The organism is Sandaracinobacteroides sayramensis (genome assembly GCF_022014495.1).
GTDB classification, from domain to species: Bacteria; Pseudomonadota; Alphaproteobacteria; order Sphingomonadales; family Sphingomonadaceae; genus Sandaracinobacteroides; species Sandaracinobacteroides sayramense.
Genome location: NZ_JAKLSQ010000010.1, coordinates 56,321 through 422,334 on the forward strand (window position 1 = coordinate 56,321; position 366,014 = coordinate 422,334).

General features: G+C 65.7%; 349 protein-coding genes, 7 tRNA genes, 1 other RNA gene, 2 pseudogenes and 1 riboswitch (1 of these 360 cut by a window edge). Of the genes and pseudogenes, 195 read left to right on the top strand and 164 right to left on the bottom strand.

What is annotated here, in order from left to right; genetic code table 11:
• The 20 genes from L6Q21_RS08495 to phoU (L6Q21_RS08590) form a co-directional block, all read left to right on the top strand.
• On the top strand, nt 1–1,104 hold the 3' portion of the coding sequence (locus L6Q21_RS08495) for an amidohydrolase family protein (protein ID WP_237830315.1). Its footprint begins 201 nt before the window's first position; the window shows 1,104 of its 1,305 coding nt (coding positions 202–1,305); its start codon lies off the left edge, out of view; its stop codon occupies nt 1,102–1,104.
• A 71-nt stretch (nt 1,105–1,175) separates the two neighbouring features.
• The gene (locus tag L6Q21_RS08500) at nt 1,176–1,868 is read left to right on the top strand and encodes an NnrU family protein (RefSeq protein WP_237830316.1); all 693 of its coding nucleotides are present in this window, start codon (nt 1,176–1,178) and stop codon (nt 1,866–1,868) included.
• 21 nt (nt 1,869–1,889) lie between these two features.
• The gene (locus L6Q21_RS08505; RefSeq protein WP_237830317.1) at nt 1,890–2,690 is read left to right on the top strand and encodes an SDR family NAD(P)-dependent oxidoreductase; all 801 of its coding nucleotides are present in this window, start codon (nt 1,890–1,892) and stop codon (nt 2,688–2,690) included.
• Between the two features lie 83 nt (nt 2,691–2,773).
• Nucleotides 2,774–4,090 (top strand): sensor histidine kinase, encoded by a 1,317-nt coding sequence (locus L6Q21_RS08510; protein ID WP_237830318.1) that lies wholly within the window; start codon nt 2,774–2,776, stop codon nt 4,088–4,090.
• Nucleotides 4,091–4,176: 86 nt separating this feature from the next.
• Nucleotides 4,177–5,220: a substrate-binding domain-containing protein gene (locus L6Q21_RS08515; RefSeq protein WP_237830319.1), complete on the top strand. Its 1,044-nt coding sequence runs from the start codon at nt 4,177–4,179 to the stop codon at nt 5,218–5,220.
• Nucleotides 5,217–6,611, top strand: a complete 1,395-nt coding sequence (gene pstC / locus L6Q21_RS08520; protein ID WP_237830320.1) for a phosphate ABC transporter permease subunit PstC — start codon at nt 5,217–5,219, stop codon at nt 6,609–6,611. The genes L6Q21_RS08515 and pstC (L6Q21_RS08520) overlap by 4 nt, the downstream gene beginning before the upstream one ends.
• A complete protein-coding gene (gene pstA / locus L6Q21_RS08525) occupies nt 6,604–7,893 on the top strand; it encodes a phosphate ABC transporter permease PstA (RefSeq protein WP_237830321.1) in 1,290 nt (429 codons plus the stop codon). Before pstC (L6Q21_RS08520) ends, pstA (L6Q21_RS08525) begins: the two co-directional genes overlap by 8 nt.
• 17 nt (nt 7,894–7,910) lie before the next feature.
• On the top strand, nt 7,911–8,711 hold the full coding sequence (gene pstB / locus L6Q21_RS08530) for a phosphate ABC transporter ATP-binding protein PstB (protein WP_272492460.1): 801 nt from the start codon (nt 7,911–7,913) through the stop codon (nt 8,709–8,711).
• Between the two features lie 11 nt (nt 8,712–8,722).
• The gene (phoU, locus tag L6Q21_RS08535) at nt 8,723–9,448 is read left to right on the top strand and encodes a phosphate signaling complex protein PhoU (protein WP_237830322.1); all 726 of its coding nucleotides are present in this window, start codon (nt 8,723–8,725) and stop codon (nt 9,446–9,448) included.
• Between the two features lies 1 nt (nt 9,449).
• The gene (gene phoB, locus L6Q21_RS08540) at nt 9,450–10,157 is read left to right on the top strand and encodes a phosphate regulon transcriptional regulator PhoB (RefSeq protein ID WP_237830323.1); all 708 of its coding nucleotides are present in this window, start codon (nt 9,450–9,452) and stop codon (nt 10,155–10,157) included.
• 134 nt (nt 10,158–10,291) lie between these two features.
• The gene (locus tag L6Q21_RS08545; RefSeq protein ID WP_237830324.1) at nt 10,292–11,185 is read left to right on the top strand and encodes an SDR family NAD(P)-dependent oxidoreductase; all 894 of its coding nucleotides are present in this window, start codon (nt 10,292–10,294) and stop codon (nt 11,183–11,185) included.
• A gap of 418 nt (nt 11,186–11,603) precedes the next feature.
• Nucleotides 11,604–11,891 carry a co-chaperone GroES gene (gene groES, locus L6Q21_RS08550; RefSeq protein ID WP_418895817.1) on the top strand — a complete coding sequence of 96 codons (288 nt, stop codon included), beginning with the start codon at nt 11,604–11,606 and terminating at the stop codon, nt 11,889–11,891.
• A gap of 67 nt (nt 11,892–11,958) precedes the next feature.
• Entirely contained in the window at nt 11,959–13,602 is a 1,644-nt protein-coding gene (gene groL / locus L6Q21_RS08555; protein WP_237830326.1) for a chaperonin GroEL, read from the top strand.
• Nucleotides 13,603–13,764: 162 nt separating this feature from the next.
• The gene (locus L6Q21_RS08560; protein ID WP_237830327.1) at nt 13,765–15,780 is read left to right on the top strand and encodes a M13 family metallopeptidase; all 2,016 of its coding nucleotides are present in this window, start codon (nt 13,765–13,767) and stop codon (nt 15,778–15,780) included.
• Between the two features lie 92 nt (nt 15,781–15,872).
• Complete coding sequence (locus L6Q21_RS08565; protein WP_237830328.1) at nt 15,873–16,256, top strand: VOC family protein; 384 nt, start codon at nt 15,873–15,875, stop codon at nt 16,254–16,256.
• 149 nt (nt 16,257–16,405) lie between these two features.
• On the top strand, nt 16,406–17,434 hold the full coding sequence (pstS, locus tag L6Q21_RS08570) for a phosphate ABC transporter substrate-binding protein PstS (RefSeq protein ID WP_237830329.1): 1,029 nt from the start codon (nt 16,406–16,408) through the stop codon (nt 17,432–17,434).
• Between the two features lie 58 nt (nt 17,435–17,492).
• Nucleotides 17,493–18,473 carry a phosphate ABC transporter permease subunit PstC gene (gene pstC, locus L6Q21_RS08575; protein WP_237830330.1) on the top strand — a complete coding sequence of 327 codons (981 nt, stop codon included), beginning with the start codon at nt 17,493–17,495 and terminating at the stop codon, nt 18,471–18,473.
• A 1-nt stretch (nt 18,474) separates the two neighbouring features.
• Entirely contained in the window at nt 18,475–19,311 is an 837-nt protein-coding gene (gene pstA / locus L6Q21_RS08580) for a phosphate ABC transporter permease PstA (protein ID WP_237830331.1), read from the top strand.
• Nucleotides 19,312–19,322: 11 nt separating this feature from the next.
• Nucleotides 19,323–20,144 (top strand): phosphate ABC transporter ATP-binding protein PstB, encoded by an 822-nt coding sequence (gene pstB / locus L6Q21_RS08585; protein WP_237830332.1) that lies wholly within the window; start codon nt 19,323–19,325, stop codon nt 20,142–20,144.
• A gap of 28 nt (nt 20,145–20,172) precedes the next feature.
• Nucleotides 20,173–20,871: a phosphate signaling complex protein PhoU gene (phoU, locus tag L6Q21_RS08590; protein WP_237830333.1), complete on the top strand. Its 699-nt coding sequence runs from the start codon at nt 20,173–20,175 to the stop codon at nt 20,869–20,871.
• Between the two features lie 767 nt (nt 20,872–21,638).
• Here phoU (L6Q21_RS08590) and L6Q21_RS08595 read toward each other — a convergent pair.
• Together L6Q21_RS08595 and L6Q21_RS08600 are read right to left on the bottom strand one after the other, a co-directional pair.
• Nucleotides 21,639–21,938 (bottom strand): hypothetical protein, encoded by a 300-nt coding sequence (locus tag L6Q21_RS08595; protein WP_237830334.1) that lies wholly within the window; start codon nt 21,936–21,938, stop codon nt 21,639–21,641.
• A 2-nt stretch (nt 21,939–21,940) separates the two neighbouring features.
• Complete coding sequence (locus tag L6Q21_RS08600) at nt 21,941–22,477, bottom strand: antirestriction protein ArdA (protein ID WP_237830335.1); 537 nt, start codon at nt 22,475–22,477, stop codon at nt 21,941–21,943.
• Between the two features lie 439 nt (nt 22,478–22,916).
• On the opposite strand from L6Q21_RS08600, the gene L6Q21_RS08605 reads away from it, so the two are divergent.
• The gene (locus L6Q21_RS08605) at nt 22,917–23,951 is read left to right on the top strand and encodes a hypothetical protein (RefSeq protein WP_237830336.1); all 1,035 of its coding nucleotides are present in this window, start codon (nt 22,917–22,919) and stop codon (nt 23,949–23,951) included.
• A complete protein-coding gene (locus L6Q21_RS08610) occupies nt 23,951–24,520 on the top strand; it encodes a hypothetical protein (protein WP_237830337.1) in 570 nt (189 codons plus the stop codon). The genes L6Q21_RS08605 and L6Q21_RS08610 overlap by 1 nt, the downstream gene beginning before the upstream one ends.
• A gap of 84 nt (nt 24,521–24,604) precedes the next feature.
• Here the strand turns inward: L6Q21_RS08610 and L6Q21_RS08615 are convergent, their stop codons facing one another.
• The 10 genes and pseudogenes from L6Q21_RS08615 to L6Q21_RS08655 form a co-directional block, all read right to left on the bottom strand.
• The gene (locus L6Q21_RS08615) at nt 24,605–24,964 is read right to left on the bottom strand and encodes a hypothetical protein (RefSeq protein WP_237830338.1); all 360 of its coding nucleotides are present in this window, start codon (nt 24,962–24,964) and stop codon (nt 24,605–24,607) included.
• A gap of 35 nt (nt 24,965–24,999) precedes the next feature.
• On the bottom strand, nt 25,000–26,466 hold the full coding sequence (locus L6Q21_RS08620; protein ID WP_237830339.1) for a relaxase/mobilization nuclease domain-containing protein: 1,467 nt from the start codon (nt 26,464–26,466) through the stop codon (nt 25,000–25,002).
• Nucleotides 26,432–26,824, bottom strand: coding sequence for a plasmid mobilization protein (locus L6Q21_RS18235; RefSeq protein WP_418895816.1), 393 nt, complete (start codon nt 26,822–26,824; stop codon nt 26,432–26,434). Before L6Q21_RS18235 ends, L6Q21_RS08620 begins: the two co-directional genes overlap by 35 nt.
• 547 nt (nt 26,825–27,371) lie before the next feature.
• Complete coding sequence (locus L6Q21_RS08630; protein ID WP_237830341.1) at nt 27,372–27,536, bottom strand: hypothetical protein; 165 nt, start codon at nt 27,534–27,536, stop codon at nt 27,372–27,374.
• A gap of 60 nt (nt 27,537–27,596) precedes the next feature.
• Entirely contained in the window at nt 27,597–27,824 is a 228-nt protein-coding gene (locus L6Q21_RS08635) for a hypothetical protein (RefSeq protein ID WP_237830342.1), read from the bottom strand.
• A 33-nt stretch (nt 27,825–27,857) separates the two neighbouring features.
• Nucleotides 27,858–28,379 carry a hypothetical protein gene (locus tag L6Q21_RS08640; protein ID WP_237830343.1) on the bottom strand — a complete coding sequence of 174 codons (522 nt, stop codon included), beginning with the start codon at nt 28,377–28,379 and terminating at the stop codon, nt 27,858–27,860.
• 21 nt (nt 28,380–28,400) lie between these two features.
• Nucleotides 28,401–30,953, bottom strand: a complete 2,553-nt coding sequence (locus L6Q21_RS08645) for a type IV secretion system DNA-binding domain-containing protein (protein WP_237830344.1) — start codon at nt 30,951–30,953, stop codon at nt 28,401–28,403.
• Nucleotides 30,950–31,606, bottom strand: coding sequence for a hypothetical protein (locus L6Q21_RS08650; protein WP_237830345.1), 657 nt, complete (start codon nt 31,604–31,606; stop codon nt 30,950–30,952). The genes L6Q21_RS08645 and L6Q21_RS08650 overlap by 4 nt, the downstream gene beginning before the upstream one ends.
• Nucleotides 31,607–31,759: 153 nt before the next feature.
• On the bottom strand, nt 31,760–32,065 hold the full coding sequence (locus tag L6Q21_RS18240; RefSeq protein WP_418895818.1) for a PEPxxWA-CTERM sorting domain-containing protein: 306 nt from the start codon (nt 32,063–32,065) through the stop codon (nt 31,760–31,762).
• A pseudogene (locus L6Q21_RS08655) lies at nt 32,048–33,124 on the bottom strand (choice-of-anchor tandem repeat GloVer-containing protein); the annotation flags it as partial. The pseudogene L6Q21_RS08655 and the gene L6Q21_RS18240, both read right to left, overlap by 18 nt.
• Nucleotides 33,125–33,310: 186 nt before the next feature.
• Here L6Q21_RS08655 and L6Q21_RS08660 point away from each other — a divergent pair.
• The 3 genes from L6Q21_RS08660 (at nt 33,311) to L6Q21_RS08670 (ending at nt 36,880) form a co-directional block, all read left to right on the top strand.
• On the top strand, nt 33,311–36,043 hold the full coding sequence (locus L6Q21_RS08660; RefSeq protein WP_237830347.1) for a protein kinase domain-containing protein: 2,733 nt from the start codon (nt 33,311–33,313) through the stop codon (nt 36,041–36,043).
• A gap of 176 nt (nt 36,044–36,219) precedes the next feature.
• Nucleotides 36,220–36,444 (top strand): hypothetical protein, encoded by a 225-nt coding sequence (locus L6Q21_RS08665; protein ID WP_237830348.1) that lies wholly within the window; start codon nt 36,220–36,222, stop codon nt 36,442–36,444.
• A gap of 73 nt (nt 36,445–36,517) precedes the next feature.
• The gene (locus L6Q21_RS08670) at nt 36,518–36,880 is read left to right on the top strand and encodes a hypothetical protein (protein WP_237830349.1); all 363 of its coding nucleotides are present in this window, start codon (nt 36,518–36,520) and stop codon (nt 36,878–36,880) included.
• A gap of 462 nt (nt 36,881–37,342) precedes the next feature.
• Here the strand turns inward: L6Q21_RS08670 and L6Q21_RS08675 are convergent, their stop codons facing one another.
• Together L6Q21_RS08675 and L6Q21_RS08680 are read right to left on the bottom strand one after the other, a co-directional pair.
• Nucleotides 37,343–38,812: a tyrosine-type recombinase/integrase gene (locus L6Q21_RS08675; protein ID WP_237830350.1), complete on the bottom strand. Its 1,470-nt coding sequence runs from the start codon at nt 38,810–38,812 to the stop codon at nt 37,343–37,345.
• Nucleotides 38,813–38,976: 164 nt separating this feature from the next.
• Nucleotides 38,977–40,434 carry an OprO/OprP family phosphate-selective porin gene (locus L6Q21_RS08680; protein WP_237830351.1) on the bottom strand — a complete coding sequence of 486 codons (1,458 nt, stop codon included), beginning with the start codon at nt 40,432–40,434 and terminating at the stop codon, nt 38,977–38,979.
• 448 nt (nt 40,435–40,882) lie between these two features.
• On the opposite strand from L6Q21_RS08680, the gene L6Q21_RS08685 reads away from it, so the two are divergent.
• Both L6Q21_RS08685 and L6Q21_RS08690 read left to right on the top strand, forming a co-directional pair.
• Nucleotides 40,883–42,898 carry a S9 family peptidase gene (locus tag L6Q21_RS08685; RefSeq protein ID WP_237830352.1) on the top strand — a complete coding sequence of 672 codons (2,016 nt, stop codon included), beginning with the start codon at nt 40,883–40,885 and terminating at the stop codon, nt 42,896–42,898.
• Between the two features lie 61 nt (nt 42,899–42,959).
• The gene (locus L6Q21_RS08690) at nt 42,960–43,544 is read left to right on the top strand and encodes an HD domain-containing protein (RefSeq protein ID WP_237830353.1); all 585 of its coding nucleotides are present in this window, start codon (nt 42,960–42,962) and stop codon (nt 43,542–43,544) included.
• Here L6Q21_RS08690 and L6Q21_RS08695 read toward each other — a convergent pair.
• From L6Q21_RS08695 to L6Q21_RS08720, 6 genes are all read right to left on the bottom strand, one after another.
• Nucleotides 43,523–43,597: transfer RNA gene (locus tag L6Q21_RS08695), tRNA-Val, on the bottom strand. The genes L6Q21_RS08690 and L6Q21_RS08695 overlap by 22 nt on opposite strands.
• Nucleotides 43,598–43,890: 293 nt before the next feature.
• Nucleotides 43,891–46,308, bottom strand: a complete 2,418-nt coding sequence (gene lon / locus L6Q21_RS08700; protein WP_237830354.1) for an endopeptidase La — start codon at nt 46,306–46,308, stop codon at nt 43,891–43,893.
• A gap of 94 nt (nt 46,309–46,402) precedes the next feature.
• Complete coding sequence (locus L6Q21_RS08705) at nt 46,403–46,801, bottom strand: MAPEG family protein (RefSeq protein WP_237830355.1); 399 nt, start codon at nt 46,799–46,801, stop codon at nt 46,403–46,405.
• 16 nt (nt 46,802–46,817) lie between these two features.
• Nucleotides 46,818–48,020 carry a serine palmitoyltransferase gene (spt, locus tag L6Q21_RS08710; RefSeq protein ID WP_237830356.1) on the bottom strand — a complete coding sequence of 401 codons (1,203 nt, stop codon included), beginning with the start codon at nt 48,018–48,020 and terminating at the stop codon, nt 46,818–46,820.
• 5 nt (nt 48,021–48,025) lie between these two features.
• Nucleotides 48,026–48,265: an acyl carrier protein gene (locus L6Q21_RS08715; protein WP_237830357.1), complete on the bottom strand. Its 240-nt coding sequence runs from the start codon at nt 48,263–48,265 to the stop codon at nt 48,026–48,028.
• 91 nt (nt 48,266–48,356) lie between these two features.
• A complete protein-coding gene (locus tag L6Q21_RS08720) occupies nt 48,357–49,280 on the bottom strand; it encodes an NAD-dependent epimerase/dehydratase family protein (protein WP_237830358.1) in 924 nt (307 codons plus the stop codon).
• Nucleotides 49,281–49,314: 34 nt separating this feature from the next.
• Between L6Q21_RS08720 and L6Q21_RS08725 the strand changes: the two genes are divergently transcribed.
• The 3 genes from L6Q21_RS08725 to L6Q21_RS08735 all read left to right on the top strand — a co-directional run bounded on the left by L6Q21_RS08725 (nt 49,315) and on the right by L6Q21_RS08735 (nt 51,862).
• Entirely contained in the window at nt 49,315–50,025 is a 711-nt protein-coding gene (locus L6Q21_RS08725; protein WP_237830359.1) for a 16S rRNA (uracil(1498)-N(3))-methyltransferase, read from the top strand.
• 53 nt (nt 50,026–50,078) lie between these two features.
• Nucleotides 50,079–51,452: a glutamate--cysteine ligase gene (locus L6Q21_RS08730; RefSeq protein WP_255696815.1), complete on the top strand. Its 1,374-nt coding sequence runs from the start codon at nt 50,079–50,081 to the stop codon at nt 51,450–51,452.
• Nucleotides 51,453–51,577: 125 nt separating this feature from the next.
• The gene (locus L6Q21_RS08735; protein WP_237830360.1) at nt 51,578–51,862 is read left to right on the top strand and encodes a putative quinol monooxygenase; all 285 of its coding nucleotides are present in this window, start codon (nt 51,578–51,580) and stop codon (nt 51,860–51,862) included.
• On the opposite strand, the gene rlmB is transcribed toward L6Q21_RS08735, so the two are convergent.
• Entirely contained in the window at nt 51,863–52,639 is a 777-nt protein-coding gene (rlmB, locus tag L6Q21_RS08740) for a 23S rRNA (guanosine(2251)-2'-O)-methyltransferase RlmB (RefSeq protein WP_237830361.1), read from the bottom strand. It abuts the gene before it with no gap.
• Between the two features lie 131 nt (nt 52,640–52,770).
• On the opposite strand from rlmB, the gene L6Q21_RS08745 reads away from it, so the two are divergent.
• From L6Q21_RS08745 to L6Q21_RS08755, 3 genes are all read left to right on the top strand, one after another.
• Nucleotides 52,771–53,553 carry an acyl-CoA thioesterase gene (locus tag L6Q21_RS08745; protein ID WP_237830362.1) on the top strand — a complete coding sequence of 261 codons (783 nt, stop codon included), beginning with the start codon at nt 52,771–52,773 and terminating at the stop codon, nt 53,551–53,553.
• A gap of 76 nt (nt 53,554–53,629) precedes the next feature.
• Nucleotides 53,630–53,715: transfer RNA gene (locus tag L6Q21_RS08750), tRNA-Tyr, on the top strand.
• Between the two features lie 24 nt (nt 53,716–53,739).
• A tRNA-Gly gene (locus tag L6Q21_RS08755) sits at nt 53,740–53,813 on the top strand.
• A gap of 29 nt (nt 53,814–53,842) precedes the next feature.
• Here the strand turns inward: L6Q21_RS08755 and L6Q21_RS08760 are convergent.
• The 4 genes from L6Q21_RS08760 to L6Q21_RS08775 all read right to left on the bottom strand — a co-directional run bounded on the left by L6Q21_RS08760 (nt 53,843) and on the right by L6Q21_RS08775 (nt 58,157).
• Nucleotides 53,843–53,986 (bottom strand): hypothetical protein, encoded by a 144-nt coding sequence (locus L6Q21_RS08760; RefSeq protein WP_237830363.1) that lies wholly within the window; start codon nt 53,984–53,986, stop codon nt 53,843–53,845.
• The gene (gene folB, locus L6Q21_RS08765; RefSeq protein WP_237830364.1) at nt 53,983–54,351 is read right to left on the bottom strand and encodes a dihydroneopterin aldolase; all 369 of its coding nucleotides are present in this window, start codon (nt 54,349–54,351) and stop codon (nt 53,983–53,985) included. Before folB ends, L6Q21_RS08760 begins: the two co-directional genes overlap by 4 nt.
• Nucleotides 54,352–54,436: 85 nt before the next feature.
• On the bottom strand, nt 54,437–56,755 hold the full coding sequence (gene metE / locus L6Q21_RS08770; RefSeq protein WP_237830365.1) for a 5-methyltetrahydropteroyltriglutamate--homocysteine S-methyltransferase: 2,319 nt from the start codon (nt 56,753–56,755) through the stop codon (nt 54,437–54,439).
• Between the two features lie 285 nt (nt 56,756–57,040).
• Nucleotides 57,041–57,271: riboswitch (cobalamin riboswitch) on the bottom strand.
• Between the two features lie 226 nt (nt 57,272–57,497).
• Entirely contained in the window at nt 57,498–58,157 is a 660-nt protein-coding gene (locus tag L6Q21_RS08775; protein WP_237830366.1) for an epoxyqueuosine reductase QueH, read from the bottom strand.
• Nucleotides 58,158–58,366: 209 nt separating this feature from the next.
• Between L6Q21_RS08775 and acnD the strand changes: the two genes are divergently transcribed.
• The 5 genes from acnD (at nt 58,367) to prpB (ending at nt 64,916) form a co-directional block, all read left to right on the top strand.
• A complete protein-coding gene (acnD, locus tag L6Q21_RS08780; RefSeq protein ID WP_237830367.1) occupies nt 58,367–60,991 on the top strand; it encodes a Fe/S-dependent 2-methylisocitrate dehydratase AcnD in 2,625 nt (874 codons plus the stop codon).
• On the top strand, nt 60,991–62,187 hold the full coding sequence (prpF, locus tag L6Q21_RS08785; RefSeq protein ID WP_237830368.1) for a 2-methylaconitate cis-trans isomerase PrpF: 1,197 nt from the start codon (nt 60,991–60,993) through the stop codon (nt 62,185–62,187). Before acnD ends, prpF begins: the two co-directional genes overlap by 1 nt.
• Before the next feature lie 242 nt (nt 62,188–62,429).
• Nucleotides 62,430–62,735 carry a hypothetical protein gene (locus L6Q21_RS08790; protein WP_237830369.1) on the top strand — a complete coding sequence of 102 codons (306 nt, stop codon included), beginning with the start codon at nt 62,430–62,432 and terminating at the stop codon, nt 62,733–62,735.
• 89 nt (nt 62,736–62,824) lie between these two features.
• The gene (gene prpC, locus L6Q21_RS08795) at nt 62,825–63,982 is read left to right on the top strand and encodes a bifunctional 2-methylcitrate synthase/citrate synthase (RefSeq protein ID WP_237830370.1); all 1,158 of its coding nucleotides are present in this window, start codon (nt 62,825–62,827) and stop codon (nt 63,980–63,982) included.
• Nucleotides 63,983–63,992: 10 nt separating this feature from the next.
• A complete protein-coding gene (gene prpB / locus L6Q21_RS08800) occupies nt 63,993–64,916 on the top strand; it encodes a methylisocitrate lyase (protein WP_237830371.1) in 924 nt (307 codons plus the stop codon).
• A 191-nt stretch (nt 64,917–65,107) separates the two neighbouring features.
• Here the strand turns inward: prpB and L6Q21_RS08805 are convergent, their stop codons facing one another.
• Nucleotides 65,108–68,551 (bottom strand): pyruvate carboxylase, encoded by a 3,444-nt coding sequence (locus tag L6Q21_RS08805; RefSeq protein WP_237830372.1) that lies wholly within the window; start codon nt 68,549–68,551, stop codon nt 65,108–65,110.
• Nucleotides 68,552–68,685: 134 nt separating this feature from the next.
• On the opposite strand from L6Q21_RS08805, the gene L6Q21_RS08810 reads away from it, so the two are divergent.
• Both L6Q21_RS08810 and L6Q21_RS08815 read left to right on the top strand, forming a co-directional pair.
• Nucleotides 68,686–70,086 (top strand): short-chain fatty acyl-CoA regulator family protein, encoded by a 1,401-nt coding sequence (locus tag L6Q21_RS08810; RefSeq protein ID WP_237830373.1) that lies wholly within the window; start codon nt 68,686–68,688, stop codon nt 70,084–70,086.
• Between the two features lie 303 nt (nt 70,087–70,389).
• Nucleotides 70,390–71,889 (top strand): arylsulfatase, encoded by a 1,500-nt coding sequence (locus tag L6Q21_RS08815; protein WP_237830374.1) that lies wholly within the window; start codon nt 70,390–70,392, stop codon nt 71,887–71,889.
• Nucleotides 71,890–71,929: 40 nt separating this feature from the next.
• Here L6Q21_RS08815 and L6Q21_RS08820 read toward each other — a convergent pair whose 3' ends face one another.
• Nucleotides 71,930–72,394: a YidH family protein gene (locus tag L6Q21_RS08820; RefSeq protein ID WP_237830375.1), complete on the bottom strand. Its 465-nt coding sequence runs from the start codon at nt 72,392–72,394 to the stop codon at nt 71,930–71,932.
• Nucleotides 72,395–72,528: 134 nt separating this feature from the next.
• Here L6Q21_RS08820 and L6Q21_RS08825 point away from each other — a divergent pair, with 134 nt between their 5' ends.
• The 3 genes from L6Q21_RS08825 to L6Q21_RS08835 are packed head-to-tail and all read left to right on the top strand — an operon-like array spanning nt 72,529 to nt 75,148.
• Nucleotides 72,529–72,900, top strand: a complete 372-nt coding sequence (locus tag L6Q21_RS08825; RefSeq protein WP_237830376.1) for a DUF1622 domain-containing protein — start codon at nt 72,529–72,531, stop codon at nt 72,898–72,900.
• A 38-nt stretch (nt 72,901–72,938) separates the two neighbouring features.
• Nucleotides 72,939–74,183, top strand: a complete 1,245-nt coding sequence (locus L6Q21_RS08830; protein WP_237830377.1) for an OprO/OprP family phosphate-selective porin — start codon at nt 72,939–72,941, stop codon at nt 74,181–74,183.
• Nucleotides 74,184–74,212: 29 nt separating this feature from the next.
• Nucleotides 74,213–75,148: a formylglycine-generating enzyme family protein gene (locus tag L6Q21_RS08835; RefSeq protein WP_237830660.1), complete on the top strand. Its 936-nt coding sequence runs from the start codon at nt 74,213–74,215 to the stop codon at nt 75,146–75,148.
• Here the strand turns inward: L6Q21_RS08835 and L6Q21_RS08840 are convergent.
• The 4 genes from L6Q21_RS08840 to L6Q21_RS08855 all read right to left on the bottom strand — a co-directional run bounded on the left by L6Q21_RS08840 (nt 75,142) and on the right by L6Q21_RS08855 (nt 78,110).
• Nucleotides 75,142–75,873 carry a Crp/Fnr family transcriptional regulator gene (locus tag L6Q21_RS08840; protein ID WP_237830378.1) on the bottom strand — a complete coding sequence of 244 codons (732 nt, stop codon included), beginning with the start codon at nt 75,871–75,873 and terminating at the stop codon, nt 75,142–75,144. The two genes, L6Q21_RS08835 and L6Q21_RS08840, sit on opposite strands and share 7 nt — an antisense overlap.
• Nucleotides 75,874–75,950: 77 nt before the next feature.
• On the bottom strand, nt 75,951–76,796 hold the full coding sequence (locus tag L6Q21_RS08845) for a hypothetical protein (RefSeq protein WP_237830379.1): 846 nt from the start codon (nt 76,794–76,796) through the stop codon (nt 75,951–75,953).
• Nucleotides 76,797–76,824: 28 nt separating this feature from the next.
• Entirely contained in the window at nt 76,825–77,334 is a 510-nt protein-coding gene (locus tag L6Q21_RS08850; protein WP_237830380.1) for a DUF6515 family protein, read from the bottom strand.
• An 11-nt stretch (nt 77,335–77,345) separates the two neighbouring features.
• On the bottom strand, nt 77,346–78,110 hold the full coding sequence (locus L6Q21_RS08855) for a DUF2092 domain-containing protein (RefSeq protein ID WP_237830381.1): 765 nt from the start codon (nt 78,108–78,110) through the stop codon (nt 77,346–77,348).
• 228 nt (nt 78,111–78,338) lie between these two features.
• Here L6Q21_RS08855 and L6Q21_RS08860 point away from each other — a divergent pair, with 228 nt between their 5' ends.
• Entirely contained in the window at nt 78,339–79,514 is a 1,176-nt protein-coding gene (locus L6Q21_RS08860; protein WP_237830382.1) for a hypothetical protein, read from the top strand.
• A 12-nt stretch (nt 79,515–79,526) separates the two neighbouring features.
• On the opposite strand, the gene L6Q21_RS08865 is transcribed toward L6Q21_RS08860, so the two are convergent.
• The 3 genes from L6Q21_RS08865 to L6Q21_RS08875 are packed head-to-tail and all read right to left on the bottom strand — an operon-like array spanning nt 79,527 to nt 83,543.
• Nucleotides 79,527–80,717: a thiolase C-terminal domain-containing protein gene (locus tag L6Q21_RS08865; RefSeq protein WP_237830383.1), complete on the bottom strand. Its 1,191-nt coding sequence runs from the start codon at nt 80,715–80,717 to the stop codon at nt 79,527–79,529.
• Nucleotides 80,714–81,148 carry a Zn-ribbon domain-containing OB-fold protein gene (locus L6Q21_RS08870; RefSeq protein WP_237830384.1) on the bottom strand — a complete coding sequence of 145 codons (435 nt, stop codon included), beginning with the start codon at nt 81,146–81,148 and terminating at the stop codon, nt 80,714–80,716. The genes L6Q21_RS08865 and L6Q21_RS08870 overlap by 4 nt, the downstream gene beginning before the upstream one ends.
• Before the next feature lie 4 nt (nt 81,149–81,152).
• Nucleotides 81,153–83,543 carry a CaiB/BaiF CoA-transferase family protein gene (locus L6Q21_RS08875; RefSeq protein ID WP_237830385.1) on the bottom strand — a complete coding sequence of 797 codons (2,391 nt, stop codon included), beginning with the start codon at nt 83,541–83,543 and terminating at the stop codon, nt 81,153–81,155.
• 111 nt (nt 83,544–83,654) lie between these two features.
• Between L6Q21_RS08875 and L6Q21_RS08880 the strand changes: the two genes are divergently transcribed.
• Together L6Q21_RS08880 and L6Q21_RS08885 are read left to right on the top strand one after the other, a co-directional pair.
• Entirely contained in the window at nt 83,655–84,392 is a 738-nt protein-coding gene (locus L6Q21_RS08880) for a TetR/AcrR family transcriptional regulator (protein ID WP_237830386.1), read from the top strand.
• A gap of 97 nt (nt 84,393–84,489) precedes the next feature.
• A complete protein-coding gene (locus L6Q21_RS08885; RefSeq protein ID WP_237830387.1) occupies nt 84,490–85,341 on the top strand; it encodes an HpcH/HpaI aldolase/citrate lyase family protein in 852 nt (283 codons plus the stop codon).
• Here L6Q21_RS08885 and cofC read toward each other — a convergent pair.
• From cofC to cofE, 3 genes are read right to left on the bottom strand one after another with little or no spacing between them, the layout of a single operon-like run.
• Nucleotides 85,331–85,912: a 2-phospho-L-lactate guanylyltransferase gene (cofC, locus tag L6Q21_RS08890; protein WP_237830388.1), complete on the bottom strand. Its 582-nt coding sequence runs from the start codon at nt 85,910–85,912 to the stop codon at nt 85,331–85,333. The two genes, L6Q21_RS08885 and cofC, sit on opposite strands and share 11 nt — an antisense overlap.
• The gene (gene cofD, locus L6Q21_RS08895; protein ID WP_237830389.1) at nt 85,909–86,838 is read right to left on the bottom strand and encodes a 2-phospho-L-lactate transferase; all 930 of its coding nucleotides are present in this window, start codon (nt 86,836–86,838) and stop codon (nt 85,909–85,911) included. Before cofD ends, cofC begins: the two co-directional genes overlap by 4 nt.
• Nucleotides 86,835–87,587, bottom strand: coding sequence for a coenzyme F420-0:L-glutamate ligase (gene cofE, locus L6Q21_RS08900; protein ID WP_237830390.1), 753 nt, complete (start codon nt 87,585–87,587; stop codon nt 86,835–86,837). The genes cofD and cofE overlap by 4 nt, the downstream gene beginning before the upstream one ends.
• 198 nt (nt 87,588–87,785) lie before the next feature.
• On the opposite strand from cofE, the gene L6Q21_RS08905 reads away from it, so the two are divergent.
• Complete coding sequence (locus tag L6Q21_RS08905) at nt 87,786–89,879, top strand: 3-hydroxyacyl-CoA dehydrogenase NAD-binding domain-containing protein (protein ID WP_237830391.1); 2,094 nt, start codon at nt 87,786–87,788, stop codon at nt 89,877–89,879.
• A gap of 44 nt (nt 89,880–89,923) precedes the next feature.
• Nucleotides 89,924–91,084, top strand: coding sequence for an acyl-CoA dehydrogenase family protein (locus L6Q21_RS08910; RefSeq protein WP_237830392.1), 1,161 nt, complete (start codon nt 89,924–89,926; stop codon nt 91,082–91,084).
• Nucleotides 91,085–91,309: 225 nt separating this feature from the next.
• Here L6Q21_RS08910 and L6Q21_RS08915 read toward each other — a convergent pair whose 3' ends face one another.
• The 11 genes from L6Q21_RS08915 to L6Q21_RS08965 all read right to left on the bottom strand — a co-directional run bounded on the left by L6Q21_RS08915 (nt 91,310) and on the right by L6Q21_RS08965 (nt 103,594).
• On the bottom strand, nt 91,310–93,004 hold the full coding sequence (locus tag L6Q21_RS08915; RefSeq protein WP_237830393.1) for an acyl-CoA dehydrogenase family protein: 1,695 nt from the start codon (nt 93,002–93,004) through the stop codon (nt 91,310–91,312).
• 1 nt (nt 93,005) lies between these two features.
• Nucleotides 93,006–93,893, bottom strand: coding sequence for an enoyl-CoA hydratase (locus L6Q21_RS08920; protein ID WP_237830394.1), 888 nt, complete (start codon nt 93,891–93,893; stop codon nt 93,006–93,008).
• Between the two features lie 67 nt (nt 93,894–93,960).
• Nucleotides 93,961–95,211 carry a CaiB/BaiF CoA transferase family protein gene (locus tag L6Q21_RS08925; RefSeq protein WP_237830395.1) on the bottom strand — a complete coding sequence of 417 codons (1,251 nt, stop codon included), beginning with the start codon at nt 95,209–95,211 and terminating at the stop codon, nt 93,961–93,963.
• Nucleotides 95,208–95,600: a c-type cytochrome gene (locus L6Q21_RS08930; RefSeq protein WP_237830396.1), complete on the bottom strand. Its 393-nt coding sequence runs from the start codon at nt 95,598–95,600 to the stop codon at nt 95,208–95,210. The genes L6Q21_RS08925 and L6Q21_RS08930 overlap by 4 nt, the downstream gene beginning before the upstream one ends.
• Nucleotides 95,601–95,657: 57 nt before the next feature.
• Nucleotides 95,658–96,866 (bottom strand): acetyl-CoA C-acetyltransferase, encoded by a 1,209-nt coding sequence (locus L6Q21_RS08935; protein ID WP_237830397.1) that lies wholly within the window; start codon nt 96,864–96,866, stop codon nt 95,658–95,660.
• Between the two features lie 17 nt (nt 96,867–96,883).
• Nucleotides 96,884–98,032, bottom strand: coding sequence for an acyl-CoA dehydrogenase family protein (locus L6Q21_RS08940; RefSeq protein WP_237830398.1), 1,149 nt, complete (start codon nt 98,030–98,032; stop codon nt 96,884–96,886).
• Nucleotides 98,033–98,173: 141 nt separating this feature from the next.
• A complete protein-coding gene (locus tag L6Q21_RS08945) occupies nt 98,174–98,998 on the bottom strand; it encodes an HTD2 family dehydratase (protein WP_237830399.1) in 825 nt (274 codons plus the stop codon).
• Complete coding sequence (locus tag L6Q21_RS08950) at nt 98,995–100,206, bottom strand: CoA transferase (RefSeq protein WP_237830400.1); 1,212 nt, start codon at nt 100,204–100,206, stop codon at nt 98,995–98,997. The genes L6Q21_RS08945 and L6Q21_RS08950 overlap by 4 nt, the downstream gene beginning before the upstream one ends.
• Nucleotides 100,206–101,216, bottom strand: a complete 1,011-nt coding sequence (locus tag L6Q21_RS08955; protein WP_237830401.1) for an NADP-dependent oxidoreductase — start codon at nt 101,214–101,216, stop codon at nt 100,206–100,208. The genes L6Q21_RS08950 and L6Q21_RS08955 overlap by 1 nt, the downstream gene beginning before the upstream one ends.
• A 26-nt stretch (nt 101,217–101,242) precedes the next feature.
• A complete protein-coding gene (locus tag L6Q21_RS08960) occupies nt 101,243–102,355 on the bottom strand; it encodes an acyl-CoA dehydrogenase family protein (RefSeq protein ID WP_237830402.1) in 1,113 nt (370 codons plus the stop codon).
• Between the two features lie 6 nt (nt 102,356–102,361).
• Nucleotides 102,362–103,594 carry an acyl-CoA dehydrogenase family protein gene (locus L6Q21_RS08965; protein ID WP_237830403.1) on the bottom strand — a complete coding sequence of 411 codons (1,233 nt, stop codon included), beginning with the start codon at nt 103,592–103,594 and terminating at the stop codon, nt 102,362–102,364.
• Between the two features lie 421 nt (nt 103,595–104,015).
• Here L6Q21_RS08965 and L6Q21_RS08970 point away from each other — a divergent pair, with 421 nt between their 5' ends.
• Both L6Q21_RS08970 and L6Q21_RS08975 read left to right on the top strand, forming a co-directional pair.
• A complete protein-coding gene (locus L6Q21_RS08970; RefSeq protein ID WP_237830404.1) occupies nt 104,016–106,859 on the top strand; it encodes a TonB-dependent receptor plug domain-containing protein in 2,844 nt (947 codons plus the stop codon).
• Entirely contained in the window at nt 106,859–108,373 is a 1,515-nt protein-coding gene (locus tag L6Q21_RS08975) for a carboxylesterase/lipase family protein (protein WP_237830405.1), read from the top strand. Before L6Q21_RS08970 ends, L6Q21_RS08975 begins: the two co-directional genes overlap by 1 nt.
• 50 nt (nt 108,374–108,423) lie before the next feature.
• Here L6Q21_RS08975 and L6Q21_RS08980 read toward each other — a convergent pair whose 3' ends face one another.
• The 7 genes from L6Q21_RS08980 to L6Q21_RS09010 form a co-directional block, all read right to left on the bottom strand.
• The gene (locus tag L6Q21_RS08980; protein WP_237830406.1) at nt 108,424–109,779 is read right to left on the bottom strand and encodes an MFS transporter; all 1,356 of its coding nucleotides are present in this window, start codon (nt 109,777–109,779) and stop codon (nt 108,424–108,426) included.
• The gene (locus tag L6Q21_RS08985) at nt 109,776–111,239 is read right to left on the bottom strand and encodes an aldehyde dehydrogenase family protein (protein ID WP_237830407.1); all 1,464 of its coding nucleotides are present in this window, start codon (nt 111,237–111,239) and stop codon (nt 109,776–109,778) included. The genes L6Q21_RS08980 and L6Q21_RS08985 overlap by 4 nt, the downstream gene beginning before the upstream one ends.
• A gap of 12 nt (nt 111,240–111,251) precedes the next feature.
• Nucleotides 111,252–112,610 (bottom strand): MFS transporter, encoded by a 1,359-nt coding sequence (locus tag L6Q21_RS08990; protein WP_237830408.1) that lies wholly within the window; start codon nt 112,608–112,610, stop codon nt 111,252–111,254.
• Entirely contained in the window at nt 112,610–112,930 is a 321-nt protein-coding gene (locus L6Q21_RS08995; RefSeq protein ID WP_237830409.1) for a 2Fe-2S iron-sulfur cluster-binding protein, read from the bottom strand. Before L6Q21_RS08995 ends, L6Q21_RS08990 begins: the two co-directional genes overlap by 1 nt.
• Nucleotides 112,931–112,932: 2 nt before the next feature.
• The gene (locus L6Q21_RS09000) at nt 112,933–113,130 is read right to left on the bottom strand and encodes a ferredoxin (RefSeq protein WP_237830410.1); all 198 of its coding nucleotides are present in this window, start codon (nt 113,128–113,130) and stop codon (nt 112,933–112,935) included.
• Nucleotides 113,131–113,140: 10 nt separating this feature from the next.
• A complete protein-coding gene (locus tag L6Q21_RS09005; RefSeq protein WP_237830661.1) occupies nt 113,141–114,361 on the bottom strand; it encodes a cytochrome P450 in 1,221 nt (406 codons plus the stop codon).
• 158 nt (nt 114,362–114,519) lie between these two features.
• Nucleotides 114,520–116,463 carry an oxidoreductase gene (locus L6Q21_RS09010; RefSeq protein WP_237830411.1) on the bottom strand — a complete coding sequence of 648 codons (1,944 nt, stop codon included), beginning with the start codon at nt 116,461–116,463 and terminating at the stop codon, nt 114,520–114,522.
• 111 nt (nt 116,464–116,574) lie between these two features.
• Between L6Q21_RS09010 and L6Q21_RS09015 the strand changes: the two genes are divergently transcribed.
• Complete coding sequence (locus tag L6Q21_RS09015) at nt 116,575–117,165, top strand: TetR/AcrR family transcriptional regulator (protein ID WP_237830412.1); 591 nt, start codon at nt 116,575–116,577, stop codon at nt 117,163–117,165.
• On the opposite strand, the gene L6Q21_RS09020 is transcribed toward L6Q21_RS09015, so the two are convergent.
• The 4 genes from L6Q21_RS09020 to L6Q21_RS09035 all read right to left on the bottom strand — a co-directional run bounded on the left by L6Q21_RS09020 (nt 117,135) and on the right by L6Q21_RS09035 (nt 121,567).
• On the bottom strand, nt 117,135–117,773 hold the full coding sequence (locus tag L6Q21_RS09020; protein ID WP_237830413.1) for a flavin reductase family protein: 639 nt from the start codon (nt 117,771–117,773) through the stop codon (nt 117,135–117,137). The two genes, L6Q21_RS09015 and L6Q21_RS09020, sit on opposite strands and share 31 nt — an antisense overlap.
• 5 nt (nt 117,774–117,778) lie before the next feature.
• Nucleotides 117,779–118,576: an enoyl-CoA hydratase/isomerase family protein gene (locus L6Q21_RS09025; RefSeq protein WP_237830414.1), complete on the bottom strand. Its 798-nt coding sequence runs from the start codon at nt 118,574–118,576 to the stop codon at nt 117,779–117,781.
• A 103-nt stretch (nt 118,577–118,679) separates the two neighbouring features.
• Nucleotides 118,680–119,420 (bottom strand): TetR/AcrR family transcriptional regulator, encoded by a 741-nt coding sequence (locus L6Q21_RS09030; protein ID WP_255696818.1) that lies wholly within the window; start codon nt 119,418–119,420, stop codon nt 118,680–118,682.
• Nucleotides 119,421–119,476: 56 nt separating this feature from the next.
• Nucleotides 119,477–121,567 carry a PQQ-dependent dehydrogenase, methanol/ethanol family gene (locus L6Q21_RS09035; RefSeq protein ID WP_237830416.1) on the bottom strand — a complete coding sequence of 697 codons (2,091 nt, stop codon included), beginning with the start codon at nt 121,565–121,567 and terminating at the stop codon, nt 119,477–119,479.
• A 202-nt stretch (nt 121,568–121,769) separates the two neighbouring features.
• Between L6Q21_RS09035 and L6Q21_RS09040 the strand changes: the two genes are divergently transcribed.
• Genes L6Q21_RS09040 through L6Q21_RS09050 form a run of 3 tightly spaced genes read left to right on the top strand, consistent with a single transcriptional unit; the run spans nt 121,770 to nt 125,827 of the window.
• Nucleotides 121,770–124,172, top strand: a complete 2,403-nt coding sequence (locus tag L6Q21_RS09040) for a CaiB/BaiF CoA-transferase family protein (RefSeq protein ID WP_237830417.1) — start codon at nt 121,770–121,772, stop codon at nt 124,170–124,172.
• 9 nt (nt 124,173–124,181) lie between these two features.
• Nucleotides 124,182–125,186, top strand: a complete 1,005-nt coding sequence (locus L6Q21_RS09045) for an LLM class flavin-dependent oxidoreductase (RefSeq protein WP_237830418.1) — start codon at nt 124,182–124,184, stop codon at nt 125,184–125,186.
• Nucleotides 125,187–125,197: 11 nt separating this feature from the next.
• Nucleotides 125,198–125,827, top strand: a complete 630-nt coding sequence (locus L6Q21_RS09050) for a nuclear transport factor 2 family protein (RefSeq protein WP_237830419.1) — start codon at nt 125,198–125,200, stop codon at nt 125,825–125,827.
• Between the two features lie 24 nt (nt 125,828–125,851).
• On the opposite strand, the gene L6Q21_RS09055 is transcribed toward L6Q21_RS09050, so the two are convergent.
• From L6Q21_RS09055 to L6Q21_RS09105, 10 genes and pseudogenes are all read right to left on the bottom strand, one after another.
• Complete coding sequence (locus tag L6Q21_RS09055) at nt 125,852–126,895, bottom strand: SMP-30/gluconolactonase/LRE family protein (protein WP_237830420.1); 1,044 nt, start codon at nt 126,893–126,895, stop codon at nt 125,852–125,854.
• A 10-nt stretch (nt 126,896–126,905) separates the two neighbouring features.
• Nucleotides 126,906–127,322, bottom strand: coding sequence for a Zn-ribbon domain-containing OB-fold protein (locus L6Q21_RS09060; protein ID WP_237830421.1), 417 nt, complete (start codon nt 127,320–127,322; stop codon nt 126,906–126,908).
• A gap of 3 nt (nt 127,323–127,325) precedes the next feature.
• Nucleotides 127,326–128,462, bottom strand: coding sequence for a thiolase family protein (locus tag L6Q21_RS09065; RefSeq protein ID WP_237830422.1), 1,137 nt, complete (start codon nt 128,460–128,462; stop codon nt 127,326–127,328).
• Between the two features lie 41 nt (nt 128,463–128,503).
• Nucleotides 128,504–130,525, bottom strand: a pseudogene (locus tag L6Q21_RS09075) (PQQ-dependent dehydrogenase, methanol/ethanol family); the annotation flags it as partial.
• Nucleotides 130,526–130,550: 25 nt separating this feature from the next.
• The gene (locus tag L6Q21_RS09080) at nt 130,551–132,953 is read right to left on the bottom strand and encodes a TonB-dependent receptor (protein ID WP_237830423.1); all 2,403 of its coding nucleotides are present in this window, start codon (nt 132,951–132,953) and stop codon (nt 130,551–130,553) included.
• A 120-nt stretch (nt 132,954–133,073) separates the two neighbouring features.
• Nucleotides 133,074–134,603, bottom strand: a complete 1,530-nt coding sequence (locus L6Q21_RS09085; protein ID WP_237830424.1) for an AMP-binding protein — start codon at nt 134,601–134,603, stop codon at nt 133,074–133,076.
• A gap of 10 nt (nt 134,604–134,613) precedes the next feature.
• Nucleotides 134,614–135,996, bottom strand: a complete 1,383-nt coding sequence (locus L6Q21_RS09090) for an MFS transporter (RefSeq protein ID WP_237830425.1) — start codon at nt 135,994–135,996, stop codon at nt 134,614–134,616.
• Nucleotides 135,971–137,200 carry an acyl-CoA dehydrogenase family protein gene (locus L6Q21_RS09095; RefSeq protein WP_237830426.1) on the bottom strand — a complete coding sequence of 410 codons (1,230 nt, stop codon included), beginning with the start codon at nt 137,198–137,200 and terminating at the stop codon, nt 135,971–135,973. The genes L6Q21_RS09090 and L6Q21_RS09095 overlap by 26 nt, the downstream gene beginning before the upstream one ends.
• A 13-nt stretch (nt 137,201–137,213) precedes the next feature.
• Nucleotides 137,214–137,951, bottom strand: coding sequence for an SDR family NAD(P)-dependent oxidoreductase (locus L6Q21_RS09100; protein WP_237830427.1), 738 nt, complete (start codon nt 137,949–137,951; stop codon nt 137,214–137,216).
• 12 nt (nt 137,952–137,963) lie between these two features.
• Nucleotides 137,964–138,977, bottom strand: coding sequence for a phosphotransferase family protein (locus L6Q21_RS09105; protein ID WP_237830428.1), 1,014 nt, complete (start codon nt 138,975–138,977; stop codon nt 137,964–137,966).
• 246 nt (nt 138,978–139,223) lie between these two features.
• Here L6Q21_RS09105 and cofH point away from each other — a divergent pair, with 246 nt between their 5' ends.
• The 11 genes from cofH (at nt 139,224) to rplA (ending at nt 149,895) form a co-directional block, all read left to right on the top strand.
• On the top strand, nt 139,224–141,617 hold the full coding sequence (gene cofH / locus L6Q21_RS09110; protein WP_237830429.1) for a 5-amino-6-(D-ribitylamino)uracil--L-tyrosine 4-hydroxyphenyl transferase CofH: 2,394 nt from the start codon (nt 139,224–139,226) through the stop codon (nt 141,615–141,617).
• Nucleotides 141,607–142,296: an NADPH-dependent F420 reductase gene (npdG, locus tag L6Q21_RS09115; protein ID WP_237830430.1), complete on the top strand. Its 690-nt coding sequence runs from the start codon at nt 141,607–141,609 to the stop codon at nt 142,294–142,296. The genes cofH and npdG overlap by 11 nt, the downstream gene beginning before the upstream one ends.
• Before the next feature lie 216 nt (nt 142,297–142,512).
• Nucleotides 142,513–144,003: an aldehyde dehydrogenase family protein gene (locus tag L6Q21_RS09120; protein ID WP_237830431.1), complete on the top strand. Its 1,491-nt coding sequence runs from the start codon at nt 142,513–142,515 to the stop codon at nt 144,001–144,003.
• Nucleotides 144,004–144,013: 10 nt separating this feature from the next.
• Complete coding sequence (locus L6Q21_RS09125; protein ID WP_237830432.1) at nt 144,014–145,906, top strand: outer membrane protein assembly factor BamB family protein; 1,893 nt, start codon at nt 144,014–144,016, stop codon at nt 145,904–145,906.
• Entirely contained in the window at nt 145,903–146,877 is a 975-nt protein-coding gene (locus L6Q21_RS09130) for a TIGR03619 family F420-dependent LLM class oxidoreductase (RefSeq protein WP_237830433.1), read from the top strand. Before L6Q21_RS09125 ends, L6Q21_RS09130 begins: the two co-directional genes overlap by 4 nt.
• 11 nt (nt 146,878–146,888) lie before the next feature.
• The gene (locus L6Q21_RS09135; RefSeq protein WP_237830434.1) at nt 146,889–147,530 is read left to right on the top strand and encodes a nuclear transport factor 2 family protein; all 642 of its coding nucleotides are present in this window, start codon (nt 146,889–146,891) and stop codon (nt 147,528–147,530) included.
• Nucleotides 147,531–147,616: 86 nt separating this feature from the next.
• Nucleotides 147,617–147,692, top strand: a tRNA-Trp gene (locus L6Q21_RS09140).
• 184 nt (nt 147,693–147,876) lie between these two features.
• Nucleotides 147,877–148,074, top strand: a complete 198-nt coding sequence (gene secE / locus L6Q21_RS09145; protein ID WP_237830435.1) for a preprotein translocase subunit SecE — start codon at nt 147,877–147,879, stop codon at nt 148,072–148,074.
• 2 nt (nt 148,075–148,076) lie between these two features.
• Entirely contained in the window at nt 148,077–148,616 is a 540-nt protein-coding gene (nusG, locus tag L6Q21_RS09150; protein ID WP_237830436.1) for a transcription termination/antitermination protein NusG, read from the top strand.
• Nucleotides 148,617–148,757: 141 nt separating this feature from the next.
• Entirely contained in the window at nt 148,758–149,192 is a 435-nt protein-coding gene (gene rplK / locus L6Q21_RS09155; RefSeq protein WP_237830437.1) for a 50S ribosomal protein L11, read from the top strand.
• A gap of 4 nt (nt 149,193–149,196) precedes the next feature.
• Nucleotides 149,197–149,895, top strand: coding sequence for a 50S ribosomal protein L1 (gene rplA, locus L6Q21_RS09160; protein WP_237830438.1), 699 nt, complete (start codon nt 149,197–149,199; stop codon nt 149,893–149,895).
• A 128-nt stretch (nt 149,896–150,023) separates the two neighbouring features.
• Here the strand turns inward: rplA and L6Q21_RS09165 are convergent, their stop codons facing one another.
• Nucleotides 150,024–151,097, bottom strand: coding sequence for a PEPxxWA-CTERM sorting domain-containing protein (locus L6Q21_RS09165; RefSeq protein WP_237830439.1), 1,074 nt, complete (start codon nt 151,095–151,097; stop codon nt 150,024–150,026).
• A gap of 160 nt (nt 151,098–151,257) precedes the next feature.
• Between L6Q21_RS09165 and L6Q21_RS09170 the strand changes: the two genes are divergently transcribed.
• From L6Q21_RS09170 to L6Q21_RS09235, 14 genes are all read left to right on the top strand, one after another.
• Nucleotides 151,258–152,805, top strand: coding sequence for a hypothetical protein (locus tag L6Q21_RS09170; protein WP_237830440.1), 1,548 nt, complete (start codon nt 151,258–151,260; stop codon nt 152,803–152,805).
• 336 nt (nt 152,806–153,141) lie between these two features.
• The gene (rplJ, locus tag L6Q21_RS09175; RefSeq protein ID WP_237830441.1) at nt 153,142–153,657 is read left to right on the top strand and encodes a 50S ribosomal protein L10; all 516 of its coding nucleotides are present in this window, start codon (nt 153,142–153,144) and stop codon (nt 153,655–153,657) included.
• 19 nt (nt 153,658–153,676) lie between these two features.
• Nucleotides 153,677–154,057 (top strand): 50S ribosomal protein L7/L12, encoded by a 381-nt coding sequence (rplL, locus tag L6Q21_RS09180; RefSeq protein ID WP_237830442.1) that lies wholly within the window; start codon nt 153,677–153,679, stop codon nt 154,055–154,057.
• Between the two features lie 686 nt (nt 154,058–154,743).
• Nucleotides 154,744–156,198, top strand: a complete 1,455-nt coding sequence (locus tag L6Q21_RS09185; protein ID WP_237830443.1) for a vWA domain-containing protein — start codon at nt 154,744–154,746, stop codon at nt 156,196–156,198.
• A 279-nt stretch (nt 156,199–156,477) separates the two neighbouring features.
• Complete coding sequence (rpoB, locus tag L6Q21_RS09190) at nt 156,478–160,632, top strand: DNA-directed RNA polymerase subunit beta (protein ID WP_237830444.1); 4,155 nt, start codon at nt 156,478–156,480, stop codon at nt 160,630–160,632.
• Nucleotides 160,633–160,675: 43 nt separating this feature from the next.
• The gene (gene rpoC / locus L6Q21_RS09195; protein WP_237830445.1) at nt 160,676–164,866 is read left to right on the top strand and encodes a DNA-directed RNA polymerase subunit beta'; all 4,191 of its coding nucleotides are present in this window, start codon (nt 160,676–160,678) and stop codon (nt 164,864–164,866) included.
• 251 nt (nt 164,867–165,117) lie between these two features.
• Nucleotides 165,118–165,921, top strand: a complete 804-nt coding sequence (locus L6Q21_RS09200; RefSeq protein WP_237830446.1) for a PEPxxWA-CTERM sorting domain-containing protein — start codon at nt 165,118–165,120, stop codon at nt 165,919–165,921.
• A 90-nt stretch (nt 165,922–166,011) separates the two neighbouring features.
• On the top strand, nt 166,012–167,211 hold the full coding sequence (locus L6Q21_RS09205; protein WP_237830447.1) for a glycosyltransferase family 4 protein: 1,200 nt from the start codon (nt 166,012–166,014) through the stop codon (nt 167,209–167,211).
• Nucleotides 167,212–167,228: 17 nt separating this feature from the next.
• Nucleotides 167,229–167,583, top strand: a transfer-messenger RNA (tmRNA) gene (ssrA, locus tag L6Q21_RS09210).
• A gap of 203 nt (nt 167,584–167,786) precedes the next feature.
• Entirely contained in the window at nt 167,787–168,266 is a 480-nt protein-coding gene (locus tag L6Q21_RS09215; RefSeq protein WP_237830448.1) for an SspB family protein, read from the top strand.
• A gap of 1 nt (nt 168,267) precedes the next feature.
• Nucleotides 168,268–169,644: a class II fumarate hydratase gene (fumC, locus tag L6Q21_RS09220; RefSeq protein WP_237830449.1), complete on the top strand. Its 1,377-nt coding sequence runs from the start codon at nt 168,268–168,270 to the stop codon at nt 169,642–169,644.
• Nucleotides 169,645–169,673: 29 nt separating this feature from the next.
• Nucleotides 169,674–170,282, top strand: a complete 609-nt coding sequence (gene gmk / locus L6Q21_RS09225) for a guanylate kinase (protein ID WP_237830450.1) — start codon at nt 169,674–169,676, stop codon at nt 170,280–170,282.
• A gap of 33 nt (nt 170,283–170,315) precedes the next feature.
• Nucleotides 170,316–170,795: a hypothetical protein gene (locus tag L6Q21_RS09230; protein WP_237830451.1), complete on the top strand. Its 480-nt coding sequence runs from the start codon at nt 170,316–170,318 to the stop codon at nt 170,793–170,795.
• Between the two features lie 180 nt (nt 170,796–170,975).
• Nucleotides 170,976–171,716, top strand: coding sequence for a methyltransferase (locus L6Q21_RS09235; RefSeq protein ID WP_237830452.1), 741 nt, complete (start codon nt 170,976–170,978; stop codon nt 171,714–171,716).
• 12 nt (nt 171,717–171,728) lie between these two features.
• Here L6Q21_RS09235 and L6Q21_RS09240 read toward each other — a convergent pair whose 3' ends face one another.
• From L6Q21_RS09240 to L6Q21_RS09280, 9 genes are all read right to left on the bottom strand, one after another.
• Nucleotides 171,729–172,001 carry an ATP synthase F1 subunit epsilon gene (locus L6Q21_RS09240; protein ID WP_237830453.1) on the bottom strand — a complete coding sequence of 91 codons (273 nt, stop codon included), beginning with the start codon at nt 171,999–172,001 and terminating at the stop codon, nt 171,729–171,731.
• The gene (atpD, locus tag L6Q21_RS09245) at nt 172,001–173,467 is read right to left on the bottom strand and encodes a F0F1 ATP synthase subunit beta (RefSeq protein ID WP_237830454.1); all 1,467 of its coding nucleotides are present in this window, start codon (nt 173,465–173,467) and stop codon (nt 172,001–172,003) included. The genes L6Q21_RS09240 and atpD overlap by 1 nt, the downstream gene beginning before the upstream one ends.
• An 18-nt stretch (nt 173,468–173,485) precedes the next feature.
• Nucleotides 173,486–174,364, bottom strand: coding sequence for a F0F1 ATP synthase subunit gamma (locus L6Q21_RS09250; protein ID WP_237830455.1), 879 nt, complete (start codon nt 174,362–174,364; stop codon nt 173,486–173,488).
• A gap of 1 nt (nt 174,365) precedes the next feature.
• On the bottom strand, nt 174,366–174,659 hold the full coding sequence (locus tag L6Q21_RS09255; RefSeq protein ID WP_237830456.1) for a putative quinol monooxygenase: 294 nt from the start codon (nt 174,657–174,659) through the stop codon (nt 174,366–174,368).
• Between the two features lie 11 nt (nt 174,660–174,670).
• The gene (atpA, locus tag L6Q21_RS09260) at nt 174,671–176,200 is read right to left on the bottom strand and encodes a F0F1 ATP synthase subunit alpha (protein ID WP_237830457.1); all 1,530 of its coding nucleotides are present in this window, start codon (nt 176,198–176,200) and stop codon (nt 174,671–174,673) included.
• Nucleotides 176,201–176,203: 3 nt separating this feature from the next.
• A complete protein-coding gene (locus L6Q21_RS09265) occupies nt 176,204–176,758 on the bottom strand; it encodes a F0F1 ATP synthase subunit delta (RefSeq protein WP_237830458.1) in 555 nt (184 codons plus the stop codon).
• Nucleotides 176,759–177,164: 406 nt separating this feature from the next.
• A complete protein-coding gene (locus L6Q21_RS09270; protein ID WP_237830459.1) occupies nt 177,165–177,740 on the bottom strand; it encodes a Smr/MutS family protein in 576 nt (191 codons plus the stop codon).
• Nucleotides 177,737–178,888: a murein transglycosylase A gene (gene mltA / locus L6Q21_RS09275; protein WP_237830460.1), complete on the bottom strand. Its 1,152-nt coding sequence runs from the start codon at nt 178,886–178,888 to the stop codon at nt 177,737–177,739. The genes L6Q21_RS09270 and mltA overlap by 4 nt, the downstream gene beginning before the upstream one ends.
• Nucleotides 178,885–179,568, bottom strand: a complete 684-nt coding sequence (locus tag L6Q21_RS09280) for a Tim44/TimA family putative adaptor protein (protein WP_237830461.1) — start codon at nt 179,566–179,568, stop codon at nt 178,885–178,887. Before L6Q21_RS09280 ends, mltA begins: the two co-directional genes overlap by 4 nt.
• Nucleotides 179,569–179,843: 275 nt before the next feature.
• Here L6Q21_RS09280 and secB point away from each other — a divergent pair, with 275 nt between their 5' ends.
• Genes secB through L6Q21_RS09300 form a run of 4 tightly spaced genes read left to right on the top strand, consistent with a single transcriptional unit; the run spans nt 179,844 to nt 183,853 of the window.
• Complete coding sequence (gene secB, locus L6Q21_RS09285) at nt 179,844–180,350, top strand: protein-export chaperone SecB (protein ID WP_237830462.1); 507 nt, start codon at nt 179,844–179,846, stop codon at nt 180,348–180,350.
• Between the two features lie 24 nt (nt 180,351–180,374).
• Nucleotides 180,375–181,943, top strand: a complete 1,569-nt coding sequence (gene murJ / locus L6Q21_RS09290) for a murein biosynthesis integral membrane protein MurJ (RefSeq protein ID WP_237830463.1) — start codon at nt 180,375–180,377, stop codon at nt 181,941–181,943.
• Between the two features lie 3 nt (nt 181,944–181,946).
• Nucleotides 181,947–182,948 (top strand): tryptophan--tRNA ligase, encoded by a 1,002-nt coding sequence (trpS, locus tag L6Q21_RS09295; protein ID WP_237830464.1) that lies wholly within the window; start codon nt 181,947–181,949, stop codon nt 182,946–182,948.
• Nucleotides 182,948–183,853, top strand: a complete 906-nt coding sequence (locus L6Q21_RS09300; RefSeq protein WP_237830465.1) for a P1 family peptidase — start codon at nt 182,948–182,950, stop codon at nt 183,851–183,853. Before trpS ends, L6Q21_RS09300 begins: the two co-directional genes overlap by 1 nt.
• On the opposite strand, the gene L6Q21_RS09305 is transcribed toward L6Q21_RS09300, so the two are convergent.
• Nucleotides 183,850–184,761, bottom strand: coding sequence for a LysR family transcriptional regulator (locus L6Q21_RS09305; protein ID WP_237830466.1), 912 nt, complete (start codon nt 184,759–184,761; stop codon nt 183,850–183,852). The genes L6Q21_RS09300 and L6Q21_RS09305 overlap by 4 nt on opposite strands.
• 104 nt (nt 184,762–184,865) lie before the next feature.
• On the opposite strand from L6Q21_RS09305, the gene L6Q21_RS09310 reads away from it, so the two are divergent.
• The 10 genes from L6Q21_RS09310 to L6Q21_RS09355 all read left to right on the top strand — a co-directional run bounded on the left by L6Q21_RS09310 (nt 184,866) and on the right by L6Q21_RS09355 (nt 194,864).
• Nucleotides 184,866–186,365, top strand: a complete 1,500-nt coding sequence (locus L6Q21_RS09310) for a CoA-acylating methylmalonate-semialdehyde dehydrogenase (protein ID WP_237830467.1) — start codon at nt 184,866–184,868, stop codon at nt 186,363–186,365.
• A 3-nt stretch (nt 186,366–186,368) separates the two neighbouring features.
• Nucleotides 186,369–186,824 carry a DUF7832 domain-containing protein gene (locus tag L6Q21_RS09315; RefSeq protein ID WP_237830468.1) on the top strand — a complete coding sequence of 152 codons (456 nt, stop codon included), beginning with the start codon at nt 186,369–186,371 and terminating at the stop codon, nt 186,822–186,824.
• 1 nt (nt 186,825) lies between these two features.
• A complete protein-coding gene (locus tag L6Q21_RS09320; RefSeq protein ID WP_237830469.1) occupies nt 186,826–187,599 on the top strand; it encodes an enoyl-CoA hydratase in 774 nt (257 codons plus the stop codon).
• A complete protein-coding gene (gene mmsB / locus L6Q21_RS09325) occupies nt 187,596–188,477 on the top strand; it encodes a 3-hydroxyisobutyrate dehydrogenase (protein ID WP_237830470.1) in 882 nt (293 codons plus the stop codon). The genes L6Q21_RS09320 and mmsB overlap by 4 nt, the downstream gene beginning before the upstream one ends.
• 90 nt (nt 188,478–188,567) lie before the next feature.
• Nucleotides 188,568–189,629, top strand: a complete 1,062-nt coding sequence (locus L6Q21_RS09330; protein WP_237830471.1) for a DegT/DnrJ/EryC1/StrS family aminotransferase — start codon at nt 188,568–188,570, stop codon at nt 189,627–189,629.
• Nucleotides 189,630–189,637: 8 nt separating this feature from the next.
• Entirely contained in the window at nt 189,638–190,753 is a 1,116-nt protein-coding gene (locus L6Q21_RS09335) for a DegT/DnrJ/EryC1/StrS family aminotransferase (RefSeq protein ID WP_237830472.1), read from the top strand.
• Nucleotides 190,750–192,258, top strand: coding sequence for an oligosaccharide flippase family protein (locus tag L6Q21_RS09340; protein ID WP_237830473.1), 1,509 nt, complete (start codon nt 190,750–190,752; stop codon nt 192,256–192,258). Before L6Q21_RS09335 ends, L6Q21_RS09340 begins: the two co-directional genes overlap by 4 nt.
• A gap of 5 nt (nt 192,259–192,263) precedes the next feature.
• Nucleotides 192,264–193,442 carry a glycosyltransferase gene (locus tag L6Q21_RS09345; RefSeq protein ID WP_336246238.1) on the top strand — a complete coding sequence of 393 codons (1,179 nt, stop codon included), beginning with the start codon at nt 192,264–192,266 and terminating at the stop codon, nt 193,440–193,442.
• Nucleotides 193,432–193,878: a GNAT family N-acetyltransferase gene (locus tag L6Q21_RS09350; RefSeq protein ID WP_237830475.1), complete on the top strand. Its 447-nt coding sequence runs from the start codon at nt 193,432–193,434 to the stop codon at nt 193,876–193,878. The genes L6Q21_RS09345 and L6Q21_RS09350 overlap by 11 nt, the downstream gene beginning before the upstream one ends.
• Nucleotides 193,875–194,864 carry an acyltransferase family protein gene (locus L6Q21_RS09355; RefSeq protein WP_237830476.1) on the top strand — a complete coding sequence of 330 codons (990 nt, stop codon included), beginning with the start codon at nt 193,875–193,877 and terminating at the stop codon, nt 194,862–194,864. Before L6Q21_RS09350 ends, L6Q21_RS09355 begins: the two co-directional genes overlap by 4 nt.
• Here L6Q21_RS09355 and L6Q21_RS09360 read toward each other — a convergent pair.
• Genes L6Q21_RS09360 through L6Q21_RS09390 form a run of 7 tightly spaced genes read right to left on the bottom strand, consistent with a single transcriptional unit; the run spans nt 194,839 to nt 202,565 of the window.
• The gene (locus L6Q21_RS09360; protein ID WP_255696821.1) at nt 194,839–196,089 is read right to left on the bottom strand and encodes a glycosyltransferase family 4 protein; all 1,251 of its coding nucleotides are present in this window, start codon (nt 196,087–196,089) and stop codon (nt 194,839–194,841) included. The two genes, L6Q21_RS09355 and L6Q21_RS09360, sit on opposite strands and share 26 nt — an antisense overlap.
• Nucleotides 196,074–197,186 carry a non-hydrolyzing UDP-N-acetylglucosamine 2-epimerase gene (gene wecB, locus L6Q21_RS09365; protein ID WP_237830478.1) on the bottom strand — a complete coding sequence of 371 codons (1,113 nt, stop codon included), beginning with the start codon at nt 197,184–197,186 and terminating at the stop codon, nt 196,074–196,076. The genes L6Q21_RS09360 and wecB overlap by 16 nt, the downstream gene beginning before the upstream one ends.
• Before the next feature lie 15 nt (nt 197,187–197,201).
• Nucleotides 197,202–198,308 carry a polysaccharide biosynthesis C-terminal domain-containing protein gene (locus tag L6Q21_RS09370; protein ID WP_237830479.1) on the bottom strand — a complete coding sequence of 369 codons (1,107 nt, stop codon included), beginning with the start codon at nt 198,306–198,308 and terminating at the stop codon, nt 197,202–197,204.
• A 3-nt stretch (nt 198,309–198,311) separates the two neighbouring features.
• Nucleotides 198,312–199,355 carry a polysaccharide biosynthesis protein gene (locus L6Q21_RS09375; protein ID WP_237830480.1) on the bottom strand — a complete coding sequence of 348 codons (1,044 nt, stop codon included), beginning with the start codon at nt 199,353–199,355 and terminating at the stop codon, nt 198,312–198,314.
• Entirely contained in the window at nt 199,349–200,470 is a 1,122-nt protein-coding gene (locus L6Q21_RS09380) for a glycosyltransferase (protein WP_237830481.1), read from the bottom strand. The genes L6Q21_RS09375 and L6Q21_RS09380 overlap by 7 nt, the downstream gene beginning before the upstream one ends.
• Nucleotides 200,467–201,678 (bottom strand): O-antigen ligase family protein, encoded by a 1,212-nt coding sequence (locus tag L6Q21_RS09385; RefSeq protein ID WP_237830482.1) that lies wholly within the window; start codon nt 201,676–201,678, stop codon nt 200,467–200,469. Before L6Q21_RS09385 ends, L6Q21_RS09380 begins: the two co-directional genes overlap by 4 nt.
• Nucleotides 201,675–202,565 (bottom strand): Wzz/FepE/Etk N-terminal domain-containing protein, encoded by an 891-nt coding sequence (locus L6Q21_RS09390; RefSeq protein WP_237830483.1) that lies wholly within the window; start codon nt 202,563–202,565, stop codon nt 201,675–201,677. Before L6Q21_RS09390 ends, L6Q21_RS09385 begins: the two co-directional genes overlap by 4 nt.
• Nucleotides 202,566–202,915: 350 nt before the next feature.
• Here L6Q21_RS09390 and proC point away from each other — a divergent pair, with 350 nt between their 5' ends.
• Nucleotides 202,916–203,806, top strand: a complete 891-nt coding sequence (gene proC / locus L6Q21_RS09395) for a pyrroline-5-carboxylate reductase (protein WP_237830484.1) — start codon at nt 202,916–202,918, stop codon at nt 203,804–203,806.
• Nucleotides 203,807–203,887: 81 nt separating this feature from the next.
• Nucleotides 203,888–204,463, top strand: coding sequence for a hypothetical protein (locus L6Q21_RS09400; protein WP_237830485.1), 576 nt, complete (start codon nt 203,888–203,890; stop codon nt 204,461–204,463).
• On the opposite strand, the gene L6Q21_RS09405 is transcribed toward L6Q21_RS09400, so the two are convergent.
• Entirely contained in the window at nt 204,378–204,923 is a 546-nt protein-coding gene (locus tag L6Q21_RS09405) for a MarR family winged helix-turn-helix transcriptional regulator (protein WP_237830486.1), read from the bottom strand. The two genes, L6Q21_RS09400 and L6Q21_RS09405, sit on opposite strands and share 86 nt — an antisense overlap.
• A gap of 461 nt (nt 204,924–205,384) precedes the next feature.
• On the opposite strand from L6Q21_RS09405, the gene L6Q21_RS09410 reads away from it, so the two are divergent.
• The 5 genes from L6Q21_RS09410 (at nt 205,385) to L6Q21_RS09430 (ending at nt 211,211) form a co-directional block, all read left to right on the top strand.
• Nucleotides 205,385–205,615, top strand: coding sequence for a hypothetical protein (locus L6Q21_RS09410; RefSeq protein ID WP_237830487.1), 231 nt, complete (start codon nt 205,385–205,387; stop codon nt 205,613–205,615).
• A 139-nt stretch (nt 205,616–205,754) separates the two neighbouring features.
• Nucleotides 205,755–208,490 carry an SLBB domain-containing protein gene (locus L6Q21_RS09415; RefSeq protein ID WP_237830488.1) on the top strand — a complete coding sequence of 912 codons (2,736 nt, stop codon included), beginning with the start codon at nt 205,755–205,757 and terminating at the stop codon, nt 208,488–208,490.
• On the top strand, nt 208,490–209,515 hold the full coding sequence (locus tag L6Q21_RS09420) for a glycosyltransferase family 4 protein (RefSeq protein ID WP_237830489.1): 1,026 nt from the start codon (nt 208,490–208,492) through the stop codon (nt 209,513–209,515). Before L6Q21_RS09415 ends, L6Q21_RS09420 begins: the two co-directional genes overlap by 1 nt.
• 104 nt (nt 209,516–209,619) lie before the next feature.
• A tRNA-Gln gene (locus L6Q21_RS09425) sits at nt 209,620–209,694 on the top strand.
• Nucleotides 209,695–209,909: 215 nt separating this feature from the next.
• A complete protein-coding gene (locus L6Q21_RS09430) occupies nt 209,910–211,211 on the top strand; it encodes a tyrosine-type recombinase/integrase (protein WP_237830490.1) in 1,302 nt (433 codons plus the stop codon).
• 19 nt (nt 211,212–211,230) lie between these two features.
• Here L6Q21_RS09430 and L6Q21_RS09435 read toward each other — a convergent pair whose 3' ends face one another.
• Together L6Q21_RS09435 and L6Q21_RS09440 are read right to left on the bottom strand one after the other, a co-directional pair.
• Nucleotides 211,231–212,034: an alpha/beta fold hydrolase gene (locus L6Q21_RS09435; RefSeq protein ID WP_237830491.1), complete on the bottom strand. Its 804-nt coding sequence runs from the start codon at nt 212,032–212,034 to the stop codon at nt 211,231–211,233.
• 17 nt (nt 212,035–212,051) lie between these two features.
• Nucleotides 212,052–213,935 (bottom strand): autotransporter domain-containing protein, encoded by a 1,884-nt coding sequence (locus L6Q21_RS09440; protein WP_237830492.1) that lies wholly within the window; start codon nt 213,933–213,935, stop codon nt 212,052–212,054.
• 142 nt (nt 213,936–214,077) lie between these two features.
• Here L6Q21_RS09440 and L6Q21_RS09445 point away from each other — a divergent pair, with 142 nt between their 5' ends.
• Nucleotides 214,078–215,235 carry a helix-turn-helix domain-containing protein gene (locus L6Q21_RS09445; RefSeq protein ID WP_237830493.1) on the top strand — a complete coding sequence of 386 codons (1,158 nt, stop codon included), beginning with the start codon at nt 214,078–214,080 and terminating at the stop codon, nt 215,233–215,235.
• Nucleotides 215,236–215,326: 91 nt separating this feature from the next.
• Nucleotides 215,327–216,118, top strand: coding sequence for an NAD(P)H-dependent oxidoreductase (locus tag L6Q21_RS09450; RefSeq protein WP_237830494.1), 792 nt, complete (start codon nt 215,327–215,329; stop codon nt 216,116–216,118).
• Between the two features lie 149 nt (nt 216,119–216,267).
• Here the strand turns inward: L6Q21_RS09450 and L6Q21_RS09455 are convergent, their stop codons facing one another.
• From L6Q21_RS09455 to L6Q21_RS09465, 3 genes are all read right to left on the bottom strand, one after another.
• A complete protein-coding gene (locus tag L6Q21_RS09455) occupies nt 216,268–216,465 on the bottom strand; it encodes a hypothetical protein (protein WP_237830495.1) in 198 nt (65 codons plus the stop codon).
• A 126-nt stretch (nt 216,466–216,591) separates the two neighbouring features.
• The gene (locus L6Q21_RS09460) at nt 216,592–217,047 is read right to left on the bottom strand and encodes a hypothetical protein (RefSeq protein WP_237830496.1); all 456 of its coding nucleotides are present in this window, start codon (nt 217,045–217,047) and stop codon (nt 216,592–216,594) included.
• A 79-nt stretch (nt 217,048–217,126) separates the two neighbouring features.
• Entirely contained in the window at nt 217,127–218,671 is a 1,545-nt protein-coding gene (locus L6Q21_RS09465) for a hypothetical protein (RefSeq protein WP_237830497.1), read from the bottom strand.
• A gap of 220 nt (nt 218,672–218,891) precedes the next feature.
• On the opposite strand from L6Q21_RS09465, the gene L6Q21_RS09470 reads away from it, so the two are divergent.
• On the top strand, nt 218,892–219,569 hold the full coding sequence (locus L6Q21_RS09470; protein ID WP_237830498.1) for a M12 family metallopeptidase: 678 nt from the start codon (nt 218,892–218,894) through the stop codon (nt 219,567–219,569).
• A gap of 1 nt (nt 219,570) precedes the next feature.
• Complete coding sequence (locus L6Q21_RS09475) at nt 219,571–220,740, top strand: S1 family peptidase (protein WP_237830499.1); 1,170 nt, start codon at nt 219,571–219,573, stop codon at nt 220,738–220,740.
• Between the two features lie 28 nt (nt 220,741–220,768).
• Here the strand turns inward: L6Q21_RS09475 and L6Q21_RS09480 are convergent, their stop codons facing one another.
• The 22 genes from L6Q21_RS09480 to L6Q21_RS09585 form a co-directional block, all read right to left on the bottom strand.
• On the bottom strand, nt 220,769–221,071 hold the full coding sequence (locus L6Q21_RS09480; RefSeq protein ID WP_237830500.1) for a hypothetical protein: 303 nt from the start codon (nt 221,069–221,071) through the stop codon (nt 220,769–220,771).
• A gap of 8 nt (nt 221,072–221,079) precedes the next feature.
• Nucleotides 221,080–221,886, bottom strand: coding sequence for a helix-turn-helix domain-containing protein (locus tag L6Q21_RS09485; protein ID WP_237830501.1), 807 nt, complete (start codon nt 221,884–221,886; stop codon nt 221,080–221,082).
• Nucleotides 221,887–221,888: 2 nt separating this feature from the next.
• A complete protein-coding gene (locus L6Q21_RS09490) occupies nt 221,889–222,296 on the bottom strand; it encodes a hypothetical protein (RefSeq protein ID WP_237830502.1) in 408 nt (135 codons plus the stop codon).
• A gap of 126 nt (nt 222,297–222,422) precedes the next feature.
• The gene (locus L6Q21_RS09495) at nt 222,423–222,599 is read right to left on the bottom strand and encodes a YegP family protein (protein WP_237830503.1); all 177 of its coding nucleotides are present in this window, start codon (nt 222,597–222,599) and stop codon (nt 222,423–222,425) included.
• A 47-nt stretch (nt 222,600–222,646) separates the two neighbouring features.
• On the bottom strand, nt 222,647–222,961 hold the full coding sequence (locus tag L6Q21_RS09500; protein WP_237830504.1) for an HU family DNA-binding protein: 315 nt from the start codon (nt 222,959–222,961) through the stop codon (nt 222,647–222,649).
• A 29-nt stretch (nt 222,962–222,990) separates the two neighbouring features.
• Nucleotides 222,991–223,266, bottom strand: a complete 276-nt coding sequence (locus tag L6Q21_RS09505) for an HU family DNA-binding protein (RefSeq protein WP_237830505.1) — start codon at nt 223,264–223,266, stop codon at nt 222,991–222,993.
• Between the two features lie 67 nt (nt 223,267–223,333).
• Nucleotides 223,334–223,540: a hypothetical protein gene (locus L6Q21_RS09510; protein ID WP_237830506.1), complete on the bottom strand. Its 207-nt coding sequence runs from the start codon at nt 223,538–223,540 to the stop codon at nt 223,334–223,336.
• Entirely contained in the window at nt 223,537–223,773 is a 237-nt protein-coding gene (locus L6Q21_RS09515) for a hypothetical protein (RefSeq protein WP_237830507.1), read from the bottom strand. The genes L6Q21_RS09510 and L6Q21_RS09515 overlap by 4 nt, the downstream gene beginning before the upstream one ends.
• Nucleotides 223,767–223,907 carry a hypothetical protein gene (locus tag L6Q21_RS09520; RefSeq protein ID WP_237830508.1) on the bottom strand — a complete coding sequence of 47 codons (141 nt, stop codon included), beginning with the start codon at nt 223,905–223,907 and terminating at the stop codon, nt 223,767–223,769. The genes L6Q21_RS09515 and L6Q21_RS09520 overlap by 7 nt, the downstream gene beginning before the upstream one ends.
• Complete coding sequence (locus tag L6Q21_RS09525) at nt 223,904–224,404, bottom strand: hypothetical protein (RefSeq protein ID WP_237830509.1); 501 nt, start codon at nt 224,402–224,404, stop codon at nt 223,904–223,906. Before L6Q21_RS09525 ends, L6Q21_RS09520 begins: the two co-directional genes overlap by 4 nt.
• Complete coding sequence (locus L6Q21_RS09530; protein ID WP_237830510.1) at nt 224,401–224,628, bottom strand: hypothetical protein; 228 nt, start codon at nt 224,626–224,628, stop codon at nt 224,401–224,403. The genes L6Q21_RS09525 and L6Q21_RS09530 overlap by 4 nt, the downstream gene beginning before the upstream one ends.
• Entirely contained in the window at nt 224,621–224,824 is a 204-nt protein-coding gene (locus tag L6Q21_RS09535; protein WP_237830511.1) for a hypothetical protein, read from the bottom strand. Before L6Q21_RS09535 ends, L6Q21_RS09530 begins: the two co-directional genes overlap by 8 nt.
• 24 nt (nt 224,825–224,848) lie before the next feature.
• Nucleotides 224,849–225,487 (bottom strand): OmpH family outer membrane protein, encoded by a 639-nt coding sequence (locus L6Q21_RS09540; RefSeq protein ID WP_237830512.1) that lies wholly within the window; start codon nt 225,485–225,487, stop codon nt 224,849–224,851.
• The gene (locus L6Q21_RS09545; protein ID WP_237830513.1) at nt 225,484–226,347 is read right to left on the bottom strand and encodes a SapC family protein; all 864 of its coding nucleotides are present in this window, start codon (nt 226,345–226,347) and stop codon (nt 225,484–225,486) included. Before L6Q21_RS09545 ends, L6Q21_RS09540 begins: the two co-directional genes overlap by 4 nt.
• Before the next feature lie 100 nt (nt 226,348–226,447).
• Nucleotides 226,448–239,419 carry a filamentous hemagglutinin family protein gene (locus L6Q21_RS09550; RefSeq protein ID WP_237830514.1) on the bottom strand — a complete coding sequence of 4,324 codons (12,972 nt, stop codon included), beginning with the start codon at nt 239,417–239,419 and terminating at the stop codon, nt 226,448–226,450.
• A gap of 99 nt (nt 239,420–239,518) precedes the next feature.
• Nucleotides 239,519–240,004 carry a hypothetical protein gene (locus tag L6Q21_RS09555; protein WP_237830515.1) on the bottom strand — a complete coding sequence of 162 codons (486 nt, stop codon included), beginning with the start codon at nt 240,002–240,004 and terminating at the stop codon, nt 239,519–239,521.
• Between the two features lie 260 nt (nt 240,005–240,264).
• A complete protein-coding gene (locus tag L6Q21_RS09560; protein ID WP_237830516.1) occupies nt 240,265–242,055 on the bottom strand; it encodes a putative porin in 1,791 nt (596 codons plus the stop codon).
• Nucleotides 242,056–242,104: 49 nt separating this feature from the next.
• Complete coding sequence (locus tag L6Q21_RS09565; protein WP_237830517.1) at nt 242,105–242,806, bottom strand: TonB-dependent receptor; 702 nt, start codon at nt 242,804–242,806, stop codon at nt 242,105–242,107.
• Between the two features lie 403 nt (nt 242,807–243,209).
• Entirely contained in the window at nt 243,210–243,626 is a 417-nt protein-coding gene (locus tag L6Q21_RS09570) for an ExbD/TolR family protein (RefSeq protein ID WP_237830518.1), read from the bottom strand.
• 14 nt (nt 243,627–243,640) lie between these two features.
• Nucleotides 243,641–245,398, bottom strand: coding sequence for a DUF2341 domain-containing protein (locus tag L6Q21_RS09575; RefSeq protein ID WP_237830519.1), 1,758 nt, complete (start codon nt 245,396–245,398; stop codon nt 243,641–243,643).
• 2 nt (nt 245,399–245,400) lie between these two features.
• The gene (locus L6Q21_RS09580) at nt 245,401–246,972 is read right to left on the bottom strand and encodes a ShlB/FhaC/HecB family hemolysin secretion/activation protein (protein ID WP_237830520.1); all 1,572 of its coding nucleotides are present in this window, start codon (nt 246,970–246,972) and stop codon (nt 245,401–245,403) included.
• A 426-nt stretch (nt 246,973–247,398) separates the two neighbouring features.
• Nucleotides 247,399–248,337, bottom strand: coding sequence for a helix-turn-helix domain-containing protein (locus L6Q21_RS09585; RefSeq protein ID WP_237830521.1), 939 nt, complete (start codon nt 248,335–248,337; stop codon nt 247,399–247,401).
• 251 nt (nt 248,338–248,588) lie between these two features.
• Between L6Q21_RS09585 and L6Q21_RS09590 the strand changes: the two genes are divergently transcribed.
• The 5 genes from L6Q21_RS09590 (at nt 248,589) to L6Q21_RS09610 (ending at nt 252,805) form a co-directional block, all read left to right on the top strand.
• The gene (locus L6Q21_RS09590; RefSeq protein WP_237830663.1) at nt 248,589–249,245 is read left to right on the top strand and encodes an energy transducer TonB family protein; all 657 of its coding nucleotides are present in this window, start codon (nt 248,589–248,591) and stop codon (nt 249,243–249,245) included.
• Between the two features lie 105 nt (nt 249,246–249,350).
• The gene (locus L6Q21_RS09595; protein WP_237830522.1) at nt 249,351–250,058 is read left to right on the top strand and encodes a TonB family protein; all 708 of its coding nucleotides are present in this window, start codon (nt 249,351–249,353) and stop codon (nt 250,056–250,058) included.
• A gap of 88 nt (nt 250,059–250,146) precedes the next feature.
• Nucleotides 250,147–250,740: an RNA polymerase sigma factor gene (locus L6Q21_RS09600; protein ID WP_237830523.1), complete on the top strand. Its 594-nt coding sequence runs from the start codon at nt 250,147–250,149 to the stop codon at nt 250,738–250,740.
• Between the two features lie 28 nt (nt 250,741–250,768).
• Nucleotides 250,769–251,752, top strand: coding sequence for a FecR family protein (locus L6Q21_RS09605; protein WP_237830524.1), 984 nt, complete (start codon nt 250,769–250,771; stop codon nt 251,750–251,752).
• A 231-nt stretch (nt 251,753–251,983) separates the two neighbouring features.
• Nucleotides 251,984–252,805 carry a LysR family transcriptional regulator gene (locus L6Q21_RS09610; RefSeq protein ID WP_237830525.1) on the top strand — a complete coding sequence of 274 codons (822 nt, stop codon included), beginning with the start codon at nt 251,984–251,986 and terminating at the stop codon, nt 252,803–252,805.
• Between the two features lie 79 nt (nt 252,806–252,884).
• On the opposite strand, the gene L6Q21_RS09615 is transcribed toward L6Q21_RS09610, so the two are convergent.
• Nucleotides 252,885–253,133 (bottom strand): hypothetical protein, encoded by a 249-nt coding sequence (locus L6Q21_RS09615; RefSeq protein WP_237830526.1) that lies wholly within the window; start codon nt 253,131–253,133, stop codon nt 252,885–252,887.
• A 127-nt stretch (nt 253,134–253,260) separates the two neighbouring features.
• On the opposite strand from L6Q21_RS09615, the gene L6Q21_RS09620 reads away from it, so the two are divergent.
• The gene (locus L6Q21_RS09620; RefSeq protein WP_237830527.1) at nt 253,261–253,518 is read left to right on the top strand and encodes a type II toxin-antitoxin system ParD family antitoxin; all 258 of its coding nucleotides are present in this window, start codon (nt 253,261–253,263) and stop codon (nt 253,516–253,518) included.
• Nucleotides 253,515–253,811 carry a type II toxin-antitoxin system RelE/ParE family toxin gene (locus L6Q21_RS09625; protein ID WP_237830528.1) on the top strand — a complete coding sequence of 99 codons (297 nt, stop codon included), beginning with the start codon at nt 253,515–253,517 and terminating at the stop codon, nt 253,809–253,811. Before L6Q21_RS09620 ends, L6Q21_RS09625 begins: the two co-directional genes overlap by 4 nt.
• 22 nt (nt 253,812–253,833) lie before the next feature.
• Here the strand turns inward: L6Q21_RS09625 and L6Q21_RS09630 are convergent, their stop codons facing one another.
• On the bottom strand, nt 253,834–254,553 hold the full coding sequence (locus L6Q21_RS09630; RefSeq protein ID WP_237830529.1) for an immunity protein Imm33 domain-containing protein: 720 nt from the start codon (nt 254,551–254,553) through the stop codon (nt 253,834–253,836).
• A 102-nt stretch (nt 254,554–254,655) separates the two neighbouring features.
• Between L6Q21_RS09630 and L6Q21_RS09635 the strand changes: the two genes are divergently transcribed.
• The 5 genes from L6Q21_RS09635 (at nt 254,656) to L6Q21_RS09655 (ending at nt 262,849) form a co-directional block, all read left to right on the top strand.
• A complete protein-coding gene (locus L6Q21_RS09635; protein WP_237830530.1) occupies nt 254,656–255,567 on the top strand; it encodes a DUF7146 domain-containing protein in 912 nt (303 codons plus the stop codon).
• 36 nt (nt 255,568–255,603) lie between these two features.
• The gene (locus tag L6Q21_RS09640; RefSeq protein ID WP_237830531.1) at nt 255,604–257,676 is read left to right on the top strand and encodes a ParB/RepB/Spo0J family partition protein; all 2,073 of its coding nucleotides are present in this window, start codon (nt 255,604–255,606) and stop codon (nt 257,674–257,676) included.
• Between the two features lie 108 nt (nt 257,677–257,784).
• Nucleotides 257,785–262,113, top strand: coding sequence for a strawberry notch-like NTP hydrolase domain-containing protein (locus tag L6Q21_RS09645; RefSeq protein WP_237830532.1), 4,329 nt, complete (start codon nt 257,785–257,787; stop codon nt 262,111–262,113).
• A 68-nt stretch (nt 262,114–262,181) separates the two neighbouring features.
• Complete coding sequence (locus L6Q21_RS09650; RefSeq protein ID WP_237830533.1) at nt 262,182–262,436, top strand: type II toxin-antitoxin system VapB family antitoxin; 255 nt, start codon at nt 262,182–262,184, stop codon at nt 262,434–262,436.
• The gene (locus tag L6Q21_RS09655; RefSeq protein WP_237830534.1) at nt 262,436–262,849 is read left to right on the top strand and encodes a type II toxin-antitoxin system VapC family toxin; all 414 of its coding nucleotides are present in this window, start codon (nt 262,436–262,438) and stop codon (nt 262,847–262,849) included. Before L6Q21_RS09650 ends, L6Q21_RS09655 begins: the two co-directional genes overlap by 1 nt.
• An 11-nt stretch (nt 262,850–262,860) precedes the next feature.
• Here L6Q21_RS09655 and L6Q21_RS09660 read toward each other — a convergent pair whose 3' ends face one another.
• Together L6Q21_RS09660 and L6Q21_RS09665 are read right to left on the bottom strand one after the other, a co-directional pair.
• Nucleotides 262,861–263,268, bottom strand: a complete 408-nt coding sequence (locus L6Q21_RS09660) for a thermonuclease family protein (RefSeq protein WP_237830535.1) — start codon at nt 263,266–263,268, stop codon at nt 262,861–262,863.
• Nucleotides 263,268–263,777: a Ros/MucR family transcriptional regulator gene (locus L6Q21_RS09665; RefSeq protein ID WP_237830536.1), complete on the bottom strand. Its 510-nt coding sequence runs from the start codon at nt 263,775–263,777 to the stop codon at nt 263,268–263,270. The genes L6Q21_RS09660 and L6Q21_RS09665 overlap by 1 nt, the downstream gene beginning before the upstream one ends.
• 324 nt (nt 263,778–264,101) lie before the next feature.
• Between L6Q21_RS09665 and L6Q21_RS09670 the strand changes: the two genes are divergently transcribed.
• The 10 genes from L6Q21_RS09670 to L6Q21_RS09715 all read left to right on the top strand — a co-directional run bounded on the left by L6Q21_RS09670 (nt 264,102) and on the right by L6Q21_RS09715 (nt 270,092).
• The gene (locus tag L6Q21_RS09670) at nt 264,102–264,455 is read left to right on the top strand and encodes a hypothetical protein (protein ID WP_237830537.1); all 354 of its coding nucleotides are present in this window, start codon (nt 264,102–264,104) and stop codon (nt 264,453–264,455) included.
• Entirely contained in the window at nt 264,455–264,919 is a 465-nt protein-coding gene (locus tag L6Q21_RS09675) for a hypothetical protein (protein WP_237830538.1), read from the top strand. Before L6Q21_RS09670 ends, L6Q21_RS09675 begins: the two co-directional genes overlap by 1 nt.
• Nucleotides 264,920–264,938: 19 nt before the next feature.
• On the top strand, nt 264,939–265,811 hold the full coding sequence (locus L6Q21_RS09680) for a Mom family adenine methylcarbamoylation protein (protein WP_237830539.1): 873 nt from the start codon (nt 264,939–264,941) through the stop codon (nt 265,809–265,811).
• A gap of 140 nt (nt 265,812–265,951) precedes the next feature.
• Nucleotides 265,952–266,140 (top strand): hypothetical protein, encoded by a 189-nt coding sequence (locus L6Q21_RS09685; RefSeq protein ID WP_237830540.1) that lies wholly within the window; start codon nt 265,952–265,954, stop codon nt 266,138–266,140.
• A gap of 191 nt (nt 266,141–266,331) precedes the next feature.
• Entirely contained in the window at nt 266,332–267,513 is a 1,182-nt protein-coding gene (locus L6Q21_RS09690) for a DUF932 domain-containing protein (protein WP_237830541.1), read from the top strand.
• An 84-nt stretch (nt 267,514–267,597) separates the two neighbouring features.
• Nucleotides 267,598–267,792, top strand: a complete 195-nt coding sequence (locus tag L6Q21_RS09695; RefSeq protein WP_237830542.1) for a hypothetical protein — start codon at nt 267,598–267,600, stop codon at nt 267,790–267,792.
• Between the two features lie 82 nt (nt 267,793–267,874).
• Nucleotides 267,875–268,330: a hypothetical protein gene (locus L6Q21_RS09700; RefSeq protein WP_237830543.1), complete on the top strand. Its 456-nt coding sequence runs from the start codon at nt 267,875–267,877 to the stop codon at nt 268,328–268,330.
• Nucleotides 268,327–268,956, top strand: a complete 630-nt coding sequence (locus L6Q21_RS09705; RefSeq protein WP_237830544.1) for a hypothetical protein — start codon at nt 268,327–268,329, stop codon at nt 268,954–268,956. The genes L6Q21_RS09700 and L6Q21_RS09705 overlap by 4 nt, the downstream gene beginning before the upstream one ends.
• Nucleotides 268,957–269,002: 46 nt before the next feature.
• Complete coding sequence (locus L6Q21_RS09710; protein WP_237830545.1) at nt 269,003–269,404, top strand: hypothetical protein; 402 nt, start codon at nt 269,003–269,005, stop codon at nt 269,402–269,404.
• A 97-nt stretch (nt 269,405–269,501) separates the two neighbouring features.
• A complete protein-coding gene (locus tag L6Q21_RS09715; RefSeq protein ID WP_237830546.1) occupies nt 269,502–270,092 on the top strand; it encodes a DUF1419 domain-containing protein in 591 nt (196 codons plus the stop codon).
• A 28-nt stretch (nt 270,093–270,120) separates the two neighbouring features.
• Here the strand turns inward: L6Q21_RS09715 and L6Q21_RS09720 are convergent, their stop codons facing one another.
• Nucleotides 270,121–270,723, bottom strand: a complete 603-nt coding sequence (locus tag L6Q21_RS09720) for a hypothetical protein (protein ID WP_237830547.1) — start codon at nt 270,721–270,723, stop codon at nt 270,121–270,123.
• A gap of 340 nt (nt 270,724–271,063) precedes the next feature.
• Here L6Q21_RS09720 and L6Q21_RS09725 point away from each other — a divergent pair, with 340 nt between their 5' ends.
• From L6Q21_RS09725 to L6Q21_RS09810, 18 genes are all read left to right on the top strand, one after another.
• Nucleotides 271,064–272,764 carry an ATP-binding protein gene (locus L6Q21_RS09725; RefSeq protein WP_237830548.1) on the top strand — a complete coding sequence of 567 codons (1,701 nt, stop codon included), beginning with the start codon at nt 271,064–271,066 and terminating at the stop codon, nt 272,762–272,764.
• Between the two features lie 109 nt (nt 272,765–272,873).
• Nucleotides 272,874–273,224: a hypothetical protein gene (locus tag L6Q21_RS09730; protein ID WP_237830549.1), complete on the top strand. Its 351-nt coding sequence runs from the start codon at nt 272,874–272,876 to the stop codon at nt 273,222–273,224.
• Between the two features lie 75 nt (nt 273,225–273,299).
• Nucleotides 273,300–273,662 (top strand): hypothetical protein, encoded by a 363-nt coding sequence (locus L6Q21_RS09735; RefSeq protein WP_237830550.1) that lies wholly within the window; start codon nt 273,300–273,302, stop codon nt 273,660–273,662.
• A gap of 39 nt (nt 273,663–273,701) precedes the next feature.
• Entirely contained in the window at nt 273,702–274,109 is a 408-nt protein-coding gene (locus L6Q21_RS09740; protein WP_237830551.1) for a hypothetical protein, read from the top strand.
• A gap of 100 nt (nt 274,110–274,209) precedes the next feature.
• Nucleotides 274,210–274,686, top strand: a complete 477-nt coding sequence (locus tag L6Q21_RS09745) for a hypothetical protein (protein WP_237830552.1) — start codon at nt 274,210–274,212, stop codon at nt 274,684–274,686.
• A 38-nt stretch (nt 274,687–274,724) separates the two neighbouring features.
• Nucleotides 274,725–275,852 carry a phosphoadenosine phosphosulfate reductase domain-containing protein gene (locus L6Q21_RS09750; RefSeq protein ID WP_237830553.1) on the top strand — a complete coding sequence of 376 codons (1,128 nt, stop codon included), beginning with the start codon at nt 274,725–274,727 and terminating at the stop codon, nt 275,850–275,852.
• Nucleotides 275,853–275,884: 32 nt separating this feature from the next.
• A complete protein-coding gene (locus L6Q21_RS09755) occupies nt 275,885–276,229 on the top strand; it encodes a DUF7736 domain-containing protein (protein WP_237830554.1) in 345 nt (114 codons plus the stop codon).
• 60 nt (nt 276,230–276,289) lie between these two features.
• Complete coding sequence (locus L6Q21_RS09760; protein ID WP_237830555.1) at nt 276,290–276,751, top strand: hypothetical protein; 462 nt, start codon at nt 276,290–276,292, stop codon at nt 276,749–276,751.
• 52 nt (nt 276,752–276,803) lie between these two features.
• Nucleotides 276,804–277,049, top strand: a complete 246-nt coding sequence (locus L6Q21_RS09765; protein ID WP_237830556.1) for a DUF6117 family protein — start codon at nt 276,804–276,806, stop codon at nt 277,047–277,049.
• A gap of 39 nt (nt 277,050–277,088) precedes the next feature.
• The gene (locus L6Q21_RS09770) at nt 277,089–277,277 is read left to right on the top strand and encodes a hypothetical protein (RefSeq protein ID WP_237830557.1); all 189 of its coding nucleotides are present in this window, start codon (nt 277,089–277,091) and stop codon (nt 277,275–277,277) included.
• An 84-nt stretch (nt 277,278–277,361) separates the two neighbouring features.
• Nucleotides 277,362–277,601 carry a hypothetical protein gene (locus L6Q21_RS09775; protein WP_237830558.1) on the top strand — a complete coding sequence of 80 codons (240 nt, stop codon included), beginning with the start codon at nt 277,362–277,364 and terminating at the stop codon, nt 277,599–277,601.
• 274 nt (nt 277,602–277,875) lie between these two features.
• The gene (locus L6Q21_RS09780) at nt 277,876–278,829 is read left to right on the top strand and encodes a hypothetical protein (protein ID WP_237830664.1); all 954 of its coding nucleotides are present in this window, start codon (nt 277,876–277,878) and stop codon (nt 278,827–278,829) included.
• Between the two features lie 186 nt (nt 278,830–279,015).
• Nucleotides 279,016–279,891, top strand: a complete 876-nt coding sequence (locus L6Q21_RS09785; RefSeq protein WP_237830559.1) for an N-6 DNA methylase — start codon at nt 279,016–279,018, stop codon at nt 279,889–279,891.
• Between the two features lie 68 nt (nt 279,892–279,959).
• Nucleotides 279,960–280,604, top strand: coding sequence for an antitoxin of toxin-antitoxin stability system (locus L6Q21_RS09790; RefSeq protein WP_237830560.1), 645 nt, complete (start codon nt 279,960–279,962; stop codon nt 280,602–280,604).
• A 38-nt stretch (nt 280,605–280,642) separates the two neighbouring features.
• Complete coding sequence (locus L6Q21_RS09795; RefSeq protein ID WP_237830561.1) at nt 280,643–281,047, top strand: hypothetical protein; 405 nt, start codon at nt 280,643–280,645, stop codon at nt 281,045–281,047.
• 77 nt (nt 281,048–281,124) lie between these two features.
• Entirely contained in the window at nt 281,125–281,643 is a 519-nt protein-coding gene (locus L6Q21_RS09800; RefSeq protein WP_237830562.1) for a hypothetical protein, read from the top strand.
• A gap of 115 nt (nt 281,644–281,758) precedes the next feature.
• Nucleotides 281,759–282,358 (top strand): hypothetical protein, encoded by a 600-nt coding sequence (locus tag L6Q21_RS09805; protein WP_237830563.1) that lies wholly within the window; start codon nt 281,759–281,761, stop codon nt 282,356–282,358.
• Nucleotides 282,359–282,547: 189 nt separating this feature from the next.
• On the top strand, nt 282,548–283,051 hold the full coding sequence (locus tag L6Q21_RS09810) for a hypothetical protein (protein ID WP_237830564.1): 504 nt from the start codon (nt 282,548–282,550) through the stop codon (nt 283,049–283,051).
• Nucleotides 283,052–283,105: 54 nt separating this feature from the next.
• Here the strand turns inward: L6Q21_RS09810 and L6Q21_RS09815 are convergent, their stop codons facing one another.
• Both L6Q21_RS09815 and L6Q21_RS09820 read right to left on the bottom strand, forming a co-directional pair.
• The gene (locus L6Q21_RS09815) at nt 283,106–283,258 is read right to left on the bottom strand and encodes a hypothetical protein (protein ID WP_237830565.1); all 153 of its coding nucleotides are present in this window, start codon (nt 283,256–283,258) and stop codon (nt 283,106–283,108) included.
• Nucleotides 283,259–283,564: 306 nt separating this feature from the next.
• A complete protein-coding gene (locus tag L6Q21_RS09820; RefSeq protein WP_237830566.1) occupies nt 283,565–283,960 on the bottom strand; it encodes a hypothetical protein in 396 nt (131 codons plus the stop codon).
• 159 nt (nt 283,961–284,119) lie between these two features.
• On the opposite strand from L6Q21_RS09820, the gene L6Q21_RS09825 reads away from it, so the two are divergent.
• The 3 genes from L6Q21_RS09825 (at nt 284,120) to L6Q21_RS09835 (ending at nt 286,673) form a co-directional block, all read left to right on the top strand.
• On the top strand, nt 284,120–284,326 hold the full coding sequence (locus L6Q21_RS09825) for a DUF5818 domain-containing protein (protein ID WP_237830567.1): 207 nt from the start codon (nt 284,120–284,122) through the stop codon (nt 284,324–284,326).
• Nucleotides 284,327–284,972: 646 nt separating this feature from the next.
• Nucleotides 284,973–285,533, top strand: coding sequence for a DUF736 family protein (locus tag L6Q21_RS09830; RefSeq protein ID WP_237830568.1), 561 nt, complete (start codon nt 284,973–284,975; stop codon nt 285,531–285,533).
• A gap of 81 nt (nt 285,534–285,614) precedes the next feature.
• Nucleotides 285,615–286,673: an SLOG family protein gene (locus L6Q21_RS09835; RefSeq protein WP_237830569.1), complete on the top strand. Its 1,059-nt coding sequence runs from the start codon at nt 285,615–285,617 to the stop codon at nt 286,671–286,673.
• Between the two features lie 193 nt (nt 286,674–286,866).
• Here L6Q21_RS09835 and L6Q21_RS09840 read toward each other — a convergent pair whose 3' ends face one another.
• Complete coding sequence (locus L6Q21_RS09840) at nt 286,867–287,103, bottom strand: hypothetical protein (RefSeq protein WP_237830570.1); 237 nt, start codon at nt 287,101–287,103, stop codon at nt 286,867–286,869.
• 440 nt (nt 287,104–287,543) lie between these two features.
• On the opposite strand from L6Q21_RS09840, the gene L6Q21_RS09845 reads away from it, so the two are divergent.
• The 16 genes from L6Q21_RS09845 (at nt 287,544) to L6Q21_RS09920 (ending at nt 304,618) form a co-directional block, all read left to right on the top strand.
• The gene (locus L6Q21_RS09845; RefSeq protein WP_237830571.1) at nt 287,544–287,843 is read left to right on the top strand and encodes a CopG family transcriptional regulator; all 300 of its coding nucleotides are present in this window, start codon (nt 287,544–287,546) and stop codon (nt 287,841–287,843) included.
• Nucleotides 287,840–289,930, top strand: a complete 2,091-nt coding sequence (locus L6Q21_RS09850; protein ID WP_237830572.1) for a type IV secretion system DNA-binding domain-containing protein — start codon at nt 287,840–287,842, stop codon at nt 289,928–289,930. The genes L6Q21_RS09845 and L6Q21_RS09850 overlap by 4 nt, the downstream gene beginning before the upstream one ends.
• Nucleotides 289,927–292,908, top strand: coding sequence for a MobF family relaxase (gene mobF, locus L6Q21_RS09855; protein WP_237830573.1), 2,982 nt, complete (start codon nt 289,927–289,929; stop codon nt 292,906–292,908). The genes L6Q21_RS09850 and mobF overlap by 4 nt, the downstream gene beginning before the upstream one ends.
• Nucleotides 292,909–292,916: 8 nt before the next feature.
• Nucleotides 292,917–293,516 carry a restriction endonuclease gene (locus L6Q21_RS09860; protein ID WP_237830574.1) on the top strand — a complete coding sequence of 200 codons (600 nt, stop codon included), beginning with the start codon at nt 292,917–292,919 and terminating at the stop codon, nt 293,514–293,516.
• Complete coding sequence (locus L6Q21_RS09865) at nt 293,513–294,178, top strand: lytic transglycosylase domain-containing protein (RefSeq protein ID WP_237830575.1); 666 nt, start codon at nt 293,513–293,515, stop codon at nt 294,176–294,178. Before L6Q21_RS09860 ends, L6Q21_RS09865 begins: the two co-directional genes overlap by 4 nt.
• 219 nt (nt 294,179–294,397) lie before the next feature.
• Nucleotides 294,398–295,354 carry a hypothetical protein gene (locus L6Q21_RS09870; RefSeq protein ID WP_237830576.1) on the top strand — a complete coding sequence of 319 codons (957 nt, stop codon included), beginning with the start codon at nt 294,398–294,400 and terminating at the stop codon, nt 295,352–295,354.
• Between the two features lie 86 nt (nt 295,355–295,440).
• The gene (locus L6Q21_RS09875; RefSeq protein ID WP_237830577.1) at nt 295,441–296,058 is read left to right on the top strand and encodes an antitoxin Xre/MbcA/ParS-like domain-containing protein; all 618 of its coding nucleotides are present in this window, start codon (nt 295,441–295,443) and stop codon (nt 296,056–296,058) included.
• Entirely contained in the window at nt 296,055–296,648 is a 594-nt protein-coding gene (locus tag L6Q21_RS09880) for an RES family NAD+ phosphorylase (RefSeq protein WP_237830578.1), read from the top strand. The genes L6Q21_RS09875 and L6Q21_RS09880 overlap by 4 nt, the downstream gene beginning before the upstream one ends.
• A gap of 127 nt (nt 296,649–296,775) precedes the next feature.
• Nucleotides 296,776–297,291, top strand: coding sequence for an RNA polymerase sigma factor (locus L6Q21_RS09885; RefSeq protein ID WP_237830579.1), 516 nt, complete (start codon nt 296,776–296,778; stop codon nt 297,289–297,291).
• 100 nt (nt 297,292–297,391) lie between these two features.
• Nucleotides 297,392–298,399 carry a FecR family protein gene (locus tag L6Q21_RS09890; RefSeq protein ID WP_237830580.1) on the top strand — a complete coding sequence of 336 codons (1,008 nt, stop codon included), beginning with the start codon at nt 297,392–297,394 and terminating at the stop codon, nt 298,397–298,399.
• A gap of 141 nt (nt 298,400–298,540) precedes the next feature.
• The gene (locus L6Q21_RS09895; RefSeq protein ID WP_237830581.1) at nt 298,541–301,048 is read left to right on the top strand and encodes a TonB-dependent siderophore receptor; all 2,508 of its coding nucleotides are present in this window, start codon (nt 298,541–298,543) and stop codon (nt 301,046–301,048) included.
• A 74-nt stretch (nt 301,049–301,122) separates the two neighbouring features.
• Nucleotides 301,123–302,655: a PepSY-associated TM helix domain-containing protein gene (locus tag L6Q21_RS09900; RefSeq protein WP_237830582.1), complete on the top strand. Its 1,533-nt coding sequence runs from the start codon at nt 301,123–301,125 to the stop codon at nt 302,653–302,655.
• Nucleotides 302,652–302,942, top strand: coding sequence for a DUF3325 domain-containing protein (locus L6Q21_RS09905; protein WP_237830583.1), 291 nt, complete (start codon nt 302,652–302,654; stop codon nt 302,940–302,942). The genes L6Q21_RS09900 and L6Q21_RS09905 overlap by 4 nt, the downstream gene beginning before the upstream one ends.
• Nucleotides 302,939–303,247 carry a DUF4407 domain-containing protein gene (locus L6Q21_RS09910; RefSeq protein ID WP_237830584.1) on the top strand — a complete coding sequence of 103 codons (309 nt, stop codon included), beginning with the start codon at nt 302,939–302,941 and terminating at the stop codon, nt 303,245–303,247. The genes L6Q21_RS09905 and L6Q21_RS09910 overlap by 4 nt, the downstream gene beginning before the upstream one ends.
• The gene (locus L6Q21_RS09915) at nt 303,244–304,026 is read left to right on the top strand and encodes an energy transducer TonB family protein (RefSeq protein ID WP_237830585.1); all 783 of its coding nucleotides are present in this window, start codon (nt 303,244–303,246) and stop codon (nt 304,024–304,026) included. The genes L6Q21_RS09910 and L6Q21_RS09915 overlap by 4 nt, the downstream gene beginning before the upstream one ends.
• 136 nt (nt 304,027–304,162) lie before the next feature.
• Nucleotides 304,163–304,618, top strand: a complete 456-nt coding sequence (locus L6Q21_RS09920; protein WP_237830586.1) for a hypothetical protein — start codon at nt 304,163–304,165, stop codon at nt 304,616–304,618.
• Here L6Q21_RS09920 and L6Q21_RS09925 read toward each other — a convergent pair.
• From L6Q21_RS09925 to L6Q21_RS10035, 23 genes are all read right to left on the bottom strand, one after another.
• Nucleotides 304,605–308,381 (bottom strand): conjugal transfer protein TraG N-terminal domain-containing protein, encoded by a 3,777-nt coding sequence (locus tag L6Q21_RS09925; protein WP_237830587.1) that lies wholly within the window; start codon nt 308,379–308,381, stop codon nt 304,605–304,607. The genes L6Q21_RS09920 and L6Q21_RS09925 overlap by 14 nt on opposite strands.
• Before the next feature lie 15 nt (nt 308,382–308,396).
• Complete coding sequence (locus L6Q21_RS09930; RefSeq protein WP_237830588.1) at nt 308,397–309,818, bottom strand: conjugal transfer protein TraH; 1,422 nt, start codon at nt 309,816–309,818, stop codon at nt 308,397–308,399.
• A gap of 46 nt (nt 309,819–309,864) precedes the next feature.
• Nucleotides 309,865–310,449: a hypothetical protein gene (locus L6Q21_RS09935; protein ID WP_237830589.1), complete on the bottom strand. Its 585-nt coding sequence runs from the start codon at nt 310,447–310,449 to the stop codon at nt 309,865–309,867.
• Nucleotides 310,446–311,324 carry a conjugal transfer protein TraF gene (locus L6Q21_RS09940; protein WP_237830590.1) on the bottom strand — a complete coding sequence of 293 codons (879 nt, stop codon included), beginning with the start codon at nt 311,322–311,324 and terminating at the stop codon, nt 310,446–310,448. The genes L6Q21_RS09935 and L6Q21_RS09940 overlap by 4 nt, the downstream gene beginning before the upstream one ends.
• Complete coding sequence (locus L6Q21_RS09945) at nt 311,321–311,920, bottom strand: S26 family signal peptidase (RefSeq protein WP_237830591.1); 600 nt, start codon at nt 311,918–311,920, stop codon at nt 311,321–311,323. Before L6Q21_RS09945 ends, L6Q21_RS09940 begins: the two co-directional genes overlap by 4 nt.
• Complete coding sequence (locus L6Q21_RS09950) at nt 311,892–312,755, bottom strand: type-F conjugative transfer system pilin assembly protein TrbC (RefSeq protein WP_237830592.1); 864 nt, start codon at nt 312,753–312,755, stop codon at nt 311,892–311,894. The genes L6Q21_RS09945 and L6Q21_RS09950 overlap by 29 nt, the downstream gene beginning before the upstream one ends.
• The gene (traN, locus tag L6Q21_RS09955; protein WP_237830593.1) at nt 312,727–313,830 is read right to left on the bottom strand and encodes a conjugal transfer protein TraN; all 1,104 of its coding nucleotides are present in this window, start codon (nt 313,828–313,830) and stop codon (nt 312,727–312,729) included. The genes L6Q21_RS09950 and traN overlap by 29 nt, the downstream gene beginning before the upstream one ends.
• Complete coding sequence (locus L6Q21_RS09960; RefSeq protein WP_237830594.1) at nt 313,827–315,776, bottom strand: hypothetical protein; 1,950 nt, start codon at nt 315,774–315,776, stop codon at nt 313,827–313,829. Before L6Q21_RS09960 ends, traN begins: the two co-directional genes overlap by 4 nt.
• Nucleotides 315,770–316,102 (bottom strand): hypothetical protein, encoded by a 333-nt coding sequence (locus L6Q21_RS09965; protein ID WP_237830595.1) that lies wholly within the window; start codon nt 316,100–316,102, stop codon nt 315,770–315,772. Before L6Q21_RS09965 ends, L6Q21_RS09960 begins: the two co-directional genes overlap by 7 nt.
• Complete coding sequence (locus tag L6Q21_RS09970) at nt 316,099–317,115, bottom strand: TraU family protein (protein ID WP_237830596.1); 1,017 nt, start codon at nt 317,113–317,115, stop codon at nt 316,099–316,101. Before L6Q21_RS09970 ends, L6Q21_RS09965 begins: the two co-directional genes overlap by 4 nt.
• On the bottom strand, nt 317,112–317,774 hold the full coding sequence (locus L6Q21_RS09975) for a conjugal transfer protein TraW (protein ID WP_237830597.1): 663 nt from the start codon (nt 317,772–317,774) through the stop codon (nt 317,112–317,114). Before L6Q21_RS09975 ends, L6Q21_RS09970 begins: the two co-directional genes overlap by 4 nt.
• Nucleotides 317,764–318,003, bottom strand: coding sequence for a hypothetical protein (locus L6Q21_RS09980; protein WP_237830598.1), 240 nt, complete (start codon nt 318,001–318,003; stop codon nt 317,764–317,766). The genes L6Q21_RS09975 and L6Q21_RS09980 overlap by 11 nt, the downstream gene beginning before the upstream one ends.
• Nucleotides 318,000–318,473, bottom strand: coding sequence for a hypothetical protein (locus L6Q21_RS09985; protein ID WP_237830599.1), 474 nt, complete (start codon nt 318,471–318,473; stop codon nt 318,000–318,002). Before L6Q21_RS09985 ends, L6Q21_RS09980 begins: the two co-directional genes overlap by 4 nt.
• Complete coding sequence (locus tag L6Q21_RS09990; protein WP_336246237.1) at nt 318,470–318,793, bottom strand: hypothetical protein; 324 nt, start codon at nt 318,791–318,793, stop codon at nt 318,470–318,472. Before L6Q21_RS09990 ends, L6Q21_RS09985 begins: the two co-directional genes overlap by 4 nt.
• Entirely contained in the window at nt 318,790–321,273 is a 2,484-nt protein-coding gene (locus L6Q21_RS09995) for a TraC family protein (protein WP_237830666.1), read from the bottom strand. The genes L6Q21_RS09990 and L6Q21_RS09995 overlap by 4 nt, the downstream gene beginning before the upstream one ends.
• 26 nt (nt 321,274–321,299) lie before the next feature.
• Nucleotides 321,300–321,872: a TraV family lipoprotein gene (locus L6Q21_RS10000; RefSeq protein WP_237830600.1), complete on the bottom strand. Its 573-nt coding sequence runs from the start codon at nt 321,870–321,872 to the stop codon at nt 321,300–321,302.
• A 35-nt stretch (nt 321,873–321,907) separates the two neighbouring features.
• Nucleotides 321,908–323,191 (bottom strand): TraB/VirB10 family protein, encoded by a 1,284-nt coding sequence (locus L6Q21_RS10005; protein ID WP_237830601.1) that lies wholly within the window; start codon nt 323,189–323,191, stop codon nt 321,908–321,910.
• Complete coding sequence (locus L6Q21_RS10010; protein ID WP_237830602.1) at nt 323,188–323,958, bottom strand: type-F conjugative transfer system secretin TraK; 771 nt, start codon at nt 323,956–323,958, stop codon at nt 323,188–323,190. Before L6Q21_RS10010 ends, L6Q21_RS10005 begins: the two co-directional genes overlap by 4 nt.
• On the bottom strand, nt 323,942–324,574 hold the full coding sequence (locus tag L6Q21_RS10015) for a type IV conjugative transfer system protein TraE (RefSeq protein WP_237830603.1): 633 nt from the start codon (nt 324,572–324,574) through the stop codon (nt 323,942–323,944). The genes L6Q21_RS10010 and L6Q21_RS10015 overlap by 17 nt, the downstream gene beginning before the upstream one ends.
• Nucleotides 324,575–324,582: 8 nt before the next feature.
• Complete coding sequence (locus L6Q21_RS10020) at nt 324,583–324,849, bottom strand: type IV conjugative transfer system protein TraL (RefSeq protein WP_237830604.1); 267 nt, start codon at nt 324,847–324,849, stop codon at nt 324,583–324,585.
• A gap of 122 nt (nt 324,850–324,971) precedes the next feature.
• Nucleotides 324,972–325,286, bottom strand: coding sequence for a hypothetical protein (locus L6Q21_RS10025; RefSeq protein ID WP_237830605.1), 315 nt, complete (start codon nt 325,284–325,286; stop codon nt 324,972–324,974).
• Between the two features lie 196 nt (nt 325,287–325,482).
• Nucleotides 325,483–326,253: a DsbC family protein gene (locus tag L6Q21_RS10030; RefSeq protein WP_237830606.1), complete on the bottom strand. Its 771-nt coding sequence runs from the start codon at nt 326,251–326,253 to the stop codon at nt 325,483–325,485.
• Entirely contained in the window at nt 326,240–326,524 is a 285-nt protein-coding gene (locus L6Q21_RS10035; protein WP_237830607.1) for a hypothetical protein, read from the bottom strand. Before L6Q21_RS10035 ends, L6Q21_RS10030 begins: the two co-directional genes overlap by 14 nt.
• Nucleotides 326,525–326,901: 377 nt before the next feature.
• Between L6Q21_RS10035 and L6Q21_RS10040 the strand changes: the two genes are divergently transcribed.
• The 5 genes from L6Q21_RS10040 (at nt 326,902) to L6Q21_RS10060 (ending at nt 331,592) form a co-directional block, all read left to right on the top strand.
• The gene (locus L6Q21_RS10040) at nt 326,902–327,369 is read left to right on the top strand and encodes a helix-turn-helix domain-containing protein (RefSeq protein WP_237830608.1); all 468 of its coding nucleotides are present in this window, start codon (nt 326,902–326,904) and stop codon (nt 327,367–327,369) included.
• Between the two features lie 667 nt (nt 327,370–328,036).
• Nucleotides 328,037–328,111, top strand: a tRNA-Gln gene (locus L6Q21_RS10045).
• 84 nt (nt 328,112–328,195) lie between these two features.
• A complete protein-coding gene (locus L6Q21_RS10050; RefSeq protein WP_237830609.1) occupies nt 328,196–329,155 on the top strand; it encodes a pyridoxal-phosphate dependent enzyme in 960 nt (319 codons plus the stop codon).
• Nucleotides 329,143–330,291: an alanine racemase gene (locus tag L6Q21_RS10055; protein WP_237830610.1), complete on the top strand. Its 1,149-nt coding sequence runs from the start codon at nt 329,143–329,145 to the stop codon at nt 330,289–330,291. The genes L6Q21_RS10050 and L6Q21_RS10055 overlap by 13 nt, the downstream gene beginning before the upstream one ends.
• Complete coding sequence (locus L6Q21_RS10060; RefSeq protein ID WP_237830611.1) at nt 330,288–331,592, top strand: MFS transporter; 1,305 nt, start codon at nt 330,288–330,290, stop codon at nt 331,590–331,592. The genes L6Q21_RS10055 and L6Q21_RS10060 overlap by 4 nt, the downstream gene beginning before the upstream one ends.
• A gap of 11 nt (nt 331,593–331,603) precedes the next feature.
• Here the strand turns inward: L6Q21_RS10060 and L6Q21_RS10065 are convergent, their stop codons facing one another.
• Complete coding sequence (locus L6Q21_RS10065) at nt 331,604–332,221, bottom strand: DUF4126 domain-containing protein (RefSeq protein WP_237830612.1); 618 nt, start codon at nt 332,219–332,221, stop codon at nt 331,604–331,606.
• Between the two features lie 125 nt (nt 332,222–332,346).
• Here L6Q21_RS10065 and L6Q21_RS10070 point away from each other — a divergent pair, with 125 nt between their 5' ends.
• Nucleotides 332,347–334,161 (top strand): ABC transporter transmembrane domain-containing protein, encoded by a 1,815-nt coding sequence (locus tag L6Q21_RS10070; RefSeq protein WP_418895819.1) that lies wholly within the window; start codon nt 332,347–332,349, stop codon nt 334,159–334,161.
• A 446-nt stretch (nt 334,162–334,607) separates the two neighbouring features.
• Here the strand turns inward: L6Q21_RS10070 and L6Q21_RS10075 are convergent, their stop codons facing one another.
• From L6Q21_RS10075 to L6Q21_RS10090, 4 genes are all read right to left on the bottom strand, one after another.
• Nucleotides 334,608–335,033, bottom strand: coding sequence for an ExbD/TolR family protein (locus tag L6Q21_RS10075; protein ID WP_237830668.1), 426 nt, complete (start codon nt 335,031–335,033; stop codon nt 334,608–334,610).
• 24 nt (nt 335,034–335,057) lie between these two features.
• Nucleotides 335,058–335,522 carry an ExbD/TolR family protein gene (locus tag L6Q21_RS10080; RefSeq protein ID WP_237830613.1) on the bottom strand — a complete coding sequence of 155 codons (465 nt, stop codon included), beginning with the start codon at nt 335,520–335,522 and terminating at the stop codon, nt 335,058–335,060.
• A gap of 38 nt (nt 335,523–335,560) precedes the next feature.
• Complete coding sequence (locus L6Q21_RS10085; RefSeq protein WP_237830614.1) at nt 335,561–336,283, bottom strand: MotA/TolQ/ExbB proton channel family protein; 723 nt, start codon at nt 336,281–336,283, stop codon at nt 335,561–335,563.
• Between the two features lie 66 nt (nt 336,284–336,349).
• Nucleotides 336,350–337,027 carry an energy transducer TonB gene (locus tag L6Q21_RS10090; RefSeq protein WP_237830615.1) on the bottom strand — a complete coding sequence of 226 codons (678 nt, stop codon included), beginning with the start codon at nt 337,025–337,027 and terminating at the stop codon, nt 336,350–336,352.
• Nucleotides 337,028–337,447: 420 nt separating this feature from the next.
• Between L6Q21_RS10090 and L6Q21_RS10095 the strand changes: the two genes are divergently transcribed.
• A complete protein-coding gene (locus L6Q21_RS10095) occupies nt 337,448–338,245 on the top strand; it encodes a hypothetical protein (protein ID WP_237830616.1) in 798 nt (265 codons plus the stop codon).
• 3 nt (nt 338,246–338,248) lie between these two features.
• Here the strand turns inward: L6Q21_RS10095 and L6Q21_RS10100 are convergent, their stop codons facing one another.
• A complete protein-coding gene (locus L6Q21_RS10100) occupies nt 338,249–338,647 on the bottom strand; it encodes a dihydroneopterin aldolase (protein ID WP_237830617.1) in 399 nt (132 codons plus the stop codon).
• Entirely contained in the window at nt 338,644–339,432 is a 789-nt protein-coding gene (locus L6Q21_RS10105) for an SDR family oxidoreductase (RefSeq protein ID WP_237830618.1), read from the bottom strand. Before L6Q21_RS10105 ends, L6Q21_RS10100 begins: the two co-directional genes overlap by 4 nt.
• A 101-nt stretch (nt 339,433–339,533) precedes the next feature.
• Here L6Q21_RS10105 and L6Q21_RS10110 point away from each other — a divergent pair, with 101 nt between their 5' ends.
• The 9 genes from L6Q21_RS10110 (at nt 339,534) to L6Q21_RS10150 (ending at nt 345,974) form a co-directional block, all read left to right on the top strand.
• The gene (locus tag L6Q21_RS10110) at nt 339,534–340,790 is read left to right on the top strand and encodes a mechanosensitive ion channel family protein (protein ID WP_237830619.1); all 1,257 of its coding nucleotides are present in this window, start codon (nt 339,534–339,536) and stop codon (nt 340,788–340,790) included.
• 83 nt (nt 340,791–340,873) lie between these two features.
• Nucleotides 340,874–341,332: a MaoC family dehydratase gene (locus L6Q21_RS10115; protein ID WP_237830620.1), complete on the top strand. Its 459-nt coding sequence runs from the start codon at nt 340,874–340,876 to the stop codon at nt 341,330–341,332.
• 102 nt (nt 341,333–341,434) lie between these two features.
• Entirely contained in the window at nt 341,435–342,613 is a 1,179-nt protein-coding gene (locus L6Q21_RS10120; RefSeq protein ID WP_237830621.1) for an acetyl-CoA C-acyltransferase, read from the top strand.
• Between the two features lie 150 nt (nt 342,614–342,763).
• A complete protein-coding gene (locus L6Q21_RS10125) occupies nt 342,764–343,228 on the top strand; it encodes a hypothetical protein (protein ID WP_237830622.1) in 465 nt (154 codons plus the stop codon).
• Complete coding sequence (locus L6Q21_RS10130; RefSeq protein ID WP_237830623.1) at nt 343,215–343,682, top strand: phage holin family protein; 468 nt, start codon at nt 343,215–343,217, stop codon at nt 343,680–343,682. Before L6Q21_RS10125 ends, L6Q21_RS10130 begins: the two co-directional genes overlap by 14 nt.
• Complete coding sequence (locus L6Q21_RS10135) at nt 343,679–344,419, top strand: DUF3618 domain-containing protein (RefSeq protein ID WP_237830624.1); 741 nt, start codon at nt 343,679–343,681, stop codon at nt 344,417–344,419. Before L6Q21_RS10130 ends, L6Q21_RS10135 begins: the two co-directional genes overlap by 4 nt.
• Before the next feature lie 112 nt (nt 344,420–344,531).
• Nucleotides 344,532–345,167 (top strand): MlaC/ttg2D family ABC transporter substrate-binding protein, encoded by a 636-nt coding sequence (locus L6Q21_RS10140; protein WP_237830625.1) that lies wholly within the window; start codon nt 344,532–344,534, stop codon nt 345,165–345,167.
• Nucleotides 345,168–345,177: 10 nt separating this feature from the next.
• Complete coding sequence (locus tag L6Q21_RS10145) at nt 345,178–345,765, top strand: gamma carbonic anhydrase family protein (protein ID WP_237830626.1); 588 nt, start codon at nt 345,178–345,180, stop codon at nt 345,763–345,765.
• Nucleotides 345,762–345,974 (top strand): DUF4170 domain-containing protein, encoded by a 213-nt coding sequence (locus tag L6Q21_RS10150; protein ID WP_237830627.1) that lies wholly within the window; start codon nt 345,762–345,764, stop codon nt 345,972–345,974. The genes L6Q21_RS10145 and L6Q21_RS10150 overlap by 4 nt, the downstream gene beginning before the upstream one ends.
• 8 nt (nt 345,975–345,982) lie before the next feature.
• Here the strand turns inward: L6Q21_RS10150 and L6Q21_RS10155 are convergent, their stop codons facing one another.
• From L6Q21_RS10155 to L6Q21_RS10165, 3 genes are all read right to left on the bottom strand, one after another.
• Nucleotides 345,983–346,144 (bottom strand): hypothetical protein, encoded by a 162-nt coding sequence (locus tag L6Q21_RS10155; protein WP_237830628.1) that lies wholly within the window; start codon nt 346,142–346,144, stop codon nt 345,983–345,985.
• Between the two features lie 111 nt (nt 346,145–346,255).
• On the bottom strand, nt 346,256–347,053 hold the full coding sequence (locus L6Q21_RS10160; RefSeq protein WP_237830629.1) for an enoyl-CoA hydratase-related protein: 798 nt from the start codon (nt 347,051–347,053) through the stop codon (nt 346,256–346,258).
• A gap of 157 nt (nt 347,054–347,210) precedes the next feature.
• Entirely contained in the window at nt 347,211–348,239 is a 1,029-nt protein-coding gene (locus L6Q21_RS10165) for an NAD(P)H-quinone oxidoreductase (RefSeq protein ID WP_237830630.1), read from the bottom strand.
• 95 nt (nt 348,240–348,334) lie between these two features.
• On the opposite strand from L6Q21_RS10165, the gene L6Q21_RS10170 reads away from it, so the two are divergent.
• The 10 genes from L6Q21_RS10170 (at nt 348,335) to L6Q21_RS10215 (ending at nt 355,992) form a co-directional block, all read left to right on the top strand.
• Entirely contained in the window at nt 348,335–348,532 is a 198-nt protein-coding gene (locus tag L6Q21_RS10170) for a DUF1192 domain-containing protein (protein ID WP_237830631.1), read from the top strand.
• Nucleotides 348,529–349,170, top strand: a complete 642-nt coding sequence (locus L6Q21_RS10175; protein ID WP_237830632.1) for a heme exporter protein CcmB — start codon at nt 348,529–348,531, stop codon at nt 349,168–349,170. The genes L6Q21_RS10170 and L6Q21_RS10175 overlap by 4 nt, the downstream gene beginning before the upstream one ends.
• Before the next feature lie 61 nt (nt 349,171–349,231).
• A complete protein-coding gene (locus L6Q21_RS10180; RefSeq protein WP_237830633.1) occupies nt 349,232–349,969 on the top strand; it encodes a heme ABC transporter permease in 738 nt (245 codons plus the stop codon).
• Between the two features lie 7 nt (nt 349,970–349,976).
• The gene (gene ccmD / locus L6Q21_RS10185) at nt 349,977–350,105 is read left to right on the top strand and encodes a heme exporter protein CcmD (RefSeq protein WP_237830634.1); all 129 of its coding nucleotides are present in this window, start codon (nt 349,977–349,979) and stop codon (nt 350,103–350,105) included.
• Nucleotides 350,105–350,572 (top strand): cytochrome c maturation protein CcmE, encoded by a 468-nt coding sequence (gene ccmE, locus L6Q21_RS10190; protein ID WP_237830635.1) that lies wholly within the window; start codon nt 350,105–350,107, stop codon nt 350,570–350,572. The genes ccmD and ccmE overlap by 1 nt, the downstream gene beginning before the upstream one ends.
• The gene (locus L6Q21_RS10195) at nt 350,569–352,506 is read left to right on the top strand and encodes a heme lyase CcmF/NrfE family subunit (RefSeq protein WP_237830636.1); all 1,938 of its coding nucleotides are present in this window, start codon (nt 350,569–350,571) and stop codon (nt 352,504–352,506) included. Before ccmE ends, L6Q21_RS10195 begins: the two co-directional genes overlap by 4 nt.
• The gene (locus L6Q21_RS10200) at nt 352,503–353,030 is read left to right on the top strand and encodes a redoxin domain-containing protein (RefSeq protein ID WP_237830637.1); all 528 of its coding nucleotides are present in this window, start codon (nt 352,503–352,505) and stop codon (nt 353,028–353,030) included. Before L6Q21_RS10195 ends, L6Q21_RS10200 begins: the two co-directional genes overlap by 4 nt.
• Nucleotides 353,027–353,413, top strand: a complete 387-nt coding sequence (locus L6Q21_RS10205; protein WP_237830638.1) for a cytochrome c-type biogenesis protein — start codon at nt 353,027–353,029, stop codon at nt 353,411–353,413. The genes L6Q21_RS10200 and L6Q21_RS10205 overlap by 4 nt, the downstream gene beginning before the upstream one ends.
• Nucleotides 353,410–353,991: a tetratricopeptide repeat protein gene (locus tag L6Q21_RS10210; protein WP_237830639.1), complete on the top strand. Its 582-nt coding sequence runs from the start codon at nt 353,410–353,412 to the stop codon at nt 353,989–353,991. The genes L6Q21_RS10205 and L6Q21_RS10210 overlap by 4 nt, the downstream gene beginning before the upstream one ends.
• 99 nt (nt 353,992–354,090) lie before the next feature.
• On the top strand, nt 354,091–355,992 hold the full coding sequence (locus tag L6Q21_RS10215) for a potassium transporter Kup (protein ID WP_237830640.1): 1,902 nt from the start codon (nt 354,091–354,093) through the stop codon (nt 355,990–355,992).
• A gap of 258 nt (nt 355,993–356,250) precedes the next feature.
• Here the strand turns inward: L6Q21_RS10215 and L6Q21_RS10220 are convergent, their stop codons facing one another.
• Nucleotides 356,251–356,571 (bottom strand): hypothetical protein, encoded by a 321-nt coding sequence (locus L6Q21_RS10220; protein ID WP_237830641.1) that lies wholly within the window; start codon nt 356,569–356,571, stop codon nt 356,251–356,253.
• Between the two features lie 238 nt (nt 356,572–356,809).
• On the opposite strand from L6Q21_RS10220, the gene hemC reads away from it, so the two are divergent.
• The 6 genes from hemC to L6Q21_RS10250 all read left to right on the top strand — a co-directional run bounded on the left by hemC (nt 356,810) and on the right by L6Q21_RS10250 (nt 361,600).
• Nucleotides 356,810–357,739 (top strand): hydroxymethylbilane synthase, encoded by a 930-nt coding sequence (gene hemC, locus L6Q21_RS10225; RefSeq protein WP_237830642.1) that lies wholly within the window; start codon nt 356,810–356,812, stop codon nt 357,737–357,739.
• Complete coding sequence (locus L6Q21_RS10230) at nt 357,736–358,440, top strand: uroporphyrinogen-III synthase (RefSeq protein ID WP_237830643.1); 705 nt, start codon at nt 357,736–357,738, stop codon at nt 358,438–358,440. Before hemC ends, L6Q21_RS10230 begins: the two co-directional genes overlap by 4 nt.
• A gap of 52 nt (nt 358,441–358,492) precedes the next feature.
• Nucleotides 358,493–359,458: a hypothetical protein gene (locus tag L6Q21_RS10235; RefSeq protein WP_237830644.1), complete on the top strand. Its 966-nt coding sequence runs from the start codon at nt 358,493–358,495 to the stop codon at nt 359,456–359,458.
• 90 nt (nt 359,459–359,548) lie between these two features.
• Entirely contained in the window at nt 359,549–360,850 is a 1,302-nt protein-coding gene (locus L6Q21_RS10240; protein WP_237830645.1) for a UDP-glucose dehydrogenase family protein, read from the top strand.
• A gap of 102 nt (nt 360,851–360,952) precedes the next feature.
• A tRNA-Ser gene (locus L6Q21_RS10245) sits at nt 360,953–361,044 on the top strand.
• Between the two features lie 196 nt (nt 361,045–361,240).
• The gene (locus L6Q21_RS10250) at nt 361,241–361,600 is read left to right on the top strand and encodes a hypothetical protein (protein ID WP_237830646.1); all 360 of its coding nucleotides are present in this window, start codon (nt 361,241–361,243) and stop codon (nt 361,598–361,600) included.
• Nucleotides 361,601–361,810: 210 nt separating this feature from the next.
• Here the strand turns inward: L6Q21_RS10250 and L6Q21_RS10255 are convergent, their stop codons facing one another.
• From L6Q21_RS10255 to L6Q21_RS10285, 7 genes are all read right to left on the bottom strand, one after another.
• Nucleotides 361,811–362,038, bottom strand: coding sequence for a hypothetical protein (locus L6Q21_RS10255; protein ID WP_237830647.1), 228 nt, complete (start codon nt 362,036–362,038; stop codon nt 361,811–361,813).
• 3 nt (nt 362,039–362,041) lie between these two features.
• Nucleotides 362,042–362,350 (bottom strand): hypothetical protein, encoded by a 309-nt coding sequence (locus L6Q21_RS10260; RefSeq protein WP_237830648.1) that lies wholly within the window; start codon nt 362,348–362,350, stop codon nt 362,042–362,044.
• On the bottom strand, nt 362,347–362,700 hold the full coding sequence (locus L6Q21_RS10265) for a hypothetical protein (RefSeq protein WP_237830649.1): 354 nt from the start codon (nt 362,698–362,700) through the stop codon (nt 362,347–362,349). The genes L6Q21_RS10260 and L6Q21_RS10265 overlap by 4 nt, the downstream gene beginning before the upstream one ends.
• Before the next feature lie 71 nt (nt 362,701–362,771).
• Entirely contained in the window at nt 362,772–363,266 is a 495-nt protein-coding gene (locus L6Q21_RS10270; protein WP_237830650.1) for a hypothetical protein, read from the bottom strand.
• Nucleotides 363,267–363,299: 33 nt separating this feature from the next.
• Nucleotides 363,300–364,010, bottom strand: a complete 711-nt coding sequence (locus L6Q21_RS10275; protein WP_237830651.1) for a hypothetical protein — start codon at nt 364,008–364,010, stop codon at nt 363,300–363,302.
• Nucleotides 364,011–364,174: 164 nt separating this feature from the next.
• Complete coding sequence (locus L6Q21_RS10280; protein ID WP_237830652.1) at nt 364,175–364,597, bottom strand: hypothetical protein; 423 nt, start codon at nt 364,595–364,597, stop codon at nt 364,175–364,177.
• Between the two features lie 210 nt (nt 364,598–364,807).
• Nucleotides 364,808–366,014, bottom strand: a 1,207-nt coding sequence (locus tag L6Q21_RS10285) for an AAA family ATPase (RefSeq protein ID WP_237830653.1), incomplete at its 5' end; no start/stop codon positions are given.

Consider the following 366,014-nt stretch of genomic DNA (forward strand, 5'->3'; position numbering starts at 1 on the left):
GACGCCAATGGCAAATGGGTGACACCGGGCATCATCGCCGGGCTGAGCCAGTTCGGCGCGGTGGAGGTGAGCGGCGTCAGCAGCTCCAACGACCTGTCCGCCCGCCAGTCGCCGGCGACCGCCGCGCTGATGCTGGAGGGGGCCTTCAACCCCAATGAGACCTCCATCCCGGTGGGGCGGATCGAAGGGGTGACGGCGGCGATCGTCGGCCCGTCTCCGGGGCGCTCGCTGTTCGCGGGGCAGGGCTATGTGCTGTCTCTGGCGGACGGGACGACCGAGCCCCTGAGGCCGCGCGCGTTCCAGTATCTGGTCTATGGCGAGCGGGGGGCGAGCCTTGCGGGCGGCTCGCGGCCGGCCGCCTGGATCGAGATCACCAACGCGCTGGAGGAAGCGCAGCGCCTGCTGAAGGGCGGGGCGCCCAGCCGTGACCAGAGCCGCGACCTGCGGCTGGCGCCGGAGGATGCGCAGGCGCTGACGCTGGTGCTGCGCGGGGCGCAGCCTCTGCTGGTGCGCGCCGAGCGCGCGTCGGACATAAGGCAGGTTCTGAAGCTGCCGCGCATGTATCCGGGCATCCGGCTGGTGCTGGTGTCGGCGAACGAAGGCTGGCTGGTGGCGGACGAGATCGCCCGCGCCGGCGTGCCGGTGATCACGCTGGGCATGAACAACCGGCCGGACAGCTTCGAGGCGATCGGCTCCACCATGTCGAACGTCGGCCGGCTGGCGGCGGCGGGGGTGAAGGTGGCGCTGGGCGTTCCCGACCTCGACGTTTCGTTCCAGCCGCGCAACCTGCCGCATTACGCCGGCAACATGGTGGCGCAGGCGCGGCTTCCCGGCGGCGTCGGGCTGAGCTGGGATCAGGCCTTCGCCGCGATCTCGCGCACGCCGGCCGAGATCTTCGGGCTTTCCGATATGGGGGTGCTGAAGCCGGGGGCGGCGGCCGATGTCGTCGTCTGGTCCGGCGATCCGCTGGAGCTTACGACCCATGCGGAGCAGGTGATCATCCGCGGCGTGCCGCAGAGCCTGGAGAGCCGGCAGACGCAACTGGCGCGGCGCTACCAGCCGGGGCGGGAGCGGACGCAACTGCCGGAGGCGTACAGCCGCTAGCGAGGGTAAGGGCGCGCGTCATGTCGGTGATCCTGGCGGCTGTTTCCGCCTTCTTGCTGAGGAATCTGGGCATGACCGTGTCTTTTCTGCTGCTGCTGGCGGCCTTCGTGCTGACCCATATCGGCCTTGCCACTCCGTTCGCGCGGGACCGGCTGGTGGCGCGGCTGGGGGAGAAGGGGTTCCTGGGGGTTTATTCCCTGGTCTCCCTGCTGCTGCTGGGCGGCGCCATCTTCGCCTATCGGCAGCTCGACCCCTATCCTGTCTGGGCGGCGCCGGGCTGGGCCTGGCTGTTTTCCTCGGCGCTGATGCTGGGGGCCTCGATCCTGTTCGTCGGCTCGCTGACGCCGGCCAACAAGGGGCTGGCCGGGGTGCCGGTGGACGAGCGGCCGGCGAGCGGCGTGCTGCGGATCACCCGGCATCCGATGATGTGGGCGTTCGCCATCTGGGCCATCGTCCACGCCTGGATGTCGGGCAGCCTGCCGACCGTGGTGCTGGCGTTCGGGATCGGCGCGCTGGCGCTGATCGGCGCGGCGCATCAGGATGTGAAAAAGCGCAGGCTGCTGGGGGGCAACTGGGTGCGCTATGAACGGCAGACGAGCTATTGGCCCTTAGGCGCGCAATTCTCCGGCCGGCAGCCGTGGAGCGCCTTGTGGCCGGGGGCGGTGCCGGTGCTGGGCGGCGCGTTGCTCTGGGGGTTGGCCACCTTCGTGCACCCGATGCTGATGCGGGCGCCGGCGGTGCCGCCCTGGGGCGCGCTGGCCTGAGCCGTTCGGGGAGGAAGGCTTATGGGTTTCGAGGCAAAGAGGGTGTGGATCACCGGGGCTTCGTCCGGGATCGGGGCGGCGCTGGCGCGGGCTTTCGGTGGCGCGGGGGCGAGGGTAATCCTTTCCGGGCGGGACCGGGAGGCTTTGGCGCGGGTGGCGGCCGGCGTGCCGGACGCGCGAATCCTGCCCTTCGAAGTGACCGACCATGCGGCGCTTCCGGGGATCGTCGCCGAGGCGGGCCCCGTGGACATGCTGATCCTGAACGCCGGCATCTCGCAGCGGGGGCTGGCCGAGGACACGGTGATGGATGTCTACCGCACCATCATGGAGGTGGATTATTTCGCGCCCGTCGCGCTGGCGAAGCTGGTGCTGCCGCAGATGCTGGAGCGGGGCTCCGGGCATCTGGCGGTGACGGCGAGCGTGGCGGGGAAGTTCGGCTCTCCGCAACGCACCGGCTATTGCGGCGCCAAGCATGCGGTGATGGGCTTCTTCGACGCCCTGCGCACGGAAGTGGAATTTCGCGGCGTGAAGGTGACGACGATCGTGCCGGGCTTCGTGCGGACCGAGATCGCCGCCCGGGCGCTGACCGCCGACGGCAGCGCGAAGGGCGAGGGGCAGGACGATGTGAACGGCGGGATCAGCGCCGGGGAGGCGGCCGAGATCATCCTGGCCGGCTTCGAGAAGGGCTTGCGCGAGATCGATGTGGGGGCCGCCGGCGGGCCGGAAATGGCGTTGCTGCAACTGAAGCGGCAGGACCCGGAGCGGCTGTTCGATCTGATGGGGCAGATGGGCGAGGGCGTCGTCCGTCAGTTCAAGGGGTAGCGCCGGCCGCTTTGATTGCGGTCAGGTGGCGAAAATGTTGCAAAAGGGATGCGCGCGGCGTCTTCCTGTGGCAGGGGGGCGGCGTGACCGATGCGCGCGCGACCCTTCTGGCCGTGGTGGCGGGGCTTGGCCTGGCGGCAGGCATCGCCCTTGTCGGCGCGGATATTGCCGGCCCGGATATTTCCGCCTGGCTGTGGGCGCCGTTTCTTCTGACTGTCATTTTCCTCGTCTATCTGCTTGGGAACAGGCAACCGGATGGCGATGGGGGTGACGTGCCGCTGAGGCTCAGGCCACTGCAGATTCCGCCCGAGGGCGCAGACCTGATCCGCCTTTCCGCCCTGGAATATCCCGCGCTGGTGGTTTCCGCCGACTGGCAGGTGCTGGCCGCCAACGAAGGCGCGATGGAACTGTTCGGCCAGCGCGTGGTCGGCACCGACCTGCGCCAGACGATCCGCCACCCGGTGGTGATCGACGCCGTGCGGCTGGGGATCGCCGGGCAGGAGCCGGCGGCGCGCGAAGTGACGACGCTGGGCGCGCGCGACGGGGCCTTCCGGGTGCGGGTGGTCTCGCTGGACCGGCAGCGGCTGCTGCTGAGCTTCGCCGACATCACCCAGGCGCGGCTGACCGAGCGGATGCGGGTGGATTTCGTCGCCAACGCCAGCCACGAACTGCGCACGCCGCTGGCCAATATCTCCGGCTTCATCGAGACGCTGCTGGGGCCGGCAGCCGAGGACGAGCCGGCGCGGCGGCGGTTCCTGGATATCATGGGTCGCGAGGCGGCGCGCATGTCGCGGCTGATCGACGATCTGTTGAGCCTGAGCCGCATCGAGCTCGACAAATATGTGCGGCCGCAGACGCGGCTGGAACTGCCGCCGCTGCTGACGGACGTGGGCAAGACGCTGGCGATGCGGCTGGAGGCCGACGGGCGCAAGCTGGTGCTGGAAGTGGAGCCGAACCTGCCGCAGGTGGTGGCCGACCGCGACCAGATCTTGCAGGTGCTGCACAATCTCATCTCCAACGCCTTGAAATATGGGCATTCCGGGACGCCGGTGATGGTTTCCGCCGTGCTGGAGAAGCCGGCGCGCGGCGAGGAGATGGTGCGAGTTTCGGTCCGCGACGAAGGCGATGGAATTGCGCCCGAGCATCTGCCGCGGTTGACCGAGCGCTTCTACCGCATCGACACCGGCCGCTCGCGCTCCATGGGCGGCACCGGGCTGGGGCTGGCGATCGTCAAGCATATCGTCGAGCGGCACCGCGGGCGGCTGGAGATTTCCAGCCGGCAGGGCGAGGGGACGGTGGTGTCGTTCACGCTTCCGGTGATGGCGCCGGCGCTGAAGCCGGCGGAGGAAGCGGAGGCGCCGGAGGGTGTGTCACAAAATAGAAATGCTTCTGTAACATAAGCCTTGCCGTCGAGACATAAAATGCATCGACGGGCGGCCGGGTTCCGGTGTGCCTTTGTTCAATCCGTTGAAACGGCAGGTATTCGTTGAACCGGCAAGCCAGGCTCCGCTGCACAGCTCTGCTCGCTGCGACGCTGTTCGCGCTGGTTTCCTGCGCCGATTCGCGGACCCAGATCCGCATCGTCGGATCCTCCACCGTCTTTCCCTTCACGACGGCGGTCGCCGAGAATTTCAGCCGCAACAATCCCGAATATCTGGCCCCCATCGTGGAGGCGACCGGCACCGGCGGCGGGATCAAGCTGTTCTGCGCCGGCCTCGGCTCGCGCTTTCCCGATGTGGTGAACGCGTCGCGGCGGATGAAGGCGAGCGAGCTTCGGGACTGCGCTAGGAATGGCGCGGTGCATGTGGTGGAAATTCAGGTGGGGATCGACGGCGTGGTGCTGGCGCAGGGGAAGGGCGGCGCGGCCTTCGACCTGAGCCTGCGCGATGTCTATGCCGCGCTGGCCGCCGAGCCATTTGGGCGGCCGCAGACGGCGAAGACCTGGAAGGATGTGAACCCGGCGCTGCCGGCCGTCCGCATCGAGGTGATCGGGCCGCCGCCGACGTCGGGCACGCGCGACGCCTTCAACGAGCTCTACATGGAGCCGGGGTGCGACACCGATCCGGCGATGCGGGAGCTGAAGAAGGCGGATTCCGCCCGCCACAAGACGGTCTGCAACAAGATCCGCGAGGACGGCGCCTATGTGGAAGCCGGCGAGAACGACAATCTGATCGTGCAGAAGCTGGCGGCCAATCCGCAGTCGGTGGGGGTGCTGGGCTTTTCGTTCCTGGAGCGGAACCTCGACACCATCCGCGACGTGCCGATCGACGGGGTGATGGCGAGCTATGAGACGATCTCCGACTTCACCTATCCGGCGGCGCGGCCGCTGTTCATCTATGTGAAGGCGCAGCATGTGAAGGCCATCCGGGGCCTGCGCGAATTCCTGGACGAATATACGAGCGAGCGGGCCTGGGGGCCGGGCGGCTATCTGCAGCGGCGCGGGCTGGTGCCCTCGCCGGACTCCGTGCGCGAGGCGAACCGGGCGCGGGCGGAGACGCTGGCGCCGCTGGCGGCGGAGGAACTGGCATGAGCCTTTGGGCCGTGCTGCTGGCGGTGCTGGCGCTGGGCGCGCTCGGCTTCTGGCTGGGGCGGCGCCGGGCGCTGGGCTTCGTGGCGCAGGCGGGCAGCGAGGTGGGCGCGGTGCATTCCCGGCCGCACCAGCATGGGGTTTTCGTGGCGATCCTGTCGCTGCTGCCGGCGCTGGCGGTGATCGCCGCCTGGGCGGCGCTGGCGGGCGGGCTGGTCTCCCGCGAGGTGCTGGCGAGCCTGCCGGAGGGCGCGGTCGGGCCGAGTGATCTCGAACGCTCGGCCTTTCTGGCGGAGGTGCGCGGGCTGGTGCGCGGCGATTACGCCGCCGCCTTCAATGCGCATGCCGAGGCGGCGGCGGCCGTCTGGAAGGCATCCGCCACGCGCTACGCCATGCTGTTCGGCAGCGCGGCGCTGGCCCTGGGGGCGCTGGGGGCCTTGTGGGGCTGGAGCCGGCTGACGGCGGATTTCCGCGCCCGGACGCGGGTGGAGCGCTTCGTGATGCTGGCGCTGGTGCTGGCGTCGCTGGTGGCGATCCTGACCACTTTCGGCATCGTCGCCAGCCTATTGTTCGAGAGCTTCCGCTTCTTCCAGCTGGTGAGCCCGGTGGAATTCCTGTTCGGCACCCAATGGTCGCCGCAGACGGCGATGCGGGCCGATCAGGTGGGCTCTTCCGGCGCCTTCGGGGCGGTGCCGCTGTTCTGGGGCACGGTGTTCATCGGCGCCATCATCGCCATGCTCGTCGCCATTCCGCTGGGGCTGATGACGGCGATCTACCTGACGCAATATGCCGCGCCCGGCGTGCGCAAGGTGGCGAAGCCGGTGCTGGAAGTGCTGGCCGGGGTTCCGACCGTGGTCTACGGCTTCTTCGCGGCGCTGACGGTGGCGCCCGCCGTGCGCGACTTCGCGCTTTCGATCGGCATTTCCAACGCCAGTTCGGAGTCGGCGCTGGCCGCCGGGCTGGTGATGGGGGTGATGATCATTCCCTTCGTCTCCTCGATGGCGGACGATGCGCTGACGGCGGTGCCGCGCTCCATGCGGGACGGCAGCCTGGCGATGGGGGCCACCCCTTCGGAAACCATCCGCAAGGTGCTGATCCCGGCGGCGCTGCCCGGGATCGTCGGCGGCGTGCTGCTGGCGGTTTCGCGGGCCATCGGCGAGACGATGATCGTGGTGATGGCCGCCGGGCTGGCGGCGCGGCTGACCGCCAACCCCTTCGACAGCGTGACGACGGTGACGGCGCAGATCGTGGCGCTGCTGACCGGCGACCAGGAGTTCGACAGCGCCAAGACGCTTTCGGCCTTCGCGCTGGGGCTGGTGCTGTTCCTGGTGACGCTGGCGCTGAACGTCTACGCGCTGGCCGTGGTGAAGAAATATCGGGAGGCCTATGACTGAGGCAGTCCAGACCGCCGCGCCGACGCTGTGGAGCTCGCCGGCGATGCAGGCGCGCATCCGCAGGCGCTATCGTTCGGAAAGGCTTTTCAAGGGCCTTGGCCTTGCGTCTCTGGCGCTCGCCTGCGGCTTCCTGCTGTTCCTGCTGGCGAGCGTGATCCTGAGCGGCTGGCCGAGCTTCCGGCAGACGCAGATTCTGGTGCCGGTGAGCATCGACGCCGGGCGGCTGGGGGTGACGGCGGCCGAGGCGAAGGCCGATCCCGAGCGGCTGCGGCGCGCCAATTTCCAGGGCGTGGTGCAGGACGCCGTCGACAAGTCGGTGGGCGACGCGGTGCCGCTGGTGTCCGAAGGCGCCTGGCTGGCGCTGCGCGAGGCGGTGGAAGCCGACCCGGCGCTGATCGGCACACACAAGGACATGTGGCTGATCGCCTCGTCCAATCTCGACCAGTTGGCGAAGGGGCGGATCGATCTGGCGGCGCCGGAGGGCGACCGGCCGGTCAACGACCAGGAGATCGCCGCCTGGAAGCAGCTGGAGGCCGATGGCAAGCTGCGCACGGCCTTCAACCGCACCTTCCTGACGGCGGCGGATTCGGTGGACCCGGAACTGGCCGGTGTATGGGGGGCGCTGAAGGGCAGTTTCCTGACACTGGTGGTGACGCTGCTGATCAGCTTCCCGGTGGGCGTGCTGGCCGCCATCTATCTGGAGGAATTCGCGCCGAAGACCCGCTGGACGGACGTGATTGAGGTTTCGATCAACAATCTGGCGGCGGTGCCTTCCATCATCTTCGGCCTGCTGGGGCTGGCGGTGTTCCTGAACACGATGAACATGCCGCGCTCGGCCCCGGTGGTGGGCGGGCTGACGCTGGCGCTGATGACGCTGCCGGTGATCGTGATCGCCAGCCGCGCGGCGCTGAAGGCGGTGCCGCCTTCCATCCGCGACGCGGCGCTGGGGATCGGCGCCTCGCCGGTGCAGGTGGTGTTCCACCATGTGCTGCCGCTGGCGCTGCCGGGCATGCTGACCGGCACCATCCTCGGCATGGCGCGGGCGCTGGGGGAGACGGCGCCGCTGCTGATGATCGGCATGCGCGCCTTCCTGACCTCCGTTCCGCAGGGGCTGGCGCAGCCGGCGACCGTGCTTCCGGTGCAGATATTCATCTGGTCGGACAATGTGAGCCGGGGCTTCGTCGAGAAGACCAGCGGCGCCATTCTGGTGCTGATGGCCTTCCTGCTGGCGATCAACAGCCTGGCAATCTATCTGAGAAACCGTTTCGAGGTGCGCTGGTGATTGGTGGCAAGGTGAGCATGGCTGCGCACGAAGGGGCGGCGGCCGACGGGGCGGCGGAGACGACGCTGAAGATGACGGCGCGCGACGTCCGCGTCTTCTATGGCGCCTTCGAGGCGCTGAAGGGCGTGTCGATCGACGTGACGAAGGAGGATGTGACCGCCTTCATCGGCCCTTCGGGCTGCGGCAAGTCCACCTTCCTGCGCTGCCTCAACCGGATGAACGACACGGTGGCGGGCGCCCGCGTCGAGGGGCGGATCGAGCTGGACGGTCAGGATATCCACGACCCGGCGATGGACGTGGTGCAGCTGCGCGCGCGGGTGGGCATGGTGTTCCAGAAGCCCAACCCCTTCCCCAAGAGCATCTATGAGAATGTGGCCTATGGGCCGCGCATCCATGGGCTGGCGGCGAAGAAGGCCGACATGGACGTGATCGTGGAGAAGTCGCTGCGCCGCGCCGGGCTTTGGGACGAGGTGAAGGACCGGCTTTCGGATTCCGGCACCGCGCTTTCGGGCGGGCAGCAGCAGCGGCTGTGCATCGCCCGCGCCATCGCCGTGAACCCGGAAGTGATCCTGATGGACGAGCCGGCCTCGGCGCTCGACCCGATCGCAACCGCCAAGATCGAGGAGCTGATCGACGATCTGCGCGGGCGCTACGCCATCGTGATCGTCACGCACAACATGCAGCAGGCGGCGCGGGTGAGCCAGAAGACGGCCTTCTTCCACCTGGGCAGCCTGGTGGAATATGGCGACACGCGGCAGATCTTCACCAATCCGCGCGAGACCCGCACCAAGGATTATATCACGGGCCGTTACGGCTAGGAGTGGATGAGATGGCGAAGCCCCCGACCGCGCACACGGTGCGCTCCTTCGATGCGGAGATCAACCAGCTTCGTTCGCTCATCGGCCAGATGGGCGGGCTGGCGGAAGCGCAGATCGCCGATTCCGTCGACGCGCTGATGCGCCGCGACGCCGATGCGGCGACGGCGGTGGTGCTGCGCGACAAGGAGCTGGACGCGATGGAGGCCGAGGCCGAGCGGCTGGCGCTGACCATCATCGCCGTGCGCGCGCCCATGGCCGACGACCTGCGCGAGATCGTGGCGGCGCTGAAGATCTCCGCGGTGATCGAGCGCATCGGCGACTATGGCAAGAATATCGCCAAGCGGGTGCCGGTGCTGACGCAGGCGGCGCCCGTGGGGCCGTCGGTGATCCTGCCGGAAATGGCGCGCGCCACCACCGGAATGATCCGCGACGCGCTCGACTGCTATGTGGACCGCGACGCCGAGCTGGCGAGCCAGGTGATGGCCCGCGACCGCATGGTGGACGATTTCTACAACTCGCTGTTCCGCTCCCTGCTGACCTATATGATGGAGAACCCCCATCATATCACCTCGTCGGCGCACCTGCTGTTCATCGCCAAGAACCTGGAGCGGGTGGGCGATCATGCGACCAACATTGCCGAGATGGTCTATTTCTCGGTGACTGGCGAGCATCCGGGCGACCGGACGAAAACCGACCGCACCGCCTCGATGGCGGTGAGCGACCGCGAAGGAGAGTAAGATGCGCCCCCGGATCCTGCTGGTGGAAGACGATGCGAACCTGGTGGAACTGGTTCGCTACAACCTCGACAAGGAAGGCTTCGACGTCGTTTCCACGCCCGACGGCGAGGAGGCGCTGGTTCTGGCCGAGGAAGAGCGCCCCGATGTGGTGGTGCTGGACTGGATGATCGCCAACCTGTCGGGCATCGAGGTGTGCCGGCGGCTGCGGCGCGCGCCCGAGACGGCGTCGCTGCCGATCATCATGCTGACGGCGCGGGCCGAGGAAGGCGACCGGGTGCGCGGGCTGGAAACCGGCGCCGACGATTATGTGACCAAGCCATTCTCTCCGCGCGAGCTGGTGGCGCGGGTGCGGGCGGTGCTGCGGCGGCTGCGGCCGGCGCTTTCCGGCGGCAATCTGGAATATGGCGGCATCAGCATGGACACCAGTTCGCACAAGGTGACGCGCGACGGGCAGCCGGTGCAGTTGGGGCCGACGGAGTTCCGCCTGCTGCGCCACTTCCTGGAGCATCCGGGCCGGGTGTTCAGCCGCGAGCAGCTTCTGGACGCCGTCTGGGGGCGGGACGTCTATGTGGAGCAGCGGACGGTGGACGTGCATATCCGCCGGCTGCGCAAGGCGATCAACCTCAACGATCTGCCCGATCTCATCCGCACCGTTCGCTCGGCGGGCTATGCGCTGGATTCCGAAGCCTCCCTCAAAATGGCTAGCTGAGCGGGGCTTCCCATAGACGGGGACGGCTCCAGTTCCTTGTTTTCCCGCATGGGTTCCTGTTCGAATGATTCCATTCGAACAGGACATGCTCTAGGAAGCCGCCGTTTCCTTTTCCGGCTTGGGAGTTTCGCGAGATGAGCATCCGTTTCGACAACCGCGTGGCGATCGTGACCGGCGCGGGCGGCGGGCTTGGCCGCCGCTATGCGCTGGACCTGGCGGCGCGCGGCGCCAAAGTGGTGGTGAACGACCTGGGCGGCGCGCGCGACGGCTCGGGCAGCAGCGCCACGGCGGCGGAAGCGGTGGTGGAGGAGATCCGCGCCGCCGGCGGCGAGGCGATCGCCAGCGCCACCAGCGTGACGGACGCCGACGCCATCTTCGCCATGGTGGAGGAGGTGAAGGCGAAATGGGGCCGGATCGACATCCTGATCAACAACGCCGGAATCCTGCGCGACAAGACCTTCACCAAGATGACGCTGGAGGACTTCCGGCTGGTGCTGGACGTGCATCTGATGGGCGGCGCGATCTGCACCAAGGCGGTGTGGGACCTGATGCGCGAGCAGGCCTATGGCCGCATCCTGATGACCACCAGCTCTTCCGGGCTCTACGGCAATTTCGGCCAGGCCAATTATGGCGCGGCGAAGCTCGGGCTGGTGGGGCTGATGAAGACGCTGGCGCTGGAAGGCGCGAAATATGATGTGCGGGTGAACAGCGTGGCACCGCTCGCCGCGACCCGCATGACCGAGGACCTGATGCCGCCGGAGCTGCTGGCGCGGATGGGGCCGGAGACGGTGAGCCCGGCTTCCCTCTATCTGGTGAGCGAGGAGGCGCCGACGGGCGTGGTGCTGAACGCCGGGGCCGGCGGCTTCGAAGCCGCCCATGTGACGATTACAAAGGGCATCCATGTGGGCGCCGAGGCCATGACGCCCGAAACCGTGGCGGAGCGGATCGCCGAGATCCGCGACCGGGCGGGGGAAACGGTGCCCGAGACGGGCGCGGGGCAGGCGCAGGCGGCGCTTGGCGGCGGCTGACGAGCGGCTTTTAAAGGACGATTGTGCGGTTTGCCAACCAGCGGTGATTGTGCGCTCGCCGAGCTGACACTGGACATTTCCAACAGCCGTCACCCCGGGTCAAGCCCGGGGTGACGAGGGAGTGTTACGGCCGTCGCTTCTCACCGGAACCGACGTTCGCCGCCTGGGTTTGTAAACTGCACCATCATCTTTCAAAGGCGGGATTGTGCGCGAGATTCGGCCGCTTCCGGGCTGCCGGTCGGCTTCCGGGCCTCTCCCTTGCTGGGAGGGGCTTTTTTGTTCGCGGTTCGCCTTGACCCTTGTCTGGCGGGTGCCTATCTCGGCCGCGTTGGCACTCACTATTGGGGAGTGCTAGCGGCCGGTTGCCTTTCGGGGGCCGGCTCAGTTTCAACGAAGCGAATAGAGGGACCAATCCATGGTGGACTTCACCCCGCTGCACGACCGCGTGCTGGTTCGCCGCATCGAGGCCGACGAAAAGACGGCCGGCGGCATCATCATCCCCGACACCGCCAAGGAAAAGCCGCAGGAAGGCGAAGTGATCGCCGTCGGCAAGGGCGCCAAGGATGACGACGGCGACCGCATCGAACTGGACGTGAAGGTCGGCGACAAGATCCTGTTCGGCAAATGGTCGGGCACCGAAGTCAAGCTGAACGGCGAAGACCTGATCATCATGAAGGAAAGCGACATCCTCGGCGTCATCGCCTGAGGCCCGCGTTTCGGTTGAGCTGGACCCCGGATCAACTCCGGGGTGACGAATCTGGAAGGAATTGAATATGGCAGCCAAGGACGTGAAGTTCGGGCGTGACGCCCGTGAACGCATCCTGCAAGGCGTGGACATCCTCGCCGACGCGGTGAAGGTGACGCTGGGGCCGAAGGGCCGCAACGTGGTCATCGAAAAGAGCTTCGGCGCGCCGCGCATCACCAAGGACGGTGTGACGGTCGCCAAGGAAATCGAGCTCAAGGACAAGTATCAGAACATCGGCGCGCAGATGGTGCGCGAAGTCGCTTCGAAGACGAACGATCTCGCCGGTGACGGCACCACCACCGCCACCGTGCTGACGCAGGCGATCGTGCGCGAGGGCCTGAAGTCGGTCGCCGCCGGCATGAACCCGATGGACCTGAAGCGCGGCATCGACAAGGCCGTCATCAAGATCGTCGAGGATCTGAAGGCCCGCTCGAAGCCGGTCGCCAACTCGGCGGAAATCGCCCAGGTCGGCATCATTTCGGCCAATGGTGACAAGGAAGTCGGCGAGAAGATCGCCGAAGCCATGGAAAAGGTCGGCAAGGAAGGCGTGATCACCGTGGAAGAGGCCAAGGGCCTCGACTTCGAGCTCGACGTCGTCGAGGGCATGCAGTTCGACCGCGGCTACCTCTCGCCCTATTTCATCACCAACGCGGAAAAGATGCAGGTGGAGCTTGAGAACCCCTACATCCTGATCCACGAGAAGAAGCTCTCCAACCTGCAAGCCATGCTGCCGGTGCTGGAAGCGGTGGTGCAGTCGGGCCGCCCGCTGCTGATCATCGCCGAAGACGTCGAAGGCGAGGCTCTGGCGACGCTCGTCGTCAACAAGCTGCGCGGCGGCCTCAAGGTCGCGGCGGTGAAGGCGCCGGGCTTCGGCGACCGCCGCAAGGCGATGCTGGAAGACATCGCCACGCTGACCGCCGGCGAGCTGATCTCCGAAGACCTGGGCATCAAGCTGGAAAGCGTGACGCTGCAGATGCTTGGCCAAGCCAAGAAGGTGACGATCGACAAGGACAACACCACCATCGTCGACGGCGCCGGTGCGGCCGACGCCATCAAGGGCCGGGTGGAGCAGATCCGCGCGCAGATCGAAACCACGACCTCCGATTATGACCGCGAGAAGCTGCAGGAGCGTCTGGCGAAGCTGGCCGGCGGTGTCGCCGTGATCAAGGTCGGCGGCGCGACGGAAGTGGAAGTGAAGGAGCGCAAGGATCGCGTGGACGATGCCCTGCACGCCACCCGCGCGGCGGTCGAGGAAGGCATCCTTCCCGGCGGCGGCACGGCGCTGCTCTATGCGACGCGCGCCCTCGACGGCCTGAAGGGCGACAACGAAGACCAGACCCGTGGTGTGGACATCGTCCGCCGCGCGCTGCAGTCGCCGGTTCGCCAGATCGCCGCCAACGCCGGCCATGACGGCGCGGTGGTTGCCGGCAAGCTGCTGGAGCAGGCCGAAACCACCTTCGGCTTCAACGCCGCGACCGATGTGTATGAGAACCTCGTCGCCGCCGGCGTCGTCGACCCGACCAAGGTCGTCCGCACGGCGCTGCAGGACGCGGCTTCGGTCGCCGGCCTGCTGATCACGACGGAGGCCACCATCGCCGAACTGCCGGAAGACAAGCCGGCCGCCGGCGGCATGCCGGGTGGCATGGGCGGCATGGGCGGAATGGACTTCTAAGCCAGTCGCCTGATCGGACGAAGGAGGGGCGGAGCCGCGAGGCTTCGCCCCTTTTTCATGCCCGGGATGGCGCGGGTTTCGACCAACCGCCGGCAGAAGTCGACGAAATGGGCTGGACAGGGCGGGTCGGTCGGTTCCACGTCATTTCATTGTCATGACAAGATGATGGAAGTGTTTGTGAACAAGATATTGCTTGCGGCGCTGGCCGCTGTTTCCTTTTCCGCCGTTTCCGCTGTTTCCCACGCCCAGACCTATGGCAGCTTCGGCCTCGACACTGCCGGCATGGACCGGAGCGTGAAGCCGGGCGACGATTTCTACCGCTTCGCCAACGGCACCTGGGAGAAGACCACCGAGATCCCGGCGGATCGTTCGAACTATGGCATGTTCACCGTGCTGGACGATCTTTCCAAGGAGCGGACGAAGAGCATCCTCGACGAGCTGAAGGGCAATCCGCAGAGCCTCGCGGGGCGGAGCTATGCCTCCTATCTGGACCAGCCGGCGGTGGAAGCGAAGGGGCTGGCGCCGATCCAGCCCTGGCTTGCCGAGGTGCGCAAGGTGGAGAAGGCCGGTTACCCGGCGCTGGTGGCGAAGGCGCAGCAGGCGGGCATCCGCACGCCTTTCCCCAATTATGTAAATCAGGACGACAAGGACCCTGAGACATACATCGTGAACATGATGCAGGGCGGGTTGGGCATGCCCGACCGCGACTATTATCTGCTCGACAGCGAGAAGATGCAGAAGACGCGCGCCGCCTATCTGAAGCATCTGGCGACGATGCTGGAGTTCGCGGGCGAGAAGAATGCTCCGGCGCGGGCGAAGGCGATCGTCGATTTCGAAACGGCGATCGCCAAGGACCATTGGAACCGGGTGGACAGCCGCGACGCCGACAAGACCTACAACAAGCGCACGCTGGCCGAGTTGCAGAAGGAAGCGGCCGGCTTCGACTTTCAACCTCTGCTGACCGCCGGTGGCAAAACCACGCAAACGCTGTTGGTGGCGCAGCCGAGCGCGGTGGCGGCGACGGCCAGGGCGATCGGCGCCGCGCCGATCGGCGTGCTGCGCGACCAGATGATCGTGCGCAGCCTGGAAGCCTATGCCGATTACCTGCCGGATGCGGTCGCCAATGCGAACTTCGCCTTTTACGGCACGGAGTTGCAGGGCACGCCGGAGCGACAGGAGCGCTGGAAGCGCGCCGTCGATTTCACCGTGGGCGCCGTGCCGGACGATGTGAGCCAGGTGTATGTGGCGCGTTACTTCCCGCCGGAAACCAAGGCGGCGATGGACGAACTGGTGAAGAATGTGCTGGCTGCCATGGGCAGGCGCATCGACGGCCTGCCGTGGATGGCGGCGGAAACCAAGGCGAAGGCGCAGACGAAGCTGCAGAGCTTCACCACCAAGATCGGCTACCCGGACCGCTGGAAGGATTATGCTGGGCTGGAGATCAGGGCGGACGACCTGTTCGGCAACGCCTGGCGCTCGAACCAATTCGACTTCGCTTATGATCGCGGCAAGCTCGGCACCCCGGTGCGGCGGTGGGAGTGGTTCATGACTCCGATGACGATCAACGCCTATGCCAATTTCGGCATGAACGAGATCGTCTTCCCGGCCGCGATCCTGCAGCCGCCCTTCTTCGACCCCAAGGCGGACCCGGCGATCAACTATGGCGCCATCGGCGCGGTGATCGGCCATGAGATCAGCCACCATTTCGACGACCAGGGCTCGAAATATGATGCGACGGGCAAGCTGACCACCTGGTGGACGGAGCAGGATCTCGCCAACTTCAAGGCGTTGGGCGAGAAGCTTGTGAAGCAGTATGACGCCTATGAGCCGATGCCGGGCGAGCATGTGAAGGGGGCGCTGACGCTGGGGGAGAATATCGGCGATCTGGCCGGGCTTGCCGTGGCGCTGGATGCCTATCACGCCAGCCTCGGCGGCAAGCCGGCGCCGGTGCTCGACGGGCTGACGGGCGACCAGCGCTTCTTCCTGGGCTGGGCGCAGGCCTGGCGGCGCAATGTGCGCGAGGCGGCGGCGCGGCAGCGGCTGCTGACCGACCCGCACGCGCCCGACCAGTATCGCGCCGACATCGTCCGCAACTTCGACCAATGGTATGAAGCCTTCAAGCCGGCCGCCGATGGCAAGCTGGTTCTGAAGCCGGACGAGCGTGTGAAGATCTGGTAAGCCGCTGCCGGCGAAGGGGTGTGGCGCCTCTTCGCCGGCCGGCCGCGGCGTGATAGGGTTGTGGCCTGCGGAAACATCCAGGGAGAGTCGCATTGGCCGACAGCATCATTTCCCATGTGTCGGTGCCGGTTCGGGATCTTGCGGCATCGCGGCGCTTCTACGATGCGGTGCTCGGCGCGCTGGGGTATCGGGTGGTGATGGATGCCGGCGCGCATGGAGTCGCCTATGGCTCGGCCTTTCCGGAATTCTGGATAGGCCATGCCCTGGAAGGCGCCCCCGATCCGGGCAATGGGGTTCATGTGGCGTTTCTGGCGCCCGACCGGGCGGCGGTAGACCAGTTCCATGCAGTGGCGCTGGAACTGGGGGCGACGGATGCCGGAGCACCGGGCCTGCGGCCGCATTATGATGCCGATTATTATGGCGCCTTCGTGCGCGATCCAGACGGCAACAAGATCGAGGCCATGCTGATCGGCTGAGGCAGCGGCCGATTCTCCGGAAGACCGGGGTGAAAACGCGCCCATCGCCGCCGGCGCGAGCAAGGTTCACGAGTGTGTCACAAAAGCGCAACTTCAGTTTGGGAGAGGCGCTTGGAAGACCATGGCGCCCCCCATTCGAGGATGACACAATGCCCGTGACGATTGCACACAAGTTCCGGTTTACCCTGGCGGCGGCTTCCCTTTGCCTGGCTCTGCCGGCGGCGGCGGCTGAAATCACGGGCGCGGGCGCGTCCTTCCCGGCCCCGGTCTATGCGAAATGGGGTTCCGCCTGGAAGGCGGCCACCAGCAACACGCTGAACTATCAGTCGATCGGCTCGGGCGGCGGCCAGTCGCAGATCAAGGCGCGCACGGTCGATTTCGGCGCTTCGGATGACCCGATGTCGGAAGCCGATCTGGTGAAGAGCGGCCTTGTGCAGTTCCCGACGGTGATCGGCGCGGTGGTGCCGATCGTGAATGTGCCGGGTGTGGCGAGCGGCCAGCTTCGCCTGACGGCGCCGGTGCTCTCGGAAATCTACCAGGGCCGAATCACCCGCTGGAACGACCCGGCGATCGTGAAGCTGAACCCGACGCTGAAGCTGCGGCCGATGCCGATCACGCCGGTCTATCGCTCCGACTCGTCGGGGACGACGGCGGTGTTCACCAACTATCTTTCCAAGGCGGCCCCGAACTGGAAGCTGGGCGCCGGCAAGGCGATCAGCTGGCCGACGGGCACGGGCGGGAAGGGCAATGAAGGCATTGCCGCCAATGTGAAGAACACCGCCGGCGCGCTGGGCTATGTCGAATCCAACTATGCCACCGCCAACAAGCTGACGATGGCGCAGCTGCAGAACGCGGCCGGCAACTTCGTCGCCCCGACCATGGCCTCGTTCAACGCCGCCGCCGCCCAGGCCGACTGGGCGAATTCCAAGAACGGCGTCGTCGACATGCTGGCCCTGCCCGGTGCCGGCACCTGGCCGATCGTCAGCGCCACCTATGTGCTGGTGGAGCGCAAGCCGAGGAATCCGGCCCGCACCGCCAGCGTCATCAACTTCTACGACTGGTCGTGGAAGAATGGCGGCAAGGTCGCGACGGAACTCGGCTACATCCCGCTGCCGGCTGCTGCGATCGCCAAGTCGCGGGCGGAGTGGGCCGACATCACCGGTGTGACGCTGCGTTAATCGATGCGAGCCAGGCGGCCCTTTTCAGGAAGGGCCGCCTGCCAGTCAGGGGAATGTTATGGCCGACGCTGCCGCCAGCCAGCAGCAGGCGCTGAATCCGTCGCGCAGGGCTGCTTTGCCCGGAGGGATGTTGGCGGCGGACCAGTTGTTCACCCGCTCCGTGCAGATGACGGGGCTGATCGTCCTGCTGCTGCTGGGGGCGATCATCGTCATGCTGGCCATGGGAGCGTGGCCGGCGCTGCAGGCGGAAGGCCTGCCCTTCTTCTGGTTGCCGCAATGGGATTCGGTGAACGAGCGTTTCGGCGCCGGGATCATGATCTACGGCACCATCGTCACTTCGATCATCGCTCTGGTGGTGGCGGTGCCGCTGTCGATCGGGGTGGCCTATTTCCTGACGGAAATCGTTCCGAACGCCTTCCGCAAGCCGCTGGGCATGACGGTGCAGTTGCTGGCGGCGGTCCCGTCGATCATCTACGGGATGTGGGGCTTCTTCATACTCGCGCCCTGGCTCGCCGAGCATTTCATCCTGGATGTCGCGGATCTTTTCGTGAACGTGCCGCTGCTGAACAAAGTGTTCGACTATGGTTCGGGCACCAGCATCTTCACCGCCGGCCTGGTGCTGGCGGTGATGATCCTGCCGCTGATCACGGCGATGTTCGTGGAAATCCTGAACGCCACTCCGGTGGTGCTGAAGGAAGCCGTCTACGGCCTAGGCGCCACCCGTTACGAAGTGATCCGCGACGTGGCGGTTCCCTATGGGCGGCGGGCGATGATCGGGGCGGTGATGCTGGGCCTGGGGCGTGCGCTGGGCGAGACGATGGCCGTGACCTTCGTGATCGGCAATGCGACGCGGCTTTCGCCCAACATCTTCTCGCAAGGGGCGACGATCGCCTCGACCATCGCCAACGAATTCAACGAAGCGGGCATGGGCACGCTGAAGCTGTCGGCGCTGCTGGGCCTCGGCCTGACGCTGTTCATCATTTCCTTCATCGTGCTGCTGCTGTCGCGGTGGTTCGTGAAACCGCGGATGGGAGGCTGAGATGAGCGTGTCTCTGAAGCGCCGCAAGACGATCAACAGCATCGTCGGCATCGTCTGCACCGGCGCCGCCCTGCTGGCGCTGTTCCTGCTGGCCTCCATCCTCTACACGCTGGTGGCGCGCGGCCTGCCGGCGCTGAACCTGAACACGCTGACGACGACCATGGCGCCGACCGGCGAGAATGGCGGCCTGGCGAACGCGATCGTCGGCAGCCTGATCCAGGTGGGGATCGGCATGCTGATCGCCATTCCGATCGGCATCATGGCCGGCACCTATCTGGCGGAATATGGCAAGGGCTCGAAGCTCGCCGAGGCCACGCGCTTCGTCAGCGACGTGCTGCTGTCGGCGCCGTCGATCCTGGTCGGCCTGTTCGTCTATACGATGATGGTCGCCACCACGAAGACCTATTCGGGGATGGCGGGGGCCGTGGCGCTGGCGGTGATCGCGATTCCGATCATCATCCGCACGACGGAAGACATGCTGAACCTGGTGCCGACGCCGATGCGCGAGGCTTCCGCCGCGCTGGGGGCGCCTTCCTACAAGACGGTGACGAAGATCACCTGGCGGGCGGCAGCGGCCGGCATCCTGACCGGCATGCTGCTGGCGCTGGCGCGGATCGCGGGGGAGACGGCGCCGCTGCTGTTCACCTCGCTCGGCAACCTCAACTGGTCCACCTCGCTGTGGAAACCGATGGCGAGCCTGCCGATCGCCATCTATCAATATGCTGCAAGCCCTTATGAGGATCTGGTGCAGCTCGCCTGGGCCGGTGCTCTCCTCATCACCGTCGGCGTGCTTGCGATCAACATCATTGCCCAAGCCGTCATTGGCCGGGGCAAATAGGAGTGTCCAACATGGCTGACGCCCCCCATGTCTCGTCGCTTGCAGATGTCGTTGGCCGGCATGGCACGCTGGACGGCGCCAAGCCGGCGATCGTCACCCGCAACCTGGAATTCTTCTATGGCGACAACCGCGCGCTGAAGAACATCAACCTGGAGTTCCCGGAAAAGCGGGTGACCGCGCTGATCGGGCCTTCGGGCTGCGGCAAGTCCACGCTGCTGCGCATCTTCAACCGGATGTACAGCCTCTATCCCGGCCAGCGCGCGACCGGCGAAGTGCTGATGGACGGCGAGAATCTGATCAGCGACAAGGTGGACCCGACCGACCTTCGCGCCCGGGTCGGCATGGTGTTCCAGAAGCCGACGCCCTTCCCGATGTCGATCTACGAGAATATCGCCTATGGGGTGAAGCTGCACCAGAGGATTTCCAAGGCGGAAATGGACGAGCGGGTGGAGTGGAGCCTGCAGAAAGCCGCGCTCTGGGGCGAAGTGAAGGACCGGCTGGACAGTTCGGCGCTTGGCCTGTCGGGCGGGCAGCAGCAGCGGCTGTGCATCGCCCGGACGATCGCGGTGAAGCCCGAGGTTCTGCTATTCGACGAACCGACCTCGGCGCTGGACCCGATCTCCACCGCCAAGATCGAGGAACTGGTGGCCGAGCTTCGCGAGGAGTTCACCATCCTCATCGTCACCCACTCGATGCAGCAGGCGGCGCGCTGTTCCGACCAGACGGTGTTCATGTATCTGGGCGATGTGATCGAATCTGGGCCCACCGCCCAGATCTTCACCAACCCCAAGGTCAAGCAGACGCAGGAATATGTGACCGGCCGCTTCGGCTGATTTCTGCAAAAAGCGACAGGAGCCGATCATGACTTCGTCTGAAAAGCCGCATACCGTTTCCTCGTTCGACGAGGATCTGCTGCACATGCGCACGCTGGTGATCCAGATGGGGGCGCTGGCGCATGCGCAGGTGAGCATGGCCATCGACGTGCTGGAAGCGCTGGACGCCAGCGCGGCGCGGGCGATCGTTGCCAACGACGGCCAGATCGACCGGCTGCAGGTGGAAGCGGAACTGCTGGCGGTGCAGATCTTCTCCCGCCACGCGCCGCTGGCCGAGGATCTGCGCGACGTGCTGGCCTCGCTCAGGGTGGTGAGCGCGCTGGAGCGGGTGGGCGATTATGCCAAGAACATCGCCCGTCGCACGGTGCGCATGGCCGAACTGTCGCAGAATGGGGCGGTGGATGCGGTGGGCGAGCTGGGGCAGGGCGCACGGGCGCTGCTGCGCGATGTGATGGCGGCTTTCCTCGATCGCGATGTGGCCAAGGCCGCTTCTGTGGTTGCCGCCGACGAGGCGGTGGATCGCAACTACAACAAGGCGTTCGGCACGCTTCTGAACGCCGCCGAGCAGCCGGGCGCGCCTGTCGAGTCGCTGACGCACCTACAGTTCATCGCCAAGCACTTCGAGCGGATCGCCGATCAGGCGACCAACATCGCCGAGCAGATTCAATATGCGGAAGGCGGAGCCATTCCGGCGGAGCGACACACCCCTGCGGATGACGTCGACTAGGCTGAGACCTATAGACGTAATGGGTGTATTTTCGTCATCCCGGGCTTGATCCGGGATCCGGTTTCTTGTCCACGGCGGTCGGAAAGCTGGACCCCGGGTCAAGCCCGGGGTGACGAGGGGTAACGGGGTTACGAAGGGGGATAGGAGACCCCAACTTGGGGGCATGTCGCGTTCGGATGTGCGCATTCGAGCAGGGAGCCTGTGTGGGATAGCGCAGAATCGGAGCGGCCATTTCGATGCAATCAAAAGGAGAGTCGCTCTGGGCGTAGCGGATTCGGGCGGGCTTGCCGGGGTATTGGCGGCCGCCTGTTGCCTGATGGTCGTGGGATAAGAGGCTGGGTGGTTCTGCCCCCCGTGGTTCTGCATTGCAGGCGCGGGTGGCCTCAGGTTCCGGGCATTCGCCGGAGTTTGTTCCTGCGGCTCGCCCCCCCACCCCCCAACCCCTCCCCTGTTGTTAGATAGAGGTATTATAAGACATTGATATATAAGGTATAAAAATACCATTTCTCGCCTGTGCAGATGTTGTGCAGGACTTTTGGCCTTTTTGTGCAGGTTGTGGCATCCCTGCCACAATGGATTCCAGCATAGGGAAGCCGCTCTCGCAGGCCAATCATTCCACGCCTGCGGTGCCGTGTAAACAGCGGGATGGAATGGTGTGGGGTTCCGGGGCTGGGGCGGAATATCGCGGGCGCTGCGCGCCCCGCGCCTTGGGGTGGGTGGTGCGGGTCAAACGAAGTGGCCGCCCCTTCGGGCGGCCTCCATCGTTCCTAGAATAGTTCTCCCTGTCGGCTGGTTTCGACATATCGCCGCCAGTCGGGCTTTGCGGCTTCCTCGTCCAGCCATGCCGTGACCTGCGCGACAACATCGCCGCCGTTGGCCTCGACGGTGCCGCAAGGGTGGAAGTGCGCGCGATAGCCCGTTTCCGTGATGGGAAGCGGGGCGCGGGGCGGCTCGATGCTGCGGATTTCAAGATGGGCGATAACGCCGCCAAATTGGCGGGGGCAATAGATCGCCTCAATCTCGATACCCTGCCATGTGAAGCGGTGGACTTGGGGTTGCTGCTCCATTGTCAGCACCCCACAAAGATATGCACCACGTCCCATGCGGTGCTGACGGTGAAAAGGTCGCCGTTCAGTTCGGCATCCCGCGCCATAGCCTGATAATCGACATAGTAGCGGAGCGCATGGGGAATGGCGGTCGTTTCCTCCGTCACCTCCTGCATATAGTCGGCAAGGCTGGCATATGCCCCAAGGTGGCGATCTTCCAACGCCTCCCGCGCCTCATCCAGATCGCCGTTATAGTGATCGAGCAAGGCCGCGCCGATCTCGCCATGCTCGGCAAGGAACATCGCAACTTCGCTCACGCGGTCAAAGCTGGCGTATTCCTCGATGCGGATAGCGCCAAAGCCTTCATAGCCATGGATGGCCCATTCTTCGGCATCCGGCACGGGCGATACGGCCAGCATATCGCGCACGGCATCGTAAATCGCCCAAGGCTCCTGCGCGGCGTCAATCCATGCGCCATGCAGATAGCCTTCATTGTAGGCGGCAAGACAGGCCACATAAATGCGGGGTTGTTCGGTGTCGGTGGTGATGGTTGCTCCCATTTCTGTTCTCCATTGGGTTCGGGTTTCAGGTCGCGCTCTGAAACCCTGCCTCGTGGCGAACAGCGGAGAGTGAGGGAGCAAGGTCCGGTGCCGGGGGGTGGTGCGGGCGCAGCGAAGCGAGCCACGGCCCCCAAAGCGGCACCTTGCAGGGAGAGAGGGGCCGCGCTCCTTTCTCCCTCGAAAATGGAAAAGCCGCGCCGTTGGCGGCGCTCAATTCAGGGCGGGCAAGCCCGTCCTATCCCGCGTCATGGGATGGCAACCCGAATGGGCGGAAACAGCGTGGCCGGTTCCGTCGCGCCAGCGATACAGCCCGGTCCGAAGGGGACGCCCGTGCCTATGTGAACCTCACGCACGCTCTATCGTCATTCTGTTTGCTTGGCATTTCGACGACACAAGGCAATAGAGCCCAAGGTTCAATGCAGGGGAGGACGGGGGAGCAATGAGCACAACATACCACATGGTGCATTATCGCCGCTTCGAGGCGGATGCGGCGGCCTTGAAAGGCAGGTCTCTGGAGAGCCTTTGCCGAGAGGCGCTGAACACCAGCAACGGCTCCTCCGCTCTGTGGGCAAGGCCGGAGGATCGTGTGTTTGACGTGGAAGACGGCGACGGACGCAAGATATTTCTGAACAAGGTGGCGGACTTGTCCAGTGCGGTATTTGGGGAAATGTGCCTCGCACAGGCCAAGGACTTGCAGGCGCTTTTGAACATGAACCCCTCGGAAGTGAAACTGTCGGACCTGACCACGGCCACCGTCTATGACCTTGATGAACGGGAGGCTCCGCAAGGGTCTCAGTTCGTCCGGGGGCTCGCCTACTGGCTAGCCATCGGGAATCATGTGTTGTTCGTGAAAACACACTCGATGACGCCGGAGCTCGTGCGGCTGTATCTCGATTGGCTGCTCAAATCGCGCAGTGCGGTGGTGAACCCCACCCTGTCTTTTGCCCTCAATGCGGAGTTCGACAAGACGGCAGCGGCAGGCGACATTGGCGAAATCCGCAACCTCCGAGTTTCCGGGAAATCTGCGCCGCAGGTCATCAATTTCGAGGGCGAGACTGAGAAGCGCGAGGTCAAGACGTCCCGACGCGTTGCGGACAAATTTGCCCACATGCAGCAGGCCGTCCCCATTGTGAAGGCGCTGTTTGGCGACAAGAAGGCTGAATCGCTCATTGAAAGCCTCGGCCCCGAGGAATATCTTGCGGTCGAGGCGTCTGTGAAGGTCCGTGGGCGCCGGACCGAGGAATCGCGCAAGAAGTTCCAAGCCATTGCGAACGACCTTGCGGACGAATCGGACGCTAAGGTGCAAATCGAGGGCAAGGACGGTCAGATTAGGGATGGCGATGCCATCCTTCGTACTCGTATGCCGTTCTATCTGCCCCATGAAGGCAGCAACCTATTGGAGTTCGATAACGTCGCAGACCAACTCCAAGAGGTGTATGCTCGCTTCGTAAAGGACGGAAAGATCACGGCCTGATGGCCCGAGCAACGACCATTATTGTTACCCTCCTGACTGCCACGCTGTTTGCTTGGGCGGTCCCGCTGGCACGTCTCTACGGGGCTTTCCAACCTCTCATCGTCACGCTCTCCATCATGGTCGCTGCCGTGTTTGTCCGCCTGAATCGCGGTATGCCCGCGCTCGAATGGAAGAGCCTCGACCCAGACAAGCGCAAAGAACTCACGGCTTCCATTGTTAGCGTCACGACCGAATATGGCTGGATCATCGGTATCAATGCGGTTGCGCTGGCCGGACTGGTCACGCTGTCGGTGATCGGCGCGACTGATGCCGCCTTGTGGTCGGAGGGTGTCCGCCGGATCGTCGCTGGCACGGTGGGCGGCCTTGTCACCCTCTGCGCCGCGCGCATGGCGTATGTTGTTTGGCGAGATATCGACATTGTTCGATTACAGAAGCACCTGATCGACGGTGCCGCCTCGCGGGAAACAGACGAGCGGGAACGTGCTCTTGCCGATGACAAGCTGGCCAGTATGCGGGCCACAAATGTCCGGCCAGTCGATATTAAGCCTCCGAAGGCTTGGGGCGAATAGGTGGATTGCGCCCTCTCGCTGGCGCACCTCATTCTTTTACCATGACCGTATGGCCATCTGGCGGTGAACTGCAATTGCTGCTGGTTAACGCATCCAAGGTGGCTTGAGGAAATGACGGGCGCGGAATCTCGAACGCAGGCGGCGGCGCACCGTCTTGGGCGAGGGCGTCGGACGTGGAGCCATCGGCGGGGCAAGGAAGGTCGAACCAAAATCTGTCAGATCGGCGGCACCATCGGACGCATTGCCGGACGATGAAAGGAAGCTCGATATAATCTCGTTGCCGCTGGCGCTGGCGGCACCGCCGCCCTTGTCCTTCTGCTTCGGTCGGGCAACGGCCATGAAGCGCGACGCCAGACGGGGAACAAGGGCAAGCGCGACGTTGGACACGAAGCGGGACACGGCCTGTCCGGCTTTGGGCGCAAGGCTGGCAATCTGTTGAAGCAACAGGCCCGGTTCTGATTGCAGGAAGCGCGAGCCTGTCAGCGTGCGCGAGGATCGCGCTCCGGCCCTTCGCGCTCGCGTGTCAGGGCATCCCTGCGCCGTTCCTCATACTCGCGGGCAAGCTGCCGCGCCCGCTCGTCGTCCTCGATGCGGCGTTTCAGGTCGCGGGCTTGATCGTTCAGCAAGTCCGCCCGCTCATGAGCCTGCCGGTCAACAAGCGCATCGATCTCGGCCCGGTCGGCGGCATTGAGGCCGGACACCAGGATGCGGATTTCGCCATTGCGCCGGTCCTCGGCGTCGCGCGCAGCGTTGGCCTCCGTTGCGAGGCGGTGTGCGCGAACTTTCTCGTCCATGGCTTCGCGGATCGTGCGCCACATACGCCGCAAGCCATCAGGCTCCTGCGGGCGTTCGCGCGTGACGCGCTGCGCCCACTCCCTGGCAAAGCGTTCAATAGCCATCTCTGCCTTCGCCTGTTGCTCCTGCTGCAAGTCTTCGACCTCGCGGGCGTGGTGCAGTTCCTGCTCCTTCAACTCGGCACTGTGGCGCTCCATGATGCTGCGGCGCAGCGACTCTATATGCGCGTCCTCCTGCGATGGTGCGGGGGTGCGGTCGGCGGCTGGCGGTTCCTGACAGGGTTGTTCGGTGGCGGCGGGCGCCGATTGGGGGGACGGTTCGGGTGTCGGCTCCGCGCGAACGACCTCGCGGGTAGCGGTGCGGGCTTCCTTCACGCTCGGCAAGGCTTCAGGATCAACGTCCACCATGAAGGCGCGAAGCTCGGCGGCCTTCACGCCGGGAAGCTGTCGGCCAAGGCTATGAACCTTGGCGTCCTCGTCCAGAATCACGAAATCGCGGCGGTCGCCCCGCGCCAGCACATATCCCGCGTCCTCAAGCGCGGCTTTGAAAGCGAGGCCGCTGTCGCTGGCCTCGAACAGCGCCGTCACCTGCGCCTTGCGCGCGCGATGGTCGATCCCGCCGCGTTCGCGCTGTTGCCATTCGTCGTGGGTGGCCTCGGCGGAGGGCATTTCGGGCTGGGCCTCCCGGTCCCGCTTGGCGTGCTTGCCGGGAACATGCTCATGCCCGAACTCCTGCTCCATGCGCAGACTGGCCCGTTCATGGGCCTGGTAGTTCATGCTGTCGCTGCGCAGGGTCATGGTATCCATGTCGGCGCGCGCCCAGACGACATGGATATGCTCTCGCCCGTTCTTTTCGTGCATGACGACGGCGCGGGGCTGGCCCTGCAAGCCAAGCTCCTCTTCCAGAATCTCGACCGCCCGCATCCACTGTTGCGGGGTCATGTCATATCTGGCGTCGGGGTCGATGTTGGCGTGGTAGAGGCCCAGCCTGCCATTGGTGGCGAGCGTGTAGGTCTGCCAGTCGCGGAAAGCCTCGGCGGGCGTGCCGGCGGAATCCAGTTGCAGGATTTCGACGCGCTCGTTGGTGTCAGCGCGGCCAAGGTGGCGGGCAAGCTGGCTAGGGCCAGCCCGGCTCTTGCCCTTGATAATCACCGGCTGGCTCCATGCCCAAGGCGTCGTAAATCGCGCCAGTCACCGCATGGTATTGGTGCAGCGCGTCACGCAACTGCCCGGCGTCGGTGTCGAGGCCGAGATTGGCGTTGCGGGCGATCTGGTTCAGATTGTTGCCGACACGGTTCAGAGCGGCAAGGGCCTGAACAAGCGCGCGATGCTCTATGGGGCGGCGATGGCGGGCGCGGGGGCCAGCATGGTCCAAGCCTGCCGCGCGGGCAAAAGCACCGACGGCAAGACCGGCGCGCAAAGCCCGATCCTGATAGCGCGCATACTCGTCGTCCGACACGCGGAACGTGATAATGCGCGTCCGCTGCCGCTTGTCACTTCCTTTCGCCACCCGCCCTCCGAAATGAAGGGTTCCAAGGCACCGCCTTGGTCGGTGCAGGCCGAAATGCCTGCCGGGGGTTCAGGGGTCGCTACGCCCTGATCTGGTTTCCAAAGGGCATGAAAACCCTATGGTCGATGCCGCAGTCGAAACAGCGGTCATGGGTTCCAAGGGAGAATGAAATCTCCTTTGGCGGGTTTCGGGGCAGCGTCCCGATCCAGGGTGCATGGGGAGGGAAATCCCCTGCTCTGGAGGTTCCACAGGAGGGCACGAAGGCTCTCCTTGGTTTGGGGATGCAACGGGGGCGAAGCGCCCCTTGCCAAGCGCGCGGTATTACCGCGCATGGCTTGCACATCCTATTATTATTGTATCATGGAAGTGGGGCGGCTGTCGAATGCGACTGTCGCCCCTCCGCTCAAAAACGCGGGCGGCTATCATCTGCGTGACATTGTATCACGAATCGACAGGGCGGCGTGAAAACCGTGTGGCAACTCCTAAAAACTCATCGGGGGATTGACAGAGAAGGGTGCAAGGCTGCGTCAATCAATGTGTCGCAATTTCAGAGATGGCGGACGATGATCGGCAGATTGTGTTTACCGAGGAAATTTCGGAGCGATGCCTCAGCAATAGGCGGCGGCGCGATCAATGCCCCATTGGCGGCTTGCCTTATCAAGCGAACCAGTGGCTCTTCTTCCCATCCTCTTGCCTGAAAATTCTCGACCATTTTGTCGAGTCTTGCTTCCTGAGCAGGGGTCACGCAATAACCTTTCTTACGGTGACGCGGCTATATTCTCGCGACTGGAATATCTGCAACAGGCATGTCCATGATATCTAAGACCGCTTCGACCTCTTCAGAGCCAAAGGCTGCCGCAAGCAGTTCCCCAGAAGCCTCTTCTGCTTCTTCAAAAGCCTGATTGATCTTAGCTATTGTATCGTTATCGCTGCCGAACTGTATATAAAGAGCGAGCTTTGCTGCTTCCTCACGAATATCCAAATACTGGCCAACCTTCATATTTGGTTCCTTTTCGCCTGTATAAAGGCAAGTTTATCCGACATCCCTGTCCGTCATCTTTTTATAGCTAATGGCAGCCTTCTTGCCAAATGCCTCCTCTATGGCCTTATCCCTCTCGGTGTAAGCCTCCGCAAAAGCTTCCTTAAGTTTTTTTTGATTCTCTTCCGAATCTCCGATTCTCTTCAATATCGCCTCTTGAAGAAAAATCTCTTCTATGTCGAAAATCTGCTTCAACTTTGGCATTACAATGTCCTCTTCAAATATGCGTTTCAGATATTTGAAGATTAGCACAAATGCCGCTATTAGTGTTCCCCAATTTATTATTATTGCAATTACCGCTGTTATGGCAAATTCAAATTTACTAATTTCATTGAAATCATTTGGCGGCGACCAGTTTCCTGAAAACGTCTGCAAGAGCAGAACCATATGCTTATTGTCGGCAAAAGCTGTAGCAAAAACAATCATTGCGATTGTAAACAATAGGCCGAGAAGGGCAACGATTCGGGTGGGTGATGTTGGGTGCGACTCCTTCCTTATGTCTGTTTGGCTTGCCATAGTATACGTCCCATTTTGCACTTAATACTTGTGTTCTAATGCCACCACGTCCTGTCGCGCGAGTCCTGCCCGTTGGATGTGAGCATATGCATGGAAGCGGCCCATCGCAATGAAGTCGGCAGGCGTCAGCGCCGGAGCCATGCTGTTGCCCTCGGTGCGATAGCGTTGCTCCATATCTTCCTGCCGCCACAAGGCTTGCTGCTGCGCGGAAAGCTGGGCTGCGGCGTCACCGCCCTGCGGCACAAAGCGCAAGTCGGCCTCATAGGTCGGCCGCGCCGTGGCGGCGCCGATGCTGGCGCGGCGGAGGAAGCCGATGGCGGCGGCAAAATACCCGCCATTCTCATCCGGCGCGGCCCTGTCGTCCACGGGCAGGAACGGCGTCCAGCCGGTGACCAGCTCGCGCTGCTCCAGGCTCTCCCATTGCCCGTCACCGAACACGCGGTTGCGTTCGAACTCGCCCGCGAGCCAGCAGGCATAGGTGACGGTGGCGCGGTCCTCGCTGCGCAGAAACACCTTGCTTCGGGCCTGCTGCATGAAGTTGTCGGCGGCATGTTCGCCCATGGCCTGCGTGAGCGCGGCGACGGTCTGGGTGGCAAACACGCCCGCAAGGCCGGTGGACCGCGCAACGTTCCAGAACGTCGCGTCGGACAGGCCCGATGCCGCGTCCACCGTCGCCAGCTCCTGCACCTCGTCCATCATCACAAGACAGGGGTTGTCCTGCGGATTGCCGCCGGTGCGTTTCAGGGTGGCCTCGCGCAAGCGGGCCTCCCGATACAGGACGGTCTTGAGCAGGATGGCGACCAGCCGCGCGGGCAGGCCGTCGTCCAGCGTGTTCAGGGTCACAAGGGCAATCTTGCCATTGAGCGGCGCGTCAAGGCTGGCTGTGCCTGCGTCCAGCCCGCTGATAAACCGCTCCCGCAATATGCTCGCCCCGGCGAAACCGTCCAATAGCTGCGAGATATTGGCGGTAATACCTGTCTTGGTGGCCTCGGCCATGCCGGTCCATGCTTCGGTGAGGTAGTTGAGGCTGGCGGCGATGTCAGCGCCTGCGAACAGCGCCAGCCGGTCGGAGGCTTCCAACGCGCGGTCGCCCTGCATCTGTGCGAGGCAAGCGCTCGTTTCCTCTCGGATCGCCTCGATGGCGGCGGTGAGGCGCTTGCTATCCAGCGCCGCCTGATAGGCCCACCACGGGCTATAGGGGTTAAGGGTTTTGGCCTCGGTCTTGCCTTCCGGCGTCGCGGCGTAGGCGCGGCCCACGGTCAGCAGGTGGTGCATGACGTTGGCGGCCATATCGGGCCAGAACGTATCGCCCTTGGCCCCGCCCACCTGCGCCAGCACCGAGCGCAGGACGGCGGCGATCTGCGCGGGGGCGAGCCTTGCCGTGATGTTGACGCCAAGCTCGCCCGCTCCGGTGCCGATGCGCAGCACATCTTTCGACCGGCCTGCCTCGCCCGCGATTTGGGCGGCGTCGTGCCACAGGACGCCCTTTGCGTCGGTGACGTAGGCACCGAACTGCGGTTGTTGCAGAACCTGCCGCAAGAGCGGTTTGAGGATGGCGGAGGTCTTGCCGTCGCCGGTGCCGCCGAACACCAGCACATGCTGGAACAGCGATTCCCGGTCCAGCGCGATGGCCTGCCCCTTCGTGGGGGCGGCGAGGTCGCCGCGCACCCGCAGCGTGCCGGTGCCTTCGCCCACGCGAAACAGCGGCGAGCCTGCCAGATACCCGGTCGCCTGCCTAATCTGCCGGACATAGCCTGTGCGGGCGATCTCCCGCGCCTCGGCGCGGTGCCGCCAGCGCACATGCGCGTCCTTGGATATAATCTCATACGGCGCGGAAGCCGTTTTGCGCCAACGCTCGATCATCATCACGGCGACGACCATGCCAATGGCGGCGGCGATCAACAGCCATGCGGCGAGCGTCAGCAGGATCGCCAGCGCGCCGGTGGCGAGGCTGGCCGCCCCATCGGCGGCGACGGTCTGCCAGACGGACCAGCCCGAGACATAGACCGCCGCCTCGCCGGGAAACTGTTCCAACATAATGGGCTCGGCGGCCTCACCCTCGTGTGACACCCCGCGCCAGAGGACGAACAGGACGGGCTGCGCGATCAGCGCCAGCATGGCGGCGGTCAGGCCGCGCTCCCCCGCCGCCTTCACAAACCCTGCGCTGAAATGCCGGTCGGCCATCCACGGAATGCCCTGTCCGCCGATCAGCTTCCCGTCCTCCCACAGCGGGCGGCAAATATCGTCCGGCACTTCACCATAGAGGAAGGGGTAGCGATCCTCCGGCCATAGCTCCCGCGCCACGGCTTCGCGGTCGCCGGAGGGCAGACCAACTTTACCCTTGCCGATGCGCTCCACGATCCGGGTGAAAGCGTCCACGATGCGGCCCGGCAAGGCCGTGCGAGCGAACAGCCATGAAACAGGCCTGCGCAGCAGCCAGTCGAGACCGCCGAGCGCGAAGAGCGCGAGGGCTGGCGGAATGGCGAAAATACGCAGGATGAACCGGCGCACCGCCGGAATGAGCAGCACGGCGACAAACCCGAGCGCGCCAACGGCCGGGAGCAGCCAGATCATCGCCGCGCCTCGAATGCGGAAGGCGGCAACAGCCCGCGCATGGTCGCGGGGATGCTGGCGGGATAGACGGATTCGTCGCGACAGGGTTGCGCTTCCGGCGCGGCAAGGCAATGCAGCGTCCAGCCCTTGGCCTCTGCCTGCGTCGTTTCGGACTTGCGCAGTATCCAGTATCCGCGCCGCAGATCGGGCGCGCCCCGATAGGCAGTATTGGCTGTGCCACCGATCAGGATCGTGCTGCCGTCCCTGACGGCGTGGACCGCATCCGGCTTCCATGCGCCGCGCCAGAAGGTATCGGCGTCCTGCACGACGACGCTATCCGGCAGGCCGTTCTCGCGGTTCAACGTGTCGAGGATGTCCGCGACGTGGGCATCAAGTGCATCGGGTGTGGGCGCTTGCGTGGCGTTCTCCCGTGAAAGTGGCGGGATATCTGCCGGGTTCTCGAAGAAAGCCGTGACGGCGCTTCGCATATCCTCGGTGTAGGCCGCCTTGGCGTCGGTGACCTTAGCGGACGGCTGCGGCCACCGCGCCAAGCCGGAAAGGCCGATACCAAGAATGGTCGCCGCGATGGAAATGCCCAGCAACCACGGCAAAGCCTGGCGCCACTTTGCGGCGCGGACATGGCCTTCCGTTACCAGCAATTCCCATTGAGACATCGACTGTCCCCTTGATGACGGCGCGCCAGGCGTCCGGTATTGCGGGCGAAAGGGGCGCCGGTTATCGGCCGGCGCCCCCCCCATTTTCGTGTCCGCCAATCCCGACCCTGTACGCAGCGGAACACGAAAGACCACCAGGCTTGCCCAGAAGGCTCAGCAGGCCGAGCGAAGCGTTTCGCGGCGGCGGCGGGCGACGCTGCCCACCAGCCCGAAGCCGGCGATCATCATCGCCCAGGTGGCGGGTTCCGGCACCGCGCCGGGATTGCCCGGCTCTCCGGGTTCACCCGGAGTCGAGGGCAGCACGAAGCCTACATCGCTCAGCTTGAAAATGGCGCCAGCGCTGCTCCAATCGTCACCAAGTTGCCCCGTCGTGGTGCCGTAAAGATTGCCCTCGGCATCGGCGATCAGGCCGGCGAAAGGCGTGCCGCCGCTGTGCAGCACGGCATATGTGCCATCCACACCCAGCCTGAATACCGTGCCATTGCTAAAGCTATCATATGGAGAGGCGTCGTGTGTCGTGCCGTAGAGGTTGCCCTCGGCGTCAAGGAGCAGATTTCCACGGGGATTAGCGCCGCTACCCGATCCGGCGAAGTTATGCAGCACGCTGTACACGCCGTTGGTATCGAACTTGAAAATGGTGCCATTGTGATGCGTGCCGCCTTGATCGGTGGTGCCATAAAGATTGCCGGCGGCGTCGGCGATCAGGCCAGCATAGGAGCCGTTACCAAGGCCATGGCTATAAAGCGTGGTAAAATTGCCGTCCGCATCAAGCTTGAACAATGTGCCCTGATGATTGCCTTGGGTTGCCCCCAAAGTCGTGCCGTAGAAATTGCCTTTGCCATCTGCAAGCAGGTTTCCATAGGCGAAAGCTCCGCCTGCCCCGCCTGTGAAGCTGTGCAGCACCGTGAAGTCGTCGCCATCCGCACCGAGCCTGAAAATGGTGCCATAGTCCCTATCGCCGCCAGCATAGGTGGTGCCATAGAGATTGCCGGTGGCATCCGCCGTCAAGCTTGCGAAGGGATAGCGCCCCTCGGAAAAGGAAAAGCCGGCCTCGTTCTGCTCGAAGCTGTGCAGCACGCTGTGAGCCCCAGAGGTATCGAGCTTGAACACCGTGCCGCCGTTCTGCGTGCCGCCCTGATAGGTCGTGCCGTAGAGATTACCAATGGAATCGGCAATCAGACCGCCACGGGGATTGCTTCCGCCATATGATCTGGGGTCCGTATAGAATGTGGTAAATGTGTGTAGCACCGTAAAGTCAGTGCCATCCGTGCCGAGCCGGAACAATGTGCCGGCCCCCGTGTTTCCGCCGCCATCAGTTGTCGTGCCATAGAGATTGCCCGCGCTGTCGGCGAGCAGGCCGCCGAAGGGGGACTGGCCATCCCTTCCGCCGCTGAAGGCGTGCAGGATGTCGAAGCTGACGGCTGCCGCCGGGGTGGCGGCAATGGCAGTGGCGGACAGCAGCGCCGCCGCGATCAACCGGGTTGCGTTCGCCCTATTGTTCCAAAGTGAGATTCGCATAAGTGCCTCCTGTTGAACTGCTCCCCCCTGTTCCAGGGAGCGGGGTGCAATCTGTCGGGGCGGGCGACGATTGTCCTGAAGGCGATCCAAAGGATTTCCAAAGACGGCGGATGCGCCTTTTACATTGGTTGTCGGGCGGTTGCAGGCGTGGCAATCATCCGGCGTTGCGTATGTCAGGGGGCAGCTATGGTGGACAGCGGCGGCAGTTCGGGGCGGCGCAGGCGGCGGTGGACATTCGGGCCGGCCAGCTTCGATGAAGGAAGCTGGAGCCTGCGCGTGGGCGGCGCCATCGTGCCGCTGGAAGCCAAGCCCAGCGAAATCCTGCTGGAACTGCTGCTGCGCCCCGGCGAGGCGGTTTCCAAGGAGGAACTGCTGGACGCGGTCTGGCCCGGAGTCACCGTGGTCGATGCCTCCTTGTCGGTGGCGGTGTCGAAGTTACGCAAGGTGCTGGGCGATCAGGACGGGCAGATCATCCGCACCGTGCCGCGCATCGGCTATATGCTGGCGGTGCCGGTCTCCGTGGAAAGCCTCGGCGCACCGCTGGCGCCGCGATTCGCTTTCGCACCCGGAGACAGCGTGCCCGACCGCCCGCAGTGGGAGCTTGTCGAAGCGCTGGGCGGCACCGGGGCCAACGATGTCTGGCGGGCGCGGCAGCGCAAGACCGGCCAGACCCGCGTGTTCAAGTTCGCCGACGCGCCAGACCGGCTGCGCTCCCTGAAACGCGAGGCGGCGCTGTTCCGGCTGCTCTCTGCCACCATCGGGCCGGATGGGCCTTATGTGCCGCTGCTGGAATGGAATTTCGAGAGCGCGCCCTATTTCCTGGAAAGCGCGGACGGCGGCGTCAATCTCGTGCAATGGGCGGAGGCCGAAGGCGGGCTGGCCGCGATTGCGCCGGAGCGGCGGCTAGCCGTGGGCCGCGCCGTCGCCCAGGCGCTGGCGCAGGTGCACGACGCCGGCGTGCTGCACAAGGATCTGAAGCCCGCCAACATCCTGATCGACGGCAGCCCCGCCGCCGGCGATTTCCGCATCCGGCTTGCGGACTTCGGCGAGGGTCAGGTCGTGGACGCGGCGCTGTTCGACGCCCATGCCATCACCGGGCTTCCGATGGAGTCGCCGGATGCCAAGCCGGGCAGTCCGGTCGGCACCGCTTTCTATCGCGCGCCCGAACTGGCGGGCGGCGCGCTGCCGACGGCGAGGTCGGACATCTTCGCGCTCGGCCTCATCCTCTATCAACTGGTGGTGGGGGATTTCCACCGCAGCCTCGCGCCGGGTTGGGAACAGGATGTCGCCGACCCGCTGCTGCGGCAGGATATCGCCGAAGCCGCCGCCGGCGACCCGGCGCAGCGGCTGGCGTCGGCCTCCGAACTGGCGGAGCGGCTGGACAGGCTGGAAAGCCGGCGCGAGAAGGCTGCGGCGGAGCGCGAGGCCCAGGCACGGCTGGCCGAATGGAAAGCCGCCGAGGACAAGAGGCGCACCCGGCGGCCCTGGATCGTCGCGGCCGCAGCGGCGGCCGGCGTCGGTCTGGTCGCCACCTCCGCCGCCGCCATCGTCGCCCTGCGCCAGCGCGACGAAGCGATCCGGCAGGAGCGGATCGCCACCGCCAGCTATGGGTTTCTGGCGGACGATGTGCTGGCCCGCACCGATCCGGCGGAGGCGTCGGCCGCCGAGGAAACGCTGGCGGATGCGCTGCGCCATGCCGGGGAAGCGATCGATCGCCGCTTTTCCGGCGATCCGCTGGTTGCTGCGCGACTGCATGCGTCTCTGGCGCGCGCGCTGGGCGAGCGCAACGATTATCCCGGCGCGCGGGCTTCCTATGCCCGCGCCTTCCACTGGTTCGGCAAGGCAGGGGCGGCGCAATCGGACGAAGCGGGGGCGGCGCGCATGAAGCTTGCCGGCATGGAGGCGCTGACCACCCAGCCCGAAGCGCTGGCGCAGGCGAAAAAGCTCGTCGCCGACGAACCCGACCGGCCCGGAACGGAAGCGCAGATGCGCAAACTCTATGCCAGGGCGCTGCTGCTGTTGATCGACAATGATCTGGAAGCCGCCCGCACGACCTATCTGCAATCGGGCGCAATCGCCGACCAGCTTCCCGGCGTGCTGGGCGAGCGGGAGCGCATCCTGCTGCGGCAGCCGCCGGCCTTCATCCTGATCCAGCAGGGAAAAAGCGCGGAGGCCGAAGCCGAGCTGCGGCCGCTGGCGCAGCGCATGGAAGAATTGCAGGGCGCGGATCATCCCGACACCTTGCTGCTGCGCATGAATATGGCGCAGGCGGCCATGGTTCGCAAAGCAAATGATGTCGCCCTGAAGGAATATGAGGCCATTCTGCCGCTCGCCGAAAAGCGCCTCGGCCTGGATCACCGGCTGACGCTGCAAATCCGCGCCGCGCGCGCCATGGCGCTGGGGCAGGCCGGACGCTATCGGGAAGCCGCCATCGACAACGCCATCGTCTGGAAAGCGGCCGAAGCCAAGGCGGGGCCGCAAAGCTTCCAAGCCTATGCCGGCCGAGCCGATCTCGCCAACATGCTCTGCCGCGCCGGCGATACGGACGCGGGCATTGCCCATGCCCGCGCGGCCGAGCAGACGGCGCGCGCGGCTGCGGGCAACGGGCATGCCGTGACACAGGCCATCCGCTTCATTGTCGCCGAATGCCTGATCGTGGCGGGCCGACAGGCGGAGGCCGCGCCGTTGCTGGCGGGCCTCGACCGCGTGGCCGTATCCGAAATGGTCAGCGATCCCGATTGGGGCGCGGGCCTCGACCTCGCCCTTGCCGAAGTGGCTGCGGCGAAAGGCGACAAGGCCGAAGCCCGCCGCCTGCTGGACGCGGCCGCGCCGGCGCTGGAAAAGCCGACCGCCGATCCTTTCGTCGCCGGCCGCATGAAGAAGCTGGCGGATAAACTCGTGTTTCCCGGTCCGGCCTGACCGGCCCATCCGTCCTTCCTGTTTCGCACCCTCACATCGGTTCGCCTGGTCTGGCCGCAAGCCCTGTCGGGCTTCTCCACGCTGTTTCGAGCGAGTGCGGCTCCAGGCGATACGCGCTGCTCCTGTCTGCGCAGGAAGGCCGCGATGGTCGCGGTCAGAAGACAGGAGAAACGAGCATGTCCTTCATCCTCACATCCGCCGACCTCAACGGTCTGACCGAACAGCAACTGCGCGCCAAACGCGCCGCGATCCTCAGCGACCTCGCCATGCGCGGCCTGCGGCTGGAAGACTGCCCGCATGTGCAGATCAGCCTGCGCTGCATCGACGAGGCGATATTGCGCCTAAAGCAGCGCGCCTTCCAATCGCGCGCACCACGTCCGCCGAAGGGGCCGGGGTTCTGACTCCGCGCCCCTTCGCACTACGCAATCAAATTACCCGCATTTCATGGTCCAATAGAGAAAGAGGGCCATGCCTATGGAGCGGTGGATTCCAGAAACTGACTTTATCGAGGGCGACGTGATCCAGTGGACTGAAGCGGTGTTCGCGTCACGCCGCGCCAAACCGCGCGGCCGGGGCAAGGGCAAGTCCGTGAAGATCGGCGAGCGCAAGGTCGCCGCCGAAGTGCTGTCGCGCGATGCGGACGGCTGGGTGCGCCTCCTCGTGTGGCGGTGCATCGTCACCAAGGACGAGCAGGTCGGACGGACCATTGAGGCGCTGAAACCGGAAACGACGGTCAAACGAGCCGCAAAGACGATCCTGCGCGGCAAGGTAGAACGCCTTCCGTGGGTGGACGAATCAGCACGGCATGATGTGGTGGCGAGCTTGCGCACAACATGAGGGTCTTCGCCGATGTTGCGGGCGACTTCCTCGCTTGTATAAACATGCACCGTATCGTCGGGCTTCTGCACCAGATCGGAGTTGAGATATGCCTCGATGCACGCAGCAACGCGATTGATCTCCAGTGTTTTGGCCCGCTTCTGCCCCGATAGCTCTGGCGGGGGATGGAAACTGGATACGAGACCACAGGCATTCACCGTTCTTGGTTCGAGCATAGTCGGTTCGGAACAAGATGAACGAAAACGACAGGCAGAATCGCCTTCGGCCCTATCCTCTGATCGCCACGGCTGAGGACAGGAAGGAAGGCGGCATGGGGGCCGTGTCGAGGCTCGACACGGCTTTTCTCCCCAAGCCGCCAGACGGTTCACAACCGGGGAGCGCCAGCGGCACGTTATGAATCCGGCAAGAACGCAAGGCTTGAAGCATCGGCAACCGGACTCCGGTTGCTGGTTCGATGCCCGCCTAGCGTTGGGGACGGCTGGGCGGTTTGGGCTGCTTCGCCCTGACCGCCTGCGAGTCCTTGGCGTTGGTTTCGGTCACAACCGTATCGGGGCTGGCGACTGCGGGGTTCCAGCCCTCCATGCCCATCAGCACGCGGTCGGCGTGCTTGATGGTGTTCACATGGCCATAGTGCTTCTCGATCATCTGAACGGACGTGCCCATCTGCTGCGCGAGGAAATACACGTCCACGCCCATTTGCAGGCGGAAGGTCGCGTAGGTGTGGCGGAAGCAATAGGTGGTGCGCATGGTGCCATCGGCACCCTTGCGCAAGCCCGCTCCGTCCAGCAGGTCTTCAATCAGGGATTGATAGAGCGAGCCGGACGATTTGCCGGTGATGGTGGTGAATACCGGGTCTTCCGGATCTGTCGCTTTTGAGATTGCGCGGATGCGATTGAGGTATTCGCCCACGCTGGCAGGTGCGACCAGCTTGCGGGTCTTGCCCTTGCCTTGCACATACAGCACGAACATATCGCGCCCCTCGCGGTCCTTCGCGGGTGATATGTCGCGCCAGCGCAGGTTGCGCAGTTCAGGCGGTCGCATCCCGGTGTTGCAGGCAACGAGGATGAAGTTGTAGGTCATGGTGCGATACCACTGGCTCGGTGCCGTGGTCGCGGCCTTCACCCATGACCGGCCAGCCGTATGCAGCTTGCGGTATTCCTCGACCGTGAACTCCTCGCGGCGCTGACTGGACAGCTTCGGGATTTCATCGAAGCGCAGGCTGGCGGGAACGTATCGCTGCTTGATGGCGAAGTTCATGATCGCGCCAAAGACTTTCATTTCGGTGCGGATGGTGTCGTCACTGATGAAGGGGATGCGCTTGGCCATCTTGGCCTTCACCGCTTCCTCGATCTGCTCCGGCGTCGGCGGCAGCCTGGGCTTCAACCCCTTGGCAGCGCGTATCTTGCGCATACGGTCGAAGTCGTCCGCGACCAGCTTGCGGGCGATCTCCTCCGACACGAAGCGCGAGCCGTTGCGCTCGATACGGCCTTCCCCATGCTCGCGCCGCCATTGGGGGTATTCGCCCCAACGCTCGTCACCGATAAGATGGACCTGAACGGAGCCGATATAGTCGTCCAACGGGTTTTCGATGGCGATCTTGATGGTTTCGATGCGCTTGTCGGTGATCTGCTCGCGCTTGGCGCGGGCGATCTGCTTTTGCAGGAACTCCTTGGCCACGTCGCGGAAGGGGCGGTTGAACAGCGCCACGCCATGCTTGATGGCGTAGCGCACCTCGCTATCCTGCTCCCACGCCATAGCGCGGGCGTCGTTGATGTTCTCGGTCTTTAGGGAAACCGTCTTGTATCGGTCCTCCTTTGGCACCTTCACGCGGCAATAATAGTTGCGGTGCTTCACGTCTGAACGCCGGAACAGGATGAGGCCGGGTTTTAGCTCTTCCTTGTCGGTGATGAATTTGCTTCCGTCGGACGCCATGATTCCCTCATACTGTGCAGAATCCGTGCAGGTCGGCGGCGTAAGTCGTTGATCTGCCGTGCCTGTGCGGGTGTTGTGTGGGAAATTATGGCAGAAAATGTCCAATAAAGCTAATTATTTACGAGATAAACACCACCCCTGAAGGGGAGGGGCTTTCTTGCCCGTCAGAAGTCGAAGGCGAAGCGGGTGCCGATCACATTGACCTTATAGCCATAGTCGGTGGCGTCGCCGCTGGTCTCGCCGTTCACTTTCAGCGCATAGGGCCCGCCCTTCACGTCCATCCGCGTATATTGCGTGGTGATGCGGACATAGTCGATCGGCTGCCAGATGAGGTTCAGGGACAGGGCGTTGCTGCGCCCGCCGTGCGAGCTGCTGGTGTTGATTCCGCCGGACTGGATGGCCGGGTCGTTCAGGTTCAGCGAATCCCAGCGGACATTGGCGCTGATGGCGCCCGGCCCCCCTTTGTTGAGCGGGTTCAGCACCTTCGTCCTGTCCCACTGGGCGGTGGATTTCTTGTAGCCGCGGCTTTCCCCGGTGAAGAAATAGCCGGCTTCCAGATAATAGCTGAAGAAGCTGGGGTTGCCGTTGGCGATGATCGCGCCGACCGGAATATTGTCGGCAGGGCCGATGTCCGCCGGGCCGATGGCGTTGACCCACAGCCAGCTTGCCTCCCCGCCGATGTGCAGCGGGCCGTGGATGGCGAAGGCCTCCAGACCCAGTTGCGTGTCCTTGTCGGCGGCGATGGTGCCGGTGTCGACGAAGCGCACGTCCGTCAGGCGCGGGTTGGGGCGGGAGCGGTAGCGGGCGCCGAGGCTCGACGAATTATAGCCGCGATGCTGGAAACTGGCGCCGAGATGCAGTTGCGTGTCGTCCAGCTTCGGCATGAAGACGCCGCGCCCGGCGAGCAGCCAGCCGTCGTTGTCGTAGCTGATGCCGATCCCCTCGTTGAAGAGGCCGCCGGCGAGATAGAGTTTGTCGTTCGCATAGGCGACGGAGCCGCCCAGGCGGCGGGTCTGGTTGTAGCCGTCGGTGAATTGCGCCCGTTCCAGGAAGGTGATGAAGCGCGACGAGGTGGGCTGCTCCATGCTCTGGAAGCTGTCGTAATGGCCGACGCGCAGGGTGACGTCCTTGACGGGGCTCCATTCCAGGAACAGGTCGGCCCATTCGACCAGGTTGGAGTGGAAGTCCGCCTCGGCCTTGTAGGCGAAATCGCCGGGCATGGTGCCCTCCACGCCCAGCCGCGCGCGGCGGATGCGGCTGTTGAAGCCGAGCGCCTTGGTGCCGATCTGGTTGTTCGGATTCTCGGTGTAACCGACATCGTACATGAAGCGGCCGCGGATCTTGAACTTCCAGTCCCCGTCCTTGAATTCGGGCGCGGCCTTGAAAGCCGGCTTCAGCTCGGCCTGTTTGCCGATATCCTGATTGGCCTTGCCGAGCACTTCCGACTGCGCGTCCACCTGCGCGCGCAGGGATTCGATTTCCGCCGACTGTTCGTCCACCCGCGCGCGCAGGGCGCGCAGTTCCTGAAGCAGTTCCGCGTTGGTCTGGGCGAAGGCATCGGAGCCGGCGCAGGCCATGGTGCCGCACAGGAGCAGGGCGCGCAGGCCCAGCGCATTTCGCATTTCATTTCCCCTCGACCGACTGTTTGCTGCCAGGATATGTGAATATTGGATGACATTTTCGGCGACATTTGCGGCCGGATATGACCGCCGGGCTGCGACGGCAATCCCGCGCAGGCATGGAACGCAACTTGTCGGGGGCAAGATCGCCTTGCCCTTGATATGCCGGAACTGGTTCTGCGGCCCGTTGGCGCTGGTCAGTCCTCGCGATCGGCTGCCCGGCTGCTTGTCCGCGCTACCAAAGAGGTGATTGCAAAATCGTTTCCAAAGCGTTTCAATACAATGAATTTTCTGGGCATTGCCTGTGGCGCGGAACGGAAATGAAGTTGATGCAGGCGGTGCGGGGCTGCGCTAGAAGTCGGCCCATATCTTCGGCTGGCGCGACCGCGGCAGGCAGGGAAGAGTGGCAGGCCCATTTCGGGTTGGCTGCCAGCGAGTGGAGAATTATCGCATGCGAAACATCCTCATGGCCTCTGTGGCGGCGCTTCTGTGCGCCACCGCCCAGCCGGCCTTCACCCAAGGGAAACCGATGACCGAGACGCAATTGATCGAGCGCAGCAAATTGTTCGGAAACCCGGTGAAGGCGCAGGGGCGCTTTTCCCCGGACGGGAAATGGGTGAGCTGGCTGGCCCCCAGCAATGGCGTGCTGAACATCTGGGTGGCGCCGGCCGCCGACCTCAATAAGGCGCGGCCGCTGACCGCCGAGACGAAGCGGCCGATCCGCCAGCATTTCTGGGCGCCGGACAGCTCGATGATCCTCTTCATCAACGACGCGGGCGGCAATGAGGACTTTCTGCTGTATGGCGTGCGCGCCGAAGGCGGCGAGCCGAAGCTGCTGACCGATTTCGAGAAGACGACGGTGCAGGTGGTCGGCCTGTCGGAGCGGCATCCGGAGCGGATCCTGATCGGGCTGAACAACCGCGACCAGAAGTGGCACGATGTCTGGTCTCTGGACCTGGGCAGCGGCAAGCTGACGGAAGTGCAGCGCAACGACGGCTACAGCGGTTTCCTGGCGGACGAGGATCTGGTGCTGCGCCTGGCCATCCGCCCGAACGCCGCCGGCGGTCAGGACTATTTCCGTCTCGACAATGGCAAGGTGGCGGACAAGCCCTTCCTGAGCCACGGGCTGGACGACAGCCAGACGACGACGGTGCTGGGCTTCTCGGCCGACGGCAGGACGCTGTATCTGATGGACAGCCGCGACCGCGACACCGGCGCGCTGTTCGCGATGGACTGGGCGAGCGGCAAGACGACGCTGGTGGCCGAGGACGCGCGCGCCGACATGGGCGGCACGCTGATCAACCCGAAGTCGAAGGCGGTGGAAGCGGTCAGCTTCGATTATCTGAAGCCCGAATGGAAGGTGCTGGACCAGGCGGTGGCCGCCGACATCGCCTTCCTGAACGAGAAGCTGGGCAACTGGCTGCTGTCGTCGCGGACGCAGGCCGACGACCGCTGGATCGTGACGACCGACAATTCGAAGGAAGCGGCTGCCTCCTTCGTCTATGACCGCAAGGCGAAGGCGCTGACGAAGCTGTTCGACACGCGGCCCGATCTGGTGGGGGCGCCGCTGGCGGAAATGCGCCCGGTGGAGATCAAGGCCCGCGACGGCAAGACGCTGGTTTCCTATCTGACGCTGCCGGCCGGCGCCGGAGAGAAGCCGGCGAAGCCGCTGCCGATGGTGCTGCTGGTGCATGGCGGGCCCTGGGCGCGCGACAGCTATGGCTATGACGCCTTGAGCCAGTTCCTGGCGAACCGCGGCTATGCCGTGCTGCAGGTGAACTTCCGGGGCTCGACCGGCTTCGGCAAGGGCTTCACCAACGCCGGCAACGGCGAGTGGGGCGCCAAGATGCACGACGACCTGATCGACGCCGTGAACTGGGCGGTGGGTGAGGGCCATGCCGATCCGGCCCGGGTGGCGATCATGGGCGGCAGCTATGGCGGCTATGCGACGCTGGCCGGGCTGACCTTCACGCCGACGACCTTCGCCTGCGGCGTGGATATCGTGGGGCCTTCGAACCTGCAGACGCTGCTGTCGACCGTGCCGCCCTATTGGGAGAGCTTCTACAAGCAGCTGGTGGCGCGCATGGGCGACCCCAAGACGCCCGAGGGGCAGAAGTGGCTGAAGGAACGGTCGCCGCTGACGCATGCCGAGCGCATCCAGCGGCCGCTGCTGATCGGGCAGGGCGCCAACGATCCGCGCGTGAAGCAGGCGGAAAGCGACCAGATCGTGGCCGCCATGCAGGCGAAGAACATCCCCGTGACCTATGTGCTGTTCCCGGACGAAGGCCATGGTTTCGCCCGGCCGGAAAACAGCATCGCCTTCATGGCGGTGGCGGAGAATTTCCTGGCGAAGTGCCTGGGCGGGCAGGCCGAGGCGATCGGCGGCACGGTGAAGGCGTCGAGCGCCGAAGTGCCGCATGGGGCGGAGTATGCGCCGGGGCTGAAGGCGGCTTTGGCGGCGAAGTGAGTGTGGGCGGGGCCGCCGGTGCGGCCCCGCCTTCGCCGCAAGTGGATGGCAGAGACTGGAATTGACCGGAGATAAAGACGATATCGTGCCGCGGGCGGAGCTTTTCGCGACGCAGGCGCATGCTTGCCAGCAGCGCAAATATACCGGCGAGCCCTATATTGTGCATCCGATCGAGGTCGGGCGTCTGGTGCGCGAGGCGGGCGGGACGGATGCGATGGTGGCAGCCGCGTTGCTGCACGATGTGGTGGAAGATTGCGGGGTTCGGCTCGAGGAGCTTTCCGAACTGTTCGGGGGCGAAGTGGCGGCGCTTGTCGGCTGGTTGACCGATGTGTCGAAGCCCGAGGATGGCAATCGCGCCGTGCGCAAGGCGATGGACCGGGCGCATATCGCCCTTGCCCCGGCGGACGCGCAGACGGTGAAGCTGGCGGACCTGATTTCCAACTCCAGCACGATCATGGAATATGGAGGCGGGTTTGCCCGGGTCTATATTCGGGAAAAGGCGCTGCTGCTGGAGGTGCTGACGCGCGGAGATCGCGGGCTGTGGCAGCGGGCGAAGGCGATTGTGGACAAGGCCTTGGGTTCCGGCGAACCGGATGTGGAAAAAACGCTGGTTTCGGAAACCGATGGTGGGCGCGACAGGGATTGAACCTGTGACCCCTGCCGTGTGAAAGCAGTGCTCTACCGCTGAGCTACGCGCCCCGTTTCATCGGGTGAGTGGGGGCGGTTAAGCGATGCGCCCCAGTGTGTCAACTGCTGTCGGGATGGGGGTGGTTGGTCGGTTTCGGTGCGACCGGCTGTTGCGCCATTCCGGGCTTGGCTTGGGATATGGCCCAAACGCTCGCGGCAGAAAGCTGGACCCCGGGTCAAGCCCGGGGTGACGCGGATTGCGGTAGTGGCCGGCTGTGCATTTGAACTGGCTGATGATCGGTGGCGGTCGCGTTTATGGCACGCCCCCACCCCAACCCCTCCCCTGCAGGGGAGGGGCTTTTTTGTCAGTGGGTCATGGCGGCCGGCGGCGGGGTGGGGGTCGGGGCCGGGGCTGCCGCCTTTTCGTCCGCTTCGTCCCATTCGATCGGCTCGATCGGGCGGGTGAAGGCCAGCTTCAGCACTTCGTCCACATGGCTGACCGGGATGATCTTCAGCCCTTCCCGCACATTGGCGGGGACGTCTTCCAGATCCTTCTCATTCTCCGCCGGGATCAACACGGTGGTGATGCCGCCGCGAAGCGCCGCCAGCAGCTTTTCCTTCAGCCCGCCGATCGGCAGCACGCGGCCGCGCAGCGTCACCTCGCCCGTCATCGCCACTTCGCGCCGGACCGGGATTCCGGTCAGCGTCGAGACGATGGAGGTGACCATGGCGATTCCGGCCGAAGGCCCGTCCTTGGGCGTTGCGCCTTCGGGGACGTGGACGTGGATGTCCTTGCGGGTGAAGGTGTCCGGGCGAATGCCATAGGCGGCGGAGCGCGCCTTCACGAAGCTGAAGGCGGCCGAGATCGACTCCTTCATCACATCGCCGAGCTTGCCCGTGGTGCTGATGACGCCCTTGCCGGGGACGGTGACCGATTCGATGGTGAGGAGGTCGCCGCCGACCGAAGTCCAGGCGAGGCCCGTCACCATGCCGATCTGGTCTTCGGTTTCCGACGTGCCGAAGCGGAACTTCTGCACGCCCGCGAAGTCCTTCAGATTCTCCGGCGTGACGGTGACCGTCTCCGCCTTCTTTTCCAGAATCTGCCGCAGCGCCTTGCGGGCGAGCTTCGCCAGCTCGCGCTCCAGCGTGCGCACTCCGGCCTCGCGGGTGTAGTAGCGGATGAGGTCGCGCAGCGCCTCGTCGGTCACTTCGAATTCCGCCGTCTTCAGGCCATGCGCTTCCAGTTGCTTCGAGAGCAGGTGGCGCTTGGCGATCTCCACCTTCTCGTCCTCGGTGTAGCCCGAGAGCTGGATGATCTCCATCCGGTCGAGGAGGGCGGATGGCATGTTGTAGCTATTCGCCGTCGTCACGAACATCACGTTCGAGAGGTCGAAATCGACTTCCAGATAATGGTCGTTGAACTTGTTGTTCTGTTCCGGGTCCAGCACTTCCAGCAGCGCCGACGCCGGGTCGCCGCGGAAGTCCTGGCCGAGCTTGTCGATCTCGTCGAGCAGGATCAGCGGGTTGGAGCTGCCGGCCTTGCGCAGGTTCTGCACGATTTTGCCGGGCATGGAGCCGATATAGGTGCGGCGGTGGCCCCTGATCTCGGCCTCGTCGCGGACTCCGCCCAGCGACTGGCGGATGAATTCGCGCCCTGTCGCCTTGGCGATGGAGCGGCCGAGCGAGGTCTTGCCGACGCCCGGAGGGCCGACGAGGCAGAGGATCGGCCCCTTCAGCTTGTTGGTGCGGGCCTGGACCGCCAGATATTCGACGATCCGCTCCTTCACCTTTTCCAGGCCGAAATGGTCGGCGTCGAGCACGGCCTGCGCTTCGACGATGTCGCGCTTCACCTTCGACTGCTTGCCCCAGGGGAGCGACAGAAGCACGTCCAGCCAGTTGCGGACCACCGTGGCCTCGGCCGACATCGGGCTCATGGCGCGCAGCTTCTTCACTTCGCCGAGCGCCTTGTCGCGGGCTTCCTTCGAGAGCTTCGCCTTGCGGATCTTCGCTTCATATTCGGCGGCTTCGTCCGATTCCTCGTCGCCGTCGCCCAGTTCGCGCTGGATCGCCTTCAACTGCTCGTTCAGATAATATTCGCGCTGGGTCTTCTCCATCTGCCGCTTGACCCGGCTCTTGATCTTCTTCTCCACCTGCAGAAGGCCCATTTCGCCTTCCATGAAGCCGAAGACCATTTCCAGCCGCTTGGCGACATGGATTTCGCTCAGCAGGGCCTGCTTGTCGGCGATTTTCAGATTGAGGTTGCCGGCGACCGAATCGGCGAAACGCCCGGCTTCCTCGATCTGGCCGATCTGGAGCGCCACTTCGGGCGAGGTGCGCTTGGCGGACTTCACATAGGATTCGAACTGCTTCTGCGCCGAGCGGAGAAGGGCGGCCGCTTCCGGGCCTTCCGGCTCTTCATCGTGCAGCAGTTCTATGTCGGCCACCATATAGCCGTCGTTGTCGACGAGGCGGGCGAGGCGAGCGCGCTGCTGGCCTTCGACCAGCACCTTCACCGTGCCGTCGGGCAGCTTAAGCAGTTGCAGGACGGTGGCGAGCGTGCCCACGTCGTAAAGCGCGTCGAGCGCGGGGTCCTCGTCCGCCGGGTCCTTCTGGGACAGGAGGAAGATGGACTTGTCGTTCTGCATGACCGCTTCCAGCGCCTTCACCGACTTTTCGCGGCCAACGAAAAGCGGCACGATCATCTGTGGGAAGACCACGATGTCGCGCAGGGGAAGGACCGGGCGGGTCAGTTGTTCGGCGATCGGCTGTTCGGTGTCAGACATGCGCGCAATATGGGTGCGGCTGTTGGATTACGCAATCTGCACCGGGCGCAGCTAACTTTCTTGGGTGGGGATAAGCCGACCCATTAACCCCCATTCAGGTGAAAAGCTGGTAGAGGATTTTCCCCAGCGCGCCGAACAGCAGCACCGCGGTTGCGAATATGGCGATGAGGAAGCCGGTCTCGCGCTTTTCGGGCGCGCGCGCATAACCCTGGACATAAAGGATGCGTCCGGCTGCCCAGACGAGGGCGAGGATGCCTGCCCACAGATCGGAAACGACGAGGGCGAACAGCCACAGCGAGGGCAGGAACTGCGGCAGCGCCTCCAGCGTGTTCTGGTGGGCGCGCCAGATGCGGTTGAAGGCGGCTGGGCCGTGTGTGTCCGGATAATCCACCCCATGCTGCTTGCGGGCCTTGCCGGCGACGAAGCCGGTCCAGAGGTAGAGAAGGATCGCAAGGCCTGTGGCGAGGGCGGCATAGGGGTAGGGGAAATCCATCGGTCCGGTCTTTCCGTCAGGCGGCGGCGGGCAGGCTGTCGCGCGCGGCGGCGAAGCGGGCGACGATTTCCCGCACATCCTCCGCCGTGTGGGCGGCCGAGAGTGAGCAGCGCAGCAGGAAGATGCCGGCCGGAGTCGCCGGCGGGCGGCTCATGTTGCAGTAGATTCCATGCTCCAGAAGCTGGTGCCACATGGCGACGGTGCCGGCCTGGTCCGGCAGCAGCACGGCGATGATCGCCGATTCCGGCGTTTCCGTCGCCATCCGGAAGCCGGCGGCCTTCAGGCCGGCGTGGAGCTGGCGGGAAACGGCCCAGAGATTCCGGCGCTTTTCCGTCGCCGTCATCAGCTTGCGGATCGAGGCTTCCGCCGTGGCGGCGACGGAGGGCGGAAGCGAGGCGGTGAAGCGATAGGGGTTGCAGACCAGCCGCAGGATCTCGAACTTCGGATGGTTGGAAACCGCGAAGCCGCCGACGGTGCCGACCGATTTCGAGAAGGTGCCGACGACGAAGTCGATCTCGTCTTCCAGGCCCAGTTCCTCGTAGACGCCGCGCCCGTGCGCTCCGAAGAAGCCCATGGCATGCGCTTCGTCCACCAGCGTCATGGCGCCATGCTGTTTCGCCACCGCCACCAGTTCGCGCAGGGGGGCGACGTCGCCCAGCATCGAATAGACGCCTTCGAGGATCACCAGCTTGCCGGCGTCCGCCGGCAGGCGGCCGAGGCGCTTGTCGAGATCCTCCACATTGTTGTGGCGAAAGCGGACGGTCTCGGCGTTGCCCAGCTTGCAGCCGTCGTAGATGGAGGCGTGGCTGTCGGCGTCGAGGACGATATAGTCGCCCTTGCCGGCGAGCGTCGACACCATGCCGAGATTGGCCTGATAGCCGGTGGAGAAGACGATGGCGCTTTTCGTGCCGTAGAAGTCCTTCAGCGCCTGCTCGACGGCGATGTGCGGGGCGAAGGTGCCGTTCAGCACCCGGCTGCCGGTGGAGCCGGCGCCGAAGCCGGCGAGCGCCCGCTGGCCGGCGGCGATCACCTCGGCGTCGAACGTCATCCCCATATAATTATAGGTGCCGACCAGGATCGTCTCGCGGCCGTTGATGATGGCGCGGGTGGGGGAGAGAAGCTGCTCCATCACCACGCCGAACGGGTCGTTCACGCCGGTGTCGAGGAGCCCCTTGTGCTCGGCGATATAGGGGTCGAACTTCGAGAGAAGGTCGGTCATCCGGCTCAGCCCTTCAGCTTCTCGACGGCATCGGTGAGCTGGCCGACGGTTTCGAGGTCGGGGAGGATGTTGAGCGGCATGTTGATGTCCCACTCGTCCTCGATGTTGGCGACGAGGTCCATCACCGTCAGGCTGTCGAGTTCCAGATCGTTGGCGAAGCTGGTTTCCTCGGCGAGCGCGACGCCCTTCTTGTTGAAGGGCTCGATCAGTTCGAGAAGGCGGGCGTAGGTCGCGTCGCGATCCATGAAAATCTCCGGTATCTTGGGGCCGCTTTTTCGGCCTGTTGCTTTTCCCTTTACCGCAGAATGTGGCGGAAAAGCGGGCGACAGAGCCGGCCTAGCCGAGAAGGCCGGCCGCGCGATAGGCGGCGGCGGTGGCGGCCATGCCTTGGGGGAGGGATGTCTCGGGCTGCCAGATGCCGAGCGCCAGGAGGGAAGCGCTGTCGGCCGACCAGTCCGGGTGGCACATATAGGCGGCGCGGTCTTGCGTCAGGCGGGGCTGCGCGCGCTTCAGCCGGGCGTAGGCGCTGTCTGTGGCGGCGGCCATGTGGAGGAGGGCGGGGCCGACTTCCAGCGCCCGCACCGGGCGGCCGATGGCGGTGCCGATGGCGGCCGCCACCTGCTGCGGGGTGTAGCCGCCGGCGCCATCGTCGACCTCATATATTCGGCCGGCCGAGCGGGCCGGGCCGGTGATCTCCTCGCTGAGACCGATGAGGCATTGCGCGAGGTCCGGGCCGTAAATCATGGAAGTTCTGGAGTTTCTGGGGTAGGGGATGAAGCCGCTCTTCGCGGTTTTCATCAGCTCCAGATATTCGCGATCCCCCGGGCCATAGACGCCCGGCGGGCGGACGACGGCCACCGGCCCGGCGCTGCCGCGCGCCACCTGCTCCCCCATCAGCTTCGACCAGCCGTAGGTGCTGAGCCGGGGCTCGCGCGCGGAGAGCGAGGACACATGCACCAGCGGCCGGCTGCCGGCGGCGCGGCGGAGGAAGGCGGTGCCGAGGATATTGCCTTCCTCGAACCCGGCGCGGTTCGGGGCGTTGGTGACTCCGGCGATATGCAGGATCGCATCCGCGCCTTCGACGAGGCGGGTTAGGGCGGGCGCGTCCGTCAGGCTGCCGGCGATCCAGGTGAGGCCGGGCTTTTCGGCCTGCGGGCGGCGGGCGAGCGCCCGCACGCGGTGGCCGCGCGACAGGGCGCTGGCGATGGCGTGGCCGCCGACGAAGCCGGTGCCGCCGGTGATTGCAAGGGTGAGCGCCATTTCCTGCCTTTAGCGGCCGTGCTAGCCCGGCGCCATGCGGCAGATTCCCAGATTGTTCGTCGACGAGAGGCTGGAAGCGGGGGCGGAATTTCCGTTGGCCGACCGGCATATCCATTATCTGGCGACGGTGCTCCGCCTGCAGCCGGGCGCCGAGCTTCGCCTGCTGGACGATGCGACCGGCGAATGGGCGGCGGTGGTGGTGGAGGCCGGGCGCAAGCGCGTGGTCGCGCGGGTGGGGGCTATGATCCGCGGCCGGGAGACGGTGCCCGACCTGTGGCTGCTGACCGCGCCGATCCGCGCCGAGCGATTCGAGTGGATCGTGGAGAAGGCGACCGAACTGGGGGTGGCGCGGATCGTGCCGGTGCTGACCGAGCGGGTGAACCATGGGCGGCTGAAGCCGGAGCGGCTGCGCGCGCATATGGTGGAGGCCGCCGAGCAGTGCGGGCGGACGGCGCTGCCCGACCTCGCCGAAGCGGTGAAGCTGTCCTCGCTGCTGGCCGGCTGGCCGCCCGAGCGCGCCCTGTTCTTCGCCGACGAGGAAGGCGGCGAGCCGATGGGGGCTCTGAAACCCGCCACACCGGCCGCGATCCTGATCGGGCCGGAAGGCGGATTCTCGCCCGCCGAGCGCGAGGCGCTGCTGAAGCTGGCGCCGGTGCGGCGGCTGGCGCTGGGGCCGCGCATCCTGCGGGCGGACACCGCCGTGGTGGCCGCCATCGCCCAATTCCAGCTTTTCGGTGGAGATTGAGCGCCACTCGAAAGTCGCTGGCGCGGCGCGGGGCCTGCCGCTAAGGCGCGGCCATGAGCAACAAGCAGCAAGTGTCCGGCGACGCCGCCCCTGTCGCGCACAAGGCGGACATGATCGCCCTGTTCGAGCGCGGCGAGAAGCCGGCGGGCGACTGGCGGATCGGCACCGAGCATGAGAAGTTCGTGTTCCGCAAGGCCGATCATCGCCAGCCTTCCTGGGAGGAGAAGGGCGGTATCCGCGACCTTCTGGAGGCCTTCGGCCGCTATGGCTGGGAGCCGCTGCTGGAGAGTGGCAGGATCATCGCCGCGACCGGCGCCGACGGCAGCCTGAGCCTGGAGCCGGCCGGGCAGTTCGAGCTTTCGGGCGCGCCGCTGGAGACTCTGCACCAGACCTGCGACGAGACCGGCCGCCACCGCCAGCAATGCCTGGCGATCGGCGAGGAGCTGGGGCTGGGCTTTCTGGGGCTGGGCTTCAACCCGACCGCCACCCGCGCGGAACTGCCGTGGATGCCCAAGGGCCGCTACGCCATCATGCGGGGGCATATGCCGAAGGTGGGCGGGCTTGGGCTGGACATGATGCAGCGGACCTGCACCGTGCAGGTGAATCTGGACTATTCCAGCGAAGCCGACATGGTGAAGAAGTTCCGCGTTTCCCTGGCGTTGCAGCCGGTCGCGACCGCGCTGTTCGCCAATTCGCCCTTCACGCAAGGGAAGCCGAACGGCTATCTCAGCTATCGCAGCCATATCTGGACAGACACCGATCCGGCGCGGACGGGAATGCTGCCCTTCGTGTTCGACGAAGGCTTCGGCTATGAGCGCTACTGCGACTATATGCTGGATGTGCCGATGTATTTTGCCTACCGCGATGGGCGATATGTCGATGCGGCGGGGCTTTCCTTCCGGGACTTCATCGACGGTCGTCTGCCGGTGCTGCCCGGCGTACAGGCGACTTACGGCGACTGGAAGGACCATCTTTCCACCGCCTTCCCCGAAGTGCGGCTGAAAAGCTTCCTGGAGATGCGTGGAGCGGATTCCGGGCCGCAGAGCCGCATCTGCGCGTTGCCGGCGCTTTGGGTGGGGCTGCTCTACGACCAGACCGCGCTGGACGCGGCTTACGCGCTTGTGAAGGGCTGGAGCATCGAGGCGCAGCAGAAGCTGCGCGACGACGTGCCGAGGCTGGCCCTGAAGGCGCAAGCGCCGGGCGGCGGATCGGTGCAGGCGCTGGCGAAGGAGGTGCTGGCGATCGCCGCCGGCGGCCTGGACCGGCGGGCGCGCCTGAACGCAGCCGGCGACAGCGAGGCCGGATTCCTGGAGCCCTTATGGGAAATCGCCGAAAGCGGGCGGACGCTGGCCGAGCATTGGCTGGAGCGATTCCACGGGCCGTGGGGCGGGAAGATCGACCCGATCTGGGATGAGGCGCTTTTCTAGCCTGGGGGCTGCTGTTCCCCTTCGTCACCCCGGGTTTGAGTCGAGGTGACGGAAAATAGATGCAATATGTCCATGGGTTCTGAACCTGGGATCCGCTGGACGCGCGCGCTGGAGAGGGGCGTATCATGCTGAAGGTCATCGCTCAGGATTTCATCAGGCCCGAAGCCGTGGAAATCGTTCTGCCGCTTTATCGCGAGCTCGTCGAAAAGACGCGGGGGGAGGAACTGTGCATCGCCTATGATCTGTTCGTGGACCAAAAGGATCCGGGGCATTTCATCTTCATCGAGGAATGGCCGGACAGGGCCGCCCTCGACGCCCATTGTCGGAGCGAGCATTTCCGGCGGCTGGTGCCGCTGATTAACGCGCACCAGCGGCAGGAAGGGACGTTCATCCTGATGGACGCCTTCTGATCATCCCGCCAGTCGGGCCATCTGCTGGCGGCTGGCGACGGCGTAGAGAGCGATCGCCGCCGCGTTCGACACATTCAGGCTCTCGACGGCGCGGCTGATCGGCAGCTTCGCCAGCACGTCCACATGTTCGCGCGTGTTGTGGCGCATGCCTTCGCCTTCCGCGCCCAGCACGATCGCCTGCGGCGCCGGGGTGAGGGCTTCGGCCAATGTCGCCTGCGCTTCGCCGGCGAGGCCCACACGCCAGTAGCCGGCTTCGGCGATCTCCTCCAGCGCGCGGGCGAGGTTCACCACGCGCACCCAAGGCAGCGCTTCGAGCGCGCCCGAGGCGGCACGCGCCAGCGCCCCGGATTCGGGGGGGCTGTGCCGGTCCTGCGTGACGATGGCGCGGGCGCCGAAGGCCGCCGCCGAGCGGATGATGGCCCCGACATTGTGCGGGTCCGTCACCTGGTCCAGCAGGACGAGCGGCGCGGCCGGATCGGTTTCCAGCAGGATTTCATCCAGATAGGGCTGCTCCAGCGGCTCGACTTCCAGGACGAGGCCCTGGTGCGGGGCGTCGACCGGGACCAGCCGGCCAAGATCCTGCGCATCGCCGAACTGCACCGGCAACCCTTCGGGAATGACGATCTTCGCCAGCTCCTCATGCGTGCCGAACAGCTTGCGCAGGCTGCGCTCGGGGTTGTCCAGCGCGGCGTAGACCGCGTGGCGGCCGTAGAGCCTCGGGCGATTCGGGTCCTGGCGATTGGCGGTTCCGTGGCGCTTGTTCGGTCGTCGTCCCATTATCGTCCGGCTATCTTCTTTTGCGGTTCGGCCTCCCACTAGCATGGGTAGCGGTGTTGCACAGCCCGGACGAAGGTGGACCGGGAACTTGGCGCGGAATCCGTTCCGCGATCCTTTCGAAAGGCGTGACGATGAGCGGTTTCGATTCGATTCTGGCGGGAATGCAGCCGGACGGCGAGGGCTGGAGCGCGCATGGGCCGGAAAACTGGCTGCAGGGGCGCACCTTATATGGCGGGCTTTCGGCGGCGCTGGCGCTGAACGCCTGCGCCCTGGCGGTTCCCGGCCTGCCGCCGCTCAGGGCGGGGCAGGTGGCCTATATAAGCCCTGCGTCGCAGGATGTGCGGCTGGTTCCGACATTGCTGCGGCAGGGCAAATCCGTGACCTACATGGCTTGCGACCTGATTTCGGAGGGGCGGATCGCGGTTCGAGCCCTGTTCGCTTTCGGCGGCGCGCGCGAATCGGCTTATGCCGCCGAGGCTCCGCCGCCGCCGCAATGCCTCGCGCCCGATGCGAGCAGGTCCATGCGCGGTTCTGGGCGGCCGGCCTACACCTGGAATATCGACCAGAGGCTCGCGGGCGAGCTGGCGCCGCTGGCGGGGGCGGACAGGGGCGACCTGCTGGTGTGGGTCAGGCATTCCGACCCGGTTGCGCCGGGGATGGCGGCGCTGCTGGTGCTGGGAGACGCGCTGCCGCCGGCGAGCTTCACGCGATTCACGCAGCCCGCGGTGATCAGCACCATGACCTGGAGCTTCGAATTGTTCGACCCCGGCCATGCCGACGGCACCGGCTGGTATCTGCTGCGCTCGACGGACGATGGCCTGGGCGAAGGCTATGCGGGGCAGGCGATGGCGATGTGGGACGAGACGGGGCGGCCGGTGATGCTGGGGCGGCAGGCGGTTGCGGTGTTCGGCTGAAGCCTTGGCGATGCTCTATGGTGTTGACAATTGCGGGCCTATTCGCCATTTGCCCGCCTCCCGCACCGAAGGGTTCGGAGGGGTGGCCGAGCGGTCAATGGCAGCAGACTGTAAATCTGCCGGGTTTTCCCTACGTTGGTTCAAATCCAACCCCCTCCACCACCTTTCGGCCGGGCGAATGCGCGGGCGGGTATAGCACAATGGTAGTGCAGCAGCCTTCCAAGCTGAATACGCGGGTTCGATTCCCGCTACCCGCTCCAGCATTTAACCGCATTTAACCGGCTTGGTTTTACACTTTCAGCCGGTCTTCGATCTCCATCACAACGGCGTGCGGAAGTCTGTAGGCTACCGTCTTGTCGTCTGTTCGATTTCCTGGTTTGCGGCAGTTCATGCCGCACGCGAAGACGTTCGCCGTGGCGATGGAATTGCTCATGACGGGGCTTCCGGGCCGCGATGGCGGGTCATCCGGATGCCGACGTCGGCGAATTTGCCGCCGATCGGGGCTTCGGGCTTGTGGACCGTGACCCGAACGATCCGCATCGCCGCGAAGCGGGCCAGCAGGGTGCGGCACAGGCTGTCGGCCAGCGTCTCGATCAGCCGACAAGGCTCGCCGGCAATCACCGCCACGACGCTGTCGTGCAGTTGCTTGTAACATAAGGTGGAGTCCAGCCGGTCCGTAGTGGACGCTTGCGCGGTGTCCAGCCACCAGTCCACGTCGACGACGAAGCGCTGCCCGTTTCGGCGTTCGAACTCATGGACTCCGTGGCGGCCGCGGGCTTCGATCCCGCGCAGGAACATCCGGTCCAGGCACGGCTGATCAGCGGGCGGCCTATCAATGGGCGACTGGGGGGAGCGCGACGCGCCGTCTCGCTCCCCCACGGCTTCAGGCCAGTGCCGCACGCGCCGCCTTCGCGGCCTCCACCATGTTGACGAGCGCGGGCCTCACATCCTCCCACTTGCGGGTCTTCAGGCCGCAATCAGGGTTCACCCAGAGCTGCCCGGCCGAAAGCCGCTCACCGGCCTTCAGCAGCAGTTCCCGCATCTCCGCGACCGTCGGGATGCGGGGGGAATGGATGTCGTAGACGCCCGGCCCGATCTCGTTGGGATATTTGTAGGTCACGAAGGCGTCGAGCAGCTCCATTTTCGAGCGCGAGGTCTCGATGGAGATGACATCGGCGTCCATCGCGCCGATCGCGGCGATGATGTCGTTGAACTCGGAATAGCACATGTGGGTGTGGATCTGCGTTTCCGGGCGCACGCCGGAGGCGGCGATGCGGAAGCTCTCCACCGCCCAGTCCAGATAGGCCTGCCAGTCCGCGCGGTTCAGCGGCAGGCCTTCGCGCAGGGCCGCCTCGTCGATCTGGATGACGGCGGCGCCCGCCTGCTCCAGGTCCACCACCTCGTCGCGGATGGCGAGCGCGATCTGCCGGCAGGTGTCGGCGCGCGGCTGGTCGTCGCGCACGAAGGACCATTGCAGGATCGTCACCGGCCCCGTCAGCATGCCCTTCATCGGGCGTTGCGTCAGCGACTGGGCGTAGCGCCACCATTCCACCGTCATCGGCTTCGGGCGGGACACGTCTCCGTAGATGATCGGCGGGCGGACGCAGCGCGAGCCATAGCTCTGCACCCAGGCGGAGCGGGTGAAGGCGAATCCGGACAACTGCTCGCCAAAATATTGCACCATGTCGTTGCGCTCGAACTCGCCGTGCACCAGCACGTCGATGTCGATCTCCTCCTGCCAGCGGACCGTGCGGGCCGTCTCCTCGCGCAGGAAGGCCGCATAGGCGGCGTCGTCCAGCGCGCCCTTGTCGTGGGCCGCGCGCGCCTTGCGCACCTCCGCCGTCTGCGGGAAGGAGCCGATCGTCGTCGTCGGCAGCGGCGGCAGCCGCAGCCGTGCCTGTTGCAGGGCGATACGCTCGGCAAAGGGCGTGACGCGGCGGCTCCAGTTGGCGTTCACCGCCGACAGGCGCGACCGGACCTTGGGATCATGGGTGAGCGGCGAAGTGCGCCGGGCCTCGATGGAGGCGGCGTTCGCGGCGAGTTCGGCCGCGACGCTGCCGCGCCCCTGATTCAGCGCCTTGCCGAGCAGCGCCAGTTCCTCCAGCTTCTGCTGGGCGAAGGCCAGCCAGTCCCTGACCTGCGGATCGAGCCGGGTTTCGGCGGCGAGGTCCACCGGCACGTGCAGCAGCGAGCAGGAGGGCGCGACCTCGATGTCGGCCCGCGCCTTCAGCACAGGCTCCAGCCTGTCCAGGGTGGCGGCGAGGTCGGCCTTCCAGATGTTGCGGCCGTCGATAACACCGAGCGACAGCCGCAGATCCTTCCGGGCGCCGTTCAGCACGGGCTCCAGCTGTTCCGGCGCGCGGACCAGGTCGAGGTGCAGCCCGGCGACCGGCAGGGCGAGCGCGGTTTCCAGATTGTCGCCCAGCGAGCCGAAATAGCTGGTCAGCATCAGCTTCGGGCCGTCGGCGGCCGCCAGCGCGGCATAGGCGGTGCGATAGGCGGTCCTGATCGCCTCGCGGCTGTCCAGCACCAGCGCCGGCTCGTCGATCTGCACCCAGTCCGCGCCGGCGGCCCTGAGCTTGGCGAGCAGCTCGGCATAGACGGGCAGGAGGCGGGGCAGCAGGGTCAGCGGCTCGAAGCCCGGCACATGGCTCTTGGCGAGCAGCAGCCAGGTGACCGGGCCGAGGATCACCGGGCGGGTGTGATGCCCGAGGGCGGCGGCTTCCCGGAAATGGTCCAGCGGCTTCGTGCTGCTGAGCGCGAAGGCCTGATCCGGCGACACTTCCGGCACCATATAATGGTAGTTGGTGTCGAACCATTTGGTCATTTCCTGCGCGGGCACGTCGCCGCCGCCATGGCCATGGGCGCAGCCTTCTTCCTGGACTTCGGTGCGGGTGCCGCGCGCCATCGCGAAATAGACCTCCAGCGAATCCGGCGCGCCAAGAGCGCGGTAGAGGTCCGGGATGGCGCCGAGCATCACGCTGGTGTCCAGCACCTGGTCGTAGAAGGAGAAGTCGTTGGAGGGGATGACGTCGATTCCGGCCGCCTTCTGCCGGTCCCAGGCGGCGGCGCGCAGGCCCTTTGCGGTTTCCAGAAGCTGGGCGCGGTCGATCTTGCCGGCCCAATAGGCCTCGACGGCGGTCTTCAGTTCGCGGCGCGGGCCGATGCGGGGGAAACCGAGGTTGGCAATGGTTGCAGGCACGGCAAATCTCCTTCGGCCGGGCGATGCCGCCGGCCGTCTTGGGGTGTCTCAGGCGATGGAAATGCGGTTAGCGCGCGGCCCCGGCCACGAGGCGGGGCGTGGCGGCAAGGCGCCGGGTCGATCGAGCCGGTGGGCCGATGGCATGTGGCAGGGGGGTTGCGAACATCGACCAATCACCTTGTTGTGGCGAAGGTCTACGGGCAGGCGCACGAGCACAGTCAGATCCGGAGGGGCAGCATCCGGGCCCTGCTTTCGCGCGTCCGCCGGAGGAACCCCCGTCCGAGGAACGTTATCGCGTCGAAGGCAGGTCTCCTGGCTCGCGGGTCGACACGTCGGCTCCGGCCTTCCCGGCGCCTTGCGGGCGCCAGTGGCACGAGATGGAACCGCCGCTCACCGCTTACAGTTGCGGGGGCAGCGCCGGATTCCGCCCGAAGGCGCCACCGGCTTCCCGTCTTAGCCCCGTCGCGCAGAACCCTTTAGGGCCCTGGAACGGGGAACCTCGACACTCTGCTGTAGAAGGCCGGACGGCGATTCTGTCAAGTGCCATATAAAGAAATCTTTATAGATTTATATGTGTGCCCGGGTTGGCGGACAGGGAAATGGCCGCTCGCGCACCTCGTTGCTGCGGGCTTGAGCTGGGTGGTCGGCTTTTCCGGAAGCGCTGCGGTGGAGGCGGAAAGCTGGACCCCGGGTCAAGCCCGGGGTGACGGGGGGGCAGGCGCGCTCTTGGGGAGAGGGAGGCTCAGGCGTCCGGCTCGTCGCCATAGTATAGCTGGCCGATGACGATTTCCGGGCGTCCCTGGCTCGTCCGATGGGCGTTGGTGTCGCGCAGCGAATAGACGCAGCCGCAATATTCCTGCTGATAGAAATGCTCGCGCTTCGATATCTCGATCATCCGCGCCGCGCCGCCGCCCTTGCGCCAGTTGAACGTCCAGTAGACGAGGTCGGGATAATGGCTCGCCGCGCGCTCGCCGCAATCGTTGATCTGCGCCATGTTCTTCCAGCGCGAGATGCCGAGCGAGGAGGTGATGACGGGGAAGCCGTTCTCATGCGCATAGAGCGCCGTGCGCTCGAACCGCATGTCGAAGCACATGGTGCAGCGCGCGCCGCGCTCCGGCTCCCACTCCATGCCTTTCGCGCGCCGGAACCAGTTCTGCGTGTCATAGTCCGCGTCGACGAAGGGGATGCCGTGCGCCTGCGCGAAGCGGATATTCTCGTCCTTGCGGAGGAGATATTCCTCTTTGGGGTGGATGTTCGGGTTGTAGAAGAAGATCGTATAGTCGATGCCGCTGGCCGTCATCGCCTCCATGACCTCGCCCGAGCAGGGCGCGCAGCAGCTGTGCAGGAGCACCCTGGAATGCCCGTCTGGCGGGGAAAGCTTGGCGCGGTCGGCGATGTCCATGGCATGGGCGTATAGGCCAGCAGGCGGCCGGCCTCAACCGGCGGCCGCATTCCGGCCCGAGGCGGGCGCTGCGAACTTCGCAACTTCGCAAAATTTGCCGATTTGCAGACTTCGCTTCGCAAATCTTCGCCGTTTCAGAGGTTTTTGCTCTTACGCGCGTGAGTCTAAGGGGTTCATTGCTCCCCGATTGCCGATAGAGATGCCCGCTGATGAACGATGCCTTTCGCCAACCGCTTCCCGGAACCGACCTCGACTATTTCGATGCACGCGCGGCGGTCAACGCCATCCGTCCGGGCGCCTATGAGCGGCTGCCCTATGTGTCGCGGGTGCTGGCCGAGCAGCTCGTCCGGCGCTGCGACGTGGCGCTGCTTCCGGATGCGCTGCGGCAGATCGTCGAGCGCAAGCGCGACCTGGATTTCCCCTGGTATCCCGCGCGCGTCGTCTGCCACGACATATTGGGGCAGACGGCGCTCGTCGACCTCGCCGGCCTGCGCGACGCGATCGCCGACCAGGGCGGAGACCCGGCGAAGGTCAACCCCGTGGTTCCGACCCAGCTCATCGTCGACCATAGCCTCGCCGTCGAATATGGCGGCTTCGATCCGGAGGCCTTCGAGAAGAACCGGGCGGTGGAGGACCGCCGCAACGAGGACCGCTTCCATTTCATCGAATGGACGAAGCGCGCCTTCGAGAATGTGGACGTGATCCCCGCCGGCAACGGCATCATGCACCAGATCAACCTGGAGAAGATGTCCCCGGTGATCCAGGTGCGCGACGGCGTCGCCTTCCCGGACACCTGCGTCGGGACGGACAGCCACACGCCGCATGTCGACGCGCTGGGGGTGATCGCCATCGGCGTCGGCGGGCTGGAGGCCGAGACGGTGATGCTCGGCCGCGCCTCGATGATGCGCCTGCCCGATATCGTGGGGGTGAGGCTGACCGGGCAGCGCCAGCCCGGAATCACCGCGACCGACATCGTGCTGGCGCTGACCGAGTTCCTCCGCAAGGAGCGGGTGGTGGGCGCCTGGGTCGAGTTCTTCGGCGAGGGCGCGGACAGCCTCTCCATCGGCGACCGGGCGACCATCTCCAACATGTGCCCCGAATATGGCGCGACCGCCGCGATGTTCTACATCGACGGGCAGACGATCGACTATCTGAAGCTGACGGGCCGCGAGCCCGAGCAGGTCGCCCTCGTCGAGCATTATGCGAAAGTGACGGGCCTCTGGGCGGATGCGCTGAAGACCGCCGAATATGAGCGCGTGCTGGAATTCGATCTCAGCGCCGTGGTGCGCAACATGGCCGGCCCTTCCAACCCGCACCGCCGGCTGCCGACCTCGGCGCTGGAGGAGCGCGGCATCGCCGTCGATCTCGACAAGGCGGTCGCCGAGGAGGAGCAGGGGCTGCTGCCGGACGGCGCGGTGATCATCGCCGCCATCACCAGCTGCACCAACACCTCCAACCCGCGCAACGTGGTGGCGGCCGGCCTGCTGGCGCAGAAGGCGAATGCCTTCGGCTTCACCCGCAAGCCCTGGGTGAAGACCAGCTTCGCGCCCGGCTCGAAGGTCGCGCGCCTCTATCTCCTGGAATCCGGCCTGCTGCCGGAGCTGGAGAAGCTCGGCTTCGGGATCGTCGCCTATGCCTGCACCACCTGCAACGGCATGTCGGGCGCGCTGGACCCGGAGATCCAGCGGGAGATCATCGACCGCGACCTCTATGCGACCGCCGTTCTTTCCGGGAACCGCAATTTCGACGGCCGGATCCACCCCTATGCGAAGCAGGCCTTCCTCGCGTCGCCGCCGCTCGTCGTCGCCTATGCGCTGGCCGGCACGGTGCGCTTCGATATCGAGAAGGATGTGCTCGGAGTCGTCGACGGCCGGGATATCCGGCTGAAGGACCTCTGGCCGAGCGACGAGGAGATCGACGCCATCGTCTCCGCAAGCGTGAAGCCGGAGCAGTTCCGCGAAGTCTATGATCCGATGTTCGCGCGCAGCCGCGAGTCGGGCCGGAAGACCGATCCGCTCTACGACTGGCGGCCGCAATCCACCTACATCCGCCGCCCGCCCTATTGGGACACGGAAGGGGTGGGCGCGCTGGCCGCCAATCCCCGCACGCTGAAGGGGATGCGCCCGCTCGCCATCCTGCCGGACAATATCACCACCGATCACCTCTCGCCCTCGAACGCCATCCTCGCCAGTTCGGCGGCGGGCGAGTATCTGACGAAGATGGGCGTGCCCGAGGAGGATTATAACAGCTATGCCACCCATCGCGGCGACCATCTGACGGCCATGCGCGCCACCTTCGCCAACCCGCAGCTGGTGAACGAGATGGCCGTGGTGGACGGCGAAGTGAAGAAGGGCTCGCTCGCCCGGGTCGAGCCGGAGGGCGAGGTGATGCGCATGTGGGAGGCGATCGAAACCTATCTCGGCCGCCGCCAGCCGCTCATCATCGTCGCCGGCGCCGACTATGGCCAGGGCTCCTCGCGGGACTGGGCGGCGAAGGGCGTCCGCCTTGCCGGCGTGGAGGCGATCGTCGCCGAAGGGTTCGAGCGGATCCACCGCACCAACCTCATCGGCATGGGCGTGCTGCCGCTGGAATTCCGCCGCGGCACCACCCGCCTGACCCTGAAGCTGGACGGGACGGAAACCTATGATGTGGAAGGGGAACGCAAGCCGCGCGCCGAGCTGAAGCTCATCGTCCGTCGCCGCGACGGCGAAACCACGGAAGTGCCGGTGATCTGCCGGCTCGACACCGCCGAGGAAGTGTCGATCTACGAGGCCGGCGGCGTGCTGCAGCGCTTCGCGCAGGACTTCCTCGCCTCCGAAGCCGAGGCCGCCTGATGCCGGCGGCTCCACAGGTCCGCATCCCCGCCACCTTCCTGCGCGGCGGCACCAGCAAGGGCGTGTTCTTCCGGCTGGAAGACCTGCCGGAGCGCTGCCGCCTGCCCGGCAAGGCGCGCGACCGGCTGTTCCAGCGCGTGATCGGCAGCCCCGATCCCTATGCCGCGCATATCGACGGCATGGGCGGCGCGACCTCCAGCACCAGCAAATGCGTCATCGTCTCGCCGGCCACGCAGGCGGGGCATGATGTCGATTATCTCTATGGCCAGATCGCCATCGACAAGGACTTCGTCGACTGGTCGAGCAATTGCGGCAATCTCTCGACCGCCGCCGGCGCGTTCGCCGTCCATGCCGGCTATGTCGATCCGGCGCGGGCGGAGAATGGCGTCTGCACCGTGCGCATCTGGCAGGCGAATATCGGCAAGACGATCATCGCCCACGTGCCCGTGATGGACGGCGGGGTGCAGGAAACCGGCGATTTCGAGCTGGACGGCGTGACCTTTCCGGCCGCCGAGATCGTGCTGGAATTCCTCGATCCCGCCGAAAGCGGCGACGACGGCGGGTCGATGTTCCCGACCGGCCATGTCGTCGACGAACTGGAGGTGCCGGACGATCTCGTGCCGGGCGGCAAGCTAAAGGCGACGCTCATCAACGCCGGCGTTCCCGCCATCTTCCTGAACGCGGCCGACATTGGCTGCACCGGCACGGAATTGCGCGAGGCGATCAACGGCGACGCGAAGGCGCTCGGGCGTTTCGAGGCGCTGCGCACGATCGGCGCGCTGAAGATGGGGATCATCAAGGCGCCCGAGGAGGCGGCGAAGTCCTTGCGCGCGCCGGCGATCGCCTTCGTCGCGCCGCCCGCCAGCTACAAGGCTTCCAGCGGCCGGACGATCGCGGCCGAGGAGATCGACCTGCTGGCGAGAGCGCTCTCGATGGGCAAGCTGCACCATGCGATGATGGGCACCGCCTCGGTCGCGATCGCCACGGCGGCGGCGGTGCCCGGAACGCTGGTGAACCTCGCCGCCGGCGGGGGCGAGCGCCAGGCGGTCCGCTTCGGCCATCCTTCGGGAACCTTGCGCGTCGGCGCCGAGGCCCGGCAGGTCGACGGTCGATGGGTCGTGACGAAGGCGGTCATGAGCCGCAGCGCGCGCATCCTCATGGAGGGATGGATTCGCGTTCCGGGCGACTCCTTCTGAGGGCATTTCTGGCCCGCCACCGCAGCCTCCCGAACCGCTGAGGGACTTGTTTTGCACCGGGCCACAGTCGTCCGGCGCCCCCTGCCGGATACCTTCGCGGCCTGATCGGCGGGCGACTGGGATCGCCGCGCCCGCACCTGTTTCCGCCATCTTCGCAAGTTTCGCCGATTTGCAGATTTGGCTTCGCAAATCTTCGCCTTTTCAGCCGTTTTCGCAGTCCCGGGCGTGCGGATAATGCGCAAATGCTTTCGAACCGACCCGAAAAAGGCCTCGACCTTCTGGATGCGATGGTGAACGCCGCGGCCGACCGGGCGTCCTCGCATCTGGCGGGCACCATCCGCTTCGCCAGGTGCGACGGTTTGCAAGTCAACGAAGGCTTTTCCGCCCCGGATGTCGAAATCGAGACCTGGTCCGTCTCCGCCGACCATCAGGCGATCGTCGTTTCCGTTTTCGCCACCGGCGCGCGGGAGGATGGCGGCCGGACGACGGCGGCCTGCGGCCGTTTCACCTTCACCACGCTCACCGGCAAGCGGGGCTATCGCGCATGACCTGGCTGCGCGGCCTGCGCCTTTCCGATCCTTTCACCGGCCAGAGCCCGGCGGCTTCGGCCGGCACTTTCTGACATAAGGGGGAATTCATGTCCGAAACAGCTTTCAAGCCCAAGAAGTCGGTGGCGCTGTCCGGAGTTGCCGCCGGCAACACCGCCCTTTGCACCGTCGGCAAGACGGGCAACGATCTGCACTATCGCGGCTATGACATCCTCGAATTCGCCGAGACGGCGGAATTCGAGGAAATCGCCCATCTGCTGGTGCATGGAGACCTGCCGACGCACACGCAACTGGCCGCCTACAAGGCGAAGCTGAAAACGCTGCGCGGCCTGCCGCAGGCCGTGAAGAACGCTCTGGAGTCCATTCCGGCAGCGGCGCACCCGATGGACGTGATGCGCTCGGGCGTTTCCGCGCTGGGCTGCGTCCTTCCGGAAACGCATGACCACAACCTGCCCGACGCGCGCGACATCGCCGACCGGCTGATGGCCTCGCTCGGCTCGATGCTGCTCTACTGGTATCATTTCGCGCATAACGGCCGCCGCATCGAGGTGGAGACCGACGACGACAGCATCGGCGGCCACTTCCTGCACCTGCTGCACGGCAAGGCGCCGGCGGGGAGCTGGGAGCGGGCGATGCACACCTCGCTGATCCTCTATGCCGAGCATGAGTTCAACGCCTCCACCTTCACCGCCCGGGTGATCGCCGGCACCGGCTCCGACATGTACAGCTGCGTCGCCGGCGCCATCGGCGCCCTGCGCGGGCCGAAGCATGGCGGCGCGAACGAGGTCGCCTATGAAATCCAGAAGCGCTACGCCGCGCCGGACGAGGCCGAGGCCGACATCCGCCGCCGCGTGGAGGCGAAGGAAGTGGTGATCGGCTTCGGCCACCCCGTCTACACCATCGCCGATCCGCGCAACGTGGTGATCAAGCGGGTGGCGAAGTCGCTGGCCGAGGAAGCCGGCGCCCGCCGCCAGTTCGCGGTCGCCGAGCGGATCGAAAGCGTGATGTGGGACGCGAAGAAGATGTTCCCCAACCTCGACTGGTTCTCGGCCGTTTCCTATAATCTGATGGGCGTGCCGACCGCGATGTTCACGCCGCTGTTCGTGATCGCCCGCACCTCCGGCTGGGCGGCGCATGTGATCGAGCAGCGGCAGGACAACAAGATCATCCGCCCCTCCGCCAACTACACCGGGCCGGAGAATCTGAAATTCGTGCCGCTGGCCGAGCGGCGGGAAGCACATGCCTGAGGAGACCCGCATGCCCTATCTGATCGCCGCCGACCTTCCGACGGAAAGCGCCGGGAAGCGCTTCCGCGCCGCTCTGGCGCGGCCGGGCATCTACCAGCTTCCCGGTGCCCACAACGGCCAGGCGGCGATCCAGGCGCGGCAGGCCGGCTTCGACGGCCTTTATCTTTCGGGCGCGGCGATGACCGCCTCCATGGGCCTCCCGGATCTCGGCATCATCACCGTCGACGAGGTGGCCTTCTTCATCCGGCAGATCGCCCGCGCCTCCGGCCTGCCGCTGCTGGTGGACGGCGACACCGGCTATGGCGAGGCGCTGAACGTGATGCACATGGTCCGCACCTTCGAGGAAGCGGGCGCCGGCGCCGTGCATCTGGAAGACCAGATCCTGCCGAAGAAATGCGGGCATCTGAACGGCAAGAACCTCGTCTCTGCGCACGACATGGCGGCGAAGGTGGCGGCCGCGAAGAAGGCCAGCCGCGACATCGTCATCGTCGCCCGCACCGATGCGGCCGGCGTGGAGGGCTATGACGCGGCGGTCGCCCGGGCGAAGCTCTATGTGGAAGCCGGCGCCGACGCGATCTTCCCCGAGGCGCTGGTCACGCGCGAGATGTTCGAGAAGTTCGCCGCCGACATGCCCGGCGTGCCGCTGCTCGCCAACATGACGGAGTTCGGCAAGACGCCTTTCTACACCGCGGCCGAATTCGAGGAGATGGGCTACAAGATGGTGATCTGGCCGGTCTCCTCGCTCCGCGTTGCCAACAAGGCGCAGGCCGAGCTTTACGCCGCCATCCGGCGCGACGGCGGAACGCATGGGCAGGTCGACCGCATGCAGACGCGCCAGGAGCTTTACGACACGATCGGCCTGCACGATTATGAAGCGCTCGACGCTTCGATCGTGAAGACCATCGTGCCCGAGGCCATTTCGCAGCAGTCCTGACGGCCCGCCCGCTCTCTCCGTCACCCCGGGCTTGACCCGGGGGGCCTGCTTTCTTCCTCAAGCCTATGGTGCGCGGAAAAGCTGGACCCCGGGTCAAGCCCGGGGTGACGCCATTGGCTCGGGGTGACGCCATTGGGTTGGGTTGGTGATATTGGGTCGGGGTGGTGGCGGTTGGAGATTTGGAGCGCGCCCTACTCCAGAACCAGCAGCAGATCCTTTGCCTCGATGCTGTCGCGCGCGGCGACGGCGATGTCGGCCACCACTCCGGCCCGGGGCGCGCTGAGCGTGGTTTCCATCTTCATCGCTTCCAGCGTCAGCAGCGGATCGCCGGCCGACACCTTCTGGCCCTTGCGCACCGCGATGGTGGAGACCGCGCCCGCCATAGGCGCGGCGATGTGCCGGTCGTTGCCGTCTTCGGCCTTGCGGCGCGTCGTCGCGACCGCGCGGCTGCGATCGGCGACCCGGATCACGCGCGGCTGGCCGTTCAACTCGAAGAACAGCTTCACCTGGCCGTCCGCCTCGGGCTCGCCGATGGCCTGAAGCCGGATGATGAGCGACTTGCCGGGCTCGATCTCGACGACGATCTCCTCGCCGGGCTTCATGCCGCCGAAGAAGACCGGAGTCGGCAGCGCCGACACCGGGCCGGCGGCGGCCGAAGCGCGGGCGAAGTCGGCGAAGACCTTGGGGTACATCAGCCATGACGCCAGATCCCGGTCGCCGACCGGGCGGCCGACCAGCGTTTGCGCGTCGCGGCGCAGGAGCTCGAGATCGGCGGCCGGCAGATGCGCGGCCGGACGGTCGGCGATCGGCCGCTCGCCCTTCAGCGCCTTCTTCTGCAGAGCGTCGGGCCAGCCGCCGACCGGCTGGCCGAGGTCGCCGCGCAGCATTTCCACGACCGAGGCCGGAAAGGCGATGTCGCGGCCCGGATCCAGCACATCGGCGGGCGTCAGGCCTTGCGCCACCATCATCAGCGCCATGTCGCCGACGACCTTGGAGGAGGGCGTCACCTTCACGATGTCGCCGAACAGGTCGTTCGCCTCGCGATAGGCGCGCGCCACCTCGTGCCAGCGGCCGGCGAGGCCGAGCGCGCGGGCCTGTTCCTTCAGGTTGGTGAACTGGCCGCCCGGCATTTCGTGCAGATAGACTTCGGACGCGCCCGAGCGCAGGTCGCTTTCGAACGGCGCGTAGAGCCCCCGGACTCCTTCCCAGTAGAAGCTGACCCGCCGGATCGCTTCTGCGTCGAGGCCGGTGTCGCGCGGCGTGTGGCGAAGCGCTTCCACCACCGAGCCGAGGCAGGGCTGCGAGGTCGTGCCGGACATGGCGTCCGTCGCCACGTCGATGGCGTCGACGCCGGCTTCGGCGGCGGCGATGAGGGTGGCGCCCGCGATCCCCGAGGTGTCGTGGGTGTGGAGGTGGATCGGCAGATCGGTGACGTCGCGGAGCGCAGCGATCAGCGCCCGCGCGCCGGCCGGGCGCAGCAGGCCGGCCATGTCCTTGATCGCCAGCACATGGCAGCCCGCCTTGTCGAGCTGGCGCGCCAGATCGGCATAATAGGCCAGCGAATATTTGGCGCGCGCCGGGTCGAACAGATCTCCGGTGTAGCAGATCGCCCCTTCCGCGATCTTGCCGGCCTCGCACACCGCGTCGATGGCGACGCGCATATTCTCCACCCAGTTCAGGCAATCGAAGACGCGGAACAGGTCGATCCCCGCTTCCGCCGCCTGGCGGATGAAGAAGCGGACGACATTGTCGGGATAGTTGGTGTAGCCGACGCCGTTGGCGCCGCGCAGCAGCATCTGCAGCAGCAGGTTCGGGGCGCCGGCGCGGATGGCCGCCAGCCGCTCCCACGGGTCTTCGGTGAGGAAACGCATGGCGACGTCGAAGGTCGCGCCGCCCCAGCATTCGAGGCTGAGCAGTTCGGGAAGGCCGGAGGCATAGGCGCGCGCCGCCGGCACCAGATCGAAGCTGCGCATCCGCGTCGCCAGCAGCGACTGGTGCGCGTCGCGCATCGTCGTGTCGGTGACGAGTAGCTTCTGCTCGGCGCGCATCCATCTGGCGAAGCCCTCGGCGCCCAGCGCATCGAACCGCTGCTTCGACCCGGCCGGCGTCTCGACGCCGAAGACCGGCGCCTCGCCGGCCCGCGCGTTCGTCGGCACCGGCGTGCGGTCCTTCATCTCAGCGTGGCCGTTGATGGTGACGTCGGCGATGCTGGCGAGCAGTTTCGTCGCGCGGTCGCGCCGCTTCGGCAGGTTGAAGAGGGCAGGGGTGTCGTCGATGAAGCGCGTGGTGTAGTTCATCGACTGGAAGTCGGGATGGCCGAGCACCGCTTCCAGGAAGGGCAGGTTGGTGGCCACGCCGCGGATGCGATATTCGCGCAGGGCCCGGTCCATGCGGGCGATCGCTTCGCGCGGCGTGGGCGCCCAGGCCGTGACCTTCTCCAGCATGGCATCGTAGAAAGGCGTGACGACCGCGCCGGAATAGGCCGTGCCACCGTCGATGCGCAGGCCGAAACCGGATGCGCCGCGATAGGCGGTGATTCGGCCGTAATCCGGCGCGAAGCCGCGGTCCGGATCCTCGGTGGTGACTCGGCACTGAAGGGCGTGGCCGTCGAGGCGGATCGCGGACTGGGCTGGGATGCCCGTTTCCCCGACCTCGCCGATGCGCCCGCCTTCGGCGATTCGGATCTGCGCCTTCACGATGTCGAGCCCGGTGACCACCTCGGTCACCGTATGCTCCACCTGGATTCGCGGGTTCACCTCGATGAAATAATATCGGCCCGTGTCGGCATCCATCAGGAACTCGACCGTGCCGGCGCCGACATAATCGGTGGCGCGGCCGATCCTGAGCGCGGCCTCGGCCAGTTCCAGGCGCCGCGCATCGTCGAGATAGGGCGCGGGCGCCCGCTCCACCACTTTCTGATGCCGGCGCTGGATGCTGCAGTCGCGCTCGAACAGGTGGACGAGATTGCCATGGCCGTCGCCCAGAAGCTGCACTTCCACATGCCGCGCCTTGCGCACGAGCTTTTCGAGATAGACCTCGTCCTTGCCGAATGCGGCGGCGGCTTCGCGCCGGGCGGCGGCGACCGCATCGATCAGCCTCTCCTCGCTTTCGATCGGGCGCATGCCCCGGCCGCCGCCGCCCCAGCTCGCCTTCAGCATCAGCGGGTAGCCGATTTCCGAGGCGAGGCGGCGGATTTCGCCCGCGTCGTAGGGAAGAGGGTCTGTGGCCGGCATGACCGGAACGCCGGCCGAAATGGCCAGATTGCGCGCCGCCACCTTGTTGCCGAGCTGGCGCATCGTGGTGGGCGAGGGGCCGATGAAGACGAGGCCGGCGGCCGCGCAGGCCTCGGCGAACTCCGGGCTTTCCGACAGAAAGCCATAGCCCGGATGAATCGCGTCGACTCCGGCGCGCAAGGCGGTGGCGATGATGTCGTCCACGTCGAGATAGGCCTGCAGCGGCCCTTTCCCCACGCCCACCCGATAGGCCTCGTCCGACTTGAAGCGGTGCAGGGAAAGGCGATCCTCCTCCGCGTAGATGGCGACGGTCGCGATATCCATTTCCGCCGCCGCGCGAAACACGCGGATCGCGATCTCCGAACGATTGGCGACCATCAGCCGCCGGATGCGCTTCTTCATTGTTGCCTTGCCCTAGGAATCCCCACTGCTTCGCAACATCCGCAATATCTGCTATGCTAGGAATAACTGAATGTGCGAAGATTTGCGGATAAAAAGCTGCAAATCTGCGAAATTTGTGAAGATCAGGCGGACATATGCGAAAAGCCTTTATGGGGGTGCGGCTGCGGCGGCTGAGGGAAGAGCGGAACCTGAAGCAGATAGAGCTGGCCAGCGCGCTGGGCATCTCTTCGAGCTATCTCAACCAGCTCGAGCAGAACCAGCGGCCGCTGACGGTTCCGGTCCTGCTGAAGATCAATTCGGTCTTCGGAGTGGATGTGCAGCTCTTCTCGGAAGACGAGGAAGCGCGGCTCATCACCGAGTTGCGCGATGCGCTTTCGGACAGCGCGGAAGCCGTTTCGGTGGCCGAGATCCGCGAGCTGGCGGCGAACATGCCGGCGGTGGGCAGAACCCTGGTGTCGCTGCACCGCCGCTATCGCGAGGTCGTCGAGCGGAGCGAGGCGATGGCCGCGCAGCTCGGAGACGAGTGGATAAGCGGCGGCCCCGCCCGCATGCCTTTCGAGCAGGTCCGGGATTATTTCTACGCCCGGCACAACCATGTCGAGCCGCTCGACGAAGCGGCGGAGCGGCTCTATCGGCAGGCGGGCCTCAGCCCGCGTTCGGCGCATCAGGGGCTGGTCGCGCTGTTGAAGGACCGGCACGGCGTGCAGATCGTCTGGGGCGAGAGCGACACCGCCCAGCGCCGATACGAGCCGGCGACCCGTACATTGACCGTCTCGGCGCATCTGGAACAAGGCCAGCAGGCGTTTCAGATGGCCACCCAGCTTGCCTTTCTGGAACTGGGCGATGTGATCGACCGGCTTGCCGACAACCGCATCCTGGCCGGAAGCGAGGCGCGGCGGCTGGCCCGCGTGGGCCTTGCGAATTATTTCGCGGGCGCGCTCCTCCTTCCCTATGGCGATTTCCTCGCCGCCGCGGAAGCGGAAGCCTATGACATCGAGAAGCTCAGCCGGCGGTTCGGAGTCGGCTTCGAGACCATCTGCCACCGGCTTTCAACGCTTCAGCGGGCCGAGGCGCGCGGCATTCCCTTCTTCTTCATCCGGGTCGACAGGGCCGGCAATATCTCCAAACGGCAGTCGGCGACCGATTTCCACTTCTCGCGCGTCGGCGGAACCTGCCCGCTGTGGAATGTCTATGAGGCGTTCGCGCAACCCGGCCGCACGCTCACCCAGATCGCCCAGATGCCCGACGGCCGGACCTATCTGTGGATCGCCCGGACGGTCGGCACCCAGAATGCCGGCCATGGCGTGCTGGGGAAGACGTTCGCGGTCGGGCTGGGATGCGATATCCGCCACGCATCGCGGCTCGTCTATTCCAGGGGAATGGACCTCGGCGATCCGGCCGCCGCCACGCCGATCGGGGCGGGCTGCAAGGTCTGTGAGCGCCCGACTTGTCCGCAAAGGGCTTTCCCGGCGATAGGCCGGGCGGTGGCGGTCGATGAGAATCGCAGCGAACTCGCGCCATATCCGTTTGCCTAGGTTGAGACTCCGTGGACGTAATGGATATGTTCTCCGTCATCCCGGGCTTGACCCGGGATTCCGCTTCTTTCCCACGCTGGCGGGAAAGCTGGACCCCGGGTCAAGCCCGGGGTGACGAAGGGGAAGCGGGGTGACGGAGGGGAATAGGAGTCCCCAACCCGGGCGAAGCGGGGAGGCCCGGATCGGAATCGGGCGGATGGCCGGCTTTCTGATCGCGCGCCCTTCCGACTGCCCAAAATTGGACGACGGCGCGATTTGAGGGCTGATAGCCCTTGGCCTCCTTAACCGGGGAGACCAGCGACCATGGCGAAGAAACCGAACATCCTGATCCTTTGGGGAGACGACATCGGGCAATCCAACCTGTCGATCTTCACCAAGGGGATGATGGGCTACAAGACACCCAACATCGACCGCGTTGCCGAAGAAGGCCTGCTTTTCACCGACTATTATGCCGAGCAGAGCTGCACCGCCGGCCGGGCCAGCTTCATCACCGGCCAGTGCGGCCTTCGCACCGGCCTGACCAAGGTGGGGCTGCCAGGCGCCGAAGCCGGCATGAAGCCGAGCATCCCGACCATCGCCACCGTGCTCAAGCATCTGGGCTATTCCACGGGGCAGTTCGGCAAGAACCATCTGGGGGACAGCGACGACACCCTGCCGACCATGCACGGCTTCGACGAGTTCTTCGGCAACCTCTACCATCTGAACGCCGAGGAAGAGCCGGAAAACGAGGATTATCCGGATCCGAAGGAATTCCCGGAATTCCGCAAGAAATATGGGCCGCGCGGCGTGCTGCACTGCCATGCCGACGGCAAGGGCGGGCAGACCATCAAGGACACCGGGCCGCTGACCCGCAAGCGGATGGAGACGATCGACGACGAAGTGACGGAAAAGGCCATTGCCTTCATCCGCAAGACCGTCGCCGCCGGCGAGCCTTTCTTCGTGTGGTTCAACACCACCCACATGCACTTCCGCACCCATGTGAAGCCGGAAAGCAAGCGCCAGGCCGGCCGCTGGCAGTCCGACTATCACGACACGATGATCGACCATGACAAGGCGATCGGCGTGATGCTGGACCTGATCGACGAACTGGGCATCGCCGACGATACCTTCGTGATGTACTCGACCGACAACGGCCCGCACTGCAACAGCTGGCCGGATGCCGGCACCACGCCGTTCCGTTCCGAGAAGAACACCAACTGGGAAGGCGCCTATCGGGTGCCGGCGATGGTGCGCTGGCCCGGCCATATCGAGCCCGGCAGCGTGTCGAACGGCATCGCCGCCCACCTCGACTGGCTGCCGACCTTCGCCGAAATGGCCGGCGAGCCGGATATCAAGGAAAAGCTGAAGAAGGGCCTGAAGCTCGGCGGCCGCGAGTATAAGTCGCACCTCGACGGGCATTCGCTGGTGAGCCACATCACCAAGGGCGAACCCAGCCCGCGCAAGGGCTTCCTCTACTTCACCGACGAAGCCGAGCTTTGCGCGCTTCGTTACGACAACTGGAAGCTGGTGTTCATGGAGCAGCGGGTGCAGGGCCAGCTCGGCATCTGGTTCGAGCCGTTCGTGACCTTGCGGACGCCGAAGCTCTACAACCTGCGCACCGATCCCTATGAATATGCCGACATCACGTCGAACACCTATTGGGACTGGTATATCGACCACATCTACATGCTGACCCCGTCGCAATCGATGGTGGGCGAGTTCCTGCAGACCTTCAAGGAATTCCCGCCGGCGCAGCATGCCGCCAGCTTCAACCTCGACCAGGTGCTGTCGAAGCTGACCTATGGCGCCTCCGGCGCCGGCTGAGGCGGCGAAATCGCGAATGAAGAGGCCGGGGGGGGGANGTTCAGCCGATGAAGCTGACGAGGATGCTGAAGAGGGCGGCAAGGCCCACCAGCAGCAGCAGGAAGGCGATCAGCAGCACCCAGGAACGCGGGTAGAGATCGTCCGGGCGCAGAATGCCTTCGGCAAGGAAGCCGTCGCGCTGGCGCCGGAGATTGGCGTTGAAGCGGTAATCGGCGGCGATTCCAAGCGCGAGGACCAGCACGCCGAGCGTCACCAGCGAAAGGCCGAAAAGGGCGGGGGCGGTTTCCGGCACATTCGGGCCGAGCAGATGGTCGCGGCCCAGCGAGCGGAAGAAGGAGAAGATGGTGAAGCCGAAGCCGATCAGCGAAAGCGAGGTCCGCATCGAGGACATCAGCGTGCGGTCGGACGAGAGGCGCGTGCGCTGGAAGCTGGCGGTCGTCCGCATCGAGGACATGCGCGTGTTCTGGTCCAGATCCTCATAGGCCATGTCGGTTTCCTCCCCCATGCAGTTGCTGCTCAGGTGCCGCCTGCGGCACAGGCCTCGACCCTATTGCAGGGCCTGGGGAGGGATTGCCCAGTTTCAAGCAATGCGGCTTTCTGCCTTCGCTATGTTCAGGCGGGCAGGGGGCGGAGGCGTAAATGGTAGAAGAGACATTCCAGGAAGTCGCGGGCTTCGTAGCCCTGGGCATCGAGGCGATCGTGGTGCTGTTGCTGGCCTATGCGGCGCTCGAGGCCGTGGTTGGGACGGTGAAGGCGATCGCGACCCGGGGGATGGGGCAGGGCGTCCGCCGCGAAGTGTGGTTCCGCTTCGCGCTGTGGATCGTGCTGGCGCTGGAATTCGCCCTTGCAGCCGACATCATCCGCACCGCGATCGCGCCGAGCTGGGATTCCATCGGCATGCTGGCGGCCATCGCCGCCGTCCGCACATTCCTGAACTATTTCCTGGTGAAGGATATCGAATCCTATAGCGAGAAGCGCGGCGAGGGCCGTTCGGGGCTCGAGGGGCGTTGAGCATGGTCGCTTCGGGCCGCCGGCTTTCGACATGCCTGGTGTCGCTGACTTGCCTCAGCCTGTCGGTGGCGGCCTTCGGGCAGGCGACCAAGTCCACGCAGACTCCCATGGGAACGGCCACGGGCGAGGCCGTCGCCACGCCGGCGTCCGCTGGCTATGCCGTTCCCGATCCGGTCCCCGACCTGAAGCCGGACGAGCCGGGCTTCTTCGAGGTGAAGCCCGGCCTGGTGGTGCTGCTGGACCATACGGGCTTCAGCCAGGACGAGGCGAGCCTGCAGCAGATGGGCGAGCAGAGGAACAAATGGGAGCTGCGGGCCGGCCGCCTGATGCTGAACGGCTCGATCGGCGGCGGCTATCGGGTCGGGTTCCAGTTGAGCGGCGAATATAAGGGGTTCGATGGCGACCCCGACACGACGTGGCAATTGACCGACATGAGTCTGAGCTTCCCGATCGGCAGCCGCACCAAATTGCAGGTGGGCAAGACGAAAGAGACCTTCGCCTATGAGATGGTGGGCGATGCCGCGAACCTGCCGGGCGCGGAGCGCGTGCTTTCGCCCTTCTTCATATCCCGCAACACCGGGCTGAAGCTGACGCATGTCTGGGGACCGGCGAAGCGGGGGACGTTCAGCGCCGGCGTCTATAACGACGACTGGGACATAGGGGCGAAGGAACGGCGGGGCGTGGACGCGAGCGGCCGGATCACCGCCCTCCTCTGGGCGCCGGAGGATGCGGGGCGCTATCTGCATCTGGGCCTTTCGGCCCGCCATGTCGCGGCCAAGGGCGAGATGCGGTATCGGGGGCGGCCCGGCAGCAATGTCTCCGACTATTTCGTCGACACCGGCAAGTTCACGGCCGACGGGGCGCTGCACCTGGGGGTGGAGGGGCTGCTTTCCCTCAACGGTTTCGGGCTGCTGGGCGAATATGTCGTGGCCGACGTCGATGCGCCCGCCAGCGGCAACCCGCGCTTCACCGGCTGGTATCTGGCCGGCAACTGGATCCTGACCGGGGACCATCGGCCCTATGACCGCAATGTCGGCTATGCCCGCCGCGTCGTTCCCAAGGGACGCTGGGGGGCGCCGGAACTGGTGGTCCGCTATTCGGATGTGGATCTGCGCGACGGCCCGATCGACGGCGGCCGCTTCCGCCGCACCGATCTGGGGGTCAACTGGTGGGCGACGCACCGCTGGAAGCTGGGGCTGGCCTGGGGGCATGTCTGGCTCGACCGCATGGGCGTGCGCGGCCAGACCGACACGATCCTCTCGCGCGTGCAATGGGTCTACTGATGACGGCCCTCCAGTCCGTGACCGATGGCATGGTCTGGATTCCCGGAGGGACGTTCCGCATGGGCTCTGACGTGCATTATCGCGAGGAAGCGCCCGCGCATGATGTGGTGGTATCCGGTTTCTGGATCGACCTCGCGCCCACCACCAACCGCCAGTTCGCCCGTTTCGTGGCGGAGACCGGATATGTGACGGTGTCCGAACAGGTGCCCGATCCCCGCGATTATCCCGGCGCGCTTCCCGAGATGCTGGTGGCGGCGAGCCTGGTGTTCACGCCGACCGAAGGGCCGGTCCGCCTGGACGACTGGAGCCAGTGGTGGGCGTGGACGCCGGGCGCCGACTGGCGCCATCCGACCGGCCCGGGAAGCGGCATCGAGGAACTGCTGGATCATCCGGTCGTGCATGTCGCCTGGGCGGATGTGGAGGCTTATGCCGGCTGGGCCGGCAAGGAGCTGCCGACCGAGGCGGAATGGGAATATGCCGCCTGGGGTGGCAACAGCGGCCTGGAATTCGCCTGGGGCCGGGAGCTGGAGCCGGAGGGCCGGCATATGGCCAATGTCTGGCAAGGCGAGTTTCCGCATGGAAACACCGCCGAGGACGGTTTCGTGCGCACATCTCCGGTCGGGCATTATCCGGCCAACGGCTTCGGCCTGCACGACATGATCGGCAATGTCTGGGAGTGGACCGCCGACTGGTATGCCGACCGGCATCTGCTGTTTCCCAAGAGGGCCTGCTGTGCGCCCGTCGATCCGCGCGGCGCCATGCTGGAGGCCAGCTATGACCCGGCGGCGCCGTCGGTGCCGATTCCGCGCAAGGTGTTGAAGGGGGGCTCGCATCTGTGCGCGCCCAGCTATTGCCGCCGTTATCGCCCGGCCGCCCGCCACGCGCAGAGCATCGATTCCGGCATGAGTCATGTCGGCTTCCGCTGCGTCGTGCATGCGCCCGGCCCGGAAGAGCGGGCTCAATAGTCGGCGTGCACGATCGCGCGAAGCGCGGCGGGATTCTTCAGGATGATGCTGCGGTAGCCGATTTCCAGCAGCCCCTGCTCCACCAGCCGGTTCAGGATGGAATTGAAGGTGTTGCGGGACATCACCGACATGGCGGCGAGATCTGTCTGGCTGATGCGGATTTCGGCCTCCAGATCCTCCGGCGGATCGCGGTAACGGCAATCCGCCAGCCGCAGCAGCACGGCGATGGCGCGCACCTCGCTGGATTGGCGGGTGAGGTCGGCGAAGCCCGAGGCCGCCACATTCACCAGTTCGTCGGCCATCACCAGGATATGCCGCCACCATTGCGGATTTTCCCTCAGGATGCGTTCCATGGAAGCGCGGGTCGCCATGCCCCACAGCACGTCGGTCCGCGCCTGAAGCGACAGATACCGGGGCTGGCCCAGCAGCGTCTTGTAGCCGGACCAGAAGCCGGTATAGGCGAGATGCATCGAGCGCGTTTCCGGATGCCCTTCGGCAAAGCCTATCTCGACGCAGCCGCTGGCGATGCCCACGAGGCCGGGGTTCCTGTCGTCGGCATGGGCGAACTCCAGCCCGGCCGGCGCCCTGCGGAAGACCATGATGGAAAAGACAGCGTCCTGGAATTCCTCCGGCATGCGGGAAAGCCAGCCGGTTTCCGACAGAAGTTCGCGCCCTTCCGCGGAAAGCTTCGACAGCCCCTGCAGTAGCTGGCTTCGCCCCACCATGACTTCAGATAGGCTGAATCCGGTGGAAGTGACAATGGGCTTCTGCGGGGCTTCGGCGGCCCCGACCGAAAAGTTAATCAGGCCTGCAGTCTGCGGTTGAGGATTCCGCCGGCGACCACGTTCACCAGCAGGTAGAGAAGCACCGTGCCCAGAACCGCGGGCCTGTCGGTGGGGACGGCAGCCGCGGCGGCCAGCGGCAGCGCCACGCCGGGGTGGCGAAGCGCCGTTGCGGTCGCCAGCGCCGCGCGATTGCCCTTGCCCGGCCCGCCCAGCAGATAGCCGGACGCCAGTCCGACGATCACCATGGCGAAAATGGCGAGGAGAGTGCCGTCTCCGACGGCGGTGCGCATCGCCTTCCAGGAGCCGAGCAGCAGCGCCAGCGCCGACACTAGCAGCAGGCCCTTGCCCAGCGCGGCGGCCGGCGGGCGCAGCTTGTCGGCGACGGCCGGGAAGCGCTCGGCGATGAACAGGCCGACGGCCAGCGGCGCGGCGATGGTGAGGATGAGAGTCCGCAGGACGGGCAGCATCTCGAAGGGGAAGGGCATGCCCAGCAGATATTCGTCGAGCGTCAGCAGGATGGGCGCGGCGATCAGCGAGACTGCCGTCGCCAGCACGAACAGGCCCATCACATAGCTGTCGCCGCCGCCCTGCTGCTGCGCCTTGCCCGGATAGACGGGCGGCATGGGGGAGACCGCCAGCGCCAGCAGGGTGAAGACCACGGCCGGTTTCAGCGGAAACAGCGCAACCATCAGAAGCACGAACAGCGGCAGGATGAGGAACATCGACAGCATCGCCTTGCCGGCCAGCGCCGGCTGGCGAAGGAAGGCCGTCGCTTCCTTCAGCGATGTGCCCATGCCGAACGACAGCACCACCAGCATGATGCTGGAGAGCAGCGCCAGCTTGATGAGCGTCAGCATGTCCATCTCGGCTCCTCCCCCTTGCGGCCAGACCTTATTGCGGTGGGGCGACCACCTGATAGCCGTTGGGAACGGGCTGGTAAAAGGTGCCGTTGCAGTTCAGATACTGCTGCCCGCCGATATTGGCCGGCTGGCAGCCGGAGGGCTGGTCCTTCACCACTTCGCCGATCACCGCCGTCACCACCGAAACGCCCGCCGTCACCGCGGCCGTCTTGCCGATGAATTCCAGCACTTCATTGTCATCGTCGTCCCAGTCGCGCGGGCCGTTGTAATGGCCGTTGTCATAATGGCCGTGGCCGGGGTTCCCCACCACGACCACGTCGCGCTGCTGCCGGCCGCCCGCCGCCTTGCCGGCCTTGTAGGCCTGCTGGTTGCTGACCTGGTGCTGCGGCCGCGTGTTGACGCTGCTGCGGCTTTGCGCCTTCACCTTGCCCGCTTGCGCCGGGCCGGCCTGGGAGGGGCGGGCCTCCACGGAGGTGCCCAGAGACATCGTCAGAGACATCGTCAGCGCCAGCGCGCCGGCCATCGTTGCGAGAAGCTTCATGCTGCGTCCTTTCACTTTTCGGCTGCGGCATCGGCGCCGAAGGTGACGCGCTGATCCCTGGACGAAGGGTGGAAGCTGAAGCTGCCGGACGGAAGCTCCGGGTTCAGGTTCCAGGTGAAGCGGGTCACGAACTGCGGCTGCTCGGGCACGTCGAGATTGGTGATCACCATCTTGGCGGGGAGCGGCTGCTCGCCCTTCACGATCCAGATCTGAAAATCGATTCCGGGTTGGCGGAAGGCATATTGCGTGACCGGCGTGTTGCCGAGCGTGGTGTCGCCGACCTTGAAGCCGGAAGACGGCTGCTCGACCGTGGCGGTGGGCGAGCCCCAGCGGAAAAGATCCTGCAGCGGGAAATCCAGCCCCCAATTGTCACGGGCGCGGGTCAGCACGTCGGCGACCGATCCGCTGACGGAAAATGTGGTGTATTTCGAGCTGTTGGGGGCCACCAGCCAGAGCTGCTTGCCGTTGTAGAAGATCTTCCACTGGTTGCGGTCGGTGGCGATCTCGGCCTGCAGCTGGTCGGGGTGCTTCACCCGATAGGTGGTGACGGTGCCGAACTGCAGTTTCTGGCCATTCTCGTAGACCCGCTCGAACGTCGCGTCCGACTTCACCTCGAAGCTCTTGAGGGTGCGCATATAGGCGCCCATGCGGTTCAGCGCTTCGGCCGCCTCGGGATCGAGCGCGGCGCCGGCCTGCGGCGCGGGCGTCTGGGCGGCGGCGGGCGCGGTGACGGCAGGCGTGGCGGCGAGAATGGCGGCAAGGATCATCGTTCGCATCTGGAATACCCCCTCGGTTTCCCCGGCATCCGACACCTGCGTCGATTGCCCATATGGTTTGGTCGCACATTCGCCGGCGGCGAATTGTCCAATTTCATGCGATCGTGGCGGGAAATCCGGCTTTCCCGGGTGCCGTGCGCCCGATGCAGCAGGGCGTTTGCCCAGTTCTGGACAGTCGCCCTGGCCGCAGCCTCTAATGTTCCTGGGAATTCGCCGGGAGGGCCTTGCATGGACGCGGAAAGCCGATCGAAGGATGGCCTGCTGGCCAGGGCCGCCGGCTTCGGTCTCGGCCGGGTGCAGGCGGGTGTTCTGGCGGCGCTCGCGGTGGCGGTCGCCGTCGGCCCCATCCTGCTGCTGGCGGACAGGGGGGCCGGCGTCGAGGTCAGGCTGGAACGGGACTACAGCCTGTTCGCCCGGCTTCTGGTCGCCTTGCCGCTGCTGATCCTGGCGGCGCCGCAGATCCAGGGCGTCATCGACAAGGCGCTGGCGCACAGCCTCAGCCTGCCCATCTTGTCGGACGAGCAGCATATGGCCTGCGCCCGCTGGATCGCCACCTTGCACCTGCTTCGAAAGAGCCGGGCCATCGAGCTGCTGATCCTGCTGGCCGCGGCGCTGACCAGCATCCTCAATCCGGTCCTGCCCGCCAGGCTCATCGGGCTGGAGGGGTGGGGGTTCGCCAGCGACGGGGCGCTGAAGCCGGCCGGCCTCTGGTACACGATCGTGGCGATGACGCTGCTGCGCTTCGCGATCCTGATGTGGTGCTGGCGGATCGCCTTGTGGACTATGTTCCTCGCCAGCTTCGCCGTGCTGAGGCTGAAGCCGAACCCGGCGCATGCGGACGGCGCGGCGGGGCTGGCCTATCTGGGGTTCGTGCAGCAGCGGCTGGCCGTGGTGCTGTTCGTCGGCAGCGCGCTGCTGGCCGGAATCGTCGCCAACCGGATCGCGCATCTGGGGGAATCGCTGCCCGAGCAGTTCCCGACGCTGGTGGCCTTCGCCCTGCTGGGGCCCGCGGTGCTGCTGACCCCCTTGCTGCTGATCACGCCGACCCTGCTCCGGGCGAAGCGCGACGGCATCTTCGATTACGGACGGATCGCGCAGGACATGGCCGATGCCTTCGAGCGCAACTGGGTCCGGCGCGCGCGCCCGGAAGATGCGGAGCTGCTGGAAAGCCCCAGCCCTTCGGCGATGGCCGATTTCGCCGCCGTCCATGGCACGGTGCAATCGATGGGCATATTGCCGATCGGCAAATGGGCGATCGCCTCCATGATCCTGGCGGCGGTGGCGCCGCTCAGCCTGCTCGTGCTGCTGCAGATGCCGCTGGAAAGCATCCTGAGATCGGCGCTTTCCGAAGTGCCGCCGTTCGACCTTGTGGTGGCGGCGCAGGATGAGGTGAAGGCGCGCTGATCCGCACCGGCCTCAATCGGCTCGCGCGAATAGGAAAGCGGTGGCCTTGCTGAGGCCGTTGGAGATGGTGGCGAGCGAATGCTGCGCGCCTTCCACCTGCCGCTCCCCGGCCCGGCCGCTTACTTGCAGCACCGCCTCGGCTATCTGGGTCATGCCGTGCAGCCGGCCTTCGCCCAGCGCGCCGCCGCCGGTGTTGACGGGCAGGCTTCCGCTCAACGCGCCATGGCCGTCGCGGAGGAAGGCAAGCCCCTCTCCGTCCTTGCAGAAGCCCATGGATTCCAGCCAGGTGACGACCAGCATGCTGAAGCCGTCGTAAAGCTGGGCGCTGCCGACCTCGGCGGGGGAGAGGCCGGTGGTTTCCCACAACCGCTTCGCCACCTGCCGTCCGCCTTCCAGCATATGTTCCAGCGTCATCGGAATGGCGCTGCCGCCATTGTGCGTGGAGGCGGCGAAGCCGGTGAGGAGCGCGGGTTTCCGGCGCAGGTCGCGGGCGCGTTCAGTGGTGGTGAGGAGCAGGGCGCAACTGCCGTCCACCGGCAGGTCGCAGTCCAGCATGGACACCGGGTCGGCGATCATGCGTGTGCTGAGATAGTCTTCGGCGCTGAGCGGCTTGTCGCGGCACCAGGCGTTCGGGTTGCGCCGGGCGTTGTCGCGGTTGTCGACGATGTAGCGGGCGAAATCGGCGCGGCTATATCCATGAAGCTCGAAATAGCGCCGCATCACCGTGGCAACCCAGGCGGGCGGCATGCTGAAGCCATAGGGGGCGAGGAACTGGTCGGGGCCGGTCGCAAAGGCGCTGTCGAAGTTCACATAGCGCCCGTCGGGCACGTGCAGGGCGCGGTAGACGAGGACATGCCGGCACAGGCCCGCTGCGATCGCCAGCGCGCCGTCGATCAGGCTTTGCGTCACCATGGCGTTGGTGCTGCCCGTCCAGGCGATCTGCGGCGCCACGCCCAGAAGCTCGGCAAGATAGTGCGGCGTCACCACGTCGACGCCTTCGTCGACGCCCTTCCGGCCACCATATCGCGGCATGCTGGGGGAGGTGGCGATGCCGTCCACCTCGCGCTGGTCGAGACCGGCATCGGTGAGCGCGGCCTTGCAAGCCTCCAGCGTCAGCGAGGCGAGCGTTCGGCCGCTGCGCCGGCCGATGGCGCTGTAGCCTACGCCGGCCACCGCGATTCGGTTCCGATGTTCCCAGATCATTGGCCGGTCGCCGGCTTGAACTGGACGAGGACGTGGCCCTCTCCGATGGGTTCGAAGACCGGAGTTAGCGGCATTCCCAGCCGCAGCGCGCTTTCCCCGGTGCCGAGGATGTTGGCGGCGATGAGGAGGCCTTGCTGCGCCTCGGCTTCCGCCAGCCCCAGAATGAGCGGGAGCATGGTTTTGAAGCCCGGAGCGGGCGCATCGTGCAGAACGGTCCAGGAATAGAGGCGGAGGCCGCCGGGCAGCGGCTGGAAGCCCAGTTCCTCGCTGCCGCAGGCCATGCAGGCGATGGCCGGCGGATGCTGCCAGCGCTCGCAGTATCGGCACTTCTGGATGCGCAGTTCACCGGCTTTCGCGCCCTCCCAGAAGCCGGCGCTGATCGCGTCCGGCCATGGCAGGGGGCGCAGCGGAATCTCGTCGGCCACGGCCATCCCTTCAGGCCGAAACCGCAGAGGCAATGCGCCCTTCGACGTCCGCCGCCTGTATGGCGATGCGGCGCTCCAGCAGTTGCTCGATCTCGTCCGGCGTGTAGCCGATCTCGGCCAGGATGGCCCGGCTGTGATGGCCGAGGCGCGGCGCCGATCCGGCGGCGTGGCCGGGCGTTTTCGAAAGGCGGTTGAACAATCCGAATTCCCGGACATGGCCATACATGGAATTGCGTGTCTCGATCGCGCGGTTGCTTTCCACCATCCAGTCCTCGAACAGCGCGTCGTCGACCCATTGCTCTTCCCGCGCGATCTCGCAGGCAGCCCCTGCGGCGTCCAGCAGGCGGAAGGCATCCTGCGATGAAAGGGCGGCGAAAAATGGCGTGAGGATTTCGCGCAGTTCGCGGTCATGGGCGCTGCGCTCCTTCGGCCCGCTGAAGCGGCTGTCGCCGGCAAGCTCTTCGCGGCCGATTGCCCGCATGAGGGCGGCGAAGCGGTCGTCCTGCCGGCAACAGATGCACAGCCAGCCGTCGGCCGTGCGGTAGATGCGGTCGAGGGCGTTGAAGCCCTGTTGTTCGCGGTCGAGCCGCAGACCGTAGACGGGCTTCATCCCGGCATCGAGGAAATGCTCGGAGGTCGTCCACAGGCTGGAGTGGAGCTGCGGGCATTCGATATATTCGCCATATCCGCGCTCGGCCCGGTTCTCCAGCGCCATCAGCAGCGCGGCGGCGCCGAGGAAACCGTTGTTGTAATCCTCGTTGCCGAAAACCGAGCGGTTCGGGCTGTTGCCCTCGCCCCCGCCCTCATAGAGCAGCCCGGTCCAGCCGCTGACCAGCGGGGCGAAGCTTTTGAGGAGCGATTTCGGGCCTTTGGAGCCATAGCCTGGAAGATAGGCGTAGATGAGATCGGGGTTGACGGCGGCGAGCGCCTCATAGCCGATGCCGAGCTTGTCGGCCTTTCCGGGGCGCAGATTGTGGGTGACGATGTCGGCGGTGGCGACGAGCCGGTGGGCGACGGCAAGCCCCTCGGGCGTCTTCAGGTCGAGCACGATGTTGCGCTTGCCGCGCTGGCAGGCGTCGAACACGTCGGGCAACGGGCGCATCTGGTCCCCCGATGGGGTTTCGACCTTGATGACATCGGCGCCGAGGTCGTTCAGCAGGCGCCCGCCGAAGCCGACGGCGAAGAAGGAGGAGAAGTCGACCACGCGCACGCCTTCGAGCGCCCGCCGGATCGGGCGGGTCGCGGGAAATGCCGGCTTCGCCGGGCGGGCGGCGAGCGCTGGCAGCCGCTGGTTGTGCTGGCCGACGAGCGGCGCGGGGGCAGGTGTGGAGACCTGCGTTCGGGAAAAGCGCACGGCGGGTGCGGCCTGATGGATGGTGCCGAAATCCGGGTCGGCGAGCGCAATCCGCATCTTCACGAACTCGACCTGATCATCCAGCAGGATTTCCGCCGGTTCCAGCACGGGGAGGGCAGCGACGTCCGCCGCGTGGAAGAGCCGGATCCATTCGTCGCGCGGCTTCGTGCGGAACACATCGAAGATCTCGACGCGGCTGCATTGATATTCGTCGTCGTCGAGCGGCACCGCCATTTCCGGCCCCTGCACCGCGCGGACCCGCACGCCGAAGCCGAGGATGTCCATCGCCGGCTTGAAGCCGCCCGAGCCGGTGTGGATTTGCAGGAACTTGCCGTCGCCGCATTCGAACATGGTGGTGACCAGCCGCACACGGCCGAAACGGTCCGGCGAGCCGGAATCGCCCTTTTTGATGTAGGAGATGCCGTCTTCCTGCCACCAGTGGTTCATCGGGCTTTGCGCCAGCATCGCGTCCAGAAGCGAGGCTTCGACAAGCTGCCCCTCGCCGATCGAGCGGCGGGCGCGTAGGGCGGACAGAATGCCGATCACCGCCAGGAAGGCCTGCCCGTAATGCAGGGCGGGGTGGCCCAGATACATGGGGCCGTCGCGGTGGGAACTGCCCTTGTCGATCATCGTTCCCAGCAGGGCGGCGGCGAGGGATTCGCCATAGGGGCGCGCGGCAAAAGGCGTTTCCCGGTTGTAGGCCAGCAGGTTGCAGACGATCAGTTGCGGGAAGCGCTTTTCGAGGCTGGCCGCATCCAGGCCGAGCGCGCACGCCTCCTCTTCCCCGAAGGCGTGCAGGAATACATCCGCGCCGCGCAGGAGGTCGAACAGGCTTGCCAGTTGTTCCTCGTCGGCGAAATCCAGTTCCACGCTGATCTTGCCGCGATCCCAGCCCTTTCTGGACAGGTCGTGGGCGAAAAAGCTTCCGCCGAGCGGTTCGACCTTGATGACTTCGGCGCCATGGTCGGCGAGCAGCATGCCGGCGATGGCGCCGGGCATGACGAACGCCGCTTCGACGACGACAAGATGCTCCAGCGGACCGGACATCGCACTCTCCCCATGATTCGGCTTGTTGCGGGGAATATGCCTGCCGGTTTCCGTGGTGGCAATTAAAATTAGTCATATGTAAATTTTTTACGAGGCTGGCATCTGGTCTCTGTGACGGACTTCGTTCATCAGGTGCGCGAGGGGACCGAATGGATGCGTGTCAGGAGCAAATCGAAGGACGGCTATGCGAGCGCGGCGATGGCGGAGCGCCGGCGGCGTATCTTCGAAACGACGCGCGAGCTGATGTCAGAACAGGGGGTCGACGGCTTCAGCGTCAACGAGGTGTGCCGCCGCGCCGGGGTCGCGCGGCAGACGATCTACCAGCGCTATGGCACGCGCGACGATCTGATGGCGGCGGCCATGCTGGACCTTTTCGAGCGTTCGGAAAGCCTGATCCCCTATCACCATCCGCCGGGATCGCTGGAGCGGCTGATCGAGCGGATGGTGGGGATCGGCACGCGCAACCTGGGCATGCGGGGCTATATCGCAGCCCTTACCGCTTTCTATTTCAACCCCGCTTCCAGCCGGGAATTGCGCGCGGCGATGCATGCCATCACCAGCCTGTCGCAAAGGCCCTATGTGGAAAAGCTTGCCGATTCAGGGCTTTTGCAGCCCTGGATGACAGTGGAGCAATTGCTGACCGATCTGGACGCGCAGCGGATGATCGTGGTCAGCCAATGGGTAAACGGGCAATTGCCCGACGAGCGGATGATCGATGCGATGGTGAAGACGCTCCTCACCTATCTGCTTGGCTGTGTGCGGCCTACGGCCCAGCAGGATATCAGCCACACCCTGCTTTGCGTGCACGAGCAGGGGGCCGCCGCCTTCTTGCGATCGTCGAGTGTTTGAGGTGCGATCGAAGGATTTCGAGGCCGGCGCTCTTGCCTTTGCCGCAGGCCTCGATAGCAGGGGCGAATATTTCACTTCCGGGCAAGAAGGACATGTTATGACGGATTTCCGCCCGCGCCGCTCGGTGCTTTATCTTCCCGCCGCCAATGCGCGCGCGATCGAAAAGGCGAGGGGGCTTGCCGCCGATGCGGTGATCCTGGACCTGGAGGATGCCGTGGCGCCTGAGGCCAAGGACAGCGCCCGCGAGGCCGCCGTGGCGGCGATCGCCGCCGGCGGCTGGGGCCGGCGGGAAATGCTGGTGCGGGTGAACAGCCTTGCGACCGCCTGGTCGGAGGCGGATTTCGCAGCGGTCGCGGCTTCGGGCGCCGATGGCGTGGTGGTGCCCAAGGTGGATGGGCCGGAAGATGCGGCGAAGGCGGTGGCGCTGGCCGGCGGCAAGCCGGTGTGGGCGATGATCGAGACGCCGCGCGCGGTGCTGCTGGCGGAAGCGGTGGCGACGACGCCGGGCGTGGCGGCGCTGGTGGCGGGTTTCGCCGATCTGGCGAAGGATCTGCGGGCGAAGCCCGGCCCGGACCGGCTGCCGCTGATCTTCTCCGCCAGCCGCATCCTGCTGGCGGCGCGGATGGCGGGGATTCCGGCCTTCGACGGCGTCTACACCGACATTCGCGATCCCGCCGGGCTGGAGGCCGAGGCGCGGCAGGGGCTGGAACTGGGCTTCGACGGCAAGACCTGCATCCACCCCGACCAGATCGAGGCGGTGAACCGCATCTTCTCGCCAAGCGAGGCGGAAGTGGAGGACGCGCGTGGGCTGATCGCCGCGCATGAGGCCGCCGCCGCCGAGGGCAAGGGGGTCGCCACCTTCAAGGGCAAGCTGGTGGAGGTGCTGCACGTCGCCGAGGCGCGGCGGACGCTGAGCGTTTCCGAGGCGATCGCCGAACTCAGGGGCTGACGGGCTTTCGGAACAGCGGGCTGCCAAGCGACGCGGCGCGCCGGATGTCGTCCGGCGTGTCGATGTCGAGCGCGAAGCCGGAGCGTTTGATGACCAGCGGCTCGCCGGGGTTGCTGGCGCGGTGGCGGGCGAAGCTGTCGGCGCCGAACTGGAAGTCGAACGGCGTATGCGCCGGGATGGCGACGGCGTTGGTGCCGAGGCCGTGCCGGTCCGGCGCGATTGCCCAGTTGCCGGCGTCGGCGGTGATGGCGGCCACATCGGCTTCGCTCAGAAGCGGCAGGTCGGCGTGGACGACGAGGACCGGGGCTTGCGCGAGCGAACGGTGGGCGGCCGCCAGTTCCGGGTTGAGACCGCGCCCGTGGTCGGCGATCCATTCGCCTTGCCAGAAGGCCGGGGGTTGCTGACACAGCAACAGGATGCGGCCGATAGCGGGGCTTTGCTCCAGCACGCGCAGCACATGCGCCAGAAGCTGCTCGCTGAGGCTGGTGCGTTCGTCCGCCGCCAAATCCTCGGCCAGCCGGCTCTTGCGGTCTCCGGCCGGTTTCAGCGGGACGAGCGCCGTCCAGTTCAAGGCGCGACCGAAGCGGCGAGCGCGAGGGCGGCGCGGGCGACCCGCACCCGGTCGTCCAGCGTCTGCATCAGCGTGTCCGTCCGCGCGTACGGCATGTGGATGTCGGCCGGCGGGTCGCGGTCGTCCAGAAGCAGGGCGTCCGCTATTCCCTGATAATGGCGGGCGATGGCCGCGGCGTTCACCTCCAGCCCCAATTCCCGCATCAGCTTGGCGGTCGGGCCTTTCACCGCCTGGCCGCCGGGAATGGGGGAAACGGCGACTATGGGGGCCGACGCCTGCCGGAGCGCCTCGCGGATGGCAGGGATAGCCAGTAACGGATCGACGCTGAGGAAAGGGTTGGATGGCGCGATCAGGATGGCGTCGGTTTCCGGGGAGAGCAGGGCTTCCACCACGCAGGGGGCTGGTCTGGCGGTGGCGGCGCCGGCGAATTCCACGCTGCGCACGACGGGCTGGCAGCGGCGTTCGACGAAGTAGCGCTGGAAATCCAGCCGGCCTTCGTCGGTGACGAGTTGCGTTGCGACTATGTCGTCGCTCATCGGCAGGATGCGGGCGCCGATGCCCCATTTGCGGGCGAAATCGGCGGTGATGGCGGACAGCGACTCTCCGGCGGCGAGCCTTGCCGTTCGGAGGACGTGCAGCGCGAGGTCGCCGTCTCCCAGCGCGAACCAGTCTTCGCCGCCCAGCGAGCGCAGCGCCTCCATGAAGGCCCAGCTTTCGCCCTCCCGCCCCCAGCCCTGCGCGGCGTTGGCCTTGCCGGACAGCGTGTAGAGCAGCGTGTCTATATCGGGCGAGATGGCGAGGCCGAAGTGGCGGAAGTCGTCGGCGCTGTTGACGATGGCGGTGACGTCGGCCGCGGGAAGGGCGTGGATCAGGCCGAGGACGAGCTTGGCGCCGCCGACGCCGCCGGTGAGGACGACGCTCTTCATCGGAACAGATCCTCGGAGAGCGGGCGGATGAGGTCGGCGGCGGGGCGCGCGGGCACCGACCAGTGGAAGCCGCGCACCAGCACCGCCGGGATACCTTCCGCGCCTTCGCCCATGGCGAGGCCGGCGGCGCTGGCGATCATGTCGCCCAGCGCCATCTGCGTTACTTCCAGCGGCCGGCCGTCGCGGTCCGGCTCTCCGCGCCGGTCGAGGAGGCTGGGGAAGCCGCTGGCGCCGACCGCGACATTGGTGGTGCCGTAGCGCCAGGGCCGGCCGAAACTGTCGGAGACGACGACGGCGGGCGGTTCGGGCCAGCGGGCGCCAAGCGCTTCGCGCAGGGCTTCGGCCGAGCGGTCCGGGTCGAGCGGCAGCAACAGGGCCAGGTCGCCTTCCTGGCCGAGGTTGGAGCGGTCGATCCCGGCGTTCGCCATCACATGCCCCGTGCGGTGGCGGGTGATGAGCACATGCGGCGCGGCGCGGACGATGCCGACGCTTTCGTCCAGCACCAGTTGCACCAGCCGTGCGTCCTTTCGCACCTTTTCCGCCAGCTCGACGGCTTCGGCGGTTGGCTGCACGGTGGCGAGGTCGGCGAAGCGGCCTTCCGCCTTGGAGACGATCTTGGAGGTGACGACCAGCACATCGTCGGGCCGGGCGTCCGGCACGGTGGCGGCAAGGGCGTCGGAAAGCGTCGCGCCCAGCGCGCAGCCGGGCAGGATTTCGCCGATGCCGCCGAGCGGGTGGATTCGGATCATGCCGCCCCTATGGCAGCTTGCAGGCCGCCCCTCAACCGCGCGACGCTGGCCTAAAAGTGCAGTTGAGTGCAAAAACTGTTGTCGCTTTTCCGGGCGGGTGATAAGCGGACGGCGAAGACTTGGGAGAGCTCGTGCCGCAGGACCATGGGGCGGACGGGCGGCAATCGCAATCAGCCGAATGGCGCCGAGGAGGATAGCTTGAACGCAACCGGAAACCCCGCAGTAACCTCGGTCGTGACCTGGGCGAACGAGGGCGGCATTGCCGTCGTCACCGTCAACTCGCCGCCGGTGAACGCGCTTTCGGCGGCCGTGCGCGGCGGGCTGAAGCAGGCGTTCGAAGCGGCGGCGGCCGATCCGGCGGTGGAGGCCGTGGTGCTGATCTGCGAAGGGCAGACCTTCATGGCCGGCGCCGACATCAGCGAATTCGGAAAGCCGCCGGTTTCGCCCAGCTTCCGCGAAGTGCAGGACGTGATGGAAGCGACCGGCAAGCCGGTGGTGATGGCGATCCATGGAACGGCGCTGGGCGGCGGGCTGGAGATCGCGCTGGTCGGCAACTATCGCATCGCCGTGCCGTCCGCGAAGCTGGGGCTGCCGGAAGTGAAGCTGGGGCTGCTGCCCGGTGCCGGCGGCACGCAGCGGCTGCCGCGCGTGGTGGGGGTGGAAAAAGCGCTGGCGCTGATCACCAGCGGCGACCAGGTGCCGGCGAAGGAAGCGCTGAAGATCGGGCTGCTGGACGCGCTGGCCGAGGAGGGCCATCTGAAGCGCGACGCGCTGGCCTTCGCGCGCGCGGTGCTGGCCGAAAAGCGGCCGCTGAAGCGGGTGGGCGATCTGGGCGACAAGCTGGCCGAAGTGCGCGGCAAGCCCGAGGTTTTCGCGGAGTTCCGCAAGGCGAACGCCCGCAAGTTCCGGGGCTTTGAGGCGCCGGAAGCGATCATCCGCTGCATCGAGGCGGCGGTTGACCTGCCGCTGGAAGAAGGGCTGGTTTTCGAGCGGGCGCGGTTCGAGGAACTGAAGGTCGGCTCGCAATCGGCGGCGCAGCGGCATTATTTCTTTGCCGAGCGGCAGGCCGCGAAGGTGCCGGACGTGCCCGCCGACACGCCGCTGCGCGACATTCAGACGGTGGGCGTGCTGGGCGCGGGCACCATGGGCACCGGCATCGCCATGTCGTTCCTGAACGGCGGGTTCCGCGTGCGGCTGCTGGAAACCAGCGAGGCGGCGCTGGAGCACGGCACCGGAATCATTCGCAAGACCTATGAAGGCAATGTGGCGCGCGGGCGCATGTCTGATAAGGATTTCGACGGGCGGCTGGCGCAACTGACGCCCACGCTCGATTACGCCGATCTCGCCGACTGCGACCTGATCGTGGAAGCGGTGTTCGAGCAGATGGACATCAAGAAGCAGGTGTTCGCGAAGCTGGACGCGGTGGCGAAGCCCGGCGCCATCCTCGCCACCAACACCTCCTATCTGGACGTGAACGAGATCGCCGCCGCCACGAAGCGGCCGCAGGATGTGATCGGCCTGCACTTCTTCTCGCCCGCGCATATCATGCGGCTGCTGGAAGTGGTGCGGGGCAGCGAGACGGCGAAGGATGTGATCGCCACGTCGATGAAGCTGGCGCGCCGGATCGGCAAGGTGCCGGTGCTGGTGGGTGTGTGCCACGGCTTCGTCGGCAACCGAATCCACCTGCAACGGCAGACGCAGGCCGAGCGGATCGTGCTGGAAGGCGCCACGCCCTGGCAGGTGGACGCCGTGCTGGAAGGCTTCGGCCTGCCCATGGGGCCGTTCCGCATGCGCGACATGGCGGGGAACGACGTGGGCTGGAACCGCGAGACTTCGTCGTCGGCGACGGTGCGGGAAATCCTGAACGAGATGGGCCGGCACGGGCAGAAGAGCGGCGCCGGCTATTATGATTACGATGCCGGCCGCAAGCCGACCCCTTCGGAGATTTCGCTGAAGGTGATCCGCGATTTCGCCGCCGCCAGGGGCATCGCCCAGCGCGAGATTCCCGACGAGGAGATTTTCGAGCGCTGCCTCTATGTGATGGTGAACGAGGGCGCGAAGATCCTGGAAGAGGGCATCGCCAGCCGGGCTTCTGACATCGATGTGGTGTGGGTGACCGGCTATGGCTGGCCTGTCTATCGCGGCGGGCCGATGTTCTGGGGCGAACTTGTGGGGCTCGACCGGATTTCCGCCCGCCTTTCCGAACTGGCCGCTCTCCATGGCGACAGCTTCCAGCCCGCCGCCCTGCTTCAGCGCCTTGCCGCCGAAGGCAAGGGTTTCGCCCAGGCCTAGGGGGTTTCGCCGCCGCCCGACCAAATCCTTTTCCCGGAGCCGACATGAGCGACGAAGACCAGAATTATCCCGAAATCCGCGAATCCATCCGCCGGCTGTGCGCGGATTTCCCGGGCACCTACTGGCAGGCGCTGGACCGCGACCGCGCCTATCCCACGGAATTCGTGCAGACGCTGACGCGCGAGGGTTTCCTGTCCGTGCTGATCCCCGAGGAGTTCGGCGGATCGGGGCTGGGCATTAGCGCGGCGGCGGCGATCCTGGAGGAAATCCACCGCTCCGGCTGTAATGGCGGCGCCTGCCACGCGCAGATGTACACCATGGGCACGGTGCTGAAACATGGTTCTGCCGAACAGAAGGCGCGTTACCTGCCGGGCATCGCCACCGGCGAAATCCGCCTGCAGGCCTTTGGCGTGACCGAGCCGACCAGCGGTACGGACACCACCCGCATCAGCACCTTCGCCCGGCGTGAAGGCGACAAATATATCGTCAACGGCCAGAAGATCTGGATCAGCCGTGCCGAACATTCGGACCTGATGGTGCTGCTGGTGCGGACGACGCCGCGCGACCAGGTGAGCAAGGCGACGCAGGGTATGAGCGTGCTGCTGGTGGACATGCGCGAGGCGGTGGGCAATGGCCTGACGATCCGGCCGATCCGCACCATGCTGAACCATGCCACGACCGAACTGTTCTTCGACGATCTAGAAGTGCCCGCCGAGAATCTGATCGGCGAGGAAGGCAATGGCTTCAAATATATCATCGACGGGATGAACGCCGAGCGGGTGCTGATCGCCTCGGAATCGATCGGCGACGGTCGCTTCTTCATCGACCGCGCCACGGCTTACGCGCGCGACCGTTCGGTGTTCGGCCGCGCCATCGGGCAGAATCAGGGCGTGCAGTTCCCGATCGCCCGGGCTTATGTGCAGGTGTCCGCTGCTGCTGAAATGGTGAACAAGGCGGCGCATATGCTCGAAGCCGGTAAGCCGGCTGGCACTGAAGCCAATATGGCGAAGATGCTGGCGTCGGAAGCGGCCTGGTATGCCGCCGACATGTGTTTGCAGACGCATGGGGGCTTCGGTTTCGCAGAGGAATATGATGTGGAGCGCAAGTTCCGGGAATCGCGCCTGTATCAGGTGGCGCCGATCTCCACGAACCTGATCCTGAGCCATGTGGCGACGCATGTACTGGGGCTGCCGAAAAGCTTCTGACGGGCTGGCGGGGGCTTTCGCCGAAGGCGCATATCGCTTTCACCGCTCGCCCCGGGCTTGACCCGGGGTTGGGCCTCTTCCGCTACCGTATCGCCAACGGAAAAGCGTTGTCCCGGGTCAAGCCCGGGATAACGCTTTGGTTGTGCGTAACTGGAAAACAAAGGGGTGCAGGGGATGTGATCCCCTGCCGGGGTGCAGGGGCGGAGCCCCTGCGTTGGCGAAGCCTCAGTTCCCCTCGTCCAATAGCCGCCGGGCGATCACCTGCGCCTGAATCTCGCCCGCGCCTTCGAAGATGTTCAGGATACGGGCGTCTGCCAGCAGGCGGCTGACCGGATATTCGGTGGCGAAGCCGTTGCCGCCGTGGATCTGCAGGGCGTTGTCGGCGGCGGCCCAGGCGACGCGGGCGGCGACCAGCTTCGCCATTCCGGCTTCCAGATCGCAGCGCTTGTCCTCGTCCTTGCGGCGGGCGGCGAAATAGGTGAGCTGGCGGGCGCCCATGATCTCGGCCGCCATCATCGCCAGCTTGTTGGCGACGCGGGGGAATTCGAAGATCGGGCGGGCGAACTGCCGGCGGTCGAGCGCGTAGGAGAGGCCGACGTCGAGCGCCGCCTGCGCCACGCCGACGGCGCGGGCGGCGGTCTGTATTCGGGCGCTTTCGAAGGTGGCCATCAACTGCTTGAAGCCCTGGCCTTCGACGCCGCCCAGCAGGTTGGCGGCGGGAACGGCGAAGGAGTCGAAGCCGATCTCATATTCCTTCATGCCGCGATAGCCGATCACCTCGATCTCGCCGCCGGTCATGCCTTCGGCGGGGAAGGGCGTGTCCACCGTGCCGCGCGGCTTGGGGGCGATCAGCATGGAGAGGCCGCGATGGTCCGTGGTGTCGGGGTTGGTGCGGACGAGGAGCGTCATCACGTCGGCGCGCGCGGCGTGGGTGATCCAGGTCTTGTTGCCGGAGACAAGATATCGCGCGCCGTCGCGCGTGGCGCGGGTGCGCAGCGCGCCGAGGTCGGAGCCGGTGTCGGGCTCGGTGAAGACGGCGGTGGGGAGAATGGCGCCGCTGGCGATCTCCGGGATCCATTGCCGCTTCTGCTCGGGCGTGCCGCCGCCCAGGATCAGTTCGGCGGCGATTTCCGAGCGGGTGGCGAGCGAGCCGACGCCGATCCAGCCGCGCGAAAGCTCTTCCGAAACGACGCACATCGCCGTCTTGCCCATGCCGAGGCCGCCGAAGGCTTCGGGGATGGTCATGCCGAACACGCCCATTTCGGAAAGCTCGTCGACGAGGTCGATGGGGATCAGCTCGTCCGCCAGATGCCATTGGTGGGCGTGGGGGCGGACCTTTTCGTTCGAAAAGGCGAAGAATTGTTCGCGCACGAGGGTGAGCGTCTCGTCGAGGCCGCTGTCTTCCAGCGTGGCGCGGCCCTGCGCGTCCGCCAGATGCCGGGCGATGGCGGTTTTCACCGCCTGCATGCCGCCGAGCCGGATCAGTTCGCCGAGCGCCGAGGATTGCAGATGCGCGAGCGCGACGGGGTCGTCGGAAAGCTGGTGCGGGCGGATGGTCTCGCCCTGGTTCATCGGGATTCCGCCCCGAAGCTGGGCAGCATATTCCGCGAACAGCAGTTGCGCCAGCAGCGCCTCGATTTCGGTGAGGCGGCCGGCGGTTTCCAGTTCGCGCACCCAGTCCGCCACTTCGCGGAGCAGCTCGGCGTAGCTCGCCACCCAGCCGAAGCCATGCACCAGATGCTGCTCGGCGTCGGCGCGGTTGCGGTCGATCCGGCCGTCGGCGGTGGAGAGGCGGGCGCGGAGTTCGGAACGGACCGCCGCCGACCAGGCCTGCGCCGCGCTGGCGGCTTCGGCCAGGCGGGCGGGAAGGCCGGGGAGAATCAGCTGATCGTCCTGCACTTGCGCCGCTGCCGTTGCCATCTCAGCCTTCCCCCGCTTGCTTCTTGTTCGCGGCGGCCATGGCTTTCGCGTCCAGGCCGCCGACCAGATGCCCGGTGGTCAACTGGTTATGGGCATGGGCCAGATGGTGCATGTGGAACACGCCGTCCATCGCCGTGCGCTTGCCGCGCAGGTCTTCGACGAGATTGACCGCCTGCTTGGTCAGCGCCAGGCCGAAACGCTCGTGCGCGGCGATCTGGCCGGCGATGCGGGCGACTTCGGCGCGAAGCTCGGCGCGCGGGACGACGCGGTTCACCATGCCATATTGATAGGCCCGCTCGGCCGGCATGCGCTCGCCGAGGTAGAGCAGTTCGCGGGCGACGCGCGGCGGCAGCTCGAAGGCGTGGGCGAAATATTCGACGCCCGGCGAGGCCATGCGGACGACCGGATCCTGGAAGAAGGCGTCGTCGGACGCGATGATGAGGTCGCAGACCCAGGCCAGCATCAGCCCGCCGGCGATGCAGCCGCCCTGCACCATGGCGATGGTGGGCTTGGGGATCGCCTGCCAGCGGCGGCAGAGGCCGAGATAGCCGTCCTGCTCCAGCACATATTGCCGCTCGGCGCCGCCCTTGTTGCTGTGATCCCACCAGAGATCCTTGCGCTCGCGTTCGAACTGGCTGTCCTTCTCGGGGGTGCCGATGTCGTGGCCGGCGGAGAAATGCTTGCCCTCGCCGCCCAGCACGATCACCTTCACCTCGTCGTCGTCGACCGCGCGGCGGAAGGCGTCGTCCAGCTGGTTCAGAAGGCGATAGTTCTGCGCGTTGGAATATTGCGGGCGATTGAGCATCACCCAGGCAATTTTGTCCTCCACGCGGTAGGTTACATATTCCGGCGTTTCGGGCGCATCGGTTTGGGTGGCTTCGGTGGCCATGGCTTCAAGTCTCCCTCGAACGAATCGCGGGCGGTAGCCGGTTGTCCGTCCTTGGCCGCCCTATTTTCTAATCTGCACTATTGTGCAAATTTGCTTTCGGGTCAACCAGGGCTCCGCTTTCGACCAGCGTGGAAAGCTCGGCTTCGTCGAGGTTCAGCCATTCCCGAAGCAGTTCCGGGCCTTGCTCGCCGACGCGCGGCGGCTCGTAACGGTAGCTGACGGGTGTCCTCGACAATTTGCCGGGGAAGGCGACGCTCGGGATTTCGGTGCCGTCGGCGCGCCGGAACTGGTGGACGGTGTTACGAGCCTCCACGAAGGGGTCGGCGAAGACCTCGTCGATATTGTTCACAGGGCCGCCGGGCACGCCGCAGACGGCCATCCGCTCCAGAAGCGGGCCGCCTTCGCGGTTCTGCACCAGTTCCTGGACCCTGGCTTCGATTTCCTCGCGGTTGATGAGCCGCGCGCGGCTGGTGGCGAAGCGGGGGTCGGTGCCGAGTTCCGGCACGCCCAGTTCGGTGCACAGCGCCCGGAACTGGCCATCGTTGCCGACGGCGATGACGATGGTGCCGTCCGCCACTTCGAACGTCTTGTAGGGAACCACCGTCGGGTGGCGGTTGCCGAGCCGTCCCGGCACGATGCCGCCGACCAGCCAGCTCATCCCCTGGTTGGCGAGCATGGCGATCTGCGTGTCCAGCAGCGACAGGTCGATCTGCTGGCCTTCGCCGGTGCGCTCGGCGTGGCGCAGCGCCATCAGGATGGAAACGGTGGCGTACATGCCGGTGGACAGGTCGGCCATGGCCACTCCGGCGCGCAGGGGCTGGCCGCCTTCCTCGCCGGTGATGCTCATGAAGCCGCCCATGGCCTGCGCCACGAAATCATAGCCGCCGCGCGCGGCATAGGGGCCGGTCTGGCCGAAGCCGGTGACCGAGCAATAGACGAGGCGCGGGTTGATCGCCTTCAGCGTTTCATAGTCGAGGCCATATTTCTTCAGGCCGCCGACCTTGAAATTCTCCACCAATATGTCGGCCTCGGCCGCGAGGCGGCGGATGACCGCCGCGCCTTCGGGGTTCGAGAGATCGATCGCCGCCGAGCGCTTGTTGCGGTTGCAGGCGAGATAATAGGCGCTCGTCCCGATCTCGTCCCCGCCGTCCACCTGCAGATAGGGCGGCCCCCAGGCGCGGGTGTCGTCGCCCTTGCCGGGCACTTCCACCTTCAGCACATCGGCGCCGAAGTCGGCGAGGATCTGGGTGCACCATGGCCCGGCCAGCACGCGGGAAAGGTCGAGAACGCGAATACCGTCGAGCGCACCCATGCTCATTTCGTCGGAGCTTTCATATAGGCGATGAGATTGGCGCGATCCTCGGGCTTGGGAACGCCGACGAACGCCATGCGGTTGCCGGGAATCTGCTTCATCGGCTTTTCGAGGAAGGCGTCGAGCGTCGCCGGATCCCAGGTGAGGCCGGCCTTCTTCATCGCCGGGGAATAGTTGAAGCCGGGAACGGTCGCCGATTTGCGGCCGACGATTCCGTTCAGCGACGGGCCGATCTTGTTCACGCCGGGCTTCATGTCGTGACAGGCCACGCAGCGGTTATAGACCGCCTTGCCCTTCAACGGGTCGCCGGCCGTCTGCGCCGATGCGGCACCCGCCAGCGCCAGGGACGCCACGCCCAGCAGCTTCAGGCCAGCGGGCACGAAGCGGATATTCATTGCTTTCCTCTCCTCTTCCATGCCCCGCTTATTGGTCCGTGCCGATGAACACAGGCTTCACGCCCGCTCGAACACGGCGGCCAGCCCCTGGCCGCCGCCAATGCACATGGTTTCAAGGCCATAGCGGCCGCCGCGCCGATGCAGCTCGCGCGTGAGATTGGCGAGAATCCGCCCGCCGGTGGCGCCGATCGGGTGGCCCAGCGAAATGCCCGAGCCGTTCACGTTCAGAATGTCGTGGCGGCCGTCGTCGTCCGACCAGCCCCAGCCCTTCAGCACCGCCAGCACCTGCGGCGCGAAGGCCTCGTTCAGCTCGACGAGGTCGATGTCGTTCCAGCCGAGGCCGTAGCGGGCGAAGAGCTTCTCCACCGCCGGCACCGGGCCGATTCCCATGCGCGACGGCTCGCAGCCGGCGGCGGCCCAGCTGTGCAGCCAGGCGGTGGGCTGAAGGCCCAGTTCTTCGAGCTTGTCCTCGGCGACGACGAAGCAGGCGGCCGCCGCGTCATTCTGCTGGCTGGCGTTGCCGGCGGTGACCACGCCGCCCTTTTCGAGCGGCTTCAGCGCCGCCAGCGATTCCGCCGTGGCGTCGGCGCGGATGCCTTCGTCCCTGGCGAACAGCAGCGGGTCGCCCCGGCGCTGCGGCACGGCGACGGGCACCAGCTCGTCGTCGAACTTGCCGGCGGCCCAGGCGGCGGCGGCGCGCTGGTGGCTGCGGGCGGCGTAGGCGTCGCTCGCCTCGCGGCTGATGTTCCAGTCGGTCGCCAGATTGTTCGCGGTTTCGATCATGCCGGTGATGACGCCGAAGCGCGAAACCGGCTGCGACATGACGCGGCCGCGCGTCAGCCGGTCGTGCAGCGTCGTCGAGCCGGAGCGGGCGCCGGCCCTGTGGTCGATCGAATAATATTCGACGTTCGACATGCTTTCGACGCCGCCGGCGACCACCAGATCGGCGGCGCCCGTCTGCACCTGCATCGCCGCGTCGATGATCGCCTGCAGGCCGGAGCCGCAGCGGCGGTCGAGCTGCATGCCGGGAATGCCGATCGGGAATCCGGCCGCCAGCGCCGACCAGCGGCCGATGCAGGGCGCCTCGCCATTGCCATAGCCCTGGGCGAAGACGACATCGTCGATCCGCTCCGGATCGACTCCGGTGCGCTCGACCAGGGCCTTCAGCACCACGGCGCCGAGATCGCCGGCCTGCAGCGGGGCGAGCGAGCCCTGGAACTTGCCGACGGCGGTGCGGATGGGCGAAACGATAGCGGCGCGGCGCATCTGGTCTGTCTCCCGGTTCAGGCTTGGGCGCGGCGGATCATCTGCTTGGCGATGATCGTCTGCTGGATCTGGGTGGTGCCTTCGTAGATGCGCAGCAGCCGCACATCGCGGTAGAAGCGCTCCACCTTATATTCGGCCATGTAGCCGGCGCCGCCGTAGATCTGCACGGCGCGGTCGGCGATGCGGCCGACGGCTTCCGAAGCGTGCAGCTTCAGCGCCGAGCATTCGAGGCTGACGGACTCGCCGGCATCGTAGCGGGCGGCGACCGACTTCAGCAGCGCCTCGATGGTGAGGAGGTCCACCTGGCTGTCGGCCAGCATCGCCTGCACCAGCTGGAAACTGGCGATCGTCTGGCCGAACTGCTTGCGGTCTACAGCATAGGCGAGGCTCATCTCGACGAGGCGGCGGGCCATGCCGAGCGAGACGGCGGCGATGTGGATGCGGCCGCGGTCCAGCACCTTCATCGCCGTCTTGAAACCGCGTCCGGGGACGCCGCCGATGATGTTGGCGGCGGGCACCACCACATCGTCCAGGATGACGTCGCAGGTGATGGAGCCTTTCTGCCCCATCTTCTTGTCGTTCTTGCCGAAGCTGATGCCCGGTGTATCGGCGGGGACGATGAAGGCGGAGATGCCGTTGGCGCCCGCCACATCGGCTTCGCTGCGGGCCATCAGCGTGAAGAAGGTGGCGCGCGGGGCGTTGGTGATGTAGCGCTTGGTGCCGGTGATGCGGTAATTGTCGCCGTCCTTCACGGCGCGGGTGCGCAGCGAGGCGGCGTCCGAGCCGGATTCGGGCTCGGTCAGGCCGAAGCTGGCGATGGCTTCGCCCGCCGCGATCTTCGGCAGCCATTCGTTCTTCTGCGCCTCGGTGCCGTCGATGACGATGCCCTGGCTGCCGATGCCGACGGTGGTGCCGATCAGCGAACGATAGACGACGGAAGCGCGGGTCAGCTCGCTGATGATCGCGGCTTCTTCCGCCATGGTGCAGCCGATGCCGCCATAGCTTTCCGGGACCGACAGGCCGAACAGGCCCATTTCCCGGATTTCATTGACGATCTCGGCCGGGATGGCGTCGTCTTCCTCGACCCTGTCCTCGGCTGGAATCAGCCTTTCGTCGACGAAGCGGCGAACGCTTTCCACGAACAGTCCAAAGGTCTCGGCGTCCATCCCATTCTCCCCAGGCCGGTTGTCAGGCCCGGCCTTCTAGCGAAGGCCCTGCTGTGCCGACAGTCCTCTCAATCGACAGCAGGGCTGTAACCCGCGCCTTCCCATGGCGTCAATAAAAATGCACCTATGGGTAATATTCGCTTATGGATAATATTCGAAGGTGGCGGCCATGGCGGTGGCGCCATCCGCGCGGATGGCCTCCACGCCTTCCGCCGATTTGCGCAGGCGCACGGGCTGGCCGGCGAAGATCGGTGCCTGCGCGCGGAAGGTGAAGCGGCTGAGCCGGCCGGCCTCGCGGGCGAGGCCGAACAGCCGGGCCGCCGTGAACGGCCCGTGCACCACCAGGCCGGGATATTGTTCCTCGCCGGTGGCGTAGGGCAGGTCGTAATGGATGCGGTGGCTGTTGAAGGTGACGGCCGAGAAGCGGAAGAGGTGGACCGCGTTCGGTTGCCAGAGGATGTCGGCATCGCGGCCGATGCCTTCGGCCGCGATGACGGGCGGGGTGGTGGCGCCGGCCTCGCGGTAGACGATGGTCTGGCGCTCGACGATGCGGTTCATGCCCTGCTGGGCGATCGCATGCTCCACCTCGACGAGGATCAGTTCGCCGCTGCGGCCGGATTTGTGCGTGACATCGAGGATGCGCGACTGGCGAGTCGCCTCCTCGCCGGGAATGAGGTCGGCTTCGAAGCGCAGCTCTCCGGCGGCGAACATGCGGCGCGGCAGGCTGACGGGCGGCAGGAAGCCGCCGCGCTTCGGGTGGCCGTCCGGGCCGATGCCGTCATCTTCGGCCACCGGCAGGAAACAGCCCCAATGGCCGAGCGAAGGGAAGTGCGACTGCACGTCGAGCGGCTCGCCGATGGCGGCGGCGAAGCGGCGGAGCGCTTCCGGGTCCAGACGTTCGCTGCGGCTTTCGCTGCGGCCGGTCCAGCTTTGCCAATGGGCGATGTCGTCCGCGGCCAATGTCATTTCACGATTCCTTCGTCGTGCAGCCGGCCGATGGCGCCGCTGTCGAGACCCAGAAGCTCGGCCAGAACCTCGTCCGTGTGCTGGCCGAGGCGCGGGGCGGGCTTCAGGTCGGTGCGGTTTTCGCCGAACAGGGTGCCGGCCGGGCCGGAAGCCGGGTAGGTGAGGCCGCTGGGGTGTGTCAGTGTCTGGAACTGCGGGTTGTCGCGGAACAGGCGCGGGTCGTTTTCCACCGCTTCCTTCAGGCTCCGGTAGCGGCCCCAGGTCACGCCGCCGGCGTCGAACAGCGGGCCGAGATCGGCGGCTGTGCGGGTGGCGAAGGCCGCTTCGAACAGCGGGAACAGGCGGGCGCGGTGCGAGAAGCGGGCGCCTTCGTCGCGGGCGAAATCGACGCCCAGTTCGGCTTCGAGGCCCTTCACGCCTTCGCCGATTCCCAGCACCTCTATCACCCCGCTCCACTGGCGCGGGGTGATGGCGACGACGATCAGGCGGTTGCCGTCCGCCAGCAGAAAGTCGCGGCCGAAGGCGCCGTAGAGATCGTTGCCGATGCGCGGGCGGTCGCCCAGGAACATGGCCTCCGCCACCTGCCCCAGATGCCCGAGCGAGGTGGAGGCGAGGTCGGAGAGCGGCACGCGCACTTCCGCGCCTTCGCCGCTGCGCTGCCGGCGCAGGATCGCCGAAACCAGAGCGAAGGCGGCATAGGCGCCGCCCAGCAGATCCCAGGCGGGGAGCACATGGTTCACCGGGCGCGGATCGTCGGCCGGGCCGGTCATCATCGGCACGCCGACGGCGGCGTTCACCGTATAGTCGACGGCGGGTGAGCCGTCGGCCCAGCCCATGATGCGGCAGGAAATGAGGTCGGCCCGGCGCCCGGCCAGCGACTTGTGCGCGAGCCAGCCCTTCACCGGCTGGTTGGTGAGGAAGAGGCCGGCCTGCTCGCCCGGCGCGGTGATGATCGCGACGGCCAGTTCCCGGCCTTCCGGTTTGGAAAGGTCTATCGCAACCGACTTCTTGCCCTTGTTCAACCCTTCCCAATAGAGGCTGTCGTTGCTGTCCGGCGCCAGCGGCCAGCGGCGGTAATCCGGGCCGCCGGCGATGGCATCGAAACGGATCACCTCCGCCCCCATTTGCGCCAGATGCAGGCCGGCCGACGGCCCCGCCACGAAGGCGGCGCCTTCCACCACGCGAAAACCGCTCAACAATCCGTACATCAGAGCCTCACCAGCGAACGGCCGAGATTCTCGCCCTTGAACAGGCCGTGGAAGGCGTCGAGCGCGTGGCCGATTCCTTCCTGCACGCTGTTCACTTCCTTCAGCAGCCCGGCCTTGTGCCAGGCGGTCATGTCGGCGACCAGATGCGGTTCGAGATCGAGATGGTCCGACATGATGAAGCCCTTCAGCGTCAGCTTCTTCACCATGATCTGGGTGAGGTTGCGCGGCACTGTCGGCTTGTCGGTGACATTATATTGCGAGATCATGCCGCAGATGGCGAAACGCGCGTGCGGGTTGGCGACGGCGAGCGCCGCTTGCAGATGGTCGCCGCCGACATTGTCGAAATAAAGGTCGATACCGTCCGCGCCGAGCGCCTTCACCTCGCGGGCCAGCGCCTTCGTCAGGCTGGGTTCCTCGCGATAGTCGATGACGCCGTCGAGGCCGAGGGTGTCGCGCAGGAACGCCGCCTTGCGGGCGCCACCGGCCGAGCCGATGACCTTATGGCCCTTCAGCCTGGCGATCTGTGCCACCAGCGAACCGACGCCGCCGGCCGCCGCCGAAACGAACACCACGTCACCCGGCTTCAGGCCGCCGATGCGCAGCAGGCCGGCATAGGCTGTGAGGCCGGTGGAGCCGGCATAGCCGAGCCAGGCTTCGGACGGCAGGTCGCCCCTGGGGCGCTTGCGCAGCGCCGAGGCGGGGGCGGTGAAGGCTTCGCGCCAGCCGAGGCGGGAGAAGACCAGATCGCCGGGGGCGAAATCCGGGTCATTCGAGGATTCCACTTCGCCGATCGCCGGCCCTTCCATGGCGGCGTCGAGGCGGAAGGGGGGGACATAGCTTTTGGCGTCGCTCATGCGGCCGCGCATCGCCGGGTCCACCGCCATCCATTTGTTGCGGACGCGGACTTCGCCCGGGCCGGGTTCCGGCACGTCTACCAGCATTTCGGCAAAGTCTTCCGCAACCGGCTCGCCCACCGGGCGCCGCTTCAGATGGATTTCCCGCGACTGCATGTCTCTCCCCTCGATTGTCCGGCGGTTCAGAAGCCGCGCAGGCGGCCCCAACGCTCCCGGTGATAGGCGGCGTTGCCGAGCAACTGGTCGGCGACGCGCGCGCGTTTCAGATAGAGGCCGGCGTCATGCTCGTGCGTCATGCCGATGCCGCCGTGCATTTGCACCATCTCGTTGGAAATGGCGTTCAGGATTTCCCCCGCCAGCGCCTTGGCGGCCGACGCCTTCGCCGGAAGGTCCGCGTCCTGCGCGTCGATTGCTGCAAGCGCCGATTCGACGGCGGAGCGCAGCAACTCAAGTTCCTGGAACATGCAGGCCGCGCGGTGCTGCAGCGCCTGGAAGGAGCCGATCAGCCGATCGAACTGCACGCGGACCTTCAGATATTCCAGCGTGGTTTCAAAAGCCTGTGTCGCGGAGCCCAGCATTTCGGCGGCAAGGCCGACGCGGGCGCAATCCAGCACATGCTCGAGGATTTGCGCAGCATTTTCCGGGCCTGCCAGCAGACCCTGCGCTTCGATCGCCACACCGTCCAGTTCGAGGATCGCCGGCGCGCGCGCGTCGATCTGCGCCAGCGCGCGGCGCGAAAGTCCGGGGCTGTCCGCCGGAAGCAGGAACAGCGTGGTTCCCTTTTCGGTTTCCGCCGAAAGGATGAAGAGGTGCGCCAGCATGCCGTCCGGCACCGGGCCGACGCGGCCGGACAGCCGCCAGCCGTCACTTTCGATGCTTGCCGTGATCGAGGGGGTGTTCGGAACCGGGAAGCCGCCATGGGGGGTCGCCAGCGCGGCGATCACCGAGCCGTCGGCGATTCCGGGAAGCCAGCGCGCCTGCTGCGCCTCGGTGCCGGCCTTCAGCGCGGTGGCCGCCACCAGCGCCGAACTCCAGAGCGCGGACGGCAGCAGCGTGCGGCCAAGCTGCTCCAGCAGCAGGCCGAGGCTGAGGGCGCCGAAATCGGAGCCGCCATGGCTTTCGGGGATGAGGATGCCAGTCCAGCCCATGGATGCCATTTCGGCGTAGATGTCGGGGTTCTGGCCGACGCTTTCGCCATCATAGAGTTGGCGCAGGACGGTGACGGACGCGCGGTCGCGCGCCCATTCCACGCCCATGTTGCGCAGCATGATCTGTTCTTCGCTCAGCACGGCCATCTGCGGTTATCCCTGATCCGGAAGGCCAAGCACGCGCTTGGACGTGATGTTGTTCTGCACTTCGTAGCTGCCGCCGTAGATGGAGAAGGCCTTGCTGTGCAGCCAGGCGCGGGTCGCTTCCAGTTCGGCGAACGCATAGCCTTCGCCTTCCCAGCCGAGGCCGCGCCAGCCCAGAAGCTCGATCAGCAGTTCCGAGCGTTCCTGCGCCACGCCGGAGCCGAGATTCTTGATCGCCGAAATGGGAATCGGGCCGGCCTGCTGCGCGGCGGCGTCCGCCGCATGGCGCTTCAGCGTGAGATTATAGGCTTCGCTGCGCAGCGCGTTGCGGATCAGCCGGCCGCGAAGGTCGGGATCGGCGATTCGGCCTTCGGCATCGGCCCCCACATATTCGCGCGCCAGCGGCGCCAGGCTCGGCGCTTCGCCGCGCCCTTCCGTCAGGCCGCCGCGCTCGAAGGTGAGGAGGCGCTTGGCGATGCTCCAGCCCTGGTTGACCTCGCCCACCAGATTGGCCTTGGGCACCTTCACGTCGCTCAGGAACACTTCCGAGAAATGGGTGGAGCCGCTGATGAGGACGATCGGCCGGGCTTCGACGCCGGGCGACTTCATGTCGATCAGCAGGAAGCTGATTCCGCCCTGCTTGCGGCTGTTGTCCGTGCGGACGAGGCAGAAGCACCAGTCGGCCTGGTCGCCGCCCGACGTCCAGATCTTCTGGCCGTTCACCAGGAAATGGTCGCCCAGATCCTCGGCGCGGGTTTTCAGCGAGGCGAGGTCGGAGCCGGCGCCCGGCTCGGAGAAGCCCTGGCACCAGCGGCGTTCGTGCGAGGCGATGAAGGGCAGATGCTGCAGCTTCTGCTCCTCCGTGCCATATTCCATCAGCGTCGGCCCCAGCATCATCGTGCCGTTGGAGCGCATCGGGTTGAACGCGCCCGCCGCCGCCAGTTCCAGGCGAATGATATCTGCCTGCTCGGCCGTCAGGCCGGCGCCGCCATATCGCCTCGGCCAATGCGGCATTCCCAAGCCGGCGGCCGCAACGCGCTCGCGCCAGAGCTCAAAATCCGCGTCTGCCGCGGCCGCATCGGCGTCATTCTGGAAAATGAGTGGATTGCACCCCTTGAGCTGCGGCGGAAAGTTCGCCGCGATCCACTCGGCCGCCTGCGCGCGAAAGGCAGTGGGGTCGTCCGACCATATTTGCTCGCGCTGCTCAACAGTTTTTGCGTGCGCCAAAAACCAGCCCCTCATCCCTTTGCATTTTTCAAGCCGATTCCGCCGATTCCAGCGAATAGCTTCCAAACTACCCATATGAGAAACGCCGGGATTGGGCCAGCAATATTTGCACATGGGGATAGTTTTGGCAGGTTAAGTGATTGGCGCGGACGCAGGGAGGCGGGGTTTCCGGATGGGAGGAAGGCGCAACGGACGTTGGCCTCTCAACTGTGGCTTTCTTGCACCAGCATGTAACATTGCAGCGATCGGTCGATTGACAGCCAAGCTTGGCCTCATATAAATTTGCCCACAAGAGCAATATTAACGCTTGAAAAGCGCCTAACATTCCGGGGAGAGAAATATGAGAGCCTGTCGGCTTTTCGTCGCGCTGCTTGGTGCCTCTGTGCTGTATCCTGCCGTTGCGCTGGCACAGGATGCCGCTTCGCAAGGCGATCAGGTGCCTGCTGAAACGGACGAGACGGCACTGGGTGGCGGCGACATCGTCGTGACCGGCTCGCGCATCGTGCGCGACGGCTATACCGCGCCGACGCCGGTGACGGTCGCGCGGATGGACGATCTGATGCGCTCGACGCCCAGCAGCGCGCCCGATGCGTTGAACCGCCTGCCGCAATTCTCGCAATCGTCGAGCCCGTCGCGTTCCACGCAGAATTTCGCCAACACCGCCTCCATCGGCAACATCCTGAACCTGCGCGGCCTGGGCGGGAACCGGACGCTGATCCTGCTGGACGGCGTGCGCACGCCGCCGACCACCTTCACCGGCGCCGTCGACGTGAACATCATGCCCAACCTGCTGCTGGAGCGGGTGGACATCGTGACCGGCGGCGCCTCCGCCGCTTATGGTTCCGATGCCGTGGCCGGCGTGGTGAACTTCGTGCTCAACCGCAAGTTCGAGGGCATCACCGGCCTTGCGCAGACCGGCATCTCCCAGCGCGGGGACAATGCCAACTACCGGATCGGCGCGGCCGGCGGATTCCGCTTCGGCCCGGAAAAGGCCGGCCATATCCTGCTGAGCGCCGAGCATTCGAACAACGACGGCATGCTGCGCAACGAGCGCGAAATCGGGCGGGGCGGACATATCTTCGCCGGCTCGACGCGGAACTGCGTGCCGCCGACCGGCCAGCCGGCGAGCGTCTGCAACCCGGGGGGAAGCGCCAATCCCTACAAGGTCTATCCTGACGGCCGCCTGACCGTTGCCGCCGACGACGGGCTGATCCTCGGCTATTCGGGCGGGGGCGACTTCGCCTATCTCAACCATCGCTTCACGCGCGAGGGCGGGCTGGTTCCGTTCAACCCGGGCACCCCCACCGGATCGCCCATCTTCAGTTCCGGCGGCGACGGCTATGCCATTCCGAACGACGTGACCACCATCGCGCCGCTGAAGACCACGCAGTTGTTCGGCCGGGTCAGCTATGATTTCTCCCCGTCGATTACCGCCTATGCGCAGGGGAACTGGAGCCGGAGCGAGCTGAACTACACGTCGCTCGCGAACAGCTGGACCGGCACGACCAACGCCCCGCTCTACAAGGACAACCCCTTCCTGCCTTCGGCGGTGAACGATGCCATGGCCGATGGCAGCTTCATCACCGTCGGCATGTACAATGGCGGCGGCGCCAAGCCCCATACCGAGGAGCGCACGGATTTCTGGATGGCGACCGGGGGGCTCGAAGGCTCGTTCGGAAGCGACTGGAAATGGAATGTCGCCTATACCCATGGCGATTCCAGGCACCGGATGGACCAGTCCGGCGTTTACGACTGGCAGAAGGCCTATGCCGCGATCGACGCGGTGCGCGACGGGTCCGGCCAGATCGTCTGCCGCCCGACGCTTGACCCGGATCCCGCCATCCGCGCGAGGTTCGCCGACTGCCGGCCGCTGAACATCATAGGCCAGAACGGCATATTGGAGACGCCGGACGGCTATGCCTATGCCACCGGCACTTCCAGCTATCGCGCGAACATCCGGCAGGATTCGGCGATCGCTTCGCTTCAGGGTTCGCTGTTCGAATTGCCGGCCGGGCCGGTGGACATCGCGGTCGGCGGCGAATGGCGGCGGCAGAAACTCAGCCTGACCAGCAACGCCAACCCGGCGCTTCTGGACACGGAAGCCGAGCGCAACGCCTGGTTCGCCGGGCTTCGCGGGGTTTCGTCGAGCGCGCTGTTCTTCTGGCTGACGAACGTCGGCGAGGCGGAAGGCAGCGTGAATGTGAAGGAAGCCTTCGCCGAAGTGAATGTGCCGGTGCTGAAGGATGTTCCCTTCTTCCAGTCGCTGGAACTGAACGCCGCCGGCCGGATCACCGACTACAGCACCAGCGGCACGGTGAAGACCTGGAAGCTGGGCGGCACCTGGCGGCCGGTTTCCGACCTGCTGCTGCGCGGCACGGTTTCCCGCGACATTCGCGCGCCGACCCTTTTCGACCTGTTCGCCGGCGACCAGAGCTCGATCGGGCTGGTCTACGATCCCGTCACCGACACGCAGGGCAATGTGAACCAGGTGCAGGGCGGCAACCCGCTGCTGAAACCGGAAGTCGCCAAGACCTGGACGGTGGGCGGCGCCTTCACGCCCTCGTTCGCGCCGGGGCTCAGCCTTTCGGTCGACTATTACCGGATCAAGATCGACGGGGCCATCGGCACGCTCGGCGCCGGGCAGATCGTGAACAACTGCCAGGCGAGCGGCGGCACAGCGCCGGAGTGCGCGCTGATCACCCGGCCGAGCCCCACGAGCTTCCCCAGCCTGATCCGCCTGGCCCCCGCCAATATCGCGGCGCTGGAAACCAGCGGCATCGACATCGACGCCTCCTATCGCACGGAGCTGGGCGGCGGCACGCTTTCGACGCGGCTCTATCTCGCCTGGCTGGAGCGCTATCGCACGCAGCAGTTCAGTGGCGCTCCGGTCTATGAATTCTCCGGCTACAGCTCCAGCGGCAACCAGCCGATCGGCCGGCCGAAATGGCGCGGGACGCTGAACGTCGGTTGGGAAAAGAGCGGCTTCGGCCTGTTCTGGACGCAGCAATATATCGGTGGCTCGGACATCGGCAGCCCCGAAGCCTTCAACGACTTCAACGGAGCCCGCATCAAGTCCGTCTGGTATACGGACCTGACGCTGAGCAAGAAGATCCGGCACGGGGAGGCCGAGCTGGAAACATTCCTGACCATCAACAACCTGTTCGACAAGGATCCGCCGCTGGTGCCGGGCACCATTCCGGGGCTGAACCTGCCGACGATCATCTCGCTTTACGACACGGTGGGCCGTTCGTTCACCGCCGGCGTGAGGTTCCGGTTCTGATGGCGCGGCGGCACGCAGCGGCGGTGGCGCTGGCGGGCTTGCTGCTCGCAGGCGCAGGGCCGGTGGTCGAGACCGATCTTGGCCCCGTTCGGGGCGAAGCGGCGAAAGGGGCGGCGCTGTTTCGCGGCATCCCCTTCGCCGCGCCGCCGGTCGGCGACCTCCGCTGGCGGCCGGCACAGCCGGCCAAGGCTTGGAAGCCGGTGCGCGACGCGACGCGGTTCGGGCCGGATTGCCCGCAGCCGACGAGGCCCGGCGACAAGGCCGCGCCGCAGGATGAGAATTGCCTGACGGTCAACGTCTTCACCCCCGACCCCAAGGCGAAGAAGCTGCCGGTTCTGGTCTCGATCCATGGCGGCGCCTTCTTCGTCGGCTCCGGGCGGGACATGATGGAGACGGCGGATGGCGCCCCGCCGCCGCTGGTGCGCGAAGGCGTGGTGCTGGTTTCGCCCAATTATCGCATCGGGCGGCTGGGCTTCTTCGCGCATCCGGCGCTTTCGGCTGAGGCGAATGGCGCGACGCCGGCGAACTTCTGGCTTTCCGACCAGATCGCCGCGCTGCAATGGGTGCAGCGCAACATCGCCCGCTTCGGCGGCGACCCGGACAATGTGACGATCGTCGGCTGCTCGGCCGGCGGTTCCAGCGTCAACAGCCTTGTCGTCGGCCCGGCTTCGCGCGGGCTGTTCGACAAAGCCAGCGTGCGGTCCGGCGGCGGGTTGTTCAACGCCACCCGGCCGCTTGCCGTCGCCGAGACGCAGGGGCTGGAATTCGCCGCCCGCACCGGGGTGGAAGGCAGGGACGCGGCAGCGCTGGGCCGCTTGCGCGGCCTTTCCGTCGCCCAGGTGCTGGCAGGCGATTCCGGGCCGCCGAATTTCGGGGCGGTGGTCGATGGCGTGCTTCTGCCGGATGAGATTCCCGCGCTTTATGCCAGGGGGGCCGCGGCCGGCACGCCGATGCTGATCGGTTCGACCAGCGACGAGGCGAGCATCTTCGGGCTGATGGGCTTCGACAAGAAGACGCTGAAGGATCGCTTCGGGGTCGACGTCGACGCGCTCCGTCCGGCCTATGAAGTGAATGGCCCGCTGGACGATGCGGAACTGCTGCGGCAGGTGCAGACGGATTTCATCTTCACCTCCGCGACCGTGGCTGTGGCCAATATGGCCGCGCGCTCGGGCGGCCCGGCCTGGTCCTATAATTTCGACTGGACGCCCGAGGGCAGCACCGCGAAGGGCGCGCCGCATTGCGCCGACATGGCCTATCTCTTCGGAGTGGCGAAGGAGGACAAGCAGGGCGAGGCGGAGATGAACCGGCTGATGATGGGGCAGTTCATGAACTTCGTGCGCAGCGGCACGCCCAATGGCCCGGGGCTGGTGGACTGGCCGCGCCATGCGGGTGCCGCGCCGCCGACGCTGGTGGTGGGCAAGGGGACGAAGGCGGTTCCGGGGTTCCGGGCCACGCAGTTGCAGCCCTATTTCCAGATGGTGCCCGCCGAGTGGAAAACCGGATCGGCGGAGTAAGCCGTTTCGGCCATGAATGAAGGGCCTGGCTTTGCCAGGCCCTTTTTCGTTCACCAGGCCTTGGCCTCGGCAACCATGCGGCGCATCGGGCTGAGGGTGAGCGACAGGATGGCGGCGCTCAGCGGCAGGCCTATCATCAGGCAGGCGAGGATCGCGGAGCCGACCTTCTGCGGATCGCCGAACCAATGGTCCGTCAGCAGCGCCACGCCGAGCGGGCCCAGAATCTGCGCGCCCATGCCGATCACCAGCAGCATCACCGCCGACGCCTTGCCGCGCAGGTCTCCGGGCACCACCGACTGCACGGCGGCGACCGCGAGGCCGACATAGGTGGAGATCACGAACAGCAGCAGGCCGATCAGCACGACGCCGAGGCGCGGGTCGGAGACGTTGAAGATGGCAAAGGCGATGGGCAGGCCGACGATCGCGGAAATGGCGGTGTAGCGCATGTGGATGTCGTGCACGCCGCGCGCGAAGAGCTTGTCGGCGATGAGGCCGTGCAGCGGGATGCCGGCGCAGGTGCCGACCAGCAGCGCCGTGCCGAGCCACAGGCCGATCTGGCTTTCGCTCCAGCCGTGCGCGCGCGACAGCCAGGCCGGCGCCCAGGTGATGATGGAAAGCGCCGTCACGCCATAGACCAGAACGCCCAGATGGTGGCCGATGTAGAAGCGCAGGTTGCGGCGGACGAACTGGAAATAGTCGCCGAAGCCGGCTTCGCCGGCCTTGCGCTGGGGCGGGATGCGGCGCGCGGGTTCCGGGATCAGGAAGATGAGGAAGGCGGCCAGCATGCCGGGGGCGCCGACCACCAGGAAGATCAGGTGCCAGCCGCGCATCTCGCCCACCAGCGGCAGCGTGTAGTCGGCGTGGGGGTCGAACAGCGCCGTCAGCGCGCCGCCAATCAGCAGCGCCAGGCCCTGGCCGACCTTGATGCCCATGGCGGAAACGGAAATCGGCGTCGCCAGCTTCTCGCGCGGGAAGAGGTCGGCGATCATCGAGTGCGAGCCGGGCACCAGCACCGCCTCGCCAGCGCCGACCAGCGCGCGGGCGCCGAAGAGGCTGGCATAGCCGCGGGAAAAGCCGGTCATCAGCGTGGCGAAGCTCCACACCATGACGCCCCAGAAGATCACCAGCCGGCGTTCGAAGCGGTCGATCATCCAGCCGGCCGGAAGCCCGGCGACGGCGTAGAAGAAGGCGAAGGCAAGGCCATAGAGCAGGCCCAGCTGCACGTCCGAGACGCCGAGGTCCGCCTTCACCGGGCCGACCAGCAAGGTCAGCAGGTTGCGGTCGAGAACGGAAAGGACGGTGAAGAAGAACAGCACCACCACCGCCGTCCAGCCGACGCGCGCGGGCGGATAGGGGGTTTCCGCGGGCGGCGACGGGCTGGCTTCGGCCGTGGCGGGGGCCGTCATGCCGTGCGGACCCAGACGCCCTTGGTTTCCAGATAGGCCTCGATATGCTCCAGGCCGCCTTCCTTGCCATAGCCGCTCATGCGGTAGCCGCCGAACGGCATGGCCGGATCCATCGCCATATAATGGTTGATCCAGACCGAGCCGGCGCGCAGCCGGCGGATCGCCTGATGCGCCTTGGTGACGTTGGAGGTCCAGACGCCGGCCGCGAGGCCGAAGCGGCTGTCGTTGGCGCGGTCGATCACTTCGTCCAGCGTGTCGAAGGGGAGGGCGGAGACGACCGGGCCGAAGATCTCTTCGCGGGCGATGCGCATGTCGTCGCGCACGCCGGCGAAAAGCGTCGGCGTGACGAAGTTCCCCGAGGCATAGGCGGCGTCGGACAGGCGCTCGCCGCCGGAGACGATGCGGGCGCCTTCCTGCCGGCCGATGTCGAAATAGGAGGTGACGCGGTCGAGCTGCTTCGCCGAGACGATCGGGCCGAGCTGGGTTTCCGGATCGATGCCGGCGCCGATGCGGAGCTGGCGGCCATGGTGCGCCACCCGCTCGACGAACTCGTCGTGGATGGAGCGTTCGACATAAAGCCGGGTGCCCGCCGCGCAGACCTGGCCGCTGTTGGCGAAGACCGCCATCGCCGAGCCTTGCGCCGCGAGATCGAGGTCGGCGTCGGCGAAGACGATATTGGGGGACTTGCCGCCCAGTTCCATCGTCACCCGCTTCACATTGCCGGCCGACGCCTGGATGATCTTCTGCCCGGTTTCGAGCGAGCCGGTGAAGCTGACCTTGTCCACGTCCATATGCGCGGACAGCGCGCCGCCGACATCGCCGAAGCCGGTGACGACATTGACGACGCCGGCCGGGATTCCGGCCTCCAGACAGAGCGCGGCGAAATGCAGCGGGGTGAGCGAGCCTTCCTCGGACGGCTTCAGCACCACGGTGCTGCCGGTGGCGAGGGCCGGCGCGATCTTCCAGGCGGCGCTGAACAGCGGGCCGTTCCAGGGGATGATCGCCGCGACCACGCCGACGGGTTCCTTCAGCGTGTAGCTCAACAGGTCCAGCGGATGGCTGTTGGGGGCGGTGGCGCCGCGGATGGAGGTGGCGAGGCCGGCGAAGTGGCGAAGCCCGCGCGAGACGATGCCAATGACGCGGCGGGAATCGACGATGGGCCGGCCCATTTCCAGCGTGTCCATGACGGCCAGTTCCTCGGCGTCGCGGTCTACCAAGTCGGCGAGGCGCAGGATCAGCCGCTGCCGCTCGGCCGGGCGCAGCTTGCTCCAGGGGCCGGTGAACGCCTTGCGGGCGGCGGCGACCGCCAGATCGACGTCGGCCGGCGCGGCCCTGGCGATGTGGGCGAGAACCTGCCCGTTGGCGGGATCGAGCGTCGGGAAGGTCTCGCCCGAAAGCGCGTCCACCCAGTTCTCGCCGATCAGCAGGCGCTTGCGTTCGACTTGAAGCGGCTTCGACATATGCAGTCTCCCTCAGCCCGCCGCCGCCTCGTCCATCCGCCGCTTGAGGCCGGCACGGCCCCAGGCGAACAGCAGGACGGCCGGGATGAGCACGAACAGCACGGTGATGATCAGCGAATGGCCGACGCGCATCTCGTCGCCCAGCACCTTGTCGGTGATCAGGCCGACGAGCGCCGGGCCTCCGGCCATGGCGATGAGACCGGTCAGCAGCACATAGATGGCGGAGACGCGGCCGCGCAGCGCCTGCGGCGACACCACCTGGGTGACGGCGGGCCCCATGCTGGCCGCCGACATGACGCAGGCGGTGAACAGGCCATAAAGGATGATGGTGACCATCGGGTCGCTCACCAGGAAGGCGGAAATGCCGAGCGGCACCGCCAGACCGACCGTCAGCATGCACCAGAAGAGCTGGGCGTCGCGGCGGCCGGACTTGAAGAGCTTGTCGACGATGAGGCCGTGCAGCGGCAGGGTCGCGGCGGCGAGGATCTGGGTGGTCCCCAGCGTCACGCCGATCCGCGCCGGCTGCCAGCCATGCACGCGGGCGAGGAAGGTGGGGGTCCAGAGCTGGAAGCCGATGGTGACGGCATAGGTCATGCCGAAGCCGAGCAGGATGGCGGTGAACAGGCGGGCGTTGGAACGAACGAAGCCGATCGCTTCGCCATAGCCCGGCACCTGCCCCGCGACCTGTCCCTCGGCCTGTCCGGCTACTGGGGCTTTCGCCCGGCGCTTGGGCTCCTTGAACACGAAGACGAGGAAGGCGAGCGCGATTCCGGGAAGGCCGGTCAGAATGAAGATCTGCTGCCAGGGCTCCAGCGTGCCCAGGATCGGCCATGTGGTCGGGCCGGCTTTCATGATGGCGGCGACCAGCGGGCCGCCGAGCAGGAAGACGATGCCCGCCCCCATCACGCCGCCCATCACGAACACCGACATCGCCAGCGACACCTTGTGCGGCGGGAAGCTGTCGCCGATGATCGAATAGGCGCCGGTGCCAAAGCCGGATTCGCCCGCGCCCACCCCGGCGCGGGCGAAGAAGAGGGTGGTGAAGCTGTTGGCGAGGCCGCAGAGCGCCGCCGAGATGCTCCACACGGTGATCGAGATGTAGAGCACCCAGCGCCGGCTCCAGCGGTCGAGCGCGAGGCCGACCGGGATGGCGCAGATGGCGAAAAGCAACGCGAAGGCCGGGCCTTGCAGCAGGCTGATCTGGAAGTCGGAGAGGCCGAGGTCTTTCTTGATCGGGTCGACCATCAGCGCGATGATGTACCGATCCGTCAGCGACAGGATATAAAGCACGAACAGGATGGCGACGGTGAGCCATCCTGTCGCGGGCTTCGGATAATCGAGTTCGGTCGCGTCCTCGGCCTGCTTCAACATCAAATCTGGCTTTCCGGCAGGGTTACAACAAGCCCGTCCAGCTCGGGGGCGAGCAGGATCTGGCACGAAAGGCGGCTGGTTTCGTCCGGGTCGAGTGCCATTTCCAGCATCGCTTCCTCATGCTCGCCGCGGGGCGGGAGCCGGTCGAACCATTCGGGGGCGACATGCACATGGCAGGTGGCGCAGGAACAGGCGCCGCCGCAGTCGCCCAATATGCCGTCCACCTGGGCGGTGACGGCCCCCGCCATCAGCGAGGAGCCGTTTTCGATCTCCACCTCGCGCGAGCCGCCACGGTGGTCGATGAAGGTGACGCGCGGCATCTTCAGCCTTCGTCCTTCACTTGCAGCGCCCGTTCCGGGCAGGCGCGAACGCCGCGGCGGGCTAGCTGTTCCTGGCCTTCGGGCACGTCGATGTCGTCGGGCAGCACATAGCCGCCCTCGTCGAGCTGGAAGATGTCGGGCGCGAGCGACCAGCAGCGGGCGTTGCCCTGGCAGGCGCCGGGTTTCACATGGATTCGCATCTGTCCCTCCTCAGTTCCAGGCCAGCACCAGGTTTTCGACACCGAAAACATAGCCGCCATAGGTAACCGGCACCGAACCTTCCTTCAGGCGGAAGGTGGGGATGCGTGCGAAGAACTCCTCAAGCCCGATGATCAGCTCGCGGCGCGCGAGGTGCGAGCCGAGGCAGCGGTGCGGGCCGAAGGCGAAGGCGGAATGGCGGTTGTTCTCCCGCGCGATGTCCACCGTGTCCGGGTCGGCGAACTCCGCCGGGTCGCGGTTGGAAAGCTGCGTCGGGCAGGAAACCAGATCGCCGGCACGGAAGGGAACGCCCTTATAGTCATGGTCCTTCACCACCTGCCGGACCGGCTGGATGGTGGGATAGGCGCGGAAGAACTCCTCGACCGCCGACTTGATGAGTTCCGGGTCTTCCCGCAGGCGGCGCTGGTCTTCCGGCACGCGGGCGAGATGGTAGAAGCTGAAGCCCAGAGCGGCTGCCACCGTGTCGAGCCCGGCCAGGAACAGCAGGACGGCGACACCCAGAATCTCGCGGTCGGTGAGGGAGCGGCCCTCCACCTTTGCCTGCAGCAGGAAGCCGACGAAATCGTCCTTGGGTTCCAGGCGGCGCAGGTCGATCAGGCTCTGCACGAAGTTCACCACCGTGCGCATCGCCCGCTTGCGGGCTTCGAAATCGCCATGGAACTGGTCGTTGGCCCAGCCCAGGAATTCGTCGCGACGGTCGTCCGACACGCCGAGGAACTGCAGGAAGACGCCGACCGCGAAGGGGAAGGCGAATTCGTCCATCACCTCGCAATAGCCGCGATCCTTGAAGTCCTCGATCAGGCGCACGGCGCGTTCGCGGGCGCCGACTTCCATGTCCTGCACCCGGCGGGGGGAGAGGAGGGGGTTCAGCAGCGCGCGGAAGGCGGTGTGGTGTGGCGGGTCGATCTCCAGCGGCACCATCGGCAGCGGCTCGCCCATCGCCTTTTCGAACAATTGCCGGTCGGACGAGAATATCTCGGTGTTCTGCAGCACGGCGCGCTGGTCCTCGGCGGTGGCGACCACCCAGGTTCCGCGACCGTCCACCGCGTTCATCGGCGCGTAGAAGATCGGCGGGAAATCGCGGTGCACGAAGCTGAGCGCCGCCTGCGGATTGCCGGCGGGTGTGCGCTCCATCTCCGGGCCGCTGAAAAGGCTGAAATCGCGTATCAGTTCCGGCGGGACGTGGCCGGGAACGCGCGTGTCAACATTCATGTTCACTTGTGCCTCCCTCTCCTCAGCCACCGATTCATTTCGGTTGGCGTCCGCGCCATTATGATATAACGGTTGTTATACAACAATTGTTTTTTGCACTTCGGTGCTTTTTTATGCGCGATTCCGCCGACTCGCACAACCCCTCGCGCGCGCGCCGATCATAGCAATTTGGCGAGTTCCCGGCCCTGTTGCGTGGCGTGGACGACGCGGCGCGGGGCATAGGCGTCGCCCAGGATGTGCAGTTCCGGCACCTGCTCGTCGAGCGCCGAGAACAGCGATGAATCCGAAACCCCGCCACAGGCAAGGACGACACTGTCGAACGGGCCATGGCTTGCTTCCAGCCCCGAATAGACATGGCGGGTGCGAAGCCGCTCCGCTTCTATTTCCAGCAATTGCTGCATCAGCACCATCTCGACTCCGGCTTCCGAAAGGCGGCCGAGCCAGGTGCCGGCGGAGTAGCGGCTGACGAGCGGCGCCGGGCTGTGGGTGGCGATGAACATGCTGACCTGATGGCCGTCGCGGGCGATCCGGTCGGCGGTGGCGAGCGGCGCGACATGATCGTCCTCCACCACGATCGCCACGCGCTTTCCAAGAGACGCGCGGCCGGCGGCGACTTCGCGGAAATCGACGACATGGGGCAGGTCGGCGCCCGGCACCTGCGGCCGGCGGGCGGTGGAACCGGTGGCGATGGCGACGATGTCTGCCCCCGCGGCCATCACGGCCTCGGGCGTTGCCCGTTGGGCGGTGACGACCCGCACGCCCGCGCGATCCAGCCGCCGTTCCTGCCAGCCGAGGTAGGAGAGGAAGATGTCCTGCGAGGGGAGGTTGGCGGCGAGCCGCATCTGGCCGCCCAGTTCCGGCCCGGCTTCCCACAGCTCGACCTGGTGGCCGCGCTCGGCCGCGGTGGCGGCGAGTTCCATGCCGGCCGGGCCGCCGCCGACCACCAGCAGCCTTCTGGCGCTTGCGGCTTTCGCCGGCGGCCGGCGCTCGTCGGCGCCGAGCGCCGGGTTCACCGTGCAGGCGAAGGGCAGGTTTTCCGCCAGCGGCCGGCTGATGCATTCGTTGCAGGCGATGCAGGGGCGTATGTCTTCGGGGCGGCCGGCGGTCGCCTTGGCGACCCATTGCGAATCCGCCAGATGCGCGCGGCCCACCGCCACCACGTCGCAATGCCCGGCCGCCAGAATCGCCTCGGCGGTGGCCGGATCGGCGATGCGGCCGGCGTGGAAGATCGGCAGCTTCAGCGCCCGGCGGAAGCGGCCGGCCGTTTCCGCCCATTGGCCGGGGGCGAAATGGTGCGTCTGGATATAGCTGGGGAAGCCCCAGCCGGTGCCCATCACCAGCCCCAGATAATCGGCGAGGCCGGTCGATTCGACCCATTGGGCGATGGCGAGCCCGCCCGCCTCGTTATAGCCGCCGAGCTCGGCTTCGGCCATGTTCAGCCTGACCCCGACCGTCAGTCGGTCGCCGACGCCCTCGCGGATCGCCAGCAGTATCTCGTGCAGGAAGGCCATGCGGCGTTCGAAGGAGCCACCATAGCTGTCCGTGCGCTGGTTGGTGATCGGCGAGAGGAACCATTCGATCAGATCGTCGTGATTGGCGTGCAGTTCGATGCAGTCCAGCCCGGCGGCCAGCGCCTGCTCGGCCGAGAAGCGGTATTCGGCGACGAACTTCGCGATTTCCCGGCGGGTGAGGGCGTGCGGCACCTGGTGGATGACGGGGCCGCTGAGGATTTGCGAGGGGCCGTGCGGCATTCCGCCCTGGATGATGATCTGTGTGCCGACACAGGCGCCCTCGCCATGCGCCCGCTCCGCCAGCCGGCCCATGCGCTCGACGAAGAGCGGGTTGCGGAACACGCCTTGCCGGCGGGCGCCGATGCCCTGTGGGTCGAAGCCGGGCGGCAGATGGTTTTCGAGGAAGCCGTTGAGGGCGATCAGCAGGCCGGTGCCGCCGGCCGCCAGCGACTGCCAATAGGCGATGTAGCGGTCGGCCTCGGCTTCCGAGCCGAGCAGATTGCCGAGACCGGCGGCGTGCGGCGGCGCGGCCACGCGATTTCTCATCGCCATCCCGCCGACGCGGATTGGCTGCAGCAGATGCGGGAACATCGGCTCCTCCCCTTAATACAGGCCGTCGTTGCGGCGGATTGTTCCCCTGTCCATAATCGACTAGGATCATTTACAACAGATGTTTTTTGCATTGGGGGATATTTTTACGACATGCCGCCCGCGATAGACAGCGACGCCCGCCGGGCCGCGGTGGTGGCCGCCGCCGCCGAACTGATCGACGAGGGCGGGCTGGGCGCGGTGACCTTCCGCAGCCTGGCGGCGCGTCTGAAATGCAGCACCACGGTGATCAGCCACTATTTCCGCGACAAGGAGGAGATCCTGCGCGAAACCTATGGCTACAGCGTGGAGGCCGCGATCGGGCTTCGGGAGAAAGTGCTGGGCCGAAGCGACGCGCCCTTGCCGCAAGCGCTGGAGGAAACGCTGCCGCTCGGGGTGGAGCAGCGGCGGATCTGGCGTGTGTGGCTGTGTTTCTGGACGGCGGCGCTGTTCGACCCGAACATGGCCGAAGTGCACAAGCAGGGCCTCGCCGGAACCCGCCTGCGGCTGGAGAACTGGTATCTGGCGCAGGGGTGGGGCGGGGCGAAAGCCAAGCTCGCGTCCGAACGGATGGGCGAGGCGCTTTACGGCATCGCCATGCAGGCGCTGTTCGACCCGGGCTACTGGACGGCCGGGCGCCAGCGCCAGGCCTGGCGCCGGGCGCTGGAAAACGCTCAGTCCCTGGAAGCGCCGTCCGGGAAATAGAGGGGGCGTTCCATCTGGAACTGGTCCGAGGTGCGGGCATACCAGCCGCTGCCATGGGTGCGGCCGATCAGCTTCATCGCCGGCGTGTCGAGATAGAGCTTGTCCGGGTTGGTGACGAAGGCGTCGGCGATGTGGGTGACGAGGATTTCGGCGATCACCACCGTCTGATGCGTGCCGATGTCGAGCGCGACCAGCTTGCGGCATTCGAAGCTGACCGGGCTGGTGGCGATGCGCGGCGGCGCGACTTTCGTGGAAGGCGCGGTCTGGAGGCCGGCATAGTCCACTTCGCTGACTTCGGGCGGCGCGTCGACGCTGCAGCGGTTCATGGCCTCGGCGTCGGCCTCGCACACCAGATTCACCACGAATTCGCCGGTGGCGACGATGTTGGAAGCGGTGTTCTTCAGCCGCCGGCCGCGCGGGTCCTTCAGGAGGCCGAGCGCGATCAGCGGCGGTTCCGTGCCGACGGCGTTGAAGAAGCTGTAGGGGGCGGCGTTCACGACTCCGGCTTCCGAGACGCTGGTGATCCAGGCGATGGGGCGCGGGGTGATGGTGGAATTCACCACCTTGTAGCGCGCCGCCATCGACAGGGCGGACATGTCCAGTTCCATATGCGTCAGCCCTGTTTGGCGGCGCGGGCGGCTGCCGCCCGGGCGATGAAGGCCTCCCGCGCGCGGGTCGGCTCGTCGCCGGCCTGGCAGGTGTGGCAATAGACCAGTTCCAGCGCGTGCGCGGCCGGCAGGTCGGAGGTTTCGGCGATGTCGAGCAGCCGGCGGGTCAGTTCGATCGCGTGGCGGTTGCCGCTGCCCATGGTGGAGCCGAAATGGATCGCCTGTTCCAGCGCCGTGCCGGGTTCCACCGCCCGCGCGATCAGCCCGAGCGACAGCGCCTCGCCGCAATCGAGCGAGCGGCCGGAATAAAGGATCTCGGAGGCGCGGGCGCGGCCGATGCGGCGGTTCAGGAACCAGGCGGCGCCACCGTCCGGCACCAGCCCGTAATCGACGAAGGGCGCGCCGAAGGTGGCATCGTTGGCGGCGAAGATCATGTCGCAGGCCATCGCCAGCGCGAAGGAGATGCCATAGGCGCCGCCTTCCACCGCCGCCACGCTGGGGACGGGGAGGGCGCGCAGGCGGCGGACGATGCGCTGGCCGGCTTCGAGACGGGCGGCGAGGCGCAGGGCGCCGTCTCCGCGCACGGGTGGATTTTTCACATCCCCGCCATTGCCGAACCAGCCGCCGGCGCCGGTGATGACCAGCAGGCGGGCGGGCGTGTCGCCCTCAAGTTCGTCGAGCGCGGCCGAGAACAGATCCCACATCTCGAAGGAAACGGTGTTGCGGGCTTCGCGACGGTTGATGGTGAGGACGGTGATTCCATCCTCGCGCTTTTCGACGATGAGCGGCGGCCGTTCCGTCATCTTCCTCCCCTTCCAGTTGCGGACAGTTTGGAATCACAAAGCCATCTTTGCCCGCCAAGTGCAATAAATTTTGCACCTCTAGGCAAATTTTAGAGGGTGGCGTTCAGCCCTTTTCCGGCACGCGGATCGGGGTCGCGGTGGGCACCGGAATCCGCTTCATCTGCGGCAGCGCGGCCATCCCCTCCTGGTGCAGGCGGAGCAGCAGAGTCTCGATCTCTTTCCGCGCCGTTCCGCGCGTGGCGCCGGCCATCAGCGTCAGATAGCATTCCAGCAGGCGCCGGACGGCGTCTTCGTCCGGAATCCGGCCGTGCGCCCAGTCGTTGATGGTGGCATATTCGAAGCGCACCACGTCGGCCGCGAGCTGGTCCACGTCCACCCAGGGCTGCAACTGCCGCTTCGCGTGCAGAACGCGGATATACTCCAGATTCTGGTGCAGGGCCATCACATGCATGATCGACCAGATGTCCACATCGCCTTGCGGGCTGAAGTAGAGCGACATGATCGCGCGGATATAGTTGCGGATCTTCTTGTTGCGATTGAGCACCACCATCATGCGCTCGACGTTGCGCATCAAGGTTCCGGGCGGGTTCTCGAAGGGGATGTGCTGGACGAAATCCTCGAAATATTCGCGGATCGCCATGGCGACCATCTGCTCGCGGGTCTGGAACGCATTGTAGAGCGTGCGCTTGGCGACACCGGCCCTGCGGCCGATCTCGTTCATCGAAAGTGCAAGCAGCCCTTCCTCGGCGATCGTGCGCCGAGTTTCTTCCAGAATACGCTTACGCCGTTCCCGGATCGCAGGGCTTGAATAAGTCTGCGCCCGTTCAACACCCTCTTTCGCCAAGCGAAACTAGCTCCTTTATCTGCCGTTACGAAGCGTGCCCGCTGTTGATCTGTCCGTCAACCACCTGAAGACTTTGCCTTGGCCGAAGATGCGGCCGGCAGGCCTTCCCGCGCCTTCTGGCGGACGAAATGTCGCAGGCCTTCCACATCCTCGTCCTTGAAGTCGCCATAGGCCGGCATGCCGCGGTTCATCAACAGGCCGTCGCGGACCACGGCGGCGAATGTCTCGGAATCGAGGGCGACGCCGGACTTGCGCAGGTCGGGCGCCGCGCCGCCGGCCACCAGGCCGACGCCGTGGCAGACCACGCAGGCCTGGTTGTAGATGGAGGCGCCGCGCCTGGCCTTCTCCACATCCACCACGAAGTCCGGATCGTCGAGCACGGGGGTTTCCTCGTCCTCCACCTTGGGGAGCTCGGCCTTGCCGTCGAGTGCGAAGGTGAGGACGCGCCGGCGCTGCTGGTGATAGTCCCAGGTGGGGTTGGTGGCGAAGCTGGAGCGATAGCCGGTCAGCACCGTCACATATTGCCGGCCGCCGACTTCGTAGCTGATGGCGTTGCCGAGGATGCCGTTCTGGGCGTCGAAGGTCCAGAGTTCGCGGCCGTCGGCGGCGGAATAGGCGACGAAGCGGCCGTCGTTCAGGCCCTGGAACACCAGCCCGCCGCCGGTGGCGATGGCGCCGCCGTTCACGAGCCCCGGCTGCGGAATTTCCCACGCCGGCCTGTTGCCCTTCACGTCCCAGGCAACCAGCGACGACTTGGCCGGCGGCGGTGGCGGCGAGGTGGAGGGCGAGGCGCCGATCCCGGTGTTGATGAACATGCCGGGGCGATACTGCCAGTCCTTCAGATTGGCCGGGTCGGCGAAGTAGCGCGCGGCTTCCATCGTCGGGATATAGGCGAGTCCGGTCTTCGGGCTGTAGGCCATGGACTGCACGCCATGGGCGCCGGCCGCGTGCGGGAACATCAGGAAGGACTTGCCGTCGGGGAAGCGCGCTTCCGGCACTTCCACCGGCCGCCCGGTCTTCATGTCGATGCGTTCGGCCCAGTTCTGCTTCGCGAAGGGCGCGGCCGACAGCAGCTTCCCATTCTCCCGGTCGAGGACATAGAAGAAGCCGTTCTTCGGCGCGTGGATCAGCACCGGACGCAGCTTGTTGCCGATCTTGATGTCGGTCAGCTGGATGTCCATGGCGTTGTTGAAGTCCCAGGTGTTGCCCGGGTCCGTCTGATAGTGCCACTTATATTCGCCGGTGTCGGCGTCCAGCGCGACGATCGAGGACAGAAACAGATTATCTCCGCCGCCGGGGCTGCGGATGCGCTGGTTCCAGGGCCAGCCGTTGCCGGTGCCGAGGTAGATGCGGTTGTAGCGCGCATCATAGGCCATGGCGTTGTAGACGGTGCCGCCGCCGCCGAACTTCCACCACTCCCCGGTCCAGGTCTTGGCGGCCATTTCCATGGCCTTGTTCTCGAAGCCGTCGGCCGGATTGCCGGGCACGATGTGGAAGCGCCAGGCCTTCTTGCCGGTCTTCACATTATAGGCGGTGACATAGCCGCGAATGGGCGCATAATCGGCGCCGCCGAAGCCGATGACGACATTGTCGCCGGCGACCCACGGCGGGCCGGTGATGTAGCCGGCGGGCGCCTCGTCCAGCGTCTCGACGCTCCAGAGCAGCTTGCCCTCTTTCGCGTCGACGGCGATCAGCCGGCCGTCCCTCGTGCCGGTGAACAGCACGCCGTCCTTGTAGGCGATGCCGCGGATGCCCCAGCCGGCGCGCATGCGGATCTTGGAAGCGGGCTGGCTGGCGACGTCCGGGTCATATTGCCACAGAAGCTTGCCGGTGACGGCGTCGACCGCGTGCAGCACGCTGTGGCCGACCCCGAAGTAGATCACGCCATCGACCGCCAGCGGGGCGGTGAAGCTGTCGAATGTGTCGAGGTCGAGCGACCAGGCGAGGCCAAGGCGGCCGATGTTGCGATCGTTGATCTGTTCCAGCGGGCTGAAGTGATCTTCGCTGGAATTGCCGCCGAACCAGGCCCAGTCGCGGCCGGAGCCCTGCGCGCTCGCCTTCGTCGACACCTGGCCGGCAGGCGCATCGCCGCCGCCCATGACCATGACAGCGCCGGCCACCAGAAGTGCCTGCTTCAGCCCGTTCATCGAAACCCTCTCCCAAACCTCTCGATTTCCTGCACCATGGTGCAACTTCATTTGGGTGTCAATCGCCCTGAACGGGCGGGCGTTGGCGCCAATTTGATCCTCTTGTGCAACTTTGCCTTGCTTTCCCGGCAGGGGTCGGGCATTCGAATCCGGGTTGCAATCCGCCATAATCGGATGCGCTCGAACAGCTGTGGGAGGATCTATGGCAGGGCCACTTGACCATCTTGTCGTCATCGACGTGTCGTTGGCGATGCCCGGGGCGATCGCCTCGATGTTGCTTGCCGACCATGGCGCCGATGTCACCAAGGTGGAGCCGCACGGCGGGGCTTTCTATGCCCATGACCTGACGCGCAAGAGCTGGGACCGCGGCAAGAGGAGCGTCGAGCTCGACATTTTCGACGCGGCCGACCTGCAGAAGCTGAAAGGGCTTCTGGCCGGCGCCGACCTGCTGATCCATTCGCTGGACGCCGAGGAGGCGAAGGCGCTGGGCCTGGACGAGGAGTCGCTTGCTGGCGCTTTCCCGGCGCTCGTCAGTGTTTCGCTCAGCGCCTATGGCCTCAATACGCCGCTTTCGGGCCGGCCCTATGGGGAATCGCTGGCGGCGGCGCGGCTGGGCACGATGGTGGACAAGGGCAGCCAGTTGCGGCCCGGCCCGGTCTATCTCGGCCATCCGGCGCTGCATTATGGGCAGGCTTTCCTGGCGGTGATCGGGGCGCTGGCGGCGTTGCAGGCGCGGCATATGATCGGCACCGGGCAGCTGGTGGACGCCTCGCTGCTGGATTCGATGGCGGCCCAGTCCCCCATGAACAACTGGTGGCAGGAGGACGGCGTCTCCTACATCAAGGCGGGCGACGCCGGCGCCATCGACCGTTTCGGCAGCGTGCGCCTGATGACGGCGATGTTCGAATGCGGCGACGGCCTGTTCCTGCAGATCCACACCGGCGGCGCCAGCGCCTTCAAGCGGGCGATGGACATATTGGGCTTCGCCGACCGCATTCGCGACGTCGGGCCGAACGAAATGTCCGTGCCGCTGGACGAGGACGAATATCAGGTGGCGCGGGTGGAGGTGTTCGAGGCCTTCAAGGCGAAGTCGCGCGACGAGTGGATCGCCCTGTTCCAGGCGGCCGATGTGGCGGCGCTGCCGGTGCTGGAGCCGGCGGAAGTGCTGCTGGACCCGCAGACGGAGTTCGTCGGCCAGCGGATCGAGCTGCCCGACGCGGATTTCGGCACCATCCACCAGTCCGCCCCGGCGATCCGCTTTGCGAAGGCGCAGCCGGCAACTCCGAAGCCGGCGCCGGCGGTGGGGGCCGACAATGCTCTGCTCGGCGAGCTGATCGCCCGCAAGGCGCGCGCGGCGGGCGAGGCGAAGCGCAGGCTGGCGCGGCCGCTCGAAGGTGTGCGGCTGGTGGATTTCTCCTCCTTCTTCGCGGTCGGCTATGGCGGGCGCCTGCTTTCCGATCTGGGCGCGGACGTCATCAAGGTGGAATCCCCCGGCGGCGACCAGATGCGGCCGCTGCCCGATCCCTTCAGCGCCTGCCAGCGCGGCAAGCGCGCCATCGTACTGGACCTGAAGAAGCCCGAAGCGCTGGAAGCGGCGCTGCGGCTGGCCGACAGCGCCGACGTCATCACCCACAACCAGCGGCCCGGAAAGGCCGACAAGCTGGGGATCGGCTATGAGGCGCTGTCGAAGCGCAACCCGCGCCTCGTCTATGCCTATCTGCCCGGCTATGGTTCGAAGGGGCCGAAGTCTCTGCTGAAGAGCTTCGCGCCGCTGGTCAGCGGCTGGACCGGGCTGCTCTACGAAGGCGGCGGCGAGGGCAACCGGCCGACGCGCTCGGTGTTCGGCAACGAAGACTATAACAATGGCTTCCTGGGCGCCGTCGGCATCCTGATGGCGCTGGAGCGGCGGGCGGTCACCGGCGAGGGCGATTATCTGGAGTGTCCGCAACTGCATTCCAGCCTTTGGACCACCTCGGAGCATTTCCTCGATGCCGATCGCAAGCCGGTCTACGGCCTGCGGCTGGACGCGGAGCAGGCCGGCTTCGACGCGCTGGACCGCATCTACCAGACGGCTGATGGCTGGGTCTGCATCTGCTGCCGGTCCGATCAGCGGTTCGCGGCGCTGGCGCGCGCGGTCGGCATGCCCGGGCTGCTGACGGACGCCGATTTCCAGAGCGCGAAGCTGCGGTCGGCGAACGACGCCAAGCTGCTGGCGGCGCTGAAGCCCTGGTTCGCGGCGCAGACGTCCGCCGAGGCGTTCGAGGCGCTGGACGCCGCGGGAGCCGCCGCCGAGATCGTGCGCGACACGAGCTGGGTGCGCGAATTCCTGCAGGAGGACTGGGCGCTGAAATCCAACCGCGTGGTCGAGAATTTCGACACCATGTATGGCCACACCCGCGAGCTGGGGGTGTTCACGCATCTGTCGAAGACGCCGGCTCTGGCCGTCGGCTCGGCGCCGCGGCTTGGGGAACATACCCGCGAGATTCTGTCCGAGGTGGGTTATTCCGCCGCGGAAATCGACGCCATGATCTCGGCGCGGATTGCCGCCGTGCCCGCCATTCCGACTGGCCGGATCGATGGCAATGTGCGCGTTTCGGCAGCTTGAGGCACTGACATGCAATTGAACCTTCGCTACGACATGAACCGCCCCGAATGGGGGGCGTCGCATCCCGATCTCTACCGCGCCGCCATCGACCAGTCGGTCTGGGCGGACGGGCTGGGCTTCACCCAGGTGTTCCTGGCCGAGCATCATGGCGCCGAGGGCGGCTACTGCCCGTCCTCGATGGTGATGGCGGGCGCCGTGCTGGGGGCGACGCGCAACATCGTCGCGCATCTGTCGGCGCTGGTGGTGACCTTGCACGATCCGCTGCGGCTGGCCGAGGATCTCGCCGTTCTCGACAATCTGTCGAACGGCCGCATCTGGTTCACCGCCGGCATGGGCTATCGTCCGCACGAGTTCGAGATGTTCGGGCTGGACATCGGCAAGCGGCTGGCGCTGATGAACACCGCGCTCGACACCTGCCGCAAGGCGTGGACTGGCGAGCCGTTCGAATATCAGGGTCGCACCGTGCGCGTCACGCCGGCGCCGGTCACGCCGGGCGGGCCGAAGATCTACATGGGCGGCTCCACCGACAAGTCGGCGATCCGCGCCGGCAAGAACGGCTATCAATATTTCCCGGGCCATCCCGACCTGTTCAAAATCTATGAGGAAGAGCGGGCGAAGGCCGGCTTCCCGCCGCCGGAGCCGCAGATGAAGCCGGCGGCGAGCTTCCTCTATGTGTCCGACGATCCGGACCGCGACTGGCCGCTGGTCGCCCCGCATGTCGCCTATGCCACCAACACCTACGCCGAATGGGCGAAGGAGCGGGGCGTCGGCGACACGCGCTACAAGGCGGCCGAAACGGTCGAGGCGCTGAAGGCGATGCCGAACATCCAGGTGCTCGATCCCGATCAGTGCTTCCAGTATCTGAAGGAACTGGGCCGGGGCACGGCGGTGACCTTCCACGCGCTGCTGGGCGGGCTGGATCCGGAAATCTCCTGGCGCGGGTTGAAGCTGTTCGAAAAGGAGGTGCTTCCGCGCCTGCGGGCCGAAGGCCTGCTCGACCAGCCGGCGGCCTGAGGAGGGAAGAGATGGAAGTGAACAACCGCCGCGCGGCCCTGACGGCATTGATGGCCATTCCCGCCGGCCTTGTCGCCGCCAGCGCTTCGGCGCGGCCGGCGCAGCCGGTGAGCGGTGACCTGGCAACGCGGGTCGACGTTCTGGAATCGCGCCAGCGCATCAGCGACAATCTTTTCGCCTACGCCCGCGCGACCGACCGGCTGGACGAGGCGCTGCTGCGCTCGCTGTTCTGGCCGGAGGCCACGCACAGGCATGGGCGGTTCGACGGGAAGTCGCACGATTTCATTGGCTTTTCGACGAAGATCGTCGGCGGGCTGAAATACGCCTGCCACCATGTCTCGAACGTCAGCGTGGAAGTGAAGGGCGACCGGGCGTTCAGCGAATGCTATTATTTCGCCCAGCACCGCCGCGCCGCGACCGAGACGGCGGGCGAGCAGGACATCTTCTTCCAGGGCCGCTACCTCGATTTCCACGAGCGGCGCGGCGGGGAGTGGAAGATCATCCGCCGGCGCGGGCTTTCCGACTATACTTCGCCGCTGGTGCCGGCGCCGACGCCTTTCGCCGATTGGGCCGCGGGCCACAGCGAGCGCTTCCCGGACGATGAATATTACCGCATGCAGGCGGAGTTCCGCGCGCGCTGAGGGTTGTAGCGGCCGCTTTGCCTTTCAGAGCGGCCAGTTGGCCGGTGGCAGGCCCGCTATCGAAGTGCGTGCGCGAAGGATCGTGCCGGCGCCACGGCATACGACATGCAGATCCCGGAGGCCGCGCCCGCCCCAGCCGAGGTTGGTGGGCATGTCGATCGTGCGGGCGTCGGGGTCGGCCGCGATATCGACGAGGCGGCCGTCCGGGGTGATCGCCACGATTCGGTTGGCAAAGGGCAGGGTGACCCAGAGATTCCCGGCCTGGTCGAAGGCGATGCCGTCGCAATAGCCGAGGTCCGTGCGGTCTTTGGTCGGGATGGCGCGAATGTCCGCCACCATCTGGTTCTCGACCACTTTTCCCAGCAGCGGGCCGTAATTCTCCCGCTCGCCCAGCCGCCCGTCCGGCAGGCGGCGGAAGCGGACGATGCGGCCTTCGGCGGTGAGCGCGGCGTAGAGATGGCGGTCTCCGGCGTCGAGGCAGAGGCCGTTCACGCCGCGAAGCTCGCGCGCGACGATGGAGGCAGCGCCTTCGGGCGGCAGATGGTAGATGAAGCCGGCCGGGTCGGTGGTGCCGATGTTGGCGGCAGGCCCCCAGCTGCTGTGGCTGCAATAGACATGGCCGTCGCGCGCCACCGTGGGGCAGTTGGAGGCCAGCAGGCGCCGGCCCTCCAGTTCCTCCACCAGCGTTTCCACCTGCCCGCTTCCGGGCTCCACCCGCTGCAGCGGGCCGGGGCCGTCGTTCAGCAGGCCCATATTGGCCACCAGCACTCGCCCGGCCGGATCGGCGGCGATGCCGGTGGGGGCAAGGGGCGTGCCGATGTGGCGAACCTTGCCGTCGGTTTCGCGAACCGCCAGCACGGCTTCCTTGGTCGAGAAGAAAATCCGGCCATCGGGGGCGGTGGCGATGCCTTCCGCGCCGGCGATTCCGCTCTGGATGGTCTCAAAGGCGGAAAGGGGCAGGGGGGAAGGTGGCGATTTCGATCCGGCCGCCGCCCCGGAGGCTATTCCCCCCGATGCCATTCCAAGGCCGGCCAGCGCCGCGCCGCGCAGGAATTCGCGCCGCTCCATCGCTCCGGCCTCAGCCGGCCGGCCGGAAGCCGGCGATGTGGTGATCGCCGACCGGAAGCGCCACGAATTCCAGACGCATGCCGCAGGCGGGCTCGACGCCGTCCGCCTCGACCAGGACGCCCGGCACGCGGACGCCGGGGGCATCGTCCGGCTCGAACAGCACCACGGTGAAGGGCACTTCCGCCGAATGGTCGCCCGGCAGCAGGCTGCGGATGATGGTGGTGAAGCTGTAGGCCGCGCCCGCATGCGAAGCCTTCTTCCAGCCGACGACCGCATCCGGCCGGCCGGGGATGACTTCGGGCGGATACCAGAGCCAGTTCCCGCTTTCGGGGTCGATGGAGATGCGCAGTTCGCCGGCGGCTAGGCCTTCGTAGAAGCCCTGCATCGCCGGATTGTCGAGATGCACCGCATAATTGGGAATGCCCATGGCTCAGGCCCTCGCGAGAATGGTGGTGGAGTGGGAATTGCCACCGAGGCCGGCAACCGCGCAGAGACGGGCGTTCGGCACCTGGCGGGCGCCTTCGCCGCCCCGCAACTGGCGGACGCCTTCGATCAGCAGGTTGATGCCAGGCACATAGCCGCCCGACATATGGCCGCCGCTGGTGTTGACCGGCTTGCGGCCGCCCGGCGCCGCGTCGCCGCGATGGTAGAAGCGCGCGCCCTCACCGCGCTCGCACAGACCGAGCATTTCCGTCTGCACGATGGCCGAGATGCTGAAGCCGTCGTAGACCTGCGCCAGATCGATGTCGTCCGGCGACACCTGCGCCTGTTCATAGGCGCGGCGCGCGGATTCGGCGCCCGGCACTTCGTAGATGTTGGGCTTCTGCGTGAAGACGATTCCGTGCGGCCAGTTGTTCATGGCCATCGACACCGCCGCCACTTCGACGACCGGGTGCGGCATGTCGCGCGCGCGTTCCACCGCGCTGACGATATAGGCGCCGGCGCCGTCGGTGGTGAGGCAGCAGTCGGCGGCGCGCAGCGGCGTGGAGATCATCGGCGAGCGGCGATAGCCTTCCAGATCCATCGGCTCGCGGCGCTGCGCGGAAGGTGTCAGTTCGGCCCAGCGGCGATAGGTGATGGAAACCGAGGCCAGCTCCTCTTCGCTCAGCCCATGGTCGTGGGCGTAGCGATTGGCCATGGCGGCGAAATAGGCCGGCTGGCCGAAATAGCCCACGGGCATTTCGAAGGCGGCCTTCTGTGGCTCGCGCGCGTGATAGGAATAGACGCCGCCGGGCCGGGTGGACTGGATTCCGTAGAACACCAGCACATGCTTCGCGAGGCCGGCGCGGATCGCCATTTCCGCCAGCAGCAGCGCCTGGCCGGCGGGCGCGGCGCCGCCGGCCACATCGGTGCAGGCGCTGAACAGCCGTTCCTTCACCCCCAGCGCGTAGCCGACATCGTCGGAGGCCGGGACATTGCGGTTACCGATGAAGCCGTCGATGTCGGCGGGGGTGAGCCCGGCGTCGGCGATCGCCTTCAGGCCGGCTTCCGCGACCATGTGGAGAAGAGGCTGGGCGCCCTTGCGCAGGAAGGCGGTTTCGCCGACCCCGGTGATTGCTACCTTCATTTCCACTCCTTCATTGCCCCGATTCACTGGCCTTCGGCGCTTCACTGGCCTTCGGCATGCCGGATCTCGGTTGGAACCGGAGGAGCGGCGGCCACTTCCCGCGCCCTCGAGCGCAGATAATGCTGCAGGCCCTTCAGCTCCGCATCGGTCAATTCCTCGAAACGCGGCATGCCACGCGATTGCAACGGCCCTTCGCGCAGCACGGCCGAGAAGGATTCGAGATCGGCGGCAACGCCCGAGCGCAACAGATCGGGGGCCGCGCCGCCCGAAAGCGCGTTGGGGCCATGGCAGATGGAGCAGCGCTGGGCATAGACCGTCTTGCCGATATCCGCACTGGCCCGGTCGATCCGGAAATCGGGGAGGTCGAGGATCGGCATGTCGACATCTTCGGCCGGTGGCAGGCTGGCCTTGCCATCCAGCGTGAAGGTCAGCAGCCGCCAGCGCTGGGTGAGGTAATTCCACTCGCGCGGCAGGCCCACCGCGCCCGCGAAGCGGGCGCCGGCGACGACGCTGACATATTGCCGGCCGTTGGCCAGATAGGTGATCGGCTGCGCCTGCACCGCGGTCTGCGCGTCGAAGCTCCAGAGCGTCTTGCCGCTGTCCGCGGCCAGCGCCACGAACTCGCCCGTGGTGCGGCCCTGCATCACCAGATTGCCGGCCGTCGCCATGGTGCCGCCGCCGCCGCGCATCGTGGGATAGTTGAGGCGCCAGGCTTCCTTCTGCGTGACGGGGTTCCAGGCCAGCAGCGCGCTGGTCGGCGCCCGTGGCTGCAGATCGGGCGGAGGCGCCCCGACGCCGGGCGAAAGCCGCTGGCCGCCCAGATGGCGCCACTTGTCGAGCGGGCCGGCGGGATCGGTGAAGACGCGGCCCTGGTCCATCACCGGTATGTAGACGAGGCCGGTCTTCGGGCTGAACGACATGGCCTCGATGCTGTGCGCGCCAAAAGGCGAGGGGTAGATGATGGAAGCCGTTCCGGGCCGGAAGCGCGCATTCTCCGTCTCGACCGGCCGGCCGCTGGCGATGTCGATCCGCTCGGCCCAGCTCACCGGCACGATCTTCTCGGCCGAGAGGAGCTTTCCGGTCTCGCGGTCGATCACATAGAGGAAGCCGTTCTTCGGCGCCGTGATCATCACCGGGCGCTTCCTGCCGTCTATCTCTAGATCGGTGAGCGCCATGTCCATGACGGCGTTATAGTCCCAGGTCTCGCCGGGATTGGTCTGATAATGCCAGACATATTCGCCGGTATCGGCGTCCAGCGCAACGATCGAGGAGAGGAACAGATTGTCCCCGCCCTCGGGGCTGCGGATGCGCTGGTTCCAGGGGGAGCCGTTGCCGGTGCCGATGTAGATGCGGCGGAACTGCGGATCCCAGGCCATGGCGTGCCACGCCGTGCCGCCGCCGCCGAACTTCCACCATTCGCCGGTCCAGGTCCTGGCGGCCATTTCCATGGCTTCGTTCTCGAAGCCGTCGGCCGGGTTGCCGGGCACGGTGTGGAAGCGCCAGAGCTGCTTGCCGGTCTTCTGGTCGTAGGCGGTGACATAGCCGCGAATGGGGGCGAAGTCGGCGCCGCCATGGCCGATGATCACCTTGCCGTCGAAAACCCAGGGCGGGCCGCTGATATAGCGTTCGTCGTTGGGCGCGATCGTCATCGACGACCATCTGGCTTTTCCCGTCTTCGCGTCGATGGCGATCAGCCGGCCGTCTATGGTGCCGACGAAGAGCAGGCCGTCGGAATAGGCGAGGCCGCGGCTGCCCCAGGCGGCCCTCAGCTTTTGCCCGGCGCTTTTCCAGCTTTCCGGGTCATGCGTCCAAAGCAGTTTGCCGGTCGCCGCCTCGAACGCCTGCACGACGCTGTAGCCGGCCGCCATGTAGAGGATGCCATCGACCGCCACGGGGGCGGTCAGGCTGCTGCCCCCCAGATCGATGTCGTGATACCAGGCCAGGCCCAGCTTCGACACATTGCCGTCGTGGATTTCGGTGAGCGGGCTGAAGTGGTTTTCGCCGTCGCCGCCATAGGTCGGCCAATCGGCGCCGCTGGAACCAGCGGCNCGAGCGCCAGGACACTCGCCGCCTTCTTCATGACCATGCTCAGAACTTCAGGCTGACCGTGGCACCGAAGGTGCGCGGCGGGGTGATGTGATAGGAGGCGAAGAGATTGCCGACCGGAAGATAGTTCAGGATGTCGATCCGGTTGGTGAGGTTCTTCACCCAGAGCGACACGTCATAGACGCCATTTTCCGGTTCCCAGCGCAGCGAGGTATCGAGCGTCGCCATCGGACGCCGCCAGGAATAAGGCACGTTCAGAAGCTGGACGAACATGCCCGAGCGATAGTTGATGCTGCTGTTCCATTCCAGCGTCCCGCTGTCCGAGACGGGGAGGTCGACGGTGCTGCCGACGGTCACGTCCCACTTGGGCGCGCGGATCGGCCGCAGGTCGGAGAAGTCGGTCGGCACCAGATAGCGGGTCACGTCGCCGGTGGTGACTTCGGTGATGTCGCCGCAGACCTTGCGGCCGTTCGCCGGCGTCGTGGTCGCTTCGGCGCCGTCGAGGTCGGCGCAATAGCTGGTGTATTCGGCGTTGTTCCAGCCGATGTTGGCGAACAGAGTCAGCCGCTCGGCGGGACGGGCGAGGATTTCCGCCTCCACCCCGTAGCTCTTCATGTCGGCGAGGTTCTGGTTCACCGTGGTGACGCCGTTCGGCGACGACGGGGTCGGCGTGACCAGGCTGCGCTGCAGACCCTTGAACTTCGAATAGAAGAAGTTGACGTTGAGGCGCAGCTTGCGATCGAGCCACTCCGAACGGAAGCCGGCTTCGTAATTGTCCACCCGCTCCTGGCCGAAGGGCGTGTTGAAGGCGACGAGATCCGAAGAGTTCGCGTTGAAGCCGCCGGACTTGAAGGCCCGCTGCCAGAAGGCGAAGAGCATCAGGTCGTCGTTGACATGGTAGTTGACGCCGACGCGCGGGGAGAAGCTGTCCCAGCTCTGTTCCGCCGGGCCGAAGACCAGCGACTCATCGGCGGAGAAGGGATGCTCGCTGAAGTCGGTGTCGCGCGGCAGGCCGGTCAGGCTGAAGACGAAGTTCTGCCCCCTGACATCATATTTCTTTTCCCAGCTGTAGCGGCCGCCGAGAACGAGGGCCAGCTTGTCGGTGAGATTATATTCCGCCTGCAGATAGGCGGCCCAGGTCACGCGCTTGCCGGTGTTGTTGATGTAGCCCGGATTCTGCGCCGGATCGGCGATGGTGAATTCGGGAACGAAGGGCAGGGTGAAGTCCGTGAAGGAGAGCTGCGTGGTGTTGTAATGGTCGCGCAGGAAGAAGGCGCCGGCGATCAGGTTCAGCTTGTCCGAGAAGTCGGACACATACTGAAGTTCGGCCGAGGTGGCGCGATAGGTTTCCCAGCGGACCGTCGAATAGGCGTTCACATTGGTGCCGTCGGTGTCGGTCCAGATGTGCGAGGTGGCGCGGTTGGTGTTGAGAAGCGCCCGGATCGTGCCGATGTCGGTGGTGTAGGCGATGTCCGCCGTCAGGTTCCAGGCGTCGTTGTCGGCCGGCTGGCCGCCACCGTTGGTGCCGGTATATTGCGGATTGCTGCCGTCGCTCGGCAGGCCGCGGCTGGCATCGCCGAACGGGTTGCGGCCGGGGAAGCCGAGGCCGGCCATCGTGCTACCCGAGAGGATCGCATAGCCGGTGTTATAGGCTTCGCCACGCCCGCGGAAGACTTCGCCGAACAGGGTGATGTCCCAGCTGTCGTTGGGGGTGAAGCGCAGGGTCGGGCGAACATAGAGGCTCTGGTCGCGACCGATGGCGCGACCTTCCAGATTGGGATCGACGGTGCCGTTGGCGGTGACGCCATGGTTCTTGAAGAAGCCGTCGGAATTGTGCGTGCGCACCGCGAGGCGGGCCGCCAGTCGATCCTCGACGAGGGGCACGTTGCCGATGAAGTCGGCGTCGATCCGGCCGTAGTTGCCGATCGTCAATATGGCCTTGCCGGTGGTTTCCGACATGTTCGGGCGGGTGGTGCGCAGCGAAATCGCGCCGGCGAAGGCGTTGCGGCCATAGAGCGTGCCTTGCGGGCCGCGCAGCACTTCGATCGATTCCACGTCGACCGTGCTCGAAAGGGCGTTGACGTTGCGGGCCTGGTAGATGCCGTTGATGTAGACGGCCACCTGCGGATCGGCGAAGCTCTCGATCCCCGAGACGCCGACGCCGCGCATGGAGAGCGAGGCGACGCCCGGGAACAGGCCGACGGGCTCGATCACGGCGTTGGGGATCTTGTTGTTGAGGCCCTCGATCGAGACGATCCCGGTCTGGGTCAGGGCGTCGCCGGTGACGGCGACGATCGACATGGGCACGTCCTGCAGGTTCTGGGCGCGCTTCTGCGCGGTCACCACGATATCTTCCAGACCCTCGGACGACGACGCGCTTCCCTGCGCGAAAGCCGGCAGCGCGGCAAAAGCGGACACGCCCAAAAGAAGCGCACGAATCGGCATTCTTGACCTCCCCTAAAAGATACGGGCGGCTTTTTTGCCGTTCTCCCGCTTGTCCATCCAATATCTGCAATGACATGCAGAATTGGTGGCGTCAATCCTTATCTGGTGTGCAAAATTAGATTAGCCGCCGATCGTGCGGTCGGAGGGCCAGAAGCGTTGCCGCAAGGCCCGCTTGTTGACCTTGCCCATGGCGTTCCGGCCGATGTCGGGCACGAATTCATAGCTTCTGGGGCATTTGAATCCGGCCAGCGATTCGCGGCAGAATATGTTGAGCTCTTCCGCCGACGGCGGGTTGGCGGAATCCCGCGGCACGACCAGCGCCTTGGCCTCTTCGCCCATCTCGCTGTTGGGGGCGCCGACGATCGCCACATCCTCCACCTCCGGGTGGCGGAGCAGCACATGCTCGGCTTCGGCGGGGTAGATGTTGACTCCGCCGCTGACGATCATGTCGGAGACGCGGTCGGTGATGAAGAGATAGCCTTCCGCATCCACATAGCCCATTTCGCCAAGCGTGAAGACGCCGGGCGAGATGTGCGCGGCGGCGGTCTTGTCCGGGTCGTTGCGGTAGACGATGCCGCGCCCCGTGGTGTCGCGGAAATAGATCTGCCCGACTTCGCCCGACGGCAGTTCGGAGCCGTCCTCGCCGACGATGACGGTCTCGAACGGCGGCAGCGCCTTGCCGACCGAGCCGGGGCGTTCCAGCCATTCCGGCGAGGTGATGAAGGTGGTGGAACCGGCCTCGGTGCCGCCATAGGCCTCGACGATCACCGGGCCGAACCATTCGATCATCGCCTTCTTCGCGGCGCGCGGACAGGCGGCCCCGGTGTGCGCGAGACGCTGCATCGAGGAGACGTCATATTTCGCCCGGACTTCATCCGGCAGCGCGAGCAGCCGCTGGAAGTGCGTTGGCACCATCACCGAGGCCTTGATGCGGTAGCGCTCGATATTGGCGAGCAGCTTCTCCGCATCGAAATGCCCCATCACCACCAGGGAGCCGCCGGCGAAGAGGTTGCGGGCCATGCCGAGCGGGCCGGTGTGGTAGAGAGGGCCGACGGCCACCCCCGGCGAAGGCGTGCGGCGCGCGCGCATGATCTCGCCGAACTGCGCGACGCTGTCGGCCGGCGGGAAATAGCTGGGCGGGGTTTCGGTCGCTTTCGGCCGGCCTGTCGTGCCGGAGGTGTAATGGAGATGCGGCAGGGGGCGGATGTCGGCGGGTGGCGCGGCGTCGGAGGCGGCGGCCAGCCACTCTTCCCAGGAAATCAGCCCTTCGCGCGGCTCCGTGCGCCAGCCGATGACGGTTGCTATCCCCGCTTCCCGCGCGGCGGCGATTCCGGTTTCCGCCGTTTCCGGGCCGACCAGCACGGCGCCGGCGCCGGAATCGGACAGGATATAGGCGACTTCGCCGGGCGTCAGGTGGAAGCTGACCGGCACGCTGGAAATGCCGGCTTCGAGGCAGGCGACATAGGCGATCACCGTTTCCGCGCTGTTGGGGGCGAACACCGCCACCCGGTTGCCGCCGAGCGCCCGCAGCGCGTTGGCGGCGCGGTTCAGCAGCGGGTCGAGATCGTTCCAGCTCAGCTCCACCCGTTCGTCGGCCAGCGCCAGTTCGTGGCGGGCGGAGGGTTCGATGGCTTCAACGGTGATCGACATCAAAGGTCCTTCATGCGGGTTGTTCGGCCAGGCGCCGGGCGACGGCGGGGCCGAGATAACGGAGGGAAAGGCGCAGGCAGACGAAGGCGATCGCCGCCGAGCTGATGGTGACGATGGCCAGTGAATGGCCGATCTTCGCGTCGGACTGGAAGACGAAGTCCGTCAGCGCGCCCACCAGCGACGGGCCGACGCCCATGCCGAGCATGGTGAAGACGAACATGAAGATGGCGATCATCTGCCCGCGCACGCGGGCCGGCGCCAGCAGCGCCAGCACCGAGGAGAGATAGACCATGAACGGCACGGTGATGAACTGCACCACGCCATAGCAGGCGAGGAAGGCCCAGGGGTTCGAAAGGAAGAACATCGAAACCACCGCCGGCGCCACCAGCAGGATCAGCCAGCTGTAGAAGCGCAGGTGCGCGTCCTTCATGCCGCCGGCGAACAGCTTGTCCACGATCTTGCCGTTCGCCACCAGCGAGGCGGCGGCGACGAGGTTCATGATGCTGAGCGCCGGGCCATAAGCGGCCGGGGACCAGTGAAACTGGCGGCCGATGAAGGTCGGAACCCAGGCGGTCATCGAATAGCCGCAGAGCGCCAGCGCCGAGAAGGCCGCCATCATCAGGCCGATGAGCGCCCTGTTCTCGGCGATGAAGGTGCGCAGCGCCCCATCCTTTTCCTGCGTGCCGCCGGGGTTGCGCCGTTCCGGCTCGCGGATCGTGAACATCAGGAAGGCCAGCAGGAAGCCCGGCGCGCCGACCATGATCATGACGAGCTGCCAGGGTTCGGCCGGGCCGTGGAGCGGCAGCACCACCGTTCCGAGACCGGCGGCGAAGGCGATCGCCAGCCCGCCCAGCCCGAAGGCCGTCGCCGAGCCGACCTTGCCGGCCATCTGGAAGGTGGAGGTGGCGACCGTCAGCTTGTCGCGCGGGAAGGCGTCGGCGATCATCGAATAGGCGCAGGGCAGCAGCGCCGCCTCGCCCACGCCGACCAGCACCCGGGCGAGAAGCAGCGTCTCGAACGAGTTGGCGAAGCCGCAGGCGACCGTGGCGGCCGCCCAGAGGATGATCCCGAAGAAGACGACGATGCGGCGCTGGAAACGGTCCGCCGCCCAGCCGAGCGGCAGGCCGAAGATCGCATAGGACACCGCGAAGGCCGGGCCCAGGATCAGGCTCATCTGGAAATCGGTGAGAGCCATGGTGCCCTTGATGGGCTCCACGAGCATCGAGAGGATCAGCCGGTCGAGCCAGGCGAAGACATAGACGGCGAACAGGACGCCGACCATCCACCACGCCGCGCGCAGCGAAGGCGCCGCCGAAGCAGGGCCTTCGCCGATGACCGGGCCGGAAGCCCGGCCAGGGACCGGAGTGTCAGCGCTGTTGGTTGGCGCTGGCATATTCGGCGATTTTCTGCTTGCCGAGCTGCGACAGATGCACCTCGTCCGGGCCATCGGCGATGCGCAGATAACGGGCGTTCAGCATCGCCGCCGCGACCGGCGTGTCGGCCGAGACGCCCATGCCGCCGAAGGACTGGATGGCGCGGTCGGCGACGCGCTGCGCGGTGCGCGGGGCGACGATCTTGATCGCGGCGATCAGGTCCTTCGCCACCTTGTTGCCATGGCGGTCCATCGCGTCCGCCGCTTTCAGGGTGAGGAGCCGGGCCTGCTCGATCTCGCAGAAGGAGAGCGCCACTTCCTGGCGGATGCTCGACTGGTCGGCGAGCTTGCGGCCGAAGGCGACGCGGCTGTCGACGCGCTTCGCCATATATTCGAGCGCGCGCTGCGCCTGGCCCAGCACCCGCATGCAGTGGTGGATGCGCCCCGGCCCGAGACGGCCTTGCGCGATCTCGAAGCCGCGGCCTTCGCCCAGGATCAGATTCTCCTTTGGCACGCGCACGTCGGTGAAGCGCATTTCCGCATGGCCGCCGGGGCCATGCTGTTCCCCGAAGACGCTGAGCGGGCGGATGATCTCGATCCCGGGCGTGTTGGCTGGGATCAGGATCTGCGAATGCTGGCGGTGGCGCGGCCCGTCGTTCGGCGTCTTGCCGAGCAGGATGTAGATCTTGGTGCGCGGGTCCATCACGCCGGAGATCCACCATTTGCGGCCGTTGATCACATAATCGTCGCCGTCGGCGATGATCGTGGTCTCGACATTGGTGGCGTCGGACGAGGCGACCTGCGGTTCCGTCATCACATAGGCCGAGCGGATTTCACCGGCGAGCAGCGGCTTCAGCCAGCGTTCCTGCTGGTCGGGGCTGCCATATTTCGCCAGCACTTCCATGTTGCCGGTGTCGGGCGCGGCGCAGTTGAAGAATTCGGACGAGCCGATCACCCGGCCCATCAGCTCGGCGAGCGGGGCATATTCGAGGTTGGTGAGGCCCGGGCTCCAGGCGCCATATTCGTGCGGCAGGAACAGGTTCCAGATGCCGGCGGCCTTCGCCTTTTCCTTGGTCGCCTCGATACCGGGCCATGGGGTCCAGATGGTCGCCGGATCGTGCTGCCAGCGGATGCGCTCCTGCTCCGCCGGATAGACATGCTCGTCCATGAAGGCGATCAGCTTCTCGCGCAGTTCCTGGACCTTGGGGCTGTATTCGAAATCCATTTGGCGGGATCCTTCAGAGCGTGAGACCGCCATCGACCACCAGCGTCTGGCCGGTGACATAGGCGGAAAGGGGGGAGGCGAGGAACAGCGCGACGCCGGCCATGTCCTCGGGCGTGCCGAAGCGGGCGAGGGGTATCTTGGCGAGCGCGCGCTCGCGGCGGTCCTCATGCTCCATCGTCACCTTCGTCATCTTGGTGTCGACGAGGCTGGGGGCGATCACATTGGCGCGGATGCCGTCCTTGGCCCAGGCCTGCGCCAGCGCCCGGACGAGGTTGTTCACCGCCGCCTTCGAGGCCGCATAGGCGGGATTGCCCATGGTGGCGCGGAAGGAGCCGATGGAGCTGACGACGATCAGCTTGCCCTTCGCCGCCGCCAGCGCGGGGTGCAGCCGTTGCGAGATGTGCATGACGCTGTCGACATTGACCGCCATCACCTTCGCCCAGCCCTCCGGCTCGAACTCCTGCCGGCGGTAGAGCACCTGGCCCTGCGAGTGGACGAGGATATCGAGCTTGTCGAAGGGGAGGGGGGCAGCGGCGATCGCTTCGAGCGAGCCGCAATCGACCTGCGTGTAGCCAAGGCCTTCGAGGTCCGAGCCTTCCTCGCCGGCATAGGCGTCCGCCGAAGCGCGGGTTCCCCACACGTGCACGGTGGCGCCGCGCGCGCGCAGCGCCTGGGCGATGCCGTTGCCGATACCGCTGGAGCCGCCCACGACCAGCGCGGTCTGGCCGGTGAAATCCAGATCCTTCATCATTCCTCCCATCGATCAGGCGCCGATCCAGCCTTCGGCGCGCTGGAACAGCCAGCGGGCGCGGGCGTGCAGGCGGTCGGCGACGTCGCGCGGCGCCTTACCGGCCGCGGCGCGGGCGTTTGTGCCCTCCAGCAGGATTCCGAGCTTGTAGCAGGCGAGCACCCGGTACCAGCCGATCGCCGAGAGGTCGCGGCTGGAGCGCGCGGCATAGCGGGCGACCAGTTCGTCGGCGGTCGGGAAACCGATCCAGGGCGAGACGCTGACGGCGGATTCCTGCCCCGGCTCCGGCCAGGTGGCGAGAAGCCAGCCGAGGTCGAGCAGCGGGTCGCCGATGGTCGCCAGCTCCCAGTCGACGATGGCTGCGAGTTCCGGGCCGTCAGGGGCGAACATCACATTCGCCATATGATAGTCGCCGTGCAGGATACCGGGCTGGAAGCTGGCCGGGCGATTGGCTTCCAGCCAGCGGCCGATCCGCTCCACGTCCCCGAGCGCGGCGGGGCCTTCCCAGCCTTCGAAACCGGCGTAGCTGTCGAGCTGGGCTTTCCAGCGCTCGACCTGCCGTTCGAGGAAGCCTTCGGCGCGGCCGAAATCGCCAAGGCCGAGCGCTTCATGGTCGAGCGCGCCCAGCGCCGCGATCCCGTCCACGACGGCCAGCCCCATGGCGTGCTGCACCTCGGCCGAGCCGGCGTGCAGCGGCGGCAGGCCGGCGACCGGATTGAAGCCCTCGATCGGCTCCATCAGGTAGAAGACAGCGCCGAGCACGCTTTCATCTTCGCACAGCGCGATGAAGCCCGGGTGCGGAACGTCCGAGCCGGCGAGCGCCTTCAGCAGGCGCGCCTCGCGCAGCATGGTGCGGTTCGATTCGGGGCGGGGATGCTGCGGCGGACGGCGCAGCACATAATCCCGGCCGGCGCGCGTGAAGCGTAGCAGGATGTTCTGGGTGCCGCCGGCGAGAAGCTTCTGCCCTTCGATCGGCCCCTGGCCGAGACCCTGCGCGTCCATCCAGGCCTTCAGTGCGGCAATATCCACATTCTGCTGCAAAACGCGCCTCTCCCTTTCCGACATGCCGGCGTGGCACATATGCGGCCATTTCCGGCTGCCGGGCTCCCAATGCAGATTATGCACTTGACTGCAAGATTAGGCAATGGGATTTCTGTCATGCCCGCGCGACCGGCGGCGTTTGGCCTGCGATCCTACGATCGGATGCAGACAAGCCGCCCCGCGCAGGGCAGGGGAGAGGCGGGCCGTGTCGAGGCCCGAGGGAGTGATGTGCGGATGAGATGGGATCAGGGCGCGGATGCCGGCGCCATAGCCGCCTCGATCGGGGAGATGCCGCTGGCGGAGATGCTGGCGGCGGCGCGGGCGCTGCGCGACGAGGGGCATGGGCGGCTGCAGAGCTGGTCCCCCAAGGTGTTCCTGCCGCTGACGCAATTGTGCCGGAATCGCTGCCATTACTGCACCTTCGCTCACCCGCCCCGGAAGGGTGAGCGCTGCTATATGCGGCCGGAGGAGATTCTGGAGATCGCCCGCGCCGGGCGCGATTCCGGCTGCACCGAAGCGCTGTTCACGCTGGGGGACAAGCCCGAGCTTCGCTATACTGCGGCGCGCGCGGAACTCGCCGAGCTGGGGCATGAGACGACGATTTCCTATCTCGCCGCCATGGCTGCGCGCGTGCGCGACGAAACCGGCATGCTGCCGCACATCAACGCCGGGGTGATGAGCCGCGAAGAGATGGCGCTGCTGCGGGACGTCTCGGTGAGTCAGGGCCTGATGCTGGAGTCGCTGTCCGGACGGCTGACTGAGAAGGGCGGGCCGCATTACCGCTCCCCCGACAAGGAGCCGGCCGAGCGGCTGCGGATGCTGGAGCAGGCCGGCGAGCTTTCGATTCCCTTCACCACCGGGCTGCTGATCGGAATCGGCGAATCCCGGGACGAGCGGATCGAGGCGCTGGTCGCCATCCGCGATTCCCACGCCGCGCATGGCCATGTGCAGGAAGTGATCGTGCAGAATTTCCGCGCCAAGCCGCGCACGGTGATGGCGGATGCGCCGGAACCGGACCTGGACGATCTGCTGTGGACCATTGCCGCCGCTCGGCTGATTCTGGGTGCCGGCATGAACATCCAGGCGCCGCCCAACCTGTCGGCCGAGGATTTCCCCCGGCTGATGGAGGCCGGGATCAACGACTGGGGCGGGGTTTCCCCGGTGACGCCGGACCATGTGAACCCGGAAGCGCCCTGGCCGGAAGTCCGGCGCCTGACGGCGGCTACCGAGGCTGGCGGCCGGCTGCTGGTGGCGCGGCTGCCGGTCTATCCCTCGCATATGGGGGAGCGGTGGCAGGCCGAGCCCATGCGGCCGCTGCTGCGCGTGCAGGCGGATTCCCATGGATTTGCGCGGCGCGATCGCTGGTCCCCGGGGCAGCCGCTGCCGCGCGAGGCGGCCATACTGCCGCCGAGGCGGGCCGCCGGCGACCGGCGGATGGCCGAGATCGTCGATGTGGCGCTGGCCGGCGGCAATCTGGAAGCCGCGGAGATCGAGCATCTGTTCACCGCCCGCGAAGCGCAGGTGGAGGAATTGTGCGAGGCCGCCGACGCCCTGCGCCGCGCGGTGATGGGCGACCGGGTGACCTTCGTCGTCAACCGCAACATCAACTACACCAACATCTGCTCCTACCGCTGCGGCTTCTGCGCCTTTTCCAAGGGTTCCGGCGCCGAAGCGCTGCGCGGCCGGCCCTATGATCTGGACGAGGGCGAAATCGTGCGGCGCGCGGTGGAAGCGGTGGAACGCGGCGCCACCGAGGTATGCCTGCAGGGGGGAATCCACCCGGCCTATACCGGCAACACCTATCTCGGAATTACCCGGGCCGTGCGCGGCGCGCTTCCGAAGCTGCACATCCACGCCTTCTCGCCGCTGGAAATCCAGCAGGGCGCGGCGACGCTGGGGCTGCCGCTGGACGCCTATCTGGCGGAGTTGAAGGCCGCCGGGCTGGACACGCTTCCGGGCACCGCCGCCGAGATTCTGGACGACGAGGTGCGCGACATCCTCTGCCCCGACAAGCTTTCGACCGCCGAGTGGCTGGAAGTGGTGGAAACCGCGCACAAGCTGGGAATCCGCACGACCGCCACCATCATGTTCGGCCATGTCGAAACGCCCCGCCACTGGGCGCGGCATCTGATCCGCATCCGCGAACTGCAAAAGCGCACCGGCGGTTTCACCGAATTCGTGCCGCTGCCCTTCGTGCATATGGAAGCGCCGATTTCGCTGAAGGGCCGCACCCGGCTGGGGCCGACGCTGCGCGAGGTGCGGTTGATGCACGCGGTGGCGCGGCTGGCGCTGCACTCGCATATCAACTCCATCCAGACAAGCTGGGTGAAGCTGGGTGCGGTGGGCGCGGCGCTTTGCCTGGAAGGTGGCGCCAATGATCTGGGCGGGACGCTGATGAACGAAAGCATCTCGCGCGCGGCCGGCACCGTGCACGGGCAGGAGTTCCCGCCCGCCGCGATGGAGAAGCTGATCCGCTCGGTCGGGCGGACGCCGATGCAGCGAACGACGCTTTATGGGCCGGTCGATATGGAAACGCGCGCGCGCGGCCATGCGGCGGGCGAACTGACTCCGCTGGTGCTGACGGCACCGAAGCGCAAGGTAAAAGAGAGGATTGCCAATGTCGAATGATGGGGCGAATGCGCAAAAGCCCGCGATCGCCGTTCTGGGCGGGACGGGGAAGGAAGGCGGCGGGCTGGCGTTGCGCTGGGCGCACCGGGGCCACAAGGTGATTCTGGGCGGACGCTCGGCTGAAAAGGCGGCGGAAGCGGCAGCCCTGATGAACGAAACGCTGGGAAGCGATCTGGTGAGCGGGGCCGCCAACCCGGATGCGGCGGCGGCCGGCGAGATCGTGGTGCTGACCGTGCCTTTTGCGGCGCAGCGCGAGACGGTGGAATCGGTGCGGGACGCGCTTCAGGGCAAGATCCTGATCGACGTGACGGTGCCCTTGGTGCCGCCGAAAGTCGGGCGGGTGCAGCTTCCGAACGGCGGCTCGGCGGTGGAAGCGATCCAGACGCTTCTGGGCGAGGGCGTTCGTGTGGTTTCCGCCTTCCAGAACATCTCCGCCCACCATCTGACCAAGCTCGATGAAGAGGTGGATTGCGACGTGCTCGTCTGCGCCGACGATCCGGAGGCGGGCGAAACGGTTGTCGGGCTGGCGCATGAAATCGGGCTGGGGGCCTTCTATGCCGGGCCGCTGGCCAATTCGGTGGTGACCGAAGGGCTGACGTCGGTGCTGATCTCGCTCAACCGGCGCTACAAGGTGAAGGATTCGGGCATCCGCCTGACCGGCCTGCCGCCAAGGGCCTGACGTTCGGCGCGTGGGATCTCCCCGCGCGCCGCTTTGCTTTTCGAGGCATGTCGCGCGCAGGAACCGGGTTCTTGCGCGCGACATGCCTTGTCTGTGTCGAATTTCCGAAAATTGCGCAGTTGTGCAATAATACTTCTTGACCCGATTATAAATCTGCACCAAAATGCAATAATAAGAGGGGCGCCGAAGCGCCGGGAGTTTGGAGGAAGTGCGGCAATGACGGGGAAGGTGCCCTTCAGCGCCTATGATCGGCTGTTTATCGACGGCCAATGGGCTGCGCCCGGTGCAGGCGAGCGGATCGCGGTGTTCGATCCGGCGACGGAAGAGGTCTTTGGCGAGGCGCCGCAGGCCGGAGTCGCCGATGCCGAAGCCGCGATCGCGGCGGCTTTCGGCGCGTTCGAAACGGGCCCATGGCCCCGGCTTTCCGCTGCCGAACGGGCCAACCGGCTGGAGCCGCTGCTGGCCTGGCTGGTCGCGCATGAAGAGCGGCTGGTGGCCCTTGCCGTTGCCGAGACCGGGGCGGCCGCGCCTCTTGCCCGGGCGGTGGGGGTGCGCACCGCGCTCGACATCGCCCGCGCCACCCTAAATCTTGCCCGGACCGATCTCGACCGGATGCTGCCGCTGGAAACCGTGCCGCTGCCCGATGGCACGGCGAATGTCGGCGGCGGTATCGTGCTGCGCGAGCCAGTGGGCGTGGTGGCGATCATCACCCCTTATAATTTTCCGCTGCTGATGGGTGTGGTGAAGCTGTTCCAGGCGCTGGTGATGGGCAACAGCGTGGTGATGAAGCCATCGCCTTTCACCCCGTTCGAGGCGCTGGTGCTGGGCGAGGCCACGGAAGCTGCCGGCCTGCCGCGAGGTGTGGTGAATGTGATCACCGGCGATGCCGATGTCGGTTCGACGCTGGCGTCCGATCCGCGTGTGGCGCTGGTGTCCTTCACTGGCTCGGATGCGGTTGGGGCGGCGATCCAGCGGCAGGCCGCAGCCACCGTCAAGCGGCTGGTGCTGGAATTGGGCGGCAAGTCCGCCATGCTGATCTGTCCGGACGCCGATTTAGATCTGGCCGCCGCCGCCGGGATGCGGTCGATGACGATGCACGCAGGGCAGGCCTGTGGGCTGACGACGCGGCACATCGTGCACAACAGCGTTCGCGAGGCTTATGTCGCGAAGCTGGCCGAACTTCAGCGCGCCGTGCGCGTTGGCCCGGGGGCCGATCCCGCGACCACCATGGGGCCGCTGATCCGCGCCAGCCAGCGCGAGCGGGTGGAGGGGCATGTCAGCCGGGCGCTGGCGGATGGCGCGCGTCTGCTGTTCGGCGGCGGCCGGCCGGCCGATCTGCCGCGCGGCTGGTTCCATGAGCCGACGCTGCTGGATCAGGTGGAGGGCGGCATGGCGATCGCCCGCGAGGAGGTGTTCGGCCCGGTGGCTGTCGTCATCGGCGTGGACAGCGACGAGGAAGCCGTGCGCGTCGCCAACGACAGCGACTATGGGCTGAACGGCACCGTCTGGTCCCGCGATATGGGCCGGGCCTTCGCGCTGGCGCGCGCGGTGCGGGCGGGCGGCATCTCCATCAACGGCGGCCCCGGCAATTTCAGCATCCACGCGCCCTTCGGGGGCATCAAGCGTTCCGGCTTCGGCCGCGAATATGGAATCGACGGCCTGCACGAATATTCGAGCGCCAAGGCCATTCGCTACCGCACAGCCTGAGGAGCCGTTCATGGCCCGATATACTCCAGCCTTGCTTGCCCTGGCGCCGCTTTCGATTGCGGCCATCGCCGCCGTCGCCGCGCCCGAGGAACCGAAGAAGGCGCTGAACGAGGCTTTTCTGGCGGCCGAAAGGGCGCGCGAGGCGATGCCCGGCGCCGCCATCTTCCGCGAAAGCTGCCTGGGCTGCCACGACGGCTCCGTGCCGAAGGCGCCGCTCACCCGCATGATGGCGGCGATGATGCCCGAAGCCATCGTGCAGGCGCTGACCAGCGGGGTGATGCGCGACGTGGGAGAGGCGCTGACGCCGGATCAGCGCATCCAGGTGGCGGAGTATCTCACCTCGCCGCGCCGCTATGGCGATGCGGCTTCGGTGAAGCTGCCGATGTGCGCGCCCGAGCGGGCGGCGTTCGACTATGCCGACGGCCATGAAGGCGTGGTCTGGGGCATCGACGGCGCCAACACCCGCCTGACCAGCGCCAGGGATGCCATCGCGGCCGGGGACCTGCCGAAGCTGAAGCTGAAATGGGCGTTCGCTTTCCCGAACGCGCAGCGCGTCCGCTCGCAGCCGGCGATGATCGGCGGCGCGGCGATCATGGGCAGCCATTCCGGCCGCATCTATGCGCTGGACCGCGAGACCGGCTGCGTGCGCTGGACCTTCGACGCGGCCGGCGAAGTGCAGACGGGGATCGTCTCCACACCATGGAAGAAGGGCGACCGCAAGGCAAAGCCGATCATCTTCTTTGGCGATGGTATCGGCAAGGTCTATGCGCTGGACGCGGTGACCGGCAAGCAGCTCTGGTCGGACCGGCCGGAGGAGCACAGCTCGGCGAAGATCACCGCCGCCGCCACGCTGCACGATAACATCCTTTATGTGCCGGTATCCTCCGGCGAAATCGCCGCCGCCGGCAATCCTGCCTATGGCTGCTGTACCTTCCGCGGACAGGTGGTGGCCTATGACGCGCGTTCGGGCAAGAAGCTGTGGCACAGTTACACCGTCGACGTGCCGGTGTCGCAGGGGCAGAACAGCGCCGGCACGGAAGTGTTCGGGCCTTCGGGCGCGCCGGTCTGGAACACGCCGACCGTCGATCCGAAGCGTGGGCTCCTCTATTTCGGCACGGGCGAGAATTACTCGGACCCCGGCACGGAGACCAGCGACGCCATCATCGCCATCGACCTGAAGACCGGCAAGCGGCGCTGGCACGCGCAGGGTCTGGCGGGCGATGTGTGGAACATGTCGTGCGGCACGGACAAGGACGCCAACTGCCCGAAGAATCCAGGGCCGGACTTCGATTTCGCGGCGCCGCCGATCCTGGTGAAGCTGCCGAACGGCAAGGACATATTGGTGGCCGGGCAGAAGTCCGGCTGGGCCTTCGGGATCGATCCGGACAGCGGCGAGTTCCTCTGGCGCGAGAAGCTGGGGCGCGGTGGCCTGCTCGGCGGTATCCATTTCAGCATGGCGGCCGACGGGGACCGGGTTTACGTTCCGATGGCCGACACCGAGGTGGGCGTGAAATATGAGGGCGAGGCGAAGCCGGGCATCAACGCCGTGGATGCGGCGACCGGCAAGCTCCTCTGGTCCTTCCGCGCGCCGGACAATTGCGCGGGGCGGCCGCTTTGCCACCCCGGCACGTCCGGCACCGTGACCGCTGCCCCCGGCTATGTGCTGAACGGGGCGATGGACGGCCTGCTGCGCGCCCATGACGCGAAGACCGGCAAGGTGATCTGGGAGTTCGACACGACGAAGCCGGTGCCCGCCGTCAACGGCGGCGAGGCGCGGGGCGGCTCGTTTGGCGGCGGCGCCGGGCCGATCATGAAGGACGGGCTGCTGTTCGTGTCGTCGGGCTATGGCTATGCGGTGCAGGCGCCCGGCAACGCCCTCCTGGTGTTCGAGGTGGCGAAATGAAGATCGGCGTCCGGATACCCGTCTATCGCAAATGGTGCCGGGCGGCGGAAATCCGCCGGATCGCGACCATGGCGGAGAATCTCGGCTTCGATTCCCTCTGGGTGCAGGACCATCTGGTGGCGCCGATGGGGCCGGCCGAGGAAATCGCCGTTGGCGGCACCAGCAACTTCCTGAAGGCTGGGGAGGGGGCTCCGGCGGCCAAGCCGATGAGCCTGTTCGAATATTACGCCGGGGACGACTGGTGGCTCGACCCTTATGTCGTCTGGTCCTATCTGGCGGGGATCACCAGCCGGGTGACGCTGGCGAGCGACATATTGGTTCTGCCCTATCGCAACCCGGTGGTGCAGGCGAAGATGATCGGCACCATCGACCAGCTTTCGGGCGGGCGGCTGATGATCGGCACCGGCACCGGCCATGTGGAAGCGGAATCGAAGGCATTGGGCCTCGACTTCGCGGCGCGCGGGCGGATGCACGACGAATATCTGCGCTGCATCCGCGCCATATTGGCGGGGGAGGAGGCGAGCTTCGATGGCGAGTTCGTGTCTTTCGGGCCGCTGCGCACGCTGATCCGGCCGGTGCAGCAGCCTGCGCCGCCTTTCTACACCGGCGGCAATGGCCCGCGCGCCATCCGCCGGGCGATCGAACTGGGGGACGGATGGCTGCCCAACGCCGCCGATCCGGAAGGGCTGGCGAAGGGCATGGCGCTTCTGGAAAGCACGGCCGCCGAAATGGGGCGGACAGAATTGCCGAAGGTTGCCGTTTCCCTGCCCAACCGCATCCGGCTGGCCACGCCTTCGGCTCGGGCCGGCGGCAGGCCGCTGATGGACGCGGATGCGGCCATTGCCGACCTGAAGGCGTTTGAGGCGCTGGGCGTCGATCATGTCTCGATCGGCCTGTTGATGCCGAATGTGGACATCTATCTGGAGCAAATAGAGTTTTTTGCAAACAAGGTGTTGCCGGCATTCCGGTGAGGGGAGGACGCATGCTTGAGGAAGACGATCGCCGCTGGCTGGCGGAAGGGCGCACGGAGCGGCGCGGGTTTCTGGCGGCCGCCGGGCTCGTGGCTTTGGCCTCCGCGGTCGGCGCGCGCGCGGCCGTGGAACGCGGTCTGGAAGCCAAGCGCATCACGGCCGAGGCCACGGCGCGGTTGGCCATCATCGAAGGGCTTGCCCGCTACTGCCGGGGCATGGACCGTTCCGACCGCGCGCTGCAGGCGAGCATCTGGCACAAGGATTCGACGGCGCAGTATCTCGACCACCCGATCGGGCCGTCGGCCACTCCGCTCGACAGCGGGCAGAAGTTCGTGGAATCGAAGCTGGTCACCCACCACCGCATCCTCAACACTCATATCGAGGTGAACGGCGACCGGGCGGTGAGCGAGGGCTATGGCGATTCGGTGATCCGCGACCATCCGGACAAGGATGGGATCCTGCTGGAGACCATCTACCGTGGCCGCTATGTCGACCGCTGGAGCCTGCGCGACGGCCGCTGGGCGATCGAGCACCGCCGCTACATCGCGGAGATGTACAACGAGCATCGCTACGACACGAAGAACTGGCCGCCGTTCGCGCTGCGCCAGGCGAAGTTCACGCGGGACGACGAAAGCTATCGCTACTTCGCTTGAGCACCGCCGCCGGGAAGGGCGGCCGGGCGAAAGATGCGCTTGCTTCGGACCCTGGCCTCCCTTATAGCCCCGGCTCCCGCGCTCCTAGGAGTGTAGCTCAGTTGGTAGAGCATCGGTCTCCAAAACCGAGGGCCGGGGGTTCGAGTCCCTCCACTCCTGCCAACGCATGATCGCCGGGCCACCCTTGCAAAGGCTCGGGCGTGCCATCATGTGGCTGGAGACGCGGGTGAAAAGCTTGCACCCGGCCGATGCCCTGAAGAGGGGTGTCTGCCGGGAGTTGTCGTTGGTGAAAGCGCATGCGAAGTGATTCGCGTAAAGCTCGCCACAGATGGAAGAGGTCTGACGCATGGCCAAGACGAGCCCGGGCGAATTCGTCCGGCAGGTGAGGCAGGAAACCGCGAAGGTCGTGTGGCCGTCGCGCAAGGAGGTCGTGCAGACGACCATCCTGGTGCTCATCATGACCTCGATCCTGGCGCTCTTCTTCCTGGGCGTCGACCAGCTTCTGGGCCGCGTCATCAAGCTGTTTCTGGGGGTTGGGGCCTGAGCATGGCGCGCTGGTACATCATTCACGCCTATTCCGGCTTCGAGAACAAGGTTCGCGACCAGATCCTCGCCGATGCCTCGCGCATGGGGCTGGAAGGGCTGGTCGAATCGGTCGAGGTGCCGACCGAGAAGGTGACGGAAGTGCGCCGCGGCAAGAAGGTGCAGTCGGAGCGGAAGTTCTTCCCCGGCTATGTGCTGGCCAAGCTGGAAATGAACGATCAGGTCTATCACCTGGTGAAGAACACGCCGAAGGTGACCGGCTTCCTGGGCTTCTCCGGCAAGCCGCAGCCGATCAGCGAGGCGGAAGCCGCGCGAATCCTCAACACCAAGGCGGAAGCGGATGCGGCCGCGCCCAAGGCGAAGAAGAAGGTCTCGTTCGAGATCGGCGATTCGGTGAAGGTGCTGGACGGCCCGTTCGCCAGCTTCTCGGGCCTGGTCGAGGAAATCGACTTCGAAAAGGGCCGGGTGAAGGTGTCCGTTTCGATCTTCGGGCGCGCGACGCCCGTGGAACTGGATTTCGAGCAGGTCGAAAAGACCAAATAAGCTCGGACATGCCCCTGAGCCGCGGTCGGACAGGGGGAGCATCGTGGGAGGTAAGGGGTTCCGCCCAAGCCGTTCGCACCACACGGCCGCACAACCGGAGGGGAGGGTGGAGACACCCGAACCGGATTTGGAGCAAGACATATGGCCAAGAAGATTACCGGCTATATCAAGCTGCAGGTTGCAGCTGGTAAAGCCACCCCAAGCCCGCCGATCGGGCCGGCGCTGGGTCAGCGCGGCGTGAACATCATGGAATTCTGCAAGGCGTTCAACGCTGCCACTGGCAGCCTGGAAGCCGGCATGCCGATTCCGACGGTGATCACCGTCTACGCCGACCGCAGCTTCTCGTTCATCACCAAGACACCGCCGGCGAGCTTCCTGCTAAAGAAGGCCGCCGGCCTGAAGTCCGGCTCGGCCACGCCCGGCAAGGGCGCGGCGATCGCCAAGGTCAAGCAGTCGCAGATCCGCGAGATCGCGGAACTGAAGATGAAGGACCTGAACGCGAACGACATCGACATGGCGATGAAGACCATCGAGGGCTCCGCCCGCGCGATGGGCCTCGAAGTGGTGGAGGGCTGACGACATGGCGAAGCTGACCAAGAAGTCGAAGACCCTGGCCGCGACCGTGGAGCCGCTGAAGCTCTACCCCGTCGATGAAGCGCTGGGCATCGTGAAGGCGAACGCCACCGCGAAGTTCGACGAGACCATCGAAGTGGCCGTGAACCTGAACGTCGACCCGCGCCACGCCGACCAGATGGTCCGCGGCATGGTGACTCTGCCCAAGGGCACCGGCAAGACGGTGCGCGTGGGCGTGTTCGCGCGCGGCGCCAAGGCCGATGAGGCCCGCGAGGCCGGCGCCGACGTGGTGGGCGCGGAAGACCTGCTGGAAATCGTGCAGGGCGGCACCATCGACTTCGACCGCTGCATCGCGACGCCGGACCTGATGGGCCTCGTCGGCCGTCTCGGCAAGGTGCTGGGCCCGAAGGGCCTGATGCCGAACCCGAAGCTGGGCACGGTGACGATGAACGTCGCCGAAGCGGTGAAGGCGGCCAAGGGCGGCCAGATCGAGTTCCGTGTCGAGAAGGCGGGGATCATCCACGCCGGCCTCGGCAAGGCGAGCTTCCCGCAGGAAGATCTGAAGGCCAATCTGGACGCCTTCCTGGACGCGCTGGTGAAGGCCAAGCCGTCGGGCGCCAAGGGCAAATATGTGGAGAAGATCGCGCTCAGCTCGACTCAGGGCAAGGGCGTGAAGGTGGATACGGCGTCCGCGCTGGGCGCCTGATCCTTCTTCCAAGGAATGAGATGCGGGAAGGCCGGGGGAAACCCCGGCCTTCTTTGCGTTGATGCGGAAGGACCGGGTTCGCGCCCCGGCCCTTCCTTCACGCCCTGTCCTGAGCCTGGCTTGCGGGATCAGGCTGCCATCCGCAGGGCGCGCTGTCGGCGTGCCGCCGCGCCGACAACGCCGAAGCCGAGAAGGAGCATGGCCCAGCTGGCGGGCTCGGGCACGCCGCCGACACCGCCGCCCGGTTGCTCGAGCGTGGTGAAGAGGATGCCGGACTTCGACGACCATGTGAGGCCGTCCGGCGTTTCTCCCAGAGCCAGGGCGCCGGTGTGGCCGAAGCCGCAGGTGGTGGCGCGTCCGCGGCAATCCAGATACAGCGTGAAGGCGAAACCGAGCTGGGAATAGCCGACGGGAATGGCGATGGTGGTGAGGAAAGTGCCTTCCACCACGCCGGTTCCGGTGTCGAAATTCTGGGTGAACTGGAAGTCGTCCGGCGTGCCGGAATAATAATATTTCTGCTCGAAAATGCCGTTGTTCATGTCCCAGTAGGCCTGGGCGGTGCCACCGATATATTGGCCGCTTCCGGCCCATGTGATGTAGCCCGTGGGCGTGCCGTCGATCACTTCGTAGACATTGTTGAGCGCCAGCCCGAGGAGGCCGGTTACATAACCGTCGGAATAGCCGAGCGGCGCGGTGTAGAGGCCGTCGAAGCTGTAGCCGAAGGTGAGATAGGCGGTGGCGCCGGAGGTGTTGTTGAAGGTGAGGATGTCGCTGATGCGGGCGTTGGCGAAGGCTGAGCGGGCCCCCACATCCTCGTTATGGCCATAGGCCTTCAGCTGGCCCTTGCCGAGGTCACCGGATGCGAACGCCACCGATCCGCTGTTGGACCAGGCGTTGGCGCTGTTGGACCAGCCATCGTCCCAGCTGTTGCTGCCATAGCCGTTGGCAAGCCCTTCGGTGGCATAATTCTGGATCACCGAGCCATTGTTGCCCACGGCGATGCCGGCGCCGGAAAACTGCCCCCAATTGCCATGGACATGGCCCACGACGTTGACGCTGGCGCAGGAGCGGGGATCGGGAGTGCTGGCGATGCCGTTGCCGTTGTAGGTGCAATGGTCCCACGGCTCGGGCGCCGCGGCGATGGAAGGCGCGGCGCAGGCGAGCACCGAAAGGCCGATCAAGGTGGAGATGGTGATGCGCATGATGAAACCCCTGTTTTTTCCGTGGCGCGATCCCTCCGCGCCATGAACTGCAGGCTAATGCGCGGACGGTTGGTTAATCTTCCCCCCTTGTCGGGGCGGCTCGGGGCATGACGGGACATCGGCCGCTTGCGGCCTGAGTAGGCGCGTCTAATCTGTGCCGATGGTCGACGATTCCACCAGCGAAATGGAGGCGGGAAGCCGCGCCGCGCGGCTGCGCGGATGGAAGGAAATCGGCCGCCGCTTCGGCGTGGACGAGCGGACGGCGAAGCGCTGGGAGACGACGCGCGGGCTGCCGGTGCATCGCGTGCCGGGCGAACCCCGCGCGCCCGTGTTCGCCTATGAGCATGAACTGAAAGCCTGGGTGGAGCAGGATAAGGGAGAGGCTCCGCCGGCTGTCGCCGGGAAGCAGGCCCCGCCGCCGCCCGCGCGCCGGCCGTGGCTGGCCGTGGCGCTGCTGTTGTTGGCGCTGACGGCTGCTGTCGCGCTGTGGATGGGGTGGAGGGCAGCGGAAGAAGGCCGCGCGGCTGAAGCCCGCCTTGGCGATCTGACCCGCCTCGCCGCCAGTCAGGTGGCTGCGGTCAACGACCAGCTGGACAGCCAGCCGGGCACGGTTGCCGTGCGGGCGGCGCTTGCGCAGGAAGCGGTGCAGGTGCTGGGGCGGGTCGCGGCGTCGCCCGATGCTTCGCCCGGATTGAAGCAGGAGGCCGCCGAAGGGTATCGGCGGCTGGCGGTGTTGCAGAATGCGATCGACCGGCCGAGCCTGCGGGACCGGGCGGCCGCTACCCGATCGCTGGCGCAGGCGCAAAGGCTGCTCGAAGGCGACAAGGGCGCGGAGGCCGCGCAGGTGCGCGCGCGCGTGCAGATCGAAATGGCGCGGCAGGCGGCCGGTGGGGGCGATCCGAAGGCGGCGATGGCGATGCTGTCGGCTGCCGAGCCTGTGGCGCGGCGCGCCGGCGGCGCGGTGCTGGACGACTGGTGGCTGGCGAAAAGCGCGGCGGCCAGCTGGAACGGCGACTATGAGGAGTCAGCGAATGCCGCGCGGGAGGTTTCCCTCTCGTCTATCGGCGATCCGGCCGAGGCGCTGACACGGCTGCGGGCGCTGGACCTGGAGGCCGAGGCGAGCTTCTATCTGGAAAAGCCGGCTGCGGCGCGCGCCACATATCTGCGGGCCGTGGACAGCGCCGAAGCCGCGCTTGCCCGCTGGCCGGACGACAATCGGCTGCGCTGGAACCTGTTGCGGCAGCAATGGAATGTGGGGAGCACGCTGATCGGGGAAGGCCGCCCGCGCGAAGCCGTGCCGGTGCTGGCCGAAGCGCTGGCGGGCTGGCAGGCGGTGCAGCGCTCCGACCCTAGCGACGAGGCGGTGCGGGCCTGGGTATTGGCCACGCGCCTGTCCTATGGGCAGGCCCTGGCGGCGGCCGGCGCCTATCCGCGCGCCATTGCCGTGTTGAGCGAAGTGGTGGCGGAGCGCAAGGCCTGGCACGCCGGCCGTCCGGAGGATGCCGACCGGCGCCGCCTGCTGATGAACGGCGTGGCGTCGCTTGCGGATGCGTTGGGGGCATCGGGACGGGCAGGCGAGGCGTGCGCGCTTTATGGCGAGGCGGATCGGATCGGAGCGGACATGGAGAAGGACGGCCAGCTCACCGGTTTCGACCGGCGGGAAACGCTGCGGATGGTGGCTGCGGCGCGCGCGCGTCATTGCGGCTGACCCTGTGGCGGGGCGGCCTCGACAGATGCAGGAATCTTGACCTTGCGGGGAATCCCTGTATAGGCGCGTGTTCCGCTTGCGGGCTTTCGGGCCTGGCAGGCGCCGTCCGAGATTGCAGGTGTCGGGGTGAAACCCGGCTTAAGCGCAAGGCCTGCATGAGACGAGGAACAGCTTTGGCCCTCCGACGCCGTGCGATGGCTGGGGGGATTCGCGGCGAGGCCTGGCTTCGCTGCCGGCGATCCTTTTCGGGCGGGCCATAGGGCCCGGACTTTTCCAGGCCCCTTGGCTCTGTTGCCGTTCCCCAATCCGGGGGGGCGGCGAGTGCAAGGAGTGAGCATGGATCGGAACCAGAAGAAAGAGCTGGTCGCCAATCTCGCGAAGACGCTGGGTGAGACCCAGGTTGTGGTGATCACCCGCAACCATGGCCTCACCGTCGCGCAGGTTTCCGACCTGCGCACGCGGATGCGTGGAGCCGGCGCGCAGTTCAAGGTGACGAAGAACCGGCTTGCCCGCATTGCTCTGGAGGGTACGCCCTATCAGGAAATCGGCCAGCTTCTGGTCGGCCCTGTGGGTCTTGCCACCTCCGCCGATCCGGTTGCGGCTGCGAAGATCGCAATCGAGTTCGCGAAGACCAACGACAAGTTCGAGATCGTTGGCGCTTCGATGGCGGGGACGATGCTCGACGCGAACGGAGTGAAGGCCTTGGCCGAACTTCCGTCGCTCGACGAACTCCGGGCAAAGCTGGTGGGCCTGTTGCAGGCACCTGCGACCAAGATTGCGCAGCTTTCGACGGCCCCGGCCGCCAAGCTGGCGCGTGTGTTTGCGGCTTATGGCGACAGCCAGGCCGCCTGATAGGATTAGGAGAATCTAAATGGCCGACCTGAACAAGATCGTTGAAGAGCTGTCCGCTCTGACCGTCCTCGAAGCCGCCGAGCTTTCGAAGCTGCTCGAAGAAAAGTGGGGCGTTTCCGCCGCTGCCGCCGTGGCCGTGGCCGCTGCGCCTGGCGCTGGCGGCGGCGCTGCCCCGGCTGCCGAGGAAAAGACCGAGTTCGACGTGATCCTCACCGGCGACGGTGGCAAGAAGATCAACGTCATCAAGGAAGTCCGCGCCATCACCGGCCTCGGCCTGACCGAAGCGAAGACCCTGGTGGAATCCGCTCCGAAGGCCGTCAAGGAAGGCGTGAACAAGGACGAAGCCGAGAAGATCAAGAAGCAGCTCGAGGAAGCCGGCGCGACCGTCGAACTCAAGTAAGTCTTCGAAAGCTTTTCGAAGCCTTGAAGGAAGGGGCGGCCTCGTCGAGGGGCCGCCCTTTTCATTTGGCGATTATGCAGTTTGCAAACCAACGGCAATTGTGCGGTCGCCGACCTGACACCGGACATTTCCAACAGCCGTCACCCCGGGCTCGAACCGGGGTCCAGCTTTTCTGCCGGCGCAGCGCTTGAGGAAGACAGCGGGACCCCGGGTCGAGCCCGGGGTGACGAGGGCGTTGCATAGTCGCCGCTTCCCACCGGAACCGACGTTCGCCGCGTGGGTTTGCAAACTGCACAATCCCCTTTCATTTGGCCGGCAGGCAAACGGCAGGCTCTACAGATTTGCATGAGAGGTGCTTTGTTCACACTCCGCAGGCTATGGAACCGGCGGAGGTTGGCGTCATGATTCGGGGTTTGGTCGCAATGCTGTCGGTCGCGGCCTTGCTGGGGGTGTCTGTCCCGGCTTCGGCGCAGCGTGGGGAGCGCGGAACGCTGGCGCCTCCGGGTGTGGATTGCGGGCAATATGGCTTCAAGCGGCCCACGCGCGGCAGGGAGGGCTCGTTAGCCGGCGCTATTCTCGGAACCGCCCTCGGCCCGAAGGCATCTTATGTGCCGCCTCCGCCGCCTCCGCCGTCTTCGCCACCCCCTCCACCACCACCACCACCACCGCCGCCGCCCACCGCGCGGATGGCCGAGGCGCCCACGCATCTGCCGCAAGACCGGGAATCCTATCCGGGCGCCACGCCCAATCCGATCCGGCAAGTCGCGCAGGAGCCGGTCTCCACCTTCTCGATCGACGTGGACACCGCCGCCTACAGCAATGTGCGCCGCTTCCTGAACCGGGATTCCTTGCCGCCGCGCGACGCCGTTCGCGTGGAGGAGCTGCTGAACTATTTCGACTATGGCTATCGGGCGCCGGCGCGTGGTGGCGATCCTTTCGCGGCGACGGTGTCGGTCGTTCCTTCGCCCTGGTCGAAGGGGCACAGGCTGCTGCATATCGGCCTGCAGGGATTCGAACTGCCCAAGGGTGAGCAGCCGCCGTTGAATCTGGTGTTCCTGATCGACACCTCCGGATCGATGATGGGGCCTGACCGGCTGCCGCTCGCCAAGAAGGCGATGGACATTCTGGTCGAGCAGCTCGGCAAGCGCGACCGGGTGGCGATCGTGGCCTATGCGGGTTCGGCCGGGGCCGTGCTGGAGCCGGTGGACGGCCTGCAGAAGACGAAGATTCGCTGTGCGCTCGACTATCTGGAGGCCGGTGGTTCGACCGCCGGCGGGCGCGGGCTGGAACTGGCTTATGCGCTGGCGCGGCAGAATTTCGACCCGAAGGCGGTGAACCGCGTGGTGCTGCTGACGGACGGCGATTTCAACGTGGGCGTCGCGTCGCCCGAACGGATGCGCGACCTGGTGTCGGAACAGCGCGGCAGCGGGGTCTATCTCTCCGTCTATGGCTTCGGACGCGGCAATTACCAGGACCGGATGATGCAGGCGCTGGCGCAGAACGGCAATGGCACCGCCGCTTACATCGACAGCTTTTCCGAGGCGAAGAAGCTGTTCCTGACGGACTTTGCCAAGGGCATGTTCCCGATCGCCGACGATGTGAAGATACAGGTGGAGTTCAACCCGGCCACCGTCCGCGAATACCGGCTGATCGGCTATGAGACGCGGATGCTGGCGCGCGAGGATTTCAACAACGACCGGGTGGATGCCGGCGAAGTCGGTTCCGGCGCGGCGGTGACGGCGATCTATGAGATCGTGCCCGCCGGCGCCTCGGGGTCGGTCGACCCGCTGCGCTATGGCAAGACGGCCGCAAAAGCCGGGAAGGGGGGTGAATATGCCTTCCTGAAATTGCGCTACAAGCGGCCGGGAGAGGCGGTTTCGCGCCTGATGCAGCGCCCCATCGGGGCAGGGGACCATGTGGCGAAACTGGCGGCGGCGCCGGAGGCGACCCGCTGGGCGGTGGCGGTCGCCGGTTTCGGCGAGCGGCTGCGCGGTTCGCCGCATCTGGAGCCGGGGTTCGGACTGCCGCAGGTGGCGGCGCTGGCGGAAAGCGCGAAAGGCGCGGACCCGCATGGCGAGCGGGCGGAATTTGTCACGCTGGTGCGACGGGCGGAAAAGCTGTTGCCGGAAGGCCGCGACTAGATGGCGGACATAAGCCCGTCGCCCCGGGTCGATCCTGCGGCGACAGCTGCTCTGTCTGTCAGGATCAGGCGCGGTCGCCTTTACAGAGCGGGGGGTGCCCCTTATATGCCCCTTTCCACCTGAGTTCGGGATAGAGGGCGCCGTTGCGCAGTGCCTTCACGCATGGGACGCTTGTGGCATCGGGACAGCGCCAAGCCGCAGCCGGGGCAACCCCTTGGCTTTGCGGCTTTTCCTGTCTCGGCTGCGCCTGAGGACATCTGACTGAAGGACCCGTGCCACATGGCGACCAAGGCCGTCGACTCCGCCCGTTCCGCCCCCGCGAATCGCTTCCGCTCCACCCGCCGCATCCGCAAGGTCTTCGGCAACATCGCCGAAGCGGTGCAGATGCCGAACCTGATCGAGGTTCAGCGTGAGAGCTATGAGCATTTCCTGCGCTCGCGGCCGGCCGATGGCTATGTGTCGGGCCTGGAGAAGACGCTGCGCTCGGTCTTCCCGATCAAGGATTTCGCCGGCACGGCCGAGCTGGACTTCGTCGGCTATGAGCTGGAAGACCCGAAATACGACAAGGAAGAGTGCCGCCAGCGGGGCATGACCTTTGCCGCGCCGATGCGCGTGACGCTGCGCCTGATCGTGTTCGAAGTGGATGCCGACACCGGCACCCGCTCCGTCATCGATATCAAGGAGCAGGACGTCTACATGGGCGACATGCCGCTCATGACCGAGAACGGCACTTTCCTGGTGAACGGCACCGAGCGGGTGATCGTTTCGCAGATGCACCGGTCGCCGGGCGTGTTCTTCGACCATGACCGGGGCAAGACCCACAGCAGCGGCAAGTTCCTGTTCGCCGCCCGCGTGATCCCCTATCGCGGTTCCTGGCTGGACTTCGAGTTCGACGCCAAGGACATCGTGAACGTCCGCATCGACAGGAAGCGCAAGCTGCCGGTGACGGCGCTGCTCTATGCGCTGGGCCTGAGCGGCGAGGAAATCCTCAACCATTTCTACGGCACCGTCCGCTGGGAGCGGGACACCAAGCTGAACGGCTGGCGCATGCCCTTCGTGGTGGAGCAGTGGCGCGGCCAGAAGCCTTCCTACGATGTGCTGAACGCCGACACCGGCGAAGTGCTGTTCAGGGACGGCGAGAAGATCACCCCGCGCGCCGCCAAGAAGGCGCAGAATGAGGGCGTCACCTCGCTGCTGGTGCCGGCCGACGAGATTCTCGGCCGCTATTCCGCCTTCGACCTCATCAACGAGAAGACCGGCGCGATCTACATCGAGGCGGGCGACGAGGTGACTCAGGAGCATCTCGACCAGTTGACGGACGCGGGCTTCGCCCATGTCGACGTGCTGGACATCGACCATGTGAACACCGGCCCCTGGATCCGCAACACGCTGATGGCCGACAAGGCCGAGGAGCGCGACCAGGCGCTGGCCGACATCTATCGGGTGATGCGCCCCGGGGAGCCGCCGACGCGCGAAACCGCCGAAGCGCTATTCGCCGGCCTGTTCTTCGATCCGGAGCGCTATGATCTTTCGGCCGTTGGCCGGGTGAAGATGAACATGCGCCTTGGCCTCGACGCGCCGGACGATCTGACGACGCTGCGCAACGAGGATATTCTGGCCGTCGTGAAGACGCTGGTCGAGCTGAAGGACGGCAAGGGCGAGATCGACGACATCGACAATCTCGGCAACCGCCGGGTGCGCTCGGTGGGCGAGCTGCTGGAGAACAGCTACCGCGTCGGCCTGCTGCGCATGGAGCGGGCGGTGAAGGAGCGGATGTCGTCCGTCGATATCTCGACGGTGATGCCGAACGACCTCATCAACGCCAAGCCGGCGGTGGCGGCGGTGCGCGAATTCTTCGGCTCCAGCCAGCTTTCGCAGTTCATGGACCAGACGAACCCGCTGTCCGAAGTGACGCACAAGCGCCGCGTTTCGGCGCTCGGGCCGGGCGGGCTTACCCGCGAGCGCGCCGGCTTCGAAGTCCGCGACGTGCACCCGACCCATTATGGCCGGATCTGCCCGATCGAAACGCCGGAAGGGCCGAACATCGGCCTCATCAACTCGCTGTCCACCTTCAGCCGGGTGAACAAGTACGGCTTCATCGAAACGCCTTATCGCAAGGTGATCGACGGCAAGGTGACCGACGAGGTCGTCTATCTCTCCGCCATGGAGGAAGCGCGCCACACCATCGGCCAGGCGAACGTCGATCTCGATGCGGAAGGCCGCATCGTCGAAGAGCTGGTCTCCGCCCGTCAGGCCGGCGAATTCCTGATCGCCCCGCGCGAGCAGATCACGCTGATGGACGTGTCGCCGAAGCAGCTTGTCTCGGTCGCCGCCTCGCTCATTCCGTTCCTGGAGAATGACGACGCCAACCGCGCGCTGATGGGCTCGAACATGCAGCGGCAGGCCGTGCCGCTGGTGAAGGCGGAGGCGCCTTTCGTCGGCACCGGCATGGAAGCGACTGTCGCCCGGGATTCCGGCGCCGCCATCGCCGCCCGCCGCGCCGGAATCGTCGACCAGGTGGACGCCGGCCGGATCGTCATCCGCGCGACCGAGGATGTGAAGTCGGGCGAGTCGATGGTCGACATCTACACGCTGATGAAGTTCCAGCGTTCGAACCAGAACACCTGCATCAACCAGCGGCCGCTGGTGCGCGTGGGCGACCGGGTTTCGAAGGGCGATGTGATCTGCGACGGCCCGTCGACGCAATATGGCGAGCTGGCGCTGGGCCGGAACGCCCTCGTCGCCTTCATGCCCTGGAACGGCTACAACTACGAAGACTCGATCCTCATCAACGAGCGGATCGTCCGGGACGACGTCTTCACTTCGATCCACATCGAGGAATTCGAAGTGATGGCCCGCGACACCAAGCTCGGGCCGGAGGACATCACCCGCGACATCCCGAACGTCGGCGAGGAAGCGCTTCGCAACCTCGACGAGGCGGGCATCGTCTACATCGGCGCCGAAGTGGAGCCGGGCGACATTCTGGTCGGCAAGATCACGCCGAAGGGCGAAAGCCCGATGACTCCGGAAGAAAAGCTGCTGCGCGCCATCTTCGGCGAAAAGGCGAGCGATGTGCGAGACACCTCGTTGCGGCTGCCGCCGGGCGTCGCCGGCACCATCGTCGAGGTGCGGGTGTTCAACCGCCACGGCATCGACAAGGACGAGCGCGCGCTCTCGATCGAGCGCGAGGAAATCGACCGGCTGGAGAAGGATGCGGCGGACGAACGCGGCATTCTCGATCGCGCCACCTTCGCCCACCTGCGGGAAGTTCTGCTCGGCCAGACGGTCGTGACCGGCCCGAAGGGCGTGAAGAAGGGCGTCGAGATCGACCAGGCGCTGCTCGACGAGCAGCCGAGGCGCGAATGGTGGAAGTTCGGCGTTGCCGACGACGAGGTTCAGGCGAACCTCGAAGCCAGCCGCGGCCAGTATGACGAGGCGATGAAGTCGATCGCCGAGCGCCTCGAAGACCGCAAGGACAAGCTGCAGCGCGGCGACGAGCTGCCGCCGGGCGTGCTGAAGATGGTGAAGGTGTTCGTGGCGGTGAAGCGCAAGCTGCAGCCGGGCGACAAGATGGCCGGCCGGCACGGGAACAAGGGGGTCATCTCCCGCATCCTGCCTTCGGAGGACATGCCTTATCTGGAAGACGGCACCTCCGTCGATCTGGTGCTGAACCCGCTGGGCGTGCCGTCGCGGATGAACGTCGGGCAGATCTTCGAAACCCACCTCGGCTGGGCCGCACGCGGCCTCGGCCGGCAGGTGGCCGGTCTCTTGGAGGATATCGCCCGCAAGAATGAAGCGGCGGTGGAGGACGCGGCCGGCGACCTGCAGAAGCTCCGCTCCAACCTCGACGCCGTCTATGGCCCGCAGGCCAATGTCGAGGCGATGACCGAGGAAGACCTGCTGAAGTTCGCCGAAAGCCTCGTGCCCGGCGTGCCGATGGCGACTCCGGTGTTCGACGGCGCCAAGGAATCCGACGTCTCCAACATGCTGGAACTGGCCGGGCTGCACAGCTCCGGGCAGGTCGAGCTGTTCGACGGGCGGACCGGCGAGGCCTTCGACCGCAAGGTGACGGTGGGCTACATCTACATGCTGAAGCTGCACCACCTGGTCGACGACAAGATCCACGCGCGTTCGATCGGGCCGTACAGCCTCGTCACCCAGCAGCCGCTGGGCGGCAAGGCGCAGTTCGGTGGCCAGCGCTTCGGGGAAATGGAAGTGTGGGCGCTGCAAGCCTATGGCGCGGCCTACACGCTGCAGGAAATGCTGACGGTGAAGTCCGACGACGTGGTCGGCCGCACCAAGGTCTATGAAGCGATCGTCAAGGGCGACGACAGCTTCGAGGCCGGCATTCCCGAGAGCTTCAACGTGCTGGTGAAGGAAATGCGCTCGCTCGGCCTCAATGTCGAGTTGAAGACCACCGACGCCGACGCCTGAGTCTGGACCTGATTATCGCCCCCGAAAGGGGGGAGGAGTTATTATGAACGAACTGGTTCCCAACGCCTTTTCGCCGGTCGCCAAGCCGGAAGTGTTCGATCAGATCCAGATCTCGATCGCCTCGCCGGACAAGATCCGCAGCTGGTCCTTCGGCGAGATCAAGAAGCCGGAGACGATCAACTACCGGACCTTCAAGCCCGAGCGCGACGGCCTGTTCTGCGCCCGCATCTTCGGCCCGATCAAGGACTATGAGTGCCTGTGCGGCAAGTACAAGCGCATGAAGTACAAGGGCATCGTCTGCGAGAAGTGCGGCGTTGAAGTCACCGTCTCCAAGGTCCGCCGCGAGCGGATGGGCCATATCGAGCTGGCGGCGCCGGTCGCCCACATCTGGTTCCTGAAGTCCCTGCCCAGCCGCATCGGCATGCTGCTGGACATGACGCTGAAGGATCTGGAGCGGGTTCTTTATTTCGAGAATTACATCGTTACCGAGCCTGGGATGACCCCGCTGAAGAAGTTCCAGCTTCTGAACGAGGACGAGTATCTCGAAGCGCAGGACCAATATGGCGAGGAGACCTTCCGCGCCGGGATCGGGGCCGAGGCCATCCGCGAACTGCTGATGGAGCTGGATCTCGCCACCGAGAAGGAAGAGCTTCTGGAAGAGCTGGCGACGACCAAGTCGGAGCTGAAGCCGAAGAAGATCATCAAGCGGCTGAAGATCGTCGAGAGCTTCCTGGAATCGGGCAACCGGCCGGAGTGGATGATCCTGACGGTGATCCCGGTGATCCCGCCGGAACTGCGCCCGCTGGTGCCGCTGGACGGCGGCCGCTTCGCGACTTCCGACCTGAACGACCTTTACCGCCGGGTGATCAACCGCAACAACCGCCTGAAGCGGCTGATCGAGCTGCGCGCGCCCGACATCATCGTGCGCAACGAAAAGCGCATGCTGCAGGAAGCGGTGGACGCGCTGTTCGACAACGGCCGGCGCGGCCGCACCATCACGGGGGCCAACAAGCGGCCGCTGAAGTCGCTTTCGGACATGCTGAAGGGCAAGCAGGGCCGCTTCCGGCAGAACCTGCTGGGCAAGCGCGTCGACTATTCCGGCCGTTCGGTCATCGTGACCGGGCCGGAACTGAAGCTGCACCAGTGCGGCCTGCCGAAGAAGATGGCGCTGGAGCTGTTCAAGCCGTTCATCTACGCCCGGCTGGACGCCAAGGGCCTGTCGATGACGCTGAAGCAGGCGAAGAAATATGTCGAGAAAGAGCGCAAGGAAGTCTGGGATATCCTGGACGAGGTGATCCGCGAGCATCCGGTGCTGCTGAACCGGGCGCCGACGCTGCACCGCCTTGGAATCCAGGCGTTCGAGCCGGTGCTGATCGAAGGCAAGGCGATCCAGCTTCATCCGCTGGTCTGCGCCGCCTTCAACGCCGACTTCGACGGCGACCAGATGGCCGTCCACGTGCCGCTTTCGCTGGAAGCGCAGCTGGAAGCGCGCGTGCTGATGATGTCCACCAACAACATCCTCAGCCCGTCGAACGGCAAGCCGATCATCGTGCCGTCGCAGGACATGGTGCTGGGCATCTACTATCTGTCGATGGAGCGGCAGGAGAAATTCCCGGAATATGTGGAGCTTCCCGACGGCAGCAAGCGCGAGAAGCTGCCGCTGTTCGCCGACATGTCGGAAGTGCATGCTGCGCTGAACGCCGGAGTCGTCTCGCTGCACACCCGCATCGAGGCGCGGGTGCCGCAGACGGACGAGGACGGGAAGACCCGCATCGCCCGATTCGTGACGACCGCGGGGCGCATGCTGATCGGCGAGTGCCTGCCGAAGAGCCACAAGGTGCCCTACGCGACGATTAACCGCCTTCTCACCAAGAAGGACATCGGCGACGTCATCGACGAAGTGTATCGCCACACCGGCCAGAAGGAGACGGTGCTGTTCGCCGACGCCATCATGGCGCTGGGCTTCCGCCACGCCTGCCAGGCCGGCATCTCCTTCGGCAAGGACGACATGGTGATCCCGGCCACCAAGGAGGCGCTGGTGGAGCGCACCCGCGACCAGGCCAAGGACTTCGAGCAGCAGTATCAGGACGGCCTGATCACCCAGGGCGAGAAGTACAACAAGGTCGTCGACGCCTGGGCGCGTTGCGGCGACGAAGTCGCCGCCGAGATGATGAAGGAAATCTCGGCGACGCCGATCGACAAGGAAAGCGGGCAGCAGCGCTCGATCAACTCCGTCTATATGATGGCGCATTCGGGCGCGCGGGGTTCGCAGACGCAGATGAAGCAGCTCGCCGGGATGCGCGGCCTGATGGCGAAGCCCTCGGGCGAGATCATCGAGACTCCGATCATCTCCAACTTCAAGGAGGGGCTGACCGTCCTTGAATATTTCAACTCCACGCACGGTGCCCGCAAGGGTCTGGCCGACACCGCACTGAAGACGGCGAACTCGGGTTACCTGACCCGCCGTCTGGTCGACGTGTCGCAGGATTGCGTGGTGCTGGAGGATGATTGCGAGACCTCGCGCGGCCTGCTGATGAAGGCGATCGTCGAGGGTGGCTCGGTCATCGTCACGCTGGGTGAGCGCATCCTCGGCCGCACGGTCTGCGACGATATCGTCGATCCGAAGACCGGCGACGTGCTGTTCGCCCGTGACTCGCTGCTGGACGAAAAGCATGTGAAGCTGATCGAGGACGCCGGCATCGCGGAAGTGAAGATCCGCTCGCCGCTGGTCTGCGAAGCGAAGCAGGGCGTCTGCGGCCGTTGCTATGGCCGCGATCTGGCGCGCGGCACTCCGGTCAACATCGGCGAGGCGGTCGGCGTGATCGCCGCCCAGTCGATCGGCGAGCCGGGCACGCAGCTGACGATGCGGACCTTCCACATCGGCGGCGCGGCGCAGGTGAGCGAGCAGTCCAGCCACGACGCGCCGGTCGAGGGTGTTGCGCAGTATCGCAACCTGCCGGTCATCAAGGACAGCCGCGGCCGCGTCATCGGCATGGCGCCGACGGGTGGCGAGATCGCCATCGTCGACGCCGAAGGCCGCGACCGTTCGCTGCACAAGATCGTGTTCGGCGCGATCCTGTCGGTGAAGGATGGGGAAAAGGTGGCGAAGGGCCAGCGGCTTGCCGAGTGGGATCCCTACACCCGCCCGATCATCACCGATAAGTCCGGTGTGGTGAAATATCAGGATCTGGTCGACGGCCAGACGCTGAAGGAGGAGGTCGACGACGCGACCGGCATCGCCAACAAGGTGGTGTCGGAGTGGAAGGCCTCGAAGGCGAAGGACGATCTGCGCCCGCGCATGACCCTGCTGGACGAGAACAGCGGCGAATCCGGCCGCTATCTGCTTCCGGTCGGCGCCATTCTCTCGGTGTCGGACGGGCAGCGGGTGGAAGCGGGCGATGTGCTGGCTCGGATGCCGCGCGAAGCCGCCAAGACGCGGGACATCACCGGCGGTCTGCCGCGAGTGGCCGAACTGTTCGAAGCGCGAATCCCGAAGGACAATGGCATCATCGCCAAGGTCGACGGGCGCATCGCCTTCGGCAAGGACTACAAGGCCAAGCGCCGCGTGGAACTGCATCCCGAGGACGGGTCGGAGCCGATCGTCTATCTTCTGCCCAAGGGCAAGCATATGTCCGTCCAGGAAGGCGACCTTGTGCGCAAGGGCGACTATATCGTCGACGGTCCGGCGAACCCGCACGACATTCTGGACGTGCTGGGCATCGAGAAGCTGGCCGAATATCTCTGCGCCGAAATCCAGGAAGTCTATCGACTGCAGGGCGTGAAGATCAACGACAAGCATATCGAAGTGATCGTGCGCCAGATGCTGCAGAAGGTGGAGATCACCGACGATGGCGACACCACGCTGCTGAAGGGCGAGCAGGTCGATCGCGAGGAGATGGACGAAGCCAACGCCAAGGCCATCGCCGAGGGCAAGCGCCCGGCGGAAGGCAAGCCGGTGCTGCTGGGCATCACCAAGGCCAGCCTGCAGACGCGCAGTTTCATCTCGGCCGCCTCGTTCCAGGAAACGACGCGGGTGCTGACGGAAGCGGCCGTCCAGGGCAAGGCGGACACGCTGCTGGGCCTGAAGGAGAATGTGATCGTGGGCCGCCTGATCCCGGCGGGGACGGGCGCGGCGCTCGGCCGGATGCGGGTGACCGCCAACAGCCGCGATGCCGCGCTGCGCGCGCAGCAGGCGGCGCTGGCGGCGGCGACGGATACGACCGCCGACGCCTGAGCTGACGACGCTCGTCAATTGGCGGACGTCAATCTGAAAATGGCCCTGGGAGGCTTTGGCCTCCCAGGGCCATTTTGCGCCTATCTGAAGAAATCTTCAGCGACAGTGTCGGTTTTTTTTACATCCCTGAGGGTTTCGGGTAAGGTGCGATCTCATAAGGGCGTATGGAATAATGGAATATTTTCATTCGTCTCTCTTGGTATATAATTTGCATGCCTCCTGCTGCTGATTTCGGCCAATAGGAGGATCAAATGAAAAAGCTGTTTTTCGCATCTGCGTGCGTACTGGCGTTCACCGCAGGCACTGCCGCCAATGCGGGGAATATCCTCATCATCAACGGTTCCGCCGGCACGTCGGAGCCTGGCACGACCTCCTCCATTACCACGCAATTGCAGACGCTGCATGAGGCCGTTGGCAATGTGGTCGCCATTTCGAGCGGCATTCCCGCCGATTTCGCCAGCTACGACCAGGTCTGGGATATTCGCTTCTCGAACGTGTTCGCGCTGAGCGCCCAGGAGCAGGCTGGCTATGTCAGCTATCTGGCTGGCGGCGGCGGCATGTTCGTCATGGGCGAGAATTCCAGCTTCATGAGCCGCAACAACAGCGTGCTTTCGCTGATCAACCTGGCTGGTGGCGGGGCGCTGGGCTTTGTCACGCCGTCCTCGACGCAAACCGTCGTTGCGCCGTTCACCGGCCCCAACGCCGTCGATTCCATTGCCTATTCGGCTCCGGGTGGGGTGAATTCGACCGGCACCGGCGACTGGATCACAACGGACGGCACCAACGGGACTGGCGTTGCCTGGGGCAAGGGCGACCTCGCCAACGCCCAGCTCGGCGCCTTGACGGTGATCTTCGATGTGAACTTCATGATGACGACGGCGAACTTCGCCAGCGTGCAGCTGACGAAGAATCTGATCGGATTCATCGAAGGCGAAGTGAATCCGCCGACGCCGGGCATTCCCGAACCCGCCACCTGGGCGATGCTGATCGCCGGCTTCGGCCTGGTGGGCACGGCCATGCGCCGGCGGCGGACGTTCGCGCAGATCGAAGCCTGAAGCGGACCGGCTTGAAAAGAAGGGGGCTGGCGCGCCTGCGCCAGCCCCTTTTCCTTTATCGTGCCACAATGCGCCACTAGAGGCAGCGCCATGGATAATCTCATCGGTGCGACCGATACCGGCGAGTTCGCCCGCTCCACGGCCGCCGCAGCCCGGACTCCCCTGCGGATCGCATTGTTTTCCGGCAACTATAATTATGTGAAGGATGGCGCGAACCAGGCGCTCAACCGCCTTGTCGGGCGGATGCTGGAGCGCGGCGTCGAGCCGCGCGTCTATTCGCCGGTGGTCGACGTGCCCGCCTTCGAGGCGACGGGCACGCTGATCGGCGTGCCTTCCGTGCCGATTCCGGGGCGCGGGGAGTATCGGGTGGCCTTGGGGCTGCCGCGCGCCGTGAAGGCCGATCTGGAGGATTTCCAGCCCGATATCGTGCATCTTTCCGCACCGGACTGGCTGGGCCATGACGCCAAGAAATGGGGGCAGGGGCAGGGGCTGCCGGTGGTCGCCTCGGTGCACACCCGGTTCGAGACCTATTTCGACTATTACAAGATGGGCTTCATCCGCCGCGGCGTGGAGCGCCTGCTGAAAAGCTTCTATGGCGATCTGACGGAGATCTACGCACCGTCCGACAGCATGGCCGATGTGCTGCGGCGCGAGGGCTATTCGGAAAAGGTGCGGATATGGAGCAGGGGGGTGGACCGCCACATCTTCAACCCGGACGCGCGCGACCTTGAATGGCGGGCCGGCCTGGGCATCGACCCCGGAACGCCGGTGATCGGCTTCGTCGGCCGGCTGGTGCTGGAAAAGGGTCTGGATATCGTGGCCGCCACGGTCGCCGAACTGCGGCGGCGCCAGGTGCCGCACCGGCTGCTGGTGGTGGGGAATGGGCCGGCGCGCGCCGAGTTCGAGGCGCAGGTGCCCGATGCCGCCTTCGCCGGCTTCCTGACCGGGGCCGAGCTAGGCCGCGCCTATGCGAGCTTCGACATGTTCCTGAATCCCAGCGTGACGGAAACCTTCGGCAATGTGACGCTGGAGGCCATGGCCTGTGCGGTGCCGCCGGTGGCCGCCGCCGCCACAGGCGCGAGTTCGCTGGTGGCGGATGGGATTTCCGGCCGGCTGGTGGTCCCCGGCGACGTGCAGGGGTTCGCCGATGCGCTGGAGGCCTATGTGCGCGATCCGGCGCTGCGCGCAGCGCATGGGGCCGAAAGCGCGGCTCGGGCGAAAGCCTATGACTGGAACGCCATCAACGACAAGGTGATCGACCGCTATTTCACCCTGACCGGGCGCGGCTGAGGCGAAGGGCGGGAAGGGGACTTCAATTTCCAGCCTCCCGCGCTTATATTCGCTTTGCCGGCCTCGGCCGGAGATGGCGATGAACGATGCCGATCTAGTAGGTACAGCGGACCCGGGGGCAGTACCCGGCGGCTCCACCAAAAGCCCCGTTCCAGTTCTGGCGCGGGGCCTCTGACGGGGCCGAACCAGGATAGACGTGTGCGGAACGACGGTATTTTTGCCCGGCCTGATTAAGCCGTTAAACTGCTCAAAACCTACAAATGCCAACGACAACGAGGCATTTGCGATTGCTGCGTAACCTGTTGGCCTAACGGCCTTGGTTATCAAGCTTGAGCAGGGTTCGGGCCGAACCCGGTAACAGAATCGGATTCCAGCGGCTTGCAGGCGCGCCGGGCAACAGAAGCGTCTGTATTTTCTGCCTTTGAAACGCCGGGCTTCGCCCATCCGGCCGCCCATCTGCCTGCGGGGGCGATGGCCTTTCTCCACCCGGCTTTTGCGGATTCCTGGGCAAGCTGCACTTGACGCCTCAACGGCTTGGGGCCACTTGAGGGCAACCAGCGAAAGCCGTGAGGGACATGACCGAGCCGCCCGAATCCCATGAGCCGCCCGACAGCCTCATCCCCTATGATGAGATCGTGCAGGACTGCCTGCGCGGTGTCGTGCGGCGTGTGCTGGGCGATGTGGCGGCGAGCGGAGGGCTTCCCGGCGGGCACCATTTCTTCATCGCCTTCCGCACCCGTTATCCGGGTGTCGACATGCCCAAGCATCTGCTGGAACGCTATCCCGAGGAGATGACGGTGGTGCTGCAGCACCGCTACTGGGATCTGGCGGTGCTGGACGAGCATTTCGAAGTGGGGCTGACCTTCAACCAGGTGCCGGCCAAGCTTTCCATTCCCTATAAGGCGATTTCCGGCTTCGTAGATCCGGCGGTGAATTTCGCGCTGCAATTCGCCGTGAACATGCCGGAACCCGAACCTGAACCGGATGAGGAACCCGCGGTGTCGGGCGAGCCCGGCTCCAATGTCGTGAGTTTCGACTTCAAGCGAAAGAAATAGGATGCGGATCGAAACCGACAGCCTCGGGCCAGTGGAAGTGCCGGACGAGGCCTATTGGGGCGCGCAGACCCAGCGCTCGATCGAGAATTTCCCCTTCGGCGCCACCGAGCGCCTGCCGATCGGCATCGTGCATGCGCTGGCGCTGGTGAAGCAGGCGGCTTCGCGGGTGAACCGCCGGCATGGGCTGGAGGCGGAACTGGCGGACGCCATCGAGGCCACGGCGGCGGAAGTGGCGGCCGGCAAGCTGGACGAGCAGTTCCCGCTGGTGATCTGGCAGACCGGCTCCGGCACGCAGAGCAACATGAATGTGAACGAGGTGATCGCCGGCCGCGCCAATGAGCTGCTGACCGGCCAGCGCGGCGGCAAGAGCCCGGTTCACCCGAACGACCATGTGAACCGCGGGCAAAGCTCCAACGACAGCTTCCCGACGGCCCTGCATGTGGCGACGGTGCTGTCTGCGCGGCAGCGGCTGCTGCCGGCGCTGGAGCGGCTGGAAAACGCGCTGCTCGCCAAGGCGGAGGCCTGGGCGGACATCGTGAAGATCGGCCGCACGCATCTTCAGGACGCTACGCCGCTGACGCTGGGGCAGGAATTTTCCGGCTATGTGGCGCAATTGAAGCTGGCGCGCGTTCGCACGGAACCGCTGATAGAGCATGCGCTGAGCAAACTCGCGCAGGGCGGCACGGCGGTCGGCACGGGCCTGAATGCACCGGAAGGCTTTGCCGAGGCTTTCGCGGCGGAAATCAGCGAGTTGACGGGCGTGGCTTTCGAGACCGCGCCCAACAAGTTCGAGGCTTTGGCCAGCAACGACACGCTGGTCGATTTCTCCGGCCGGCTGAACAGCCTGGCGGTGGCGCTGACGAAGATCGCCAATGACATCCGCCTGCTGGGCTCCGGTCCGCGCTCCGGCCTCGGCGAGCTGGACCTGCCGGCGAACGAGCCGGGAAGCTCGATCATGCCGGGCAAGGTGAACCCCACCCAGTGCGAGATGCTGACCATGGTGGCCGCGCAGGTGATCGGCAACCATCTGGCGGTGACGGCCGGCGGGCTTCAGGGGCATCTGGAACTGAATGTGTTCAAGCCGCTGATCGGGGCGAATGTGCTGCGCTCCATCCATCTGCTGGCGACCGGCATGGAAAGCTTCGCCGAGCGCTGCGTCGACGGGCTGGAGCCGAACCGCGCGCGCATCGCCGAACTGGTCGAGCGTTCGCTGATGCTGGTGACGGCGCTGGCGCCGGAGATCGGCTATGACAAGGCGGCGGAAATCGCCAAGCTGGCGCACAAGGACGGAACGACATTGCTTGAGGCGGGCCTGAAGCTTGGCCATGTGACCGAGGCGCAGTTCCGCGCCGCAGTCCGCCCGGAGACGATGACTTGAGTGCACCTGCCAAAGGCCGCCGTGGCCTGATGCTCGTTCTTTCCAGCCCGTCCGGCGCTGGCAAATCCACGATGGCGAAACGGTTGCTGGCGACCGATCCGCAGATCTCGCTTTCGGTTTCCGCCACCACCCGTAAGGCGCGCGTGGGCGAGATCGACGGCCAGGATTATCATTTCGTCGATCAGGACCGCTTCGACCATATGGTGAAGACCGGCCAGTTCCTGGAATGGGCGACGGTGTTCAGCAATCGCTATGGCACGCCGCGCGAACCGGTGGAGCAGGCGCTGGCCGAAGGGCGGGATATCCTGTTCGACATCGACTGGCAGGGCACGCAGCAATTGCGCCAGAGCCAGTCGGGGGGCGATCTGGTTTCCATCTTCCTGCTGCCGCCCAGCCTAGACGAGCTGGAGTCGCGCCTGCGTTCCCGCGCGGCGGACAGCGAGGAAATCATCACCCAGCGCATGAGCCGCGCCGCGGACGAGATCAGCCACTGGGCCGAATATGATTATGTGCTGGTGAACGACGATCCGGGGCAGTGTCTGCACGAGATTCGCAGCATTTTGACGTCGGAGCGCTTGCGCCGGGAACGCCAGAAGGGCCTCGCGGGCTTTGTGCGGGAGTTGCTGGCGGGAGAGTGATCCAGGGCGATTTCGCCCGGAAGGAGAGGAACGATGCGCGCATCCGGACTTGGGCTTGGGCTGATGATCGGGCTTCTGGCTGCAACGCCGGGTGCGGCGCAATCGGCCGAGGATGTCGGCAAGACCGCCGAGAAGATCGTCACGAAACCGCTGAAAGATGCCAATCTGGTGAAGGAGGATATCCCGCCGGTTCTGCAATCGGCGGCATCGGCCCCCTATTCGCTGGCCGGCCTCAAGGGCTGCCAGCAGTTCGCGGGTGAGATTTCGAGGCTGACCGCCGTTCTTGGCCCGGATGTGGACAAGGCAAAGCCCAAATCGGGCCAGTCCGCCGGCGACATGCTGCTCGGCAGCCTGGAAAAGACCGCCTCCAGCCTGGTGCCCGGCAGCGGGATCGTGCGGAAGGTTTCCGGGGCGGAAGCCCATGAAAAGAAGGTGAAAGCCGCGGTCTACGCGGGCTGGCTGCGGCGCGCTTTCCTGAAAGGCACGGCACAGGCGCAAGGTTGCCGGATCTGAAGCGGAACTGGCGCCAGATTCGCGGCACAAGGGCATCTGTGAGATGCCGGTCGAAGAACTGGCATGCTGCCACGGACTATATATGTTCGGAGGTTGGGCCATATGGCTGAAAGACGCAGGTCTTGCGGACAAATGCTGGCCGCCGGCGCATGGAATGCCGGTGGAATGGCTTGCGCCACGATGGCGGCGCTTCTTCTGCTGGCGGGGACCGCGCAGGCCGAAGATGGCGGCGCTGAAGCCGCGATTGCGGCCGCCCTTGCTGCACCCGATCGCCCCGAACGGCAGCGCGCAGCCGACGCGGAGCGCAAGCCAGCCGCGATTCTGGCGATGTTCAAGCTGGCGCCGGGCCAGCGCGTGCTCGATGTCGTGGCGGGGCAGGGTTATTATACGCGCTTGCTGGCTGGCCCGGTCGGCCCGAAAGGCCGGGTGTTCGCCCATTCGACCGAGGGGCTGATCGCGGTGGACAAGCTGCAGCCCGAATGGGATCGGCTGCTGGCTTCGCATCCCAATGTGGAATTGCTGATTGGCGTGCCGGGGCTGGTGAAGTTGCCGGAGCGGCTGGACAGGGTGCTGTTCCACCTGACCTTTCATGATCTCTGGTGGGAAAGCGAGGCGTATCGCATTCCGCGCATGAACCCTTCGGGCTTTCTGCAGGAATTGAAAGCGGCGATGGTGCCGGGCGGGCTGCTGTTGGTGGTGGATCATGCCGCCAGCCCCGGCGCGGAGCCGCGCGCGGAAACCATGGCGCGGCATCGGATCGACCCGGCCGTGGTGAAGGCCGAAATGGCGAAGGCCGGATTCACGCTGGAAGCGGAATCCGGCCTTCTCGCCAATCCGGCCGACGACCGGACGAAGCTGGTCTATGACCCGGCGATCCGGGGAAAGACGGATCGCTTCACCCTGCTGTTCCGCAGCGATTGAGCGCGCCGCCGCTCAGTGCGCGGTGACCGGCTCCAGCTTCTCGGCCAGGATGGTGAGGCCCTTTTCCGACACTTCCGCGAATCCGCCTTCGATGCGGATCCGCTCGGGCGTGGCGCCGGCTGAGGCATAGATGGCGATTTCGCCGGGGCGGATAGTGCTCATCATCGGCGCATGGCCGGCGAGGACGCCGAAATCCCCCTCGGCGCCGGGCACCACCACCATATGCACCGGGCCGGAGCGGACGAGCCGCTCCGGCGAGACCAGTTCGAAGTGCAGGTCGGCCATTATGCCGCTTCCGCGGCCAGGCGTTGGGCCTTTTCGACCGCCTGCTCGATGGTGCCGACCATGTAGAAGGCGGCTTCGGGCAGATGGTCATATTCGCCGGCGACGATGGCCTTGAAGCCCTTGATGGTGTCGGCGAGCTGCACGAACACGCCGGGCTGGCCGGTGAAGACTTCGGCGACGTGGAACGGCTGCGACAGGAAGCGCTGGATCTTGCGCGCCCGGGCGACCGTCAGCTTATCCTCTTCGGAAAGCTCGTCCATGCCGAGGATGGCGATGATGTCCTGCAGCGACTTGTACTTCTGGAGAACCTGCTGCACGGCGCGCGCCGTCTCATAATGCTCCTGGCCGACGATGCGCGGCTCCAGCACGCGGCTGGTGGAGTCGAGCGGGTCCACGGCCGGGTAGATGCCGAGTTCGGCGATCTGGCGGCTGAGCGTCGTCGTCGCGTCGAGGTGGGCAAAGGAGGTGGCGGGCGCCGGGTCGGTCAAGTCGTCGGCGGGCACGTAGATGGCCTGCACCGAGGTGATCGAGCCCTTGGTGGTGGAGGTGATGCGCTCCTGCAGGGCGCCCATGTCGGTGGCGAGCGTCGGCTGATAGCCCACGGCCGAGGGGATGCGGCCGAGAAGGGCGGACACTTCGGAACCGGCCTGGGTGAAGCGGAAGATGTTGTCCACGAAGAACAGCACGTCCTGGCCTTCGACGTCGCGGAAATATTCGGCGATCGTCAGGCCCGAGAGGGCGACGCGGGCCCGCGCGCCCGGCGGTTCGTTCATCTGGCCGAAAACCAGGGCGACCTTGGAGCCTTCCGAAGTCGGGTTGCCGTCGGCGTCCTTGGCGATGACGCCGGCGTCGAGGAACTCGTGATAGAGGTCATTGCCTTCGCGGGTGCGTTCGCCGACGCCGGCGAACACCGAATAGCCGCCATGGCCCTTGGCGATGTTGTTGATGAGTTCCTGGATCAGCACGGTCTTGCCGACGCCGGCGCCGCCGAACAGGCCGATCTTGCCGCCCTTGGCGTAAGGGGCGATCAGGTCGACGACCTTGATTCCGGTGACGAGGATCGACGCTTCCGTCGACTGGTCGGTGAATTCCGGGGCGGCGGCGTGGATCGGCGCCGTCTGCGTGGTGCCGACCGGGCCGCGCTCGTCGATCGGCTCGCCGATGACGTTCAGGATGCGGCCGAGCGTCGCCGGGCCGACGGGCACGCGGATCTGCGAGCCGGTGTCGGCGACTTCCTGGCCGCGCACGAGGCCGTCGGTCGAGTCCATGGCGATGGTGCGGACGCTGGATTCGCCGAGGTGCTGCGCCACTTCGAGCACGAGGCGGCGGCCTTCGACCTGGGTTTCGAGCGCCGTCAGGATCTCGGGCAGGTTTTCCTCGAACGTCACGTCGACGACGGCGCCGATGACCTGCGTGATGCGGCCGACATTGTTGCTGCTGGTGGTGGAAGCGGGTCGCTTGGCCATTTTATCCTGTCCCGTCGGTTAGAGCGCTTCGGCGCCCGAAATGATTTCGATGAGCTCTTTGGTGATCGCGGCCTGGCGGCTGCGGTTAAACTCGATCGTCAGCTTCTTGATGAGGTCGCCGGCGTTGCGCGTGGCATTGTCCATGGCGGTCATCGAGGCGCCCTGTTCGCCGGCCACATTCTCCAGCAGCCCCTTGAAGATCTGGATCTTCACGTTGCGCGGCAGAAGCTCGGCCAGGATCGCTTCCTCGTCGGGCTCATATTCCACCACCGCGCCGCCGACTGTCGCGGCGGAATCGGCGGGGATGGCGACGGGGATGATCTGCTGCGCCGTCGGCTCCTGCAGGAGAGCCGAGCGGAACTTCGAGTAGAAGAGGGTGGCGACATCGAATTCGCCCGCCTCGTAGAGGGCGAAGACCTTGCCGGCGATCTCGTCCGCCTGCGCGAAGCCGATCGAGCGGAAGACGCTGGTGTCGAAATAGTCGATCACCAGCTTGCCATATTGGCGGATCAGGCCGGAGCGGGCCTTGCGCCCCACCAGCAGCATCTTCACCGTCTTGCCTTGCGCCAGCAGCGCTTCGGCATGGTTGCGGGCGGCCTTGACGATGTTGGTGTTGAACGCGCCGGCGAGGCCACGGTCAGCCGCCATCACCACCAGCAGATGCACCTGATCCCGGCCGGAGCCGGACAGCAGGCGCGGCGCGGTGCTGCTGCCGCCGACCTTGGTGGCGAGGCTTGCGACCACGCCTTCCAGCCGTTCGGCGTAGGGCCGCGCGGCTTCGGCCGCCGCCTGCGCCCGGCGCAGCTTCGCGGCGGCCACCATCTGCTTGGCCTTGGTGATCTTCTGGGTCGATTTGACCGAGACGATCCTGAGCTTCAGCTCCTTGAGCGTTGCCATGTCAGTTCAATCCGTTCGCCAGTTCCGTCAACCGCACCGGCTGGGCAAGCCAGTCCTCGTAGGCGCGAAATACGTCGCGCGTATAGGGTTGGGCATGGTGGAAGTCGAACGCCGCCTGGTCGGCCCATCGTTCATAGATGAAGATGCGCGGAGAACCGTCAGCGGCGGGGTGGGGGTCGAACCGCTCGCATCCGGTTTCGGCGCGGGTGGCCTGCACGATAGCGCCGACGGCCCGGCAGGCCGAATCGAAGCAATCCGGCTTCAGCACCACTTCCGCGAGATAGGCTAGGGCCATCCGCCGTCCCCTCAGGCGAAGGTCTTGGCGAAGACGCCGATGGCATCCTTCAGCGCAGCCGCTGTGTCGTTGCCCAGATCCTTCGTGTCGCGGATCGTCGACAGGATCTCGGGCCTGGTGCCCTTCAGATAGTCGATGAGGCCGGATTCGAAGCGGCCGACGTCCTTCACCGGCAGGCCGTCGAGGAAGCCGTTCACGCCGGCGTAGATCGACACCACCTGCTCTTCGAAGGGAAGCGGGCTGAACTGCGGCTGCTTCAGCAGCTCCGTCAGGCGGGCGCCGCGATTCAGCAGCTTCTGCGTGGAAGCGTCGAGGTCGGAGCCGAACTGGGCGAAGGCCGCCATCTCGCGATACTGTGCCAGTTCCAGCTTGATGGAGCCGGCCACCTTCTTCATCGCCTTCGTCTGCGCGGCGGAACCGACGCGGCTGACCGAGAGGCCGACGTTGATGGCGGGGCGGATGCCCTGATAGAAAAGGTTGGATTCCAGGAAGATCTGGCCGTCGGTGATGGAGATCACGTTGGTCGGGATATAGGCCGACACGTCGCCGCCCTGGGTTTCGATGACGGGAAGGGCGGTCAGCGAGCCATTGCCATTCTCGTCGTTCATCTTCGCCGCGCGCTCCAGCAGGCGGCTGTGCAGGTAGAAGACGTCTCCGGGATAGGCTTCGCGGCCCGGCGGACGGCGCAGCAGCAGCGACATCTGGCGATAGGCGACGGCCTGCTTCGAAAGATCGTCGTAGACGATGACGGCGTGCATGCCGTTGTCGCGGAAGAATTCGCCCATCGTCACGCCGGTGTAGGGCGCGAGATATTGCAGCGGCGCGGGTTCCGACGCGGTCGCGGCGACCACGATCGAATATTCCATCGCGCCATTTTCTTCCAGCGCGCGGACGATCTGGGCGACCGTCGAGCGCTTCTGGCCGACGGCGACATAGATGCAGTAAAGCTTCTTCGACTCGTCGTCGCCCTTGTTGGCTTCGCGCTGGTTGATGAAGGTGTCGAGGGCGACGGCGGTCTTGCCGGTCTGGCGGTCGCCGATGATGAGCTCGCGCTGGCCACGGCCGACGGGCACCAGCGCGTCGAGCGCCTTCAGGCCGGTCTGCACCGGCTCGTGCACCGACTTCCTCGGGATGATGCCCGGCGCCTTCACTTCGACGCGGCGGCGCTCGGTGGCGACGATCGGGCCCTTGCCGTCGATCGGGTTGCCCAGCGCGTCGACGACGCGGCCGAGAAGGCCCTTGCCGACCGGCACGTCGACGATGGTGCCGGTGCGCTTGACGGTGTCGCCTTCCTTGATGGCGCTGTCGGAGCCGAAGATCACGACGCCGACGTTATCGGCTTCGAGGTTCAGCGCCATGCCCTTGATGCCGCCGGGGAATTCGACCATTTCGCCGGCCTGCACCTTGTCGAGGCCATGGACGCGGGCGATGCCGTCGCCGACCGACAGCACCTGGCCGACTTCCGAGACTTCCGCCTCGGTGCCGAAGCTGGCGATCTGGTCGCGGATGACGCGGGAGATTTCCGCGGCGCGGATGTCCATCTCTTACTGGCCTTTCATGTGCTGACCCAGCCGTTCGAGGCGGGTCTTGATGCTGCTGTCGATCTGTTCGGAACCGATGCGGACGATGAGGCCGCCGAGCAGGCTCGGGTCGACCTGCACGTCGACGGCGACGGCCTGGCCGGTGCGGGCCTTGAGCTTGGCTTCCAGCGCCTTCTTCTGCGCGGCCGTCAGCTTGTGGGCGCTGACGACTTCCGCCGTCGCCGTGCCCTTGTGGGCGTTCAGCATGACGGTGAACTGGGAAATGATGCCCGAAAGGGCGCCCAGCCGGCCATTCTGCGCCAGCACGCCGAGGAAGCGGGTGGTGAGGTCGGAGAGGCCGAGCGAAGCGGCGAGCGCGGCGGCGGCCTTGCCGGCATCGCCGCGGCTGATGGCGGGGCTGGTGGTGAGGTTCCTGAGGTCGGCCGATTCGGCGAGCGCGCCCTTCAGCGTCTCAAGGTCCGCGGCGGTGGCGTCGAGGGCCTTGCCGGTTTCGGCAAGGTCGAACAGGGCGGCTGCATAGCGCCCCGGCAAACCCGCTGCCGCCACGGAAACGCGCATGTTCGTCAAATCCACACGAACCTCATCGATTCTGGCCGCTTGGCCCCTCCACAGCTTGCAAACGATAGGCTTGCCAGTGGAAGGATTGCGGCAGGTCTCAGCATGCCGGCGCAGGCGCCATCCAGAATAAGCGCCCCGCGATGCAACAATGTTGCAACGGGACTGCCATAGACCGCCCCGCCGATTGGCGCGGGCCGTAGCATGGGGGGCAAGCCGGTGCAAGCTGAACGCCGCCTTGCCGGAGAAAGCAACTGGCGCGCGTGCCGCTTCCCTGGCGCGGGGTGCAAATGGGCTTGGGCTTCAAGGCGTTGCCCCTTCGGCGCCATCTTCGGGATCGGCGGTGAGGTGGATGCAACATGCATGACACATATGCCCCTGAAGCATGGGCATGGCAGAGGTGCTGGGCTCAGCTTCGACGGCGCTTCAGGATGATATAGGCCGCGCCCGCTCCGCCATGCCGGGGGTGGGCGCGGCGGACGGCCGCGATGCGGCTGGAAAGCTCCGCCTCGCCCAGCCAGCGCGGAAGGTCGGCGCGGATGGCGCCGCGCGTGGGCCGGCCTTCCATCAGGTCGGCGGGGGAGGGGCCGGGCATCTGCCCCTTGCCGGTGATAACCAGCAGCGTGCGCAAGCCGCGCGCCTCGGCATCGAGGACGCGGCGGTAGAGGATGTGGCGGGCCTGCTCGCGGCTGAGGCCGTGGAGATCGATCACCAGATCGGGGTGCAGACGGCCGCTCGCCAGCCGCCGGTCCCAGCCGCCGTCCAGGCTCTCGGCATGGGCTGCTGGCGTGCGGGGGTTTGGACCGATTGCCGGCGCGGGAGGGGCGCGTTTCGGCCCGGCGTCTCGTCTTGGCGGCGGAGCGGGTGCCGGCTTGCTTTCCGGTGCGGCCTCGGCGGCTTGCCGGCGCGCCGGATGCAGGGGGTGCACCGTTTCCGCCACGCGCGCCCAGAGTTCCTGCTCTTCGGCGCTGAGGCGCCGGCTCATGGCGCGAGCCGGTCCGCCGCGGCTTTGGGAAGGAGAAGGACGGCGTCGACCGGTGCCGCCAGCGCGCCGGCCTTGCGGGCGGCCGCTTCGCCGCCGCCGAAGAAGATGTCGAATCGATTCGCGCCCTTGATGGCACCGCCGGTGTCCGAGGCGATGGCGAGACGCCGGAAGGGCTGGCCTTCCACCTGTGTTTCGATCCAGACGGGGGCGCCCAGGGGAAGGGTGGCCGGATCGGCCGCGACATTCGCTTCCGGAAGCAGCGGCACGCCGAGCGAGCCGATCGGGCCGTCGATATTGTCGGGCTGGCGGCGCATGAAGATGTAGCTGGGGTTCTCCCGCATCAGCGCCGCGCCTTCGGCCCGGTTGGCGCGAATCCAGCCCTTGATCTCGGCCATGCCCGGCTTTTCGAAGATGCCCCGGTCCTTCAGCAGCCGGCCGATGGCGACATAGTTGTGACCATTCTGCCCGGCGTAGCCGATTCGCACGATCTCCCCGTCCGGCATGCGCAGGCGGCCGGAGCCCTGGATCTGCAGGAAGAAATAGTCGACCGCATCGGCCGCCCAGGCCAGTTCCAGCTTGCGGTTGGCGAAGGCGCCGGCCTCGATGGCGGCGCGGTCCGGCGCGCGGACGATGCGGTTGTCGCGCACCAGGCCGCGAAGGGTGCCGCCTTCGATGTTCCAGTCCTTCAGGTTCAGGTCCACCAGTTCGGGCGGGCGGGCCAGAACGGGAACCGCGCCCGGGGCCGGCGCGCGCAGGCCGGCGATCTCAGGCTCGAAATAGCCGGTGGCCAGGCCCTTTCCGTCCGCCAGCCGCACGGCTGCGAAGTGGCGCAGGAAGAAGGCGGCGGGATCGCCGCTCCTGTCCTCGCAGGCGGCCTTCCAGTCCTCGGGGCGGGTCAGGCCGGACTGGTCCACGCGTTTCAGCAGGCGCGGACAGGCACGGCGGAAAGCGGTGAGCGCCTCGGGCGAAGCATGGAAGCCTGCGATGGCCGGCGCGCGCTGCGCCTGTGGCCTGACCGCCTCCGCGGGTTTCGGCGCCTCGGTCAAGACTGGGCTGGAGGCTGGCGCGGGCGGCGGGACTTTCTGCGCGCAGCCCGCCAGCAGCAGGATGGCGAGTGCGGGCAGCCAGCGGACGGGCCGGCGGATCACTCTTCTTCGTCGGTGGCGATCAGCAGCCAGGACGGGTCGTTCGAGCCGACATGGTGGCTGAACGTCCAGAGGTCGTGGGTCTCGACCGAGCTTGCCGGGTCGCCGGCGATGACACGGCCTTCCGCGTCGCGGGTGACGGAGACGATCTCGGCGTCGAAGCGGACGGTGACCTCGGCCATGGAGCCGTTCATATGGGCACCGACGATTTGCGCCCGATCCACATGGATCAGGCGGTTCTCGACACGCTCGCCCGCCGTCTTGCGGGCGTCGAGCGCGGCGCGGAAGTTCAGCAGCATCTCGTCGGAGACGAGCTCGGCAAGCGCTGCCTCGTCTCCTTTCCAGAAGGCTTCCAGCACCATCGCATAGGCACCTTGCGCACCGGCGAGGAAACGCTCGGCCACGAAGCCGCGATCGGCGCGCAATATGTCTTCGAGACCGGGGCGGACTTCGGGGGCGATGTCGGCCGGCACGTCCAGGCTGACGGGCGCTTCGACTTCCTTGCGGGCGTTCTTGTTCGGGCGGCCGAGATCGGCACCTGCCGGGCGGAAGGCGTCCGCCACCGGCTTTTCGCTGCTGCTGTTCTCATGCCCGGTGCGGCGGCCCAGCACATGGTAGAGCCTGAGGCCGATGAAGCCCGCAAGCATCGCCAGGAAGAAAATCTCGAACCAACCGCTCTGCATTTCGAAGCTGCCTTCAGAATCCGGATTCGTTTCACCCCCCGGATAACATCATCCAATATATCTCCGACACTGATTTACGGGCGCATGGGGGCAAGATGCAACCGGACAATGTGAATTATCCTTGGAGATAGGGTCTGTCGGGGCAATGGCAAGGCCGGCTGCCGGCCGCGGGCCTGCGCAAGGTCGCTTGCAGGGGCGGGCCGGCGCTGCTAGCCGCTGCCGCTGAACCGGGCCTATGGGGACGAGCCCCTTCGCCAAAGCATGAGAGCATGTGAATGACCGAGATCACCCCCGAAGCCGCCGAAGCGCTCGCCAATGGCGCCGATCTGGCGCCGCAGGCCGGAATCCTGGCGCAATATGTGAAGGATCTGTCGTTCGAAAATCCGAACGCGCCCGGCTCGCTGCAGATGCAGGGGCAGCCGAAGATCGAGATCAACGTGAATGTGAACGCCCGCGCCGGCGGGCAGGACATGTATGAGGTGGAGCTGAAGATCGAGGCTTCCGCCCGCGCGCCGGATGCCGGCACGCTCGCCTTCCAGGTGGAACTGCTCTACGCGGGCCTCTTCCGCCTGACCGGCGCGCCGCAGGAAGCGGTGGAGCCCTTCCTGATCGTGGAAGCGCCGCGCATCCTCTTCCCCTTCGCCCGTCGGGTGATCGCCGACGCCGTGCGCGATGGCGGCTTCCCGCCGCTGATGCTGGAGCCGATCGACTTCGGCGGCCTCTATCTGCAGCAGCTCGAAGCCCGTGGCGGCGCCGGCGTGCAGCCCGTGGGCAACGCCTGAACCACCGGCCGGGTCAGCCCGCCGATGTCTTTGATCCGCGCCGCCACCACCGTCGGCGGGATGACGCTGCTTTCGCGCATTGTCGGCATGGTGCGCGAAATCCTGATGGCCCGCTATCTGGGTGCCGGCTTTGCCGCCGACGCCTTTCTGGTGGCCTTCCGCCTGCCTAACCTCTTCCGTTCGCTGTTCGCCGAGGGGGCCTTTTCGGCCGCCTTCGTGCCTTTGGTGTCGCAGCAGTTGGGGAAGGAGATGGACGAGGCGGACGGCCGCCTGCGCGCCGTCCGGCTGACGGAGCAGGCGCTGGCCGTGCTGTTCCCGGTGCTGCTGCTGTTCACCATCGTCATCATGCTGGCGGCCTCGCCCATCGTCTGGGCGATGACCGGCGGATTCGAGGACCGCTCGCCGGAGAAGCTGGAACTGACGGTGCAGCTGACGCGGCTGGCCTTCCCCTATCTGATGTTGATTTCGCTGGCCTCGCTGCTGGGGGGGCTGCTGAACGCGCTGGGGCGCTTCTGGGTCTATGCGGCGGCGCCCATCCTCCTCAATCTCACCTTCATCATCGGTTTCCTGCTGTTTCGCGGCACGACTCCCATCGAGACGGCGACGATGCAGGCGGCGGCGATCGCGGTGGCCGGTATCCTGCAGTTCCTCTGGCTCTGCTGGGATTGCTGGCGGATCGGCGTGCTACCGCGCCTGACCTGGCCGCGCCTGACGCCGGAAGTGAAGACGCTGCTGAAACGGATCGGGCCGGCGGCCATCGGCGCGGGAGCAACGCAGATCAATCTGCTGGTTTCCACCATGATCGCGGCGCGCAACCTGCCCGAAGGCTCGGTTTCCTACCTTTATTACGCCGACCGGCTGAACCAGCTGGCGCTCGGCATGATCGGGGTGGGCATGGGCGTTGCGCTTTTGCCCACCATGGGGCGGCTGCTGGGCGCAGGAAACAACGAGGCGGCCATTCACCAGCAGAATCGCGGCATCGAGTTCGTGCTGCTGTTCGGGCTGCCGGCGTCGGTCGCGCTCATCGTTTCGGCCGACCCGATCGTCGCGGCGCTGTTCCAGCATGGCGAGTTCACCCGTGCCGACCGCATCGCCTGCGCGGCGGCGCTGAAGGCTTTCTCCACCGGGCTTGTCGCCTATATGCTTGTGAAGGTGCTCACCCCGGGTTTCCACGCCCGTGGCGACACGCGAACGCCGATGCTGATCGCGCTGGGAGCGATCGCCCTCAACCTGACCGGCAATCTGTTGCTTTCGCGCATGCTGGACCATGTGGGGATCGCCGTCGCCACTTCGATTTCGGCCTGGGTGAATGTGGCGGTGCTGGCCTTGGTGCTGATCCGCCGGGCGGACTGGCACCCGGACGGTGGGCTGACGAAAAGCGTGCCGCGCATGCTGGCCGCCGCCCTGCTGATGGCGGGCATGCTGCTGGCGTTGAACCCGATCGTGCTGCCGCTGGCCGAAGGCTCGCTGGCGGGACGGGCGATGGGCATGCTGCTGCTGGTCGGCGGCGGCGGGCTGGTCTATGCGGGCATCGGCCTGCTGATCGGCGCCTGGAGCCCGCGGCAGCTACTCAATTCGTTTCGCAGAGGATAGAAAATGCTGATCGTTTCCGGCATCCAGCCGACGGGCAATCTCCACCTGGGCAATTATCTGGGGGCGATCCGCAACTGGGCGCTGATGCAGGATGCGCTGAAGCCCGGCGACCGGGCCTTCTTCTTCATCGCCGACATGCACGCGATCACCCTGAAGCAGGAGCCGGCGGAGTTGAAGCGCGCCACCCGGCAGATCGCCGCCGCGCTGATGTCGGCTGGTGTCGATCCTTCGAAGGCGACGCTCTTCAACCAGTCCCGGGTGATGGAACATGCCGAACTGGCCTGGGTGCTGGGCTGCACGGCGCGGATCGGCTGGCTGAACCGGATGACGCAGTTCAAGGAAAAGTCCGGCAAGGACAGGGAAGGGGCGTCCGTCGGCCTTTACACCTATCCGGTGCTGCAGGCCGCCGATGTGCTGCTCTACAAGGCCACGCATGTGCCGGTGGGCGAGGATCAGAAGCAGCATCTGGAGCTGGCGCGCGACACCGCCGCCAAGTTCAACAACGACTTCGAGGTGGAACTTTTCCCCCTGCCGGAGCCGATCATGCCGCCCGAGGCGCTGCGAGTAAAATCGCTGCGCGACGGCTCGGCGAAGATGTCGAAATCCGACCCGTCCGACCAGAGCCGGATCAACCTGGTCGACAGCGAGGAGGAGATTCGCAACAAGGTGAAGCGGGCGAAGACCGACCCGGAGCCGCTTCCCGCTGATGTGAAGGGGCTGGAAGGGCGGCTGGAAGCGCGCAACCTGGTGGAAATCTACGCCACCCTGTCCGGCCGTTCGATGGCGGAGGTGCTTGCAGACTTCGGCGGGCAGGGGTTTGGCGCCTTCAAGCCGGCTCTGGCTGATCTGCTGGTGGAAAAGCTGGCGCCGCTGAACGAGCGCTACCGCGAGCTTCTGGCCAATCCGGACGCCATCGACCGGGCGCTGGAAGAAGGGGCGGAGGCCGCCCGTGCCGTCGCGCGTGAAACGATGCGCGAAGTGCGGGACGCGGTCGGCTTCCTCTGATGCTGCCCGGCCTGAAGATCGGGCAGGCGCATTGCCCGGTTTCGCGCACGGGCGTCACCCTGCTGTTGCCGGATTCGCCGGTGGTGATGGCCTGCGATGTGCGCGGCGGCGGCCCCGGCACCCGCGAGACGGACGCGCTGGAGCCATCGACTCTGGTCGAGCGTGTCCACGCGCTGGCGCTTTCGGGCGGCAGCGTCTTCGGGCTGGAAGCGGCCTCCGAACTGGCGTTGCTGATGGCGCGCGACGGCTGCGGCCTGCCGGTGGCCGAGGGCGTGTTCGTGCCGGTCATTCCTTCCGCCATCCTGTTCGATCTGGCCAATGGCGGAGACAAGAGCTGGACAAGGGCAGGGGGCGGGGAGGCCCCTTATCGCCGGCTGGCGCATGCGGCCTATGAAAGCCGGGGGGCCGCTTTGGCGGAAGGTGGGGTGGGCGCGGGTTTCGGCGCGCGCGCCGGAAGCCGGGCTGGCGGGATCGGCATTGCCAGCGCCGCGCTCGATGGCGGCGGCCGGGTGGCGGCGCTGGTCGCCGTCAACTGCTTCGGCGAGGTGGAGGCGGGTGAGCCGCCTCTTTCCGGGCCGGTGCCGATGCCCAAACTGCCGGTCGCCCATACTCTGGATTCCGGCGCTTTGAATGGGGGCAACACCTGCATCGGTGCCATCGCCACCGATGTACCGTTGACGCGAGCGGCGGCGAAGCGGCTGGCGATGATGGCGCATGACGGGCTGGCGCGCACCATCCGCCCCATCCACACGCCCTTCGATGGCGACGCGCTGTTCGCCATGAGCCTGTCCGCGGAAACCCCGGCCCGGGGGGAGCCTCTGCTGCTGGCGGAACTGGGCACCCGCGCCGCCGATTGCGTGGCGAACGCCGTGCGACGCGCGGTGGCCCTTTCGAACCCGGCCTAAAGGGCGTTTTGCGGCATCAGCGTCGCCTGATTCCGGCGCACGCAGTCGAGCAGCCATTCCTTCCAGCCCTCGATTCGGGCGAGGCTGTAATTGTCCTTGTGCATCACCAGCCAGAAGCTGCGGACGATGAACTGGCCGGGCAGCGCCGGCACCAGCGATGGGTCGGCGTCGCCGATGAAGCAGGGAAGCACGCCCACCCCGGCGCCTGAGGCGATCAGCGCGTGCTGGGCGTTGATGCTGGAGGAGCGCAGACTGGGATGCAATTCCGGCTCGGGGCAGATTTCGTTCAGATAGCGCAGTTCCGGCGCGTAAAGCAGATCGGGCACATAGCCGACGAGATCATGGCCATGGGCAAGGTCCGCCGGCTGCTGCGGCGCGCCGCGCTCGGCCAGATAGGCCGGGGTGGCGTAGAGGCGCAGCGCATAGTCCGAAAGCTTGCGGGCGATCAGCGGCCCGGCCTTCGGGCGGGAGAGGACGACCGCCACATCCGCTTCCCGCTTGGACGGGCTGAGGAAGCCGGAACTGGCGACGAGATCGACGGTGAGATTCGGGTGGGCGTGGGCGAATTCCTTCAGGTGGCGGGCGAGAAACCAGCTTCCGAACCCCTCCGAGACGCTGACCCTCAGCGTGCCGGAGAGGCCGCCGCTGGCGCGCCCGCTTTCGGAGATGTCGGCGGCGGCACGGGCCATGGATTCCACCTTCGCCAGCAGCCGTTCGCCGGCTTCGGTCAGCAACTGGCCTTCGCGCGTCTGTTCGAACAGCGTCGCCTCCAGCCGCGCTTCCAGCCGGCGCAGGCGCCGGCTGACGGTGGTGGCGTCGATCCCCAGCGCGATCGCCGCCCGGGCGATCTTCCCCGCACGGGCGACGGCGAGGAATATCTGATAATCGTTCCAGTCTTCGGGCTGCATATGTGCAGCCTATACATGCAATTTCACAGATTGCCTGCGCCTTTGTGCTGCCGCAAAACCCAAGGCGGAGTGTTATGAGCCGGGAACCGGTGAGGGAGTTTAAGATGAGGAATGTGGCGCATCTGATCGCGGGTGGCGCGGCCTTGCCGGCGCCGGCGCGCTTCGGCGAGATATTCGACCCCAATGCCGGCCAGGTGCAGGCGAAGGTCGGGCTGGGCGGCTCGGCCGAACTGGAAGCCGCGGTTGCCGCCGCCAAGGCGGCGCAGCCGGCCTGGGCCGCCACCAACCCGCAACGCCGGGCGCGGGTGATGTTCGCCTTCAAGGCGCTCGTCGAAAAGCATATGGACGAACTGGCGCATCTGCTCTCGTCCGAGCATGGCAAGGTGATCGCCGACGCGAAGGGGGACATCCAGCGCGGGCTGGAAGTGATCGAATTCGCCTGCGGCGTTCCGCATCTGTTGAAGGGTGAATATACGCAGGGTGCGGGCCCGGGAATCGATGTCTATTCGACGCGGGTGCCGGTCGGGATCGGCGCCGGGATCACGCCGTTCAACTTCCCGGCGATGATCCCGATGTGGATGTTCGGGGTGGCGGTCGCCTGCGGCAACGCCTTCATCCTGAAACCGTCCGAGCGCGATCCGTCCGTGCCGGTCCGGCTGGCGGAACTGCTGCTGGAGGCGGGCGCGCCCGAAGGCATCCTGCAAGTGGTGCATGGCGACAAGGAAATGGTGGACGCCATCCTCGACCATCCCGACATTTCCGCCGTCAGCTTCGTCGGTTCGTCTGACATCGCCCATTATGTCTATTCGCGCGGCGTGGCGGCCGGCAAGCGGGTGCAGGCGATGGGCGGCGCCAAGAACCATGGCGTGGTGATGCCGGACGCCGACCTCGACCAGGTGGTGAAGGAACTGGCGGGGGCCGCCTTCGGTTCCGCCGGCGAGCGTTGCATGGCATTGCCAGTGGTAGTGCCGGTTGGGGAGAAGACCGCGAACGCGTTGAGGGAAAAGTTGCTTCCGGCGATCGCCGGGCTTCGGATCGGCGTGTCGACCGACCCGGATGCCGATTACGGCCCGGTGGTGAACGCCGCGCACAAGGCGCGGGTGGAAGGCTGGATTCAGACCGGGGTGGACGAAGGCGCCGAACTGGTGGTGGACGGCCGGGGTTTCGAGCTTCAGGGGCATGAAAAGGGCTTCTTCATTGGCCCGACCCTGTTCGACCATGTGAAGCCGGCGATGAAAAGCTATCAGGAGGAGATCTTCGGCCCGGTGCTGCAGATCGTGCGCGCGGAGAGCTTCGAGGAGGCGGTGGCGCTTCCGACCAGCCATCAATATGGCAATGGCGTGGCGCTGTTCACCCGCAACGGCCATGCGGCGCGCGAGTTCGCAGCGCGGGTGAATGTGGGGATGGTGGGAATCAACGTGCCAATCCCAGTGCCTGTCGCCTATCACAGCTTCGGCGGCTGGAAGCGGTCTGCCTTCGGAGACCATAATCAGCATGGCGCCGAAGGCGTTCGTTTCTGGACCAAGGTGAAGACCATTACCCAAAGATGGCCGGACGGCAGCGCGGACGGCGGGAATGCCTTCGTCATCCCGACCATGGGCTGACGGATGCAGTATGACGACGCCTCCTGGCATTACGGCGGGGATTTCCCCGCCGGCCTGCCGCAGGCGGCTGCCGCGACGCATATCGCGATGTTCATGGGCTGGATGCTGTTGAACGGCCAGGGCTCGGGAAACCATGGACAGGCTGTGGAGGCGCTGCGACGGCGGGAGATTACGCCGGGCGCTTGGTTCCTGATGAACTGCGACGAGAAATTGACGGACGAGGATCTGTCGGACGACGGCAATCGTTTCGCCGAAAGCTATTATCTTCACGACGAGGGCCGATTCGAGGCAGGCGAGGCTTCCTACCTTGTCGATTATATGGGCCTGTTTCCAGGCGCGGCGGAAGCCTATGCAGTGCCGGACGACTGGAGCAGCTACGATCGGCTGGCGCCGATCCTGGCGCATCGCTTCGCGCTCTGGCGTGGACTGCAACTGGGCATGGAAAAAGGCAGGGGTTGATATGGCGTACGAGACTTTGCTGGTGGAACAGAAGGGCGCCGTCACGCTGGTGACGCTCAATCGCCCGCAGGCGCTGAACGCGCTCAACAACCAGGTGCTGACGGATCTGCTGGCGACCTTCGCGGCGTTCGACACTGATCCGGGCCAGCGCTGCGCCGTGCTGACGGGCAGCGAAAAGGCCTTCGCCGCCGGCGCCGACATCAAGGAGATGCAGCCGCAGGGCATGGGCGACATGTTCGGTGATAATTATTTCACCGGCTATGAACTGCTGACCCGCACGCGTAAGCCGATCATCGCCGCCGTTTCCGGCTATGCCTTGGGCGGCGGCTGTGAACTGGCGATGATGTGCGACATCCTGATCGCCGCCGACACGGCGAAATTCGGCCAGCCGGAGATCAAGCTGGGCGTGACGCCGGGCATGGGCGGCTCGCAGCGCATGGCGCGCGCCATCGGCAAGGCGAAGACGATGGAGATGTGCCTGACCGGCCGGCTGATGGACGCGGCCGAAGCGGAGCGTTCGGGGTTGGTGGCGCGCGTGGTTCCCGCCGCCGATCTGCTGGCGGAAGCGCTGAAGCTGGCGGACAGCATCGCCGCCATGCCGCCTCTTGCCGCTCTGGCGGTGAAAGAACAGGTGAATATCGCCTTCGAAACCACGCTTTCGCAAGGAATTCTATTCGAGCGCCGGCTGTTCCACGGGCTGTTCGGAACGGCGGATCAGAAGGAAGGCATGGCTGCCTTCGTCGAGAAGCGGCCCGGAAAGTGGGTGGGAAAATGACGACAGTCGCCTTCATCGGTCTCGGCAACATGGGCGGCGGCATGGCCGCCAATCTTGCCGCAAAGGGCTTTGCGGTTCGCGCTTTCGACCTTTCGGCGGATGCCCTGGACAAGGCCGTGAAGGCGGGCTGCATCGCGGCTGCGAGCGCGGCCGAAGCCGTGGCTGGCGCGGATGTGGTGGTGACCATGCTGCCGGCCGGCACGCATGTGGCCGGGGTTTATCGCGATTCCGCATTCGGAGCCTTGCCGAAGGGCACGCTTCTGATCGACTGCTCGACGATCGATGTGGCGACGGCCAAGGCGCTGGGCGCCGAAGCGGAAGTTGCCGGGCTGCTGGCGGTGGATGCCCCGGTCTCCGGTGGGATAGCGGCCGCAAATGCGGGAACGCTGACCTTCATGGTGGGCGGCACGGACGAAGGGTTCGCGCGTGCGAAACCGGTTCTAGAGGCCATGGGGAAGGCCGTGATCCACGCCGGCGCGAGCGGGGCGGGGCAGACGGCCAAGATCTGCAACAACATGCTGCTTGGCGCCTCCATGGTGGCAACGGCGGAAGCGTTCGTTCTGGCGCAGAAACTGGGGCTGGATCCGCAGCGTTTCTATGATATCGCCTCGGTTTCGTCCGGCCAGAACTGGGCGATGACGAGTTACTGCCCGCTGCCCAGCGTGGGGCCGGACAGTCCGGCCGATCGCGATTATCGGGGGGGGTTTGCGGTTGCGCTGATGCTGAAGGATCTGCGGCTTGCAGCGGAAGCAGCCGAAGGCGCAGATGCGCAGACACCTATGGGGGCGAAAGCGCTGGAGCTTTATGAAGCCTTTGCCGCGCAGGGGCAGGGCGAGATGGACTTTTCGGCGATCATCCGGTCGCTCGGTCCGCGCTGACGGCCTTGGTTGGAACTGATCTCGCGCTTGTTGCGAAAGGAAAGCTATACTAGATCGGAATCCATGCATATTCCTCTCGTCAAGGTCGGCATGGCCGACTCTGCTCTTTTGATGCCGGCGCTACAGGCAACATTGGCGAGCGGGCAGATCGGCGAAGGTGAGCAGGTGCGCGAATTCGAACTCGCCTTTGCCGCGGCCTTCGGGCTTCCGCACGCCCTGGCCATGAGCAGCGGCACGGCCGCCTTGCATGCGAGCCTGCACCTCGCCGGAGTCGGGCCGGGGGATGAAGTGATTTCCACGGCGATGACGGCGGAGCCGACCAACATCGCCATCCTGCACGCTGGCGGACGGCCGGTTTTTGCCGATGTCGATCCGGCGAACGGCAATCTAGATCCCGCTTCGGTGGAGGCGTCGATTACGCCGCGCACGCGGGCCATCCTGCTGGTGCATTATGCGGGATACCCCGTGGCGATGGAAGCGATGCTAGAAGTGGCGCGGCGGTACGGCCTGCCTCTTATCGAGGATTGCGCGCATGCGCTGGGCGCGCATTATCGCGGCGCGCCGGTGGGAACAATGGGAGATTTTGCCATCTTCTCCTTCCAGGCCATCAAGCATCTCACCACCGGAGACGGTGGGGTGCTTGTCTGCCGGGATGAAGCAAGGCTGGCCGAGGCGCGGCGATTCCGCTGGTTCGGGCTGGAGCGCGGCGTAGATCGGACGCATACGAACATCGGCGCGGTCGGCTACAAATATAATATGAACAACATCAACGCCACCATCGGCCTCGTGCAGTTGCAGAGCGTGCGCGAGCGGTTGCAGCGGCATATCGCGAACGGCCGGTGGTTCGACCGCGAACTTGCCGGGATCGGCGGCCTCGGCCCCGCAGCCTGTGACAGCGGCGCCGAACCCAGCTACTGGCTCTATACCTTGCTGGCTGACGACTGGGCCGATGTCGTTTCTCGCCTGGCGGAGCTAAAGGTCCAGGCTTCCAAGCTGCACCGGCGCAACGATGCCCATGAAGTGTTCGCGTCATCGCGCCGGCCGCTGCCGGGGCTTGACCGCTTCTACGATAGGCTGGTGCATCTGCCGTGCGGTTGGTGGGTTGACGATGAGACGCGTGAACGTGTCGCGGACAGTTTGCGGAAGGGCTAGGAATGCGCATGTACAGCCTGTTCGGTGTTTACCATGACGAGGCGCTCGAACGCGTGGCCGTCGAAGTGCTGCGCTCAGGGCAGATTGCATCCGGCCCCTATGTCGAGCGCTTCCGCGCGGCCTTTGCGGAAATGGTCGGCAATCCTCACACCGTGACGGTGAACGACATGTCGAACGCCATGGTGATCGCCATGCGGCTGGCGGGCGTGACGAGAGACTGCGAAGTCATCACTTCGCCTTTCTCCTGCCTGTCTACGAACGCGCCGCTCGGTCTTTCCGGCGCGACGATCCGTTGGGCGGATATCGACCCGGAGACCGGCTCCCTCAGCGTCGACAGCGTGGAGCGCCTTATCAATGCCAGGACTCGGGCAGTGGTGCTCTATCATGTGGCGGGCTACCCCGGGCCGGCCTGCGAGCTTGCGCATCTGTGCCGCGAGCGCGGGATCGTGCTGATTGAGGATTGCGACAATGCGCTGGGGGCAACCCTAGACGGCACGCAGCTCGGCCAGTTCGGCGATTACGCCGTCTATTCCTTCTATCCGAACCGGCAGATCAATGCCATCGATGGCGGCGCCCTTTCTGTGCGGACGGAGGACGAATTCGACCGGGCCATGCGTCTGCGCAAATATGGGATCGATCCGCTGCGCTTCCGCGATCGGCTGGGCGAGATCGACCCAGAAATCGACGTGCCGGAACTTGGTTGGGCGGCGCTGCTCAGCAATCTTTCCTCGGCGATCGGCTGGGTGCAGATGGAGGGCGTGCCCGGTCGGCTGGCGGCGACGCGTGCCAATGCAGAGCGGCTGCGCGGGCATCTGCGCGGCGTGCCGGGACTGAAGCTGGTGGAGCCGATCGCCGGGGGCGATCCGGCCTGGTGGGCGGTGCTGGCCCGTTCCGAAAATAGCGAAGCGCTGCTTCGGCAGTTGAAGGCGAGCGGCGTGAACGCCTCGCGGCTACATTACCGCAATGACGGCTACAGCGGCTTCCGGGCTATCGCTTCCGAGGTGCCGGGCGTGGACAGGTTCATGGCCGAGGTCGTGGCCCTGCCGTGTGGCTGGTGGCTGGCGCCGGAGCAAATCGACAGGATCGCCGACATCGTAAAAGCCGCGATTCCCGTTCCGGCGTGAACGCGCCCGGCACGGAAGCCAAGGACGGTTTCGCCAGAAAAAGCTTTGCCGATCTCGCGGCCCTGTTTGCTGGCCGGGTGGGCGGGCTTTTGCTAAACCTGCTGTTCCTGCCGCTTTACGACCATCTGCTCGGGCCTGCCGCTTTCGGCGCGGTCGCCATGGTACTGGCGTTCCAATCCTTCTTTCTGGTGTTTGATTTCGGGCTGGCTATCCTGCTTGGAACGGACGTTGCCGCCGCCGGGCAGGACAGGATCACCCGCAGCCGCTGCGCGGCCCAATGGCGGTGCATGCTGGCGCTCGCACTGGGGGCGGGGCTGGCGGCGGCCGTGCTGCTTTTCATGGCGGGGCAGTTTTTCGCATTAGATGGCTTCCGCCCGGCCGATCTGTCCACCACCGCCCTACTGATAGCCGGAGCGATCGCTGCCAACGCCGGGCAGGCCGCGCTGATTGCCGACCATGCCGCCCGCGCCGCGAGCTCGCTCCAGTTCGCGGGCGCCTTGCTGCGCGGCCTGTTCGCATGGCTGGTCCTGCAATTTGTTGCGCCGGGCATCAGCGGCTTCCTGCTTTCGCAACTACTGGTTCTGGCCATGCACCTGCTGCTGCTGGACCGGCTTCTGCTTCGCCGACTGGGGCCGGCGGCATCGGGGTTCTGGCGCCCGGCCGAAATCCATCGCCTGTGGGAGCGGGCCAGGCCGCTGATCGCTTATAGCCTGGCAGGCGCGATGGCGATGCAGATAGACAAGCCGCTCGTCGCCGCTTTCTTCTCGCTGGAAATCGCCGGGCGCTGGTTCCTGGCCGTCACCTATGCCCTTACCCCTATCGCGCTGCTGGCCGGGCCGCTGCATCAATTCTTCTACCCGCGCCTGGTGCAGGCGGCGCATGACCCTGAAGCGGCTCTGGGGCTCGGCCGGCTGTTCCAGGCGGCCACGGTCCTGGCGGTTACCGCGCCTGGCCTGGTGCTGGCGACTGAGGCGCCGCTGCTGATTCGCCTGTGGTTGCCGCATGCGGAGGATTCCCGAACGATCGCGGCCATGGCCATGCCCATTGTGGCCGCCACAACGGTTGGGGCAATGGGCTATCTGCCGACCGCCTGGCTAGTCGGAACGGGGGACCGCGCATGGATCGCGCGCTTGTCCTGGCTGCTTCTGCTTCTGCTGCTGACAGGGCTTCTGCTGGCAGGCGCTGAAGGGAGCATGCCGAGCTTCGTCGCAGCCTATTGCGCTTTCCACCTGCTCGGCTGCGGGCTCCTGTGGCGAAGGATGCTTCGCAACTGGCCTGCGGCGCGCAGCCGTTCACTGCTTTTCGATTGCTGGCTGCTGCCGGCCATCCTTCTTTCCGCTGCGCTCGGGCTGATCCTCTGGGCGCTGCAAGCCATGAACCTGCCGGATCCCGCTCGACTGTTCGTCCTGGCCGCTGCGGGAGGAGGGTTGACGCTGCCGGTTGCCTGGCGCTTGTGGCTTCGTTACGGCAATGGCCTGCGGATGGCTCCCCTCAAGACTGATTGACGACAGTGCCCCAGCTTTCCATTCTGATACCCACGGCCGATCGGCAGGATTATGCCGTCTCCTCGGTAGCTGCCGTGGCGATCGCCTGCCCCGATGCGGAAATCGTGGTGAGCGACACGAGCGCCGAGGAGGGGCTGGAGGCCCGATTGATGGTCGGGCCGGGCGCCCGGCAATTGCGCTATCTGCGGCCGGGGGCCGGCATCGACGTCGTGTCCAATTTCAACCGGGCCGCCGAAGCCTCCACGGGCCGCTGGCTGATGTTCATTGGAGATGACGATGGTGTCGGCCCCGGAATCCGCTCGGTGGTGGATTGGGCGGAGCGGCGGCAGGTGGATGCAGTGGTTTCCTATGGGCCGCGATTTCATGCCATCTATTATTGGCCGGGCGTGACGTCGCGCTATTTCGGCGATGGATATGCCGCACGGCTGATCGTCAACCGTTGCAGCGGCAAGGCGCGGATGCTGGACGCCAGGGCTGCCATGCTGGCAGCGCTAAGGGATTTAGGTTCGGGCCTGGGCTGGATGCCGAGGGCCTATCATGGCCTTGTTTCGCGTGACGTGGTCGACCGCATCGTCGAAAAACATGGTGCGCTGTTCGGGGGCGTAAGCCCCGACATCTACAGCGCCACCATGATTTCCGAAATGGCGCGCAAGCCGGCGGTGGTGGAATGGCCCTTCGTCCTGCCCGGCGCTTCGCCGAAAAGCACGGCAGGACTGGGGGCAGCGCAGACCGACCGCTCCAGCTTGTGGAACAATCCGCATATTGCCCCTTTCCGCAATCTGACATGGGATCCGCTGATCCCCGAATTCTACAGCCCCACCGTGGTCTGGGCCTATAGCTTCAAGAAAGCGGTGGACGCCACGGGCGATCCGTCGCTGGTTCCGAATCTGGCCCGGCTTTATGCCCGCTCTTTGCTGCACAACCGGGCCTATGCCGGCGCGACCTTGAACGCGATGGAAGTCTGGGGCGAGAAGATCGGCTGGCTGCCGGCGCGGGCGCAGGTGCTTGGGGAACTGATGGGCGAGGGCCTGCGTTTCACGGGCAAGGCCATGCGCCGCCTGGCCCGGCCGACGGCGCAAGGCGCGGCGTTGCAGGTGGTGCCCGGATTGCCGAATGTGGAGCAGGCGTATCGGGCGCTGGAAAATATCTGCCGGGATATCGGGAGCCTCAGCCTTGACGACTGACGCCGCTGCCGGCCTTGAGGTTCGCGACTTCGTCGCCGCCGATCATCCGCAGGTGGTCGCGCTTCTCGCTGCCAATCTGTCGCCCTTCGAGCCGGGCACGGAGGAACTGCCCGTCATAGTTTCCGCTTTTCTAGAACAGGCGCATGTCGAAGCGGTGGTGGCGGTGTCGAGCGGTAGGATTGCAGGTTGCGCCTTCCTGTTCATCAACGAGACGGTCCGAGGGGGGAGGATCGGCCAGATCGAGGATGTCGCAGTAGATATGAATTGCCGGGGCACGGGGGTGGGCCGCGCGATGATCGCGCAACTGGTCGATCGCGCGAAAGCCCGTGGCTGCTATAAAATCATTCTTGCATGTAGCAGCAATAATGTCGCCTTCTATCAGAAGGCCGGCTTCACGGCCGATGGAACATCCATGTCCATTCTTATCCGTTCATGACTTTTCGTCCCAACATAGCCCAGTTGGATGGGCTTCGAGCCATCGCCATCCTGGCAGTGATGGTTTTCCATCTCGATATTTTTCCTATCGGCTGGATGGGCGTGCCGCTTTTTTTCGTTCTGTCGGGATATTTGATCACAGATATTCTCATATATCAGAAAGGAAGGGATATAGGATCTTATCTGAAGCGCTTCTATTGGCGAAGAACCATAAGAATATTCCCGCTTTATTATGCCTATCTCGCGGTCAATGCTATTTTATCGCTGGCGGTGGGTCTTTCCCTTTCCGGATATGTCTGGTTTCTGCTTTATCTGGGAAACTACCGGATCGGTGCGCTGGCCCCAGAAGTGCCGGGTGGAATCATTGGCCATCTCTGGTCTCTGGCGATCGAGGAGCAATTCTATCTGATCTGGCCGTTTTTGCTTTTCTATGTGCGGCGGGTCTGGGTGGTGGCGCTGGTTGCGCTCATTGCCGCGCCGCTCATTCGAGAATGGATCCTGCAAGCGACGGGCAATCCCTATATGGCGATCCTCACCCTGCCGTCGTGTATGGATATGCTGGCCGCCGGTGCACTGGTTGCCGTGGTGAAATCGGCCAAGGCGCATGTGGCGATGGCGCTTGCCGGCGCGGTCATCATCTTCTGGTGCTTCGCCACCGTTCCGTTCGCCGACTTCGCGCTCACCAGCAACTGGGTTCCCGAGGCGCATATCATCTATACCGGGCTCGGGCTTTTTTTCGCGCCTGTGGTTGCGAATGCCGTCCGGCTGCCCTGGCTCGACAGTGCGCCGCTGGTCTGGGTCGGGCAGATCAGCTACGGCCTCTATATGTGGCATCTGCTCGCTTTCGTCGTCGCGAAGCGGATCGTGGGAGCGGAATGGACAGGAGCGATCGCGGGCTTCATCCTTTCGTTCGTGATCGCGGCGTTGTCCTGGTATCTATTCGAAAAGCCTTTGCTGAAGCTCAAGGATCGCGGGCCGGGAGCTTGAGCGCGGAGCGTTGCTGCCGGGCTTCAACCATCCATGTCTCCAACTGCTCTAGCAGCTTGCCGAGATCATAATGGGCGCGGGCGAAAGCCTGGCCCGATGCGCCCATCGCCTGCAATTCCGAAGAGGGAAGTACTGCCATTCTGAGCGCCGCCGAGGCCAGGGCGCCGGAATCGCCGGCAGGCACCGCGAAGCCGGCGCCTGCGGCGTTCACCACTTCCGCGCCCTCGCCATCCAGCATGGCGAGGATGGGTTTTCCGGCCGCCAGATAGGTCTGCACCTTGCCGGGCACCGTCAGGCCGTAGATTGGTTCCGGCTTCAGCGACACCAGGAGTGCGTCGGCGTTGGCAAAGAAGTCCGGCATGGCGCTGGGCGGATGGCGCCCGGCGAAATCGAACATATGCGCAAGATCACGCGCTTCCACATCGGCGTGCGTGCGCGCAAGATCGCGGCCATCCCCCACGATGCGAAAGCGGATGCCGCTGTCGCGCAACTGTTCGGCGGCGGCGACAATGGCGGGAAAATCCTGTGCTTCCCCGATGTTTCCGGCGAACAGTATGGTGAACGGATCCGCCGCCGGGCGGTCGGCAAGGGGGAGCGGGCGCAGATAGACGGCCTCGACCCAATTGGGGAAATGGCGGAACCTGGCTTCCTTGCCATAACGCGCCACATTCTGGCGAAAGCCCTGCGATTGCCCGAGCAGCAGGTCGCAGCGCGCATAAATGGCCCGCACCAGAAGCCCGGCCAGCCCTTTCCCGACCCGCCCGCGCACGACGCCAAGACTTGTAAGCGATTCCGGCCAGCAGTCGAGGATCCACATCAGCATGGGCGCGCGCTTCAGCGCGGCAATGAGGCTGGCGGGAATGCCCACGGTAACGGGAGACGTCTGGAAGACGAATATGGCGTCGAACTTGCGTCCACGCAGACGCCATGGCCCCAGAAACGATGCGGAAATGGCAAAGCTCAGATAATTCGCTATCAGGTGCAGCTTGGAATTACCCCGGGTGAGTTGAGGCGCGCGGATCACTTCGATTCCATCAAAACTGGCAAAGGCCGCAGGAGCCTCGGCATAGGCAGGAAAAACCTCACCCTCCGGATAGTTCGGAATCGAAGTCAGAACCGTTACATCATGCCCTCTGGCTCTCAAGGCATGAGCCAGTTCGTTTATGCGAAAATCTTCCGGCCAGAAATATTGGCTGACGATCAGCAGTTTCACTGTTCCAGCCAAACCTTCCTTCGAACATAATCCGTATAGGACAGAATGATCCGCACCATTTTTTCCGAGACGTTCGGCATCGAATAATCCGCCACCTGGCGCAGCGTTCGCTCATTGCCGCGCTTTTGGCTTTCCAGCACCGAAAGCCCTTGCAGCACGCGCTCCAGAGACAGGCCGACCATCATCACCGCGGCCTCCTCCATCGCTTCCGGTCGTTCATGCGCTTCCCGGATATTTAGCGCCGGGAAATTCAGGATCGAGGATTCCTCGCTGATGGTGCCGGAATCGGACAAGGTCGCGCGGGCTTCCGATTGAAGCCGGACATAATCGGTGAAGCCGAGCGGCTTCAGGAGCTGTACTGCCGGATTGAGGCTGTGCCCGCTCCGCTCCAGGCGCGCGCGCGTCCGGGGGTGGGTGGAGAGGATGACGGGTAAGCCAAAGCGTTCCGCAATCGCGTTGAGCATGGCAACCAACTGCGAGAACATCCGGTCGCTTTCGATATTTTCTTCCCGATGGGCGCTGACGAGGAAGAATCGATCCGGTTCCAGCCCAAGTCTTTGCAGCACGTCTGACTCCGCGATGCGCTCGCCATGATAGGAAAGCACTTCGAACATCGGGCTTCCGGTCTTTATGATCCGGTCCGGCGGAAGCCCCTCGCGCAGCAGATACTCGCGGGCTATGTCCGAATAGGTGAGATTGATATCAGCCAGATGGTCGACGATACGGCGGTTCGTCTCTTCCGGCACGCGCTGGTCGAAACAGCGGTTGCCGGCCTCCATGTGGAAGATCGGAACCCGGCAGCGCTTGGCTGGCAGCGCGGCCAGGCAACTGTTGGTGTCACCGAGCACCAGAAGCCCGTCGGGTCTTACTTCCTCGAGCAGCCTGTCGGTGGCGATGATGATCTGGCCGATGGTTTCCGCGGCGTTGCGGCCGGCCGCGTTCAGGAAATGGTCCGGCCGTCTAAGACCCATGTCCTCGAAGAATATCTCGTTCAATTCATAATCGTAATTCTGCCCGGTATGGACAATGATATGCTCGAAATGGCGGTCCAGCGCCGCCATCACGCGGGACAGGCGGATTATTTCCGGCCGGGTGCCGATAACGGTCATGATACGCATGGGCGTTCAGGGCTCCACCAAGGCTGAGATTGTGTCGGGATTCTGCCGGTCGAAGATTTCATTGGCCCAGACGAGGACGATCAGTTCTTCGTCCGAGAGATTGACGACATCATGCGCCCAGCCTGGAATCGTGTCTACGACGATCGGCGCTTCGGCGGAAGCTTCGATATCGACCCGTTCGCCGGTGACAAGGTGACGGAAGCGGAACATGGCATGGCCACGCACCACCGTGAACTTCTCTGATTTGCTGTGATGATAATGGCCGCCTCGGCGCACTCCCGGCACCTGGGTGAAATAGCTGGTCTGTCCGCCATTCTCGCTTTTCACCATTTCCACGAATCGCCCGCGTTCGTCTCCGCGAACGACCAGCGGGTAGCTGAAGCGATCCTGTGGCAGATACGAGAGATAAGTGGCATAAAGCGCGCGAGTCAGGCCGTCGCCGGTCTGGCCGACCATCAGAGCTTCCCGCCCGCTTGCGATTCGAGTGATCCTGTCGGCGATTTCGCCCACGCTGGTAAGATATTCGGGTGTGGCTTTCGGCCAACTCAGCCCCGGCTTCGGTCTCTCGAGCGCGGCGATCACCGCCTGCACGGCATCGTCTATATAGAGGAGGGTCAGGGGAGCGGACGGGGCGTTGACAGGCAAAGCCTCCCCGCGTGCGGCACAATGGCAAAAGGTGGCGACGGCCGAGTTATAATAGGGGAGCGCCCATTTCCCAAAAATATTCGGAAAGCGGAAAATCGCTACGTTGCCGATATCCGCAATGGAAACGAACTGTTCTTCGGCTCCCGCTTTGCTGCACCCATAGGGATTGTCTTTGGTCGCTTGCGTGGAGGATGCGAACACCAATGTGCGGCGAGGCCTGTCAGCCATTCGAATGGCCTCGGCAAGCTGCGCCGCCAGGCGCAGATTATCGGCTTCGAAGCCCGATTCGTCGGCAGGCCGGTTGGCGCCCGCCAGATGCACCACCGCATCCGCGCGCATGACCAGGGCCGGCAGTTCCTCCGCCCTGTTCTGGCGGGTGAAGGGAAGGACCGCATGGCCGCGTTCGGCCAGGGCCAGCGACAGGTTGCGCCCGAAGAAGCCGTTGGCGCCAGTCAGAAGAACCTGCAAGGATCAAGCCTCCGGCTCAAGCGCCTCGCCGGCGATCTGGGCACGAATGAAGGGAAGATTCAATAATATTTCCTTCGTGCCTTCTATGTCCAGCCGGGCGGTATTGTGCGAATTATAATCGAGAGATTCGTTAATTCGCTGTTCGCCTTCAGCAAAATATTTTCCATAGTTCAGATCGCGCTGATCGGGCATGATCCGATAATAATCGCCCATATCTTCAGCTTGCACCATTTCTTCCCGGGTCAGCAATGTCTCGTAGAGTTTTTCGCCATGCCTGGTTCCGATGATCCTGATGGGGTGATCCGGGACATTGAGCAACTGGCGCAGCGCATCCGCTACATCCGCGATGGTGGATGCCGGTGCCTTCTGCACGAACATCTCCCCATTATTGCCGTGGGTGAAGGCATAAAGCACCAATTCCACGGCATCGTCGAGTGACATCATGAATCGGGTCATCTCCGGGTCGGTGATGGTGATCGGTTGCCCCGAGCGAATCTGGTTCACGAACAGCGGGATGACGGAGCCGCGGGAAGCCATGACGTTGCCGTAACGGGTGCCGCACAGGACCGTGCGCTGCGGATCGGCCTGGCGAGCCGTCGCCACCATCACCTTCTCCATCAGCGCCTTCGACATGCCCATGGCGTTTATCGGATAGACCGCCTTGTCGGTGGAAAGGCAGATGACCCGGCTGACTCCATTGCGCAGGGCGGCTTCCAGGAAATTGGACGTGCCGAGGATATTGGTGCGAACCGCTTCCAGCGGATAAAATTCGCAACTGGGCACCTGTTTCAGCGCGGCTGCATGGAAGATGAAATCGACCCCGGACGTGGCCGCCACGACGCTGCCCGGATCGCGGGCATCGCCGATGATGAACTTGATCTTGTCGTTGCGGTAGCGGGTTCGCATATCGTCCTGCTTCTTCTCGTCTCTGGAGAAGATGCGGATCTCACGAATATCCGTGTCGAGAAAACGGCGCAGGACCGCGTTGCCGAATGAGCCCGTCCCGCCAGAAATCAGCAAAATCTTATCTGCAAAGGAATTCAACATGGTGGAGGTGCAATCTCATCTATTTTCGCTAGAATGCTCGTCAGTTCAGACCAGTTCCGTGCGTAAGGTTGCGGAGTGGGGCTGGCGGTGCTTTTGCCGAGAGAGCGGGTGCGCGTCCAGATGTCATGAAGAAGGGTCGCGAGCGCTGCGGAATCTTCCGGCGGGAAAAAGCTCACGCCATCATAATCACCGATGGTTTCATGCGCATAGGGGAGGTCGGCAGCAACGATGCCGATGCCATGGGCCTTGCCTTCGCTCAACGGAAGGCCCCAGCTTTCGACGAGTGAAGGAAAAACAAGCAGATGATGACTTTTGTAGGCGGCGTTGAGCGCAGGCCGGTCGAGAAGGCCGGCAAAGAAAATCTGCGGATAATCGGCAACGCTGGCGGCAAGATTCCGGGAGTAGGCATTTTCGCCCGGAGAAATGGTGATAGTTGCTTGCAAATCTACCCCCATTTGGACAAGAAGCTTTACTGCCTCGCAAAGGGTTATGATATTCTTGTTCGCATATGGACCGCATGGGTAAAGCAGACGTAAGCATTTTTCCTGAAAAGCGAGGCCACGAAATCTGGAATTTGGCTGATTTTCAGATATGGGTTTAGAAACAATGGATTTATGAATTCCATATTTCCTTGAAAAGCATAAGCGGGACCATTGTTGCTGTATAATTATCCAGTTGTTTTTTCCGATAAAGAACCTGTAAACAAGATCATATATCATTCTTTGCAAGGCAATCTTCGGCTGCTTTCTGGCTGTCCTCCATGGCATTGGCGCCAAAGGCAGATTCTGATGGCAATATATGATCTTCTGATCCGCGCGCAGCCTTGCGGAAGATCCTTGAAGAGAGAGGAGCATGTCAATTTTCTGCCCTCTCTCCCTGGATTTTAGTTCGAACAGCTCAAACCATAGCCGCCCCAGCCAGTTGGAGTAGCGGAATCGTATGATTTCAGTTTCAACGTGATTCAGCTTGGGTAGCCCGTCTCTAGAGTGGACATAGGCTTTTATGTGCCATTCGCCTCCCATATCCCGGTCCAGGGCTTGCAGGCAGTCGATAAGTATCTGCCGCCCGCCTCGGCTGGATAGGTTTACGGCGTTAACGATCAAGCGCTTTTTCATGTAGCTGCGTAGCGCCTATAACGGCTGCTATTGAATATATATATGAATATCATGAAGAAAAATTCCGGTGTGAAATAATGACCTTCTCTTATTAATTTCAATATAAAATAAATAAGAATAGAATTATTTATTATTTGATATTCTTGATTCCATGATTTATGAAAACTTATAATAAAAATTATGAATAAGCAAAATCCAAAAAATCCCTGTTCTGAAACTATTCTTATGAATAGGGAATTTGCGTCAAATTTATTTTGATCTATATATTCTTCCAGCGATCCTAGGCCCTTCAGTTGGCCTATATATCGTTCGTGATTGATAGGATGGCTGCCAAGCCCGCTGCCGAATATCGGGTTTTCCTGGAGGCTTTTCCAAGCGACCCATAAGTTCGACAGTAGGGCATAGGTGGACAGATTCACATTGCTGAAATCCGTAGTCGAAGCGACGCGACTGGTGTCGTCAATTCGCATCCGGATTTCGGAACTGGAGGCATAGGCTCCGATTAGCAGGAGGGTGGCGAAAAACGCCATGGCTATCCGAGTATACCAGTTGCGGCCGACAGCAAAAGCCAATGTCAGCCCCAGCCCGATATAAGCGGTAAGTGAAAAGGTGAGCACAATGGCTGTGAAAAACAGAAGAAAGCGGCCAAGATTGCTTTTCGCTTTGATGATTGCATAACTGGTGGCCGGCATCATGGCGATACTATAGTGCGCCGGTTCTGCAAATATGCTTTTGAGTCGCCAGAAGCCTTCCGTTACTCCACTGTAAAGCAGAATGGGAAAGCCTAGAAGCGCTACCACTGCGGCTAATCGCACATAGGCCAGGAAAAGATCGCTTGGGGCTATTTGCGCGTTGGAAAAAAACAGGATGAAAAAAAATGCAAAGAATGAAATTCCAATAATCTGTGGAATCGTTCTCGTGAGAAGTATAGAGGAATCCTGTATAAGAACGATTAGAAAACAGAGAATCATATAGGACAATATTACAAGAATAGGAAATATGATTATCTTTGGATTTTGAAAAATAAATATGAATGAAAAAAATGAAATTCCGACAAATATATAGGACAGCCGTAGATCGACTCCGGCAGTCACTTTCAGTCCGCCTGTAAAAAGCGATGCAAGCGTCAGAGCCACGATTAGCTGCCTCATGGTCGGGACAAAGAGCAGGGTATCTTGAAAAGATGGAGGGGAGACTGGTTCAGTCAATTCCCGCTGCCCTTGAACAACCGCTTGCGCTCCCGAAGCAAAGCCGTTGCAATGGCGAGCGCGATGCCGATCACCAAGGCGGCGAGGATCACTATAAAGGGGTTTGGGCTTGTGGGTCTGCCGCCGGATACTGGCGGGCCGAACGGCTCGGCAGCATAAGGCAGCCCAGTGCTTGCCAGCATGCGCTTCTTTTCCTGTGCGGCCAAGGTCTCGACCAGCACTTCGCGATAGGGGGCCACCGTCACGGTTTGCAGCTTTTCGTTGAGATAAGCGATGGACGTGTCCGCACGTTCGATCGCCTTCTGGCGCAAGAGACCGTCGACGACTTCATGCAGCCGGGCCAATATGTCCCTTCCCAATGCGGGGTCAGCCGTTTCCAACTGGATTGCCGTCAATCGTTGGTCCCGCGCTTTTTCGATTTCGATGTGATTTTCCAGCCAGCCTTGCAGGCGTGCCGCGTCCGGCGGAAGATAGCCGGTATCATATCCGATAAGCCTTTTCATGCCGCCGGCAAGCAGGGGCAACATGCCGTCCGGTGCGCGCCATTGCTTGCTGCCGTCGTCCCATTCGGCCTGAAAGATGCGCTTCAGCAGCTCCGGGTCGGCTTTCAGCAGGCGGTTCGCCGTTTCCCGAGTTTTGAGGCCTTCCAGAAATGTCTCAAACTGGACCTGTCCATCGGAACTAGGCATGCCGATGCCTGCCAGGCTGGCGAGCCCGCCTATCTCCGAGGAGCCGAGAGACGCGGATGAGGTGGTCGTCACCAGAAGCTTCGATGTGTATTTGGGCGGCGCGCTTCTGAGGAAGATCAGCGCAAGCAGCAGGCTTGCAAGCAAGACCAGCGCCATTGCGAGCCACTGCCGGCCGAGCGCCAGAAACACCTCCTGCACCGGGACCGAAGGCGGATAGTCATTGCGGGCAGGCTGTTGGGGCATCTTGTCCTGAAAGCGGCTGGATCAGAATGAAAGTCCGTTATAGATTGCGCGGCACGGTGGCAATCCGGAGCGGTTGGACGGCATGGGCCCATGCCCGCAGAGGCTGTCCCGAGCTTTCGGCAGCAGGGCGCCGCCGGGAAATATGGCAGTGGCTTCTATCGGAGTGGCTTGCATAGACGCCCAGCCTGCGCGCCTGGGCGAAAACAAAAGGGTGATCATGCACGGGCTGGCGGTGACTCTTTGTGACAGTCTTCAGGACGGCTCGTCTTGCTGTTGCAACGGGCTGCCCCTAGGACATTTGCATCATGTTCAACTTCGTCCTCATTCCGGATCACTGGCGACTGCGCCGCATATGGCTTGTGGGCTGTGGCGCGATGGGTGGGGCGTTGCTGGGGCGTTGGCTGGACTCGGGCCTGCCGGTCGAAGCGGTGACCGTCGTTGATCCGGCGCCGACGGGGCTTCCCAAAGGTTTCACCGGCGCAGTTGTCCCGGATGCGATCAGCGCCTGCGGGCCGGCTGCCGACCCGACGCTGATGGTCCTTGGAATCAAGCCCCAGCTCCTGCCGCAACTGGCGCCGGGGCTGGGACGGTTGCTGCGTCCGCCGCCGTTGATTGTTTCGATGCTGGCCGGCGTGCGCACGAATACGCTTGGGGCTTTTTTCCCAGGCGCGCCGGTCATTCGCATCGTGCCCAACACCCCCGCCCGGATAGGGCGGGGCGTCACGGCGCTATATGCAAATGGCGCCGCGGACGAAGACGTCAAAGCCACGGAATGGCTGATGGAAGCCGCAGGCACGACCCTTTGGCTGGAAGACGAGTCGAAATTCGATGCCGTGACGGCGGTTTCCGGATCCGGCCCGGCCTTCCTGTTCCGCTTCATCGAGGCGCTGGCGGGTGCCGCTGAATCTGCCGGGCTGGAACCGGAACTGGCGCAGAAACTGGCACTTGAAACGGTGGCCGGTGCGGCGGAACTGGCGCAGCAATCGGATGTGTCTCCGGCGGTTCTGCGCCAACAGGTGACCAGCCCCAACGGCACGACGCAGGCCGGGCTGGACATGCTGGATGGGGATGGCCTGCTGTCCAGCTTGCTGCGCTCCACTGTGCGGGCGGCCGCCGAACGCTCACGGGCTCTGGCGACACAGGCCGATGGGTTGGCAGATTCGGCGAGCAAACGCGACATCGCAAAGGCCAGTTGAATGGTTTCGAGCCGTGCCCAGGTTCTGGAGGCTTGGCTGTCGACGATTGGCCAAGTAGGCTGGCGGCAGGCGACAGCGCAAATGGTGGCAGAAGCTTGCGGCCTTTCCAATGCCGGCTTGCAGGCGGTTCTGGGGGATCGGTTCGATGCTCTGGCCGCCTTTCAGGACAAGGTGGCGGATGAGGCAGCCCTTGCCGCGGTTTCTGCTGGCTCGGTTCAGGAGCGGCTGTTTGACGGCATAATGCAGGGCTTCGATCATTTGCAGGCCCATCGTGCCGCCGTGCTGGCGATCCGTTCCAGCCGCGATCCGGGCATCGCACTGCTGGTGGTGTGCAGGGCTGGTTTGCAGATAAGGCGGCTGGCGCGGGCGTCGGGCATGGATTTGGCCGGCGCGCGCGGGCCGCTTAAGCTGGCGGCGTTGACGGCGCTCATCTGGCAGGCGTTTGCAGCCTGGCGGGCGGACGATAGTCCCGACATGGCCGCCACCATGGCGTCTCTCGATCAACTCCTCGAGCGGGCGGAACGGGCGGAAACGGAGGGGCTTTCGCCGGACCTGATCGGCTTGCCCGGCCTTACGGCGCTTTTCGCTCGCCTGCGCCCGTGTGGCGGGCAAAGCGGTCCAGTTCTTCCACCATCGCCCGGTCAGCAGGCGGAATGAGACCGGACAACACGGACCAGAAACCGCCTACGGCTTGCTGCCCGGCGGCGGCATAGGCACCAGCCATGCGTTCGCGCAGGGCATCGAACAGCTCTGCTTCCAGGTTACGGCCGTTTTCGGTGAGTTGGAGAAGCCGCTGCCGGCGATCGAGCGTGCCGACTTTCTGTTCGACCAGCCCTAGTCGCACCAAGTCCGCAAGCACGCGCGACAGGGATTGCTTGGTGATCGCCAGCAAGCGGATCAGGTCGGAAACGGCGAGCCCAGGCTGGCGGGCGATGAAGTAGAGCGCCCTATGATGGGCTCGGCCGAGTTTGCGGGTGTCCAGTATATTGTCCGCTCCCCGGATCATATTGGAATAGCCGAAATAGAGAAGCTCGATGCCTCGTCGGATTTCAGGCTCGCGCAAAAACAGGGCAGAAGCGTGCGAAACGGTTTGAGGTGGCGAAGATGCGTCAGACATTCTGACCGATTTTGCCTGAACGCACCGCTAGCCGCAAGTCTGAAGACCCTCGGCTATCTGTGGCACCGCTTCCCCTGGGGGCGACCTGACGGCTTGCCGATCAGGCGCAAGCTTCGCCCGCAGGGGAATTTCGAGTCATGTTTGTGAAATGTCGCGCAACAGTTTGTCCGCTTTTTTGCCCCATTTCGGTGCCAAACGATGTTGCATTACGGCGAATTGGTCGTTAACCACGGCGAACCTGTCGCATAATATGTCGAAAATGCTTCCTGCGGAATTGCTTGAATGTCTGTCTGGAGGCTATTGTTAAGGCCGCTTGGCATTTCGCCCATGTGTAGGCCGACATTGGAAGCTTTGGTTCGGTGAAGTCGAAGTTCGAATGTTGCCAGGCTAGGCATATTGTAACGATGAAGCGGCATGAAGCTACTGTCCCGTTGAGTGGGGACACAGAAGCAGAGGCGAAGATGACGGACAACGTCCGAGCCGCAACGGCTCGATTTGCGAGAAAGAGCATATCCGCGAAAATGTGGAATGTAGCCATCTTCGGGTTGCTGGTGGCGGTGCTGCTTTTTGCGCCGCTCGGCCAGGGGGTCGGCCTTTCCGCAGGCCAGGGCGCGTTGGAACAGGTCAACCAGCATTTGGCCGCGAATTCGATCGCCAGCGCGGAGGTTGGGCGCCTGATTACCCGAGACTGAATTCGGCCGTTTTCCCAATTCTGTTTTCGCATTCTTTCCGGGATGCAAAACGGCTCTTTGCGATGTGCTGCATGCCGATCCGGTTGACCGGCGCAGCACAGATTCCTAAACCGGCGCGAAATCTTCAGGAGATCTGGATTTGGGTTACCCGATCGGACGACAGCGGCTGGCGTTGTGGAAGCTTCTGGTGTCGGCGACGGGCTGCGCGCTTGCCATGCAGGCCCCTGCACAGTCGATTGACCCGGATGTCTTGCGTTCCCTTCAGTCCCAACTCGGGTCCGATCCCCTTTCGGGGATGGCATCGGGGATAACAAATGCGTCGCCGCAGACGAGCGCGGTGCCTCAGGATGGAGGTGCCGGCTTGTCCATGTCCACCTCCCGTGTCGATACGCACGAGGAGCAGGAGGTCCGTCGGGCAGAGGCCCGGCGCCAGCTTGTCGAACTCTACGAACCTTCCGAGGTGGAACGTGACTATCGCAGGCGGCTGAACGAGCCGACACTGCGCCAGTTCGGCTATGATTTCTTTCAGGGCGCCCCGCCGCCGACCGGCACAAGGGCCGGTGCCATCGGTGATGATTATATATTGGGCGTTGGCGACGAAATGCAGGTGAGCTTCCGGGGCGCTACCAATCGTAGCCAGACCGTCCGGGTCGATCGCGACGGACATGTCATCGCGGCCGGATTGCGTCCGATTCAGGCGGCGGGGCGTTCGCTCGGCAGCGTGCGTCGGGACCTGGAAGCGGAAACGCGCAAGACCATGCTTGCCACGGATGTGTCCGTATCGGTGGGCGAAGTTCGCGCCATCAGCGTGTTCGTGGGGGGCGAGGTGGAGCGGCCCGGCCAGTTCACGCTTACTTCCATGTCGGACGTGGGCACGGCGATTGCGCGCTCCGGAGGCGTGCGGCGATCGGGCTCGCTGCGGCAAGTGCGCCTTGTGCGCGCCGGAGGCGAAACGGTCCTGGTGGACCTTTACGGCCTGCTGGGGATTGGCTCGCCTCCTTCCATTCGCCTGCGCGATGGGGACAGGCTGATCGTTCCGGTGATAGGCCCTACGGTTGCCGTAAGTGGTGCGGTTGCAAGACCTGGAATCTACGAACTGAGAGGAACGCCATCGGTTGGATCCGTCGTGGCTTTTGCTGGTGGGGCAATCCGCCAGCGCGGCGGTCAGGTGGTGCTAAGCCGGATTGGCAAGGATGGAAGCGAGAGTTTCCAGCATGCCGCATCATCCTCATTACCGGTCATGGGCGGAGACGCGGTACAGATCGTCGGAGGTTCAACGGGTGGCGCTACCGGACGGGTGCAGCTTGCCGGCAATGTGGAAAATGTGGGCGCCCGCCCTCTGGTCGCGGCGGGCACGATTGCCGAACTGGTCGGTTCTCCCGAAGATCTGAGAGCGGACACCTATCAACTGGCGGCGGTTCTTGTCCGCCGGGATCCCTCCAGTGGCGCCCGTGTGTTTGAGGTGATAAATCTCGCCCGGGAACTCCGCGAACGCCCTTCCAAGGCCCTGCAGAGCGAAGACCGACTGTTTCTGTTTTCACGCGCGGATATCGGTTTCATGAACAGCGCTGCGGTCCGGCAGATCGTGCTGGGGCAGCCCAACCCTCTGCAGCAGTGCAATTCTCTTCGACGCCTTTCCTCTCTGGTAAAAGATACGGAAGCTAATCGTTTCAATGCGGTTACCCGTGGCGGTTTCGTTATTGTATCGAAAGAAGGCGCGCAATTGGGCGGGGTTGGTGCCGCGCTGGGACAGAGCAGCCGGCAGGTCACTTATCTTGCCACGGCGGAATCATTGCCCATGGATCGCCGGGACGAGGAAATCCCTTTGTGCCCGAAAGTGTTCGAGGCCGAGCCTGAATTGCTTCCGGTTCTTCTTGAACATTCTGTCAGTGTCGGTGGTGCTGTTCGGAATCCGGGAGCCTACCCAATCGGTGGAAATGGAGCGAGCGCACGCGATATCTCTCTGGTAGCCGATGGATTGCTTGCCGGTGCTCGGAACCTCGTGCTGGATGTCAATCGCGCCTCGGGACTTGGCGCTGAACGCGTGCAGATCGATAATCAGAATGGTCTGTTGTCATTCACCCAACTTAATCCCGGCGATGATATTCGTTTCAATGCTCAGCAGCCGACATTCGAGGGTTCTGGCATTCTGCTGTCTGGAGAAGTGGCGCGTCCTGGACTTTACACAATCCGCAAGGGTGAGACACTTTCCCAACTTATAGCCCGGGCTGGTGGCCTGACCGATTATGCCTATGCCTATGGCGCGGTTTTTACACGTCGCAGCGTGAGGGAAGCGCAGGAAGAGGGCTTCCGGCGTACCGCGCGCGAACTGAATAACAGCCTGTTGGCGATTGCTGCGCGTTCCGGACAATCGAGTGGTGAAGGTCTCGCCGGAGCGGCAGCTCTCATCAAGACTTTGTCGCAAGCGGAAGCGCCGGGCCGAATGGTCGTGGAAGCGGATCCGCGTGTTCTGGAATTGCGGCCTGACCTGGACACCATATTGGAATCTGGTGACAGTCTCCATGTGCCCAAGAGGCCGAATTACGTGTTGGCGCTGGGTGACGTGAACAATCCAGGCGCGTTGCAGTTCGTCGCCGGCAAGCCGGCGGGAACCTATGTGCGGGAAGCTGGCGGCACATTGTCGACTGCCGATGACGGTCGCATATTCATGGTGCTTCCCAATGGAATGGCACAGCCGGTCCGCTCTGGTGGGTGGGGTGGCAATGTGGGGGCGACGCCGCCGCCGGGTACCACGATCATTGTCCCCAAGAATATCGATCCGCTCTATCGCCTCTCCGTCATCCGCGATGTAACGACTATTATAGCCCAGCTGGCCACATCGGTGGCCACGGTTGCAGTGTTGGCGACACGCTGATGACGATGTTGCTCATCATGGCGCTTGTCGGGGCGTTCATCGCACTGCTGGTGGGGATGAACGCGGAACGGATCGGCCATGTTCTGGGCCTTATGGATTACCCCGATCCAAGCGGTGGGCGTAAATTGCACGTCAGGCCGACCCCATTGGTCGGCGGTATCGCGCTGGTTGGAACCGTAGTTGCCGCTACTTTGTTGCTACTTATGTCCTCTGGAGATGATGGGCATACGTTGCTGTTGTGGTTCCTCATGACGGTCGTTGGGCTCTCTCTCGTCGGCGCTTTAGATGACCGATTTGGCCTGACCGCCAGAGTGCGGCTTGCAGTCGCTTCCGCGATCCTGATCGCAGCGCTTTCCCAAGTGCCGGATTTTTCGATTTCCTTTCTTCTGTTCTCCGGGCAGGCCGAATTGCTGCTCATGCCCGGTATCTTGGGCATCGGCTTTACCTTGCTCTGCTTCGTGGGCCTGCTGAACGCGGTGAACATGGCGGATGGAAAGAACGGCATGGTGATAGGCCAGGCCTTGATCTGGTCTCTGGTGCTTCTGGTGCGGGCCCCGGACTCCACCGCGCCACTGGTAGCGGCGGTTGCCGGCTCACTGGCCATTCTCTTCTGGTTCAACATGAAGGGCAGCCTGTTCCTGGGGGACAGCGGCAGCTACGGGCTGTCCGCCTTGTTCGGCCTGCTTGCGATCCATGCGTGGAATCATGGCTTTGCCGATATGCGCGCCGACGACATGGCGCTGCTGTTCGCCGTGCCGGTGTTCGACACCTTGCGCCTGATCGTCTTCCGCCTGTCGCAGGGCAAGAGCCCCTTCACTCCGGGGCGGGACCATTTGCACCATTATCTTTATGCGCGCTGGGGCTGGCCACGGCCGCTTCCCTTTGTGCTGGCGCTTGTCGCAATTCCCAATTTCGCGGCGATCCTGCTACCGGGAACCGGGCTTGTCTGGCTTTGCGTCACACTGATCGGCTATTTCGGGCTGCTCTGGGCATCGACGGCGGAAACTTCAGCGCGCATTGCCTGAATCCGGTGAAAAGGGGGCTTGATAGCCCCCGATGTTCCCGCTATTTGCGCGCCTCCGGTCGGCGCGGGGCCGAATGAGCCCGCCCTTCTCGAGACAACCGGCATTGGGGTGTAGCCAAGCGGTAAGGCAGCGGTTTTTGGTACCGTCATTCGGAGGTTCGAATCCTCCCGCCCCAGCCATTCCTGCGCTCGATAATCCTCGTTTTTCCGCCCTAACACACGGAGAATACGAGGAAACGATGATCGAGCCATCTTCTAGCCAGTTGGACTCAGTTCGACCTGGCTGGACCGGGTTAGACGGCTCTGGTCTCATGTCTGGTCACATGCCGGATGTGTAGTTTCTCCATGTTTTTCATGGCATTCTCTCGCGTGGCGGGCGGACCGTGGAGTCCGCTATGGCAAGGAGCTATGGATTAACGCCTGGATCGATCGACAGCCTCAAAACCGGCGCGCTGCGAGATCCCTATACGCTTGGCTTACGAATCGAGGCTCAAGCATCAGGCAAGAAGGTCTGGAAATACGAACGGCGCATGGCGGGAAACCGTGTGCTGGTGCGTATGACCTTGGGCGCGTTCCCGGCGCAGACCATCCCGGCAGCGCGCGAATGGGCCGGAAACCTCAACGAGAAGATCGATGCCGGCATCGATCCCCGAGAGGAGTTGCGCGCCCAGGAGGAACGCGCCGCCATGACGGTGGCGCGCGCCCATGAGCTTTACATGGTGGCCGTCAACGAAGGGCGAGCCTCCCGCGCGAAGCGGAAGAACAAGCCGCGCACGATCGCCGACAAGCTGGAAATCTACACACGGGACATTCCCGCCAGGCTCAAGAAGACGTCGATCTACGACGTCACCGAGAAGAATCTGATCGATCTTGTCACCAAGAAGGGCAAGACGGCGAAGGTGCGCGCTAACCGGCTCGCGGCCGAGCTGAAGGTCTTTTTTGGTTGGGCGGCCAGCCTGCGGGGATTGGAGGTCGGGCTGGAGACCGATCCCTCCAAACGGCTCGGCGATCTCCGGTTTCCCGAATCACCTCGGAAGCGAAAGCTAAGCCTTGAGGAAATCGGATGGTTCCTGAAAGCCGTCGCCGAGGAGAAGCGCGACTTTCGTCGGGGGCTGATCCTCGCCTTGCTCACCGCCGTCCGGATTTCCGAGCTAATCTATGCCCGCACCGACGAGATCGAGAACGGCGTCTGGACCATCACCTCGGATCGCGTGAAGAACAGCAGTGCCCACTCCATTGCTCTTGGACCATGGGGCCAATGGCTGATGGCTTCCAACTCCGAATGGGTATTCCCCGCGGAAAAGGTCGAAGGGCCACGCAAGTCCGGCTGGTATAAGGCCAGAGACCGCGTGCTCGCGCGCATGGCCGAGTATGCCAAGCGAGAGGTCGAGAAGTTCAATCCGCACGATTTCCGTCGCACCGCGCGAAGCAACACCAAGCGTCTCAAGGTCGACTTCGAGACGGCGGAGGCCATGCTCAATCACCTCAAGTCGGGGCTCGAACGCATCTATGACGGCTATGAGCTGGAAGACGAGAAGGCAGCATGGTTCCTGAAATGGGAGAACGAGATCGTCGCTATCGCGCGGAAGGCAGGTGTTGCCGAGAAGCTGGAGGTTCCATTTTCGGCTTTGAATACGCTTCCCGCAACGACGAGGCGGGGTGCTCCCCCCATGTTGATGGCGGCAAACGATCAGTGAGTGAGCATGTCGGCTGCCGTTATCGTATCGCGCGCACCATGCTCAGGATCTCGGCGGCGACACGCTGCGGCTCCGCGCGGTGGATATAGTGGCCGCTACCGGCCACGACGATATGCCGCGCGTGGGTGAACCGTTCGGCGAAGCGCACAGCCTGCGCTTGCCAGAGCGCGCGCATCCGTGGGTCTTTGGTCGGACTTCCGCGCTCGGCGGTGAGGATCGTCAGGGGAATGTCGCGGATGGCAGACAGGTCGGCGAGATCGGCTTCGGTCTGGTCCAGTCCCCGAATTTCGGCCCGCTCGGCGGGCGACAGCAGCGCCGCGAGCAAGGGCGGGATTTCGCATGGCCGCAGCCCCTCGGCCTTGCAACTCCGGGTGAAGCCGGGGAGCCGCGGGTCGACCAGCACCAGCCCCGCCACTTCACCGGGATAGGCTTTGGCGAAGCTCAGCACATAATTGGCGCCGATCGAATGGCCGACCAGCACATAAGGCGGTGGCACGCCCGCTTCGGCCAGCTTGCTGCGTAAGTGCCCGGCGATCTCCGCGCCGGTGCGCCGGCCGTCGCCATCGGACGGCCAGAGCGGCCCGCCGCCGATCAGCGTGCCGACCGCGCCGCCGCGATAGCCCGCGCGGCTCCAGGTGAACACCGGCAGATTGTCCGGCAGCGCGGCGCGAAGCGAGCGCCAGCTTGCCGCGCCGTCGCCGAGGCCGGCTTCCAAGATCACGGTCGGGCCGTCTCGGGCGGGATCGGCCGCGCGCGAGGCCGAAATCCCGCTCGCGCAGGCGGCAAGAGCAAGGGAAGCGGCACAGGCGAGAAGGAAGCGCATGACAGGTCTCCCGCCGGTCACAGTGCAACAGCCAGGCGCAGCGCGGCGGCATGGCTGCGCTCGCCGGGTCCGCTCACCGCGCGTTCGTAGGAGAGGCCGAGGCGCAGCTTACCGCCGATGGCAAGGTCGGCGCCGCCGCCAAGGGTCAGGCCCTGTCCGAACAGCGTCTTGCTACGCAGGGTCGCGCTGTTGGCGATATTACCGATCAGCGTCGAGCCGATGCGGTGCGTGTCGCCGGCGAGCAATTCCCGGTCGCGCAACTCCACATAGGGGATGATGGAGAGCCTGCCGGGCCGGTCGACCAGCGCCAGCCCGAGCCGGGCGCGCGTGTCCAGCGCCAGCACGTCCGCGGATTGGCGATCGTAGCGCAGCGCGAGGCCGTCCGCGCCCTGTTCGGCGAAGCCGTCGATGCGGCCATGCACATAGTCGAGCCGGGATTGCGAGGAGAGGCGCAGGCCGGGTGCGAGCATCGTCCCGCCGGCCAGCGCGACGCCGACGCCATAGCGTTCGCCTTTGGTCTCGCCCCTCGCCACCAGATCGAGCGCGTGGGCATCGCGCGCGAAGCCGGTGAAGCGCGGCCGGGCATAGCTGGCGTGGAGCGCGACGCTGGCGGCATCGCCGAGCGTCATGCCCGCCACGCCGGACACCGACCATTCGCGCGCCTTGAAGCTGTCGGCCGCCTCGATCCGTGCCCGCTGTTCCAGCCAGGCGCCGGACAGCGCCGCGAAGCCATGCGCGCCGAGCGACCATTGCACGCCAAGAAGGCCGCCGCGCTGGCGCAGGCGCAGGCCGTTCCCGGCATCGCCATCGTAGCGGGTGGTCGCGAAGATCGGCGCGGCGAACAGGAACGGGCCGGTCCCGCTCGATGCGAACAGGGCGCGGGCGGCATCGGTCTCGCGCGCGATGCGGTCGGCGCTGCCGAAAACCGCGTCCATCATGCGCCCGGCATCACGCGCCGCCTCGCCAGAGGCGGCATGGAGCGTGGCGCGATACCAATCCGCGAGAAGCCTGTGGCCGGCGGCGGTCAGGTGATTGCTGTCGAAAAAGACATGGGCATCCTGCGCCGCCGGATCGGTCGAACAGAGGCCGGTCGTGTCGGCGTCGTAGCAGGGCGTGTCGAAGGTCGAGAAGCCGAGCTTCGCATGATCGCGGTGCAGATGCTCGAAGAACGCGCCCTGATCGACGAGGATGATATTGGTGCCGGTCGGCAGCGTCGGCCGCAGCGCGGTAAGCGAGGCGACGAGATCGGCGTTGATGTCATCGACCAGGCCGCCGATGGCCCCGCGCAGGCCCGCCAGTTCGTCGCCCCCGAGCATCGGCAGATACTGGACGGGCTGCACGGTCGCGACGACGATCGTGCGCGCCCCGCGCGCGCCGAGCGTGGCGACATGGCCGGTCGCGGCGGTCACGATGTCCGCCTGGATCGCCTCGGGCGCGTCCTCCGCCAGCAGGCGCGTGAGGTCGTTCGTCCCGGCATGGATGAAGAAACGGTCATCGCCGCCGACACGGATCGCGCCGCTGTCCTGTAGCTGCGCGAACAGTTCGATCTGGCGCGTCACGCCGCTGTCGACGGGAAGATCGTCGCTGCCCCGCCCGGTCATATGCGCGCCCGAGACCGCGAAATTGAGCGAGCGATAGGGCGGCTCTGCCGCGAGTGCCGGCACCACACCGGGCGAAACATGCTCGATCCACGCCGGGCCGTTGGAATCCCGGCACAGACCGCCCTCGCAATAATAAGGCGCGCGGTCCTCGGGGGTGAGGCCGCCGATGATCTGGAAATTGCCCTGCTCCAGATCGGAATCGCCGAAGAAATAGTCGCTCTGCGCGAAGGCGGCCGGCGCGGCGAGGAGCATGGCGGCGGCGGATACGGAGAGACGGGCGAGCAAGCGAACGGAAGGCATAGGAAGCGGTCCTTGGGTGGGTTGGGAACGCCCTGGACATGGCTGCGGCGCGTGTGATCGTCGTCCGGTCCAAGCGGCCCGGTCGCGATCCAGTCGGCCCGGTCGTTGCCGCTGGCGGCAAACTGTTGCACTCGGACAGGGTATGACCGCGACCGACATCACCGCCCTTTCGATCGGCATCGGCCTCATGGCGGCGTTCGCGCTCCATTTGCGGCGGCGCGATCGGCCGCGCCTCGGCGCGGCGCTCGGGGCGCTGGCGCTGTTCGCGCTGCTGCTGACCCTGTTCCTGCTGCCCGGCCTGGCCGGGAACGATCTGCCCGGCTGGCTCACCGGCTGGGAGCTGCTGCTGCTGCCCGCCCTGCCGATCCTGCTGCGCCGGTATCTCGACGGCCTGACTGGAACGGCCGCCACGCGGCGCGACTGGCTATGGGCGCTGGCGCCGGGTGTGCTGCTACTGCCGTTCCTGCTGGTCGCGCCCGCCGCCCGGCAAGCCCTGCTCGCCGGCGATGTGCCGGACCTCGCCCCGCCCCTGCTGCTGGCGGCCGTGGTTTCGGTCGGGCTGTTCTGGCTGGCATGGCTGGCGGTCACGCTCGCCAGCGCGTTCGCCATCGCCATCCGGCTGCGCCGGCACCGGGCGCGGCTCGCCGCGATCTATTCGACCGAGGGACGCGGCGATCTTCGCGGGTTCGTGGTCACGGCCGCGCTGCTCGGCGGCATCTTCCTCGTCCAGCTCGGCGAGATGATCGCCGCCGGGTTCGGCGTCGAGCTGCTGAGCGGCCGCGCCGACGATCTGTTCCTGCTGGCCGTGATCTTCGGCATTGCCGTTCACGGCCTCACGGTGGAGCCGCCGCTGCCCGAATGGGTCGATGACGCCCTCTCGGTCGACGATGGTGAACCGGACGCGCCCGCGCCGCCTGCCGGAACGCGGCCCGCTTATGCGCGGTCGGGACTGGCCGACGCCGATCTCGACCGGATTCTCGATCGCCTCGACCGGTCTATGGCCGACGGGCAGCTCTGGGCCGACCCGATGCTGACGCTCAAGGATCTGGCCGAGGCGGCGAGTGTCCGGCCCGGCTATCTCAGCCAGGCGCTCAACCAGCGGCGCGGCGTGAGCTTCTTCGACTATGTGAACGGCTTGCGGATCGACGCGGCCTGCGACCTGCTGCTGCAATCGGACAGGACGGCACTCGCCATCGCGCAAGAAGTCGGGTTCAACGCGAAATCGACGTTCAACGCCGCCTTCCGCAAGGCGCGGGGCATGAGTCCCAGCGCCTGGCGGGATGCGCGGCCCGAAGAGTGATGAAACGCAGCGCTATCCTACTCCATGCCCCCACAAAATAAGGCTCCGGATGGGGCGTTGCGTAACATGAGGGTCCAAATGCAGATATTATATGATCCGCATGAAAGTCTTCATCGCCTTCGCCCACCCTGAACCGCAATCGCTGACCGCATCGCTGCGCGATGTTGCGACCAGCGAACTTACCGCCCTGGGACATGAAGTGCAGGTTTCCGACCTTTATGCCATGGGGTGGAAATCAAATATCGATCGCTCCGACTTTCCAACGCTTGCGCCGGACGAACGGATGCGGGTTCCCTACGCTTCGGGCGCCGCCTTCCTGAGAGGCACGCTCACGGACGATGTGAAGGCGGAGCAGGCCAAGCTCCTGTGGGCCGATATGATGATCCTCCAGTTCCCCCTCTGGTGGTATTCGATGCCTGCCATCCTCAAGGGCTGGGTCGAGCGCGTCTATGCCGCGGGTTTCGCATATGGCGTGGGGGTGTCCGACGAACATCGCGGCGGCGACCGCTATGGCGAAGGCGTGTTCGCCGGCAAGCGCGCCATGCTTCTCGTCTCGGTCGGCGGCCAGCCGGACAACTATTCCGCCCGAGGAATCTGCGGGCCGATCGAGGACGTCCTGTTCCCGATCAATCACGGCATCCTCTACTATCCGGGGTTCGACGTGTTACCCCCTTTCATCGTCTGGGGAACGGACAGGCTGGACGCCGCGGGGTTCGAGACCGCCAGCAGCGCATTGCGCGATCGGATGCAGACCTTGGAGACCATCGCGCCGATCCCCTACCGCCCCTTGAACGGCGGGGACTATGCGTTTCCCGGCATGACGCTGCGACCGGAGCTTGGCACCGCCGACGCTTCCGGTTTCAGGCTGCATGAACGGGAGTGAAGCAGCATCCTCGTGCGGGATAAGGGCGCCCGGCCGGCATAGTGCCGCCTTTCGTCAGACACGGGGCATGAGCCCCAGCGTCTGGACACCCTGACACGCGCCTATCGGGGCCGCGCGGGCGGCTGGGGCTTCCTCGGCGCCTGAGCCGCCTAGAACAGGCTCGGCTGCATCTCCCGGTCATATTGAAGGTGCATCCGCGCCTTCTGCGCAGCCTCGACAGCCCGGCGATAGTGGATCGTCCCATATCGCTCGGCGTCGTCGAAGCCCACCGGGGCCAGCTCCTCGGTCGGGAAGCAGGCATCATAGATCGCGCGCGCAGCCGCACGCAGGCAAAGATCGTGCTGCATGACAGGTTCCTGGTCTATTCGAATCGCCACACTGGCGGCAGGGACCAAGAATAGAACATTAAGGGAACATAGCGCAAGCCGATGGCGACGCGCTTCAAGCTCTCGTCCGGTCGTCGCTGTCCTCGGTCATGCCGTTTGCTGCGTGCCGGATGCCGCAAACCGTTCGACAGCCAGCTCGAACGTCTCGGGGAGATCGTCGAGCGGTTCGGGTTCCTTGTCGCCATAGCGTGAACGCCCGTTCGTCGCCTCGGACAAAGCCTCAATGGCCGTGGACACGAGGTTGGCCCATTGGCTGCCGTGTTTGAGCTGATCTTGCGGAAGGAGCGCCAGGAGTTCCTCCAACTGCTGCATCGCTTCAGCAAGGGTTCGGCCGGTCACATAGGGAAGCCAGTCGGCGGAGAAGATATATTGCATCGCCGGGATCATGTCCAAGTCTCCGGCGCCCGACAGATCGCGCACGGTGTCGATCTGGCTTTCCCATAGTCCGAGCGCGGCCCACACGCCCTTGCTGTAGCGGTCATTCCACGCCTGGAAGGCGAAGCCTTCTTCCGTCACCAGCCTGTCAATGCGATCAAACGCCATATCGACCCTTCTTCATAGCTTTCGGCACGGCGTCGAAGCCGACCCCATGCAGCAGCCGCCATCGCCGGGCATGGCTGCTCTACTGCAATAGCGCTGCCTCGGCTTGCCGCTCGGACAATATAGCCTGGAGCAAGGCAATCCGGGCATTTCGCTCAGCGGTCTCATTCTGCATGACCGCGATGGCCGAGGGTTCCTGAAGCGCGGTCAGCGTATTTTCCTTCTGCAACCGATCGATCTCGAACTGGATTGCCGCGAGTTGCCCGGTGCGATCGGCGACGATCGCGTCAGCCGCCGCCTTCTTGTCGGCGGCACGCTTGGCGCTGAGCGAATCGGCGAAGCCACGGATGTCAGTCACCGCCGCCAACGCAGCCGCCGACGCGCTTTCTCCCTGAGCCTTCAGATTCTTGTATTCGAGTTTGCTGACATCCCCGGAGGCCGCCAGCGTCAGCACCAGCGCATTGTTCTGAAAGGCGTGATTCTCGAATGGGAGAAAGCGCAAGGTGCCGAGCTGAGGGACCGATACGTCATCGGACTTGAGCAGCAGGACCGGGCCGTCTTCGCGGCAGTCGGATTGCGATACGTCGCCGCAGATCAGCAACCGGCCCTGCACGGGCGGCCTGATGAAAACGCCCTTGGCGGCATCGTTGGAAACTTCCTGAATCGGCGATCGCCGGCCCTTGCCCGGCGACGCGATCTCAGGCGCCGCGACGAAACGATCGAGCTTGACGAAAATGCCGAGCTTCTTGGAAACGCACGCCGAAACCTGATCGGCCGCGTCGCAAGCATTGTCGGCAAGATCAGCGCCAGGCACCGGCGCCGACCAAGCGACCAGGCGCGTCAGCTTGGCCATGGCCGCGCCCTCCGCGAGGAACATATCGGCGTCATCATCCATCGCCCGCGGCCAGCGGATCGCGGTCACGAGCGAAATCTTGTCCTTGGCCTGGTCGAGCGCGGATTGCGCAGTCGCGAGCGCCTTGATCGCGTCGGTCTGAAGCCCGACCCGCTTGGTGAGTTCGGTCTTGTCGGCATCGCTCAGCGACGCGGCACGCGACGCCAGAGCGTCGACATTCGCGGTCGCTTTCTTCAGCGCCTCGGCCTTGGTCTTCACATTGTCAGCCGCCAGCGTGACCGCATCGAGCAGTCCCTGCGTCTTCGGACCGCACACAAGTATGCCGCCCGGCGCGGTCAGCGGCGTGCCATCGGGGGCCTTGCTGACACCCGGCACACCGGCGGCGAGCGATGCGATGCCGACCGCGGTCTTGACCGTGTTGCCAATGATCTCGGCCGTGCGGTCCTCGGCGGTCGCATTGATCGACTTCAGGATATTGGACGACTCCTGATACTCGATCGCGAAGGAAGTGATCTTGGTGAACCCCGCGAGGCGCCGATAGTCGATGACGAACGTCTCGCCAGCGACATAATGCGGCGTGGCTTCGGCGGTCATCGTAAACTTCAGGGCAGGAATCTTGGTCGTCGGATCGACGCACTGCGCCAGCGTCCGGGTGATCTTGATGTCATACTGAAGCATCGGCAGGCTGTAAGGCACACCGACCAGAGCCTTGTTCGTCGCCCCCGTCGAGCGGTCGGCAGTGGTCGACAGCGAGGTGCAGCCCGCCAGCAGCATGGCGGCGCTGGAAAACAGCGCGCCTATTCTTCGATTTGACATAGCCTTCTTCCCCCCGAAAGATTCTATCTCTGACTTTATTTCGGCGCTTGAAATGCAGCAATAGCAGTGTTGAAAAGTATTCTATAGAAATCTGACAGGTCGCAACCAGAACGGATATATCGACGAGCCGCGCGGGCCGAGCGCCTTTTGCCGCATGACATCCTGGTTTGGGGGAACCATGAAATTGCACGTCAAGACCATCGCCATGACGATTGCAGCAGCGCTTCTGACCCTGCCGGTCGGAGCGCAGGATCGGCAGGCATTGCCGAGCGGTCAGTCGAAGGAGGAGCTGTTCGGCTCGGTCCTGCGCAATTCGCGCTGGAAAACCTCATCGATCAGCGTGTGCTGGCTGGATATGGCGCCGGAGAATGCCCCACACCGCGCGCTGGTGCGCCGTGCGGTCGCGGAGACATGGGAGCATCACGGGCCAATCAAATTCACCGGCTGGGGCGCGTGCGGCAGCGCGCCGGTCGGCATTCGCATCCGGGTCGCAGACGAGACGGCGGCACCGCATGTCGAGTGGATCGGCCGGTTCATCAACAATCGAAACCCCGGCATGACGCTCAATTTCGGCTTCACCAAGTGGCGCACCGAATGCCAGCAAACCGTCGATAGCTGCATCTATGCGATCGCCGTGCATGAGTTCGGTCATGCGCTCGGCTTCACCCACGAGCAGAATCGCAGCGATGCGCCCGACACTTGCAAGGAACTGGAGCAAGGCGCGGTCGGCGACTATCAAGTGACCCGCTACGATCCGAACTCGATCATGAACTATTGCAACGCCAACTGGCGGGGGAATGGTCAATTGAGCGCGCTCGACATCGAGGCGCTGCGCACCTTCTACAAGGCCGCCTGACATGAGCGAAGCGATCCGCCGCCTGATCCTCTGCGGCGCGGCCGTCACGCTGATGAGCGCCCCGGATGCGGGCCTGGCCCAAAGCAGCCCGCCATCGGCACCCGAAGGTCCGGCCGGAGCACCGCCGCCCGATCCGGCGACGATCATCTACGCCCTGTTCGCGGCGCGCGCCGCTCAGCTCCAAACGGTCGGAACCGACTTCGCGGGCATAAGCGAAGCCGCGGCGAATGCCTCCGGTCTCCTCGTCGCGGACGATCTCGTGCTTACCGCCGAACATGGCGTGCCCGATTTCGGCGGCCGCTATCAGGCAACCCGCATCGACGTGCGATTGGGGTCGCGCAAGGCGCAGCCGCTGAGCGGCACCGTCATCGCGCGCGATCCCGACCGTGATCTCGCCCTGGTGCAAATCAGCCCGGCGATCAGTCCACGCCCATTCTGCCCGGTCGCAGCGCTGACGCCGGACAATCTGACACCGCCGGGCAGCAGGCTCTATGTGCTGAGCTATCCCCTCGACGAGGAACTCGGGATCAACGAGGGCCTCCTGCGCAATCACAGCCAACCGAAGAAATGGCAGACCAGCATCTCCGTGACCGTCAACGAAAGCGGCGCACCCGCCTTCTCCGGCAGCGGCTATGTCGTCGGGGTCATCCTCGGCGGCATAACCGAGTGGGAAGACCTCGACGGAAACAGGCGGCCGGTTTTCGGCATCAATGCCGTGATTCCAATGAGCAGCCTCGCCGCATCGCCGCTCGCAGCAGAGATCGCGAAGCATTCGACCGACGGCTGCTGGCAGATGTTGACGGCCTTCGGTCCGTCGCTGGCCGACCCGGCCACATTCGTCGATGACACAAAGGCCGGCAGCGTGCCGGCGCTGCCGGAACAGCTCTCGCGATCGTTCAGCATCGACCGGGTGAAGGACGACCATGACTGGTTCAGCATCACCAAGCGCAGCTATCCACCTGCGGAGTTTCCAGCCGAGACCGGCTACAAGATCGACAGTTGCGAGTTCGTTGGGCATAGCGTCAACAACGCTTCCGACATTCGCTGCACCATAGCAGCGGACGGATCGAGGGCCATCTTCAGCTATACCCTCAAGAGCGGTCCGAAATTCGATCGCTGGCGAGGATGGATCGATGGCCGCGTGGTGCTTCAGCAAACGCGCAGACACTGATCGGCCGCGGGCTGACGATCCGCCGCGCTCAGTCGGGGCGAATGTCCAGCACCGAAATCGCCAGGAAGACCAGGCACAGGACGAACGACGCCAAGGCCCAGCCGACACGGCGGCGCTGCTCGCGATATGTGGGCTTGCTCGCCGTCGCCAGGTCCGCCTCGATCTCATCGAGCGCCCGCGTGCTGGCCGGGTCCGCGCCGAACCTGTCCTTCTCGCCGCGCAGCTTCTCGCCCCATTTCACATATTGGAGCTTCGAGATCTCCGGCCAGAAGCCGATGATCCCCGCGAGCAGCCCGAACAGGCTCGACAGCACCCCCGCATATTTGATCATCGGTGCGCTCAGGCGCCCACGGCTTCGCGCAGGAACGGCGCATTGACCGGGACCGCCGCGACCTGCGCGGACGTGCCACCCGTGTTCGCAAGCTGGATCGCCTCGGCTACCGTCGCGAACGCCACCCGGTCGGAGAGAATGTCGCGGCCGGTGACGACCGCGGGGCCATCGATGATGAACACGATCGACGGCTCGGACACCTTCACCTTGGCCCGCCCATGCGCCTCAAGCTCCCAAAGCTCGCTGCGGCCACGCGGCACGGGGAGGCTTTCACGGCCCGGCGCCGCCAGCAGCACGGCCCGGATCTTGGCGGCGAGCGTCTTCATCGCCAGCTCCGGCAGGATGGACTTGAGCGCGGGCGCCAGCAGCACCCCCGAGCCGACGACGATATCGGTCAGCGTGAGCGTCCCGCCATTGCCGACCTTGTGCAGCACAGGCTCCTCCTGCGGCGCGGTCTCGGGCTCCCCATCGCGCGGATTGAGCGCGAGATCGGCGCCGGCCGCGTCGGCGAGTGCCTTCACCGTGCGATAGCTCGGACCATCCTTGCCCTTGCCGCGCTCGATGTCGCTGATCGCGCCCTGCGGAATGCCGCTCGCCTCGGCGAGCTGCTTCTGCGTGAGGCCCGCCCGAATCCGCGCCTGCTTGATCTGGACGCCGATCTCCAGAGCGACCGGATCGACGCCCAGCTCTGCGAACAAGGCGGGATCGTGCGTCTGCAAATGCCGCAGCGCCTCGCCCAGCGGAACCGCCGTCTCGGGATCGTCGGATAGAACGGGAAGGACGAAGGCCTCCTTGGCCTTACGGTTCAGCTTCAAGCTCATAATATCCTCAGTCTTCTTGCCGCCACGAGCCGCGGCGCGATCACGGAGCTTGCCCATTGCGCTTCACCGCCTCCCGGTAGCTGATAGCAGGCCGCCAGGGCAAAGACCCTGGTCGTGCCGTCCGCCCGATCGTAAGCCGTGTAAGCGACGAAAGGCGGCCCGCTGGTGCGAAACAGCGGAAAGCCATCGACCATCGTCCAGACCCGCGAACTCAAATAGCGCTTGAGCGCGGGGGCGGACTTCGACGCGAGCGTCTCGCCCAAATGGTCGAGCCACACGCGATAGAGCATGTTCGCTGCCGCCGTGTCGCCGGCAGCCCTGGCCGCCCGTAGCGCGATCGCCACGTCCGGCAGGAAGCCATCGCTCGAAGCAGGATCGATGAAATAGCGGATCTGGACGCTCAACCATGCCCCCAATATATAAAATTTCTGATATTTTGCAAGGCTCCCCCCGGAACCCGCATGGCCCGATCGCGCGCGGCATCGAACCGGACCGCCGGAGCTGCCCCGGCCCGACGCCGCGCGCCAGGATCAGCTATTGTCTTCGACAGGCGCGTCGGGGCCGTTCTTCTTGATGGAGTCGATCGCATTCTGCGCCGACGCCTTGCTCTTGTAGCCCTCGGTCGAGAACATGATCTCGCTGTTATATTTGAAGCGGACGCGGAACTCGCCCGCCTTGTCCTTCCAGATCTCGAACGTATGCGCCATTCAATCCTCCTTGTTGCAGGGTATTCCGATGCGGCAAACCACCCGCATCAGCGCGTCGCGGCCGGCGACAATCCGCCGGGCCCGCCCGGGGCCGGCAGCTTGGGCACCAGGGCCGGTGGAAGCGTGTCCGGCCAATAAGGCGTGAAATGAATCACGACAGGCTCGCTCACGATCCACTGTCCCTCCGCATCGCGCGGACGCGACTTTACCGAAAACTTCCCGAAACCGAGGATCGAAATTTCCTCGCCGTCCTTCGCGGCGGCGAAGATCGACTGGAACATCATGTTGAGAATCGCGCGCGCTTCCATCTCGGGAAGACAGCGCGCCGCCGCGATCCGCCGCACAAGCTCGTTGCTGTCCATGTCCCGTCTCCTCGGCCTCGGGCAAGACGTCAGCCGTTCAGCTTGTCCTTGAGCGCCTTGGCGGGCTTGAACGAGATATTGGTGGCCGCCTTGATCGTCATGACCTCGCCGGTGGCGGGATTGCGGCCGTCGCGCGCCGGCCTCTTCTTCGGCACGAACTTGCCGAATCCCGAAATCGCGATTTCCTCGCCTTTCGCGGCCGCATCGCCGATCTCGGCGAACAGCGCATCGACCGTCTTCTTCACATCGGCCTTCGTGAGCGAAAGGCTGGAGGCAATCTTCTCGACAAGCTCATTACCAGTCATGACTTACTCTTACTCTCTTGGTTGAACGAACAAGGACCGTAGCGCCGCCACCGGCGCCCGTCATCCGCTAGAGCGGCGGCTGTCCGGTCCGGGCTGCGCCGCCGCGCCGAAAGACGCGACCGCCGCGAGGCTTATGCCGGCACGCGCCGCCGCAGCACTCCTCGTCGCCGATCAGGAACAGCACGACGTTCATCATGGTCCACAGGATCACCGGCAGCGCCGCCATGCCGGCGACGAAGGCGAGCGTGTGGGAGAGGACCGGGCCGATCGTCATGCCGCCTGCGCCTCATGATCCTGCGCCCGGCGCTCCGCTTCGAGCCGCGCCACCACCGCCTTCCACACCCATTGGCGGCGGATCGACTGGTTGTTGCGGCGGGCCTTCCGCCGCGCGGCGGAAAGCGCGCCGACGCCATGCGCCGCGCAAATCTCCCCGCAGGCCTTCTCGACCTCGATCCCGAACGCATCGGACCGCCGCCACTCCAGCCGGCGCAGCCAGCGCATCACCATGTCCCCGATCCCCTGTCGTCGAGCGCATAGCGGGCGGCCGGGCGGTCGCAGGCCGCGAGTTTCACCACGCCCCAGCCGAGAAGCCCCACCACGGCGTAGATCGCGAGACCGCTCGCCACGCAGCGCGGGATCATATCGTCCTGCCGGCTCCGGGCGCCCCGCCTTGCGGCGCCGGCGCGGCGTCGAGCTGGACCGCGATCAGCATCGGCAGCAGCATGTCTCTGGGCGGCTTGCCGTCGAGCTTGCGCCCGACGATGAGCGAACGCAGATCGGCATTGGCTTCGGCATGGGCGAAGGGCGTGAACTCGATGCGCGAGACCGTCCCGTCGCGATCGATCCAGAGCTTGAGCACCAGCGGCGCCGTGCGCTCGCCCGGCGACTTGCGCGTGCCGTCGAGATAGGCGCGCAGACGCCGCGCCGGTTCGTCCTCGGCTTGCAGCCAGGCCGTGATCGCCGCCGTCGCGCCTTCGGCATAAGCCACCCATTCCGACGGCGCGGCGGACGGCGCCACGCTCTGCGCGGAGGCAGGCGCCATCGCCGCCACCCCGACCCCGAACAGGGCGCCGAGCCAGCGCGCCGCCCGTCCGCGCCGCGCACTTCGGCGTTGCGTGAAGCTCTTGTGATCCATCATCCGCCCGATCCCATCACCGCGACCCAAAGAAACCCCACCACCGTCATCGCCGCCATGGCGAAGAAGCCCCGCTGCACGCGCGTCAGCGGACGGCCCTTGCGCCGCAGCCGGGCGCCCGGCGCCCGTGGCTCGGCGGCGGCGCTGTCCCGCACCGTGTCGAGCCACGCGCCCGCCGCCCGGCGCAGCTCGCCGGAACCCCGGCGCTCGGGCATCGCCTCAATCATTGGCATGGCGCAGCCGCAGCGACGACACCGCGGGAAACAATGCCTCGTCCCGCTTGGGACGCGGGGTGCCCATGTAGCTGTCGATCACGCTCTGCGCCTCATGGTGCAGGCCCGCGACGACGAACGAGGCGAACATGCCCGTGACCATCGCGCCGAGCAGGAACGCCCCGATGGCGATGGCGGCGAGGAGGAGCATGAGACCGTCTCCTTTTCCCGTCCGTCAGCGCGCGCCCGGCGCGGGCTGCTGCTGCTGCGGCAGCCGCTCGCGCTCGAAGCTGATCGTCTGGATCTTCGCGTCCAGACCCTTCACCACGTCCGCCGTCAGGTCGTTCGCGAAATTGCCGCCGAGCGCGGCCCCGCGATCGAACAGCAGGCCGCATTTCTTCTGCCCATAGACCTGCGCGATCACGCTCTGCGCGTCGGTGGCGATGCGGTCCATCGCCTTCGCCCGCGTCGCCTCGATCTCGCGGCTGTTGTGTGCCGCCTGGCGCTGGAGCGCCTGCCAGCGCGTCGCCAGCGTCTCGCGGCGCTGCTTCATCTGCGCATTGTCCGGTTGCCCTTCGAGCGCCTTGGCTTCCGCTTCCAGCGGCGTGCGCTGCTGGTCGATCTCGGCCTGCGCGGCGCGCGTCAGCTCGTTGAGCCGCGCGCTCGCCGCCTTGCCGACCGCCGCATTGGCGAAGATCGCCTCGCGCGAGAGCAGGCACACACCCGGCACCACCGGACCGCCGAGCGGCTGCGCCGCCGGACGCGCCGGGGCGGCCGGCGCCGATCCCGTCGGCGCACCGCCGATGGTCTGCGCGGAAGCGGGGGCTGCGAGGGTGAGAAGGAGAGCGAGGGCAGGGAAGGAACGGGAGGTCATGCGGGGACTTTCTTCGATTTGGATTTGGTGGCCGGAGCGTCGCTTTCAGGCGCGACGCCGGCCGTGTCGGTGTCCGAAGCAGGGACGGGTGACGCCTGCGTGACGGCGCCGCGCGCCACCTGCCGGGCATAAAGCGCCTTGAAGCGGCTCAGCGACGCCATGTGATAATAGACCCACGCCAGATAGCCGCTGTTGTGCCAGTCCAGCACCACCGCGTCCGGCAGCTTCGAGAATTTCTCCGTATCGACGATCTGGAAACCGTTGAGGCCGAGCGTGCGCCCATTGGGCAAGGTCGCATTGGCCGTCCCGTCGACCAGCAGGCCCTGCGCCTTCAAGGCCAGCGTGAACGCCCTGGTCGCGTCCGCCTCGACCCGGAAGGCATTGCAGAACGCCAGCATCTGCCGCGTCACCTCGGACGGCTTGCCGTCCTCGAACAAGGCCGCGCCCTCCGTGCCCCCGCGCGCGACCCGATCAGAGCCCGCGTCGATCGTCAGCGCGAACCCCTCCGGCTCGGGCACCGACAGGAAATTGAACGGATAGCGCCGCACATAGGCCGGGATATGCGCGCCCTTGTCCCATTGCCCGTCCTCGACGAACAGGTTCACCCGGTCGAGCCCCAGGATCACCACCGGGACCGGCTGCTCGGGATCGCCCGCGAACACCACCGGATAATCGCGCGCCGCGTCCGCCAGCTCGCCGACCACGATCGGCACGAACGGACTGTCCGCGGCAAAGGCGCAGTCGCCCGGCTTGAGGCGCCAGTCGCCATGGACCTTGCCATGGAGCGGCTGGAGCGTCTTGTAGAACAGCGGAAGGAGCGGCTTGGCCGCCTCGGCGGCCGGATCGGCAGTCTTGGTCATCACTTTAACTCACTTGCATGTTGTCTGGTCCGGAACGGCAGCGGTGGGTGCGCCGCCGTCCCGGTGGAAACGGGCCGCCGTGGCAGCGGCCCGAACCGGCTCAGGGCTGCTCGCCGAAGCCCAGCAGGCGGACCTGCACGATCACCGGAACCTCCGTGCGGACCTGCGGGCGCGCCCGCTCGGCCAGCTCCGCCGCCTGGTTGGCGACCGCGCTCGCCGCCGACGAGGCGGAAGTCAGCGCGCCGGTATTGACCGCCGCCACCACCGAAATGCCCTTGGCTTCGCCCTGCACCTTGATGTTCGCGGCGTTGAGCACCTGAAGCGCGGCCAGGTTGATGTTGCGCGACGCCCGGATGCCGGCCTCGCCCGCGTCGATCGTGCCCAAAGGCGCGATCAGGTCGACGTCGCCCGGCGTCACCTCGGGGATCGGATTGAGCGTTGCGATGCCCGCGCCCGACGAAGGCACCTGCGGGGCCAGCTTCACATTGCCGTAGCGGTCGTAGGTCCGCCGCGCCGGCGGGATCAGCACGTCCGTCTTGGCGCCGCGGCCGGCGTTGATGTCGCCTTCCTCGGACCAGGCGAAGATGCTGCCGCCATAAGTGGTCATGATCCGCGACAGGCCCAGCAGCAGCGACTGCTCGCTGAACAGGTTGATGTCGCCCACGCCCTGCGTCATCACGCCCGCCGTCTTCTGGTCCTCGGCCGTCATCACGTTCTGGACGCCCACCACGATCTGCCCGCCCGGCGACAGCATCGAAATGTCGCCCCCGAAATTGGTGCGGACACCCGAGCCGCGATACATGATGATGTCGCCGTTGCGCTCGATCACGCTGCCGTCCGCATCCTTGTCGGGGAACAGCGCCGCGATCGCGAGACGGCCGCGCAGATAGGAACCGAAACGCGGCCCGTCCGCATCGTTATACTCACGGCCGCCCTCGCGCGCCTCGGTGTAGAACACCTGCCGCAGGAATATCCGCTGATGCTCCGGCGCGAGGCTGTCGAAATAGGCGAGCGCGTCGCCCGTCACAGGATCGAAGTCCGCGTAGCGCGACGTCAGCCAGTTCACGAGGTAGGACTTGCCCGCTTGCGCATAACCCGCTTCGAGATTGCGCCGGCTCGCCGCGTCCTGGCCCGCAAGCCACGCCGCCGCCCCGGCATCGTCGCCGGTATAGCCCGCTTCGGCCCGCAGCCAGTCGCCCAGGGTCAGCTCGCCCTCGTAGGTCTTGACCACCTTCGCCACGCTCTCGACCGTGCCATCGTCCTTGACCCCGTTCTGCTCGGCGAGCGGACGGTCGGGATCGGCCAGGCTCTCCGGGTTGAGATAGAGGTCGCGGAAAGCGTCCCAGTTCACGTCCGTCATGCCCGCCATCAGCGCGATCGAGGCGCCGGCGCGCGTGTCGTCCGCCACGATCGAGCCGATCGAGGTGAACGAGCCCTGATCCTCTTGCAGGATGTTCCGGCCCGCCGAAACCTCCAGCGCGCCGGGGCCGGCGATCTGGAAGTTGCTGTAGAGAATGTCCCGGCCCGCCGAGATCACCGAGACGTCGGACTCGTTGCTGTGGACGATCAGGTTGGGATTGGCCTGGGTGCCGCTGCTCACGATGTCGCGGCCCGCCTGCATCCAGACGGGGGCGCCGCCAAGATACCAAGCCAGGAGCGAACGCCCGGTCTGCGGATAGAATGTCCAGATCTCGCCGGTGCCTACACCGACGATATCGCCCGATATCGCATAGATGCGGACAGGTTCGGCTTCGGCCGACCTTGTCGCTGCTGTTGCCGCCGTGTTCGCTCCGAACGGGAACAATCCATAGTCCGTGACGGCGCGATAGGTCGCGCCTATGTCAGTCGACAAGGGCGTCCCGTCGACCGACACATTGCCCACAAGTGTCGTGTTAGGCCGACCTATGAAAGCTGGATTGAATGGAGTCGGAACTTCCGTGCCGGAGGCCGTCAACGTGATGATATGGCGTGAAGCGGTGTTCGCGCTGCTAGTTTGGCGGGCACCACCATAGATCGACCCTGCGGCGAGGACTGAAAGCTCGCCGTTGGAGGAAGGCGCGAGCAGATCGCTCGTCCTAGATATGGAGGTGTAGCCAGCAGAAGCTCCGTAGTAGATGCTGCCGCCGAGTGCCGAGATTCTCAGGATGGAAGGCCAAGTATCGCTGAAATCCGCACTTCGGGCATTTTCGTTCCCGGTGGCGTCGGTGAAGCCACCTTTGCTTGGCGCCATATTGCCACCGGCGGAAACGAGATTGATTGCCGTGTTGGCGGTCCAGAGCGAGAACCAGCTCCGACCGCCGCCGCTGTAGGAAGTTCCGTCCAGCGTGAAGCCTGAGGTGTTGTAGAGTTCGCTTCGCGTCGCATCGCCGGCGCCGGCCGTCACCAAATCTCCGAGCGTCTGCAAATAAACCGCCGAGTCACCCGGCACGAGGACGAGCCCCGAGAAAGACGTCGCGCTTGAAGCCTCGAACGGATCGGCACCGCGCGGATCGACCGGGTTTTCAGCGGTGCTGGTTCGATAAGCCGTTTGGACCACGCCGATCGAAGATGCATCGACTTGGGTCGCGCCGCGCAGATTGATGATGCTGCCGCCGAGCGCCGCCTTGGAGTTCCGATCCGTCGTCTCGGACAGGGGATTGAGGGCGCCCGCAATCCTCATGTCGAGATCGCCGCCGCCGGTTAGCACCAGCGAGCCATCGGTGCCGACCCGTCCGGTTGAGCCGACCGCAATCACAAGTCCTTGGCTGCGGGTGGTAGCATTGGCGCCGTTGGCTTCAGTTCCGCGCGTCGTGATTTTGCCAGCATCACCGCCGACCCGGACCGTGACATCACCGCCGCCCAGTGTGCCGAACCCCGTAAAGCCGACCAGAATTGGGCTCCCAATGGTGCTATTGCCGACCTGCACCCGTGCATAGGTGCCGTAATTTATCCACCAAGCGGTCGGAATCTCCTCGTCGACCGCGGCACTACCGGAACCCTGCCGCCAGAGCCAGGTGCCCGATACCACAGACGAAACATCGGTGGCGCTCGCCCAGCCATTCGCCAGAATGTCCCCGACAAGATCGCCGCCTGCTGAAATCAGCAGATTTCCGCCCTGATCGGGATACCAGGCATGATAGTCGGCGAGCACACCCGCATAGTCCGCTGTCCTGCTACCCAGGACCGAGCCATCCGTCAGCGTGCCGCGGGCTAGATCATAGGCTTCCTCGACGCTCGACGCGGTGCCCGCCGTATAGACGCCGTAAAGGGAGTCCATGCGGATATCGCCGGCCGCGACCAGTGACAGGTCTCCGGTCCCGGTGCGCAGGACGCTGTAGAGCGGCGACAGAACGCTGACAGTGGTGCTCTCGGGATGGAATGTGCAGGTGTAGGTGCCGTTGTTGCACCGATTCCTGTTCACGGTCGTATTCGGAACGACACCGTCCAAGACCGCAGTCGTCGGATTGCCGCCCACGCCACCCGGCGCAGCCCAAGTATAATAGGCAGCAACGACCGAACTTGTCGTGATGTAGTGCGTATCCGCAAGTCCGATCGAGCCCTTGGAAGCCGGATCGAGCGCCTGCGCATAGGCCGAGCTGAGATCGGCGCCCGAGACCTGCTGCATTGTCCAAGACGTCGCGCCTTCGCCGAGCATTTCGGCAACGGCCCAGTTGAGACCCTGCTTGCCGCCGCTCGCGGTTCTGAGATTGACCGGCTGGTTTCCTCCTAGCTGGACGCTGGTCATGGACGGGATGAACGAGCCCCGCGCCAGCGTGATCGGCGCTGATGTCACCAGCGCGATCCGCGCATTGCTCGTATTGAGCGCAACCGGCAGCGCGACCCCCTTCGGCCATAGCAGCGCCGCGACATTGGTGTTCGCATTGAGCGCCGTGCCGGCTCCCAGCTTCATGCCGGCCGTCAGCGTGACGGCCTCGACCAGCACCGTGCCGGCCTCATAGGCGATGCTGTCATCCACATTGTAGATTGTGGCATCGACAACCGTGCCGACCGCGAGAGTGTAGCTCCCCGCCAGTTCGGCTTTCACCGGCAAAACCGTGCCCGAAGCCAGTCGCATTGCGGTCAGTGGCACATCGTAGTTGAGGATGCCGGTATAGCCTGCATTGAATGTCGTGCCCGCATCCAGCACCACGCCGTCGACCGGAACGGTGATGTCCCCGCCGAACGGCGTCACGCCTTCGGTCAACACCCAGCCGCTATCGTCGGGTGTCCCCGCAGGCCGCGCGAACCCGTCATTGATGCTGCCGTAGATATTGAGATCGCCCGCCGCGCGGATTGTCAGAACACCCGGCTCGCCATAGCCGCGCAGTGCCTCGACGCTCCGATTGGCTTCGGGGCCATAGCGATAGCCTGACAAGTCGAGATCGCCCGCGATGGTGAGCGTGCCCGACGGATTGGTCTCGGCATTGCTGACGATCTCCACGCCGGGGCGCAGATGATAGTCGCCGAGCCCGGCGAGGCGGTCCGACAGATCCGTGTTCACCAATGCGGCGTTGATGAATGCCTGGCTATGGCCGTCGATCGTGTCGAGATAGGCTTGCGTGATGAGCTGCGGCCGCTCGCCCGACACGTCGGCTTGGGTAGCCAGCGGCGCGTCGTCATAGGTGCGGAACGCATTGACCGCGATGGTCTTGACGCCCTGGATCGTCGGCGTGCCCGCCACGTCGATCGCGACATCGTTCGTGCCGACCCGCGCTGCATTGAGATCGAGCGTGCCACGCGGCGCGCCGTCATTCTGTCCCGCTTCGGTCCCGGTCGCCACGTCCGTCCCGGCCCGCAGGTCGATGGCCGCCGAGCTTGCCAGAATGAGCGTGCCTTCGCGGCTCGTGAGATCGACGATCGCCCGGTTGGGGCTGTCGATGATCTTGCCGTAGCTGTCCACGCGCAGGCCCGTGCCATGCGCGTTCAGCGTGCCGTTGACCGTGAGGTCGCCCATCGCGGCGAGCCGGATCGTGCCCACCTGATAGCCCGAGGCGTCGATCGTGCCGTTGACGGTGAGGTCGCCGCCGTCGACGACGATCTGCACCTCGCGCGCCTTCACTTCGTCACCGACCGTAAGGTCGCCCTGCTTGATCTGGAAGCGCCGCGCACCGAACACTTCGCCATCATTAAGGCGGCTGTTGAGGTCCGCGAAGTCCGCCAGCGTCTGCGCCTGCACGGTCAGCTCGGCCGCGTCATAGGGGACATAGGTGCCGCCCGCGTCATATTCGCCGCTGGCGGAGCCGAGGATCGTGCCCGCTAGGCTGACATGGCCCGCACCATTGCCGAGCGCCGTCACGGTCATGGTGCCGCCGCGATTATAGTCGGCGGACAGGTCGATGCTGGAGCCTTCGGCGGCGGCGATGTCGCCGTCCGTGCTGGCGAGGATCAGATCGCCGCCCCAGCTATACTGTTTCACGTCGAACATATTAACTTCGCGGCCGGCGAGGTCGATACGGGCATTGTCGCCAAGGTCCACATCGCCCACCGCGGCGAGCGTCAGTTTGCCCGAGGACAGGACCACGGCTGTATCGAGCGTGATGGACTGCCCCACGATGGCGAGCTGCGCGCCGAGTGCGTCGCTGGTCGCGTCGGTCGCGGCGCCTTCGGGAGCCGAAATCGTAACATCGCCACCAGCGGCAATCGAGAACGAGGAAGCGGCCTCGCCGGTGATGATCGGCGCGGTGATCTGGAGATTGCCGCCTATATATTCCCAGCCCTCGCCGGTCACATAGTCGCCGCGCGTCTCATAGACTGACAGCGTGCTTTCACCGCTGGCCGAGATCTTCTCGCTGGCGCTGAGGACTACATTCGCGAAGCCGAGCGCGATGCGGTCATCGATCGCCGTGCTGGCCGGTTGCGTATTGGCACCGTAGCCGAACAGGATGGAGTTCGCCTCGATGTCGAGCGTGCCCTTGCCGAGAAAGCTCGCCACCGGCGCGCCGGCCGTGCCTTCCGCGCCGGCCCAGATGAACTCGCTGGCGCGGATGGTGGCAACGTCGCTGTCGGCGCCGTAGCCGTAGATGGCTGGCGTGCCGAACACAACGCTCTCCAGCGACGAGGCATCCAGATCGACCGAGCCATAGACATTGACGGAATCGCTGGCGTTCAGGACGAGGGTCTTGAGCGCGGGCGCGTCGATCGCGCTGTTCCCGGCCAACAGGTCGGCCAGCCTGGTATCGTTGAGCACCAGACCAGCGGGAAGCGTACCGGCGGCCGAGGCGGCCTCGATACTCGCTCCCTCCCCGAGATTGATGGAGGAGAGGCCCAGCACAAGGTTCTCGGTGCCGTAGCTCACATTTTCCGCGATGGTGAACGCGCGATTGGTCGCGATGGCGATGGTGCCGTCCGACACGAGCGTCGTCGTTCCATCACAGGTATCGCTGACACAGGTTCCGATATCGATGTTGACACCCGTGACCTGAGTGCCGGTCGGCTGCGCGAGCAGCAGGTTGAGCCATCCGCTCGACACGGCAAGGATACCTTCGCCGCGGAACACATAGCCGTCACTGGAATCGAACGCCGCGCTATTGCCGGCCTTGGCGATGATCGAGGCGCCTTCCTCGACGCTGATAAGGCCATCGACCGAGGACGAGGTGCGTTGACCGGCAAGGATCACATCGCCCGCCGTGATTTCCGCGCCGCTGCGGATTGCAAGGCTGCCGGCACCCGTAATGGTGACGTAGCGCCCGGTCTGACCATAGGGGACCGTGACATAGCCATTCAGAACCAGGCGCGGGGCTTCAAGTGCGTTGAGCGCCGTATCGTGGACGGAAACGCCCGAAAAGCCCTCCGTCTTCTCCTGCCCGGCGGCGATCACTTCGCCGATGCCGCGCACTTGCACGGTGCCTGCATAGCCCTCGCTGTCGGCTTCCGCGTCCAGCAGCACCTCACCGCCGATGCTGAGCGCGTCGCGCGCATCGTCGCTGGCGTTCGCGAACAGTGCAATGTCGAGCGTGCGTGCGTCCACAGTCATCAGGGCGCGCGGCACCCCGATGCGCGCGGCGTCCGCCAGGACAAATTCATTGTAGCTCATCTCATTGTAGGAAGAGTGCGCCCGGACCGTCTCGCCGGGGGTGATGATGACCTGGTTCGGCAGCGCCTTGCCGATGCCGGTATTGGCAACGCTGAGAGTCGCGGCCGCGATATAGGAACCATTGCCGATCGCGGTGACGCCTTTGAGCGCGGTCTGGTTGCCCGCGCCGATTTCGACGCGATAGCCGATCGGCCTGCCGGCCGCGTCCTTCATCAGCGCATAGGTGGACGGCATCAGCGTATAGGTGCCGGCATCGAGGCCGGGCACGCCTTCGGGGATCGTGATCTGCTGGCCGATCAGCGGATCGCTATAACCGGCCTCGGCCGCCACCGGGGCGTAGAACACTTTGTCCTTGTCCGATGGCACGATCGCATAGACGGTATTGCCCTCGCTGCTGAAACCGTAGCCCGGATTGGAATTGATGAAGGCCGTCTTCAGCACATCGACCGAGCCACCTCGGCCGGTGACGAAGCCGGCGCCCGTCAGTTCGCCTCCGCCGGACAGATCAATGGTCGATCCTTCCTCGGTGGAGAGATGAGCCGTGCGGAAACCGATCCCCATGGCGGCCGTGTCGGCCGTCATCCGGTTGATCGCGCTAAGCTCCACGTCCTCGCCGTCATAGGTATAGCTGATACCATCGGCGGTGCCGCCATAGGGCATGGTCAGCCCGGCGCCGCTGACGGATGTGATGCTGCCGGTGAGCAGATTTACGCTGTCCGTCAACGCGGCGTAGGTTTCCGAACCGAGCAGCAGCGTGCCGAGCGGTGCGCGAACAATGCCGCCCTGATTGATGGTCTCGGCGTGGAGGCTGAGATAGCCAAATGCTGAATAGGGCATTGCCACGTCGCCATCGCTATAACGGCGGACAGTGAGCGAGGAGCCTTCGACAAACTTGCTTCCGTAGGGCTGGAAACCGGCGATGATTCTCGCTCTCGTGCCCGTTGCCGGATAGATTTGCGCCGCCGTCAGAAGCAGGTCGCCAGACGTCGCCAACTCGGTCGACAAGCCTCCCGTGATGGAGGTCAACTCGGAACCGGCCAGGAGACGCAGATCGCCGGAACTGGTCAAATCGACCAGCGAGAAGCCGCGCCGATCGGCGGTCCCCTTGCGCGCGCCGAATCCCACTTGGTCTCGAATGTCGATCAGGCTGGCCTTGACCTTGAACAAGGCGTCGGTAGCCTGGCGGGACGGCCCGTTGGCCCAGCGCACCGCCGGCACCGTGGCATATTCCTCCGGCGATTGCACAACGCCTGCCAGGCGGACATAGGGAGCGGACAGCGACACCGTCGTATCCGCTGCGGTGCCATCTGCAAGCGCATAGGTTCCGGTATAAAGCCGCAGGCTCTGGCCCATATCGAGCGACACATCGCCGTCGAAGCTGAGCGGCCCATCCACCAGCAGCGCCAGATTGTCGAAGCCGCCTGCTTCGATCTGCTCGACGCTGAACCGGGCCGTGCCGGCGGACAGTTCGGAGGCGACCGTCTGCGCCGTGGCGCCTTCTGACAAGGGGCTTTCGCTCCGCTCCTGCGCCACGACGAACTCGCGGAAGTTGAGGACGTCTCCGCTGGTGGTAGCGGTGACATAGTTGGGCGCTTCCAGCGCCAGCGCCAGCGTGCCGCCGGCGGCGCCATCACCGCCCGCATCGGCGCGCAGCGTGCCGTCGAGATAAAGGCCATTGTTCGATTTGACGATGATCGTGCCGCCGTCGCTGGCGACCGTCACCGGGGTTGATGCACTGTTCAGGCCGCTGCCTGCAATATCCAGCTTACCACTCGTGCCGGACGCATCGAGCTTCGCTCCCGGCCGGATCACAACGAACGCATCATGGGCAAAGGCTTCGCCGCTATCCTCCCAATCGAGACCGCCACCGATCGCGATCGTGCCGCCATCCGCGATCAGGCCGTAGGAACGTCCAAGGTGATCGATAGCGAGGGCCGGCCGCGCCGCCACGTCGAGGACGGCATTGTCCCCGATCCAGATCAGGTCGGGATCGGGATTGCCATAGACATTGTCGTCATAGTCCTCGGGCAGATCGAGCGTGATCCTGCCGCTTGGTGCGACCAGGCTTCCTTCGATCGTCATGTCGAACCCGAGCAGATTGATCGACTGACCCGGATCGACAGTGATCGAGGCACCTTCGGCGACAACCAGCGGGCCGCCCGCCGTCACCGCCCTGGTGTTGCTTGCTACATAGCGGCTGGAGCGCAGCGTCAGGCTGGCGCCTTGCCTTTGAGTCAGGACGCCATTCGCGGGATCTTCGAGATAGAGCGGCGGTGTCCACAGTTCGAGCGCGGAAGCAGGATCGGCGCCGGTTTCTGCCGAAGCCGAGGCCGTGGTGAAGCGATAGACCGGCGCGCTGACGTCGAGCGCCGTTCCTTCCTTGACGGCGATGCCGTTGCGGGCAGTCACATCGTAGTTGGAGAAGCCAGACTGGAAGATACTGGCCGCAAGCTCGGTATTGGTCTTCACCGCCACCGACTTCTCAAGCGCGACTCCCGCCGCGATCTTGCTTCCAGCAGCGACTGTCATATTCACAGGTGAGGGATTACCAGCTTTTAAAGTCTTTGTAGCGTTGGCGATAGGGAAGCCGTTGGGAAACACATCTGCCGGAACGACATAGCCTGCGAATATTGAAGAATACTGCGCATATTCTAAAAACAGCGTCACTCCGGCGGGGACAACAGGAAGTGTCTCAAATATACCTAAGGTTACATTATAGGCGCGATTGATCCCTCCACCTGGAACAAGGTCTTCAGACCCGCTTCTGTATTCGTATCCATTATAGTAGTAATTTTCTGCGATGCGTGCGGAAAAACTGGTGTATTCGGAGCTTTCTGGAAGAACCCAATCTGCCGCCGTCGTCACAAGCCGATTTAACGGTAGTCCTGTCGACGGCACGGTCTCACCGGGCAACGCCACATTGACGGTGTAGTTGTAGTCGACAGGAAGCGTGTCACCCACCTTCACGTCATAGTCATCCAACAGGACCAGTTCGACCGGCGAGGCTTCGCCTGCCTTGAGAAGCCCATCGGTCTCCAGCAATTCGCCGCCGATCGAGATCGCCGTGCCCGACTCGATCTTGAGCGTGCCGCCGCCGTTGACGCCGAACCCCGCAATCTGCCCGTCGAGCGTCAGCAGGCCATCGGCGGTGGTCGTGAACAGGTTTTCGAGATCGGCAATGAGCGTGACATTGCCGCCAATGCCGCCGAGCGTTTCGTTCTGATCGAGCCACGCCGCGCCGGAGGACACGTCGATGAGGCTTCCCGCTTCGAGCGTGAGATCGTGCGTGGAGGCGAGATAGACGTCGCCGCCGTCGACCAGTCCCAGCTTGTTGGTGTCGGCCGCGTCCAGCGCCGTGTTCACCCACAGGCCGCGCACGTCGAGCGTCGCGCCGTCGCGCAGCGTGATCAGCGAGCCGCCATCGGCATCGAGGATCGGCCGGGCGGCAGTCGCATCGACTTGCGGGACGAACCAGTTGGTCGCGCTGATCGAGCCGCTGCGCGCGGTGACGTCGGCGGCAATGTCGATGGTCGGAGCGACCAGCTCGACCGCGCCGCCGTCCGCCAGCGTCAGATCGCTCTCGATGGCGATGGTCCCCTGGGTGGCGAGGTCGAGTCCGCCAAGGCCCGCTTCGCTGAGCCGGGTCGCGTCGAACCACGCCGTTCCGGCGCGCGGTTCGGGAAGCACGACGTCCGGCGCCATGTCGGGTGTGATGTCCGCGATGTCGCCGATGCGGACGTCCGTGGTGTAGGGCAACGTGTTGTTGAGCGCGAGGTCATAGCGGCCGAGGACGAGCGAACCGGCCTGCGCGACCGTATGCTCGCCGAGCTTGTAGCCGTCCGCCACACCGTCCTCGCGGGCCTTGGTCTGCCTCGCCCCGTTGATCGCCTCCGCCGCGATCTCCGCTTCCATGATGACCGTGGGGGCGGAGAGGACGAGGCGGCCCGCGTCGCGGCCCACCGAATAACCATCTTCCCACCGGCTGGAGCTGCGGCCCGAGAACAGCGAATGCGACCAGGTCTGCGTATATTGCTCGCCCCAGCGCTCATGCTCACGCGTCGATGTGCGGCCATAGCCCACCACCGCGATACCGGCAGGCACCTGGCCGATGTCGTAGATCTTGCCGTCCGCACCCAGCACGCGCGTCGAAAGCACCCATCCGGCCTGATAGTCGATGCTGCCGCCCGAAATGTCGAACACCGCGCCCTGGTGCGCCACCACCTCGTTCGCCGCGAGCGTGATCGTGCCGCCGACCGCCGCCCACTCGCCGATGCCATGCTCCATATTGGCGACATAACCGCCCACTTCGAGCAGGCCGCCCGCCGTATACCAGCGGTCCCCGTCATAACCGCCCGTGCCGTCCGGCAGCAGGACAAGATCGCGCACGTCGATCCACACGTCGTTGTTGCGCAGATCGTCATTCTCGCGGTTCTGCGGGCTGTCGCGCAGTTCGTTGCCCTGCACGTTCACGAGAATGGAGTTCGATTCCATATCGAGCTTCACGCCCTGGACGCCCGACACGTCGATCAGCGCGCCATCCGCCACCGTGATCCGCCCCGCCGCCTGCACCGCGACCTGGCCGCCCTGCGCGCTCGTGTGCGAGCCGCCCTCGAACAGCACATTGCCGCCCGTCACGATCTCGATGCGCGACTGGTCGAGCCGGTCCGCCAGCATCGAGCGGTCGTTGAACCCGCCCGTGATCGTCGTGTAGCGATTGGCGTTCGCCGTCTCGCTCTCCGCGATCAGCGAATCCCGCTGGCTGTTGAGCGCCGTGTCCGCGCTCTCCAGCTCCGGCAGGATGATGGTGAGCCCGTCGCCGGAATAGCTGTTGCCCTCCGCGTCCGTCAGTTCCCAGCCGCTCGCCAGCGTCACCGAGCCCTCCGCGTCGCTCGCCGAATTGAGCAGGTGGATCGTGCCGCGCTGGTTGACGCCGGTGGTGGCGACCGCGACACCTTCCTGCCGGATCGTGCGGCCCGCGAGCGTGATGTCGCCCTGCGCCGCCTCGATGAGGCCGCGGTTAATGACCGTGCCGCTCTCCGATTCCGCGTCGATCAGGCCGCGCACCTCGTTGCCGCGCGTCGTCGAATATTGATTCTCCTCGGTGCCGTAGCCCTTGCGCACGATGAAATCGTCGCCCGCCGACAGCAGCGTCTGGCCCTTGGGCGTCGTGATCGTGCCCGCGTTCGTGACCTGCGTGCCCATCAGCAGCACATAGCCGCCGCCATCGGTCGCGCTCGCCGCATCATGGGTCGTGATCTGCGCGCCGGCTTCCACCGTCACCGCGCCGAGCGCATCGGTGAAGCTCGGCACATAATTGGCGCCCGACAGGCTCGAATAAATGCCCCTGTTCAGGAAATCGTCGTTCGTGATGTTCGCGCTCGACGCGATCAGGTTGCGGACATTGACCTTGCTCGCGCCGCCGAACAGCACGCCGTTCCGGTTGAGGATCAGCACCGTGCCCGGCGCCGTCAGCGTGCCGAGGATCTGCGAGGCATTGGCATCATGCACCCGGTTCAGCACCACCCAGTCCGCGCCGCCCTGGTTGAACGTCAAGTCGGTCTCCCGGCCGATATTGAAGCTGTCCCAGGTGAGAATGGCCTTCTGCTGCGTCTGGTCGATGCTGACCGCCGTGCGGCCGTCCGCGCCCGTCGTCGCCGTCGGATCGCCGGCGCCCACCCACAGGCTCGGATCGATCTCGATATCCGCCGCCTGCTTGAGGCCATTGGCGCCGATGCCGTTGAACGGATTGGTGAGGCTCGCCGCCTTCGCCGCCGCGCGCGCCTGGATCTGCGCATTCTGCATCGCCGCGCGCGCCGCCGCCGCCCGGCGGAACGTCTCGATCGCCCGCTGCGTCGCGCTGCTCGTCTCGGCCTGCTTGGTCGCCTGGTCCGACAGCGTGTTGGCGATCACCGAAGAGGGGTTGGCGCCCGAGGCGCCGCGGCTCGGGAAAGCCCGCCCCGTCGATTGCGCATGGGCCGTGCCCGCCAGGAGCAGCGCCCCCAACGAGACCGTGAGCAGCAGGTTCTGGCGAGCCGAGCGGGCGTTGATCCGGGTGTTCATCTTAAAGCTCCGAGGTCTTGGGCGCCGCCAGTCCGGGCGCGGATTGTCTTGTCTGAAGGACGGTCCGGGCGCTGCCGCCCGGCTGAATTGCGAAGATCGTCACCGCGGCACCGCCGCTCTGCGGTTGGGCCGCTCGGGATGCACCGAATGGCCCAGCGCATTGCCCATCCGCAGCCGCACGCCCGCCTCGCTGATCACCCCGGTCTGCGGGTCGGGCGAACCCGCGCCCGCCACCGGCGCGTCCAGCCCCGCGCGCGCCTGGTCCTGCGCCGTGCGCGCCGCCGCCTGAAGCCGCTGCGTCGCACAGTCGAGATGGCCGACCTTGGTCCCGCCGATGTCCACCTGCACGCAGATGTTCGACGGCGCCCCGCCGCCGATCCTTGCCGGCGCGGAAGGGGAGGGAACAGCTTGGGCCTCGGCGGGGGTGATGGGTGAGGAAGCGGAGGCTTGGGCATCCGCCGCCTGCGCCCGTGCGCCGCTGCCCCCGAGCGCGAGCAGCGCGCCGCCGAACAGGGCGAATGCGGCCCGCCTGAGCGCCGGAACGCGCTGGCCCGGCAGCAGCAGCGCCGCGGGGAATGCCAGCACGCGGGCGCGCGGAAGGAGTGGACGCGCGCCCGCGCGCGCCGGTCGAAGCGCCAGCCCGCCCGCAAGGGGGAAACGGGACGGCCCGGCTCCGGCACCGGCGGCCTGAAACGACTTTGCGGCAAAGGAAGAGGCGACGCGCCGCGTGACCCGGCCCCGCCCGAAGAGGGAGACGGACGGGACCGGGTAGCGTGACCCGTCCGCGCGAGCGAACTCGCGCAGCCAGGTCGAGACGAAGAGGAGCGTCGCCGTGGACATGGGTCTTAGAACCGCACGCTCATGTCGACGAACAGGCGATCCACCGAGAACGGCGCATCGGCGATCTCTTCCGCCGACATCCAGCGCGCGCCGATCAGCGTGTTGGGCGCGATGGCGTAGTTGCCGCCGAGCTGCCAGCCGCGATTGTTCGTGCCGCCGATATGGAAATCGCTGTCCGCGAACGCATCCAGCACCGCGTCGCTCTCCAGACGGCGATAGGACAGCCACGCATTCCAGTCGCCGCGCTTGGCGCCCAGGATATTGCCCTGGCCCGCATCGAGCGCCGAACCGATCGCCAGGCGCACCTGCCAGCCCGTGTCGCCGCCCGTATAGGGACCGTCGACCTTCTTCACATCGTCGGGATCGGTGGTGCCGAGATCGAGAACCTCGATCTGCTCGCCCAGATTGTTGACCGCGATGCCGTTGTAACCCACGCCCTCGACCAGCGAGCCGCGCAGGCGGCTGCGGTTCCAGCCGAGATTCTTGACGAAATCGCCTTCGAGCCTGACGCCGAAGCGCTCGGACGGCTTGAAGTCGATCGCGCCATGGACGTTCAGCACCTCGAACTTCGAGGCCAGCCCGAAATACTGGTTGTCCGGCAGCACCGTCGGATCGGGCGCACCGTCATAGAGCGTGTTGCGCAGCGTCATCATCGTGTTGCCGAACTGCTGGAAGGCAGGCCGCATGGCGTCGGACGCGCACACCACTTGGTAATAGTAGCAGTTGGCGACCTTGCCCGCGACATTATCGAAGTGGAAATAGCCGCCCGCGAGCCGCACATTGACCTGCTCGGTCGCCTTGAAGTCGAACCCGGCCTGCGCCGCGAACAGATAGCGGTCCTGGCTCTTGAACGCCGCGCCCTCGAACTCCTTCGCATTGCGCGACACGAAATTGAGGTCCGTGTTGAAGATCGGGAAAGCGCCCGCCGTGCCGAACAGCGCGAAGCGCTCGCCGATATTGCCCCGGCCGGAAACCGCGATACCGTCGAAGTTCAAATCCTGGTCGAACAGCAGCTCGCTCGTCCAGAAGGGATTGCTGAAGCGGCCGAGGTCGATCGCGGCGCCCTTCACCGGCGTCAGATGCAGCGAGGCGCGGTCGAGCCAGATGGCATAGCCGCCGCCGCCGAAGGCGCCGAGCGTCTGGTTGGTCGAGACCGGCGTGCGGTCGTTGCCCGTCGCGATGCGCACGTCCGCCGACACCCAATCGGCGATCTGCGCCTTGAGGCCGAGCCGCGCGCGAAGCTGGAAGCGCGTGCGGTTCTCCAGCGTGTTGATGAACGCCGGCTCGACATAGCCCGGCATCGTGTCGTTGACGTTCTGCGGCTCGCCCGCGTTGATCGCCCCGAAATTCGGGAAATTGTCCGAATTGTCCTTGTCCATGAACACGCCCTCGTAGCGGGCGCGCACATCGCCATAGAGGCTGATGCGCCGCGTCCACTCGGGCGTCTCGCCGGGCTTCGACCAGCCCTCGGCCTGCGCCTGGCTCGCGAGCTGGCTCTTGACCTGCTCGGTGATCTGGTCGCGCACCACCTGCGGCACATAGGGAATGGTCTGCGTGCCGTCCGCCGCGACACCGCCCTGGATGGGCGCCGGCGCGGGCACGACCTCGGCCTGGGAAATGATCGTGTCGGCATCCGACTTGCTGATGACGCCGCGCGCCACCAGCAGTTCGAGGATCTTTTCGCCATCGACCCGGCGCTCCTGCGCCAGCGCCGGCGACGCCAGCAGCGACACGCCGGCGGCACACGCCATCAGCGCAGGTTTGTATCCGCCGCGACGGCGAGTGGTGGTCTTCATGTCTTTCCCTTTCGAAGGCTTGGATGCCGGGAGCCGCACGACCATGCGATCAGCCCCCCGCGCGGGTATTGAGTTCGACCCGGACGACCGACAGGCCGGCCGGCGGACGCTGCGGCAGCCGCAGGCCCATGAGCACGTCGCGGATGCGGGCGTTGCGCTTCTCGTCGCCCCCGTTCAGCACCCGGACATTGGTGACGCGGCCCTCGGCATCGACCGAGAGCGCGAGCTGCACCGCATAGCGGCCGCGCGACAATTCCCGGTCCGACTGCGCCGATTGGCGCACCGCGTTGAGGACGACATTGCCGTAGGCGGCAAAGCCGTTGTCGCCGCCGCCCGGACGGCCGCCGATCTTCGTGCCGCCGCCGTCGCCGACCGCGAGGCCGTAATTGGACGGGCCGGCGCCCTCGCGGGCCGTCAAGGCGCTGTCGCCCTGCACCGGATCGTTCGACGGCTGCGGAGGCGGCGGCGTGTCCTGCGGCTGCTCCAGCGGCATCGGCTTGGGCTCGGGCGGCTGCTCGACCGGCTTGGGCTCGGGCGGCGGTGGCGGCGGCGGAGGAGGCGGCAGCACCACCTTCGTCGTCTTCGTCTCATGGGGACGCTGGCTGATCTCCTGGCTCGGCCACAGGAACAGCGCCAGCAAGCCCAGGCCCGCCACGCCGCCCGCGATCAGCAATCCAGACGACCGCTGGCTGCGCTTGTGGCTGTCGAAGTCCATCATCACGCCGAAGGGCGTGTTCGGTGTCGCCGCCATCACGCCCTCCCGTCGCGCGCGCCGAAAGACGCGCGGCGCTGAACACCGAGTCCGGCCAGGACACGATGTGCCGCCTGCCAGTTGGACTCCCATCCATAGGGGTCGAACCCCCGACAGGCGGCACGGAGGGCAAAGCCTGCGGCCGCGGCTGCGGCGGGCGCGAGGACGGCTTCCCAGCCACGGAGACGCGCAGCAGCATCGCGGTGGCCTGCGAGGGCGCCATCCTGCCGAGCAGCCAGCAGCCGAAGCCCAGCAGCGCCAGGCTGGCCGCAAGCCAGCGCAGCTTGCGGAACCGCCGCTTGCGGAAGCTGCTGCGGGAGGGCCGGATGGCCGGCCTGCGATCCCGCAGCCTGTCCAGCCATCGGGCGAGCGAGAGGGTCATGGTGCATCGTCCCGCTCCCGATCAGGCGCCGCCGGGCGGGCGCGTGGACGCCATGCCGAGGCTCGGCACGCCAACCTTGGAACACACGTCCAAGACCGACATGATCCGGTCATATTGCACCGCCCGGTCGCCGCGCAGGATCACCGCGAAGTCCGGCGTGGTCGCCAGGCTGGCGCGCAGCTCGCTCTCCAGCTCGGCCAGCGACACCGGCACCGTGTCGATCGAAACCGTGCCGTCGTTGCTGACCGCGATCACCCGCGATTTCTGCTCGTTGAGCGGTTTCGCGGACGATGCGGACGGAAGATCCACCTTGATGCCTTCGGCCTGCATGCTCGCCATCAGGATGAAGATGACGAGAAGGGTCAGCATGATGTCGATCATGGGGGTGACGTTGATGTCCTCGACACCGCCGTCACCATCGCTCAAATCCAGAGCCATCGCGCCTGCCTCCCTTATTCGGCCGGAACGGCGGCGGCGCGCGCCTTGCGGCCGGCAGGCGCATCCGCCCCCTGCCAGGTCTCGGCGATGCGCTTCTCCAGCTCGTCGGCGAAGATCTGGCCGCGCTCGCGGATGTTGAGCATCCGCGCCTTGAGGTGATTGTTGCCGAACAGCGCGGGGATCGCGACCACGAGGCCCGCCAGCGTGGCGAGCAGCGCCGCAGCGATGCCCGGCGCAATCGCCGCGACATTGACCTCGCCGGACGCCGCGACGCTGGCGAAGGTGATCATCACGCCCAGCACCGTGCCCGCAAGGCCCACATAGACCGCGCCGCCGATCGGATTGGTGAGCAGGCCCATGCGCTCGCGCAGCTTCTGGCCTTGCAGCACCTGCAACGCATCGAGCGCCGAGCGGATCGCCGCCACCGATTGCGCGCGCACCGCATAATGACCCGACAGCGTGCTCTCTTCCTTGAGCCGCTTGGTCAGCTCGGTGCGCCCGACATGATAAAGCTGGCCCAGTGTCGACGCCGCCGCATTCGCGCCCGGATCGAAGGTCGGCAGGCCGTCATGGTCGCCGAGGCGCTGCGTGTTCTGCGCATAGGCTTCGAGGAAGGCATCGTTCGCCTTCTCGATCCGGCCGACGAGACCGCGCTTGGTGAACAGCACCCACATGGCGAGCGCCAGCATCACCGCGAGAATGCCGATGACGATCCAGGCGTCGAACGTCACCGCCTTGAGCATGATGCCGAGATAATTGTGGCCGCCGCCGCTCTGGACCTGCTCGGCCGTGTCGGTGGTGACGAGCTTCGCGCCCTGGCCCTCGCTCGCCGCCGCGAGCTGGAAGGCCGACACCGGCAACGCCGCGCCCGCGACGCGCAGTTCGTCGATCTCGCCCTTGAGGCCGACCCCGAGCTGCGGCGCGCCCGTCGCCTGGCCCAGCGCCCCCGCGACCTCGCCGGCGCTCTGGGCGTTGACATAGAGCGTCGACTTCGCGCCGTCGTTGACCAGCGCGAAATGGGCATTGCTGCCGAGCGCCGCCCCCGCGCTGCGCTGGCCGCCCTGCTCGATATAGAGCTTGCCGCCCTCGATGACGAGGCTCACCGCGCCCGGCAGCGTGAACAGCGTGCCGTCGCTCTCCGGCTTGACCCAGCCGGTGATCGTCACCGGACCCTGCGCGAAGGGGGACGCGGGCAGCGTGACCGGATTGGTGCCGTCGAGAACGAGACTGTTCCCGATCAGGCCGCCCGCGTTGCGACCCGCGCCACCCTGCGCATGCGCGCCGTTCGAGGTGGCGTCCCTGGGAGCGCCGTCATCGTTGAAATGATAGACCAGCCGATATTCCGGCCCGAAAGTGCCCGCCACGTCCTGGCCGGGCTTGGCGTCCTTGCCGCCATAATAGGCATAGATCGCATTCGCCGTGGCCGGCGCGAGACCCTGCACGTCCACCCACACCAGCGCCTGCTCGTCCTGCGGCGCCCACTTCTCGATGTGGAACTTGAGCGGGGTGCGATCGTCGCCCGCGACGAAGCGCAGGTCCGAGCCGTCCGGCTTCACGTCCGCGAAGTTGAAATTGCCCGAATGCAGCCGGATCAGCACCGGCGCGCGCGCCACCTCGCCGGTGACGCCCGCCGCAGCCATGTTGAGGTTGATCTTGGTGCGATAGGCATAGTCACCGCTCCACCACGCATGGGCGGGCGTAGCGGCGGTCAGCGCGGCAAAGCCGAGAACGCCGGCAACCGCACCAGTCTTGAGACGTGCGACAATTGACATAGTTAAAATTCCCCCTGGATGCGGAAGCGGAAGAAGACGTCGCCGGAGCCGGTCTCCGGCCCGGAGTTCAGCGGCAGGCCCAGGTCGAACGCGCCGGTGAAATATTTGAAGAGGCGGACACGGCCGCCGATGCCCGTGCTGACCAGATACTGGTTGCGGTCGGCAATCTGGCTTTCGAGCGGATAGTGGATGCCCGACCAGCCGCCGTCCAAGAAGGCATGGAAGCGCAGCTCGTTGAGCAAATTCCCACCGAGTATCTTCGCGAGGTCGGGCGTGCGGATCTCGGTCTGCAAGGCGACGCCATAGTCGCCGATGACCTCGGATTCGTAATAGCCGCGCACCGTGCTCATGCCGCCGAGCGAGAAGCCCTCGTTCGAGATCAGCGGATCGGGCGACCACTGGCTCGACAGCCGCGCATTCACCTGAATGTCGCTGCCGATCTCCTGCTCATGCTCGGCATCGAGCTTCAGCGCGATGAAGCTCTGCCGCGCCATGTAGCGCTTCTCGTTGAAGCGGAACCAGTCGTCGCCCAGTCCGCGAATGCCCAGCGTGGTCGAGAAGGCGATGTTGCTCTTGGCCCGGTCGCCCGACCAGTCGCCCCGCCAGCTCGCCGTGATCGGGAAATATTCGATCGGTGCCGAAGCCCGGTCGGCGCCGATCAGCACCACGTCTTCCTTGAAATCCTTCCAGTCCATGCCGAGCGTCAGCGCGTGGTAGAAGCCCTCGCTGCTGCCGAGCGACTGGATCAGGCGGAAGCCCGCCATATTGCCCTTGCCGATGACGCTGGTGCCGCCGACCACCGCGATGTCGCTGTCCGAATGGACGCCGTAGAGCAGCATCTGCGTGCCGCTGCCCAGTCGCATCAGATAATTGCCCGAGAACACCGTGCCGTCGTCGGTGCGGCGCGGCGCCGTCTGTGCGGAGAGGGAGAGGCTGTCGCCGCGCCCCCACATATCGTCATAGCGGATCGTCGCCGAGGCGCGCAGGTCGGTGGTCGCCGACGAACTGAAATTGTTGAGTTCGGCCGAGGCGTGGAAGGGCGAGCTTTCCTCGACCTTCAGCACCACGTCGAGCGTGCCCGGCGCCGTGCCCGCGCGCAGCTCCGGCGTCACCTTGCGGCTCGCCTTGCTGTTGAGCGCCACCACGTCGCGCTGGAAGGCCGGCAGGTTCGGCGTCTCGCCCGGTGCCACCGACGGGGCCAGCGCCTTCACCGCCTCGGCATCCTTCGATCCCTCGACGAGAAGCTGGCCGACCGTCTGCGGCTGCACGTCGAGACGGATGATGCCCGATCCCACCGACTGCTCGGGGATGACCACCGCCACCGCCACATAGCCGGCGTCCTCGAACGCCTTCTGCAAGGCCGCCCGCGCGCCCTCGACATCCGCCTCGCTGCGGTCCGGCCCCATATGGGGATAGACCGTGCGCTCGACCGTATCGGGCGGCAGCAGCGTGTTGCCCGTCACCTGGAAGGCGCGGATCTCGAAGCGCGCCGCGGGCGCGGCCTCTGCCGCACCCTGGGGCGCGTCCTGCGCGATCGCGGGCGTCGCCGCCGCAGCCAGCACCAGGGCAATCACGGCCCCGCTCGGCGAAAGCCGCCACGAATCTTTCTCGAACTTCAAACCGCACCCCCCGACGAAAGCGCCGCCACGGCTCCGAAAGCCGGGCGGCGAACGGCCGCTCTCTATCCAAATACCGGCGCCGGAAGACTCGCGTGCTTCAAGCCGGCGTCCAGTTGACGGGAGGGGATTAGGAGGGGCGGTTAACGATTCTCAAGGAAAAATATCGTGACAGTGCGTTTCGTCCAAGATCGTCGGAATAGTATGTAAGTTGTGTTACAGCTTCCGTTGGTCTATTGGACCGGAATAACGCCACGAATCGAAGAATAATCGTCACTTATGCAGGGATGGAACGCATATCTAGTTGATTGCAAGACTCATAGCGCCCTGATTACATATCAGGGCGGCGCATTGATCTTGTGGCCTCCCGCGCGGGAGGCAATGTCAATCGCGCTGCGACCGGAAGGCGCGCGCGCGGGTCTGCGTCGGCGTTTCTCCAAAATGGCGCTGGTAGGCGCGGTTCAGCATTCCCGAGAGGCCGAAGCCCGAAGCCACCGCCAGCTCGCCGATCGAACGGCTCTCGGTCGCGCAGCTAACACGCGCGCGCACCCATTCGAGCCGAAGCTGCTGGACGAGCCGCGCGGGCGAGATGCCGAGGCAGTTGCGGAAATTGCGGTGCAGCGTTCCGGCGCTGACGCCTGCCAGCGCCGCCAGCTCCTCGACCGTCCAGTTGAGGCACGGATTCTGGCGCACATAGTCGACCGCGCGCTGCACCGAGCGCGCCACGGGGAAGATCGCACCGGCCTGCGCATCGGCGCGCAGGGCGTCGATCAGCGCCGCCAGCACGCACTTCTCGGCGGCGGTCCGCGCCTTGGGGCCGAGATCGACCGGGCGGCCCATGATGGCGTGATGGGTGAGATCGCCCCGGCAGGCCGCGATGGCGTCCGCCGTCCAGTCGAACACGCAGTCGATCATCGACACGCGCCGCGGCTCGCCGAACAGGCGCGAGGCTTCGGACTGGAGCGCGGCGCGCGGCACATGCAGCAGGAGCGCGCGCGAGCCCGCCATCCACACGCAGATCGTCCGCTCGGCGCCCGCCAGCAGCAGGGCCTGGCCCGCGACGAGCGAATAGCTCTCGTCGATGCCGACAACGACCGCCTCGCCGGCAAGGGGCACCACCACATGCACCATCGCCTCGGTCGGCGTGAGCGTGGAGGAACGCTGCTTGGCGAAAATCCTGTAGTCGAAATCCAGCCTGCCGGCCTTGAAGCGCTGCCGCGCCAGCGGCGGCTCGACCGACGCCACGGCGGGCTGCGCGACCGCAACGCCGTTCGTCGGCCGGCGCAACGCCGCGTCCGGCTCGACCTCAATCCTGTCCAACATGCTCGTGTGCAACATCGTGTCCATTCGCCTGGCCTTCAAAATTTCGACAGCCGTCGCGAGGGCATCGCGAACGATAAAATGCAGGAGGCGCGATTTTTCTTTGCCGGGGCACTGTTCCGTTCCGGCACATGCGCCGAGCGTCCGGCCCGGAAACGCCCCAAGCAGAATTGTCATCATGCCGCGCTAGGAGCCATGCGGGGTGCTCCCTTGTGCGACATTGCCATGACCAAAACCGCTCGCATGGCGTGGCGATGATCGAAGATATCTCGTCCCGCCTCTTTGCGATCCTGCTGTCGCTGCTCGCCCATGCAGCGCTGTTCAGCTTCCTGTTCCTGCTTTCACCGCCGCCCGGCGATGGCGGGCGCTCGGCCGCGCGCGGCCGCCAGGGCGTGCTGGTCGTGGAACTCATTCCGCTCGATCGCGACAAGGCCGGCGATCCCGCCCGGCAGCTCGGCTTTCCATCCGCCACCGACAAGGGCGAGGCCGAGCCGATGCCGCCGCGCCTGCCGTCATCGGCCGCGACCCGCCCGGCGACCGAGCCGCCGCCCGCCGGCGGCGCCAATGTGCTGGCGGCCAGCGCCTCGGCAAGCGCGCCCGGCCAGGCCGCCGATCTCTCCGGCGTCTCGGCCCTGCGCTACCGCGACATGCTGCTCACCCATATCGCGCGCTACCGGCAATATCCCGAAGAAGCCCGCCGCGATCGCCGCGAGGGCACCGCCTGGGTGCGCTTCCTGCTCGACCGCAAGGGCCGCGTCTCGCGCATCTGGATCGAGCGCAGCTCCGGCCATGCCGCGCTCGACGGCGAGGCCGCCGCCGCCGTCCGCCGCGCCGAGCCGCTGCCGCCGATCCCCGCCGGCCTTCCCGATGAGATCGACATCACCGTGCCGATCGATTTCAGGATCGGATAGCCATGTCGCCGCGCATCCAGCCATGTCCCGTCAGCGCCGCGATCCCGCAGCCGCGCCGTGCCTGACCATGACGCGGGCCTCCCTCGAACCGTGCCGCGCCGGACCATGCGGCTCCGCCATGCCCTGTCGGCCGCGCTCATGCTCGCCAGCCTCTGGCCCGACACCCCGGCGCGCGCGCAGGCGGATGAGCAGGCAGCGCCCGCCACGCACGACTATGATATTCCCGCCCAGCCCCTCGAACGCGCGCTCGTGGAGCTGGGAACCGTGAGCCATATCGACATCCTCTACGGAAACGGCGTCGTCGACGCGAAGCGCTCCAACCCCCTCGTCGGCAGCTTCAGCCAGCGCGACGCCATCGCCACCATGCTGCGCGGCACCGGCCTGGAGTTCCGCTTCACCCGGCTCAACGCCGTCGTCATCTTCCCGCCCGACCAGCCGCCCGCGCCGGGCATCGATGCCTGGGTCAAGGCGGAAGGCACGCCGCGCCTCGTCCTCGACGTGCTGCGCGTGACCGCCCCGCCCATGATCGGCACGCCGCCCAAAACGCAGTTCGAGCCGTTCGGCCGCGCCGTGCAGGCCGCCATCAACGACCGGCTGCAAACCGATCCCCGCACCAGCAAGCGCCCGTTCCGCGCCCGTCTCACCGTCCATATCGACGCGAGCGGCGTGCTGCGCCGCCCCGAGGTGGTGCGCTCGACCGGCAATGCGAAGCTCGACGCCGATATCCGCAAGGTGCTGGACGGCGCGCAGATGCCCGGCCAGCCGCCCGAGGGACTGCCGCAGCCCGTTTGGTTCGAGGTGGCCGCGCGATGAGGACGATCCGGCTTCGCCGCGCCTTTGCGCGCTGTGGCTGCCTGTTGGCGGTGCGGGGCGCGTCCGCGCCGGTCGCGGGAGGCGCGTCATGACCGCCGACTCCCGTTCGGGCGACGACGACGCCATGCCGGAAAGCACCCGCAAGCAGCTCGTCCGCGCGCTTCAGGAGCGCTATGCCGAAATCAAGGCCAGGCTCTCCCGCAATTTCGCGCCCGATCTGGTCGAGGACGCGATGCACGAGACCTGGCTGCGCCTCCAGCGTCCGCGCGACCTCAATCCGGTGCGCGATCCGGAAAACTACGTCGCCCAGGCCGTCGCCAATACCGCCAAGAACCTGCGGACCTCGCAGGAGCGGCTGCTGGACTTCACCGATCTGAGCGCGCTGTTCACCGTGGTCGACGACGCCCCCGGCCCCGAGATCATCGCGGGCGACCGGCGCGAGGTCGAACGGTTGCAGGCGGCGCTTGCCGAACTCACCGAGCGCCAGCAGGATATTTTCTACGAGACCTTCATCGGCGACCAGTCGCATCACGCGCTTGCCGAGCGCTACGGCGTCACGCTGCGGACCGTCCAGAAGGAACTCAAGCGGGCGATCGAACACTGCGCCAGGCGGCTCGGCAAGAGAAAGTCGTTCGCGACCGCCGCCCCCAAACTGTCTTCAAAGCAGGGAGAGACCAAATGACCACGGCAAGCGGACACGCATATCATCCATGAGCCAGCAGGAGCCCTTGAACGACGATCTCGACCCCCTGGTGAAGGAGGCGCTGCATTGGGTCGTGCGCCTGACCTCCGGGTCGGCGACGACGGCCGATGCGCACGCCTTCGAGCAATGGCGCGCGCAAGGCCCCGGCCATGAGGAAGCCTTCCGCGAAGCCGCCGCATTCCGCAAGGCGGTGCGCGCCATGAACCTGCCGCATCCGGCGATCGCCAGGGCCGGCAACGTCACGCCCATCCGCAAGGCCCGGCCCGTCATGCTGGACCGGCGCGCGATGCTCACCGGCGGCGGCGCCATCGCCGCCTCGGGCGCCGCCTTCATGGTCGCCCGGCCGCCGCTCGGCCTCTGGCCCTCCTTCGCCGAGTTGACCGCCGACTATCGCACCGGACAGGGCGAGCGCCGCGAGATCGCGCTGGCCGGCGGCGTCAGGATCGACCTCAACGCGCGCTCGGCGCTCTCCATCCTCGACGGCGGGCGCGGCGCCAGCCTCGTCACCGGCGAAGCCTATGTCGCGGTGCCCGGCCTTCCGGCCGACTTTCTGGTGAAGGCCGGCGGCGAGCGCATCCTGGCGCGCGACGGCACGTTCAATGTCCGCACCAGCGACCGCGAAACCTGCGTCACCTGCCTGTCCGGCGCGATCGAGCGCGACACCGGCGCCGATCGCCGCCTGCTCAAGGCGGGCGAGCAGCTCGTGGCGCTGCCGGGCGGCGAGGCCCGCATCACCCACGTCGATCCCGCGCGCGCCGCGGGCTGGCGCCAGGGACTGCTCATCTTCCGCAACACCCCGCTCGCCGAGGCGCTGGAGGACATCAACCGCTATCGCAGCGCCAAGATCATCCTCGCCAACAACGCGCTCGCGCGCCGTCCGGTCAACGGCATCTTCCACACCGACCAGATCGACAATGCGGTCGTGCAGATCCAGCAGCTCCTCAATGTCGGCGTGCGCGAGCTGCCCGGCGGCATCGTGCTGATGAGTTGACGTCATAAATCTGTAAAAATGCGTTCGTTTTCATCGCCGCCCACCTGTCTCAAAGTGGGAGGGTTGCACGTTTTCCGGGCATCGGCTCCGCGTCCAGACCTCCCTGGCGACCGTAGGAGCGCGCCGCGAGACGTCGCCGTCCATAAGCCAAGGCGCGCACAGGAGGACGCCAATGGCACACGCTTTGCTGCCCAGCACCACGCCGGTCGGGCACATCGGGAGGACGCGCCCATGCCGTTCGATCTGAAGCAACTGCGCTACGCGCTCGCGACCGCCCGGCACGGCAGCTTCGGCCACGCCGCCGCCGCGCTCGATGTCGTCGCCACCGCCATCGAGGAACAGGTCGCGGCGCTCGAAGCACAGCTCCGGTTCCGCCTGTTCGACGACGATGCGGCCGGCCTTCGCACCACCGCGGACGGCGCCCGTTTCCTGCGCGATGCCGAACATCTGCTCTGGCAGGCGGAACAGGTCGCCCTCCGGCTCGCCGACGCGCGCATCCGCAGCGCCTTCGGCACCGGGGAACACAGGCCGTTCGAGCCGTTCGACGCGCCCTGCACCTGTTCGGACCCCTTGTTCGGCCTTGCCCACACCGACCATCCGCCGACCCATGCCCACGAGGGAGGCGGCCCGCCCGACGCTCCCGCCGAGGGCGAGGACGACCGGACAGCACGCTATGCCGATCTCTGCCGCGCAATCCTCGCCGCGCGCCGCTATATCGGCCGCGCCTTCGGCCACGACCTCATCGCCGATCCCGCCAGCGAAATGCTGCTCGATCTCTATGTCCGCGAGCATGAAGGGCGCACCACGTCGATCACCAGCTTCTGGGGCGCGGCATCCGCAGCCTTCGGGACGGCCCGCCGCTCGTTCACGGTCATGGAGAACCGCGCCCTCGTGACCCGGACGCCCGATCCCGGCGACGGACGGCGCGTGCTGGTCCAGCTCACGCCGTCGACCCGAAGGCAGCTCGAACAATGCTTCGACGTCATCCTCGCGGGCGCCGCGCAATCGGTCGATGCCATCGCCGGCACCGCCAAGCGAACCGCGTCGGGCTGATCGCCGCGTTCGGGCGGTAGAGCCCGCACGGATTTGGTCACGGCGCCTCAAGCCAATCTGGAATCGATCTTTCCGCGCTCTAGCGGCTTTCTGCTGGCCGGACCTCAATGCGGAATGCTTCGTAGGAGCCAGATTGGCTAGTAATCTCGACCTCCGTGCCATCCTCATCTTGGAGAATGATGCCGTCTTTTCCGTGGCTTTCCCACTCCGGTATCGCACGGAGCCTATCCAAAATTTTCTTCATTTCTTCTACGGCCGCGCGCCTATCCTCCCCATTCATCGAGGTGATTATAATTTTCTCAGGTTGCGTCATTGCCGATTGCTCCATGCTTTCCGCCAATCATAGTGGATCGGAGTAGGTCGGGGGAGGATGTGCCACAATTCAAACTCGGCCGCCATCGGGGCTTTGATAATAGTTGATAAAACGCTATAGTGGCGGCCAGGAGGACTTGCCCATGATCAGCGCCGATCTCGGACGTCAACTCGAAGCCTTCGTCGCGGCACTGGTCGAGGCCGGACGCTACAACTCGAAAAGCGAGGTTCTGCGCGAAGGCGTGCGCCTCATTCAGGATCGCGAAACGCGCCTGGCCGCCCTCGATGCGTCGATCGCGCGCGGGCTCGCCGATGCGGATGCCGGGCGCACCCGGCCCGCCGATGCCGTCTTCGACCGGCTCGAAGCCAAATATCGCGGCCTCGCGCGCGATGCCGGATGATCGTCCATCTATCGGCTGAAGCCGAAGGGGACATCGAGGCGATCGGCGACTTCATCGCGCGGGACAATCCGGCCCGCGCCATCACCTTCATTCAGGAATTGCGCGCAAAATGCCTCGGCCTCGCGGACCTTCCACGCGGCTATCCGCTCGTCCAGCGCTATGAGGACAAGGGCGTCCGCCGCTGCGGCCATGGCAATTACCTGATCTTCTACCGGATCGAGGCGGAAAGGGTCGTCGTGCTGCATGTGCTGCACGGCGCCCAGGACTACACCGCGATCCTGTTTCCCTCATAGCGCACGGGCGGCGATCGCCCGCTCAGTCGCCGCCGTCCGCGATATAGCTGTTCGTCTCGAAATCGCGCACCAGTTCGGTGCCGACCGGCGCATCGACAAGATGCACCCAACTGTCATCCCGGTTCAGAACGGCGCCCAAAGCCACATAGTGCAGCTTGCGCGCATCCAGTTCCTCATCCGTGGCATCGCCCGTGCGGCCCCGGATGCGCCATCCACTGTCGGGATATTTATCCCCCTCCCGCGCCATGTCGGGCTCTTCCCGGTAGATATATTCCACCGGCTCCTCGCCATTGAGGACGCATTCGTCGACAAGGCAGCGGTCCCAATAGTCCCGGCCGTCATTGGGCCGCGGGGCCGTTTCAGGATGCGCCCATTCGATCGACAGGATGTGAAAGCGCTCGAAGCGGATCGACTGGCCCGGTTTTAACGGCGAGGTCGGTTCGTCCGGTTGATTGTCCAGCACACCCACAAGATGATCGCCCTGGGCGTCCTCGACGATGACCCACATGCGCTCCGCCGGCCATTTCTCGGTTTCGTGGGCATATTCGAACGTCAATCGCACGATGTCGCCCTTACCGACCGCGGCGATCTCGGCGGGGCTCGGCAGAAAGAAAGTATAAGGCGCCTCCGCCGCGACCGGCCGGGGATCGAGCAAGGACCAGGATGGCTCGGCGATCATCTTTCCAGTCGTAACGAGCGGCACGCCTGCCAGCAAGCGGTGGCTTTCCATCGTGGCCGCCAAGCCCTGATCGTTCGCAGCGCCTGCATCCCGATGCGCGCCCGATCGCGCGCGCCGGTCCGATGGGAGGGGAGGAAGAGGTGGAGCAGTCGAAGGAGACTGTCCGTGTCACGCACCATCGACCTCGAACTCGAAACCGCCGGCGCCACCATCGTCAAGAATCTCGGCGGACACTGGACCGCCAAGGGCGGCCTCTGCCTCTGTCCCGTCCATGCCGACCGGCGGCCGAGCCTGTCGGTGCGCGTCGGCAGCAGCAGCCTCCTGTTCCATTGCTTCGCGGGCTGCGACACGATCGACGTGCTGCGCGCCATCCGCCGTCTCAAGCTCGACATTCCGACCACCGACGAGCCCGCCCCACGCCCGGCATGGCAAGGACGCGATGCCGCCATCGCCGCCCGCGCCCGCGCCCTCTGGAACGAGGCGCGGCCGCTTCCCGGCACGCCCGGCGAACATTATGCCCGATGGCGCGGGCTTCCCGGCGCCGCCGACGCGCTGCGCTATCATCCCCGCACGCCGCTCGGTCCTCGCGGTGCCGCCCGCTTCCGCCCGGCGCTCCTCGCCGCCGTGCGCGCGGGCGATCGCGTCATCGGCGTCGAGCGCCTGTTCCTCGACGTGCCGCCCGGATTGCCCGCGGCCGATCTCGATCCCGCCAAGCGGATGCTCGGCAGGCCATTCGACGGCGCCATCCATTTCGGCGTGCCCTCCTCGGTCCTCGGGCTCGCCGAAGGCTGGGAGACCGCCTGGTCGGCGCACATCCTGCTGCGGATTCCGGTCTGGGCGGCGCTCAGCAACGAACGCTTCGCCCAGGTCGCCATCCCCGATCGCGTCGAGCGCCTGATCCTCCTGCCCGACGACGATCCCGCCGGCCTCACCGGCGCCGGCAAGGCCAGCATCGCCCACGAGCGGCCCGGCCGCGCCATCGAGACGCTGCTACCCGCCCTCGGCCACAACGACTGGAACGACCAGCTCCAGAGTGGAGGGGAGGAAGAAGGGGAGTGGGTGCGGAAAGCGGCCTGATGGTCAGGTCCGTGACCTCCGCACAGGAGAAACTCCATGACCAAGCACACCATCGTCTATGCACGGGCGCTCGATTGCCACAAGTCGCCCGATAATGTCCGCACCCGGAGCGATGCGGACGCCGATGCCGAACTCAAGGCCAATATCGGCGAGACCGGCATCATCATCGAGAACCTGATCGGTCTCCCCGTGCCCCGCAAGAAGGGCCATTTCGAGATCTACGCCGGCAGCCGGCGGCTCGAACAGACCCAGGCCAACATCGCCGAGGGCAAGCTGCCCGAGGACTTCATGGTCCCCATCCTCGTCGCCAAGAGCAAGGCCGAAGCGCTCGAAATGAGCCAGATCGAAAACTACTTCCATCTGCCCATGAACGCCGCCGACGAGTGCATGGGCTTCAAGCGCATCATCGACAAGACCGGCAAGACGGCCGCCGACCTCGCCATCCGGTTCGGCAAGACCGAGCGGTTCATCGAAGGCCGCCTGCGTCTCGCCGATCTCGCCCCGCCGGTGTTCGAGGCGCTGCGCAACGGCGAAATCGGCATCGAGATCGCCCAAGCCTATGCCCGCACCAGCAACCGGGAAAGGCAGGCCAGGGTCTTCGAGGAACTTGCGGGCAGCTACTATCGCAACAGCGTCTCCGAGATCCGCAGCCGCGTCGAGGCCGGCTACTATCTCGGGAACGATCCCAAGGCGCTGCTCGTCGGTCGTGACGCCTATGCGGCCGCCGGCGGCAATATCGACCGCGATCTCTACTCCAATGCCGATACCGAGCTTTGGACCGACGTGGATCTGGTCGACCGGCTCGCCGACGAGGCGCTGGCCGCCGCCGCGGACGCCATCCGCGAACGCGAGGGCGTTGCCGAGGTGCGTGTCATCGCCGGCACGCATGTCCCCTATCTCTCGACCACGGGCCTGCGCCGGCTCCAGGGGACGGTCCTCCCGCTCACCGAGGAACAGAAGACGCGCCGTGAAGAAATCAGCGCGGAAATCGACGCCATCAACGACAATGTCGACGAGGACGAAGGCTATAGCGACGAGCAGGACGCGCGGCTCGAAGCCCTGGAAGCCGAACTCTCGCAGATCGACGAGCGCGAGCCGGTCTATGATCCCGAGCAGAAGGCGCAGGCGCTCGCCTATGTCATCATCGGCGATGACGGCAAGCCGACCATGAGCGAGACGCTGTTCATCGCGCCGCCGGAAACGGACGAGGACAGCGAGGCGGACGAGGACGACGACCTCACCCCCGACGAGGCGGAGGGCGCGGCCGATGCGGACGGCGCCGGGGCGCCGGTCAAGCCGCTGCTCAGCCAGAAGCTGATCGACCGGCTCGGGTCGATGCGGACCGAACTGGTGGCGCTCCACGTCGCCAACGATCCCGCCTTCGCGATGGACCTCGGCACCTTCATCATGGCGGACGCGGCGAACCGGCGCTTCGGTGGCATCTATGACCTCGCCTCGGACCTGCGCGCCACCGTGGCGTCGTCGCGCGTCGGTCCCTTCAAGAGCGAATCCCCGGCCGCCGAAGCCTGGGCCAAGCTCGAACTGGACCTCGACCGGAGCTGGCTCGACGCGGGCGACGTGACGGCGCGGTTCGACGCCTTCCGGGCGCTGGACGACGAGATGCGCGCCGCCTGGTTCGCCTGGGCGATCGCGCGGACCCTCCATCCGGTCCATGACGGGGAATCGGGCGCGACGTTCCTCAAGCATATCGGCCGTTCGCTCGACATCGACGTGGCCCGCTGGTGGCGTCCGACCGCGCGGAACTTCTTCGACGCGGTGACGCGGCCCCGCATCCTCGACCTGTTCGAGGAAATCGGGGGCGCCGAACTCAAGTCGCGCTACGGCGCGGCGAAGAAGCACGACCTCGCCGTTTCGGCCGAGAAGCTGTTCGCCGGCAAGGTGCCCGTCGAGCCGGAGATCAAGGAACAGGCGCTCGCCTGGCTCCCCGAGCATATCCGTCTCGTCGATCCGGTCGCGCAGGAGCCCGTCCCCGACGAGGCCGAGGCGCCGGAGCCTGTCGCCGACGAGGCCGAAGCGCCGGTCGCGGCCAACGACGCCGACATGATCGACGTCCCCGAGACGGGCGAGGATCTGGCCGAAGCCGCCTGACCGCAAGGTCCATCACCGCACCCCTGGGGCCGGGACGTCATGTTCCGGCCCCTTTTCCATCCGCCGCCAGCAAGCGCGCCGGCGGCCGACTTTCCCGAAAGGCACATCATGACACTATCCCTTGTTCCGGGCGCCGACGCGCCCGCCGATAGCGCCGCGTCCAAGGATGCCACGCTCCATTCGGTCGCCGTCCGGCTTGCCGAGCATATCCGGCAGTCCGGCTCGCTCTCGCGCCAGCGCCTCACCCGCTTCATGGAAGAGGCATTCGGCAAGCATAACCGCTTCGGCGTCTGGTCGATGCGCGACGCCTATGACGCGCTGGAAGCCGCCCAGGTGCTGTTCCTGCGCAGCGCCGATACCTCGCCCCTCAATCTCCCCGATCCCCAGTCGATCCTCGCCGTGCTGACCGACCTCGAACGCAGCCTGCCGACCCAGACCTACCGATCGGAGCAGCAGGTCGATCTCCAGCAGTTCAGCACGCCCGCCGCGCTCGCCTGGCTCGCCGCGCTGGCCGCCCGGATACGCGACGACGACAATGTTCTCGAACCCTCCGCCGGCACCGGGATGCTGCTCCCGCTCGCCTTGCGCGCCGGTGCCGTGCTCTATCTCAACGAACGCGACCCCCAGCGCGCCGGGCTGCTCGCGCGCATCACCAGGCACAAGGTCACGACCCATGACGGGGCGCTGATCGACGATTGCCTGCCGGGCTCGGTCCGGCCGACCGTCGTGCTGATCAACCCGCCATTCAGCCGCAGCGACGGCATCGGACGCGATCGCCATGCCGGCGCGCGCCATTTGCGCTCGGCGCTGGTCCGCCTCCAGCCGGGCGGTCGCTGCGTCGCGATCCTGCCGTCGAGCTTCTCGGCCGACGGCTCCGGCCGGGCCGGCTATGAAGCGGTGCGCGAGGTGGCTTGCCCGCGCGTCGAGATCGACATTCTCGGCGACGTCTATGCCAAGCATGGCACCAGCACGCGCATCCGCATCCTGATCTTCGACAAGGGCTGGTCCGGCTCGCCCTATAGGATCACGGCCAACCGGCTCACCGACGCGCTGCCGCATATCCTCGCGCTGCCCGATCGCCTCGGGCCGGGACCGACGCCGCCCGCGCCCACGACGCCAATGCTTCCCGAAAGGCCGGCCTGCACTCGCAGGTCGGCCCTTTCCCTGTTCAACAAGACCAACCGGCCCCCGCGGATCGAGCCGCCCGCCATCGAGGCGGTGGACACCTCGCTCGCGCCCATAGACTATGCCGTGCGCGGCGAACCGCGCGGCGTCGGCGAAACCGTCGGCATCTATACCGCCTGGCGCCTCGCGCGGATCGATCTCCCCAATGCGCGCCCACACCCTTCCAAGCTGGTCGAGACGATGGCGATGGCCTCGGTGCTGCCGCCCGTTCCGAGCTACAGGCCGCAGCTTCCGAAAACCGCGCACGATGCCCTGTCCGATGCGCAACTCGAAGCCGTCATCTATGCCGGCGAAGCCTTCGAGCGCGACCTGCCGGGGCGCTTCCGTCAGAACCCCGCCGGCGACATGCTGGTCGAGGACGCCAACGGCCGCGCCTACCGCCAGGGCTTTTTCATCGGCGACGGCACCGGCGTCGGGAAGGGGCGGGAAATCTCGGCCTGCATGATGGACCAATGGTGGCGCGGCCGCCGCCGCCATGTCTGGATCTCCTTCAATCCCCGCCTCGCCGAAGACGCCAAGACGGCCTGGAGCGCGCTCGGCGGCGCACCCGCCGATATCGTCGGCCTCGACGCTTTCCCGCTCGGCTCCCCGATCACGCTGTCGAGCGGCATCCTGTTCCTCAGCTTCGCGACGCTGCGGTCCGCGCAGGACCAGAAGAAATCCCGCCTGATCCAGCTCCTCGACTGGCTCGGCGAGGATTTCGACGGGATCATCGCCATCGACGAAGCCCATGCCCTCGGCAATGCCGCCGGCACCGAAACCGACTTCGGCGTTTCCAAGGGCTCCGAGCAGGGCTTGGCCGGCGTCCGGCTCCAGAATGCGCTGCCGCGCGCCCGCGTGCTGCTTTCCTCCGCGACCGGCGCCACCGATCCCGCCAATCTCTGCTACGCGGTCCGGCTCGGCCTCTGGGGACCGGGAACCGCCTTCCGCGACCGCGACGCCTTCATGAAGGCCATGGATCATGGCGGCGTCGCGGCGATGGAGGTCGTGGCGCGCGACGCCAAGGCGCTCGGTCTCTACACGGCCCGCTCGCTCAGCTACGAAGGCGTCGAGTTCGACCCGATCATCCACGAACTGACCCCCGAGCAGATCCGCATCTACGACAGCTATGCGGACGCCTGGGCGATCATCCACGCCAATCTTCAGGAAGCCTTCAAGGCCGCGAATGTCGTCGACCGCATGACCGGCAAGACGCTCAACGGCCGCGCGCGCGGCGCCGCCCTGTCGCGCTTCGAATCCGCCAAGCAACGCTTCTTCTCCCAACTCCTCATCTCCATGAAGCTGCCCACGCTGATCGCGGGCATCGAGGAGGAAATCGCCGCCGGGAACGCCGCCGTGGTCGATCTCGTGACCACCGGCGAAGCCGTCCTCAACCGGCGCCTTGCCGAACTCGATGCCGAGGAGCGCGCCAACCTCGATCTCGACCTCAGCCCGCGTGAGAACATGATCGACTATCTGCGCAACGCCTTTCCCACGCGCATGATGCGGCCGGTCCGGCTCAAGAACGGCGAGCTGCGATCGGAGATGATGGTCGATGCGCAGGGCCAGCCTGTCCTTTGCACCGACGCGATCCGCGCGCGCGAGACGCTGATCGAACGACTCTGCGCGATGCCGCCCGTTCCTTGGGCGCTCGATGCGATCATCCATCATTTCGGGGCCGACCGCGTGGCCGAGGTCAGCGGCCGCAGCCGGCGGATCGTCCTCGACGCCGATGGCCGCCAGAAGCTCCAGACCCGCAGCGCCCGCGCGACCATCGCCGAGGTCAACGCCTTCATGGATGCCGAGAAGGATATCCTCGTCCTCACCAATGCCGGTGGCGTCGGGATCAGCCTCCATGCCGAGCGCGGCCGCAAAAGCGCGGGCAAGCGCCGCGTCGCGTTCGGCACCGAACCGGGCTGGAATGCGCCCGCCTTTCTCCAGCGCAACGGCCGCGAGCATCGCAGCAACCAGACCACGGCGCCCAAGTTCCGGCCCGTGTTCACCGACTGCCCCGGCGAGCGCCGCTTCATCGCCCCGATCGCGCGCAAGCTGGACAGCCTCGGTGCGCTCACCCAGGGCCAGCGGCAGGCCGGCAGCCGCCACTTCTTCAGCTCGGCCGACAATCTCGAAAGCGACCATGCACGCGAGGCGCTCGTCAACTGGTATCACCGCCTGCACAAGGGCAAGCTGACCAGCACGACGATGAGCGAGTTCACCGCGATGACCGGGCTGACCCTCACCGATCCCGACAGCGGCGCACTACTGGAACGCCTGCCGCCCATTCACCGCTGGCTCAATCGTCTCCTCGCGCTGCGCATCGCAACGCAGCACGCGATCTTCGACGAGTTCAACAGCCTCATCGAGGCCAGGGTCGAAGCGGCCCGTCAGGCGGGGACGCTGGACCAGGGCGTCGAGACCATCGTCGCGGAAGAGATCCATATCCTCGACGACCGGCCGCTGCGCCGCGATCCCCGCACCGGCGCCGAAACCCGCTTGCAGACGCTCAAGCTGCATATCCGCCGCCATCCGACCGGCTTCGAGCCGTTGATGCGCATGTGGGAGAGCAGCTCCGATATGGCCTTCCTGCGCAACAAACGGTCCAAGCGCATCGCCCTGCGCGTGCCGTCCTGGCCCACCCTCGACGAGGACGGCAACCTCGTTCCCGTGTGGCGCCTGATCCGCCCCACCGGCAGCGAGCGCATCGAGGTCGCCGCCTTGTCGTCGAGCCATTGGCAGGAGATCGACCGGGACAGCTTCCAGGCGCTATGGCAGGCCGAGGTCGCCAGCGAACGCGACAATCACGAGATCCAGACCATCCATATCGCCACCGGCCTGCTGCTGCCGGTCTGGAACAAGCTCCCCGAAGACGATGTGCGTGTGTGGCGCGTCTCCGGGCCTGGCGGTCAATCCATCCTCGGCCGCATCGTGCCGGACCGCGCCATGGAAAAGCTGCTCGACGCCTTCGGAATCACAGAGAGCTTCCGTCTCTCGCCTTGCGACACCATCGCCGCCGCCGATGCGTCGGCCGGGGCGCCGGTCGGCGGGCTTCCGGGCGCGCGTCTCCACAAGGTCCGGGTCAACGATCAGCAGCGGCTCGAATTGCGCGGCTATCCCGTCGAAAGCCTCGACTGGTTCAAGTCGCTCGGCTGTTTCACCGAGATCATCAGCTTCCGGACGCGGCTGTTCCTGCCGCCCGACAAGGCCGAAGCGATCCTCGAAGAGATCACGACGCGGGATGACGACGGCAGCGCCGCATTCCCGCAGGCCGCATGACCGGCGCCGCGACATTGCTTCGAACGGCATGAGAGCGTATATACGAGCCATACGAAGGAAGCCACACAATGACATTGAGCATCAGGAATCCCGAAGCCGACGCGCTGGCCCGCCGCCTGGCGCAGCTCGACCAGACCACGATCACCGAGGCCATCGTGATTGCGCTCAAGGAAGCGATCCAGAAGCGCGTCCAGCAGGAAAGCCCTTCCGAAACCGCGCGGCGGCTGCTCGCCAAGCGAGGACTGGCGTTCCCACCCGGACGCCAGCCGGTGCCGGACAGCGCATGGCATGAACTCGACCATGATCTCACCGGCGACGCCTGATGTTCGTTGATGCCTGCGCCATCGTTTCCATTTTCGCGGACGAGGACAGCGCCCCGGCCTATGACCGGGCGCTGGCCGGCGCCGAAGCACCCTTCACCTCGGCGCTCGCGGCATGGGAAGCGATCATCGTCCTGTCGCGGCCGGAGCAATTGAACTGCTCCTATCTCGATGCCCATGCCGTCGTCACCGAATGGCTCGACCTGCGCAATATCGCGCTGCGCGATACCATGTCGCCGTCCGATGCCCTGCGCCTTGCGGTCGAGGTCGCGCAGAAGCACGGCATCGGCAAGCGCGCGCTCAGCAATTTCGACTGCTTTCACTATGCCTATGCGAAAGTCGCCGGAACGCCGCTGCTCACCCTGGATGGCCTATTGCGGCAGACGGACGCCGAGACTCTGCCCGACACCCATTGAAGGCGCCGCGCCTAGCGCCCGCCTTCCTGGCCGCCCTGCCGGCGCAGCACCTCGCCGACCGCCCGGCCGCCCAATGTGCATAAAGCGACGACGCGATCGTAGCTGCGCCGCCCGGCCTTGCAGACGAGAGGGCGGCCCATCGCTACGCGACGCAGCAGTTCCTTGGCCCGCCGGCCGCCCGGCTCGTTCAGCTCGGGCGCGTTGAAATCCCCAAGGCGCACCTCGATCCAGCGATCGGGGTGTCCCCTGGGGCCGACGCACAGGCTGTCGCCGTCGCCCACATAGCGCACCACGCCGGAAAAGGCCGTTCCCGCAGGGGGCAGCGGCGCTGTGCAGGGATCGGCGCGCGCGACGCCCGGCATGGCGAGCGCGAAGGCAAGCGCCGCGGCGGACCGTGCCGCGGCTGTCGAGAGTCGCATCACTCCGCCGGTTCGGCCTCGACCGGCTTCTTGCGCGTCCGGCGCGCACCCGAGCCGTTACCGCCCGACAGCTTGAGCGTGGGCCTCGGCTGCGTCGCGGCTTCCTTCGGCTTGCGCCCCAGGCCGATCTTGTGCGCCAGCGTGCGGCGCTGCGCCGCATAGTTGGGCGCCACCATCGGATAGTCCGCAGGCAGGTTCCATTTGGCGCGATAGTCGGCGGGCGTCATCCGATAGTGCGTCATCAGGTGGCGCTTGAGCATCTTGAGCTTCTTGCCGTCTTCGAGACAGATGATGAAATCGGGCTTCACCGACGCCCGGACCGACACCGCCGGCTCCTGTTTCACTTCGGGGACGACGGTTTCCGCGCCAAGTCCGTTCAGCGCGCCATGAACGCTCCGGATCAGCGTCGGCAATTCCGACACCGCCACACTGTTGTTCGTGACATGCGCCGCCACGATGTCGGCCGTCAGGGTGATGAGCGTGCTGTCACGGTCTGATGCTTCGGTCATGCTGGGTCGCTTCTCCGCCTGTTCGAAAACCTGATCGCCGAAAGTCTCTGGCTATCGGGAACGATGCCGCTTGTGAAGGTGACACTAGGTGCGAATCCCGCACCATTTTTTCCGAATGCCCCCGGCGCACCCCGCCAGCACGTCCGGCTTACCCCACGCACCACGCCCGAACGCGCTCCGCCCCGCTCGTGGAGGGGAGGATGAGGGGAATGGGTGCGGAAGCTGGGGGCGGACGAGACACGCCTTCCGACAGACGACGGGAAGCCGTCTTGCCCATCACCCGCCCGCGCTTGCCGATGACGACACCCCCAAAGGAGAAGACAAATGACGATCCAACGCAAAGTGCTGGTCGTAATGCGCTCCAGCCATCTTCACACCGAACTGGTCGAAGTCACCGCCCGCATCAACGTGATCGGAGACGCGATGCAGCCCCGCGTGGAAGGCGATCTGCCTGCCATCGAGGAGCTGGCCCGCAGGTCGATGCGCCGCATCATCTCCGAGACCGACAAGGGCTTCGGTCCCTGGGACGATGCCGAGGATGCGTTCGACATGGATTTTGTCGTGTGCGCCCCATTCGAGATCGCCGGCAGCCGGGGACGGATCGTTCTGGTCGAGCAGGTCGCTACCGAAACCGCGCTGGCCTGGAGCAAGGGCCGCTCCGAGAAGGAGGCCGCGTGATGGCTGCGAAGATCGCGACAATCGGCGCCTGGCTCGGCGAACTGATCGACGCGCATATGCTCAGGTGCGACGAGGCTTTCCCGCATCCCGACGACTGCCCGCCGCACATCGTCAGCGAAGCGCATGGCACCCGCGCGAACATCGAGAAGATGCACAGTGTCGATCTCGGCACCGGGCATCTGATCGTGATCGAGCTGGACGACGGCACCGCGTTCGACATCCGCGTGAATACCCATGGAGATGCCGTCGACCGGCGAGAAACTCACGAACGGATGCCCCTACCGCGAGAACGTGCAGCGGCCGTCATCGATGCTGCATCCCGAGACCCTTTCGGCTTCAAAACCGACCTTGCGGCTCAAATGACCCCGGAGGAGATTGCAGCATGCCGGCGCTACTGGTCCTCCACGGCACCCGGATCGTGGTCCTTTAACGATGTCGTTCGCCGATGCGCCGGCGCCGCCTGACAGACCGGGGAAAACCGTCATGCTCACCACCCGCTCGCAGCGGTGGCGCGACCGGCGCTGCCGCTGGATTCCCAACGCGACCGAGATCGACCCCAAGCGCCTGGCGGTCGACGTCATAGACACGGCTCGCGATGCCGGTCCCTATGTGAGGGCGCACCATTATAGCGGCTCGATGCCGGTGACGCGCCTCTCGATCGGCCTGTTCGCCAACGGCAAGGGCGGCCGCTCCCGACTGGTCGGCGTCTGCGTATTCTCCCACCCGGTCAACGACGCAAGCGTTCCCAAAAGCGCCGGCCTCGCCAATCCGCGCGCGGCCTGCGATCTCGGCCGCCTCGTGATCGACCAGAGCCAGGGCGGCAATGCCGAGACATTCCTGCTGGCACGGGCCTTCCGGCTGTTGCGCCGGGAGAAACCCGAAATCCTCTCGGTGATCTCCTATGCCGATCCAGTGCGGCGGGTGGACGAGAACGGCACCGTGATCCTGCCCGGCCATATCGGCGGTATCTATGCGGTCATGGGAAGCCGCTATGTCGGCCGCTCCAGTCCGCGCACCGACCTGATCATGCCGAATGGCCGCCCGATCTCCTCCCGCGCCATCTCGAAGATCCGCAACGCCGAATGCGGGCAACGCTATGCGGTGGAGGATCTGCTGCGCGCCGGGGCGCGGCCGCCCAGGCTGGCCGAGGACCGCACCACCTGGCTCGCCGATCTCGAACGAACGGGATTTCTACGGCGCCAACGCCATCCGGGCTGCCACACCTATCTGTTTCCTCTTACCAAATCGGCTCGTATCGCGGCGCGGAAGGTTCCAGAATTTCCTTATCCGGTGCTCGACCGAGCCGCGATCACGGGCGACGTCACGACCATGCCTTTGTTCGATCTCGCCGCGTGACGTCGCCCCGTCCCGCCGGTGGAGAGGAGAAGGAAGGGTGTGGGGGCGGACGACGCGGGCGGATGAATCACGCGCCCGGCCACCATTTCCATCGTGACGCCCTTCGCGGGCAACCGCACCACGCGCCAGAGGAGACTCCCATGGACCATCGCCAGCCCCCGAAGATCGAGGTCACGGACGACCTCACCTGCACCAATTGCGGCGCGCCCGAATGCTACGACGATCCCACCAGCCCTACCGGCAAACGGTTCAACATCAGAGCGTTCAAGGTCGCCGACAAGCATGGTTACTGGTGGAGCCATTGTCTCGTTTGCGAAACGTGGTTCTAGGCGGGATGTCTGAGATCGCGCGCCACCATTCGCGCGGCGCGAGGTCTGCCACCGTCGCGCGCGAATAGACCCAGGCCCACGCCGCTCCGTCCCGCCAGTGGAGGAGGAGGAGGAAGGGAATGGATGCGGACGATGCGGGCGGATGAGCCGCGCGCCCGGCCGCCATTTCCATCCATCACGGAGAACAACCCATGGCCTCGCTTGCCCCTGCCACGGCGCGCAGCTACCGCGTCGACGTTTCGCGCGGGAAATCCACCGCCCGCGTCTCGTCCGAATGGTTCTCGCGTCCCGACGACGAGCGCTTCCTGTCGCTAAGCGACCTGTTCGACAGCGTTCGCCGCCGCGCCGACCGCGCCCATACACGGATCGTCGAAAGCAAGACGATCAAGGTCGAAGCCCATCGCAGCCAGCCAGAACGGCTCGGGCTGATCCTGCCCGGCAGCGACATGCCCGTCACGCCCACCAACTGGTCGTTCGGCCAGCTTTGCAGCCTCGTCGGCGCGCCACCCGCCTATCTGCGCGACCTCCCGGCGAAGCTCGCCGGCATCAATCTCCAGCACGGCCTGCTCACCCATCGCGGCGAACAGGTGAAATTGCTCCAGACCGACGACGGTCGCACCGAGCTGCGCGCCGTGACCGGCCCCGACTACGGCCGCATCTGGGATCATGAACTGGTCTCGGCCGTGATGCGCTTCGCGGGTGACGGCACCGGCGACACGCGCTGGAAGATCCCCGGCACGCTCGACTGGCGCACCATGCACTACAACCCCTATGTCGACGTCACCAAGGACACGACGACGCTCTATGCCTCGGATCGCGACGTGTTCCTGTTCCTCGTCGACGACACGAACCCGATCGAGGCGGGCAAGCTCCCCAATGGCGATCCCGATCTCTACTTCCGGGGCTTCTACGCCTGGAACAGCGAAGTCGGGGCGAGATCGGCCGGGGTCGCGGTCTTCTATCTGCGCTGGGTCTGCGCCAACCGCCTTGTCGGCGGCATCGAACGGTTCGAGGAAATCAAGATCCGGCACTCGAAATTCGCGGCCGAACGGTTTGCGCAACAGGCGGAGCCGACCCTGGCACAGTTCGCGGACGCTTCGCCGCGCCCCTTCGTCGAGGGCATCCGCGCCGCACGCGAGCGCATCGTCGCCCGCAAGGACGAGGACCGCGAGACCTTCCTGCGCAACCGCGGCTTCTCCAAGCCCGAGACCGGCAGGATCATCCAGGCGGTGATCGCGGAGGAAGGCCGTCCGCCCGAGAGCGTGTTCGACTTCGTGAACGGCATCACCGCGGTTGCCCGGTCCAAGTCCCAGCAGGACAGCCGCCTCGAACTGGAAGGCAAGGCGCGCCTCCTGCTCGAACAGGTCCGTTGATCGTCCCGGCCGTCAGCGTCCGTCGCCGGCGGCCGGTCACATCCCCTTCATCCCAGAGTCCATCCACCACCAAGGAGTAAGACCATGACCATTTCCGATCTCGATACCGCCACGCCGGCGCAGCTCGCGCCCGTCCTGCTCGCAGCCCTCCAGCGCCTCGGCCAGCTCGGGCGCAGCGGAGCCGTCGCCCTCGCGGCAATCGTCGAGGACAACGACACCGACTTCGACGAGGCCGCCTCGTGGGTCGGCGACGTCGCCGACGGCGGACTTCGCGACTGAACCGTTCCGTCACCACCATCCCGATCCCCCAGCGAAAGCCCGGCCCCAGCGCCGGGCTTTCGCGTTTTTCAGGAGAAACCCAATGGCTACTGCCCGACACATTTTTCATCACGCGGTGCTCAGCGCCCTGATTCGCTTTTCCGATGGCAAGCCGCGTCCGCCCGAACGGTTCAGGAGGAAGCTCGCCCTCTGGCAGCAGACCAATGGCGAAGGCCGCCTCGTCCAGAAGGTTCCCGAGCGCGCCTTTTCGCCCCCTTCCGAGTTCGCCCTGCGCATGGGCGATTTCAGCAGCGAGGGCGTCGTCGTCATGATGTCCAACATCACCTGGCGGATCGACTGCACGCTCCATTTCGAAATCGTCGAGGAACCGGCGCCCGGCATGGTCCGCGTGCTGACCAGTTTCACCGGCAACGACGAGCTGCTCCATCTCGCCCCCGATATGGCCTCGGCACAGGCCTGGATGGCACGCAATGCCCATGGTGGCCTGCGCCTGGAAATCGTCGGCGAAACGCCTTCCGAAGGGAGGGACGCGGCATGACCGGCATTTCGACCGCAGAGCGGCATTATGTCCTCACCATTCGCGACAAGGAGGACGGGCTTCTCTTCTGGAATAACGAAGACGGCTTCGGCTCGCTCGAAAGCGCCGACATCTACAGCGATGCGGAAGCGCGCGAACAGTCCATGCCGATCGCCTGCGACCGGCCCGAATGGCTGGTCCTGCCTGCCAACTGGCCGCCCGCGCAGCAGGATGGCGACGGTCCTGTCTCCGGCAACGATGCAAGTCCCCCGGACCCGGCCCGCGCTCGCGTCGCGGCGCTCGACACGGCCTTCCATGCCTTGTCGGACTATATCTGCGAGCATTGCCCGGAAGACGAGCATTTCGAGGACTTCGATCCCGAGATCGACACGATGCGATCCGAAATCGAGGATATTCTGAGAGTCGAGACCGAAATGCTGGCGGCCAACCCGCCCAGGCCGACCCGGTTCGTCGTCGAAATCCAGTTCCTGAGCGCGTTCGAGCTTTTCGCGACCGAGACCTACACGGTGGAAGCCATCGACTGGCCCGCCGCCAAATGCCTGGCCTTCGCTCTGGCCGACGACAGCCCCTACAATAACGGGCAGATTCCCGACCTCACGCGCCGCGCGATCGACCACACCCCCTAAAAACCCTCCCGATCCGAGAAGGACTCCAACCATGTTACGGACAACCATGCGCGATCACGCGCACTTGCTGACCCGTGCCCGCGCGGCGCTTGAAACGCCGGGCGACCTCGACGCGGAAGAGGTCGGCCACCTGATCGAGGATCTCGCTTGCGCCGAAGACCATATGCGCAAGCATGGCGCTCCCTGGCCTGTCAAGATCCATATCGCGCAGATCAGTCATCGCCACGGCGGCGACGTCTATGTGGCGCTTACCCGCAAGGCGCTCGCGGCCCAGGTCGCCGCGTTCTGCCGGGATTACTGGTGCGAAATCCACGACCATCGCGACCCGAAGACACTCCCCGCCGAAGCGGTGGCTTCGATCTATTTCGACGCGCATCCCGAAGATCGGTGTTCGACCATGAGCGTCACCTGTCCGGCCGAGGACGAGGCGGCGGTCACGACGGTCTGAGACCCCTGCAAGACTGGATCGGCACCCGGCGGCGGCGCAACCGGCGCTGCCGCCGGCCCGCACCCAGGCCAATCCCCTCCAATGCGGAGTAAGCCCCATGCCAAACAATCCGGCATTCGTGAAAATCCATGACGGCATCGCTGGCGAAGGAGAATTTTTCCAGTTGCTCAATATGCCGCCCGAAGGCTCGGCGGAGGATCTTCGTTCGGGCAAGGCCCATGCCGGCCGCTGGTTCGAGATCACCCATGACATCCATGAGGAAATGTTCGACCGGCTGCCGCTCCGGCTCATGCGCCACGATATGTTCGCCCCCTCCGAGCTGGTCGCCGGCACCGTCGGATCGGTCTATTTCGAGATCGTCGTCCATGACCGGAAACGCTGGTTTCACGGCTATTGCGACCTGTCCGACCGGAACAGTCCCGATACCATGCGCGCGGCCATCCTCGCCCATGAATCGGCGCTTCCCGACACGATGACGCGCGCCGAAAAGCTCGAAGCCATCTGGAAGGGAACGCATTCCGACTATCGCGGCATCGCCGGGGAAGCCGATCCCGATGCCTGGCCGCCCGCCGATCGCGGCAAGCGAGCCATCCTCGTCTATGAGCCCGGCGTCGGCACGGTCATCAAGCTGCTCGAATGCCTCTCGGACAAGGAAATCGCGGAGCGACTGCCGCTTTGCAGGACATGAGCAGCGCGGGCATCCGCGGACGACAACCTCAGCGCGTTGCCGCTGCCTGCTCCTGCTGCGCCCACGCTTCGGCGAAATCCGCCCAGTCGACCAAGCGGCCATGCCCGGACGCGCCACTCTGCGACAGTTCGAGGATGAGCAGCTTGCGACTGGCGAAAAAGTCCCAGATGTCGAACCCGCGGAACGCCTCCGCCGTCTGGAACACCAGGGCAAAGCCACGGCTTTGGAGCGCCGGATCGCCAAGCACCCGCACGATATCGACGCCATTATGGTCATAAGTGTCGTCGATCGCGAACAGGCCCGACGACGGCAAATCTGCATGGGTGAAGGGCGAATCCCGCAAAACGGGCGGCCGCGCATTGTTGACGATCCGAAGGCCGAGGCGTTCGAGCAAACAGGTTTTCCCGCTGCGCGGCGCCCCGACGATCACCAGAATGCCGCCCGCCTTCATCCAGCGGCGCAAACGGTAGCGTCGGATCATCCAGCGGAGACCGGACTGCTTATGGCCCGGCGCGGGAACGGACCACCACGCCCAGCCGGCATAGTGGTCCAGCGCTCGGCCGCCGATTTCCTGCGCCTTGTGCGTCGACCAGAGCGTTTCGCGGCCGATATATCGGTCTGCCCGATCCATGCGATCGCAGCGTTCAGGTTCGGCCATCGAGGGCAACATAGTCCGGTCTGTCATGGTCCGCGTTTCCTATCGCGGCATGGCCGGAAGCGTAAGCCCCCGAAGCCCAGCCATCTGCGATTTTCGGCGAACACGCGGTTTCCTGCGCCGTCTCCACCGAGAATGATGCGGTCTGGATCGCCGCAAGACACACCCGATCACGACCTGCCGCCCGCATCGAGCGCATGGATCGTTTCGGCATAGTCTCCGGTCCCGTTTCAGACGTTCATCGGGATCGTCCGAGACCGTCCCGACGGCGGTGATCCGTCTCGCCCGGTCCGCGCTGGAGGGGAGGAGGTGGTGGATGAGGGAAGCGGTGGATGGTCTGCCGCTCACCCGGAGACCTTCCATGCCAAAAACCGCAACGATCCAGCCGAGCGTCAGTCCCGCTCTCCTGACCAAGGTCACACGCCTGTTCAACGGCTCCGTCCGTGACGGCCTCAGCGAAATGTTCCAGAACGCGCGCCGGGCCGGCGCGACCGAGGTCCATGTCAGGAGACGGCACCTCAACGACCAGCCGACGCTCATTGTCCGCGACGACGGCGCCGGCATTGCCGATCCCGCCACTCTGCTCGCGCTCGGCGCTTCAGGCTGGGACGACGAAATCGCCCATCGCGAAGATCCAGCCGGGATGGGGGTGTTCAGTCTCGCCGGCAAGCATGTCGTCGTCCGCTCCCGCACGCCGGGCTCGCTCATGGGCTGGCGCGTCACCATCACGCCCGAAGCCTGGAGCGGCCAGATCCCGCTACTGATCGAAGACGACGACATCCCCGTCGGCACCGAGTTTCAGGTCGCGCTTTCGGACGCATGGCGGGACGGTCTCGACCGTGCCGTCGCGGCCGCGGCCCGCCATTTCCCCTTGCCGGTCTATTTCCAGGGCCAACCCGTCGAGCGAAGCGATTTTCTCGACGGCGCGGTCAAGGTCATCGGGTGGAACGGGTGCCTGATCGGCATTTTTCAGGAGGGCGAGCGCGACGCTACCAGCCCGACGATCAACTTCCACGGCGTCACCGTCCCATGCACGCTCCCGGTGATCGAAGAGGTCGGCGAAACGGCCCGATGGCAGGTCAAGATCGACATCGTGAACGCTCCCGATCTCCAGCTTGTCCTACCCGCGCGAAAGGAAATGGTCGAATGCCCCGCGCTCGACGATCTGCGCACCGCCGCCGAATGGGCCATATTCCAGACCATCTCCACACGGGACGAACATCGGCTATCGTTCGAGACGTGGCAGCGCGCGCGCCTCTTCGGCATCACCTTGCCCGAAGCCGCCCCGCGACTCTGGGAGTGGAACGCGCGGCAAGCGGACAGTGAAGCGGTTTCCTTCAGCGACCTGATCATGGACCAGCCGATGTTTCTGGTGCCGCCCCAGAGCGTCGACATGGAACAGGCGCTTGACCACATTCTCACCGACGACAATCCGTTCGGGGGCACGCCGGTCGACGCCCAGCCGAAATTCGAAGGCTATGACTGGTATGACCGGCTGCCGCGCCTCGCGGACATCGAAGCCATCATCGACATCGACGGCACGCGCCATCGCTACGGCAATACGGGCAAAATCCCCAAGTCCGTGGAATCCGGCCGGGTCGAAGACATCAAGCTCCGGCTGATGGTGGCCGTTTCCGGAAAGCCCGGCGCTTCGCTCGACACCTACAGCTTTCCGCTCGACCTGCTGATCTGCTGCGACGACTATGGCGGTCTCGATGAGGCCGTCGTCCTGCTCCGCAAGGATGTCGAGGTCGAACCGGCCCGTCTCGCGGACGCTCTCGAAGCCTGCTGCTTCAGCTTTGTCGACGATAACGATTGCGACAGTTGGTATACCCAGCATCATGATTTCCAGCAGCAGGCCCGCGCCCTCGCGCTGACGCTGCTGCTCGACGAGGAACAGGCGCTCATCCAGCAGCTCAAGGATATCGTGGACGAGCATCTCCTCTGGCTCATCCCCGAAGGCCGCAGCATTGAAATCACCGCGACGCGCGGCAACCTCTCGCTGAGCCTCGCCTGACCCGCCGGATCTCTCCGGCACCATCCATCCCATAACCTCGGCACATCCGGCGCGGACCCGCCTCCGCGGCCGCGCCGGTGCGCCTTTCCATCGACAAGGAAGCTTCATCATGGCCCAATCCGCCAATCATGCCCTCGCGCGCGGGCTCCAGCTCGTCTCCGACCTGCCCAATATCATCGTGACGCTCAGTGAACCGGAATATGACGCGGCGACCATCTTCGCCTTCGATCCCGACGCCAGCCTGCCCGCCGGGGGGCTGATCCCGAACTGCACGTTGGACCCGGAACAGCCGCTCTATCGTCTGCCGGGCGGCCTGTTCGACCGTCCGACCTGGCTTCGTCTCGCGCGGGCCTGCACCGGCGAGGCGGACGATCTCACCGATCAGGACTGCCTCGCCGCCTTCCTCGCGGCGCGCGTCGTGATCAATCCGGCCGCCGCGGTCCCCGCAACCGCCGAATAGCCCGCAGCCGATTTCGAGCGGTCGCGCTCCGGCGCGCGGCCGCTCGCCTCCATCATTACGCAGGAGATTCCCACCATGAAGAAATATCTCATTTGCTACGGCGAGCAGAACCAGTTCTGGCTCTGCGACGCAGAAGACCACGGCCATGCGGTCGAGCAATTCGAAGCTGCCGACATGGACGAAACGATCAACAGCGTTTTCGAGTGCTTGCCGTCGACCAACCGCTACTTCGTCCGGCAGCGCCGAGCGATGTGGGTGTGCTACGTCCAAGAGGTCGAGGCCGTAAACGAGGACGCCGCAATCGACGCCTTTCACGACACATATGATCCGCAGCATTCATTCATCGAAGAGGTGGTCCGGCATCAGGATTACGGCCCCGTGACCGCGTTCGACCAATGCGCTTTTCCGGACGCCGAGGCAGTCTTCCACGCCGATTGAGCCCGCGCCTCCCGAGCCAACCTCCAACCGATGGAGACCATGATGATCGACGCCCAGCTCGACCAGTTGGTCGACAATGCCTCGCACGCATCCTTCGAGACGATTCCCGACCGGCTGCTCACGGCCCTGACTGCCGACGAACGTGCCGCCCTGCTGTTCAGCATCAACGATGCGCTGACGCCCATCCTTCGCGATCTGGCAGGCGAGCCGGGGACACCGCCCGCCGTCTGCAAAGTCACCCTGGAAATCACGCTGCTCGCCACACAGGACGACGCAGACCGGCTCGACGACCTCAACCTCACCGATATCGCCCGCGAAATGGACGACGGGGCCTTTGTCGGGACGATCAGCGCCAGACGCTTCGAGGCAATCGCTCCGACCGCCTTGCGGGACGAACTGCTGGCGCTCGGCAATGACGGCACATTCTTCGACGGCCTCGGAGAATGACGACGCCCGCTGGCGGTTGCCTGTCACGGCGGCCGCCAGCGGAGGGGAGGGAGATGGAGGTTTGTGCTTCCGATGCGGGAGCGCAGCCGGAGTTTCCGTCATGCAGATCGAGCTACGCAACATCGCCTTCTGCGAGGCGCTGTCCCATGATTCCACCGCTTATGCCGCCGAAGTCTGGATCGACGGCCAGCTTGCCTTCCACACGCGCAATCACGGCCTCGGCGGCGCCGACATCATCGACCGCGCCGGCCGGTGGAGCGAGGATGAGGTCAATGCCTGGCTCGAAACCAACCGCCAGCCCAGGACCGTCGAGGGCGTGCGGTTCGACCCCGATCTCGAATCCGAAATCTGGATGCTGCTGACACGGGAACTGGAATATCGGCGTCTCAAAGACTTGCTGCCCTCGCATGTCGTGACGGTCGAGCATGGCCGGATCTACCATTATCCGCTGCGCCGCCACGGCCGCGAAAAGGTCGAAAGCGCGGTGCTCGCCGCCAATCCCGACGCCCTGATCCTGCGCGCGGAAGACGAGACCGCGCTGCGCCGCGCCGCCGAAATCCTCGTCACGCAGCTCTGATCCCGCCGGACGCACCCGGCCCTGTCCAGGGGACGATCATGTTCATCCCGACCTCTCCCCCGACGGGCTGCGTCCTGCCGCCCGCCGCGATCGATCCGCTCGTGATCGATGCCATCGGCCGCAACGCCTGGTTCGCCTTCAACCTGTCGGGCGGCAAGGACTCGACGGCGGCGAGCCATGCCGCGATGGCGCTGCTCGACCGGCTCGGTCATCCCCGTGACCGCCGCATCGCGATCCATGCGGACCTCGGCCGCGCCGAATGGACCTCGACCCCCGCCACGGTGGAACGGATCGCCCGCCATCTCGGCATCCCGCTTATCGTCGTCCGCCGCCGCGCCGGCGATATGGTCGCGCGCTGGGAACAGCGCTTCGCGAGCGGCAAGGCCCGCTATGAAGCGCTCGCGACCTACAATCTGATCGGTCCCTGGTCCTCGTCGTCGCTGCGGTTCTGCACGTCCGAACTCAAGGTCCAGGTCATCGGCCGCGAGCTGGTCCGGCGCTTTCGAGGCGAAACCATCGTCTGCGTGATCGGCCTGCGCCGCGAAGAAAGCCTCGCGCGCCGCAGCACGCCGGTCTCCGGCCTCGACGAGCGGTTCGCCAAGCCCGGAAACGTAGCCGGCACCCGTGTCCTCGACTGGCACCCGCTGGTCGACTGGACCGCCGCCGACGTGTTCGGCGCGCACGATGCGCATGGCCTGCCGCTGCACGAAGCCTATTGCCGCTATGGCTCCACCCGCCTGTCGTGCGCCTTCTGCGTCCTCGCATCGCGGCATGACCTGCGCGCTGCCGCGCGGGCGGCACGCAATGTCGGCCTCTACCGTCATCTTGTCGCCATCGAGGCGGACTCGACCTTTTCCTTCCAGCCGGCGCGCTGGCTCGCGGACATTGCCCCGCATCTGCTGAGCGACGGCCTTCGCGCCGATCTCGTCCGTGCAAGGGCCGATGCCCAGGCGCGACGGCGCATCGAGGCGGCCATGCCCGCCGGGCTCCGCTTCGTCAAAGGCTGGCCGCCGCGGGTGCCGACCCCGCAGGAGGCCGACCGGATCGCGGCCGCCCGCGCGCCGATCCTCGCCCGCCATCATCTGGAGAACCGCTTTCCCGACGGCCCCGCCGTTTCGGCGCGCTTCGCGGACCTCCTCGACCTCAAGGCCGCGCGTGGCCGCTGAGCCCCGATTCACCCACCGAGCAGGAGCAGCACATGACCCAGAACCAATCCGAACCGCGCCTCGCCGCGCGGCAACTCACCCGCGAGGAAGCGATCCGCTTCGCGCAGGAGGAGCATTGGAAGGCGATGACGCCCGAACAGCAGGCCATCTTCCAGATCCGGCAGGACCGTCTTTGCATGCCGTTCGATCATTTCGCGAAAAGCATGAACCTTCTCCTCGGCCGCCCCGTCTTCACCCCCGAGTTCGCCGACCCCGATCGCCTCTGGTCCGAAATCCAGGGGCACACGCCCGCGCCCGACCCCACAGCGATCATCGCGTCGTTCGAACGACGGCTCGGTGGAGGAGGGAGGGAGAAGGAAGCGGATGCGGTGGCGTGACGTGATCGCCGCCGTCCGACTTCCCATCCCGCACCGGCGCGACGCCGCAGGAGACACACCATGGACATCATCGCCTTCCGGACCCGCCTCGCGGGGACTCTGCCTTTCTACGAATATCGCGCGCTGGTCCCCGCGACCGAAATCCATGACGCGCGCCGCGCCTTCGTCACGCCCATCAAGGCGCCCAGGACATCCGGCCCGCCGGCGATGGTCCGCCTCGCGCAGATCATCGCGCCCGATGACTATGCCGCGCAGCCGCACCGCGACCGGATGAATGTTTCGGGTCGGATCGCACTGCTCGCCAAGAAGATCGAGACGCTGATCGTGCGCACCCTCTACCCGGAGATGACCGCCGACATCATTCCCGTGATCTTTCGTCTCGACCACGATCCCGGCGACGCGCGGGCACGGGTCGCGATCGACGATCTCACCGGCGCCTTCACGCGTCTCGAACCGCAAGCCGACTGTCTCATGGCGTTCGATCTCGGCCTTCGCCAGGACTGCGAGCGCCGCGCCGCCTGACCGGGCCAAGTCGCCCACGCCGCGAAATCCATCCCACATTCAGGAGACGGCCATGGCCATCCCCGATCATGCCCGCAAGAATTTCCAGACCCTGCTGCGCGCCGCGCGAAACGACGATCTCGCGCTGCTCGAATGCAACGACGCCGCGACCGGCGAGGTCCGCTACGTCCTTTGTGCCGTCGGGCGCGATGAGACCGGCTATGTGATGACGCCGTTCGGCCATCTGGCGACGACCGACAATCCCTACGACGCCTATCTCCCGCCCGATGCGTCCGGCGGTCCCGGCCATCCGGCCTGATCGCCCCGATCCCACACGTCCCGAACCATGGAGACTCCCATGCCAGCCCTGTCGCCGCTCCGGGCGCGGCTCGCCTCGTTCGAGCACGCCTACGCCGTTGCCCTCCGGCAGCGCCAAAGCACCAACCGCTATCAGTTCGTGGTTCGCACGGACGATCCCCTCCAGCCTTTCAGGGTCACGGGACGGCCGCCGGCCCGCCACGAACAGATCCTCACCATGCTCCCCTGATCCTGTCCGGCAAGCACCGTTGCCATCGGCGATGGCCGCCTTCGGCCATGTCCGCCGCCCGATCCCGACACAAAGGACTCCGCCATGACCCAATCCACCACTGTCCCGCTCCATCCCGTGTGCCGCCATTGCGGCAGCGACCAGATCGTGCGCGACGCCAGCGCCCGCTGGGACGCCGCGGCACAGGCCTGGACGCTATCGGGCGTCTATGACTGCCATTTCTGCGACACCTGCAACCGCGAGGGCGACACGCTGGCGCAATGGACGACCGCCACCGGCGAAGAACCCGAAGGCGCCGGTTCCGGCCCGGTCCCGCTGCCGTGACGCCGCGCTCCTCACGCCGGGAAGTCCGCAACCCGCTGCTCGGACTGGAGGAGGTCCAGGCTCTCCTCGAACTCGATCTGGAATCGCGCCTCGCCATCGCCACGCTCTGCCGCGCCATCCACGCCAATTCGCGGGCTCGCGCCGAGAAATGCTGGCGCACGCACAAGGCGCCGATGGCCACCTACTGGAAGGGATGCTCGGTTGTCGCCGGCCATGTGGCGAATGTCGTCGTATCTCGATCCGAACGGGCCGAACATCGCAGGAGACGGTCGCCATGACTGTCGTTCCGTTCCCGTCCCGGTCGGGCATGGCCGACATAGACATGCCCGTGGTCGCGGCATGGGGCATGGGCCTCGACAGCACCGCCATGATCATAGAATGGGTCAGCCGGGGCCTACGCCTCGATGCGGTTCTCACCGCCGACACCGGCGCCGAGCGGCCCGAGACCTACGAGTATCTGCCGCTTTTCCAGCGCTGGATGAACGCACGCGGCATCCCGAACCATATCGTGCGCTATGTGCCCAAGCGCTTCAAACACTGGCCGCCTTATTTCACCATCCTCGAAAATTGCCTGACCAACGCGACGCTTCCTTCCGCGAGTTTCAACCGCAAAAGTTGTTCCCAAAAATGGAAGATCGCGCCCCAGGACAAATGGGTGGAACAGTGGCCGCCGGCCCAGGCGACATGGCGGCGCGGCGGCAAGGTGCTGAAGCTGATCGGCTACGATGCATCGCCGGCCGACAGCCGCCGCTATGACCATAGCCTCGGAAGGACCGATCTCCGCTTCGACTATCGCTACCCGCTGCGCGAATGGAACTGGGACAGGCTCGCTTGCGCCCGCCGCATTCGCGCCGAAGGCTTGCCGGTGCCGGTCAAATCGAGCTGCTTCATCTGCGCCGCGATGAAAACGGAAGAGGTCGCCTCGCTTCCGCGCTGGTGCCTGCGCCTCATCGTGCTGATCGAAGCGCGCGCCGCCCCGCGCCTGCGCAATGTCGAAGGGCTCTGGCGATCCTCGACCCGATCGCGCCCCGGCTCGATGACCGCGTTCATCCGCAGCGCGGGCCTGCTCGACGCGAGCGAGATCGACGCCATCATCGACGGGGCGCCAGTCGACCTGATCCACTTCCAGCAGGTCGCCGCCCAAATTCCGCTGGCCGAGCGTCCGACCATGCGGAACTGGATCGACCGCTTCAACGCCGGCGTCGATCAGCTCGCCAGAGCCGCGTGACGGCCTGAGCCGTCTAGGACGATTCCCACAGCGCCAATCCCACAGCGCCAATCCCTGCAACTCGATTTTCCGCGATTTTCCACAGCCCCTTTTTTTTGGAGGGGAGTGAGCGCGGAAGAGTGGGTGACGGGGGGCTTGTGGGCGACCCGGTGCGGTCGACGCCGCTTCCCGCGCCCTTCCATCCCCATGCCCGTGCATGTCCGGCACGCGCCGCAACCGGCGCGGGCGCGGCTGCGCGCGGCCTCGATCCGAGACCGCAACATGACATCCCACGATCAGCATATCGGCGCGATCTGCAAGCTGCTGCGTTCCTGCGCCTATCGCCACAATCTCCACCGGCTGTTCTCCGATTGCATGGAAACCACCGCGATCGCGATCTCCAACAGCGTCGATCTCAGGCACCGGGACAGCCGCGAGAAGCGCTATCTCGAAATCGTCGGACGCTATGAGCGCAAGGTCGTCGAGATGTTTCCGCAAGTCCTGGGGCACATCGTCATGGCGCTCGAAGACGAGCCGCGCGACATCCTCGGCCCGACCTATATGGGCCTCGAACTGGGCAATGCGCAAAGCGGGCAATTCTTCACGCCCTATAGCGTCTGCCGCTTCATGGCGGAACTCACGCTCGGCAATCTGGACGAGATCAGGACGCGCATCGCGGCGAACGGCTTCGTGACCACCATGGAACCGGCCTGCGGCGCGGGCGCCATGATCATCGCGCTTGCCGACGCCATGCGCGCGCACGGCATCAACTATCAGCAGCATCTTCACGTCACCGCCATCGACGTCGACGCCAGCGCCGCGCACATGGCCTATATCCAGTTCAGCCTCCTGCATATTCCGGCCAAGCTGTTCGTCGGCGATTCCCTGTCGGGCGAAATGCGGGAATGCTGGTTCACGCCCGCCCATATCCTCGGCGGATGGTCGGCCAGGCTCGCGCGCCGCGATGCCGAGACGGCCGCCCACGCGCTGATCGCGCCGCCGCCGGAACCGCAACGGATCGCGCCCGCCGCGCCGGCACCCCGCGGCCGGGAGGAAGGACCGCGGCAACTGAGCCTGTTCTGACCCGGCTCCGGCCCGGCCGGCACCCATTCTCCACCCGCTTCGCCTGTTGCTCATCAGGGAGACGAGCCATGCCCAAAATCATCGAAATCACCGTGTTCCGCTTCGAGGAACTCGCCGCCCGCGCGAGGGAAAAGGCCCGCGACTGGTATCGCCAGACCGGTCTCGACTATGACTGGCACGACTACCACTTCGACGACTTCGAGCGGATCTGCGAGATCCTCGGCGTCACATTGCTGACCAGCCCCGTCGAACTCCATGGCGGCGGCACCCGCCCGCGACCGCACATCTATTTCAGCGGCTTCTCAAGCCAGGGCGACGGCGCCTGCTTCGAAGGGGACTATAGCTATGCGAAGCTCGCACCCGCGCGCATCCGGGCCTACGCACCGCGAGACAAGGAACTCCACCGGATCGCCAGTGCGCTTCAGGCGATCCAGCAGCAAAACGGCTACCAGCTCCACGCCCGGATCGACCATCGCGGACGCTATTATCACGAACATAGCATGACGATCTCGGTCGAGCGCAACAGCCCCACCGAACGCGAGCCGACCGCGAACGCCGCCGGCAGCATCGAGGAAGCGCTGCGCGATCTCGCCCGCTGGCTCTACCGCCAGCTCGAACGCGAATATGACTATCTCAACTCGGACAAGGCCGTCGACGAGGCGATCCGGGCCAACGAATACACCTTCACCGCCGAGGGCGCCCGCTTCGGTTGAAGCCGCCCGCAATGTCCAGCCAGCATAGGAGACCGCCGATGACCGGCACCGTCCGCCTTACCGCGACCGATATCGGATGCCTGCGCCGCGCCGCCGAACAGATCGCACGCCGACATAGCGGGGCACGCCGCTTCGCCATCGAGATCGCGGAGCGCGTCAGCCTCGTGAGCGGCGAATCAGCCCTCAATGTGTGGGCGATCAGCAACGATCCCGATTGGGCCGATACCGATCTTCACGACAAGCATTCCTGGCGACGAATCCGTGAGCGCCACGTCCTCGCCGGCGGCAAGGCCCTGTTCGACCTCTATATCTACGAACGGCGCGGCATCGGCGAGCCCGGCGATCTCGTCTGCTGCGCGCAGGCCGAACTCGATGCCGACGGCCTGCTCGCCGTCCATGCCGACAGCCTGAAGAACGTCTGGCGCCGTCCCGCAGCCGACTGATCGCGTGCACGGCCATCGCCATCGCTGGAGGGGAGAGAGGGAGGAGCGTGGCGATCAACAAGAATGGAGTGTCCGCCATGCCCGCATCCAATATGTTCACGACTGGCCCGAACCACTGGCGATCGGTCTTCATTTCCGGTTCCAGATCCTTCCAGGGACGGCTTCCCGTGTCCGTCATGGACCATCTCGACAGCATCATCGCCCGGAAGCTGCCGGTCCTGATCGGAGACGCGCCCGGCGTGGATGCCGCCGTTCAGGCATATCTCGCCGAGAGGCACGCGCGGGAGGTGACGGTCTTCTTCGTCGGCCGGCGACCCAGGCACAATGCCGGAGGCTGGCGCACCCAACTGGTCGATACTGATTGTCCGACCGGCACGCGGGCGTGGCGCGGCGCCAAGGATCGGGTCATGTGCCACCTCACGGACGTCGGCTTCGTCATCTGGGACGGCGCCAGCGCCGGCAGCTTCGCCAATATCCGCCAGCTTTGCCAGCTCCGGCTTCCCGTCGTCGTCTATGTGCGTCCCCAAAACAGCATCCTGACGCTGACGACCGACGCGGACAGGGCGGCCGTCCTGTCTCCCCGGCATTCCGGCTGACCCCCATCGTCCATCCCGCGCGAGCGGAGGGGAGGAAGAGGATGGTTTGAGGGCGGCGGGACGCGGCTGAAGCGATCCCGACCGCCTGCCTTTCCAGCATCGTCAGGAGACTTCCATGCACACCACCACATCCCGTTCGCCCACGCAGCACTGCTACGGCGTCATCGTCGATCGCCGCGCGAGCTGGTGGCTCGTCGAATTTCACGCGACGGAAACCAGGCCGATCGCGGCGCACCGCCTGACCGGCAAGCTCACCCGCGCCATGACCGATTATCTGCGACAGGACGCCGGCAGCGACGATGCCTTCACCGAGGTCGCCTCGCTCAACCCGGAAAGCTGCTGCTGGTCGGGCGAGTTCGCCTTCGTTCCGTCCCGTCAATCGCCCGATCGCTTCGACATCGACGCGCATCCCTGGGGCTCGGACGCCGATGAACAGGAAACCCGTCTCGCGGAGGTCATGATCGACAGCACGCTGTTCCCGCTGCCGGCCGGCTTCGTGTCGGTGCTGCAAACCTTGCCGCCGGAGGATCTGCCCGTCCTCGCGATCCGTCCGAGCGACTATCGCTGCGCGACCTTCGAGGTGCTGACCGCCCGCTACATGCCGACCTATCGCCCGCTCTCGCCGTGGCGCGACCTCTCGAACGACGCCGTGACCGATGGCGGCTGCAATATCGTCGGCTGGAAGCCCGCCCAGGACTGGATCAAGCCGGCCTGAGCGTTCGCCGCTGGCCGGTCCGTCGCACGATCCCCTTCTGCCATCGGCTGTCCCCCGGCCCGGCAGGAGGGGAGGAAGCGAGGAATAGGCGGTCTTCATGGGAAGGCTGCGGGATCGCAGGATACCGCTCAATCCAGCAGCGCTTTCGATTGATCGCGAAACGCTGCTCAAGGCATCAGGACAGTCGCCATGCGTCTTTCACACGAACTCGCCGCTCGCCGTCAGCTCTATTCCTTTCCGCTGCCGACGGCGCCCTCCGTGCTGGTGATCGATATTCCGCGCCGCTATGCTGGCGTCGGCCTCGCGCTCGGCCGTTACTATCCCGTCATTATCGAGACCGACGACGAACTGGCCGAGTTTCACGCCTTCCTCGCGGCCGACCGCCCCTGCGTCGTGCCGCCCGACCTGCTGGCGCGGCGGCCGAGCTGCCGGGCCACCCAGGCGATCACCTTCTTCGAATATGCGCCGCCGCAACCCGGCTGGCCGTGGCTGCTGCTCTGCCATTGGCCGGAATCCTTCGCGCGCCGCGTCGAGACCGATCCCGACATGCTGGCCCGCGGCGCCTATACGATCGAGACCTTCGCCGATCACCGCGACCTGCTCGCCTATATGGCGCAGCTCTGCGACATGCTTGGCGTGCAGGCGCAGCCGAAGGTCGTTTTTCCGATGACGCACGTCGAGGGCATCGCCTGATCGGCCAAGCCGGCCTGTCGCGCGAGGGGACCGAGCCGCGATCGAACAGATCTGCTAGGATCGCTGCTCCATGAGCCGCTCGCGCGCCAGGTCCAGCGCGTGCGAGAGCCGGTATGCCACGACATCATCCTTGGGATCGACGAGGCAGGCAAGCGCCGCCTCCATCAGCTCGACCGCTCTCTTCAAGCCCGTATCGTTTGCCGCCATTGACCCCTCCATGGTTCAGCCGGCGGCACATCTCCGTAACGGAGAGTGCCAGCCCCTGAAGCCGGATGTTCGAAACATACCAAGCGATATGCGCGGACGCCTTTAGCCGGTGGCTTGGACATACGCGCCCGCCACCCGGCCGCAAAGGTGCGGACGGCTCGCTTGGAAGAGGTTTCGACGCCTCACCCGCCACCGGCGGGATAGGTGCCCTATAAGCGGAACCCGAGTCGCTGCCAAGCAACTCGGGTCCAGAATGCCGCAATGCGAGGGAGATAGGCGGGGACAGCGCCCCACGCCAATGGTCGCTCAGCGCGATGCCTGACGCGCGGCCTCCACCGGGCGGAACATATCGGCCCGCTGCTTCATCAGCTCGGTGAGCCAACCGAGATGCGCGGCCGCATCGGCAAGCGGCAGTTCGGCGACGACATCGAACAGCGCGCGCTGATAGGGGACGTCCCGATCCAGAATATCCTCCAGCCGCAGCCGCGCGGGACTGTCCGGATCGGTGATCCCGTCATTCGCCTCGCGCGCCGCGTCGAGGAAAGCGTCGGTCAGTTCCTGCGCTTCATAATAGCCGCCATCCAGTCCTTCGGTTCGCGCGATGTAAGCGAGCTTCCGGCGCACGAAGACAATCTCGGGATCGACCGCCGCATCGTCGAGGGACAGATTGAAATCGAAATCGGCAAGAAATTCGTCGATCATGGGTCATCATCCTTTTGTCCGCGACATAGAACATAATATGAACATATTTGCAAGGGCGGGAATGGCCTGCGATAGTCCGACCATGGCCGAAAATCGTCATGCCTCCAATCGGCGATCGCCTTCCGCAGGGGCCGCCCCTCGCCATGGCCGCGGCCCCCGATGACATCGGCCACCGCCCCCTCACGGCTGCGCGGCATCCTGCGGGCCACCGAGCGCGGCTACCGCCTCGAAACCGACGACGGCCACATCTGGCGCGTCGAGGGCGCCGTTCCCGCGGCCGAGCTGGTCGACCGCAGCGTCGTCGTCGAAGCCTATCGCAGGACCGCCACGCTGCTCGATCTCCTCTGGATCGGACCGGCCGAATAGCGCGGAGAGGGAGCGCAGCGGGGCGATTGAGAACGGTCGCGCGTCACCTCGATGTCCCCGTTCGCGGCACGGTCCGGTCCCCAGGCTTCGCCTGCCGAAGGTGGACCTGAAGGTCCACACGTCCCTTGTCAGGCGGGGGGCGTCGGGGACGCCGCCCCCCGCATCACCTCACACGCGAGGTCGTTCATCGCATTCGAAGCCGCCTCCGCAGTGTCTCGGCGTGCCGGGAGTGGGTCGGCGGGGCAAGGGCTGCCTCCGGCCAAGAAAATCTAGGAGAAAATGGGCCTGCCGACGTTATCGCCTTGGTCAGCGGTCGGCAGGCCCATTTTCTCCAAGATTTTCTAAAGGCCGCAGCGCGACGTCCCTTGCCCCGCCGACCCACTCCCGGCCCTTGAGCCCCGGCGAAGGCGGCTCCGAATGCGATGAACGACGGCCCCAGCCGCGCGCGCCGGTGATCAAGTCGGAATGCCTTCGGCATACGTTTCTTTGATCAGGGTCGCTACCGCGCCCGTTTTATTGGCTCAGGCTCACCAAATACGATGAAATACTGTCAAGAAAACAATAATCTATAAATATTGGAGGGGAGGGAGTAAAAGAAAAGTGCGGAAGGGATTGGCCCGGAAGCAACTTTTACGGAGTATTTCTCATGCAGATTGGTGGATTTAGCCGCAAGCCCGGCGAAGATGAAATCACCGGCTGGATACGGACGCGCACGCTCGACATGAGCTTTGTCATCCTTCGCGTCGTTCCCGAAGAACAGCGCACGGCCAAGGGCGGCATTCTCGAACTCTGGGAACCGAACGTCGCCGGCAATCTCGCACAGGTCGGCACGGTCTGGGAGCGTCCCAACAAGGACAAGACCGGCATGAACCTTTATTGCCTGATCGACGATCCCAGCTTCATCGAACCGATCTGGGGCACGTTCTTCCGCAACGACGACGGCAGTTTCGACGTCCAGTGGCGCCGCGATACCCGGCCGCAGGAAGGCACCCCCGGTCGCATGGGCGCGGGCGGCTACCAGAATGCGGGCGGCCAGCGCGGCGGTTACGGCCAGCGCCAGGGCGGCGGCTATGGGCAGCCCATGGGCGGCGGCTACGGACAACGGCAAGGCGGCAGCTACCCGCGCCAGAGCGGCGGCAGCACGGCAGGACCGAACGGCGAATATGTCGGCACGTCCCGCGACCTCGACGAAGAAGTCCCGATGTAAGCCTACGCGAAGGCGGGTCGGGGGAGCGGTGCAACGCTTCCCCGGACCCTGACCGTCCCCCCGTCCAAAGGAAGCGAACCCATGACCAAGAGAACGGCTGCCCGCAGCGTTAACAGCTTTTCCGACCTGCCGGAACTCTATGCCGCAGAGACCGCAACGGATGCTTTCGAGGCATCCTTCGGCGATCCCTTGCCGCTGTCGATCATCGAGCCGGGCGACGAACCGGGCGAACATGATATGCCCGAACCCATCGCGGCACAGGCGGAATGCGGCGGCATCGTCGCGGCGATTTTCGACCTGTTCACCGATACGAGGCTGGAGCCGCTGGCCACGGACATTGCTTGGGGTATCGTCAATTCGTTTTACTTCACCGCCGGAAAACTGGAACGGCAGGAAGATCGCCTAGCCGACACCCTCCGCGACATGGCGCGGCGCATGGACCCCGGCGAGGTATTCAACAAGGAGCTTGAGGATAAGCAGCTCGAATGCCAGTCCCTAGCCGAACAGCGCGCGGCCATCGGTGCCATGTGCGACTATGCCGCCGCCATGTATCGCGTCTATTCGGGCCGGGCATGGACTCCCTCGAAAGGCTCGAAGCCAAGCTACGTCACCAGCGCAAGCCAGATCAGCGCGCTGGATTTCCTTCGCGCCCGCGCCGAAAAGCGCCGCCTGATGCACGACCCGGACGGCCCCATTGTCGTGGTGTCCGGCCCCGCCGACTGGCACGATTGGCAAATGATCTGGGACCGGCTTTCGCTTATCTGGGTGCGCATTCCCAACATGATCGTGCTGGAGTTTGCACAGCACAGCGGCACCGACGCGGCCTCCCGCGCATGGTGCGCGGCGAACGGTGTTCCTTGCCTCAAAGCCTATCTGACCGGCAGCGGCTGGATGCTGAAGCGCGCGTTCGACCGTAACCGCATGGTGAACAACAAGTTCCTGCCGGTCGAGGCGATCATTTGCGAAGGCTCCGGCATCCAAGAGCATCTTTACGACCTGTTCAACGGGGGAAGCGAACGGCGCGTGCCGACCCATTATTTCTACCGCGACGAGCAGGGACCGGCAACGCCCCTGCCGGAAGCGAAGCGCCTTGCCAAACGGCGCTATGTGCAGGACTTCGACCCGCACGACCAATATTGACGCGGCACCACGCCGCACAATCGCCACCATAGAACCAAGGCCGATGCAGCATCCAGCCGCATCGGCCTTTTTTCATGCAACAGGCCGTCGCCGCGCCTGACGGCGCGGCGACAGAACAGCCCGAAAAGGGGATGGCGCGCGATCGGCCCGCCCCCCTCAAAGGGAGGGGATCGCATCGGCCCGGCATCCCCCGTCAGGACTTGGGCAGCGCGGCCTTGAGCGCCGCAATCGCGGCAGGCCCGCCCAGTTTCAACAGCAGCCCCATGACGTCGCGAAACTCCCGTTCCGCGATGTCCTCGACCGGCAGCGCGGTGACAATCGCGCCGTAGCGTTCCCGCACCCGCCGCCGCGTCGTCTCTATTTCCTCGGCAATCTTGCGGCTTCGCTCTGCCAGATCGGCAAGCCGCTCCCTATCGGACATCTTCGGCATGACCAGCTTTCCACATCGTCGCCAGTCCGCCCGCCATGCCCCTTGTCGCATGGCCGTGCCGCGCCCGCAATGGCGAGCCAGACCGCAAGGCCGCATGGCCCGCCCGCTGCGTTGGTGGATGACGCAGCGACCCAGTCGCTGCGAGGCAAGCGACGCACGCCGCCTCGGCGTTTGTAATGCACCCTACGCACGGGGTGCTGCGGAGACTTTCTCGCGTTAAATCAATCAATTACCCTTGGCAGACATGTCAGCCGACATGCAGTTTCGATGGCTGACACGTCTGCCCGCTCAGCGCGAGGCACCCGGAAAGCCCAGCAATTCCGCCATTTTCAAGCGGCAGACACGTCCGCCAGGCTGATTTTCTTGTGATTTTCGCAGGTCTGCGCTAAGGTGCGCTCGCTTCAAAACCGCCTTGGCGATTGCTCCATCGGAGCAATGCCTTGGCCAGAGTAACTGTTCGCATCGACGATGCGCGCCACGAGCTGCTGAAACGCAGGGCGCGCAGTGTCGGCATCACCGTCGCCGAACTTCTCCGTCCCGCTATCGAACAGGCCGCCGATCCTCGCAGCGGCTATGTCTTTACGACGCAGGACGAGATCCTCTCCGGCGTCCTCCAGACCCTCGCGATCGTCGCGGCCTCGATCCGCCGGCGATCCCCGGACGCCCTCGAAGAGGGGATGGCCGACGCGCGCCAGATGCTCCTCGATCGGGGCCTGCTCCCGCCCGAGCAACGGCCATGAGTATCTTCCGCAACGACACCCTGGGATCGTGGACGCGGGGCGGTCAGGCGATCGTTCACAATGTCCGCATGACCACCCAGGTCTTCATCCAGACGATGATTGCCGGCCTGGTCATCTGGGGGATGGGCACGGCCTGGTATGCGCTCGAACGGTCCACCGACTATCAGCGGTTCGTTCTCGTCAAGCTGGTCGAAGCCACCTTTAAGGCCGACGCCGCGCCTGGGACCAACGATCCCGTCCTCTTCCGCACGCCGGAGGGGCGCGAATATTGGACCTCGGCCGACTATCTGGTCGAATCCGAAATCGCCAAGCAAGCCCTCCGCAAGCTCGAAACCGATCTCATCCACGGGGCGGCGATCGCGGGGGGCGTCGCCATCCTCGCGCTCGTCTGGGCGTGGTTCTACTTCACCCGCACCGGGAAGGGTCTCGGCTCCAACGAATATGTCCGCGGCGCCCGCTTCGGGAGCGTCTCCCAGGTCCGTCGCGCGCTCTGGCGCCAGAAGAAAGGCAGCTTCTCGATCGGGGGCGTCCCGATGCCCGATGCCTTCGAGCCGGAGCATATCCTGCTCATCGGAGCCCCCGGAACGGGGAAGACCAATCTCATCACCACCATGCTCGCCGGTATCCGCAAGAAGGGCAAGCGTGCCATCGTCTATGACACCGCGGGGAGCTTCGTCGAAAAATTCTATCGGCCGGGGCACGACATCCTGCTCAACCCCCTCGATCAGCGCACAGACATATGGAGCCCCTGGGTCGATGTCCCCCGCGACTACCATTATGACCAGATCGCGGAATCGACCATTCCCGACAAGCAAGGCGATCCCTTCTGGGCGAAGTCGGCCCGCGGCACGCTCGTCGCCGTCATGCGCAAGCTCGCCCGGCAGCAGCACACCCTGATCTCGGTATTGCTGGAGCGCGTGCTGCGCTCCCCGCTGGCGGATCTCGCCGCCTTCACCAGAGGGACCGACGCGGCCGCCTTCATATCGACCGAGGGCGAAAGAACCTCCGCCGGCATCCAGGCCGAACTCGCCTCGGTGATGCGCAGCTTCTCCTATCTCGACGATACCACCGACGGCTTCTCCATCCGCGAATGGGTGGAGAACGAGACGGACGATAGCTGGCTGTTCGTCACCGTGAAGGCGGACCAGCTCCCGTCGCTTCGCCCCCTGATCACCGTTTGGCTCGACATCGCGATCAGCGCGATCATGAGCCTCGCGCCCGACCGGGATCGCCGCCTCTATTGCGTGATCGACGAGCTGCCGACGCTCCAGAAATTGCCGTCGCTCTCGGACTTCCTTGCCCGTGCCCGGAAATATGGCGGCTGCGGTATCCTCGGCTTCCAGTCCTATCCCCAGCTCGAAGCGACCTACGGGATTCAGGATGCCGCCGCCATCACCGGCTATTGCTCGACCTGGGTGGCGCTGCGGGCGAACGACACCGCCACCGCCAAGCACGTCTCGGAGAATCTCGGCCAGGTCGAGCAGGTCGAGGCCAATGAAGGCATGTCCTATGGCGTCAACGACATGCGGGATGGCGTCAACCTGTCTCGGATGCAGGTGACGCGGCCGCTCGTGATGCACACGGAGGTCACGAACCTTCCCAACCTGTCCGGCTTCCTGCGCTTCGGCCGCAACCTGCCGGTGGTCCGCTTCGACGATCGCTTCAATGCGCTGCCATCGGTCTGTCCCGCCTTCATCGAACGCGACACCCCGCCCACGCGCCTTCAGGCGGGGCAAGATATCATCGCCCGCGTGCGGGCGGCCGCACGCGCGAGGGCGGCGGCGGAACGGGAAGCCAGCGAGCGCGGCGCGGAGGCGCCTGCTCGCCGACCTGCACCTCCGCCACGTCAGCCGGACCTCTTCGATCCCAATGCCGCGCCGCCGGTGAATCCCCCGCCGCAGCAAGGGGAGCCGGAGCCCATTCAGAGCGAAGCGGAAGACCTGAATGCCGTGCCGTCCGATCTCCCGCCGCCAGATGAGCGAGCTGGTCCCGTCACCTTCCTCGGCGCGACGCGCGGGCGCATGAATGTGCCGCTCGACGCCCATGGCCGCGCAAGCGGTCCTCGCGGCCCGGCGAGGCCGGCATGATTCATCCCCGGCGCCTCAAGGGCACGCCCGCCAATCTCGCCAGATACTATACGATCGGCGATTATTATACGAAGGGCGGCGACGAACACAGCGAATGGGGCGGCCGCCTCGCCCCCGACCTCGGCCTTGAGGGCAAGGTCGATCCCGCCGTCTTTCAGGAAATGCTTTCCGGAAAGGTCGAGGGCTTCCAGCTCGGCCGGCACGGCAAGGACGGCCAGCTCCAACACCATCCCGGCTGGGACTTCGCCGTCAATGCCCCCAAATCCGTCTCGATCATGGCGCTGGTGCATGGCGATGAACGGATCATCGCCGCCCACGAATATGCGGTCGGCGCCGCCATCGACTATATCGAGGAACACGCCCAGCTCCGGCGGCGCTTCGACGGAGAGATCGTCCATGTGACGACCGGCCGGTTGCTGTTCGCGCGCTTCACCGAACATAGCAGCCGGGAACTCGACCCCCATCTGCACACGCATGTCGTGGTCATGAACATGACCAACGAGTTCAGGGGGGATAATGTCGTCAGCCTCGAAACTCGGGCCATGTTCGCCGAGCAGATGGTCGGCGGACAGGTCTATCGCAACGCGCTTGCCCACCGGCTTCGGGAAATCGGCTACGAAATCGAGTTCGACCCGAAAAGCGGCCTGTTCGAGATCAAAGGCATCCCCGAAGACATGCTGCGCGATATGTCGCAGCGCGCCGAACAGATCGATGCTCACGCCAAGGAACATGGCCATGTCGGACAAGCGCAGCGGGCGAAGTCCTTCTATGCGACCAGGCGGGCGAAGGAATCCGTCGGCCTCGACGAGCTTCACGCGCGATGGGCGGACCGGGCGAAACCCTGGGAGCCGGCGCTGCAAGAAATCGCCAACGAGGTAGCGCGCAAGGGCGAGCAAACACTGGAGCCCGACCGCCGCGTGGCGGCACAGGCCGCCGCGTTCGGTGTCCGGCAGGCCGAGACCCATGAAGCGGTCAACAATATGGGGCGCTTCTATCGCATCGCGCTCGCGTCCCATGTCGGCGAGGTCCGGCTGGAGGATGTGCGCCCCTTGCTGGAGGCGCAGGAAGCCACCTCCAAACTCTTCCGCACCATACAGCAGTCCGGCGATCGGACGCAGATGCGGGGTCGGACTAGCTTGCGGACGGTGCGCCTCGAACTGGCGCTGTCGGAACATCTCTCCCTTGCCATGGGCGATGCCGCGCCGCTGGCGACCCGCGAACGGCTGATGGAGGCGGCGCAGTCGGCCCGCCTGACCGACGCGCAGACCGCCGCCTTGTTCAACATCGCATCGGGGACCGATCGGCTTGTCGGCATTCAGGGCGTGGGTGGTTCGGGCAAGTCCACCCTCGTCGGCGCGCTGGTCAATGCGACACGGCCCGATTTCGAACTGGTCGCCCTCGCGCCGACGTCATCGGCCGCGGCCGATCTCGGCGCCAAGGCCGGAATCGAATCCAGAACGGTCGCGTCGCTGCTCGCCAAGGGCGGGCACGACGTCACCGAGAAGCACATTCTGGTGGTCGACGAGGCCGGCCAGCTTGGCAACCGGCAGGCGAAACGGCTGCTCGAAATCAGCCGCCACACGGGCGCCAAGCTGATCCTGATCGGCGACACCAAGCAGACCGGCGCCATCGAACAGGGCAAGGCATTCTGGCTGCTCCAGCAGCTCGGGATGCCGACCAGCTATCTCACCGAATCGATGCGCCAGGAGACGCGCGCGATGAAAGCCGCCGTGTCTCTCGCCCGAAACGGCGAATATGCCGCATCGCTCGCGGCGCTGGACCGGGTGGCGACAGGAGAGAGTGCCGAGAAACTTGCCGAAGATCTGGTCAAGGCATGGACCAGGCTCAAACCTTCGTCGCGTGCCGCCACCAATATTCTGGTGCTCGACAATGCCACCCGCCTGATCGTCAACAGCCAGATCCGCGAGACGCTGAAAACCGAAGGTGCGCTCGCAGCCCAGGACGCCCGGCTGGAGGTGCTGGTCCCGGCCGCGATGACCGAGCAGGAAAAGCATTTCGCGCGCTTCTATTCGGGCGGCCAGGTGGTGATGTTCGCGCGCGACAATGCCGGCATCGGTATAGCGCGCGACACCGAATATCGCGTCACCGGCACCGGCCGCGACAGCAAGGGCCGGCAAGTCGTTCATCTGGTCGATCAGAACGGCCGGACCATCGCCTGGAATCCACGCCTCGGCAAAGCCGGGCATGTCAACGTCTTCCTCACCGAGAAGCGCGACCTTGCCGAAGGCGACCGCATCCAGTGGCGCCTGGTCAACAAGCAACTCGGCTTGAAGAATGCGGAGCGCGGCACCGTCGAAACGCTGGACGGCACCATGGCCACGATCCGGTGGGATCGCGGCGAGCGCGTGGAAACCATCGATCTCAGCAAGCACAAGACTTGGGATCACGGCTACTCCGAAACCGTCTATTCTGCGCAATCCAAGACCTATGCGCGTGTCTTTGTCCTGGCGCCGGTGGAGTCCGGCCTGGTCAACGGCCAGAATTTCTACACCGCCATCACTCGCGCGCGGCTCGGCGTGAAACTCTGGACCGAAGATCTCAAGCGCCTTGCCGAGAAGCTGCACGCACGATCGGGGGAAAAGGCATCCACCCTCGAAGCGCTTGGCAGGCTACAAGCCGACAGCCATCGCGTCCGCAGCACGCGTCACAGGGATCGGCTCGACCGATCCCGCGACACCAATGCCCAGGACCGCGAAATGCGGCGGCAGGAGCGGGAACGGCAAGAGCGCGGCGAACTGCCCGACAGGGGGCCGCGCAGCCTTGGCGAGATCCTTGCCAGCCGTGCGCATGAGGGCGCGATGGCCGTCGACCGCTTCCTGCGCGCGACGCTCGACCGCGAGCGGGATCGCGCGGCCGAGCGCGCCGGCGGTGGCGATCACGCCGATCGCGCCGAGCCCGTCCACCAGCCCCAACCCGACCATGACCATGGCGGTCATGGCGGCGGCCACGACCGATAGGAGGAAACATGAACCTCTTGCTGATAGTGCTTGTCTGCCTCGCGCTGCTCGCCTTCTTCCTGCGGCACTTCCACGTCCCGATCCGGCATCGCTGGCGAAGACGGCAGGCCCGGATCATGTATGCCCAGTTTTCCGGCCGGGACCGGGACCAGCCCGCGGTGCTGCATTTTGCGCGGCTCCGCGCGATGGACGCGCTCGCGTTCGAGGAACTGCTGCTGGAAGCCTTCGAGCAACGGGGTTTCAAGGTCATTCGGAATCACCGATATACCGGCGATGGCGGTCTGGACGGCCAGGTCGTCATTGCCGGGCGCACCTGGCTCATTCAGGCCAAGCGCTATCGCAGCGCCATCAAGCCCGATCATGTCCGAGACTTTGTCCGTCTCTGCGACCAGCGCCGGCAACCCGGCCTGTTCATCCATACCGGGCGCACCGGGGGCCAGAGCCGCGAAGCCGTTTCCAGCGCTACCGGCATCGAGATCATTTCCGGCAACAGGCTGCTCGCGCTTCTCACCGGCTCACCTTTTGCTCTGCCCGGAACCGGCACTGCGTCGGCGCAGAAGGCGAGGCGACTGCCGCAGGGCGATCCCCATGGCAGGAGGCAGGCATGAGGATCGTGCGATCGTTCGCCGCGATTGCCGCGTGTGTCGTTGCGATCGTTGCACAGCCACTTGCCGCCAAGTCGCGGCCGTCCGACGAGACGCGGATCGCGCTTTGCATCCGCGAGGCATCGCGCGGCCAACTCTGGCTGGAACGCACGCTTTGGGGCTTGCGCGATCAGGAAGCCGGCTGGCTCGGTGCGGAAATCAGGAACACCAATGGCAGCCACGATCTCGGCCCGCTTCAGGTGAATAGCTGGTGGGTGCCGCGCTTTGCCAAGATGCTGGGTCGCGCGCCTTCGGATATTCGCCACTGGCTTCGCTATGATGCCTGCTTCAACGTCGAAGCCGCCCGATGGATATTCCTCTCGGCGCTGGAACAGGCAGGCGGATACTGGAAGGCGGTCGGCCTTTACCATAGTCCGACAGCGTGGCGGCAGCAGCGCTATGCCGCACTGGTTGCCGGCAAGATGCGCGCGCGCTTCGGAACGGAGATGTTCGCGTCGGCGATGGCGCCGCCCGCCGCAGCCATGATGTCCGTGCGCGGGGTGTCGCAGTCCGTGCCGCGGGCGGACGTCCCGACGCGCCGGATCGTCACCTATCACGGTTTCGGCAAGGACACGGCCGACAGCGCCGATGCACAAGCAGGTCCGGTTGCCACGGACTCGCTGTAGCTTGCCTGCCATAGGCAAGGCGCGGATGCTGTTTTCAGTTTGAATTTCGTCCGGCCTCAACGCCTGGAACGGTGGGCCCTTTGCAGCCGAAAAGCCAGAAACAAGCAATGGTCCGGTTATTTACCAGATAGTTATCGGCTGGGCCCTGACCAAGCCAGATACCGGATCGCAGACGCCTCAATTCAAACCGAAGCGGCACCCTGGCTTGCCGATGCTTTCTTGTCGATCGCCGCGACGCTACAGTCCGCGCCGCCCGGCCACTGCACAACGGAGACGGCAACCCTGCCTGCCAACAGCATGAGCGAAGATCTGTCGGGAACAACCGATCGTCCTCTGTTCGCGGTGGACTTCCATCATGACCTGCGGCCCTTGGCCGGGCGAGCGCAGGAGCAATGCAGACCGCAACTCGAAACGCTCCTGCACACGCTGCTCGAAGCGGCCCGCTGTCCCATCATCGCGCCGCCATCCGAGGCGCCCGACGATCCATCCATCACCGATGCCTTCGCCGCGCTGAAGGATGCCGCAGGCCGGTTCGATATCGTCCCCGGCCTTAGTCTCGCCGATCATCTCTGGCTGTTCGGCGGAGATCACAGGCGAGGCACCGTCACCGAACGCCTGCTGATGACCATGGCGCGCTGCCTCGACAATGTTCAGGGCTTCCTTCTGTTCTATGCGACCGACGTGCGGACGCCGCTGGCCTATGCGCCGCACAATCCGCCCTTTCGGGTCGCGGAAGCGATCGACACGCCACCGGCCGTCGATGGTCCCTATCTCGTGCTGGTGGTGTGCCGGATCGATGGGCAGCAGAAGGCCCAAGCCCTTCGCGGCTATGCCCAGCCGATCCTCAGCGCGCGCCAGTTCGTTCCGGTTTTCTCGGATCTGGAGCGGGACGTGCTGCGCGCCCTGATCGGGCTTCAGGAGGCGCTGGACCGGCAAGGGGTGGATTGCGCGATCGAGCGAGCCTTGCCGACGACAGGGGCTGCTCCCGGCCACGATATCAGATTGACCCTCCGCAGAGGGGACGCCGTGCTTCGTGAGCTGCATATCGCCATCGAGCCGAGCGGCACGCCTGAGCGCCTAGAGCCCCGGAATGACGACTCCAGCTACGTCGTGACACCCGCGCGTTGGCGAGACGGCGGATTGGTCGCTTGGCTGGAACGCGCGATCCTGCAATGAAACTCATGCCCCCGGTCCCCGTTGGCGCTCGCCACAGACTTTACAAACTTGGCAAACTTTCTATATTGGGCACAAAGGAATCGCCCATGACCCAAGTTTCGCTCAGAACCCGCCAGGATGCCCTGGAGGCAGTCATGACCCTGTTTCAGCAAAAGGTCGGCGCACTTAGCTTTGCCGCCTTACGCGAACTCGCAGCGGCGCTCCAGCGCCCGCAGCCCGATGCCGAGCGGCTGGCGCGCGTCGTCGTGTCGGCCGCCGACGATGTGCCGCCCGCACGCATGATGATCGGAAAAGGCCTCGGCGAGGTGCTGCCCGAGCCAGCCGCCATGGCCCGCCTCGACAAGCTGACCGTCACGGATGAAACCGACGAGTGGGCGGCCTCCGAGCTGCTCGGCGCGGGCGACATCACCGCGCGTCTCGGCGTGACCCGGACAACGCTCGACAACTGGCGGCGCGCGCACAAGATCCTCGCCTTTCGCAAGGGCATCCGCAACTTCGTCTATCCGCTGCGGCAATTCGAGCGGAAGGGGCCGGTCGGAGGGCTGGACAAAGTGCGGGCGCATTTCGACGATGATGAAACGGCATGGGAATGGCTGGTGACGCCCAACCGCTTCACGGGCGGTATCGAGCCGGTCGAATGGCTCCGCAAGGGTAAGGTCGAGGACGTGACACGCGCGGCGGAAGGCGCGCTCGACTACCAGTGAAATTGGACCTTCGGCGCATCGAGGCGCGAACGGGGCCAGTCGAGTTTCGCGACTGGCCCCGTATCTTTCCGGCCCGCCATCGCTCGACGCCCGCGGAAGCGGGCTTCGGCGCGAGCCGCTTTTCCAGTCCGAACAAGCTGTTCCGGGTGCTCTACGCGGCGGAAGATTTTCCAACCGCCTTTGCCGAGGCGATCGTGCGCGATCGCTTTGCCGGCAAACAGCGCCGTTACCTCTATCGTCCCTTTCTGGAGAGCCTCGTCGCCACGGAAATCAGCACGCGCGCGCCTCTGGCCCTGCTCGATCTGACCGGACCTGCCGCCTATGAGCTGGGCGTCGACACCGATGCGAAAGGCGCACGCGCCCACCTCACCGGCCAGCGCTTCGCCGAAGAACTGCACAAGCGAACGACTGTCGACGGCATCCTGTTTTCGTCTCGCCTGACCGATGCGCCATGCGTTGCCATATTCGACCGGGCATTCTCGAAGATCAGGGGAACATCTTCCGTAGATATTCTGCGGCTCTCCGCACTGGCGGATGAAATAGAACGGCTGGAAATCACAGTAAGACGGCGGGCGGTCAAAGCGACGTAGCGCGGATATCCGGTTTCATCGCGCTACGGCCTGATCGGGCGGCACGGTGCCGGTCTCCTCGCCCTGAGCGGTTTTCGCGCCGCTTTAATTGCGAGTCGTTCGCACTTGGTCTAGTAGCAGCATCGACATGCCGACCAATGCCCTTGCCTTGACGCGCCTCTTCATGCGCGAGCGGCCGTCCCTGCTTCGGCAGGTGCGCCGGCTCGTGGGCGCCGACAATGCCGAGGACGTGGCGCAAAAGCTCTGGCTGAAGGTCCAGACGGTGAGGGACGATCCCCCGATCATCGACAAGAACGCCTATCTGCGCCGCCTCGCGCACAATGTCGCGGTCGATCACGTCCAGGGCGACCAGCGGCAGGCGACCGTGGCGACGCGCGCCGAGGCGCTGTTGTGGGGCGTCGACTACGAATTGGGGCCGGAGCGCATCGTCGAATCGCGCGAGACGCTGGAGCGGATACGCGCGGCCATCGCCGCGCTGCCGGAGCCGACGCGCACCATATTGCGGCTGACCCGCTTCGAAGGCCGGACCCAGCGCGAGACGGCGGAACAGGTCGGCGTCACCACGACCACCGTCGAAAATCATCTTCGCCGCGCGCTCGCCCGGCTCGGCCGCATTCGCGACGGGGACACAGACGACGCGTGATTTTATTTTCTGCCTGTCTTGGGAAAAGGTGTTCGCGAACAGTCTTATCGGTAGAGGGATGGCAATTCGCCATCACCGGCCCAGGACTGCCGCAGCACTGATGTCCAATCCGTCCGATCCTTACCGCGACGATGCCGAGCCGGGCAGCGATCCCGTCTTGCGGGAACGCGCGCAATATTGGATCACCCGCTTGGTGGCGAAGGACATCAGCGCGACCGAACTGGATACGCTGGAAGCCTGGCTTGTGGCCGACCCGCGCCATGCCCGCGCCTTCGCCCGCGAGCGTGCGCTATGGCAGGATCTGGATACCGTCGCCGATGCGCTGGCCGCGCCTCCGCCCGCCCAGCCCGTCATCCGCCCGATGCCCCGGCAGGGCGTCACGCGCCGCCGCCTCCTGCGCGCCGTGCCGGTGGCGCTGGCCGCCAGCATCGTCGCGGCCCTCATCATCCCGTCGCTGGTGCTGGATCTGCGCGCCGATCATCGCACCGCTGTCGGCGAAGTGCGATCGGTCGCGCTGCCGGACGGCACGACCGCGATGCTGGACAGCGATTCCGCGATCTCGGTCGCGTTCGACGGCAACCGGCGCGTCGTGCATCTGCTGGCGGGCCGCGCCTGGTTCGACGTGCGCCATGAAGGCCGTCCCTTCCTTGTGGAAGCGCTGGACGGCGAGACGCACGACATCGGCACCGGCTTTGAAGTCCGGCGGGATGGCGGCGCGGTCGAGGTCGGGGTGACGCAAGGCGCGGTGCAGGTGCGCGCGCCGGGCAGCAGGAGCGGCCCGACGCTGCACGCGGGCGACCGTGTTCGCTACACAGCCGCCGGGCTGGACAAGCTGGCGGCCCAGCCCGCCGCTCGCCTCGCCTCATGGCGCAAGGGCGAGCTGCTGTTCGACAAGCAGCCGGTGCAGGACGCCATCGCCGAGATCGCGCGCTACCGCCGCGCGCCGGTCTGGACGATCGGGGATCTCGGCAATGCCGATCCTGTCAGCGGCCTTTTCCTGATCGAGCGGCCCGATGAAGCCCTGGAAACCGTCGTTCAGATGCGCGGCTTGCGAATGACCACACTGCCCGGCGGAATCGTCATCATCCGCCCCAATCCCGCCCCTTAAAAAAATTTCCTTCCTGCCTTTGGGAAAAGCCCTTCGGCAACAGTCTCCCCTATGAGGGCGTATTGAGTTGCATTCTCAATAGGTCCGCTACCGGATGCCGCGCGGGGCGGCTTGCTGATGGATCGAAGGGGATTGGACATTATGAGTTTCACGGTTTGCGTGCGGCCACGCCTGCTGACTTTTTCCAGGCATCTGATGCTGGCGGGCACCGCGCTTTGTCTCGTCACGACCAATCCGGCGATCGCGCAAACCGCCCCCGCGTCGAGCGCCTCCGCGCGCAGCTTCAACATTCCCGCGCAACCGCTCCGCGATGCCCTGCGCCAGTTGATGCAGCAGGGAAGCCTGCAAATCGGGTTCGAGGCGGCGGACGTGGACGGCAAGACGTCCTCGCCGGTCTCGGGCAGCATGAGCGCCGGCGAAGCCTTGTCGCGTCTGCTGGCCGGAAGCGGCCTGACCTTCCGCTATCTGACGGCCGGCTCGGTCGTGATCGAGCGCGCGCCGCAATCGGCCGATGGCGCGATCCAGCTCGGCCCTGTGCGCGTCGAGGGCGAAGGCGGCGGCAGCGGGTATGCCAGTATTGCGCCCAGCATCACCTCCGATCCGGACGCCACGGAAAACACGCGCTCCTTCACCACCCGCATAATGTCCAGCGCCACCCACCTGCCGCTGACCATGCGCGAAACGCCGCAATCCGTGACGGTGCTGACCAGCGCCCGCATCGCGGCCGACAATCTGGTGGATCTTGTGGATGTCGCAATGGCGACACCAGGGCTGCGGCGCGCTTCCAACGACGCGCGCCCCAACTTCATGTCTCGCGGTTTCGCGATCGACACCCTCACGCAGGACGGCATTGTCAGCGAATACATCGGTGACGAAGACACGCTCGGCAACCTAGCCATGCAGGACCGCGTGGAAATCGTGCGTGGTGCGACGGGGATGATGCAGGGCAGCGGCAACCCGGCCGGCGCCATCAACATGATCCGCAAGCGGCCCACAAGCACCTGGCAATTCAAGGGCGCCGCCAGCGTCGGGAGCTGGGACGACTATCGGGCGATGGCCGATGTCAGTGGTCCCCTGACCAAAGATGGCCGCGTGCGCATCCGTCTGGTAGGATCATTCCAAGACGCCGGCAATTATTACGACCTTGCCTTCAACGACAAGCACCTCGGCTATGTTACGGTCGACATCGACCTGACCGAACGCACCACGCTCAACATCGGATATTCCCACGTCTATTCCAACAGGAACATGAGTTGGGGAGGACTGCCGACGAGCTATGACGGTAGCCATCTCGACCTGCCGCGCTCGACCTTCATCGGCAACGAATGGGAATATGACAAGAACAAGGCCGACACCTTCTACCTCAGTCTGATCCATGATTTCGGCGCGGACTGGAAACTGAGTTTCAATGGTGCCCGTGTGAAGCGTAGCTACGACATGCTGGCGACATGGGTGGTCCCCACGCCCGATGTCGGCGGCTATGGGCATGTCTGGTATAAGGGCGTGACGTCGCGCAGACAGATAGCGGGCGACCTCAAGCTGTCCGGTCCGGTCTCCTTGCTCGGGCGCGAGCATGATCTGGTCATCGGCGGGACGTTCAACCGCCAGACTAGGAGCACCGATGAGTGGATGGAGGGCTGGGATGCCCCGCTGACCAGTGGCGTCGATCCGCTGACATGGAACCATGCCGCGCCGATGCCCGATGTCAGCAGCACCAGCCGCTGGTATAGCTATTATCCAAGAACCCCTTTCGAGCAGATCAGTGTCTATTCGGCCGGCCGCTTCGGATTGGCCGCGTCGCTGGATCTGCTCCTGGGGGCGCGCCTGGACTGGTTTGATCGCGTGCAACCGGGGGGCACCGAATCCTATTCGGTAAACGGGCATCTGACGAAATATGCAGGGCTGACCTGGAAGTTCGCGCGCCAGCACTCCGCCTATGTCAGCTACACCGATGTCTTCCAGCCCCAGAGCTTGCGCGGCCTGGACGGTAATTATCTGCCACCTCGTGCCGGTGAGAACTACGAGATCGGCGTTAAAGGCGAATATCTGGACGGCGCGTTGAACGGCAGCATCGCGCTGTTCCGCGTCGAGGAGAGCAATCGGCCCGCCTATCTGACCGACCAGAGCGGCTGCACCATTGCTCCCCAAGCCTGCTTCGGCGCTGCCGGCCTCGTGCGCAGCGAGGGAGTGGATATCGAATTGCAGGGCGCCCTTGCCGAAGGCTGGCAGATCGGGGGCGGCTTTACCTATTCCAATGTCCGCTACCGAAAGGATGCCAATCCGGTCAATATCGGCAAGCGGCTCGATGCTACGGTCCCGACCACGCTTTTCAAGCTCAGCACTCAATATACACTGCCCGGCTCGCTAGACCGTTTGACGCTTGGCGGGCGGATCAACTGGCAGAGTAAGATGTATTGGGACGAGGAGAATGCCTATGGCGACATAGCCCGCAATCAGCAAAACGCCTATTTGATCGCGGACCTGTCGGCCACCTATCGTTTGACGGATCACCTCAACGTCAAGCTCGACGTCAACAACGTCTTCGACAAGACCTACTACTCCGCCATCGGCTATGGAGGACTATATGGTGCGTCCGAGATGTTCGGTGAGCCGCGCAATTTCCTGCTGACGGTGAGCGCGAACTTCTGATGCGGGAAGGAGCGCGGCTCGCCTCCGCCAGCATGGCAGCGGGTCGATTGCCGGAGCGGTCGTTTCGGCAATCCATGGCATGGCTGCACACCTGGGCGGGGCTGGTCCCCGGTTGGGTGCTGTTCCTCGTGTTCCTGTTCGGCACCACTGCCTTCTTCCAACAGGAGATTTCCGGCTGGATGCGCCCGGAACTCCGGGCGGGCGGTGTGACCGCCGGGGCGCTGCACAAGGTTGGAGCCACGCTGGCGCGCAAGGCACCGGATGCCGCTTTCTGGAGCATCACGCTACCGTCCCCACGCGGCGGCGATGCGATCCGGGCGTTATGGCGACTGCGCGAAGACGGTTCGGGCGAATCCGGGGAAGCCGTGTTCGATCCGGCAACCGGAGAGGAACAGACACTGCGCGACACGCGCGGCGGCTGGTTCCTCTACCGCTTCCACTTCGACCTGCACTACATGCCGTGGTGGGTCGCGCGCTATATCGTGTGCAGTGCCGCCCTGGCGATGCTGGTGGCGATCCTGTCCGGCATCGTCACCCACAAGAAGCTGTTCGCGGATTTCTTCCTGCTGCGCTTCGGCAAGGGCCAGCGATCATGGCTCGACGCGCACAATATCACCGGCGTCCTCGCGCTGCCCTTCCATCTGATGATGACCTATACTGGCCTTGTCGCCTTGCTGTTCACGCTGATGCCCTGGGCGATCAGCGCGAACTACGGCAGCGAGGAAGCCTTCTACAAGGCTGCGTCGTCCGAAGCCGGGACGCTGGAGGCAAGCGGGAGGTCCACCCCTGTCGCGCCGCTGCCGCTCCTGATCGCACAGGCGGAGACGCAGTGGGGCATGTCTCCGTCTTCCCTCGTGATCTTTCATCCGGGCGATGCGGCCGCCGTTGCTACGTTCTCTCCGTTGCGCGACGGGTTAGGGAACAATCCGCCTCCGCTTCATCTCAACGCGGTGACAGGCGCGGTGCAGGACGGTGCATCATCTGGATCGGGCGCGGCCCGCGCGACCGAAGGGGTGATGGTTCAGCTCCACGCAGGCTGGTTCGCCGGGCCGGTGCTGCGCTGGCTTTATTTCCTCTCTGGCATCGGCGGAACGGTGATGGTCGCGAGCGGCCTTGTCCTCTGGACGGTGAAGCGCCGCGCCAAGCAGCCCGATCCCGCGCGGCCGCATTTCGGCTTCCGGCTGGTCGAGCGGCTGAACATCGGCGTCATCGCGGGCACCCCCGCCGGGATCGCGGTCTATTTCCTCGCCAACCGCCTGTTGCCGCTAGGTATGGCGAACCGGGCGGACTGGGAGATCAACAGCCTGTTCATCGCCTGGGGCGGCCTGTTCGTCTGGACGGTCGCGCGGCCCGCCAAGCGCGCATGGATCGAGGCGCTGTCTGCTTGCGCCGCGCTCTATGCGCTGGTGCCTGTCGTCAACGCCTTCACCACGGAGCGCGGCCTTGTCCCCAGCCTGATCGCGCGGGATTGGATCTTCGCCGGCTTCGACCTTGCCATGCTGACGAGTGCCGCCGCTCTGGCGCTGGCCGCATGGAAGGTCGCTGCCTACAAGCCGAAGGCGGCCCCGCGCCGGAAGGCACGCGAGCTGGCAGAGGCGGTCACATGATCCATGCGGTCATCTTCCTTCTCGCGCTTGCCAGTTTCGTCCTGCTGCTGCTCGCCACGGCGCGACATCAACAGGACTGGCTTCGCCGCAAGCTGCCGCGGGCAGCAAGCCGCGCGCTGCGCCTATCCGGCTTCGTTGCGCTGGCGCTGGCTTTCGCTGTCGCCAGCGCTGGTCTTGGTTGGGGCTATGGCGCGGTGGCGTGGTTCGGATGGCTCACCATCGCGGCCGCGCTTGTCGTCGCCACCAACACCAACCGCGAGCGCATCATGCGGAAGCTCCGGCCATGATCCGCCCGACCGAACAGGCGCGCGGGCGCTGGTCGACCATGTTCCGCTTCGTCGCGGGGACGCTGGGGGCTTATGCGCTGACCTCGCTCGTCACCGTGGCGCTGTCGCTGCTGCTGGCGCGGCTCGGCATGGATCGCGTGGAGGCCGTCTATGCCGCCACGCTGGCGAGCTTCGCCGTCTTCGCAGGTGTCGCCATGTCGGCCTTCCATGCCCGCAGCGCCGCCCGTGCATGGGGCTGGCTGCTGGCCTTCGGTCTCCCGCTGGCGCTGGCCGTTTTCCTCATGCTCCCCGGAGTGCCCTCATGAAGCCGCTTGTCGCCCACCGTCCCGAGCGGGAAGAACCGGATATGACCGTGCCGCCCTCGCAGCCGGAGCAGAAGGCCCAGCCCGTCACGGAAAGGCATGGCTACCAGCCCGACCGTGGCAACCGCCTGGTCGGCCTCGCGGGGACCGCGATGATCTATGCACTGGCGCTTGCGGGCTTCTTCTTCACCATCAACCATGTCGTTCCCGTCAAGGCGCCGTCCGCACTGACAGTCGTGAATCTTCTGCCCGAAGCCTCGCCACCGGAGACGCCGCCCGAAGAAAAGGAAGCGCCCAAGCCCGTCGAGAAGAAAGAGAAGCAGCCGGAGCCGCCCCAAGTGCAGCCCATCGAGCGCACCATGGTTCCGATCGCGCCGGTATCGATGCCTCAATCGGCCGTGCAGTCCAAGCCCGCTGATCCCGCCCCGGTCGAGCCGGAGACGGCCGCGCCGAAGACAGCACCTGCACCACCCGCGCCACAAATGTCGAGCAATGCCCCCGACACATGGGAGGGCCGCGTCCTGGCTGCGCTCAACAAGCATCGCCGCTATCCGCGCCTCGCCATGACGCGACGGCAACAGGGCGTGCCTTATATCCGTTTCGTCATGGATCGCGAGGGCATGGTGCTGTCCTCGCGGTTGGAGCGATCTTCGGGCTTCCCCGATCTGGATCGCGAAGCCGTGGCCTTGCCCAAGCGCGCATCGCCGCTCCCAAAGCCTCCTGCCGACAAGACCGGCGACACGCTGGAACTGGTCGTGCCGGTCGAGTTCTTCCTGAAATGATCGAAATGCCGCTTGCCGCCTAGTTCGAATGAATGGCAAATATCAATCTAATACATTGATATATCTGTATAAAGTATATATTTCCCTTTTATTTGCCGCGTAGCCGTGCTATGCTTTCCACCGAAGGGAAATTATCGTGTCGACCAATTCCACGCTTCTTGCCATAGATGCCGGAACATCGTCGCACCGTGCGTCCGATTGGCTCTGGCGTCCGTGGTATGCCAAGACTTGGTGGACGGCGATCCCGCTCTGGTGGGCGGGAATGGCCGGAGCCACGAAGATCGAGCCACTGGACCAGTTCTACAGCGGCGCGCTGGCCGGCTACCTCAATGTCCTGTTCTTCCCGATGACCGCGCTGCTGGTGTTGGGCTTTGGCTATGCGCAGCATTGGCTTGACGCTTTCTCGACCACTAGCGATCGGGCCATGCCATCCGGCAACGAGTTCGACGCGGCCAAGGAACTGGAGGAAGAGCACGAGCGGGCGTTTGAGGCTCTCAATGCCACAACCGACATTTACGATCCGAGATCTGGAACTCTCTATGTCGGCAACTCGCTCAGTCCCAACAACGGCGCTCACATCAACGCTTCTTGAACGAGCTATCGCCGTCCCCCAGGCTTCCATCAATATCGTTCGAGAACCGGCCCGACTTGAGAACGGACGATTGTTCGATCGACGTGAGCGGGCCGGTGATATCGAAGGTCTCTCGCCCGGAATCCGCGTCGCCAAGATAGCGGTTGCGCAAACCCTCGGGTCCAAGCACCCGGTTCGATAGCTCGCGGGAAAAGGCTTCTTCCGGGCGCGACGAACGGGCGGCGGCACGCTCAGCAGCGGCAATGGCCGATCGCACGTCATAGTTAACAATGTCGAGCGACGATTGGGCATTTTCGCTGGTAATACCAACGTCGCGGCTGCTGAATCCGATCTGCGCACCGACACGCCCGGAGGTCGAACGGGCTTGGCGCGGTGACGGTGGGGACGGATTTCCACGTTCTTGTCCCTGCTGCCCTCTTTGCGGCACTCCACCGGACACGTCGGATTCCGAGACGCCAACCGAGCCTCCGAGGTCAAGACCGACGGACGTGCCCATCGTGGTCTGATCCTGCGCGGACCGCGACAGCGACCTATGCCATCCGGTCTGCGCGATGATCGCCTGCACGTCGCGCTGGAGCGTGTCGGCCACCTGCGGCTTCAAGCGCCAGTTGCCGTGCCGGTCCATCTCGAAACCGCCCTTGAGCCAGTTCTGCATCATCGCCTGGCCTTCGGCGCCGCCGCCCATGAAATGCTCGATCGTGTCCGGCCCGGCCTGCTTGCCAGCCTCGAACCGCGTGCTGGTGTCGCTACGGCCGGACTGCTGGAAGCCGACCGAACTCGACACCAGCACGTCATTGTGCGCGAAGCTGAAACGCGCACGGCCGCCATCTGCGATCGCGCCAAGCTGGCTTTCGTTGATCAGACCGCCGCGCCAGAGCTGCGCCGCCGTCTCCGGCGTGAGATTGAGGCTCAGATCCCCATTCTGGTCCATGGCGATCTGCCGCTTCGACATGGTGACGCCATGGTCGGCGAGCAGGCTCTGCATGCGCGAAAGGCGCTCATTCTCAACAATGCGGGTCAACCGCTCGTTGCGCGCGCGATCGGCGATGCCGGCCGCGCCGCCTTCGGCCATATCGACCTGATTGCCCGCGCCCTGGCTGAGCGTGCGGATGAAGCTGTCGAGCCTCGCCGCCTGCCGCACCGACATGCCCGCCGCCGCCGCGCCCTCGGCATAGCCGGCATTGTCGGCCTGCTTTCTTTGCTCCCCGATACGAGCGGCCGAGCGCGTGCCGTCATGGCCGACCTCGCGCTGCGCGTCGAGCCGGCCCGACCGCTCCGCGAAATCATAGCCCGCCGCCTCGCGCGTGCGGCCATAGACGCTGGTGCCTTCGCGCGCCGCCTCGGCGCTCGCGCCATCGGCAGTGCCGACCTGCACCGCGGCATTGTAGCTTTCGAGCGCCCGCAGCACCTGCGCCTCGTTGCGGCCGGTCGCGCGGGAGAGCTGCGAGATCGCGGTGGAGCGCGCCTCGCCGGAAAGGCTGTTGATGAAGCCGATGCGCCGGGACGTCTCCTGCACCGACAGGCCGAGCATGGATGCCGCATTGCGCTGGCCCTCGTTGTTGCCGGTCCGGTGCGCCTGTTCGGTCGCCACATTGCGCCGCTCGATCCCGGCGACATTGCCGCCCGCGAAGTCGCGCCGGCCTTCCATCGCGCCGACCTGGATCTGCGCGCCGGTCAAATCGTTGCGCAGCATCTGCTCCTGCGCATAGGCATTGGCGATCAGCTTGGCGAACGTCGGATCGGCCGATGCCTGTCCGATCACCGTCGACGCCTTGAGCGCGGCATCCTTCGGATCGTAGCCATTGCGCTCGAAATGCCGCTGCGCGCCCGACAGCATCATATCGTAGGCGCGCTGGTCGCCGAACGCGCGCCACTGCACCATCTTCTGCGCGAAGCCGGCAAAGGCCCGCTCGCCCGACTGGCCTTCCCCGAAATAGCCGGTGCCCAGCGCCCGCAGCGCGTCCTTCTCGGCAAAATTGTGGATCGCGGCCGTGGTGGCATTGTCCTGCACCGCGCGCACGGTCGCCGGATCGCTGAGACTGCGCCCGGCAAGCGCCGGCGATAGACCGCCCAGCTCGCGCGCGGCATCGAGGCCGCCCAAGCCGAAGGCGGCCGTTCCGGCAGCGCCGCCGCCATGCTCCCCGATCACCCGGCTTGCCGCGCCGAACGCCCGATTGGCGCCAAAGGTCGAACGCTCCCCGAAATCCCCGAAGTTGGAGGCTGCACCAGCGCGCGCCATGGTGCCGCCGGCGGACGCCTGCGCTTCCAGCGCGGACGCATAGCCTTCGCGCGTGGCGAGCGGGGCCGCCGCCGCGGTGCCCTGGCCCTGCACGCCGAGCGCGCCGGAGGTGAAAGCCGTGAACACATTGCCCGAGAAGCGGAAGACCGTGAACACGAATGCCCCGGCCAGGCCCGCCGCCGCCGTGCGGAACGAGCCGAAGATCGCCAGCGCCTTCATGGCCGCCGACGGCGCCAGCATCCACGCATTGGCCGCAACATTGTTCGCGCGCATCTCCGCCAGCACGTCCGTCGCCCGGCCGAGCGTGAGCTGATAGATGCCGGCATCGACCACGCCCCACAGCGCGACGAACACGAACAGGCCGAGCGCGAAGCTCGCGACGCGAAGATTGATCGGCGTCAGGATGAACAGCAGCGCAATCGGCATCATCATCAGCATGATGGCGAACACGGTGGCCCGGATCGTCGGCATCCATTCGTTCGCGGTCGACATGGTGGCGAGGCCGCTCGAAATCACCGCGCGATTGGCCATTACGCGCGCGGCGGTGGCCGGACTGTCCTCGAACAGCACGTCACCCACCGTATTGCCGAGCATGACATTGGTGAGGAACTGCTGAAGCGTCAGCGGCGTATCCATCATCATCTGGCCCATCTCGCCCAGGTTCGAGCGGCAACGGGCAAGCTGAGTGGCATCGGCGACGTCATAGCCGGTGCGGGTGCAGACCTGCGTCACATAGGTATCCAACAACGCGGTCTCGGACAGCCGCGACGAGATATGCTCCCAGGCCTCATTGCAACTCACTGTCGTTCCGGCCTTGTCGGCCGCGCTATAGACGGTGCTGTAAGTGGCCGGTCCCGCCATCGCCGCGAAAGCCGCGGGCAGGTCTGTCGTCGTGCGGAACAGCATGTCGTCGTCGACGCCATACGCAGGCGAGACGCGCGCGACCGGATAGCATTGGCGCACATAGTCCTTGATGGTCGCATCGAGGAAGGTGTCGGTCATCGGACCGCGCGGGCTCGCGGCATTCAGGAACAGGTCGAAGCTATGTCCGCCCGCGCCGAACTCCAGCTTGGCATTGGGATCGGTCGTGCTGTCGTCGATCGTCTCGGCCAGCGCGCGCTCCATCATGTTGGTCATCCCCGCGACCAGCACGATCAGATTGGGCACGTCGCCAACCGGCTGATAGGCGTTGCGGACGCGATCATAGACATGGACCGTGCCCGTGGTCGCCACCATGCCGACGAACAGGCCGACACCGATCAGCATCTGGAAACCGAATGCGACGAGGCCCATGCCCGAGCCCCGGACACTGGCGAGCAAGGCGCCGAGCCCGATCCCGACCACCGCGACGATCAGCACCAGCGTCTCGTAGCGCGGATCGCCGAAGATCATCGAGACGAGACGGAAGGCGTCCACCGTTTCGGCAAAGCCGTCATAGGTGTGATAGCTGGTGTCGATCGCGAAGGCCGGCGTCGCCGCCAGCATCGCGGTCATGACGACAAGGGCGCGGAGCAAACGAGTCATGGCGCGGTCCTTCGCTCAGCGGTTGCGGTTGGCGGCGGCGCCGGCGGCATCGCGCGCGTCGCGGTCGCGCTGGCGGATGACGCCCGCATAGGTCGCCGACAGGTTCGCCTGGTTGAGCGCCGCCATATAGGACTGTCGCATCTGCGCGCGCTGCCGCAGCACCTCGTCGCGCAGCTCGCGCAATTGCTCGATGCCCTTGGACAATATCCGGGTCTGACAGACCTTGGCATTGCCGGCATCGCCGGCGCCCGCCGCGCTCACGCCGCGCTCGGCGTTGGACACGGCAAAATCTATGCTCCGCGTCAGATCGTTCAGCATCTGATAGGCGAGCGTCAGCGCCACCAGCTCGTCGGTGTCTCCGATCACGCTGCTCACCACGCCCTGCCGCACGCCCCATTCCAGCAGGCGATAGACCGGCAACGTGCGCACATTCGCCACGAACTGCTGTTCGTCGGCGCTCAGCGCGGAACGGGTGCGAATCTTGACGGCGATGGCGTCCATGCGGGCGCGGGCGAGAATGAGCGCGCCCTTGCCGCTGCCGTCGACCGAACAATCCGTTCCCGTCGGCGGAATCGCGAGCGCACGGCTCTGGACCTGGCCGGTCAGAAAATCGTCGATGCCCTCCGTGTCCTGGCGCGGACAGGCCGGGATCGCCGTGAACAGGGGCACCCTGTCGGTGGCGTCCCAGCGCATATAGACGTCGCCGACGCGGGCACGCATGACGCCTGCCCAGTCCGAAGCACCGACCCGCGCCGCCGCATGGGCGAGCAGCGAGCCGGTCTTGAAGATGTCCGTGACCTCGGGCGGGCAATTCTCCAGCGCGTCCTTCAAGTCCTCGGTCGGATTGCCCTGGTTCGCCTGAAGCTTCTCCCGGCTCTGCTGGTAACTCTTGGAAAAGCCCTCGCGCACCGACTTGTAGCCGGTCATTTCCTCGATGATCCCGCTCATATTGTCGTCGCCCCTGGCGATCTGGACCATGCGGTTGGCGAGGCGACAGTCGTTGACCTGAATACTGTTCAGGAAATTGGTGGCCGCTTCCATCTTGGAGATGATGTTGCCCATCTTCTCGTCGAGCGTTTCCAGCAGATACTGAAACGCCACCGCAGGAGCAGCCTGAAGGATGCTCTCCAGCTTCTGCACGAGATAGTCGGGATCGAGGAAGCTCATACCCCCAAGGAACATATCGATCCCGCCGCAGCCGGCGCGGACCTTGGGCAGCGTCACGCTCATCAGATAGTCGTTGTGGACGTCGACCCGCCCCGACATGCCGCCCGCCGTGACATAACCGCGCGTCTGGTCGGAAAAACTGCCGGGCGAGGTGTAGGTCACATTATCGAACCAGCTCTCCGCCCAGCTCTGCGCTGCCGCCGGTGCGGGCGCGCAGGCAAAGAGAATGGGGCAGACGGTCAGGGTCAGGCGCGCGCGCAGCGAAGCCATGGCGGGAATCCTTCATGGGAGTGGACAAAGAACCGGCCCGCCATGCTCAGTTCCTCGGCCTGTTGGTGGATGGGCGCGCGGGCGGAGCCACGATCCCGGTGAATTTCGACATGGCGCGCACCCCGACCGCAGGCCGGACGCCGGTGAGCATCTTGGCCGCGAGATAGAGGTTGCGCGCGACATTGGGGGCATGGTCGGTGCCGATCGCGACCGGAATGATGCGGTTGGCGTCGGCCGCGGGCCGCACCCAGGCGACCGGATGCCCGATCCAGGGCAGGTCGAGCCTTCCCGAGCGCAGCATCGCCTCCTGCGCGCCGATCGCGCGAACCTTCCAGCCATAGGTGCGGCCGAGCGCACCGAGCTTCCCCCAGAGATCGGCACAGGGAATGCAACCGGGCGCGGTGCTCATCTCGACGACGAAAGCCGGCGCCTGGCCCTTCAGCGTCGCGGCGAAATCCGGGGGCCAGTCGCGCGTCACCGGAACGCGGCCGAGCCAGTCGCGCATCTCGGCCTCGGTCGCGACCGGATGGACCGCCGCCCGGATTGCCTGTTCGCGCGTCACCGTCTGCGCCGTCACAAGGGACGGCATGACGACGAGGCCAGCAAGCACCGAGAGGGCAAGCCGCTTCATGGCTGCGGTTCCAGGCTGGCGCCGACCAGATCGCCGCCCAAGGCGCGCGGGTCGGTCGCAGAGACGGGACCGTTCGCAAGAGCATCGAAGAAGCCGTCTTCCTCGCCCGCGCCGGTCAGGAATTGTTCGGGCCGGATATCGCCGGAAAGGAGCCGCACCGCCTGATAGGCCATCTGGATCAGGTTCGGATAAGCCTCGACGCCACTAGCGATCACCATGCGCTGCTGGCTATTCCTGCGGATGATCATCGTGGTCGGCGTCACCTCGACACCGAAGCGCTGAGCCAGCTCGGGCTTGCGGTCGATGTCCTGAAGCGTGACCTGCCAGCCCATCTCCTCTTGGAAGCGCTGGACGATCGGCCATTGCACCCGGCAATAGCCGCAGGTCGAGCGCGAGAACATGACCAGCGCAAACTCGTTCGAGCGGCCGCGCAGATATTGGCGGCGCACCTGATCCTTATGCGCGGAAAGCTGGTCGCGGGCCTCGCCGACCATAGGGTTTGCAGACTTGGCGTTGAGTTCGGGATATTGCAGCATCGCGATCTGCGTCACACCGGCAAAGGCGCGCGCCTTGCGCCGCGCGAAATCCTGCAAGCGCCAGAAGTCCGCGACCGCATCGACCGTCAGCACCGTGGCGGCATAATCGCGCTGCTGCTCTATGAGCTTGCGGATCTTGGGCGGCGTCCATGTCGCCAGCTCCGCCATCGGCGGAATGACCGGCTTCGCCAGCGCATCGGGATCGGTGGTTTCCTGCGGCGGCTTGGGCGGCGCGCGATACCACCAATAGCCGGTCCTCGCATCATCGCGGGATTGCGCGTGCGCCGTCGGCGCGATCAGCACCAGCGCGGCGGCGAGCGCGACACGGAGCCGGCTCACAGCAGCTTCTCCATGCGCTTGAGGCGCCCGATCTCGACCGGGCCGTAATAGCGGCTGTCGAAGCCGCTCGCATGGGACGAGCCGACATAGGCGGTGCCGGGCTGAATCGTGCCGACCATCGGCCGCCAATGATCGAGCTTCTGTCCGTTATGCCCATAGGGCTTGCTGATGCCGAGCAGCTTGCCGTTGCAGAAATACCAGCCGTCCCATTCCCCGACCGTCATCGCGGACGGCTTCTCGATCCAGTCAATGCGGTCGCCGGGCAGGCACAGCGCCTGCTTCGTGACCATCACCGGCTTCGGGCCGGCAAGCGGATGGGACAGGGTGAAGGATACGAGGTCGCCGCGCGCGATAGGACCGGGCGCCTTGCGAATGAGCCAGGCGTCGATCGAGGGGCTCATCACCAGCGTCACCTGCGGGATCGCCCAAAAGGTCAGCAGCCCGATCGGCAGAACGATGCCGAACGCTTTCCAGAGCTGGTCCGGGCGCGGCGGCTGACCAAGGCCGGAACTGCCGAGCGCCACCGCCGCCTTCAATGGCAGCATCGTGAGTTCCGACCAGCCTGCCTTAGCGACCCTGTAAGCGAGCCTGAGCATCGCGCACCTCCTCCTTGCCGCCAAGGCGGGCATATTCTTCGAGCAAACCGGAAAGCGCGGCATCGCCGTAAATGACGTGGGCCGCGCGGGGGCTGTCATCTTCCCGCTCGCAATAGGGAAGCGCCGGATCGCCGGGCACCAGGGCGAGCGCGGGCACGCGCGACACCCCGTGCTGACGGAAGATGAGCGGATCGACGATGAGCTGCACGTCGCGCATCGCGCAGGCCGGGCCTTCGCAGCCGGGATCGTGCCGAAGGATCTCCGCCGACAGCTTCGCCATCGGACCGACCTTCGTGAGACCGCCGGGCATTCCCCGGAAAGCAAGGATGCCGCCGACCCGTTCGAGCTGCGCGGCGTAGGTCCGCAAGGTCGTGATCGGCATCGAGGACGACACGAACAGGACCGGCACCCAGCCCTTGGCGGGCGGCGCGGCGACACCGGCGACCGCCGCCATGTCCGGCGCTTCGAGTCCGAGCGCCTGTCCCAGCCGCTTCGCCATCGCGTCCCGCTCGGCCGCAAGCCCATCCTTGCCCTTTTGCAGGGCGGCGCGGGCGCGATCGTCCATGACCGGCGATGACGCCCGCTTGCGCAGACCCTCGAACGCGCGGCGGCGTGTCTCCTCCGAAGGCGTCGGGAGGGCCGTCGGACCTCTGGCCCCGGCCTCCTGCTTACGGGCCGCTGCCGCATCCTTCAGCCGGTCGAGCGCCGCATCGCCCTCGGCCGCCGTGCGGTCGCGGGCGCTGTCCTGCGCCAGCGCGGAGGCCGAAAGGAGCAGCAGCCCCGTCAGCGCGAGCGAGACGCGCGCGCTAGTTTTCGATGGCCTGCATGTAGGCATCGATCCTGTCCCTCATGTCTATCTGGATATCGGCCTGAGCGCGGGCCTCGATCTCGGAATAATATTCGGAGAGGTCCATCTTCGAAAAATCGAGCGCCTGGAACTCTTCGGGAGTGAAGCCCCGGCAATAAGGCTGCTTGGGTGTGCCCCAGCCAACGGCATTGAAGCTCTTGAGCTGCGGGCGGCCCTGCTCCTGAATGATGCGGCCGAGTTTGGTATTATAGCAGCAGTGGCCGCGGCTTTTCTGGAGGCAGATGCCGAGGAACTTCGAGCTGCAATAGCTGCCCACCTCGTGACACATGCCCGATCCCTTGAGCATGGCCGTTTCCATGTCCTGCTGGTCACAACCCGACAGCAGGAAATCCATCATGAAATTGATAGCGAGACTGATCGCGATCGAGGTCGGATCGATGCCGACAACGATCGCGTTCGCGCCGGCGCTCGCCGCCTGGCTCGCGGTCGCCCCAGCCTTGAAGGCGGTATAGGCGGCCTTCATGCCGGTGAGCACCCCCTTCGCCACGGCGATCTTCGTGCCGATCGACGAGATGGAGCTGCCCATGCCGTCCTTGACGATCTTCCCCTTGTCCTTGCAGCAGTTGGAGAAGGTCGTGCGCAAGCCGGCCGGACGGCAGCGCATCGCACGGCCGGAGAAGATCTCGATATTGCCGAGACAGGCGCCGTCGGTATCGACCGCGCCATCGGCGGGAACGCCCGGATCGTCGGGGACTGGCTCATCTTCTATCGGCGTCACGCCAACGTCCGCACAGGCATTGGGCGAGCAGGCAGGCCCGCCATCCTGCGGCAGGCAGGCATATTGGGAACCGAGCGGGCAGCTATAGCCGCCGCCCTGCTGCTGCACGCACATCGTCTTCTGGAGCGGGCATTGATACTGGCCGAGCGATGTGATCTCGCAGGCGGCCGTTTCGCCGGGATCGTCCGCATCGCCATTGCCGTTGAGATCGACCGCGCAAAGCTGCTGCGCGCGGACCGGCGCCGGATCGAGCGCCGAAAAGGCGAACAGCGCCAAGGCCGCGAACAGCAGGCGAGCGGGCGAATGAGGGAACAGGCGCATCATCGTGCCTCCGACGTGCAGATCATGTCCGCGCCGCCGAGCCGCACGGTCTGCATCATCACCACGGCTTCCGGAAAATCGTCGAGGCATCCGCACGCCGAGACCAGCGCCTCGCCATCGCCCACCGGGCAAACATCGCCGCCCGAGGCGTCTTTCGTGCAGGCGTGATAGAACGTGTCCCAGCCCGCCGGGCTGTTCTGCTTTGCTCCCACCACGCCGTCCACGGCGGCTTCGACGTTGCTCTTGGGCGCGCGCGTCTTGCAGATCGGCTCGCAAGCCGGGACCGACCCGCGATCCGGCAGCGCGAAGGCGCGGGACGACACGGCATAGCCGCCGTCGCTGGTCTTCACCCGATCAGCCAGCAGCGTCTCGGTCGAATGGTCGATGATATAGGCGCCGCGGCTCAGGTCCGGCGCCGGCATCGATCCCGTGTCGATCACGCAGCGATAGCGACGGTCGCGCTCGAACCAGGGCCGCGCAAGATTGAGCGAGCAGGCGCCGCTCTGGAACAGCCGCACTTGCGGGAGCGGCGTCAAGCCAGTGGCAACGCCATTGCGGAACGTATCGACGCCATCGACGGACTCATCGGCAAGCCGGCAATTGGCATCGGCGGCATAGCCGGCGCACAGATCAACGACCTGTTCGGTCGGGTTGCAACTGAGATCGAGCGTCGCATCGATCCGGGCGGAAACCTCGCCTTCGCCCCCGACCGCGACCCGCACCCAAATCTCGTGCGAGCCCCTGGTCAGGTAAGGCTTGAGGTCGAGATTGGGATAGCCATACCATGTCCGCCCGCGTTCGCATTTGCCGGGCGGCAGGCCGGTCCCGGTCCATCCGCCCGGATCGGCAAGCACCAACGCGCCATCGATGCGGACCTGAATCCAGTCGTCGAACAGATATTGCGAGAGCCGGGCCGAAACGAGACGATCGGGATCACCGACATCGAGCGTCATGCGAAAATCATAGATACGGCAGCTTCCGCCGCTCAAACTGTCGTCCGACGGCGATCCCAGCAGGAACGAGGCCGTCTCTGGCGTATAGGCGTAGCTGGCATAGCCGCCGGAGGTCCGCACGATCACATCGTTCGCCGTGACGGCATTCAGCATCACCTCCCGCTTGACCGTGCAGGCGCGTATCTGCTCGGCCTTGCCGATCCCGGCCGGCGAGCCCTTCAATGCCTGAAAGACACTGTTCGACGCGGCGACGCTGGCGGCATCGCCCTGGATCGCGGCGGGACTGGCGCGATAGGCCGTCTGCGGCAGCGAGGGACTGGCCGAGCAAGCCGTGCTTTGCGCGCCCGTATAGCGAATGACCGGGCCATCGATGACCGCCTGGGCCACGCCGATACGAGGATCGGCGGTGGTCAGCGCGCCGATGACGCCGCCGCCCAAATCCTTCAGCACCGAGGCCATATTGCCCCAGACGAGATTGCTGCCGCAGCTATTGTTGATGCAGTAGCAGCCGGCGAGATCGGTCAGATCGACTTCGGTGAGCTTGAGATCACCCGACGCCGAGACGTCCCATTTGTAGGTGTGGCACTGGTTCCACGAGCCGGGCTGGCAAGCAATCACACCGTTCGCGCAGATCCCCGATACCGGCATCGGCAGCGTGAGCGTCTGGTCGACGGTCCCGTCGATATCCTTGTCGCGGGAGATGCGCAGCGTGCCGATGTCGCCGGTCGATCCGGGCTGCGCCAGCAGTTCGAGCAGCGTCGCGGTCTTCTGGCAGGCGATGTTCGGGTTGAACGTCTGGCTGTTGTCGACCGTGGCGATCGTCTGCCCGGCAAGGCCCGGCGTCACATAATTCTGCTGGAGCGCATCGCTGTCGGACGTCTTGGCGCGCGCGGCCTCGGCGGCGGCGCGCGCGCGGTCCTCGACCGTCTGCGCCGACACGGACACCGGCAGCAGCACGGCGGACGCCAGCAGGACGAGGCCGTGCCGTCTCACCATGGCCGCGCGCCCATGCTGCGAGACCCGAAGCGGAAGCGAAACAGGTCGCCCGCCTGAAAATCCGGCGATCCCGGTTTGAGCACCCGGAAAACCGCCTGTCCCTCGAAGGTGGTCAGCGCGGCCACGACCGGAGGCGAGGCGACGGGGGCTGTCGCCATCTCCGGCGTGCGTCGTGCGGCCGCGCTGACCGTGGGTGGAACGGCGGCGGGAGGGGGTGCCGCCGCCGTTCCGACCGCGCGCATGACCGCCTTCTCCAGCGGCCCATGGCGGGCGGACCGGCTAGGTTGCAGGGATTGCGCGCGGTTTGGGGGAAGCGATCGGCTCATGGGGTGGAGACCCCCGCGCAGCAGATCGCTTTTTCGAACAGGACGAATTGGGCATTGTCCTTGCCCGGCGCGTGCTTGCCGCTGGTCCACAGCGCGCCGGGGCGTCCGATGTTGACGCACTTGCCGCCCTTCACGGGCTCCATGATCTGGAGCTTGTAGCGGCTCTTGGTCCAGATCGGTTGCGGCTTGAACGAGCAGCCATCCTCGGAATGGATGGTGAGCGCGCCGAGCCGGCCCATCATGAAGGTGCCGCGCGCGGCGAGGCCCGCCCAGGCTTCAACGCTGTCGTCGAAATGGATATCGCCCGCTATCGGGTAGGTGCTTCCCCACGACCCCATGCACCAGAACAAGGGGTCGATCACCTTGCCCGCCGCCGCCGCCGCGCTATCCGCCATGCAGGCAAGGCCGGCCGCCGGATTGCCGAACAGGATGCCTTCGGGCTGGATGATCGCGCCCAATGTCCCCGACTGCCATGTCGGCAGGACTTCGGTGATCATCGCCACGTCGAAGCCGTCATCCTCGATGCACGGCAGGTCCGTGAACATATCGAGCATCTTCCAGACGGGGCTGATGTAATAGTGCATCTGGGCAAACATCTTGCGGGTGTTGGTCCCGTCCGAGATGCTCGACTGGCTGCCCTGGAGCTTTCCTCCCGTGGGCATCAGGTCCAGCCCGAGCGCCATCATGCAGCCGGGCTCCGTCACCACATCGACCATGCGGTTCGGATTCCAGAAGGAGACCTTCACACCGAACCAAAAGGTTACACCCTTGCGGCAGGCGCACAGCGGCTTGGACGCCGATTGCGCATCGAGCGCCTTGTCGAGCTTGTCGAAACTGCCGACCCGAACACCGCCGATCGTGATCGGAAAAATGCAGTTCCAGCGGACCTTGGTCACGGGATTGAACACCGTGCCCGCCTCGCATTTGGAAGCATGAGCAGGCGTTGCGGGCGCAAGCAGCGACAGCGCGATCGCTGCTGCGCCCGCGCGCAACGAGGATACGACGCGGCTCATGGATTGGCCTTTCGGGATAGGGCGCGGTCGAGGCGCACTTCGGTCAGTTCCAAGCGCTGGCCGACCTGCCTGACGATCACCGGCGCGACCGTCAGGCCGAGCCGCTCCTTCACGCGCTCTTCAAGAATGAACAGCGCGCGGCCGTGCTTCTCACCCAGTGAAAGCGCATCCTCGCTGCGGCCACCGCCGTCCGTCAGCAAGATCCAATCGGTGAGCGCGGTCGTCCGCATCGCCCAACCGAGATCGCGCGGATGGACGATGACGAGCCGCTGGGGGAGCGACACGAAGCTGAGCGGGTTGAAGCTGAAGCCCTTGGGATAGAGAATCTTCCCGTCCGGCAACGTGATGTCGAAATCGAGCGTATAGAAGGGCACGACGCTGCGGACGCGATCCCGTTCCGCCACGCCAAGCGGCGCGGCCTTGAGCGCGCTCCACTCCGACCGCGGACCGAATGCCGCAGCCATGTTCGGCGGCTGGTTAGCGGCGCGCCCCTCGATCTCGGTCATGGCGTCCGGCTCGGCAATCGGCCAGGTGCGCCCGATCGTCGAGGTCTCGGCATGGGCCGCTGCCGCAACCAGCAGCGCGCCCGCGACCAGTCCGGCAATCAGCGCCGACTGGAAGGCGACCACGCGCCAGCCCCTCGGATCGTCACCGGCCATGGCGGCGCCTCCGCCAATAGTCGGGGCGCTTGTCGCCGTCGTCGCCGCGCACGGCGCAAATGAATGCGCTGATGCCCAGCACCAGCGTCAGCCACACCAGCGCCTGGTTCCCACCGAGATCGGGGGCCGACCAGAGCAGAAGCGAGGACTGGACCAGCAGCAGGAGATGCGTGCCGACCAGCAGGCGGATCGAGGACTGGCAGGGGACAGCCGAGAAGATGCCGTTCATGGCAGCCTCCGCCAGCGTGCGAGGCTGTCCGCCTGATCCGTGCCTTCGCAATCCGTTAGCGGGTCGCCATCATCACGCCGCCTTTTGCCGATCAGCCATGTCGCTATCTCGCCGCCCCTGGACGCGAAACGAAGGAGCAAGGCGCCGCCACCCAGCGCGCAAAGAGCGATGATCCCGGCCACCAGCGACGCCCGCAGACCATCGACAATTCCGCAATGATCGAGCAGCAGATAGACGGCAGCGGCGAACCACGCTTCGCCACCCGCAAGGAGCAGCATTTGGCGTCGCCAGCGGGCTTGCTCGCTGAAAAAGATCGCTTCCTGCGCATCCCGATCGGCTTGGAGCAGCCAAATCCTGTCGGACATCTCCCACTCGCGCCGCACGAGATAGTCGTGCAGCGTTTCGCCGGGCTTGCGTTCGATCAGACCGAGGCTGCGCGTTTCGGCTGGTGTCAGCGGGCGCGGATTCATGACCGCCTCCGCCAGCGCGCGAGCAGCCGGCTTACGGCGCCCGTCAGTCCGATCATGATGAGGCCCGTCACGAAACAGCCCAGGCCGACAATCGCAGCGCCGCGCGCGACGATGCCGGTCGGCTGTTCGAGCGCGATGCCCGCCGCCAGGACCAGTGACGCCATCATCACGGACTCGATGACGATGAGCCGGAACCGCCAGTGCAGCGCCTGCACTTCGGCGCGCTCGGCAACACGGGCGTCGATCAACCTTTCGAGTTCATCGTCCGGCCCGAGTTCGAGCGTCAGTTGATCCGGGTCGGGTTTGCGAGACAGCATCATAGTCTCCCTCCGTCGATGTTGGGCGCCATGATCTCGGAGGGATCGACGCCGGCCAGCTCGCACACCGCTTCGAGCGGCGAGCGGCCAGCACGCACGAGAGCCTCGAACGCCGCCACTTCATCGGGCGCGCTCGTATTGATCCAATAGCTGAAGGGATCGACCACCAGCCGGGCGATGCCGAGGCCCAGGGGTGAATCGATGAAGACTTCCGAATAATTGGGCTTGTTGTTGCGGACCGACTTCAACAGGTCGAGGACGAAGCCGGAATAGTCCAATATCCGATTCTCGACCGCCTTGTCGTAGGTCGATCCCTGCAACAGGAAGCGCGTCGCGGCATTTTCCAGAATGACCTGGCCCGTGCCGCCGAACAGCATCAGGTCGTTCATGCTTTGCAGCACGATGCCGAAGCTGCCGCGATATTTGCGCGCCCGGCGATAGCCCTGGCTGAAGGCTTCCGCGAGGCGGGACAGATCCTGCCCGTCGGTGCGCGTCATGAACTGCGCTGCCTCGTCGCACAGCACGAAACGCGGACGGTCGCGGGCGGACAGGTAAAGCTCCTGCGTCACCGCATTGACGACGACCATGATCACGACGTTGAACAGGTCGGGCATCGACTTGAGGCGCTCCAGTTCGAGCACCACGAACTCGTCGCGCGAAATGTCGAAGGTGGACGGGCCGTTGAAATAATGCCCGTAAGCCCCGTCCGACCCGAAATCGCGCAGGTTGAACGCCAGCTCCCGCGCCACGGGAACCAGATGGTCCACCCGGTCGAGATCAGTCGAGGCATGGGCCGGATAGGTGCCGAGCCATTCGCGCACCGCGTCGATGCCCGCCTCGGCATTGCCCGCGTCGATCGCCCACTGCACCGCCGACTTCAGCAAATTCCATTCGCTGGTGGTGACGGGCTTGCGCGTCGCGGCATTCGCCATTTCCGCGACGATGGACACAGCCATCGAAATCGCGGACTCCCGATCATCGCCATCGAGGGCAAGACCGAGATCGAAGGGATTGAGGACCAGATGCTCCTCGCCCAGGTCGATATAGCGCCCCGAGCAAAGCGTGCAGAGCTTCCGGTAGGAACCGCCGATGTCGATGATGCGGATGAGCGCGTTCTGCGCAAAATATTGCTGGCAGAGATTATTGAGCAGGAAGCTCTTGCCGGCACCACTCTCGGCCGAGACGATGAAATTATAGTTGTTGATCCTCGGATCGAAGAGGTCGAGCGTGATGAGCTGTCCCTTGCGGCCGGTATAGAGCAAGGCCGGTCGGCCGCCGCCGCGAAAGTCGGTCTGGATCGGCGACATCAGCACCGCCGCACGCGCCGGCACCCGGAAATCGCGCTGGAGCATCCGGATCGTCCGCTTCTCAGGATAGAGGCCGAACGGCATGCTCGCGGCGAGCAGGATGGGATTGAGGTAGCTTTCCTCCTGCACCATCCAGGGCAGAGGTTCGCTTTCCCACAGGCGCTTGGCGCGCGCCGCCATCTCGCGGGCCTGGTGCCGGTCACGGCCGAACACCCACATGGTCGGGATCACCGAGACGAAGCGGCTGTTGCCGATTTCGTCCAGCACCCAGCTTATTTCCTCGATCTGCTTGCCGACCTCGACGGCGAAGCTGCCCGCTGCCTTTTGCGCGGAAAGGAGCTGCGCGCGCTTGTGGATCTCGAATGCGGACTGGTCGAACAGCACGTTCAAGGTGAACAGGAACGGCCCGCCGATCTGGTCGCTGTCCTCGGCCGAGCCTCGCATCCCGCCGGTGAGGCGATTGGCCCGCTCGGCGCTGATCCGGCGCGGCGGCGACTTGGGCGTCAGGCACCGCGCCACTTGGTTGCCGAGAAACACTTCCGGTCCCTCGAAGGCAAAGTCCGGTCCCGCGTCGATGATCTGCTTCCGGACGGGCACCGCCCGATTGTCCGCGCCCTGCGAGAAGACACCCGGCGCATAGTCGAACACGCCGTTGAAGATGCGGCGATAGAAGGACAGTAAGGCTTCGGGCAGCAGACGGCGAATGCCGAGCTTGGCGAGTTGCTCCTCGATCTGGCGCTTCAGGTCGCTGTCCATCGGCGCGCGCGTCTTGACCGACAGGAACGTGCGGAAATCGCGAACGGGGATGCCGTGCAGCGCCGCGAGGCCAGCGGTCCCGCTGCGCAGATAATCGAAGGTGCGCCGGGCTGACGCCTGGATCAGGGGATCGGGGCGCGTCTTCAGATCGAGATAAGCGTCGAGCGCATCGTCGATCAGCGGGTCCGCGAAGCTATGAAGCTGGAGGACCGTCCCATCGGGGAAATGCACATTGAGCAGCCCCAGCAGCGCCTCATGGACATGGGCGAACATATAGGCCGACGGCACCAGTTCCCAGGCATAGCCCCAGCCATCGTCGATGGTGAGGAAAGCATCCTCTTCCTCGACCCAGGCGACCAACGGCAGATAGTCGGAAAAGCTGTCGCGCGAGACGCTGCGGTGCAACCGCGCCAGCGTCATACCGTCGCGTTGCTGGATGAGCCCGCTCACGGCCGATCCTCCTGCGCCGCGTTCTCACGGACCTGTTCGAGAATGGGGATGCGCGAGCTGGAGGATTGCGGCGTCACGAGATAGTCGCCGACCACCCATTGCGGGCGTTCGAGGATCGAGAAGACGTAGCGCTGCATATAGAGCCGGTCGGGCCGGTGCTGATCGGCATAAGGCAGAATCAACGTGCGGACCGTGCGCGCCGGCTTGAGCATCGGTGTGACAGGCTGGTCGATCAGCCCCTGCAACTCGCGATAGACGCTGCTGCGATAGTCAGCGTAGCTTACGTCCCCGCGCGATGCCGACCGCTCCCGGCTCCCGCGATCGCGCAGCATCGACTTGTCGCGCGTGACGGCGGGATCGGACTTCGACGTGGCTCCGGCCACCGCGTCGGCATAAGCCTGTTCGGGGTGGATGCACTGGCCATGATCGTCGTTCTTGCACGAGAATTTCTCGCTGTAGGGCGACATCATCGATCCCAGCGTCGCGCAGCCGCCGAGCGTGGTCAGCGCGGAGAGGGGGAGGATGAGGTGAGCGGCGCGCATGAGGCGCGAGCGTGGGGTTGGCCGCATGGAGGTGGCTCCCTGTTGGAGGTGAAGCGGGGGCATCAGAATTTGCTCCCCGCGGTCGGCTTGATTTCGAGGGACACGCCCTCCTGAATGACCACGACCACCTCCTTGGCGGCGCCGACCTCGACGATCGGACCGGCCTGGCGGGCGAGGTCGAGATAGAAATCGGTGAGTTTGTCCGAGGACCGCGATAGTCCCTCGGCGATCCCGCTTTTCGCGGCATCGCCGGCGTCCAGCGTCCGGACGCTGCCGAGCGCGGAGGTCGAGACGTCCCCGAAGCTGTTGTCGACGGCATCGGCAAAGCCGCTGATCGTGCCCGCGATAAAGGCACGCGCCAGCGCGGCGCCGGCACGGGTGACGACCTTGCCCGACAGGCCCTTTTTTCCGTCGGTGTCGACGAAAAAGCCCTTGAGCGGCTGATCCACGACCGAGCGTTCGTCGAAATCCACACAGGAGAGCGACACGAGCTGGACTTCGACGCGCTCCTTGGCGAGCGATCCCGTCGCGTTGCCGATGACGAAGCAGCCGGCAAGGTTCGCCTTCACGTCATTCGGGAGCACGGCGGGCGCCTGCACGCGAGCGATCAGCGGTTCGGGATTGCTGGTCGCGTCCCGGCTGGCGAGCGCGTCGATCCCCGTCAGCAGCCTCGCCTTCATGAAACCAGGCGGCAAATAGATCGTCCGGGTCTTTTTTTTAGCGGCGCTATCGGGCGCGGCAACCGGAGCGGTCGCCGCACCGATCGCACCCACCGTCTTCTCCACCGGCGGCGCCGGCGGTGCAGGCGGCGCGGAGGGAATGGCTGGCGGCGCAGCGGTGGCCGCGTCGACATCGGCGGCGGGCGGCTCGGGAAAGGCCGGGGCATCACCGGACAACGCAGGCGGCAGGTCGCCGCCTCCGGCCGGGGAGGCGCCGGGACCGATCTTGCCTTCCTCGATCGCGGTGACACGCTCGCCGAGCAGATTCTGTCCGTCGAGTATCTTCTTCAGATCCCCGCGCAGCTTGATTTCCAGACTGTCGCCGCGAAGCCCGGCACCCATGTCGAGATTGGACGACGCCGGCGCGGCCACTTCCTGCGCCTTGTCGCCGCTCGCCATATAGAGGCCGAGCCCGAGCAGGCCGATCACGCCGGCGACGCCAGCCTGCTTGGCGCGCAGTTGCTGCCGCGAGGACAGCCCCGCCCATCGCGCCCGCATATCCAGCAGGGCGGGGCCGCGCATCGTCTCGGGCGTGTCGGCCCGCGCCTGCGCGGCGAGATGCGCCCGATAGGAGCCGGGATCGAGGCCATCGTCGCCATCGTCGAACGGTTCGTCCACGGGGGTCATTGGACGGCTCCCCGGCGAACGACGATCAGCCGGGCGGTCTCGCCCGCCTTCAGGACCGTCCGGTCGAGCGTGACGGCAAAGATGTTGGCGCCGAGCGCACGGTCGAGGAAGCTGCGCTCGTCGAGCGTGGCGTCGGCGCCGACCGTCACGAGATATTCGGAAGCCGAAAGGCCGGAGCCCTCGATCTCGACGCGGCGGCGCTCGTCAACGCTGGCGCCCGGCAGCTCCGTGAGACGGACCTTGTCGGCGCGCGGCGCGACTGCCGTGAAGCTGCCGGGGATGCGGTCCTGTAGCATTGAGAGGGTGATCGAGACGGCGCGTTCTTCCTCGACCAGCGGGCCGAGCAGATCTTCATTGGCGCGGGCGCGCTGCGCGCCGCCGGGCTGGAGCATCACCGTTTGCGCGGGGATGTCCGAGGGCTCGGCATAGAGGGCATAGACCGCGCCGTTGCAGGTGATGAAGAACTCGGACGGGACCGTGACGAAGGTGCGCGTGACCGCGCCGGCGTCGTCGACTTCCCGCACGAGAAACTTGATCCAGGCGTCCGACCCGGCGCGCTCGACGGCGATCGCCTTCTCGGCCGAGAACTTCACGTCCTCGATCTCGCCGCCCGCGCAGATGACATGGTTGATGTCGCGATTGGACAGCCGGATGGTGCTGGTCTGGTCGGGCAGCGCGACGATGGTCTGCGCCATAGCCGGGAGCGGCGCCAGCAGCAGGGCAAGCGCCGGCAGCGCCCGCGAGCGGGGCCTAGCGGGGTTCCACATCGAAATTTTCCTCGTTGAGCGCGGTCAGCCAGAAGCGGCCGTTGTCGATCGCGTAGCGAATGCGCAGATTGCCGCGGAATTTGCGGATCACGCCGCCGATGACCCGCTGCTTTTCGACCGGCACGAGAATCTCGCGGTCGGTCCAGGTCACAGGCTGGTCGGACCGGATATAGGTCGCGATCGACAGCGTGGGGTTGTTGGCGAGTTCGTCGAGCAGCCGGTTGAGGCTGTCGCGCATCCCGTTGTAGCCGGACGGATGCACGATGCTCAGCAACTCGCGGAACTGACGGTCCGCCGAATAGGCCGAATAAGTGCCCGACAGCGAGACGACATTGCGGGTGATCGCCCGCAAATAGGCTTCGGACGGCTTGTTGCCCGTCACATAGAGATCGCCGCCCGCACCGAACGGCACCACCACCGTCCGCGTGTTCTGGTTGGACGTGTAGATCACCGTGCCCAGCACGGCGGTCATGCCGAACAGGCCGACCACGGCGAGCTTGAGCAACCTGTTCTCCTCGAACAGGTTGCTCGACCCCTGGAGGTAGCGGTGGATGCCGTAGCTGGCGGGCTTGCCGAGCAGCGGATCGGCGGGCGTTCGGGAGGAGCGTCGGAACATGGGCCGGCTCACTCGAAAAAGCGGGTTTGCGTCGGGCCGGGATAGTGCCGGAAGCCGACAAGGCCCCAGCGCCAGGCCAGATGCGGGATGAAGCCCCTCGGCTTGGTGCGCAGCCAGGGGACGAAAAGAAGAAGGCCCGCGACCAGCGCCCAACCGAGCACTCCGCCGACGATGACGGCGACGAAGATGGTCGTGATCACCAGCACGAACTCGTCCGATCCAAACCACAGGATCTGGACCGGCTTGTGCAGATATTGGGGTAGCCGCTCGTCCACGAGCCTTCTCCTCTTGCTTCAAAACCACCTTGGGGATCGCTATGGGGTGGCTCCCAAAGCGCCTGCGCGCCCTGGTTCAGGGTGTCCGCGCGCGCCCGTGCCGGCGCGCGCGGACAGGAGGGTCAGATCACCATTCCGAAAGTCTGGAGGATGGTGTCGGATTTGATGAGGCAGACCGCCGCGACGATGGTCGGGATGCCCACCATCACGTTCGAGAACAGCCGCGACACGCCGAAGAGGAACGCCGCGACGCCGCCCACGAAGCCGAGGGGGCCTTTGACCCCTTTGTTGACCACGATGTCGTAGATATCGTAGCCAAGGTCGCCCGCCGCGGGAGCGGTGAACGCATGGGCGCCACCGCTGACGAGGGCGAGAGCGGCCAAAGGGAGGCCGACATTGGCGACCGGGGCGACCCGGCTGCCGATTTTCCTGATCATAGACTTGCTCCGTCGAATATGGGCCGCCCGAGAACATGCCTGCCGGCATCGATGATGATCGGTGTCGGCCGACGGCGTGGCTGGACGGCCCAAAAGGGCCAGGCCGTCGGCATTCCGGTCCGCGGGGTCCGGCGTCCTGCGCGACGCAGGATCGCGGAACCGCACACGTCCGCCATGAAAGGGGATGGAAAGGCGCTCAGGGCCGGGCATCGCGGGACGCCTTGCGCTCGCTCAGGAAGGTTTCGAGTTCAGCCTGCTGGAAGCCGGAAATCAGCTTGCCGTCGGCGATGATGGTCGGCGTGCCGCTGATCCCGATCTTGCCGACCACTTCGGCATCGGCCCGCACCTTGGCGGCGCCTTCCGGACAGGTGCGCAGCACATCGGGCGCCGCGCCGCCGTAAATTGCTTTGAAGGCCGCCTGCCTGTCCGGCGAACACAATATATGCTCGGCCTTGGCGGCGGCTTCGGGATGAATGCCCGATACGAAGAAGATCAGGCGCCGCACCGGCTTGCCCTCGGCGGCCTTGGCCGCCCAGAAGCGGTCGAGCGCCCGGCAATAGGGACAGTCGGGATCGGTGAACTCGATCACGCTGGGCGCATTGGCGGGGCCGAGCACGAATGCCTTGCCGGTGTCGATTGTGGCGAGCTTCCTGCGAGCCGCCGCATCCTGCGCAAGCGCGGTGACGTTGAGGCCGTTGCGGTCATAGACGGCCGCGAACAGCAAATGCTCGCTCTCGGGCGCATAGTAGATGATGCGCCCGCCCGCGCTCGCCTGGTAGATCGGCCCCTTGACCGGGGATTCCCCGAAATCCTCAATGGTGAGGTTCGTGAACGTCTGCTGGAGCTGCTGCTGCGCTTCCTCGGCCGCTGCCGCCAGCGCTGGGTCAGGCCGTTCCTGCGCGAGCGCGGGGATGGCGACGCCAAGCGAGAGAGCGGCGCACAGCCGGACGATGCTATTGGCGCGCATCGCTGCTCTCCTTCGCGCGCGGCTGAGACCCCGCCGCGATCAAGGTGGCGTCCAGTCGGACATTCGCGCCGACGCGGATCGGCTCGGGGCGTGTTTTGGCCGTCTCGGAACAGGGGGAGCCGCATGTGCAGATGGCGAAGCCATCGGCGACCTCGACGAGGCGGCTGGGTTCGCGGGGCGGCGGCGCCTTCTGGTCGGCCTTTGCCTGCCCCGGCGTGCCCGTCAGGCACACCAGGGCAGCGGCCATCGCGCCGATAATCGGCTTCGTCATGCACGACTCCCTGTTCGGCGCCCAGGCGCCGCTGATGGTGATTGCGAAGCTCCGGAGCGGTCGGCGATTCTGGCCGGTCGTCCGAAGACGCTCAGTGCATGAAAGCGGATTGAACAGCGCGCAATAGCAACAGGAAGTCAGATGCCGCTGAAGGTCAAATTAGTTACATGAGTGCGAACTTTATCCGAACCGGAGATATCCAAAATCCATTGATGAATCCATGAAGATCGGCAATTCACATCCTGTTGTTCAATTTATGCCATCTCGGATTCGTTCGGCTTGAATAGGTCCGTATCTATCGCAGGTTTGGATTCTAATTCACACTCGGCAAGTCACTTCCTGCGGAACCTGCACGAGTTGGAATTGAACAGGCTGCGGTGCCCGCGTTATCGCCGCAAGATGCACTTCATGGCGAAGCACTTTCTCCACACAGGGAGAATGAGATGGCACAACCAGAACATCTTGCAGAATCCGACCTCCTGGGTCTCCGGCTGGTAAAGAAGATCTCCGGCGAGCGGATCAGGGAAGAACGCCGCCGCCGCGGTATCAAGCAGGGCGAACTTGCCGACGAAATGGGCGTGAGCCTGCGCTGGCTGCGCGAAATCGAAGCGGGCAATCCCGGCGCGAAGCTCGATGATCATTTGAACGGGACAATCCGCCTCGGCCTGTCAGCCGGGCATATCGTGCTTCCGATCCTGTTCATGGCGCAACGCATGCCCGTCCCGCAAACCTTGCTCCACACCGATCTGCGACCGCTTGAGCGAGCCTGCGTCGATCTCGTCGCCGACGCGGCGATCAAGTCGGTGACGGCGGAACTCAGGCCGAGTTGGTGGTCGGAAGACTGAAGCGGGACACCTCGATGTCCAATTCGCCGCCCTCGAACAGTCATCGAGGATGATATGGCCCACCACGCCAATGAGAGTGGCGACGTCGAACGTGTGAGCGTCGAAGCGCCCTCCGATCCACGAACTGCCCCGCGCAGCAAGCCCAAAGATGCAGCGGCTACTCTTCCTCAAATCGACAGCAACTCGCCGGGCCTGATCACGGTGTCCGAGTTTGCGGGCCTGGCGCGCTTATCACGACGTCAGATCGATCGTTTACGCGCTCGTCCTCCAAGAGGTTTCCCCCGCGAGTATGAGCTGGGCACGAGTGACAGCAAGAACCGGCGATGCCCACGATTCAAGCTCCAAGACGTCCTTGTGTGGCTGAATAGCAGGCGCATTACCTAGGCGCCCAACGCTCCGGCCAGCAGTGTCACTCGATCGTCCCGATGTCCCTGGATTCAGGGCTTTTCTCGGCATTGACCGGTGATCCGATGCGCCTTACGCAACGATCCGCATGCAAAGAAAATCGCAGGCGCTGCGACACTTAAAAATGGCGAAAATCCATGGAAATCCGGAGCAAATCAATGATCTCCAGTCTCCTTTCTGGTCTCATGTTTTGCCGTTGCAAGTCTTCGCCAAACTCACTACACCCAAGAAACACCCGGAAATTAGCGGGTTATCGAGCCCTTGGGGCGTCGCCAAGTGGTAAGGCACCGGTTTTTGGTACCGCCATTCCCAGGTTCGAATCCTGGCACCCCAGCCACCGCATGTCTCGAATCGGCAGGATTTGCCGCAGATGAAAAGGCGCGTTGACCAGCGGCTTGCAGGGCATCACAGTCCTGCCCGCATGCAGCCCGTTCCAAGCCTGGCCGATATCCGCATCGCCCATGGGCGGATCGCGCCCTACATCCACCGCACGCCAATCCTCACGTCCCGCGAAATCGACGAGGCCGCGGGCGCGAGGCTTTTGTTCAAATGCGAGAATCTGCAACGCTCCGGGGCCTTCAAGGCGCGTGGAGCCTATAATGCGGTGTTGTCCCTGCCCGATGAAATGGCGCGCTGCGGCGTCGTCACCCACAGCAGCGGCAACCATGCGGCCGCCCTGGCGCTGGCGGCCCGCACGCGCGGGATCGCAGCACATGTGGTGATGCCGGCGAACGCGCCGGCCGTGAAGAAAGCCGCCGTGCGTGGATATGGCGCGAAGATCGTCGAATGCGAGCCGACGCTCGCCGCGCGCGAAGCCGCTGCCGCGGCAATTGTCGGGGAAACGGGGGCAAAGCTGATTCCGCCGTTCGACAATGAAGCGGTGATCGCAGGGCAGGGCACCTGCTTCGTGGAGTTGCTGGAGGATGCGGGGGTGGAACTGGAAGCCGTCACCTGCCCGGTGGGAGGGGGAGGGCTGCTGGCGGGAACGGCGATCGCCGCCGGCGGGCTGGCGCCTGGCCTGTCGGTGGTCGCCGCCGAGCCGCTGGCGGCGGACGACGCTGCCCGGGGTTTTACGTCGGGGGTGTTGCAGCCGCAGGTGCTGCCGCTGGCCACCGTTGCCGATGGGTTGACCACGGCCATGAGCCCGCTCACCTTCGCGATCATGCGCGCGCATGTGCAGGCCGTGGTCACTGTGTCGGAAGCCGCGATATTGGAAGCGATGCGCCTGATCTGGACCCGGATGAAGCTGCTGGTGGAACCCAGCAGCGCGGTGCCGCTGGCGGCGATCCTGGAGCGTTGCTGGGATGCGCAGGGCAAGACGATCGGTGTGATCCTGACCGGCGGCAATGTGGATATCGACCATCTGCCATGGACGCGCTGAGCGAATTCCTGGCGCGGGTGCGGCCGCCGCGCACCCCGGCTCTTGCCGTGCGCCGCGAAGCCATGATGGCCAATTTGCGCGCGATGCAGGCCGCGTGCGACAGCGCGGGTGTTCGTTTGCGGCCGCATGGCAAGATGGCGAAATGCAGCCGGTTGGCGCTGGAGCAGCTGCGGTTGGGCGCGATCGGTATCTGTTGCCAGACGGTTGGTGAAGCCGAAGCTTATGCCCGGGCCGGCGTGCGGGATTTGCTGATCTCCGCCCCGGTTCCGCAATGGGGCTGGCGGATTCTGGAGGAAATTGCCGTAAGCGGTGCGGAAGTCGCCGCTATCGTCGACAGCGAAGCGCAGGTCGCGCAGGCCGGAATGGCTGGCGCCTTCTCATTGTCGTTGCTGGCGGATGTCGATGGCGGGCAGCACCGCAGCGGCGCCCGCTTTGCCGATGTGCCAAAGCTTGTGCAGGCCATCATCGCCGCCGATTTTCGCTGGGGCGGGCTGCAATGCTACCTGGGCCATCTGCAGGCCGAGCGCGAACGGGCCAGCGCCCATCAGGCGGCAATGGAGCATCTGAGGCGGCTGATCGCCGGATTGTCTTCGCAGGGGCTGCGTCCGGCGGTGGTCAGCGGCGGCGGAACGGGTACCGCTCCCCTCGATCTGGCCGCAGCTGTCTTCACCGAGTTGCAGGCCGGCTCTTACGCGCTGATGGATGTGCAATATGGCGATGCCGGCGCGGCGTTCGAGCCGGCCCTGTTCCTGGCCGCCACCGTCGTGTCCAGCCAGCGCAAGAGCCATGTGACGGTCGACGCCGGGTTGAAGGCGCTTGCCGCCGATGGCCCTGCCGCCCGCCCGGTGGCCGGTGTGCCGCAAGGGTGCCGCTTCCGTTTCATGGGGGACGAACATGCCGCGCTCCTTCACCCTGAGGCTTTGGGGCTGTTCGCGGAGCTCGGGCTTTCCGCGGTCGACCGGATCGAGGCGGATCCGGCCTTCAAGCGGCCTGAATGGCCGGCCGATGGAGCGCTCGTCTGGCTGCAGCCCGGCCATGTCGACCCAACGGTCAATCTGCACGACGGCTTGTGGGTCGCGGACGAGGATGGAGCATTGGAATTCTGGCCGGTAGACGCGCGGAGGCAGAGCCGGTGAGTCGCCTGACACGGCAGGAAACCGCCTGGGCGCTGACCGAGGCTGCGAACGAGCCCTATTTCAACCTTGTGCAGCGTTATGTCTTCGCCCCCTATTTCGCGGGGACGCTGGCGGCTTCGGCGGCGGTTGGCGCAAGCCTCTGGGGCTATGCGCTTGGGGCTGCCGGGCTTGCCATCGCCATATTGGCGCCGCTTCTGGGCTCGATCGCGGATTCCGGCTCCCGTTTGAAGCCCTGGCTGGCGGGAGCCGGCGCCGTCGCCTTCGTGGCGGCCGGCTCGCTCTGGTTCGCGGCGCCCGGGGTTTCCTTGCTGCCCGTGGCCCTGGCCATCTTCGTCGCCTCGGTCGCGATGGAGTTGATGAACCAGTTCACCAACGCCTTCCTGCCCGTCGCCTGCCGGCGCGAGCGCATGGGCCTTTTGTCCGGGCTGTCGTTCGGTTTCAGCCAGTTGGCGGGAATTGCCGTGCTGCTGCTGGTGCTGGCTTTGTCCTCCAGCCCGCCCGACTTTGTCGCCGGTGCGGCCAATGGCGTGGATCGGCTCGCCGGGCCGATCGCGGCGGTTGCGATCCTGATATTTCTGACGCCCTTCCTGCTCGTCGCAAAGGACAGGCCGGCGACGAACGGGCCCTCGGTTCGGCAGGGCCTGAAGGATTTGCGCGACACCTTGCGGGAGGCCTGGGCGGACCGGAATATGCGGCTGTTCCTGATAGCCCGCATGATCGCGGCAGACGGCATGGCGATCGTTTTCGGATTCGGCGCGGTTCTGGCCGCCGCGGCTTTCGGCTGGAAAGCGGATTCGCTGGCGCGCTTCGGGCTCGTCATCACCGTTTTCGGCGTGATCGGCGGTTTCTCGGGCGGTTTCATAGATGGACGGATCGGGGCGAGGCGGCTGGCGCTGCTGGGACTGGCCTTGATGACGCTTGGCGCCGCGTCGGTGATCCTGACGGATGAAAGCCGCCTTCTCGGTTTCCCGACCGGGGTGGCGCTGGGCACACCCCTTTCCAGCCCTCAGGAATGGGGTTTCATGGTGTCGGGGGCGTTCATCGCGGCGGGGGCGGCTTTCACCATCGCCGGCATGCGCACGATGATGGCCATATTGGCACCTCCGGGAAAGATCGCTGCCTATTTCGGGCTTTACGCCTTCGTCGGCAAGGCAACGGCCTTCATCGGACCGACCCTGGTGGGCGGTATCGCCAGCGTCACCGGCTCAGTTCGCCCGGGCATCGCCATTGCGATAGTGTTTCTGCTGCTGGGCGGCGTCGCGCTTTATCTGGTGCGCATGCCAGGCCGGCGGATGGACTGACGAAGGGCGTTTCACCCCCCGGTCGGCGGCTTTTTTTCGGCCGGGCTGAACAATTCCCCTATGTCCTTCACGAAGCGGCGGAAGGCGAGGAAGATGCCGACGGTAGCCGCCAGCAGCAGCGCGACCAGCGCAAGCGCGATCCAGGGGTTGGCCAGCGCGATGAGAAGCGTCGTCGTGGTCGCCACGTCCTCGGCGCCCGACATCACGACGTTGGAGACAGGCTCCGGGCTGGTGTTGACGGCGGCGCGGGCCGAGGCCTTGGCGCCATGGGTGAGGAAGGCGGAGCCGCCGCCCAGCAGCAGCGTGACGATCTGCCAGACCGGCTGGCTCGGGTCGATGATGGCAAGCGCCAGCAGCGCGCCGCCCAGCGGGCGGATGATGGTGTGGACTCCGTCCCAGGCGCTGTCGACCCAGGCGATCTTGTCGGCCAGGAACTCCGCGACCGCGCCCAGAAGCGCCGCGCCGATGATCCAGGGGCTTCCCAGCACGTCCAGGGACTGGAGATGCTCGGGCAGGGGGATCAGGTCGAAATGCATCGCCAAGCCGGCGACCAGCACGGTCGCATACAGGCGCCATCCGGCCAGCAGGCTGAAGCTGGCCGCAAGCGCAATCAGTTCGGTGGCGGCCATCGGCGACTTCCTTTCGCGCGAACTGATCCCATGGGGTCGCGGGATTGGCAAGAGAGATTGAGGAAGGGCCGGCGAGCGCCTATGGGAGCGCGGTGACTTCCGAAAAGACCGCCGAACCGCCTGCAGTGAAATCGCCCGAGGCTGCACAGGACGCTGCGAAGGCAGCGGCTGCGCGCAAGCTTTCGAACCTGGGGCTGCTGTGGGGCTATGCCCGGCGTTACCCCGCGCAGTTGACGGCGGCGCTGATCGCGCTGGTGGTGGCGGCGAGCGCCACGCTGGCCATTCCGCAGGGCTTCAAGCTGGTGGTGGATCGCGGCTTCGGGGCCGGGGCCGATGCCGACATCGCGCCTTACTTCTGGGGGTTGCTGGGGATCGTGCTGGTGCTGGGCGCCGCGACCGCCGTCCGCTTCTATTTTGTGAGCTGGCTGGGCGAGCGTGTCGTCGCCGACCTGCGGCGGGACGTGCAGGCGCATCTGTTGCGGCTGGACCCGGCTTTCTTCGAGACCAATCGCCCATCCGAGATCGCCTCCAGACTGACCGCCGACACGGCGATCCTGGAACAGGTGGTGGCCACTTCCGCGTCGGTTGCCTTGCGGAACCTGTTCATGGGGCTTGGCGGCCTCGTGTATCTGCTGAGCCTTTCGCCGAAGCTGACCGGCCTGATGCTGGTGGTGATTCCGCTGGTGATCGTGCCCATCACCTATATGGGGAAACGGGTGCGGCTGCTGTCGCAGAAGAGCCAGGACCGTGTGGCGGATGTCGGCTCGCTGGTGTCCGAACTGCTGCGCGGCATCAAGGTGGTGCAGGCTTTCGGGGCGGAGCAGCGCGAGACGCTGCGGTTCGCGGAAACGGTGGAAATGGCCTTCGGCACGGCCAAGCGTCGGGTGCGAATGCGCGCGATCATGACGGCGATCGTGATCACGCTGGTGTTCGGGGCCATTACGCTGGTGCTGTGGGAGGGCGCGAACGATGTGATCTCCGGCGAGATGAGCGGCGGCACCATCACCGCTTTCGTGCTGGCCGCGGCCCTTGTGGCAGGCGCCTTCGGGGCGTTGACCGAGGTCTATGGCGATGTGATGCGCGCGGCTGGAGCGTCGGCGCGGGTGCGCGACTTGCTGGCGGAGCAGCCGGCCATTCAAAAACCCGCCGACCCTGAGGCATTGCCGCTGCCGGCCGAAGGCAGGCTTGCTTTCGAGAAGGTCGAGTTCCGCTACCCCAGCCGGCCGGAACTTCCGGCGATCCACGGTTTCGATCTTTCGATCGCTCCGGGCGAGCGGGTGGCTTTTGTCGGCCCGTCGGGGGCTGGCAAGTCCACCCTGTTCCAGCTGGTGCAGCGCTTCTACGACCCCGAGAGCGGCTGCATCCGCATGGACGGCGTCGATTTGCGGCAGGTGGATCCGGCGGAGTTGCGCGCGCGCATTGCCGTCGTGCCGCAGGAGGCGGTGATCTTCATGGGAACGGCCCGTTACAACATCGCCTATGGCCGGCCGGACGCGAACGAGGCGGAGATATGGGCGGCCGCGGAAGCCGCCAATGCCGCTGGATTCCTGCGGGCTCTGCCTGAAGGCCTGGATACGGAGATGGGGGAGGGCGGAACCCAGCTTTCAGGCGGGCAGCGCCAGAGGCTCGCCATCGCCCGTGCCATTCTGAAGGATGCGCCGATTCTGCTGCTGGACGAAGCGACCAGCGCCCTCGACGCTGAAAGCGAAGCCGCGGTGCAGGAGGCGCTGGAGCATCTGATGCAGGGGCGGACGAGCCTGGTGATCGCCCATCGCCTTTCCACCGTGAAAGACGCGGATCGAATCATCGTCATGGATGGCGGTTCGGTCGTGGAAACCGGCACGCACAATGCGCTGCTGGAACGCAAGGGCCTTTATGCCCGGCTGGCCGAACTGCAGGCCATGGGCTTCAGCGAAGTGGACAGCGCTTTCAGCCACTGAAATTCGCTGCAATGGGGAGAGGCCCGGATTCTGCCTTCGGAAGGGCCGTGCCAGGACCAGGCTGAAAACCCATAAAAGTAATGGATATATTTTCCGTCATCCCGGGCTTGACCCGGGATACCGCTTCTTGCCCACGGCGGCGGGAAAACTGGACCCCGGGTCAAGCCGGGGTGACGAAGGGGAGTGGGGTGACGAAGGGGAGTGGGGTGACGAAGGGGAATATGAGGCCCCAACCTAGGACTAGCGGGCGGGGACATGAGCGGATAGCGCTGGACCGCGTTTCAAAGCTCCAAGACAAGGCGCACCCTTAGGCTCTTCTGGGCTTCCCCCCAGCGCAGCGCTTCTGCCTAAGGTCTTTCCGGTGACAAGCGCCAAAAAGAAAAGGGCGGAGGAAAACCTCCGCCCCAATCTGTTTCGCGTTTCAGGCCGTTTGGTTGAGCCGAAGCTCAAGCGTAGGCCTCGTTCCCGACGAAACCCATCTTCTTGATGCCCGCTTGCTGGGCAATCGCCATCACGCGGTTCACAATCTCGTACCTGGCCATCTGGTCGGGCTTCAGGCGCAGCTCAGGCTGCGATTCAGCTGGCTGAATGGCTCCGACCTGTTTCAGATAGGTATCAAGCTGTTCCAGAGTCACTTCCTCATCGTTCCAGTAGATGGTGTTCAGGAAGTCGATGTTGATCTGGTTGAAGTCGGGCTTGATGTTCGGATTGTTGCTCGGCGTCGGCGGCGGAAGGTCGAGCTTCGTCGCGTGCGTCTGGATCGGGATGGTGATGATGAACATGATGAGCAGCACGAGCATGACGTCGATCAGCGGCGTCGTGTTCATTTCGCCCATCGGCTTGTCTTCGCCGCCTGCGGCTCCGACTGACATTCCCATGGTTGTAGCTCCTGAAACTTAGCGCGTGACGTTGCCGGCGGGCGGCTCGGAAATGAACCCGATCTTCTGGTATCCGGCCCGCTGCATGGCGAAGATGGCCCCGCCGACGCAGCGATACTCGGTGTTGGAGTCACCGCGGATGTGCACTTCCGGAAGTTCGATCTTCGCGCCGGCGGCCTTCTGCTTCTCCACCTCGGAAAGCAGATAGGCCGCACCCTTTTCGCGTAGCTGGTCGGTCGAATCCAACCGCCCCAGGCCCCAGAAGATGTCGCAATTGGCGTCAACCGACAGCGGCACATTCTCGGGCTTGGTGGTGGTGGGGATGTTCGCGACCTTCGGAAGTTCGACCGGCACCGTCTGGATGACGACGGGAACGGTGATGAGGAAGATGATGAGAAGAACCAGCATCACGTCCACGAGGGGCGTGGTGTTGATTTCGGACATCAGTCCGCCTTCTTCCTGCTCACCGACGTTCATTGCCATGGGATTTTTCCCCTAAACCAGACTGAAGACCGACAGACTTACTTCTTCGGGGCAACCGGAGCCGCAGCCGCGACGGGAGCCGCACGGGCAACGCGCGAACCCGAAAGCAGATAGCCGTGCACGTCGGCCGCGAAGGTGTTCAGGCGCTCCATGATCGCCTTGTTGCGGCCGGCGAGATAGTTGTAGCCGAGCACCGCCGGCACCGCGACCGCGAGACCGATGGCCGTCATGATGAGGGCTTCACCCACCGGGCCGGCGACCTTGTCGATCGAGGCCTGACCGGCGATGCCGATGTTCACGAGCGCGCGATAGATGCCGATAACGGTACCGAGCAGACCGATGAACGGAGCCGTCGCGCCGACCGAAGCGAGGAAGGAGAGGCCCGAGTTCAGCTTGGAGCCGATGAGGCTGGCCGAACGGTTGAGGCTCATCGTCACCCACTCGTGCTGGTCGATCTGGTCGGTCAGCTTGCCTTCATGGTGGTCGAAGGCGCGCAGGCCGTCGTCAGCCAGCTGGCGGAAAGCCGAGTTCTTCTCGAGCTTGGCGGTGCCTTCCTTGAGGCTGGTCGCCGACCAGACCTTTTTTTCGACATTCGCGGCTTCGGACAGCAGTTTGCGCTGCTCGAACCATTTGGTGATCATGATGTACCAGGACACGATCGACATCAGAACCATGATGCCAAAGATCGCCTGGGCGACGATGCCGCCCTGTTCGAGCGCGGCAACAAGGCCGTACGGGTTCTCAGTCGTAACAGCAGCCATATCTATTCCCTCTAGCGAAAATATGTCTCAGAATTTGATGAAGTCAGCCGAAGAACCGGCGCTGTCCTAGCGCCGGCCTTCCTGCAGCTGCCACCGGTAGTTGCGCGTGATGGTCGCTTCGACCGGCTGGCCGTTCTGCGTGGCGGGCTTGAAGCGCCAGCGGCGTTCGGCGATCTGGCAGGCCCGTTCGTCCAGGCGGTTGAAACCGCTGGGGTTGACCACGGAGCAGGCCTTCACCCGACCATCGGCACCGACGGTGACGCGAACGCCGGTCACACCCTCCTCGCCGGCCCGGCGCGAGGCGTCCGGATAGTCATCTTCCGACACCGTGAAGGTGCGGGCGATGGCTTGAGGCGCGGTCGGCGCGATGGCGGGCGGAGCCGGCGGCGGCGGTGCGGGCGGAGCCGGCGGCGCGGGCGGAGCCACACGCGGCGGTTCCGGGGTCGCGATCGTCGTCTGCGTCGTGATCGTCGGCGGCGGCGGAGCCGTCTGCTCGATCACCACGTCCGGCGGCGGCACATAAGGCGGAATTTCTTCCAGCTTCGGCGGCGGCGGCGGTGTTTCCTCCGGCGGCGGAGCCGGTTCCTCGATATTCACCGTTTCCAGCGGCCCGGTGATGACCTTGACGGCCTTAACGGCAAGACCAGAAACGAGGGCGTAGCCAAGCGCGATATGCAGCAACGCGACCATGATGATCGCGTACCACGTTCGACGGCTGATGCCTTCCTGCTGAAGATACGACATAGGCTCAGTGCCACTCCCTCACGTGGCGGCCGCAGCAGCCGCCGCCTGAAAACCCATGGCCTGTTTGCCACCGGTTTCCCGATAGCCAACCGACCCTGCCCCTTATTCCTCTCCCTATTGGGTCAGCACAAGCGCGCGAGCGCCTGCCCGGATCCCGAGGCATCCGATTCGGATGCCCCCCTTACCGGGTGACCTTGCCGGGCTGCAACACGATATTATCGCGAACCGACCGCCGTAGATACCGGATTGAACCGGCCTTCTGCAGGTCGGATCGGTCCAAAGGCGCGACCCAGACGCAAGTTTGATACCCTCGCCCCCTTTCGGCCGCAACCGATTTTCGTGTAGCATGAGCAGGTAATGAACAGACTGTTTTCCCAAGGGGGCCGCAAAGCTCTGCTGGCGTGGCCGCTTTTTTCATGGATGACATTATTCGCCGTTCCCGGCGAGGCGCAGATTCTTCATCCTGGTGCTGAAATCGGCTGGACGGATTATGCCGATCTGGCGCTGGCGAGCCCGGTGGTGCTGGTGGGGGCGGTCGACAGGGTCGATCGCCTCTCGAAGAAGGACGCGCCCGATGTTCCGCCCGGACAGGTGCGGGCCCTGGTGCAGGCGAAACTGCAAACGGCCCTGAAGGCGCCCTCCCTGCTGCCCGAGGGGGCCGCCTGGCTTTGGCAAGGGGCGGCTGGAGCCAAGGGCAGGCCGCCTTTCGCGCGGGAGGACAGGCTGCTGGTCTTCGCCAGGCCGATGGCCGGCGGCGCCCGGCCGGAAGTGCAGGCGCTGCAGCTTGTTTCGAATGCCGGGCAACAGCCCTGGACAGTGGAGGCCGAGGCTCAGGTGCGGGCGATTCTCAAGGAAGCGCAGCAGCCTGGGGCGCTCGGGCTGATGGTTACGGGGGTGGCCGACGGCTTCCATACGCAAGGCGACGTGCCCGGCACATCGGAAAGCCAGTTCTTCCTGCGGACGGAAGGCGGAAGGCCGCTCACGCTGGTGGTGCGGCGTTCACCGGGCCGGGAGCCGGAGGTTCGCGCCAGCGCCGGCGATCTGGTGGAGCGGGCCGTTCCTATCCAGCCGCGCACGCTGTTGTGGCGGGCGCTGGCCTGCGGCCTTCCCGCCGAACTGCCTCCCGCTCTTGCGGGCCAGGAGGGGCTGGCCGGAGACTATCGTCTGGCGCGAGAGGCGATCGGCGCCTGCGGGCGCACGCTTCCGCCGCCAGCCTGACGGTCATTCGCTGGAAAGCAGGACACCGACGGCCCGGGCATCCGGATAGACATCCGGTTTCTTCAGCCAGACGCTGAGCGCGATCACGCCGGGCTTCTGGGCGATCAGGGCGAAGATTTCCTCCGCCAGGGTTTCCTGCAGATTGAAGCGCCGGTCCCGGATGAGATCGATGATGCTGGAGCGGATGAAGTCGTAGTTCCAGCTGGCCTCGCGCGTGTCGCTGCTGGGCCAGTGGGCAAGATCCAGTGTGACGGAAACCGTGGCCAGCAAGCGCTGGGGCGTGCCGATTTCGAAGTCGTGGAAGCCGATGTCGGCATGCACGGCGAGATCTTCCAGGATCACCTTGTGCGTGCGGGGGCTGACGGCGCCTTGCCGGCCTTCGTGAAGGGGAACAACTGTCATGACGCGACCATATAGGCGACGTCGCGCGGAAGTGCGAGGAAGCGCTGGCCGGAATCGATGGTGAGCGTCTGGCCGGTGATCGTCGGCGTCTGGATCAGGAAACGAAGCGCGCGGGCGAGGTCCTCCGTCCGGACTCCGCGGTGGAGCGCGTTGCGCACATGCGCCGCTTCGAAATTGGCGCGGTTCTGTTCGCCCGACAGGAGCGTGATGGCCGGATTGATCATGTTCACCCGGATTCGCGGCGCCAGGGCCTGGGCGGCCACTTCGGTAAGCCCCGCCAGGCCGAATTTGGAAATGGTATAGCTGAAGAAGTCGGGATTGGGGGCGGCAAGCTTGGCGTCCCCCAGATTGACGACAAGCCCGTTCGCGCCTTCCGGCAATGCCCGGGCGAAACGGTCGATCAAAAGGGCGGGGGCTGCAAGATTGACCGCCATCTGCCTTTCCCAGATCGAACGATCGACAGCGCCCAGCCTGTCCTCCTCGAACAGGGAGGCGTTGTTCACCAGGATTTGCGGGGGGCTGGGAAGGCGCGCGAAGAGCGAATCGGCCGCATCGGGCGCCATCAGCTCCTGCTGGATCACCAGCGGCTCCGGATGGCCTTCCGCCGCGAGTTCCGCCGCCAGTTCCTGCGCTTCGGCACGGGAACTGTTGTAGTGGAGGGCGAGGCGGAAACCCTCCTCGGCCAGCGTTCGCGCCAGAGCGGCGCCGATGCGCCTGGCGGCCCCCGTCACCAGTGCGAGGGGAGGGGAGCCGGAGGCGGTTTCGAATTCCTTTGGGGCGGCCATGGCCTGTCTTTACCCATGTGCCCCTCTGGCGGCTAGCTGCCGGCGCTATTCCCGAACATGGGCGGTTGCGGCCCGCCCCCCACCCGCTTTAGATCAGGACGATGATCGGATTCACACCCTACGCCGCCAAAGCGCCCGCCACCGCGGAGGAACTGCTGACCCTGCCGGGGGTGGAAACGACCAGCCTGCCCGAGCAGGCCGAGGAGTTGACCCGCGAACTGTTCCACTGGCTTCGGACCGACAGTTTCGGCCTGCTGGCGGCGATCGGCATCGGTTTCGTGCTTTACGCCCTGTTCGTGGCGGTTCGCAGCTATGCCCGCAACCGGCTGGCGCGCAATGTGCTGTTCGGAAGCTGGGGCTGGGTGGCCTTGAAGGTGATCGCCAGAACCCGCAGCTTCTTCCTGATGACGGCGGCGATGAAGATCGCCAGCAACCTGTTCGGCGCGCCTTCCGCCTGGCACAGCCTGATCACCTTCCTGTTCACCATCGCCAGCGCGGTACAGGGCGCCTTCTGGGTGCGCGAATTCCTGATCTCGCTCGTCGAGCGCCGGGCCGAGCAGTCGGAGGGGGATCCGGCGATGTCGTCGGCGGTGGGCGTGCTCTCCGTCATCATCAACATGGTGGTATGGGCGCTGGCCGGAATCATCCTGCTCGACAATCTGGGGGTCAATGTGACTGCGCTGGTCGCCGGCCTCGGGATCGGCGGTATCGCCATCGGCCTTGCCGCGCAGGGCATCTTCTCCGACCTGTTCGCGGCGCTTTCGATCCTGCTCGACCGCCCGTTCCAGCGGGGCGAGACGATCCAGGTCGGCGGAGCGCAGGGAGTCGTGGGGACGGTCGAGAATATCGGCCTCAAGACCACGCGCCTGAGGGCGCTTTCCGGTGAAGTGGTGGTGATGTCGAACGCCAATCTGCTGAACCAGCAGATCAACAATTTCGCCGATTTCAGCCATCGCCGCGTCGTGCTGCTGATAGAGGTGATCTACCAGACGGAACCGGGCCTGCTGGAGTCCATCCCGGACGAAATCGAGCGAATCGTGAACGCCATTCCCAATTGCCGGTTCGACCGTTGCCACCTGTTCCAGTTCGCCACCTCGGCGCTGGACTATGAACTGGTCTTCCAGGTCGGCAAGCCGGACCTGCAGACGATGTTCGATGCGCGGCAGGCGGTCATGGTGGCGATCATCCGCCGCTTTGCCGAGCTTCAGATCGATTTCGCCTTCCCGTCGCAGACGAGCTACCTCGCCGGCCCGGACGGCCGTATCGTTCCGCCGCATCCCGAAGGCCAGCAGCCGTCGCGGCCGGCGCATCTGGCGGGCAAGACCAGACGGGCTGGCAAAACTGCCGGGGCCGACTGAGAGCGCCGCCTCCACCTCTTGCCACCCTGTCCGCCGGGGGCCATGGAACTGCCCTGACGGCTGGCCTGATGAGGGGAGTGAGGATGTCGCGAACGCTGCCAATCGCGGAATATCTGGAGCTGAAGGGAAAGGATCTCGGCACATCGGCGTGGATCGAAGTCTCGCAGGAGCGGATCGACCGTTTCGCCGATGTGACGGAAGACCATCAGTTCATCCACATCGACCCCGAAAGAGCGAAGGCGACTCCGTTCGGCTCCACCATCGCCCATGGCTTCCTCAGCCTCTCGCTGTTGTCGGCCATGGCCTATGATGCGATGCCGGGGATCGAGGGCGCGAAGATGGGCGTGAACTACGGGTTCAATTCCATCCGCTTCCTGGCGCCGGTGAAGTCCGGCAGGCGGGTCCGGGGGCATTTCCGCCTGCTGGACGTGGTGGAGCGGTCGCCCGGCGTTTTCCAGTCGACCGTTGAGGTCAAAGTCGCAATCGAAGGGGAGGACAAGCCCGCGCTCTCGGCGGAATGGCTGTCGCTCGCCTACCTCTGACAGGCTGCCCTCTGACACGCCCCGGTCTGACTGGGGCTGATTTTCTGAAAACGCCGGAGATGGCCGGGCCATCGACGGCGGCAACCATATCGGGAGATGAAAATGCGTGATGCCGTAATCGTTTCGACCGCCCGCACGCCGATCGGCAAGGCGTTCCGTGGCGCGTTCAATGCCACCCTGACGCCGACTCTGGCCGGCCATGCGGTGAAGGCCGCCGTGGAGCGGGCGAAGCTCGAAGGCCCGGAAGTCGACGATGTGGTGATGGGCTGCGTGCTGACGCAGGGCTCGGGCGCTTCCAACGTCGGGCGCCTGGCGCTGCTGAGGGCCGGGCTGCCGGTCACCGTCTCCGGCCAGACGATCGACCGGCAATGCTCGTCCGGGCTGATGGCGATCGCCATCGCCGCGAAGCAGATCATCGTCGACGGCATGCAGGTCGCCGTCGGGGCCGGTGTCGACAGCATTTCGACGGTGCAGACGGACCGCTTCTTCTTCCAGGCCGACCCCGAGCTGGTGGCGATGCACCAGGATGTCTACATGCCGATGATCGACACGGCGGAAGTCGTCGCCAGGCGCTATGGCATCAGCCGCGACCGGCAGGACGAATATGCCTATCAGTCGCAGATGCGGACGGCGGCGGCCCAGGCAGCCGGCAGGTTCGACGACGAGATTGTGCCGATGACGACGACCATGAAGATGGTCAACAAGGAGACGAAGGAAGTCTCCGAACATGTCGTCACCTTGTCGAAGGACGAAGGCAACCGGCCGGAGACGACGCTGGAAGGGCTGAAGGGCCTGCAGCCGGTGCGCGGCCCCGGCCTCAACATCACCGCCGGCAACGCCAGCCAGCTTTCGGACGGCGCCTCCGCCTCGGTGCTGATGGAGGCCGGCGAAGCGGCGCGGCGCGGGTTGCAGCCGCTTGGCCGCTATGTCGGCATCGCGGTCGCCGGCCTGGAGCCGGACGAGATGGGGATCGGTCCGGTCTACGCCATTCCGAAATTGCTGAAGCAGCATGGATTGACGGTGGACGACATCGGCCTTTGGGAACTTAACGAAGCCTTCGCGGTTCAAGTGGTATATTGCGCGGACAAGCTGGGGCTTCCGATGGATCGGCTGAACGTGAACGGCGGCGCCATTTCGATCGGCCACCCCTTCGGCATGTCGGGCGCGCGACTGACGGGCCATGCGCTGATCGAAGGCAAGCGGCGCGGGGCGAAATATGTGGTCGTCACCATGTGTATCGGTGGCGGCATGGGCGCGGCGGGGCTGTTCGAGGTGCTTTGATGAAGATCCGGTGAAATCATCGGATTTTCCACTGGAATCGCATCGGAGGGCTTGGCAGCCTGAATTGGCTCCCTAGCTTGGGGAGTGAGAGAGGTTTTCCGAATGCCGGGGGCGACTCGTCCCCGGCGGTGCACCGAAAGGACTTGAAGAATGGCTGTTAAGGGCACGACGATCACCGATCTCGCCGACGATGTGGCCGGCAACACCAGCCAGGTTGCGCAGAAGGTGAGCGAAAAGGCTTCCGACGTTCTGGTCGAAGTGAAGGACGATGTGGCGGAAATCGCCGCGAAGGCCGGTGGCGCCACCAAGTCCGCCGCGACCAGCGGCAAGGACTATGCGGCGGAAGCCGTGCATGGACTGGCCGGCGCGGCCCGGGAAATGGCGAGCAAGCTGGACGACGGTTCCGGCGGCGGCAACGCCAAGGCCGCCGATTTCGCCCGCAAGGCGGCCGACAGCATGGACAAATTCTCGTCGAAACTGCGCGACAGGAATGTCGACGAGATCGCCGAGGACGCCCGCTCGATCGTCCGCAACAACCCGGCGATCGCCGTCGGCGCCGCCGCCGTCATCGGCTTTGCCCTTGCCCGCTTCCTGAAGGGCAATGGTGACGACTGAGGCGCCCGGTGGCGCAGCGAGCGCTGCCCCCGGGCGGCGTTCGTTCGTCGACACCTGGACGGAAGTGGCCGCCGACGCGGGCGGCCTCATCCGGGCCGAAGCGGCGATGGCGCGGCTGGAAACCGGCGAGAATTTGCGTGGATTCGCCGGCGATGCGGCGAGGATCGGCGCGGGCGCCTTGCTGATTTCGGTGACGATCGTGTTGCTGGCGGTCGCCGCTGTAGTCGCACTTGCCCATCTGGTGGGCATGCTGGCGGCGTTGCTGATCGTGGCAGGCATCTGTGCCGTAGCCGGCTGGCTGCTCGTGCGCAGCGGGAAGGAGGCGATTTCCACACGCCGCCTGCTGCCGGAGCGCAGCCTGTCGCGCATGTCCCGCGATCTGGAGCGTCTGTCGGCGCAAGGGGCGCCCTTGCCGATGGAGGAAACCGCAAGCGCGGAAACGGAGAGGCCATGAAGAACGTGGAACTGCTGGCGGAGACTGTGGGGGTGCCGCAGACTCTGGCCCTTCTCGAAACCGAAGCAGATGCGCGCCGGGCGCGCCTGTCCGACAATCTTGAAGAACTGGCCGTTCGCATGCGGCCACGCAATATCGTGGCCGAAATGAAGGAAGCGGCCTGGGCGGAGGTGGATCGCGTGACCGACGAATTTCTGAACGTGGCAAGCGACCTGGTCGACGACAGCGTCGAGTGGGTGAAGGAAAACCGCACGGTTGTGGCGGGGGGCGCGCTGACGGGCCTGCTGGCTGCCGCGGCCGTCTGGTATCTCAGCCGGCGAACGACCGTTCCGCTTTACGCGGCCTATGACATGGAGGATCCCGACATGATGAACGAGACCGAAGAGACTCTGGGCGAAAAGGCGAACGAAGCCTGGGGCAAGGTGAAGGAAGAAGCCCAGCATCTGGGTGAAAAGGCCGAGGGCGCCTATTACGCCGCCCGTTCCAAGGCGGCCGTGCTTTCGGATTCCGCCCGCGAACAGGCCGCCCATGCCGCTGAAGTGGCGCGCGAGCGGGCGCATGAAGCGGCCGAGGCCGCGCGTGAGGCGGCCGAGCGGGCGCGCGAAGCCGCCGTGGAGGCGGGCCGCTGGGCGAAGAAGCAGCCGCAGGACAATCCGGCGACGGTGATTCTGGCGGCGCTGGCTGCCGGTGCCGTCATCGGCGCGCTTCTGCCGGCGAGTGGCCGCCGCCGCGCCTGAGGCCTGCCATTCAGGCGGCCGAAAGCCAAAATGCGTCAAGGGGTTGGTCCATGCGACCGGCCCCTTTTCGCTTTTGATGGGACGAGGGGCGGAATGTGAAGGGAGCAAAAATTTGAAGCCAGCCATTTTCGCCATCGCGCTTGCGCTGATGAGCCCGATCGCCGTTTCGCCCGCCGCGGCGCAACAGGCCGCCGCCGGGGCCGCCACGCCAGCGCAGCAGAAGGCCGCGGGCGCGTTCATCGACAATCTGGCGAATCAGGCCTTCGCGGTGCTGCAGGACAAGAGCCTGACCCGGGCCGAAGGCCGCGCCAAGTTCCGCGCGCTTCTGCGCGCCAATTTCGATGTCGATGGAACCGGGCTGCGCCTGATTCGCTCCTATCGCGCGCCGAACAGCCCCATCAAGCTGACCGACGCGCAGATCGAGGCCTATCGCGCCGCGCTGCCGGACTTCGTGGTGAACACCTATTCCGATCGCCTCTACGATTTCGCCACCGCCAAGGTCTCGGTGGTGCGGACGGTGCCGCGCGGCAACCGGGGTGACGTCGATGTCTACACCCGGATCACCGACCCCAAGGGCGGCAAGCCGATCGACGCCATCTGGCAGGTGAAGGCGGGCGCCAAGCCCCTGGTTTCCAACATCACCGTGAACGGCGTGAACGTGGCGCTGACCCAGGAAGCCGACTTCAAGGCCTATATCGAGAAGAACGGTTTCGACGCGCTTGTGGACTTCATGAAGCGGACGAAATAGCCTGCCGGCCATGGCGGGGAACAGCGAACTCGATCTCGATGCGGCGGCCTTCGTCCATCCCAGCGCCTTGCTCTATGGCAGGGTGCGGATGGGGGAGGGCAGTTCCATCTGGTGCAACGCCGTCGTCCGCTCCGAAGCGGCGCATGTGGAGATCGGCGACTACAGCAACGTCCAGGATTTCGTGATGATCCACACCGATCCCGGCCGGCCGGTGGTCATCGGTTCGCATTGTTCCATCACCCATCACGCCACGATCCATGGCAGCAGCATCGGCAACAATGTGCTGATCGGAATCAACGCCACCATCTATGGCGGCAGCCACATCGGCGACAATTCGATCGTCGGCCAGCATGCCTATGTGAAGGACGGCACCATCGTGCCGCCCAATTCCATTGTCGTCGGCTCTCCGGCGAAGGTGATCCGCATGGCGAACAACTGGGTCGCCAACCGGATGAACGCCTTGATATACCATCGGAATGCACTGGCCTATGCCCATGGCGACCATCGCGCCTGGGAGGGGCCGGATTTCGATGCATGGCTGCAACGCACATTGACGGCCTTGACCGGGGAATATCGCAAGCTAGAGGCCGCCGCATGAGCAAATTGCATCTTGTCTTCGGTGGCCGGGTCACCGACCCGCGCGGCCTCGATTTCGAAGACCCCACCGCCCTCGATATCGTGGGCATTTTTCCCGACTATTCAGCAGCCGAGTCCGCCTGGCGCGGCGCGGCGCAGCGGACGGTGGACGATGCGCAGATGAAATATGTGGTGGTGCACCTGCACCGCCTGCTGGAACCGGACGCCTGATCCAGCTTTCAGCTAAGCCGGGCGGCTTCTTCTCCGGCAACCTGCCGGCGGCGGTGGTCGCTGAACTTCTCGCCATCCTTCCGCTCGGTGCGGTGGCCGTTCACTTTCCAGGGCTTGCACAGCTTGCAACCGGCTCGGCGGTTACGGGCACGTCCGCGTTTGTGATTCATGATGCTCTCCGTTTCGCCGGCCGCCTTATGTAAGCGGTGCGGGCGAGAAGGGAAGAGGGCGGAACATAAAAGCTTTGTGCCGGACGGGCTTGCAGCCTCCCCGCATCCGGATCAGCGGCCCTTCCAGACCGGCGCGCGCTTTTCCAGGAAGGCGACCGGCCCTTCCTTCGCATCTTCCGAACCGAACACCAGCGCCGATGCCCTGCTGGAGATCTTCCAAAGCTCCTCCTCGGGCAGGTCGAAGCTCTGGCGCGAGACTTTCAGCGATTCGCGCACGGAAAGCGGTGCATTGACGCTGATCGCCTTGGCGAGCGCTATGGCTTCGTTCAGCACCTTGTCGGCCGTGGTCAGCCGGTTGACGAGGCCGAGGGCATAGGCGCGCGGCGCCTCGATCGGGTCGCCGGTCGCCACCAGTTCAAAGGCGATGGCGGCTGGCAGGCGGCGGGTGAGGCGGAAAACGCCGCCGGCGCCGGCGAAGAGCCCCCGCTTCACTTCCGGCAGGCCGAATCGGCTGTTGTCGGAAGCGACGATCATGTCGCACGACAGGGCCAGCTCGCAGCCGCCGGCGAGGGCGGGGGCTGCGACGGCGGCGATCCACGGCTTTTCGCGCCTGGCGCGAGTCAGGCCGCCGAATCCGCCATCGGGCGTGGCCAGCGTATGCCCGCGCCCCTTGGAGATTTCGGAAAGGTCGGCGCCGGCGGAGAAGGCTCCGTCCGAAGTGGAGGCGAGGATCACCGCGCGGATCTCCGGATCGCGCTCCGTTTCCGTCACGATCCAGCCCAGCGCGGAAGCGACGTCGCCGTTCACGGCGTTGCGCTTTTCGGGCCGGTTCAGGCGGATGAGGCCGATATGGCCTTCCACCACTTCATAGAGAACCTCGCGCCCGACGGATTCCGGTTTCTCGCGCATTCCTATTCTCCGATTGCGGGGCCAGATGAAAGCGGTTCGCTGCCCGGAGGATAGGCGCCGAGCGCATGGCCGGGCACCTCGCAAAGCTGGGGGGCCGGCTGTCCGCTTCGCCGGCGCGGAACCCGACTTCGGTCTTGGGCCCCAGGCTCGCCTTGCGTCAGGCTGTCGCCGGCGTCAGCGGATTCGCGGCCGTGAGCGTGAGGGCGATCTTGCCGACATGGCCGCCCGATTCCATCAGACGGTGCGCGTCGTCCGCCTGCTCCAGCGGGAATTCCCTGAACAAATGGGATTTCAGCGTCCCGTCGGCGAACAGCGGCCAGATCTCCCGCTTCAGCGCTTCGGCGATGGCGCTCTTCTCGGCGACATCGCGCGGCCGCAGCAGCGAGCCGGTGACGTGCAGGCGCTTGCGCATCAGGAAGGCGACATCCAGCTCCAGCCGGTTGCCCTTCAGGAAAGCGATCGAGACATGCCGCCCGCCGTCGCGAAGGGAGGCGAGGTTGCGCGGGAAATACTCCCCGCCGACCATGTCGAGGACGATGTCCACCCCGCGCCCGTCGGTCAGGTCGCGGACGATGGGGGCGAAGTCGCCATCATTGTAGTTGATCGCATGATCGGCGCCGAGGTCGAGCGCCGCCCTGCATTTGGCGTCCGTGCCGCTGGTGACGATGATCTTCAGCCCGCGCACCCGCGCATAGTCGATGGCGGTGGTGCCGATTCCCGAAGTGCCGCCGTGCACCAGCAGCCATTCCCCTTCCTGCGCCTGCGCGAGGTCCGTCAGGTTGGCCCAGACGGTGAACCATGTCTCCGGCAGGGTCGCGGCTTCGGCGAATCGCATGCCAGGCGGAACGGGCAGGCATTGCCCCGTGGGCGCGGCCACATAGTCGGCATAGGCGCCGCCGGCGACCAGCGCCGTCACCGGATCGCCTATCGCGAAGCCCTCCACGCCTTCGCCCAGCGCCACCACTTCGCCGGCGGCTTCCAGCCCGAGGATGGTGGAAGCGCCTTCGGGGATCGGATAGCGGCCCATGCGCTGCAGCACGTCCGGCCGGTTGACTCCGGCGGCATGCACCCGGATCAGCACTTCGCCTGCGCCGGGTTCGGGCACCGGGCGTTCGGAAACGACGAGAACGTCGGGGCCGCCGGGCTGGGCGGGGTCTATGGCGCGCATGTGCGAGGGAATCGTCATGGCGCAACCGTTGCTGCGACCGCCGCGAAAGTGCAAGACGCGCAATTGTGAAGTGGCGAATTTGACGCCGGCACCGGCAAGGCAAGGAGGCGGATATGGACCCGGACGAGTTTCTGTCGAAACGGCCGCAAAGCCCGCTGGCGCAGCTGCTGCGTGAGGATCTGGACCCGCTGAGCGTCGACGAACTGGCGGAGCGCATCGCCCTGCTGAAGGCCGAGATCGAGCGCACGGAGGCGAAGCGCCAGTCGGCCACGGCCTTCCGCTCCGCAGCGGACAGCCTGTTCCGCAAGTGAGCCTGCTTCGGCGTCTGGTGGGGCGCGACCTTTCGGCGATGGCGGCAAGCCCGGGGGAATGGCTGATGCCGCTGGCCTTCTTCCTGCTGGTGGCGATGCTGCTGCCGTTCGCCATCGGCCCGGAACCACGGCTGTTGGCGCGGCTGGCGCCGGGCATCCTCTGGGTCGGGGCGCTGCTGGCCAGCCTGATGCCGGTTTCCACCCTGTTCGCCCGCGATTCGGCGGATGGAACGCTGGACCAGCTGCTGGTGCGCGGCGTCGCGGCCGAGACATTGGCCCTGGCGCGGATGCTGGCGCTGTGGCTGGGATTCGGCGCGCCGCTCCTGCTCGCCGCGCCGCTGGCGGCGCTGTTGCTGGGGATGGAGAGCGACGTTCTTCTCCGCCTGCTCCCCGGTCTCGCGGCCGGCGCGCTCGGCCTGTCGGCGCTGGCGGTGGTGGCGGCTTCCGTCACTCTGGGCGCGCGCGGCGGCGGCGGGCTGGTGGCGCTTCTCACCATTCCGCTTGCCATTCCGCTGCTTTTGTTCGGAAGCCGGCCGATGGAAGCCGGTGCGCTTGGACTGGCGATCGCGGCGGCGCTGGTGCTGGCGGCCATCGCTCCATTCGCGGCCGGCGCGGCGCTCCGGGCGTCGCGAAGCTGAAAGGTGCGACGACCCGAACATTGTTGAAGCCGGAAAAGCCGTGCTAGGGGCTGGCGCAACCATGGCTGCAACCGACTTCCACGCGCTGGCGAATCCGCTCCGCTTCCAGCGATTTGCGACGATCGCAACGCCCTGGCTCGTGCTCGCGGGCCTGGGATTCCTGGCTGTGGGCCTGTTCATCGGTCTTTTCGTGGCGCCGCCCGACTATCTGCAGGGCGAAGTGGTCCGCATCCTTTACATCCATGTGCCGTCGGCCTGGTTCGCGCTGGGCGGCTATCTGGGCATGGCGCTTTCGGCGCTGGCGGCGCGCGTCTGGCGGCATCCGCTGGCCGATCTTTCCGTCCGGGCGATCGCGCCGGTCGGCGCCCTGTTCGCCTTCCTCTGCCTCGTCACCGGCTCCATCTGGGGGCGGCCGACCTGGGGCACCTGGTGGGTGTGGGACGGGCGGCTGACCTCCATGCTGGTGCTGTTTCTACTCTATCTGGGGGTGATCGCCCTCATCCATCTGCACGAGGACAAGGCGAAGGGCCTGAAGATGGCGGGATATCTCGCCATCGTCGGCACCATCAACCTGCCGATCATCAAGTTCAGCGTGGAATGGTGGAACACGCTGCACCAGCCGGCCTCGATCCGCATTTCCGGCAGCTCGATCCACCCGGAGATGCTGACGCCGCTCCTGCTGTCGGCCATGGGTTTCCTGCTGCTGTTCGCGGGGATCGTGCTGATCCGCATGCGGGCGCTGATCGCCGAGCAGCGGCTGGAAGCGCGCGCGCTGCGCCGGGCAGCCCGGGCGGGATGATGGCGGGATGAGCATGGCGCACACCCCCTTTCTGGTCGCGGCCTATGCGATCACGCTTATCGGCATATTGGGCCTGCTCGGCTGGTCGTGGCGGCGGATGCGGCGCGCGGAGCGAGCGCTGGACAAGGAACGCTGATGGCCGTCGCCCGCCCGAGGAAGCAGCAGCGACTTGTGCTGGCGCTGGTGGCTCTGGCCGTGCTGGCGGCCGCCGGCGTCATCGCCATGTTCGCGCTGGAGGACACGGCCGCCTATTTCCGCGCGCCCGCCGACATAGAAGCGAATCCGCCAGCCCCGGGCGAGACGTTCCGGCTGGGCGGGCTGGTGAAGCCCGGTTCCGTCGGCCGCTCGGACGACGGGCTGACGCTGCTCTTCACCGTGACCGACATGAAAGCGGAAACGTCCGCCTCCTATCGCGGACTGGTGCCCGACCTGTTCCGGGAAGGGCAGGGGGTGATCGCCACCGGCAGGCTCGATGCGAGCGGGCATTTCGAGGCCGAGCAGCTTCTCGCCAAGCATGACGAGAATTACATGCCGCCCGAAGTCGCCAAGGCGCTGGAAGGCACCGGGCACCCCATGGACAAGACGGCGGCGAAGGGCGGATGATCCCGGAGATCGGCCATTTCGCGCTGTGGCTGGCGGCGGCCGCCGCCTTGCTGCAGGCCGTGGCGCCGACGGTCGGCCTGTGGCGGAACGATGCGGGGCTTCAGCGGCTCGCGGTTCCGGCCGCCGTCGCGCAGGGGCTGTTCACGGCGCTGGCGTTTGCGGCGCTCACTTGGGCGTTCGTGGTTTCGGATTTCTCGGTGAAGCTGGTGGCCGCCAACAGCCACAGCATGAAGCCGGACATGTATCGCTTCACCGGCGTCTGGGCGAATCATGAAGGCTCGCTGCTGTTGTGGGTGCTGGTGATGGCGCTGGCCGGGCTGGCCATCGCCTTCACGCCCGCCACCCTCGGCAGCCGCTTCCGGGACCGGGTGCTGTCGGTGCAGGGGCTGGTGGCGCTGGGCTTCTTCGCCTTCCTGCTGTTGGCCTCCAACCCGTTCGAACGTCTGTCGCCGGCGCCCACGGAAGGGCAGGGGCTGAACCCGCTGCTGCAGGATCCGGGCCTCGCCTTCCATCCGCCTCTGCTCTACGCCGGCTATGTCGGCCTGTCGGTCGCCTTCGCCTTCGCCGTCGGCGGGATGCTGGAAAACCGCGTCGGCCCGGCCTGGGCGCGGGCCACGCGGCCGTGGGTGCTAGGCGCCTGGGCGCTGCTGACGCTTGGAATCGCCCTCGGCAGCTACTGGGCCTATTATGAACTGGGCTGGGGCGGCTGGTGGTTCTGGGATCCGGTCGAGAATGCGGCGCTGATGCCCTGGCTCGCCGCCACGGCGCTGCTGCATTCGCTGGTGGTGGTGATGAAGCGCGATGCGCTGCGCGCATGGACTCTGCTGCTGGCGGTCGCGGCTTTCTCGCTCTCGATGATGGGCACCTTCATCGTCCGTTCCGGGCTGCTGACTTCGGTGCATGCCTTCGCGGTCGATCCGGCGCGCGGGCTGTTCCTGGTGGTGCTGATGGCGCTCTACATCGGTGGAGCGCTCACCATCTACGCGCTGGCGGCCGGGCGCGTGGCCGAAGGGCGGCAGTTCCATCTGGTCAGCCGGGAATCGGTGCTGGTCGCCAACAATCTGCTGATTTCCGCCATATTGGGCGTTGTGTTCCTGGGCACACTCTATCCCATGGCGCTGGAAGCGGCGACCGGCACGCAGATATCCGTCGGCCCGCCCTATTTCAACCGCACCACCTTGCCCTTGCTGCTGGCGATGACGGCGCTGATGGCGGTGGGGCCCTTCCTCGGCTGGAAGCGCAGCGGCACCGGGCATCTGGCGGCAAGGCTGCTGCCGGCCGGGGCGGCGGCGGCAGTGTTCGTGCTGGTGGCCGCGTGGCCCTTCGGCGTGCGCGGCGTGGGCTGGCTGCTGGGCTTTGGTGCGGCGGCCTGGCTTGGGGCCGCCAGCCTTTCGATGCTGTTGCGCAAGGGGGTGACGCTGGCCATTGCCGGAATGGCGCTGGCGCATCTGGGCGTCGCCATTTCCATTTTGGGGGCGACGGCTTCCGGCGCGCTGCAGCGCGAGGCGCTGGTGGCGCTGAGGGTCGGCGATGCGGTGGAACTGGGGCCGTGGCGCGCCGAACTGCTGGACGTGCGCCCGGTCGCCGGCCCGAACTGGACGGCGATCGAGGCGCAACTGGAAGTGAAGCGCGAAGGCCACCGGGGGGCGGTTCTGAAGCCGCAGTCGCGCATGTTCGTGGCGCCGGCGCAGGAAACGACCGAATCCGGCCGCGCCGGCTGGCGCACGGGGGAGCTTTACGCGGTGCTCGGCAAGCCGGACGGCAGCGGGCGCTGGCAGGTGCATCTGTGGGTGAAGCCGATGGTGCGGCTGATCTGGTGGGGCGGGCTGCTGATGGCCTTTGGCGGTCTGCTGGCGCTGGGCGGCAAGCTGCGCGCCTTCGCGCCGCACAAATGGCGGCGGCAACTCGCGCGGCCGGCGCAGGGGGCCGCATGAACCGTCGCCTGATCCTGCTGTTGCCGCTGCTGCTGTTCGCTGGGCTGCTGATCTTCATGGCCGGCAATCTGGGCAAGCCGCAGGAAGCGGTGGTGCGCAGCCATATGGTGGGAAAGCCGGTTGCGGATTTCGCGCTGGAGGGTGTGGCGGGCGCGCCGGGGCTCGCGGCGTCGGACCTGGCTTCGGGCAAGCCGGTTCTGGTCAATATCTTCGCAAGCTGGTGCCTGCCCTGCGCGGTCGAGGCGCCGCAATTGCAGGCCCTGAAGGACAAGGGCGCCACCCTCCACGGCATCGCCGTGCGCGACACGCCGGAGAAGGTCGCGGCTTTCCTCGCCCGCCATGGCAATCCGTTCCAGCGGATCGGCAATGACGATGGCGGGCGGATGCTGATCGCCTTCGGGGCTTCGGGCGTGCCGGAAACCTATGTCGTGGATGGCGAGGGCATCATCCGCCACCAGCATCTGGGCGAAATCCGCCCCGAGCATGTGCCGGAATTGCTGGCCGAGCTGGAGAAGGCCAGGTGAGGGCGGCTGCCATCGCCTTTTTGCTGCTGCTGGGCGGCCCGGCGGCTGCCGAACCGCCGCCGCCGCCAGACGTGCCGCTTGCCGATCCGGGGCTGGAGGCGAAGGCGCGCGGGGTGATGGCGGAATTGCGCTGCCTCACCTGCCAGAACCAGTCGATCGCCGATTCCAACGCCGGGCAGGCGCAGGCCATGCGGGCGGAAGTGCGCGAGCGGATCGCGGCCGGCGAACAGCCCGGGGATGTGCGGGATTTCTTCGTGGAGCGCTATGGCGACTGGGTGAGCTTCGTTCCGCCCGCCCGGCAGGATACGGCGCTGCTCTGGCTGGCCCCCCTCCTGTTCCTGGGCGTTGGAGTGGCGCTCGTCTGGCGGAGGATTCGCCGATGAACCGGCAGCCGCTCCTGGCCATCTCGCTGGCGCTGGGCGTGGGCGTCGCCGGCTATGCGCTGACGGGAAGCCCGGCCATCCCCTCTGCCCCCGCGCCCGAGCGGGTGGTGAATCCGCGCCTGACGCCGGAGGCCGAGCAGGCGTCCAGGGAACTGCTGGAGAATTTCGGCGACGTGCGCGCCTGGCTGACGCTTTCCGATGCGCTCATCCGCGCGGGGCGCACCGAAACGGCGGTGGCGGCGCTGCAATCGGCGCTGGAGGCGATTCCCGGCAACGCCGATCTCTGGGTGCAGATGGGAATCGCGCTAGTCGCCCATGCCAATGGCGAAGTGGTGCCGGCCGCAAGGCTGGCGTTCGATCGCGCCAGCCGGCTTTCGCCCGACCATCCGGCGCCGAGCTATTTCCTGGGCCTTGCCTGGTTGCAGGCGGGTGAAGTGGATGAGGCGCTTGCCACCTGGCAAGCGCTCAGGGAGCGCAGCACCGAGGATGCCCCCTGGCTTTCCATGCTGGACGAGAAGATCGCCGCCGGGGAAAAGATGAAGGCGATGATGGAAATGGGGACCACGCCAGCGGGCTGACGGCGCCGGATTGCAGGCCTTCCCAAAGCCTGCTAGCGGCCCGCCAGATCAGGCGCCTTTCAGGGGGCGCGTGGAGCCAGAACCTATGACAGCTCGCCGATGAGCAACACAGCCGACCAGGCGGAAAGCCATGGCCATGGCCACGGAGAAGACAGCCTAGGCAAGCTGATGCTTGGCGCGTTGGGAGTCGTCTTCGGCGACATCGGCACCTCGCCACTCTATGCGCTGCGCGAAACCTTCGCCGGCCACCATCCGCTTCCAGTCGATGCCCCGCATGTGTTCGGGATCATCAGCCTCGTCTTCTGGACGATGATGCTGGTGGTGACGCTGAAATATGTGGGCTTCGTGCTGCGGGCCGACAACAGGGGAGAGGGGGGCACCATCGCCCTTCAGGCGCTGCTGATGCGCCACGGCCATGGCCGGCGCTGGGCGCCCTGGGTGGTGGGGCTGGGCATCCTCGCCACCTCGCTCTTCTTCGGAGAGAGCATCATCACCCCGGCGATCTCGGTCCTGTCCGCGGTGGAGGGGCTGACGATCGTGGAGGCCAGGATGCAGCCGCTGGTGATTCCGCTGGCGATCGGAATCATCGTCGGGCTGTTCCTGATCCAGGCTTATGGAACCGCCCGGGTAGGGGCCTTGTTCGGACCGATCACGCTGCTTTATTTCCTGACGCTGGCGGTGCTCGGGGCGCTGAGCGTCGCCGACAACCCGCAGATCCTGCACGCGCTTTCGCCGCATCACGCCATCAACTTCTTCCGCGCGGACGGCGTGCTGGCTTTCCTGGCGCTTTCCTCCGTCGTCCTTGCGGTGACCGGGGCGGAGGCGCTTTACGCCGACATGGGGCATTTCGGGCGCAACCCCATCCGGCTCGGCTGGCTGTGGGTGGTGATGCCGGCCTTGATGCTGAACTATCTGGGGCAGGGCGCGCTGCTGATCGCCGACCCGTCGGCCATCCGCAACCCCTTCTTCCTGCTGGCGCCGGACGAATTGCGTCTGCCGCTGGTCATATTGGCGACCTGCGCCACGGTGATCGCTTCGCAGGCGGTGATTTCGGGGGCCTTCTCCATCACCCGGCAGGCGGTGCAACTGGGCTATCTGCCGCGCCTCAGGATCCTGCACACCTCGGCGCGCACGGAAGGGCAGATCTACATCCCCTTCATCAACTGGACCTTGCTGGTGCTGGTGATCCTGCTGGTGCTGGGCTTCGAAACCTCGTCCAACCTCGCGGGCGCCTATGGGATTTCGGTCACGGCGACGATGCTCATCACCACCTGCATGATGGCTGTCCTCGCCATGCATGTCTGGAAATGGAACCGCTGGCTGACGGCGGCGGCCATCGGCGCATATCTCGTCATCGACGGGGCCTATTTCATCGCCAATCTCACCAAGATCCCCGACGGCGGCTGGTTTCCGCTGCTCGTCGGCCTCGTCGCCTTCACCATGCTGACGACCTGGGCGCGCGGCCGCTGGCTGATGAACCAGCGGCTGACGGAATCGGCGATGCCGATGGAGATCTTCATCAAGTCGGCCACCCGCGCCGCGACCAGGGTGCCAGGCACGGCGGTCTTCATGACCTCCACCCCGCAGGGCGTGCCGCACGCGCTTCTGCACAATCTGAAGCACAACAAGGTGCTGCACGACCGTATCCTGATCCTGACCGTGCTGATCGACGAGGTGCCCTTCGTCGATCTGGAGGACAGGATCGAGGTCGTCGATCTCGGCGGGAATTTCTATCGCATGCTGCTGCGCTATGGCTTCATGCAGCAGCCGGACGTGCCCGCGGCGCTGAAGCTGGTGGAGAATTGCGGGCCGCAGATCCGCATGATGGACACCAGCTTCTTCCTGGCGCGGCAGACGCTGCTGCCTTCCGAGCGCCCGGGCATGGCCATCTGGCGGGAAAAGCTGTTCGCCTGGATGCTCCGCAACGCGGAAAGCGCGATGGAATTCTTCAAGCTGCCGACCAACCGCGTGGTCGAACTGGGATCGCAGGTCGAGATCTAGGTTGAGAACTCGAACAAGTAATTGATCTGTTTTCCGTTATCCCGGGCTTGACACGGGATCCCGCTTCTTTCCCACGCTGGCGGGAAAGCTGGACCCCGGGTCAAGCCCGGGGTGACGAAGGGAATATGAGCCCCCCCCAAGGCAAAGGCCAGGCCCTGCCGCCGCGGGGAAGGCCTTCGCAAGGGAATAGGCGCAAGAAAAGAGGCCGCAGTCTTTCGACTGCGGCCCCCTTTGCCGAATTCCAATCAGCGCAAAGGCTTACTTGGCGATTTCGGCGGCCTTGTCGGCAACGGCGCCGGCAGCGGCTTCGGTGGCCGCAGCAGCGTCGGCGGTCGCGGCGGCAGCGGCGTCCACGGCGGTCGCGGCAGCGTCGGTCGTGGCGACGGCAGCGCCGTCCACGGCGGCAGCGGCGGTGTCGGCAGCGGCGTCGGCGGTCAGGGCAGCGGCGTCGGCGGTGGCTTCAGCGGCGGCGGCGGTGTCGGCCGCGGCATCGGCGGTGGCGTCGGCAGGCTGCTTCTGGCCACAGGCGGCGACCAGCGCGAGGCTCGCGACAGCGGCGAGCGACAGAATCTTGTTCATTTAGACCTCCATTGTCGGGCACGATTGCCCAAATATTGCAGGCCTTGGGGTGAGACCTTGCGGCTGCAAGCTCTATCCTGACAATGTGTTTGTGAGACACCCCGCAGGATCCGAAGCCCCGCGCCATTGCAATAGGCGTGAAACAATTTCAAGCCCTTTTGTGGACAATGGGTGCACTGCAACCGGCGAACCGTTTCGCAGGCCTTGGCGCGGACCAGGCAAGAGGGCAGAAGGGGGCATGCACCTTCCCGATTTTCCGTTGCGCCTTGGTACAAGGGCTTCTCCGCTGGCGCTCGCCCAGTCAAGGCTCGTCTGCGCGGCGCTTGAGGCGCGCCATGGTTTCGCGCCCGATCGGATCCGGATCGTGCCGGTGGAAACCACCGGCGACAGGGTGCAGGATAGGCCATTGGCGGAGATCGGCGGAAAAGCGCTTTGGACCAAGGAATTGGACCGTGCGCTTCTGAGCGGCGAAGTCGATTTCGCCGTGCACTCGATGAAGGATGTGGAAACCGCGCTGCCCCCGGGAATAGCCTTGGCGGGGGTGCTGGAACGCGCGGACCCCCGCGACCGGCTGGTGGGGGCGGAAAGCCTCGAGCAGATCGCGCAAGGGGCGCTGGTGGGAACCTCCAGCCCGCGCCGTGCGGCGCAGTTGCTGAACCGCCGCCCCGATCTTCGGGTGACGAGCCTGCGCGGCAATGTCGACACGCGACTCCGGCAGATTGCCGAAGGAAAGCTGGCCGCCACCTTCCTCGCGGCGGCGGGACTCGAGCGCCTGGGGAAAGCGGTTGGAACGGCCCTGCCGCTGGAGCAATGGCTTCCCGCCGCATCCCAGGGCATTGTCGGAATCACTTGCCGGGCCGACGATGGCGCGACCCGGGACCTGTTCGAAGCGGTCACCCATGGCCCCAGCCTGACGAGCCTGCTGGCGGAGCGCGCGGTGCTGGAAGGGCTGGGGGGAAGCTGCAGCACGGCGGTCGCCGTTCATGCCATGGCTGGCGCGAAGATACGGTTGACCGCGCAACTGTTCAGCCCCGACGGCCGTGAGCGGGTCGAGGCCAGTGCGTTTGCGGAAGGGGACCCGCGCGATTTGGGGCTGGCATTGGCGCAAGACCTGCTGTCGCGCGCCACGCCCGCCATCCGCGCTTCGCTTTCCCCGGTTTCGCGTTGAAGAAGCCGCGCCTGCTGCTGACGAGGCCGGCCGATGAATCCGGGCGGGGGGCGGAATCGGCCCGGGCCGCCGGCTTCGATCCGGTCTGCGCCCCTTTGCTGGCAATCGAAAGATTGGATTTTCGCCTGCCGGACGGGAAGGCCGATGCCATATTGTTCACCAGCCCGCGCGCGCCGCAGGAACTGGCGCGGCATGCGCCCGAAACACTGGCCCTGCCGGCCTATTGTGTCGGCCCGCGCACCGCGCAGGCGGCGGCACGGGCCGGATTCGCGGTGGAAGGGCAGGGCGAAAGCGACGGCAACGCCATCCTGCGCCATATGGCGGGGCGAGGCTGCCGCGACATTCTGCACCCGCGGGGAGAGAACCACATCGAACTGCAGATACCCGAGGGACTTTCGCTGTTGGGAGTGGCGGTCTACCGCGCTAAAGCCTTGCCGCTGCCTCCGGAGATAGTGCAGGCACTGCAGAAAGGAGACATGCTGGCAACGCTGCTCTTTTCGCCGCGCACTGCCCGTATCTTCCGTGAACTGGTGGAAAGCGCCGATATCCGGCGTGAAAGCCTGGCGCTGGTGGCGCTGAGCCATAATGTCGCCGAGTCCGCCGGGCCGGGGTGGCAGGCCGTGGAAGTTGCGGCAAGGCCGACATTGGAGGAAGCCTTGGCGGCGGCCCGGCGGCTGTGGCAAGGCAAGGCCCATGGCTGATCCCGGTTCCAATCCCTTTTCGCATCCGGGCCCCTCGGACGAAGCGGATCGAATGAACCTTCCTCCGGAGCACCCGGCCCGCCCGCCTGAACCGGCCCGCCGGAACATCTGGCCCTGGGTGACGGCAGGCATTCTGGCCAGCCTGCTGATCGGCATGATCGGCAGCCCCTGGTTCGAAGCGAAAGTGCGCCGCAACCTTCCCGAAGCGATTCAGCCGGCGGCCTCCGCCGACGTGCGGGGGCTGGAGGCGCGGCTGGCGGACATGGAGCTTCGTCTCGCCTCACCGGCGCCTTCGGGTGGCGCCGATGAAGACGCGGATGCCATCGCGCGAATCTCGGCGCTCGAAACGGCAGCGCAGGCCCGCGAGCAGGCCGGCCTTGAAGCGACGGATCGGCTGAACCAGCTGGCGGTGGAACTCCAGCGTATGAACGAGGAACTGTCGTCCGGCGACGAGCGGATTCGCGACCTGTTCCTGCTTTCGGTCATGCGCCGGATGCTGGAGGCGGGGCGGCCGCTGAACCCGATCGAGGATATGGTATCGGCCCGCTTCCGTGAGAAGGACGGCGGGGCCGTCGAGACCCTGGCGGCATGGTCGCGTGAGCCGCAAACGCGCGAGACGCTGGCAAAGCGTCTGCCGGAGCTTGCGCGCGTCGGCCGCGAAGCGGATGCGCAGCAGGCCGGTGGCTGGTGGGAGCGGCTGAAGCTGGGCTTCTCCCGGATGGTGACGGTTCGACGGCCGGCCGGAGAGGATCGGCCGGGCCAGGCCGAAGTCGTGCAGGCCGCGGCCGAAGCGCTGCGGGCAGGCGATCTGGGGCTGGCGATTTCCGAAATGCAGGCGGGCCGGCAAACGGCGGAGACACGGCAGTGGATTCGCGATGCGGAGCTGCTGCTGGCAGCCGAGTCGGGGCTTGACCGGCTGGACTCGCAGGCGCTTTCGGCCGCGATCGCCACGGCCCGGGCGGATGCGCCGGCTGAAACGGCGCGACCACTCAACGCGCCCGAGGCGGCTGGCAGCTGACTTTGGCTCGGGTCGCGCGGTGCGGGTTGCGGCCGTCACATTTCAGCGGCTATGCCGCAGCGCAGAATCAACAGGCAGGACGATTGCACCATGCGCGTTGCGATGATCGGGTCGGGGTATGTGGGTCTGGTGTCGGGCGCCTGCTTCGCGGATTTCGGGCATCAGGTTGTTTGCGTCGACAAGGATCCGGGCAAGATCGAGCGGCTGAAGGCCAATATCATGCCGATCTACGAGCCGGGGCTGGATGACCTCGTCGCCTCCAATGTGAAGGCCGGCCGGCTGAGCTTCACCACGGATCTCGCCGAAGGCATGAAAGACGCGGAGGCGATCTTCATCGCCGTGGGAACGCCGTCGCGCCGGGGCGACGGCCATGCCGATCTCAGCTATGTCTATGCGGCGGCGCAGGAAATCGCCGCCAATCTGAAGGAATTCGCGGTTGTCGTCACCAAGTCGACGGTGCCGGTCGGCACCGGAGACGAGGTGGAGCGGCTGGTCCGCGAAGCCAATCCGCAGGCCGAATTCGGTGTCGCCTCCAACCCGGAATTCCTGCGCGAAGGCGCCGCCATCGGCGATTTCAAGCGCCCGGACCGGATCGTCATCGGTGTGGAGGATGAAAGGTCCCGCCGGGTGCTGGAGGAGCTTTACCGGCCCCTCTACCTGAATCAGGCGCCCATCATGGTGACGAGCCGGCGCACGGCCGAGCTCACCAAATATGCCGCCAACGCCTTTCTGGCGACGAAGATCAGCTTCATCAACGAAATGGCCGATCTTTGCGAAAAGGTCGGGGCCAATGTGCAGGATGTGGCCCGCGGCATCGGGCTGGACAACCGGATCGGCTCGAAGTTCCTGAACGCCGGCCCAGGCTATGGCGGAAGCTGCTTCCCGAAGGACACGCTGGCGCTCATCAAGACGGCGCAGGACTATGACGCCCCGGTTCGGATCGTGGAAACGGTTGCGCATGTGAACGAGCAGCGCAAACGCGCCATGGGCCGCAAGGTGATCGCGACGATGGGCGGCGACGCGCGCGGAAAGCGCGTGGGCGTGCTGGGCCTGACCTTCAAGCCCAACACCGACGACATGCGGGACAGCCCGGCGATCGCCATCATCCAGACGCTGCAGGACGCGGGCGCCGAAATCCACGCCTATGATCCGGAAGGGGTGGAGCAGGCGAAGCTGGTGCTGCAGAACGTGCATTATGAAGCGGACCCTTACGCCGCGATCGAAGGCGCCGACGCCATGATCCTGGTGACCGAATGGGACGCTTTCCGGGCGATGGATCTTGGCCGGGTGAAATCGCTGCTGAAGGTGCCGGTGGTGGTGGACATGCGCAACATCTACCGCCCGGAGGAAATGGAGCGGCACGGGCTGACCTATGTTGGCGTAGGCCGCTGAAGGGAAAGGCATCTGGTGCCGACAGGCGGAGGGGATTGTGCCCGTCTGCCTGTTGCCACCGGCAAGGGAGGCCACTATAGCCGCCTTCCTGCCGCAGCGCTCGGAGTCGTGGGTGAGTGGCTGAAACCAGCAGTTTGCTAAACTGCCGTACTGGGTAACCGGTACCGAGGGTTCGAATCCCTCCGACTCCGCCATTTCATTGTAAAAACAAGCACTTACCTACGGGGCCTCGCGCAAAGCGGGTGGGTCTTACATTTCGCTGAAATGGCTCGTGTAAGAGCGGTGTAAGAGTTGCGGGGTGAATCGGCGGTTGGTCCCGGTTAGATTGTCGGTCCTCCACAAAGCGCTCATGGCGCTCTACACTGCGGCAACAGCAGCAAGGAGCCACCAGTGCAGACCATCGATTACCTCAAGACATTGGGTTTCAACGACGACGAGCAAATCTCAGGCGAGTCTAGGGATAGCTGGTTGACCACGACCCCTAAGATGGTCGGTGTGAATGAAGTAGAGTCCCGCGTGGAGCGCTTGAACCAGACTTGGGGCTTTGCCAACGCTACGGTGCGCGGTCTCAGCAACAAGTATCGGAAGCTCTGGAATGGGGCGATCACCGAGCTGCGGGACTACAAGGGCACGCTTTACGTGACGTGGAGGGACGAGTTGAGCCGTGTGATGTTCGAAGGTGTGATCCTCGGCGCATGGGAAGCTCAAGGTGAGCACATGCACTCACACGCTCTGGCTGACCCCTCATAGCAACGCCCCACACCTAGGGTGCAGGGCGTTGGCAGCGTCAGGGCCGAAGGTAGCGACCCCCGCTGCTGGCTCCGATGTTGTTGGCGGAGGGGTCGGTGGCCTTAACCCTCCGCACGGCGTCAAAATGCAACCGCCGTGCTAACTGAACTTCCTGATGGCTCCGGCTGACGGTCCCGCTCGCGCCATGCTACCAGCCATGCAGGCACAGCGTCAGCTTGCATATGCCCGATCCCATGTGCCGTCCGTCTCCCAACTGCGCAGCGCAGCAACGACCGCCACCATATCGGTGGCGTCCAGTTTCCCGGCTTCAATGTCGGGCAGCACATGCTCCTCAACCCATGTGTCGAACGATCCATAGAGCAGCACGAACGGCGAAGGCTTGGGCAACCGCGCCTTCTCCATCTTCGCCAGCCGCTTGTGGAGCGCCCGCAACGCCATCGGTCAGCTAAGTCCCAGCCGTTGGCGCAGGTTGTCGGGTTGGGCGGCTGCTGGCGCTGCTGTGGTCACCACAGGCTCGGGCACGTCGACAGCGAACGGCATATCGTCCGCCAGCGGCTCAACCTTGCGCGTGCGCTCCCATGCCACTGCCAGCGTGGGCGCAACTGCCACGGCATGGGCAAAGCGCAGTTCAGCGTCCAGCTTCCGTTCGTGCATGACCGCGAAGTGGCGGTCCACGAGCGCGGCCCGAATCTCCGTCTGCTGCTCCGTCTCGATGCGAATGCGCTCGTCCTTCGATATATCAGCTTTCACGGCATCACTCCCAATTCGCGCATCAGGCGCAGGGCTTCGTCGCGCTCCTGCGCGTCGTTTGACTCCGCCAGTCCGACAAGGAACTTCAGGTAGGGCAGGAAGCGGCGGGGGCTGTTGCGGATGTCGTCGTAGTTCCACGTCTGCACGCGAAGGGGTTTTGCCATCATGTCGGCAATGCCTGCTGCCCACGCCACTGCATCGGCATACCGGTCGATGTGCCAATGCGGCAGTTCAATGAAGCGGAAACGGTGCTCGTCCACCGGCCCTTGCAGCACCACCTGAACGAATATGGCATCCGGTTGCGGGTCGTCGGTGTAGACGATGTTCCGTTTGGTTTTGATGATGATCATCGTCCCCTATCCCATCAATCTTGCGGTGAGCTGGGGCAGCCGGCCCCTTTTCAAGCAAAGTGCAAAAAAATTCATTTTGCGCTCACCCGATTCTCGAGGTCCGCAATCCTGGCTTCGAGTTGCTCGCTGTTGCGAATGTTGCTCAGGCTGCTGATCCCATCGACGATCTGCTTCGCCACGTCGGCTGAAACATTGCCTTCGGCTACCGACATCAGCACGGCTTCCACCTGTGCGCTGACCGGTTGGGAGGTGTCGAAACCCTCGATCCGCACCTTCTCCGACTGCGCTTTAACGGTCGGCAGAATGCGGCTGAGAATGAGCGCCCCGCACCCGGCATCGCCTTCAAGCGCCTTGCCGATAATGGCGTCCACGATGGAATCGGCGTCGTCGAGCATTCGCTGGACGAGCTTCGCCTTTCGATCGGTAATACCGCGCGGGCGCCCGGCCGGGTTTGGACTGGGCATTCCCGGATACCAGTTCGGGTTGCCCTCGGACCGAACCGGCTTCTCGGGCTTCGCCGCAGGCTCCCAGCCTTCCATCCAAGGGGGTGGTTGAACTTCCGTCATTGGTGTGCCTCCGATTGATAGATCACGTTCGGATCAGGCTTTGGGCAGGGTCATTGCCTTGGAGGCCGCCGCTTTTTTATTCCTGATGTGTTCTATTTTGCGCGCGTTCGGCCCGACTGCCTTTTCCACTTCCTTGAAGATCAGTCCGGCATTACGGTCGAGCAGTTCCAGTCCGGCTTTGGCGACCTTCAGCCGCTTCTCCTGCAATGGATGATGGTGGGCGTGGAACATGCGCGTGAGCACCTGCTGCATCTCAGGCGTCAGTCCCGAGAGGTAGGCGGGCGCGCCCAACACCGCCGAGGCACTGCGCGTGTCACCGTCAAGGATAGCCTTCCGCACGAAGTCCATGCGCTCGCCGGTATCCAGCCCCTTGCAGAAGCTCCGTATCTCGCCCGACAAGACGCCGTGCGTCTGCCCCTCAAGCGGTGCCGAGAACTCGCGTTCAATGCCCTCCACGACGCTTTCAAGGTTCTTGCGCGCGCTGTCGAACTTCGGGGCGACGACGGCAATCACCTTGGAACCAAAGTCCGCCGTTTGCAGAAGCTGCGCCGCTTCCGTCAGCGTGGGGTCTTCCTTCGCAGCCTGCGCGGCATCGTGCAGTTGTCCGAAGTGACGATAGGCTTCGGCAAAGGCGGCTCTCACCCCCGCAAGGATAGAAGAGGTTTCTTCGTCGTAGCCCTCAACATTGTTCACAATATCGGGATGAAGTGAACCGGAAACGCGATGGTCGATATTATCAGACATGACGGGCTATACTTTCGGATGAAAGATACATTGCCCTTACACGGTAACGGTTTCGCTTGTGGGTCCGCAATAGTTATTGTGCATAAACAATCGCTTAGGTCAGTTCAGGCGCCTTCGAACGGCAAACTGCATATTTGCCTGCCGGGGATTTGGGCTGTTTGCACCTAATCGGCCAGGATAATCTTTCGTTCCATCTCCACCGCAGTCCTAATGTCTGGATAAACGGTGGAAGCAGACTGAACTCGGCCATCGGGGTGCAATATCAGTCGATCAGCATTTCCAGATTCCACACCATCAACACCGATTGAGTAAGTGGTGCCGCTTGATGTGACCGCCCAGCCAATAATCGGCCAAAGCACAATCTCGCTCATCGATTTTGCTTCCTCGTCCACGCCCACCACATATGTCCCGGGATTGGCGGGCATGACGTGAGCAACGTGTTCGTCGGTAAGCCGATCGACAACGTATCTCGGCACGGCGGGGAATAGTTCGTCGGCCGTTTGGATTATCCCGTCTCCGTTCTGCTGGTAAGAAATGGACTTAATGTCTCCGACCGCAATCCACTTATTGCCAACCTGCACAAACATCCGACGCCTCCGCTTGGGTGAGCTACATGTTATGTCCGAAGGGCGGGCCGAGGGAAAGCGCGCAAACGGTGCGGGCAGCGTGCATACCTGCTCTGTGGGGAAACTGGGGAGGGTGGGGGCAGTGGTGGCTAAGTGAATGTATTTGTTCACTGCCCCCAGTTTCCCCAGTTTGCATACCCCCCCCCCCCACTTTCCCCACCTTACATGCAGTTATGCAGGGCTAGCCTTAAGTCGGCACATCCACGCACCGTTAAAGTTCTGTTTGTCCAAATAGTCTTTGCTGTGCTTGTTCCACCAGCTTTCCGAAACGACCTTTTCTCCCACCATGGCCATTTGGACGTAAGTGACGGGCTGCCATTCGTTGTCCGGGTGCCGTTTGAACAACTCCGTAAGCTGAATGCTGAATGCTGGATTGTAATGGCTCTTTGGTCCACGGGACCGGCCTACCGAGGTGCTGGGGGTAAGCGCCTTGTCCAGTTCATCCCATTGCGGGCGCGTGGCGTAGATGGGCTGGCCACTTCGGGGGTCGGTCCCCACCTCAACCCGCTCGGTGCAGAATTTCCATGCGCCGCCCGGGTGCTCGGGAAGATTCGTCTTCACCTGCATGAGAACCTTCTCATTGGGGTCTGGCTCATAGTCTTCGGTGGCCGGTCGTTCAAAAACCGCACACAGGCTGCGGCAAGTTTGAACGAATGCCGTTGAACCTAAAACCCGATGCAGCATGTTCCTCGAAGTGTCTTTGCCGAAATGGGTGACGCAAACGATTGCAATGTTGAACTTCTGCGCCAGCCCAAGCCACGGTTCGAGCACCGTGCGCAGTTGTCCAGCGTCGTTGAGGTCCACCTTGCGAAGCTTTTGCCCCGGAAGGTAGCTGGTGACGGGGTCGATGACGAGCATGGCGAAGGGCTGCTTCTCAATATCCCGGGCGTAGGCAAGCCATTCAGCAACCTGTTCAATGTCGTCCTGCATTGAGAAGGTATTGCGCTTCCCGTTCTGCATTGAGCCCTGAATTTCAACTACGTTCGCCAAGTTGGCGCCGCAGGCCGTTAGCCTCGGAGCCGTCATTTCCTCGACACTGTCTTCACTGCCGAGCCAAAGGACGCGCTCGGGTCGGCGCCAATCCCCCGGAATGCCCCTTGGGCCTGGCCAAGGGGCGCCTGTCGTAATTCTCGCGACTATGTCGGCAAGTATGGTGGACTTTCCCGCCCCCGACTCGCCCGCAAGGATGGTGATGTATCCTTTCGGAATCCACCCGGTCCAAAGCCATTCAATCGCTCGCATAGCAACGCCCATGAGAGAACGGCCTATAAGCTTTCGTCCTGCTGGAGCTTCATTGGGAACGGCATCAGGCTGGGCAGTGACCTGCTCCCCATTTTCAGGCCGCTGATAAGTTAGCTTTGGTGTCCTTATGCCCTTG

Bases quoted from the DNA above. Each gene is read 5' to 3' on its own strand.
- L6Q21_RS09375 (WP_237830480.1), bottom strand. From the start codon at position 199,355: ATGTTGAATTCCTTTGCAGATAAGATTTTGCTGATTTCTGGCGGGACG.
- L6Q21_RS09795 (WP_237830561.1), top strand. From the start codon at position 280,643: ATGACCGGCACCGTCCGCCTTACCGCGACCGATATCGGATGCCTGCGC.
- L6Q21_RS10030 (WP_237830606.1), bottom strand. From the start codon at position 326,253: ATGCGCGCCAATAGCATCGTCCGGCTGTGCGCCGCTCTCTCGCTTGGC.
- L6Q21_RS10075 (WP_237830668.1), bottom strand. From the start codon at position 335,033: ATGTCAGTCGGAGCCGCAGGCGGCGAAGACAAGCCGATGGGCGAAATG.
- L6Q21_RS09930 (WP_237830588.1), bottom strand. From the start codon at position 309,818: ATGGCTTCGCTGCGCGCGCGCCTGACCCTGACCGTCTGCCCCATTCTC.
- L6Q21_RS09090 (WP_237830425.1), bottom strand. From the start codon at position 135,996: ATGCCAGCGCCAACCAACAGCGCTGACACTCCGGTCCCTGGCCGGGCT.
- L6Q21_RS09280 (WP_237830461.1), bottom strand. From the start codon at position 179,568: ATGCAGAGCGGTTGGTTCGAGATTTTCTTCCTGGCGATGCTTGCGGGC.
- traN (WP_237830593.1), bottom strand. From the start codon at position 313,830: ATGATGCGCCTGTTCCCTCATTCGCCCGCTCGCCTGCTGTTCGCGGCC.
- L6Q21_RS08560 (WP_237830327.1), top strand. From the start codon at position 13,765: ATGATGGAAGTGTTTGTGAACAAGATATTGCTTGCGGCGCTGGCCGCT.
- L6Q21_RS10145 (WP_237830626.1), top strand. From the start codon at position 345,178: ATGGCGGGGAACAGCGAACTCGATCTCGATGCGGCGGCCTTCGTCCAT.
- L6Q21_RS09565 (WP_237830517.1), bottom strand. From the start codon at position 242,806: ATGGCGGCGACACCGAACACGCCCTTCGGCGTGATGATGGACTTCGAC.
- L6Q21_RS08725 (WP_237830359.1), top strand. From the start codon at position 49,315: ATGCGGCAGATTCCCAGATTGTTCGTCGACGAGAGGCTGGAAGCGGGG.
- L6Q21_RS09120 (WP_237830431.1), top strand. From the start codon at position 142,513: ATGACGGGGAAGGTGCCCTTCAGCGCCTATGATCGGCTGTTTATCGAC.
- L6Q21_RS10200 (WP_237830637.1), top strand. From the start codon at position 352,503: ATGAACCGTCGCCTGATCCTGCTGTTGCCGCTGCTGCTGTTCGCTGGG.
- nusG (WP_237830436.1), top strand. From the start codon at position 148,077: ATGGCGCGCTGGTACATCATTCACGCCTATTCCGGCTTCGAGAACAAG.
- pstC (WP_237830330.1), top strand. From the start codon at position 17,493: ATGGCCGACGCTGCCGCCAGCCAGCAGCAGGCGCTGAATCCGTCGCGC.
- L6Q21_RS10120 (WP_237830621.1), top strand. From the start codon at position 341,435: ATGCGTGATGCCGTAATCGTTTCGACCGCCCGCACGCCGATCGGCAAG.
- ccmE (WP_237830635.1), top strand. From the start codon at position 350,105: ATGGCCGTCGCCCGCCCGAGGAAGCAGCAGCGACTTGTGCTGGCGCTG.
- L6Q21_RS09665 (WP_237830536.1), bottom strand. From the start codon at position 263,777: ATGACCGAAGCATCAGACCGTGACAGCACGCTCATCACCCTGACGGCC.
- L6Q21_RS09270 (WP_237830459.1), bottom strand. From the start codon at position 177,740: ATGAGCCGGCGCCTCAGCGCCGAAGAGCAGGAACTCTGGGCGCGCGTG.
- gmk (WP_237830450.1), top strand. From the start codon at position 169,674: ATGCTCGTTCTTTCCAGCCCGTCCGGCGCTGGCAAATCCACGATGGCG.
- L6Q21_RS09950 (WP_237830592.1), bottom strand. From the start codon at position 312,755: ATGCCTACATGCAGGCCATCGAAAACTAGCGCGCGCGTCTCGCTCGCG.
- L6Q21_RS09185 (WP_237830443.1), top strand. From the start codon at position 154,744: ATGGCCGAGGCGCCCACGCATCTGCCGCAAGACCGGGAATCCTATCCG.
- L6Q21_RS09515 (WP_237830507.1), bottom strand. From the start codon at position 223,773: ATGGTGATGCGCTGGCTGCGCCGGCTGGAGTGGCGGCGGTCCGATGCG.
- L6Q21_RS09790 (WP_237830560.1), top strand. From the start codon at position 279,960: ATGCCCAAAATCATCGAAATCACCGTGTTCCGCTTCGAGGAACTCGCC.
- L6Q21_RS09540 (WP_237830512.1), bottom strand. From the start codon at position 225,487: ATGACCTCCCGTTCCTTCCCTGCCCTCGCTCTCCTTCTCACCCTCGCA.
- proC (WP_237830484.1), top strand. From the start codon at position 202,916: ATGTTCAACTTCGTCCTCATTCCGGATCACTGGCGACTGCGCCGCATA.
- L6Q21_RS08545 (WP_237830324.1), top strand. From the start codon at position 10,292: ATGAGCATCCGTTTCGACAACCGCGTGGCGATCGTGACCGGCGCGGGC.
- L6Q21_RS09805 (WP_237830563.1), top strand. From the start codon at position 281,759: ATGCACACCACCACATCCCGTTCGCCCACGCAGCACTGCTACGGCGTC.
- L6Q21_RS08845 (WP_237830379.1), bottom strand. From the start codon at position 76,796: ATGGACATGCTGACGCTCATCAAGCTGGCGCTGCTCTCCAGCATCATG.
- L6Q21_RS09960 (WP_237830594.1), bottom strand. From the start codon at position 315,776: ATGGTGAGACGGCACGGCCTCGTCCTGCTGGCGTCCGCCGTGCTGCTG.
- L6Q21_RS08930 (WP_237830396.1), bottom strand. From the start codon at position 95,600: ATGAATATCCGCTTCGTGCCCGCTGGCCTGAAGCTGCTGGGCGTGGCG.
- L6Q21_RS10005 (WP_237830601.1), bottom strand. From the start codon at position 323,191: ATGACCCCCGTGGACGAACCGTTCGACGATGGCGACGATGGCCTCGAT.
- L6Q21_RS09600 (WP_237830523.1), top strand. From the start codon at position 250,147: ATGACCGCCGACTCCCGTTCGGGCGACGACGACGCCATGCCGGAAAGC.
- L6Q21_RS09265 (WP_237830458.1), bottom strand. From the start codon at position 176,758: ATGCGCGTTTCCGTGGCGGCAGCGGGTTTGCCGGGGCGCTATGCAGCC.
- L6Q21_RS08940 (WP_237830398.1), bottom strand. From the start codon at position 98,032: ATGGACGCCGAGACCTTTGGACTGTTCGTGGAAAGCGTTCGCCGCTTC.
- L6Q21_RS09435 (WP_237830491.1), bottom strand. From the start codon at position 212,034: ATGCGCTTCCTTCTCGCCTGTGCCGCTTCCCTTGCTCTTGCCGCCTGC.
- L6Q21_RS09480 (WP_237830500.1), bottom strand. From the start codon at position 221,071: ATGATCAAATATGCGGGGGTGCTGTCGAGCCTGTTCGGGCTGCTCGCG.
- fumC (WP_237830449.1), top strand. From the start codon at position 168,268: ATGCGGATCGAAACCGACAGCCTCGGGCCAGTGGAAGTGCCGGACGAG.
- L6Q21_RS09165 (WP_237830439.1), bottom strand. From the start codon at position 151,097: ATGCGCATCACCATCTCCACCTTGATCGGCCTTTCGGTGCTCGCCTGC.
- L6Q21_RS09725 (WP_237830548.1), top strand. From the start codon at position 271,064: ATGAGGGAAGCGGTGGATGGTCTGCCGCTCACCCGGAGACCTTCCATG.
- L6Q21_RS09380 (WP_237830481.1), bottom strand. From the start codon at position 200,470: ATGAAAAAGCGCTTGATCGTTAACGCCGTAAACCTATCCAGCCGAGGC.
- L6Q21_RS09980 (WP_237830598.1), bottom strand. From the start codon at position 318,003: ATGAACGGCATCTTCTCGGCTGTCCCCTGCCAGTCCTCGATCCGCCTG.
- L6Q21_RS10170 (WP_237830631.1), top strand. From the start codon at position 348,335: ATGGACCCGGACGAGTTTCTGTCGAAACGGCCGCAAAGCCCGCTGGCG.
- trpS (WP_237830464.1), top strand. From the start codon at position 181,947: ATGCTGATCGTTTCCGGCATCCAGCCGACGGGCAATCTCCACCTGGGC.
- L6Q21_RS09585 (WP_237830521.1), bottom strand. From the start codon at position 248,337: ATGTTGGACAGGATTGAGGTCGAGCCGGACGCGGCGTTGCGCCGGCCG.
- L6Q21_RS09095 (WP_237830426.1), bottom strand. From the start codon at position 137,200: ATGGATTTCGAATACAGCCCCAAGGTCCAGGAACTGCGCGAGAAGCTG.
- L6Q21_RS09255 (WP_237830456.1), bottom strand. From the start codon at position 174,659: ATGGCCCTAGCCTATCTCGCGGAAGTGGTGCTGAAGCCGGATTGCTTC.
- L6Q21_RS09010 (WP_237830411.1), bottom strand. From the start codon at position 116,463: ATGTTCCCGCATCTGCTGCAGCCAATCCGCGTCGGCGGGATGGCGATG.
- L6Q21_RS09965 (WP_237830595.1), bottom strand. From the start codon at position 316,102: ATGAGCCGATCGCTTCCCCCAAACCGCGCGCAATCCCTGCAACCTAGC.
- L6Q21_RS09065 (WP_237830422.1), bottom strand. From the start codon at position 128,462: ATGAAGGTAGCAATCACCGGGGTCGGCGAAACCGCCTTCCTGCGCAAG.
- L6Q21_RS09710 (WP_237830545.1), top strand. From the start codon at position 269,003: ATGCGCGATCACGCGCACTTGCTGACCCGTGCCCGCGCGGCGCTTGAA.
- secE (WP_237830435.1), top strand. From the start codon at position 147,877: ATGGCCAAGACGAGCCCGGGCGAATTCGTCCGGCAGGTGAGGCAGGAA.
- L6Q21_RS09440 (WP_237830492.1), bottom strand. From the start codon at position 213,935: ATGCCTTCCGTTCGCTTGCTCGCCCGTCTCTCCGTATCCGCCGCCGCC.
- L6Q21_RS10210 (WP_237830639.1), top strand. From the start codon at position 353,410: ATGAACCGGCAGCCGCTCCTGGCCATCTCGCTGGCGCTGGGCGTGGGC.
- L6Q21_RS09590 (WP_237830663.1), top strand. From the start codon at position 248,589: ATGATCGAAGATATCTCGTCCCGCCTCTTTGCGATCCTGCTGTCGCTG.
- L6Q21_RS09625 (WP_237830528.1), top strand. From the start codon at position 253,515: ATGATCGTCCATCTATCGGCTGAAGCCGAAGGGGACATCGAGGCGATC.
- L6Q21_RS08875 (WP_237830385.1), bottom strand. From the start codon at position 83,543: ATGTCCGGTCCGCTGGAGCATCTTGTCGTCGTCGAAGCGGCGTTCGTC.
- folB (WP_237830364.1), bottom strand. From the start codon at position 54,351: ATGTTCCTGCGCGGGATCGAAGCCCGCGGCCGCCACGGAGTCCATGAG.
- L6Q21_RS09705 (WP_237830544.1), top strand. From the start codon at position 268,327: ATGACCGGCATTTCGACCGCAGAGCGGCATTATGTCCTCACCATTCGC.
- L6Q21_RS08860 (WP_237830382.1), top strand. From the start codon at position 78,339: ATGGACGCGGAAAGCCGATCGAAGGATGGCCTGCTGGCCAGGGCCGCC.
- L6Q21_RS09465 (WP_237830497.1), bottom strand. From the start codon at position 218,671: ATGCTGCTGGCGGGCTGCACCTCGCTGTCGACCACTGCCGACCGCTCG.
- rpoC (WP_237830445.1), top strand. From the start codon at position 160,676: ATGAACGAACTGGTTCCCAACGCCTTTTCGCCGGTCGCCAAGCCGGAA.
- L6Q21_RS09015 (WP_237830412.1), top strand. From the start codon at position 116,575: ATGCCGCCCGCGATAGACAGCGACGCCCGCCGGGCCGCGGTGGTGGCC.
- L6Q21_RS10275 (WP_237830651.1), bottom strand. From the start codon at position 364,010: ATGTCTGATAATATCGACCATCGCGTTTCCGGTTCACTTCATCCCGAT.
- L6Q21_RS09100 (WP_237830427.1), bottom strand. From the start codon at position 137,951: ATGATGAAGGATCTGGATTTCACCGGCCAGACCGCGCTGGTCGTGGGC.
- L6Q21_RS09215 (WP_237830448.1), top strand. From the start codon at position 167,787: ATGACCGAGCCGCCCGAATCCCATGAGCCGCCCGACAGCCTCATCCCC.
- L6Q21_RS10180 (WP_237830633.1), top strand. From the start codon at position 349,232: ATGGCTGCAACCGACTTCCACGCGCTGGCGAATCCGCTCCGCTTCCAG.
- L6Q21_RS09495 (WP_237830503.1), bottom strand. From the start codon at position 222,599: ATGGCGCATACGTTCGAGATCTGGAAGGACAAGGCGGGCGAGTTCCGC.
- L6Q21_RS10270 (WP_237830650.1), bottom strand. From the start codon at position 363,266: ATGACGGAAGTTCAACCACCCCCTTGGATGGAAGGCTGGGAGCCTGCG.
- L6Q21_RS09525 (WP_237830509.1), bottom strand. From the start codon at position 224,404: ATGATGGATCACAAGAGCTTCACGCAACGCCGAAGTGCGCGGCGCGGA.
- L6Q21_RS08950 (WP_237830400.1), bottom strand. From the start codon at position 100,206: ATGTACGGATTGTTGAGCGGTTTTCGCGTGGTGGAAGGCGCCGCCTTC.
- L6Q21_RS09420 (WP_237830489.1), top strand. From the start codon at position 208,490: ATGACGATGTTGCTCATCATGGCGCTTGTCGGGGCGTTCATCGCACTG.
- L6Q21_RS08500 (WP_237830316.1), top strand. From the start codon at position 1,176: ATGACCGTGTCTTTTCTGCTGCTGCTGGCGGCCTTCGTGCTGACCCAT.
- L6Q21_RS09330 (WP_237830471.1), top strand. From the start codon at position 188,568: ATGGCCGACTCTGCTCTTTTGATGCCGGCGCTACAGGCAACATTGGCG.
- L6Q21_RS10090 (WP_237830615.1), bottom strand. From the start codon at position 337,027: ATGTCGTATCTTCAGCAGGAAGGCATCAGCCGTCGAACGTGGTACGCG.
- rplK (WP_237830437.1), top strand. From the start codon at position 148,758: ATGGCCAAGAAGATTACCGGCTATATCAAGCTGCAGGTTGCAGCTGGT.
- L6Q21_RS08810 (WP_237830373.1), top strand. From the start codon at position 68,686: ATGCGAAAAGCCTTTATGGGGGTGCGGCTGCGGCGGCTGAGGGAAGAG.
- L6Q21_RS09750 (WP_237830553.1), top strand. From the start codon at position 274,725: ATGTTCATCCCGACCTCTCCCCCGACGGGCTGCGTCCTGCCGCCCGCC.
- L6Q21_RS10215 (WP_237830640.1), top strand. From the start codon at position 354,091: ATGAGCAACACAGCCGACCAGGCGGAAAGCCATGGCCATGGCCACGGA.
- L6Q21_RS08790 (WP_237830369.1), top strand. From the start codon at position 62,430: ATGCTTTCGAACCGACCCGAAAAAGGCCTCGACCTTCTGGATGCGATG.
- L6Q21_RS08910 (WP_237830392.1), top strand. From the start codon at position 89,924: ATGAGCGACGAAGACCAGAATTATCCCGAAATCCGCGAATCCATCCGC.
- L6Q21_RS10110 (WP_237830619.1), top strand. From the start codon at position 339,534: ATGATCGGATTCACACCCTACGCCGCCAAAGCGCCCGCCACCGCGGAG.
- L6Q21_RS08650 (WP_237830345.1), bottom strand. From the start codon at position 31,606: ATGTCTCAATGGGAATTGCTGGTAACGGAAGGCCATGTCCGCGCCGCA.
- secB (WP_237830462.1), top strand. From the start codon at position 179,844: ATGACCGAGATCACCCCCGAAGCCGCCGAAGCGCTCGCCAATGGCGCC.
- L6Q21_RS09530 (WP_237830510.1), bottom strand. From the start codon at position 224,628: ATGATTGAGGCGATGCCCGAGCGCCGGGGTTCCGGCGAGCTGCGCCGG.
- L6Q21_RS09085 (WP_237830424.1), bottom strand. From the start codon at position 134,603: ATGTCGATCACCGTTGAAGCCATCGAACCCTCCGCCCGCCACGAACTG.
- L6Q21_RS10015 (WP_237830603.1), bottom strand. From the start codon at position 324,574: ATGTTCCGACGCTCCTCCCGAACGCCCGCCGATCCGCTGCTCGGCAAG.
- L6Q21_RS09890 (WP_237830580.1), top strand. From the start codon at position 297,392: ATGTCCAATCCGTCCGATCCTTACCGCGACGATGCCGAGCCGGGCAGC.
- L6Q21_RS09250 (WP_237830455.1), bottom strand. From the start codon at position 174,364: ATGGCAACGCTCAAGGAGCTGAAGCTCAGGATCGTCTCGGTCAAATCG.
- rplL (WP_237830442.1), top strand. From the start codon at position 153,677: ATGGCCGACCTGAACAAGATCGTTGAAGAGCTGTCCGCTCTGACCGTC.
- L6Q21_RS10130 (WP_237830623.1), top strand. From the start codon at position 343,215: ATGGTGACGACTGAGGCGCCCGGTGGCGCAGCGAGCGCTGCCCCCGGG.
- L6Q21_RS09315 (WP_237830468.1), top strand. From the start codon at position 186,369: ATGCAGTATGACGACGCCTCCTGGCATTACGGCGGGGATTTCCCCGCC.
- rplJ (WP_237830441.1), top strand. From the start codon at position 153,142: ATGGATCGGAACCAGAAGAAAGAGCTGGTCGCCAATCTCGCGAAGACG.
- pstC (WP_237830320.1), top strand. From the start codon at position 5,217: ATGAGCCTTTGGGCCGTGCTGCTGGCGGTGCTGGCGCTGGGCGCGCTC.
- L6Q21_RS09130 (WP_237830433.1), top strand. From the start codon at position 145,903: ATGAAGATCGGCGTCCGGATACCCGTCTATCGCAAATGGTGCCGGGCG.
- L6Q21_RS08635 (WP_237830342.1), bottom strand. From the start codon at position 27,824: ATGAAGGTTGGCCAGTATTTGGATATTCGTGAGGAAGCAGCAAAGCTC.
- L6Q21_RS09895 (WP_237830581.1), top strand. From the start codon at position 298,541: ATGAGTTTCACGGTTTGCGTGCGGCCACGCCTGCTGACTTTTTCCAGG.
- L6Q21_RS08825 (WP_237830376.1), top strand. From the start codon at position 72,529: ATGGTAGAAGAGACATTCCAGGAAGTCGCGGGCTTCGTAGCCCTGGGC.
- L6Q21_RS09005 (WP_237830661.1), bottom strand. From the start codon at position 114,361: ATGAATGTTGACACGCGCGTTCCCGGCCACGTCCCGCCGGAACTGATA.
- L6Q21_RS08775 (WP_237830366.1), bottom strand. From the start codon at position 58,157: ATGGACATCGCCGACCGCGCCAAGCTTTCCCCGCCAGACGGGCATTCC.
- phoU (WP_237830322.1), top strand. From the start codon at position 8,723: ATGGCGAAGCCCCCGACCGCGCACACGGTGCGCTCCTTCGATGCGGAG.
- L6Q21_RS10155 (WP_237830628.1), bottom strand. From the start codon at position 346,144: ATGAATCACAAACGCGGACGTGCCCGTAACCGCCGAGCCGGTTGCAAG.
- L6Q21_RS08680 (WP_237830351.1), bottom strand. From the start codon at position 40,434: ATGCGAAATGCGCTGGGCCTGCGCGCCCTGCTCCTGTGCGGCACCATG.
- L6Q21_RS09835 (WP_237830569.1), top strand. From the start codon at position 285,615: ATGACCAAGAGAACGGCTGCCCGCAGCGTTAACAGCTTTTCCGACCTG.
- L6Q21_RS09970 (WP_237830596.1), bottom strand. From the start codon at position 317,115: ATGAGCCGCGTCGTATCCTCGTTGCGCGCGGGCGCAGCAGCGATCGCG.
- L6Q21_RS10080 (WP_237830613.1), bottom strand. From the start codon at position 335,522: ATGGCAATGAACGTCGGTGAGCAGGAAGAAGGCGGACTGATGTCCGAA.
- L6Q21_RS09875 (WP_237830577.1), top strand. From the start codon at position 295,441: ATGACCCAAGTTTCGCTCAGAACCCGCCAGGATGCCCTGGAGGCAGTC.
- prpB (WP_237830371.1), top strand. From the start codon at position 63,993: ATGCCCTATCTGATCGCCGCCGACCTTCCGACGGAAAGCGCCGGGAAG.
- L6Q21_RS09550 (WP_237830514.1), bottom strand. From the start codon at position 239,419: ATGAACACCCGGATCAACGCCCGCTCGGCTCGCCAGAACCTGCTGCTC.
- L6Q21_RS09840 (WP_237830570.1), bottom strand. From the start codon at position 287,103: ATGCCGAAGATGTCCGATAGGGAGCGGCTTGCCGATCTGGCAGAGCGA.
- L6Q21_RS08645 (WP_237830344.1), bottom strand. From the start codon at position 30,953: ATGATCTGGCTGCTCCCGGCCGTTGGCGCGCTCGGGTTTGTCGCCGTG.
- L6Q21_RS08760 (WP_237830363.1), bottom strand. From the start codon at position 53,986: ATGAGCAATTCCATCGCCACGGCGAACGTCTTCGCGTGCGGCATGAAC.
- murJ (WP_237830463.1), top strand. From the start codon at position 180,375: ATGTCTTTGATCCGCGCCGCCACCACCGTCGGCGGGATGACGCTGCTT.
- L6Q21_RS09810 (WP_237830564.1), top strand. From the start codon at position 282,548: ATGCGTCTTTCACACGAACTCGCCGCTCGCCGTCAGCTCTATTCCTTT.
- L6Q21_RS09680 (WP_237830539.1), top strand. From the start codon at position 264,939: ATGCTCACCACCCGCTCGCAGCGGTGGCGCGACCGGCGCTGCCGCTGG.
- L6Q21_RS09695 (WP_237830542.1), top strand. From the start codon at position 267,598: ATGACCATTTCCGATCTCGATACCGCCACGCCGGCGCAGCTCGCGCCC.
- phoU (WP_237830333.1), top strand. From the start codon at position 20,173: ATGACTTCGTCTGAAAAGCCGCATACCGTTTCCTCGTTCGACGAGGAT.
- L6Q21_RS09060 (WP_237830421.1), bottom strand. From the start codon at position 127,322: ATGGGCATTCCCAATTATGCGGTGCATCTCGACAATCCGGCGATGCAG.
- L6Q21_RS10195 (WP_237830636.1), top strand. From the start codon at position 350,569: ATGATCCCGGAGATCGGCCATTTCGCGCTGTGGCTGGCGGCGGCCGCC.
- L6Q21_RS09450 (WP_237830494.1), top strand. From the start codon at position 215,327: ATGATCCGCATGAAAGTCTTCATCGCCTTCGCCCACCCTGAACCGCAA.
- phoB (WP_237830323.1), top strand. From the start codon at position 9,450: ATGCGCCCCCGGATCCTGCTGGTGGAAGACGATGCGAACCTGGTGGAA.
- L6Q21_RS08855 (WP_237830381.1), bottom strand. From the start codon at position 78,110: ATGCGAACGATGATCCTTGCCGCCATTCTCGCCGCCACGCCTGCCGTC.
- groL (WP_237830326.1), top strand. From the start codon at position 11,959: ATGGCAGCCAAGGACGTGAAGTTCGGGCGTGACGCCCGTGAACGCATC.
- ccmD (WP_237830634.1), top strand. From the start codon at position 349,977: ATGAGCATGGCGCACACCCCCTTTCTGGTCGCGGCCTATGCGATCACG.
- L6Q21_RS08815 (WP_237830374.1), top strand. From the start codon at position 70,390: ATGGCGAAGAAACCGAACATCCTGATCCTTTGGGGAGACGACATCGGG.
- L6Q21_RS09205 (WP_237830447.1), top strand. From the start codon at position 166,012: ATGGATAATCTCATCGGTGCGACCGATACCGGCGAGTTCGCCCGCTCC.
- L6Q21_RS09610 (WP_237830525.1), top strand. From the start codon at position 251,984: ATGCCGTTCGATCTGAAGCAACTGCGCTACGCGCTCGCGACCGCCCGG.
- L6Q21_RS08745 (WP_237830362.1), top strand. From the start codon at position 52,771: ATGAGCGGTTTCGATTCGATTCTGGCGGGAATGCAGCCGGACGGCGAG.
- L6Q21_RS09500 (WP_237830504.1), bottom strand. From the start codon at position 222,961: ATGGACAGCAACGAGCTTGTGCGGCGGATCGCGGCGGCGCGCTGTCTT.
- L6Q21_RS09660 (WP_237830535.1), bottom strand. From the start codon at position 263,268: ATGCGACTCTCGACAGCCGCGGCACGGTCCGCCGCGGCGCTTGCCTTC.
- rplA (WP_237830438.1), top strand. From the start codon at position 149,197: ATGGCGAAGCTGACCAAGAAGTCGAAGACCCTGGCCGCGACCGTGGAG.
- L6Q21_RS09040 (WP_237830417.1), top strand. From the start codon at position 121,770: ATGGCAGGGCCACTTGACCATCTTGTCGTCATCGACGTGTCGTTGGCG.
- L6Q21_RS09470 (WP_237830498.1), top strand. From the start codon at position 218,892: ATGAAATTGCACGTCAAGACCATCGCCATGACGATTGCAGCAGCGCTT.
- L6Q21_RS09535 (WP_237830511.1), bottom strand. From the start codon at position 224,824: ATGCTCCTCCTCGCCGCCATCGCCATCGGGGCGTTCCTGCTCGGCGCG.
- L6Q21_RS09400 (WP_237830485.1), top strand. From the start codon at position 203,888: ATGGTGGCAGAAGCTTGCGGCCTTTCCAATGCCGGCTTGCAGGCGGTT.
- L6Q21_RS09650 (WP_237830533.1), top strand. From the start codon at position 262,182: ATGACATTGAGCATCAGGAATCCCGAAGCCGACGCGCTGGCCCGCCGC.
- L6Q21_RS09520 (WP_237830508.1), bottom strand. From the start codon at position 223,907: ATGATCCCGCGCTGCGTGGCGAGCGGTCTCGCGATCTACGCCGTGGTG.
- L6Q21_RS09045 (WP_237830418.1), top strand. From the start codon at position 124,182: ATGCAATTGAACCTTCGCTACGACATGAACCGCCCCGAATGGGGGGCG.
- L6Q21_RS08850 (WP_237830380.1), bottom strand. From the start codon at position 77,334: ATGAAGCTTCTCGCAACGATGGCCGGCGCGCTGGCGCTGACGATGTCT.
- L6Q21_RS09640 (WP_237830531.1), top strand. From the start codon at position 255,604: ATGACCAAGCACACCATCGTCTATGCACGGGCGCTCGATTGCCACAAG.
- L6Q21_RS09925 (WP_237830587.1), bottom strand. From the start codon at position 308,381: ATGACTCGTTTGCTCCGCGCCCTTGTCGTCATGACCGCGATGCTGGCG.
- L6Q21_RS08805 (WP_237830372.1), bottom strand. From the start codon at position 68,551: ATGAAGAAGCGCATCCGGCGGCTGATGGTCGCCAATCGTTCGGAGATC.
- L6Q21_RS08870 (WP_237830384.1), bottom strand. From the start codon at position 81,148: ATGGCCGTGGCCGACGAGATTCCGCTGCGCCCCCTGCCATGGCCGGAC.
- L6Q21_RS09815 (WP_237830565.1), bottom strand. From the start codon at position 283,258: ATGGCGGCAAACGATACGGGCTTGAAGAGAGCGGTCGAGCTGATGGAG.
- L6Q21_RS09620 (WP_237830527.1), top strand. From the start codon at position 253,261: ATGATCAGCGCCGATCTCGGACGTCAACTCGAAGCCTTCGTCGCGGCA.
- lon (WP_237830354.1), bottom strand. From the start codon at position 46,308: ATGTCTGACACCGAACAGCCGATCGCCGAACAACTGACCCGCCCGGTC.
- L6Q21_RS08600 (WP_237830335.1), bottom strand. From the start codon at position 22,477: ATGGGAGCAACCATCACCACCGACACCGAACAACCCCGCATTTATGTG.
- L6Q21_RS08945 (WP_237830399.1), bottom strand. From the start codon at position 98,998: ATGACATTGGCCGCGGACGACATCGCCCATTGGCAAAGCTGGACCGGC.
- L6Q21_RS09560 (WP_237830516.1), bottom strand. From the start codon at position 242,055: ATGAAGACCACCACTCGCCGTCGCGGCGGATACAAACCTGCGCTGATG.
- L6Q21_RS10220 (WP_237830641.1), bottom strand. From the start codon at position 356,571: ATGAACAAGATTCTGTCGCTCGCCGCTGTCGCGAGCCTCGCGCTGGTC.
- L6Q21_RS09775 (WP_237830558.1), top strand. From the start codon at position 277,362: ATGACCCAATCCACCACTGTCCCGCTCCATCCCGTGTGCCGCCATTGC.
- L6Q21_RS08685 (WP_237830352.1), top strand. From the start codon at position 40,883: ATGCGAAACATCCTCATGGCCTCTGTGGCGGCGCTTCTGTGCGCCACC.
- L6Q21_RS10165 (WP_237830630.1), bottom strand. From the start codon at position 348,239: ATGACGATTCCCTCGCACATGCGCGCCATAGACCCCGCCCAGCCCGGC.
- L6Q21_RS09505 (WP_237830505.1), bottom strand. From the start codon at position 223,266: ATGACTGGTAATGAGCTTGTCGAGAAGATTGCCTCCAGCCTTTCGCTC.
- L6Q21_RS10100 (WP_237830617.1), bottom strand. From the start codon at position 338,647: ATGACAGTTGTTCCCCTTCACGAAGGCCGGCAAGGCGCCGTCAGCCCC.
- L6Q21_RS09780 (WP_237830664.1), top strand. From the start codon at position 277,876: ATGACTGTCGTTCCGTTCCCGTCCCGGTCGGGCATGGCCGACATAGAC.
- L6Q21_RS08730 (WP_255696815.1), top strand. From the start codon at position 50,079: ATGAGCAACAAGCAGCAAGTGTCCGGCGACGCCGCCCCTGTCGCGCAC.
- L6Q21_RS10010 (WP_237830602.1), bottom strand. From the start codon at position 323,958: ATGTGGAACCCCGCTAGGCCCCGCTCGCGGGCGCTGCCGGCGCTTGCC.
- L6Q21_RS10240 (WP_237830645.1), top strand. From the start codon at position 359,549: ATGCGCGTTGCGATGATCGGGTCGGGGTATGTGGGTCTGGTGTCGGGC.
- L6Q21_RS09850 (WP_237830572.1), top strand. From the start codon at position 287,840: ATGAGTATCTTCCGCAACGACACCCTGGGATCGTGGACGCGGGGCGGT.
- L6Q21_RS09460 (WP_237830496.1), bottom strand. From the start codon at position 217,047: ATGGCGTTTGATCGCATTGACAGGCTGGTGACGGAAGAAGGCTTCGCC.
- L6Q21_RS09300 (WP_237830465.1), top strand. From the start codon at position 182,948: ATGCTGCCCGGCCTGAAGATCGGGCAGGCGCATTGCCCGGTTTCGCGC.
- L6Q21_RS08985 (WP_237830407.1), bottom strand. From the start codon at position 111,239: ATGTCGAAGCCGCTTCAAGTCGAACGCAAGCGCCTGCTGATCGGCGAG.
- L6Q21_RS08935 (WP_237830397.1), bottom strand. From the start codon at position 96,866: ATGCGCCGCGCCGCTATCGTTTCGCCCATCCGCACCGCCGTCGGCAAG.
- L6Q21_RS09900 (WP_237830582.1), top strand. From the start codon at position 301,123: ATGGCATGGCTGCACACCTGGGCGGGGCTGGTCCCCGGTTGGGTGCTG.
- L6Q21_RS09820 (WP_237830566.1), bottom strand. From the start codon at position 283,960: ATGATCGACGAATTTCTTGCCGATTTCGATTTCAATCTGTCCCTCGAC.
- L6Q21_RS09800 (WP_237830562.1), top strand. From the start codon at position 281,125: ATGCCCGCATCCAATATGTTCACGACTGGCCCGAACCACTGGCGATCG.
- L6Q21_RS10055 (WP_237830610.1), top strand. From the start codon at position 329,143: ATGGACGCGCTGAGCGAATTCCTGGCGCGGGTGCGGCCGCCGCGCACC.
- atpD (WP_237830454.1), bottom strand. From the start codon at position 173,467: ATGGCCAAGCGACCCGCTTCCACCACCAGCAGCAACAATGTCGGCCGC.
- acnD (WP_237830367.1), top strand. From the start codon at position 58,367: ATGAACGATGCCTTTCGCCAACCGCTTCCCGGAACCGACCTCGACTAT.
- L6Q21_RS09720 (WP_237830547.1), bottom strand. From the start codon at position 270,723: ATGGATCGGGCAGACCGATATATCGGCCGCGAAACGCTCTGGTCGACG.
- L6Q21_RS09235 (WP_237830452.1), top strand. From the start codon at position 170,976: ATGGCGGCGCTTCTTCTGCTGGCGGGGACCGCGCAGGCCGAAGATGGC.
- L6Q21_RS09645 (WP_237830532.1), top strand. From the start codon at position 257,785: ATGACACTATCCCTTGTTCCGGGCGCCGACGCGCCCGCCGATAGCGCC.
- L6Q21_RS09685 (WP_237830540.1), top strand. From the start codon at position 265,952: ATGGACCATCGCCAGCCCCCGAAGATCGAGGTCACGGACGACCTCACC.
- pstB (WP_237830332.1), top strand. From the start codon at position 19,323: ATGGCTGACGCCCCCCATGTCTCGTCGCTTGCAGATGTCGTTGGCCGG.
- cofD (WP_237830389.1), bottom strand. From the start codon at position 86,838: ATGAAGAGCGTCGTCCTCACCGGCGGCGTCGGCGGCGCCAAGCTCGTC.
- rlmB (WP_237830361.1), bottom strand. From the start codon at position 52,639: ATGGGACGACGACCGAACAAGCGCCACGGAACCGCCAATCGCCAGGAC.
- L6Q21_RS09745 (WP_237830552.1), top strand. From the start codon at position 274,210: ATGCAGATCGAGCTACGCAACATCGCCTTCTGCGAGGCGCTGTCCCAT.
- L6Q21_RS08505 (WP_237830317.1), top strand. From the start codon at position 1,890: ATGGGTTTCGAGGCAAAGAGGGTGTGGATCACCGGGGCTTCGTCCGGG.
- L6Q21_RS10095 (WP_237830616.1), top strand. From the start codon at position 337,448: ATGACATTATTCGCCGTTCCCGGCGAGGCGCAGATTCTTCATCCTGGT.
- L6Q21_RS08995 (WP_237830409.1), bottom strand. From the start codon at position 112,930: ATGCCGCGCGTCACCTTCATCGACCACCGTGGCGGCTCGCGCGAGGTG.
- L6Q21_RS09020 (WP_237830413.1), bottom strand. From the start codon at position 117,773: ATGGAACTGGACATGTCCGCCCTGTCGATGGCGGCGCGCTACAAGGTG.
- L6Q21_RS10000 (WP_237830600.1), bottom strand. From the start codon at position 321,872: ATGCGGCCAACCCCACGCTCGCGCCTCATGCGCGCCGCTCACCTCATC.
- L6Q21_RS08920 (WP_237830394.1), bottom strand. From the start codon at position 93,893: ATGGCCACCGAAGCCACCCAAACCGATGCGCCCGAAACGCCGGAATAT.
- L6Q21_RS08835 (WP_237830660.1), top strand. From the start codon at position 74,213: ATGGTCTGGATTCCCGGAGGGACGTTCCGCATGGGCTCTGACGTGCAT.
- L6Q21_RS09335 (WP_237830472.1), top strand. From the start codon at position 189,638: ATGTACAGCCTGTTCGGTGTTTACCATGACGAGGCGCTCGAACGCGTG.
- L6Q21_RS08630 (WP_237830341.1), bottom strand. From the start codon at position 27,536: ATGGTCGAGAATTTTCAGGCAAGAGGATGGGAAGAAGAGCCACTGGTT.
- L6Q21_RS09000 (WP_237830410.1), bottom strand. From the start codon at position 113,130: ATGCGAATCCATGTGAAACCCGGCGCCTGCCAGGGCAACGCCCGCTGC.
- L6Q21_RS10025 (WP_237830605.1), bottom strand. From the start codon at position 325,286: ATGATCAGGAAAATCGGCAGCCGGGTCGCCCCGGTCGCCAATGTCGGC.
- pstS (WP_237830329.1), top strand. From the start codon at position 16,406: ATGCCCGTGACGATTGCACACAAGTTCCGGTTTACCCTGGCGGCGGCT.
- L6Q21_RS08595 (WP_237830334.1), bottom strand. From the start codon at position 21,938: ATGGAGCAGCAACCCCAAGTCCACCGCTTCACATGGCAGGGTATCGAG.
- L6Q21_RS10255 (WP_237830647.1), bottom strand. From the start codon at position 362,038: ATGGCGTTGCGGGCGCTCCACAAGCGGCTGGCGAAGATGGAGAAGGCG.
- L6Q21_RS09905 (WP_237830583.1), top strand. From the start codon at position 302,652: ATGATCCATGCGGTCATCTTCCTTCTCGCGCTTGCCAGTTTCGTCCTG.
- L6Q21_RS09690 (WP_237830541.1), top strand. From the start codon at position 266,332: ATGGCCTCGCTTGCCCCTGCCACGGCGCGCAGCTACCGCGTCGACGTT.
- L6Q21_RS09230 (WP_237830451.1), top strand. From the start codon at position 170,316: ATGCGCGCATCCGGACTTGGGCTTGGGCTGATGATCGGGCTTCTGGCT.
- L6Q21_RS08965 (WP_237830403.1), bottom strand. From the start codon at position 103,594: ATGAGGGGCTGGTTTTTGGCGCACGCAAAAACTGTTGAGCAGCGCGAG.
- L6Q21_RS09985 (WP_237830599.1), bottom strand. From the start codon at position 318,473: ATGAATCCGCGCCCGCTGACACCAGCCGAAACGCGCAGCCTCGGTCTG.
- L6Q21_RS08885 (WP_237830387.1), top strand. From the start codon at position 84,490: ATGACGGATTTCCGCCCGCGCCGCTCGGTGCTTTATCTTCCCGCCGCC.
- L6Q21_RS10050 (WP_237830609.1), top strand. From the start codon at position 328,196: ATGCAGCCCGTTCCAAGCCTGGCCGATATCCGCATCGCCCATGGGCGG.
- L6Q21_RS09945 (WP_237830591.1), bottom strand. From the start codon at position 311,920: ATGCTCAGGCTCGCTTACAGGGTCGCTAAGGCAGGCTGGTCGGAACTC.
- L6Q21_RS10160 (WP_237830629.1), bottom strand. From the start codon at position 347,053: ATGCGCGAGAAACCGGAATCCGTCGGGCGCGAGGTTCTCTATGAAGTG.
- cofE (WP_237830390.1), bottom strand. From the start codon at position 87,587: ATGATCCGAATCCACCCGCTCGGCGGCATCGGCGAAATCCTGCCCGGC.
- L6Q21_RS09675 (WP_237830538.1), top strand. From the start codon at position 264,455: ATGGCTGCGAAGATCGCGACAATCGGCGCCTGGCTCGGCGAACTGATC.
- L6Q21_RS10115 (WP_237830620.1), top strand. From the start codon at position 340,874: ATGTCGCGAACGCTGCCAATCGCGGAATATCTGGAGCTGAAGGGAAAG.
- L6Q21_RS10150 (WP_237830627.1), top strand. From the start codon at position 345,762: ATGAGCAAATTGCATCTTGTCTTCGGTGGCCGGGTCACCGACCCGCGC.
- L6Q21_RS09975 (WP_237830597.1), bottom strand. From the start codon at position 317,774: ATGGCCGGTGACGATCCGAGGGGCTGGCGCGTGGTCGCCTTCCAGTCG.
- L6Q21_RS09935 (WP_237830589.1), bottom strand. From the start codon at position 310,449: ATGAAGCGGCTTGCCCTCTCGGTGCTTGCTGGCCTCGTCGTCATGCCG.
- wecB (WP_237830478.1), bottom strand. From the start codon at position 197,186: ATGACCGTTATCGGCACCCGGCCGGAAATAATCCGCCTGTCCCGCGTG.
- L6Q21_RS09785 (WP_237830559.1), top strand. From the start codon at position 279,016: ATGCCCGTGCATGTCCGGCACGCGCCGCAACCGGCGCGGGCGCGGCTG.
- L6Q21_RS08640 (WP_237830343.1), bottom strand. From the start codon at position 28,379: ATGGCAAGCCAAACAGACATAAGGAAGGAGTCGCACCCAACATCACCC.
- L6Q21_RS09445 (WP_237830493.1), top strand. From the start codon at position 214,078: ATGACCGCGACCGACATCACCGCCCTTTCGATCGGCATCGGCCTCATG.
- L6Q21_RS08665 (WP_237830348.1), top strand. From the start codon at position 36,220: ATGTCCTTCATCCTCACATCCGCCGACCTCAACGGTCTGACCGAACAG.
- L6Q21_RS09910 (WP_237830584.1), top strand. From the start codon at position 302,939: ATGATCCGCCCGACCGAACAGGCGCGCGGGCGCTGGTCGACCATGTTC.
- L6Q21_RS08915 (WP_237830393.1), bottom strand. From the start codon at position 93,004: ATGGCAACGGCAGCGGCGCAAGTGCAGGACGATCAGCTGATTCTCCCC.
- pstA (WP_237830331.1), top strand. From the start codon at position 18,475: ATGAGCGTGTCTCTGAAGCGCCGCAAGACGATCAACAGCATCGTCGGC.
- L6Q21_RS08705 (WP_237830355.1), bottom strand. From the start codon at position 46,801: ATGGATTTCCCCTACCCCTATGCCGCCCTCGCCACAGGCCTTGCGATC.
- L6Q21_RS09995 (WP_237830666.1), bottom strand. From the start codon at position 321,273: ATGACGCTGGCGCGGTTGCACCGCAGCGTCTCGCGCGACAGCTTTTCC.
- L6Q21_RS09310 (WP_237830467.1), top strand. From the start codon at position 184,866: ATGAGGAATGTGGCGCATCTGATCGCGGGTGGCGCGGCCTTGCCGGCG.
- L6Q21_RS09240 (WP_237830453.1), bottom strand. From the start codon at position 172,001: ATGGCCGACCTGCACTTCGAACTGGTCTCGCCGGAGCGGCTCGTCCGC.
- L6Q21_RS10065 (WP_237830612.1), bottom strand. From the start codon at position 332,221: ATGGCCGCCACCGAACTGATTGCGCTTGCGGCCAGCTTCAGCCTGCTG.
- L6Q21_RS08955 (WP_237830401.1), bottom strand. From the start codon at position 101,216: ATGCAGTCGCGGGAAATCCATCTGAAGCGGCGCCCGGTGGGCGAGCCG.
- L6Q21_RS08675 (WP_237830350.1), bottom strand. From the start codon at position 38,812: ATGGCGTCCGACGGAAGCAAATTCATCACCGACAAGGAAGAGCTAAAA.
- L6Q21_RS09700 (WP_237830543.1), top strand. From the start codon at position 267,875: ATGGCTACTGCCCGACACATTTTTCATCACGCGGTGCTCAGCGCCCTG.
- L6Q21_RS09035 (WP_237830416.1), bottom strand. From the start codon at position 121,567: ATGAACGGGCTGAAGCAGGCACTTCTGGTGGCCGGCGCTGTCATGGTC.
- rpoB (WP_237830444.1), top strand. From the start codon at position 156,478: ATGGCGACCAAGGCCGTCGACTCCGCCCGTTCCGCCCCCGCGAATCGC.
- L6Q21_RS09200 (WP_237830446.1), top strand. From the start codon at position 165,118: ATGAAAAAGCTGTTTTTCGCATCTGCGTGCGTACTGGCGTTCACCGCA.
- L6Q21_RS09025 (WP_237830414.1), bottom strand. From the start codon at position 118,576: ATGACGGAACGGCCGCCGCTCATCGTCGAAAAGCGCGAGGATGGAATC.
- L6Q21_RS09320 (WP_237830469.1), top strand. From the start codon at position 186,826: ATGGCGTACGAGACTTTGCTGGTGGAACAGAAGGGCGCCGTCACGCTG.
- L6Q21_RS09825 (WP_237830567.1), top strand. From the start codon at position 284,120: ATGACATCGGCCACCGCCCCCTCACGGCTGCGCGGCATCCTGCGGGCC.
- L6Q21_RS08720 (WP_237830358.1), bottom strand. From the start codon at position 49,280: ATGGCGCTCACCCTTGCAATCACCGGCGGCACCGGCTTCGTCGGCGGC.
- L6Q21_RS09605 (WP_237830524.1), top strand. From the start codon at position 250,769: ATGAGCCAGCAGGAGCCCTTGAACGACGATCTCGACCCCCTGGTGAAG.
- atpA (WP_237830457.1), bottom strand. From the start codon at position 176,200: ATGGACATCCGCGCCGCGGAAATCTCCCGCGTCATCCGCGACCAGATC.
- L6Q21_RS10125 (WP_237830622.1), top strand. From the start codon at position 342,764: ATGGCTGTTAAGGGCACGACGATCACCGATCTCGCCGACGATGTGGCC.
- mmsB (WP_237830470.1), top strand. From the start codon at position 187,596: ATGACGACAGTCGCCTTCATCGGTCTCGGCAACATGGGCGGCGGCATG.
- L6Q21_RS10105 (WP_237830618.1), bottom strand. From the start codon at position 339,432: ATGGCCGCCCCAAAGGAATTCGAAACCGCCTCCGGCTCCCCTCCCCTC.
- prpC (WP_237830370.1), top strand. From the start codon at position 62,825: ATGTCCGAAACAGCTTTCAAGCCCAAGAAGTCGGTGGCGCTGTCCGGA.
- L6Q21_RS08820 (WP_237830375.1), bottom strand. From the start codon at position 72,394: ATGGGGGAGGAAACCGACATGGCCTATGAGGATCTGGACCAGAACACG.
- L6Q21_RS08960 (WP_237830402.1), bottom strand. From the start codon at position 102,355: ATGGCCGTGCTGAGCGAAGAACAGATCATGCTGCGCAACATGGGCGTG.
- L6Q21_RS10135 (WP_237830624.1), top strand. From the start codon at position 343,679: ATGAAGAACGTGGAACTGCTGGCGGAGACTGTGGGGGTGCCGCAGACT.
- L6Q21_RS09760 (WP_237830555.1), top strand. From the start codon at position 276,290: ATGGACATCATCGCCTTCCGGACCCGCCTCGCGGGGACTCTGCCTTTC.
- L6Q21_RS08605 (WP_237830336.1), top strand. From the start codon at position 22,917: ATGAGCACAACATACCACATGGTGCATTATCGCCGCTTCGAGGCGGAT.
- npdG (WP_237830430.1), top strand. From the start codon at position 141,607: ATGTCGAATGATGGGGCGAATGCGCAAAAGCCCGCGATCGCCGTTCTG.
- L6Q21_RS09305 (WP_237830466.1), bottom strand. From the start codon at position 184,761: ATGCAGCCCGAAGACTGGAACGATTATCAGATATTCCTCGCCGTCGCC.
- L6Q21_RS09050 (WP_237830419.1), top strand. From the start codon at position 125,198: ATGGAAGTGAACAACCGCCGCGCGGCCCTGACGGCATTGATGGCCATT.
- L6Q21_RS10085 (WP_237830614.1), bottom strand. From the start codon at position 336,283: ATGGCTGCTGTTACGACTGAGAACCCGTACGGCCTTGTTGCCGCGCTC.
- cofH (WP_237830429.1), top strand. From the start codon at position 139,224: ATGAGATGGGATCAGGGCGCGGATGCCGGCGCCATAGCCGCCTCGATC.
- L6Q21_RS09885 (WP_237830579.1), top strand. From the start codon at position 296,776: ATGCCGACCAATGCCCTTGCCTTGACGCGCCTCTTCATGCGCGAGCGG.
- L6Q21_RS09860 (WP_237830574.1), top strand. From the start codon at position 292,917: ATGAACCTCTTGCTGATAGTGCTTGTCTGCCTCGCGCTGCTCGCCTTC.
- L6Q21_RS09080 (WP_237830423.1), bottom strand. From the start codon at position 132,953: ATGCCGATTCGTGCGCTTCTTTTGGGCGTGTCCGCTTTTGCCGCGCTG.
- L6Q21_RS09735 (WP_237830550.1), top strand. From the start codon at position 273,300: ATGAAGAAATATCTCATTTGCTACGGCGAGCAGAACCAGTTCTGGCTC.
- L6Q21_RS09740 (WP_237830551.1), top strand. From the start codon at position 273,702: ATGATGATCGACGCCCAGCTCGACCAGTTGGTCGACAATGCCTCGCAC.
- L6Q21_RS09770 (WP_237830557.1), top strand. From the start codon at position 277,089: ATGCCAGCCCTGTCGCCGCTCCGGGCGCGGCTCGCCTCGTTCGAGCAC.
- L6Q21_RS09655 (WP_237830534.1), top strand. From the start codon at position 262,436: ATGTTCGTTGATGCCTGCGCCATCGTTTCCATTTTCGCGGACGAGGAC.
- L6Q21_RS09755 (WP_237830554.1), top strand. From the start codon at position 275,885: ATGACCCAGAACCAATCCGAACCGCGCCTCGCCGCGCGGCAACTCACC.
- L6Q21_RS09430 (WP_237830490.1), top strand. From the start codon at position 209,910: ATGGCAAGGAGCTATGGATTAACGCCTGGATCGATCGACAGCCTCAAA.
- prpF (WP_237830368.1), top strand. From the start codon at position 60,991: ATGCCGGCGGCTCCACAGGTCCGCATCCCCGCCACCTTCCTGCGCGGC.
- pstA (WP_237830321.1), top strand. From the start codon at position 6,604: ATGACTGAGGCAGTCCAGACCGCCGCGCCGACGCTGTGGAGCTCGCCG.
- L6Q21_RS09595 (WP_237830522.1), top strand. From the start codon at position 249,351: ATGCGGCTCCGCCATGCCCTGTCGGCCGCGCTCATGCTCGCCAGCCTC.
- L6Q21_RS09615 (WP_237830526.1), bottom strand. From the start codon at position 253,133: ATGGAGCAATCGGCAATGACGCAACCTGAGAAAATTATAATCACCTCG.
- L6Q21_RS09990 (WP_336246237.1), bottom strand. From the start codon at position 318,793: ATGATGCTGTCTCGCAAACCCGACCCGGATCAACTGACGCTCGAACTC.
- L6Q21_RS09575 (WP_237830519.1), bottom strand. From the start codon at position 245,398: ATGTCAATTGTCGCACGTCTCAAGACTGGTGCGGTTGCCGGCGTTCTC.
- L6Q21_RS08865 (WP_237830383.1), bottom strand. From the start codon at position 80,717: ATGATCTGGGAACATCGGAACCGAATCGCGGTGGCCGGCGTAGGCTAC.
- L6Q21_RS09055 (WP_237830420.1), bottom strand. From the start codon at position 126,895: ATGGAGCGGCGCGAATTCCTGCGCGGCGCGGCGCTGGCCGGCCTTGGA.
- L6Q21_RS09730 (WP_237830549.1), top strand. From the start codon at position 272,874: ATGGCCCAATCCGCCAATCATGCCCTCGCGCGCGGGCTCCAGCTCGTC.
- L6Q21_RS09170 (WP_237830440.1), top strand. From the start codon at position 151,258: ATGGTCGACGATTCCACCAGCGAAATGGAGGCGGGAAGCCGCGCCGCG.
- L6Q21_RS08715 (WP_237830357.1), bottom strand. From the start codon at position 48,265: ATGGATCGCGACGCGACCTACGCCCGCCTTCTCGAACTGATCGAGCCC.
- L6Q21_RS09865 (WP_237830575.1), top strand. From the start codon at position 293,513: ATGAGGATCGTGCGATCGTTCGCCGCGATTGCCGCGTGTGTCGTTGCG.
- spt (WP_237830356.1), bottom strand. From the start codon at position 48,020: ATGACCGACCTTCTCTCGAAGTTCGACCCCTATATCGCCGAGCACAAG.
- L6Q21_RS08670 (WP_237830349.1), top strand. From the start codon at position 36,518: ATGGAGCGGTGGATTCCAGAAACTGACTTTATCGAGGGCGACGTGATC.
- L6Q21_RS09570 (WP_237830518.1), bottom strand. From the start codon at position 243,626: ATGGCTCTGGATTTGAGCGATGGTGACGGCGGTGTCGAGGACATCAAC.
- L6Q21_RS09410 (WP_237830487.1), top strand. From the start codon at position 205,385: ATGACGGACAACGTCCGAGCCGCAACGGCTCGATTTGCGAGAAAGAGC.
- L6Q21_RS10280 (WP_237830652.1), bottom strand. From the start codon at position 364,597: ATGTTTGTGCAGGTTGGCAATAAGTGGATTGCGGTCGGAGACATTAAG.
- L6Q21_RS09830 (WP_237830568.1), top strand. From the start codon at position 284,973: ATGCAGATTGGTGGATTTAGCCGCAAGCCCGGCGAAGATGAAATCACC.
- L6Q21_RS09405 (WP_237830486.1), bottom strand. From the start codon at position 204,923: ATGTCTGACGCATCTTCGCCACCTCAAACCGTTTCGCACGCTTCTGCC.
- L6Q21_RS08975 (WP_237830405.1), top strand. From the start codon at position 106,859: ATGGCGCGGCGGCACGCAGCGGCGGTGGCGCTGGCGGGCTTGCTGCTC.
- L6Q21_RS09355 (WP_237830476.1), top strand. From the start codon at position 193,875: ATGACTTTTCGTCCCAACATAGCCCAGTTGGATGGGCTTCGAGCCATC.
- L6Q21_RS09475 (WP_237830499.1), top strand. From the start codon at position 219,571: ATGAGCGAAGCGATCCGCCGCCTGATCCTCTGCGGCGCGGCCGTCACG.
- L6Q21_RS09715 (WP_237830546.1), top strand. From the start codon at position 269,502: ATGCCAAACAATCCGGCATTCGTGAAAATCCATGACGGCATCGCTGGC.
- L6Q21_RS08610 (WP_237830337.1), top strand. From the start codon at position 23,951: ATGGCCCGAGCAACGACCATTATTGTTACCCTCCTGACTGCCACGCTG.
- mobF (WP_237830573.1), top strand. From the start codon at position 289,927: ATGATTCATCCCCGGCGCCTCAAGGGCACGCCCGCCAATCTCGCCAGA.
- L6Q21_RS08925 (WP_237830395.1), bottom strand. From the start codon at position 95,211: ATGAGCATGGGTGCGCTCGACGGTATTCGCGTTCTCGACCTTTCCCGC.
- L6Q21_RS10235 (WP_237830644.1), top strand. From the start codon at position 358,493: ATGAACCTTCCTCCGGAGCACCCGGCCCGCCCGCCTGAACCGGCCCGC.
- L6Q21_RS08840 (WP_237830378.1), bottom strand. From the start codon at position 75,873: ATGGTGGGGCGAAGCCAGCTACTGCAGGGGCTGTCGAAGCTTTCCGCG.
- L6Q21_RS09125 (WP_237830432.1), top strand. From the start codon at position 144,014: ATGGCCCGATATACTCCAGCCTTGCTTGCCCTGGCGCCGCTTTCGATT.
- L6Q21_RS10265 (WP_237830649.1), bottom strand. From the start codon at position 362,700: ATGATCATCATCAAAACCAAACGGAACATCGTCTACACCGACGACCCG.
- L6Q21_RS09455 (WP_237830495.1), bottom strand. From the start codon at position 216,465: ATGCAGCACGATCTTTGCCTGCGTGCGGCTGCGCGCGCGATCTATGAT.
- L6Q21_RS09545 (WP_237830513.1), bottom strand. From the start codon at position 226,347: ATGACCAAGACTGCCGATCCGGCCGCCGAGGCGGCCAAGCCGCTCCTT.
- pstB (WP_272492460.1), top strand. From the start codon at position 7,911: ATGGCTGCGCACGAAGGGGCGGCGGCCGACGGGGCGGCGGAGACGACG.
- L6Q21_RS08990 (WP_237830408.1), bottom strand. From the start codon at position 112,610: ATGTTGAAGCAGGCCGAGGACGCGACCGAACTCGATTATCCGAAGCCC.
- L6Q21_RS10035 (WP_237830607.1), bottom strand. From the start codon at position 326,524: ATGACGAAGCCGATTATCGGCGCGATGGCCGCTGCCCTGGTGTGCCTG.
- L6Q21_RS08735 (WP_237830360.1), top strand. From the start codon at position 51,578: ATGCTGAAGGTCATCGCTCAGGATTTCATCAGGCCCGAAGCCGTGGAA.
- L6Q21_RS09135 (WP_237830434.1), top strand. From the start codon at position 146,889: ATGCTTGAGGAAGACGATCGCCGCTGGCTGGCGGAAGGGCGCACGGAG.
- L6Q21_RS09915 (WP_237830585.1), top strand. From the start codon at position 303,244: ATGAAGCCGCTTGTCGCCCACCGTCCCGAGCGGGAAGAACCGGATATG.
- hemC (WP_237830642.1), top strand. From the start codon at position 356,810: ATGCACCTTCCCGATTTTCCGTTGCGCCTTGGTACAAGGGCTTCTCCG.
- L6Q21_RS09510 (WP_237830506.1), bottom strand. From the start codon at position 223,540: ATGACGATCGGCCCGGTCCTCTCCCACACGCTCGCCTTCGTCGCCGGC.
- L6Q21_RS08980 (WP_237830406.1), bottom strand. From the start codon at position 109,779: ATGACGGCCCCCGCCACGGCCGAAGCCAGCCCGTCGCCGCCCGCGGAA.
- L6Q21_RS09765 (WP_237830556.1), top strand. From the start codon at position 276,804: ATGGCCATCCCCGATCATGCCCGCAAGAATTTCCAGACCCTGCTGCGC.
- L6Q21_RS09670 (WP_237830537.1), top strand. From the start codon at position 264,102: ATGACGATCCAACGCAAAGTGCTGGTCGTAATGCGCTCCAGCCATCTT.
- L6Q21_RS08660 (WP_237830347.1), top strand. From the start codon at position 33,311: ATGGTGGACAGCGGCGGCAGTTCGGGGCGGCGCAGGCGGCGGTGGACA.